At 46.7% G+C, this 351091-nt stretch carries 322 protein-coding genes, 1 pseudogene and 3 riboswitches; of the genes and pseudogenes, 115 read left to right on the plus strand and 208 right to left on the minus strand.

Translation table 11 applies throughout. The features are described from left to right. Positions 1–589, minus strand: a 589-nt coding sequence (locus tag HP568_RS01590; RefSeq protein WP_173628135.1) for a PilZ domain-containing protein, incomplete at its 3' end; no start/stop codon positions are given. 119 nt (positions 590–708) lie between these two features. Between HP568_RS01590 and HP568_RS01595 the strand changes: the two genes are divergently transcribed. Continuing rightward, positions 709–882, plus strand: a complete 174-nt coding sequence (locus tag HP568_RS01595; RefSeq protein WP_007722723.1) for a YlaF family protein — start codon at positions 709–711, stop codon at positions 880–882. 11 nt (positions 883–893) lie between these two features. On the opposite strand, the gene HP568_RS01600 is transcribed toward HP568_RS01595, so the two are convergent. The 3 genes from HP568_RS01600 to HP568_RS01610 all read right to left on the minus strand — a co-directional run bounded on the left by HP568_RS01600 (position 894) and on the right by HP568_RS01610 (position 4301). Continuing rightward, positions 894–1949: a tetraprenyl-beta-curcumene synthase family protein gene (locus tag HP568_RS01600; RefSeq protein ID WP_173628136.1), complete on the minus strand. Its 1056-nt coding sequence runs from the start codon at positions 1947–1949 to the stop codon at positions 894–896. Between the two features lie 122 nt (positions 1950–2071). Next, positions 2072–3010: a response regulator gene (locus tag HP568_RS01605; protein ID WP_048031331.1), complete on the minus strand. Its 939-nt coding sequence runs from the start codon at positions 3008–3010 to the stop codon at positions 2072–2074. A 4-nt stretch (positions 3011–3014) separates the two neighbouring features. Continuing rightward, positions 3015–4301, minus strand: coding sequence for a sensor histidine kinase (locus tag HP568_RS01610; protein ID WP_048031330.1), 1287 nt, complete (start codon positions 4299–4301; stop codon positions 3015–3017). A gap of 166 nt (positions 4302–4467) precedes the next feature. On the opposite strand from HP568_RS01610, the gene HP568_RS01615 reads away from it, so the two are divergent. Genes HP568_RS01615 through HP568_RS01625 form a run of 3 tightly spaced genes read left to right on the plus strand, consistent with a single transcriptional unit; the run spans position 4468 to position 7941 of the window. Continuing rightward, positions 4468–5454 (plus strand): TAXI family TRAP transporter solute-binding subunit, encoded by a 987-nt coding sequence (locus HP568_RS01615; RefSeq protein ID WP_173628137.1) that lies wholly within the window; start codon positions 4468–4470, stop codon positions 5452–5454. A gap of 6 nt (positions 5455–5460) precedes the next feature. Beyond that, on the plus strand, positions 5461–5994 hold the full coding sequence (locus HP568_RS01620; RefSeq protein ID WP_048031328.1) for a DUF1850 domain-containing protein: 534 nt from the start codon (positions 5461–5463) through the stop codon (positions 5992–5994). Beyond that, positions 5995–7941, plus strand: coding sequence for a TRAP transporter permease (locus HP568_RS01625; protein WP_048031327.1), 1947 nt, complete (start codon positions 5995–5997; stop codon positions 7939–7941). It abuts the gene before it with no gap. A gap of 56 nt (positions 7942–7997) precedes the next feature. On the opposite strand, the gene HP568_RS01630 is transcribed toward HP568_RS01625, so the two are convergent. Further along, positions 7998–8918, minus strand: coding sequence for a CvfB family protein (locus HP568_RS01630; RefSeq protein WP_173628138.1), 921 nt, complete (start codon positions 8916–8918; stop codon positions 7998–8000). Positions 8919–9108: 190 nt separating this feature from the next. Between HP568_RS01630 and HP568_RS01635 the strand changes: the two genes are divergently transcribed. Beyond that, positions 9109–9888 carry an undecaprenyl-diphosphate phosphatase gene (locus HP568_RS01635; protein WP_173628139.1) on the plus strand — a complete coding sequence of 260 codons (780 nt, stop codon included), beginning with the start codon at positions 9109–9111 and terminating at the stop codon, positions 9886–9888. Between the two features lie 33 nt (positions 9889–9921). Here HP568_RS01635 and HP568_RS01640 read toward each other — a convergent pair whose 3' ends face one another. Then, positions 9922–10128, minus strand: coding sequence for a hypothetical protein (locus tag HP568_RS01640; RefSeq protein ID WP_012684645.1), 207 nt, complete (start codon positions 10126–10128; stop codon positions 9922–9924). A gap of 64 nt (positions 10129–10192) precedes the next feature. Continuing rightward, on the minus strand, positions 10193–10546 hold the full coding sequence (locus HP568_RS01645) for a toprim domain-containing protein (RefSeq protein ID WP_048031324.1): 354 nt from the start codon (positions 10544–10546) through the stop codon (positions 10193–10195). Between the two features lie 135 nt (positions 10547–10681). Between HP568_RS01645 and HP568_RS01650 the strand changes: the two genes are divergently transcribed. The 9 genes from HP568_RS01650 (at position 10682) to HP568_RS01690 (ending at position 19035) form a co-directional block, all read left to right on the plus strand. Then, positions 10682–10840 carry a hypothetical protein gene (locus HP568_RS01650; protein WP_017250025.1) on the plus strand — a complete coding sequence of 53 codons (159 nt, stop codon included), beginning with the start codon at positions 10682–10684 and terminating at the stop codon, positions 10838–10840. A 49-nt stretch (positions 10841–10889) separates the two neighbouring features. Then, entirely contained in the window at positions 10890–11180 is a 291-nt protein-coding gene (locus HP568_RS01655; protein ID WP_173628140.1) for an ArsR/SmtB family transcription factor, read from the plus strand. A 75-nt stretch (positions 11181–11255) separates the two neighbouring features. Next, entirely contained in the window at positions 11256–12440 is a 1185-nt protein-coding gene (locus tag HP568_RS01660; protein WP_048031322.1) for an MFS transporter, read from the plus strand. Positions 12441–12520: 80 nt separating this feature from the next. After that, positions 12521–13768 (plus strand): MFS transporter, encoded by a 1248-nt coding sequence (locus HP568_RS01665; RefSeq protein WP_173628294.1) that lies wholly within the window; start codon positions 12521–12523, stop codon positions 13766–13768. A 124-nt stretch (positions 13769–13892) separates the two neighbouring features. Continuing rightward, positions 13893–15227: an ammonium transporter gene (locus HP568_RS01670; protein WP_173628141.1), complete on the plus strand. Its 1335-nt coding sequence runs from the start codon at positions 13893–13895 to the stop codon at positions 15225–15227. Positions 15228–15276: 49 nt separating this feature from the next. Beyond that, positions 15277–16290, plus strand: a complete 1014-nt coding sequence (locus HP568_RS01675) for a DUF294 nucleotidyltransferase-like domain-containing protein (protein WP_173628295.1) — start codon at positions 15277–15279, stop codon at positions 16288–16290. Between the two features lie 12 nt (positions 16291–16302). Then, on the plus strand, positions 16303–17010 hold the full coding sequence (locus HP568_RS01680) for an exonuclease domain-containing protein (protein ID WP_048031320.1): 708 nt from the start codon (positions 16303–16305) through the stop codon (positions 17008–17010). Between the two features lie 55 nt (positions 17011–17065). After that, entirely contained in the window at positions 17066–17557 is a 492-nt protein-coding gene (locus HP568_RS01685; RefSeq protein WP_048031319.1) for a GNAT family N-acetyltransferase, read from the plus strand. A gap of 224 nt (positions 17558–17781) precedes the next feature. Beyond that, entirely contained in the window at positions 17782–19035 is a 1254-nt protein-coding gene (locus HP568_RS01690; protein ID WP_048031318.1) for an MDR family MFS transporter, read from the plus strand. Between the two features lie 63 nt (positions 19036–19098). On the opposite strand, the gene HP568_RS01695 is transcribed toward HP568_RS01690, so the two are convergent. The 10 genes and pseudogenes from HP568_RS01695 to HP568_RS01735 form a co-directional block, all read right to left on the minus strand. After that, positions 19099–19662 carry a hypothetical protein gene (locus tag HP568_RS01695; protein WP_048031317.1) on the minus strand — a complete coding sequence of 188 codons (564 nt, stop codon included), beginning with the start codon at positions 19660–19662 and terminating at the stop codon, positions 19099–19101. Beyond that, positions 19659–20147: a YbaK/EbsC family protein gene (locus HP568_RS01700; RefSeq protein WP_048031316.1), complete on the minus strand. Its 489-nt coding sequence runs from the start codon at positions 20145–20147 to the stop codon at positions 19659–19661. Before HP568_RS01700 ends, HP568_RS01695 begins: the two co-directional genes overlap by 4 nt. After that, positions 20144–20881: an MOSC domain-containing protein gene (locus tag HP568_RS01705; protein WP_048031315.1), complete on the minus strand. Its 738-nt coding sequence runs from the start codon at positions 20879–20881 to the stop codon at positions 20144–20146. Before HP568_RS01705 ends, HP568_RS01700 begins: the two co-directional genes overlap by 4 nt. A gap of 25 nt (positions 20882–20906) precedes the next feature. Next, positions 20907–21704: an NAD kinase gene (locus HP568_RS01710; RefSeq protein WP_048031314.1), complete on the minus strand. Its 798-nt coding sequence runs from the start codon at positions 21702–21704 to the stop codon at positions 20907–20909. A 102-nt stretch (positions 21705–21806) separates the two neighbouring features. After that, positions 21807–22256, minus strand: coding sequence for an NUDIX domain-containing protein (locus tag HP568_RS01715; RefSeq protein WP_048031313.1), 450 nt, complete (start codon positions 22254–22256; stop codon positions 21807–21809). 95 nt (positions 22257–22351) lie between these two features. Further along, positions 22352–22750: a YugN-like family protein gene (locus HP568_RS01720; protein WP_048031312.1), complete on the minus strand. Its 399-nt coding sequence runs from the start codon at positions 22748–22750 to the stop codon at positions 22352–22354. Positions 22751–22901: 151 nt separating this feature from the next. Beyond that, positions 22902–23696, minus strand: a complete 795-nt coding sequence (locus HP568_RS01725) for an LSm family protein (protein WP_048031311.1) — start codon at positions 23694–23696, stop codon at positions 22902–22904. A gap of 88 nt (positions 23697–23784) precedes the next feature. Beyond that, entirely contained in the window at positions 23785–24888 is a 1104-nt protein-coding gene (gene thiO, locus HP568_RS01730; RefSeq protein WP_173628142.1) for a glycine oxidase ThiO, read from the minus strand. A gap of 635 nt (positions 24889–25523) precedes the next feature. After that, positions 25524–25640: riboswitch (TPP riboswitch) on the minus strand. 63 nt (positions 25641–25703) lie between these two features. After that, positions 25704–25949 carry a helix-turn-helix domain-containing protein gene (locus HP568_RS30135; protein WP_309142201.1) on the minus strand — a complete coding sequence of 82 codons (246 nt, stop codon included), beginning with the start codon at positions 25947–25949 and terminating at the stop codon, positions 25704–25706. Then, positions 25944–27293 (minus strand): annotated as a pseudogene (locus HP568_RS01735) (glucose-6-phosphate isomerase); the annotation flags it as partial. The pseudogene HP568_RS01735 and the gene HP568_RS30135, both read right to left, overlap by 6 nt. Positions 27294–27503: 210 nt before the next feature. Between HP568_RS01735 and HP568_RS01740 the strand changes: the two are divergent. The 3 genes from HP568_RS01740 to HP568_RS01750 are packed head-to-tail and all read left to right on the plus strand — an operon-like array spanning position 27504 to position 30711. Next, positions 27504–28781, plus strand: coding sequence for an efflux RND transporter periplasmic adaptor subunit (locus HP568_RS01740; RefSeq protein ID WP_048031307.1), 1278 nt, complete (start codon positions 27504–27506; stop codon positions 28779–28781). 26 nt (positions 28782–28807) lie between these two features. Then, positions 28808–29527, plus strand: coding sequence for an ABC transporter ATP-binding protein (locus HP568_RS01745; protein WP_007724719.1), 720 nt, complete (start codon positions 28808–28810; stop codon positions 29525–29527). Beyond that, complete coding sequence (locus HP568_RS01750) at positions 29524–30711, plus strand: ABC transporter permease (RefSeq protein ID WP_056490495.1); 1188 nt, start codon at positions 29524–29526, stop codon at positions 30709–30711. Before HP568_RS01745 ends, HP568_RS01750 begins: the two co-directional genes overlap by 4 nt. Positions 30712–30770: 59 nt before the next feature. Here the strand turns inward: HP568_RS01750 and HP568_RS01755 are convergent, their stop codons facing one another. The 3 genes from HP568_RS01755 to HP568_RS01765 are packed head-to-tail and all read right to left on the minus strand — an operon-like array spanning position 30771 to position 31415. Then, complete coding sequence (locus tag HP568_RS01755; RefSeq protein ID WP_173628144.1) at positions 30771–30947, minus strand: hypothetical protein; 177 nt, start codon at positions 30945–30947, stop codon at positions 30771–30773. Positions 30948–30996: 49 nt separating this feature from the next. After that, positions 30997–31143 (minus strand): hypothetical protein, encoded by a 147-nt coding sequence (locus HP568_RS01760; protein WP_007724729.1) that lies wholly within the window; start codon positions 31141–31143, stop codon positions 30997–30999. After that, the gene (locus HP568_RS01765; RefSeq protein WP_048031305.1) at positions 31143–31415 is read right to left on the minus strand and encodes a DUF3886 domain-containing protein; all 273 of its coding nucleotides are present in this window, start codon (positions 31413–31415) and stop codon (positions 31143–31145) included. Before HP568_RS01765 ends, HP568_RS01760 begins: the two co-directional genes overlap by 1 nt. Positions 31416–31512: 97 nt before the next feature. Between HP568_RS01765 and sspK the strand changes: the two genes are divergently transcribed. Next, the gene (gene sspK / locus HP568_RS01770) at positions 31513–31644 is read left to right on the plus strand and encodes a small acid-soluble spore protein K (RefSeq protein WP_007724732.1); all 132 of its coding nucleotides are present in this window, start codon (positions 31513–31515) and stop codon (positions 31642–31644) included. A gap of 621 nt (positions 31645–32265) precedes the next feature. Next, positions 32266–32838: a hypothetical protein gene (locus HP568_RS01775; RefSeq protein WP_254550996.1), complete on the plus strand. Its 573-nt coding sequence runs from the start codon at positions 32266–32268 to the stop codon at positions 32836–32838. Positions 32839–33541: 703 nt separating this feature from the next. Here HP568_RS01775 and HP568_RS01780 read toward each other — a convergent pair. Further along, on the minus strand, positions 33542–34048 hold the full coding sequence (locus HP568_RS01780; protein WP_217366355.1) for a hypothetical protein: 507 nt from the start codon (positions 34046–34048) through the stop codon (positions 33542–33544). Positions 34049–34376: 328 nt separating this feature from the next. Then, positions 34377–34553, minus strand: coding sequence for a glycosyltransferase family A protein (locus HP568_RS01785; protein WP_113732258.1), 177 nt, complete (start codon positions 34551–34553; stop codon positions 34377–34379). Positions 34554–34679: 126 nt separating this feature from the next. On the opposite strand from HP568_RS01785, the gene HP568_RS01790 reads away from it, so the two are divergent. From HP568_RS01790 to HP568_RS01805, 4 genes are all read left to right on the plus strand, one after another. Beyond that, on the plus strand, positions 34680–35036 hold the full coding sequence (locus tag HP568_RS01790) for a DUF3905 domain-containing protein (RefSeq protein WP_173628145.1): 357 nt from the start codon (positions 34680–34682) through the stop codon (positions 35034–35036). A 142-nt stretch (positions 35037–35178) separates the two neighbouring features. After that, positions 35179–35481, plus strand: coding sequence for an iron-sulfur cluster biosynthesis family protein (locus HP568_RS01795; RefSeq protein WP_173628146.1), 303 nt, complete (start codon positions 35179–35181; stop codon positions 35479–35481). Positions 35482–35549: 68 nt separating this feature from the next. Then, positions 35550–36662, plus strand: coding sequence for a site-2 protease family protein (locus HP568_RS01800; RefSeq protein WP_173628147.1), 1113 nt, complete (start codon positions 35550–35552; stop codon positions 36660–36662). 217 nt (positions 36663–36879) lie between these two features. Further along, positions 36880–38217: a hemolysin family protein gene (locus HP568_RS01805; protein ID WP_048031299.1), complete on the plus strand. Its 1338-nt coding sequence runs from the start codon at positions 36880–36882 to the stop codon at positions 38215–38217. A gap of 97 nt (positions 38218–38314) precedes the next feature. On the opposite strand, the gene HP568_RS01810 is transcribed toward HP568_RS01805, so the two are convergent. The 6 genes from HP568_RS01810 to atoS form a co-directional block, all read right to left on the minus strand. After that, the gene (locus HP568_RS01810; RefSeq protein WP_173628148.1) at positions 38315–39292 is read right to left on the minus strand and encodes a cation diffusion facilitator family transporter; all 978 of its coding nucleotides are present in this window, start codon (positions 39290–39292) and stop codon (positions 38315–38317) included. A gap of 146 nt (positions 39293–39438) precedes the next feature. Next, positions 39439–39753, minus strand: coding sequence for a DMT family transporter (locus HP568_RS01815; RefSeq protein WP_048031297.1), 315 nt, complete (start codon positions 39751–39753; stop codon positions 39439–39441). Next, positions 39750–40103 carry a DMT family transporter gene (locus HP568_RS01820; protein ID WP_048031296.1) on the minus strand — a complete coding sequence of 118 codons (354 nt, stop codon included), beginning with the start codon at positions 40101–40103 and terminating at the stop codon, positions 39750–39752. The genes HP568_RS01815 and HP568_RS01820 overlap by 4 nt, the downstream gene beginning before the upstream one ends. A gap of 144 nt (positions 40104–40247) precedes the next feature. Continuing rightward, positions 40248–40351: riboswitch (guanidine-I (ykkC/yxkD leader) on the minus strand. An 80-nt stretch (positions 40352–40431) separates the two neighbouring features. Then, the gene (locus HP568_RS01825; RefSeq protein ID WP_173628149.1) at positions 40432–41757 is read right to left on the minus strand and encodes a short-chain fatty acid transporter; all 1326 of its coding nucleotides are present in this window, start codon (positions 41755–41757) and stop codon (positions 40432–40434) included. A 165-nt stretch (positions 41758–41922) separates the two neighbouring features. Further along, entirely contained in the window at positions 41923–43326 is a 1404-nt protein-coding gene (locus HP568_RS01830; RefSeq protein WP_173628150.1) for a sigma-54-dependent transcriptional regulator, read from the minus strand. Beyond that, entirely contained in the window at positions 43326–45149 is a 1824-nt protein-coding gene (atoS, locus tag HP568_RS01835; RefSeq protein ID WP_173628151.1) for a two-component system sensor histidine kinase AtoS, read from the minus strand. Before atoS ends, HP568_RS01830 begins: the two co-directional genes overlap by 1 nt. Before the next feature lie 68 nt (positions 45150–45217). Here atoS and HP568_RS01840 point away from each other — a divergent pair, with 68 nt between their 5' ends. Continuing rightward, complete coding sequence (locus HP568_RS01840; RefSeq protein WP_173628152.1) at positions 45218–45685, plus strand: low molecular weight protein-tyrosine-phosphatase; 468 nt, start codon at positions 45218–45220, stop codon at positions 45683–45685. Between the two features lie 26 nt (positions 45686–45711). On the opposite strand, the gene HP568_RS01845 is transcribed toward HP568_RS01840, so the two are convergent. After that, on the minus strand, positions 45712–46530 hold the full coding sequence (locus tag HP568_RS01845) for an alpha/beta hydrolase family protein (protein WP_173628153.1): 819 nt from the start codon (positions 46528–46530) through the stop codon (positions 45712–45714). A gap of 203 nt (positions 46531–46733) precedes the next feature. On the opposite strand from HP568_RS01845, the gene HP568_RS01850 reads away from it, so the two are divergent. Together HP568_RS01850 and HP568_RS01855 are read left to right on the plus strand one after the other, a co-directional pair. Beyond that, positions 46734–47117 carry a winged helix-turn-helix transcriptional regulator gene (locus tag HP568_RS01850; RefSeq protein WP_106654126.1) on the plus strand — a complete coding sequence of 128 codons (384 nt, stop codon included), beginning with the start codon at positions 46734–46736 and terminating at the stop codon, positions 47115–47117. 79 nt (positions 47118–47196) lie between these two features. Next, positions 47197–47448, plus strand: coding sequence for a hypothetical protein (locus tag HP568_RS01855; protein WP_254550997.1), 252 nt, complete (start codon positions 47197–47199; stop codon positions 47446–47448). A 243-nt stretch (positions 47449–47691) separates the two neighbouring features. Here the strand turns inward: HP568_RS01855 and motB are convergent, their stop codons facing one another. The 9 genes from motB to HP568_RS01900 form a co-directional block, all read right to left on the minus strand. Continuing rightward, the gene (motB, locus tag HP568_RS01860; RefSeq protein ID WP_048031288.1) at positions 47692–48501 is read right to left on the minus strand and encodes a flagellar motor protein MotB; all 810 of its coding nucleotides are present in this window, start codon (positions 48499–48501) and stop codon (positions 47692–47694) included. Continuing rightward, positions 48494–49309, minus strand: coding sequence for a flagellar motor stator protein MotA (gene motA / locus HP568_RS01865; protein WP_048031287.1), 816 nt, complete (start codon positions 49307–49309; stop codon positions 48494–48496). Before motA ends, motB begins: the two co-directional genes overlap by 8 nt. 91 nt (positions 49310–49400) lie before the next feature. Further along, on the minus strand, positions 49401–50132 hold the full coding sequence (locus tag HP568_RS01870; protein ID WP_048031286.1) for a ZIP family metal transporter: 732 nt from the start codon (positions 50130–50132) through the stop codon (positions 49401–49403). 124 nt (positions 50133–50256) lie between these two features. Then, complete coding sequence (gene def / locus HP568_RS01875) at positions 50257–50772, minus strand: peptide deformylase (RefSeq protein ID WP_048031285.1); 516 nt, start codon at positions 50770–50772, stop codon at positions 50257–50259. A 4-nt stretch (positions 50773–50776) separates the two neighbouring features. Continuing rightward, the gene (locus HP568_RS01880) at positions 50777–51019 is read right to left on the minus strand and encodes a helix-turn-helix domain-containing protein (RefSeq protein ID WP_048031284.1); all 243 of its coding nucleotides are present in this window, start codon (positions 51017–51019) and stop codon (positions 50777–50779) included. A 113-nt stretch (positions 51020–51132) separates the two neighbouring features. Beyond that, on the minus strand, positions 51133–51735 hold the full coding sequence (locus HP568_RS01885; RefSeq protein WP_048031283.1) for a flavin reductase family protein: 603 nt from the start codon (positions 51733–51735) through the stop codon (positions 51133–51135). Positions 51736–51838: 103 nt separating this feature from the next. Next, positions 51839–52624 (minus strand): ankyrin repeat domain-containing protein, encoded by a 786-nt coding sequence (locus HP568_RS01890; protein ID WP_173628154.1) that lies wholly within the window; start codon positions 52622–52624, stop codon positions 51839–51841. Between the two features lie 95 nt (positions 52625–52719). Next, positions 52720–54738: a hypothetical protein gene (locus HP568_RS01895; RefSeq protein ID WP_048031281.1), complete on the minus strand. Its 2019-nt coding sequence runs from the start codon at positions 54736–54738 to the stop codon at positions 52720–52722. Between the two features lie 177 nt (positions 54739–54915). After that, the gene (locus HP568_RS01900; protein ID WP_048031280.1) at positions 54916–56643 is read right to left on the minus strand and encodes a methyl-accepting chemotaxis protein; all 1728 of its coding nucleotides are present in this window, start codon (positions 56641–56643) and stop codon (positions 54916–54918) included. Positions 56644–56819: 176 nt separating this feature from the next. Between HP568_RS01900 and solA the strand changes: the two genes are divergently transcribed. Further along, complete coding sequence (solA, locus tag HP568_RS01905; RefSeq protein ID WP_173628155.1) at positions 56820–57953, plus strand: N-methyl-L-tryptophan oxidase; 1134 nt, start codon at positions 56820–56822, stop codon at positions 57951–57953. Positions 57954–58015: 62 nt separating this feature from the next. Here the strand turns inward: solA and HP568_RS01910 are convergent, their stop codons facing one another. The 10 genes from HP568_RS01910 to HP568_RS01955 all read right to left on the minus strand — a co-directional run bounded on the left by HP568_RS01910 (position 58016) and on the right by HP568_RS01955 (position 68997). Further along, positions 58016–58846 (minus strand): protein-glutamine gamma-glutamyltransferase, encoded by an 831-nt coding sequence (locus HP568_RS01910; protein ID WP_048031278.1) that lies wholly within the window; start codon positions 58844–58846, stop codon positions 58016–58018. A 390-nt stretch (positions 58847–59236) separates the two neighbouring features. Beyond that, entirely contained in the window at positions 59237–60148 is a 912-nt protein-coding gene (locus tag HP568_RS01915) for a DMT family transporter (RefSeq protein WP_173628156.1), read from the minus strand. 163 nt (positions 60149–60311) lie between these two features. Beyond that, on the minus strand, positions 60312–61010 hold the full coding sequence (locus tag HP568_RS01920; protein WP_048031276.1) for an LrgB family protein: 699 nt from the start codon (positions 61008–61010) through the stop codon (positions 60312–60314). After that, complete coding sequence (locus HP568_RS01925; protein ID WP_048031275.1) at positions 60988–61377, minus strand: CidA/LrgA family protein; 390 nt, start codon at positions 61375–61377, stop codon at positions 60988–60990. Before HP568_RS01925 ends, HP568_RS01920 begins: the two co-directional genes overlap by 23 nt. Positions 61378–61491: 114 nt before the next feature. Next, complete coding sequence (locus HP568_RS01930) at positions 61492–62388, minus strand: LysR family transcriptional regulator (RefSeq protein ID WP_048031274.1); 897 nt, start codon at positions 62386–62388, stop codon at positions 61492–61494. A 111-nt stretch (positions 62389–62499) separates the two neighbouring features. Beyond that, the gene (locus tag HP568_RS01935; protein ID WP_048031273.1) at positions 62500–63612 is read right to left on the minus strand and encodes an Ig-like domain-containing protein; all 1113 of its coding nucleotides are present in this window, start codon (positions 63610–63612) and stop codon (positions 62500–62502) included. 92 nt (positions 63613–63704) lie between these two features. Next, entirely contained in the window at positions 63705–64892 is a 1188-nt protein-coding gene (locus HP568_RS01940; RefSeq protein WP_053079546.1) for an ROK family transcriptional regulator, read from the minus strand. A gap of 135 nt (positions 64893–65027) precedes the next feature. Beyond that, positions 65028–65948: a homoserine O-acetyltransferase MetA gene (gene metA, locus HP568_RS01945; RefSeq protein WP_048031272.1), complete on the minus strand. Its 921-nt coding sequence runs from the start codon at positions 65946–65948 to the stop codon at positions 65028–65030. A gap of 142 nt (positions 65949–66090) precedes the next feature. Continuing rightward, complete coding sequence (locus tag HP568_RS01950; protein WP_173628157.1) at positions 66091–67350, minus strand: Glu/Leu/Phe/Val family dehydrogenase; 1260 nt, start codon at positions 67348–67350, stop codon at positions 66091–66093. Between the two features lie 198 nt (positions 67351–67548). Next, complete coding sequence (locus HP568_RS01955) at positions 67549–68997, minus strand: nicotinate phosphoribosyltransferase (protein WP_048031270.1); 1449 nt, start codon at positions 68995–68997, stop codon at positions 67549–67551. A 145-nt stretch (positions 68998–69142) separates the two neighbouring features. Between HP568_RS01955 and HP568_RS01960 the strand changes: the two genes are divergently transcribed. From HP568_RS01960 to HP568_RS01975, 4 genes are all read left to right on the plus strand, one after another. Next, the gene (locus tag HP568_RS01960; RefSeq protein ID WP_173628297.1) at positions 69143–69793 is read left to right on the plus strand and encodes an MOSC domain-containing protein; all 651 of its coding nucleotides are present in this window, start codon (positions 69143–69145) and stop codon (positions 69791–69793) included. 15 nt (positions 69794–69808) lie between these two features. Beyond that, positions 69809–70495 (plus strand): 23S rRNA pseudouridine(2604) synthase RluF, encoded by a 687-nt coding sequence (gene rluF, locus HP568_RS01965; RefSeq protein WP_048031269.1) that lies wholly within the window; start codon positions 69809–69811, stop codon positions 70493–70495. A 189-nt stretch (positions 70496–70684) separates the two neighbouring features. After that, entirely contained in the window at positions 70685–71953 is a 1269-nt protein-coding gene (thrC, locus tag HP568_RS01970) for a threonine synthase (protein WP_048031268.1), read from the plus strand. 186 nt (positions 71954–72139) lie between these two features. Further along, positions 72140–72340: a cold-shock protein gene (locus HP568_RS01975; RefSeq protein ID WP_048031267.1), complete on the plus strand. Its 201-nt coding sequence runs from the start codon at positions 72140–72142 to the stop codon at positions 72338–72340. Positions 72341–72524: 184 nt separating this feature from the next. On the opposite strand, the gene HP568_RS01980 is transcribed toward HP568_RS01975, so the two are convergent. After that, on the minus strand, positions 72525–73184 hold the full coding sequence (locus tag HP568_RS01980) for a Crp/Fnr family transcriptional regulator (protein WP_048031266.1): 660 nt from the start codon (positions 73182–73184) through the stop codon (positions 72525–72527). A 181-nt stretch (positions 73185–73365) separates the two neighbouring features. Here HP568_RS01980 and HP568_RS01985 point away from each other — a divergent pair, with 181 nt between their 5' ends. Continuing rightward, positions 73366–74079 (plus strand): alpha/beta fold hydrolase, encoded by a 714-nt coding sequence (locus HP568_RS01985; RefSeq protein ID WP_056490597.1) that lies wholly within the window; start codon positions 73366–73368, stop codon positions 74077–74079. 48 nt (positions 74080–74127) lie between these two features. Here the strand turns inward: HP568_RS01985 and HP568_RS01990 are convergent, their stop codons facing one another. Continuing rightward, positions 74128–75555 (minus strand): aminotransferase-like domain-containing protein, encoded by a 1428-nt coding sequence (locus HP568_RS01990; RefSeq protein WP_173628158.1) that lies wholly within the window; start codon positions 75553–75555, stop codon positions 74128–74130. Positions 75556–75667: 112 nt separating this feature from the next. On the opposite strand from HP568_RS01990, the gene HP568_RS01995 reads away from it, so the two are divergent. Beyond that, positions 75668–76594, plus strand: a complete 927-nt coding sequence (locus HP568_RS01995) for a DMT family transporter (RefSeq protein WP_173628159.1) — start codon at positions 75668–75670, stop codon at positions 76592–76594. Between the two features lie 61 nt (positions 76595–76655). Here the strand turns inward: HP568_RS01995 and HP568_RS02000 are convergent, their stop codons facing one another. The 5 genes from HP568_RS02000 to HP568_RS02020 form a co-directional block, all read right to left on the minus strand. Next, entirely contained in the window at positions 76656–77648 is a 993-nt protein-coding gene (locus tag HP568_RS02000; protein WP_173628160.1) for a hypothetical protein, read from the minus strand. Then, positions 77629–78201 carry an RNA polymerase sigma factor gene (locus HP568_RS02005; protein ID WP_173628161.1) on the minus strand — a complete coding sequence of 191 codons (573 nt, stop codon included), beginning with the start codon at positions 78199–78201 and terminating at the stop codon, positions 77629–77631. The genes HP568_RS02000 and HP568_RS02005 overlap by 20 nt, the downstream gene beginning before the upstream one ends. Before the next feature lie 248 nt (positions 78202–78449). Continuing rightward, positions 78450–78776, minus strand: a complete 327-nt coding sequence (locus tag HP568_RS02010; RefSeq protein ID WP_012684582.1) for a DUF1904 family protein — start codon at positions 78774–78776, stop codon at positions 78450–78452. A gap of 73 nt (positions 78777–78849) precedes the next feature. Continuing rightward, positions 78850–80907, minus strand: coding sequence for an ABC transporter ATP-binding protein (locus HP568_RS02015; RefSeq protein ID WP_173628162.1), 2058 nt, complete (start codon positions 80905–80907; stop codon positions 78850–78852). A 4-nt stretch (positions 80908–80911) separates the two neighbouring features. Next, the gene (locus HP568_RS02020) at positions 80912–82663 is read right to left on the minus strand and encodes an ABC transporter ATP-binding protein (RefSeq protein ID WP_173628163.1); all 1752 of its coding nucleotides are present in this window, start codon (positions 82661–82663) and stop codon (positions 80912–80914) included. 401 nt (positions 82664–83064) lie between these two features. Here HP568_RS02020 and HP568_RS02025 point away from each other — a divergent pair, with 401 nt between their 5' ends. Then, positions 83065–84423, plus strand: coding sequence for a TrkH family potassium uptake protein (locus HP568_RS02025; RefSeq protein ID WP_173628164.1), 1359 nt, complete (start codon positions 83065–83067; stop codon positions 84421–84423). A 21-nt stretch (positions 84424–84444) separates the two neighbouring features. On the opposite strand, the gene HP568_RS02030 is transcribed toward HP568_RS02025, so the two are convergent. The 3 genes from HP568_RS02030 to HP568_RS02040 form a co-directional block, all read right to left on the minus strand. Then, a complete protein-coding gene (locus HP568_RS02030; protein ID WP_048031256.1) occupies positions 84445–84648 on the minus strand; it encodes a hypothetical protein in 204 nt (67 codons plus the stop codon). Positions 84649–84764: 116 nt separating this feature from the next. Beyond that, the gene (locus HP568_RS02035) at positions 84765–86177 is read right to left on the minus strand and encodes a YfcC family protein (RefSeq protein WP_173628165.1); all 1413 of its coding nucleotides are present in this window, start codon (positions 86175–86177) and stop codon (positions 84765–84767) included. Between the two features lie 30 nt (positions 86178–86207). Next, positions 86208–87341, minus strand: a complete 1134-nt coding sequence (locus HP568_RS02040; RefSeq protein ID WP_173628166.1) for a M20 peptidase aminoacylase family protein — start codon at positions 87339–87341, stop codon at positions 86208–86210. Positions 87342–87559: 218 nt separating this feature from the next. On the opposite strand from HP568_RS02040, the gene HP568_RS02045 reads away from it, so the two are divergent. Beyond that, positions 87560–89656 carry a sigma-54 interaction domain-containing protein gene (locus HP568_RS02045; RefSeq protein ID WP_048031253.1) on the plus strand — a complete coding sequence of 699 codons (2097 nt, stop codon included), beginning with the start codon at positions 87560–87562 and terminating at the stop codon, positions 89654–89656. 361 nt (positions 89657–90017) lie between these two features. Here the strand turns inward: HP568_RS02045 and HP568_RS02050 are convergent, their stop codons facing one another. Both HP568_RS02050 and HP568_RS02055 read right to left on the minus strand, forming a co-directional pair. Beyond that, positions 90018–90512, minus strand: coding sequence for a GNAT family N-acetyltransferase (locus tag HP568_RS02050; protein ID WP_035984911.1), 495 nt, complete (start codon positions 90510–90512; stop codon positions 90018–90020). 174 nt (positions 90513–90686) lie between these two features. Continuing rightward, positions 90687–91670, minus strand: coding sequence for a LacI family DNA-binding transcriptional regulator (locus HP568_RS02055; RefSeq protein ID WP_173628167.1), 984 nt, complete (start codon positions 91668–91670; stop codon positions 90687–90689). A gap of 121 nt (positions 91671–91791) precedes the next feature. Here HP568_RS02055 and HP568_RS02060 point away from each other — a divergent pair, with 121 nt between their 5' ends. The 3 genes from HP568_RS02060 to HP568_RS02070 all read left to right on the plus strand — a co-directional run bounded on the left by HP568_RS02060 (position 91792) and on the right by HP568_RS02070 (position 93980). Then, positions 91792–92421, plus strand: a complete 630-nt coding sequence (locus HP568_RS02060) for a YczE/YyaS/YitT family protein (protein WP_048031251.1) — start codon at positions 91792–91794, stop codon at positions 92419–92421. 13 nt (positions 92422–92434) lie between these two features. Further along, positions 92435–93160, plus strand: coding sequence for a hypothetical protein (locus HP568_RS02065; protein WP_048031250.1), 726 nt, complete (start codon positions 92435–92437; stop codon positions 93158–93160). Positions 93161–93290: 130 nt separating this feature from the next. Next, positions 93291–93980: a class I SAM-dependent methyltransferase gene (locus HP568_RS02070; protein WP_173628168.1), complete on the plus strand. Its 690-nt coding sequence runs from the start codon at positions 93291–93293 to the stop codon at positions 93978–93980. Here HP568_RS02070 and HP568_RS02075 read toward each other — a convergent pair. The 7 genes from HP568_RS02075 to HP568_RS02105 all read right to left on the minus strand — a co-directional run bounded on the left by HP568_RS02075 (position 93977) and on the right by HP568_RS02105 (position 101557). Beyond that, positions 93977–94858 carry a pirin family protein gene (locus tag HP568_RS02075; RefSeq protein WP_173628169.1) on the minus strand — a complete coding sequence of 294 codons (882 nt, stop codon included), beginning with the start codon at positions 94856–94858 and terminating at the stop codon, positions 93977–93979. The two genes, HP568_RS02070 and HP568_RS02075, sit on opposite strands and share 4 nt — an antisense overlap. A gap of 14 nt (positions 94859–94872) precedes the next feature. Beyond that, on the minus strand, positions 94873–95442 hold the full coding sequence (locus HP568_RS02080; protein WP_048031247.1) for an NAD(P)/FAD-dependent oxidoreductase: 570 nt from the start codon (positions 95440–95442) through the stop codon (positions 94873–94875). A gap of 352 nt (positions 95443–95794) precedes the next feature. Beyond that, a complete protein-coding gene (locus tag HP568_RS29965; protein WP_256434899.1) occupies positions 95795–95929 on the minus strand; it encodes a hypothetical protein in 135 nt (44 codons plus the stop codon). Positions 95930–96054: 125 nt separating this feature from the next. Continuing rightward, positions 96055–97458, minus strand: a complete 1404-nt coding sequence (locus HP568_RS02090; RefSeq protein ID WP_305852938.1) for a M20 family metallopeptidase — start codon at positions 97456–97458, stop codon at positions 96055–96057. A 61-nt stretch (positions 97459–97519) separates the two neighbouring features. After that, positions 97520–98779, minus strand: coding sequence for an amidohydrolase (locus tag HP568_RS02095; RefSeq protein ID WP_048031245.1), 1260 nt, complete (start codon positions 98777–98779; stop codon positions 97520–97522). Between the two features lie 748 nt (positions 98780–99527). Further along, positions 99528–100832, minus strand: a complete 1305-nt coding sequence (locus HP568_RS02100) for a hypothetical protein (protein WP_173628171.1) — start codon at positions 100830–100832, stop codon at positions 99528–99530. Between the two features lie 170 nt (positions 100833–101002). Next, complete coding sequence (locus HP568_RS02105) at positions 101003–101557, minus strand: hypothetical protein (protein ID WP_173628172.1); 555 nt, start codon at positions 101555–101557, stop codon at positions 101003–101005. A 223-nt stretch (positions 101558–101780) separates the two neighbouring features. On the opposite strand from HP568_RS02105, the gene HP568_RS02110 reads away from it, so the two are divergent. Further along, positions 101781–103412 (plus strand): peptide ABC transporter substrate-binding protein, encoded by a 1632-nt coding sequence (locus HP568_RS02110; RefSeq protein WP_173628173.1) that lies wholly within the window; start codon positions 101781–101783, stop codon positions 103410–103412. A gap of 353 nt (positions 103413–103765) precedes the next feature. Here the strand turns inward: HP568_RS02110 and HP568_RS02115 are convergent, their stop codons facing one another. The 3 genes from HP568_RS02115 to HP568_RS02125 form a co-directional block, all read right to left on the minus strand. Continuing rightward, entirely contained in the window at positions 103766–105151 is a 1386-nt protein-coding gene (locus HP568_RS02115) for an L-cystine transporter (RefSeq protein ID WP_048031241.1), read from the minus strand. Between the two features lie 574 nt (positions 105152–105725). After that, positions 105726–105974, minus strand: coding sequence for a hypothetical protein (locus HP568_RS02120; protein ID WP_173628174.1), 249 nt, complete (start codon positions 105972–105974; stop codon positions 105726–105728). A gap of 108 nt (positions 105975–106082) precedes the next feature. Next, complete coding sequence (locus tag HP568_RS02125) at positions 106083–106880, minus strand: carbon-nitrogen hydrolase family protein (RefSeq protein WP_048031240.1); 798 nt, start codon at positions 106878–106880, stop codon at positions 106083–106085. A 169-nt stretch (positions 106881–107049) separates the two neighbouring features. On the opposite strand from HP568_RS02125, the gene HP568_RS02130 reads away from it, so the two are divergent. The 5 genes from HP568_RS02130 to HP568_RS02150 all read left to right on the plus strand — a co-directional run bounded on the left by HP568_RS02130 (position 107050) and on the right by HP568_RS02150 (position 113680). Further along, entirely contained in the window at positions 107050–108513 is a 1464-nt protein-coding gene (locus tag HP568_RS02130; RefSeq protein WP_048031239.1) for a sensor histidine kinase, read from the plus strand. A gap of 15 nt (positions 108514–108528) precedes the next feature. Then, positions 108529–109224: a response regulator transcription factor gene (locus HP568_RS02135; protein ID WP_173628175.1), complete on the plus strand. Its 696-nt coding sequence runs from the start codon at positions 108529–108531 to the stop codon at positions 109222–109224. Positions 109225–109552: 328 nt separating this feature from the next. After that, a complete protein-coding gene (locus HP568_RS02140) occupies positions 109553–111025 on the plus strand; it encodes an S-layer homology domain-containing protein (RefSeq protein ID WP_173628176.1) in 1473 nt (490 codons plus the stop codon). Positions 111026–111125: 100 nt separating this feature from the next. Continuing rightward, positions 111126–111791, plus strand: a complete 666-nt coding sequence (locus HP568_RS02145) for an ankyrin repeat domain-containing protein (RefSeq protein WP_173628298.1) — start codon at positions 111126–111128, stop codon at positions 111789–111791. A gap of 179 nt (positions 111792–111970) precedes the next feature. Then, on the plus strand, positions 111971–113680 hold the full coding sequence (locus tag HP568_RS02150; protein WP_173628177.1) for a hypothetical protein: 1710 nt from the start codon (positions 111971–111973) through the stop codon (positions 113678–113680). 338 nt (positions 113681–114018) lie between these two features. Here HP568_RS02150 and speD read toward each other — a convergent pair whose 3' ends face one another. Beyond that, positions 114019–114828 (minus strand): adenosylmethionine decarboxylase, encoded by an 810-nt coding sequence (gene speD, locus HP568_RS02155; protein WP_048031235.1) that lies wholly within the window; start codon positions 114826–114828, stop codon positions 114019–114021. Positions 114829–115033: 205 nt separating this feature from the next. Between speD and HP568_RS02160 the strand changes: the two genes are divergently transcribed. Next, positions 115034–115387, plus strand: a complete 354-nt coding sequence (locus tag HP568_RS02160) for a DUF805 domain-containing protein (RefSeq protein ID WP_048031234.1) — start codon at positions 115034–115036, stop codon at positions 115385–115387. A 101-nt stretch (positions 115388–115488) separates the two neighbouring features. Here the strand turns inward: HP568_RS02160 and HP568_RS02165 are convergent, their stop codons facing one another. The 11 genes from HP568_RS02165 to HP568_RS02215 all read right to left on the minus strand — a co-directional run bounded on the left by HP568_RS02165 (position 115489) and on the right by HP568_RS02215 (position 127228). Continuing rightward, complete coding sequence (locus HP568_RS02165; RefSeq protein ID WP_048031233.1) at positions 115489–116361, minus strand: sugar phosphate isomerase/epimerase family protein; 873 nt, start codon at positions 116359–116361, stop codon at positions 115489–115491. Positions 116362–116406: 45 nt separating this feature from the next. Further along, on the minus strand, positions 116407–117402 hold the full coding sequence (locus HP568_RS02170) for a Gfo/Idh/MocA family protein (RefSeq protein WP_173628178.1): 996 nt from the start codon (positions 117400–117402) through the stop codon (positions 116407–116409). After that, positions 117399–118304 (minus strand): Gfo/Idh/MocA family protein, encoded by a 906-nt coding sequence (locus HP568_RS02175; RefSeq protein WP_173628179.1) that lies wholly within the window; start codon positions 118302–118304, stop codon positions 117399–117401. Before HP568_RS02175 ends, HP568_RS02170 begins: the two co-directional genes overlap by 4 nt. A gap of 51 nt (positions 118305–118355) precedes the next feature. Continuing rightward, complete coding sequence (locus tag HP568_RS02180) at positions 118356–119561, minus strand: ROK family transcriptional regulator (protein WP_173628180.1); 1206 nt, start codon at positions 119559–119561, stop codon at positions 118356–118358. Positions 119562–119583: 22 nt separating this feature from the next. Continuing rightward, on the minus strand, positions 119584–120546 hold the full coding sequence (locus HP568_RS02185; RefSeq protein WP_113732300.1) for an ABC transporter ATP-binding protein: 963 nt from the start codon (positions 120544–120546) through the stop codon (positions 119584–119586). Beyond that, the gene (locus HP568_RS02190; protein ID WP_173628181.1) at positions 120539–121531 is read right to left on the minus strand and encodes an ABC transporter ATP-binding protein; all 993 of its coding nucleotides are present in this window, start codon (positions 121529–121531) and stop codon (positions 120539–120541) included. The genes HP568_RS02185 and HP568_RS02190 overlap by 8 nt, the downstream gene beginning before the upstream one ends. Positions 121532–121549: 18 nt before the next feature. After that, the gene (locus HP568_RS02195; RefSeq protein ID WP_048031227.1) at positions 121550–122440 is read right to left on the minus strand and encodes an ABC transporter permease subunit; all 891 of its coding nucleotides are present in this window, start codon (positions 122438–122440) and stop codon (positions 121550–121552) included. A gap of 19 nt (positions 122441–122459) precedes the next feature. Then, complete coding sequence (gene nikB, locus HP568_RS02200) at positions 122460–123383, minus strand: nickel ABC transporter permease (RefSeq protein ID WP_173628182.1); 924 nt, start codon at positions 123381–123383, stop codon at positions 122460–122462. A 67-nt stretch (positions 123384–123450) separates the two neighbouring features. After that, positions 123451–125037, minus strand: a complete 1587-nt coding sequence (locus HP568_RS02205) for a glutathione ABC transporter substrate-binding protein (protein WP_173628183.1) — start codon at positions 125035–125037, stop codon at positions 123451–123453. 72 nt (positions 125038–125109) lie between these two features. Next, positions 125110–126174, minus strand: a complete 1065-nt coding sequence (locus HP568_RS02210) for a Gfo/Idh/MocA family protein (protein WP_173628184.1) — start codon at positions 126172–126174, stop codon at positions 125110–125112. A gap of 79 nt (positions 126175–126253) precedes the next feature. Next, positions 126254–127228 carry an ROK family protein gene (locus tag HP568_RS02215; protein ID WP_173628185.1) on the minus strand — a complete coding sequence of 325 codons (975 nt, stop codon included), beginning with the start codon at positions 127226–127228 and terminating at the stop codon, positions 126254–126256. A 210-nt stretch (positions 127229–127438) separates the two neighbouring features. On the opposite strand from HP568_RS02215, the gene HP568_RS02220 reads away from it, so the two are divergent. From HP568_RS02220 to HP568_RS02255, 8 genes are all read left to right on the plus strand, one after another. Continuing rightward, positions 127439–127684 carry a spore gernimation protein GerQ gene (locus HP568_RS02220; protein ID WP_173628186.1) on the plus strand — a complete coding sequence of 82 codons (246 nt, stop codon included), beginning with the start codon at positions 127439–127441 and terminating at the stop codon, positions 127682–127684. Between the two features lie 13 nt (positions 127685–127697). After that, complete coding sequence (locus HP568_RS02225) at positions 127698–128069, plus strand: spore coat protein (protein WP_048031222.1); 372 nt, start codon at positions 127698–127700, stop codon at positions 128067–128069. 15 nt (positions 128070–128084) lie between these two features. Next, complete coding sequence (locus HP568_RS02230; protein ID WP_048031221.1) at positions 128085–129221, plus strand: zinc-dependent alcohol dehydrogenase; 1137 nt, start codon at positions 128085–128087, stop codon at positions 129219–129221. Positions 129222–129249: 28 nt separating this feature from the next. Further along, the gene (locus HP568_RS02235) at positions 129250–129444 is read left to right on the plus strand and encodes a hypothetical protein (protein ID WP_173628187.1); all 195 of its coding nucleotides are present in this window, start codon (positions 129250–129252) and stop codon (positions 129442–129444) included. A gap of 14 nt (positions 129445–129458) precedes the next feature. Then, positions 129459–129752, plus strand: coding sequence for a spore coat protein (locus HP568_RS02240; protein WP_048031219.1), 294 nt, complete (start codon positions 129459–129461; stop codon positions 129750–129752). A 220-nt stretch (positions 129753–129972) separates the two neighbouring features. After that, entirely contained in the window at positions 129973–130536 is a 564-nt protein-coding gene (locus HP568_RS02245) for a hypothetical protein (RefSeq protein WP_048035696.1), read from the plus strand. Positions 130537–130909: 373 nt separating this feature from the next. Further along, positions 130910–131677, plus strand: coding sequence for a matrixin family metalloprotease (locus tag HP568_RS02250; RefSeq protein WP_173628188.1), 768 nt, complete (start codon positions 130910–130912; stop codon positions 131675–131677). A 172-nt stretch (positions 131678–131849) separates the two neighbouring features. After that, positions 131850–132374 carry a GNAT family N-acetyltransferase gene (locus HP568_RS02255; protein ID WP_173628189.1) on the plus strand — a complete coding sequence of 175 codons (525 nt, stop codon included), beginning with the start codon at positions 131850–131852 and terminating at the stop codon, positions 132372–132374. A 12-nt stretch (positions 132375–132386) separates the two neighbouring features. Here HP568_RS02255 and HP568_RS02260 read toward each other — a convergent pair whose 3' ends face one another. The 9 genes from HP568_RS02260 to HP568_RS02300 form a co-directional block, all read right to left on the minus strand. Next, a complete protein-coding gene (locus HP568_RS02260; RefSeq protein ID WP_173628190.1) occupies positions 132387–133640 on the minus strand; it encodes a CynX/NimT family MFS transporter in 1254 nt (417 codons plus the stop codon). Between the two features lie 235 nt (positions 133641–133875). Continuing rightward, positions 133876–134445 (minus strand): helix-turn-helix domain-containing protein, encoded by a 570-nt coding sequence (locus tag HP568_RS02265; protein WP_173628191.1) that lies wholly within the window; start codon positions 134443–134445, stop codon positions 133876–133878. A gap of 168 nt (positions 134446–134613) precedes the next feature. After that, positions 134614–135213 (minus strand): response regulator transcription factor, encoded by a 600-nt coding sequence (locus HP568_RS02270; protein ID WP_048031212.1) that lies wholly within the window; start codon positions 135211–135213, stop codon positions 134614–134616. Next, a complete protein-coding gene (locus HP568_RS02275; RefSeq protein ID WP_048031211.1) occupies positions 135210–136352 on the minus strand; it encodes a sensor histidine kinase in 1143 nt (380 codons plus the stop codon). Before HP568_RS02275 ends, HP568_RS02270 begins: the two co-directional genes overlap by 4 nt. 63 nt (positions 136353–136415) lie before the next feature. Continuing rightward, on the minus strand, positions 136416–137474 hold the full coding sequence (gene desA / locus HP568_RS02280) for a Delta(5) desaturase DesA (RefSeq protein ID WP_173628192.1): 1059 nt from the start codon (positions 137472–137474) through the stop codon (positions 136416–136418). A 223-nt stretch (positions 137475–137697) separates the two neighbouring features. Further along, a complete protein-coding gene (locus HP568_RS02285; RefSeq protein ID WP_048031209.1) occupies positions 137698–138717 on the minus strand; it encodes an ABC transporter substrate-binding protein in 1020 nt (339 codons plus the stop codon). Positions 138718–138834: 117 nt separating this feature from the next. Continuing rightward, entirely contained in the window at positions 138835–140412 is a 1578-nt protein-coding gene (locus tag HP568_RS02290) for a helix-turn-helix domain-containing protein (RefSeq protein WP_173628299.1), read from the minus strand. A gap of 124 nt (positions 140413–140536) precedes the next feature. Further along, entirely contained in the window at positions 140537–142618 is a 2082-nt protein-coding gene (gene fhuB / locus HP568_RS02295; protein ID WP_483862124.1) for a Fe(3+)-hydroxamate ABC transporter permease FhuB, read from the minus strand. Further along, complete coding sequence (locus HP568_RS02300; RefSeq protein ID WP_048031207.1) at positions 142618–143637, minus strand: ABC transporter substrate-binding protein; 1020 nt, start codon at positions 143635–143637, stop codon at positions 142618–142620. The genes fhuB and HP568_RS02300 overlap by 1 nt, the downstream gene beginning before the upstream one ends. Positions 143638–144372: 735 nt before the next feature. On the opposite strand from HP568_RS02300, the gene HP568_RS02305 reads away from it, so the two are divergent. Next, a complete protein-coding gene (locus tag HP568_RS02305; RefSeq protein WP_173628193.1) occupies positions 144373–145188 on the plus strand; it encodes a DUF4097 family beta strand repeat-containing protein in 816 nt (271 codons plus the stop codon). Between the two features lie 110 nt (positions 145189–145298). Here HP568_RS02305 and HP568_RS02310 read toward each other — a convergent pair whose 3' ends face one another. From HP568_RS02310 to HP568_RS02330, 5 genes are all read right to left on the minus strand, one after another. Further along, on the minus strand, positions 145299–145757 hold the full coding sequence (locus tag HP568_RS02310) for a DUF3888 domain-containing protein (RefSeq protein WP_235617724.1): 459 nt from the start codon (positions 145755–145757) through the stop codon (positions 145299–145301). A 776-nt stretch (positions 145758–146533) separates the two neighbouring features. Continuing rightward, on the minus strand, positions 146534–147157 hold the full coding sequence (locus HP568_RS02315) for a hypothetical protein (RefSeq protein WP_173628194.1): 624 nt from the start codon (positions 147155–147157) through the stop codon (positions 146534–146536). 211 nt (positions 147158–147368) lie between these two features. Continuing rightward, a complete protein-coding gene (locus HP568_RS02320) occupies positions 147369–149246 on the minus strand; it encodes an FtsX-like permease family protein (protein WP_048031204.1) in 1878 nt (625 codons plus the stop codon). Positions 149247–149259: 13 nt separating this feature from the next. Continuing rightward, the gene (locus HP568_RS02325; protein WP_048031203.1) at positions 149260–150027 is read right to left on the minus strand and encodes an ABC transporter ATP-binding protein; all 768 of its coding nucleotides are present in this window, start codon (positions 150025–150027) and stop codon (positions 149260–149262) included. 176 nt (positions 150028–150203) lie between these two features. Continuing rightward, positions 150204–151211, minus strand: a complete 1008-nt coding sequence (locus HP568_RS02330; RefSeq protein ID WP_173628195.1) for an ABC transporter substrate-binding protein — start codon at positions 151209–151211, stop codon at positions 150204–150206. 198 nt (positions 151212–151409) lie between these two features. Here HP568_RS02330 and HP568_RS02335 point away from each other — a divergent pair, with 198 nt between their 5' ends. After that, entirely contained in the window at positions 151410–151985 is a 576-nt protein-coding gene (locus tag HP568_RS02335; protein WP_048031201.1) for a GNAT family N-acetyltransferase, read from the plus strand. A gap of 61 nt (positions 151986–152046) precedes the next feature. Here HP568_RS02335 and HP568_RS02340 read toward each other — a convergent pair whose 3' ends face one another. Genes HP568_RS02340 through HP568_RS02350 form a run of 3 tightly spaced genes read right to left on the minus strand, consistent with a single transcriptional unit; the run spans position 152047 to position 156851 of the window. Beyond that, on the minus strand, positions 152047–153276 hold the full coding sequence (locus HP568_RS02340) for an efflux RND transporter periplasmic adaptor subunit (RefSeq protein WP_048031200.1): 1230 nt from the start codon (positions 153274–153276) through the stop codon (positions 152047–152049). Between the two features lie 20 nt (positions 153277–153296). After that, on the minus strand, positions 153297–156428 hold the full coding sequence (locus HP568_RS02345; protein ID WP_048031199.1) for an efflux RND transporter permease subunit: 3132 nt from the start codon (positions 156426–156428) through the stop codon (positions 153297–153299). Positions 156429–156467: 39 nt separating this feature from the next. Beyond that, the gene (locus HP568_RS02350; protein ID WP_048031198.1) at positions 156468–156851 is read right to left on the minus strand and encodes a MarR family winged helix-turn-helix transcriptional regulator; all 384 of its coding nucleotides are present in this window, start codon (positions 156849–156851) and stop codon (positions 156468–156470) included. 228 nt (positions 156852–157079) lie between these two features. Here HP568_RS02350 and HP568_RS02355 point away from each other — a divergent pair, with 228 nt between their 5' ends. Together HP568_RS02355 and HP568_RS02360 are read left to right on the plus strand one after the other, a co-directional pair. Then, positions 157080–158243, plus strand: coding sequence for a sensor histidine kinase (locus HP568_RS02355; protein WP_048031197.1), 1164 nt, complete (start codon positions 157080–157082; stop codon positions 158241–158243). A gap of 35 nt (positions 158244–158278) precedes the next feature. Beyond that, positions 158279–158992, plus strand: coding sequence for a response regulator transcription factor (locus tag HP568_RS02360; RefSeq protein WP_173628196.1), 714 nt, complete (start codon positions 158279–158281; stop codon positions 158990–158992). A 7-nt stretch (positions 158993–158999) separates the two neighbouring features. Here the strand turns inward: HP568_RS02360 and HP568_RS02365 are convergent, their stop codons facing one another. The 3 genes from HP568_RS02365 to HP568_RS02375 all read right to left on the minus strand — a co-directional run bounded on the left by HP568_RS02365 (position 159000) and on the right by HP568_RS02375 (position 162008). Then, complete coding sequence (locus HP568_RS02365) at positions 159000–159458, minus strand: GNAT family N-acetyltransferase (RefSeq protein ID WP_048031195.1); 459 nt, start codon at positions 159456–159458, stop codon at positions 159000–159002. Between the two features lies 1 nt (position 159459). Then, on the minus strand, positions 159460–160158 hold the full coding sequence (locus HP568_RS02370; RefSeq protein ID WP_375154897.1) for an MBL fold metallo-hydrolase: 699 nt from the start codon (positions 160156–160158) through the stop codon (positions 159460–159462). Between the two features lie 128 nt (positions 160159–160286). Then, entirely contained in the window at positions 160287–162008 is a 1722-nt protein-coding gene (locus HP568_RS02375) for an amidohydrolase (RefSeq protein ID WP_173628198.1), read from the minus strand. A 274-nt stretch (positions 162009–162282) separates the two neighbouring features. On the opposite strand from HP568_RS02375, the gene HP568_RS02380 reads away from it, so the two are divergent. After that, a complete protein-coding gene (locus HP568_RS02380) occupies positions 162283–162732 on the plus strand; it encodes a MarR family winged helix-turn-helix transcriptional regulator (RefSeq protein ID WP_235617612.1) in 450 nt (149 codons plus the stop codon). Further along, positions 162720–164336: an MDR family MFS transporter gene (locus HP568_RS02385; RefSeq protein ID WP_173628199.1), complete on the plus strand. Its 1617-nt coding sequence runs from the start codon at positions 162720–162722 to the stop codon at positions 164334–164336. Before HP568_RS02380 ends, HP568_RS02385 begins: the two co-directional genes overlap by 13 nt. A gap of 38 nt (positions 164337–164374) precedes the next feature. On the opposite strand, the gene HP568_RS02390 is transcribed toward HP568_RS02385, so the two are convergent. The 3 genes from HP568_RS02390 to HP568_RS02395 are packed head-to-tail and all read right to left on the minus strand — an operon-like array spanning position 164375 to position 165935. Further along, positions 164375–164974 carry a pentapeptide repeat-containing protein gene (locus HP568_RS02390; protein ID WP_048031190.1) on the minus strand — a complete coding sequence of 200 codons (600 nt, stop codon included), beginning with the start codon at positions 164972–164974 and terminating at the stop codon, positions 164375–164377. A gap of 13 nt (positions 164975–164987) precedes the next feature. Further along, positions 164988–165122, minus strand: a complete 135-nt coding sequence (locus HP568_RS29970; RefSeq protein WP_256434900.1) for a hypothetical protein — start codon at positions 165120–165122, stop codon at positions 164988–164990. A gap of 57 nt (positions 165123–165179) precedes the next feature. Further along, positions 165180–165935 (minus strand): metallophosphoesterase family protein, encoded by a 756-nt coding sequence (locus tag HP568_RS02395; protein WP_173628200.1) that lies wholly within the window; start codon positions 165933–165935, stop codon positions 165180–165182. Between the two features lie 263 nt (positions 165936–166198). On the opposite strand from HP568_RS02395, the gene HP568_RS02400 reads away from it, so the two are divergent. Continuing rightward, positions 166199–166756: an RNA polymerase sigma factor gene (locus HP568_RS02400; RefSeq protein ID WP_048031188.1), complete on the plus strand. Its 558-nt coding sequence runs from the start codon at positions 166199–166201 to the stop codon at positions 166754–166756. After that, the gene (locus HP568_RS02405; protein WP_173628201.1) at positions 166753–168507 is read left to right on the plus strand and encodes a DUF4179 domain-containing protein; all 1755 of its coding nucleotides are present in this window, start codon (positions 166753–166755) and stop codon (positions 168505–168507) included. The genes HP568_RS02400 and HP568_RS02405 overlap by 4 nt, the downstream gene beginning before the upstream one ends. Positions 168508–168564: 57 nt before the next feature. Here the strand turns inward: HP568_RS02405 and HP568_RS02410 are convergent, their stop codons facing one another. The 8 genes from HP568_RS02410 to HP568_RS02445 all read right to left on the minus strand — a co-directional run bounded on the left by HP568_RS02410 (position 168565) and on the right by HP568_RS02445 (position 178651). Then, positions 168565–169098 carry a GNAT family N-acetyltransferase gene (locus tag HP568_RS02410; protein WP_048031186.1) on the minus strand — a complete coding sequence of 178 codons (534 nt, stop codon included), beginning with the start codon at positions 169096–169098 and terminating at the stop codon, positions 168565–168567. Between the two features lie 13 nt (positions 169099–169111). Next, on the minus strand, positions 169112–169729 hold the full coding sequence (locus HP568_RS02415) for a TetR/AcrR family transcriptional regulator (RefSeq protein ID WP_048031185.1): 618 nt from the start codon (positions 169727–169729) through the stop codon (positions 169112–169114). 520 nt (positions 169730–170249) lie between these two features. Next, positions 170250–173414, minus strand: a complete 3165-nt coding sequence (locus HP568_RS02420) for a hybrid sensor histidine kinase/response regulator (protein WP_173628202.1) — start codon at positions 173412–173414, stop codon at positions 170250–170252. Positions 173415–173472: 58 nt separating this feature from the next. Beyond that, positions 173473–174621, minus strand: coding sequence for an ABC transporter permease (locus HP568_RS02425; RefSeq protein ID WP_173628203.1), 1149 nt, complete (start codon positions 174619–174621; stop codon positions 173473–173475). Continuing rightward, positions 174618–175748, minus strand: a complete 1131-nt coding sequence (locus HP568_RS02430) for an ABC transporter permease (RefSeq protein ID WP_173628204.1) — start codon at positions 175746–175748, stop codon at positions 174618–174620. The genes HP568_RS02425 and HP568_RS02430 overlap by 4 nt, the downstream gene beginning before the upstream one ends. 15 nt (positions 175749–175763) lie before the next feature. Then, positions 175764–176702 carry an ABC transporter ATP-binding protein gene (locus HP568_RS02435; protein WP_048031181.1) on the minus strand — a complete coding sequence of 313 codons (939 nt, stop codon included), beginning with the start codon at positions 176700–176702 and terminating at the stop codon, positions 175764–175766. 118 nt (positions 176703–176820) lie between these two features. After that, a complete protein-coding gene (locus HP568_RS02440) occupies positions 176821–177936 on the minus strand; it encodes a sensor histidine kinase (RefSeq protein WP_048031180.1) in 1116 nt (371 codons plus the stop codon). Positions 177937–177952: 16 nt separating this feature from the next. Next, complete coding sequence (locus HP568_RS02445) at positions 177953–178651, minus strand: response regulator transcription factor (protein WP_048031179.1); 699 nt, start codon at positions 178649–178651, stop codon at positions 177953–177955. Positions 178652–178918: 267 nt separating this feature from the next. Here HP568_RS02445 and HP568_RS02450 point away from each other — a divergent pair, with 267 nt between their 5' ends. The 4 genes from HP568_RS02450 (at position 178919) to HP568_RS02465 (ending at position 182744) form a co-directional block, all read left to right on the plus strand. Then, positions 178919–179704, plus strand: a complete 786-nt coding sequence (locus HP568_RS02450; protein ID WP_173628205.1) for a class I SAM-dependent methyltransferase — start codon at positions 178919–178921, stop codon at positions 179702–179704. A 145-nt stretch (positions 179705–179849) separates the two neighbouring features. Continuing rightward, on the plus strand, positions 179850–180461 hold the full coding sequence (locus HP568_RS02455) for a TetR/AcrR family transcriptional regulator (RefSeq protein ID WP_173628206.1): 612 nt from the start codon (positions 179850–179852) through the stop codon (positions 180459–180461). 22 nt (positions 180462–180483) lie between these two features. Beyond that, the gene (locus HP568_RS02460) at positions 180484–181788 is read left to right on the plus strand and encodes an MFS transporter (RefSeq protein ID WP_173628207.1); all 1305 of its coding nucleotides are present in this window, start codon (positions 180484–180486) and stop codon (positions 181786–181788) included. Between the two features lie 95 nt (positions 181789–181883). Beyond that, entirely contained in the window at positions 181884–182744 is an 861-nt protein-coding gene (locus tag HP568_RS02465; RefSeq protein ID WP_048031175.1) for a copper amine oxidase N-terminal domain-containing protein, read from the plus strand. Positions 182745–182967: 223 nt separating this feature from the next. Here the strand turns inward: HP568_RS02465 and HP568_RS29600 are convergent, their stop codons facing one another. From HP568_RS29600 to trpB, 7 genes are all read right to left on the minus strand, one after another. Next, on the minus strand, positions 182968–183252 hold the full coding sequence (locus HP568_RS29600; protein ID WP_254550999.1) for a hypothetical protein: 285 nt from the start codon (positions 183250–183252) through the stop codon (positions 182968–182970). A 75-nt stretch (positions 183253–183327) separates the two neighbouring features. Beyond that, positions 183328–184203, minus strand: a complete 876-nt coding sequence (locus HP568_RS02475; protein ID WP_173628208.1) for a radical SAM/SPASM domain-containing protein — start codon at positions 184201–184203, stop codon at positions 183328–183330. A 135-nt stretch (positions 184204–184338) separates the two neighbouring features. Beyond that, complete coding sequence (locus tag HP568_RS02480) at positions 184339–184917, minus strand: GNAT family N-acetyltransferase (protein ID WP_173628209.1); 579 nt, start codon at positions 184915–184917, stop codon at positions 184339–184341. Between the two features lie 83 nt (positions 184918–185000). After that, positions 185001–185663: a CPBP family intramembrane glutamic endopeptidase gene (locus HP568_RS02485; RefSeq protein ID WP_173628210.1), complete on the minus strand. Its 663-nt coding sequence runs from the start codon at positions 185661–185663 to the stop codon at positions 185001–185003. A gap of 145 nt (positions 185664–185808) precedes the next feature. After that, a complete protein-coding gene (locus HP568_RS02490) occupies positions 185809–187023 on the minus strand; it encodes a NupC/NupG family nucleoside CNT transporter (protein ID WP_173628211.1) in 1215 nt (404 codons plus the stop codon). A 57-nt stretch (positions 187024–187080) separates the two neighbouring features. Further along, entirely contained in the window at positions 187081–188019 is a 939-nt protein-coding gene (locus HP568_RS02495; RefSeq protein ID WP_048031170.1) for a nucleoside hydrolase, read from the minus strand. Between the two features lie 191 nt (positions 188020–188210). Then, positions 188211–189377 carry a tryptophan synthase subunit beta gene (gene trpB, locus HP568_RS02500; RefSeq protein ID WP_173628212.1) on the minus strand — a complete coding sequence of 389 codons (1167 nt, stop codon included), beginning with the start codon at positions 189375–189377 and terminating at the stop codon, positions 188211–188213. A gap of 217 nt (positions 189378–189594) precedes the next feature. Here trpB and HP568_RS02505 point away from each other — a divergent pair, with 217 nt between their 5' ends. After that, the gene (locus HP568_RS02505; protein ID WP_173628213.1) at positions 189595–190917 is read left to right on the plus strand and encodes an esterase-like activity of phytase family protein; all 1323 of its coding nucleotides are present in this window, start codon (positions 189595–189597) and stop codon (positions 190915–190917) included. Between the two features lie 177 nt (positions 190918–191094). Here HP568_RS02505 and HP568_RS02510 read toward each other — a convergent pair whose 3' ends face one another. The 4 genes from HP568_RS02510 to HP568_RS02525 all read right to left on the minus strand — a co-directional run bounded on the left by HP568_RS02510 (position 191095) and on the right by HP568_RS02525 (position 194687). Then, positions 191095–191598, minus strand: a complete 504-nt coding sequence (locus HP568_RS02510; protein WP_173628214.1) for an SMI1/KNR4 family protein — start codon at positions 191596–191598, stop codon at positions 191095–191097. Positions 191599–191743: 145 nt separating this feature from the next. Beyond that, entirely contained in the window at positions 191744–192178 is a 435-nt protein-coding gene (locus HP568_RS02515; protein WP_173628215.1) for a HEAT repeat domain-containing protein, read from the minus strand. 214 nt (positions 192179–192392) lie between these two features. Next, entirely contained in the window at positions 192393–193607 is a 1215-nt protein-coding gene (locus tag HP568_RS02520; RefSeq protein ID WP_173628216.1) for a macrolide family glycosyltransferase, read from the minus strand. 285 nt (positions 193608–193892) lie between these two features. After that, complete coding sequence (locus tag HP568_RS02525) at positions 193893–194687, minus strand: glycosyltransferase family 8 protein (protein WP_173628217.1); 795 nt, start codon at positions 194685–194687, stop codon at positions 193893–193895. Between the two features lie 327 nt (positions 194688–195014). Between HP568_RS02525 and HP568_RS02530 the strand changes: the two genes are divergently transcribed. The 6 genes from HP568_RS02530 (at position 195015) to HP568_RS02555 (ending at position 200196) form a co-directional block, all read left to right on the plus strand. Then, complete coding sequence (locus HP568_RS02530) at positions 195015–196097, plus strand: glycosyltransferase family 28 protein (protein ID WP_173628218.1); 1083 nt, start codon at positions 195015–195017, stop codon at positions 196095–196097. A gap of 245 nt (positions 196098–196342) precedes the next feature. Continuing rightward, positions 196343–196786 (plus strand): cell wall hydrolase, encoded by a 444-nt coding sequence (locus tag HP568_RS02535; RefSeq protein WP_048031163.1) that lies wholly within the window; start codon positions 196343–196345, stop codon positions 196784–196786. A 232-nt stretch (positions 196787–197018) separates the two neighbouring features. Beyond that, positions 197019–198554: a thiol-activated cytolysin family protein gene (locus HP568_RS02540; protein ID WP_173628219.1), complete on the plus strand. Its 1536-nt coding sequence runs from the start codon at positions 197019–197021 to the stop codon at positions 198552–198554. A gap of 261 nt (positions 198555–198815) precedes the next feature. Continuing rightward, the gene (locus HP568_RS02545) at positions 198816–199160 is read left to right on the plus strand and encodes an HNH endonuclease signature motif containing protein (protein ID WP_173628220.1); all 345 of its coding nucleotides are present in this window, start codon (positions 198816–198818) and stop codon (positions 199158–199160) included. Positions 199161–199179: 19 nt separating this feature from the next. After that, positions 199180–199689, plus strand: a complete 510-nt coding sequence (locus HP568_RS02550; RefSeq protein ID WP_173628221.1) for an SMI1/KNR4 family protein — start codon at positions 199180–199182, stop codon at positions 199687–199689. Between the two features lie 219 nt (positions 199690–199908). Next, positions 199909–200196 carry a hypothetical protein gene (locus tag HP568_RS02555; protein WP_173628222.1) on the plus strand — a complete coding sequence of 96 codons (288 nt, stop codon included), beginning with the start codon at positions 199909–199911 and terminating at the stop codon, positions 200194–200196. Between the two features lie 114 nt (positions 200197–200310). On the opposite strand, the gene HP568_RS02560 is transcribed toward HP568_RS02555, so the two are convergent. The 5 genes from HP568_RS02560 to HP568_RS02575 all read right to left on the minus strand — a co-directional run bounded on the left by HP568_RS02560 (position 200311) and on the right by HP568_RS02575 (position 203925). After that, positions 200311–200799 (minus strand): hypothetical protein, encoded by a 489-nt coding sequence (locus HP568_RS02560; protein ID WP_173628223.1) that lies wholly within the window; start codon positions 200797–200799, stop codon positions 200311–200313. 94 nt (positions 200800–200893) lie between these two features. Next, on the minus strand, positions 200894–201955 hold the full coding sequence (locus tag HP568_RS02565) for a hypothetical protein (RefSeq protein ID WP_254551000.1): 1062 nt from the start codon (positions 201953–201955) through the stop codon (positions 200894–200896). A 43-nt stretch (positions 201956–201998) separates the two neighbouring features. Beyond that, positions 201999–202304, minus strand: coding sequence for an aspartyl-phosphate phosphatase Spo0E family protein (locus HP568_RS30140; protein ID WP_173628224.1), 306 nt, complete (start codon positions 202302–202304; stop codon positions 201999–202001). A 125-nt stretch (positions 202305–202429) separates the two neighbouring features. Next, positions 202430–202558, minus strand: a complete 129-nt coding sequence (locus HP568_RS29975) for a hypothetical protein (RefSeq protein WP_256434901.1) — start codon at positions 202556–202558, stop codon at positions 202430–202432. Further along, positions 202558–203925: a helix-turn-helix domain-containing protein gene (locus tag HP568_RS02575; protein ID WP_173628225.1), complete on the minus strand. Its 1368-nt coding sequence runs from the start codon at positions 203923–203925 to the stop codon at positions 202558–202560. Before HP568_RS02575 ends, HP568_RS29975 begins: the two co-directional genes overlap by 1 nt. Positions 203926–204370: 445 nt before the next feature. Between HP568_RS02575 and HP568_RS02580 the strand changes: the two genes are divergently transcribed. Beyond that, positions 204371–204883, plus strand: coding sequence for an SMI1/KNR4 family protein (locus HP568_RS02580; RefSeq protein WP_173628226.1), 513 nt, complete (start codon positions 204371–204373; stop codon positions 204881–204883). A 504-nt stretch (positions 204884–205387) separates the two neighbouring features. After that, positions 205388–205717, plus strand: a complete 330-nt coding sequence (locus HP568_RS02585) for a hypothetical protein (RefSeq protein ID WP_173628227.1) — start codon at positions 205388–205390, stop codon at positions 205715–205717. Between the two features lie 68 nt (positions 205718–205785). Here the strand turns inward: HP568_RS02585 and HP568_RS02590 are convergent, their stop codons facing one another. Beyond that, entirely contained in the window at positions 205786–205986 is a 201-nt protein-coding gene (locus HP568_RS02590; RefSeq protein ID WP_173628228.1) for a hypothetical protein, read from the minus strand. A 284-nt stretch (positions 205987–206270) separates the two neighbouring features. Here HP568_RS02590 and HP568_RS02595 point away from each other — a divergent pair, with 284 nt between their 5' ends. Beyond that, positions 206271–207053, plus strand: a complete 783-nt coding sequence (locus HP568_RS02595) for a HEPN domain-containing protein (protein WP_173628229.1) — start codon at positions 206271–206273, stop codon at positions 207051–207053. Between the two features lie 245 nt (positions 207054–207298). Here the strand turns inward: HP568_RS02595 and HP568_RS02600 are convergent, their stop codons facing one another. The 13 genes from HP568_RS02600 to HP568_RS02660 form a co-directional block, all read right to left on the minus strand. Continuing rightward, complete coding sequence (locus tag HP568_RS02600) at positions 207299–208147, minus strand: hypothetical protein (protein WP_173628301.1); 849 nt, start codon at positions 208145–208147, stop codon at positions 207299–207301. Between the two features lie 124 nt (positions 208148–208271). Beyond that, entirely contained in the window at positions 208272–208709 is a 438-nt protein-coding gene (locus HP568_RS02605; protein ID WP_173628230.1) for a hypothetical protein, read from the minus strand. 137 nt (positions 208710–208846) lie between these two features. Then, positions 208847–211084, minus strand: coding sequence for a UvrD-helicase domain-containing protein (locus HP568_RS02610; protein WP_173628231.1), 2238 nt, complete (start codon positions 211082–211084; stop codon positions 208847–208849). Further along, the gene (locus HP568_RS02615) at positions 211081–213960 is read right to left on the minus strand and encodes a PD-(D/E)XK nuclease family protein (protein WP_173628232.1); all 2880 of its coding nucleotides are present in this window, start codon (positions 213958–213960) and stop codon (positions 211081–211083) included. Before HP568_RS02615 ends, HP568_RS02610 begins: the two co-directional genes overlap by 4 nt. Before the next feature lie 283 nt (positions 213961–214243). After that, positions 214244–217486: a hypothetical protein gene (locus HP568_RS02620; protein ID WP_254551001.1), complete on the minus strand. Its 3243-nt coding sequence runs from the start codon at positions 217484–217486 to the stop codon at positions 214244–214246. Continuing rightward, positions 217446–218171: a hypothetical protein gene (locus tag HP568_RS02625; RefSeq protein ID WP_173628233.1), complete on the minus strand. Its 726-nt coding sequence runs from the start codon at positions 218169–218171 to the stop codon at positions 217446–217448. The genes HP568_RS02620 and HP568_RS02625 overlap by 41 nt, the downstream gene beginning before the upstream one ends. Then, positions 218125–219069 (minus strand): tRNA guanosine transglycosylase family protein, encoded by a 945-nt coding sequence (locus HP568_RS02630; protein ID WP_173628234.1) that lies wholly within the window; start codon positions 219067–219069, stop codon positions 218125–218127. The genes HP568_RS02625 and HP568_RS02630 overlap by 47 nt, the downstream gene beginning before the upstream one ends. 138 nt (positions 219070–219207) lie before the next feature. Further along, positions 219208–220002, minus strand: coding sequence for a hypothetical protein (locus HP568_RS02635; RefSeq protein ID WP_173628235.1), 795 nt, complete (start codon positions 220000–220002; stop codon positions 219208–219210). A 63-nt stretch (positions 220003–220065) separates the two neighbouring features. Then, positions 220066–222084 carry a tRNA-guanine transglycosylase DpdA gene (gene dpdA, locus HP568_RS02640; RefSeq protein ID WP_173628236.1) on the minus strand — a complete coding sequence of 673 codons (2019 nt, stop codon included), beginning with the start codon at positions 222082–222084 and terminating at the stop codon, positions 220066–220068. Positions 222085–222213: 129 nt separating this feature from the next. Next, positions 222214–222756, minus strand: a complete 543-nt coding sequence (locus HP568_RS02645) for a VUT family protein (RefSeq protein ID WP_173628237.1) — start codon at positions 222754–222756, stop codon at positions 222214–222216. 276 nt (positions 222757–223032) lie between these two features. Further along, positions 223033–223443: a DUF6979 family protein gene (locus HP568_RS02650; RefSeq protein ID WP_173628238.1), complete on the minus strand. Its 411-nt coding sequence runs from the start codon at positions 223441–223443 to the stop codon at positions 223033–223035. 326 nt (positions 223444–223769) lie between these two features. Further along, complete coding sequence (gene rlmD, locus HP568_RS02655) at positions 223770–225212, minus strand: 23S rRNA (uracil(1939)-C(5))-methyltransferase RlmD (RefSeq protein ID WP_173628239.1); 1443 nt, start codon at positions 225210–225212, stop codon at positions 223770–223772. A gap of 118 nt (positions 225213–225330) precedes the next feature. Further along, a complete protein-coding gene (locus HP568_RS02660) occupies positions 225331–226221 on the minus strand; it encodes a diacylglycerol kinase (RefSeq protein ID WP_173628240.1) in 891 nt (296 codons plus the stop codon). Between the two features lie 112 nt (positions 226222–226333). Between HP568_RS02660 and HP568_RS02665 the strand changes: the two genes are divergently transcribed. Next, on the plus strand, positions 226334–227338 hold the full coding sequence (locus HP568_RS02665; protein ID WP_217366359.1) for an ROK family glucokinase: 1005 nt from the start codon (positions 226334–226336) through the stop codon (positions 227336–227338). Positions 227339–227412: 74 nt separating this feature from the next. Here HP568_RS02665 and HP568_RS02670 read toward each other — a convergent pair whose 3' ends face one another. From HP568_RS02670 to HP568_RS02690, 5 genes are all read right to left on the minus strand, one after another. Next, on the minus strand, positions 227413–228315 hold the full coding sequence (locus HP568_RS02670) for a DMT family transporter (protein WP_173628242.1): 903 nt from the start codon (positions 228313–228315) through the stop codon (positions 227413–227415). 65 nt (positions 228316–228380) lie between these two features. Continuing rightward, positions 228381–229562: an ABC transporter permease gene (locus tag HP568_RS02675; RefSeq protein ID WP_173628243.1), complete on the minus strand. Its 1182-nt coding sequence runs from the start codon at positions 229560–229562 to the stop codon at positions 228381–228383. Beyond that, on the minus strand, positions 229562–230290 hold the full coding sequence (locus tag HP568_RS02680) for an ABC transporter ATP-binding protein (RefSeq protein ID WP_173628244.1): 729 nt from the start codon (positions 230288–230290) through the stop codon (positions 229562–229564). Before HP568_RS02680 ends, HP568_RS02675 begins: the two co-directional genes overlap by 1 nt. A 28-nt stretch (positions 230291–230318) precedes the next feature. After that, complete coding sequence (locus tag HP568_RS02685; protein WP_048031147.1) at positions 230319–230789, minus strand: hypothetical protein; 471 nt, start codon at positions 230787–230789, stop codon at positions 230319–230321. Between the two features lie 111 nt (positions 230790–230900). Then, on the minus strand, positions 230901–231239 hold the full coding sequence (locus tag HP568_RS02690; RefSeq protein WP_173628245.1) for a hypothetical protein: 339 nt from the start codon (positions 231237–231239) through the stop codon (positions 230901–230903). A gap of 225 nt (positions 231240–231464) precedes the next feature. On the opposite strand from HP568_RS02690, the gene HP568_RS02695 reads away from it, so the two are divergent. Beyond that, on the plus strand, positions 231465–233222 hold the full coding sequence (locus tag HP568_RS02695; protein WP_173628246.1) for an RNA polymerase sigma factor: 1758 nt from the start codon (positions 231465–231467) through the stop codon (positions 233220–233222). Between the two features lie 20 nt (positions 233223–233242). On the opposite strand, the gene HP568_RS02700 is transcribed toward HP568_RS02695, so the two are convergent. The 6 genes from HP568_RS02700 to asd all read right to left on the minus strand — a co-directional run bounded on the left by HP568_RS02700 (position 233243) and on the right by asd (position 241484). Further along, positions 233243–234871, minus strand: coding sequence for a YcdB/YcdC domain-containing protein (locus HP568_RS02700; RefSeq protein ID WP_173628247.1), 1629 nt, complete (start codon positions 234869–234871; stop codon positions 233243–233245). Positions 234872–234919: 48 nt separating this feature from the next. Then, positions 234920–236545, minus strand: coding sequence for a hypothetical protein (locus HP568_RS02705; protein WP_173628248.1), 1626 nt, complete (start codon positions 236543–236545; stop codon positions 234920–234922). Between the two features lie 133 nt (positions 236546–236678). Then, positions 236679–238115, minus strand: coding sequence for an Asp-tRNA(Asn)/Glu-tRNA(Gln) amidotransferase subunit GatB (gene gatB / locus HP568_RS02710; RefSeq protein ID WP_048031143.1), 1437 nt, complete (start codon positions 238113–238115; stop codon positions 236679–236681). A gap of 4 nt (positions 238116–238119) precedes the next feature. Further along, on the minus strand, positions 238120–239592 hold the full coding sequence (gene gatA, locus HP568_RS02715) for an Asp-tRNA(Asn)/Glu-tRNA(Gln) amidotransferase subunit GatA (RefSeq protein ID WP_048031142.1): 1473 nt from the start codon (positions 239590–239592) through the stop codon (positions 238120–238122). Between the two features lie 36 nt (positions 239593–239628). Continuing rightward, positions 239629–239919, minus strand: coding sequence for an Asp-tRNA(Asn)/Glu-tRNA(Gln) amidotransferase subunit GatC (gene gatC / locus HP568_RS02720; RefSeq protein WP_007717539.1), 291 nt, complete (start codon positions 239917–239919; stop codon positions 239629–239631). A 719-nt stretch (positions 239920–240638) separates the two neighbouring features. Further along, the gene (gene asd / locus HP568_RS02725; protein WP_048031141.1) at positions 240639–241484 is read right to left on the minus strand and encodes an archaetidylserine decarboxylase; all 846 of its coding nucleotides are present in this window, start codon (positions 241482–241484) and stop codon (positions 240639–240641) included. 156 nt (positions 241485–241640) lie between these two features. Here asd and HP568_RS02730 point away from each other — a divergent pair, with 156 nt between their 5' ends. Beyond that, the gene (locus HP568_RS02730; protein WP_048031140.1) at positions 241641–242561 is read left to right on the plus strand and encodes a diguanylate cyclase domain-containing protein; all 921 of its coding nucleotides are present in this window, start codon (positions 241641–241643) and stop codon (positions 242559–242561) included. Here HP568_RS02730 and HP568_RS02735 read toward each other — a convergent pair whose 3' ends face one another. From HP568_RS02735 to HP568_RS02765, 7 genes are all read right to left on the minus strand, one after another. Then, a complete protein-coding gene (locus tag HP568_RS02735) occupies positions 242562–243365 on the minus strand; it encodes an MraY family glycosyltransferase (RefSeq protein ID WP_048031139.1) in 804 nt (267 codons plus the stop codon). 257 nt (positions 243366–243622) lie between these two features. Further along, a complete protein-coding gene (pruA, locus tag HP568_RS02740; protein ID WP_173628249.1) occupies positions 243623–245170 on the minus strand; it encodes an L-glutamate gamma-semialdehyde dehydrogenase in 1548 nt (515 codons plus the stop codon). Positions 245171–245443: 273 nt separating this feature from the next. Then, entirely contained in the window at positions 245444–246511 is a 1068-nt protein-coding gene (locus HP568_RS02745) for a CamS family sex pheromone protein (protein WP_048031137.1), read from the minus strand. Positions 246512–246552: 41 nt separating this feature from the next. Continuing rightward, positions 246553–247479: a WD40/YVTN/BNR-like repeat-containing protein gene (locus HP568_RS02750; protein ID WP_048031136.1), complete on the minus strand. Its 927-nt coding sequence runs from the start codon at positions 247477–247479 to the stop codon at positions 246553–246555. A gap of 20 nt (positions 247480–247499) precedes the next feature. After that, positions 247500–249515, minus strand: a complete 2016-nt coding sequence (gene ligA / locus HP568_RS02755; protein WP_048031135.1) for an NAD-dependent DNA ligase LigA — start codon at positions 249513–249515, stop codon at positions 247500–247502. A gap of 47 nt (positions 249516–249562) precedes the next feature. Next, positions 249563–251908 (minus strand): DNA helicase PcrA, encoded by a 2346-nt coding sequence (gene pcrA / locus HP568_RS02760; protein WP_173628250.1) that lies wholly within the window; start codon positions 251906–251908, stop codon positions 249563–249565. A gap of 101 nt (positions 251909–252009) precedes the next feature. Then, entirely contained in the window at positions 252010–252810 is an 801-nt protein-coding gene (locus HP568_RS02765) for a VanW family protein (protein WP_173628251.1), read from the minus strand. A 196-nt stretch (positions 252811–253006) separates the two neighbouring features. Between HP568_RS02765 and HP568_RS02770 the strand changes: the two genes are divergently transcribed. Then, a complete protein-coding gene (locus HP568_RS02770; protein WP_173628303.1) occupies positions 253007–254056 on the plus strand; it encodes a DUF418 domain-containing protein in 1050 nt (349 codons plus the stop codon). A gap of 160 nt (positions 254057–254216) precedes the next feature. Here the strand turns inward: HP568_RS02770 and mglC are convergent, their stop codons facing one another. From mglC to HP568_RS02815, 9 genes are all read right to left on the minus strand, one after another. Beyond that, the gene (gene mglC / locus HP568_RS02775) at positions 254217–255236 is read right to left on the minus strand and encodes a galactose/methyl galactoside ABC transporter permease MglC (RefSeq protein ID WP_056494872.1); all 1020 of its coding nucleotides are present in this window, start codon (positions 255234–255236) and stop codon (positions 254217–254219) included. Between the two features lie 18 nt (positions 255237–255254). Next, on the minus strand, positions 255255–256772 hold the full coding sequence (locus tag HP568_RS02780; RefSeq protein WP_173628252.1) for a sugar ABC transporter ATP-binding protein: 1518 nt from the start codon (positions 256770–256772) through the stop codon (positions 255255–255257). Positions 256773–256855: 83 nt separating this feature from the next. After that, positions 256856–257902, minus strand: a complete 1047-nt coding sequence (locus tag HP568_RS02785) for a galactose ABC transporter substrate-binding protein (protein WP_048031129.1) — start codon at positions 257900–257902, stop codon at positions 256856–256858. A 125-nt stretch (positions 257903–258027) separates the two neighbouring features. Then, entirely contained in the window at positions 258028–259014 is a 987-nt protein-coding gene (locus HP568_RS02790) for a substrate-binding domain-containing protein (RefSeq protein ID WP_173628253.1), read from the minus strand. Continuing rightward, the gene (locus HP568_RS02795) at positions 259011–260780 is read right to left on the minus strand and encodes a cache domain-containing sensor histidine kinase (protein ID WP_173628254.1); all 1770 of its coding nucleotides are present in this window, start codon (positions 260778–260780) and stop codon (positions 259011–259013) included. Before HP568_RS02795 ends, HP568_RS02790 begins: the two co-directional genes overlap by 4 nt. A gap of 3 nt (positions 260781–260783) precedes the next feature. After that, positions 260784–262388, minus strand: coding sequence for a response regulator (locus HP568_RS02800; protein WP_173628255.1), 1605 nt, complete (start codon positions 262386–262388; stop codon positions 260784–260786). Positions 262389–262457: 69 nt separating this feature from the next. Beyond that, positions 262458–262943: a tetratricopeptide repeat protein gene (locus tag HP568_RS02805; RefSeq protein ID WP_173628256.1), complete on the minus strand. Its 486-nt coding sequence runs from the start codon at positions 262941–262943 to the stop codon at positions 262458–262460. A gap of 75 nt (positions 262944–263018) precedes the next feature. Next, complete coding sequence (locus HP568_RS02810; RefSeq protein WP_173628257.1) at positions 263019–264257, minus strand: PqqD family protein; 1239 nt, start codon at positions 264255–264257, stop codon at positions 263019–263021. Positions 264258–264293: 36 nt separating this feature from the next. Continuing rightward, positions 264294–265448 carry a HesA/MoeB/ThiF family protein gene (locus tag HP568_RS02815; protein WP_173628258.1) on the minus strand — a complete coding sequence of 385 codons (1155 nt, stop codon included), beginning with the start codon at positions 265446–265448 and terminating at the stop codon, positions 264294–264296. Between the two features lie 497 nt (positions 265449–265945). On the opposite strand from HP568_RS02815, the gene HP568_RS02820 reads away from it, so the two are divergent. Together HP568_RS02820 and HP568_RS02825 are read left to right on the plus strand one after the other, a co-directional pair. After that, on the plus strand, positions 265946–266503 hold the full coding sequence (locus HP568_RS02820) for an RNA polymerase sigma factor (protein ID WP_048031122.1): 558 nt from the start codon (positions 265946–265948) through the stop codon (positions 266501–266503). Beyond that, the gene (locus tag HP568_RS02825; RefSeq protein ID WP_173628259.1) at positions 266500–268200 is read left to right on the plus strand and encodes a DUF4179 domain-containing protein; all 1701 of its coding nucleotides are present in this window, start codon (positions 266500–266502) and stop codon (positions 268198–268200) included. Before HP568_RS02820 ends, HP568_RS02825 begins: the two co-directional genes overlap by 4 nt. A 51-nt stretch (positions 268201–268251) precedes the next feature. Here the strand turns inward: HP568_RS02825 and pcrB are convergent, their stop codons facing one another. The 3 genes from pcrB to HP568_RS02840 form a co-directional block, all read right to left on the minus strand. Then, positions 268252–268947: a heptaprenylglyceryl phosphate synthase gene (gene pcrB / locus HP568_RS02830; RefSeq protein WP_173628260.1), complete on the minus strand. Its 696-nt coding sequence runs from the start codon at positions 268945–268947 to the stop codon at positions 268252–268254. A 17-nt stretch (positions 268948–268964) separates the two neighbouring features. Continuing rightward, complete coding sequence (locus HP568_RS02835; RefSeq protein WP_007717484.1) at positions 268965–269255, minus strand: YerC/YecD family TrpR-related protein; 291 nt, start codon at positions 269253–269255, stop codon at positions 268965–268967. A 119-nt stretch (positions 269256–269374) separates the two neighbouring features. Beyond that, positions 269375–270430: a DUF3048 domain-containing protein gene (locus HP568_RS02840; RefSeq protein ID WP_048035684.1), complete on the minus strand. Its 1056-nt coding sequence runs from the start codon at positions 270428–270430 to the stop codon at positions 269375–269377. A 179-nt stretch (positions 270431–270609) separates the two neighbouring features. On the opposite strand from HP568_RS02840, the gene HP568_RS02845 reads away from it, so the two are divergent. Both HP568_RS02845 and HP568_RS02850 read left to right on the plus strand, forming a co-directional pair. Next, entirely contained in the window at positions 270610–271311 is a 702-nt protein-coding gene (locus HP568_RS02845; protein WP_048031119.1) for a response regulator transcription factor, read from the plus strand. Further along, complete coding sequence (locus tag HP568_RS02850) at positions 271308–272723, plus strand: sensor histidine kinase (protein WP_048031118.1); 1416 nt, start codon at positions 271308–271310, stop codon at positions 272721–272723. Before HP568_RS02845 ends, HP568_RS02850 begins: the two co-directional genes overlap by 4 nt. Before the next feature lie 33 nt (positions 272724–272756). Here HP568_RS02850 and HP568_RS02855 read toward each other — a convergent pair whose 3' ends face one another. Continuing rightward, a complete protein-coding gene (locus HP568_RS02855) occupies positions 272757–273551 on the minus strand; it encodes a GNAT family N-acetyltransferase (RefSeq protein ID WP_309142202.1) in 795 nt (264 codons plus the stop codon). A gap of 117 nt (positions 273552–273668) precedes the next feature. Here HP568_RS02855 and HP568_RS02860 point away from each other — a divergent pair, with 117 nt between their 5' ends. After that, positions 273669–275168: an IMP dehydrogenase gene (locus HP568_RS02860; protein WP_048031117.1), complete on the plus strand. Its 1500-nt coding sequence runs from the start codon at positions 273669–273671 to the stop codon at positions 275166–275168. A 147-nt stretch (positions 275169–275315) separates the two neighbouring features. Here the strand turns inward: HP568_RS02860 and HP568_RS02865 are convergent, their stop codons facing one another. The 9 genes from HP568_RS02865 to HP568_RS02905 form a co-directional block, all read right to left on the minus strand. Then, positions 275316–276290: an aldo/keto reductase gene (locus HP568_RS02865; RefSeq protein ID WP_173628262.1), complete on the minus strand. Its 975-nt coding sequence runs from the start codon at positions 276288–276290 to the stop codon at positions 275316–275318. Positions 276291–276364: 74 nt separating this feature from the next. Next, complete coding sequence (locus tag HP568_RS02870; protein ID WP_173628263.1) at positions 276365–277171, minus strand: sigma-70 family RNA polymerase sigma factor; 807 nt, start codon at positions 277169–277171, stop codon at positions 276365–276367. 22 nt (positions 277172–277193) lie between these two features. Further along, on the minus strand, positions 277194–277775 hold the full coding sequence (locus HP568_RS02875; RefSeq protein WP_048031114.1) for a lytic transglycosylase domain-containing protein: 582 nt from the start codon (positions 277773–277775) through the stop codon (positions 277194–277196). Next, complete coding sequence (locus HP568_RS02880; RefSeq protein ID WP_048031113.1) at positions 277769–278344, minus strand: dTMP kinase; 576 nt, start codon at positions 278342–278344, stop codon at positions 277769–277771. The genes HP568_RS02875 and HP568_RS02880 overlap by 7 nt, the downstream gene beginning before the upstream one ends. Before the next feature lie 4 nt (positions 278345–278348). Beyond that, entirely contained in the window at positions 278349–278768 is a 420-nt protein-coding gene (locus HP568_RS02885; RefSeq protein WP_173628264.1) for a hypothetical protein, read from the minus strand. Between the two features lie 37 nt (positions 278769–278805). Then, entirely contained in the window at positions 278806–279360 is a 555-nt protein-coding gene (locus HP568_RS02890) for a sigma-70 family RNA polymerase sigma factor (RefSeq protein WP_173628265.1), read from the minus strand. 318 nt (positions 279361–279678) lie between these two features. Then, positions 279679–279846, minus strand: coding sequence for a hypothetical protein (locus tag HP568_RS02895; RefSeq protein ID WP_164724532.1), 168 nt, complete (start codon positions 279844–279846; stop codon positions 279679–279681). Between the two features lie 93 nt (positions 279847–279939). Beyond that, positions 279940–280200, minus strand: coding sequence for a hypothetical protein (locus tag HP568_RS02900; protein ID WP_173628266.1), 261 nt, complete (start codon positions 280198–280200; stop codon positions 279940–279942). A gap of 95 nt (positions 280201–280295) precedes the next feature. Next, the gene (locus tag HP568_RS02905; RefSeq protein ID WP_173628267.1) at positions 280296–280550 is read right to left on the minus strand and encodes a hypothetical protein; all 255 of its coding nucleotides are present in this window, start codon (positions 280548–280550) and stop codon (positions 280296–280298) included. Between the two features lie 134 nt (positions 280551–280684). Here HP568_RS02905 and HP568_RS02910 point away from each other — a divergent pair, with 134 nt between their 5' ends. From HP568_RS02910 to HP568_RS03010, 21 genes are all read left to right on the plus strand, one after another. After that, the gene (locus HP568_RS02910) at positions 280685–281116 is read left to right on the plus strand and encodes a hypothetical protein (RefSeq protein WP_173628268.1); all 432 of its coding nucleotides are present in this window, start codon (positions 280685–280687) and stop codon (positions 281114–281116) included. A 104-nt stretch (positions 281117–281220) separates the two neighbouring features. After that, complete coding sequence (locus HP568_RS02915) at positions 281221–282072, plus strand: hypothetical protein (RefSeq protein WP_056494807.1); 852 nt, start codon at positions 281221–281223, stop codon at positions 282070–282072. A gap of 146 nt (positions 282073–282218) precedes the next feature. Further along, positions 282219–282623, plus strand: a complete 405-nt coding sequence (locus tag HP568_RS02920; protein ID WP_048031105.1) for a hypothetical protein — start codon at positions 282219–282221, stop codon at positions 282621–282623. Positions 282624–282658: 35 nt separating this feature from the next. Next, entirely contained in the window at positions 282659–282952 is a 294-nt protein-coding gene (locus HP568_RS02925) for a hypothetical protein (protein WP_048031104.1), read from the plus strand. 59 nt (positions 282953–283011) lie between these two features. Continuing rightward, entirely contained in the window at positions 283012–286377 is a 3366-nt protein-coding gene (locus tag HP568_RS02930; RefSeq protein ID WP_173628269.1) for a hypothetical protein, read from the plus strand. A 12-nt stretch (positions 286378–286389) separates the two neighbouring features. After that, positions 286390–287001, plus strand: coding sequence for an S-layer homology domain-containing protein (locus HP568_RS02935; protein WP_048031102.1), 612 nt, complete (start codon positions 286390–286392; stop codon positions 286999–287001). A 48-nt stretch (positions 287002–287049) separates the two neighbouring features. Beyond that, positions 287050–288465 carry a hypothetical protein gene (locus HP568_RS02940; protein ID WP_056494792.1) on the plus strand — a complete coding sequence of 472 codons (1416 nt, stop codon included), beginning with the start codon at positions 287050–287052 and terminating at the stop codon, positions 288463–288465. 11 nt (positions 288466–288476) lie between these two features. Beyond that, positions 288477–291512 (plus strand): M23 family metallopeptidase, encoded by a 3036-nt coding sequence (locus HP568_RS02945; protein WP_173628270.1) that lies wholly within the window; start codon positions 288477–288479, stop codon positions 291510–291512. Continuing rightward, complete coding sequence (locus HP568_RS02950) at positions 291512–291931, plus strand: hypothetical protein (protein ID WP_173628271.1); 420 nt, start codon at positions 291512–291514, stop codon at positions 291929–291931. Before HP568_RS02945 ends, HP568_RS02950 begins: the two co-directional genes overlap by 1 nt. A 6-nt stretch (positions 291932–291937) precedes the next feature. Beyond that, positions 291938–292357: a hypothetical protein gene (locus HP568_RS02955; protein ID WP_007717420.1), complete on the plus strand. Its 420-nt coding sequence runs from the start codon at positions 291938–291940 to the stop codon at positions 292355–292357. 13 nt (positions 292358–292370) lie between these two features. Beyond that, on the plus strand, positions 292371–294179 hold the full coding sequence (locus HP568_RS02960) for a hypothetical protein (RefSeq protein WP_173628272.1): 1809 nt from the start codon (positions 292371–292373) through the stop codon (positions 294177–294179). 14 nt (positions 294180–294193) lie between these two features. Continuing rightward, entirely contained in the window at positions 294194–295285 is a 1092-nt protein-coding gene (locus HP568_RS02965; protein ID WP_173628273.1) for a hypothetical protein, read from the plus strand. Positions 295286–295367: 82 nt separating this feature from the next. Further along, a complete protein-coding gene (locus tag HP568_RS02970) occupies positions 295368–298682 on the plus strand; it encodes a 3-keto-alpha-glucoside-1,2-lyase-like domain-containing protein (protein WP_309142199.1) in 3315 nt (1104 codons plus the stop codon). Between the two features lie 2 nt (positions 298683–298684). After that, positions 298685–303352, plus strand: a complete 4668-nt coding sequence (locus HP568_RS02975) for a hypothetical protein (RefSeq protein WP_309142200.1) — start codon at positions 298685–298687, stop codon at positions 303350–303352. A 12-nt stretch (positions 303353–303364) separates the two neighbouring features. After that, positions 303365–304513, plus strand: a complete 1149-nt coding sequence (locus HP568_RS02980) for a beta-xylosidase family glycoside hydrolase (protein WP_173628275.1) — start codon at positions 303365–303367, stop codon at positions 304511–304513. 20 nt (positions 304514–304533) lie between these two features. After that, on the plus strand, positions 304534–306417 hold the full coding sequence (locus HP568_RS02985) for a hypothetical protein (RefSeq protein WP_173628276.1): 1884 nt from the start codon (positions 304534–304536) through the stop codon (positions 306415–306417). Between the two features lie 143 nt (positions 306418–306560). Then, the gene (locus HP568_RS02990) at positions 306561–307268 is read left to right on the plus strand and encodes a hypothetical protein (RefSeq protein WP_173628277.1); all 708 of its coding nucleotides are present in this window, start codon (positions 306561–306563) and stop codon (positions 307266–307268) included. Positions 307269–307271: 3 nt separating this feature from the next. Then, the gene (locus tag HP568_RS02995) at positions 307272–310295 is read left to right on the plus strand and encodes a discoidin domain-containing protein (RefSeq protein ID WP_254551004.1); all 3024 of its coding nucleotides are present in this window, start codon (positions 307272–307274) and stop codon (positions 310293–310295) included. Then, a complete protein-coding gene (locus HP568_RS03000; protein WP_173628278.1) occupies positions 310295–312733 on the plus strand; it encodes a hyaluronate lyase N-terminal domain-containing protein in 2439 nt (812 codons plus the stop codon). Before HP568_RS02995 ends, HP568_RS03000 begins: the two co-directional genes overlap by 1 nt. Positions 312734–312819: 86 nt before the next feature. Further along, positions 312820–313173 (plus strand): hypothetical protein, encoded by a 354-nt coding sequence (locus HP568_RS03005; protein ID WP_173628279.1) that lies wholly within the window; start codon positions 312820–312822, stop codon positions 313171–313173. Positions 313174–313352: 179 nt separating this feature from the next. Next, on the plus strand, positions 313353–313649 hold the full coding sequence (locus HP568_RS03010) for a hypothetical protein (RefSeq protein ID WP_173628280.1): 297 nt from the start codon (positions 313353–313355) through the stop codon (positions 313647–313649). An 80-nt stretch (positions 313650–313729) separates the two neighbouring features. On the opposite strand, the gene HP568_RS03015 is transcribed toward HP568_RS03010, so the two are convergent. The 5 genes from HP568_RS03015 to HP568_RS03035 are packed head-to-tail and all read right to left on the minus strand — an operon-like array spanning position 313730 to position 318743. Continuing rightward, positions 313730–314866, minus strand: a complete 1137-nt coding sequence (locus HP568_RS03015; RefSeq protein WP_048031090.1) for a M20 family metallopeptidase — start codon at positions 314864–314866, stop codon at positions 313730–313732. 12 nt (positions 314867–314878) lie between these two features. Beyond that, the gene (locus HP568_RS03020; protein ID WP_048031089.1) at positions 314879–315679 is read right to left on the minus strand and encodes an ABC transporter permease; all 801 of its coding nucleotides are present in this window, start codon (positions 315677–315679) and stop codon (positions 314879–314881) included. Beyond that, positions 315676–316518: an ABC transporter permease gene (locus HP568_RS03025; protein ID WP_048031088.1), complete on the minus strand. Its 843-nt coding sequence runs from the start codon at positions 316516–316518 to the stop codon at positions 315676–315678. The genes HP568_RS03020 and HP568_RS03025 overlap by 4 nt, the downstream gene beginning before the upstream one ends. Positions 316519–316521: 3 nt before the next feature. Further along, positions 316522–317616 carry an ABC transporter ATP-binding protein gene (locus HP568_RS03030; protein WP_048031087.1) on the minus strand — a complete coding sequence of 365 codons (1095 nt, stop codon included), beginning with the start codon at positions 317614–317616 and terminating at the stop codon, positions 316522–316524. A gap of 8 nt (positions 317617–317624) precedes the next feature. Further along, entirely contained in the window at positions 317625–318743 is a 1119-nt protein-coding gene (locus HP568_RS03035) for an ABC transporter substrate-binding protein (RefSeq protein WP_048031086.1), read from the minus strand. Between the two features lie 201 nt (positions 318744–318944). Between HP568_RS03035 and HP568_RS03040 the strand changes: the two genes are divergently transcribed. Then, on the plus strand, positions 318945–319706 hold the full coding sequence (locus HP568_RS03040) for an IclR family transcriptional regulator (RefSeq protein ID WP_048031085.1): 762 nt from the start codon (positions 318945–318947) through the stop codon (positions 319704–319706). Positions 319707–320064: 358 nt separating this feature from the next. Here HP568_RS03040 and HP568_RS03045 read toward each other — a convergent pair whose 3' ends face one another. Continuing rightward, positions 320065–321039 (minus strand): hypothetical protein, encoded by a 975-nt coding sequence (locus tag HP568_RS03045; RefSeq protein ID WP_173628281.1) that lies wholly within the window; start codon positions 321037–321039, stop codon positions 320065–320067. A gap of 51 nt (positions 321040–321090) precedes the next feature. Between HP568_RS03045 and HP568_RS03050 the strand changes: the two genes are divergently transcribed. Together HP568_RS03050 and HP568_RS03055 are read left to right on the plus strand one after the other, a co-directional pair. Then, positions 321091–321543 (plus strand): hypothetical protein, encoded by a 453-nt coding sequence (locus HP568_RS03050; protein WP_173628282.1) that lies wholly within the window; start codon positions 321091–321093, stop codon positions 321541–321543. Positions 321544–322071: 528 nt separating this feature from the next. Next, entirely contained in the window at positions 322072–322608 is a 537-nt protein-coding gene (locus tag HP568_RS03055; RefSeq protein WP_173628283.1) for a hypothetical protein, read from the plus strand. 38 nt (positions 322609–322646) lie between these two features. On the opposite strand, the gene pdxR is transcribed toward HP568_RS03055, so the two are convergent. The 7 genes from pdxR to HP568_RS03090 all read right to left on the minus strand — a co-directional run bounded on the left by pdxR (position 322647) and on the right by HP568_RS03090 (position 331361). Then, positions 322647–324131, minus strand: a complete 1485-nt coding sequence (gene pdxR / locus HP568_RS03060; RefSeq protein WP_173628284.1) for a MocR-like pyridoxine biosynthesis transcription factor PdxR — start codon at positions 324129–324131, stop codon at positions 322647–322649. 82 nt (positions 324132–324213) lie between these two features. Then, positions 324214–324921: an ABC transporter ATP-binding protein gene (locus HP568_RS03065; protein ID WP_007717358.1), complete on the minus strand. Its 708-nt coding sequence runs from the start codon at positions 324919–324921 to the stop codon at positions 324214–324216. 14 nt (positions 324922–324935) lie between these two features. Continuing rightward, positions 324936–325712 (minus strand): ABC transporter ATP-binding protein, encoded by a 777-nt coding sequence (locus HP568_RS03070; protein WP_173628285.1) that lies wholly within the window; start codon positions 325710–325712, stop codon positions 324936–324938. Positions 325713–325733: 21 nt separating this feature from the next. Next, positions 325734–327017 carry a branched-chain amino acid ABC transporter permease gene (locus HP568_RS03075; protein ID WP_048031081.1) on the minus strand — a complete coding sequence of 428 codons (1284 nt, stop codon included), beginning with the start codon at positions 327015–327017 and terminating at the stop codon, positions 325734–325736. 9 nt (positions 327018–327026) lie between these two features. Further along, entirely contained in the window at positions 327027–328073 is a 1047-nt protein-coding gene (locus tag HP568_RS03080; protein WP_082195864.1) for a branched-chain amino acid ABC transporter permease, read from the minus strand. A gap of 62 nt (positions 328074–328135) precedes the next feature. Then, a complete protein-coding gene (locus tag HP568_RS03085) occupies positions 328136–329371 on the minus strand; it encodes a branched-chain amino acid ABC transporter substrate-binding protein (RefSeq protein ID WP_173628286.1) in 1236 nt (411 codons plus the stop codon). Positions 329372–329603: 232 nt separating this feature from the next. Further along, the gene (locus tag HP568_RS03090) at positions 329604–331361 is read right to left on the minus strand and encodes an adenine deaminase C-terminal domain-containing protein (RefSeq protein ID WP_173628306.1); all 1758 of its coding nucleotides are present in this window, start codon (positions 331359–331361) and stop codon (positions 329604–329606) included. A 162-nt stretch (positions 331362–331523) separates the two neighbouring features. On the opposite strand from HP568_RS03090, the gene HP568_RS03095 reads away from it, so the two are divergent. Next, positions 331524–332066, plus strand: a complete 543-nt coding sequence (locus tag HP568_RS03095) for a YgaP family membrane protein (RefSeq protein WP_173628287.1) — start codon at positions 331524–331526, stop codon at positions 332064–332066. A gap of 18 nt (positions 332067–332084) precedes the next feature. Further along, positions 332085–332219 (plus strand): EYxxD motif small membrane protein, encoded by a 135-nt coding sequence (locus HP568_RS29980; protein WP_255412999.1) that lies wholly within the window; start codon positions 332085–332087, stop codon positions 332217–332219. A gap of 71 nt (positions 332220–332290) precedes the next feature. Here the strand turns inward: HP568_RS29980 and HP568_RS03100 are convergent, their stop codons facing one another. Both HP568_RS03100 and HP568_RS03105 read right to left on the minus strand, forming a co-directional pair. Next, positions 332291–333745, minus strand: coding sequence for an aldehyde dehydrogenase family protein (locus HP568_RS03100; RefSeq protein ID WP_173628288.1), 1455 nt, complete (start codon positions 333743–333745; stop codon positions 332291–332293). 15 nt (positions 333746–333760) lie between these two features. After that, a complete protein-coding gene (locus tag HP568_RS03105; RefSeq protein ID WP_173628289.1) occupies positions 333761–334804 on the minus strand; it encodes a zinc-binding dehydrogenase in 1044 nt (347 codons plus the stop codon). A 127-nt stretch (positions 334805–334931) separates the two neighbouring features. On the opposite strand from HP568_RS03105, the gene HP568_RS03110 reads away from it, so the two are divergent. The 3 genes from HP568_RS03110 (at position 334932) to HP568_RS03120 (ending at position 337551) form a co-directional block, all read left to right on the plus strand. Continuing rightward, entirely contained in the window at positions 334932–335828 is an 897-nt protein-coding gene (locus HP568_RS03110) for a LysR family transcriptional regulator (protein ID WP_048031076.1), read from the plus strand. A 119-nt stretch (positions 335829–335947) separates the two neighbouring features. Then, complete coding sequence (locus HP568_RS03115; RefSeq protein ID WP_017249722.1) at positions 335948–336331, plus strand: MarR family winged helix-turn-helix transcriptional regulator; 384 nt, start codon at positions 335948–335950, stop codon at positions 336329–336331. A gap of 11 nt (positions 336332–336342) precedes the next feature. Continuing rightward, positions 336343–337551 carry an MFS transporter gene (locus tag HP568_RS03120; RefSeq protein WP_048031075.1) on the plus strand — a complete coding sequence of 403 codons (1209 nt, stop codon included), beginning with the start codon at positions 336343–336345 and terminating at the stop codon, positions 337549–337551. 432 nt (positions 337552–337983) lie between these two features. Here HP568_RS03120 and purD read toward each other — a convergent pair whose 3' ends face one another. From purD to HP568_RS03135, 3 genes are all read right to left on the minus strand, one after another. Beyond that, positions 337984–339261, minus strand: coding sequence for a phosphoribosylamine--glycine ligase (purD, locus tag HP568_RS03125; RefSeq protein ID WP_173628290.1), 1278 nt, complete (start codon positions 339259–339261; stop codon positions 337984–337986). 80 nt (positions 339262–339341) lie between these two features. After that, positions 339342–340892, minus strand: coding sequence for a bifunctional phosphoribosylaminoimidazolecarboxamide formyltransferase/IMP cyclohydrolase (gene purH, locus HP568_RS03130; protein WP_048031073.1), 1551 nt, complete (start codon positions 340890–340892; stop codon positions 339342–339344). A 180-nt stretch (positions 340893–341072) separates the two neighbouring features. Continuing rightward, complete coding sequence (locus HP568_RS03135) at positions 341073–341450, minus strand: hypothetical protein (protein WP_048031072.1); 378 nt, start codon at positions 341448–341450, stop codon at positions 341073–341075. 194 nt (positions 341451–341644) lie between these two features. Continuing rightward, positions 341645–341812: riboswitch (M-box (ykoK) riboswitch) on the plus strand. Between the two features lie 258 nt (positions 341813–342070). Between HP568_RS03135 and HP568_RS03140 the strand changes: the two genes are divergently transcribed. Then, a complete protein-coding gene (locus HP568_RS03140) occupies positions 342071–343006 on the plus strand; it encodes a magnesium transporter CorA family protein (RefSeq protein ID WP_048031071.1) in 936 nt (311 codons plus the stop codon). Positions 343007–343065: 59 nt separating this feature from the next. Here the strand turns inward: HP568_RS03140 and purN are convergent, their stop codons facing one another. Genes purN through purC form a run of 7 tightly spaced genes read right to left on the minus strand, consistent with a single transcriptional unit; the run spans position 343066 to position 350049 of the window. Further along, positions 343066–343674 (minus strand): phosphoribosylglycinamide formyltransferase, encoded by a 609-nt coding sequence (gene purN, locus HP568_RS03145; RefSeq protein ID WP_173628291.1) that lies wholly within the window; start codon positions 343672–343674, stop codon positions 343066–343068. Beyond that, complete coding sequence (gene purM / locus HP568_RS03150) at positions 343668–344708, minus strand: phosphoribosylformylglycinamidine cyclo-ligase (RefSeq protein ID WP_048031069.1); 1041 nt, start codon at positions 344706–344708, stop codon at positions 343668–343670. Before purM ends, purN begins: the two co-directional genes overlap by 7 nt. Positions 344709–344764: 56 nt before the next feature. Beyond that, positions 344765–346183, minus strand: a complete 1419-nt coding sequence (gene purF / locus HP568_RS03155) for an amidophosphoribosyltransferase (protein WP_048031068.1) — start codon at positions 346181–346183, stop codon at positions 344765–344767. Further along, entirely contained in the window at positions 346168–348411 is a 2244-nt protein-coding gene (gene purL / locus HP568_RS03160) for a phosphoribosylformylglycinamidine synthase subunit PurL (RefSeq protein WP_173628292.1), read from the minus strand. Before purL ends, purF begins: the two co-directional genes overlap by 16 nt. Then, positions 348392–349084 carry a phosphoribosylformylglycinamidine synthase subunit PurQ gene (gene purQ / locus HP568_RS03165; protein ID WP_048031066.1) on the minus strand — a complete coding sequence of 231 codons (693 nt, stop codon included), beginning with the start codon at positions 349082–349084 and terminating at the stop codon, positions 348392–348394. The genes purL and purQ overlap by 20 nt, the downstream gene beginning before the upstream one ends. A gap of 4 nt (positions 349085–349088) precedes the next feature. Beyond that, on the minus strand, positions 349089–349337 hold the full coding sequence (purS, locus tag HP568_RS03170; RefSeq protein WP_007717324.1) for a phosphoribosylformylglycinamidine synthase subunit PurS: 249 nt from the start codon (positions 349335–349337) through the stop codon (positions 349089–349091). Further along, positions 349330–350049, minus strand: coding sequence for a phosphoribosylaminoimidazolesuccinocarboxamide synthase (purC, locus tag HP568_RS03175; RefSeq protein ID WP_012684340.1), 720 nt, complete (start codon positions 350047–350049; stop codon positions 349330–349332). Before purC ends, purS begins: the two co-directional genes overlap by 8 nt. 266 nt (positions 350050–350315) lie before the next feature. Here purC and HP568_RS03180 point away from each other — a divergent pair. Continuing rightward, positions 350316–351091: HAMP domain-containing protein (locus HP568_RS03180; RefSeq protein WP_173628293.1), on the plus strand; the 776-nt coding region annotated here is incomplete at its 3' end.

Here is a 351091-nt window from a genome sequence, read left to right on the forward strand (position 1 = left end):
TTTGCCGATGCAAAATGTACTTTCGCAGATTGTGAAAATGACGAGCATTGATTCCTTTGATCGTACAGCCGTAAAAATAGTTCGGACCCTCTATTCGCTCATGAATGATAACCAGGTCAGTTTTCACTACCCCATCCGGGCGATTGCGACCATACAATTCAAAAGAAAAGACAATTTGCTGATCCGCAGGAATCTGTTTGTCTGAGCGGAATGCCAAGCCTCCCAGGCTCAAATTCACCAAGTACACCATTTGGCTATAAACGGAAAAAAATGAGTCTGGCTCCTGCGTCGGATACTGGATCCACCCCTTAACTTCCATGTCGAAACGGGGATAGCGTCTGCGCTGTTCCCGAAACTCAGTAGCTGTTGGAGAGTGGAACAAAAACAAGCGATTTTTGTCTTTAGCCACGACTACGGCTTCAAACGTATTAATCGTTTCATAATCAGCCGTCAATAGACAAGGGATCTGATCCCCCACCGTGACATCCAATGGGCTGGGAAATAAGGCTTCGATCAAGTCCCCTTCTTCATAGGTAACATGACCTTCTATCACTCGATTCCCTTTTCTAATTTGTATTATGCTTTCCATCTGCGTTCTCCACCACTTCGCACAAATATATTACCGGGATTTCCGAAATCTTTACCTGGATGCTTTTCGCGGAAAATAAGGTATAATGGGAACATTGACAGATAGGAGGTTACAGACCGATGAATCGTTATCAATTGGTAACACTGGCTTTGGCATTTTTGGTAACCGCCTGTCTCATCGGAGTTGGCATTGCCATTGGGGAAAAAAGCCCCCTCGGTATCCTTGGCTGTATCGTTGTTGCCTTCTCGTTGATGGGATTTGGCTTTTCGTACAAGCGCAAGCATATGCGCTAACCTCTTCTCCGTTATCGCCGTACAAGTAAACTGTTCACATAAAACAGGACAGAGGGCAAGCCCTTTGCCTGCTTCAGCAGTTGTCTAGCGATAGTATAAATGTGTGGCTGGCTCCGATTTACCTTGCGATCCGCGAGATAAAACGCGACTAGCCCGTCCACGATCATACGGTGAAATGCAGGATTTGGCAAGCGTTTAACGCTTGCCTTTGCTTGTTCTATAAAAAGCTTCAAGCGCTCAGTCGCTATCCGTTCCGAATCGTAATAGCTCACGAAGTTTAAATCTCCACCTACTTTATCTTCTTCCAGGTCAATTAAATAGTCTAATAAAATATGTAACCCGCACAGCCACGGAAAGTAAGCTTCACTTACGTTTTGAATTTGCTCTTCCCCTACATTTGGATCAGTCGCCAAGCAAAAAAGCGCGAATATCCCGATAGTCGAGCCTGTGACAGCCGCAAATTCTTGCCAGTGCAACTCGTGATAGCGTTCTTTGTACTGATCCCACCACGTCAACAAGTGATCCTCGCGTAAATGGGGAGCAATGTGCTTGTATACTTGCAAATCGCTATACAAACAAGAAAACTCGAGTATCTTTGCCTGGATTTTTTCATAGGCTGGCAATTGTGCGACATGCTGTTGACAGGTCTGAACCAGCCCAACCAAAAAGCCGCCGTCATCCTTATCTTCGCGGTACAAATAATAGTCTCGCAAGGGCGCGCCTGGTGTCAGTGCATCCTGCATCGACACGTGAAGCTGACGGAAGTCTTGCGGATCTAGTGACGTGCTGCGATCACACAGATTATCCAAGTAGTCACTGATTGTTTGGTAGGCGACAATCAGCGGAACAATTGTCTCCACATACGGGATGACTTGTGCTGCATAAACGCATCCCCCTTGGCAGTGAAACTTTTTGGAGTTCATGCTGTCTTGTGCCTGTTTTCTCAGCTCGGGATTGGGAATCGCCTGTGCTCTTTTGTACCAGGCTGCAAACTCTCGCTCCAGAACAGGTTGCACATGACGATAGACTCGGTAAAGTAGCTGCCATGGATTACGTAGTTCGCTCACTTATTTCCCTCCCAAAACAAATGTAAAACGGAGGCATTCCAAAGCTTTTACCAGCTTACATCGAAGCCCTCGCTCATGACCAATAGAATTATCTTATCACATTTGGATGCCCACTCCAAAAGTCAGCCCTGAAATACACCAATTCGCCTTTTTGACTCCATATAGAGTACAAAAATAAACTTTTTGGTATTGATACGAGTAGAAGAGATCGTCATTTCCATCTGATTCTCCAACTCCAGCATGCGTTTTCGCACCTCAGTAAAATCGAAGAATGTGGTCGCATAGCTCTCGAATTTGGGATTACTGTAATCAGTCAGCCCAAGGGAAGCCAGATGCGTTAATGCCTGATAGATCGCTCTGCGAACCCGCTGCTCAGCTGCCTTTGTTTCCTTTTGAATCAGGACAGTCCCTCCCTTCCCCAGCTTGCGGGCTGCAATCGCCCAAAAAATATCGCGTAAAGGTGGGAGATTCACCTCCCCATCCCTTTCCTTCTCCCAGCGGTACAGCCACTCCATCATGTCGAGTAAATCTTTGCTGCCTTTTTCGCTGATCATCCCCAGTTCCGTTAAGAGAAACCGTGCGGAAGACAAGATGCCCTTTTCAGGATACGATGCTTCTTTGGAAAGTGCAGGCGTCACGTTCATACTGCCGGACAGAACGGAAAGCGACCGCTGAATACCCTCGATGGATTGCTGGAGCAATATGCGTTCCCGTACCTTTTGTAGAACACTGATGACCTCCAGTCGATTCACCGGTTTGGTCACGTAGTATTCAATCCCAGTCGCATACGCCTCAGCGATCATCTCCTTCGTTTCGATTTGCGAGATCATGACAATTTTGCCTGTAAAACGCCTCAACTGGCGCACTGTTTCAATGCCATCTCGATTCGGCATCAAAAGATCAATCAACAAGATGTCTACTTGCTTCCAATTCAAGAAATCGTGGTCAATTTGTGAGCCATCCTCTGCTTCCCCACATACCTCTCCCAAATCAGCATCCTCAATCATTTGACCGAGCATGAATCGAATTCCAGGATCGTCGTCCACAATGAAGTAGCGCATGAGGTCACCCTTTCTGAATCAGAGTTGCGATTGGCAGGCGAATACAAAACTGTGTTGTTTGTCCGCATAAGTCCTCGGATAAATCAATCATTCCTTGGAGACTGGCTGTCACTTCCTTGACGTAGGATAGCCCAATTCCCGTGGATGGCCTGCCTGATACGTCGTATTTGGTAGTAAATCCAGGCATGAACAAGAGCTCCTTGTCCTTCACCACAATGCCTGGCCCATCATCGGTTACAACAAAATGAATCCACTCCCGACTCTCGTCAATCGAAGCCACGATCGATACCATCCCCCGGTCGCGGATGGCTTCGACACTGTTGCCGACCAGATTGTTGATGAGTGAGAGTGTCGTGTAAATGTGGCAAGCGAGATACGGCACCTCCACATTCGTTTCAAACTGAATGTCCTTCTCCAACAGCTTCGCGTACTTTCGTTGCCCCTGAACAATGATGGCTATTAATTCGCCCAGTGGCATATAGTCACGTTCTTTCTCGTCAGAAATCAGCTTGGAGAGGCCTGCATATATGCGTTGATTGTCCTTTTTCACTTCATGCACTTGCCCAGCAAGGGACAGCAGTCGCTTCGCGTATCGCTTGTTCGTCGTCCCATCCTTGTGTTCCACCTCGTTCATCTCGCGATACAGCTCATAGCAGTCGCGCGTGATTTCCTCAACCTGATGCAATGTCTTTTTTAGAAGAACTGCTTCCTCGTACAAATTGGAGATGAGCATCAACATCTGCTCGTTTCGATTGCGCTGTTGCTTTTCCATCCATTTCGCCTGACGCAGCTGAATCATATTGAAAAAACTAAGAACAAAAAAACTGCGTATTAATGCAATGACAGCAATCGGCCCTACGACCTCCAGCCTTAAGACTCCCTCCAAGGACACAGCACGAAAGGACAGCTCTACCAAATTGGCTGCTATTTCTGCGCCTGTCCCCAACAATCCCACCCAAAGCGGTCGATGATGTAGTGTATTAACGCGAAAGAGCGAGAATAGACAAGCAAAGGTAGCGTAATAGCAAAATGCGGGGAAGTGCATCTGAAGAGATGACAGAAATGAAAAGACATCGCCACACAAAAAATCCAAGACTATTCTAAATAGAACAACAATTATTCCTGTTACTATCCCTGCCACTAAAGAAGGACGCAGCCACAATAAAAAAAAGAAAAAAGCCGTTGTACCAAAGCTAATGCGAAAATCATCTTGAAACGGATGAAATTTGAGCTCCCCGGCAATCGGGACAGCAATGAGCATAAGCAGCAGGATCGAAATGGTCTCTCTCATAAAATGTAGCCCGCACTTCCTCCTATGAAATTGTTCAAAAAATCGTTAACGTTTATTTCTTAGTTTACTATATTTTTCTATAGATTTTTGTAGTTTTTTATAGACCTCCCCTTACAATGCCAAAGAAAGCAATATAAACAGAACATTTAGACTAGGGGGAATTATCTTGAAGAAGCTTCATTTTCTTCTCTCGCTCACACTGCTTCTGTCCATGTCGCTCATGACGGCATGTGGTGGCGGCAACTCGACACAAGGAGGTACAGGTGGAGGAAGCGCCGATCCTTCCCAACTAATCATTGCAACAGGCGGTACAGGCGGCACTTATTTCCCACTCGGTGGTGGCATGGCTGACCATATCACGAAAAATGCTGGCATCACTGCTACTGCTCAAGCCACAGGCGCTTCAGCAGAAAATATTCGCCTCATTCGTGATAAAAAGGCGGACATTGCCTTCACGCAAAACGACATTGCCGAGTATGCGTCTAAGGGAACGAACATGTTCCAGCAAGACGGTAAAATTGATTCCTTCCAAGCACTGGGCGCTCTCTACGATGAGACCATCCAAATCGTCGTCTCTGCTGACAGCAATATAAAAAGCGTTGCCGATTTGAAAGACAAGCGCGTATCCGTAGGCGCTCCGGGAAGCGGTACAGAAGTGAACGCTCAGCAAATTTTGGAAGCATACGGTATGACCTTTGAAGATACCAAGCTCCAGCGCCTCTCCTTTGCTGACTCTGCCAAAGCCATTCAGGACGGTCAATTGGATGCTGCCTTCCAAACTGCTGGTACACCTACCGCAGCAATCACGGAGCTGGCAGCGACAACTGGCGTAAAAATCATTCCAATTGACGCGGACAAAATCGATGCAATCATCGCCAAATACCCTTACTACGTAAAGACAACAGTCCCTGCCAATACATACCAAACCGTTCCAGAAGAAGTGACAACCGTCTCCGTCAAATCGATGCTCTTGATTCGCTCCGATCTCAGTGAAGACCTCGTGTACAAAGTAACAAAGGCGATCTTTGAGAACAGCGACAAGCTCGGTCACGCCAAAGCCAAGGAAATCAAACTGGAGAACGTGAAGAACGGCGTCAGCATCCCTGTTCACCCAGGTGCCCAAAAGTACTTCGACGAAAAAGGCGTGAAGTAAAGCCAGATGGTTTTTATCCAGGCAGTAACAAAGGGAAGAGGGCGGACGTTGTTCCGCCTTTTCTCCTTCTTTCTTCTCGTCATTGTCATTTATGTGGGCATCTCCACTCCGCTGATTCACGCTCTGGTTATCCGGGATACACGGTCGAATCAGGTGGTTTGGAGTGCCAATATCCAGGATGAAGCATCCTTTGGCATCCGCTGGACTCATTCTATTCATCTCTCCACAATCGAGGAGCAATACCGGATTGTAGACGGTCAAATTATTTTATCGGAGATGAGCTTTCACGACTATGGTATCGGCATGGAAAATGAATTGGCTCCTGGTGAGGAGCTGGTTCTGGCCGATGGACGATTCCACATTCGCAATATGCAGCGCTCTTTTCCTGCCATACGGCTTTTTATCGGGCAAGTACGGGCTAATCATACGTTGCTTTTCGCTGGACAGGATATTCCGTTGAGCTTGATCGACAAGCCGGGAGAAGCCATTACGATTCAGGCAGAAAAGCGATCCATTCTGAGCGAGTTAGGAGGTTACTAGATGAGCACAACATCAAATATGAACCAGCAAGAAATGGATAAGCTGATCGCGCAATACGACAAGGAATCAGCCACACGCCAGCTCGCGGGTCCCATGAAGTGGATCTCTTTTGGTCTACTTGTCCTCTTCTCCCTGTACCAGTTATCCAGCACGCTTTTCTTCACGCTGCCTCCCCAGATTCATCGTCCGATCCACTTGGCCTTCGGACTGGTACTTGTCTATTTGTTGTATGCAGGGACATCCAAAGGCAACAAGAACAAAATCGGAATCGTGAACATGGTTCTCGCCCTGTTAGGCGTCTTCGTGTCACTGTATTGGGTCATTGACTACGAAGGACTTGTGACCCGAACAGGCAACTATACGACGATGGATATGGTGGTTGGCGGTATTGCTGTCGTGCTTGTCCTTGAGGCTGCACGACGAGTCGTCGGAATTCCAATCGCTCTAATCGCCACCATTTTTCTTTTATACACCTACTTCGGACCTTACATGCCAGGCTTTTTGGAGCATCGCGGCAGTGATGTCGAGCGGATTATTGGGCACAGCTACTACACACTAGAGGGTATTCTCGGTACGCCGCTCGCCGTTTCCTCTACCTTCATCTTTTTGTTTGTGCTGTTCGGGGCGTTTCTCGAAAAAACAGGGGTCGGTGAGTATTTTAACGATTTGTCGCTGGTCATTGCAGGCAGACGAATCGGCGGTCCTGCGAAGGTGGCCGTTTTTTCCAGCGCCCTGCAAGGGACGATTAGCGGCAGCTCTGTTGCCAATGTGGTTACCTCCGGTGCCTTTACCATCCCGATGATGAAACGGCTCGGCTATCGTTCCGAATTTGCCGCGGCGGTGGAAGCCTCGTCCTCTACTGGTGGACAAATTATGCCACCTGTCATGGGGGCTGCTGCCTTTTTGATGGCGGAGTTCATCGGCGTTCCTTACTTGGAAATCGCCAAATCAGCGATTCTTCCTGCGATTTTATTTTTCGTCGGCATCTGGATTATGACGCACTTCGAAGCAAAGCGACTCGGGTTGCGCGGACTCTCGAAGGAAGAACTGCCGAACAAAAAAGAAGTTTTGAAAAAAATGTACTTGCTCCTCCCCATCGTGATCATTATTACAGCCTTGATGATGAACATATCAGCCGAGCGCGCCGCAATTATCGGTATCGTCTCCACAATCATCGTAGGAGCCTTCCGCAAAGAAACCCGCATGTCTATTGCTGATATTTTAGAAGCGCTTGCCTCAGGTGCCAGAATGGCTCTCGGCGTCGTCGCTGCAACTGCGTGTGCCGGAATCATTGTCGGTACGATTACGTTGACAGGGATTGGGTTGAAACTGGCAAATGGTCTGATTGATCTGGCTGGCGGCCAGCTTTTGCTTACGTTGTTCTTTACCATGATCGCATCGCTCATTTTGGGAATGGGAACGCCAACAACGGCGAACTACATTATCACTTCGACCATCGCAGCTCCAGCGCTCATTCAATTGGGCGTTCCTCCTATCGCGGCGCACATGTTTACGTTCTACTTCGGCATTGTCGCAGACATCACGCCGCCGGTTGCGCTTGCTGCCTTTGCCGCATCAGGCATTGCCAAGTCAAAGCCAATCCGGACAGGCGTAGAATCAACACGGCTATCAATCGCGGCTTTTATGGCTCCCTATATTTTCGTCATCTCACCAGCCTTGCTGCTGATTAATACTACCTTGCTGGAATCGATTTGGGTTATGCTGACTTCAACGCTTGGGATGATCGGGGTGGGAGCAGGGTTAATCGGCTACTGGATGTCCAAGCTAAACGTCTTGGAGCGTATCCTCGCGGTTGCAGGTGGTGTTCTCGCGGTCATTCCTGGAATCGAAACGGATATTGCTGGTATTATTTTACTAGGGCTCGTTTTTTCGTTGTCGTATTACAAAGCCCGCAAACAAAAACAATCTGTGCAAACAACACTGTGAAACATAACAAAAAGCCCTCCTTTGCGCATGTTCATGCAAAGAAGGGCTTTCCCTGTTTATTCGTCTTTGTCGGTTCGAATGATTTTGGTCCAGCCGTCTACTTGCTCCACGCGGCGTTCCTTCATTAGCTTGCCGAGTGCCCGCTTGAAGCTGGACTTGCTCATTTGGAATTTTTCTCGGATGACATCCGCTTCTGTCGAATCGGTATAAGGCATCGCCCCGTCACGATTGATCAAATAGCGCAGCAGCTTGTCCGCATCTTCGCCATACTGCACTTCCTTGCGCTCTTTCATGGAACCGTTCAGACGGCCATCCTCACGTACAAAACTGATACGGCAGCGCACCGTCTGTCCGAGGCGCAGTCGCCCTACCATTTCATCACGATGAATGAAAAGGATATGCTCGTCCTCCGTCAACAGGAACGCACCTGCTTGAATCACTTTGTAGACCGTACCTTCGACAGACTTGTTTTTCATACTCTGATCTGCCATTGCTGCGATCTTGACGATTTCGTTTTCAGTGACCGGCTTTGCCAAGAGTCTGCCAAGCTTGTCTTGCTTCAGCGCTACCAGCATTTGATCCTTGGGACGCGGCCATTCATCACTATGCTTGGGCAGGTCATCGATAAACAAGAGCAGATCCTTGTTAATACCGTTGTCCAGGAATACACCCATGCGCGGAGAAATGTCCACTACTTCCAGCCAGCCGTATTCACCCATGCCGACATGAGGCATGTCCATGGTCGCAGCCAGTCGATTTTCGTGATCATGGTACAAAAACACTTCGACCTCATCATCGATATGTAAACGCTCATGCGCTTCATTGGCATGGAGAAACACTTCATCTTTGCCATCGCTTAAAAAATAGCCGATTTCCGTTTTTCGCGCTACCGTCATGGTAAGCGTCATCCCTGCCGCCAAATTGCCGTTCTGAATGATTTGGGGCTCACGCTTTTCACGCATTTGTCTTTTGTACATATGTATTTTTTCCTCGCTCTCTACCATTGTGCACACTAACTATACCCATCTCCCGCAAGAAAATACCACAACTTTTTTCTAACAAAATAACGATGCCCAACGAAATAGGCAAGTCTTCCATTCACGGACATACATATGACAGTAAGACTGGCTTGACCCTACTTTTTCAAGACTGGAGTGACTCTTGCCTATGCTGTTGTTGCTTGAACATATTTTTCTTGGCATTGTACAAGGCTTGACTGAATTTTTACCGATATCCAGCACGGGTCATCTCGTCCTGTTTCGCAAAATGTTTGGCATGCAGGAGGTAGGCCTTTTATTTGACACGATGCTCCATTTCGGTACGCTGATCGCTGTCGTTATCGTCTTTTGGCCACAGGTTCGTTATATCATCATGAATCCGATGAGTAAGCTGACCAAGCTATTGGTCGTAGGTACAATCCCTACGGCAGTGATCGGACTCGCCTTTGAGGATTATTTTGAAGAAATCTCCCAGACAGGCATTACGATCGGGTGGGAATTTCTTGCGACGGGCGCGATCCTCTGGGCGGTGGAGTCTATGCGCCGTGGAAATCGGAGATTCGAGGAAATCAACTACACGGACGCCCTCATCATCGGGACACTGCAAGGTGCTGCGATTCTGCCAGCTATTTCCCGCTCCGGACTGACGATTGCCGGTGCACTCCTGCGCGGAATCGACCGTGCTGACGCTGCTCGCTTTTCGTTTTTAATATCCTTGCCTGCGATTCTGGGGGCTTGTGTCCTACAAACAGCCAAGATCGTAGAAACACCGCTCGAAACAGCTTTATTGATCCCAATGCTCGTAGGCACCATGTTTGCCGGACTAGCGGGATATGTTGCCATTCGCTGGATGCTTACCATCATCAGTACAGGCTCGATGAAAGGCTTCGCCATCTACGTCTGGGTATTGGGTGGGTTCATTTTACTCATGCAGCTCTTGGGTTGGTAATGTGAAAAAAGCCGGCTGCTTGCTCACCGGCTTTTATCTGCTTTCTTCCTTGTCTGGATAACGGCTGGCAATTAATTTGCCCACCAATAAAATAACGCCGTAGAATGCTGTTGCCAAAAGCGAGGTAGCCAGCCACGTCGCTGTCCCCAGCACCAGATAGAGCGCGGCGTGAGCGACAAAGATACCTACCAGCCACACCATAATATTCATTCGATTAAAAAACGTCATCAAACTACGCAATTGCTTCGCACCTCCACCATTCCATTTACTACTGTTATAGCCGATGAAACGGTGTTTTATCCCCTTACCGCTCTCCAAGATCAGGATGAGGCACAATAACCGCAAAGCCTGCTCGCTCCAAAATTTCTGCCAGTACCGAAAGAGGCGTGTCAGCAACCTCTCTGTACATTTTCGGCGTATGCAGATGGATCGCATCGGGAAAGTCTTCACTTAAATGCGTTCGCAATTTTTTCCCGCTGTCATCTTCATCCGTAAATAGGTATACCTCATCTGCATCTTCTGTTTGAGTGAGCAGCTTCTCCCCTTTTTCCAAGCTGTAGGAACCGTATGTACAAAGAATGGTGACAGGCTCAGCCAGCACCCGAAGCAAGCGTTCTTTGTCTGTCTTCCCCTCCACGATCATGACACACCCTGCCATCCGCTCCCCTCCTCCCTGACTCACGCACTTTTTTATAGTATACCTCAACATCCAGCTAGGAAAATGAGGATGACTACTCCCTTTCGAAACAAGACATCTTATAGAAGCATCCATCTACAAACAGGGGGTAGTAACATGTCCAAATTCAAAAGCGCCAAAAACCTGAATCAAAAAGGATTAGCTGTAGCAGGACTAACCAGCAGTACAGTTGCCGATGATACGCATACCGAAGACAACCAAGGATCTTCCTATCAGCATCAGCACAACAACGAAAATAGGAAGAATCAAAAATAAAAGCAATAAAATGGTTGCTTGGATAGAGTTTCCTTAGTAAGATAGTTTTATGAATATTGAACAATTTGAACTAACCGAAAAGCGAATCAAGATTTTTAAAGCGTTGGCAGATGAGACAAGGCTAGCCATTTTAAAGGCCTTGTATCGTTCCGACAACGAGCTGAGTTGTACGGAAGTCGGCTTGACCTGCGACACTTCCAAGTCCAATGCCTCCTATCATTTCAAGACACTTCGAGAGGCAGGATTAATCAAAGTCAGAAAGGAAGGGCAAACACGATACATGCGCATCTATAAAGAGACATTCGATCAAATACTGCCTGGCTTTTTAGATACCTTGTAATGGTATCCTTTTTTTACTCGATAGTTCAAAAGTTATTTAACTATATAATTATAAAACAAAGAGGAGAGTTTTAGTATGGAGCGCCTATTTTTGATGATCTTTTTCTTCACCATGTTTTTGATCGGTACGAACACATTTATCATCAGCCCACTGCTGCCAACCTTGCGAGAGTTATATCATGTATCCACGAACCAGGCAGCCTGGCTGATTGGAACTTATGCTCTTGGTTTTGCTTTGGCCGCTTTAGTAGCCGGTCCGCTATCTGATAATCGAAATAGAAAACATGTGATGGCAGCCGGTATGCTCGGATTTGCAATTTCCACACTTGCATGCGCCTTTGCACCTAGTTTCACCGCGATGCTTTTCTTTCGCTTCCTTGCCGGGATCTGTTCTGCCTTTATCGGTCCTCAAGTGTGGGCTGCCATTCCTGTTTTGTTTCCCCCTGCTCGTATCGGAAAAGCAATGGGGGTTGTCATGGCAGGTCTTTCCGTTTCCCAAGTGATCGGTGTACCTATAGGCAGTTTTCTGTCAGCTTATCATTGGTCGCTTCCTTTTTTGGCTGTAGGAATTACTTCTCTCGGAGCTTTTGTACTCATCATCCGAAAACTTCCTGATTTATTGCCTCCTACCTCCATAGCCGGGCTTGGAACAAACAACACCCGAGTGGCTATTTTTGCACGTTACAAGGATCTGTTGCGACTACCACAAGCTTCACGCAGCTTTATCGGCTATTTCGTTTTCATGACGGGTGTCTATGCAGTCTTTTCATTCTATGGCGTATGGCTTTCCGATCAATATCAGCAATCCGTTACCGAAATTGGCTTGATTACTCTAGTTATCGGGCTTGGCAACACCGTTGGCAGCTTACTCAGCGGTTGGTTACTCGAGCGTTGGAAGAGAAATACGATTTTGACTGTTGGGTTTCTGGGCAGCGCCCTGCTCTATCTTGTTTTGCCTTACATACCGGGAGTTGGCTTTTTGCAGGTTGTCCTCTTCTTCCTGTACTGCTTCGGCGGTGTACTCGTGCCTGTCCTGATGGGCTACTTGCAATCATTATCTGACACCGCGCGCGGTACCATATCGAGCTTGGCCAACGCTTGCATGTACATAGGGACTTTCATTGCCTCTTCTTTCGCAGGCAATTTGTATTCTAATTTTGGTTTCGCGGGGGTCAGCACCTTCGCCTCCTTCACTTTTCTTATCGCTTATTTTCTCTTTGTCTGGAGGACTGGTAAATTAAATGTAACCGCACGAGCATGAGTCCTTTACTTTCCCTCTTCGCCTTGCTACGCTATGGTCAAATTCATTTTATCGCAGTCAGCAGGACGGAGAGGGTCAACGTGGATTCATCCCCATCTTTATGGAAAAACAGTTCGTTTCTCAAACTCTGGCTCGCGCAAATGACGGCAAGCATCGGTGATCAATGCTACAGCTTCGCATTACTCTGGTATTTACTGCAAGCAACCAAATCGGGTACGGTGCTGAGCTTGCTCGTGATCCCGGAAATGGTGGCGGGTCTCATGTTTTACCTCGTCGGCGGGGTCATGGCTGATCGGTACAGCCCACGCATGCTCATGGTGGGAGCGGATGTTGCGCGAATTGTTGTCGCAATCATCGTTGGCATCCTGGTCTACATCGGTGTGGAAGAGTTTGCTTTTTTTCTGGCAGCTCAATTCTTATTGGGGTTGTTCTCCAGTCTGTTTCAGCCAGCACGGACTGTTGCGCTCAAATCAGTTGTTCCCCAAGAACAGCTAGGACGAGCAAATGCCATCTTGGACACGACTTTCCGGACGATTCGGATTATTGCGCCAATGTCGATTGGACTAGTCGCTTCGATTATGCCGCTGTCTACTTTGTTTTTCGTAAACGCAGGCAGCTATTTAATATCCGTCTTGTTTCTTTATGCCATTCGTATTTCGTTAACTGATCAACAGCGAATGTCTACGACGAAAATGACACCCAGCCAGTACACCCGGGATATTGCCTCAGGTTTACAGGAGCTAAAACAGAATCGCGCCCTGTTCTTGATTCTTCTCTTTAGCAATATGGGCTTTCTCGTCTGGCAGGTCACTTATACGGTGGGCTTCCCGTTTATGGCCGAACGCATGCAGCAAGGAAACGGAAGTACACTAGCTGTCTTGTTGGGCTTTTACGGGATCGGAAACCTGCTGGGAAGCCTGTACATGGCTCGAACGTTCTACAGCCGCTATTTGTTTATCATTTTGATTGGATGGGTGTTTCAGGCAATTGGATTCCTGTTGCTTACGACAGGAGGCACCGCTCACTGGATTGCCTTCCTCGGAGCAGCCGTTGCAGGGTTCGGTGGACCGCTCATTGGTATCCCGACCGTGACTGCCATTCAAATCAAAGCAACGAGCAGCAGTACAGGCAAAATATTTGCGATCAACATGCTCATGTTCACCTTCTTTTCTACCTTGTCCAGCAGCCTAGGCGCCATCTGGATGGGCAAATGGCCTGTCGAGCAGCTCTTCCTCGTCAGTGGACTATTCCTCGCGGTCATGAGCTTCGCAGGCTTCCTGATTGAAAAACGAAAACCAACCACACAACACCAATCCTCCTCCGCTTAAGACGGAAGGATTGGTGTTTTCTCATTATTTGCAAAAAAACAATTGCAACCGGAATTTTCATGTCATATAATCTGACATAAATAAATTGGTGTCAGGTTATATGACACAGAAATGAGGTAGATGGATGGAACCTACTGTCGCAAGTCTCTCATCTGCCATTGACGCCACATGGGTCATGGTCTCAGCCATTCTGGTTATTCTCATGCAGGTTGGATTCGCCCTGCTGGAAGCTGGTTCTACTCGCATGAAAAACGCTGGTCACGTCGCAGGCAAAACGGTCCTTACCTTTGGCATCTGCTCGATTGCCTTTTGGGCGTTTGGCTTTGGTCTGACGTTTGGAGTCGGCAACTCTTTCATCGGACTTTCCGGATTCTTTTTTGACGGCATGCAAAAAGACGCTTTCTCCGCTTTTTCCGCAGCAACTGTTCCTATCTCGATTCTCTTCCTCTTTCAGCTCGCTTTTGCGGCCGTTTCACTCGCGATCGCCTGGGGCGGTTTTGCTGAACGCGCCAAGCTGTCTATTTATTTTATTTTCAGCGTACTGTTTACTGTCCTCATCTATCCTGTCGTCGGTCACTGGGTATGGGGCGGCGGTTGGTTGGCACAGCTCGGAATGCAAGACTTCGCTGGTTCTACGGTTGTCCATCTCCAAGGTGCCATCGTCGCACTCGTCGCCACTATCCTTTTGAAGCCTCGCATCGGAAAATACAATCGCGACGGCAGCTCCAATCTGATTCCTGGTCACAACCAAGTCTACTCTGTCTTAGGTGTCCTGTTTCTTTGGATCGGCTGGTTCGGCTTTAACGCCGGTTCCACGCTCGGTAGCACATCTGGATTTTTCGGCTATATCGCCGTCACTACCAATCTCGCTACCGCAGCAGGAGCTGTCGCCGCTCTCGCCATCTCCTGGATCGTCATGGGAAAAGCAGATATCCCAAGCATGCTCAACGGCGTACTCGCTGCTCTCGTCGCGATTACAGCATCCTGCGCCTTCGTCGATCCGTGGGCAGCTGTCGTGATCGGCGCGGTGTCAGGTATACTTACATTCTATACATCCATTTGGTTTGACCGCATGGGAATTGATGATCCTGTCTTCGCTTTTTCCGTGCATGGGGTGGCTGGTATTTGGGGAACGTTGTCCACGGGTTTATTCGCTACTCCGGAGCTTGCCGAAAAGGTCGGCGTAGGCAGTCCAGGTCTGTTTTATGGCGGCGGCCTGCACCAGTTAGGGATTCAAGCGTTGGGCTTGGCTGGCTCCGCTCTCTACGTCTTCTTAGTAGCCTTCATCATTTTGTATGTGTTAAAAGTAACCATTGGCCTGCGAGTCACAGAAGAGGAAGAGGTGGTTGGTCTTGACCTTAGCGAACACGGGGGATACGGCTATCCCGAACTACTCCAGCCTGAACGCGTACGACCGGCTGCATCTACTCAAAGCAGCACCTCTCACTCTCTCACCTGAACAAGTGGAAAAAATACGGAATGTTGACTCCTTTGGCGAGCTGGCCTTATTGCGACGAGAATTGCTGAATCCCTCTGTCTTGCGTCCATTGAATCGCGCAGGGGAATTGGCCCCCTTTTCGATCGTCGTCAATCTGATTCACGACAATCTCATCCGACAAGGGGTGCTCCTCGCAGTGAACGACCTTGCCAAAAGGGGCTTGGGTACCCCTCCCGTCCCCTTTGCCTTTTTGCAATTCGGCAGTGGTGGCCGGTCAGAGCAAGCACTCATCAGCGATCAGGATAACGGCCTCGTCTATCAACTGCCAGATCATCTGGGCGAACAGGACACAGAAAAGATACATGGCTACTTTCAGTTGCTGGGAGCGACGATCGTTGCTGGCTTGGAGGTAGCCGGCTATCCTCCCTGCCAAGGGAATGTCACTTGCCTCTCTCCAAAATGGCGAGGCAGCACCGAACAATGGCTGGACCAAATAGACAGATGGGTCTCTCACCCCATCTGGGAAAACGCTCGTTATTTACTGCTCGCAAGTGATGTGCGTGTCTTATGGGGCGAATCTGCCATTTTTACTCCCGTCCATGACCGCTTCCGTCAATTGCTTGCAGGGAATGGCTTCTTGCTAAATCGACTGGTGAGCAATACTTTGCATTATCGGGTGCCACTCGGAATATTCGGCAGAGTTTTACCTGAGGTCCATGGACGCTTCCGCGGCGCCATCAATGTGAAGTACGGCATTTATTTGCCACTGGTGAATTGCGTACGGCATTTTGCCTTGGCGCATGGCATCTTTGCCAGCTCTACCTTGGAACGATTGGATCTACTCGGCGAAAAAGGAGTCTGGAGCAAAAGCTTCTGTGACGAGGTAGCCGCGTACTTCCGACAAATTCAAGGTCTGCGACTGATTGCTCCCCTCCATTGGGAAGATGGGCAATACACGAGCAATAGCTATATCAAACTAGGGGAGCTTTCTCCTGACACCCAAGTGATGGTGCGACAGTCAATGAAGCTAGCGATCCGCCTGCAAAAAATGACAGAAAAGCTCCCGTCCGTTTTTGGGGGATAGGAGGCGATTTGCGTGGCAAAATGGGATTTATTTGATCGTATTTGGCATATGAGTCAGGCTCTTCCAGATATAACAGATGACAAACAGCACATCGCCTATTTGCGCTCCATCTCCAAAGCGAATAAACCAGTCGATTCCAGTGCCGATATTCCTCTGCACGATCTAGAGGTTGTCGTCGTCGATCTGGAAACGACCGGTTTTTATCCCGATCACGGAGACGCGATTATCTCGATGGGAGCCGTCGCCATGAGAGGAGAGCACCTCCTCCTTGGTGATTCTTTTTATACGCTGGTCAATCCCGGGCGGGCGATTCCTCCACACATCCGCTCTCTCACAGGGATTACCGATGATATGGTTGCCGATGCCCCGCCGCTATTAGAAGCTTTGTCCCGTTTTTTTCAATTCGTCGGAGATCGTCCGCTCGTCGCCCATCATTCTCGCCATGAGCGTGAATTTTTACGATCTGGGCTTTGGAAAACGAGCCGACGTCCGCTTACGCACCGCATGCTGGATACGATGCTGCTCATCCGATTGTTGAGTAATCCCATTGGCAACGGCTCGCTGGACGCACTCTGTACGGCACACGACATCCCGATCTCACGCAGGCATCACGCTTACTGTGACGCTGTTGCCGCTGGTGCTCTCTGGGCGAAGTATTTGGTAAAAGCACAATCCCAAGGCTTTACAAATCTGCGGCAGGTTTACGAGGCCGTACGCTAGAAGTAGTTCGAATAAGTTCAACAAGTCCTACCAACCAACATGAGGAGAGAATATCATGTTACAGATCAGAGACGCAGTTCTGGGTGACCTGCCCACTATGCTCGCTATTTACAACTACGCGGTGGAAAACCTTGTTGCAACATTTGACTTGGAGCCACAGACCTTGGCCCAGCGTGAAGTGTGGTTTCACAAGCACGGTGGCAAACATCCGATCATCGTCGCCGAATACGAAGGGAAAGTGATCGGATATTGCAGTCTGTCCGTTTTCCGTGAGAAGCCCGCCTATCAAAAATCTACGGAACTGTCTATTTATATCGCCCCTGATCAAAGCGGGAAAGGTGTCGGCACTGCCTTGATGAGTGCGATTCTGGAGCGCGCCAAACAACTCGAATACCACACGATCGTGAGCGGAATCGTAGGTGGCAATGATGCCAGTGTGAAGCTGCACGAGAAATTCGGCTTTTCCTTGGCAGGGAAGTTTCAAGAGGTGGGATTTAAATTCGGAGAGTGGCACGATGTTCATTTTTATCAATGGATGGTCAAGTAACAGCATGCGAAAAGCCGACACCCCTTTCCACAAGGAAGTGTCGGCTTATTTGTTGTGTAGGAAGCGAATACCTAAAAGTGGCACATCTTAAGTCAGGGTCTAATCCCTTAGCCCTTATGATATTAGTGTACCCGACGGATGATTATAAGTCTATATCTTTTTGAAAATTTGCACTAAAGTAGGTGTACCTGGCCAGGGAATCAAAAACAGGAGGTACACCTGCTGTGCAATGGCTGAAGTGGGATCTGAATTTGAAGACCCGATTGATCGGCGAGACGCTTTTTAACCTGTTGTTTTGGATGTACTTTCCCTTTCTTACCCTCCACTTTAGTGATACCTTTGGCAAAAATGTTGCCGGGTTACTCATGACAGTGCCACCGATTATGAGTATGATCGGCAATCTTTTTGGCGGCTATCTAGCTGATCGCTTTGGTCGTCGATACGTCATGCTTTCAGGAGCATTTTTGCAGGCAAGCATGTTTGTTCTGTTTGCCTTCTCCCTCTCCTCTTGGATCGATTATCTTGCGTTTATTGGAATCGGGCTCGGCAAAGCGATATACAGCCCGGCGAGCTCTGCGATGGTCGCTGATCTCACCTCCGAAAAAGACAGACGCAGAACCTTCGCTACCTTCGTTACAGCTATGAACATTGGCGCCGTATTGGGACCCGCCTTGGGGGCCATCTTTTTCTTTCAATACCGCAGTGAACTGCTGTGGACTTGTGCGCTTGTCACTTTTTTGTATTCGATTGCGATCTGGATTAATGTGAGAGAGACACTGCCACCGACCGTAAAAAGCTCTGTCGCCTCTATCCATTTCCCTTCCGTTATGAAGGAGCAATGGCAGAGCTATGCTGTCATTCTACGCGACAAAGCTTTTGCCATCTATATTTTCGCAGGCATGCTGATAACGATTGCAATCGTGCAGCTCGATTTATTTTTGGCAGTCTATGTAAAGGAATTCGTTCCAGCGCAGACACTGCTTTCGTGGAATACCTGGTCACTCTCGCTTAGCAGTACGGAGATTTTCGGATGGATGCTGGGAATCAGCGGCCTTCTGTTTGTTCTGTGTGCCCTGCCTGTTACCAAATGGTTTGAGAACTGGAGCGATCGGAATGTCTTCCTCTTGTCCTCCTTGCTATTTGGCATAGGCATGTTTTTGGTGGGATTCACGACGAATGCATGGCTGTTGTTCGGATGCGTGGTCATTTTTACAGTAGGGGAAGTGATGCGAACTCCGGTCGAGCAGAGCTTCGTCAGCAAATACGCACCAGAACATGCACGAGGACAGTACATGGGTGCCGCTAACCTGCAGTACTCGCTCGGCCGCTTCCTCGCTCCCGTGACCGTCATTCTTTCGGAGTGGATCATGCCGATTGGCGTTTTTGGGTTTATCTTGTTATGCTCCCTCTTAAGTGCCTTTCTTTATGGGAGGCTATTCCAAATCGTTTTGAAACGCGAGTCCTCTCCTTGCAGCTAAACTACAACAACGAAAAGTGGTTGCGCAGCCATAGCCTCCTGCCAACCACTTTTTCATTCAGCATTATAATTTTTTCGGAGCTTCTAATTTCACGGGGTCAACCATTACTTTTATTTGTGTTGACGTTCCTTCAATCGTTACCTTCACATCGGAAACAACCATTTCTTTTGGCGTTTTTGCAACGTTGGTAACCGCAATGAACTGATCCAGCTCCGGTGTCCAGTTAAGTCCAGTAGCTTGGATCATCGCCTTCACTGTATGAACGTCAGGAACCCCTTCATACATGATACCGTCTATTGTTTTTTGATCACCGCTCAGCATGACGCTTACCCATATCGCTTTTTCATTTGCCGCACTTTCTTGTTTTGGATAATAAAAGCGGTAGTAATTCGTTTGCTTGTCCAGCTCAAGCTGAAAAGGCAGGGTATGAATTCCTTTCACAGCTAACTCTTCTTTGATTTTGTTGTAATGACTCAGATACGTGTCTGTTGTCATCTCTTTAAACGAGGAAGCAGAATGGGAGATGTTGTTTTCAATTGCAGTCGTTTGATTAGACATTCCCAGCATGGAAAGACCCGCGACTACGACGATGGCTACTACTGCGATGGCGACTGCAACCTTTTTCATGATGCGCTCCCTTCTGCCGAAGCGGCATCGATTTCTTTCGCCCCTGTCATCTCCAACAAGGCTTCATAAGATACCGGTAAAAGCGATTCAGCGATGCCAGCCGCTGTATAAACCACAGCAAAGCGTTTCAAGGACCGATCCACATAGACAGGCACTTCTTCCTGTAAAGCAAACGGACAAACCGCTCCAACACGAAAGCCTGTCATTTTTTCTACCTCTTCCGGTGTAGCCATCTTTGGCTTTCCTTGGCCAAAAGCTGCCTTCACTTGCTTGGGATGGACACGTACGTCGCCTGCTGCCACGAACAAGGCGAACTGCTCATCTACCCGAAACAAAATTGACTTTGCAATTTGGCCAATCTCGACACCTAATGCCTGCGCAGCCACTTCGGACGTAGGTAAGGGCTGTTCAAACAATATCGGCTCGATGCTCGAGTCATAGCGTTGTACGTAACTGCGAACCTTTTCCAGAGGGCTTGCAATCATTCCCCGTCACTTCCCATCTCCACTAAAAAAACATCATCGCCTTGTGACACACTGCCTGTCGTGACAACCGAAGCATATACACCGAAGTGATTATTGTGACGCTTGACGCATGCCTTCAATACGGCAGGAGTCATCGCCAACGTATCTGGGTCGATATTGACATATACACAGCGCTCACAGTGCTTGTTGACTTGCAAGGTCACATCATTGATTTTGATCTGTTTGCCGATCCATTTGTCTTCCGCAAACGGCTCATCATCCTCCAGGACCACGACCAAATTCCCCCGAAAACGTCGTGGATCTATCTGTTCTGCGCCAATCTGCCGTGCGATCTCTCTAAGAGAGGCATCCGTAACCAGCAGAATGTGGTCTTCCCAGTTCACGCCACCTTCTTGCGGACTACTAATCATAGGCGTAATGGAGCGCTTCGCCGTCTCTGCGACATGGGCAAATAAAGCATCATCCCACGTATGTACACTGCCATCTCGGGCTTCAATCCGAATCGGCGGATACGCTTCTTTTCCTGTCCCTTCGCTCATGCTGGCGTGATACCCGATAAGAGCAGGCACAACATCCGCACTGAGATACTTACCTTGACGGGCATGATCCCAAAAATAATAGGCACGGTCTCCATACAAGCCAAATTCATCGACCGTACTTGATGATAGCTCTTCCCCCCGCATCCCTTTGACAGGATGACGGAAAATGGTCTGCAGTGTTCCTACTTTTTTCATTTGGTTCCCCTCCCCAACGCTTTCTCTATCCGGATATAAACGAATTACGAACCCGCCCCCAAAACGTCAGTCGCTTGTAGCGAGCGAATTTCACTTTGTCAGGTCCCACTCGGCAACGAATGGAACACACATCTCTCCATACAGCCTGCTCACGATCCAAGCCGATCATAATCTCAGGATTCATGACGATCAGCTCTACTTCATGATGCTTTGGCAATACGAGCGAGCTGTTGATCGTCCGATACGCCTGGTTATTGATCGAAGCGATCTCGGACAACTGAATCGCCTCAATAGACGGATGAACAATCGCTCCGTCCACGGCCTTGTTGTAGGCTGTACTTCCTGAAGGTGACGAAACGATCAAGCCGTCACCGCGAAACGTCTCCAGCTCATCGCCGTTTATATAGACGCACGACACCAAGGTAGATAAATTCGCGTTACGCAAAACCATTTCATTCAACGCCCACTTTTCATACTGCTTTCCATCTCTTGTACTAATCCGGCATTGGACCGTCGGGTATTCCGCGATCAGAGGCTCATCGTTCATCAGACGTTCAACGAATTCGTCCAGCTCCTCAGGCCGCCAGTCCGCATAGAAGCCGAGATGTCCCGTATGAATCCCCACATAAGACGGCTCGATTCCGTATTGATGGACGGCCTCCAAAAGTGTCCCGTCTCCCCCGATGGACAACACCATATCCGGCTGCTCACCTGGTCCCTTCACAAAGGTAAATGGGCTATTGGCTGCATGGAGCTTTTCTTTTAATGCTTGTTCCACTTCTCGTGTAAAATCGTCATTTCGCAGTACAGTCGCAATCTTCATGCTGGTCTGCCCTCACTTTTATCCTTACAAGCGGTCTTGTACGCTCTGTTGTTTGTCTTCACTATACCATAGGAAAAATCGACTTGCATAAAATCCCACCTGTCACCAGCGGTCACTCTGAAAAGACTGCTTGCGAAATTGAGATAAGCGCCTCTCTGTAGCTGGTGATATTTCCCGCGGAAGCTCATCCCAAGCAAAAAAACGCATTTCCGCTACTTCCTTGTCATCCTTATGCAAATCTTGGCCAGGTGTGAGGTCGACATGATACAAGGCAATGTGGTCTCGTTTCCCTTCCCGCTCACTATAAAAAAGATGGCAGAGGGTAAGTTCGACCGCTCGTATTCCGCACTCCTCCCACAGCTCCCTGCGAGCAGCATCCCCAAACGACTCTCCTCGCTCTACTCCTCCTCCCGGCAAATACCAGCCATGGACATACGTATGCCGAATTAACAATACTCCCTTTTCTTCATCCGTTACAATGACACGGACACCCAAGGTAAGAGGTTTGCGGATTTTCCAATACCATTTCGCCACTGCATGGTACCAGGCCATATTTCCACCTCACTTTTTCCATGTGCTACCATTCTTTAGCCACCTATATTTTCCCTGCCAGGAACAAGAAAAAACAGGCCTATCGGCGGCCTGTCTCACGCGAGGCGATTCTCCAGCTCTTTGACAACCGCCTCTGCTTTTCGAATCCATCTCGAATCAATCTGTGCGTCCTTGTCTACCGGCTCCTGAAACTGATTCATCAAGCCCGAAGCGAGTGCCTCCGTGTAGCCGATATCTTCTTCTACCCCAGTCTGGTACACATGCCGGATCACAAACGGCCGCCCGAGTTCCAGCCAGGCATCCGGGCTGTCGAGCTCGCCTTGCAAGACTTTTACAGGCAAGCGCAAAAAGACCGTGTTCTTGTCATCCAGCGCCCGGTCAAAATACCCTTGCTCATAATCCCAGTTGGATAATGTAAAATGCGGCTGAAGTGCTTCACGAAAATAACCGAATGTCGCCCGCGTGCCTGGCAAGCTGCTGTTTATTTGTTTCATCGTCCATCCCTGCCTTTATTTATTCTGTGAGAAACGTCCACCGTTTTGTTCGTAGTGTGTGACAAAAGGAGAGGTTGTACTCTCACACTTACAAAAAGCAGCAAGCCTCCTAAGCCGTGATGGCCTTGAGAGGCTTGTAAGTTTCCCGCCATTAAATCAAGACAATTGTCAGGAGCGTAAAGAGCGCCAATGGAATGATTTTACGTCCATTCCTGCATCTTTTCCGTCTCCTTCTCCCTTGTACTTTTGGCAAAACATATGGCGGTGGGGGTGGTGGTGGCGGACAAAAAAATGGCGGATACGGCGGGAATGGTGGATATGGCGAAATATTTTGCTCCCAAGGACTTACCTGCGGCTTCTGCTCGCTATACGGACTGACTTGGGCGGGACGGTTACTGCTGCTAAATGGGCTGACTTGGGGGGCGGGACGATTGCTGCTGCTAAATGGGCTGACCCGTGAGTTGTTGGAACTGCCGAAAGGACTGACCTGACTGTAAGGATTGAACTCATCTCCGTAGGGACTGACCTGCGGATAGTATGGATTGCCCCCATAAGGACTGAGATCGCCATAGGGAGGATAACCTGCATACGGATTATAGCTCACATACTGAAAGTAATAATCAGGATATTGCCCCCATCCTCCATACGGCTGCCGATTGGCTACTTCCATTACTTGATAAGGATTGTAGTCCTCATAGTCCTCATAATCATACTCTTCGAAAACTTCTTCTTCCTCCGCATCCTGGTCTACAACTTCTACGTATACGTTCTGATCATCATAATCGACAATGACGCCTTCAAACACTTGCCCGTCAATTGCTTCGATGCGCACTTTTTTCTCCACGTGCTCCTTGCAAATGTTGTGCACATTTTCTCGCATATCCTTTAACAGGCTGACAAACTGAATGTCAGCCTGATACAGGTTTTTATCAGAATCAGACTGCATGGAAACTCCTCCCCTTCTAGTGTTTCTTTATTACCATATACAAGTGCCCATGGGGAGGTTACCGGAATCTAGGCGAGACTAGCCCAATTTACAGAAAGCGGGCAGGTAAAAATGGCAAAAGGCGCTCCGTTTCTCCTTTTTCCACAAAGTCCGCCATCGATTTAGCCGTGACGGGGGAAAGCAGGATGCCATTGCGGAAATGTCCACCTGCGATCGACAGTCCTTCCCAGCCAGGAACGGGGCCCAGGAGCGGCTTGCCATCTTGTGTCGCAGGTCGAAGTCCACCCCAAGCCTCCAGAAAGGTAGCCGAGTGCAGCGCAGGAACATACGGCATGGTCCCTTGCAGGATACTGGCTAATCCCGCCATTGTGACGTCCCGCTGAAAACCACTTTCATCCTCAGTGGCACCAATGACAATTTTTCCGTCCTTTTTCGGAGTGATGTAGCCTGTCGTTCCGAAAATCACCGTTCGCAGTGGAATCCCTACGGACGAGACAGCCGCGATCTGTCCGCGTACAGGGCGAATCGGCACGGAAACGCCCAGCATCTCAAGCATCATTCCAACCCACGCTCCCGAGGAAATCACCGTCTGTGTGGCACGCAGTGACCCTGAAGAGGTCTCGATCCCGATCACTTTTCCGCCTTTAACCGCAATGCCGCTCACCACGCAGCCAGACAACAGCTTCACTCCTTGCAATTGGCAAGCAGTAGCCAAGGCGCGAAGAAGCATTCGATTGTTGATGTGCCCTTCGTACGGCGAATAGATAGCGGCTTGCACTTGATCGGTCAGAAGCGGCTCTACCTCTTTCACTTGCGCTGTATTCGAGAGCCATTGCACAGCATGTCCCGCTTCTTTTTGCCAACGGTACTTGTCGGCGAGCTGTTGGACTTCCTCCTCATTTAAAGCGACGGTGAGTAACCCATCCAGGCTTAGCTGTACATCTCCACCAGTCAATTCCTCCAGCTCTGCTACCCATTCCGGGTATAGCGCAAGTGACTCCATGCCCAAATCGAGCATCGGTCCAGGTGCCGTGAATTCTTTCAAAGGAGCAAGCATTCCGGCTGCGGCCGAAGATGCCTGACCTCCCCATTCACCCTGCTCGACCAAGGTCACGCTCACCCCACGCCGTGACAGCTCGTATGCTAAACTCAATCCAATAATTCCTCCACCCACTACCAGACAATCACTCATCTTTTTTCTCTCCTCACTAAGTTGCACGTCTAATAAAAACATCAATTTCGTTGCTGTTGCGGTGTGGAGGAAACAGGAGAAAACGCTCAGCTTCTAGGCCCACCCCCTGGGGGATTGACTGCACGACTCCATGCAAAAATCGAAACAGCGTCCAAAGTGGTCTCTTCAGGATGTGTTTCAGAGGTGGACGCTTAAAAGCGTGTTTCGCTTTTTGCATTGCGTCTCGGTCGGTGTCCCTAAGATCTTCGCTTATTTCTCCTGTTTCCTCTACGAGCTTTCCGTGTGATCCGGTCTTTTAAAGCTTTAAAAATGTTGAAGAACGCAATCAGTTACGCCAGAGAAGAATATTTCCAGACGTAGCGACTTGTGGAGTCCTACCGAGCGGAGAAGGGATTCGCGGGCAAAAGAAACGCAACCGTGCCCGGGCTACGAAGCGGCTACCACTTTTGCGTTTCCCCGCGAATCCCTTCGGAGCGGGCAGTCCCAGCCCCCAGCAGGACGGAGCCTGGAGCCTAGACTGGAAATATTCTTCTCTTCCCTACAGCCACATGTCCACTTCATAACAAAAAGCCCACCAGTTCCCGAGCAGGAAAAGGTGGGCTACATACGCATAGGTAACAATCAAGCAAAAAAGCGCTGTCTGCCGGCAACCGTATCCCTGCGCCGGCATGATCCGGATCAGGTGCAATGGGTCGATGGTCGATTGCTTCCATCCTCTCAGCCCCGCATGAAGGACTCCCCAAGTTGCTTGTTCATTATGATATTCCTTTGTAAGTATAGTCCTGTTTGCAACCATCTGACAAGCACGTCGCTGGTTAATCCTCATCCTTCACATCGTAGCTCTCCGGAATCGGCTCATGACGCGCGGCATCCTCGAACTCCTGGAGCTTGCGAATTTCCTCCAGATGATGATTGAATTGCTCTTTGTTGATGATGTACTCATTGCCGTCATGGACAGCACGGATGCGCCCCTGCTTGATTTTTTCCATAATAAACGCCTCGGGAAGCTCCAAATAGGCAGCTGTCTCCTCGACGGTCAAATACGTCTTATTCTCGCGCAATCTAGCCTCCAGTTCCGCTTTCTGCCGCTCGTAGCCCGGCTTACCCAGCAAGGCAAACATATTGGCCTTGTACGCCTCCACCCCTGGCTGATCAAACGGATTGACGCCTAGCAAATAGCCGCTGATTCCGCATGCCTTTTCAAAAAAGTAAATCAGTCCGCCGAGATAGTAAGCTGTCGCCTCCGGTATTTCTACAAGCAGATTCGGTACGCCGCCATCCACATGGGCCAGCACCGTCCCCTCGAAAGCTTTTTTATTGACATACCCCATTCGTTTGCCAGTCAAAAAGTTCAATCCATCGACGTCAGCGGGGTCCTCCTGAACAGTCAAATCCACAGTGGGCTTCGTCACAGACACAACGGTCTCAAACAAATGTCTCATGCCGTCCTGTATGTATTGGCCCAACGAATGCAAGTCCGTTGAAAACTCGGCAGAAGCCGGAAAAATCCCTTTGCCATCCTTGCCCTCCGATTCCCCGAAAAGCTGCTTCCACCACTCCGCAAAGTAGCGAAACTGCGGTTCATAACTGACCAACAGCTCCACTGTCTTGCCTTTTCGATAGAGTACATTGCGAATCGCCGCATACTGATAGCACGGATTATCGCGCAAATCCATGACCATGTAGCGTTCGCGTGCATCTCTGGCCCCTTGCATGAGAGCATCCATGTTCGCCCCGCTTACAGCAATCGGCAACAATCCAACCGCGGTCAGGACTGAATATCGCCCACCGATATCATCTGGAATGACAAAGCACTCATAGCCCTCGTCATCCGCCAGCTTTTTCAGGGCTCCTCGCTGTTTATCGGTCGTAATGTAAATTCGTTTTTTGGCCTCTTCACGTTCGTATTTCTTTTCCAGCCATTCCCGAAAAAGTCGAAACGCGATAGCGGGCTCAGTCGTAGTGCCCGATTTTGAGATGACGTTGATAGACACATTTTTTCCTTCTAATACGTCCATCAGATGAGAGATATAAATCGGACTAATATTGTTGCCCACAAAATAAATCTCCGGAGAATGTCGCTTGGACTTCGGCAGCAAATTGTAGAAGCTGTGGCCTAAAATGTCAAGCACCGCTTTTGCCCCCAGATACGAGCCTCCGATACCAATCACCAGAAGCACATCCGAGTTCGATTGAATTCGGGCTGACGCTTGGCGAATTCGTTCATACTCGTCCCGGTCGTATTGTTCCGGCCAATCGACCCAACCAAGATAATCCTTGCCGGGCCCAGTCTTTGAATGAAGCATTTGATGCGCAATTTCGATCGCTGGAGAAAGCTGCTCCCACTCATGCTGTTTGACAAAGGCTCGAGCGTTGGCGTAATCAAAGCGAATCGTTTTGTTCATAGCTCCCCTCCGAGGAACGTCATCTCATCTTTATCTATGATATCACGGCAATTGGCGGCAAAGAACCTTCCGACAAAACGTATCAAAATGCATTTATTTGTGTCCAAAATGTGAACATTCGGCGTTTCATGTTACCTTTTTCCAGTACTACCGTAAAAACCTTTCGAGCACTGAAATAATATGGTTCTTACCAAAGCAAGGAGAATGAACATGAAAAAACGATGGTGGATCATCGGTTCCGTCGTAGTCCTCCTGGGCATCGGGGGCGTTGCGTTTTCCATGATGGGATCGCAACAAGCTATGGGAATGCCTGTCAACATCGGCGCACCAACGAAATCAGCTTTGGAAAGCAAGGTTTTGACATCAGGACTCGTCACCGTAGAAGACAAGCTCAAACAGTACGCCAACGTCACCGGAACCTTACGTGAGTTTGTCGTCAAAGAAGGCGACAAGGTGAAAAAGGGACAAGTGATCGCAAAAATTGACACGTCCGATGTTGATAGCCGAATCCTCGAGCTGGAAGCGCAAATGGAATTGGCCAAAGCCAACCTCGCCAAGGCACAAATCGGCAACGAGCCGGAAGAAGTCGCACAAGACCAAGAACGTGTCTCCCAAGCCCAGCGTGAATACGATGCGGCAAAGCGAGAATATGATCGGATGAATCAACTATTCACTTCTGGCGCTTCTACCCAACAAGAGCTGGACAAGTTGAAATCACAAATGGATAGCGCTCTGTCTACACTGAATGTCGCCAAGCAACAGCTCGCTCTCAAGCAAAAGGGCCCACGCAAGGAAGACATTGCCGCTCAGCAAGCCCAAATCAACAAGCTGAATGTAGAAAAAGCACAACTGAATAAAGAACGTGTCCAAAGCGTCGTCGTAGCACCTATGGATGGAACCGTCATTGGCGTTGCAGCTGATAACGGTCAATACGTCAACAAGGGGACAGAAATCTTGACCCTTGCCAATCTGAACAATCTGTTGATAGAAGCGGATATTAACGAATCCGATGTCAACAAACTCAAAATCGGACAGTCTGCCACGATTGAAGGCGTGACACTCGGAAAGAAAAAGCTGAATGCGGAAGTAGCTCGCATCTCTCCAACCGCGACCACTACTGCCACCAAGTCGGGGCAAGGTGAAAAAACACGCGTCAAAGTCACCCTCAAGCCATCTGGCGATCTATCTGCTTTGAAGCCTGGCTTCCATGTGGACATCAACATCTCCGTCGAAAAAATCGATAATGCCATGCAAGTACCAATCGAAGCTATTCAGCAAGATGCTGACGGCAGTACCTTTGTCTGGGTATCTGCTAATGGTGTTGCGAAGAAGCAGAAGGTCGAAACCGGTATGGAAAATGAGTTGTTCACTCACGTCAAGTCTGGACTTAACGGTGATGAGCAAGTGATTTTAGGCCCTGTCGAATCCCTGACTGAAGGAGCTCCTATCATGCCAATGAGTGGCGGCGGCGCACCAATGGGTATGTAACACGTAAAGAAGGAGGTCAGCCGACGATGCTTCATGTAGAAGGCTTGACGAAAGCATACAAGACGGGTGATACCGTACTGCCCATCTTAAAAGGTGTCTCCCTGCTGGTGGAACAAGGCGAATTCGTTGCCATCATGGGGCCATCAGGATCAGGGAAATCGACGTTTATGAACATGCTGGGCTGCCTGGATCGTCCTGATTCGGGTTCGTACATGCTAGACGGCATTGAGGTTAGCAGTCTGAAGGATACGGAGCTTGCTGTTGTTCGCAACCAAAAGATCGGCTTTGTGTTCCAATCGTTTAATCTACTCGCCCGCTCTTCCTCCTTGCACAATGTAGAGCTGCCGATGATGTACGCGAATGTCAGCCGCTCAGAACGGCGCAAACGGGCAACAGAAGCACTCAAACGAGTGGGATTGGCTGAGCGCATGGACCATAAACCAACCCAGCTATCCGGTGGTCAAAAACAGCGTGTAGCGATTGCCAGAGCACTGGTCAATAAGCCGGCCATCCTCTTGGCAGACGAACCGACGGGAAATCTGGACAGCCGCTCCGGAGTAGAAATCATGGCCATGTTTCAGGAACTGCATGCGCAGGGCGTTACGATCATTCTCGTTACCCACGAATTGGATATCGCCCAGCACGCTGAGCGGATTGTGACTTTCAAGGATGGCGTAATCATTCGCGATGAAAAGGTTACGGAGCGAATATTCTCCAAGCCGTCTGACGAGGTGATTGTCACATGAATTTTATGGAAAGCTTTAACACCGCCGTAGAGGGTATCTGGGCGAACAAAATGCGCTCGATCTTGACCATGCTCGGGATCATCATCGGAATTACCTCCGTCATTGTCGTCACGGCACTCGGCGAAGGCGGACAGAAAGCCATCAACGAAGAGATGGAAAAGTTCGGGCAAAATACGTTTAACGTCTTCATCAATTGGGAGACAAAAGAAGAGATCGCTTCAGAAGATATGACCGTGGAAGATACCGAGGTACTCGGCAGGATTAGTCCTGCCATCGAATACATCGTACCTTACAACTCCAGCACGATTGATTTGAAGGGTCCGAAAAAAGAAGAGCGCGTCAACCTCACTGCCTCCACTGCTGATTATTTTTCGATGCAATCAACCTTGAAGGTGGCAAAAGGGCGACTTTTCAACGAGATCGATGACAAAGAACAACGCGCTGTCATCGTCCTGGAGGAAGCTCTTGCTCAAAAGCTGTTCGGTCAAATGAGCCCGATTGGTCAACGTGTTCGCTGGGGAAATCAATCTCTCGTCGTAATCGGGACGTACACAGAAGAGAAGTTCAAGTTTGATATGGCAACGAGCTATGGAGCGATTATTCCCATCCGTTACGAAATGAGCTTGCAGGAAGAGCCTTCTGTTCAAATGCTCATGGGAAAAGCGATAGACAAAGCCTCTGTCGACCCAGCCATGCAGCAGGTCAAACAATACTTGAGCCGCAAGCATCAAAAGGAAGACCATTACAGAGTTCGCAGTATGCAAGAATCAATGGATCAGTTTAATCAAATGACGGGCACCCTGACGCTGATCTTCAGTATCATCGCAGGTATCTCCCTCGTGGTTGGCGGCGTCGGCGTTATGAACATCATGCTCGTATCCGTGACAGAGCGTACTCGCGAAATCGGGATTCGCAAAGCCTTAGGGGCACGCCGACGAGATATTTTGATTCAGTTTTTGATTGAATCGGTCATCGTCTGCTTGATCGGTGGCTTGATCGGGGTGTTGTTCGGCCTTGGTATTGCTTCGATTATTGCCTATTTTGCACAGTTGCCACCGCTTATGTCCTGGAACAGCGTGTTTATCGCATTCGGCTTCTCCAGTGCCATCGGTATTTTCTTCGGCCTTTATCCGGCCAACAAGGCAGCCAAGCTCGATCCAATCGAAGCACTGCGTTACGAATAATGGAGTAGCCTTTTTTTAAAAAACAAGCACCTGTAAGCTCTCTGGCTACAGGTGCTTGTTTATGTTGGCAACGTATCTGTTACCAGCTTCAAAAGAAAAAAAACCGCAATCCCCACGCTCGCGACTGTCCACCAGAGCGGCTTGCTGTCAGCCTTTTGGGCCTTGTAGATCCCGATTAATTTCCAGGTACCCACCGCCACGCACAAGAGGCTAAACAGGAGCAGGATTGTCCCCATGACTTCCCTCCCCTCACTCTTTAGCTATATGGGGATGAGAGGGAAAAAATCACTTCTTCGGGTCCTTTTTGCCCAATCGGCCGAGGACCATCCGGCCCCGTTCCTTGATGGACTCGTCCTTGATATCTTGTTGACGCTTTTTCATCAAACCGTTTTTGGAAGTATCCGGTCGGTCCGTTTGCCGTCCATCTCGCATTAGCTGTACTTGCCTCCGCCTTTTTTCTCGTAATCGTTCAAAAGCTCAGCAAAGCTCTTGTTGCGCTCGCGTTCTTCCTGCTCTCGGCGCTTTTGTTCGGCTGCTTCCTTCTCTTTGCGCTCGCCTTCTGTCTTCATGTCTTTTTCAAGCTGCTTGAGTGCTCCGAGCGCATCTGCATTCAGCATATCCTTCAAACTGTTCAATCCGCTTTTCGCGTCTGTCGTAGTTGTTGTCGCTGCTTGACGTTGTGGTTTTCGTTGTTTTTTCGCCATTTGAATTGCCACCCTTTCCCTATCCTCATTCTGTCCTCATTCTCTGGCCCCATCCGGGTCATACTATCTTCATCTTTCACAAAGAGGAGGACATCACATGGTACGTAACAAAGAAAAAGATTTTGGAAAAACCGCTGAAATCCGAGGACCCAAAGCCCAATCCGAGGCTGTCCGTTCTGACGGCTCCATTAATAGTGAACCACAAGAAAGGCTAAAAGAAAACCGCTAACAAAAAAACCGCCGGGCAGCCATTATGCTCGGCGATTTTTACTCTTTCTAAAGTTTGATGAGTCTAGGGGGAGTGTAATCTCATGAGAATGACAGTTCATCGAAGAGCTACGCGAAGAAATTATAGAGCAGGAGAGAATCATTCATGAGTATGCAATTGAAGGGAACGTTTCTTTGGTTGCGGACGAAATCGAAAATACATCAGCAATGACATTTCGAAGGATTTTTCTCCAGTCCCCAAAATGATAATCGCGGAAAACGGCCAAAAACGCCCGAATTTGAGGATGCGGACGTTAGCTAACATAATACCTATTATCGGGCCCCCGTAAAATGTGGGATTTACTAATGCTAAGAAGATGCTGAGAGTGTTTTTCAATCTTCTTTCGAAACAAAAAATTGGGTATGGATGCGTCTAAGTAGAAGCGAATTAATGCGAAGGAATAGCAGAAACGGAGCTTGAGAACCCGAAAATATTTAGGAAAAATACCTAGAACTTTTTTGTATGCCAAAACGTCATAACAGGTGCCAATAGTGCTCAAACGATTATCAAAGAATGAATATGACACAATCAAAAAAATAAAAAAGAGTGTGAAATATGAAAAAAATATTATTGGTTTGTATCATGATCATGTTGATGCTAGCATCGGGTTGTGGAAATATTGAAATGCCATCAAATCCAAATACTTCTAGTGAGCCTAAACCTGAAACGGATGAGTCTATTATTCCAGAAAACACATCCGAATATTGTACTGTAGAACGTATAAATTTGGATAGCGAAACTGAAAAATATTTCTACGGAACTTGGAAAGTTGAGAAGCTTTTAGGATTTGCAAATTCATATAATGATGCTTCTGAATATCCAACAGGGCAAAAATTTATTGGAGATGAACTTATAATCAAAAAAGACTTTTTTTCATCAAAAGGACTTAAAAATTATACGAAATATCAATATGAACTAAAAAATCCACTATATGAGATTACAGCGACATGCGATAACTCTCTCTCTTTTTATAGATTATATAAAATAGATATCCCAGACTTAAATGAAAATGATGGAGTAAAAGTAATAGATATAAGTGACCCTTCTACAAAAATGAGCATACCTGTAGGTATAAGTTTTTTTGTTGTTAATAACGATAGGCTTATCTTGTTATCAGAGGCAACTATTTTTGAGCTTAAAAAAATTACTGATTAAATGAATGAAGGATATGTTATAAGTTCTGTGCTAATAGAATAGAAAATATCCGAAAGGTCAACCTTTAGGCTGACCTTTCTTGTTTATGTCGTAAAACAATTAAACTATAGTGTATATACTGGATATTTGTGAGTATATTTCATATCTTTACAAAATAAAGTTGCTTCTTCATTTCTTCTTGTTTTCAAATTTTTATCATTTGAACATGCTTTGCTGACTAATTTTGAATAAGTATTGATTAACGGAGTTCCAGAAGAAATAGTTGCACAGCATTTAGGCATATCTCAATAAGGCGTAAACAAATACAAACGGAAATATTTAGGGATACTTCGAAAAAAAATTAGAGTCTAACCCGCAAGCAATTAAGTCGTAGGCCCTCCCAAATGGAGGGTTTTTTTAAATATTTTATAACACGAATATCCCGATCAACGTCTTGATTAGGCTAAATCCCTTTGCTACCGGTTATGTTTAAATACCTTACCAAACGAGCTACAAAGGCCCTTTTCTGCTTTTTTATTCTATGTGTAGGGTTGGGCTAGTGGGTACACCGTTATGCCCCCACAAAAACTGTCGCAAAAGGCGTATTTTACAGCACATTTCCCCTTAACGTGGTTTCTGGTTACTTTGCTGGCGGTACCCCATTTACTAGCCTATTGACGCTCATAATGATCTGGCCGATTCGAGGAGATTCGATCCTTACAGCTCACAAGGTCTCCTTTTTCCACTTATTTTCAACATAGGTTAGAAAAGCTTGCATTCCTTTAAGCCAAAGAGCCAAAAAGGGTGTCGTAACTGGTAGTACTATCAGGGCATATAAGGGTGCTAATTTAAAATAGTCATGCATGATATCATTCGCTGTAATCTCTGTTGACGGGGTCATTACACGCTCAAAGCCATACTCTAAAATAAGCATCAGCGTAGCACCAACTGACCCCATGAAAAGGGGGATGATAAAACCTAGAAAAGCACATAAAACCCAATATACCCATAGGCGAATGTTCCTGAATGCCTGGAAGTAACCTGAAATACCAGAAATAACAAAGACAGGAAATAGGGATGTCGCAAAAAACCATAACCATCCCGCAAACGATGCTCCCCCAACCGACATGCCTCCAGCTGCGAAATCTCCAAGAAAAGAAATGATAACACTCAAAAAAAACATAGTCACCAAACCGTAAATAAGACCTGCTAACGTAGAGCGCACTTTCATACAAATGGTCGCTCCCTCCCCCAAACGAATCAGTTTCAACATTATTATTTATCAATAAATTCCACATATTATCAAATACACTTCATTAGTGGGTCGCGATATCTTTGTTATTTAAGCGTCTTTCGCTACTTATGCTTGAATGTTAATTACTTGGCCCAGTAGATTTGACCTATTCTGAGATTATCGATGTCGTGGCATAAATGACCGAGATTCCTTTAATTGAAGGACCTTACAGCGGTTATCCCTGAAGAATGGTTATTCGTTAGTACTGATCCTTATAACAATTATTATGGCGATGGAAACAACCGTGAAGATCGGACTAGACCGATCAGTCCCATCTCACATCCCCCTCAAATCTAATCAAGACGTTATTAGAACTGGAGCCGTTATCCAGCACAATCACTTCATATTTTTCAAAATCGGCAAACTGCAAGTTCAGGCTAAACAAGGTATACAGAAGCTGATGAGCTGCATCTCTGACGGGAATGATCACACTCGTTCGCATCAGATCTTCCCCCTTTTTTTAGCATATACGGCTGGGTCTCATTTGGGCTGGGCGCAAGCTCCCCCCCGAAACGGAATAAGGGGTCAGTGACTGATGCATGCTATGGGATAAAAGGAGGTCCAGATGATGGATAACGATCAGCAAAAGAACGACAAGACGAAGGATATTTCCCTCGATGGGACGCTGCCGCATCAAATCAGTGCTCCTGACTTCAAAAACTCGTCCCGTACGATTCAAAAGCCATTCGTCAATGAGTTCGGAGTCGTCATCGGTGACAGCTTGTACGAGTCCAAGGAATCTCCCTTACACAACTGGAACACAGAAACCGATCCCTCCGTCATGGCAGGGGACCGGTGGGTACATCCGACCAATGACATTGGCTGGAACTCGATAGAAAATCGTGAGCTCCTCGAGGATCAAGAAGAACCAGATAGAGGGCGTTTTATGCACCCTACCCTCGATGTGAGCAAAGGCAAGGACTAATGCCAGCTTTTTCATGCAGCCCGTTCGGCAGAGACATTTCTGACCGGACGGGTGTTTTTGGATTGCGCTTGCACCTTGAGCTTCGGGACACTACTCTGACTTGTGTTACAATGGGAGACAAGTAGCAGAAAGGAGCTAGTCCATGAGTATCACACTTATGATAGAGCCAGCGTTTTCCCTTGCCTATCAACGTTATGCCGGTTTTGTACCGGGAGATACGCTTCGATTGTATGTACGAACAAGCGGCCCCGGGACCGGTGGTATGTTTTATGCGATTGAAAAAGATGAGGCCCTCACCGACGATGCTGTGTTGGAAGTAGAGGGGTTGCGATTTGTCATTCGTCCAACTGATTTCTGGTATTTCGACGGGGGACATCTTAGCTACAATCCGCTCTATGGCGAGTACGGCTTTCACTTCACCAATCCTCGTCTGGATGGCAACTAGAACAGAAACTTCTCTTGGCTTGATTCGTAAGAAGGAATATCTGCCTATATCTTCTGGGAGGAAAAACGATGAAAAAAAGCCGTTCAGTCCTTTTGGCGATCGGTGCTTTCTTACTTGCCAATTTAAAATGGATACTTAGCATACTGAAGTTTTCGAAATTCGGGACCACGATTATATCCATGGGGATTACCTTGTGGGCGTATGCCGTTTTTTACGGATGGAAATTCGCCGTGGCGCTCGTCTATCTGATTTTCGTCCACGAAATGGGCCATGTGATCGCCGCCAAGCGAAAAGGGATCGCGACCTCACCCGCTGTCTTTATCCCTTTTGCAGGAGCCTTCATTGCCATGAAAGACATGCCGCGTGACGCAAAAACAGAGGCGTACTTAGCCTACGGCGGGCCCTTGGCGGGGATGATTGCGTTCTTGCCTGCCCTCCCGCTGTATTGGTATACGCAAGACCCTTTCTGGGGGTTGGTTATCTACTTGGGTGCCATGCTCAATTTATTTAACCTGCTGCCTATCTCCCCGCTCGATGGCGGCCGCATCGTTTCGGTCTTGTCGACGAAAATTTGGTTTATCGGGTTAGTCGGGCTGGGTGTTATGCTGTTCGCCAACCCAGGACCGATTACTGTGTTCATTTTCATCATCGGCTTGATTACGTGGTACAACCGCCTACGTGGCGGCTATCAGCAAAAGCTCCTGCAATACGAGCGCGAAAAGATTGCAGACTTCCAGCAAAGCATAGCCAAATGGCCCGAGCTGGAATCGACATGGGATATTCGCACGCAAATGAATGCCGAGGTAAATGCGATCAATCAGGAAGATTTGAAGAAATTTTACGTGCCATTTTTGCAGGACAAACAACGTCTTCAGCGTGACTTCAAGCGCCTCGATAAAGTGTATGTGAACAGAAAATGGGAACTGTTCAGACTGTGGGAACGAGAGCCTGTTTTGTATTACGATTCCGACCCGAACCGACCGATCCCATCGGATGCGCTTCGTGATGGAGAACGTGCGGCGCAAGAGAGATTAGCCGAACTGGATGAGCAAATGCACCAGCTCACTACGTACTACGATGCACCCGCCTCTACGAAGTGGAAAGTGTTAGCTGCCTATCTCGGTCTAGCTGCTGTACTGTCAGCATTTTTCGTCTACGCCCAACAAATTCTGCACAGGTAACCGCTTGCACTTTGCGTCGCTTGACAGAAACGGATGCCTATCTGCGGCCTTCTCCGAGCGCAAAAACGTGCGCTACGGTTATCTGAGGGTCGCTCTTTCCGACCAAAAGGGCGTAAAACGCCCCCTACGGTGGTATATCGCTTTTGTGCGTTCCACCCAATCAGAGTAAAATAGAAAATAGTACTTTCATAAAATTCCAGAGAGGATGACTTTTTACTTGGACACCGTCCCGATAGTGCTCAACCTACTGCTTGTTATATTTCTTGTTTTTCTCAACGGCTTTTTCGTAGCCGCAGAGTTCTCACTCGTGAAGGTGCGGCAAACGCGCCTGACACAGATGGTGAATGAAGGTAACAGACGCGCAGTCTATGCCCAAAAAGTAACGCATAAGCTAGACGCCTATCTATCTGCCTGCCAGGTCGGGATTACGCTCGCCTCGCTAGGACTGGGTTGGGTCGGGGAACCGGCCATTGCCCATATGATTGTGGAGCCTTTGCTTGGATCTTCAGGATTGCCTGAGTATGCGATCTCCGCGATTTCTTTTGGTGTAGCCTTTGCGATTATTACGTTCCTCCACATTGTCTTGGGTGAGTTGGCTCCGAAATCATTGGCCATTCAAAAAGCAGAAATGACCTCGTTGTGGGTTGCCGCGCCATTGATGTTTTTCTATAAATTGCTTTACCCGGCTATCTGGTTCTTGAACGGAACAGCCAACGCTCTCATGAGACGACTTGGACTCGAAGCCATCTCAGAACATGAAGCGGCGCATACAGAAGAAGAAATTCGTCTTCTGGTTAACCAAAGTCACCAAAGTGGCCATATCGACCAAACCGAATTGGCTCTTGTGGAACAAGTTTTTGACTTCTCCGAAACCGTTGCTCGGGAAACGATGATCCCGCGCATTGATATGGTTTGCTTATATACGACGAATACCTTTGAAGAAAACCTGGAGATTATCCGCTCGCAGCGCCACACGCGTTTTCCGGTTGCAGCTGAGGACAAGGACAACATCATCGGTTTTGTCCATGCGACAGACTTCTACCTTTCTGCGTTACAAGACGGAAGCGTAGAGCTGGATTCGTTGGTCCGCCCTGTCCTGACAGTACCGGAAACCATGGAAATCAGCACGGTATTGCGCCTGATGCAGAAAAACCGTTCGCAGCTTGCGATTGTCATCGACGAATACGGCGGAACAGCCGGTCTCGTAACGATGGAGGATATTCTGGAAGAAATCGTTGGGGATATCCAAGACGAGTTTGACGAGGAAAGACCAGAGATTGAGAAGCTGGACAATGGCCTCTCCGTATCCGGTATGCTCGTATTGGCTGACCTGAATGACCATCTTCCATTCGAACTCGAATCCGAAGATGTGGACACAATCGGCGGTTGGTTGTACAGCCAGTTAGAAGAAGATATCGCTGTTGGTGCGACAGTAGAATGGGAAAACCACCTGTTCACCGTCAAGCAGATGGATCACCACCGTGTCACACGCGTTCTGATTACGCGTTTGGAAAAAGATGAATCGGAGCAACAAGAACTGTTGACCGTCTCCTAATCATCACACCTTAGCACAAACCAAAGCCCCACACCTGCTTACTTGGCTGGTGCGGGGCTTTTCTGTTTCGCAGGTGAGTTTCTTCGCTCTCGTTCGTCTACGTGGTTCCCTGGCCCGTGAGCTCCTTCCAGTCGTCCACGCCGTTGTCCTCCAAAATTCCCATCGTCACATCGCTAATATCCGGGTCGGTAAGCAAGCTGTCGCGAATACGGTATTTAATATCGTCTGCCACAGCAAGACTTAGTCCTGTCCGCAATTCTACATAGCTCTCCACATGGTAAAAACGCCCTTCCTGTACAATCCGCAACCGGTTGATGTCCGTCACATCCGGGTCAGCAAAAATGACTTTGGCTACCCGATCCTCGATTTCTTTGGGAGCTGCAATACCAATCAAACCCACCATGTTGTCGTACCCTACCTTGAATGCCACACCTACCATGAGAATTCCGATCAGGATGGTGGCAATCCCGTCCAGCAAGGCAAAGGAAGTAAACGTAGTGACGATAACGGCAATCAGCGCCAATAACGCACCGAGCGTTGCCACGATGTCTTCGTAAAAGACAAGCCGTGTCGGTGGAGCCGCACGTCCTACATTCCGAAAAGCGGCAGGGATGACAGCAAAGCCCTTCGCTTCCACCCGAGCTTCATGAACGATTTCGAACATGACTTTTACCAGCACGTACCCATCCACGATGACCGCTAGAGATAAAATGATGAAATTCAACCAAAAATGGCTGGATTCTGTGGGTTCCTGAATAAGGTGGAAGCCTTTCATAATGGTTTCATAGGCCATGATGGTTACGACGATCACCGCGACCATACAGAAAATGTTAATGACACGACCAAAGCCTGTTGGGAACCTCGGTGTCGGTTTTTTCTCTGCGAGTACGCTGCCAAAGAAAACGAAGAACTGGTTGACTGCATCGGCTACCGAATGCATTGCCGATGCAAACATGGCTCCACTCCCACTATAGACAGCCGCAAAGCCTTTTGCGATAGCAAGCCCAGTGTTTCCCAAAGCCGCTGTCGCCGAGGACGTATTTCCCTTTTTTAGCGTTGCCCAGAAAGAGCTCATGGTGATGCCATTCCCTCCTTGAACGAGACGATTTTCTTTACTATTCCCTATTCGCAAAGAGTGTTCCTTATGAGAAATGGAACATATACACAAAGAAAAGGCAGACATCCGAAGTGGAATATCTGCCTTTTCTTATAACCGCTACCTTATGCTACTAATTTCAATCCTGCTACTGCTATAATCACCACGGCGATGCACAAGATTCGCAGCTTGTCTTTCGCTTCCCCATAAAACATCATCCCGACAATGGCGCTACCTACCGTACCAATCCCTGTCCAAACCGCATAGGCTGTTCCCATCGGGATTTCTCTCATGGCGAAGGACAGGAGGAAGAAGCTGAGGGAAAAACCGCCGATCAGTACCGCAAAGGAACGGAACGAGGGTTTTTGGTTGACCTGTGTGATCCCCATTACGCCTACAACCTCAAACAACCCTGCAAAAATTAAGGATAACCATGTCATGCCACTTCACCCTCCCTCTTCGGCTTCTCTTCATGATCTGGTGTGACCAGCTTCAACCCAAGGATTCCCCCCAGAAGAAGCGCGATCAAGCCCACTTTCGTCCAACTGAACGGTTCTCCAAACAGGACCATTTCGCTAATAACGGTACCAGCCGTACCCAAACCGACGAAGATCGCATAAACCGTACTCGTCGGCAGCTTTTTCCCTGAATAGATCAAAACACCAAAGCTGATAATAATCGCTATAATGGTTAACGCCCATGACCAAAAGCTGTCGGCGTGCTTCAAGCCCGCTACCCACATGACTTCAAATACTGCTGCTACGACAACCATCAACCAATACTTCCCCATGTTCTGGCTCCCTCCTCTTTCTTTTACATTCATGGTAACGGACGTATCCGTTTTTATCGTTCCCCAAAATACATACTCATCCAAGATGGCTCAGACTTTTTTCCGAATGCAAAAAAAGCCTCGGGTGAATACCATCACAGATATTCCTCCCGGGCTTTTATCCCTCCGTGTACACGACCGTGGTCGTGGGTTTTCTCTCGGTCCTGACCGGCCAGATGACTGACCGCGGAACCCTAGAAAACTCAGTACATATGCAGTTCTTTTCTTGGGGTAACTGTCCTTATCATATCAAAAATCACCGCGTTTGGCAATGAACGTGCGCGCATCGCTAAAAAAGCAAGAAGCCCAAGCTGATAATGGCGCCTGTCACGATTAACATCATCAAGCAGTAGCCCATAATATCCCTCGCACCCAATCCAGCAAGAGCCAGCACAGGTAATGCCCAGAATGGCTGAATCAAGTTCGTCCACGCATCCCCCCAAGCAATGGCCATCGCTACTTTTGCATGGGAAACGCCCAGCTCAGTGGCGACAGGCAGCATAATTGGCCCCTGTACTGCCCATTGCCCTCCACCAGAAGGAATGAAAATGTTCAATAAGCCTGCACTCCAAAACGTGAACAGCGGGAAGGTAGTAGGCGTCGAAATGCTGATAAACCATTGAGAGATACTCGCCGCCAGTCCTGAAGCCGTCATCATCCCGATGATACCTGCATAAAACGGGAACTGGACGACGATCCCTGTCGTGGTTTTCACTGCTTCATTCATGGCATCCAAAAACTTGCGCGGTGTCCCATGAAGGAGTATACCCAGAAACAAGAAGCCCATGATTACGACATCTAAATTCAACTTAAAGCCTTTATCAGCAAAATAGAAAACCAAATAGATAATTCCGAGTGCTGAAACAAGAACCGAGATTAAACGGCTGTTTTCCATTTTGGAAGCAGGAGTATTGTCGACTGCATAATCAGTAGCAGCAGCCATTTCTTGTTGCGCGATCCCTTCGCCCGCAAATACAATCGTATCTTTTTCGGCAGGCATCATGAATCTGTTCACAATCGGGAGGACAATCATGATTGCAGCCACAATGGTCAGATTCATCGGCGAAAACATCGTTTCCGTGGTAGGAATGACACCGATGATATTTTCTAAGCTGTGCTTTTCCGTAGCGATTGTCAAAGGTACAGAGCCAGCAAGCCCTCCGTGCCAGACGACAAATCCGCCATACGCACTGGCGACAAGCAATCGGTAGTCTACCTTTTCCACTTGATTGGCAAGAACGCGTGCCAATAGCGCACTGATCACAAGCCCAAAGCCCCAATTGATCCAGTTCGCCACACAGGATACTAATGTGACGAGTACAATCGCTTGACCTGGTGTTTTTGCCAGTGATCCCAAGGCATTCAAACCACGCTTACAAATATTCGTACTGGCTAGCGTATGACCCGTAATCAGGATCAAGACCATTTGCATCGTAAAGCTCAGCAAGCTCCAGAAGCCGCCTCCCCAATAGTTGACCATTTCCATCGGCGTTTTGCCATTGATGAAGATCCCGGCAACAAACACGAGGAAGGTTAAAATGACTGCAAATAAAAAGGCGTCTGGCAAATAGCGTTGCACCATGCGGACTGAAGCGTTCGTTAAGGCTTGAAACACATTTTCATCCCCTTTTCCAAAAGTATTCATGTACTTGTGCTTTTTGATATAGCAAGAGGGATGCCAATCTGTTTTTCAAAGAAAATGAATGCGCTTTCAGGAAATTACTCCGTCATGCTGACTACTTTTTGCACAGTATGTCACTTGTTTGCGCACACCGGGCGATTAGTCTCTTTCATCCATTGCCGAATCCAATCCGTACATTTGCAGCTTGTAGAGCAGTGCCCGCCGTGATATGCCCAGTCTTTTCGCTGTCTGTAGCTTGTTGCCGCGTTCTTTTCGCAAGGTATGGGCAATGGCTTCCTGCTCGACTTGGGCAATGATTTCCCGCATAGTTCGTCCTTCATAGCTGATTTTGCCAAGGCCTTTGGTCCGTTCACTTACCGTGTTTTCCTGAATGGGGGATAAGACATGCTCTTGGCCGATAACTGCTCCTCTGGTCAAAACAACAGCTCGTTCGATCGTATTTTCAAGCTGACGCACATTACCTGGCCAGTGATAGGCGATCAGAGCTTCTGTGGCATCAGCGGACAAGCAGAGGTCATGCTTCCCTGCCTCTTTTCCATATTTGGCGAGAAAGTGACGGATAAGCAGTGGAATGTCCTCTTTTCGCTCTCGAAGTGGCGGCATGCGAATCGGAACGACATTGAGCCGGTAGTATAAATCTTCGCGGAAAAGCTCCTGGCGAATTCTCTCCTGCAAGTCACGGTTGGTGGCAGCAATCACGCGAACGTCAACCGATACCGCCTCAATGCCCCCTACCCGAATAAATACGCGATCCTGCAAAAACCGCAGCAGTTTTACCTGCAAAGAAAGGCTCAGCTCTCCTACTTCGTCAAGGAACAACGTACCTCCATTCGCAAGCTCCAACAATCCTTGCTTGCGATGAACGGCACCTGTAAATGCACCTCGTTCATATCCAAATAACTCGCTCTCCAGCAAATTTTCAGGAATCGCACCGCAATTGACAGGAATGAGCGGTTTATCCGCCCGCAGGCTATTGGCATGGATCGCTCTTGCAATGAGCTCTTTGCCTGTGCCACTCTCCCCTTCAAGCAAAACAGTGGCTTTAGACATCGCTACTTTTCCCACCAGCTTGTACACGTTTTGCATAGCCGGACTCAGGCCAATCAAGCTGGTTCCGCCTGGATTTGCTTGCTCTTCCTGTATGCCTTGCCCGACTTCGCCTTGCTCAAGGAGCTCTCCCTGTGTAAGTGCATGAGCAACGACTTGTTTGACCTGACCCAAGTCGAATGGCTTTTGCACATAATCAAACGCTCCCAGCTTCATGGCCTCCATGACATCACTGGCCGAACCATAGGCAGTCATCATCACGACTCTCGGGAGTCTTCCCTTTCTCTCGTTCAGGCGGCGCAACGTATCCATACCATCTAAATGGGGCATACGCAGATCCAGAAGCATGACTTGCGGGCAAAAGCGTTCGACCTGCTCCAAAGCTTCTACTCCACTGCCAGCCTCCAGGAGCTCGTATCCCATTTTGCGTAGCGTAGTCGACAATGCCTTTCTCACGTTGGCCTCGTCGTCTACGATCAGCACTCTGCTCGTCATCACAATCCTCCTTTTACCCGAATCGGCAGTACGACAGTGAAACAGACTCCTTCGGGGGTGTTTTGAGCAAAAATATGTCCGCCATACGCTTGCACGATCCTTTGGGAAATCGCCAGTCCAAGTCCCGTACCTGTTTGCTTCGTCGTGAAAAATGGTTCGAATACAGCCAGTAGGTTTTCTTCCGCGATAGGCGGACCGTCATTCGTTACCTGAACGTGCACATCATTGTCTATATTTTTGACTTCAATTTGGATTCGACCTTCCATTGGTTTTGCTTGCAGTGCATTGTGCAATATGTTTAGAAATACCTGTTTTAACAACTCCGGTGAGAACATCACGACCGGAATATCCTCGTCACATACGAGCTGTACAATCCCCCCGCTATAGCCCTCGACATGTTCCAGCAGCTTGAGTGTGTGCTGGATTACCTCCTGAACGCGCACAGGTACGTTCGACTCTTCATTGGGACGAGAAAATAACAAGAGCTCGTCAGTAAAACGGTTCAAACGCTCGACTTCCTCCACAATAATCCCTGTGTATTCCCGAGAGTCATGATCTTTTGGCCATTCCTCCTCGATGATCTGGGCGAAGGCTTTGATGGCTGTCAACGGATTGCGTACCTCATGGGCAATACTGGTCGCCCACTCACCTATGACCGCCAGTCGCTCTGCCTGAGCCAGCCTTGACTCCATCCTCCGCCATTGCGTGCGATCCTCCAGCACGACGATGGCTCCCAGCACATCATCGGTGGTATTTTTCCAAATGGAAGAGCTGACCTTCAGCCACAGCACGCCTCTGTCTGGATGCTGATGGCGCCACATAGCATCTCGGATGGCTCGACCGTTTTGGAGCGTATCCAACAGGATATGAAGGAGAGCCTCACTCTCTGTAAAAACTTCCGTGTAATGCATTCCCTTTGCTCGACTGGCCGTGAAGCCAATCATATGTATCGCTGTCTCATTCCAAGCAATCAGATGCCCGCTTTGATTTAACGCGAGGACCCCGCTGTCCATGCTATTCATGATCGTCTCCGTGTGACTACGGCTAGCCTGCAAATCACTCGCCAAATTGTTGATCGCACCTGTAATTTCTCCAGGCTCACCGTCCATTCTCCTCAAACGAAAGGAAAGGTCTTGGCTAAGCCGCTTTAGCCCGGACTTGATCTCTGACAAAATCACTTCTAAGCGATGAACGAGCAAACCGCTGGCTGCTGCTGCGATCATACAGCCAATGCCCAAAATCGCATAAATGCTTTGTCGCATATCCGCGAGTTGTATATCAATCGTAGACATGAGCTCATTCGCCCATGCATAGCCGATCACTTGATCATTGCGAATGAGTGGAACCATGGCGTTCATGATGTTGCCGCGTACTTGTTCGCCGATTACTACGTCTATTTGCCGCGTCTGCATGACACTGCGACCCGGATGGTTTTCGCCAATTGATTGTCCTATGTACAAGCTCATTTCATTGCTGGGTCCATACGTCACGATGGAATCGAGGGTTGCGGAATAATAACCGACGCCAATTCCCGGATGCGCCAGAGCAATACGATCTGTAAGCGGTTGCATTTTCTCGTTTAATGCTTGGAGCTTGTCCTCTTTTTCCGCCTTTTCTAATCCAGCTTCCACGACAATAGTGTCAAAATCTTTCGACAGCGCAAAATCCAATTGCTGCGTGATGGCGATTAGCTTTTGTTTCTTTTCCGCCAGTAAAGCCTGCTCTGCCGATTTTACCAATACGATTCCGGTAATGATAATCGGTAAAACAGTGACAACAATGACAGCCACAACAAAACGGATGCGGTACAGATATGTTTTCATTGCAAATGTCCTCCTTATGGTATTCTAACATACAGAAGCATCACACACAGGAAGAGAGGAGCCTACATATGACAACCGTCTTGTTCGTTTGTCTGGGCAATATTTGTCGCTCGCCCATGGCCGAAGCTGTATTTCGCCATCTCGTAGAGGCGGAGGGATTGGCAGGGGAAATCTCCATCGATTCAGCAGGGATCGGTGGCTGGCACGCAGGTGAACCTCCGCACAAAGGTACACAAAAGGTATTGACCGAGAATGGGATTGCACATGACACACTGCGTGCTCGCCAAATTATCACACAGGACTTCTCAGAGTACGACTATATCATCTGCATGGATGAGGAAAATTTGTCCGCACTCAAGCAGATGGCTCCGTCAGGGAAAAAGGTATATCGACTGCTCGAATTTGCCGCTTCTGCCCAGGAACAAAATGTGGAGGACCCTTACTATACGGGGCGATTCACGTATGTGTATGACTTGGTGAATGCAGGTTGCCACGGGCTGCTGAACGAAATCAAAGCCAATGCAAAAAAGGGATAGCCCGTCATCAGGGCCATCCCTTTTTCTTATACGGCGACCGTCTCCTTCTCAAGCAGTCGATTTAACCAGCTCTTCGTACTTGCAATCAAGCGTTTGTAGCTATCTGTCGAGGAAAAGGTATGGTCTCCCCCTACAACTACTTCTGTTTCGCAGCTCCCCCGTCTTCGCAGATGCAGCTCTCGCTCATAATGGAACATGGCATCCACCGCAATGACGTCATCCCGATTGCCATGCAGGATTAATACATCTCCCTCAAACTGCTTGGCTTGACGCAGCGGAAGAGCGGTACCCAGCGACTGGAAAAAGCGCTTCTCCAATCCGTAGCCCAAATGATCCGTTTTGCCGTATGACAGTGCTTCCTTGTATTCTTTCTCCCCCACGATCCGAACGATATCATCAAAGGGGCGTGCTACCGGTGCCCATAGGATGAGCGAGTGTATACGTTTATCCTGGCTCGCTGTCAGGACACTAACTGCACCACCCAAACTATGACCTAGCAGGCACACACGCTCTTGATCTACTTGTTCCAGTGTGAAAACATGGTCGAGAACATCACCTGTTTGCGCAAGCAGGACATCCAATCCACCTGCACCATAATTCCCGTCGCTCTCCCCGCAGCCTCCGTAATCGAAGCGCAATACGCCAAAACCGTGTGAAGCCAGTTCTCTGGCAGCTTTTACAAACAAGCGATTCACTCCAACTCGACTGCCGATAAAGCCATGGCAAATGACAACCAACGGGTACTTCACTCTGGTCTTGCCTGTTATGCATGTAGGTTCATGCAGGGTAGCCGTCAACGAAATCGTGTCGCTAGGTATTTGCAAAATCCGTTCCAAAGAACTCACCTCTTTTAATTTTACTATTCCGAGTTGTTTACTTAGTTATTATGATTATTATCTTCATTTTCATGAACGCTGTCAAGATGAACTGGAAAACTCAATGAAAAATCATCCTGCACCGTTTATGATGGAAGAGAACGAGGTGCAACATAGGAATGCCAGTTTTGCTGGAGCTGTTGCACCGAAGATAGGATTGTGAGGAGAAAACTATGTCCGACTTGCGGAAAGAAACCTTGGAAAAAATAAAAAACGGTGATTTCACCTGTTCCAAGGAGCTGACCTTGTCTATGTTCAGCGGAAAATGGAAAGTCGTGATTCTGTGGCATTTAGGCGTAGAAGGCCCGCATCGCTTTAGCGAGCTGCAACGGCTGTTTCCAAAAATCACACATAAAATGCTGACGAATCAGTTAAAAGAACTAATCGAAGACGGAATTGTTCACCGGGAAGTATACCCGGAGGTTCCCCCACGCGTGGAGTATTCCATGACGGAGTTGGGGATGACTCTGTTGCCCATTGTGGAAATGATGTATGAGTGGGGCGAAATGCGGATGGGGCAATTGAAGCTGGCGTTGGGGGAGTCGTCCTCTGACTAGCTGCTGTGGTGGGGAGGAAACAGGAGAAAACGCTCAGCTTCTTGGAACACCTGCGCGGGAGCAGGGGGTGCCCGGCTCCGTGAAAAAAAGAGAAACCGCGTCCAAAGTCGACTATTCAGGAGGCTTCTCAGAGGTGGACGCTAAAGGCAGTTTCTCTTTTTTTCACTGCGCCTCGGTAGGTGTGTCCAAAGATCTTCGCTGTTTTCTCCTGTTTCCTCTGCGAACTGTTCGGGATTCCACCTTCTTTTTTAAAAAAGTAATAGACCCCGTGAATGCTGCTTTCAAGATGAATACAATAGCCGCGTTGGAAGAAGCACTTTTCCAGTCCTAGCGCTTCTGGAGCCCTCCTTAGCTCTGAAATAAATGACGGGGGTTTTCAGCTTTTATCACATACAAAAACGATGTAACGTTTTCTGTTTTGAAGCGCTCCCGACATTTATTTCAGAGCGGACAGTCTAATTCCTCACTGGGCGTAGGCCGAAGCGTAGACTGGAAATGGGCTTCTTTCCCCTCCACTACAGCTACTATAAAACGAAAAAAGGATAGCCTCCCGAGGAAGCTATCCTTTTTGTTATTACGGATTCACAGTATTTTTCGGAGGAGAAGCCAGATCACGCAGGATCGCTACCTCTACCCGTCTGTTTTTCGCTCTGCCTTCTGCCGTCGTATTCGGCGCTACCGGATGGTATTCTCCCAAGCCTGTCGCGCTGAACTTCGTCGGGTCTAGGTTCTTGTTTTCCAGAAGCACCTTCAAGAAGTTAACGGAACGTTTGGCACTGAGATCCCAGTTGGATGGGAACTCTGCTCGGCGAATCGGCACATTGTCCGTATGACCGGTTACGGTCACTTTTTTCGGGTGAGGCACCAGCATCGCTGCCATTTCAGACGCAAGCTTTCTCGCTTCCGGTTTCAGATCAGCTTTACCGGAGTCAAACAGCGCATTGTCCAAAATGGTGATCAGCAGTCCTTCTTCGGTGAGCTTCGTCTGGAGCTTGTCCTGCAGCTTGTTTTGCTGAATGTATCCTTCGAGCTGTGTCTGTAGCTTTTTCAAGTCCTCTGTCTCTTTGCGGACCGCTTCTTCCAGACGCTTTTCTTCTTCTGTCTTCTGTTTTTCTGCTTCCTGTGCGCCTTTGTGCAAGGTTTGCTGCTGAAGTTCCGGGTCTAGCGGCACCGGACTCGGGTAGTTCATGACACCTACACCGCCGTTCATAGCAATGTTGAAGGAGCGAACCATTTGGTCGAACTTCTTCGCATCCATCTCGCTAGAGGCGAACAACACGATAAACAAAGCGAGCAGAAGGGTGAGCAAGTCCGCGTATGGAATTAGCCAAGACTCGTCCATATGCTCTTCATGATGAGCATGTCTCTTTGGTCGCTTAGCCATTTACCGCAGCTCCTTCCTCCCTCTTCTCTTCCTTCATTTCTTCTTTCATTTCCGCACGCTCTTGGTACGGGATGTAAACCAGCAGCTTTTGTTCAATCGCAGTCGGGGATACACCTGCTTGAATGGAGAGCAGTCCTTCGACCATGATTTTTTTGATTTCGATTTCTGCTTTTGATTTCCGTTTGAGCTTGGTCGCGAACGGATGCCACAATACGTACCCCGTGAAAATACCGAGCAAGGTAGCTACGAACGCAGCCGCAATGGATACACCCAGCGCATCGATATCACTCAAGTTACCCAGGGCGGCAATCAGACCGACAACCGCACCCAATACCCCGAGAGTCGGAGCGTAGCTTCCCGCTTGGCTAAAGACGAGGGCCCCTGCCTGATGGCGCTCTTCAATAGCGTGAATTTCTTCATTCAGAACATCGCGAACAAAATCCGGTTCCCCACCGTCAATGATCATCTTCATGCCGTTACGCAGAAATGGATCTTCAATCTCATCAGAAGTGTTTTCCAGTGCAAGCAATCCTTCACGACGAGCGATGGAAGCCCAGTTCATAAACTGACCGATCAATTCTTTTTTTTCAGGGAGCTTTTCTTCTTTAAAAATTATCTTGAAAAGAGCAGGAATACGTTTGATTTCCGACATAGGAAATGCATTACAGATAGCAGCAATAGTACCTACGATGATGATCATAAATGCTGCTGGATTCAGTAATGCCGCCGGACTCGCATGCTTCAAGATCATCCCGACCACTACCGCAATAATACCTAAAACTATACCTATCAAGGTAGACTTTTCCATCGTGACACTCCCTACTTCCATAATCGAAATCTATCTATATATGGTTTCGGAATTTTTGCTCTCACTTATGAGGCTTTTTGAAAAAAACCACTCATCCAAACGACTGAACTAGTCCAATCATGACCAAAAGTCCCAGGATGAACGAAAAAGTCGCGGAACGAGCATGACCATCTCCATGGCTTTCGGGGATGAGCTCCTTGTAAACAATAAACAGCATCGCGCCTGCGGCAAAGGAAAGCCCGTATGGCACCAGCCCTTGAACCACAGAGGTCAGGTAATAGCCACAGATCCCAGAGACGATTTCGACGGCTCCGGTCATCGTAGCCAAAATAAACGCCTTGAGACGACTAACCCTTTGATTAATCAGAAAGAGAGCGACCAGGAAGCCTTCTGGTGCATTTTGCAGACCAATTGCAAAAGAAATCAGGCCACCCAAGCCAGACTGTTCACTCGAATAGCTCACACCAACGGACAAGCCCTCTGGAATATTGTGCAAGGTAATCGCGGACAAAATCAGCAGCGATTGCGAATCCATCGAAATGTTGATTCTCGTATGCTCCAGATCGATATGCGGGACAATGCTTTCCAACACTGTAAGCATCAATGTTCCGGTAAGCACTCCCAAACAAACGATAATAAATGGCGCGCTCTGAAGTGCCTGTGGGATCAGACTGAATGTCGAGGCAGCCACCATAATTCCAGCCGTAAACGCCAGCAATATATCCCGCCATCGATGGGATACCGACTTGAAAAAAAGGATAGGCAAGGCGCCCACACCAGTAGCCATGGCAGAAAGAAAGCTACCTATCAGTAGTTGTTCCATGTATGTTCCTCCACGTAATAATGCCGCTCTTCAGATGATACCATTTAGGTTCACGTAAAAAGATATCCGGAACAAACGGCCTTCTACTATCATATTTCCCGAATGGATATGGTACGCCTTTTTGTTAGGCCTTTTTTGTTAAACGGATCACATCCAGCAAATCGATTTTTTGTCTTGTTTTTTCATGATACAGCCATTTTTCCTGAACATGATCCACAAATAAAATTCCGTCTAAATGGTCGATTTCATGCTGCATACAAACAGCAAGGAACCCGTCTCCAGTAAGGATCATTTCCTCGCCTTGTCTGTTCAACGTCTTTACCTTTACATGCTCGGCTCTCTTTACATTGCCATAGTAACCCGGAAAAGATAAGCAAGCTTCCATTCCGATTTGTTCGCCACTCTTCTCTATGATTTCCGGATTGATGAGCTCAATTAATCCATCTCCGCAATCCATGACAATCACTCTCCGAAGAATGCCTACCTGTGGTGCGGCAAGGCCAGCACGGCCGTCCGTGGCATATAAGGTTTCAGCCATCTCATCCAGCAGCTTGAACGTTTTTGCATTCAGCTCATCCACTGGCTTGGCTACTTTGCGCAAGATTGGGTCTCCAAAAGGCAAAATTTGTTTCACTGCCATCTTTTTATGCTCCCTTCACTCTATTAGGCGGTGTATATGCCCACAAGTCATTTGGTGTACACTCCAGAGCTGTACAGAGTGCATCAAGTGTCTCGGCTTTCATTTGTTTGGGTTGACCGGTTAGTAAAGCACTGATGGAGGCTGGAGATAGACTGTAATTTGCTTTCTCTTTCAACAGCCTTGCTAAAGCGGCTCCCGTCCAAACTTCTCTTTCTGCCATGACTTTTCGCAACATCCAAACAAGCATCTTTTCACCCCTCATTTTTTTGGTATTAACTAATTTTATTAGGCAACACCTAATATACCATATTTTTGCATACAGAAATAAAAAAACGCCAAATCCTTGGCGTTTTTGATGTTCTACGTTTCTGATCGATATGTTTTTCCCAACTGATCACTCAGACCAAAATAATGGCGGAAGTTGTAAATCAGCGGATTCCATGCTTGAGGGTTCACGTGATGAGCACTTTGAACAATCTGTTTGTCTGCATGGACGTGACGCACTTCTGTCTCCACAATCGCAAACATGTCGGCATATTCCGGAAAACGGATGGTGCGGACGATTGCTTCGAGTTGAAGCGGGCATTCCCCCACTCGCTTTGGACGAACGATAGCAGAATCAACAGGAGTCAGCTTGGCTGTCTGAAACTTATCCGCTTCATAGCGGAAGCCCAGCTCCTTTTTATAGTCGGGTACGGGATTGCGGCCTGTTAGTGGGGCTAATGCTTCCACTTGCTGCCACATCGAGGCATCTGGCAAATTGATGACACACTCCGGCCGCTGACGCAAATTTTCCAATCCATGCGAGCCAAACCCGAGTCCCAGAATGACATAATTTCCTAACGCCCAAGACGATGAAATGGGGCTAATATTCGTTGTTCCGTCTTCATTTTCAGTCGTCAACAGGACGACGGGAGTTCCGTAATACAAAATCTTCGGCTGAATGGTCGTATGGCTAGTCATGAACATAGCCTCCTTTGACTAGAATCAATCTTGCTATGACTCATTCTAGTCGAGGATTATTTCCATCGCGCTCGAAGTATGAATGTATGCTTACCTTCACAAATTAGCGTGCTCCTGCTTTTTGCAGGATTTGTACAATCTCGTGATAACCTCGTTCTTTTGCACGATACAGAGGTGTTTTTCCTTCGCTATCCGGGATGTTCACATCAGCACCGTGGTCGATTAACAGTTGGATCATCTCTTGTTGTTTTTTTCCGCCATCATTCAATACGATTGCTTCCATCAATGCTGTCCATCCCGGATTGTTCACATGGTTGACGTCTACATCCGTCCGGGTAAGAAGCTCCTTTGCTACTTCCACATACCCATGTTCTGCCGCTGGAATCAAAGGTGTTCCTCCGTAGCGGTTATAAATCTTCGTATCTGGACCTGCATCGATAACCAGCTTCAAGATCTCTAGGTATCCTTCTGCTCCCGCATACAAGAACGGATTATCTTGCCGGTCGTCCTGAATATTGATGTCCGCTCCTGCTTCGATGAGGACCTTGACTGTTTCCACATGATTGCCGTGTGTAGCCGCCATCGCCGCTGTTCTTCCACGATCATCCTGTGCGTTTATCTCAGCCCCTGCTGCCAAGCTAGCCTTGACTTCATCGGTTTTGCCCTCGGATGCGGCAGAGAGCAGTTTTTTATTCAGTTCCTTCACTTCTTCTTGAGAGAGAGTTGGTTTTTTCCCTGGTTGAGACTGTTGTTGCGGTGGCTGTGGTGTTGCTGGTTGTTGTTGTTGCTGCTGTGCGGTCGTTACAGCCGGAGCTGTTGTGGACGATTCATCCATGCAGCCAGTCAACAGCATTCCGAATGGGATTGCAGTGAGAATGAGTTTGTACATTTCGGCACCTTCCTCCTTGGTATGTCATTGAGATATAGGCCTAAGCCCGGTTGCGTACCGAGCTTAGATTGCCTGTTAAGAGGTTTCGTTCGTGATTATTTTGTCGTGAAGGTCAGTCCTGCCCATTGCCCTACAGGAGTAACGGAATACATGGTGTTTGGCTCTAATTTGCCGCCGTTCATGATCTCAAAGATTCCCGTAGCGCCTTTGCGTGTTGTGACCTTGTATTGGGCAACAAGCTCTGTCCCATCTGGTGCTGTAAGCATGATTTGACGGAAAGCAAACAGTTCATCACGCGGGTCCGTGCTGAGTCTAACCTCCAGCGTAGTTTCGTTTACTTCTTTTACAGAGCGAATCGTAAGCGGGTTGATCGCTTTTGCAGTGAACTTGGCATCCTTAATATCCGCCCAATCAGATGTAACGGTGTATTCTACGCCTGGAATCAGTGTCTCCCCTGCCGGCAAACGGAATTTTGGCTCCTGACGGCCATCTGTGGCTTGTGTAAATGGAACGTACGTCGCTACGATTGGCTCGCCACCCTCTGGCGTGATGTACACTTGTGCCGTTCTCAGAGATGAAATGATCTCATAGCTCTTTCCACGGTAGCGATTGTTTTCATCCAAGACAAAGTCCAGACCATTTCGTTTCCCGACATTAGCCGCAATCACATTTTCATAGTCCGTTACGCCAGCGCGCAGGCTTGATTCGATCTCAATCGTATCGTACGCTACCTGACGAGCTTCGACCATGTCCAGCCTATCGCTGTTTGTTTCAAAAGTGCCTGCCTCATCGTCTTTGTATGTCAACGTGTAAGTCATGTCAGAAGCCTGAGGCGTCGTTGGAACAAAGTAAGTAGCGGTTGTCCCTGTTTTTAACTGCGGGATATTGCGAATCGTCAAACCGTTATCAAATTGGAAATTTTCCTGTGCTTGCGCAAGTGCCAGATCTTCTGTTACGAGTGGGGCAGAGAAAGTAACTTCCAATGTAATCGGATTGAGCGACTTGATGCTACGTACTTCTGCATTTTCATCTGGTTGGGCATCCGTTGTTACAGACACGTTTCGCGCTGTAGCCCATTCGCCTACTGGTTCTACCTGATAGGTGACATTTGAAGCAAGCTCTTCGCCGTTCATGATTTCAAACGTTCCCGTTGTTCCTTTGCGCGTCGTAAATTGATATTGGGCAACCAGCTCTGTTCCATCTGGAGCTGTCAACGTGATTCTGCGGAGTGGAAAAATCTCTTCGCGCGGATCTCGTCGCAGTGTGACATCGAGTGTTGTTTCACTTGTTGCTTCTACAGACTGGATGGTAAGTGGATCGATATCTTTCGCCGTAAAGCTAGCGTCACGGAAAACAGCCCAGTCAGCGGAAACGGTGTAAGTGACACCCGGCTCAAGCTGCTCCCCCTCTGGCAGACGGAATTTCGGTTCTTGACGACCATCCGTATTCTGGGTGAACGGAACATAAGTAGCAATGATCGGCTCACCGTTTCTTGGTGTCAGAGTTACTTGTGTACCGCGCAAGGAAGAGATGATTTGGTATTCCTTGCCTTTGTAACGGTTGTCCTCATCCAGTTCAAAGTCTAGACCGCCTCGTTTGCCTGCGTACGCTTCGATTACATTCCCGTAATCCGTTACGCGGTCACTCAGGCGCGACTCTAGCTCAATGGTATCATTGTCTACCTGACGTGCCTCTCTCATATTGATTTGTTCTGTGTTGGCTGTGAAAGTGCCTGCTTCCTCGCCTTTGTAGCTGAAGGTATACGTCGTTCCTTCCTCTTGCGGAGTAGTAGGTACGATGTAGGTCGATTTGAATCCAGTTTTTAGCTGTGGAACATTTCGAATGGATAGGTCGTTATCAAATTCGAAGTTTTTCTGTGCGTTGTTGAGTGCCACTTCTTCAGAGCTGAGCGGCTCTGCAAAGGTGATCTCTAGTGTAATCGCATTCAGAGACTTAATGCTCGTTACCTCGACAGCTTCGCTTTCGTCCTGCTTATCATGAGAGGCTGCTCTCGCTACTGTATCCATGTTCAGAACGTTGAAAGGAACCGCTACCCCTGTTCCAAGCATCGACGCGAGTAAAAGTAGTGAGAGGTGCTTTTTCGTTTTCTTCATACGATCATCTCCTTGTCTACGATGGGGGATCAACCCTCTGAATCTATCGTAGTCGGTAGAGATAAACTCCTACTAAACCTGTTCTTAATGAACTATTTCGTAAAGATTAACTTTTTCTAAAAAAAACAAAAACGCCAATCACTTTGGCGTTTTTGCGTTCGTTTGTACGGTATATGCCTACACCTTAAATCGGCGAATCATGTGCTGTAGCTCTTCTGCCATATTGGAAAGAGCTGTCGCTGACGAAGCGATTTCCTCCATAGATGCGAGCTGCTGCTGTGTAGCAGCGGAAACGTTTTGCGTGCCATCAGCAGTCAAGTCGGAAACTTCGCTGACCAGTTCCATCGCTTGTACAACCTGTTCGGAATGGGCAGACACTTCCTGAGCAGATGCAGAAACGTTGTGTATCTGGTCGGCTACTGTGCCAATCGAGTTCTGAATTTGACCGAAAGTTTCGCCCGCACGATGAACGACACGAATCCCTTCTTGTACTTCCCGGGTGCCTGTTTCCATCGATTCGACCGCGACTTTTGTATCTGTCTGAATCGTACTGATCAACTGCGCAATTTTTTGGGCGGACTGTGCTGATTGCTCTGCCAGCTTCCGTACTTCATCTGCTACAACCGCGAACCCACGGCCGTGTTCTCCTGCGCGTGCTGCTTCGATCGCTGCATTGAGGGCGAGCAGATTGGTCTGATCCGCAATGCCTGTAATGACCTCGATGATCTCTCCGATTGCTTGAGAATGATTACCCAGACCGTCTACCACGGATGAGAGCTCACGCATGGAAGCGTGGATCGCATTCATTTGTTGAACCGCTTCCTGAATCGACTGGTTCCCTTCTCCTGCCATGTTGGCTACTTCGCTCACCATATTGGATGTTTGCTGTGCATTATTTGCGATTTGACGAATTCCTCGTGACATGTCATCAATGGATTTCGCCCCATTCTCTACACTCACTACCTGGCGATCAACGCCTGCTGCCACCTCCTGAACAGTAACAGCAATTTGTTCGGTGGCCCTGCTCGTCTGATCGGCACTTGCCGTCAATTGCTCAGCCGATGCGGCTACCTGCTCAGAAGTTCCGCCTACCTGACGAATGACCGTTGTTAAACTGCTTGTCATCTCATTGAACGAATTCGTCAGATCCAAAATCTCGTCACGAGTTTTGACAACCAATGGCTCTGCTCGCAAATCTCCATCGGCAACTTTCTTCATCTCTTCCATCAAACGCAAAATCGGTTGACGAATGCTTGTAGTCAGTACGACAGCCAGTGCTACACATGCAATGACAGAGATAACCATGATAATAATCATGTCCCGCTTGACTGACTCATACAGTTCCGTACTTTCCGTACCGGCGCGTTGTGCTCCCTCACTGTTATACGTCATCATGGCATCCAAATATTTCTTGCGTTCTAAAAACAATTCACTGCCTTTTTTCTTGATGCGATCCAGCTCGGCCATATCTGCATCGGTAGCTGGTCTTCTGATGTCTACCTTTTTGGCGATTGCCACATATTGCGGACTGAATTCCTCATAATTTTTCAGTGCCTGCTTCAATCCTTCAAAATTATTACGGTCTTCTTCACCGAAAATCGTTTTTTCATAACTGGTCAATAAGCCGTCCATATAGGCAAATTGGTCATCGACTTGCTTAGCATACTTGTTCTTGTCATCCATGCTCTCTGACGTAAGCATGGTTTGCGTAACTCCGTAAATGGTTTCCAGTGTCATGTTGATCTTCAAAATATCTTCCAGACCTGGGCGCCAATTCGTATTCATTTCCACCATCTTCTGATTCATCTGTTGCATCTTGGTAATGGTCGTGATCCCCATAAACAGCATAATAACCAGGATCAGCGCGTACGCACTACCTAATTTTTTTCCGATCGTCCATTTCATTTCGTAAACACCACTTTTCTTGACTTATGATGATAGCGTAATCTCCTTTTCCCGCCCAATTGATGGAATAAACCTTATTGCGCACAAAAAAATGGATCTTTACACAAAAATGATAATCCACAATTCAGAAAACTCCTGTAAGATAGATGAAAATAAAGCGGAATGGAGGACGGTTGATGCAAAACTACGACGTCATTATTGTTGGAGCAGGATCGATGGGAATGGCAGCAGGCTACTATCTGGCGAAGCAGGGCGTGCGCACACTCATGATCGACGCCTTTGATCCCCCACACACGATGGGCAGCCATCATGGGGATACCCGTATCATTCGCCATGCGTATGGAGAAGGAAAACAGTACGTCCCGCTTGCGTTGCGTGCACAACAGTTGTGGTCAGAATTGGAACAAGCATCCGGCATACCGATTTTCGCCAAAACAGGTGTTTTGAACGCTGGACCCTTGCATTGTCCTTTCCTGAATGAAATTCGGGAGAGCGCCGAGCAGTACTCCCTGCCGTTGGAAGTACTCCGTGCCGATGAGGTCATGCAACGCTGGCCCGGAATCCATCTGCCTGCTGATTACTACGGTTGCCTGGAGCCTGCCTCAGGTGTACTTTATTGCGAAAACGGCATTCGCGCCTATCGGGAGCTCGCCCTTGCCCGAGGAGCTGCGCTGTTGACGAACACGCCAGTCACGCAGTTGGAACCGGCAGGAAACGGGTTCATCGTGCATACGGAATCTGCCAGCTACCACAGCGATAAAGTCCTTCTATCCGCCGGTGCTTGGAATGGTTCTCTCCTTGACTCATTGGGCTTGTCCATCCCGCTCACGCCTACACGCAAAACGGTCGCCTGGTTTGGTGCTGATGAGAGCCAGTACAGTGCGGATGGCTTTCCCGCTTTCATCTTTCGCCTTCATGACTCCATGTTCTACGGATTTCCCAGCTTGGATGGCAGTGGTGTAAAAATCGGACGCCACGACGGAGGTCAAGTCATCGATCCCGACAAACTGGAACGTACCTTTGGCACCTATTTGTCAGACGAAGGCGATGTTCGCTCTTTTTTGGAAGCGTATATGCCTGGAGCAGCCGGACCATTGCGACAAGGCAAGGTATGCATTTACACCATGACACCGGATGAGCATTTCGTCATTGACCGTCATCCTGAACATTCACAGCTTGTATTTGCAGCAGGCTTTTCCGGGCACGGTTTTAAATTCGCCAGTGCGATCGGGGAAGCGACCAGCCAACTGCTGGTAGAGGGAGCATCCTCCCTAGATCTGTCTATGTTTTCTTGGAAGCGATTCTCCTGAACACACGCTAATGAGCGAAAAAGCCTCTCGCCGCATTTTATGGCAGGAGGCTTTTGTTCGTTTTACCACTCCCAAGACAAAGATCCGATCTGCGCTGAAATTCGACTGCTCACTTGTATGGGAAGTCCAGAAGCTCTCATGGTGGAACGACCGTTGTCGTAGGGAAACAGGTAGGCGAAACCAGGCCGAGTCGCCTGATTGACCAGATAGGCAGACCTCATTGCTCCCGCTCTTCGTTGTTCATTCAAAAATGCTACCATCTCACTCGCTCGTTTGATCCCCGCACCATGCCCGTAATACAAGCCATTGCCGAGAACTACTGCATTTTCCCCTTGCCACTGCGGTGTCGCGCGATCGTAATCAGGATTGGCAAAATAAATCACATCACCAGGCAAGAAGGTATTTGTCCGTAATGTTTGCAAGTCCAGATCCTGATCGTACCGCCAGTCATATAACAAGATGTCCGAAAACATTCGCTCAAAATCGGGTAAACGAATGGACTGTAGGACTGCATGATAAATGATAATGACCATTGCCGTAGCGCACTCCGTAGCGTATTTTTGGCCCTCACGAAAAATATTGATAATCCCGCTGGATGGCAGTACTCCCGGTCGCAAGCGGAATCCGCCCTGGTCAGTTCGAATCCAGTATGCTGGATTGGCACGAGATTCTTCAAAAGTAGAAAAGGCCAGGCCGCTTTCGTTCAGTGCCAAGGCAGACCTCACCAGATGATCACGCATTTTCAGTTCAAATTGCAGGAGCTCAGGAGTCGGATATTCAAATGTTTCATCACTACGTGCCATAATCGCTACCGTTTCACGCTGTACCGCATTTAATCCCCATTCTGCTGCCAACGAGGCGGGATTAGCTGGTCTTCCCGCTATGACGATCATATACAACCTCCCCTTCACACACTGTCCTTCTTATTTGTATGCGAATGCCCATGTCCAAGTGATCGACTTAGAAAAACCATTAGAGAAACACGGAACATAGTGGAGGAGAAGAAAAAGCACAGTTCTCTTCGACTCTGACACGCCAGCAGGGGGGATTCACTGGACGTCTCCATTACAAAAAGGGGACCGTCGAGCCAAAGCCACCCTACGGGCGGAAGATTCTCAAGGGAGAAGTGTTCGACAAGCGTGGTCCCCTTTTTGTAGTTCCGACTGGGTAGGCGTTGTCAAGGTCTACGAGCCCTGTGCTTTTTCTTCTTACTAGCCTTGTGCGCTGATCGATACCTTCTAATAAAAAAATCCCCCGCCTGTTTGACCAGACGTGGGATCTTTTTAGCCTTGTGCTTGTTTGACTGAATGTGCGGTCGGAGTCGTGACATGTTTTAAACGCGAGAACATATAGCAGCCGACAATGACGATTACACTGCCGAGCAATTGGATGAAGGTCATACGCTCCCCGAGCAAAAGAAAGGCGAGAATGGCTGTAAAAATAGGATTGAAATTGAGGAACATACCGGCTGAGGTTGCGCCGACCTTTTGTACACCGATATTCCACAACACCATGCTGACGACAGTCGCCATTACACCAACGTAGAACAGCGACAGCCAAAACGTCCAGTCTGTGTTGCTGATCGTAAATGTGGTGACATTAAAGGGCAGCATCAGCGCGACACCGAAAATCCCCGAGTACAGTGTGGACATCATCGGCGAGACCGTCTTCATCGCCCACCGCCCGCATACGGAGTAAATCCCCCACATGGCGACAGCGGCGAGCATCCACAGATCCCCTGTGTTAAAGTGCAATTGGGACAAGTGTGCGAAGTCTCCTTTTGTCATCACTACAAGCACGCCTGCAAACGAGACAAGCATCGCGACAATCTGCAATGGTCGAATTTTATCGCCCATCAGCAAAAAGGAAAAAATCGCGATCGAAACCGGATTCAGCGTGGACAATAGACCGACATTGGTCGCGTCTGTCCGTTCAAGTGCCCAAAACATGAATAAATTAAAAAGTGCTACACCAGTTACTCCCATCACGATCAAAGGAAGAAGTGCTTCTCGCGTTGGAAAAATCCGCTTTTCGCGTATCCAAACAACCGGCAACAAGCAAACAACAGCAATGAGCCAGCGCAAATTGGTCAGCGTTAAGGAAGACGCGTGCCCGACAAGAAATTTACCGACAACAAAATTGCCTCCCCAAAGGAAGCTGGTACAGAGTAATAGGACGATATACAGCGGTCTCATGATGCCTCCTGCCATGTTGAAAGAGTGTGGAGCTTTTTATTTGTTCTCTATCATACACCTTTCGCCAGCATTTCGGCGGTCATGTTGCACTTTCCATTTTTATCCTTTCAAACCAGAATCCATGATTGAAACACAAAAAGGGGCTATCTAACAGCCCCTTCCTTCACACAGCCAGCCACGACATGATCACCGGCAGCAAGGTAAACGCCCATACCACCGTAATCATCGCTCCGGCAATCACAGCCAAAGTCGCACTGCTTCCTTCTGTTTCCCCACGTTCAAAAGCTTTTACCATCCCCAATGCATGTGCGCCCATTCCGTACATCAAGCCGATGGAAACAGGATGACGGAGCCTCATTCTCTTGATGATTTTGGGAGCCAAAAAAACGCCTGCGAAGCTGGTCAGCATGCCAAATACTGCCGTCATCGTCGGCATACCACCAATTGCCTCGGTTACACTCACCGCAATGGGCAGGGTAATCGAGCGAGGAATGACGCTAATCGCCGCTTCTTTTCCCAATCCGACGAGCATCGTCGTGGAAACACCTGCAATGATGGCAATGAGGGAACCCGTAGCAAGACTCGTCAAAATCATCCGGCGATGCGCCATTAACACCGACCAATTCCGGTACAGCGGAATCGCAAACGCCACTGTAACTACACTCATCATCTCACTAATGAGCGAGGTCGCTTCACTGTACACCTGATAAGGAATGCCTGCGAAAAGCAAAAACAGAATCAATCCAATCGGCGCCAAAATGGCCGGAGAAAACAGCAGAGACGGTCTTTTCTTGTTGAACCGTTTGGCTGCATAGAAGAAAACGAGTGTCAGGAGCACGCTAGACGTTTTCCACAGGATCATGCTGCTTCACCTCTCCACGATTGAACAGTCGCTCAGCAATAACACCTGTCGAAATCATTACTAATGCACAACCGCTCACGACGACCACAAGCACCAGCAATCCTTTTATCCCCAATAACCATGGATACTGCATCATCCCGACCAACGAAGGTACGAAAAACAGGATCATCTGCGAGAATAACAGAGTCGCTCCTGCTTCCACCCACTGTAGACGAATCAAGCCAGTATATAGACATATGAACAAAAGTGCGAGTCCGATCAAACTGCCGGGAACAGGAAGGTGAAAAAACGAGGTCACCCATTTCCCAAGCCAGGTGAAGCCGAACAAAAGTAAAACTTGTGCGATGATGGAGAACCATCTTTTCATCGAGACCACCCCAGTTGCTCTACAAAGGTTGTTCAAAAAGTCACTGTTTGAACGAGTTACCTTCATTCTAAGCTGTCTCGATTCCATTCGTACAATACATAAAAATCATCATTTCTATTCCATTTGGTTATGGCTGTACATTTTCTCTACAAACGATAGGAAAGCCTTTGTCGCATGCGATAAATACCCTTCTTTTCGATAAATCAAGGCATACTGCCAGTCAATCACCGGGTAGGAAATGTTGACGGTGTGCAATTGTCCGTTATTCAAGCGTCTCACAATGGAGCGTGGAATGAGTGATATCCCCAGTTGGGTAGCCACCATCTCTCCGACAAAATCCCATAAAGAGCTCATGTAAGCAACTTTCGGTTCAAAGCCGGACAGCTTGCACGCTTGGCGCACCACATCATGCATCGCGTACTCTTCGGTAAACAAAATGAAAGCCTCGTCCTTGAGCTGTTCCAAGCTCACCTCATCGACTCCCGCGAGCCAATGCTCCCGATGAACGATCGCGACGAGGTCCTCTGCGAGCAAGGGAACCGCCACAAATTTCTCCTGATCCGTTGGAAGAACGGTTAAGGCCACATCGATGCTTCCTTGCTCCATTTGGATTTCAAGCAGCTTGGCGCTGTATTCCTTCATCTCGATATCGATGCCTGGGTACTGCTTTTTAAACAAGGCAATCACATTCGGCAAGAGAAAAGAACCCACCGTTGGCATCATGCCCAGCTTGACCCGACCACGCTCGACATTTCGCAATTCTGCAATCGACGACGACATACCTTCCATCAGTTGCAACACTTTGGTCGCATAGCTATAGACCATTTCCCCTGCATCTGTCAGATCCATTTTCCGCTCCGTCCGATCCAGCAGAACTACCTCAAGCTCTTCTTCCAATGCCTTGATCATTTTACTGATAGAAGGCTGAGAGACGTGGAGGGATTGCGCGGCCTTCGTAAAGTTTTTATGTTTGACTACTTCCACAAAGTAATGTAGCTGTCGAATATCCATGATGCCCTCCGTTTTCGTCCAATCACAAGCGTTAGCTACAGATTACCACAGGCGAGAGTATGCAAAAAAGCCAGGTACGCAGTCGCGCCCTGGCTTTTCCTCTAGCGTGAGTTAGTTCACGGTTACTTGAATTTTTACGACTTTACCATTATACGTAGCCGCAATCGTTGTACGCCCTGCTTTCACAGCGGTGATCTTGCCATCTACTACAGTCGCTACGGAACTGTTCGTAGAAATCCAGTCTGCATCAACTGTGATATCGACCTTGGCTTTGTCTGTATAGACAGCAGATACCTTCAAGTCTTTAGATTCGCCTACTTTGAGAGCGACCTTTTTCGTGTCAAATTCCAGCTTGGAGATGACAGCAGACTCTACAGGGATCGAGATCGTCTTTCCACCATAAGTTGCTTTGATTCTCGTTTTGCCAGAGCCTACAGTTGTCACGACTCCGTTTTCAACTGTAGCGACTTTTGCATCGTCGGATGTCCACTTGGCTTTGCTTGTAACATCGACTTTTTCTTTGGTAGACAAGGTAGCCAGCAGCGTAACCGACTGGGTAGTGTCTGGACGCAGATACAGCTTTTTCTTATCACTGTCCAGCTTGGAGACGACATCCACCTCTACTGGAATAGATACGCTTTTTCCACCGTACTTCACTTTGAGCTTCGCTGTGCCCGAGCCTACTGCTGTAACCAACCCATTCGTTACTGTTACGATTTCCGTATCATCGCTTTCCCACTCTGCATTGGCGGTTACATCAGTGGTAGACTTGTCAGAGAAGGTTGCTGTTGCGTTTACCTGCTTCGTGCTTCCTACGCTCAGAGCCAGTTTCTTCTGGTCAGCAGTGAGCTTGGAAATCACCTCGATCTCAACAGGGACACTCACACTTTTGCCCCCGAAGCTTGCTTTCACTCTTGTTTTACCGGAGCTAACAGCGGTTACCAAGCCTTTTTCAACGCTTGCGATATCACTGTCAGAGGAAGTCCACTCTGCTTGCTGCGTGACGTCTTCCGTTGTTTTATCCGTGTATTGCACGCGGACGTTCAACTGCTGTGTCCCCGCTTTTTTCAATTTTACTGTCTTTGTATCAACCACAAGCTTGGAAATCTTCTTCTGCGTACTTGTCGTCGCAGAATTTGCCAATGCCGGTACTTGGCCGACACTGGAAAAGATCAGCCCAACGGTAACAGCCGTAGCGAGCATACCTTTTTGCCAGTTTCTCATGCTCACATCCCACTCCTTTTCCTTTCTACTTTCCACCATTTTCTATATCGGCTAAACAGCCTTACTTGTTGAATACAAAATGGCAAAGATAGTCATGATTCTTCTGCCCATGTCCCTGCCAAGGGAGCAAAGTGCTGCATCGCCAAAGCTCCTGCTCCCATCACGATTGCCTCCCCCTTCAATTCGGAAGGAATGACGCGAAATTTCCCCTTGAATGGCTCCCAGATCACTTGATCGCTATGCTCCTCGACCAAGTCAATGATTTCGCGATAATTCTCCACCAAATCACCGCTTACAATCACGGTATCTGGATTGTACATGCATACAATATTGTTAATCGTGATGCCGAGGTACAAAGCGGTACGAGAGACGATTTCCTTCGCCCAGCGCTCTTCGTTTCTCGCCGCCGCGAACACCTGACGGACATCACTGACATCCTTCACTCGACGCGCTTCCATGATCAAAGAATTTTCGTCTATGTATGTTTGCAGGCATCCGCGTTTTCCACATTCGCACAGATTCCCATTCGGATCGAGCGTCGTATGCCCCAGCTCTCCTGCGCTATTGGAGCCCCCGCGAAACACTTCGCCATTGATAATCAGCGCAGAACCGATACCCGTGCCAATGCCGATCAAAGCTGTCTTGTTTGACCCTTTGGCAGATCCGTACAAGTACTCCGAGAGGATTTTCACCTTCAAATCGTTGTCGATAACGGTTTTGATTTTCAACCTTTTTTCAATCAGGCTGGCAAACGCTACGTCCTTCCAGTCCAGCGTAGTGGATAGCTGAACAATCCCTCGCTCATAATTGATCACCCCTGGCATCCCAATGCCGATCCCGACCACTTTTTCTAACGGAATGCCTGTCTGTTTGAGCATCCCTTCGATCTCGTTACAAATCAGTTCAGCCGTCTCTTCCGGTGTAGAATCCTGTGTTTTATGATCCATCCGGTGCTGTGCAATAATCGCTTCGCTAAAGTCCATGATTCCAAAGCTGATGCGCTTTTTTGCCATGTCCACGCCGATTGTATAAATGGCCCCCGGCTCGATGTCGAGCATGATTGCCTTCCTGCCCACACCTGATGAGGTAAGCTCCGTCTCCCGAATCAGTCCTTCTTCGCACAGCTCACTGACAAATCTGCCAATCGAGGTAGCGCTCATCCGCGTAATTTTGGCGATTTCTGCACGCGATATCGGTCTCTGCTTTTTGATAATGTCGAGGATCATTTGCTTGTTATGCTGCTTGGTCACGTCCTGATCTTGCTTCATGATTTTTTTCATCATACAAAACTCCCATCTTGCTTGAATTCCCGGTAGCATTCCTGCGCGATTAATCTCACACTACCTGTCGCCATTTATTACGTCAACTGGGCCAAACAAAAACCATCCGAATCACCTCGGATGGTTGCTACGATGCTATCGCTTGTTGTTGTTCAAATCATACGGTGTCTCTTGGTAAACGTAATAGTTTAACCAGTTGGAAAACATCAAATTCGCATGTGCGCGCCAAGTGACGATAGGCTCGCGACTAGGATCGTCCTTTGGATAGTAGTTACGCGGAACAGCAATATCCAAGCCTTTGTTCACATCCCGCTGATACTCATCTTGCAGGGTGGTCGGATCATACTCGGAATGTCCAGTCACAAAAATTTGTCTGCCATCCCTCGTCGCTACGATGTAAACCCCTGCTTCATCAGACTCGGACAAAATCTCCAGTTCAGACACTTGCTCGATGTCTTCCCTTCGATTTTCGGTATGCCTGGAATGCGGAATGTGGAAGTAGTTATCAAATCCACGGAACAGCTTCACATTTTGCTTATTGAGTGTATGAGGGAAGATTCCGAACATTTTTTCTGGCAATGGATGCTTCGGAACGCCAAAGTGATGGTAAAGACCCGCTTGTGCTCCCCAACAAATATGCAAGGTCGAAGTGACGTTCTCCATTTTCCAATCGAGGATTTCTGTCAGCTCCTGCCAATACGTGACGTCTGTGAACTCGAGCTGTTCCACTGGCGCTCCGGTGATGATCATGCCATCAAATCGCTGATCACGGATCTCCTCAAACGTTTTATAAAACATCGACAAATGTTCTTCCGACGTATTTTTGGAAGTATGACTGGACATGTGCAAAAGCACGATTTCCACCTGTAGCGGAGTATTCCCCAGGAGGCGGAGCAACTGTGTTTCCGTTGTTTCCTTCACCGGCATGAGGTTGAGAATGACGATCCTGAGCGGTCGTATGTCCTGTGTGAAGGCACGGCTGTCCTTCATCACAAAAATATTTTCTTGGGCAAGTATTTCCGTTGCAGGCAATTCGTCGGGCAATTTGATTGGCATAAAGATCCCCCTTTCCATCCTTTGAACACAGGTAGAAAAACAATAATCCGACAAATTCGACAAAAATACTAGCCTTCCTGCCAATTCCACAGGGGAAAACGAAAAAATCCCCTTGCAAGCAAGTTGCAAGAGGGCTCTTCCCTTAAATCCAGCCGCGCGCTTCCATCGCCTCCGTGATTCGCAAAAGCGAGATCATATAGGCTCCCGTGCGCAAGTCCACCTTGTATTGATCTGAGAGTTCTTTCACGGCGCGATAGGCGTTAATCATTGTCGTTTGCAGCTTTTCGTTTACCTCAACCTCGGACCAGTAGTAATTCATCAGGTTTTGCACCCACTCGAAATAAGAGACCGTTACGCCACCTGCGTTGGCGAGAATATCGGGAATAACGATAATCCCTTTTTCACGCAAAATGGCGTCTGCATCCGGTGTAGTTGGTCCGTTTGCTGCTTCTGCGATCCACTTGGCCTGAATGCTATGGGCATTCGCTGCTGTGATGACATTTTCCAACGCGGCCGGGATCAGAATATCCACTTCCAGCTCCAACAGTTGTTCATTGGAGATGACCGTACCACCTACATACTCCAAAATGGTGGCGTTGTCTTTTAACTGTCCTACCTTCTCGATGTCCAAGCCAGCAGCATCATAAATACCTCCGCGTGAGTCACTGACCGCCACGATTTTGAAGCCCAGCTCTGTTAAAAGCCTCGCTGCTATTCTTCCCGCATTGCCAAAGCCTTGAATCGCAACGGTTGTTTGCTCCGGCTTGCGTCCAGAATCTTTTAATGCCTCTAGTAAGGTAAAGACGCATCCGCGGGCAGTCGCTTCGTTTCTTCCTTTCGAGCCACCGACACTTAGCGGTTTTCCCGTGATGACTCCCGGAGAATACGCTCCTTTTAATCGACTGTACGTATCCATCATCCACCCCATGATTTGTGGGGTCGTATACACATCAGGTGCAGGTATGTCAGTATCTGGTCCGACAATATCAGCAATAGCTTCCATGAAGCCGCGACTGACTCGTTCCAGCTCGCTTTTGCTGAATTCGTGGGGATCACATATGACGCCACCTTTTCCACCGCCATAAGGAAGACCAACCACGCCACATTTGAATGACATCCACATGGAGAGCGCCTTGACTTCATCCATCGTCACATCCGGATGAAAGCGAATCCCTCCCTTGGTCGGTCCTACCGCATCATTATGCTGAGATCGGTAGCCTTCAAAGACACGCACGCTGCCATCATCCATCTTGACAGGAAAACTAACGGCCAATACTCGTTTGGGTCGCTTTAAAATTTCTACAGCATCACTCCGCAATCCCAACAATGCCGCTGCAGCATCAATCTGTTTCTGCACAATTTCGTATGGATTCAGGTTTTCTTTCTCTACAGTATTTAGCATCTCTCTTCCTCCCCAATACTTTTCACATGTGTTTTTCTACATCACCTTGGCGCAGAGCTAAAGGATGAATGGAGTAATTATATACGATGCAAGTAAATTCAGACAATTCATTTTCTTTGTTTTCACATTATTGTGTTATTTTCGGTACCCAAATAAAAAACGCCCGATGCATCCTCGCGACACATCAGACGTTTTCACTTATTTTTTCAAATATGCCTTCATCAGCTTTGTTTTCGTCTCCCACATCTCTTCGCTGATGTGCAGACGGTAATGCTCCGGATTCAGCATGCGCAAGTATTCAGGCCAAAACAGCTTGAGCTGCTCGCAATGGTAGTTGCGAATCTCTTGGAGGGTCGGCAGTTCATAGACCAGTTCCCCATCCACAAATACCGGTATGAGCAGAGACTCAGCCTGGTAGTTCTCCAAATGCTTGCTCAAATACGTATGGCTCGGATGGAACAAATGGAGAGGGGCTCCCTCATCGACTGTTGTTTCATGCGGGAAGCACATGTAGTCAGCAATCGCTTTGCCTGTTTCCGGATCAATCAATCGGTACATATCTTTGATGCCCGGCGTTGTGACTTTTTCAGGATTCCCGGAGATTTTGATGGTCGGCTGATATTCTCCGTCCGCGCCTTCACGCGCTACCAGCTTGTATACGCCTCCGAGTGTCGGCTGATCCGCTGCCGTGATGAGCTGCGTTCCTACTCCCCAGCTATTTACGCGTGCTCCCTGTACTTTCAGGTTCATAATCGTGTGCTCATCGAGATCGTTGGAAGCGACAATTTGCACATCGGTCATACCTGCCTTATCAAGCATTTCGCGTGTCTTGCAGGACAAATACGTCAGGTCGCCACTGTCCAAGCGCACCGCCGTCAGCTTTTTCCCTTGTTTCTCCAGGCGTTTTCCGACCTTAATTGCATTAGGCACGCCGCTTTTGAGCGTATCGTAAGTGTCGACCAGCAAGGTTACCTGTCCTGGTAGAGCCGCTGCGAAGCGCTCAAATGCTTCCTCTTCGCTCTCAAAGCTCTGTACCCATGAGTGAGCGTGCGTCCCTTTTGTCGGGATGCCAAACATTTTCCCTGCCAGCATGTTCGAGGTCGCGTCGAAGCCAGCCAAATACGCTGCCCGTGTCCCCCACAGCGCAGCATCTGCCTCCTGCGCCCTTCTTGTTCCGAACTCCATGAGAACATCATTGCCCGCAACATTTTTAATCCGCGAAGCTTTGGTCGCAATCAGCGTCTGGTAATTCATGTAGTTCAACAGGGCCGTCTCAACCAACTGTGCCTCCATGACACGCCCCTCTACACGAATCAGCGGCTCGTTCGGGAAAACCACGGTTCCTTCCTTCACGGAGTAGAGCGAGCCCTTAAAACGAAGCTGGCGCAGCTCTTCCAAAAACTTCGGATCGTAGTTCTCCTCCTGCTCACTCAAATACTTGAGATCGCTTTCTTCAAAGCGTAAATTTTTTATATAGGAAACAATTCGTTCCAATCCGGCAGATACAGCGTATCCGTTTCCAAAAGGCAGCTTGCGGAAAAATGCTTCGAAAACGACCTTCTGATTGTGTGTTCCGTTCACCCAATGGGCGTACATCATATTAATTTGATATTTATCTGTGTGTAGTGCCACACCAAATGATTGCATGTCACTGAGGCCTCCTGTGTATTCCTTTCTTTCATCATACCAGAAGCGTCCGCTGGTGCCCATCCGCTGTGGAGGATATTAGGGAATGTGGTATAGTATGGGGATAAAAAGAGAAGCAATCGTGCAGGCTGGGAGTGAGCATAAGTTGAACAGAAAAATCGTTACAATTAGTAAAGGTTTGCCTAAAAGTAATATGTACAACGGCAAGGAATATCTCTCCGGCATTTGGAAGGAGGAAGCGGACGAGCTCGTTGTCCGTTCCGAAAAAATTGATGACGACGATATCGCGAATCCAGCGTACCACGGTGGCCCAGACCGCGTCGTCTGTGCGTATCCTTTTGAACATTATGCCCATTGGGAGAAGTTGCTCGGCCAACCTCTGACCAATGCGGCATTCGGAGAAAATCTCACACTCGCTGGCATGACCGAAGAGCAGGTCTGCATTGGGGATGTGTATCAACTCGGAGATACCATCCTGCAAGTGACCCAAGGCCGATTTCCTTGCGCGACGATCAACAAGCGCAACAACAATAACCAACTGCTCAAAGCGGTGGTGGAAATGGGCTATACGGGCTATTTCTTCCGTGTCTTGCAGGAAGGGACGATCAAGGCGGACTCCCAAATTTCCCTCATCACTGCACATCCAAAACAAGTAACGGTAGCGTCGATTCACCACTTATACTTCCACGACAAATCACCATCCCAAGAGACGATACAGCGTATGCTTGAGGTGGAGGAATTGGCCCTGCCTTGGCGGAATAAACTACTTGAAAAACTGGAAAAGAAGCAGCAATAGTGAAAGGAACGTCTCATGCGAATTAATAAGTTCATCAGTGAAACCGGCATTTGCTCGCGAAGAGAAGCCGATAAATTAATCGAGGCCAAGCGCGTGACGATCAATGGCCAACTCGCGGAACTGGGAAGTACGGTTGCGTCAGGAGATGATGTGCGCATCGATGGGCAGCCGCTCGGTGTCAAAAAGAAAGATGTCTACATCGCCCTGAACAAGCCTGTCGGAATTACGTGTACCACTGAACTGCACGTCAAAGGCAACATCATCGATTTCGTCAATCACCCGGAGCGGATTTTTCCTATCGGGCGACTGGATAAGGATTCGCAAGGACTCATCCTGTTAACCAATGACGGGGATATCGTAAACAAAATTTTGCGGGCGGAGAACAATCATGACAAAGAGTACATCGTCACCGTAGACAAGCCCATCACGGCGAACTTCTTGCACGGAATGGCAAACGGCGTACGCATTCTCGGAACAACTACAAAGCCTTGCAAAGTAACCAAAGTCAGCGACCGTGTCTTCAATATCGTGCTGACGCAAGGGCTGAATCGACAAATCAGACGGATGTGCCAGGCTTTTGGTTATCAGGTGCGAAAGCTCGAACGGATACGCATCATGAACATTGCTCTGGGGAATTTGAAATTGGGGCAATGGCGCAATCTGACGGCCAAGGAATTGACTGATCTAAATAAAAGCTTGTGAAATAGGGACGGGTTGGAGTCTGTATAGCAGCTCCTTCCCGTCTTTTGCATTTGTATGCGAATATTTTATTTTTACTGAAAACGATTATTTACACGCTCCTCCTTCTCCGTTTACCATATAAAAAACCATACGAGAGAAAAGAGGTGGAGAGATTCTCCCCGCACACTTTTAGGGGCGAATCTTGCGAGGATGAAACTGGTTTGTGTCGATTGCAGCAAGGAAGTGCCTGCCCATTTATTTGACTATCAATGCACGTGCGGTGGCTTGTTTGACATTATTCACGATACGTCGACCATCGATACCGAACAGCTAAAGCGCGTCTTTCACGAGCGGCTGTCAGAGCGTATGACACCTTATGCGAGCGGAGTATGGCGCTACAAAGAGCTGATTTTCCCCGAGCTTCCTGAAGAGTACATCACGACCAAGTACGAAGGAAATACAGGACTGTACGCATCTGCACTCATCCAATCGTATGTAGGAAGCAACAGCAAGGTATGGCTAAAAGCACAAAGCGAGAATCCGAGTGGTTCATTCAAAGACAACGGGATGACTGTCGCCGTATCACACGGTCGTTCATTAGGCTATCAACGCTTCACCTGCACATCGACTGGCAATACCTCATCCTCTCTCGCCATGTATGCTGCACTCGCTCATGGCGAATCGTACGTGTTTGTCCCGAACAAAAACATTTCCTTGAATAAAGTCATGCAAACACTCGCCTACGGAGCAAAGGTCATCAGCTTTGATGGCACTTACGATGATGGCATCCGCTTTTACGAGCAATACAGCAAAGAGCTCGGCCTCTATATCTGCAATTCGATCAATCCATTCCGCATTGAAGGGCAGAAGAGTATTGTGTACGAAATCGCCCAGTACCTCAATTGGAACCTCCCCGATTGGGTGGTCATCCCTGGAGGAGCACTAAGCAATGTGACGGCTCTCGGAAAAGGCTTGCAGGATTTGAAAAATCTCGGCTTTATCGAAAAGGTTCCAAGGGTGGCGCTCGTACAGGCGGAAGGTGCTAGCCCATTCCATCGCATGGTCGCAGGCGGGTACACCGAACTGACACCTGAACCCAATCCATATACACGTGCCTCTGCGCTCAACATCGGCAATCCGCCTAGCTGGAAAAAAGCGCTTCGTACATTAGAAGAAACGAATGGCGTTACCTGCTCCGTGACTGATCAAGAGATTCTCGACGCCAAAGCATGGGTGGATAAAAGCGGGATCGGTTGCGAGCCTGCCTCTGCTGCTACGGTCGCTGGATTGCGCAAGCTCATCGCAGGACAAGTGATCGACAAGGACGAAACAGCCGTGTGCATTTTGACAGGAAACATGCTGAAGGATACGGATGCACTGCAAGAGTATCATTTAGGGGAATCGGCACAAGCAAGCTATCCGAACAAAATTGTCTCGGCACAGCTCACGTTGAAAGAGATTGGTGCCATGCTTTCGTAACAGCTCATCTGAATTTTTTTAGTCAATATGCGCGAATAATTTGCTATCCTTTCAATATCCTGTTATGCTAGTAAAGAATTATTTTTGTTCGAAGCAACGGATAGCGTAGATAGCAAATTTTCGTCTAGATGATCCTGAGAGCAAGGATAGTAATATATGTGTGCTACACACTAGGAGGCAATAACAATGGAACAAGGTACAGTAAAATGGTTTAACGCAGAAAAAGGTTTTGGTTTTATTGAGCGCGAAGGTAAAGAAGACGTATTCGTTCACTTCTCTGCTATCCAAGGCGAAGGTTTCAAATCCCTTGACGAAGGTCAAAAAGTTACTTTTGACGTAGAACAAGGCCAACGCGGACCACAAGCTACTAACGTTCAAAAAGTTTAATTTAGCCATACACAAAAACAGACTCCTGCATGGGGGTCTGTTTTTGTGTTGTCTGAGTCTGAAACACAAATAAAAAACCCTACTCACGTAAATGGAGTAGGGAATGCTACAGAACAGTAAATGGTAGACTCAGTATAACACAGTACATAGCCCTTCCTAAAATTTTTGTATTTTCAAATACGGATTATTCAACCGCAGGTAGTTTTGAACGTTGAATATTAGTAATTTGTCCCCGCGTTACACGGAGCAGCCCTTCTTTTTCCATTTTCTTTAGTGTCCGGCTAATCACTTCACGAGCAGTCCCCAGCTCAATTGCCAACTGATCATGTGTAATGGCAAGCGAATCATTCTCCACACCTGTATGCTCAATCAAATATTCGGAAATCCGAACCCGAATGGATTTAAAGTTAATGTCGTCAATCAAGTTCGACATGATAATCAATCGACGCGCAAATGATTGAAAAATATACTGGCGAAAGCCTTGATGGTTCTCGATCCATTTCTTATAAATCTTCGTCGGGACGTTCAAGACCATACTCGGCTTCTCCACGCAAGCCGAAGCCTCATACACTGTTTCTCCCAATATGCTAGACGCGATGAGTGGGCAGCACTCGCCAGCCGATAGCCTGTACAATGTAACCTCTCTCCCATCGCTGCTCAGTTTGAAAATGCGAACCAGCCCATCCAAGATTAATGGCGCATTCTCCAAAAACTCGCCTTCATCAATGGTAAAGTTGGCTGGAACCGTAGTGATGGAGATTCCCTCCTCTTGCCACTCTTCTGGAGTAAGTGCCGCCAGACTTGGAAAACGTGCAAGGACTTCCGCAATCTGCTCCTTTTGCATATGGACGAAGAACCTCCTTGTGAAAAAAATAACTTGGTGACAAAGTCACAGATTACCGATACAGATTTTTATTATTATTGCACTCAAGAGGGGACGAAAACAAGAAATAAGATGCGTAGCAGAAATTGGATCGGCTTACACTAATGAACAAATATCTTTCAAACAAAGGGGCTGTATGTGGATGAGTACTTATGTTTTGGTTCATGGAGCATGGCAGGGAGAATGGGTATGGGAACTGGTAAAGCCTGAGCTGGAATCATTGGGACACAAGGTTGTAACAATGGACTTGCCGGGAAGTGGACAAGATATGACCCCTCCACAAGAAGTAACCTTGGATTTATATGTAGAGAAAGTAGCCAACCTGATTAAGCAGCAAAATGAAAAAGTAATTCTTGTCGGACACAGCATGGGAGGACTCGTCATTACACAAACAGCCGAGCATGTACACGATAAGATCGAGAAACTCGTTTATCTTTGTGCTTTTTTGCCGAAAAACGGGGAAAGTCTCGTAGGGAAGTCAGAAGGAGAAAAGGGACCGCAATTTACGTTAAATGAGGAAGACATGACGCTCGTCCCTAAACCAGAGACTGTGGAGCAAACATTTTTCAATGTGGTAGAGGACGATGCATTGCGACTGTCTTCGATGAAGCGTTGCCGTCCACAAGCGCTGGCTCCGTTTACACAACCAGTACAAATTACGGAAGAGAAATTTGGAAGCGTTGATCGCATCTATATCGAAACCACATTAGACAACGCAATTCCAATCGATTTTCAACGCAGAATGAATACAGAAACACCTTGCAGCAAAGTCATTACACTGGAAGCCGATCATGCGCCTTTCTTGTCCAAAACAGAAGAGCTGGTAAATCACCTCGATCAAGTAAGCAAATCATAAAATAACCAAAAAGAAAGGCTGTCGACCATCATGTCGGCAGCCTTTTCTTCATCCCTTTATATCCAACAGGCGAACCGTACGGATGAGCCTTTGCAACCCATCCCGCAGTTGTTGTTCATTCAAATAAGAATAACTGATGCGTATCCAAGAACTTAATTCTCGCTGTGGGTCACAGATCGCGCCGGGCACAAACGTAATCGATTGCTCTATGCATTTGGCCAGAAGACTTTCCATGGGGATGGAATCAGGCAGCTTCACCCATAAATTAAAGCCTCCTGGTGGGCTGGACCACTCCCAGTCGGTCACTGTTAGCTCTTCCTCTATGATATCCCGGCGAATGGCCAATGCAATCCGCAGCTTCGCCAAATGCTGCTGCATTCTTTCGGAGAAGAAATAATGCAAAAAAATCTTTTGATTCAACAGGGGCGCTCCACTGTCGGACAGTGATTTCGCTTGAATCAAATACTTCATAATAGATGGACGGCATGCCACAGTCGCAATACTCAACCCCGGAGCGATGTACTTGCTAAAGCTGCGCAGATAGATGACATAGCCCGCCGTGTCATAAGAAAAAAACGGCAGTGGGGGCTCATCACCAAAGTAAATATCGCGGCACGGATCATCCTCTACGATCAGGCACTGATACTTCGCAGCGAGCTCCACCAGTCTCTTCCGCTGTTCAGCGGGAACCGTATAGCCCGTCGGATTGTGAAAGGTCGGATTGAGATAAAACAAACGCGGTTTTTCTTTTTGCATCAACAGTTCAACCTGCTCCAAATCATATCCATGCGGCGTAATCTCGATGGGAATCATATTGGCGCCCTGTCTTCTGAAGACATCAATGGCAGGACTGTAAGTGGGTCTCTCCAGCAACACGACATCACGCGGCTTTACAAGGACTCTGGCAACCAAATCAATCGCTTCCTGCGAACCGGATGTAATCATCAGCTCATCGGGTGACAGGTGAAAATGATAACGGCTGACATAATAGCTGCACAGTGCTTCCCGCAGCTCCTGATCTCCCTGTGTAGTTGAGTAGGTCCCCAGCACCTTTGGATACAGATCAAACACTTTCTTCACGTACTCCGAAAAGTAATGATTTGGCAATAAATTCGGCTCGATTAATGCTTTGGAAAATTGATAGGTCGCCTGCACCTGATGAATTTCCGAAAGGTGGCTCTTGTGCACATAGGCAGAAACGATTGGATCATCCATCGACTCCACGGGTAGCAGGCTGCTCGGTTGTACATAATACCCCGACTTATCCTTCACATACACGTGGCGGTTTTGCTTTAATAATTGAAATGCTTTAAAAACCGTCAGGCGATGCACATGTAATTCCAACGCCAGCGTTCGAACAGATGGGAGCTTTTCATGTGCCCTCCACTCTTCGCGTCTGATTCGGTCCAGAAGATATTCATACACTTGCTCGAACAGCTTATCAGAATGGCTGTTTGAAAGAGCCTCCCTTTTCATGCAAGCTCCCCCCCTTTCCCCCATGATAATGGATTGATCTTCGCATCTGTTCTATTCGATTTCATCTGTTCTATTCCCTTTCCGTTATGATGAGGAAAAGGGAGGAATCATAATGGTACTACTCAACTATATGGTCATGTGCTTGATATTCGGAACGACTTTTCTGGCAATCAAAGTCGGGATTGATGCCGGAGCGCCGCCGTTTTTCTCAGGAGGACTTCGGTTCTTTCTGGCAGGTGTCATTTTGTTTTCATTTATGCTCTGGAAAAAACAGGCGCGCCTATCCCTTCTACTTCATAAAGAAATGTTTCTTACTAGTATCGGTTTAACGTTTGGGACATTTGCCCCCTTGTATTGGGCGGAGCAGCATGTCAGTTCAGGAATTGCAGCGATATTATCTGCAACAGCCCCTCTCATGGTGATGCTGCTTCAAACAGGTATTACTCGGCAAAAGCTCCCCGGTATTTCGTGGGCGGGTTGCTTGGTTGCCTTTACCGGTGTCGTCTTGCTGATTTTACCCGGTGTGACCATCTCATTCAGTCTCCTGTGGCTCGCTGGATGCATGGCGGTCTTATTCGGACAAATCTTTTATTCTGCTGGTGCTGTTTACTCCCGTAGCGTCATCCAGCGGTTTCAAGATACATCCCCCATCGCTTTGAATGCAGCTCAGATGATGTATGGAGGAGCCATGCTGCTTGTATTATCTCTGTTCACAGAGCAAGTGCATATCGAATCGATGCTCTCGGCTAATGCGATCCTCTCGCTCCTGTACTTGATCGTCGTTGGTTCCATGATGGGGCACACCATTTTCTATTGGCTCGTGGCCAAGACCAACCCTGTGTTTCCTTCCACGTGGCTCTATATCTCTCCGTTGATTGCCCTGAGCTTGGGCGTCATCCTGTACAATGAGCCGCTATATCTCCTGTCGTTCGTAGGGGGAATCACGATTATTGCCGGGATTATCCTGATTAATAGGGACGGCTTGAAGCAGTTGATGGGTAAAAAGGCAAACAAGCTGCGTGATGTAAGCCATTCATGACAAAAAAGGAGTACCATAAGAAAGCCTAGCGCTTTATGGTACTCCTGTATTTTATCTTCGATTATTTAATCTCATTGATCTGCTTGGCTATATTGATCAGCTCGTCTTTAGATACAACTTCCTCACCAGCACGCACAGAGTATTCCAGTTTGGTCCCATTTTTCACCCAGGTAATCCAATGGAAATCATTGCTTTTTTCAGAAGTGTGCGTCGTGAGAACCGCTTCATTGTTGCCAATCATGATTTTTTCGATTGCCTCTGCATCTGTTCCCACTTTGCCTCCGTCAGCTATTCTTACCTCTACCCTTACCCTGCCTTTCTCAGACTTATAGGCGACACTGGTAAAATCGTACTTGTTGCTTGACGGAATTTCTGTAAAGGAGTAATCTTTGTTTTCTTTGATGGCTTTTGCCTTCAGTGCTTCGAGGTCCACCATGTACTCGTAGTTTTCCTCATAGTGTACGTCACCTTCATCGAAACGGAAGCCTCCAGCAAGCTCGGTTGGAAGCGTGAACATCTTCCCTACAACCGGCTCCATTTCCTTCCATGTTTTATAAGTCATCGGCATAGATACCATTGTGATATACGGTTGTTTATATATTGACCAGGTTATGTTCTTTTGGATTTCTTCCTCATCTTTTGTTGGCTTCCAGTATATAGCGACTGAGGTTCCAGGCTTCAAGCCATTAATAATCTCATTATTGACCTCATCCCGATGCTCATACATTTTCCTCCTCGCCTCCATTTTCGCCTGTTCCTCTGGGGGCATTTGCTGAATCAATCGCTGTTGTTCTTGATCAGAATGCTGTGTTACCTCGTAAACCACTTCACCCTTCTCATTTTTCAACTGGATCATTTCTACTCCTGCCCATACGGAAGACGCTCCAACAAGCATACCTACAGTGACCAGCAAACCTATTTTCTTTTTCACAACTTTCTCCTCCTTATTTTCCTTGGCACGAATTGCTGCCATGACTTTATGTTTGACATCGACTTTCGGGACTGGCTTCGCTACCAGCATGTCTCTCATGTGCTTAAACGGAATTTTGTCCATTAGCGGCCACCCCTCCTATCGTTGGCAAATAACGTTTACACTTTTTCAAAACGCGTTCGAATTGCTTGCGTAGAGCCGCAGGCTTTTTGTCCATCAGCTCTGATATTTCCTCGTACTCTCTTTCCTCTAGCACACGCAGGAAAATGAGTGTTCGTTCTTCAGCGGACAGCCGTTTCCAAATACGCTCGATTGGCTCCCCGAAATAATTGCTGTCGATGCTCTCCTCGACATAATTGCGTCCATCCTGATCACGGTTGTACAAAAAGGGCAACACGCGACTTAATTTCCTGCGCTTTAGTACATTCGCACAATGGTTGTAAGCAATCCGGTACAGCCATGCAGAAAATGACAGCGAGTACGTATACTGGTCAAGATGCTCGTAGGCACGAAACAGGACTTCCTGGACAGCGTCTTCTGCATCTTGACGGTGACCGAGCATGTGATAGCAGTATGTAAAGATTGGTTGTTGATAGTAATCGATAATGATTTCGTATTGCTCAAGAGAACCAGCTTTTATTTCGATCAGCAGGCGCTCTATCTCTGTTTTTTCCACTGTTTGCCCTCCCCTCACTATGAATAACAATTAAAAACTTTCATTTGTGACACCTATTTTAGAAATTTTTGGCTATAGGAGCAAAATTCGCTCGAAATAAAAAGAGTGTTCCACCCGTCTCGCACGAAAAACCTCGTACTTACGAAAGGAACACCCTCATTCCATGCTTGTATTCATTTATTTGTCTGTACGCCTGTCGAATGTCTTGATTCTTTCCCGGGAAATCGACAGCACCTGTCGGCTTCTCTTTAGAAATGCTCTCCGTTGGCATAATAGCTTTCTTTTTGATAAGCGACAAATGCCATTTCCACTTCTGGGATACCAAGAGATAAGACATGCTTCGTTACAATCTGGGCGAACTGGTCACGAACTTCTTGCCCCCGCTCGAACCATGCTACTTCGATAAAAGGAAACGACTCCACGATCTTCCCGCCAAAAACGCCTGTGGTATGCAAGCATTCGATCGTAAAATTGTCTGTGCCGCATTGGCAGAGTGCAGCAAGCTCCACTGCAAGCGGTTCGCTAATCGTAGCCATTTGTTCAGCTTGAATGCCTCGAACGATAAGATGTGGCATGATAATCCCTCCTGAAAAGTCCATACTTCTATGCTCTATCTTACCGTTCAAGAGGCAAAAAGAGTAGAAAAAACTAGGTCAGCGCCGGGGCACTTCCTTGCTTGTGTACGGCCTCTTGCACTCGCACTTCTTTGTTCCCTTGCTGCATTTGATACATCTGATAGTACCTGCCTTGCTTCTCCATCAAGTCTTCATGCTTTCCTCGCTCTACAATTGTGCCTCGATCCAGTACGAGAATTTGATCCGCATTTTTGATCGTAGACAGGCGATGAGCAATGATGAAGGTCGTTCTTCCTTTTTTCAACACCTCAAGCGCATTTTGAATAATGCCCTCTGTTTCCGTGTCGATGCTGGCAGTCGCTTCATCCAGAATGAGGATAGCCGGGTCAAATGCGAGAGCACGCGCAAACGAAATCAACTGACGCTGTCCGAGGGAAAGCGTGCTGCCCTTCTCGATAACAGGTTCATCGAATCCTTGCGGGAGGCTGCGGAACAGTTGGTCTGCCCCTACATCGCACAAGGCTTTCTCCACTTTTTCCGGCGAAATCGACGGATCATCGAGACTCACATTGGAACGAATCGTTCCTGTAAATAAAAACGGGTCCTGTAAAACAATGGCCATGTGCTGGCGAAGCTGCTGCTTGGAAAACGACTGCACATTGCGCCCGTCAATCATAATCGCTCCACTGTTTACATCATAGAAGCGGAGTAACAGATTGATAATCGAGCTTTTTCCCGAGCCCGTGTGACCAACCAGTGCCACTGTCTCACCTGGCCATGCTTCGAATGAGATGTTTTTCAGCACGTATTGATCGTCTTTGTAGGCAAAAGAAACATCGTCAAAGCGAACATTCCCTTGATAACAAGGTACTTTTGCAGAATCAACGTTAATGCCCTCTTCATCCAGCAGTTCAAACACTCGCGACGCCGCGACAAGAGATTGCTCCAGGTTCGCCAACTGGTTGACGATCTGTGTCATCGGCTGGAACAAGCGATTGAGATAATCGACAAATGCGTAGAGGACACCCAGCGAGAGCAGTGTACCTATCCCGAGGGATGCCCCGCCGAAATACCAGATGAACAAAACAAACGCGATATTGCGGATGAACTGAACCAGGTTAAACGAAGCGGTCGCATTGAGCCGCAGCATTTTATTTTGGTAGGTGAACAGCTCTTCGTTCAGTTCGCCGAATTCCCGCATCGTTTCCTTTTCCCGGCGAAACGCCTGAATAATCGGCATCCCTTGGATCGACTCGTTAATCATCCCGTTGATGTCGCTGATGCGTGCCCGAATGACATGGTTGAATGCAGAAGCGTACTTGCGGTACAAGTAAATCCACACGACCATGATTGGCAAAATGACCAGACAAACGAGCGCGAGTCGTACATCAAGCAAAAACAGCGCCGAGAAAATCCCGATTAAATAAATCCCGCTCGTAATAAAGTTGCCGAGAACATTCGTAAACAGCTCACGGATTGCCTCCGTATCGTTTGTGACACGAGCAACCACCTTCCCGGCAGGGAGATGATCGAAATATTGAATAGGTAATCGTTGAATATGCGCGAACACATCAATACGCAGTCTCTCGATGACCTGATTCGCCGATTTTTGCCATAAGAACTTTTGTCCATAATGGAAAAGCGAGGCAACTACCAATAATCCGAAATAAAGGGCAGCCAGCATGAGCAAGCCGTTTGTCTCTGGCCGGAAAAATTCGAAAATCTCCTGATTGCTTAGGAGCGTCGCTGAATACTCTGCTCGATCCGTACCTTTGACAATGACGAGCTTCCCATTCTCAACAGAGCGCTGCCCATCATACGATATCGCCTGATTCAAGAAATAATAGTCGCGCCCCACCTGTAGAACACGAAATTCCCCACCTGTGCTCTCACCTGCTGCCAAGTGATCCTGTCTGGTGTAATACTTCCCTTTGTACAGCACGGAATCCTCACCCTGTGCCGTCTCATACCAAGGGAATTCAATGCCCATGATGTGCGTATCGATCATTTTTTTCGCCAAAAACGGTCCTGTCAGTTCTGCCCCAACCGAGATGGACAACATCAATACCGCCAAGAGGATCGTCTTTTTAAAAATCGCTGCATAGTGGACTAGCCGTTTCCCTGTCGTCATTCATTCACCCGCTTTCTGTCAGCGTCGCTTCAATCTGCTGTTTCTCGAATTGTTCTTTATACCAACCGCCCAGCTCCAATAGCTGTGCATGTGTACCTTCCTCGACGATTCGTCCTTCGTCTATGACGAGAATCCAATCTGCATGCTGGACGGCCGTTAAACGATGTGTAGTGATCAGTGTTGTTTTGCCTGCCCGCTCCCGACGAATATTCGCGATCATCTCTGCTTCGGTTTTGCCATCCACCGCTGACATGGCATCATCGAGAATCAATATTTCCGGATTGACCAAAAGAGCCCGAGCAATTGAGACCCGCTGTTTTTGCCCACCTGAAAGGGCTACGCCTTTTTCACCAACGAGCGTTTGCAAGCCTTCGGGCAATAGCTGCACATCCCGAGCAAATGCGGCCTGCTTCAACACTTCCTGTAATTCTTCTTCTGTTGCCTCGTTGTTCCCGAACAGGATGTTTTCACGGACTGTCTTCGAGAACAGAATCTGCTCTTGGGGTACATAGCCGATCCAGCTCTTGATGTTATCCAGACTAATCTGTTCTAGCGCCTCTCCCGAAACACTGATGGCTCCCCGTCCAACTGGATATTCACGAAGCAGTTGTCGCACCAGCGTGGATTTCCCGCTTCCCGTACGCCCGACGATTCCTAGCGTCTGCCCCCGCCCAAGAGTAAAGGAGACATCTACTAGCTGGTCAATCTGCGCTGATGGATAGCGGAATGTCACGGAATCGAACCGAATGACTTCTGGTACCGCCACATGTACCGGACTGTCGTGATCTGTCACATCGGCTTCGTACGCCAAGGTTTCATTGACCCGATCCAGCGAGGCACTTCCTCTTTGCATCACATTGATCAATTCACCAATCGCAAACATCGGCCAAATGAGCATCCCGAGATAGACGTTGAACGAGACCAGCTCTCCCAAGGTCAGTTCTCTTTGGAACACGAGGTATCCACCGTAGATCAAGCCGATCATATAACTGATTCCAACCAATATTTTGACGGTTGGCTCAATTAACGAATCGATTCTCGCCACATCGATATTTTTTTGGTACACTTCATGTGTTTTTTGGCGAAAGCGCTCCTGATCCGCCATTTCCTGTACGTAGGCTCGAATAACGCGAACCCCAGAGACGGATTCCAGCACGCGGTCGTTCAGCTCACCGAACGATGTTTGTGCGGTAGAAAAACGCTCGTGAATTTTCTTCCCATATTGCTTGATGATATAAGCCATGAACGGTAATGGAAGGATTGCCGCTAAGGTCAGCTTCCAACTGATCAAGAAGCCCATTGTCAGCACAATCGCCCCTGTAAAGGATAGCGAATCCACCATCGTCAAAATTCCGAAGCCTGTCGTCATCGAGACAGCCTTGAGGTCATTTGTCGCTCGCGCCATCAAATCTCCCGTCCGATTACGCTGATAAAACGTTGGCGTCATCCGCAAAAAATGCGTCATGAGCTTCGACCGTAACGTCCGCTCCGCCAGAAACGCTCCCCCAAACAGCTTGCGAATCCAGATAAAATTGACCCAATAAATCGCGACAGACAATACACCGAAAAACAGCAAAATGGATACCAGCCGCTCGCCAGTCAGCGTGCCCAGGTGAATCTCATCAATAGCCACCCCGATGATTTTTGGAGGGATAATCTCCAGTAGGCCGCCCAGAATCAATAGCAGAATAGCGACCGTATAACGTTTCCAATGCTCCTTGAAAAACCAATCAAGCTTTGCCAAAACTGAGAACATCCGTGTTTCTCCCCTCTCTTTAGCTGGATGGGTGACCTTTTAAAGAGGCCAAAAAAAGACATATCGCCCGTGAGCAACATGCCTTTTCCTCAACAAAAATAGAAAAGGCGCAAGTTACGAAATAGGTAACCTACGCCATGTTAACGAGATCAAAAAAACGATACTACGCTCGTATCAATGGTGGGGTTACGTCATGTATGCCCTTGTATGAATGACCCATGCGTACAATTCTTTTCATGACTAGCCCACCTTTCCATTAATATTTTGAATTTCCAATAAATACATTCTGAACTTTACCACTCTTGCGGATACATTGTCAACTGATCTTTTCCGCGCTTTTGCTTCCCTTCATTTATTTGGTATGATTATCCTCATGAAGCTTATTCAGGAGGCCATTTATTTTGTTATCATCCAATCAAAAGCGTCGATTGACATCTGTTCAAATCATCGTGTTCGCCTACGTTGGGCTCATCCTGATCTCAGCGTTTCTTCTGTCATTGCCGTTTTTTCACTTGCCGGGAGTCTCTCTTTCATTTATTGACTCTTTATTTACCGCGGCAAGTGCCATCAGCGTTACCGGGCTTACTGTCATTACGATTCATGAGGTTTTCAACCAGTGGGGGATTCTCTTTCTTACGTTGCTCTTCCAGGTTGGCGGGGTCGGAATCATGACACTCGGCACGTTCATCTGGATCCTCATGGGTCAAAAAATCGGTCTGGAGCAGCGCATCTGGATCGCGACGGACCACAACCGCTCCACATTGTCCGGTCTGGTCGACCTGATGCGCAATATTCTCGTGATTGCGCTCTTGATCGAGCTGGTGGGAACCATCCTGTTAGGCAGTCATTTTATTTACGCCGGCTACTACGACGATTGGTACACCGCGTTCTACCACGGCTACTTTGCATCTGTCAGTGCTTTTACGAATGCCGGGTTTGACCTGCACGGAAATTCCATGCTCGACTTTACCCACGATTACGTGTTTCAGACTATCGTGATGATCTTGATTATTTGTGGAGCGATCGGATTTCCCGTACTCGTAGAGCTGAGAACGTACTTTTCCTATCGCCGTGCAAAAGTGCGTTTCACCTTTTCGCTCTTCACCAAGATTACGACACTGACGTTCTTTTCCTTGATCGCTATTGGCGCCCTGCTCATCTTCGTTTTTGAACGAAATCAGTTTTTGGCCGATAAGACCTGGCATGAAATGTTATTCTACTCGTTGTTCCACTCCGTCTCTTCGCGAAGCGGCGGCTTGGCTACGATGGATATCAGCCTCTTGTCGACTACAACACTCATCATGCTCTCCGGGATGATGTTCATCGGCGCCTCCCCGAGCAGCGTGGGTGGGGGGATACGAACGACGACGTTCTTCGTCCTGGTTGCCTCTGTTTTTGCCAATATGCGTGGCTACAAGGAAGTAAAGGTGTTCGGAAGAGAGCTGGTTGATGAGGACATTCAGCGTTCCTTCATCGTCTTTTTCATCGCGATCATCCTGGTGTTCACAGCGGTCATGCTGCTCGTCTGGCTGGAGGATTTACCTTTCCAGTACGTCTTGTTCGAGGTCTGCTCTGCTTTCGGTACGACCGGATTGTCCACCGGGATTACGGGTCAGATGGGCATAGGCGGCAAGCTCATCCTGATTATTACGATGATGATCGGACGTATCGGGATTATCAATTTGCTCCTCTTCTTGAAGCGCAATGACCGAATCGTACGCTACCATTATCCGAAAGAACGCATCATCATTGGTCAATAGAGGAAAGGAAATCCCCCAAAGCTATGTAGCCGTTGGGGGATTTTTTTCTAGAATCAAAAAGCTGGCAGAGCCGTCCCCACAGCCAAATTCAATGACGCTTTTCACTTGCTGCTCCTTGATGTATTCATTGATCACTTCTGCTTTAAAAAGAGCCAGCACGCCATAGGAGCCAAGTCCAGAATTTCCACCCGAAGCGTAATTATCCTCCCAGGTGAGCTTCCCCACTTTCTACCTGCGAAAATGATGTGTCGTTGCAAAGTTTATGCGTCTGAAGAATTTTCATGAAAAAAAAGCTCCGCCAAGTCATGTTGGCGAAGCCTTCCTTGTCATCAAATGCCGGATTAATACGGGCCCCAGTTAATCAAGACCCCGATTACGATAAACACGATGGAGAGAACTGTCCATACCGCTGTGAGCGGAAGCATGAACTTCAGCCACTTGCCGTAGGAAATACCACTCATCGCCAAAATACTCATCAGAACACCCGAGGTCGGGTTAATGCAGTTGACCACACCTTCTCCAAGCATCAGAGCCTCTACGGCTACCTGGCGCGTAATGCCCATCAGGTCGGCCAATGGAGCCAGCAACGGCATCAGCATAACAGCTTCACCTGAACCGGATGAGATCAAGAAGTGCAGCCCGGCGCTTCCGAGGAACATTCCAATCGCACCTGCCATCGGTGAGAGCGGCTCCAGAATGGTAGCAAGCCCGTACACGATAGTATCGAGGAATTTCCCATCTTCCAAAATGACCGTGACCGCACGTGCCATACCGACAATCAAAGCCCCATAAATCAGTCCCTGACAGCCCTTTAAGAATGTTTTGGCGATATCGTTGCCGCTCATCTTGTTGAGCAAACCTACTCCGATCGCAATGAAAATAAAGATTCCGGACATCTCGTTTACGTCCCATTTGAACAAGATCGTGCAGACGATAAATCCAATCAGAACGATCCCCGTAAACGCCAAAATCAATTTGTGACGGGTTGTAAAATCAACATTTTTCGTGTCTACTTCCATCGTGGTTGAACCATTATCAGAAGGAAAGAGCTCCTCCCCCAAGATACTCTTGTTTTGACGAACCTTCCGCGCGTAACGCCCGATGTACAGAATGGTTACGATCACGAACGTAACATAAATGATGGTACGGTAGCCAATACCTGAAAACAGTGGCAGCTCCGCAATTTCTTGGGACAAGCCCAGCGTTCCTGGAAAAGCAATTGTCGTATTGAATCCGGCATACACACCCAAATAAATCAGAGCCACACCGAAGATCGCATCCATTTTCATCGCTCTCGCAATCATGATGCCAAGCGGAACGAAAGCAATAACAGAGTTAACGATGACACCCAACGTACCCAATACGGAAAAGACGGAAGTGATCAAAATAACCAGCAGCCACTCTCTATTTCCTAATTTTCGGACCATGGTCAGAATCGCTGCGTTGAGTGCACCTGTCTTATCCAAAACAGCTAAAGCACCGCCTGTGAACAAAACGAGGAAGATGATCGGTGCGCCTTTGACCATTCCTGTCTGGATCGCGGTAAAAAACTCGATAAAGCCCGTAGGATTCGGCTCCACCGCATGATAGCTGCCCGGGACAACCGTCGTCACATTGCCGTTTTTTACACGGTCAAATTCTCCTGTCGGGACCACATAGGTAGCCAAAGCACATAGAAGTAAGATGCAAAACAAAAGGACGTAGGCGTCTAGCCGAAATAAGCTTTTCTTTTTTAGTTGCTTGCTCTCTGTCATAAGGTAACCCCCTGCGTATGTAGCGGTTCTCTAAGAATGTTGGGCTGCTTCATAAATCGCAGCTGTCATGATTTTCGCCCCATAAATCAAGGCATCTGTCTGAAAGGTCATCTGTGGATGATGCAGAACAGGTGTGAGCCCACATCCCAGACCAATCATCGTGGTAGCCAGCTCAGGGCGGTGAATCGCGTAAAAATGGAAGTCCTCTCCGCCTGGTGTCACGCATATATCGGCAATTTTGTCCTCACCCAGCACTTGCCCAATTACCTTTTTGGCTACTTGGATCATACTCGCATTGGCGACCGCAGCCGGTGTGACTCCCGACCATTCCCACTCCACATCCATGCCCATCAAAGCCCCTGTCTGACTCATGGCATGCTCGGTCTTTCTCCGTAATTCTGCCATGCCTTCATTGGACTGGGCACGTACATCGAGGCTAAAGGTTGCTCGATCAGGGATGACATTCACTGTTTCTCCCCCTGCTTGCAATTGGGTCATCTTCACGGAAAAAGAGCATCCGTCTTGCAAGCGAATATTTTGCAACGCAGTAACCAAAAACGAAGCGGCTTCGATGACATTTTTACCGAGCGCTGGACGTGCCCCATGAGCTTGCAAACCTGTAATCGTCCCTTTGATGGAGCTAGACGATCCATGCAAAATCGCCGGAGCAGCGCTACCATACGGCACTTCCATTTCCGGGCGCAGATGAACGCCGATCAGCTTTGTCACGCCTTCCAGGGCGCCATCCTTCATCATCTGCAAGGCTCCACCCATCTTCTCCTCAGCAGGCTGGAAAAGAAAGCGCATCGTTTTCGGCGGCACCACTCCGCTTGCTTGAATAGCAAGGGCGCTGTAGAGAGCCAGTGTCGAGTGAGCATCGTGTCCGCATGAATGATTCGGTCTCACCACGCCATCCACTTCCTGCACGAGCGCATCCATATCCGCACGCAAAGCCACGATTTCAGCACTCTCTCCAGGAATCTCAGCATAAAAGCCGTGGTGCCCCTCGAAGCGTGTGACGGCAATACCCGCCGCCTCCAAGCGCTCTCGCAAATATCTCGCGGTTTTTTCCTCGTGCCAGCTCGGCTCCGCCAATTGATGCAAATCTTTGTATGTTCGCACTATTTCCTCGCGATGCTCGTCCAAGTATAAGAACGGATTCATCCGATACATCATCCTCCTCGATGTCTTCTCTAGTATCTCTTTTTGCTCTACCGGATGTATAGCAAGATTTGTGCCAAATCTATATTGTTATAAAAGTTAAGCATTTCTGAACAATTCTGGATTTTTAGGTTATAATATAGGTTGTTTTTTGTTGATATTTAATCCAATATTTCCACCCAAATCTAAAAGCTATTCGGCAGATATAAAGGAGTCGCATCATGATCAAACAGAAACCATGCATCTTGTTGATGACCCGACTAGAGACGATCAGCCTGCTATTTGCAAACACGCTTACGTCTTTTTTCGGTAACCGCTTGGACATCATTCGAAACCACATGCAAGAACAGCTTCACCCGAGTGTGTACGATGAAGTTGATCTCATCCTCGTTTCGGACACGAGTCTCTTGCACGATCAGCCAGTTCCTCCGCCAGATATCCCTGTGCTACTAGCAAGGCGCACGATTGACATTAACAAATTGGATCAACTCATGGACTTGCCGCCAGGAACGCGCTGTCTATTCGTGTCCAACTCCATCGAAATGGTAGAAGGCGCAATTGAGCTCTTGTTTCATCTCGGATTCTCTCATCTGACATTTGTGCCGTACGTACCCGATACCAAGACTCCACTTCCTGAAAAAGATCAAATAGATGTCGCTGTCTGTCATGGGCTCAGAGAGCTGATTCCTGCTCATTTTGAAAACGTCATTGAGTTGGGCCACCGCCCTTTGGATTTGACGACGATCTTTGATATTTCGCGTCTGCTTGATCTGTCTCCGGATAAGGCAAATCTGTACACGGCTGACTTCATCAGTGATTTCGTCCATATCGGGCGGAAGCTGACCAACTCGGTACACAATGAACGGAAGCTGAATGAAAAGCTGAGCTCCATTTTAAATGCCGTCCATGAAGGCATCATTGGCACAGATGCCACAGGGAATATCACTGTGCTGAACAAAGAAGCCGAGAAAATTTTGCATATGGCTGAAACCACTTGCATCGGGCGAAATGTAGCGGAGGTCATTCCCGAATTTCTTATTCTGGAGGTAGTAGAGTCACACACGGAAGTAACGAAGCAAGTATTGGAGTTCCGCGATTTGTATCTCTTGGTGACCAAGATCCCCACGTTCTTGGATGACCAGTTTCTTGGCGCTGTCATTACCTTTCAGGACGTGACGAAGGTGCAGCAGATCGAACAGGAAATCCGGACGAAGAGTGCCAATCTCGGACTGATGACCAAGTATTCGTTTGACAATATCATCGGCAAAAGCCCGTCTATTCAGACCAACAAGCGAGTCGCGACCAAGCTGGCCGAAAGCGACTTTACGATTCTCATCACAGGGGAAAACGGAACCGGGAAGGAGGTTTTTGCCCAAGCCATCCATCAACACTCGACGCGCCGTGACGGTCCGTTCGTCCCCGTCAATTTTGCAGGGCTGACCGAGAGCCTGGTAGAAAGCGAATTGTTCGGGTACGAGGAAGGTTCTTTTACCGGAGCACGAAAAGGCGGAAAAATGGGGCTGTTCGAGCTAGCTCACAACGGGACTATTTTTCTGGACGAGATTGGGGATGCCCCGCTTAGCATCCAGGCGTCACTGCTTCGTGTTCTCCAGGAAAAGCAGGTCATGCGTGTAGGCGGCTATCGCGTCATTCCAGTCAACGTCCGCGTCATCGCCGCTACGAATTGCAACCTGATGGAAATGGTCAAAAAAGGGACGTTTCGCGAGGATTTGTACTACAGACTGAACGTCCTGCCACTGCACATCCAGCCCTTGCGTGACCGTCCCGATGATATTTTGGTGCTGATCGATTATTTCTTGCAGAAAAAAAAGCAGCGTCTGTCCTTCTCACGGGAAGTGACGGAACAGCTACTCCGTTACGATTGGCCAGGCAATATTCGCGAGCTGGAAAATTTCATTCACTATGCAGTCGTCATCGCAGAAGGGAATCAGGTGGAGTTGGCTCATTTGCCGGAGCGTTTTTTTGCGGGACATGTCTCTACTCCGCCACTTCTCTCTCACCGAGATGATACGTTGGAAGATACAATCCGGTATTTGTCCAGGCAAGGCTCCTTGGGAGATTACGCAGCGATCCTGCAAGTGCTGTCCGATTGCTACAAACGTCAGGAGCGTATTGGACGTAGTGCCCTGCTCGCGAGAATGGAGAGTCCCTCCATGACTGAAGCCCAAATCAGACAAAAGCTGACTGTGCTGGACCGCGCTGGATGTGTCTTGATCGGGGTCAAGAAGCAAGGGACGCAGATTACTGCGTTTGGGCAGCAGGTGTTGGCTGCTTTGCTGATTGCTACGAAGGGGTAATTATTGTTGTCTTCCAACAAATGTGGAGCCCGAAGCCCTGCCACACTTCTTGAATCACTCTCGAGATGTTGACCAAAGCCACGTAGGAAGAAGTGCATTTCCAGTCCAAGCGCCTCTGGAGCCCTACCCAGCTTCGGAATAAATGGTGGGGAATTTAAGCTTCACTTATGGAATCCTTCATCGAAACTTCTACGTTTGAAGCGCTCCCACTATTTATTCCGAAGCGGACAGTCAATCCCCCTTGTAGGGCGTAGGCCGAAGCGTAGACTGGAAATGCACTTCTTCCTTCCACTACAGCATCGATATCAGCCTAACAAAAAAAGCGGTAGGTTTTAGCTCCTCCGCTTTAAATATATTCAATTTAGGTAGTCACAATGGACGACTCTATTTTTTCTGGTTGAATCATAGGCAAAATAGGCAGCTCCATCAAATTCCGATGCTTGCCCGGCCCGTAGTAATCCTGTTCAGCATGAGCCAGGCGGAAGCCATAGGCAGACAACGCACGAATAGAGGATGCGTTTGTTTCACTCACCGTAACCTGCACGGTGCGAAGTGTCGGAAACTGGCGCAGGGCTTGCAGTCTGGCTTCGATTAGCCGCTTGCCGATGCCTTGTCCTTGAAACTCCTTGCTCACATTACTGAACAGAAGCCAGCCAGTCGTCTGGTACATATCAATGCCGGCGCAGCTAAAACCGATGAGCTGGCCGTTGTAGGTCGCCTTGAAAATCAGCTCAGGAAACAGCTCCATATACTTTTTCAGCTCATGCAAGTTCATTCGATCGGGTAATGTCATATCCGCCAACGTGATCATTTCCGCAAAATCATCTCTTACGACGCGCTCAATCTGCACTTCCACCCTACCCGCCTCCTGTACATTCGCTCTTACATTTACACTGTAGCAAACGGGTATAAAGCTGGAATGGATGGCGTGTGAAAGTACTGTAAAATTCATTGCGTCCGGTTGAACAAACGTCTAGAGAAGCGGGGGATCACTGGCATTTTTTTGATCCATTGTGCTATCTTTCAAGCTTTACGTCGTCAGTCGCTCTACCAATACGGGCGTCAGTTCCATCTCTTCCTTTTTCCCATCCTGCTGCTGTGTCCAAATCCGCTCATGCAGCATCTCAAATGCGTATTTTCCCATTAACGTACTGGAGCTGGATACGGTGGTGATTTCTAGCAGTTCTCCGATTGGCTGATCATCGCAACCAACTACAGCTAAATCTTCCGGTACGCGAATCCCCAATCTGCTTGCTTCTTTGATGATCCCTGCCGCTATATGATTGCACGATACGATCATTGCTGTCGGCCGCTCTTCTGTTTGCAGCAATTTCCCCACGACATCCTTGCCGTCTTGGATCGTTAAACACTCTTCAAACGACCATTCAGGAGAGGGTGTCACGTCAATCGAACGCAGCTTTTCGTAATAGGCACGTTTGCGATGCTGACTGTTAAAACTGTTTTTTCTGCCGATGCAATATCCGATCCGGTGATGCCCCTTCTTCATCAGGTACTCCATCCCGATCAGAAACGTTTGATAGTGGTCGATATGAACACTCGAAACAGAGGGGGTATCATTTGCTTCACACGTGATGATAGGTCCGTATCCTGCGTATTCATTGAGCGTTTCGCAAGAGCTGGACCTGGAGCACATGATGAGCCCGTCGATTTTTTTATTTTTCAGCAAGTGCAACACGCTGCGTTCTTGCTCGGGGTTGTTATTCGTTTGGCACACCATCAGCTTGTAATGATGCTGGACTGCTTCTGCTGCAATGCCCTCGATAATGGAGCTGTAGTATTGGTTGTTGACGAGAGGCAATGTCACACCGATGACCATCGTTTTTCCCGTAGAGAGGTGGACCGCATTACTGTTTTGAACATAGTTTTGTTCTTCAATAATCTTGAGAATCTCCGCGCGTTTTTTCTCGTTCACGTACGGATGGTTGTTAAGCACACGGGAAACGGTTGAAACGGATACACCTGCCAATTTCGCGATTTCTCTTATGTTAGCCACTCGGATTACTCCTCTAAGTCGGATCAGTACTTATTACATACATCAAAGCACATTCCGCTTGCTCTGAAAAGCGTTCCACACATTATGCTCTCCTTATGTAGAATGAAAGGAGTCGTGTTTTGTGATTCGCTTAAAATTTGAATACCTCTTGTTTATCGTAGGCTTATTGATTTTGGCGCTCGGGATCAACATGATGACGACCATTACATCATTTGGTCTTAGTCCGTATGATTCTCTGTTTATTGCCCTGTATCAAAACTTCGGGATATCGATTGGCTTCTGGATGTTTGCCATTAATCTGACCTTTGTCATCATCGTCCTTTTCATGGATCGAAGTTATATTACTGTCGGTGCCATTTTGGTCATGTTGCTGATCTCCATCTTTGTCGATTTGATCGGGTCCATCGATGCGCTTATGGCTGCAATCCGTTCCTTGCCGCCGCTTCTGACCATGGCACTCGGAAACATTTGTATCGGCAGCGGTATCGGTTTGTATGTGTGTACGCAAGTGTGCACAGCTCCCCAAGAGGCATTTGTACTGGTTATGTCGAAAAGATTAAAGTGGACATTCAGACGGACAGAAATTTTGCTGGCGTGCATGTTTCTTAGCGCAAGTTTCCTGTTAGATGGCCCGATTTATTACGGAACAGTCGTGCTGTCTTTTACGACTGGCTACATTATTCAAGCTGCTATTAACGTCGGGAATAAGATGCTTCGTCTCGTCAATCAAACGAAGGGGGCGGAGGCATAAGAGGAGGAAAGCCTTGAGAAATTTCCGACCAAAAGTCGTGAGTTCCCTTGCAGTGAGCCTGTTTCTATTGCTTGTCGGTTGCTCCTCTTCCACTGGTCTCGTAAAAGCTAGCGGAGATGTTTTTGCCCAGAGCGAAATTCACAGACTTACCCAAGATCCTGAAAACGTGAAGCATTACCGGCCGATGAGTATTCAGGAAATGACACCGCTATTGCCTTCGTCTCTCCAAAGCCGAATCAAGCCAGTGGATAAAACGAAGCTACCTTTTCCTGTCGAAAAAGAGAGGGCCTATCTCGTCTCATTCGCCTCAGGCTCGGAAAAAGTAACACGACACCAGCTACAACTGACATACGCGCAGGGTAACGAAGTCCCGATAACGGAAAACTTCTTCATCGTACGTATGACAGAGACAGATGAAAACCCTTTGGCCCACGTGAAGCCATCTGCTTCTGGACTGGACTCGTTTGGGAACGTCATGCGCGTTGAGTCACTTACTGACGATATCACTTTCTATCATCATATCATCACGACGAACAGCTCTTATGTGTATAACTTTTACAAGTACGATGATAAAAATCAGGCAGTAAATCTGATCGTCACAAACGCCCATGAGATGGAGTTCTATGATCAAGGAATCTTCTATCATCTCGCGTACCACACCGGAAGCACTCAACTGGACCCTACCCTTCATGATCAGATGGTAGCGCTGGCGAAGGATTTAATTTCTGTCCGTTCCTAAATGAAAAAGAAGGATTCCCCTGTGGCTCATAAGACTGCCAGGCGGAATCCTTTTTTCTATCTCTTGACCTTCACGTGGCGTGAAGCTTTACGATATTTTCCAGTACGATCAAGTAACTGGAGGGTGAACGATGCCAAACCACGAACAAATTTATAAAAACCAAGCGGAACAGTACGATCTGATGATTTCCAGACAACCAAGTCTGCTCGCTGTCATCGAAGAAATCACCCCCATTAAGGGACACGATGTGATCGATCTGGGAGCTGGCTCAGGAAGACTTACATCTGTGCTCGCCCCTCATGCCAAGTCCATTCTGGCTCTCGATGCTTCCGCTGCCATGCTAGAAGTGAATGCACATCAACTGACGCAAGCGGGTCTTTCCAATTGGAAAACCAGCGTAGCGGATCATCGAGAACTTCCCGCAGACGATAACAGTTCGGATGTCCTCGTAGCGGGATGGACGGTTTGTTACCTTACCAGTTCAGAAGTTCCCAACAATGAGCTCAATCTTGAAAAGATCATTCAGGAGATGAAGCGCGTGCTTCGTCCTGGTGGCACGATCGTCATCATGGAGACGATGGGTACTGGATATGAAACACCGTACCCACCCGAATTTCTTACACAGTACTATTCCTTGTTAGAAAATAAGTACGGCTTCTCTCACAAATGGATTCGCTTGGACTATCAGTTTACAGACATAGCCGAAGCAGAACAGCTTTCACGGTTTTTCTTTGGAGAGGAGCTCGGGAACAGAGTCGCTCGGGAAAAGCTGGTGACATTGCCGGAATGCGCGGGGGTATGGTGGCTGACACCCCACTAGAAATTTGGATTTCCCATTTTGCCCATCTGATAATCGTTAAAAGCCTCAGCGATTTCCTCCGGGCTATTCATAACAAATGGACCGTGCATGACAATCGGCTCGTCGATCGGTTCCCCGCTGAGTACAAGAATGATTGTACGGTCTGCTTGTCCTTCTAGCTGAATCTCTCCGGGGACATTTTCAAACAAGACAAAATCTCCTTCATGGACTACCTGGTTTTCGTTGACTCGGGCTGATCCTCGCAGTATTAGAGCAGCGGTATTAAAGGACGTTGGCAGGCTACATTGTGCTTTTCCACCTGCTTTGAGCTCCATATCGAACAAATGGATCGGCGTAAATGTTTGCGCTGGCCCCTTTATGCCGTTGAATTCTCCTGCAATGACGCGAACGCTCCCACCACCATCGGGTAAATCGCTTCTTCCCATTTGGGAAGACAGCAGCTCCTGATATCTCGGGGAATGCATCTTGTTTGCACGGGGAAGGTTCACCCAGAGCTGAATCATTTGAAACAGTCCGCCGCGCTTGGCAAACTCTCGTTCATGATATTCCTTGTGTAAAAGTCCCGAGCCTGCCGTCATCCACTGTACGTCTCCTGGCCCAATGATGCCATGATTTCCTTGATTGTCATGATGCTCAATGGCCCCCTCATAAGCAATAGTGACGGTCTCAAATCCGCGATGAGGATGCGCTCCTACGCCTCTGACCTGCTCACTGGGAGGAAACACAAAGGGCGCGTTATAATCCATCAAGATAAAGGGACTAAATCGTTGCCCAAACCGATTTCCCGACGGAAAGTAGTTGGAGACACGAAAACCGTCTCCGACCATATGGAAGGGGGCTCCCTTGTAGACCTCCTCGATTTTACGAAAGGTTGTCATTGTTCAGGCCCCCTTTATTTTGCTGGCAGTACATCATGGTCGATATATCTTTCACCATTCAGCTCACTAATGACATTGACCGCTACCTTGGCACCGTCTCCGGCAGTAATAATGGCGTGGAAGCCGGCACCAGCACAAACACCTGCGGCCCAAACGCCTTCCATGCTCGTCTTGCCGCTGTTGTCTACCGCAATAACCGTTTTGACACGCGGTTCGGTCCCTGGCTTTGTTTCAATTCCCAATTGTCCCGCCAAGTCCACCAGCATCCCCGTCGTCAGGATGACCTGATTGGCTTCAAACTGCCCTTTGTCCTCTGTCTCAATGACAAAGCCATCTTCCTTTTTCACAATGTTCGTTACTTTGTCTTGCACCAATTCGGCTCCAAACTTGACCGCCTGCTGTTTCCCTGTTTCTACAAGCTCAGGTCCTGTCATTTCCATCACACCAAGGTAATTCCAAAATAATGCCCGCTTAGTTACGCTCTTGTCGTTGTCCACAAGCAACGTTTTCTTGCCTGATTTTGCCGCAAAAAGTGCCGCGCTCGATCCAGCAGGTCCTGCTCCAATAATGACGATATCATACATAATGATGTACCCCTTTCACTTTGAAAAAATGACGATTCGTTCTGCCAGCTAGACACTGGCTACTCTCGTATTATTACCCCATCATTCCTAATAATCCGTAGAAACGCCCCTCCTCTATATCTCAAATTAGAGATATTAGAACCGATTGAATACGTTTCGTTCATGACAAGGTGGGGGAAAAACTGTGGTTGTGATATATCTTAAATTAAAGATATAACGAACATGCTTATTCGTCAAGGATATTTTCGCGCTACAGCAAAAAAGAAGAGGAAGACGTCAACTCTTCCTCTCTTCGGACTGCTCCATTCTCTCACGAATCAGCTCCACGAGAGCGTCGATATAGTCAGCCGAATCATTCAACGCCGATGGATTGAAATCGTGTCTTGGCAGCCAGCAACGTATCCGACGAAGGGATTTTGCCGTGAAACAGATGGGTGTAAAAGGGCAGTACATCATCGATTGATTGCAACGAGGCGTAAGATAACATGAGCAGGGCTTTCATCTGATTTTCGCAACTCCTTTTGGCTATTCTACACGAAGACCTTGCTCTTGAACAAAAAAGACGACCCCTGATCGTTCAGAAGTCGTCCGCGTGTTAATTCCGTGTGTCTCTTATTTTTTCACAGAAGGCATGACACCATCTGGAATCGGGCACACATACGTTTGATCGCCCAAACGCTGTTTCAGCTCGACTTTTGCCTGTTCGATCAGCTCTGGGTTTTTCAGCATGTCAATCGCTGTAGAAGCCATGACTTTCCCCGCATGCAGCATCCCTTTATGTGCCATGGATGTCGCCCCGAGAGACACCCATTGCCAGGAGTGCAGCGTGGAGCCGTTTATATAGCACGCAGTCGTGCATTGTGCGGTCGGCGTAATCCAGCTCACATCCCCTACATCCGTGGAGCCGTTCAGCGGAATTTTTGATCCGTCGAATGGATTGAGCCATGTCACCATGTCTGGAGCAGGCATGTCCGGTGACTGTTTTTCCGAAGTAGCGAGCTCCTGCTTGGACAGCGTCGCACGCATTTCTTTTGCCAATTGCAGCTCCGCTTCATCATGCACAGGGACGCCCAGCTCCTGGAAGTTTTTATACATAACCTCTTCGAGTAGCTTGTTTTGAACGAGGTTCGAGCACGCTTTGTCGAATACGATCTCTACCTCGGTTTCGGTCATGAGCGCAGCGCCTTGCGCAATTTTGCATACGCGCTCGTAAATCTCCTGTACTTGATCAACCTTTGGCGCACGTACGAGATAGAGCACCTCTGCTTTCGGTTGAACCACATTTGGCGACAAGCCGCCGGAGTTCGTGATGGCATAGTGCACACGTGCTTCCGGGATGATGTGCTCACGCAAGTAGTTCACGCCGACGTTCATCAATTCCACTGCATCGAGTGCGCTTCGACCGAGATGTGGACTTGCTGCCGCATGGGCGCTCTTTCCTTTGAACTTGAAGTAGATTTGATAGTTCGCGAGCGAATCTATGGACATGATGCTGTTGTAGCCCATTGGGTGCCAGCAAAGTGCGAAATCCACGTCGTCAAACAATCCTGCTCGCGCCATGAACGCTTTCCCGGAGCCGCCTTCTTCTCCTGGGCAGCCGTAGTAACGAACTGTCCCCGTCAAGTTGTTCTCTTCCATGTACTCTTTCACTGCAACTGCTGCCGCAAGAGAAGCGGTACCAAGCAGGTTGTGTCCGCAGCCATGGCCGTTTGCTCCTGCTACGAGAGGCTCTTCTGTGGTTTGGCCTTTTTTCTGGCTCATACCCGACAGAGCGTCGAACTCGCCCAAAATCGCCACGACAGGATTGCCGCTGCCAAAGCTTCCGATGAAGGCCGTTTGGATTCCGCCTACACCGCGTTCAACCTTGAAGCCCTCTCCTTCGAGTGTTTGAACCAGCAGCTCAGCAGATTGGTACTCTTCAAAACGCGTCTCCGCGAAATCCCAAATCTGGTCGCTCACCTTGATAAAGGCTTCCCGTTTTTTCTCAATCATTTCTGCAATTCGCTTGGTATGCATTCGCAAACATCCTCTCTGCCCTCGTTGTCCACGTGCTTTTTCGCTCAGTTAGGAACGTTTTTTACGTCAGCAATCGTCTGGCAATTCGGTTCAAAAGCGCTACGCTGCGTGGCAAAATCTCTTCTTGTATATCGAATTTCGGATGGTGGTGAGGCGCCGGGATGTCCGTACCGATTGCCATGTACGTTCCTTTTCCGCCACGATCCTGAACGCGTTTAATCATAAAGCTGGCATCTTCACTGCCCATCGAATTGTAATCGCCGTGCTTAAAGGAATGGAAGCCTTCTACTTGCTTGGCTTCTTCCAGTGCCAGCTCTGCCATCTCCACATCGTAGTTGATCGGGATGGCTCCCCCGACGACTTCGATCTTGTAGTCGAGTTCATGCATAGCGGCACTGTGTGCGATGATGTTGCGTACGCGGTTTTCTACTTCTGCATTTACTTCTTCGGTAATGGAGCGAGTCTCCACAACCATCTTGGCATAGGCTGGAATGATGTTCGCTGCTGTTCCGCCTTCTAGCACACCCACATTGATTCTTGTATCACCCGTGCTGAAGCGCGGAATCGCATGAATGTTCAACAGGGCGGTAGCCGCTCCGAGCAATGCATTTTTCCCTTGCTCTGGCGACGCACCAGCATGTGAAGAAACACCATAGAAATGCGCCATCATTTTCGTGGTAGCCAAAAATCCGTAGGAACCGCCATGTACCTCACCTAGCGGCACATTGACACCCAAATGGTTGCAGAAAATATAGTCAACATCGTCCAAATGGCCTTTTTCCACGATCGCGTATGCACCGCGAACACCTTCTTCGGCTGGTTGGAAGATCAGTTTGAGCGTACCGGAAAAATCTCCTGCTGCAAGCGCTTCTGCCAATCCCAAGCCAATCGTGGTATGACCGTCGTGAGCACAGGCATGCATGTTACCTTCATAGTGGGAGCGGAAGCCATTCGCTTGTGGAAAATGATCTTGCTCCGTGCTTTCCAAAACAGGCAGTGCGTCCATGTCAAAACGGAATGCAACCGTTGGTCCAGGTGCCTTCCCTTTCTTCACACCGATCACTGCTGTATAGCCACCGCGCATTTTTTCCACGATCGCCGGGTTTGCACCGTCACGCAAAGCTCTTTCATACGCTGCCTCGAGAACCGCCTCGGAAGGCAAGCCCCGACGGGAATCTCCATCGATTGCTTCTTGTCCGTATATGACCTCATAGCCGAGGGACGTCAAAATCTCTACTACCTTGGAAGCAGTTCGGAACTCCGTAAAACCCACCTCTGGATGTCTATGAAAATCTCTTCGCAACGAAACCAGATCCAACATCGTTCAATTCCTCCTGTTAACTCTGGAGCATGTCTTTTTCCATGCCCAGGTCCGATAGGCAAGCTCTAGTAATATGAGAAGACTGGCAAATGTAAACCCTTACAATATACGAATATTAAAAGACATTTTCGCTTAATTGAATTATATAGTTGCCTCTCTGTTTTTTCAATAGAAGTTGTTAGAGTTCTTGAAAAATAACAAAACTTCTTCTCGCTGTTGTGATGGGGAGGAAACAGGAGAAAACGCTCAGCTTATAGGGCCACCCGCTGGGGGATTGACTGCACGACTCCATGCAAAAAGCGAAACCGCGTCCAAAGTAGTCCATTCAGGAGGTTTTTCAGAGGTGGACGCTTAAGAGCGTGTTTCGCTTTTTGCATTGCGTCTCGGTCGGTGTCCCTAAGATCTTCGCTTATTTCTCCTGTTTCCTCTGCGAGCTATCCATGTTTAAACGAGCTTTTAAAGATTTATATGAATGAAGAAATATCATCAGTTACGACAGAGAAGAATATTTCCAGACGTAGCGACTTGTGAAGTCCTACCGAGCGGAGAAGGGGTTCGCGGGCAAAAGAAACGCAACGTGCTCGCGCTACGAAGCGGCTACCACTTTTGCGTTTCCCCGCGAATCCCTTCGGAGCGGACAGTCTTTCCCCTCAGCAGGACGGAGCCTGGAGCCTAGTCTGGAAATATTCTTCTCTCCACTGCAGCCCCATGACATGAAAAAACACCCGAAACCTCTCGTCGGGTGCTTTCATTTCTTTAACTGATAAAGCTTCTTCGGTCGTCCACGCACAGCCTGCTGCTCTTCCCCGCCGAACTCGGCCAAATCCACTTCGCACAAGCTACCCATGATCCGCTGGGCATTCCGTACTGTCATCGACAAATGCGAAGCGATATCCGTCGTCGAAAACGTCTTCCAGCCCATACGCTGAACAAGCGCACGCAGCTTGTGATACGATTTGACACTTACATTGGCCCGGTTCAGCTTTTCCAATAGCTCTCGGTCACTGGAGCGGAACGAATAGGTGAGCTCCTCTGTTTCTCCCACCGATTCCATCATGACGCCATTATCCTGTACGACGACAATGCCTGCCCCCGGTCGTTCTTTTGCATGCTGGATCGCTTTTCGCGCATTGTTTTCCGCAGAAAAAGCTGTATCCCCAAAGCCTACACCTACTGCAACCGGAACCTCTGCCTCCAAAGAGAGCTGTTCCACCGTATGTCGTAGCATTTCAATCTCTCGCTGAATCGCACCACGCGAACTGAAAATCTGGTAGCGTCCGTTGCCATTTGCCAATAGAGAGCCGTCCAGCCGATCGCAGAGCGCAAGCAGGATTTGTCTGATCTTCAGCTCCAGATGCTGCAAGTAAAAGCGCGTGCTGGTCCGCTCTGGAATCTTGTCAAACTGCTCCAGCTCAATGATCTCTACCCCGATTTGTGTGTCCTTAAAATAGGAGCTTTTCACCTTTTCGATGACGATTTTCATCGCCTGACGAATCTCCATTTTCGTCATCAGGACACGATAGACAGGAATACCCTCCTCGCGCAGCGCATGCTCAACCACAGAAAACGTGGTGAACGCTCCTTGTGTCTTGCCTTCACGCCACAGCGATACATGAAACTGCGTGATCGCATCGAGGTCAAAATTTTCGTTGTACGTACTGACGTAAATCCCCTCTTCGTGTATGTCCAGCTCCGACATCGCCTCACGTAAGTGCGTTCCTTCCGACTCAATCATATCAATCGATACACGGTTCACGGCTGTCTTTTGATCAATCGACATCTGGATGAAGCAACGATACAAATTCGAACCGTTCGGTGGGCAATACACGATATTGGCATCCGGGCTGAGTACGTTTTTCGCAATCGTAAACGGAATCGGGCCAGAGAAAAACCATCCATTTAATTCTGGATGATGCTCCAGAACGATCTTGCTCACGTCACGAACGTCCTCATATCGAAAAGGAACAAATTCGATCTCATGCTCAAATTCATTGGCGACCGCCAGTATCCGCTCCACCGAAGGATACGGTCCTACAACACCGATTCTATACATAAGGGCGCTTTCTCCTACCTGTTCTTGATAGACACCTTTTCCTCATTCATATCATGTACGCTTCTCTTTGTCCATCGAATACCAAATGTGTTGCCGAACGAAAAAGAATAAAAAAGAACTGATGGTTATATACACCTTATCCATCAGTTCTTTCTCTATGTTTTATACGACTAATAGCGATTCAAGTTTTTAATGTACTTGCCAGCAGCCACTTGTCCCTCGTAAACCCATCCTGGTGGAACAGGTGAATATTTGCTTACTAATAATACGGTTCCATAAGGAGCTCCAACGACATTCATAATCGTTTTGCTGTCATAATTTTCTCGCGCGACAACCCATCCAGTTGGAATCGGGGAGAACTTGGTTACATTGAACTCCGTACGATAAGTTGCTCCTATTACATATTTGATCACCCGACCAGCTACTTCATCTCTTAAAACGACCCACCCCGCTGGAACGGGAGAATATTTGCTAACTCGTAATTCCTCACCATAGGGAGCACCTGCTGTATTTTTAATGAGCTTGGAGCCTAGATCTTCACGAATGACGACCCAACCTGCTGGGACAGCAGCAGATTTTCGAATCCACTCCTCATCTGAACTCCATCTGGCAGAAGCTAATGAAGGTTCTTTCTGCCCACCAACACTATTGGCTTGAATCGGTGACGTTAACACTGCAGAAAATACGGCTACACTTAATGCGGAAAAAACCATTTTCTTGAACATAGTGATCCCCACCTCTCCTATCATTAATAACTACCAAAATATACCATATTTTTAAAAACGAGTAAATTTTTGAGAAAAGTCAATTAATTTTATACCACTATTCCTATCTATCAATGACCTAAGTAAATATTTTTTATCGAGAAACTAAAAAAATTCCTTTGCTATCGAAAACGCAAGCAAATATTCTGAATATACGTTTTCTATCATTTTTAAGGGGGTATTTATGAAAAAGGGACTGGCAATTGCAACCTGTCTTACCTTGCTTTTCGGGGTACTAGCGGGGTGCTCGAACTCTTCCGCACCCGCTGAACCCACAGGCTCCACTACACCTGCAGAAGCGACAAAAACAGAGCCGATGGTGTTAAAATGGAGCATCAACAGTGAGCCGCCTTCGATGGACCCTGGGATCGCCGTCGACGCGGATTCGTTTGACATGATTTACGCTGCCTTTGAAGGTTTGACCAGCTATGACACGAATGGACAACTCGTCAATGCTACGGCTGAGAGCTTCACCAACTCGCCGGATTACATGAATTACACCTTCAAAATTCGCAAGGACGCCAAATGGAGCAACGGAGCTCCTGTTACCGCCCATGATTTCGTCTATGCGATCAAGCGCAACCTCGATCCGAAAACAGCGTCCGAGTACGCCTACCAGCTTTATTACATTAAAGGAGGAGAGGAGTACAATACGGGGAAAGGCAAAGCAGAGGATGTAGGTGTCAAGGCTGTAGACGACTACACCGTGGAATTCAATCTGAAGTCACCGACTCCATTTTTCCGTGAGCTAACCTTCTTCCCTACCCTCTTCCCGTTGCATCAAAAAACGCTGGAAGGAAACCCGAAATGGGCGGATGAAGCGAAAACAATCGTAGGAAATGGTCCATTCATCATGGACACGTGGGAGCACAAAAGCAGAATCGTCTTTACGAAAAACCCGAACTACTGGGATAAAGACAACGTCAAGCTCGACCGGATTGAAATTGCTATGATCGAGGACAACAATACAGCGTTCTCGATGTTCGAAAATGGCGATATCGACTGGGGCGGCTATCCTGCCTCAACACTTCCGACCGACGCAATCCCTACACTCAAAGATGCAGGAAAGCTAATGGTCGCGGATAATCCCGGCACTCAATCCGTTGTTTTTAATACAAACAAACCACCATTCAACAACAAAAAAATTCGCCAAGCCTTCGCTTATGCCATCAACCGTCAGGAAATCATCGACAATATTTTGCAGACGGGTGTTCCGGCCGCCTATGGTTGGGTACCGACTTCCATGGGATTAAAACCAGACGGCTACTTTAAAGAAGACCAGGCGAAAGCCAAGGCACTGCTGGAAGAAGGTATGAAGGAGCTCGGACTCTCGACCTTCCCGACCGTTACCTACACCTTTGACTCGAATGATACCAACAAAAAGCTGGCCGAAGCCCTGCAAGATCAGTGGAAAAAAGCACTCGGCGTCGACGTGAAGCTGTACACGGCAGAGCTGAAGGTGTACCGCGACATGCGATCGCAAGCCAACTTTGACATGATCCGCTTCCAATGGGGCGCAGACTTCAACGACCCGATCAACTTCCTGGAGATGTTCCGCGACAAAACGGGCGGAAACAACCACCCGGATTGGGAAAATGCCAAGTTCAAAGAGCTGATCGACAAGAGCTACAACGAGCCTAATCTCGACGAGCGCAAAAAAATCCTGCTAGAAGCGGAAACGATTCTTATGGAGGAGATGCCGCTGGCTCCGATCAACTTCCGCGGAAGCCCTTATGTGAAAAACGACAAGGTGAAGGATTTCATCATCTTCCCGCTGGGGGGCGCGTACTTCAAGTACACCTCGGTTAATCCGTAAAGAATAAAATCCTATTTATGTTTGTGCGAACATAGTGGTGGGGAAGAGAAAAACGGGCTCCCTACGTTGGTGGCACGCCAACGAGGAAGCGGAGATGTCCGTCTCCACTCCAAAAAGCGGTACGTCGACCAAAAGCCACCCGATGGGCGGAAGCTTCTCAGGGGAGAGGTTGGTCGACAAGCGTGTACCGCTTTTTTCCGTTTCGACTGGGCAGGCGCACCAAGGCCTCCGGTCGCTCCGTTTTTCTCTTCCTGCCGTGAGTTTTCTGTAATCACCAACTTCATGAAAACATTTAACCCAACTAAAACAGGCTGTACCTGTCTTGATAGACGGTACAGCCTGTTTCCATTAATTTACACAGTCAGTGTTTTTTGTTCGTTTCCGTTGTAGACATTGGTCTCCAGTTCTTTTGTCACTCTGCTTGTTAAGAGCCCGGAGGTCATGCTTCCGCTTACGTTTAGCGCTGTGCGGCCCATGTCAATCAACGGCTCAACGGAGATGAGCAGACCGACAATGGCAATTGGCAAATTCATCGTGGACAGAACGAGCAGTGCTGCAAAGGTCGCTCCGCCTCCTACACCTGCAACCCCGAAGGAGCTGAGTGCCACTACTGCGATCAGCGTCAGGATGAATGATGGTGTCAGCGGATCAATTCCCGCGACTGGAGCCACCATGATGGCCAGCATGGCTGGATAAATACCAGCGCAGCCGTTTTGTCCGATGGAGAGTCCAAAGGAGCCTGCGAAGTTGGCAATTCCCTCAGGAACGCCCATGCTTTGTTGCGTTTTTACATTCAGCGGCAATGCGCCCGCGCTCGTACGCGAAGTGAAGGCGAACGTCAGGACAGGGAATGCTTTTTTCACATAGGTGATTGGATTCAATCCTGCAAACGTCAACAGCAACAGATGAATGATAAACATGATGATCATCGCCACATAGGAAGCGACAACGAACTTGCCAAGCTGCCAGATCGCATTGTAATCACTGGTAGCTGCCACTCTGATCATGATTGCCAGTACACCATATGGCGTCAGGCGCAAGATCAATGTCACGACACGCATAGTAATCGTATGGAATGCGTCCACAATTTTTGCAAACAATTCAGCTTGCTCCGGATTTTTGCGTTTTACTCCTAAATACGCAACACCGATAATCGCGGAGAAAATCACGACGGCAATCGTAGAAGTCGCCCGATCTCCAGTCAGATCGAGGAAAGGATTCGCAGGAAGCAGTTCCAGAATTTTGGCTGGCATGCTCAAGTTCTCGATATCACCCAAGCGCTGCTCTACCTGTTCGATTCGAGCGGATTCCGCATCCCCTTGCTGGAATTGTGCCCCGTCGAGATTAAATGCCAAGGTAGTCGAAATCCCGATCGCTGCCGCGACAGCAGTCGTTCCTACCAAAAGTCCGATAATCAGCGTACTGATTTTCCCAATGTTATTGGTTAATTTCATTTTGGTGAAAGCCGATAAAATAGAGATGAATACCAGTGGCATTACGATCATTTGAAGCAGCTTCACATAGCCTTTCCCTACAATGTTGTACCATTCGATGGTGGATTTGAGTACGTCCGATTTGGCTCCGTATACGTATTGCAAAATGAGTCCAAATAAAATCCCGAGTCCAAGACCGACAAATACTCGCTTGGAAAAAGAAATATGCTTCTTTTGCATGGCGTACAATCCAGCAATGAATAAGAGCAACAAAACAATATTTACGATGATCAATAACGTCGACATATATTCCCCTCCCTTTCGTTTTATGTACCTCTCATTATTGTATTCGGTATAGATATAGTTATATTACCAACAATCCCTACTGGTCAAGTATGAATTGTTTTTGTATTATTCCAAACTGTCTTACAGAGGTACCTATTGTCCGGCTGTAGTGGTGGGGAGGAAACAGGAGAAAACGCTCAGCTTCTAGGGCCACCCCCTGGGGGATTGACTGCACGACTCCATGCAAAAAGCGAAACCGCGTCCAAAGTAGTCCATTCAGGAGGCTTTTCAGAGGTGGACGCTTAAGAGCGTGTTTCGCTTTTTACATTCCGTCTCGGTCGGTGTCCCTAAGATCTTCGCTTATTTCTCCTGTTTCCTCTGCGAGCTTTCCCTGTTTAAACGGGCTTTTAGAGATTGAAAAGAATGAAGAAATATCATCAGTTACGACAGAGAAGAATATTTCCAGACGTAGCCTGGAGCTTAGACTGAAATATTCTTCTCCCCACCGCAGCCACATATAAAGTGACCAATGAAAAAACCAGGAACCGCCCATTTGGACGATTCCTGGTTAGTTAGTAATACGAAATTGTTTCGCTTATTTCAGTTGCTTCACCACCAAACACCACAACCAGGTGAGGACGACCGCACCAATGACTCCGGCAATGACGTTGAAACCGGCCCACATCCACAGCCAATCACCCAGTACCAAATCGCCCAGCCAGCTACCCAAAAGAGCAGCGATGAGCGATGCCCACCAGCCTGATCCCGCCGCTTTTCCTGTACAGATCAAGCTCATTGCCCACCAAACGACCACACCGACGACAGCCCATACGAACCAGAACATTCGTACACACTCCCTCTCTCATGATGGCGACGCTTACATAAGGGCCAAAATAATGACTAGTTATCTGTTACCATCATATTGAACAAAAGAGAAAGTGTGCATAGGCGTTTAATTGGTATACAGTTCTGCTCGGCGGTTGGCTACGCTTGGCAATTTACCCCGTACTCGTTCAATCCGACTTACATCCAGCTCTGTGATCAATAACGTTTCTTCTTCCCCTGCGCTTGCAATCACGACACCCATCGGATCGACGAACATGCTGCGTCCAGCAAAAATATTTCCAACCTGATCAGCCGCACATACAAACATCGTGTTTTCAATGGCACGCGCACGAACCAGTGTCTCCCAGTGATCCTCCTTCATCGCTCCGGCTACCCAACCTGCTGGCACAAACAAAATATCGGCACCCTGGAGTGCAAACTGTCTCGCGATTTCCGGGAAGCGCACTTCGTAGCAAACCATCAGCCCGATTTTGCCGAATTCCGTTTCCACCACTTGATACGGATTATCCCCAGGCGCGATGAAGTCCGATTCTGTGTAGGAAAAGGCATCGTACAAATGTGTCTTGCGGTACGCATGCAGCAACTGTCCTTCACGGCCTAGAAAAACAGTCGTATTGTAGGCGCGGTTTTCATCACCCTCGATGGATTCAAACACACCGCAAACCACATAAACGCCATGCTCCGAAGCTAGCTCTGCCAATCCGGAAACAAATGGACCATCCAGCTTTTCCGCTACCTCTGCTGGCGTTACTCCTGACTTTGGCGTGGCAGGTGCGCTATACATTTCAGGCAAGATGACAAAATCTGCTCCTGCTGCCTTTGCTTTTGAAATGTAATCGGCTGCTTTTTGCAAATTTTGCGTCTTATCCATCGTCGCTGTCAGTTGTGCAATTGCTACTTTCATGAATATCCCCGTCCTTTCCATTCATACAAAGCTCTCGTTTTCTTACTTGCTAGTATAACTGATTTTGACTGAGTTCCAAGTAATTATGCTTTACCAGCCAGACGTCTTGTATATAATGGACTTGTCATCTTGCGTATAAATTTTCACCCTATCGAAAGTAGGTGAGTTCATGTCTATCCGTATCAAGCTACTGCTCTCTTACACAGGGATGCTAGTCATCAGCTTGCTGACGTTTTTCGTAGCCGCCAGTCTGTTTACGATTGCGGCGACAGGCGATTTCAACAGCTTTCGTGACTTTTATAAAGTGCATTATCAGCTCAATCCGCTGACTGAACAAGAAGAGAATATTTTTCTTGAATTGAAATATCTCGCCAAGAATGAGCCGGATCAATTGCAAAACCAGGAGCTGCTTGCCGATTACGATTTCAAGCTCAAAACAGTACGAGCTGGCCTGTATGTCCGCAGAGAGAGCAATCAAGTCTTTACCTCCCCAACCATCAATCAGCCCGAGCTGGAAAACAGCTTGCCGCCCTATGACTTGAACAACAACCAGATTCGCAACACGTTCAACATCGGCGAAAGATTTTATGCGTATGCCAAGTTTGACTTCAAGTTTTCAGATGGCGCAAAAGGCAGTGTCTTTGTGATCCGCGAGCGCAGTCCATTTGGTGAAGTTATCCGCAAACTGCTGCCGATGCTCGTGTTCCTCCTCCTCGGCGTCATTGTCATCGCAAACGTCTTGTTGTACCGCTGGATTACTCGCAGCGTCGTCAAGCCGCTCGATTTACTCCGCAATTCAGCCGAGAACATCAAGGAAGGCAATCTGGACTTTGAGCTCCATCTACAAACGAAGGACGAGATTGGACAACTGAACGAAGCGTTCGAGAACATGCGCAAACGATTGCAGGAATCAGTGCGGCTGCGCCTTGAGGATGAAGAAAGTCGCAAAGAGTTGATCTCCAACATCTCGCATGATTTGCGCACGCCAATTACCAATATCAAGGGCTACATCGAAGGAATCCGTGATGGCGTGGCTGATACCCCGGAGAAAATGGACAAGTACGTGAACATCATTTACTCCAAAGCAGTAGACCTCGACATGCTCGTCGATGAGCTGTTTCTCTACTCCAAGCTCGATCTGAAGCAAGTGCCCTTTACGTTTGAACATGTAGATATCGTGCAGTTTTTGGATGACTGCATCGACGAACTGCACTACGATCTGGAAAAGAAGGGCATCACAATTCAGTGGAATCAGCGCACAGCAGAAGACACCCTGGTCATCGCCGATCTGGAAAAAATCAAGCGCACCGTCTTAAACATCATCGGCAACTCGCAAAAATACATGGATAAACCTGAGAAAATCATCTGCGTCTCGGTTCAAGCGGACGCTCAGTGGGCGACCATTGAAATAAAAGACAACGGCATCGGTATCCCGCAAGAAGCCATTCCTCACCTGTTCGAACGCTTTTATCGAGTGGAGCAATCCCGTAATTCTTCCACGGGTGGTAGCGGTCTCGGACTGTCCATCGCGCGCCAGATCGTCGAGGGTCACGGCGGCAGAATTTGGGTAGAGAGCAAGCAAGGTGTAGGTACCAGCCTGTTCTTTACGTTAAAACGTACCCACAAACAATAGGAGGTGCACATTCCCATGTCTTCACGTATCCTCATCATTGAAGATGAGACGACTATCGCTCAACTGGAGCGGGATTATTTTGAACTGAATGGCTTTCAGGTCGATTTATGCCACTCTGGCAGCGAAGGCTTGCCGCTGGCCATCAAAGGCGACTACAGTTTGATCATCGTTGATTTGCAGCTTCCGGGAATGGACGGCTTCGAATTGTGCAGCCAGATCAGACAAGTCAAGGAAGTGCCGATCCTGATCGTCTCCGCCAAAAAAGAAGAGATCGATAAAATTCGCGCCTTTAATCTCGGTGCCGATGACTATATTACAAAGCCGTTTAGCCCAAGCGAATTAGTAGCCAGAGCCAAAGCCCATCTGACGAGATACGAGCGTTTGACAGCCCGACAACCTCAACCAACGAACGCAGAGATTCACATTCGCGGTCTCGTCATCGACAAAGTTTCAAGAAGAGTGTATGTACGCAATCAGGAAGTCATTTTCACGACAAGAGAATTTAACCTGCTTGAATTTTTAGCGACTCACCCGAATCGGGTTTTTAACAAAAACGAGCTGTTCGAACGAATCTGGGGTATGGATTCCAGCGGAGATATCGCGACCGTTACGGTGCACATTCGCAAGCTGCGTGAAAAAATCGAAGTCGATCCATCCAATCCGCAGTATATCGAAACGGTCTGGGGTGCCGGTTACCGATTTACTGTCTAAACGTGAATACCATGATCATGACAAAGCCTTCAGCCAAAACGAGGACGAATTTTCCGTTCCACGTCAAAGCTGGAGGGTTTTTTTTACGTGTAAGAAAGTTTAATCACTTCACCGTTTCAAAGCGTCATTGCTTAAACTTTCTGGAGCGCATAATGACTTTCCGCTAAAGCGCGGTCGCTCCTCCATGTCCAGGCTTCGATAGAGGTCATTTTATCTTTTTTTAAGAACTTTTTTAGATTCTATTAATCTCTTGTTTCTTGGCAGTTTAGATCTCTCGACTATCCTACAGGTAATCAAGCACCAACCGACCCTAAAGGAGGACCAACCGATGAGAAAGTTTTCCAATAAAATCGCAATCATGATGCTGGCAACTGTTTTGGGTACAGCATCCCTTCCTTACGCTGTACTGAATGTGCAAGCAGCTTCCACTCCCCTGAGTGCACAAGAAGTTCAAAAAGCGGTTAGTGAACTCGCCAAGCTGCAAGTGATGCAAAGCAACTCCAACACTCACAATCAAGTTACGCGCGCTGAACTGGCAAAAATGGTCTCACACACATTTGGTTTGCAAGGCGGCAAAACAGATAAATCCGTAACCTTCACGGATGTGAAAACAAATGATTGGTTCTACAAATACGCGGTTGACCTGGTATCTCTTGATATTATGCAAGCAAAAGATGGCAAGTTCGATCCGCGTGGAACTGTGACGGATGCTGAGCTCACACAAGTCGTTGCAAAAGCGCTCAAGCGCGATGCGAAATCCGTTAACTACTGGGCTGAACGGTTCTTCTCGGCAGACAGCACCGCTACTCGCGGCGAAGCTGCTTATCTGTTGAATACGGCTCGTCAGGCAATGCCTTCTGACAAAGCAAGCATCACGAATGTACAAGCCTTGAATGAAATCACGTTGATTGTGACCTTCGACGCTCCGTTGACCGCAGAAAACGAAGCATTTGCCAAAGCAAAAGAAGACTTTGTCTTCAGCGAAGGTCTGACACTGACCAACATGCCACGTCTGAAAACGGGTTCTACCAATACTTACATCGTGCCGACCTCGGTTCAAAAGCCAGGAACTACCTACACCCTGACATACAAAGGGAAAAAGGCGGGTACATTCCAAGGCAACGCAACCAAGATCGACATGACCGAAGTACGCCAAGTAACAAACGACACGTTTGAAGTCGAGTCCCTGCGAGCAAATGGTGTCATCGATTACGGATATATCATCTCTGCCTACAGCGGCGGACGCGGTGCAAATGCATTGGTGCTGGATCAAAACAACAGTGCAGACGGTAAAACGTATCAAATCATTCCTTCCATGCAAGCAAGACAAGTGACCATTACACCGGAAGGCGGACAACCAATCGTAGCGAAATACGTGCCTTTCACACAATCAACAGACGGCAAGCAAGAAATTAAATTCCGTCTCCCAGAAGGCCAAGTCCTGACTCCGGGCGTTACGTACACCATCACGTCAGACTGGGCGAATATCGCGAATCCTACCTTCACCGCAAAAGAAATCGCTCCGCTCGAAATCAGCGAAGCCAAAGCAGCTAGTGAAACTTCTATCACCGTTACCCTGACAGAAGACCCGGGAGACGAGCTGTTCTCCGGACGCAGCGTAGAACTTACTAGTGCAGATGGAGAAAAACTGCTGGCGACGTACAAATATTCCAGCCGCAAAGGTACCACAGGCGTGTTTGACATCCAGCAAGATGGTAAACTGAAAGCAGGTACCACATACACGGTAATACCTGTCGGCGATTGGGCTGGCAAATCTTCTGCCGAGCTGACAGTCGAGTAGTTTTTGTGTGATGCAGGTATCCAAATCAAAAGAAAGGTGTGGGCTCGCTATACTGCGAATTGGTCTTATGACGATCGCCATCGCTCTGACTGGGTGTGAGATGAATTGGAAGACCCTCTTGACGAGTGGCGAGCAGCAAGCAACCCAGGCGGTGAAAGTTGAAATGGATAAGCTGAATCAAGCCTTATTGACGGCAACCAGTCAAGGAGACAAAGCAGCGATTGAGAAGCTGCTTGCAGAAGGCGCGGATATTGACGCTACCGATAGTAGAGGCCGCACCTCTGCGATGATCGCGGTCCACTCTACTCAACTCGACGTTTTCAACTTGTTGGTTGAACGAGGAGCTAACATCAACATCCGAGACAACAACTTAGACAATCCCCTGCTCTTCGCAAGCGCAGCAGGCCAGCTCGCATTCGTAAAAGCCTCGATAGCAGCAGGTGCCGACACTACCATTACGAACCGTTTTGGCGGAACGGCCTTGATTCCTGCGGCTGATCGTGGACATGTCGAGATCGTCAAGGAACTGCTCACCACCTCTGATGTCAACATTGATCACGTCAACAGATTGGGCTGGACCGCTCTCTTAGAAGCAGTGATTTTGGGCGATGGTGGCAAGAAGCATCAGGAAATCGTGAAGCTCCTGATCGAGCACAATGCCAATGTCAATCTCGCTGATCACGATGGTGTGACGCCTCTCGGGCATGCGAAGAAGCATGGCTACAAAGAAATGATTGAAATGCTCACGCAAGCTGGCGGAAAATAAGAAAATACCTAATTGAAAAAGGATAGGATCGTCAGAACTCATCTGACCCCTATCCTTTTTCTTATTTTCTAGACCAAAAGACCCCGAAAAACTCAAAACTTTTTCTATATTCAGGCGTCAATTACTAGTGGACTATTCCATTATACCTATACCATTTTGATGATTGGAGCCTGTTTTACATGACCGTCAGCTCGTATACATCTATTCTGGAAACGGACAAACGAATCCGAAAAGCTTCTCCTAACCTTGAACCCAAGGTGGAGATGTACAAGCTCTTTCTTGCTTCTACAGACGCTATTGAAATCCACATGAATAACCTGACGCATCCTTTGACTACCATCAGAATCTATGACATCCATCGGACAAAACTCGCAGAAGCTGAATATAGTCCGAACGCCCCGATCATCCTTCCCTTTTTTCCGGAGGAAGATGGTCTATACTACGTGCAACTGACGATTGGACCTGATCCAGACCCTCAGCACACCTATCAACTGCACGTGGATAAGTACAAACGCCTATCTGGGATCATCAATCAATCGGAGGAATTTCCCGCAGAAAATGGTCCGTACATGATCGGACCAGACGATGTCATCATAACTGCTGGGACTTCAATCTGCTTTGAAGCAGGTACATCCATCAACGTACGCTGCCAAAACAAGATCGTCGTCCAAAACGGTGCCTCTATTTCTTTTCGCGGGGAATCAGACAAACCTGTCGTCGTCATCGGCGCCATTGACGATACAACCGCGCACCGTTGGAATCAGCTCGTGTTATCTCCCTTGGCTGAGGCAAGCTTCCAGCACATCATTGTGCAATACGACAACGACGAAGACGGTGTGGACTTCCTGACCTCAGCAGCCCCTTTCGTGGCGATCGCCTCATCCGTTGAAGAATTCGAGTCAACCGTTGCCAAAACGAACTATGTGGAGCGGGCCGCAGTCGTATCTCCCTCTTCTCGCCTGGACTTCATTAAAACTTGGTTTCAACAGTCCAGCCCATATCGCTTCCATATTTTTGGAGACTTCTTGCCTGAGCTCTATTTCGGCATCGATGTCACCACCTTTGCGCGATGGGAAACGGATACCAAGCGGATTAATGAAGAACGCGTAGAAGCTGGTGAAATCAACTACTGGGATTTTGTTAACGGCAACTTCACTGCCGATTTGATAGAGGCTACGTATCTGTTTGCCAATAATGAGAGCAGCCCGGAGCTGCGAATCCAACGATTGATTGATTTTCTGATCATCGCGCAAAAATGGAGAAGAAAACACGGGTGCTTCAGCTTGTTCGACATGCTTGATCCGTTCCATGATCACGACGAGGAATTTTACAAAACGTTCGAACAAATGTCGTCCGCCTTCTGGCTCGCGCACAATACGTCCATTATTCACTGGGATACTCTTTCACGAGAACTCGGCATTTGGCAAAAAGAAAGTTTCTTCGAACGGCAATTTATCAACTCTGTCATGATTCGCCTGCACTTCGCAGCCGATCTGCCGTTCTCCCTCCCGGGGTATGGAAACAACATTCCACCTGTCGGCTTTCTCGGTATTTCCATTCACTTTGGCCCGTTCCGCTATCCAGAGGATTATCCGGCACCCGAGCCTGAATTCGACGTCAATTACGGGGAACTCTCTACAGCTACCTATGTGAAATTTATGTTCGAATCGTTGCTCAATGGCAAAACGAATCCCGTCTACACATGGTGGATACCTACACAAGCGGATAAGGAGCTGTTTCGAACCTTGCAGGAGAAGGGCATCTCGCTGGATTCCCCTCCAGAAGATTGGGACCGCGAATTCGTGCAGCCTGCTAGAAAAACGCTGGAGGAGATTCGGGCATTCTACCTTAATCCTACTGCAAATGAAAGATTCACCCCCAACTGTTGAGGTCGGGAGAAGCCATGCCACATGACTTTCGAACAGCAGAGGATTTTGTGTAACCTGTAGAAAGTATTTCGATTTTCGATCTTTGAATTGAACCGTTCAGGGAAGCACACAAAGCTGCGCGGAAAGAAGCGCATTTCCAGCCCAAGCGCCTCTGAAGCCCAACTCAGCTTCGGAATGAATGGCGGGGAATTTCAGCTTCACCTATGAGATACTTCCTCGAAACTGTCTACGTTTGAAGCGCTCCCGCCATTCATTCCGAAGCGGACAGTGAATCCCACCTTGCGGGGCGGAGGCCGAAGCGTAGACTGGAAACGCGCTTCTTTCCCCCACTACAGCTACTAATTCACAAAATTTTTCCCATAGTAAATCTCGTCCATCTCTATTTGCAATTGTTTGGTAATATCCTCCTGCTCTTCCGGTGTCAGCTTCTCCTTCGTGTATCCGAACAAATAATTGTTCAGATCAAACTCCCTTCGCTTGCACTTGGTATGAAAAATATTATCTTGGTACACATTCACATCAATCATGTGGAACAATTCCTTAATTTCCTCGGGAATATAATTTTGGATCGAACTGATGTCGTGATCGATGAACAGCTTGTATCCATGTATATCCCGGGTAAAACCGCGTACCTTGTAATCAATTGTCATCAGGTCTGTATCAAACGAACGAATTAAATAATTGAGTGCTTTGAGCGGAGAAATTTCGCCACAAGTCGACACGTCGATATCGGCCCGGAATGTACTGATGCCCTCCGTTGGATGGTACTCTGGATACGTATGTACCGTAATATGGCTCTTGTCCAATTGCAGCACCACATTTTCAGGCAAAGGTCCGGGGGATTCCTCATAAGATTCAGTAGGGACTTCTACGACCGGACCCTCGGATACAAGAACAGTGACGCTCGCTCCTTGTGGTACATAATCTTGTTGGGCGACATTCAGTATATGTGCGCCGATAATATCCGACACGTTTTTCAGGATATTCGTCAATCGCTCTGCATTGTATTGTTCATCTATGTATTCGATATACGCTTCCCGTTCGGCTTTTGTTTTCGTATAGCAGATGTCGTACATGTTGAAGCTGAGTGACTTGGTCAAATTGTTGAAGCCATGCAGCGTAACGTTTTGTTCTGTTTTTTGTTCCAAGCGTCATTTCCCCCTGTGGTAGCATCCAAAACTCGTTCGCTCTTACTTTTTCCTCCACCTCGCTCATAAATACCCGTTACTTTTGTCCTACCTAAAAATGATTCAATAGCATTAGGAAAACTTGACAGAATATGGTTCTAATCCCCTGGGTTTAATGATAAAATATCGAAGTGTGTCAAATTTTAGAAGAAAGGGGGAAATTATCATGCATTGGTATACAAGCGTATTGAAGAAATACGTCGCATTTGAAGGAAGAGCTAGACGTCAAGAATATTGGATGTTCACTTTGTTCAACATCATCGTGTCTCTGGTAATTGCTCTCGTAGACTATTTAATTGGTACAGGATCTATTTTGGGCATGATCTATTCATTAGCTGTTTTACTGCCTAGTTTGAGCGTAACTGCACGCCGATTGCACGATACTGGAAGAAGCGGTTGGTGGATCCTTCTCTCGTTTATTCCTTTTATCGGTGCAATTATTTTGCTCGTATTCTTGTGCCAAGACAGCCAAGGAGACAACAAATACGGTGCGAATCCAAAAACTTCGCAATCCTTCTAATGTCTCCATCGCCTCTCCCCAAAGGGAGAGGTTTTTTATTTTTGGCCCAAAGAAAAAACGGCAGTTCGGGGCTCCCCAAATGCCGTTTTTCCACTACCGTTTTACGCCTCGTCCCAAAAACGTCGCAGGTTGTCCATCCCAATCTTGGAACCTTCGCGACAATCCTCCATGCCTTCGAACTCGACCGTGATATAGCCATCATAGCCGGACTGCTTGACCAGCTTGACGACTTCGCGGATATTGATGTCGCCTTGGCCGACTATTGCTCCACGCAGGAAGTTGCCATTGACGGTCTTGAACCATTTGCCTGCGCCTGGATCATGGTAGGACGGGCGGAAGTAGAAATCTTTGAAATGCACGAGCGAAGCGTAAGGCAGATTTTTTTGCACACCGACCAGCGAAGCCTCGTCTACACACATGAAGTTTCCTATATCCAACGTCGTTTTGAAATTCGGGCGGTTGACCTCATGCAAGACACGCTGCACGCGATCACTTGCCTGCACCAGCCAGCCGTGATTCTCGATTGTCGTCGTTATTCCGAATTGAGCAGCATAATCAGCGATTCTGCGGCTTCCCTCGACCATCTCAGCCAAATGCTTTTCAAAGTACTCGATCGTCGTCTCCTCTACGGGAACAGTAAAGGCGGACACATCGTGGCGCATATGCTTGATGCCCATGCGGTGCAGTAGATCAACATGTGTTTTTACACGTGCGACTTCTGCTTCGAAGGCTTCTTCGTCTGGTTGAATAAAGTTCGTCGGCATCGAGTAGTTGGACAGCTCAATCCCTACCGCTTTTGCCTTATCCCGAACAGCGTCTGCCAATTCGTAGTTATCGACCAGTGTAAAACCGTACGGGACGATTTCCATGTGCTCGCCGCCATTATCGGCGATCCATTGCACGACATCCAGAACATCCATTTCCCCAGCTCGGATTGCTGTTAGCAGACTGTAAGTGCTCAATCCAATTTTCATCAGTTCCACCTCATTTGATTTATTGTATAGAAAGGCTACTGCTCATCATGATGAGAGATGCACCTTGTTGATAGTCACGACTTGCTTGAGTCGATGGGATTCATAGGCTGCCTTCACCACTTCGAGTGTGCGCAATCCATCCTCTCCAGTAATAGACGGAGGTCGACCTTCCATGACATTTTGCACAAAATCGGCGATAAGCCGCTCATCCATATCCACAGCCCAAGGTAAATGTTGCAGCTTCGAATCGCGGTCATTGTAATAGAACGCGTGTTGCTTGAATACATCGACGTCCAACGTGCCCTTGGTGCCGACAATTCGCATCGTCACATCTCCCCATGTCGGGAACGTCTTCGGCCGCGACCAGCTCGGATCGATTCCGACGATCACGCCAGACTCCATTTCCACGGAAACCAGGCCACAATCCTCTACCTCTATCTTGTAAAAACGTGTGTCCAGCTCAGCGTAGACGCTTTTTGCTTCGTCTTGGAGTATCCAGCGTACGAGGTCCATCAGATGGACGATGTGATCCGTTGCTGCCCCACCGCCAGACAGCTCTTTTTCAATGAACCAGCCACCTGGCATTTGTCCGTGGTTCGTGCCATCGATGGCGAGGATGTCTCCGAGACCACCTGATTGAACGATTTGTTTGACACTTTCCATCACGGGTGCAAATCGTACAGGGTAGGCAACCTGGAGCAAGACACCTTCCTCTTTGCAGACCTGAATCATTTCGCGTGCATCCGCAATCTCGGTGGCAATTGGTTTCTCGCACAGAATGTGCTTTTTCGCTCGGGCTGCGGCAATCACGTGCTCCTTGTGCTTGGCATTTTCCGAGCAAACAATGACGGCGTCGATACCGGATTGTAAAAAGGCTTGCAGATCTTCGTAAAAATCGAGCTGGTAGGTAGTCGCCGCTTCCTCTCCACGGCGGGAGTTATCATCCCAGACTGCTATCAGCTGCGCATCCGGGTGCTTTTGCAAATAAGTAGCGTAGCTATGCGCATGCATATGGGCGAAGCTGATGATTCCTACCTTCATTCCTCATCACCTCCGTGCATGAGCTTCACAGGTTGTCCCGTCTTGACCGATTCTTTCGCCGCTAGAGTAATATCGAGAGCAGCGAGCAGATCACAAGAATGCAGACGTAGCCCTGCCTGTTTTTGTACACAGCGAATGAAATGCTCCCGCTGTCGCTGCATCAGGTCCATCCCTTGGAATGTTGTCGGCAGAAATTGCTCTCCTCGGCTCCAGCGAATGGGGATGCTTTCCCGGCTATCATGTGTAATCATTCCTTGATCACCGGCAAGCTCAAAGGAAACATGTTCTGTCCCCTCCGCCCAAGATAGCTCTACATGCGCAATTGCCCCGCCTGCCATTCGGAGCATGACCAGCGCATAATGGACGATCTGTCCTGATTCATTCGTGTGCTTGACCTCTCGCGCCATTACTCGCTCAACTTCGCCGAACGTCCAACACAGCCATTCGAATTCACGCATTCCATGCGAATGAAAAATGCATTTTCCTACATTTTTAGCCGATGCAGGAGCATCTCTTCGCAAGCGAATGACGCCTGCTTTACCTATGGCCCCATTCTTTATTTGCTCGTGCGCCTGCTCGTATTCTGGAGCAAAACGCAGCGTATTTGCGAATTGCAGCACGCTATTATGCTGATCGCATAAACCGATTCCTTCACGGCTTAGAGCGGAACCTTCTGCGCATAAAATATGCTTTCCCGCCTGGGCAGCAAGCGTCACCCATGGGTCAGCGCTGTCCGTAACTGAGCCAATATCCACGATATCCACTTCTGTTCCCTGCAAGATTTCGCGCAAAGAAAACAAGCTGTCCGCCACACCTACAATCTCTGCCTCTTTGATCCGAAGCCAAGCCTGCGACTCTTTGACGCTTGTTCCCGCTTCCCCTGCGACTACAACTTTTACCATGATCCCGCTCCCCCTCTCCTCGAGCTTTCTGGACTGCTAGACACAACTCTCTTATAACGAAAACTGAAACGTATCCTGCAATAAAACAGCAGCAGCTCCTGCTACCTCTACATTTTCACCCAACGAATTCGGCCGAATCTCCAGGTCCTCCGTCAGGATTCCATGCGCGTATTCCCCCACGTAGTCTTTTACTTTGGCAATCAACAGCTCATTTTCGAAGGCAATCTCTCCGCCTAGAATGATGACCTCCGGATTGAACAAATGAATCAGATTGACCAACCCCGAAGCCAAATAAGAAGCGGTTTCCTCCAAAATACTGACCGCAAGCGGGTCCTGCTCTGCCAAAGCCTGACGAAACACCGCAGGAGTAATTCGGCCAACATCCTGCTCCACCAAATCCGAAATGCGGCTCGTCTTTCCTTTCGCAAGCGAGGAGACCAGCTTGGAGTAAATCGTTGGCCAGCTCACGTAATTTTCCAGACAACCAACATTTCCGCAGTCGCACCGCACACCTGCCCGATCAATCGTGGTATGACCGAACTCACCGGCCCCGCCTTTAAAGCCCCTGTAGATGGAACCGTTCATCAAAATACTGGCTCCCAATCCATCCCCAATCGTGACGTACAGCATGTTTTGATAATGACTGAAATCCCCGATGGTCTTCTCGGCGAGCAAGTACGCGTTCGTGTCGTTATCCAACCATGTTTTCAACTGGAAACGTTGCTCGATCATTTCTTTAACAGGAGCGTTCTGCAAGCGGAGCTTTGGATTGTAGCGAATCACCCCATGGACCGAGTCCACGATGCCTTGAGTGACAATCGAGATTCCCATGCATGTCTCCAGACTCGCCGCGGCTCCATGCAAAAATTGCTCAATCACCTCCAGCAAATAAGCGAGTATGCTCTCCCCTTGGTACGGCTTGATCGAGTGGACTTCCTTTCGTTTGACTGCGGCTTCCAGATTCATCTCGGCAATCGTAATCTTCGAGCCAGAGATCGAGATGCCGATCAGAAAGCGACTGTCTGGGGAGAACTGGACCAATATCGGTTTTCGTCCGCCATTTGACTCCCCTGTTCCCACCTCGCATACGAACGAGTCACGAATCAGCTCACTGACAGCCGAGGTCACGGTAGTAGGACTCAGTTTGTTCCGCTTCGCTATTTCACTCCGGGAAATAGGCCCGTAATGACGGATCGTATCGAATATGATGGAGCGATTCAGTTCCTGGATCAGCTTTAAATCACCCGTCCTACGCATGTAACCATCCCTTTTTTTCAAATCACAAATGGCAGGCGACAAAATGCTCTCGGTCTGCCGCTACCCGCAATGCAGGTGCTGTGGTCTTGCATATGTCCATCACGAACGGACAGCGCGTATGAAACAGACAGCCTGACGGCGGATTCACCGGGCTCGGCACATCTCCCTGCAAAATAATCCTCTCCCGCTTTGCCCGCGGATCAGGAATCGGAACCGAAGAGAGCAGCGCTTTTGTATACGGATGCCCGGGATTCGCAAAAATCGTTTCCTTCGGGCCGGATTCTACGAGACTCCCCAAATACATCACACCGATCTTGTCGCTAATATGCTCGACCACGCTCAAATCGTGGGAAATAAACAAATAGGTCAAATGAAATTCTTCCTGCAAATCTTTTAGCAAATTCAAGATTTGCGATTGAATCGACACATCAAGAGCAGAGACTGGCTCATCCGCGACGATCAGCTTCGGCTTCAAAATCAGGGCACGAGCGATTCCGATACGTTGCCGTTGCCCTCCGCTGAATTCATGGGCGAATTTCTCCGCATGATAGCTGGAGAGCCCGACGACCTCGAGCATTTCAGCGACAATCCGATCACGCTCCAGGGCAGACAGCTTCGTATGAATGAGGAGAGGCTCTGCTACCACATCGCGAATTTTCATCCGCGGATTCAGTGAGGCGTACGGGTCCTGAAAAACCATCTGTACCTGCTTGCGCACTTCCCGCAGCTTCGTTTCGTTCATCTTGGAGATTTCTTCCCCTTGGATCCAAATCTTGCCCTCATCTGGCATCAAAAGTCGTGTGACCAAGCGCCCTGTCGTCGACTTGCCACAGCCGCTTTCTCCGACCAGACTGAACGTCTCGCCTTCCTTGATCTCGAACGAAACGTGATTTACTGCCTTTACACTTTTTTTGCTGCTGAATAGACCACTATCAATCGGGAACGTTTTTTTGATACCGTCTACCACGACCAGTGATTTAGACATGAACATCCCTACCTTCCTCTTGATAGAGCCAGCAGCGGCAAGAACGTTCTTCTCCCACCGTCGTAATGGCGGGCTCCTTTTCCCAACAAACAGGCATGACATCCTTGCAGCGCGGAGCAAACTTGCAGCCCTTCGGCATATTGCTTGGTGTCGGTACGTTCCCCGGAACCGAATCCAGCCGTGCGCGCTTCTGCCCGATTTTAGGGACAGAGCCAATCAAGCCTTTGGTATACGGATGCTTGGGTTCGTCGAACAAGTCGTAAACAGATGCTTCCTCCACGACACGCCCTGCGTACATGACCACAACACGGTTGCACATCTCTGCCACGACGCCGAGATCGTGCGTGATCAACAGCATCGACATGTGCTCGTCAGCCTGAAGTTGCTTCATGACATCGAGGATTTGGGCTTGAATCGTCACATCGAGTGCCGTCGTTGGCTCATCGGCGATCAACAGGTTGGGATTGCAGGACATCGCCATCGCAATCATGATGCGCTGTCGCATACCGCCAGAGAGCTGATGCGGATACTCCCCCATAATTTCGCTTGGTCGCGGAATGCCCACCTTTGTCAGCATGCTCACTGCTTGTTCTCGCGCCTTTTGGTCGGAGTAGCCGAGATGCAAACGAATGGCTTCCATCAATTGCTCTCCGATTTTCATCACCGGGTTGAGCGAGGTCATCGGCTCCTGAAAAATCATCGAGATTTCTTTTCCGCGAATACGGCGCATATCACTCTCCGAAATCGAAAGAAGATTCGTACCGTTGTAAACAATCTCTCCGTTGGTAATCTCACCAGTCGTGTCCTTGAACAGGCGCATGATCGACAAGGAGGTCACGCTCTTGCCGCAGCCCGATTCGCCAACCAGTCCGAGCACTTCGCCTTTTTTTATATGAAAGCTGACATGATCGAGGACGACTGTCTTCTGTTTGTCTCTCGTAAATTGTGTTTGCAGATGCTTTACTTCAATGATGTTCTCACTCATCTGCCCCATCTCCCTCGTTTAGTTCTTCGTTTTCGGGTCCAAAATATCGCGCAGGCCATCCCCAACGAGGTTGAACGCCAGCACGGTCAAAAAGATCGCAATCCCGGGAATGATGACCACATGAGGAGAAGTGGCGAGATAATCACGCCCCATACTGAGCATCGCTCCCCAGTCGGGACTCTCGGGCGCAGCCCCCAGACCGAGAAAGCTGAGACTGGATGCCGCCAAAATTGAGGTACCGATCCGCATGGAAAAAAAGACGATCATACTGGAGACGGTCTCTGGAAAGATGTGCCGAAAAATAATCCGGCTACTTTTTGCCCCCATGGACCGCGCTGCTTCTACAAACACCGCTTCCTTGGCAGCCAATGTATTGCCGCGGATCAAACGAGCAAACGATGGAATACTGAACACCGCCACTGCTACGACGACATTCGTTAATCCCGGGCCGAGGATCGCAACGATGGCGATTGCGAGCAGCAAATCGGGAAAAGCGAACATGACGTCACTCCACCGCATGATGAGGCGATCCAGCCACCCGCCGTAATATCCGCTAATCAAGCCTAATACGGTTCCAACCACTGCGCCGACCAGCACAGAGGAAAAGCTGACGCCAAGAGAGATTCCCGTTCCTACGATGATGCGGCTCAAAATATCTCGTCCGTATTCATCTGTCCCTGCCCAATGCTCCATGGATGGAGTTTGCAACGTCACATCATAGTTCGGCTCGTACGGATCATACGGCGCGATCCACGGGCCAAAGAGCGCGATCACAAACAAAAACAAGATAAAAAACCCTGCCCAGAATGCTGTCTTTTGCTTCTTCCACTTCTTCCAAAACTCGCGGGCTCGGGATTTCTTTTCAGTGGGAACTATAACGTTTTGCCCGATTTCTTTTACTACCTCCATTTACGTCACCTCCTTGCCATTAGCTGTCATAACGGATTTTCGGATTCAGTGCCTTGTACAAGATGTCTACCAGCAGATTCACGAGAATGAACTCCAGTGAAAACAACAGAATGACTGCCTGTACGACCGGATAATCGCGAAAAGCAATGGAATCGATCAACAGACGCCCCATACCCGGAATGCTAAACACCGTCTCTACGACAACCGATCCGCCCAGCAAAAAGCCGAATTGCAATCCGGCGATGGTCACGACCGGAATCATTGAGTTTTTCAAAGCGTGCTTGCGAACGACTACGGATTCCTTCAACCCTTTTGCCCGACCTGTTCGGATAAAATCTTCCTTTAATGTTTCGAGCAGGGAGGACCGTGTAAAACGGGCCAGCATCGACATGATTCCTGCCCCTAAGGTTAACGAAGGAAGCACGTAGCTTTTCCAGCTCTCGACCCCACCTGTGGGAAACCAGCCCAGCGAGACAGAAAAAACTTGTATGAGAATGAGCCCCAGCCAAAATCCAGGCAAGGAAATGCCGGAAATCGCCGTCAGCATCCCTACGTAATCCGGCCATTTATTGCGGAAAACAGCAGAGATGGTCCCAATCAGCAGACCGAGCACCAAAGCCCAGCCCAGGCTCAAAAATGTCAACGTCATCGTTACGGAAAAACGGTTTTCAAACATATCGCTAATGGGAAGCCCCGTCTTCAAGGAGTGTCCCAAATTTCCTGTCACGAGGTTTTGCATGTAGTTGACGTACTGGGTCAGCAATGGCTTATCCAAGCCCAGCTCCTGACGCACCCGCTCGATCTCTTCCAAGGTCGCTTCTTTTCCCGCCGCCAAGCGGACAGGATCACCCGGAACCAGATGGATAAAGAAGAAAATGAGCAACGACACGACAAAAATAATCGGGATGATCTCGATGAGTCTCTTCACGATATAACGGAACATGGTACGGTTCCTCCTAAAAGAAAAGCAGCGCCCAGCGGCAGACAATGCCCGAACGCTGCTTCAAGTATTATTGGAACGCCGCTTCTCTTACATAGATGCCGCCACTCGGTGTGATATAAACACCATTCACGTTCGCGCGTTTTCCGTACAAGATTTCATCGACTGCGAGGAAAATCCATGGTGCATCTTTAAACACATGTTCTTGCACGACACCATATAGCTGCTTTTGCTTGTCTTGGTCTGACGATTGTGTCGCTTCCTTGATACTCTGATCGACGAGGTCATTTTTGTAGAAAGCCGTGTTCGCTCCCGCTGGCGGGAAGTTTTCGCTGCTAAACAACGAACGCATCGCATTGTCTGGATCAGCGGAAGACCAGCTAACGTACCACATGTTCATTTTTGCTTCTTCTGGAGACTTGATGCCGTAGATTTCATCGGACAGCGTGGCTTCTTCCATCGATTTCACTTCAACGGTGATGCCGACCTTCTGCAATTGCTGCTGAATGAATTGCATGCCCTTCATCGTATCCGAGTTCGTATTTCCCCAAATGTCCGTTGTGAAGCCGTTCTCGTAGCCTGCTTCTTTCAAAAGCTGCTTCGCTTTTTCGATGTTGTATTCATACGCGCCTTGCTTCGCGTAGTGGGCAATCGTCGGAGACATCACGGATTCCAGTTGTGCGCCGTATCCGGATTTCACGACTTTAATGAACGCGTCCTTGTCCACTGCATGATTGATGGCTTGGCGAACGCGCGGATCATCAAACGGCTTTTTCAGCATATTGATCGAGACATACCTGGTGATGGTCGAAGGTGTGCGCTCTACCTTTACTCCCTCTGCTCCGTTCAGTGTCTCTACTTGCTGCTCCGGCAACGGATAAATGACATCGGCTTCACCGGTCTTCAGCATGGCTACGCGGGAGCCGTTTTCAGGAACGGGCTTGTAGACGATTTTACCGACCTTGGCTGCACCCTTGTTCCAGTGATCTGGATTCAGTTCTACCGTCAGATGGTCACCCTGTACCCATTCCACGAATTTATATGGACCTGTACCGACTGGATTTTTGGTAATGTCTTTGCCGTACTTTTCCAGAGCCGCCGGGCTGATGATTCCGGTCGTGAACTTGTTGATCATCGCGGAAAACGGCTGGTTCAGCGTCACTTTCACTGTGTACTCGTCGACAACCTCTGTGGACTTGATGTATTTGTAGTTTCGGTAAGCTCTCAAGTTGTTGTCTTTGTTGCTCATCCGGTCGAAGTTGATTTTGACCGCTTCGGCATTGAATGGTGTGCCGTCATGGAACTTCACGTTTTGCCGGAGCTTGAAGGTGTACTCTGTCGCATCTTCATTCACCGAATATTCAGTCGATAAACCCGGCATAAGCTTCAAATCCTTGTCGTAAATCAGAAGCCCTTCAAACATTGCGCTTTGGACACCCGATGACAGTGCATCCCCTGTATTTTGCGGGTCCATCGTGATGAAGTTTTCGTTTACGGCGATGACCATCTGATCCTTTTGCGGCGCTCCCGTCGTTGTCCCCCCATTGGAAGCTGCCGGAGTTCCACTACCACTGCCACCGCCACTGGAACATCCGAAAAGTAAAGCCACTGAAAAAAGTAAGACGGATGCTGTTCGCAAAAACGATGCTTTTTGCATTTCTTTTCCCCCTTGTCTTCATCTACTCTATGGGTGATATCTGGATGTCCATGGATAGGTCTTGCCTGCCGGTTATCGGGTAAATACGATTTCTCTTCCGGTCGCAGCTGATTCGTAAATGCCGCACAGAATCTTCATCATCTCCACGCCGTCCTGTACAGGACTGAGCGTTTCTTTTTCACCTAATAGGCTTGCGATGAAGTGATCGATCTCATTTTGGAAGCCTCGCTTGAAATCAAACGATAGTTTATCCATCTGCGGGCTGACATTCAGGATCGTGTCATGCTTTTCTGCAATGATGGAAAGCTCTGGCTCCACCTCTGCGCCTCCCTTGTCCCCGTACAGCTTGACGGCCAGCTCGTCTTTTTTCGCATGCAGTGTATAGCTCACATCGACGAAAAGCGACGCTCCGTTTTCAAAGCGAATGAGTGCATTGGCCATATCCTCCACGGTGTTTTGGGAAGGGTCGTAGTCAGCGGCTTTGTAAAAGGAGAGATTTTTGACGTTAGCGCGATTGCCCAGCTTGTTGTATGTATTGCCGCTGACGGTCGTTACTTTTGGGCAGCCCATCAAGTACCAGCACAGATCAATGACATGCACGCCGAGATCGATGAGTGGACCTCCGCCAGATCTGTCCTTGTCAGCGAACCAACCTCCCGGATTGCCCAAACGGCGCAGACAGGATGCCTTCGCGTAATAAATGTCACCCAGCTCGCCCGCCTCGATGAACTGCTTGAGCAATTGCGCATTCGTATCGTACCTTCTCACAAAGCCCACCTGGAGCAGCTTGCCACTCTCTTTTACGGCTTTTTCTATCAGGAGAGAGCTTTCAACTGTTGTACTTAAAGGCTTTTCCAAAAGCACGTGCTTACCCGCTCTAAGAGCAGCGATGGCAATATCTGCATGCGTGTTGTTCCATGTACAAATACTCACTGCGTCCACCTGTTCATCTGCGAGAACATCCTCAAGCTTGCTGTAGTAGGTCTCGGCCTCGTACTTCTGTGCTTTTTCCCGAACGCGCTCCTCGTTGAAGTCCACGACGGCACGAATTTCTGTACGCTCGTTTTGCTGGTACGATTGCAAGTGCATGTCTGAAATTGATCCTGCACCAATCACCGCAACTCTCACTTTTGCCATGATGTTGTCTTCCTCCTTGCTTCTCATTTCTTAATTAGTTTTTTCAGTGGAGTAATTAATAAGATGATACAAAATTGTTTTAATTTTTGCAATAAGGTTTTTCGAATATTCCCCCTGCCGCTCCCATCACTCCAGCTTCTATCCCGATATGACTCGTAACCACCCGCACTTTCTCCCCCAATCCAGCTATGCATCTATCCCTCATGCTCTTTTCGATTTCGGGAAGCAATAATGCAGAAGCGTTCATAACCCCGCCTCCGAAGACGATAACCTCCGGATTAAACAAATAGATCAGATTAGCGGCTCCTATACCTAAGAAAAACCCGGCTTGCTTTACGATTTGCGCGAAAAATGGATCTCCTGCAAGCGCAGCTTCACTGATCACTTTTGCCGTCAGCTCGCCATTTTCCACAAGGAATCGATCGATGACAGGCTCCTTTGCAGTTGTCAGCTTTTGACGGGCGCTGTTTTCGATGGCAGTACCGGAAGCGTAATTTTCCAGACATCCGCGATTTCCACAGCGACATGACGGTCCATTCCAATCGATCGAGATATGACCAAATTCTCCCGCGCTCCCATCTCTACCTGAAACCAGCCGACCATCACTGATGATCCCTGCCCCTACCCCTGTGCTGACCGTAACGTAAATCATATTTCGTGTACCGACACCTGCGCCCCATAGCCACTCTGCAATTGCAGCCGCATTCGCGTCGTTGAACAGTCGGACAGGCAATCCGAACCTTTGCCCGATCAACTTGCCAATCGGTACATTTCGCCAACCCAGATTGCTCGCAAAAATGACCTCGCCGCTCTCGCTGTTAATCACACCAGCTGAAGCAATGCCTACACCGCTTACTTTTTCGAGATCGATGCCGCTTTCTGACAGGACATCGTGAATGGCAAAAAGCACCCTTTCGATCACTGCCTTTTCCCCTTCTTCCGCGGTGGTTGGCAACAGCTTTTGTGCGATGATCCTGCCTCCACGATCCACCAAACCAGCCAAGATTTTGGTCCCGCCCAGATCCAGCCCAATCGCATATTCATCTTTTGTCATGCTCGTCTCTCCTTCGTTCGCCATTACTACTCCCTATTAATTTCTCCAATGACTTTATAAATTCAACTTAGCTTTATTTGTAGCACACCCCCTCCCTTTCGTCCAGATTATTCGAAAAATTCGACTTGTCGGCAGACTTCTTCTTTCGAATACCAAGAAACACAAAGGACAGAATAAAACTGTTAAAACGCCCAAAAGGAGGGTTGCACGTTGAATAAACAGACGCTGGCTGCCCATGAATCACTGGATATTCATGAAGTACTTAACTTCAAAACACTCTGCCTCGCCAAATCCAAGCTGATGCAAGGCATTGTATTCGATCAGGATTTGCGGGCGTTAATGCAAAAAGATGTAGAGCAATCCATGCAAGCAATCGCTGAGCTCCAAGCTATTTACAAGAACGCCCCCTTCCAGGCACCGATTCCGCAAACTCGTCCGACCCCCATCATAAACTGAAGGTGAGAATCCGATGAACAACGATTATCTAGACCCGATCAATGCGTTAAACATGCCGGAGAAGGCAGATATGACTTTTGCGATGGACTTCCTCCTTCGTGCCAAAGAAGGCGTCCGAAACACGGCAATCGCCCTGACGGAAACGGTTACTCCGGAAGCAAGATCCGTATTGCGGAAACAACTCCATCAAGGAATTGCTCTCCATCAAGAAATCGCGGAGTTGATGCTCAGGAAAAAGTGGTTTCATCCCTACGAGCTCCATGAACAGTATCAACTAGACCACCTCTCGGCCTTGGAAACGATCCAAATCGGGCAAATGAACCTCTTCCCTGAGGATACCTCGCGAAAAGGCATGTTCGATCGGACACCAGATGAACACCAGTGATGGAGGAACTTATCGATGAAAGCTGTTACATACCAAGGCATTAAAAACGTAGTGGTAAAAGAGGTACCCGATCCGAAGATGGAAAAGCCCGATGATATGATCGTGAAATTGACAAGCACCGCCATATGCGGATCTGATCTCCATTTAATTCATGGCATGATACCCAATTTGCAAGAGGATTATATTATCGGTCACGAACCAATGGGCATTGTCGAAGAGGTAGGCCCCGGTGTTACCAAGCTGAAAAAGGGCGACCGTGTCATCATTCCATTTACGATTGCTTGTGGCGAATGCTTTTACTGCCAAAACCATTTAGAAAGCCAATGTGACAATTCAAACGAGAATGGGGAAATGGGTGGCTTTTTCGGATATTCCGGTACAACGGGCGGTTATCCTGGGGGACAGGCTGAGTATTTACGGGTCCCCTTTGCGAACTTTACCCATTTCAAGCTACCCGAAAACTGCGAAGCAGAAGATGAAAAGCTGTGCTTGATTGCCGATGCCATGCCAACTGCCTATTGGAGCGTAGATAACGCAGGTGTCAAGAACGGAGATACCGTGATCGTTCTCGGCTGCGGCCCAGTAGGTCTTCTAGTGCAAAAGTTTTGTTGGCTGAAGGGTGCAAAACGTGTGATTGCGGTTGATTATATCGATTACCGCCTGCAACATGCAAAGCGTACAAACAACGTTGAAATCGTAAACTTTGAGCAAAAGGAGAATATCGGCAACTACCTCAAAGAAATCACGAAGGGCGGTGCTGATGTTGTCATCGATGCGGTTGGCATGGATGGAAAAATGTCCGCTCTGGAGTTTCTGGCGAGTGGCTTGAAGCTGCAAGGAGGCGCTATGGGCGCAATTGTCATCGCTACCCAAGCAGTCCGCAAAGGCGGTACGATCCAAATAACCGGTGTTTATGGCGGGCGCTATAATGCCTTCCCTCTTGGAGACATCATGCAACGCAATGTCAACATACGTTCCGGACAAGCTCCTGTGATCCACTACATGCCATATATGTATGAGCTCATTACCACCGGCAAAGTCGATCCAGGCGACATCATCACGCATGTCATCCCTTTGAGTGAAGCTAAGCGTGGATACGAAGTGTTCGATACGAAAACCGACAATTGCATAAAAGTCATTTTGAAGCCTTGATGAAGACAGAAGGGGGGATTTTGCTACGATGGGTTACGGATTACATGAACAGCTTGAACTGCATGAGATCGCTGCTTTTAAAACCATATGCATGACCAAGTCAAAGACAATGCAAGCCTTAGTTTCAGACGAGACGTTGAGGCAGTTTTTGGCTGATGATGTTCTCGTCTCGACCAGACAGCTTCAGGAGCTGAACTCTTTACTATTAAAAGCAAATTCATAGGGGGGAAACATGGAATGTCTGGCATTCTTCAAAGCTTAGCTGGTATGGGTGCCCTGACGGATCAAGTAATCGCCATGGACTTTCTCATCTCCGCCAAAAGCGGTGTGCGGAACTATGCGATGGCACTGACGGAAACAGGCACCCCAGAAATTAAGGCAATACTAACCAAGCAATTGGAAGAAGCAATCGATTTACACGAAAAGATCAGCCTGTACATGATTGAGCGAGGCTGGTATCATCCATGGAATATTACCGAGCAGATTCAGTTGGATCAGCAAAATATCCAGACCGCGTTAAATCTTTCGTGAAGTGAAAGCATCCTTTATGGGTGCTTTTTATTTTGTCTACTATTCGACAATATCTCCTAAAGCAAAAGGAATAAACATCCTATAAAATGGTATATATGGCTTTTTTAGAGAGAGGCGATGATATCCACCTTATATCTTTGATAGAGTACCGCAACATCTGGCATCTACTCGATGATCGTTTCAGCGCTACATTTACCACTGTCAAGAAAGGTTGATGTTCATGTTTAAAAAAGCCTTGATCATCCTGACATTAAGCTCAGTTGTCGCTGTACCAAGTGTAGCCGCTCAAGCCCAAGGGGCAGATCTACCTTCACAGGAGAAGGCGCCCGCCTCCGCAAAAACAATAATCAAAAATGCCGCATTTGGTCAAGAAGTCTGGGTAATGCTCGGCTCGCCTATTCCAACCGGATGGGTCGTGATCAGATCTTCTGGCAATATGAACCTGATTATGGATTTGAACAATGCTCCTGCTGGTTACGAGGTTTGGGTAATGCTCGGCTCACCTATTCCTGACGGCTGGGTTGTGATCAGAAGTTCTGGGAATATGAACCAGATCAAAAATTTGAATAACGCTTCTTCTGGCCAGGAAGTTTGGGTAATGCTCGGCTCGCCTATTCCTGACGGCTGGGTTGTGATCAGAAGCTCTGGGAATATGAACCAGATTAAAAATTTGAACAACGCTTCTTCTGGTCAAGAGGTATGGGTGATGCTAGGCTCGCCTATTCCTGACGGCTGGATCATTATCAGATCATCGGGAACAATGAACCTGATCAAGCGCCTATAGGCTAATCAGAATAATGGGATAACCGCGTCCTCAATTACTAGGCACATGACATGTATCCCGTCCACAAGCTGATGTCGAAACTCAATCGACATCAGCTTTTTTCCTTTTCTCTTTGGCCACAGGCAGAGGACTCCAACCTCTACCGAAGCTTCTTGATCATTTTCAGTAAAAAACGACAATATTGTAAATAATTTGTAGTTATCTTGAAAATATTGGGTATTTATTTTACCATTAGACAAACAATTTCAAACTACTCAAAAGAGATGGACTAGTAGGAATGAATTTGTTTTTGTAATCAAAAAAATTGAGAAGGAGGTCCACAGAGAACTGTACTTGGAAACACGAAAACTCTTGTTTGGAAAGGAGCTTCATGATGTTAGAAAGAATTTTGGGTAAACTTTTATTGCTCACCATTTCTCTTGTCACTCTTGTAAATGGATATTTTGTAACGCCGACACACGCACAGGATCAATCCGAATATCGCGTGGATTTTAGTGGTGTATCCGCTTCGATCCCTGTCAATATCCGTACCGGCCCGACTACTTCTGCTACTATCATCGACAAGCTTCAACCAAATACCCGTGTACAATTTTCAGGTTGGACCCGAGGTACCTCGCTCAATGACTTTTGGACAAATGCCCCTGATAATAGATGGTTTTTCTACGAGAAAAACGGCGTAAAACACTATGTTGCCTCTGCTTTTATTAATGGAAACCCACCTGCAACCGATCAAAATAAGGTATTAGTCTCGTATCAGGTAACAATTACGACGAATATCCCTGCTCTCAGACAGGCCTATGATAATGCCATACGAAATTGGAACAACACAGGAATTGTTTCATTAACACCAACACAAAATGCTCCCATAACCTTAGGTGAAGGCTATGCGAGGGGGTATGATGGATTTGGCTGGTGGCAATCGAATGGTTCCAGAGTTACCGGTGGTACCGTCATCCAATGGAACAGAGTGAGCAACAGAAACGCCGCTTATTTAGAAGCTTTGGCTACTCATGAGATTGGACATGTCCTACGACTAAATCATAGGTCGGATCACTCGATCATGAATAATTCTTGGCTAACAAGAATTACAGGCCCTACACAAAATGACATCAATGAGCTTATAAGAATTTATAGTCGATAACGAATGCTTTGTCCCACATAAAAAGACAAGGCAAGGCACTCTTTTGGCTGTCGAGAAAGTCGACGGCCTTTTTTGATGAACACCCCCACTCTTGGTGATAGACTCCTTTCCTTCTTATCTAATTGCGGATTCTATTATAAATATTCCTTACGATTACCAAAGGAGGCTCCCCATGAATAATCAAATTCTCAGTGCGCGCCTGACTCTCACTAAAGTGGCATTACCCGATAGGGAGCTGATCCGCTCCATCTATTCCAACCCAACACTGATGGAGCATATCGGAGCGACCATGAGCGAGGAAGATATCCGCCGTAACTTTGAGAAAGAACTCGCTCCGTGGAGCCTCGAATCCATCCACTGGCTAACCTGGATCATACGTGAAACCGACTCCAGTAGCGACGTTGGCTTGATTAGCATCTGCACCCGTAACCGGGAAAATCTCACTGCGGAAGTAGGCTTCATCATTCTGGACGGATTCAAAGGCAAGGGCTATGCAACGGAAGCAATCAGACGCGTATTTGATTTCGCTGTGGATACGTTTGGATTTAAAAAATTTACGGCTGTTTGTTCCGAAGAGCATGCCGCTTCACGACGCGTTTTAGAGAAAGCTGGAATGAAGCTGGATAAAATCGTGCCCGAAAGCACTGAAATTGCTGGCCGGATGGTGAATGACTGTTTTTATTCGTTGGAGAGATAACGGATGGTCTGCTTACATCGCTTTTGGCGGTATTGTACTCGGTGGAATCGTTGCCTTTGAACCAATAGAACGATTTCTAGCTGCACCGAGACCAAATACAAAGAGCAAGATTGACGCACAAACCAAAAGTAGAAGTGGAACAGTCCAGCTATCCGTTACATCATGCAGATATCCGAACAGGGTCGGGCCTATTGCAGCAAGCAGGTATCCAACTGATTGAGCCATACCGGATAACTCTGCAGCCTGTTGAGCATTCTCTGTACGTAAGCCAAAAAACATCATCGATAAACTAAATGCAAAACCTCCACCAATTCCTAGCATGATGATCCACCAAACAATAAAATTCGAGCTTCCGTAAAGCAATCCAAGCGTTCCCATTAAAAGCAAAATGGTCGTAATCGTAACTAATGAACGTTGACTGGACATACGTCCTGCGATAATCGGAACGACAAATGTAAATGGAAGCAAGGCTAACTGCATAACGGAAAGTAACCAACCAGATTGATCTGAACTTGTTCCTTGCTGTTTTAAGATTTCAGGTAGCCATGTGATCAGTACATAGAAAAACGTAGATTGGAGTCCCATAAACAAGGTTACTTGCCACGCTAATGGCGAACGCCATAAATTCACACGGCTATCAGCCGATTGATTTTGAACCGTGGCTGTTTCCCTATTGCGGCGTTTCATTTGGGGTAACCAAAATAGTACGGATGCCAAACTAAGAATGCCCCATATACCCAATGCCCCTTGCCATCCAACTCCTAATCCAACTGCAATGGGAACACTAATACCAGATGCAATTGCTCCCAATAAATTCATAGAAACGGAATATACACCAGTCATTAAACCAATTCGTTCAGGAAACTCTCGTTTAATAAGACTAGGCAACATTACATTAGAAACGGAAATTGCCAATCCAAGAACAGCAGTACCGATATATAAAGTAGCGATTCCTGAGAGAGAACGCAAAATAACCCCAAAAGTAAGCAGGATGATGGAAATTAGAATAATGACTTCTACTCCAAACTTTCGTCCTAATTTAGGAACAATAGGAGAAAAAAGAGCAAAGGCTAATAGGGGCAACGTGGTAATCATACCTGCCAGCGTATTCGAAATATGGACATCGTCCCTAATAAGACCAACTAGAGGCCCCACCGAGGTTAAAGGAGCCCGTAAATTAGCTGCAATAAATATAATCCCTACAATAACCACCCAAACGGCTGATCGAGAAACATTTGTATTTGATTTACTATCTTGCGTGCTCATCATTTTCCCTCTTTGTCTATTAGATTGAATACAGGAGTTCATTCGTAACCGAAATAAAAAGTATATTATAATATACTTTTAAATCTACAAAACAAACTATAATATAACAAACGGAAATTGTCCAATATCTTTCATCTCTCTAATAAATCACAACGAAAAATAACCCCCTAGCAACCATTCGGTCGATAAAGGGGCATAGTCATCGTAGTCTATGAAGAATACTGGGGATCGATTTTTAGACCCCGTATTTCAATATAATATGGAGCACAACAAGCTCGTCGGACTGATTTATATATGAATGTGTGCCATCTGCACAAAAACTAATTGAATCATATTGATTCAAGGTGTATGACTCATTATTTACATGAATGGAAAGGGTTCCTGACATTACTGTCGCAATTTCCGTTGTATTGTGGTGATGCTTCTCTGGATGGTATGAGCTATTCGGTTGTAAATAAGCTCTATACGTTTCCATTTCACTACTTACGTTTTGAAAGATTGGCTCAATAACCCACTCTTTATTATCCCCAGCAATTCTGAGTCCCTTCCCGGCTCTGGACAGATTCACACTGTTTTCCGTTGAGAATAAAGCCAAGAGTGGTATAGATAAGCATTTCGAAATTTTCCACAACACCCCAATTGTTGGGTTGGTTTCTCCGCGTTCAATATTTCCTAGTGTCAGCTTGCTCACACCGGATCGTTCTGATAAATCTTCAAGGCTCAAATGCTTCTCTTTACGAATTTTTTTTAATACCCCTCCAACCTGTAAAACAACTTGTTTGGGATCATCGGTTTCTAGATTCACTTTAAGCCCCCCTTTGCCATAACGATGGAAACGATAAAAAAGATGCGATTAGCATTTCATATAAGATGGTGGATGAAATCATACTAAATATACCAGATCATCAATCATAACCCCATAAAAAAGAAACCCTTCCTGCCAAAACAGAAAGGGCCTCCTCCAACTGATCTGCTACTTAAACCAGCCTTTTTCCTTGGAATGCATAATCGCCTCGATCCGATTGCTCACACCGAGCTTGTCGAGAATAACGGAGATGTAATTCCGCACAGTCCCTGTCGTAATGTACAGTTGGCTGGCAATCTCCTTGGTGTTCTTCCCGTCAGCGATCAAAAGCAGGACTTCCTTTTCCCGCTCCGTCAGTGGATTCTCTTGTCCGTATGCCTCATCGACCAGCTCAGGCGCATAGATCCGCCGCCCTGCCATAATGCTGCGAATCGAGCTGGCCAGCTCTTCGCTCGGACTGTCCTTGAGCAAGTAGCCGTTTGCACCTGCCTTCAGTGCTCGTTCGAAGTAACCTGGGCGGGCAAAGGTCGTCAGAATCATCACCTTGCAGCCGCTGCCTTTCAATTCCTCGGCAGCATCCAATCCGCTTTTGACCGGCATTTCGATATCCATGATGCAAATGTCGGGTTGATGCTGATGCACGAGCTTGACCGCATCCTCACCATTACTTGCTTTTCCGACGACCTTCATATCCTCTTCCAAATCGAGCAGGGAAGCAAGGGCTCCCAAGAGCATCCGCTGATCCTCTGCAATGACAATGCGAATCATCCTCCCGCCTCCTGTTCAGGTTGTTTGAAGACGTTGGGTACTCGAATCACTAGCTGTGTTCCAGACATGGAGGACTGGATTTCCATGCTTCCGTTGACAAATTCCAGCCGTTCCTTCATCCCGCGCAAACCGTTGCCTCGATAGACCAATTCCTCCGCCATTCCAATCCCATTGTCCGTTACGCTTACGACGAGATCAGTACGGGTGGGTTCGATGACGATGGAGCAGGCGGTGGCATTGCTATGCTTCACAATATTGTTGACCGCTTCTTTCAGGCACATGCACAACACGTTTTCTGTCATCAGCGAAGTGTTGGTCAGATTCGTGTCGCCTTCCAGCACGAATTCAATTTCCGCCGCCTTGAAAATTTGCTTGATCCGAAACATCTCATCTTCTAGCCGCGTCCCACGCATTTGCGTGACCATTTCCCGTACTTCTTTCAAAGCGATTCGCGCCGTTTGCCTGATCTCTTCCAGCTCTGTTCTCGCCAGAGCAGGATTTTTGTTGATCAGCTTGTTCGCCAAATCGCTTTTCAACCCAATCAAGGAGAGCTTCTGCCCCAACGTATCATGCAAATCGCGGGCAATGCGTTGGCGTTCCTCGAGCTTAACCAGCTCCGATATTCGCTTGTTCGCATGCTCCAGCTCTCCCTGCAACTTCTCTCGCTTATTCCAGTTGTACGTGGTCACGGGCAAGAGAATGACCGCAATCATGCTAACCAAAACAAACGGAAGCTGGCCAATCAATTGCGCGTTTTTGGTGAAAAAGCCGATGTTGACCGATATGGTGGTGCTAATCAAATGAACCGTGTACAGCGTAACAAAGCCGATCTTGTTCTCGATATTCCCGATAAAAAACGCCAGGAAGAGCGAGAAATACACATAGCCGAACATCAAGGTCATGGCGATGGATATGATGATCTGCACACTCGTCCAAAAGTAAATCAGCCAACCCTTTGACAGGAAGGAGAATACATAGCAAATGAAAAACAGAATGATCATGATGATTCCGATCACCGCTTCGTACGTCGAGGATGACCGGAAGATGAAATAGAATGGCAGGATGTAGAAGACAACCCACACATAAGGGCTCAAACCCGTATTTTTTTGTAGAATGTGATACCACTTCTGCTTCTGCATGCTTGCCCACCTTTTCTTCGCCACTCTCTCAAGTGTATCGGAATTCAAAGGTTTATGGCAGGCTTATTTTCCTTCCAAACTCGTTTGGGTGCCTTTAAGTGCATCCATGATCGCTTCGGATCGAGCAGCAGCCAACCGCTTGATGCCTTTGAAGCTCACAAAACGCTTGTTGCTCTCATCCCATAAATGAAAACGCAGGCACTGCACGCTGGCCGCCAATGTAATCGTTGTCGCCTTCTGAAGCGGCGGTGTCTCGTTATGTGCTTTTTCCAGGTTGTAATTCGGTACACGTGGGCTTAAGTGATGGACGTGGTGAAAACCAATATTGCCTGTGATCCATTGCAGCACCTTCGGCAGCTTGTAGTAAGAGCTTCCTTCTACTGCTGCTTTCACGTAGCTCCACTCTTCTTCGTTCTCAAAGTACGAATCCTCATACGTATGCTGCACATAAAACAGCCAAATCCCAAACAATCCTGAGACAAAAAAGATCGGACCTTGAATCAGCAGGAATGCTTGCCAGCCAACCGCCCAGATTAAGAGCGTATAAAGACCGACCAGCAGCACATTCGTCAAATACGTATTCATCCGCTCTTTGCGGCGAGCTCGCTTTACATTAAAACGATATTGAAGCAAAAAGACAAAAATAGGACCCAAACCAAACATAACGATCGGATTACGATACAACCGATAAGCAATTTTTCGCCAGGTTGGAGCTTCGAGATATTCATTAACAGTCAACATCCACAGATCGCCTACGCCTCGTTTGTCGAGGTTGCTGCTCGTTGCATGGTGAATATTGTGACTATTTTTCCATTGTTCATACGGAACAAGGGTAATCACACCTGTAATCGTCCCCACGATGTCATTTGCCAGGCGATTTTTGAAAAAGGATTGGTGGCAGCAATCGTGGCAAATGATGAAGGTACGGATGACGAAGCCTGCTGCAACAATGACGATAGGCAGCGTGAGCCAATAGGACACAGACAGACTGAGATAAGCACCGTACCAGAGTAGAATCAGCGGAACTAGTGTATTGATTAGCTGTCGGATACTCTTTTTCATGTCTGATTTTTCAAAGGGGGCAACATTCTTTTTCAACTCGGCAATATTGGCTTGATGCATCAATTGTTTCCTCCTCGTTCAAAGCGCATAGAGACATGGAATGCGCCGTACGCCTTATTCTACCCTTATTGTAGAAAATAGAGTCTGTCCGCTGTAGTCATAAACGTCAAGTCGAGGACATGACAAATGTCATGGTTGAACAAAGGAATGGAAAATTTAGGTTTAGTAAAAAGACCCCATCCATACTTCGGATGAGGTCCTTGGCTTTGACTCTTTATTCTTCTTACTTCACATCGAGGCGCTTCATGATATCTTCGAGCAGCAAATTCGCTGCCTTGATGCCGCCTGCTTTGTTCCAAACCGTTTCGTCTACTTGGTAAACTTGATTGGTCTTCGCCACATTCAGAGATTGGAAGACTGGGCTTTCCATCCATTTTTTCGCGTTGTTCGCAATGTCTGCGGATTCTTTCGTTGGCTCCGTTACCCAGTAGAACAGGATGTCGCCGTCCATAGCGGACATGCCTTCTTCGCTGATCATTTCCGCAAAGTTGTTTACGTCCTGGGAAGCTGGACGTGCGAGTCCAAGCTGATCGAGCAGCACACCGCTAAAGGTATCTTTTTGATAGATTTGTACGCCTTTTTTGGAGAATTTCGCTACGGATACTTTTGTAGAAGCTTTAGGACCCAGCTTTGCTTTCGCAGCGGCTACACGGTCGTCGAATTCTTTCAGGACTTGCTCGCCTTCCGCCTTCTTGTTCAGTGCTTCTGCATAGAGCGTGAAGTTGCTTTTCCATCTTCCGGACAGCTCTTCAGAGAAGACGGTTGGAGCGATTTTGGACAGTTGATCGTAAATCTTTTCATGACGTACTTTGTTTCCGATGATCAAATCAGGACTCAGGCTTACAATCGCTTCGAGATTCGGCTGGTCTTCAAAGCCCAACACTTCTACGCCTGTCATCTCATCCTTGATGTGAGGATACCAAGGATCTTCATCCCAGGACTGTACAGCAGCGATTGGCTTGACGCCAAGTGCTAGCAAAGCTTCCGTACCTTCATTGGTTAAAATAACCACGCGTTCTGGTGTTCCCTTAATCGGGGTGGTACCCATTGCATGTTTCACTTCACGCACTTCATTGGAATCCGCTGGTGCTGGAGTAGCCTCAGTCGTCGTTCCCGATGCAACTGGCGCTTGTTGAGCTTGGTTGGCATTGCCTCCGCAACCGGCAAGGACAACCAGCAAGCACAGCGCGAAGAAGCTGGTCATGATGTGGCGCATGGTACGTAAACTGGTCTTACTTTTCATATCGAGAATGCCCCCACTTCTGCTTATCAACTTATTGATAACAATTATCAATTGATAGTATATAGAGACTCCTCTTACTTTTCTATGGACGTGATTGTCTAATTGCCATGGACCAGATTACCCCTGAGCAACCTGGAGAAAATACGCTGTGCTCCTTTGAATCGTATGTTCTCTGCCAAACGGTCCCCATGGGTCCCATTCGTGATTGGCGGGATGGTACACTTTGTTTTCCCGCACTGCACGCAAGTCTCTCCACAGCGGGTTGTTCCACAGTGCTGCCACATGCTCCCGTTCACTCCAGAACACGAGGATTCGCTCCGGGTTCAATTTGATCAGATCGTTGAGGGCATTTGGTTGATAGGCCGCGTGAGTCACATTCGGGTCAGGCGCAAATCCAAGCTTGTGATAAAACAAGTCAGCGAGGGCGTGTCCCTCTACACCATACAGGCGCACCTCATCTGCAAGGACGCGAATCATCGTCCATTCACCCGTGCGTGTAACCGGCAATAGTGCATCTCTTGCTTGTTTTTCTACTTTGTCGATGTGCTTGATGATTTTCTCTGCCTGGCTCTCTTTCTTGAAGAGCGTCGCCAATTTGGTTTGGTAGTCAATCCAGTTCGGATAGCCATCAAAGGAGACCGTTCCTTTTATTTTCTCCCAGTCTCCTGCCTCCCGATTGTGGAAAAAATTCATCCTGACGATCACATCAGGCGACAAAGTCAAAATCTCTTTCGGATCGATCAATTGCTCTGCATTCAGTGCTTTTGTCCCGCGCAGCTTTTGCTGCAAATAAGAAGGAAAGCCCGTCCTCGTTTCAAAGTAATTCGGGAAGGAGGGGGCAGCAATCGGCTGAATTCCCATCGCAAGAAAATGATCCTGCAAAAATAGTTTGCTGACCACGACTACCCGTTGGTCACTTTGCTTCATATATATTTGCGGCGACAATCCTTCTCGTTTTTTGAAGAGTCTACTAAAATACAGCTCATCCGTATAACCTACGTTACGAGCCACATCCTTCACACTTCCTCCAGAATGGACAAGCAGCTCCTTGGCCTGTTCCATCCGCAACCCAGTCAAATACTCCCCAGGTGTCATTCCCGTCACACGTTTGAAAGCACGGCAATATGAGCTGGGAGTCAACCCCGCCAGTTTGGGCAAGCTCCCCAATTCCAGTGGCTCGCGGTAGTGCTTTTGCATGTAGGCGATCGTCTCCTCAATCGCTCCAATACCCTTTTCTTCTTTCTTTTTCTGTTCAACATGAACAACACCAAGCAGCTCGTAGAACAATGCTTGGCTCCGCAAAAAAGAAGAGTAGTCCCGCTTCCGTGTCAATTGCGAGAGCTCATCCAATACCGTCAGAAATGAGGCGGGAGTAGAGACAGTCAAAACCTTGACTTCTTTCCTCTCGGGAGCGCTCTCGTACTGATCGCGTCTTGCTTCCACGTAATGCAGCCTGTATATGTGCAACGGCCCTGATTGGAACCGCAATTCTTCAATCTTCGTCGTCGGGCGCAACAACAAAAGCTTACCGGCGTCGAGCACCTGCTTTTGACCATCAACCGTAATCTCTGCACTTCCTTCTACCACATAGCAAAGGACATGGGTGTTTACCTCCACCTGACGCAGGTGAAAATTTTTCAATCGCTGTTTGCGAAAGGCGGTCATCAAAAAGCCAGGATAATCTTGATTCATCATCAACAGATTCACATCCTTCTATCGCCGGAAATAACAAGAAAAAGTAGACAAGCTGATTGCCAGAATCAGCCTGTTCTACTTTCATCATGTTGGAGATCTTTCTATTTGGCAAGTACCTGCCTGTCTATTGTGAGGAACGACTCGAACGGAACATCAGCAAGAACAGATAGGGCGCGCCTAGTAACGCCACCACGACCCCCGCCGGAATATCTTTCGGGATCATGACGATCCTGCCCAGCAAATCAGAAGCAGCCAACAATACAGCTCCAAGCATGGCTGAGACGACGACCGCACGACGATGATGAGGTCCAACAAGCATACGTGCCGCATGCGGAGCGAGAAGACCGATAAACCCTACAGCTCCGACACTGGCAACTGCTGCTGAAGCGAGCAGCACGGCAATGAGTGCCACAGACAACCTCGTCATCCGCACCTTTAACCCCAATCCAGTCGAGCTCTCGTCGTTAAATGACAAGAGGTCCACCCGACGTCCTAACCACCACGCGATCGGTGCTAAGACGAGGATCGTTGGCAAAAGTCGGCCTACTTCCATCCATCCCCGCCCGTATGTACTTCCTGCCAGCCAAGTGAGTGCAGGCGCTGCCAAGATCATAGAATGTACGATCAAAATATTGATAAGGGCGGCACCTGCGGCAGAAACCGCAATACCTACTAGCGTCAAGATGATTGGATTGAGTCCCCTTCTCCAAGAGACCGCGTATACAATCGCAGCAGAGATGATTCCGCCTGCAACAGCCCCAAGCGGCATCCAAGCCGAGAGTTGAGGGAACACGAGGAGCACGATAATCGCCCCTACACCCGCACCGCTTGTTACACCGACAATCTGCGGATCTGCAAGCGGATTACGTACTGCACTCTGCATGAGACTTCCGCTGATCGCGAGTGCCACACCTGCCAACATCGCTGTCAACAGTCGCGGCATCCGAAGCTCAAACACCAATTGACTGTACATCTCATTTCCTTGTCCCATGAAAATGGCGATGATCTCGGTCCACGGCAAGTACAAGTTTCCGCTAGACAGGCTAAGCATCCAAGCGACCACGAGCAGAACAGCAAGCGTGCACACAATCAACGGATACGAAACTTTGCGTTGTGCTCCACCGACACTCATCGAGCCTCCAGTCCCAGCAGTCATACTGCGCGAGACACGCAAAGCCAGCCAGATCAGCCATGGTCCGCCAATAGCTGCCGTGATGGCTCCTGCCGGGAGTTCACCATAATGATTGATAAACATACGTGCAATCGTATCGGAAGCGACAAGCAGCGCTGCCCCCCAGATGGCACATAGCGGTAGCAACCATCTATGCTGCGTGATACCGGACAATCGCACCAGATGCGGAGCCACGAGTCCGATGAAACCGATAGGCCCGACCACACTGACACTAACGCACGTAACCAAGATCGCAATAAACATGGTGAAAAGCCGTGTTTTTGCCACCTTTTGCCCCAATGATTTCGCCGTCTCTTCATTAAGGCTAAGTACATCGAGCTGTCTGGCCATGAAAAAGCTGACCAAAATCCCAGCTACAATCCATGGCCAACTGAATTCTACACCTGACCAGTCATTTTGCTTCAAGGAGCCTGAACCCCAGAGGAAAATGCCGTTTGTCGTTTCTTCATTAAACAAGATGATGGCACTCGTCAAAGAGGAGTACACCAAGGTGACAATCATCCCGGACAATGCCACACGCACTGGCGTACCCTTGCGCCCGCCAGACATGAAGTATACGGTAACGGCTGCAAGTATTCCACCCGCCATTGCAAATGGAAGCGGATGTTCATGCAAGAATGATGGCCAAAAAACCATCCCGAACACCACGAAGAAATAGGCACCCGCATTTACCCCCAAGGTCGTTTCCGAAGCGAGCGGGTTTCGTGTCACCGTCTGCATCAATGCCCCGGCAATAGCCAATGCTGCACCAGACAAAAGCCCCATGACCGTTCTTGGAAGCCTGACACCTTGTATCATATGGTGATCAGAAATGTCTTGCGGAGCAATAATGGCCTGTACGACAGAACGCAGAGAAATGTCTGCCATCCCCTGTGTCAAACTGACAAATGTAAGCACTAACAGAGCGACAAGTCCACTCCCTAACATCAAGAACAATCTCCAGCCCCCTCTTTGTGAGGAAGTGGCTGGAGTGATGTCAGTTCGTGTAAACATTTTATGTTTGGCTAAACTCATTATTTTGCCAACAGATCTACAACTTTATTCGCGAGAATCTTTGCAGACATGGTACCACCATACGGCCACAGATCTCCGCCCAGAGCATAGACGCGATTTTCTTTCACAAAAGTGAGACCGTTCCAAACCGGGTTGTTCTTCAATTGATTCTCAATCACGTTGTCATCATTTTGAATGATATGGAGGAAATTCGCATCCTGCAACGCTGGAAGTGCCTCCACATCTGCCAGTGTCATTCCTGTTTGCTCAAATTTCTTAGGCTTATACTTATTTGTCAGACCAATGTTAATCAAGATGCTTGCTGCTGTAGAGTTATCCGTAGACAAACGGAATTCTACTGCATTTTGACTGCTGTAGCCCATTGCGAGGACGAATGGAACTTTATCTGCACCAGCTTTGGTCAGCTTTTCTTTTGCTTCTGCATAAGTCTTGTCGAGGTCTTTCAAAGCGGCTTCAGCTTCTGCATTTTTACCTGTGATATCCGCAATTTGCTTGAAGATCTCGATCATTCGATCATACTGTGATCCCTGCCCTTCAGCAGGATTCGTATCAAAAGCAATCGTTGGGGCAATTTTGCTCATTTCGTCGTAATTCGCTTCTACATTTCGTTTAATACCGATAATCAAATCTGGCTTCAACATCATGATCGATTCCAGGTTCGGTGAAGTACGACTCCCTACATCCACTACTTCTGGAGCAATCTCCACAGGGAGTTTGACCCATTTTTTCATATTTGGAATATCTGCAATCCCTACAGGCTGAATACCAAGAGCCAACAAATGCTCTGCTGAGCTCCATTCCAATGCAACGATACGCTTAGGAGTGCCTTTGATAGTCGACTCTCCCATCATGTGCTTCACTGTACGCACTTGCTCTTCAGCAGGCTTCGCCGCGTCAGGCTGAGCTGTAGCAGCTTGGTTGGAACCAGATTGTGCAGTTGACCCTGCATTGCCGCAAGCAGCGAGTAACAGCATCGCAGACAAAAATACAAGCATTACTGGTAATTTCATAAGACGCATGAAAAAATTCCCCCTTACTTTTCTGGGTGTTACATCGAATGAGAAAGGATGATGGACATGATTTCCAATCAATCATTGATTATGATAATGATTATCATTATCTTTGTCAACGGTGAGATGTGTTCAAAGTCTTAGTGTTCGTTGAAAATAATGTAATAGACTGGAGTTGTTGACTCTATGTAGTTCTTGGATACAAAAATCTCCAGACTCAGAAAAATTAGTTTTAGACTGAACCCGAATAATAATAAAACAGCAGCGACCTAAGACCTGAAAAAAAGTCTTAGACTCGCCGCTGTTTTATTACGCTATCGATCCCGTTGGTTGAACGAAACTCATTATTTTTTTGTGCACTTTATAATAAAAGCAAGGGGAATTAATGTTGCCCTTTTATGCGTGTACCACACTGCGGAACTCCCGATTTAAAAGGAAGTGGCGTATATGCGCGACTTCCTTTTCTTTTCTCTGTGAGTTGTTTCAGGGCGACTCGATTTCTCTGAGCGTTACCCCTGAAACATCTTTAAAGAGTAAACGGTTAATTTCTAAACATCAAGGATTCGATTCATCATGTGCCTCTAGGTTTAAAGGCGGAGGCTCTTTCTAGACTTAAGTCCAGTTCTTATTCAAGCCAGAGTCCGTTACCAAATCTTTCTAACCACTGTACGATTAATGTACATACGGATCACGTAATTTAAAATGATGATCTGTTTAGCATGCAGAAGAAAGGAAGATAAACGTTTGAACAAGAACATGAAGTTAGCAATGATTCTCCTGGCCGCTGCCAGTATCGGAATCGCTGGATGTACGAAGGAATCCTCCGTCACTAGTGCACAAAGTTCGTCCCAGCAAAACGCTTCTATACCGACGAACACAATTGCAAATTCAGAAACATCGGATATGAAGAATGTCTCGAATGCAGTAAAAGGAGATATTTCTCAAATAGATGTAACTAACATTCATTCCCTAAAAATTCAGAGTAACGCTGCCATAGTTAAAGTCATAGGAGACAAACAAATCACTCAAGCACAATGGGAATTATCCAAGGGCAATTCAAAAGGAATGGATACCAATGTGACTACGTCGATCCAAGATGGAACATTACAGATTATGCTTAAACAGGAACAAAAGAAGCTCATAAATACGGAGCCTTTGCCATCCTTAACGATCCATCTTCCTTATAAAGACTTCAAATCCCTTGAGATAGATAATGAAGTTGGCAACATATTCATTGAGTCAGAATTATCGGTCCAACATTTAAATGTGAGCAGCAATGCTGGCAACATCACCGTAACGGATGTAATTGGCAAGGAAAGCAGTAACATATCTACTAACCTTGGAAACGTCGAATTCGCTCTACCGGATCAATTAGCACCTCTATATGTAAATTTATCAACAGAAATGGGAAATATCGATAACCAGGTTAATCTTGAAAAAGCAACAAATACCACATCGGTTGTTTCCAAAGAACTCAATGGATATGTGGGTGAGGCTCAATCCGGGAATGCAACGCTCAACATTTCCACACAGGTGGGCGAAATTCTATTCAAAAATTAAGTGTCATCATCGTACCAGGCTTGCCATAATCATGATCAGGCCTGGTATTGTTAGCATCCATTTTTAGAACAACGGACAGATGTTCATTGATAATAGAGTTTTAGACTGACTCATTGAACTATCGAACCCGTTAGTGGAATAACTGAACAGGCAAAGCAAGAACCAATTTTATCCCCAGTTAGGAAGTCTTGGGGTTCCCCTTCATGATGGACAAATTCAAGTAATTTTACTCCAAAAGGACTGATATTGAACGTCATTGTCTCTACACCTTCTGGTGGATTATGTGTCCCTGTATAGGTTCGGATTTGTATAGTTACTTTAAACGAAAAACTACCTTCCTCTAACCGTTGTATTTCAAGAATTTTGGCATCCCATAATGCATAACTTCTCATTGGTATGCCTTTCACTTTGTAGTATTCTCTAATAGCTTTAGAGATATGAGGGTCCAAAGTCGTAATAAAAACATCTTGTAAATCCTTTATCTGTTTGATATTCACCTCTAGATTGGAAGCATTAGTCTGTGAAGGTACCTGTAAAAACATGAATAGTATAGAAAGCAAGCTTAGCATTTTTTTCAAGCCATTCATCTCCTCCCATGGGTATTATTTACTTGACGAAAATTGACATACCCATAATGAGGATTCCTGCCCGTTGGTTAATGAAAGAAGCTGCCTCACAAGGCAGTTCTGGTTCTTACTGTTATGCAACTATCGAACCCGTTAGCGTGATATGGATAAAAATAGAAATAGCATGCATATTAGTTCTCTTTGCTAAACATCCAATGCCCTGAGGTCTAATTTTACAGGAAAGGTATACCCCATTGACTCTCAAGACAACAGTTACATGCACTCCATGATGAAAGACAGGGCATCCCAAATCATCTGTAAGTTATTGGAGAAAGGCGATATAATTTGTCAAAACTATTAGCTCGCAGAGCTAGTCTCCCTCTAAGCTCTGTTGGTCTACCCGGGTTTGCTGTTCAGATGGGGCTGCATGGACGTCGGTTACTTGGCGAACGCGGTTGTACCAATGTTTGAACCCAATGCAATTGCATTGGGTTTTTTCTTTGTTGGGAATGGAATAAAGTTTTCGGCAACCGACAGCTTCGAACTACACTGCCCGTTAGCGTAATATCCGAAAGTCAGTCTAAAACTTTATTTTCTTTGAACACTTAGACTCGCAGGATCATTACACTATGGGCAGGATAGTTCAAAAAACCAAAGCCTTATGGTCGTGATAAAACGTAAAGGGGCTATCTAGAAAGTCAGTCTAAGCCGACTTTCTAGATAGCCTCACTCCAAAACAACTTTGGCATTTCAACAGGTTCAGTCTACAACACTATTTCCTAGAGCTCTTGCTTCTTCGTAGGTATAATCTCTCCCGTTTTCACATCTATTCCAATAGTGATTGATTGTTTGGGATCTTTTCCAGTAAACGTAAGGTTATATCTGCTAAATTTGCCTACAAAGTTGTCTACAATATTGGCATTTGAAATCACGTAGGATTTTGCTTCTGGATGTGAGGCATAGAATTTATCTACCGCGGATTTTACATTTGGGTATGATAGAACTGTAGCAGCATCCAATGATTGTATGGTATAGCTAAGGTTCCCCGTTTTCGAATCTATTGCAAAGTGAAAAAAGTTGTTTGAATCTTTTTCAAGTCTAATAACATACTTATCATACTCACCTTTTGAAACCACATCTTGATAAGCAACGATCTCATAAGATTTTGTTTCTGGAAACTGTACATAGACGTTATCGATTGCTGCTTTCACAGCCTTGTCGGCAAGAGCTTCGGAAGCTGAGAGCTTTTTGTAAGTTCCTGCATACAATTCTTGGTTTTGAGCTACAGTCTTTTGAGTTGGGTTTTCATTTGCACTTACTACTAAAGCTCCAGATAGGGAAATCGCAGTAGCCAATCCTAAAGCTGTCAAACGTACTGATGTTTTTTTAAGGTTTATTTTCATATCAATTCTCCTTCGCGTTTATGATTTCTTTCCTAGGTATAAGTTAGAAAAAACTTCTAAAATATAAAGTGGGGTAAACTTAAAATTTTTATTAAAGTTCAATGGTCATATAGCTTATCCCATGCAGGTACGTTCGTTCCCAAGAACAGAAGAAGCGCTCCATAAAAAAGAAAAAATCCCCCTCTAATGAGGAGGATTTTTTCCTTTAAAATTACGCTTCTTTTGGCAACACAATTCCACGATAAAGCTGAACCGTGATGTAATAGTAAATCGCATAGATCACAACGAAAATCAGCGTTGGAATCCAGATGTTCAGATACGGGTCCAAGAGGATGAACGAGAACATCTCCATACCGATCAATACGTGCATCAGACCGACTATCGCCGGAAAAATGAATACCATAAACAGCTCTTTATAGATCGAACCTACGAGCAACGATTGACGTACGCCGATTTTTCGCAGCATGCTGTAGCGGTCTTTGTCACGGGAAGCACCGGACAAGATTTTGAACATCAGGCAGCTCGCCATCATCGCCAGGAAGGCAATGCCCAGGAAGAAGCCCATGAACATCGTCCCGCTTGTGAAAATATACATGCCCGCATACGTGCTGTATTTGGAAGATGTGTATACGTCTTTCGTTTCCACATTTGTGATAGACCCAATCATTTGCTTTTGACGCTCATCCATTGCTTTTAATTCCTGCGTGTATTTCAAATAGTCGTCTACCTGGGCAAGGAGAACCTTGTGTTCACTTCCAGCGGTTTGCTCATACGTCGCCTGATCCACAACCAGAACAGATTTGCCCTCAATCATCTGGTAGTTGATAAAGTTGGTGAATATCGCTTTGTCCCAATCCTCAGGAATGGCATCGTATTTACCTTTGTCTTCTTTTGACGCACTAACGATATACGTTTCTTTCGGAAGCGGATCTGTCACAAGTTTTGGCTTGTTGTCAGCAGAGTAATTTTGAATGCTGTTCGTGGAAAGCAACAGCGGATTTGCCAGCAAGTCTTCCTTCAAGTAGTAATACGCCTTGTCGTCGACTTTGTATCGATACGTATTTTGCTCCATGACGTTCATTTTTTTCAATGCCTGATAATCCGCTTCTACCGGATCATGCAGATTCACGTCATACACATGGAACACCGTGGTAAACAAATTGACGTTTTGCTGGAAGGCCAAGCCCCCTGCCATCGCCCCGACACCAAGCCCGATCAGCATGGCTACTGTACCAAGGATTTTGGTCAGGTTGTTCACCCGAAAGCGCAGTTGAGCAAAGGTGAATGCGTTCAACTTGCTATCATTCAGCTTTTTATTTTTCTTCAAAGCCTGTACAAGAACGGGCAGCAACGAGATGAATATCAAGTACGTCCCGATTGTGCATGAAATAGCGCCTACGATAAAGCCGAGTGCTTGCAGGTACATAATCAAGTGCAGGCATGTATAGCCCAGAGCCAACAGGATAACGCCAAGGATAGCGACCAAAACCGCTCCGATTCCTTTTGACTTGATTTTGTCATTCTGTTGCTCGGCACGGATGAGAGCGAGCTCAGTTGCACGAGCCAAACGAGCCGCATTGATCGTGGATGTGATGATAAACAGGATGAGGAAGAATCCCCATGTCATCCAAATCGCTGGCAGATAAAAAGGATAGTACCCATCCGTGGAAATCTCCAGCAGGTTCATGAGCAAAACGCCAATACCGCTTGCAAGCGCAATACCAACCAGACTACCGATCACCAGGGAAATGATCCCCATCGTCAATGTTTCCAGGAACAAAATCTGACTGATTTTCCCCTTCTTCGCCCCTAGGACCATGTACATTCCGAGCTCTTTGCGCCGTAGCGAGAGTAGAAATGAGTTGGCATAGAAGATATAAAAAATCGTGATAAACGCCAGCAGGAATGCCCCTACATTGAAAACGATCTGAATCGAAGAGATCATCGAGTTGTTTTTCGTGTAATCAGAATTGAGGGCAAGCGTCTGGAACATGTAAAAAATCGAAATGGAGATGACCAGACCCACGAGCAGAACCAGATAGTCCTTCATCATCTTCCGCATACTGGACAAGGATAGCTTGAAAAGCATGAAACGTTACCTCCTAGCGTACATCATGTGATGCACCCAGCTCGGCCAGTACATCCAGAATTTGTTTGAAAAATTGCTGACGATCCCCCGTACGTTGAATCTCGGTGTACAGCTTGCCGTCCTGAATGAACAAGATACGTTTGCAATAACTCGCTGAAAAAGCATCATGTGTAACCATCATGATTGATACTTGGTGGTTCTCGTTCAAATCTGTCATCGTTTCCAGCAAGCTTTTCGCATTCTTCGAGTCGAGGGCGCCTGTCGGTTCGTCCGCCAGCAAAATCGCCGGATCATGCACAAGTGCGCGTGCTGCTGCGGCGCGTTGTTTTTGTCCCCCGGAAATTTGAACCGGATATTTTGGCAAAATCTCTTCGATCCCGAGTGTTTGTGCCACTTTACTTACTTTGTTGCTGATCTCTTTGGAAGGGACACCTTGCAGAGACAGCGGTAATGCAATGTTCTCGTACACGGACAAATTCTCTAGCAGATTGAAATCTTGAAAGATAAAGCCGAGCTTTTGCGAGCGAAAATCTGCGAGCTGGTTACGCTTCATCTGTGTAATGTTCGTACCCGCAATTTCAATAAAGCCTTCCGTAGGACGATCCAGTGTGGAAATCACGTTAAGCAGAGTCGTTTTACCCGAACCGGATGGCCCCATGATTCCCACGAACTCTCCTTTATCTATGGTCAGCGATACGCCTTTTAAGGCATGCGACTGGCTCTCACCTTTTGTCCCATATATTTTTTGAACGTCTTTTACTTCTAGTACAGCAGTACTCATGCTACGTTCCTCCATTCTATCTATTGGCTAGCGTTCGTTGTTTCCGTCGCTATTAACTGTAACCAAATTCCAGAATAGGAGCTATTGATGTTCCTTACAGTTACCTTTACATTTTGTAAGGTTTATTACGCGAGACGAAGAAAAGCCATCCGACGAGGGATGGCTTCCGTTGTAAGCTATTTTTTACTTTTGTTCTCTTCGTGTCTTTTGATCAGCATATCTACGATCATATTAATTTGTGCTGTGATCGCGATTGGGTCATAGCGATAGAATGTATCGTAGTCGTTGTAGAATATCTGATTGTTTTTGGCAGCAGAGGTCGCATTCCAGACAGCGGACGCCTGTAAGGTTTTCAAGGCTTCGCTATTTTTGTCCGGATTGTAGAAAGTCACGAACATGTAATCTGCCGCATATTCTGGCAAAGTTTCCATGGACAGTTGTACGGTTTGCTCTTTGGATTTGTCTGCGTGCGGCATTTTCAGCTTCAATGCATTGTACACCGTTTGACCACCGCGCCCTGCGTTGTCACCGAAGATCCACAAATCTCCTTTGTTGGTCAGCTCGTAGAGACCGACAGTCGCATTCTCATCCACGATGCCTTTCAGCTTTTCGCGACCCTCGGCTGCCTTCTTGTCAAAGTCTGCGATGAACCTGTCAGCCTTTTCTTTATCGCCAACCACTTCTCCAAACAATTTGACTGTATCGTAAATGTTTGTCGCCGTACCGAAGGGGAGATAAACGGTTGGAGCGATTTTGGACAGGGCTTCATAATTGTCGTCATACATGACGACGATGAGGTCAGGAGCGAGCTCTAATGTTTTCTCCACATTGATCCGCGGGCTACCCACGTCCTGCGCATTTTTTAATTGTTCCACGGTAAACGGGCTTTTGAAAGCTTCCGTCTCTGCACCGACTACATTTCCGCCTACTGCAATCAACTCGCCTGCGTAATAGTCAGTCACAATACGTTGTGGCTTGTCAGGAATTTGAATCGTTCCTTTTGGTGTTTCGATGCGGCGCATTTTGTTCTCAGCAGGGGCTTCTGTTGACTTGTCAGCTAGCTTGGAAGCAGAAGCTGTCGCGGGTGCTGGCGTTTCCGTATTGGCTCCACCGCATGCCGTCAAAAAAAGCGAGAACACAAAAATGACAGCAAGGACAGCTTTTACTGTTTGGTTCGTAAGCATGATGAGCCTCCCTTATGTACGTTTGTAAGATAGATGTAAGTAATACCTTTGTCGATATTGATTATCATTATCGATGAAACTATAACAAAGAGTATTTTTACTGTCAATCGCCCGAGTGGTTTTGGTGCTGTTTACCTTACCATGCATGTATGCTTTGTGTTACTATTTGGAATAAATTTCTTGTCAGGAGTGATCAAATTGTCCATCGAACCACTCTTACTTTCCTTTCCCGAGAGTTTTGAAACGAGTCGTCTACACATCCGCGCTCCCTTGGCCGGAGATGGTCAAATGGTTCACCTGGCACTGACGGAAAGTATAGAAGATTTGCGTCCGTGGATGCCCTGGGCACAAAGTCTTCCCACAGAAGAAAAGTCTGAGGTCAACGTTCGTCAAGCAAGACTGAAATTTTTGGAGCGTTCTGATCTCCGCCTCCATCTGTTCGATAAACACTCTGGTCAGCTAATTGGCTGTAGCGGTCTACACCAGATTGATTGGGATGCAAGAAAATTTGAGATCGGTTATTGGGTTCGCACATCATGTAGGGGACAAGGTTACATTACCGAGGCAGTAGCTGGTATTACAAGCTTTGCGATCCGTGAGCTGCAAGCAAACCGTATCGTCATCCGATGTGATTCTCGAAATATAGCAAGCTCCCGCGTCGCTGAACGGTCAGGATTTATCTTAGAAGGAATCCTTCGAAAAGACGAGCGCAGCATCGATGGTACGTTACGTGACACGATGGTGTACGCAAAGGTTCGGGGCATTGATTTTTAATTTTTCCATTTAATAACCAAAAGAGGCGGATCTTCTCCACCTCTTTTGCTTGCATTTCTGCTTACTCCTGAATACTCACCTTGCCGCCATCTGCAAGCAGCGTCTGTCCTTTTACCACGACTTTATCTCCATTTGCTAGGCCGGATACTATTTCAATCAACTCGCTTGTCGAGTTACCCGTCGACACTTCCACTTGCTTGGCTGTTTCCCCTTCCAGCTTGAACACGTATTGTCTGCCTTCACGATCAAATACCGCCTTGCGAGGAATAACCAGTGACTTCCCTCCTGCTGAATCTTGCGGGAAGGTAACATTCACGACCATATCGGACTTCAATTCATGGGAAGCATTCGGGATCGTGATTTCTACTGGATAGGCTTTGAGCTGAGAATCCATGACTGGACTAATCGCCGTTACTTTTGCATCAATCGTTTTTCCTGTAGATTGCACGTTTACTTTGACGACTGTTCCTACCTTTACTTTCGTCACATCTGCTTCGGACAAATTCGCTTTGACCACAAGTGGATTCGTTTTGACGACAGTCACGATTGGTTGCTGGCCTGCCATCTGCCCTACTGCTCCGGTCACGCTTGCGACAAATCCGTCGATTGGGGAGACAACCGTTGCATTCGCCAATTGCTCACGAGCATTTTGCAGTCTGACCTCAGACTCCGTTACGCTCGCTGCCGATACTTGCACACCCGTTTTTTGTTTCGCGCTTTGCAGCTTCTGCTTTGCATTGTCATAGGAAATCTGGGCTTTTGTGAGCGTTGTATTTGCCTCATCCATTTTCTCAGCAGCAATCGCTCCCTGCGAAAACAACTGCTGATTACGTTGTTGATTCAGTTTTGCGTCAGCAAGCGCTCGTTCTGCTTCCGTCAAATCATTTTGTGCTTCCACCAAGCCTTGGTCAGAGGTGCTGCCTGCTTGGTTTAAATTCGCTTTTGCCACTCGGAGAGCTGCTTCTTGTTCTCTTACGGTGTTTGACAGCTCATTCTTATCGAGTGTAAACAATAATTGTCCTTTTGTTACGGGCTGACCCAGCTTTACGGGTAGAGACGTTATTTTCCCACCGGTTTTTGGAGACATTTGGACTTCCTCACTCGGTGCCAATTTCGCAGTCAGTCCAGACTCAGATGTGACCACACCTGGTGCCACCGCTGCAACCTGTACAGGGGTAACCGTTTCTGCTGGTTGGGCAGCAGTCGTCGCTGCATCCTCCTGGCTTGCGCAGCCTGTGATCAAAGTGAAGGTGAGTAACGCCACAATCGCGATTCTTTTATTTATGATCATGAATGGTTCCTCCTCTTTTCTCATGCATTTGTCGATTCCAACGTGGTAAGGATTTTCTTTTCCTGCTTTTGCTTGCGCTTGTTTCGTCTCTTTTGTCCCATCTCATCAAACCATGCTGTAACCACAGGTACGAGTATGAGTGTGATCATGGTGGAGAAAATCAAACCATACATGACGGTCGTAGCCATTGGCGCTTGCAGCTCTAAACCAGACCCGGCAGCAACGGAGAGTGGTGCAATAGCCATAATCGTCGTGAGGGTTGTCATCATAATCGGACGCAGACGGGCAGGTCCTGCATGTAAAATCGCTTCATGTAACTCCCAACCTTTTGCACGCAACTGATTGATCAAGTCGATTAACACAATTGCATTGTTCACGACCAGACCGATCAGCAAAATGTACCCGATCAAAACAGATACGGTAATAGGTGTGCCTGTAAACAAAAGCCCTAATATGACCCCAGTAAGGCTCGGAGGAACCGAGAACATGATGATAAATGGACTGAAAAGTGATTCAAACTGAGCAGCCATGACCATGTACACAAGCACGACGGACAAGACAATCGCAAGACCCAGATTCACAAAAGAATTTCCCATATCCTCGCTCTGCCCACCCATTTCGATGGTGTATCCATCCGGAACATTCAGCTTTTTGATGATATTCGTAATTTCCGACGCGGCCGCTTGCAGGTTATCCCCGATCAAATCACTTGTGACCGTCACTTCACGCGTCATGTTTTTGCGCTCAATCGATGGCGGTACATCGACTTTGCTGATGGTCGCCACGGACGTGAGGCTGATTTGGGCGCCCGTCGGCGTGGAAATACGCAGGTTCTTCAAGTAATTGATATCTTCCTTATAGTCTTCTGGCAGCTTGAGATTGATATCGATTTCATCTTCGCCCGTACGATACTGGGTAACCGTTTGACCTTGGAAAGAAGTTCGCACAGCAGAAAGGATTTCATTTGTTGTCAATCCGTACAAGCTCGCCTTCTCTGTATTGACCTTCACATCGAACTCCTGACTCATTTCCTGAACACTGGTAGATACGTTCATCGTTCCTGGTACCTTGGCTATTTCCCCTTTCACAATCTCGCTCAGTTCCGTTAAGACGTCCAGATCATCTCCGCGAATTTCAATCGAGATGGCTGCTCCGCCCCCCATACCACCGGAAAGGGATTTCACCTTGATATCGGCTCCTGCAATATGCTTGACTTGCTCTTGCAGGCCTACAGCAATTTCCTCTGTCGATCGCTGTCTCGTAGAAATCTCTCCTACGTGCAGTTCGATCGTTGCGTTATGAGAAGTAGATGCACCGCTCTCTGAAATACCGTCGCCACCCCCGACCGAGGACTTGACCAATTTCTTTTCTGGTACTTGATTGACCACTTCTTCTACTTGCTTCATTACTTTTTCAGTTTCCGTCAAGATAGTACCCTTTGGCAGCTTGATCTCTACCTGGATTAATCCTTGGTCCATATCCGGGAAAAATCCTGCGCCAAGAGATGGAACTAGCAATAATGAGCCAATCAGCATGGCAAAAGCAGATCCAATCACCGTTTTCCGATGACCCAATGCCCATTTGAGCACCCTTTGATAGCCTTTTTCCACTTTGTGGAACCCGATATTAAACCAGATCAGTGGATTGATGCCACGATAGTTTTCATGATTCGTATGCTCCGGTATTGTTTTTAACATGCGCGCACTCATCATCGGAACCAACAAAAAGGTGAAAACGAGTGCTGCGATGTGCGAGTATACGACTGTCAATGCCAACGGGGCAAACAGTTCAGCAACAAGACCTTCTGTCAGCGCAATCGGCAAAAATACGCAGATTTGCGCCAATGCGGAAGCCATTACTGCCGTTCCTACTTCTTTGGAACCGATCAATGCCGCTTCCATCATACTCTTGCCCTGCTCCCGTTGACGGAAAATGTTTTCCAGCATAACGACAGCAAAGTCTACTAATGATCCCAATCCGAGCGTGAGACCTGCTAGGGAAATCAGGTTGATAGTTTGACCTGTCATGTACATCAAGAGGAAGGTCGATATGATCGATACAGGCAGGACAATGACAGCAATGAGCATAGATGACAGACTGCCCAAGAAGAAGAACAGCATGAGTACGCCAATGGCACCACCTGCCAAAGCATGTACTACCGTGTTGTCAACGGAGCTCTGAATGTATGTGGAGGTATCGAAAACGATACGTGTTTCTACATTGGGTGGAAGCGTGCTATTAATTTTCTCCAGCTCAGCCTTTACGTCTTTCGCGATTTTAATCGTATTGCCGCCGGTGCCTTTCATCACGGCAATTCCCAAGCTCGGCTTTCCATCAATGTAGCTCAGATTGGTCACTTCTTTGATCGTATCTGTTACGTTGGCAATATCACTCATTCGGATGAAGCTCTCTCCTACGGAGATCGGGGTGAGAGCAACGGTATCCACACTCGTGAACTCACCTTGCACACGAATACTGGTCTTTCCGTCACCTTCCCGTATCGCACCGGCTGATCCGGATATATTGTTGTTTTCTAGAGCTGACTTGATTTGATCCAATGTCAATCCATAAGCTGCTAGTTTGGCTGGGTCCACAATGATGTCCACGATACGCTCTTGCCCACCAGTGACACTTACAGAAGCAACACCGTTAATTCGTTCCAAGCGGGATTTAATCAAATCATCCGCGATTTTTTTCAGTTTGTTGACATCTTGATCGCCAGTTACAGCCAGGTCAATAATCGGCTGGCTTGACGGATCATATTTCAACACCCTTGGTGAACCAGCCGATTCAGGCAAGCTCCCTCGGACCAAATCTACTTTATCTCGCATATTCAGCGTCGCTTGATCCATGTTTGTTCCCCACTTGAAATGGAGGATGACCGAGGAGGAGCCGTTAACAGAAGTGGATGTGATCTTGTCTAAATTCGGAACCGTGCCTAATACATTTTCCATCGGTTTGGTAACCAGCTTTTCTACCTCAGCCGGAGCCGCCCCCTCAACAGATGTCACAACTACCGCAACCGGAGAACTCAATGACGGCATCAGTTCAATAGCCAAGCGCGGAAAGGTAACCAAACCAAAAATGAAGATGGCCACGGATATCATAATCATGGTGACCGGACGTTTAATGGAAAGTTCAGATATATTCAAAATTTTCTCACCCCTTCGTGGATAGAAAGTTCCAACGTATCAACTCAGTTTTTCCTTTTCTAAAATAAGCTCGCGCAAAGAATGGAGAGTTGCTGGCGTGCAACTGATCCCCTCTTGCAGGTTCCTATTCGCAAGTACACGCTCCGTCAATGCTGCCCACACAATTCGCCGATCCGATTTATCACGAAATCTGCGCACCAAGTTCATCTGTTCCAGCCGACTAATTAATCCCGAGGTTGTACTATAGGAAAGATTGATAGCTTTGCTGATCTCACCCATTGTTTTCGGGCTGATCGCGATTTGTTCTAGAATGAGAACTTGTTGCCAGGTGATATCACTTGAATCCAATGCTTGCATGGAAAGCGCGGAAAACACGCTACTCGTTTCCTGTAGAATCTTCGCTAACTGAAACAGTTCGTTCATAAAAGCCTCCCTACCCATTTTTTGGGGACCCTCTCTCGTTCGGGGTGTTCCCCTCCACAAATCACATTTTACTTATGCGATTGGCCCCCGAAGTCTATCGGGTAGTCAAATTATGGAATTCGATTTTATCTATCCAGAGATAGAAGACCGTACACCCGGAGATAGACGACAGCGCATGCTAAAATGAAACTATAATGGGTACGTATTCCAAGAAAGGAGGTTGTTTTCTTGAACGCTTCAACTGCATCTTTACGCTCTCGTTTCCTGCTCATTTGTTTTTTTGTATTGATCTCATTTTTTCTCATTCCAACTGCTTACATGCATGAATCCACCATTCCCTTTATCATCTCTCTGATCATCATCTTCTGCTTCCTGCTGATGTTTCTCAGACCAAAAAGAAACTGGAAACCTTATCAAAAAGACATCGCCATCATCGTGATTGGTACCGTGTCATTTATCAAGGTTCTATATGTAGGGGAAGAGATCGGTTTATCCTTGCCATTGGTAGCTTTTATTGGCTTTCACATTCTTGAACGTCGAGCATTGTACTATGCGATTTTTTTTGGCACATGCTCCTTTTCTTACATGTTTTTTTATAAAGACTATATGTTTGAGGAGGTAATAGGCTATGTCGTGGCCTATATCGGATGGTATATTGGCGCACGAGGATTATCTCTTCAAAATCAAGCAAAGGAATCGAGTCAGCAGCATCTTAAACAATTGCAAAAGGCGCATGTTGAACTCCAGGAAGCTCATTCTGAACTTCAAGAGGCATCTGTGAATACACTTCGTGCCGCTGTCCTCGAGGAGAGGACCAGAATCGCCCGCGATGTTCACGACGCTTTGGGACACAGTCTCACATCCCTGATCGTTCAATTGAATGCTTTGAAATACATGCTGCAAGGTGGACCAAGTGACGCACAGGAGGTTGTCCGTGACATGCTTACGGTATCCAAGCAAAGCCTCGATGATATACGCTCGTCTGTTCATACATTAGCCGCAGACAAATCCTCTCTGGGAATCACACCGCTGCGTATACTCTTATCACGAGCCCAACAGCATACCGACATCAAAATGCAGTTGATCAGTCCCAATCCAGATATTCCCCTCTCGCAGCAGATGACCATTACGCTTTACCGGATTCTCCAAGAAGCGATTACTAATTCCATCCGCCATTCTGATGCAACAGAGATTTTTATCACGATTGAAAAAAAGCAAAACTTTGTTTTCCTCTCCATTTGGGACAATGGGAATATTACAAATCATCATCAAATCAAACCGGGTTTTGGTTTAACAGGTATCGCAGAACAAACGAAGCAATTAAACGGAGAACTTTCCTATTCCATTCGAGCGCCCCACGGCTTTCAAATTGATATCAGTTTTCCGCTTTGATGAGCAAATAGCGATGTAAACGGAGGAATGCCTGCATGGTAAATCAAAATAAAAAAGAGACCATTCGCGTGGTCCTGGTCGATGACCAAACGATGATCCGTCAAGGATTGGGGTATGTCATAAAAATGCAGAAGGATATGGAAGTAAGCGGGGAGGCTTCCAATGGAGAAGAAGCGGTGAAGCTCGTAGGAGAAGTCATTCCTGATGTAGTCTTAATGGATGTACAGATGCCGAACATGTCCGGAATCGAAGCAACCCGAGAAATCACTCGACTCCATCCTTTGATAAAAGTATTAATCCTCACAACCTTTGACACGTACGATTACATCGTAGACGGTATTCGCGCGGGTGCTATCGGCTATATGCTAAAGGATTCCGATTCACAGGATATGCTGGACCTCATTCGCAGGGCCCATCAGGGAGAGGCACTGTTCTACACGGCTACTGCTGCCAAGGCTCTAGCAGAGGCTCTACAGTTTCAACAAAAGAATCACAAGTCTGCCTCTCATTCTGACTCTAATACTGACTCTGTGCTTCCCCCTCTTGTCATGTTAGATCAGTTGACCGATCGAGAGCAGGACGTACTAGAGCAGCTATCCTACGGCAAACGGAACGAGCAAATTGCACAGCACTTGCTCATCTCCGAGGGAACCGTCAAGACGCATATCCATCGGATTTTGCAGAAAATGGGCGTAGAAGATCGTACACAGGCCGTTGCCAAGGCGATCCGGTATAAAATCGTGAAATAAGGAAGGGCTATCCGATTTCCACTTCCAACAACGGCAATACTCTTCCTGGGAACACGGTAGACACGATTTCTCCTACTCGCTTTGCTCCCCTCGACAAGTAAAACGGTTCTGCGTACGGGTCACTATGGATGGTGATGACGGGGATTTCCAGCTTTTGTGCCACCTCCACCATATGCTGCCACAGAGCCTTTCCGTAACCTTTTCCGACTGCTTCCGGTTCCATGAACAAAAAGCCTAATAGCCACTGCTCTTGCTCTGCATCCTTTTCCAGACTCATGAAGCCCTTGATACTGCCCTCATCCTCTAACACATATACCTCGTGTTCCTCGATATGAGCAGGTGATAGCGTCAGGTCGTCGCGACAGGCCTCCATGAATTCATCACTGTATCCCCAATACGCTTTGGAGCGATAGGCTAGCTCGCTCAGTTCGCTTGCTTCTTGTCCTTTTGCTCTGCGGATATTCATATTAATCGTTCCCTTCCTTTGCCACGATATCCGTAAGGCGCTGTTTGATATCCCCTGTACAAACACCACCATGATAGGCAATCACTGTCTCTATGTCGAACGCAAGCAGCTTGCGGATCGATTGCAGGGCAGTCGTTTGATCAGGCGTGAATTCGGGATTGAAAGGCATCAGTACCCCCTCTAGTGCTGTGAGGGCATCTCCTGAAATCAACGTCTTGCTCGGAATATGATACAAAGAGATGTGATCTGGCGAATGACCGGGCGTATAAATCACCTGAATACCTCCACAGTACGGGAGAACGACGCCATCCTGTACGGCATGATCCACTTTTACCGGAGGAGCCAGTAGCCCGCTTTTGATCAAAGGTATTTCTCCAGCCAGATACGGAATCGCTACTTCGTGAGCAACCACCTGTATGCGTCCTTCCGCTGCTGCTACCATTTCAGGCAAGCTGCCGATATGATCCCGGTCTTGATGAGTAATGATGATTTTCGTCAATTTTTCAAAAGAAATCCCTTCTTGCGCCAGTACGTTCTGAATCAACTCCAATTGTCCAGGGATGCCTGTATCCACAAGAATGGCTTCATTCTCATCCCATAGAACCGCGGTGTGAACGACGAATGGATTGCCTCCTGCGTTCATCTCCAGTTTGATCGTTTTGATTCCTTCCGTTTGGGTCAAATCGAACACCTCCAGCATTTGCTCAAATCTGAATCGTATGAATTATTCCTCATAGACAAACAAGAATCCTTTCCCGACCTAATTTGTCAGCAGATGTGTTTGCACAAAAAAATGGTCATCGCAATGGACGACCATTTTTTCCCCACTTACTTTGCTTCCTTTTGACGATAGACTTCCTTCCCTTCGACCAAGGTCAGCACGACTTTCGCATCCTTGATTTGCGTGGCTGGAATTTTAAACAAGTTTTTATCGAGCACGATAAGATCTGCCTTCTTGCCGACTTCGATCGAGCCTGTGATATCATCCACGTGGTTGGCGTAAGCACCATCAATCGTGAAGCTGGCGATCATTTCCGCAAGCGTCGCACGCTCGTCTGGGTTGGCAATTTTGCTCGGATCAGTTACACCATCCTCGATTCGCGTAATGCCTTGTTGAATGCCGTGCAATGGATTGAATTCTGGCGTTACGATGTAGTCAGACGAAGAAGCTACATGCACCCCTTTATTCAAAAAGCTCTTCATCGGGTATTCTTTTTCTGCACGTTCTTTACCCAAGTACGGTACTTCGATCTCTTCGTAGTAGCCCTCTTCCTGCATAAACCAGAACGGCTGCACGATTCCGACTGCACCCAGCTTTTTAAAGCGCTCGATGTCTGTTTCATTGACCAGTTGCAAGTGAACGAGCGAGTGGCGAGCATCGTGCTTGCCATTTTGTTTTTCCGCGAGCTCCATACCGTCCAGTGCAATACGGGTAGAAGCATCCCCAATGGAATGGACGTGCAATTGGAAGCCTGCCTTGTCCACTGCGGCAGCTGTTTGATTGTAAACCTCTTGCTTCCAGATTAATTCTCCGTTTGTTTCTTTATGGACATACGGCTTTTCCAAGTAAGCTGTAGCGCCTTCTACGACACCATCCAAGAAGATTTTAACGGCGTTGACTTGGAATAGCGGGTTTTGATTGCGCTCACGGATTTTTACGAATTCTGCGACCTGCTCAGGTCCTTTTTCCGGATTCGCTGTCAATGCATTGCGGAAGCGGATGGTCAGCTTGTCCTCTTTCGCGAGCTCCTCGTATGCTTCCAATACGTTTGGATAGCGTAGCATATCCGGGTCGCGCACGGTCGTTACGCCGCGTTCAACCGCTTTTTCTTGGTATGCTTCAATTCCGGACTTGTATTGTTGTACGGTGTATCCGCCGATTTTTGACAGTACCAGATCCATTGCACTTTCACGCAACGTTCCAGATGGTTCTCCTGTTTTCGGATCGCGCTCGATAATGCCGCCCTCAGGATTTGGTGTATCCTTCTTGATCCCGGCCAGCTTCAATGCTGCCGAGTTCACCCACAATGAATGTCCATCATCCGAGGTCAACGCGATTGGAGTCGTTGGAACGATTTTATCCAATACTTCCTTGCGCGGACCGATGCCAGGCACAACCGGATTGCTCCAGCCACGTCCTTGCAATGTTGGTTCGTTTGGATGTTCTTTTACGAATTTCTCAATGGTTGCAACGTATTCCTCGACAGAGCCTCCGTCAAACAAATCAATGGAGTAAATGAGTCCCGTCGTTTTGCTCGCATGCGTATGGCTATCGATAAAGCCTGGCAATACCATTTGGCCTTTCAGATCGATAACTTTCGTATCCTTGCCGATATGTGCTTTCGCATATTCATCTGCGCCGACAAAGACGATTTCATCACCGCGAATGGCCACTGCCTCTGCCCAGCTGTTCTTCATGTCCACTGTGTAGACCGCGCCGTTGGTTAGCACGACATCTGCTGGCTGTTTCGTCTCCTGCGCGGCAAAAGCAGACATCGGGCTCATCAGCGCTGTGGCGAGCAATACGCTGGTTAACTTTTTCCCAAACACGTTAAAATCCCACCTATCTATTTATCTAAGATGAAAAGAATGCCAAAACTGATTGTAGCATCGCAACTCTGAAAATTCCATGAAATCCGGTCGAAAATTAGTATTTTTTCCCGATTTATGACGAAATTCATCACATAATGACCACCTGAATTGGTCAAATTGGTAAAAGGTTAATTTGACTTCGATAGATGAGGCATTGTATACTCGGAAATGTTTTAGAGGGTAAACATTTAACTCCGTATATAATTAAGCAATGAAAACAGGAGAGGGTACCATGCAAAGCCAAGTCAATTTTGAAGAACTGTATATACAGCTCCAACGAAAAGTTTCAGCTGAGTCACATAAACGTCTGGACCCACTCGTATCAGGATCACAAGCCATGCTTTTGCGAATTCTAGATATGAACGGTCCGCAGAAGGCATCTTCTATTGCAGAACGTATGAACATTACCCCCGGAGCTGTTACGAGTCTTGCTGATAAATTGATTGCTTGCGGCTACGCCACGAGAAATCGTGACAGTACGGATCGCCGCGTCGTGCAACTGGACATAACCGATGAAGGAAGAGAAATCCTGCGGCAATACAAAATCATCGTGAGAAATACCATTGAACAGTTTTTTGCAGGCGTATCTGATGAAGACAAGCAACACTTAGTCCGCATCTATCACCAGGTTTTGAAGAATATCGAGCAACAAAGAGAGGAGCATCAAGATTGCAACAATTGACAGAGAAAAAGAAAGTGACGATTATGATCGCGATTATTACGGCTATGTTTTTCGCCGCGATCAACCAGACCATTATCGGTGTTGCCATGCCGCGTATTATCTCAAAGCTGGGTGGCATGGATTACTATTCGTGGGCGATTACGATTTATTTGCTGACCTCAACCGTTGCTTCTGTGCTGGTTGGGAAGCTCTCCGATATATATGGAAGAAAACCGTTTATTTTAACGGGTATCGCGTTGTTTAGTATCGGAGCCTTGTTGTCCGGGTTTTCTACCGATATTTTTCAACTGATTACGTATCGTGGCATTCAAGGGGCGGGTGCCGGGATCATCATGTCCACTGCTTTTACCGCCATGGGTGATCTGTACGAACCTCGCGAGCGCGCAAAATGGGGCGGAATCATGAGTGCCGTCTTCGGCGTATCCAGTGTGCTCGGTCCTCTGATGGGCGGCTATATCGTTGACCATCTCGACTGGCACTGGGTGTTCTGGATCTTCTTGCCGATTGGCGTGATTGCCTTTCTGTTGATCATGATTCACTTCCCAAAAGTACCGAAGCAAGAAGGAGAGTCTGTCGACTACTTCGGCTCGCTGTTCCTGACGCTCACCATCGTACCGATGCTGCTCGCCTTCTCATGGGCAGGTAATGGCCCGGGTAAATACGCTTGGGGCTCGTGGCAAATTATTGGTTTGTTTGCCGTCACAATCGTTGCGTTGATCGTGTTTATTATGATTGAGATGAAAGTAAAGACTCCCGTGCTTCCGCTGGGTCTGTTCAAAAACAGTATTTTTACTGTCTCCAATCTGGTTGGATTCTTCCTCAACGCGGGGATGATGGGCGCTATCATTTATGTGCCGTTCTTTGTCCAAGGGGTCAAAGGCATCTCTCCGACAATGGCCGGTTATGTGGCGATGCCGATGTCGATTGCCATGCTCGCGACCTCCGCACTCGCCGGACAAATCATGACCAAGACGGGAAAATATAAAAAGATGGCGTTGGGCGGACTTTCCGTCATGGCTTTGGGCATGGTGCTGATGTATTTCATGTCCCCAATCACACCGATTTACTTGCTCGTGATCTACATGATCATTCTCGGTTTGGGGATCGGGATTGCGATGCCGGTCTTCTCTTTGACCGTGCAAAATGCAGTTGCACCACAGCAATTGGGTGTCGCTACAGCAACGTCGCAGCTTTTCCGCAACCTCGGTGGGACTATTGGAATTGCTGTCATGGGAACCGTCATGAGTGGCAGCATGTCTGCAAAAATGACGCAACTGTCAGGAGCCATGGGTCAAGCGAACAATCCCGCAGCAGCAGACCCTGCTCTGGCAGAGAAGCTGGCGCTCTTTACGAATCCGCAAAATTTGTTGGATCAGCCGAAAATTGAAGCCACGCTGGCTAGTCTGCCACCGGATTTGCAGCCGCTGTTTACTCACATGCTGGATATGATCCGGGAAGCGATGAGCTATGGGATTACGACTACGTTTTTGACTGGGGCGATTGTAGCGGGAATCGCTGTCATCATCGCGCTGTTCCTGAAGGAGATTCCACTGCGTAGTGGGAAGATGGGACAGAAGCCGGAGGGCGAAGTAGAAAAGGCTTAATAGGAAAAGGAAGAGGGCACTTGTCCTCTTCCTTTTTTTCATGGTGTATGGATTTGCTGTATGAGCCACTTTCTCGCTTCCTCTCCTGCAAGAAGGTCTGGCTGCTCGACGGTACCGATATTTATGCTTTTGATAAAAGCTTCTTCTATACCTGTTACCCCTTTTAGTTGTGCTCCTTGAAACAATACTTCTTGGAACGAGGAAACACTGATATCTGCACCTTCCAAATTGGCATCACGAAAGTCGGCTTGAGAAAAGAGAGAGTTCACTAGCTTTGCATGCCTTAAGTCTGCTCGGGCAAACACAGTTTCGAAGCAAGAGCTTTTGACGAAGGTCGCCCGTTGCAAATTGGCACCTGTAAAATCTGCATAGTCTGCTTCGCTTTTGGTGAAAATCGCATTTTCCAAATTCGCTGATCGAAAGGTAGAGGAATACAAATGTGCCGCATAAAAATCTTTGTCCTTCAAATTCATCCCGTCAAAAGTACTGGCGATCAAACGTGATTCGACCAGACGATACTCCGTTACGTCTATGGAGCGAAAGTCTTCTTCATCCACGAAGAACCTCACTCCCTCTTTCCCAAGCGAATCAGTCCATTGTTGATGCAAATCTAATTGCTTGATTATATCGACCTTCATGAAAACCCCCGCCTTATCCGATAAACAAAATGGCTTCTTTTCGTTGGAAAGCTTGCGGCAATTTTTCCTGAATCCAATCTATTCGTTCTACTAGCTTCATTCTATCCTCTTCATGAGTCAAATGATGAGCTGCCCACGCAATCGGCACGAAAAGCTGCTCTCCCGTTCATTTTGTGCTTCGAGTATGAATGCACAGATCGACATGCTACAGCTCTGCTCTTCCCGTTCGGATCGCATAGGCATAGTCTCTGCGCCCGTTTTCCTCTGCTTTTCTGGCTGCCTGCTCGAAATCATACGGGACCAATACGTGCTCGACCAGCCAAGCGCTGCCTTGTTGTTTTACCGTGACGTACTTGGCATGGGGCGTCTTCGATTCCATCGAATGCGGGTACGGCGCTTCCTCAAAATACGCTGGCAGCCCGACACCCCCCGGGTTTACCACGAGCTTGCCATCTGGGAGCCATACGGATTTGGGCACATGCGAATGTCCGCAAAAAATGACCTGCTGCTGAATGCCAGTCAGCTCGATCATTAAGGCATTTGCGCTTTTGTCTTCTATCCCATATGGAGCGACATCCTCTAATAAGTACACATCATCGGCAAAAGGTGTGCCGTGGCAAAACAAGAGATCGTCAAACGTCCACTGCTTTTGGAATGACCCGATCCAGCTGAACATTTCTTGTGTAAGCAGTGGCTTCACGTATTCGAAGGTGATGGACTCCATTTGCTCTTCCAGTAAATATCTGTCACAATTACCCATGATGTGGATGATCGTAGATCGCTCCATTAAGAGCTCTGCCGTTTTGATCGGATCAAGCGGTCCAAATAAAGTGTCGCCTAAATTCACAATGGTTTGAATACCGCGGGAATCAATGTCGTGCAGCACTGCTTCCAATGCATAGGCGTTGCTGTGTATGTCGGAGATCACCGCGATGGAATGGTTGTTTTGGCTCAAGGTCATATACTCCTTTACGAAATTCGAAGCATCTGTGCTTATAGTATTACTGCAAATTTATGTAGATTTCCTGCTCCATTTAAGTGATGGCGGCATACGTGATAGATCAAGAGGATGCCCTTCTAGCAAACGAAGAGAGGCATCCTCTTCCTATGTCATTTTCAAATTTTATGAAAAAGTTTAAGAGGGGGGCACCCTCGTTTTCGTCTATAGTAGTGAACACCAAAAAGGAAAGCTGCGCAGCACCTTTTTGCAAGGAGGTAACAAACATGCAGGACGATCGAGAGGTCATTGCGGAGGTTCTTCAAGGAAATAAAGAGGCTTATGCTCTGATCGTCAATAAATACAAAGGAAAAATCGCTTCGATTCTTGGGCGCACGCTCCACCACTCCCATGATGCCGAAGACATGGTGCAGGAGGTTTTTATCAAGGCATACTACAGTTTGTCAGATTATAAACCCAACTACTCCTTCTCTGCCTGGCTGTATCGAATCGCGATCAATCGCGGGATTGACGAGCTGCGGAAACGAAAGCGGATGCCTTCCGTAACAGAGATGGATGTCGAGGTCAGAGACGAATGTCCGATCCCGGAGGAAGATTATCTGGAAAAAGAACAGCGTCATGCTTTGCGACAGCAGATGATGACACTGGACAAGAACCACAGGACGATTCTCGATTTGCATTATCTCCAGCATTTAAGCTACAGGGAGATCGGCAACAAACTATCTTTGTCCGTAGATACTGTCAGAATGCGCCTTTCCTATGCCAGGAAAAAGCTGCGAGACCAGCTAAGCAAGCCGGAGAAAAAAGGGGGTACCCCGCTTTGAATTGCCTTACGCAAAGACAGCTGATCGCCTACATGGAAGATCGTTTATCACCAGTGAACAAACGAAATGTCGAAAGTCATCTCGATCATTGCACACACTGCCAGCACCAGCTAGAGCAATGGATCGATGAGCTGCACCAAACAGAAGAAACGATGTGGGAAGATTCCCTCTCAGCAAATATGGATCAAAAGATTATTCAGATGCTCTCCCCTCATCCTGTGAGAGTATTGAACCCTGTAACCCCTTCACATCAACCACCTGCGTGGAAACAAAGGAGTATCACGATCATGAAAAGAATGACGCTTGCCGCCGCTGCATTAACCATCGTCGTATCGGGAGGTATGCTCGTCTCCCCGACCTTTGCTAGTTATGTCCAGGCTGCTTTTATGAACAGCCCGATTGGTAAGGCTGATCCTGTAGCACCTGTGAGCAATAGTATTCTTCAAAAGTCCGGGGACCCTGGTATTGAGCAAGCAGCCAAAAAAGGTTTCGCTCAAACCGTGAATGTAAGTGCGACCGACCAAGGTATCACTTTTGAGGTGAAGGAAGTAATGGCTGATCCTCTGCGCATTAGCATAGCTGCTATTGTAAAAGACAAGAATGGCAAACCGATGGACAGTTTTTTGACCGAAATGATCAGAAGAGATAACAAGGAGCAAGTCATTACAATCAAAGACAAACAAGGGAACGTACTGAAACCTGTTGAATCGTCTGCAAATGAAGACACTCGCAAACCAAATGAAGATTGGCACAATGTTATGAATGTAGATACTGGTTACATGTCCTTGGATCGTGATCTGCGCGGCTACTTTGATGATATCAGTGAAATTCCGGACGAGCTGATTGTAGAGTTCAACCTTAAACAATTGGACGACATCAAAGGTAACTGGAAGTTGTCCGTACCTGTTGACATGAAAAAGGCAAAGGCCGCGACGAAGACACATGAAATCAACAAAACATACACGACTCCGCAAGGACTCAAGCTGGACGTAAAACAGATGACGTTTGCACCGAGTGGGGTGGAAATGGTCATAGATCGCTCGACTACGGATAACCAGCGAAAAGAATACAGCTACGTGTTAGTCAATGAAAAGGGCACAGTCGTCGCCGCTTGGGATTCCAAGGCTGTCATCCGTGAAGCCAACAAACAAAACAATGTCATCCCGTATTTGAAATGGGACCACAGCCGCTCTACTGAAAATGGAACAAGAGACTTCCACTACTTCCAACCAATCGACGCAAGCCAAAGCCTTACCTTCAAGCTGGGGTCTGTCTATACAGAGGAAACCGCTAAGCTGAACGCGAAGTTGGACGTCAATCGCCTCGAAAAGAAAGAAGTTATCACAGCGGATGACCAGGGAGATCAGTTTACTTTCAAAAAATATCAAAAGGATCCAAACGCAGTCGTTGATTTTGAAGGCTATGACGGCCATCACCGCGTGAACGACGATGGGACTACCACGAAATTGGAAGGCTACGACCTGACATTCGAGGCAACTCTCTCTCCAGATACTGCCGCTATGGGTCCCTATCAATACTGGACCATTACAGACGAGACCGGGAAAAAATACGAAGACCCCGACTACTTAATCGATAAGACTGAGTATGAAAATGGCCGGGCGATTTTTGGAGGTACGATCTTCTTAGAAAACCTCACAACCCTGCCTAAGCAACTGATTATTACTTCCGAGAAACGAATGGTTGAACACAAAAATGTAGAGTGGGAAGTACCGATTTACACCGAAAAATAAGAGACTCACTCATACGCAAAAGGCTGATGGTACCCTTCGTACCGCCAGCCTTTCTTTTTATGAGATATATTCCTGCTGCAAAATCCCCATGTGCACGAGATCATGCCATTTTCCCTCTCGAAACAAAAACTGCCGCGAGATCCCCTCCTGCTTGAATCCGAGCCTTTCATACAGCTTTATGGCTTTTTCGTTAAAGGAAAAGACGCGCAGCGATACCCGATGCAGATTCATTTCCAAAAAAGCATAATCCAGCAGCAGCTTCAGCGCTTCTCCTCCATACCCTTTTCCCCAGTATTCCTTCTCTCCAATATCAATGATGCATTCCGCATGGCGGTTTTTCAGGTCGATTTGAATGAGCGAAGTAATCCCGATCGGTCGATTGGTTTGGCTGTCTACGATCATGTAGCTCTTCGAGGAGCTTGCATGCAGGATGACCTGATTCACAAACCCGTTCGTATCGTCCCGGGTAAAGACGTCCATAGACGGACTCGTTGTCCACATGACTTCCACGTCATTTCTCCACGTGTGGTAGACGTCCACATCCTCCCCCGTCATTTTTCTCAGATAGATTCTCTCTGATTGAAACAACATTCTTCCCCCCTCCTTATTGAACCGGTCCGAGCATCGCTCTCAATGAAAACAACAGTGCTTCCATCTGCGCGGGCACCTTCGTTTTCTCTGCGCCCAAATGCGCGGTATCTAGCATCAGTCCATCGATAACCGAGATGAGATAGCGAGCAATCGCCTCAGGTGGTAGCTGTGGCTTGAACTCACCTGTCGCCGTCCCATGCGCGAAGAAAGCTATCAACACATCGACCATTTTTTCATAGCGAGTCGTGATGTATGGATAGCTCTGTTGCTTTTGCTGGTCTTTCAGTGACAGGAAAAACTCTGAGTTGGCTTGGGACAGTGTTTGTTCGATGTTCTCGATCTCAACCTGCTGTTTGTAGACCCATTTAGTGATTTGATTCCAGGACGTTTCGCCAGCAATTGGTGTGAAAAACTGTACATCCTGTTGATCCTCGAATTGCAGCAGCTCCAAATATAAGTGCTCCAGGTTGTCGAAGTAAGCGTACAAGGCTCCCCGCGATACACCAGCCTCGTCCATGACGTCTTGCATGGTAGCCCGTGTATAGCCTTTTGTGATGAACACACGTTTCGCCGCTTGCAGCAATTCGGTTTTCTTTTTGGTTTTGTATTCGTCGCTTACTTTTGGGGCCATCGGGTTTGGGTTAACCTCCTTTGTACAAAATATACATAGATGTCGTTTTTGTTGGTGAGACCATTATAAACGACACTGATGTCGTTTTTCAACTCCTCATGATTTCTTTCAACGGGAATAGCCGCATGTCCAATCATTGGAAAAATCATGGCATATCCTGTGTTAGATTGTCATGAAAGGATGGGGCCTTCTTGAAAAGAAAAAAATCGAAGGGGTTCAGGAAAGTCAACGGACGCTTGGTACACTATGGCACTTATCAGGATTATCGCAGAGACCTAGCCAATCGTCTTCGAGAAGAATGTGAGCGGCTGAATCCAAATGATCCGAGTGGAGCTAATTGTTGTTACCTTTGTGCTAGATGTGCCATCTATGGTAATCGCTATGGTGACTATGACTGTAACGCCTGTAATTCTTATGAATGTAGAGGCGGGTAAACGGCGTTCCGAGGTATAGGAAACGCGAGAAAGCACCCTGCTTCACCAGTAACAGTGATCCAGGGTGCTAAAATAACAAGCCTGTTCTATTGCGTCCGATCCGGTATGACAAACGACACCGTCGTTCCTTCACCCAGCTTACTCGTGATGCGCAAGCCCTTCCCGTACATTTGCGTCAGTCTCCGATTCGTGTTGGACACTCCGATTCCGCCTCTCTCCTGCTTTGATAAATCGAGAATTTGTCGCACAGTCGCTTCCTCCATCCCGATACCGTCATCCTTCACCTCAAAAAGAGTGGCGTTCTTTTGCCGGACGATGCGGATATGGAGAGTTCCTCCCTCTATTTGGGTAAAAAGACCATGGTTGATTGCATTCTCAACCAGCGGCTGAATGGTTAGTGGCGGGATGAGAAGATCGATATCAGGCTCGACCTCCCACACGATCTGTATCCGCTCGCCAAATCGTTCCTTTTCAATGTAAAGATAGGCTTGGACGAGCTCCAGCTCATGGGAGAGTGCAACTTGTTTTCCTGTATTCAAAAAGTCAAAGCTGATATGCAAGAAGGCGGTAAACGCATCCCCGAGTTTACGCATCTTCTCCGTATCAATATCGCTCAATGCCATAATCGAGCTAAGTGTGTTGAACAAGAAGTGCGGGTGAATCTGCGCCTGCAAATAGGCAGCCTCCATGCGAAGTCGTTCATCGACTGTTTGCTTGAGCGTCGTCAACGACCAAACGCGATATTTCAGCTCCATGCCATCGACTGGTTTGCAGACATAGTCATTCGCACCAGACAAATATCCGGTGTATACATCCTCAGACTGGCTGCGCGCCGTTAAGAGCAAGATCGGAAGCTCGGAAACAGAGAAATGCTCCCTGACCTTTTGCGTCAACTCGTAGCCCGACATATGCGGCATCATGACATCGATGATAAGCAAATCCCACTGCTCTGTAAAAAGCAGATCGAGTGCGTCTCTTGGCGATGTACACGTGGTGATTTGGTAATGCGAGGATGAGAGCATTCGATCCAGCACCCTTAGGTTAACCGGGTCGTCATCGATCGCTAATATGTTCGCCTTTCTGTCAACAGTTGCATGCGCAGCCGTTTGCTGGAAAGCCAATATATCTGGAGCTTCACTTTGCCCTATCTGATTGGTAGCCATCACTTGATTGTTCTTATCTAGCTGCTCCACATATTGGCTCTCGGCTGCTTTCATCTCATCTGTACTAACCACGGGCAGCCAGAAGCTAAATACCGAGCCTTTGCCCGGTTCAGAGTCGACTCTCAGCTCGCTATCATGCAGCTCTACCAACTGTGTACAAATAGCAAGACCGAGGCCGATTCCTCCTCCATCGTTCGTTGCTTGTGCTCCCTGTTCATACGGCAAAAATATACGTGCCTTGGTATGCTCATCCATCCCGATTCCTGTATCGGATACATAGATCGCCACCTGTCCTTCCACGATCTCAGCAGAAACGATGACCGATCCTTCTTCCGTGAATTTCAGTGCATTGTGAACAAGATTGAACAGAATCTGGACTAGCCGCTTCTCATCTGCCAAGATTGGCGGGATGGATTCCGGTATGTCCATTTTCAGTTGAACAGGCTTGCCCTCTACCATATAGGTGAGCATGCTGATGATGCCGGAAACTACCGATTGAATATGCAACGGCTTCTTCTGCAACACGATATGCTTGTCCTGCAATCGCACGACATCTAGCAAATCGTCCAGTAAATGCGCCATTCTGCGACTGATCGTAATTAAGAGCTCCATATCCTGTGTGCTGCGACCACCCATGGCATGCTTTTCATTGTTGACGACAGTCTGGGCGATATTCATGATGCCGTGCAATGGCGTCCTCAGTTCATGCGAGGTATGGGCGAGAAACTGGTCTTTGAGCTTGTCCGCTTCTTTTAATTGCTCCGTTAGCTTTGCCTTTTCCTCTGCATTGCGAAAGAATCGCTTGAACCAATAGGCAGAGAAGCTGACAAGAGCAGCAATCAGGTCGAGCGGATAAAACACGTACTTGATATCGATGATTTGATATTCCATGATTGCGGACCATATGACATTGGAAAAAATACTCGTTGCAGCAATGAGCCAGAATACAGCATCATGCTTGTTTTGGATGAGCATGCGGCTGATTCTGAAAATAAACAATAGCAACGGGCCGAAATAAATAATGACTAAAAATGGCGTTCCAGCTAATATATACACCCATTGTGCCGTTCCCAGCACGATGACTGCCGAATAAAGACTGAGCACGGAAAAATACGCCCTAAACGGCCTAGAGTTTTCTTTCTCCCCCTGATCAGATAGACTTCTCACCAATAAAATCATCAGCAAAGGCTGCCATATGTAGGCGAGCACTTCTACCTTGATCGACCATGTATAATCGATCGGGATCCAAAGTAACAGTAGATTGTCATAATCCGACACAACTTTTATCCCCACGCAGGAAAGCAACAGCAAAAACACGAGAAACTCTTTGTAACGGGCATTCAACACATACAGGATGCCGGCATACAAGCCATGAAGCAACAAGATGAGGAAGGTTGCCATCTGGAAGCCGATAGAATACCAACGTTCGGTGTCAATAGCTGCCTGCGACCCGAAGTAAATCGATCTGATGATGCCCCCTTCGATTGGATTATGGTAGTTGGCCGTTCGGACAAGCACTTCAATGACCTTTGCATCACCTGCATTGTATGTAACCGTGAAGGATGCCTTCTGCGGCGTGTACGCTTCCGCTGTTGTCGCAGGCACTCCAACTCTGGCTAAGATCTCTCCGTTAACCTCTACAGTAGAAGATGCCTCCACTTGCGGAACCCATAAGGTGTATGGCTGATTTAGTGGTTGATCGACCAAGATCCGTAAACGGTATGTTCCATAGCCATACGGTGACGGAGAGTCCCTGGAAAAAGCGCTGCTCCAATCGCCAGGCACTTGAACGTATTGCCGCTCGTCATTGGATGATTGTTTGAATTCTTCATGCGTGACGAACGAATTAGGCAAAAACTCCCATTCCCCATCCAGTGAAATGGACGGGGAATTTTCGAAGTCCCACCCGCGCATATCAAGAACCCCTTGAACTACAGGCGGACGCTCTGGAAACGTATGAAACGAAAACCAGAACATCCGAAGACCTAGGAGAAATGCTAAAAACAAGAGAAGAATCAAAAGATACTTACTTATGAGTGCTTTTGAATGACTCCGATTATGGTTGCTTCGCTTTGTCATAGTATGCATCTTTCGACACACTTCGGATTATCCCTTGTCAAATTGCAGTTCCACAGTCCTATTTTTCTCACACAAACTGCCTACTATCGTTATTCCGCCCAAACCGATAGATGGCGATCAAGGCAAAAACCGTAGCGAATGCGAGCAAAATAGCTATGTTCAAATACAAGCTCCCCAGACTGTATCCTTGTTGAAGCTTATTCACCGTATCGAGCAACCAATGCTGGGGCAAGAATGTTGAAATTTTGCGCACGGTGTCCGGCATGATTTCCATTGGAAAAAAGCAGCCAGCCAGGAGGCATGACGGTACAATAATCAGGTTGGAAATCGCTCCAGCACCTGCTCTACTCTTCGCAAAGGCAACAGTCATCAGAGAAAGTGCGATTGCCCCCAGCGCGAACACGAACAACGGCAGCATCATTTGACCATACGAGACGCCTGCATCTATGGCGAAGACGTTTTTCATGACGAGTAAGGTTACGATGATTTGCAGCAGCAAAATAAACATGCTGACGAGAATATTCGAGAATACATAGGATCTAGCCGACATCGGCGAAGAAAGGAGTCGCAAAAAGGTGCGATTCTCTTTTTCTTTTAAAATGATCTCGGACATGTTCACCGCTGAAAACATCATGAACATAATGAGGAAACCTATCGATTGATTCGTCATACGCGTCACGTTCGAGGTGTCTTGCAGCGTTACCGTATGGAGCTTGTAGCTTTGCTCGTGGTATGCCGTATACAGCTTCGTGAACTTCGCCTCATCCGCTTGTGTCGCTTTTCCAATCGCGGCAAGATTGCCGATGTAACTGTGCAGCATGGCCTTCATGTAGGCTGTAACCTGTTCACCTTTTACTGATACAATATTCAAGTGTGCTGGCGCCCCTTTTCGAACACTAGCAGCATACCCTGACTCGAAAACAATTCCGCTATCCAGCTCACCAGAAACGATTTGTTCACGCATCATTTGTTCGTCGATGACTGTGACCTTGATATGATTCAATCTCTCGAGAAACCGGATTGTGTCCTGCGTGATCACCTGGTCCCCATCTTGATTGATGATTCCGACATGGATCGTGCCGCTGCCTGCATTGCTGTAAAGGGTGAGAGACAGCAGAACACCTAGGATCGGCAATCCCAAGTACGTGAACCAGCTTTTTTTGCTGCGAAACGTCTCCATCAGCGTTTTCCGAATGAGCCATAGCATTTCATTCATACAAAAGCCCCCTCCCGTCTGCGCATCGTGATAACAGAAATGATGATGAACGCCGTGGCAATGCTCACATTCATCGCAATCGCAAACCATGCGCCTCTCGGATTGTCTGTGTAGATGATTTGCATCAGACCTGTATTCGCCCAGTGAAGGGGAGAGAATTTGGCCAAAAGGCTGAAGAAACCGGTTGATTGATCAACGGGAAAATAGGCACCACCTACAAAGGAGGCGACTTGCGTAAAAATATTGTTGATAGCCCTTACCCCTTCACCTTTGAAAAGAAAGCTAATCCCCAGACCCAGGCTTACCGCAAGTAACACCTCTGTCAAAAGCACGAGGATAACCATTCCGTAGTGGTTGCCCCAATCTGCTTGGAACACGAATTTGCTGATTAAGAACACGACGAGTACGAAAAATAGATTGACGAACGTACTGCCGATCATTTTTCCGGTAAAAACGGCACCTTTGCTGACAGGTGCTGCCATTAATCGTGTGGACGTTTTGTTCGTTCGCTCCTTGGTGAACAAATAACTCGCAGAATACATCGAGTAGAGCGCAATCATGGTCGTCATCGCAATCGCGTAATAGTCGATTGCCCCCGGTTTTTTATTTGGATTCAAGGCCGTTTCCCGAATAAAATCATCACGCTGTCCGGTACCCTTGACTATTGCCGAAGCAGATTCGGGATCTATCTGATAAGCTGCGGATGCGAGCGAGTACCGATCTGCAAAAACGGTTAGCATCCCCGCAAGGATATTACTTCCTATCGCATTCTTGCTGCTTCCATAAAACTCAATCCCCGCATCACTGACGACTGCGTACCCCGTATAGCGATCCGCGCGAACTTCCTCCTGCCCATCCATGCCTGAACTTGCTTGAGCGACCTCCACTCCTTTATCACCCAATGCTTTGATAAACGAGTTCCACGCCATAGACATTTGCTCATTCGTCCCGTTGCTTTTATACAGCAAGCGCATGTCTCCTACGGTCCTCGTATCGTCGAATGCATTGGAAAGGGCGGAACCTAATATCAGCATCAGGATGATGGGAAGTGCTAGCATAAACATGAACGTTCTCTTTTCGCGAAGGCTGGACTTGATTTCTTTTACAGCGATATTCCATATATTCATGGCAAAGCCCCTCCTCTAGTCTCGCAAGTTTCGACCGGTTAAGGTCAAGAACACAGTCTCCAGATTCGGCGCTTGCTCTTCAACGGAGCGGATTTCTACCTGATCCTTGATGAATTGTTGAATGATCCGGTTCAGGTTGTTGATCTCCGTTTTCGATACGATTTTGATCGTATTCTCTTCTTGAAGCACCGCATTCACACCAGGAATGGCCTTAATACCTTCGAGGTTTAACGGTTCATCTGCCCTGACGCCAATCCAGATTTCCTTCGCGTCGGTAATAATCGCTTTTAGCTCCTCCTTCGATCCTTCCGCAATGACTTTTCCATGATCAACGATGGCAATGCGGGTGCAGATTTCTTCGACTTCCTCCATGTAATGGCTCGTATAAATGATCGTGCAGCCCATGTCGTTGAGCTTGCGCACCGAATTCAGGATATAATTGCGAGAATGAGGGTCAATCCCGACAGTAGGTTCGTCCATGATGATCAGCTTTGGTCGATGGGCAATGGCGCAAGCGATGTTTAACCGACGCTTCATTCCGCCAGAGAAGTTTTTGGGAAAGCTAGTCGCTTTGTCACCGAGACCTACGAATTCAAGCGCCTCTTCCGTCCGTTCGCGCAGCAGTGATCCACGCAGTCCATACAAGCCAGCAAAAAACCTCACGTTTTCATAGGCAGTCATATCCTCGTAGATGGCGATATCTTGCGGTACGATACCGATGTTCATTTTGGCAAATTTGCTGTGTTTCTCAATGTTTTTTCCCAGCAGGGTAATCTCACCCTTTGTTACGCGCAACAGGGAGGCAATCATGTTGATGGTCGTGCTCTTTCCCGCTCCGTTGGCTCCCAGGAAACCAAAGATTTCTCCTTCACGCACGTTCAGAGACATATTGTCGACGGCGACGAAATCACCGAATTTTTTCGTTAACTGACGAATTTCCAATACATGACTCACGTAACTCACTCCCTTCGTGGTTATGTCTGCATTGTAATAAAAAAGGATGCCCCTATGTCAGTGCATAAGTTCATCCCTTGGCATATGAGAATTCTCATGTTGTTTCTCATGATCTTTTTCATTCGTTGCGATAAGGCAGCAGTGTGGTCACGCTAAAGCCTCGCGTACCGTCTACAATCACCGTTCCACCAGCGGAAGCGGCTCTCTCCTCCATTCCGAGAATGCCAAGCCCTTTTACAACCTTTTCTGCACCAGCCCCATTGTCTGTAACCACTGCTTTAATGAATGTATTCAGTACCCGTACCTCTAGGGAAATCACTGTCGCCTTCGCATATTTCAGTGCATTCGTGACCGCTTCCGTCGCATTTTGCTGGATGATTTTCCACTGAATCGGTGTAATGACGTCAATGTCCCCGTCAAAAGTAAGCGTGGCTGTCACTGTCTCTCTCGCAGACAGCTCATCGACAAATAACCGAAGTCGATTGATTCCCAGCTCCTCCGGCCGTGGCTTCACATCCTTGAGTGTCACTCTGATTCGCTCGAGCCCTTCCTTTGATATTGCAATTGCATTGCGGAGCAGCTCGGATGCCTTGTCCTGATCAGTTGCCATCAGCAGTCGCGACGCTTCCATTTGTATCAGCGCACCTGCAACCGCATGCCCAACATCGTCGTGAATTTGTTGGGAGAGGCGATTGCGCTCCTCTAGTTGAATGGTATAGGCCGACTGTCGGAAATACTCATGATTTTCGTTTAAGGTACGAGTCAATCTGTATAAATCCTCTTTCTGCTTCTCCCGTTCATCCTCCAGCCTGCCGAGCTTATCTGTCAACATACTGCCGCATCTATACAGAAAAAAGCTAAGCAAAGCCGTAAATAGAAACAAGGGCACCCATTCAGGTGGCACGATGAAAAATGGCAACAGCATACATATAAATACGACCACCGGCTGCTTACCAGCTAGGAATGCTAGCTCCAAAATATTGATTGGCAAGAGAAGTACAAACAACGGGTCAAGTACGAGACCACTCGCTGTCACGAACAGGATGGATAGCCCAACAAACCATTGCTGATGATTCCTCTTTTTCAAGATGAGAATAGTGAGATTAATAGCCAAATACAACAAGTACACAAGGATTTGCCACGGGTCAACTTCAGAAGTGGGATGAGCAAGAAAAGAAGTCACGATGATAAACCCAAGCACCACTGCCTTATTAGCCATTGTCCATAACTCCATCGGTCGTGCCCTCCTTTCAATCAGACATGTTCGTTTCGCCCGTCAAATAATAGATCGCGATCTGGGTACGGTGTTCAAGCGCTGTTTTATTCAAGATAGAAGTAATGTAATTCGCAACTGTTCCCTCGGAAATAAACAGCTTCTTGGCGATTTCCTTGTTCGATAGCCCTTTGGCGATCTGCTTCATGACATCGAGCTCTCGTTCCGTAAATAAGCTTTGGTCGATTTTGCTTTCGGTAGGGATGGCTGCTGTCACTTTGGGAGGAGCGGTAGTGGACACGGTATCCGCGTTCTTCCCTGTATTCAGGTTCATTTTGATCTTATCCAGGACGACATCCTGCAACACATGATGGTTGTTATAGACACTCTTGATGGCATCTCGAATGCGATTGGGATCATTGTTTTTCAATAAATAGCCGCGTGCCCCCGCTTGAATGGCCTCGAGGACAAATTCGTCATCGTCGAATGTGGTCAAAATGAGCGGTTTGACCGTAGTCTCCGCAGTCAGCACACGAGTCGCTTCCACTCCATTCATGTTCGGCATCCGAACGTCCAAAAGCGCGACGTCTACCTCGTTCTGTTTACAAAATGTCACCGCCTCGACCCCATCCTCCACACTCCCCACCACTTCAAACTCCTCGAAGCTCGTCAGGATGATTTTCATGCCTTCCCGTATAAACGAATTGTCGTCTGCGATCAACACTTTGATTTTCAAAGCAGCTTGCCTCCTGTCGAACACACCCTCGACCGCATAAAGCGCGGACGTATATATTTTTCCCAATATTACCACTGTCCCGCTTTGCTTCACAATTGTAGAATCTCACCCCCAATTGTTCTTACTTTCAGGTCACACATGGAAAAATTAACACTTCGAAAATATATAGACACGATTGCGCTACGTCAGTATGATAAATTACCTAAGCTCTCGTAACCAACATACCGGGGCCAATTTTTTGAATGGAATACTCATGGAGGGGAATTTGTGGAAACAGCACAACTAAATAAAACGGCTTGGAACAGTGGGGCTTATCAAGCGTGGCTAAAACGCTTTGGAACACCTGCTGAGGCAGCGGCCAAAATTAAAGAAGACCCCCAAAAGCGAATCGGTAAAGTATATGAGCACATGGGGGATATTCGCGGCAAAAAGATAATCAATTTACTCGGTTCAAATGGAAACAAAGCCGTTGCGCTCGCCTTGCTAGGTGCCGACGTGACCATCGCCGATTTCTCTTATGAGAATGAGCAGTACGCCAAAGAATTGGCCGCTGCTGCCGACGTTGACCTGACTTACATCGTATCGGATGTATTGCAGCTACCTACAGATGTATTGTCTGGTGAGTATGATCTCGTTTTTATGGAATTCGGTATTCTTCATTACTTTTTGGACTTAACCGAATTATTCCAGGTGGTCAACTCGCTCCTGAGAAAAGGCGGCGTGCTCGTCCTCCAAGATTTCCATCCGGTATCCACAAAACTCATCTCTTCACGCGGAACGACTGCTACTATCCGCAAACATAAAGTAACAGGCGATTATTTCGACACCTCGCTTGAGGAAAAGGACATTGCTTTCTCCAAATTCCTTTCGAACGGCACAAATGTCGCTGAATCCAAAGTAATGTTACGCAATTGGACATTAGGGGAAATCGTTACGGCCATTGCAAACAAAGGGCTGTTCCTAAAAATGCTGGAAGAGCTCCCGAATCTCTCCTCGGAGGTTTTTGACAAAGGAATCCCGAAAACCTTTACGATTATCGCCGAGAAATTATAACGAACGTTTGCCATCATCTTACTAAATTCCTACTACCGAACAGAGGAGATTTCTCTCCTCTTTTTCTTTTACTCACTTATAGACTGACGGTCAGTCATATGATAATCTGTATCCAACCACTTACTGACAATCGAAGGAGGCGCCGATGAAACGAATCGTGAAAGATCCTACAACACGGCGAGCAGAAATATTGGAAGCCGCCGGGGAGCTATTTCGAAATCAGGGTTATGTCCATACAACCGTGGATGCGATCATTCAAAAGGTGGGCGTAGCGAAAGGAACCTTTTATTACTACTTCAAATCGAAGGAAGAGATCCTCGAAGCATTTGTCCAGTCCATGGTCGATACGCTTTGCGAAGAGTATAAAAAAATCGCAGATGACTCTACCTTAGGTGTCATGGAGAAGGTTCGCCAGATGCTGCGCAGCCAAAGCCACCCCATCGACAAGCAAGCCGAATGGATGGAAAGCTTGCATCGCCCTGAAAACAGAGAGCTTCACGAGCGTCTGAATATCGCCATTATCTTAAAAATTGCCCCTGTCCTTGCGCAAGTCATTGAACAGGGAAATAAAGAAGCTGTCTTTCATGTCGAGAATGCCTTGGAGACCGTTCAGTTCCTCCTCGCTGGCTCACAATTTTTGTTGGAATCAGGCATTTTTCATTGGGAGCAAGCGGAACAGGCGAAACGATTACAAGCCATGCAGGTGATTATTGAAAGATCACTGGGAGCTGCGCCGGGGTCCTTCTCGTTTCTGTAATGGATGATAAGGAGGAAAGACAATGAACGCTCATGATAAAGCCTTTCGCAGATTCCTGATCATTTGGTCGGGGCAGATGTTTTCAGCCATTGGAAGTGGACTTACTGCTTTTGCCTTGGGTGTCTTTGTTTTTCAACAGACCCAATCTACCATGAGCTATTCGTTCATCATTCTCTTTTCTTTTCTCCCCTCCTTCCTCTCACTTCCTTTCAGCGGGGTGCTGGCAGACAGATTTGACCGCAAGAAAATGATGATCATTGGCGATCTCGGTTCTATAGCTGGTATCTTGTTCATCTTGCTTGTCATGCTGTCCGGGCGTATAGAATTATGGCACATCTATTTGGGGGTCGGCATCAGCTCGATCTCTGCCGCTATTCTCAACCCAGCCTTTAAAGCAGCCGTCTCCGATCTTGTTTCGGAAGAGATGTACTCACAGGCAAGCGGGCTCATCCAATTGGCAAGCTCAGCTCCATATCTTATTTCTCCACTGGTTGCAGGTTTTCTTCTTAGTGCCTTTGATATCCAGCTCGTCTTACTCATCGATATACTGACCTTCCTTCTAGCTGTCGGCGCCGTGCTGATGATTATAAAACACGATGCCACTCCCCAGAAACAGGAAAGACAAAGCTTTTTTCGCGAAATGTCTGAAGCCTTCCGCTATCTCCTTTCAAAGAAAGGGGTTTTCTCATTAGTTCTGTTAATGTCTGTCGTGTGCTTTTACATCGGGCTGCTGCAATCGCTTTTTGGGCCAATGATGCTGACATTAACTGATTCCAAGACACTCGGTATTGCCCTCTCTGTATCTGCATCAGGCATGCTCGTCAGCAGCCTTTTGATCGGACTTTTCGGTATGGGAAAGAGCAAGGTGTTCATGCTCTCCTCCTCTCTCGTACTTGCTGGCTTGTTTTATGGCCTGATGGGTGCGTTTACTTCCGTTTGGCTGATTACGGTTTTTGGCTTTCTCTTTTTCATCACACTTCCCTTTGTGAACACGAGCCTCGAGGTTCTCATTCGAACGAACGTCGAGAATGAACGGCAAGGCAGAGTATGGTCGATGATCACGGCTATTTCGCAAATCGGGTTCGTACTGGCATTTGGGTCGGCAGGATTTTTGGCGGATCATGTATTGAACCCGCTTTTTTATCCAGATCAATTGCTAGGTCAAACGGTCGGGCAGATCATCGGAACGGGGACGGGCAGAGGAACTGGCTTTCTGTTTGTTCTTTCTGGCGTACTTGTGGCGCTACTGGGAATCGTAATCGGACGTGTAAGGAAGATACGGGATTTGGAAGGAATGACAGTGAAAGGTATCCATTCGTACAAATAAAAATATTTTCTCAAAACCTATGCAACTTATTCATATTTTCCTCCGTCTGGAATGTCGAGTTCATGAGACTTACACCTAGAAGGAGGAAGATTCAAATGAAAAAAGCTATATCTACTTCGTTGGTTGCTATTCTACTCGCAACAAGTGTACCTGCTGCTCTGGCGGCTGACCTGGAGAGCAAAGGAAATGGAAATGGGAAAGGCAAACCCGAAGTAAAGGCAGAAGCAAAAGATAAATCGAAAGAAACTTCTGTCAAAGAATCTGATACCGATAGCGACGATGAGAACTCAACCGAAGCTAGCACAGAAACCAACATCAAAGACGTAAAATTGAAAAAACAGCTAATCGAGCTTCGCCAAGAGCTCAAGCATACGGCTGAAATCACGGAAGATCAAAAAGCGAAATACGAGCAACTGGTAGCTGAACTGGAAAAAACCACTGACAAGCATGGAGCTTTGGAGGTTCAGCTTGAGCTTCTTCAGCGCACGTACCAAAAAGGAGATCACACACCATTCAAAAAGCTTGGAGAACTCCTTGAGGATACAGGCTCGACAGAAGTGAAAGCATTCGTAGATGGAAAACAGGTAAAAGTGGATGTGGCACCGTTTGTACAAGGTGGAAGAGCTTTGGTGCCTGTGCGTGCCATCAGCTCCGCATTGAAAGCGGAAGTGAACTGGAAGCCAGAGACTCGTACCGTAGAAATTACGCGTGGCGAAAAATCTATCACGCTGTACCTCGATAAAAAAGAAGCAACGGTAGACGGGAAAACCATTTCTCTGGACACTGCACCTGTACTGAAAAATGGACGTGTATTCCTGCCTCTGCGCTTCATCAGTGAACAACTGAACGCGGAAGTAAAATGGCAAGAAGAAGGCAAAATTGTCATCATTGACGACCTTCAAGCCTCTAAAGAATCCGAGCAGAATACAGACTCCAACGATACATCTGCAAAGTAATACAAGCAAGAAGCCCTCACATAGCTGAGGGCTTTTTTCCCTCAGTTCTGGCTCATTTGGCATAGAAAAAAGATAGTGGTTCTCATTAGCTCCTCTTGGCTATGAGTCCGCTATCTTTTTTTGTTTTTCCCATTACTTTTGCCCATGACTTTGTGGGAGGATAGCGGCATTCGCCTCTTTTATGCGCCTGAAAACAAGCTTTTTCCCCCTATAGTTAGTCCAGTCATGTCCAAGCGGCATTCATAAAATATGGTATGAACACGAAGGAGGTGGATGTATGTCTTGTGGCTGTAAGGATCGAGAAAAAAAACACGAGATTGAAAAAAATTGTGACACAGACATAGAAAAGGATTTCGACAGAGACGTGGACGAAGATTTTGATCGCGACGATGATCGTTGTCGCTGTGGCCGCCGCCGCTGCCGCCGTCGTCGTCGCTGCCGGTTTTGTTCCTTCTTCCGTCGCCGTCGTCGCCGCTGTCGTTTTTGTTTCTTCCGCTGTCGTCGTCACCGCCGTTGTAAGTAGTGTTCTTCTAATAATAATGAAAAAACGTCCGAATCATTTGACTCGGACGTTTTGCTTTTGCTACGCCCCAAACCTCTGGCGGTACCCGCATCTTCTGCATAATTCCTCGACAGCTTCCCTGCGAGAAAATCCATCTATCAGGTTATTGGCCCGCTCGCCATCCACAATATCAGTGAAAGAGGTCTGATTGATATTCCCTAGATTAATAATCCCTTCCCCATCGAGACAGCACGGCACAACTGTTCCATTTTCGAGAATCGCCGCCTGCGAGCGTAGGCCATGGCAAAAGCCTTTTCCATCATCCTCAGGCGCTGTCAGACTCGGCCACTGGAATTCGTAATCTTGGTTCAAATACACGCGGTCATCGATTTTTACCCCGCTGCCCGGCATTACTTTTTCTTCAATTCGATAGTCCAGCCCAAATTCTTTCTCAATCACTTCGAGTGTCTGGCGGTTTCTACTCTTTTGAATGTTCGTGGCATTATCCTGTGTCAAATTCCACAGACGGAAAGAAAAAATCACTTGATGCTCCTGAGCTTCTCGAACAAATGAAAGAATTTCCCGCAAATAACCTTCGCGGTTGGTTGAGCCGATATGTCCATCAAAGCTGTGAAGCGAGAAGTTCATTTGTCGGAGCGCAGGCTTGCCCAGCAATTTATGCCGATTTTTCGCGATCAGCGTTCCATTTGTGGTGATATTGACCTTGAAGCCTTTCTCATGACTGATATCGAGCAGCTCATCAATTTTGGGATGAAGAAGCGGTTCCCCTTTGACGTGCAGGTAAATGTAATCCGTGTGTGGTTTGATCTCATCCAGCCTTTTCGCAAAGTCTTCTACTTTAATAAAACTTTTACTGCGCTCTGTTGGCGGACAAAAGGTACAGGCCAGATTGCACACGCTGGTGATTTCTATATAGACTTTCTTAAATGTTTTCAAGATGTTTTCCCCATTCCAGATGCCTATGAATTTGTGGCAGTCGTTTGTTGCTACAAACATAGTAACATAGGAGTGCTCAGATTAGGGCAATATGCGGTTTCTGTCTAATAATCCCTATTCACTAGGCGCTGCGACTCATCCCCTTCCTTTTTCATAGTCCTCTTTTAGCATTCCGTATATCTCTAGATCCACGATTCCTTTTCCCGACCATAGCGTTGCTTGTCTGAATGTTCCTTCCTTCATGAAGCCATTCTTCATCAATACTTTCTTGGAGTTCTCATTCGGAGGCATCACTTCCGCCTGTATTCGGTTGACCTTGACATCCATGAACAAAAAGTGGAGCAATATGCTTACCGCTTCCGACGCAATCCCTTTTCCCCAATGCGCTTCGGACAAGAAGTAGCCAATCGTCACCATGTTTACCCTTTGCTGAAAGTCGAAAGCTTCGATAATGCCAAGCAAATGATCGGGGTTATCATTGGCGAATATCCCCCATTTGATCCTGGATTTTTTCAGATAGTCTCTCTCAAAATGCCCGATCATGCTTTTCACTGTCGCTTTATTATGCTTGGGGATAATGCCGCAGTATGCAAATACATGTTCATTGCTGTAAATTTCAAATACTTCGTCCACATGCTGCTCTTCGATTTTCTTCAAGGTGAAACGATCTGATTGTAAAATGGGAAACTGGTTAAAAAGTACGTCAACGTTCATGATTTCAGCTCCATCTTTTGAGATTACCTAGCTTCTTATTTTTTCCAACACAGCTCTTTTTCCTCCTTATCCACGATCATCATTCATTTCAAGAATAGTAGATAAACAGCCATAATCCCTGAATCTGCAAGAATATGACTAACAATCGAACCCATCAGTGATGTGCTCTTGTTTCGCATATATCCCCAAATCATTCCCGCCAAAAATACTGGCAAAATCATCGCGATATTATACGGCCAGCTAAACAAAGGAATGATGGAGAGGAAATGGTACAGGCTGTAAAACAATGACGTCAGCAAAATCATGGTTCGCTTTGTCTGTTTTCCTTCCAGCTTTTTAAATAAATATCCTCTCCAGTAGATTTCCTCAAGAAACGGGTTGATCACCAGCAAAACAAGGATAAGCCAAACGACAAGATTGCCTGAGAAATCCCATTGTACCAATAAATTTTGCAGATCCTCCTTATCAAACAAAAAGCTGTGAAAGAAATATCCCGCAAGAATCATGGTGAGAAAGAAAAGAAATCCGGTCAAAATGCCGTGATACATATTGGGGCGGTTAATTACCAATCCCATTTGCCTGAATGTATCCCGCCATGTCTTTCTTTTCAAAACGATCATGTCCACAAACGGAACCGCAAACAGCCACCCGTAAAAAAGCAAAAACGTTATTGGCACGCTACTCATGACTTGTAAACCCAAAAAGATCATAATCGTTGGCCCTAGAAATAACAGAACATGCTTCATCATATCCCCACCAAATCATGGCATGTTTTTACTAACAAGATTGTAGCGGGGAACACAAAAAGCGAGTAGTACCAACTTCGCGTAGTACCAAAAAAAACGAGGGCATGGATCACTCCAGCCCTCGTACTTATTTCTATCCAATCATCTAAATGAGCATCCCCGCAATCGTTGCGCTCAATAGATTCGCCAAGGTTGCTGCAACTACTGCACGCAAGCCCATCTCCGCAAGGTCTGATCTTCTTGACGGAGCAAAGCCGCCCAAGCCGCCAATGACCATAGCCAGCGCAGCCAGATTGGCAAAGCCGCAAAGGGCGAAGCTGATGATCACAACGCTTTTTTGCGACAAATTCGCAATCTCAGGAGCAAAAGCCGTGTACGCGACAAATTCGTTGAGGACAATCTTTTGCCCGATGAAAGAACCGGCTTTTAGCGCTTCCTCCCATGGAACCCCGATCATAAAGGCAATCGGCGCGAACAAGTAGCCTAAAATGTGCTCAAGCGTCAACGCTTCTATTCCCACTAACCCGCCAAGCCAGCCAATAATCGAGTTCAGCAAGAAAATCAACGAAATAAACGCGAGCAACAGTGCACCGACACCAGCAGCTACTTTTAGCCCGTCTGAAGCTCCGCGGGCAGCCGCGTCAATGACGTTTCTGGACTCTGTATCTTTCATGACTTCCACATGTTTCACTCTGTGTGGCTGTTCTGTTTCGGGCATTATGATTTTCGCAAGCAACAAACCACCCGGCGCTCCCATGAATGCGGCGGCCAGCAAATACTCAATCGGAACCCCGAGCATCGCATACCCACCGATCACCGAACCCGAAACGCACGCCAGTCCACCTGTCATTACAGCAAACAGCTCGGACTTGGTCATTTTCTCAATATAAGGCTTTACGACAAGTGGGGCTTCAATCGGACCCAAGAAAATATTTGCAGAGGCCGACATGGATTCAGTTTCACTCGTTTTGAGCACCCGAGACAAAAATCCACCGATAATTTTCGTCGCCCACTGCATGATTCCGAGATAATACAGGACCGAAATCAAGGATGAGAAGAAGATAATGATCGGCAATACTTGCAGGGCAAACGTAAAGCCTGCATTCTGTGCACCGAGTATCCCGCCAAACAAGAACTGGATTCCGGCATTCGTCGAATCAATGATGCTTTGTACGATCGACGCCAAGTACTCCAAAAACTTTTTCCCAAAATCCCATTTCAGTACGACCAAAGCAAAAATAAACTGAATCGCAAACGCACCAATGACCGTTCTCGGATGAATTGCTCTCCGATTTTTCGAAAACGCAATGGCTATTAAAAAAATGCCCAGGATGCCGAGAACTCCCCAAATGTATTGCATGAACGTATCCTTTCTGTATCGCCAGCTGTGTCGATATCTAAGATGACTTGCTTTGTTCTAGATCGCTTTTTTCGCTAATTCTGTCATGTAATCAAAGAATGCATCACGATCTACGTCATAAACCACATGTACAGGGCGTCCGTCAGCCGTTTCAACGGTTCGGCCTTGGCTTGCCCCTTCTGTAATCACGATGCTGTTAACCGTTTGCACCTTTACAAGATCACTATTGCCAACAAATGCTGTGGTTAATACATCCCACAGGTAGTAAGTCGAGTTGGTCGAGAAGTGTACGAGCGGCGGCACCATTGCGTAGCATTGACCCAAGAAGTCCACACCGATATGCTTGCGCTCTTTTGCCCAGCGCTCACGAACATCCAGTGTCAGTGGGACCTGATTCGTGCTCTCCAGTGCGACCAAATCAATCTTCATTCCGCTTTCCCATACGCGAGCAGCCGCTTCCGGGTCCCAGAATACGTTCCACTCTGCGGTTCCATCGTGCTCAGGCTCATGCACGTTTCCTTCTTCACGGAATGTTCCGCCCATCCACACCAGGCGCTCTACTTTTTCTTCGATAGTTGGATCGATATCCAATGCACGCGCAAGGTCAGTCAAAGGACCGGTAAACAGTAAGGTCGTTTTCCCTTCCGTTGCACGCAGCGTTTCAATAATGTGAAGATGCGCAGGCTTGTCTGCTACTGGCGTAATCACTTCTCCTGATTCATTGAGCAAGGGCAGTGCGTCTACATAAAATGCATGCATGCGCCAGTCCTTTGGAAAGGGATTTTTCCCGCGGGAATTGGACTCTGCTACATCCAAACCGCCTTTCCCAAAACGATCAATGATTTTCCGGCTTGCAAACATCGCTGGTTCCAAGTAGCAATCCGCTGGAATGACAGATACCCCCGTCAGATTCACATTGTCCATTTGGAGCAGCAAGAATAAAGAAATTAAATCATCAACGCCGCCATCATGATTAAAGTAAATGTTTTTCTTCATCATTATGATCTCCAATCTCATACTTGAACTTGTAAAAAGTACATGTAAATCACTATTATTTGGAACCCTTCAAAAAATAATACTAAAGTTTCACTAAAAAATATATAACCATTATGAACAACACAACTAAAGGATAAAAAAGAGACTATCCTCCAGCAGAAAATCTACTTTCGTGATAGCCTCTAAACCACTTATTTGTTTAACAGATGGAATACTTGCTCTACGTCTTTGTCACCTCGTCCTGAAAGGTTAACAATCAGGATCTGCTCCGAGGAAAGAGTGGGAGCCAACTGCAAGGCATAGGCAATAGCATGAGCACTTTCCAAGGCGGGAATGATCCCTTCCGTTCTCGATAGTTCTTGAAAAGCCGCCAATACTTCTTCATTCGTCACCGTGTAGTATTCCGCTCGTCCACTTACTTTTAGCTGGCTGTGTTCTGGGCCAATACCAGGATAGTCCAATCCGGCAGCAATCGAATACGTTTTTTGAGGTTCCCCATTCTCATCCAGCAACACCAGGCATTTAAAACCATGAATGACGGCTGGAACCCCTTTAGTCAGCGTAGGTGCCTGATCAGGCTCAACACCAATCAGTCGTACGGATGGTTCCTCTATATAATGGGCAAAAGCTCCAATCGCGTTACTGCCACCGCCAACAGCAGCGATAACCGCATCCGGCAAACGACCTTCTTTTTCTAAGATCTGTCGTTTGGATTCTTCACTGATAATCGCTTGGAAATACTTTACCATCGTAGGAAACGGGTGCGGGCCAACCGCAGATCCCAATAAATAGAACGTGTTCTGGTAGTTTTGAACCAAATCATTCAGCGCTTCATCAACCGCATCCTTCAGTCTGCCTTGCCCTTTGGACACCGCTACCACTTTTGCCCCTAAAAGCTCCATGCGAAATACATTTAATGCTTGTCTTTTCGTATCCTCCGCGCCCATATAGATCACACATTCCATGCCAAACATCGCGCAAACCGTCGCGGTAGCAACTCCATGCTGTCCTGCACCCGTCTCGGCAATAATACGCTGTGCACCCATTCGCTTTGCCAGAAGGATTTGCCCGATGACATTATTGATCTTGTGAGCACCCGTATGGTTTAAATCTTCTCGCTTTAAATAAATTTTGGCACCGCCGAGCTTTGCGGTTAAATGACGAGCAAACGTCAACGGATTTTCCCGACCAATATATTCTTTCAGATAATACTTGTACTCTTCGATAAATTCCTCATCATCTTTATACCTTTCAAATTGTTCAGCTAAATAATCTAATACTTCCTGTAATTGCGGAGGCACAAAGCTTCCTCCGAACTCCCCGAAATATCCCTTTTTCGTCTGTTCTGTCAACGACATGCTCATCTCTCCTCAGCTATAGCTAGTCCTCAATCCTTCCTTGCATTTTATAAGATCAAAAGAGAGTATGTCAATTTTGTTTTATGATTATTCAGAATTCATTAGTTTGTTGGTAGTTTTTACAAAACCATCATTTTAGCTTCACATTTCCCCAATACTGATCGGGTAGTCTAACAAAAGCGGTTCATTACGTCGTTTTTTTATTCGGAGGGATATCATGAAGTTTCACTTTCAAAAGAAAAGCTTGCTGATCGCAACAATTGCGGCTCTATCCTTGATCGGAACACAAGGAGCAGGTGCAACTCAAAATGTAACAGGAGCACCCGTTGTAGCCGAAATTCATGAATGGAAAAATCCTCCTGCGCTCGCTGAAGGTATTAAAGAAGGCGGCTTCTCTGGTCTGGTGCATCTTCCTAACGATCCTCCTTCTATCTTTTATACATTGGCTGACCGTGGACCAAATGGGCAATATGGCAAGGACGAGCTGCGTACGTTCCCTGACCAAAACTACACACCACGCTTGTACAAAATCAAAGTGGAGAATGGAAACATTCATGTTTTGGAAACCATCAAGCTGCGTTTGCCACAAGGCAAGATCAACTCTTTTACGAAAACTACCTATATTAGTGGATTGCCGAACCTCGCTGGCTCTGATGAAGTTCCCTACGATGTGACGGGAACAAAAAAGATTAGTTACGATCCAGACGGTCTGGATTTGGAAGGCATCGCTTACAACCCGGTCGACGATACCTTTTGGTTATCCGACGAATACCGCCCATCCATCATTCAAGTAAAACGTGACGGCACAATCCTGGGCCGCTATGTACCAAAGGGCACCAAAGAAGCCCTGCTTGCCGCAGGTGCAAAGATGGAGATTTTTGATACACTGCCAGCCGTGTATTCCAAACGCATTGCAAACCGTGGCTTCGAAGGTATCACCATCTCGCCAGACGGCAAGTTCTTGTATACTTCGATCCAAAGTCCAATGGCACTCCCTGATAAAAAGACAGGCGAAGCTTCCCGTAATTTGCGCATTTTAAAGATGGATCTCGCCACCAAAAAAGTCGTCGGCGAGTACATGTACATCGCAGAGAACGCGAAAGACTTCGTGAAAGTGAAACAGAAAGACGTCGTCATCAGCGACTTGGCCGCACTCAGTCAGGATGTTTTGCTGATTGACGAACGAGACAAAAATGCCGGTGCAGACGCACAGCTAAAGCGTATTTACAAAGCAGATTTTTCGAAAGCAACCAATTTGCTCGGTACGTCAACAAGTGAGCATGACTTCGAAAAACTCAGTGTTGCCCAAGTGAAAGAAAAAGGAATTGTGCCGGTTTCCAAGGAATTGCTGGTGGATGTAGCCAAGCTGAATTATCCGCATGAAAAGCTGGAAGGGCTAGCGATTGTAGATAATAAAACGATTGCCATTGTGAATGACAATGATTTCGGCGTAGATGGCTATGATGAGAAGGGTAAGATTAAAATCAACAGCAATCCGACGCAGATGTATGTGATCAAAGTCGGTAAGGATTTGAAATAAGTAGCAAAAGAAGAAGTCCTGCACTCTCAAAAAGTGGTGTAGGGCTTCTTCTTAATGTATGAAGTGTTATTAGTCCACATTTATTTAGAACTCTCAAATACAGTCGGCGTAAATAGTATGAGGAAAAGCCTCGCGGTTGATTTATGTCCGCGAAGCTTTTCCTTAGTTAAGGTATTTTCATTCATACAACTTCGATAAAAAGTCTGTAAATGATGAGGCGACTGGCGTGATGGTTTCTCTTTGCCATTCTTCGAGAGATTTTTCTTCTAGTTCATCTTCAGAAAGATCTTCCATTGTAACAATAAACTCGTGATTTACAAATACAACAATCGGTTCTGCATTCTTTCCATTAATGTAGTCGAAGCAAATTTGACCACCGCTAGCATCGTATCCAATAGGAAATACTCCGTCAGGTAGACATTCCTTAACATCGTCATATGCTGTTAGAATATAGTATTTCCCAACCCTACTACTAAGGCTATAGAATGTATTAAATACTTTCCCTTCTACTTCCCCGTAATCAAAGCCGCAGGGAGTAGGAGCTCCCTCATTATTCTCAAGCATACACTCTACGAAATCCCTTGGAAATCGGATCCCCATTGCACTTTCTACTTCTTCGATATCTTGAATGTCTATTTTCTCTGTGCAGCATTCAAATGTTACATGATTTGGAATTGTCATGTCATTACTCTACTCCCTGTGAAAGTATTTCGCAATCATCGCACCATTTTACTTATATCGGTAATTCTTACATTTCATTGAAACAAAAAAAGAAGGGGCGTGATCCCCTTCCTTTGCCACTCATTCCATCTCTACTGCTTTTTTTCTATAACGACGCCCAGGTGTTTTCAAGCCACTGATCAAAATCAGCACCTTTTTCACCCTCGTACGTATCATAGATATCACTTCTCATTTTTTGCAGTTTCTCTTTGAATTCCTCGAACGTATGATCTTTGGGCAAGCTTTTCTTAATTCTTACCAAGGCTTTCGTTGCGCCTTTGATCAAGTCGCCTTTTTTCTGAGCAGGTAATCGAACACCTACCCCAAATGCTTTGAGCTTATGAAAAGCAGCCTCTTGCACTTTGTACACCGTATCGGTTTCCACGATACGCGTCAGTAATTGAATCGTTTGCTCATGCTTCCACTGTCCCAGTTCTTCAACAGCCTCTAGACGCTCTCTCCAATTCGATGTTCGATTAGCCGCTTTCTTTAATTCCTCAAAGTTTGGTGGAAGCTCGTTTTTCATTTCCGTTTTATTCAATTAAATCTATCTCCTTCTGACTATCATCCTTCTATTATGACACTACGTCACCCAAATAACACCACCTGCTCACATATAAATTCCTCGAAAAATCACAGTCAAGGACGAGTTAAAAGCAGGCAAGAGGCATGGCTCAACTTCAACATTTGGAAGAAATTATAGTCAAAAAAGCTTCTTGCCGCTCATGATGATGAGGCAAGAAGCTTTTTTATTTTTAATTCGGCACGGAATACAAAGACATGATACGTCTTGCAGCTTCTTGGTATCCGCCAGCGTTACGCAAGGAGTCCCCTACCTGTATCGCACGCTCTTTGTAGGTGGATTCGTTCAACACTTGCATCAATGCATCCTTCAAAGCTGTCGGTGTAAGCTGCCCTCTATCTAACGTAATCCCCGCCCCTAACTCCTCCACCCGCTTCGCTACAATCGGTTGATCAGAGCTTAGTGGAATCATGACGAGTGGCACATGAAAATAGAGAGCCTCACTCGTACTGTTCATGCCAGCATGTGTAATAAAAGCATCGGCTTGCCGGAGCACTTCCAGTTGCGGAACGTACGGTTCAACGATGAAGTTGGGTGGAATATGGTCTACGAACGACTCCAGCTCCGTGTCTCTTCCGCAAGACAGTACGAATTGAGCCGGAATATCTTGAAAGGCGGCAAAGCACATTTTGTACAATTCCACATCTTTGGTCAGAATACTGCCCATGGAAATGTATACGATCTTATTGTGTGGAGAGCGAAGCTTTTCAAACGGAAACGAAGGAGCATCAGGACGCGAAGTAATCGAAGGTCCTGTAAAAATGTAGCTCTCGTCCAGCTTGTCAGCATCTGGCTGGAATTCACGGCTGGTAAAGACAATCTTCATGTCCCCATACTGACGGGTAATATCCTCAATGGCAGGGACGGCTACGTTGCATACACGAGCGATGCTCTGTGCAGTCTGTGTCACTCGTTCATAAAGTGCATCCACATCTACATCACTTGCATGAAACACTTCAACAATTTGGCTGAGCGGTTCAGCAAAGGCCAGATTGGTTACGGAGCAGATCGTCGGGATTCCTAACTTCTCCCCTAAAATCGCCCCTCCCCACCCAAACAAGGAGTCAAAAATTAGGTAATCAAATGATTCGTTTTCTATCTGCCTGAGAATCTCGGGAATGTGGGGTTCAATAATACCTCGCAGCATAAAATCGTTGAAATGAAGAGGGTGTCTGAATTCTGTTGGGTTAAAACCTAAATCACGAGATACTTGTTCATCCATTTGATAAGCGCGGAACAGCGCCCCAGTCTGGGCAAGCCTATCCCGATATTCTTCTGAACACATATAGACGACTTCTTCTCCGTTGTCGACTAGCTGCTTCACTAATCCCAATGTAGGATTCACGTGACCATCTGCTGGAATCGTAACATACAATACGCGTGCCACTCACTCCACCTCCAAAAGAATATCCAATTAGAAAATGTTTCCATTTCATTATAGGTCAGATGGCTGGTGAAAATGGTTAAAATCCAAATATTTCATAATTTGTTCAATATTTTATATGAAGATGTTTAGTATTGTGCATAAATCCTTCTATTCCAAATGATTTCAGGAAACGGCTTGTACACCCACGAGTTTTTTAAACACAAAAATCCCTCCAGCCATCATTTCTCCATGTGAAGGGATTTCCATCCATTTTATTTAATTAGGAAAGCCCCGAAAGCCCAAAGCCTACAAGGAGTTTAACTTCTTTACTTTTTTGAGATAGTGAAAATATTCCTCTCGAAGCGGGTGCTTTTTACTCAACCACGGTTTGCTATCTTCCCCTGTGTAGTGAATAATGGCCGGGTCTATTCGCAGGTTGCTTTTATAAAGATGTTTGGACTGATAATTCCACTTTGTGTCAAGTTGAAGCCAATTATCATGAAGAATCGCATTCATCGGATCTTGACTGGGATAACGAATAATACTTTGGTTCTTTTTCATGTAATCCATAATCTTTTTTGTGATGTTATGCTCTCTCCATTTTTTCAAATTCATGACTAATACTCCCGCATTAAAGTAATCACAGCCATCAGGAATAGCCAGATCGGCATGTCTTAACTTGTTTAACCCTTGCCAAGAATCCATCACCGCTGCAAGGAAATATTGATCAACTTTTGTGTTCCATAATGGCGTGATGTCTTTTTTAATAACGATATCACTGTCCAAATAAATCACTTTTTCAACTTCTTTGTCCAGCAGGTCGGGAATAGAAATTCGATGATAAGTTTCTTGAGTAAGATGATCACGGACGAGGAATCCATCATATAGGGTCGGATCAATAGTTACATATTTGATTTGAGCATGGAATCGTTTCACAGTTTTCGTTAAGATGGATTTATTTTTCCCAGAGACTTGGCTGTCAATGACGTGAACGATGACTGGGTTTTTCGAAACCTTATTTTCAAAAAGGGAATATAACATGACTGCGAGATGTATAGCAAAACCATCATTAACGGCTGTTACAATATGAATCGTGCCCACTATTCTCCCACCCCATATCCTTATTGAGCTATATATACACACTATTCATGGACAGCGTTGGTTTGTGTGATGAAAATACCCAATTATTTCTAGATGGGAGCACAATTCACAGATGCAGACTTCCGCTGATGCGGCTTTTTTCTGTGAGCGATCAGAAAACCGTTATACGACTAGAGCATGTTCCAACCATCCCCATAAAATATATAAGCGCTGTGAGCACGGCTCGAATTCGGCAGTGACCTTATCCCCCAAGTGCGGGTATGGGGGTAATTTGTCCAAGCTCCAAACTGGGAACAAGAAAGTACCTATTTAAAAGGGTGATGAAATATGATCTCCTTTGTGGTTGGCAGAGGTATGGGCCATCTCGGTAGATGCATTAGCATAACGGAAAAATTGCAGCACCACCATCTTCCCATTCACGTGTTTGCCTTTCGGGAAACACATGGCTATTTATCGAAAAACCTGCACAATGACGTCCAATTAAAAGCCTTTAAATCCAAAAAATTCGAGGATGGTAAACAAACCACACTATTAATAAATGATTGGCGCTCCGATGTGCCTCGATTTCGCAGTGAGGGAAAAGTCAGTGAAAACACAAAGCTCGTGACCCTCTATCACAGTGACTTTATCATCGATAAAAATGATTCAGCCCCGATGCAGGAATACAAAAACCGCATTGTAGAAATCGCCAATCAATCCGATATCTTTCTGCACATGAATCTTATACCACCTAAGCAGACCCATCCGCAAATGAACTGCATCTATATCCCTATTCCTTTAATCACCAGGGAAATCAGCCAGTCCCCGGAAGAAGTAAGACGCATGTTAGGCCTTCAGAAGAACGAGTCATTTATTCTGGTTCACATGGGTGGCGGACTCGCTAACCGTTATGAACAGATCGTGAAGTGGTACGATCAAATCAACTCGCTTGCCAGCCGCTATCGATTTGTCGTAGCTGGTCAATTGGCAGATGAAGATTACCCATTCGATGAAAGAATCATCAAAGCCCCTCTCATCCCGAATGGCAAAAACCTTGTACAGGCGGCCAGTCTGGTCATTAGCAAACCGGGTATGGGCATTTTAGGAGATTGCATCTCTACAGGAACCCCCTTGCTTTTCCTTCCGCCAGATGATGCAGAACGCGAGCAAAAAATAGATATGCTACGCGAAATAGCCAATAGTGATAAGGTATCGATCCAGGAACCGGAAGAGCTTGTACCAAATATTGAGCATGCATTAGCAAATAAAGAGGCCATTCAAAAAAGATTTCGTCTTATCCCTACCAACGGCGCTGAGGTCGCAAGCAAAATTATCGAAATGGCATACCATATCCCGCTATCGAAATTGTCAAAAAGCCGGGAAGATCTCCTTCGCTTGACACCGTATCCCTCAATTGGAAATAAGGACTGATGACTTTGAAGTCAAAAAGGAGGACTGTCTTAGGTAGAAGATCAATTTCTACTTAAGACAGTCCTCTTGCTTTTGCGTTTGGGATTGTTATTGGCGTATTCAAACTGATGGCTGCTTATGCGCAAATGGGTATCGCTCTGTGCACTGATCTGCGAGGGGGCGGCTTTTTCTATTGGTTGAAAAGCGTAACATATCCGTTCCATCTACAATATGATAGGCCTAGAACAATCTAAAGAGGTGAGCCGATGGCAGTCGTAAAAGCCAGGAATAGTGATATTGACATGTTGGCAAGGTTGCTACGAGCAGAAGCTGTGGGTGAAGGCGAAATGGGTATGCTCCTTGTGGGGAATGTTGGTATTAATCGAATAAGAGCGAATTGCTCCGATTTTAAAGGAATACGGACAATTCCCCAAATGATCAACCAGCCGCATGCGTTTGAAGCTCTGCAACATGGTATGTACTACCAAAGGTCTAGAGATAAAGAACGCCGTCTGGCACGACGGGCTGTGAATGGGGAGCGGCATTGGCCGGGCAAATTCTCCCTCTGGTATTTTCGTCCGGGAACAGCGCAAAATCCCCTACCTTGTCCGCCGACCTGGTATAATCAGCCGCACGTAGGACGATACAAGCTTCATTGTTTTTATGAGCCGACCGCGAAAGAATGTGAAAATGTATATAATACTTTTTAATTTTATAGAAGAAAATAGCCCAGACATTACACTGCCCCCAAAGCGAAGAAAGGGGCAGTTTTTTTCATCAAGGCACAAAAGAACCCCAATTCTCTCGATACTAAGAATGTACTTTTCTGCTTCAATCTAAAGATTATTTCGGAAACTACCGATATAGTTAGTATTCCAAAAAATATATTTAATGGGAGTATAATGATTGACGTTATGCTCACATCTCAAAGGGGAACATCTTATGAGAATTCGAAATCATACTAGAATTTTAAAAGTAATCGCTAGTTTATCTGTTGTTTTCGCTACTGTAAATTATCCAGTTATCTCCTTTGCCGAAACAGTTGATTCTAGTGTAGTCAGTGAAACAAGCAACGCCGATGATATTAATACCGGTATAGCAGACTTAGACTATGATAATGACGAAATTTTAGCAGTTAGCGGTGATGAGATAGATAGTTTTGTTCCAAAAGAAGGAATCCATCCAAATGGTAAGTTTATCGTCGTAGAACGTAAGAAAAAGTCACTTGCAACTTCTCCAGTCGATATTTCCATTATTGATTCTATGACTAATCGCACTTACCCAGGAGCATTACAACTTGCCAATCAAGCTTTTACAGAAAATAAACCGAGTGTATTACTCGTACCAAGAAAACCTTTGACGATTAGTATTGATTTGCCAGGTTTGAAAAAGGAAAATTCAATTACTGTGGATAATCCAACATACGGGAATGTGTCTGGAGCAGTAGATGAGCTTGTTTCTAAATGGAGCGATGAGTATTCAGGAACGCATACTTTACCTGCGCGATTGCAGTATGCAGAATCAATGGTTTATAGCAAATCTCAAATTGGTAGCGCTCTGAATGTTAACGCGAAATATCTTGATTCTACTTTAGGAATTGACTTTCATGCGATTGCTAATGGAGAGAAAAAAGTGATGGTCGCGGCATATAAACAAATATTTTATACGGTAAGTGCGGAACTGCCTAACGATCCATCCGATCTTTTTGATGATAGTGTTACTTTCAAAGATTTAAAGCGTAAAGGGGTCAGTGATCAATCCCCACCTGTTATGGTTTCAAATGTCGCTTACGGTAGAACCATTTATGTAAAATTAGAAACAACCTCTAAGAGCAAAGACGTAAAAGCAGCATTCAAAGCCTTGCTTCAGAATACTGCCAATGTCGAAACGAATGCCGAGTACAAGGATATTTATGAAGACAGCTCCTTTACCGCTGTCGTATTAGGCGGAGATTCACAAGAGCATAACAAGGTCGTTACAAAAGATTTTAGTGAAATCCGGAATATCATCAAAGATAATGCGGAATTTAGCCTAAAGAACCCAGCATATCCAATCTCCTATACAAGTGTTTTCTTAAAAGATAATGCAATTGCTGCCGTACATAACAATACAGATTATATTGAGACTACGGCTACAGAATATTCGAAAGGTAAAATATCGCTTGGTCATTATGGCTGGTATGTCGCTCAATTTGATGTATCTTGGGATGAAGTTTCCTTTGATGAAAATGGGGAAGAAGTACTCACACATAAAACGTGGGAAGGAAGCAACCAAGACAGAACAGCTCCCTTCACTACAGTCATTCCTCTGCCACCTAATGCAAAAAACATAAGGATTTTTGCGAAAGAATGCACCGGCCTTGCTTGGGAGTGGTGGAGAACCGTTATTGATGAACACAATGTTCCATTATCTAGTGAAATTAAAGTTGAGATTGGCGGAACGACATTAAACCCGACTGGTGGTATTACGTTTAATTAGTTGGGAAAAGAAACGGCTGAAATCCTTTTTATTGAGGAGTTCAGCCGTTTTGCTTTTTCTTATTGCTCATTTAAATGAACAGTCGTTATCGGATGCTTCTCAGATTGCTTTGCCCTATACCACATGGGCTTTAATAGAGAAAGTCCTCATGAAGTTTTGTAAAGACTCTATGCTGCCCACAACACTGTACACTCCACATGTGCGGTAGCGACATGGAGCGATGGGTATAGCGATGCAGACCATAAAGTAGGAAAAGAATTTTTGCTTAACAAAAAGGGGATCGAATACCCTAAGTATAGAGACGAGCATAGTAGAATAAAAATGCTTGAGCCTGATGAAGCTGATCTCGCTTGGGTTCCTAATAATCAAAGAGAGCCTAGAGAGCCTAATATGAGAGAAAAATATATTTATTGGTATGAGAATAAATATGGGGTTCCAGATTTCAATTGGAGTAGTGTGGACATACATCATATTATTCCGCTTGCATATGGTGGGGATAACAGCTATGATAACTTAATACCTTTACCCAAAAAATTCCACCAAAATGAGGTTACTCCTTGGTGGGCTAGTTATGGCAAATATGTTCCATCTGGTGATGACTATTAATTTTAGTGGGTGATTCTCTTTGAAGAACAATTTATCTCAACTGGCGTTGGATGGGTTAAAAAAACGACTAGATGCAAACAATCAATTGTTAGTGCAAAAATGGGAGGGTTTAGTATATCCAACAAAATTTACATTTAACTCCCCTGCCACGTTAGAAATGATTGAAGAGTTTTTAAGAGACACTCAATGGCACTTACCAGCTGACTATAAGAAATTTCTCCTAATCCATAATGGGGCATGGCTATTCGCAGGTGTAAGGTATGGTGGAGGATATGAGTTACTGAGTCTGGATGAAATTAAGAATAGTCACTTAGATTATATGCCTAAACATTGGTATCCTGTCTCCATCAACAATGGTGATTACATCTTTATTGATTCAAATCGAGTGAAGGCTGGTCAAAACAACTATTTAGTGTGTTTTAATCATGATGATGTTTCAACCTCAGAAGGTTTTTACTTAAATATGACTTTTGAAACTTGGTTAGAAAGATTAATCATTGCACAAGGAACAGAGTTTTGGACTTGGTAAGTGGAAATAAAGAAGGGGCTGTTTCAAAAGTCGATTTTTTCGACTGAGAGACACCCCATTTTTAATATCGAAACTCTTGATACATCAACGTTTCAGAGGGACTTCTCTTGTTGTCTAGTTGTAAGGAAGATGTGGAAGCACTCATTCAAGCTTACTCTACAGAGTGAATCTGCCCCCTTCTTTCACATAGAGTACAGTGCCGACGGGAAAGCAAATTTTATGGAAGTTACCTCGGATACAGAAAATAGTTATACGTGCTCATTTAAAGGGTTGGATGTTTTTAATATCAAGGTAGAAAAATTGGTCGAAGAAATTGATAAAATATCCCCCTATGACCGAGATCACTGGGGACTGTATATATTTCCGCAAATTGGTATGCGTCTCTGGAGACCTATTATTCGAAAGGAAGAGGATTTCGAACAAGAATGGTTTAAGGACATGTCTCTTAGTAACCAACAAGATGAAATAAGAAACCTATATTTTCGGACGGTAGCAATTGAAACATAGTTAAACTTCCAACTAGATTCAAGAGCAACAATGAACTACACTAATAAGCCCCTGCCTTAAGCTGGTATCAGAAGAACAGAGGGGGATTTTTTATGCACCGAAAACGCAGCAAGTTCACTCTTTTGGAGAATTAGAAATCGAATAAATACTTACAGTTTCAAAATACAAATTCTTTATCTCATCCTCTTGTATACTTGGTTTAAGTTCTTTAAACCAATCTGCTTCTAAATCCTCATCATTAAGTACGTTTCCTCTCCAAAGGGACAATCCCAATTGCGGAAATGTATATGAGTAGCCTAAAGAAGCATCTTCATTCCTATCGAACTGTGAAATCTTATCTAGTATTTCTACGAGCTTGCTTGCTTTCGTATTAAACACATCAATACCTCTAAACAAACAATAGTAATAGTTTTTCAATGAATTGGAGATATGAATGTGGGACACTTTTCCATCTTCATCATATTCGCATTGAACATCTTCATAAAAATGCCCTTCAATAGAATCATTCTTACTCAACTGAACATATCTCTCGACATCTTCTTTAGTCATTCCAAGCTTAATTACATCTATTGAGTGTCCTTCCTCAATAATTAAATTTTTCATATTATCCCCCTAGTATCTTGGTAATGGAAAATCTGAACACAACCTTAAACTATTTGAAGAGTAAGGCTGTGTTCAGATTAATGTTAATTTTATGTTACTTTACACCCCAAAATTGTAGTGCCAAGTAGGATGCCGCAACAATATAGTCGTTATACTTATCTGCTAAGTTATTATATTTCCCTTCGGGGTCATTTACTCCTTTTAAACCGTTGACTTCAAATTTAAGTAAGCCCATATAATCTTTGTCATTCATATAACTCACTTCTAACTCTCTAAATCTTTGAGAAGAACTGTAATTTCCCCAGTTAGGCGTTTTTACATGGTCATCATACATCATTCTAACAGCAGGAAACTGTCCAGTATTTTGAAAACCAGCTTTCTCCAATGAGCTAGCTGCAACGATGTGGTGTCTTTCTCCTCCCAAAGCATCCATTGAACTATAGGCACTAGCATCGAAGTTATATCTTTGCCAAGTAAATTTGTTGTCGCCAACTTTATTCTTATATATCCAAGTTGTTCCATCCTCAATTACGGTTATATCATATTCAAAATAATCAGAAACAGCTTCTTTGCTTTGTATCCATTTAAATACGTTACCAGTACCAACTCCTTTTTTGTCGAATCTAATGTGACTATCGAACCGCCAATCTTGTCTTTGTTTATTATATTTTATTAAGGTTCCAGAAATCGAATCAATTTTATCCCTACCAACATTTAGAATATCAACAGAAAAATCAGAACCAGTCGTACTGTATGCAAGGTACCACACGTTACTAACTGCATTATCTGGTGAGCGTTCTACTAGCAAGTTTTCCTCGATAGTAATTTCTTGCGGTTCAGGCATTTTCAACCCTAATTCATTCACTATCTCTTCAATATCACTATCACTAATTTCACGCAGGATTAAAGGTTTTTCCATCTCAGTAAAATCAAACTGTTCTGATAGGAAATTATACTTTTCGTTTCCAGTGCTTAATAGATGTTCAAATCCTTGCTCTCTAATGTAATCTTCAATATCTGAGTGGTTACCAATCTCCTCTAATTTAATATTTTCCAAAAATGTTGAAGAGTTTTCTTGTGCCAAAGTTGTAGTAGAACTACCAAAAACCAATAGTAAGCATAACAATCCAAACGATATTACTCTTTTAAAGTTCATTTAATTCATTCCTTTCGATAAAGTAAGAATTAGCATCTCACTCTTATTCTTTTTTCATCATTTTTAATTGAATTACTAGAATGTATTGATCCAATTGCTGGCTTAATTCCACGACTTTATCATCCAACAAATCATTCTTCTCTATATACAATTGCACAAGTTGTTCCCGCAATTGTTCCACAATGTTCTTTAAATGATCTATTTCTTGATAAGTTCCTCCTTCCCGATCTAAGAGTAGCGTGGTACATTTACTTATAGGAGCTTTAACTGCTCCTCCTGCGGGCGTTCCTTTAACCTGGCAATGGGGAGGAACGCCCTTTTTATATGCAATAGCTCCTATGGGTTTCACCTCCTTTTTTTACATTTATGTACATTAATTTATGTACATTTATAACTATATACCAACATTCAGTAAACGGACCTTTGAAAAATTTTGAATGATAAAAAACACCCTTTCGGGTGTTTTTCTACAGCTTAGCCTCCTGCACCATGGGTATACTTAATAATTACGTGATGACCGTTTCGTACCTCTTGATGATCTGGTATAACCATTCCGTGAGATAGTCCGAATAGGACAGTAAGTAGCAGTAACATATTTCGCATTACTTTTTTCTCCCTTCCAAAATGTTTTGAAAATCATTTATCTGCTGATCAGAAGCACTATGTCGATATTTCCAGAACATAGCGACACAGCTTTGGAACTTTTCTTGCTCCTTCATCTTGCTCGCTAAAGCAAGGCAGCGTAGTGTTTCTGTAATACCTTCAGAAATTCGCCCCTTATGAAGCTGATAGATCGCTATATGATACCGAAAATGAAGATGACGGGTAAGACTAAAAGGATCTTCATAGTCTTGAAAGCAAGCGATATCCTTAGAAAAACGCTCCACAACGTCATCTACAGATAGTCCGAATCGATTGGCCGTCTCCATAATGGTAAACATACCCGCCAAAATTTCTGGTGGGTTATTGGCTAGATGATTTACGTACTCAGAAAGTAGTTCTGTACGCCCCATTAATAGATTCAACGTGTAGTGATTCGCTTTTGCCCACCCTCGAAACTTTTCAATTTCCATTTCAGCAAGTTCATCACGGAATTTAAACCATCCCAGTTCCGCATATTCTTGAACACAACTGATCGCTTCTTCATATCGCTCTTGTAATTGTAATGCGAGTCCTTTTAGTAAGAATCCTTGTCCATAATAAACAACGAGATGGCGTTCTGTTTCAAGTATTCCGCCCACACCATCAATTTCCCATCTTTGTACTTCCTCATTGTAGATTATAGTTGCTAACTCTCTTAACTCATCTGCATATCGTTCTACCTCCTTCCAATTGTGGAGTGTAAAGCAGACGTTTGCTAACTGTAGCAGCGCGTCTAATTGATGATTTTCTGGCAACCTCTTTCGATAAGGGTTAAAACGGATGACTGCCTCCCATTTTTTCTCTGAATCAGTTCCTCCCTGTGCCGCACGAAAAAGCCGATACTGAGACATTACAAAACGATCACCATGGCTGTCTTTTTCAGCATCAATTACAAGCTGGTAAAACGGGATTGACTCCTCTCGTTTCCCAGTTGCAAAAAGCTTCTCTGCCACCGAAAACAGAATGGACAGGTTTTTCTGATTTTCCAAGAGGTTAGGGACAATTAACTCGATGCAATCTTGTCTGCCAATTTCTGCGCATCGAACCAGATAGGGAACAACTCGTGAACGAGACACTCTTCCCTCGACGAAACATTCCGTTACATACAGCTCATACAACCATCCAAGAGCCTGTTTAAAAGCTACCGCAAGCGCGTCTAGATGACCAATCGTCATAGCCCGAGAAGGAGTTCGATTCAAGATGTCGCTCAGTACTCCCTGATTAATACCCGTTATCTCGCCAAGTTTAGTCAGTGTGTAACCACGTTCTTTTAGGTGATGTTCAATTTCCGAACGTAATGATCGTTGAACTATTTTGCCTTCCTGCATATTAAACCTACTCCTCCTTAGCAATAACAAAAGAAACATCAAGCTCCCTATATTTTACAGAAAGAGTGTTTGTATGTAAATATTTGGAAAATAGAGCTATTGTCCTGCATGATTTGTTCATTTAGAGTACACCCTGTATCAACAATGGTTGGAAGTCCAAAAAACAATATGCCAGAATGCATTCAAGAAATAGTCAACCCGTCCCTGTTTTAAGGAGACGGGTTTTTCTTATTTCTTGAATATTGGTACTGTAACAGTAAAGCGAGTAATGCCCTATCGAATGATAAGAGTAATTTGATTCCTCTTATCAGATATCCGAACAGCAACTCTAACATCCTGTATTATGTGATGTCACTGATTGGTGGAGAAATTATCGATGAAACTAGTGTAAAATTGGACTGTCATTCAATTGACAGTCCCTACTCTCATTGAAGGATGTGATCGTATGAGTAATCCTTTTGAAGCCCTCATTAGTAAGATCAAGGGAAGTAAGACAAGTGTAGACGGTAACGTGCATATCAAAAACGAGGAATATCAATTTACATTCTACATCTCGAACGAGTCTATCACAGATACAAAGGAGAAATTAAAATCGTTTGAGTTACCAGAGGATTATGTCAGTTTTTTAAGCCACTACAAAAGTGCAACACTATTCAAGAGCGCCAATCATAACTCTGGGGGTTATGATGTGCTAAGTACCGAACTCGTCATTGGGTACTGGAAAACCTACAGCATCGACCATCCTTACTATCCTATCGTTTGGAGCGATAACTCAAATAGCTGTATATGTGTGGATCAAGACAGAATACATAGTGGCAAAGGTTACCTTACATGGGTTGGATCGATACTACCAGACGATACTATCGACATAGACCTGACGTTCATAGAGTTGCTGGAACAACTTATTGAGCATGACGGAATTGCGTTTTGGGATCAACCCATTGAGGAGGATGAGTAAGAAAAAAAGACGCCTTTTATAGTGCGTCTTCAGGATGAATCGGACGACTAATGCATGGCTGCCAAAAAGCTGGGACTAAGTGCTCAGCTTTTTTTCTGTAAGTTGGGGGTAATCCCAGAGCCGCTTTTGGCTCTTGTACGGAAATATTTAAAATTTCTTAATAGCAATATTGATGGTAGTTTAAATGAAAAATGCATTCGAATAGAGGGTCAGAGCAACGTTCTGTTGGCCTCCGACTGGCTGGTAGAACAACGACACATTAGCGTACGATTTTTTCCGTTCGTTAGGCGACTTCGGAATTCCCAATAAATAACACCTTTAAACAATAATCAAAAGTTGACCATTTTTGGGGCAAACGCTCATCTTCAAGTTGATGACTACTTTCTCTCATAACATTTAGTCTGATAGGAAAGCACTAATGATTTCAACAGGTTTCGATACAATTAAAATGTTAACTGGTACAATTATTTCTTACCAAATGAACTCAACAGGGAGATAATAGTAATGACCAACTGGAGGAATATTAAGATTGATGGAGTAAGAGGTATTGACAAATGCGTGGCAGAATTCCGTATTAAGGAAACTGGATCCGGACGAACTCCATCTGGTAGATTCAAAGTGAAAATATTTGAGGAACAAGATGGAGATTTCTATGGTATTACAAATATTGGAGTAAAGAGACTTGATGATGAACCAGCTGTACTTGGTTTGGGAACAGGTAAAAGTATCGAAGAAGCATTAAAAAATACTGTTGACGATTTCGTGCAAGAGATGAATATTAAAGGACAGCTAACAGATGATGATTTTGAATGGGCTGAACTTGACGATTTTTAATCTTATTTAAATTGTAAAACGCCTAGTTCTAAGAACTAGGCGTTTTCAAGAGATACTCATCAATGCTGTTAACGGGACTCGAAGAACTCATCAATTTCTGCTTTTCTCTTAAAATAGACTTCTTTAGCATGTGCTCCACGTTCGATTAAATCTTCGTAGTGGTTTTCATCAAGAACCATCTCTTCAGTTTGCGACGTTACTTCAACTTTAGTGACTTTGCTACTCTCTACAACCTCATTAGCTGACAAATTTTGTGTTTCGACACTCAACTCAGGTCAAGTCTCACAACTGTCTCCACGTGCTACGTATGCGGGAGCATAAGCTACTTTGTTTTCATTTGTTAAATTAAGATAAAGCCTTGATCTATAACGCTTTTCTCCAGATTATATTAATTCTTTTTGGTTCCTGCGAGCTAGTAAATGATAGCTTTCGTCCCCATTTCGTCCCCCAAAAGGTCCATTTATAAGACGCACTAGTTTTTTGTTATTCGCAAAAGTATACTAAACTTGTGTCTTAGAATAATATTTAAACGATGAAAGAATGAGGGGAAAAGATGTATAGAAGAACCGATTCATATAAAAAATTCAAGAATGAGATGGACTCATTATGGAATTTTGCTTGTATGATTTCCTATGCCGTACCATCTCTAAGCAAAACCATCAAAGGGGTAGAACATCAAGTTCCCCATTATAGCGTGCCAAAACCAGATTATTTTGTCCATGATAAAACTACTCTCCCCAATCTAAAACAACTAATGAAAGGTTACGAAAAACGGCTATCAATCTATTTATGGATGTCTGTCTTTAGTTTTTTCGAAGGTTATATTACCGGGGTTATGGACGAATTAATAGCATTTCATGGTGGTAAAACTGAATTTTCAAGAAACGCAAAAAATAACGTATTTAAAGCAATAGCAAGAATTACACCCACAATGAAAAAAAAGATTTATGATGGAAAATTACATAAAATTTACGAGGGAAAAAATAGATTTAAATACAAAAAGTACACAGATGAATTGGTAAATATGCGATACCCTTTCCCCTCCACATTATTCGCCGCATTTGGAGTAAAAATGCTCATTGAAAAACGTAACGATCTACGAGCAAAAGATATACCTCAAATCTTAAAAGAAGCACTATGTTTTCCCTTTGATCCGAAGATGGAGAAGGACTATAACAGTTATAGGGACATCCGAAATAATATAGCTCATGGAAAGCCTCCTACTGATCTATCACTTCGCAAAGTTCAGGAAATGTATTCAACACTCATTACTTTAGCTAAGAAGATTGATGAGCACATCATATCCTATTTCTTTGTAATCGAGCGATTAAAGTAATAGATTGCTGCTATAGTCTAGCACGTACAGAGCAGTTTAATTGGGAATATACTATCTAAAAATCTTATCCATGAATTAATTGATTAGATTGATTTACTTCAATCAATCTAATCAATTATTCCAATCTACTTCATCTCAAACTCCAACTCATTTCTTGTTATCATTTAAAGCAACACTTCACTTTAAATCAAAAAGTAAGCCCTTAAAATCATCATTCATATGTTTATTCGCTTTCACACCATATCTTAACAAATTTCAGGTTTTCTATCTCCCAATGACTTATCCAAATATTCTTGCCAATAGATTTCATCCCCTTCGATCTCGTGGAGCCAATAATACATCAATAAAATTTCAAAAAATTGCTTCTTCCCTTTCATAAAGGGCTTATTCGCAATTCTTCTAAATAAATAGTTTATATTGAACAAGTTGTATTTTTGTTTGTAGTCATACTCATATTTCCGCCAACCATCGTTGCTTTTTATTCTATGTTTTACATCCCATAGCGTTTCATTGTCAAAGAAACGATTTACCCAATCATAAGCAAAAGCCAACATGTTTACATGATATTTGGTCCAAGTTTTCTCGATCCACTCGTGAATCTCCTCATTGAATAATATGGACTTGATATTATACTCATACTTTGAAACACTTTGCATTCTATGATGATCTTTTATAAACAAATAGAGCATTTCAGTTTGATCTTTTAGATATGGATTCTTTTTAATTAGTTGAGCATAGCAATCATATGAAACACTTCGAAATTCCTGATCCGTATTGTGAATGAAGAAAAGCTCATCCTTTTTAAGAAAGCTAATGATCGATCGATTCAGTTGTTTGTCGTGAACATCATATATACTAATTAACCAGTCTTGGATTTCAGGTTCATATTGATGTAATTGATTCTTATATTTTTCAAGACGTTCACTATTAAGAACTGTTGTCTCATCTATTTTTGAAAGATCAAGATATTGATTATAGTATTCAAATACGTAGTTTACACAAATCCTCATGTTATCCAGTCTAGATTCGATGTCATATTCGTTTAGTTGGTCTTCCTTCTTTCTCTTCCGAATGTATTCCTCCAGGGAAAGCATCAATATCACCTCTAAGAATTTTTTCGTTTTTATCTGTGACTTATACCAAAGGGCCTCCCAACAAATTAGTATTTTTAAATGTTCACAGAGAATTATTCTAAAAAAATCATCTTAATATCAACTTTTACTCCGTCAATATACAATTCCAATTATTTAAGTGTATCCCTAAATTGCTCGTTTGAATATCACTCAATATACTACTGATATAAATGGTGCGTTGTTTATTTTGTCTTTTTGCATTATAAGGCGAAAGTAAAGGCGCAATCTGATCCGCAGGAATAATTAGAAAAAAACTATTACGTATCTCATTAGGAGTTGTTGGTTTATTAAGCAAAACAATGACCAAATAATCATATTCTGTAACAGGATTTAAATTAACTGTTCTTCGCTTTGGCCAGCTAATCGTCTTAACTTGAATTCGCTTGACACCATTAGCTGTACATTTGACAATATCCCACTCAGTCTGAGTAGGTCCATGAGCAAGATAAACTTCATGATCTCTCTTAAGTAACTCAGCAAGCACGAGATATTCACCAATGGCTGTATGTACCGATCTACTCATAAATACTCTCCCTTAGTCAATTATTGTGTGTTTTATAACAGAAATACTTGTGTTTATCGTTTAAAGAGAAGTCAATTTACAAGATTCGTTTCGAAACAACTAAAAAAATAGCAGGCCACTTGAGCCTGCCCTAATTTTTAGTCAATTTTTACAATTCTACTTCCAAGTGATCTAAGTGAGGGTCTTGCCATTAATACTTCATCTTTCCACGACCAGTATTCATTACCTACTGGGTTAGGCTTGTTTGAACCATGTCCGATCAGACCCACAACATGTTCCGCTCTTGTTACAGCTACATAGAAAACACGTGCCTCTTCCTCAATCAAATTCTTTTGATATTGTGTGACCCACTCATCATACCTTGAAGAACAGCCATGCCCTCCAGGTAATTTTAGATCAAGTCCCCATCCGGGCTCTTCAAAAAAAGTAGGTATTTGACCTTCATTTAATAACTTTTTACCTATATCGGGAATTATTACTATAGGATACTCAAGTCCTTTGGCGGAGTGAACGGTAGAAAAACGAACCGCATTAGTTTCCGTTTCATTTTCACCGGTATCAGCTTCATCCATTTCCATCTGTGACAATAGAGCAAGTTGGAACCGATCAAAAAATAGTTGCAACGTTAAAGCTTCAGCATCCATCAACTCACGTGACCACATCACCAATTTTTCGAGGTTCGCTACCGCCTGCAAGTTACCTTGCTTACCATAGTATTCTCGAACTCTAGTAAATTCGAACATATATGTTAACAACTGAGGCACTAAATCAACCTTCATTCGTTTACGAATGTTTCGGATTCCCTTTAGCCACGCCTCACACTCTGCCTCATCCTCGAACCAATCTCGAAGTACTAGGTTTGTGCCATCGCTTCGATAGATGGAACTTGGAGCAAGAAAAGGTAGAAACGGAGTACCGAGTGCCAAATCTAGTGAAACGTCATCTGGGTATTTTAATATCGCTTGAAGCATATAATAGCACGCTACAATTTCAGCCTTCTGAAAGAAAGATCCTCCTGTTTCAGTTATCACTGGAATATCGCTTGGAAACTGTGCTTTGTAACTTTGCATTTGGTAGTTTGACCGAAATAATACGCATATATCACTATAATCAACTTGCCGCATTCCAACGTGTCGGTCATGAATCTGCTGACCGAGAAACTCACGTATCTTTTGCACAACCCGCTCAATCATTGGCTCAAGTGGATTGCTGAAAGTATTTATATGCTCGTATTGAAAAGGTATCAAATCGTCATTCGGAACATGTGCATCATCTGGTTGAGTTAGTTTTTCCTGAAGAAAATCGTAACGAAGACCCATGCTATCAAACAGGGTTGACTGTGCTACATGTAAAGTCTGTGTTGGACGACGAGATGCGCTAAGAGAGAGCGGGTTTGTCTCATTAATCTCTGCAATTTTGCGGATAACAGAATGATCTGCTCCACGAAAACCGTAGATCGCCTGCTTTCGGTCACCCACAACAAGCACATGTTTCAAACTAGGTGATAACGATTGGATAATCTTCATCTGCAACTCATCAGTATCCTGGAATTCATCCACAAATAAATATCGAAAGCGTGAAGCAACCAATGGACCTATCTGGTCTTTATATTGTTCAACAAGAGTAGCACACTTGTGAAGCAAATCATTTGTGTCAACCCCACCCTTTTCACGCTTTAATTCTTGATAATTACGATCAATTTTTTCTAACAATAGTGCCACTGCAGTACGATATTGTTGATTTTCATCATTTTCTTTTTGCTGTAAGGTCTCGTGCACAACCTCAGTAATGGAACGCCCACGCCCTCTAATATACTCATACCAACTTTCAAACTTTTGGGCCATAACATGTGGTGCCCAGTGAACTATCTCATTATTGAATAGGCATGAGGTCAACGGATCTTCCAAGGCATCGTTCATCGACTCTTTTAATGCAGTCAAGAAGTGATGCCGTGCCATAATTAATTCGGACTCATGAGCAATGAGTTCTGTATATCCAAAATTGCGTAACATCATAGCACAAAACCGGTGTATTGTACCAATAAATGTGGATGCAATGCGTTCTTTTTGTTCGAACCAGCGAGCATACTGGTCCCAGTCCCCTACTTTTTCTGCTTCTGCAATACGTTCACGGACTCCACTTTCAAGCCTTTCACGCATTTCGTCAGTTGCTTTGTTAGTAAAAGTGATAAGAGCAAAATCATCGATGTTTACATTTTCCTCTTGTACCAGATGCAGAACGGAGGCAACCATTGTACGTGTTTTTCCTGTACCTGCGCCTGCAGAAACGATTGTTATAGAGTCTGGTTGCATTACGCTATCTACGATATCGGCCTGTTCCTGAGATAATCCTATTCCTCCACGTTTAAGACTCATGCCGTAACCTCGCCTTCTTCCCCAGCTATGCCCAAACATTCTAATCTAACAGGACAAGACGTACAGTGTTCACCGGAATGTTTAGGAAATTTATTCTGCTCAATACTTTGTATCCAATGAGCTATTTTCTCTGGCATACTTAAAAAATGCTCTTCAAGCATTCTAGTGTACGCATTATCCGTAGCTTTTTGTTTTTTCTCTACAACGAAGTATGCATTGATGGCATTCCTCCACCACGTGACAGCCTGGTATTGAGTACGAAATAGTCGGACACCGTCCAATTCTATTTCCTGCTCAATTGCTTCTCTACCATTTTTCTCGTTCTCCGTTTCCCCTGGTAAAAGCCATTCTACAGTCTGAATATCACTAAGAATCGCTGCATCGAATCTTGCTGTTTTAACCATATACGGAACATCAATATTTATTTTTATCGTTTGTTCCTCAAAACCTCCGTCAACCAATACTCTGAATGATTCTTTGCTACCGTTTACGATTTTCCGAAAATATCTAGATCTATTCTTACTGAAACTCTTTAATTTGCTTTTAACTTGTAGTTCTATCGCATGCCATGTTACAGGACTGAATGCAGGAAATATATTACGCAACTCCGCTCTTGATAACTCCAAGAACCTAAGGAGTTGAGAATAAAAAGTATCACTATCTTGCTGTTGAGATATTTCTTCTGATTCTTCCACCAAGCCATAGATATTATTTAGCCATACGCCTTGTGCATAGATTTCTAGTTGCCATTCACTACGGTACATCCTCGCTTCAGGATGGAGTAACTCAAGTCTGTAACGAAGAGGACAAAGGCCATAGTGCGCTAATTCTTGCAAATCGTAAAACTTCCGTTTCGAGGAACGCGCCTTAACCGATTTGACACCGTTGTGTGCCAAACTTAAATCAAGTGTGTCAAGAATACCTTGTGATTCCATCTCCTTACCTAATAACTTTTCGATTTCCTGCATGTATGTGCTAGGTTGGAACGAGCGATCGCCGTCTTTCTGTGAGTAACTGAGCACAAGTTTTTCCGATGCGGAACGAATAACTGTCATAAACATATACCGTTCCTTTGCTAAATGCTCCTCTCTCCCATCCACATAGAATGGCCATGGCTCAGGGTACAAAACCGGTACATGTACGTTGTCACATCCAACATATATGACAGCTTTATACAACATACCGTCAATTGATTCCGGTGTGACGATGCGTAATAATGCTGGGTTTAACTCAGCATTATCTTGATCTTGATCTTCCTCTTCCTCTCGCTGTCCCTTTGTTAAAGCATGAATAGCGTATCCAAATTCTTCTGTCGTGATTGGTATAGAGTAATACTCACTTAAATCCTGAAAAACTGACTGAATTTGTTCCAATACTTCGCGCTCAGCCTTACGTAAGTCTTTTGGCAACATCTTACTTAACTCTTCCTGCAACATTTGAATATGTCTTGCAACTGACGTCTCACCATTAGAGAATAATCGACTACAGACTGAATCAAGAAGTTGGATTACTTCGATCCAATTGCGTATGATATCATCATCCACTAATTTGACAGGTAAACGAAAGTTAGTTTCCTTTTCACAATCTAGCTGCAGTTGGTTCAATACATTAATCCAGTCTTCTTTTATTCTACAGTGTGTAAAATACTGATGCTTGATAGCTCTGAATGCTGGCGTCGAGTCTTGAACTGAGGCACCTAGCCATCCCGATGATAATATTGATTCTAATGCATTTGGTTCAAGAACAAGTTTATTTCCCTGCCATATTTGATAGAGTGTCAAAATATATCGTCCCATTGGTGTTAACAACAATAAACGCGGACTAGATGCAAGTTCAACTCTACGTTTTTGTCCGCTTTCTTTATCGGTATAGCTAAGCCGATTCATTGCCATGTAATCATGAAACCGGTCTATAAACTCTTTGGAACGTCGCATTACTATAGCGACGTCTTTAGGCTGATAATCTCCAGTCTCGAACCATTCTTTCAATTGCTCTAGACATCCTTGAAGTTCACGGTCACGATTGGCGAACTGCTTCATAATCACATTTGAGGTCGCACCTACAAATCGTACTTGCTTTCCTGATTGCAAAAAATAATTTTGAACATGCGAAATATCTTCTTTATTACTAAGATGATCAGTTTCGAGTGAATAGCGGTTCCCCCAAACAAATCCATAGTTCTCCGTAATGATACGATAAGCTTGTTTCTGTTGCTCTCTGTAGGGAACAATGAATGCTACTTCCTTCCCCTTTTTTTCGCAATTTTGTATTAACCACTTCTGAAGTTCGGTTAGAAAAGTAAAGCCCTCCATAATAACTAACTCATTTGGAGCCGTTTTTGCAGCTAAAAACTCACGTGCTGCGGATTCAAATAATCGTTTTTCTTCCTTGTCCAGACTGTTATAAAAAGATGCTTGAATATTTTTTAGATGAGTTTCTATTAAAGGATTAACTAGTTGATCCCGCTTCTCTTGAGGTAACTGCGTTTTCCGTAAATCTATGCCTTCTGCGGCCAACTCGTATAATATTCGAATCCATGATGAAAAATCATGACGTAGCAAATCTCGAAGATGTGTATTCCCTTTAGACACCTCATCCATGGCACGAAACAACATTGTTATTTCATCGCCGCGAGAGGATAGTACGAATTCTTCCTTTGTCCAAGCACGTATTACGTCCGCAAACAATGCTTTTGTCCGTTCTTGACCATCATCGTCCATAAATCGTTGATCATCAGGAATCAAGTGATCATTCTCTCTTTGAGTAGCCAGTGCCTTCGTTGCCGTTAAGTAAGTATACTTACGATCCTTAATAATGAACTTTTCAATAAGTTCCCGGTCAGGCCGTTGGTTTTCGTACGTAAATAACGTTAGCATCCGATTTCCCCCAGTATTCACGATATTGGCCAAAGTAAAGGCCTCTGGGCAAATGCACTCCCAAAGGCCTAATTCGATACTACCATATTTATGATTTACTGGAAACGGGAACGCGACTCGAACAAATTATCTGTAATACGATTATACCACTTTCATATTTCCTTTCGAGTTTTCACCTATATCCCCATATTAAGATAGTTCAATGACCTTTGGTATAGCAGAATAGCTCTGTTTATTTATGTTTAAGTCGCATAAGAAAGCCGGGTTTTAATTCCTAAAGTTATCACGCTTCTCTTTTGTATATATCAGTATTTGCCACTAACCTAATTTCCACAATCCGAAATAGATTTGGAAACATTTCTTTTAAATCGTCAAGTAACTTTTTCCATTGGACAGGCGGTAAGGTGCAGTTACCATGCTCTAATAGATTCCGTAACTGTCTTCTAAGTGCTGGCCGTATTTCCTGGTTTGATTCTATGGCATCAATTAATTGATTAATATTCGTGACATTTTCATATCCCAAGTCACTACGAACAATTTCAAGAAGATTGGACCTATCAATTTCTTTTTGCGTGAGTATTTGGACACGATTTCTAATTTCATGAAAATCAATTGATTGCCATCCAACCATAACATGAATTAAATTGTGACCTATAGTTTTTTGCTCTAACAGCCTGCGACCACTTTCCATTAAATTTGACCACAATTTTTTTATATGCAGTATTTCAGTTGATTCGATGTGAGTTGTCATTAAAAATGCCAAAGTAATCTTAGGTGTGAGATTTAAACAATGAGTAAGACGAGTCAGTTCATCATTAAGAATCATATACTTCTCTTTTTCTTCATTCAAACCTTTCCAAGACGTATTTTTACTTACTTCCTTAAAGCTCAGATTTTCACCGTATCCATTAGTTATTGAAACAAGTTGTTGACTTAGTAATTCGTACTTTTTCACTATATCCCGTACTTCTTTACGTAAAACGTCATCTATTGAAAATTGAGCAAGAATTTGTCGGGATTCAACCGATTCCTCTATTTTAGAGTAATCAATGAAATCGTCTATTTCAAAATTGGATTTCCCCCGAAGCCTTGCAATTTCTGATGCGATATGTTGATAATCTGCATCTTTAGATGACAACAGATATGGAACCATTAAACTTCTTTGTTCAAGTGTTTCTCTTAAGGTTTTGGATAAGGTTTCACAGAATAGATTATACTTTTCTTTTATCTCGGAAAGGAACACGAATAAGGAAATATCGCCAATTCCAAATTGCTCAAGTTCTTTACTTGGATTATACTCTCTAATCCAGTTAATAAAATTTACCGGTTCTACTTTAACTTCATTTAAACCCACTGAATCTCTCATATTATCCCTTAACAAAAACCAGTCTTGGAATAACTGCTCCGATAAATTGATAACTTCTAGGGAAAATGGTGATTTAATTTTTCTTGTCCAGGATACCTGGTTAAATTTCGCGTGCTCTGTAACCCAATTCTTGAAGTGGTAAGCAAAAGAAGGGAGTGTCATCCCTAATTCCTCTTCCAGTTTATTACGCCATAGCAAATGTAATGTGTCCGCTTGGAATATCCACCTTGCAGTATCATGCTCATTCGAGATCCTTAAAAAAAGTTTTACCTTCTCTGCAGGTTTTAGTTGTTGAAAGTTCGTAACCTCAAGCGCTGAATACCCTCGCTTTATTTCGATACCACCAAACGATTTCGCATCTTTTTCCACAAATGTAATAGGATAGCGAGACCGGTTTGATATCTCCTTTCTTTGTATAATACTTGTTGTTCTTGGAGTGAATGGCCTAGACATGTCAATCGCTTTTACTACATCATGCACAAGAGATGCCACACCGAAACGCACTGGTTCAAGTAATTCTAAATTTGTCTTTTTCCCTTCAGCCCAATCTCTAATAACAAAAGAATGATCCAAATTATTAATAACTAAATCCGTTTCCGATGATGGTCTTTGAATAGGTGCTAGATGTCCAATTGATTGAAGGTTTACACTCAAATCCTCAATGTGGTATCCGAAATGCTTAAGTAATTGACGTGGAAATACAACCTTATTACTTCCCTCTTGTACGTACCACTCCGACATGGTTTTTACTAACAAATCTGAATGGTCCGCAAATGTTTCTCTTTTAACTAGTGGTAATACTCTCGAAATTAGCTGGCGTCTACCTTTTTGAAAAAACCTAATTATTTCCTTACTATTTAATATCATATATCGTAGTTTCCCTTTTCCAATTGGTATTGCGTCGTATACTCTCTTTATCATGTGACGAGTAAATGGCAATAAATTAATAGCAAGATCATCTTCGGAATCTTCTTGTGTAGCCAATACTTGGACTAAACTTCGACAATCTAGATAATGAGAACACTTTTTTGAACATGTGTACCCTTGCGTATTTTTTAACTGTTTTAAGTAGTTAGCCATATACGGTACAACTTGATTTCGATCAAGATTATAAAAGTCTTTCCCAGATTCGTCAGAAAGCCATAGTTTTTTTACTCGATCATCAATTGTATCTAAACTACGGATTCTTTTTGTTAATTCAATCCCTCGCTTCGAATCTTGAATAGTCCCTGGAGTAAGTCCAATAACAACATCCCAATTACCTTCTTCTAATGTTATTAATTGATCAAGCAGCTCCGTGGCATATATATTTACGGATTGAACTAAATCATCAATTAAAAGCAAAGGCCGAATGTTATTTACCTTTAAATAAATAGAGATTTGCTTAAATAGTGAACCAATATCCCATCCCTCAAATAGAAAGTGGTCTAACCTCTGAGTAAGATTTTGTCTGAATGACTCATAATCAATGTTCAGCGTAAGGGTTGTGCTTGAAATGAGTTCTTCAAACTGTTCCTTATGGATAATTTCAAGTGGTTTTTTAACGTGTCCCCTTTCAATTTGTTTGGTAAATTCTATAACGTTCCTTTCAATAATAGGCCTAATCAGTAAAGCTACTGGAATAATTTCATCATCAGTCTCTAATGTCTCTGCAAGTGTTGTCCAAACAATTTGATTTATTAATGTAACTGGCTTCCGTAGTAACAAATCCCATCTACTTTCATCAACATTAATTTTTAGAGGAACACCTAGGATCTCAAAACACTTTTTAATAAGTACCTGTGGATTTAGTTCACTTCGGGATATACGTATTACAGGACGATTATTTTGTTGAACCCAGTTGTCTTTAATCCAACAAAGCAATTCCGACTTCCCTGAACCTGTAGATCCAAAAACAAGGAAAACGCGATTTCCGGTTGTATCAACCTCAATTAAATCTTGTAATAGCTCACTTTCCGTAATCTCCGCAACTAATTGATCCCCAAGATAACGATGCATCATCTGAGGGAAATGTGTGTTTCGAAAGTATTCAGGTGAATATTGATATCTTTCATCAGCAGTCCCGACCAAGAGTTTTAACGATTCCTTATTCAAACAAGGTAACATATAAGAACTCCTCTCAATGTATTTTAATCCAATTCCATTGATGATTCGGCCCATATGATTTGTATGGCAAGTCTTGTTTATTGCTAATCTCAATAACTTTTTGATCATTTAATGCTATTAATCCATATAGCATTCCACGAAATATATTTCCTTCTGATGTTATACAAGGCAATATAGGGTTGATCACATTTTCGCAAAAAGGATGAAGTCCCCCTTCCCATTCCCCAGATTCCAAAATAATTTCATGTAGTAGAGCAAGATGTGGCAATGCATAAAAGCCAGAATATACCCTTCTGCCAAGACCGAAATATTCCATGATTCGTTTCCATGCATTTATCTTTTCACGCCCCACCATCGTTTTTGAGAGAATGCTATTAATTTGATAGTGGATATTTACAACATACAATTGGTCCGGTTTAACAAATACTTGATCATAAAGATTTGAAAATATGCGGTTAAGTGTTTCCCCCTCTTCAAATTCCGAAATATGAGACAACTCCCTAAATACATCTATAACTCTCCAATCACGACCATCTTTCGAATAGATATTTCCATCCTCTTCGTGGATAAAATTAAGGTCTTTTAACATAGTTAGTGCTCCATCAATGAGAGATGTTATATCCCCTTCGTTTTCGTATTGGTAACTATTTTTCAAGTGACTACGACTCTGCCCAGGATTTTGTCTAATACTTTCATAAATTGCTTTTAGTTCCGGGCCATAGCACATTTGAAACAACATCTATATTCCTCCTCTTTTGCTCCAAAATGTCTTTAAATTCAATCAACAAGTGATAGTAATTGTGAATTGAGCGTAATTTCATGTAATCCCTTGGTGATGGAACAAACAGATCATTAGGGTTTTCCTGACAAACTGGACAATCACAAGGAAGTGGATCCCCTATTCTGTTTGAACTAGTTAATTTCGCACGTGTTGATGAAAGAACAAAAGTTCTGAAGGGTTTGCTATAAAAAACTTGAAAAAAAGCCGCAGCCATAGTTGGACGAGTAGAATCAAATGAACTAACCCCAATATCAACCATCGCCCGTATTTGTGGAATCCCAGTAACCCCAAATACATGAAGGTTAGAAGGGCCGACGATATCAGCAGCAGATTGGATCATTTCTATTTGGGTAACATGATGTTTAGCTAATAGTGACCCTATACCAAATTTTCGATATCCCATCTTCAGTAATTCGTATGCTGAAAACTTGATACTTGCTTGATCATATCCTTGGATCACCCCCATTGGATACGTACCATCTCTAATTCCAAATAGTTCATACTGTCTTAAATACTCGTAAGCGTTATACAGAGTTTTTTCCATAGCAGCATACCGTTCTGACAAAGATTTTTTATTTATCATTGGCTCATCAAAATGCACTAATGCAGCCTTCGTTCCGGGAGTGCAGTCCTTTAATAAGGAAAGCTGGATATTAAGGATATCTCTTAATTTGGGCCTACTCTTTTGTTTTGCGTAAAGTACTGATCCACAATCTAGTATTAACTTTTTGGGTTTATTCTTAAACTTCTTTAACGTCCCTCTATTGTCTGGGACAGCACTTATTAAAACAGGACAATTTGGAAAGTAATCTGTAAAACTGGCATCACTATGGGACCACCCTACATAGAATTCCAAAGTTTCACCTCATTTAATTACATATTAAAGTAGGTAAGAACACTTATTATTACGTGATAGTACGTGATATCATTATACTAGCATAGTAACCTGAACTCAGCTACTGTTTTTTAAAATAAAAAAGAGCCTTGCTCAGGCTCAGGTTGTTAACCATTGTTTCCATAAGTTATATATTAATTCACGCTGGGCATCGTTAAATTGAAATCTCCCATTCTTTCCTACATAATCAGTCCAAATAGGGTTTTCTCGATCAAAAAAATATCCTGTCCATCCTTGGAACGTAAACTGTTTATCCATCTTAGGTATTGAAATAATGGTATTACCTTTTTCCCACTGTTCGATAAAATACTTAAAATACAAAGACCAAGCGAAGCTAGCATCAGCAGTGTTTTTCTTTCTAAATTCTAGTCTTTCTGCTACTGGCAAGTAACCCAGGTAGGGGTACATATTGATAAGTTTTTCAATGTATGTCATGAGTTCTTCTGATAAGTCATTCCAAGATCCTTTTTCAATACTATTACTAAACGTTCTCTTGAGAATATCCCTTAAGGATTGGATCGTTATCAATTTTGTTGAGTTTTTACTAATTTTTTTCTCCTTCTCTACAAGCCTACTAAAATGCTCCAAAGAAAGTAACTTATCTTCTATAAAGTTAGATAGGTATAGGCCCTGTTGAACAAAAAGTACTGGATACTCGTTACTCTCAGTTCCTTTAGGTAATGCAGAATAAAGTATTGGATCAGTTATTTCAATTGCATCATGGAATACGTCAATTAATTCATTATAATTCACAATTACAACCTCATTGTTAATTTGAGAAGAGTTAAGGCAGTTTAGCCTGAGACTTTTAACCTCGCCTAGTGTTGCGACCCCTAAATAGGTATTTTGACTTTCTCTACTCAGCATTGTGATAGTTTTAAGAGTAAAGATCATGAAAAGAATCCTCCAAATTAAATATGCCCTAGTTTACCATACTAGGGCATATTTAGGGATCAGTTATTCGAATTCATGTCTCAATTGTTTTAGTTGAGAATAATAAGTGAAAGTGTTGTGAAAACCTCTTCTCCTATTTCTATTGTTTCCTCTAAAAACTATTACATCAATACCAATACTTTGGCATATTTTACAACCGCACTTTTCCCAAGGACGTTCTAACAACAACTCTCGATACAAATCTTCATGAACCTCTCTGTCATCTCCAAGCATTTCATCATACTTTAGTATGGCAGTTAAGGCCTTCTCGCAATTAATTTCTCCTGCACTGAATTTTCTAAGTGCATTTATAGCCTCTTGTTCTAAATTCTTATAATCCTGGAATTCTCCTTTGCCCTCTTTAATCATCTTTTTTACTCGTCCTGCTGTCTCTTTAGCCTCTGGTATACGGATGGCTGTGTAATGCTTACCATCTGCCGTATGATAATTGTGACCAGTACCTAACCAAGCCCTTCTTAACGGAGAAGAAGAGTCAAATGAAGTTACCCCTAGTTTATGGAACGAACGCATTGTTCGCATATCACGGGCTACACCGAATAAGTGCATCCGAAATTTTTCATCCGGAATATACGGTGATATTTCTTTCAGTATTTCATAAATTTTTTCCGACTGCTCTCTCGCCAACCCACCTAAAGCAATATAATCGTACCCAAGATTAATGAGATGCTGAACAGCTTTGCGAAAAGAAATTGGATCCCACCCTTGTACAATACCAATCGGATGGAACTTGTATGCTCCGTTCGCTTTAAACTTATCCATGAATTCCTCTGCCATAGATAAGGTCAGTTCATATCGTAAATTCCTAATGTTTTCGTCTTTTTGAAAAGGCCCCACTATAAGGTGATCGATCGAAACACCGTAATCAAACCCCAGGTCATGATAATATTTAATAATCTCATCAGTGGTATAAGGTGGGACATCTTTATCAATATAACTAAAGGCTCCACAATCCCCCATAATAGGGTAATCAGGTGGCAATCGCAAAAATTCATGCATCCCTACTTCTTCTATTAGTGCTCTTTTTTGGCGCGTTGCATTATCAATATTTACTTTTGAGACCAGTACACCATCATACTGAGGCGTCCCATATATTTCATGAGCATAAACATCATTAAGTAATGGATTGCGATTTTTTTCAGAATAATCATGAGTAAAATCATAATTAGGGTCAACACGGTCATCATTTTCTGGCATAAAAAACTTGAATTCCGACTTAAAACTTTTTGCATATAAATTCTCTGAAACTGGAAAAAGTTCATCAAAAAATTGTAGGATCTGGTTGTCTGCTACGAGAGTCTCAAATAGAGTGAGTTGAGTGTTTCTTTCTCCCAAAGATTGTAGGATATAATTCCGTACTTTTTCAGGACTCTCTGCTATTTCATTCCATGCATCATCAATGATGTTCTTTGAAACTTGCTTGAGTAATTGGCTAAACAGAAAACCTTTTATTCCGATCAATCCAAATTTAAATTCTTTTGCTTCCTTTTCTCCAATTGTTAAAACATGATAACGATCTTCTAGTAAGATCTTTGACTTGCTTGATCCACCAGCAAAAAAGATAAACCGCTGATTATCTCTAATACTTAGCGGCCAGAGAACAGATTGAAGATATTTATCTCCCAACAAGAAAAACACTAAATCATAGTTTTGGATTTTGTCTTGTAATTGTTCACTAATCCCTTGTTGTTTCGACCAGTTTTTTACTGTCTGAGAATTCATTGTATTAAATGTAACTTCGTACGGAACTATAAAATCACCTTCGTCTAGTAATCCGTAGCCAGCGGAGATAATGCTTACATCAATGGTTCCACCGTTAAAACGATAGTTCTTTACCCCTTCCATTAGGGCTAAATGCTGGCTTCCTGTATACATTTCTCCAGCAGATACCTTGTAATTTTTTAACTCCTTCTCTCTTTTTCGTAACCTTTGTTTATCTACAAAGTCATCTAAAACTAATTGATTCTCAGGTTTGTATATTTTCTCACCCGTACATGATGTTACAACTAATATTCTTTTTGTCATACGTCCTCCAAATTTAAGTAGCATTATGGTGATTTTTATAGTATCACGTTATTGTTCACATGGAATGTTTAACAATCGTTCAATAATAGTAACTCACTGCGACATCATAAAAAGGGCCTTAGGCCCCCTTTAATGAATAGTTTTAAACACCTTGCCTGCAAAAGTTCGAATAATTCCTGTAGCAAACATTTGAATTATTGTCTTAACAATTATTTGCCCAATGATTGCATAAAGAACTGCATTCCAAGGTAAGAAATTTGCTCCCAGTGGTGATAAACCGATAACGACAAAAATAACGCTATCTAAAAAACCTCCTACAATACCACTATAAAAAACTCTCCATGCAAAAGGCAATTTTAATCGTGAATAAATCTCCGTATCAGTAGTTTCGGAAACCAAAAAAGTTAGTATCGAAGCTAATACTATCCATAAAGTGTCCCCTAAAAGATAGGAGGTAATTGCTGAAAGAAATGTTGCAAGAAAAATATAGTAGTACGTTTTTTTCCTACCAAAATAAGTTTGAACAAAATCCCTTAAGATAAACGTAAGTCCGATGATAAATGTTCCTGCTGGTATAATAAATACTCCAAATTTGAAAGGTACAGTGCTAGCAGTTATCACATTTGCTGAGACAATTGCTACTAGATAACAAATTAAAATTAGGTACTTCATTGCTCCACCTTCTCATCAATATTGCTTACATTATACAATACCCTTCTTTAATCAGCTACCCCCAAATCAGTCCAATTGGCCTTACAGGTTCAGTCAACTATTTAACGTGTTATTATGCCCAGGATAGTTTAGATTACTATAATAGATTTCTACCTTAAACTATAAAATTTATGTATACTCATCAAAAACGCCGAAAACCAATTAAAGTTTTCGGCATAAACATCGAATAAAATATTCTTTTCCCATAACCCAAAATTCCAATAGCAACATTCATAACTAGGTAATGTACGTTACCTCTGTTCTAGAAGTAAGTAGTTTTGTGTTCCAAAGTGAAATGACAACATCCATTTGATGGTTATGTGAAATTCCACTTCCGTTACTAGCATATTCCCATAATTTCTTTTTGTCATTAACTAGAGTGGGATCGTTGTTGATTGCTTCAACTGCTCTTAGGGCATATCCTTTATTTTTTTGCGATTTACAGTAACTTCCTGATTCTATCCCCTTAATTAATCCTTCCTCACAAAGTCCCAAAAATGCATTTTTAGGACATGCTTTTACTTGTTGCCAAATCCCTTCTTCAAAAATTTCAGATATAGCTTTCTTCCATGCTTCGTTAGGTGTATTGACTTCTTTTGTTTGTAAATAGTTAACTGCTATAACCGCAACTAATCCATATCTCCCCATAATAAACCCCTTATATTTATGAATGATAGAGTCGCATATATTATATAAATACTGTGTGTGAAACGATTATATTTATTATTAACTAGGGCAACTATTATGAATTTATACTCCTTTTATCGTTCTTATATTTTAATATTTCATAAAATTAATATCAATCAAAAACTAGAACCGATTAAAAAGTTCCCAATTATGTACACTAATTTCATACTTTAAAAGTACTACTTGTATAAAGACCTCGAGGTGCGAGCACTTTATTTTAACAGAATCTATTTAGTAAAATACATTAACAAGTAGCGTCTCCGCGATCTATTCAAAAAGGGTCGAGCTTATTCAAGCTCGACCCGCCACTCTAGCAACGCAACCGACTCAACATGCCCCGTATGCGGAAACATATCCACCGGCTGCACTTCCTTCACCTCATACCTCTCAGCCAGCACCTTCAAATCCCTCGCCAACGTAGAAGGATTACACGAAACATAAACCACTCTCTCCGGCTGCATCTCCAAAATCGTCGTCAACAACGCCTCATCACAGCCTTTGCGCGGCGGGTCTACCACAATCACATCCGCCCGTATGCCCTTCTCTTTCCAAGCAGGAATGACAACCTCCGCAGGACCTGCCTCAAATGTCGCATTCTCCACGCCATTCAACTGTGCATTTCGATTCGCATCCGCAATCGCTTCCGGCACAATCTCTACCCCATACACATGCTTGGACTTCTGCGCCAAAAAGAGCGAAATCGTCCCGATACCGCAGTACGCATCAATCACCGTCTCCGCACCAGTCGCACCCGCATACTCCAGCGTCTTATTGTACAGCACCTCGGTCTGAGCAGGATTCACCTGATAAAACGAACGCGCCGAAATGGCAAACTTGATCGAACCGATATAATCGTAAATTACATCACTGCCCCAGAGCGTCACGGTCTTTTTGCCAAAAATAACATTCGTCTTATCCGGGTTGATGTTCTGCACGATACTCGTCACGCCAGCTACCTGTGCACGAATCGCTTCCACCAGCTCATCTCGCTGCGGAATCTGCTCCTCAGTCGTCACAAGCACAACCATGACTTCACCCGTCTTGACCCCTACCTTGACTACCACATGGCGGAGCAATCCGGTATTGCGTACCTCATCATATGCCTTGATATTCAGCTTGGTCGCCGCCTGCTTCACGGCTGCCACTGCTTCATCATTCGCCTGATGCTGGATGAGGCATTCGTTCATGTCGATGATCGAGTGGGACTTCTCCGCGTAAAAGCCACCGACTAACGCCCCGTTTTCCTCGCCAATCGGTACTTGTGCTTTGTTGCGATAGCGCCACGGATCACTCATGCCGAGAGTCGGATGAACAGTAATGGCCCCTTCTCCTTCGACTTGGAAACCGCCAATGCGCCGCAGGTTGTCCCGCACGATTTGCTGCTTGTGCCGTAGCTGTTCCTCGTATGCGAGATGCTGTAACGAACAGCCACCGCAACGGTCGTACAGCGGACAGGGCGGCTGGAAGCGATGGGTACTCGCTTCTACTACTTCCGTCAGCTTGGCAAAGCCGAAGTTTTTCTTCACATGATCGACGCGCGCATGAACCCGCTCTCCTGCAAGTGCGCCATCCACGAACAGCGTATATCCTTCAATCCGGCCGACTCCTGCTCCTTCGTGGTTCAGTCCGGTTATCTCCACTTCCACGGTTTGTCCGACACGTACAGGGACGTCCAGCTCCACTTTGGCTGTCGGGTGCGGACCGCGCCGCTTCTTTGTTGTCTTCGCCACTATCTATTGCTCCTTTTATCTTGCTCTATAGGTTTTCGTTTTCGCTCCTGGAAGCATGCAGGGATGCACAGCGAAAAGCGGCATCCCCACGGCTATTGCTATTCATTTTACTATCTTCTTACGGGACGAACAACTCGATATGCCCCGGCAATGCTTCCACCACGCAAGGCAACTGTCCGCCCAGCTCTCCGTCCAGATTGAGCTGAACCGTCTCTCCGCCCGGCGAAGTGGCTTTGATGTAATCTGCCTGGAAATACAGGATGTTCGGGTCCTTCAGGTGCTCGCCGCGAACTGCCTGTGTCGCCAAGCGAATAAACTCCGCAATATTCAACTTCTTCACGACGATGACATCTAGCTTGCCGTCTGACAAATCGGCTTCCGGAGCGATGTTGTCAAAACCGCCTACCGAGCGGCTATTGGCGATGAGAAATACCATGATTTCTTCATCCAACAGCACCTCTCTACGGCTCTCCAGACGAACACGGATCGGGTGCAGCGACGGCAGCTTCTCCAAACCTTTGACGTAATACGCCATTTGTCCGATTAGCGTTTTCAGCTTGCTCGGGACCTCGTAGGTCAAATTCGTCAGCGAGCCGCCACCCGCGATATTCATAAAATAGCGGTTGTTGATACGTCCCAGGTCAATGCGTTTTTTCTTGCCCTTGGCGACAATCTCCGTTGCACGCGTGATCGATTTCGGTATACCGACCGCCCGGGCAAAATCATTACTTGTTCCGCAGGGGATTATTCCAAGAGATGGACGTGCTTTATGCTCTGCCATCCCATTGACTACTTCATATATGGTTCCATCTCCACCAGCGGCCAGGATGACGTCAAAACCGCGAGCTACTGCACGAGCAGCTTCTTCTGTCGCATCATCTTCCCCTCTGGTCGCATGGCATGAAGTTTCATATCCGGCCGACTCCATTAAATCGAGGATTTCCGGCAATCGCCGACGCACGATCTCCCGGCCGGAGCTTGGATTGTAGATTAATCTGGCTCGTTTCAAGGCAGATCCCTTCTTCCTTCCCTCGCTCACGGGGGTACTCTCTTCCATCATATCCTGTATAGCCATTTTTGGGAATCGCTATGCTCCATATCGCGTGATAAGATAGAAAAAGATGGAAAACAAGGAGATAGGGGAGACGCTTGTGAAGAAGATCATCGTGGGAGTAGATGTGGGTGGCACTGCAATCAAGATGGCTTTGATTACGCCAGACGGCGAGCTGGTTACAAAAACGCAAGAACCGACGCCTGTTGCGGACGGCGAGGATGGCATTTTGCAAAAAATCGTAGACATGTCTCATGATCTTCTTGCGCAGCATGACTATTCTCTTTCACAAGTCTGCGGAATCGGTGTGGGAGTACCCGGCCCCGTCGATGGCGAGAAGGGAATCGTCTTCCAAGCGGTGAATCTTCACTGGCGCCAACCCGTTTTATTAAAAGAAAAATTGGAAGCCCTTACAGGTCTGCCAGTCGCGGTCGACAACGATGCCAATGTCGCAGCTCTCGGAGAAATGTGGCAAGGTGCAGGCCAAGGTGCGCAAGACCTCGTTCTGATTACACTCGGCACCGGTGTAGGGGGAGGCGTCATTTTGAATGGAAAGGTCATCCATGGCATCAACGGTGTTGGGGGCGAAATCGGCCACATCACCATGACCCCGGATAGCGGTGCCCCCTGCAATTGCGGTAAAACAGGTTGCCTCGAAACCTATACGTCTGCGACTGCCATCATTCGTGAAGGGCGATTTGCAGCTACGAATGGATCAAGCCCGGCGCTTGCCGCTGTACTAGCCGCCAAAGGAAGCATTGCCGCCAAGGATGTCCTCGAAGCAGCCGTAGCAGGAGACGCAGCGGCTCTCGCGATTATCGATCAAGTGGCGCTCTATCTCGGTCTCGCTCTCTCTCATTTGGCGAATGTACTGAATCCCGCGAAGTTTATGATCGGTGGAGGCGTGGCTGCAGCCGGTGATTTCCTCTTTTCCCGAATTCGTGAATCATTCAAACGCTTTGTTCCATTCACCTACGTCGTCGAGTCCACAGAGATCGTTCCGGCCGAACTCGGCAATGATGCGGGTGTGTACGGTGCGGGCTGGTTAATCCGCTCACAGATGAACGAATCCTGATCGGGCCACATAAAAAGAAAATGGACGCTCCTGCACGTGAAGTCTCACAGCAAGAGCGTCTTTTTGGTATAACCTTATGAAGAAGCCTGACTGGGTGCCAGCTCTGACTCCCCGCCTTTCCCCGAAACAATCAGCGCAGCACCGACGAGCACTGCACATCCTCCCAACAGTTGGAGCAGGCTAAAGGCTTCGCCAAACAACAACGCCGAAAACCCAAACGTGACCACAGGCTCCAGCGTACTTAGCACCGACGCTTTGGTTGACCCGATCAGTTGCAAGCCGCGGAAGAAAAAACTGATGGCGACCACCGTAGAAAAAACAACGATCCCCAGCAGCGCCCACCACCCTTGTACCGCAAAAGACAGATCAACACCTCCGTCTTTTAGCGCAATGAAAAAAGTAGAAATGGTAGCAAACAGGGCGATGTACGCAGACGTTACATAGGACGAAACGCCCTTTACCACCCGATTCCCCACGACAATATAAACGGAATAAAACAACGCCGCAGCAAGAGCCAACAATACGCCAACTGGCTGAATCCCGCCAAATGACAAGCCGAGCACCAGTCCAAGTCCGACGAGTGTAATCAGCATGGCGATGACAGTCTTTTTCGTCAACCGCTCCTTCTCGACGAAGTAGCTCAATATGGCAACAAACACCGGAAATGTGTACAGCAGCAAAGCCGCCATGGAGGTCGGGATGTACTGCACCGCCGAGAAAAAGCTAAGGGATTGCAGCGTGTACAAAATCCCGCCGAGACAAAACATCGCGAGCACCTGTCTTTTCTCCAAGCGAAGCGACTCCTTGCGCCACAGTAACAAACCAAAAAACAGGGCAGTCGCCAATAAAAACCGCAAAAACAAGAGCGTCGAAACAGACACACCCGCTTCATAGGCGTACACAGCGAAGATAGACATGACGCCAAAACCAGCAGCCGATCCGAAAATATATAACACACCGACATACAGCCGATTCACAACATTTCACCAGCTTTCTCGAAATGACAGCGACGAGTGACGCGACAGGTCTGAAAATTCTACGATCAGTGCTTTAACCCCGCTCCTTCTCTGCGGAATATGCGCGACGCGAGAAAAATAGTGAACACCACATAGACAAGCAAGGAGCCAATCCCCAGGAGCGCATGCATCGGGTCGACCTTGCCATAAAACACTTCCTTGGACAGTGCGACACCGTTGAACACAGGCATCACGTAGTAATGCGCAGGGATGTCGACCGGACTGACTGGCATCAGCATATACGACGGAACCATTGCCAAAAATAGGACAGCACTCATGTACGTCTGCCCCTCTTTAAAAGACTTGGCAATCGTACTCAAAACAAGCTCCAACCCTGCAAAGAGCGCCGCCAACAACAAAATCGTCACGATGAGCACCACCAAAGTGGCAGGCGAGAAGAAGGCGAGTGTAAAATGATCTCCTTCCGTCCCCATTGGTCCCAGACGCATGGCCAGGGTGACAGAAATCAGCGACGCTACTGCCCCCATGGTACTCATCGTCATGACAGCCAACAGCTTTGCCGTGAGGATGTGCTGGGCTGCAATCGGCGCCGTCAACAGCGATTCGAGCGTTCCCCGCTCTTTCTCACCAGCGACGAGATCATTCGCTGCGGCCATTCCCGCGGATGCGAGTGAGACCACCAACATCAACGGAATGATGCCAGCCAGCATCCCTCCCGACTTTCTTTCCTCAGAGGCTGCATTTTGAAAGGTGGAGACAATCGGTTGAATCGTCTGCTCGGACAAGCCCGCTTGGTTCAACCTTTTCGCTACGACATCTTTGCTGTAAGCCTCTACTGTCTGCTCGATCAACGTACGGGCATAGACAGACTTTTGATTGGTCGAGTCATAGGCAACCGATAACTGCGCTGTTTTTCCCGCCGCGATCTCCTCATCGAAGCCAGCAGGAATTGTCAAAACAGCGCGTAGCTGCCCCGCTTGCAGTGCTTGCTCTGGATTAGACGGTTCCAGAATTTGAACGGCAGGATTTTTTTGCAAAACCGTAATCAACGAAGATGATCCTTGAACAGCTAACGGGATGTACTCCCTCGCTTCTTTTTCCACATTGCTATAGGACGTTCCCAGCAAAAAGAAGACGAACGGAATGACGAGCAATGGCACTAGAAGCGTCCCCATCCACGCCTTGCGATCGCGAAACAAGTCCATCAGTTCTTTTTTCAATACGGTCCAAACGACATGCGAGCCCATCAGCCTTCGCTCCCTTCCACGACAGCCATGAAAATGTCGTCCAGATCCTCTGTCCCAAACTGCTCGCGTAAAGCATCCAATCCCCCCGCGAACCGCAGTTTACCTTTGTGAATGAGCGCAACCCTTTTGCACAGCTTGTTAATCTCGCCCATGTTGTGACTGGAGAACAGAATCGTCTTCCCCTCTTCTTGCAGCTTTCTGACCATTCTTCGAAAGATGGTAGCAGCCGTTACATCCAATCCTGTTGTCGGTTCATCCAACAAAATGACATCCGGATCGTGTACGAGCGTCCGGGCAATCGCTACCTTTTGCTTCATTCCCCGGGAAAAGGCCCCCACTCTCCTGTCGATAAAATCTTCCATCTCGAGCATCCGGCTCAGACTGTGAATCCTCTCTTCAAGCCTCGCTTGCTTTAATCCGTATAGGCGACCGAAGTACGCGATATTTTCCCTCGCTGTCAAACGGCTGTAAAGACCCACATCTCCCCCGAACAAGATGCCGATTCTGCGGCGCACTTCAAGCGGTTGCTGTCGAACGGAAAATCCACTAATCTCGATGTCTCCCTCGGTCGGTGTCAAAACCGTCGCCATCATGCGCATCGTCGTTGTCTTACCCGCACCGTTTTCGCCGAGAAGTCCGTATACCTCGCCTGCCTCGACTCGAAACGATACTTGCTGGACCGCTGCGATCTCCTTGAATCGCTTGCTAACATTCTTGACCTCAATCAACAGCAGCCCCTCCTCTCCCGTATTTTCACTAGAATCGTACCTTTAGCAAGTACGACGCCCGCTTTTCTCCCGTAAACGTCACCTGTACGACACCCGTCCGCCCGCGCAAAACCCTCGGTATAGCGCCAGTGACATGAAATTCCCGCCGCTTCTCATCGACTCGCGCGACAGACACGGAGCCTGGTGGCGAAAAGACCTTGTCGCCTTCCAATGTGTAAAACGAAAGGGTGATTTCTCCCGCTTGCCCGTGAGCCTCTCCCGAAAAACGGATGATCTCCATCATTCCTGAGACCGCTGACACTTCCGTGAGATCAAAAAGCGGGTGACGCAGGTTCGCAAGCGTCTGCCCTTTTTTCCAGTCCTGCAAAAACGCATCAAACTCCTGTACAGCTACCATCCACGCCACCGAGGAAGTCATAGTCGCAGGGACATGCGAAGGTATGGCACCAAACACAAGCGCAGAAGATGTCATCACCAGTGGCAGCCAAATAGAAAACATGCTAATTCCCTCCAATAATTGGTTGCCCTTAGCATGCCCTCACAAAAGTTACCCGTATGTGCCTTTGGCGAATCAGAATCTTTTGACTTTAAAAACGGTAACGCTCGTATTCTACAGCGGATAACGCTCTTTCCACTTAGTCAGGGAAAAGCCTTCAAACAGCGCGACGAAATCCTCCGTATCGTTAATATAATGACGGGTTTCTTTTGCCTCTGGATGCTTTTCTAGAAACAGCGTCGCTACCAAATGGCTGACAGGAACACCTTCTGCCTCTTGATCGTAAATGCCCCGCTCAGCGAGCACTTTGCCAAAATAACGTACATAGGTGACGGTTATTGTTTTTTCTTGACCGTTTTCTTGCCACGTAGCAATGGAACGATCAAATGTATCAGACGGTGATCCACCTTTTCCAGGTGCCACACTTTCTCCTGCAACAGAAACGAGCTTCATGTACTTCCATCCTCCTTTTTCTTCCTGTACGTTCATTATAGGGGAGAGTGGAAATTGTTACAAATTGCTTTGTCGTCTGCCATTGGAAAAACAACTGCCTTTATTTGTCTGCTACACTAAACAAAACGGTTAAAAAAACTCCGAAATTTTTTCGCATTCCGTGTCAGAAAATCCGTGAACCCGAAGTCTACACAGTACATCAACAAATCACGAGGAGTTTTTGCGATGGATCACTTGATAATCAGGCCCAAGACTCATGAGGAACACACCCAGATCGAAGACGAGACTCTGGTAGAGCAGGCAAAGGCCGGAGATCAGGAGGCGTTTAGCGAGCTAGTCAGGCGTCATCGCTCCAAAGTATACGGCTATGCACGGTCGTATACACAAGAAGCCTTTCTTGCCGAAGACATCGTTCAGGATGCTCTCATTCGCGCCTTTTTGCACCTTGGGACACTGGTGGACAGCCGACGTTTCCTTCCCTGGCTGCATCGGATTGTGCGCAATCAGGCGTACACACGGCTTTCGAAGGGGGCGCAAAAAAGGGAAACCGTCTTCTCGAGTCTGGGCAAACAAACACAGGAGCAGGAACCGACTGACTGGGAGGACCTCGACAGTATTCTGCACAGGCTGGGACGGTCCTGGTCACACTCTGCGCAGAACACTAATCCCGAAGAGGTCATGGTGCGGCGTGAACTGTTTGAGACGATCAGGAGCCTGTTGCACTGCCTCAATCCTCGGGAGAGGCGCATTGTGGAATCTCACTTTTTTGATCATTTGGTCCCTCATGAGATCGCCCACATGTTCCAGATGTCCCAGGCGAATGTCTACCAAGTGCTATCGCGTTCTCGCAAAAAACTGATTCAGGAAAAAACTCGTGTCGTTGTTGATCAATACATGAAGACGAGAAAGGTTGCGGGGAGTATGAAGCAAGAAGTATTGAATAAGCCAGAAGCATTCACGATGCCTACTTGGGTTACTTGCGCAGCGGCACTATACGGATTGGTAGAATCGACCGAACGAAAAATGTCTTTGCCGATGATACTTGGCCTGAGCGGCCACGCCTTTCGCTTGACGATCGTTCCTGGAAATATCCATATTGCAGGCCCGACGATGTTTCACTTTCAACGAGTCTTGCAGCAGGGTTTGAAAAACATGGGCTTTGAATCTCGTGCCGTCACCTCGTATCATCTTTCCTGTGAACCAACCATTAATGCCAATCAAGTTGCTCCCTCGCTATTGAGCCCGGAGGCACGCGAAAAGCGCCAGTTGTCTGTCCTCCTGCCAGAAGCATTGGAACTGGTGCACCGCTCCATCGACAAAGGGCATCCTGTACTTGCTTGGGACCTGTTCATGCCAGAGTTCGGATTGATCTACGGCTATGATGATGAAAAAAGAATGTTTTACGCAGGAGATAACTGCCAAAACGATAGTACCATTCCCTATGAAAGCTTGGGGCGAGGTATCCTCGAGGAGTTGTTTGTCCTTGCCATCGATCATGCGATTCCGATCGATCAACGCACGATGCTCGCAAATGCTCTCCAATCTGCACTCGTTCATTATCGTGGAGAAGAACCGCAGGACCCGAGCTGCGCCAATGGTCTAGCTGCCTATGCTGCTTGGCAGGAAGCCTATGAAAAGGGAACGGTTGAGCCGAATGGCAACGCGTATACGACCGTGATAAACGGGGATGCACGTCGCTACGCCTCTCTTTTCTGGAGCGAAATCGTTGATACGTGGACAGATTCTGTGTTTGATGAGGTTCGTCCGCTGATGAAAGAAGCGGCTAGCTTGTACGGGGCGATTGCCGATGACTTTGACACGTTAAGCAAGCTCTTCCCGTTCCCGGCCGGGGGCGAGCCGAACGATGCAGAGCAGGGCAAGCAGGCTATTGCGTTGTTGCAGGCGATTGAGCGAAATGAGCGCGAGGCTGTATCCGTCCTGGAACAAATTCAGGCGGGGCTTGAGAATAAAGCAGGAAAGTAAACCGAAAGAAGTAAGGCGATTTATGGTCGCCTTACTTCTTTTAGGTTATTGCTCCATTCAAACTTCCCGCTTACTGCATCTACGGTTGGCCAGCCCTTATACGTATCAATTGTATAGACGAGCTGAAGATAAGGAGATTTTTTGCCATTGTAGGTTGGCCAGAAGTAGGACAGCTTGAGCGGAAGATTCTTTGCTGCCAGATCAACAGCTTGCTGTGCAGTCACAGATGGTTTAAGTACTGGAAGTCGGCCTTCCTCGTTCGGTATAGTTGGAGAGAAATATACGACTTGGCCGCTCTTCATTTCGATCACGACCCAATAATTGTGATCGAGCACAGGCAGACCATTTTGGAGCCTATGAAACCTGAATGAATAATTATCTGTATGTCTTTCCTTAACCTTATTTAATTCCATCATCCAGTCGGCCAACACCGCAGGTTTATATGGATCGAATATCTCTACTTGCCATTCATTAGCCGAAATCGAAGCATACGATTCAAGGACGGCAATCGCTTTTTTTAGTGCTTCTTCCCTCGTCAATGGAATAGATAGGTTTTCCTTTCGTGTCCAATCCATAGCATTGATAACCTGTCCAGTAGATTCGTCCACCTTAAGGAGAATATCCACCCCACCACGATCTGTCCAAGAATAAACGAAGTCTCCCCAATTATTCCTTGCATCATAGGGCATATTCGTGAACTTTTTATCTGTTCCAAACAAATTCGTAACAATTTTCTCTGCATCAGCCCGGTTTGAGACAATAAGTGAGTTCTCTTTTGGAGTGATCGTAATGTTCTTCACATTGACAGGATTTCGTTTTCCATCGTCTACGATCTCTAATCCGCTAGGCGCTTCAATCTGCTTTCCTGTTACAGCATCTATAAATGGTGAAGTTCTCCATGCATATTGTATACTCGGTTTGCCGCCGCTCCCTTCCTGAACATATCCGTAGTCGAAATGATCGGGGGTGAATAACTGCTCTATGACGGCTTCTGGTGCCAATGCCGATTTTGGATCAGGAACCTTGGTATCTTCCAAATCAAGTGGATGAAAAGACAAACTTACAAGATGACCTTCGTAATCCGTAATCATGTATATGCCAGTCAGGATCCCTCTATCTACTTCCAAACCATTCAGCATAGCAGGATATTCTATGTACCGAAATCTGACTATCTCGGAACGCTTCTCCTCAATTTGCGATAATTTAGGAGTACCTGTCATTTTCCGTTTATCTGACCATTGTACGGCGAGAAAAAGTTTTTCTGCACGCTGCAATAAAACCTCGTCCGTTACTCTCCCTTTAGCATTCCAAATTTCCAGGGCTGCGTTATAGCTGAGCATTTCCCCGGTTTCCCTATCAAAAACGAGAGAGGCTCCAACGTACTCATCTTTTGGATGGCTCATGTACAAGACTACTTCATTACCCGTCCTCAGTTTAACGGTTCGCACTGTCAACGTTTTTAATTCGGGCTCCAGCTCTTCTAAAGCAGCCACGATTTGAGCGGCGCCTTCCGGGAGGTTGATTTCTTCTGGAGCTGGAGCTGCTGTGCTTTTCAGGAGGATTTCAGGGCTTGCAGCCAATGCCGATCCACTTGTTCCAAAGAGTATCGTTGCTACTGTTAGAACAATTGATAAGCCTTTTATGAACATGTTGATCAAGCCTTTCTCTCTTCCTGTCTCGTATTTCTATACGGGCTACTATTCCTCGAACTCACTCCATTTGAACGATCCGTTTACAGCATCTACGGTTGGCCAGCCTTTGCTGGTATCGAGTTTGTAGGCAAGAATGGGAGCATCATAATCACTGGATGTCGGCCAGATGTAAGTCAGCTTCACCGGTACTTGTTTGGCAAAAATTTCAGCAACCTGCTGGTCTGTTACGGATGGTTTGAGCACAGGATATTTGCGATCCTCTGCGGGAACTGAGGCTAGGAACTCTGCGACTTGTCCTTTCATTGGATCAATAACTACCCCATAGGAATACTCCATGACTGGTATACCGTTTTGTTTCTCAAAAAATAAAAAGCCATACTGCTCGACAGATTTCTTTTCTTCTGTCTCTTGCTTGTTATCCTTATTCGATAGAAGCTTCATAGCCAGTGGATCTTCTGGTTTGATCTGTTCGTACATTTCGACTTGCCATTCGGATTTTTTAGCATAAGGCTCCAAGAAAGCAATCGCTTTTTGTAACGACTGTTCTTTGGTGAGCGGAGCAGGAAGATTTGGGATATGCGTCCAAAATAGATAACCGCCAATCTCTCCTGTCATTTTGTCCTCCACTACCGAAGCGTAATTCACTTCAACATAGTTAGCCCAATAATGATAGATTATGCCATCCTGCTCCTCCTTTCGATAGGTCGGATACGTCTTCTTCGTATCTATTCCAAACAGTCGCTCTAAAATTTGTGTATCCGTTGCATTTTTTTCAATGAATGGCTTTGCCTGGGGCTTCAAGGAAATATTTTTTAGATCAGGAGCATTTAGCTTGCCTTCCCCGTTTTCTTCCCCCCATCCATCAACGATCTGCTTGCCTGTCAGTGCATCAAATACTGGAGATGTTCTTAGCTTATACACTAATCCAGGCTTACCTTCACTGCCTTCCCACACATAACCATACTGGATCCGTTCAGGTGTAAAAATCTGCTTCTGGATCGCCTCTTTTGTGACAGCTTTTTTCGGATCAGCAACCTGAACTCCCTTCAAATCGAGCGGTTCAAACGAGACCCCGATTAAATGACCGGCGAAATCCATGTCTACGTCTATCCCAAAACGCATTCCTTCTATTTCCAGACCGTTCAACAGAATCGGATAATAGACATTTCGGTATTCAAACGGCTCTTCCTGATCTTCCACGAATGTTGACAATTGTGGGGCATCCGTCATGCTCCGTTTCTTCGATCCAAGCAACTCCTCAACGGCTTTATCGGCTTTTTGCAAAATAGCCTCATCTGTTGCTTTTTCTTTCTGATCCCAAATGATGGTGGCAGCCTCGAAATCAACCATCTCGCCGCTATTGCGATCAAAAAGGATATACGCATCCTCGTGTATGTTGTCTGGATGATGCATAGTCAAGACCACTTGATTTTCATCTTGCTCGGAAATGAAGACTTCCCGCACCGTCAAAGTTTTCAAAGCAGGCTCCAGCTTCTCCAGCGCACCGACAATCTCTACCGCTCGAGCAGGTAGCTTGACTTGGTCTTCGGACGGGTTTTCAGCATTTTTCAAGATCATTTCCGGGCTTGCAGCAAATGCCTGGGCACCCGTTCCCAGCAGCATGGTTGTCACTGCAAAAGCAGCCGTCGCACTTTTCCATTTTTGTGTCATGAACATTTCTCCTAATCAATTATGATAATAGCTACGCATTCTATCTTACTTTTTTTCCACTATTTAGCATAGATCACAGCACAAAAAAACAGCACTTTCCCCCTACAGAGAAAGTGCTGTCGTATGTTTTGCCCTACAGGCTGTTCAATACTTCCTGAATCAACTTGTTGACCATTCCCGGGTTTGCCTTGCCTTTGGTTTGCTTCATGACCTGTCCAACGAAGAAAGCAGCTGCTTTTTCGTTTCCGGACTTGAAGTCTGCCACGGCTTGCGGGTTGGAATTGACCGCATCGACGACGATTTGACGCAGAGCGCCTTCATCGCTGATTTGGACGAGTCCTTTTTCTTCGACGATCTGCTTCGGCTCTTTGCCGGTCTCCACCATCTCTTTGAAGACAGTTTTGGCGATTTTGGAGGAAATGGTTCCGTCCCCGATCAGCTTGATCATCTCACCCAAGCCTTTTGGTGTCATTTTCACATCAGCAAACACCAGATTATTGGCATTGAGGTGTGCCAACAGGTCAACCATCAGCCAGTTCGCTACTAACTTTGGCTCTGCTCCTGTTTTCACAGTCTCATCAAAGAAATCAGCCGTCTCCTTGGAGATCGTAATGACTCCGGCATCATCCCGAGACAGGCCAAACTCGTTCACATAGCGCGCCTGACGAGCATCTGGCAGCTCTGGAATGGTTGCGCGAACCGCTTCAATCCACTCCTCGGAAATCTGCATGCGAACCAGATCCGGGTCTGGGAAGTAACGATAGTCGTGCGCTTCCTCTTTGGAACGCATGGTCAACGTCTTCTTGTTCGCTTCGTCCCAACGACGAGTTTCCTGAACGACCTTGCCACCGGAAGAAACTACCTCCGTCTGACGCTGTACCTCGTACTCCAAGCCCATTTGCACGTTGCGGAAGGAGTTCATGTTTTTCAGCTCAGCCTTGGTTCCGAACTCTTCTTGACCATACGGGCGGATGGAAACGTTAGCGTCGCAACGCAGGGAGCCTTGTTCCATGCGAACGTCAGATACTTCCGTGTACTGAATGATCGCTTTCAGCTTTTCCAGATACGCACGCGCTTCTTCCGGTGTGCGGATGTCTGGCTCAGAAACGATCTCGACGAGCGGTACCCCGACGCGGTTGAAGTCTACGAGAGACTCTCCGCCAAAATCGCTGTGCGTCAGCTTGCCCGCATCCTCTTCCAGATGCAGACGAGTGATCCCAATGCGCTTCGTCTCACCGTTTACTTCGATGTCGATCCAGCCATTGTAGCCGATCGGCTGGTCAAACTGCGAGATTTGGTACGCTTTTGGCGAGTCTGGATAAAAGTAGTTTTTGCGGTCGAACTTGGTCTCGCGGGAAATCTCGCAGTTGAGGGCGAGTGCTGCTTTCATCGCGAATTCTACCGCCTGCTTGTTCGTTACAGGCAATACACCTGGATGTCCCAAGCAGATCGGGCATGTATGTGTATTCGGCGGTGCACCAAATTCAGTCGGGCAGCCGCAAAAGATTTTACTGTTGGTCGATAGCTCGGCGTGAACCTCCAAGCCGATGACAGTTTCGTACTTGCTCATGCTCTTACCCCCTCACCCATTCCGGTTTGCGGCCGTAGAAGCCTGCTGTTTGCTCATACGCATGGGCTACGCGCAATACGGTGGATTCGTCAAACGCACGACCTACGATCTGCAAGCCGATCGGCAGACCGTTTTTGGAGAATCCGCACGGCACGCTGATTGCTGGCAGACCAGCTAGGTTTACAGGAACGGTACAAATATCCTCCAGATACATTTTCACCGGATCATCTACGTTTTCGCCTACTTTGAAAGCCGTAGAAGGCGTAGTTGGGTGCAGGATGACATCGTAGTCAGCAAAAATGTTGTTGAAGTCCTGAATGATCAAGGTGCGTACCTGCTGCGCCTTTTTGTAGTAAGCATCGTAATAACCAGACGAGAGCGCGTAGGTTCCGAGCATGATGCGGCGCTTCACTTCTGGGCCAAAGCCTTGGCTGCGAGATTCCTTGTACAGCTCGATCAGGTTTGCCGCATTGTCTGCACGCACACCATAACGTACGCCGTCAAAACGAGCCAGGTTGGACGAAGCTTCAGACGAAGACAAGAGGTAGTAAGCTGGCACTGCGTATTCTGTATGCGGCATGGAAACCTCGCTCCATGTAGCACCCATGCTCTCCAACTGCTTCAATGCTGCCAGAACAGCATCGCGAACCTCAGGGTCAATCCCTTCTCCGATCAACTCTTTCGGTACCCCGATACGCAGTCCTTTTACATCTCCAGTCAATGCGGACAAGTAATCCGGTACGTCCACATTGGCAGAGGTAGAGTCGTATTCATCATGTCCCGCAATTGCTTGCAGCACATAGGCGGAATCCTCTACGTTTTTCGTCACCGGCCCGATTTGATCCAGCGAGGACGCGAACGCAACCAGACCGAAACGGGATACACGTCCATACGTAGGCTTCAAGCCGACAACGCCACAAAAAGCAGCAGGCTGACGGATGGAGCCACCTGTATCAGAACCTAGTGTGAAATAAAAATGACGCGCAGCCATTGCCGCCGCTGAGCCACCGGAAGAGCCTCCCGGAACGTAGTCGGTGTTCCACGGGTTTTTCGCCGGGAAAAAGCCGGAATTTTCGTTGGAGCCGCCCATCGCAAACTCGTCCATGTTCAGCTTCGCAACGATGACCGCATCGGCATCCTTCACCTTTTTGGAAACAGTTCCGTCATGGACAGGATCGTAGTTCGCCAAAAATTTGCTCGCGCAAGTCGTGCGAACATCTTTTGTAACCAGGTTGTCCTTCAGTCCGGCAGGCAAGCCGTAGAGAAGACCCAGCTCCTCATTTCCCTTGACCAGACGCTCGTCCAATTGACGGGCATGAGCCAAGGCTCCCTCTTCATCTACATGCAGGACGGATTTGATTTCTCCGTCATGCTCCTTGATGCTAGCGATGGAAGCCTGCACCAGATCCGTTACCGAAATCTCTTTTGCGCGCAGGGCGCTATGTATCTCAGACAATCGCTTGTCAAACAGCGACACAGTGGGTTCCTCCCTTCTCGTTATCCAGTAAGTAGGTTATTCGAATACAGCCGGTACTTTAAACTGCCCGTCTTCGTGATCTGGTGCGTTTTTCAGCACGTCTTCACGCGGCAGGGACGGTCTGTTTACGTCTTCGCGCATGACGTTTTTTACGTCTGTCGCATGGCTGGTTGGCTCAATATTGGATGTATCGAGCTCATTCAGCTTGGCTGCAAAATCAAGAATCGCATTCAGGTCTTTTGTGTACCGCTCCGCTTCTTCCTCAGTGAGCTGCAAACGGGCCAAATTAGCTACGTGTTCTACTTCTTTGCGAGTAATGGCACTCATTCTTTCCACCTCCGAATCGTATCACATAACTTTGATCTTACTTGAAAAGTGCAGGTTCAGTCAATTTTCACAGGGATTTCGACGGGGAAAACAAATAATGTTCTCGGCAAAAAAATATTGATCGATTATTAACCAGTAAAAACACTCTGTCCGGCTGTTGTGGTGGGGAGGAAACAGGAGAAAACGCTCAGCTTCTAGGTCCACCCGCTGGGGGATTGACTGCCCGGCTCCATGAAAAAAAGCGAAACCCGCGTCCAAAGTCGTCCATTCAGGGGGTATCTCAGAGGTGGACGCTAAGGGCTTGTTTCTCTTTTTTTCATTGCGCCTCGGTCGGTGTCCCTAAGATCTTCGCTTATTTCTCCTGTTTCCTCGACGAGCTATCAGTTTGATTCGATTTTTTAATACCGTAATAGATGGAAGAAAGTAATCAGTTACGACAGAGAAGAATATTTCCAGACGTAGCGACTTGTGGAGTCCTACCCAGCGCAGAAGGGATTAGCGGGAAGTAGAAACGCAACGTGCCCGAGCTACGAAGCGGCTACCACTTTTGCGTTTCCCCGCTAAGCCCTTCGGAGCGGACAGCCTCAACCCCCAGCGGGACGGAGCCTGGAGCCTAGACTGGAAATATTCTTCTCCCCACCGCAGCCACATCTATTAGAAAACTAAGAAAAAACAAGTCCAAGGCATATGCCCTGGACTGTAATCTCTTCTCTCGTTTGTTATTCTGGCTTCTTTTTCGCGAGCGCCTGCCCCATCAAGAGAGACTTGCCTTTTTCAATGCCTGTTGCCCATTCGAGCTCGTTGGACTCCAACAGCAAAATGACGGTTGATCCAAATTCGAACCAGCCCAGCTCCGCCCCTTTTTCATAACGAGGTGTCCCAGCAATCTTCTCGTGGGTTTGACGACCGTGTTTGATATTCGTGGTAGCTGTGTTGTAGCAAACCTTCACGCTACCTACAAACAAGGCTCCTACTTTTACCAAAGCCATGTCGCCCAGGCTATCTGTTTTGATGTGAGTTACCAAACGTTCATTGCGGGCAAACAAACGGTCTACGTTTTCAATCCCGAGTTGGTTAACTGGATAGAGTCTGCCAGGCAAGTAGCAGTAGCAGCTCAAATCACCCGTTACCGGCATATGAATCCGGTGGTAGTCCCTTGGACTCAAATAAATAGTGATAAATTTACCACCATAGTAACGCTTGGCCTCTTCCTCCGAACCGCCCAACAGCTCAATCACATTGAACTCTTTTCCCTTTGCTTGGATCAAGGTACCTTCGCAAATATCTCCCAACTGCGAAACGGTTCCATCTACCGGGCTGACAATGGTATCTGGGCCAGGTGCAATCGGTCTCGCTGCGGGCTTCAGGCGCCGGGAAAAAAACTCCTTCAGCGTGCGGTATTCCGAAGCTGGCTTTTCTATGATGGACGTATCAATTTGATAGTGCTTTATGTATCGTTGAATGGCTAATCGACTAAAGGGAGTAGCGGTAATTTTGCCCATAGTCCGTGACATCGCGTTTTGTGGCAAGCGATGAATGAGACCTGGGAGCAGCTTTTTGCCCATAAGAAATGCTCCTTCGTAAAACAACAATACCCTTACTTTACCACTTCTGCTAACAGCCAGTAAACCCCGCACTATTACCAGAGGTTCATCATTTTCTTCGAGAGTCTTGCTATACTATAATCATTCTAAGAAGCCACTTATCAGGAGATATCGGTTATGGTGAAGAAACTCGATATTACTACACTTATCAGTCAACATGGTGATATCCTAACCAGTCTATTCGATCATATGTCGGACATGTTCTTTCTCATGGCTGTCGAACAAGATGCGGACGAGGAGTATCAGTTTCGCTATGTCTTGATGAATCCATCCGCTATGCACGTCGCCCAATTGTGCGAGGAAGCATACGGAAAGACGTTTGAGGACGTGTATCCTCATGAAAAAGCCAGCTTATTACAGCACATGTACACACAGGCAGTAAAAAGCGGGAGTCCGATCCACTTTACTGCGAATGGTGACATCATTGGCGAATCCATTCTTTCTCCTGTCTATGATAGCAATGGCGTATGCACGCATGTCTTTTCCATTACCCGCGATGTTACCGAGCGCACAAACCTGGAGTCACAATTGGCCTATATGGCGTATCATGATGTGCTCACGGGATTGCCGAACAGACGCCTACTCTCCGAAAAGCTTCAGCAAGCTCTACGTGCAGCCCAATCAAAAGAGGAGATGGTCGCTGCCCTCTATTTGGACTGTGACCGCTTTAAGGAAATTAACGATACGTGGGGTCATGACACCGGAGATTTGTTTTTGCAAATGTTGGCTACACGCCTCAAGTCATCCGTTCGAGATGGCGATATCGTCGCACGTTTGGGTGGAGACGAGTTTGTCATCGTCCTGACCGGCATACACTCTGAACGTCAGGTTGAAAAAATTGCGAATCGTATCCTGCTTGCGACTCAAGAGCCGTGGATGATCGAGGAGCGAGCCATCCCGTTTTCGACGAGCATAGGCATTGCCCTCTACCCGGCATCTGCAAGCGAAGCCGAACAACTGTTGAGCAATGCAGACAAAGCACTTTATCAAGCCAAAAACACAGGGCGCAATCGCTTCTTTTTCTTTGACCACATTTGATTATTGACTGTAAAACAAAAACACTGCCAAGACGGAGAACAGCAAACTCACCACATACAGAATGATGACCGTCTGCTTCGTAGACAACCCCCGGGACATGAGCCGATGATGAACATGTCGACGATCCGCTTGGTACATGGGGGAACCTGCCAAAAGCCGACTGATCATGACCTGTACAGTGTCTATTATGGGTAAGCCTACTGCCAGCACAGTCACAACTAATGAAATGAGCGTAGCCCCTTTCATCGTTCCTTCCAACGAAATCACACCGAGAGCGAATCCCAAAAACATCGATCCCGCATCACCCATAAAAATTTTCGCCGGATAGAAATTAAAGCGTAGAAAAGCGAGTGCAGCACCTGCCAGTGCAACTGCCAATAATGCCGTTAATTCTTGACCCTTGAGCATCGACAAAAAGAACAAGGTCACCGCTGAGATCACGGTAGCACCGGCAGCAAGTCCGTCCACCCCATCCAAAAAATTCACCATATTGATCAAGCCGACGATCCACAGCACGGTCATCATCAGAGAAACCAGGATTGGAAATGAGACATACATCCCTTCCTCTCCCCCCAGCCACATGAAATTGATTCCCCGAAAGCGAATATCCATGAGGAATGTCATCGTCGCTACCAATAACTGCACCATCAGCTTCGGCAGTGCCGGAAACTCTTTTTTCTTCGATTTGTAGGTATCGTCTACCCATCCAATGACCACCAGTATAGCCCCTCCAACTGCCAAAACTGCAACGGTTTTTTGCGCCCCTGCAAAAAAAGTTGACACCAACAAGAGACCGACGAACATCGCCAAACCACCAGATAATGGGATTGGTCGGCTATGTCCCTTTCTCCCCTTGGGCATATCCAGCAGCTTTGTTTTCCAAGCCAGCCAATTTGCTACTGGCATTAACAAATACACAACAAAAAACGAGGAGAGTCCTGACACGATATAAGTAAACAGCTACCCTCACCTGCTTTGCCCTTCATTTTGTCCTTAGTGTGGACAAAATGGGAACAAAAAAGCCGCCTCTGTAAAAGAGGCAGCCTTTTTTATTGCGTAGCTTACAGTTTTTCGGAAACCATTTTTGCTTGTGTGAAGAGCAGGAGATAGTCTGGTCCACCCGCTTTGGAGTCGGTACCGGACATGTTGAAGCCTCCGAATGGATGTACGCCCACCAAAGCGCCTGTGCACTTGCGGTTGAAGTACAGGTTACCTACGTGGAACTCTTCGCGAGCGCGCTCCAGGTTCTCACGGTTGCGGCTAATGACAGCGCCAGTCAAGCCGTACTCGGTGTTGTTCGCGATTTCCATTGCATGATCGAAATCGTTGGCTTTCGCGAACGCTACCACTGGGCCAAAGATTTCTTCTTGCATGATGCGAGCTTGTGGATCTACATCTGCAAATACAGTTGGCATGATGAAGTAGCCGGATTCTGGACCTTTTTCGCCACCCGCAACTAGTTTGCCTTCTGTTTTACCAATCTCGATGTACTCGAGGATTTTGTTGTATGCTTTCTCGTCAACCACAGGACCTGTGTAGAAATCGTTAGTTCTGATGTCGCCCACAGTCAGTTGTTTGGTCAGCTCTACTACGCGGCCCAGTACTTGGTCGTACACGTCTTGGTGAACGATAGCACGGGAGCAAGCGGAACATTTTTGACCAGAGAAACCGAATGCAGAAGCCACGATGGACTGTGCAGCCAACTCGATATCGCAGTCGTTGTCAACAACGATGGAGTCTTTACCGCCCATTTCAGCAACCAGACGCTTCATCCATTTTTGACCTGGACGATGTTTCGCAGCCAGTTCGTTGATACGCAGACCTACGTCACGGGAACCTGTGAAGCTGATGAAACGAGTCAGGTTGTGCTCTACGAGGTAATCTCCGATTTGGCTACCGGAACCTGGTACGAAGTTTACAACACCAGCTGGTACGCCAGCGTCTTCGAGAATCTCCATGAATTTCGCAGCGATTACTGGAGTGGTAGAAGCAGGCTTCAATACGACAGTGTTACCCGCTACGAGAGCTGCTGTCGTCATACCAACCATGATCGCCAGAGGGAAGTTCCAAGGCGGGATAACGATACCTACACCGAGTGGAACGTAGTACAATTCGTTGTCCTCATCCGGGATACGTGGCAAGTCATGGCGCTGGGACAGCTTATCCATTTGACGGCCATAGTATTCCATGAAGTCGATTGCTTCTGCTGTGTCAGCGTCAGCCTCTGCCCAGCTTTTTCCTGCTTCTTTTACGAGCCAAGCAGAGAACTCATGCTTACGGCGACGCAGGATTGCTGCTGCTTTATACAGATAGCGGGAACGTGCTTGTGCAGGCACCTTTTTCCATGTTTCGAAAGTGCTAGCAGCTGTTTGGATCGCTTTCTCAGCCAGTGCTTGGTCAGCCTGGGAAACAACGCCCACTACTTGTTCTTTATTAGAAGGGTTGAAGGAGTTGGATTTCTTTTCCGTTGTGATGCGTTCTCCGCCGATGATAATCGGATACTCGCGGCCAAGCTCACTTTCTACCTTAGCGAGCGCTTCTTCAAATGCCTTTTTATTTTCTGGCAGACTAAAATTGGTAAACGCCTCGTTTTTGAATTCCACTTGCATCTGTGACGCCTCCTTATCGATATCTTCCATGTTCGGATCACTCATAAAACATATGCAAGGATCATACCAACAAAACCATTAAAGGCTCGACTCTATTAGTGTTTGCATTTTTGCAGAAAAATCACCGACAAGTTTCAACAAGTATTCCGAACACTTTTGTACACACATCGTTCAACATTTCACACATTTGTTCAATCCACTATCTTTTGTGTACAAAAAACACCCGACCTCCTCACCTTCTCAGGTGATCATTCGGGTGTTTGATGCTTTTCCTTATTGTCTGTAAATATGCATATACGGCTCACCACTTGTCGGTCGAATGTAGAGCGACAATGGTTTGTTCATCGACTGTACGTACAGGTTCACGTGAACGCTTTTGTCGAAGAGCTGATTAATGCTTCCTGCTGCAAATTGCGTAAACTGCAATACCTCTGTTCTGGAATCATACTCTGCCGTGGCGGTAATCGTGATTTCCGTGAGCTTGCCGTCCATGAAACGTCCCAGACCCGTCATCCCGATATATTCAGGGAAATAGCCCTTGGATTGGCGCATCAGCTTGTCGTACTGCAACGACTGCTCTGGGTATTTCTGCTCAACCTCTGGACTTGGGAACAGGAAATATTCCTCTTCGATCGGCAGCCACTTTGAGATCGCTGCTTCATTCGCCCCTACTGTTCCTGACATGATGAAGTGCCCCGGCACGAGAGTAGAATTCGCCTCCGGTACTTGATACATCAAAACCAGGATCGGAACTTCCGGACTGGTACCGCGCACGGACTGCACGATACGAGCTGCGACCTGCTGGCCTTTTGCTTGCAGTTCTTGCGTCGTGTACACCTTGTCCTGGCCGGTTGCATCCTGATAGTTCGGCGAAAGCGACAAGCCCAACACCATGCCAGCCAGGCTCTTATCCTTCTTGCTCAGGTAATCATGCTCCAATACGTGCACGAGAATTCCGTTTTTCTTTTTCCCGTTTGCCCCAGCCGTCTTTTCCTGTGCGATCCACTGGGTGACTTGCTCTTTTTTAATCACTTGACCTTCTTGGAAATAATAATCGGACGTCGGGAATGTCTCCCGAGCGAACTCCATTAGGCCTAATTCAAGGTGGCTGAAATCGATGCGATATTTCGTATCAGCAAGCATTCCTCGTGTCTGGTTTGGCTGGTACGGGGTAATGCTGCCGTAGTAATCCTCGGATACTTCCACTACCTCCGACAAGGACGGTGTAGTAGGCTCAGGAGCTTTGTCCTTGCCCCCAGGTATCAACGAGCAGCCAGTCAATGCCATCACAAGAAGTACAGCTGTCAAGAACCTGCATCCTGTCAAAAACTTCACTTTCATAGATTACTCCTTTTCGTATCCAAAAGTGGGCGATGTACAAATCATTCGTTCCACTTGATCCATCGATTGTCTTCGAGTTTGTAGATCAATGCCGATTCGCCAATTCCCACCCATTTTGTATCCTCGCCACCTGAAGCAAGGACAATCAGCTTTTCCGGTGAACGAGCATCAAGCAAACGCCATTCGCCCTTGATTTTCTCATAGATACCTTTTTCGGTTGCGACAGCGAGAGTGCCAGTTCGTCTGTTAATGGCGAGCGAATAGATCTGCTCTGCTCCGGGAATCTCCTCTGTCTTCCACTGCCCCTCTTCATTATAGAGCAAGCTGAATTGGGCCGCTACATAGAGTCGGTCTTGTTCGGGATCAAAGTCCATGGCAAATACTTCCTGATCCATCGGCTGCCATAGGCTCCAAGATTGGGCCTCGTCCGTCGATTGATAAATGCCTTCACCCGAGACAAAAGCAAACAGACGTACTTCGTCTCCTTGGCGACTCCCCACAAAGCTGCTGATATTCGCAGGCTCTGGCAACCCGTTGTTGACAGTAGCCCACTTTTTACCGCCATCTGTCGAATGAAGAACCCCATCAATCCCACCGACAAATATTTGCTTCGGATCATCCGGGTCCACAAACCAACCTTCGATCGTATACTGCTGTAAATCTGTCGAGAGAGATCCCCACGATCCACCCCCAACCGAGCTATACAGCCCTGAATTGGTACCAACCCATATTTGCTTATCATCATCGGTCATCATCAGATTGTGAATGGTTGCTCCCTGCTCCAATACGTCCTGATAGGTCAAGTTCCCTTGTAGAGCAGCAGCTGTAACTGTTTGAGGATTCGTATTGGATTGTTCACTGCCAGTACTGCTGTTATTTCCACAGCCAACCAATTGCAGCATGGCTATTACACCGATTCCCCATTTCAGGAAGCTATTCATGCTCTTCACGTCCCTTCCCTTACTCATCCGTTGTCGCCACCGTTTTCTTAGGCGTTGCTCTCCAATACTTGCAGGAAGCCTGCTTCGTCCATAACAGCCACGCCTAGTTTTTCTGCCTTCTCCAGCTTGGAGCCGGCCTTTTCGCCTGCAATTACCAGGTCTGTCTTCTTGCTGACGCTACCCGTTACCTTGCCACCCAAGCGCGCAATCGCTTCCTCTGCTTCTTGTCGCGACATTTGCGTCAAGGTGCCGGTCAAAACGATTGTTTTTCCTGAGAATGGGAGGTCTTCGCCACTTTCAATGCGGATTCCTTTGTACTCCATGTTCACTCCGGCCGCTCGCAGTCTCTCAATAACTGCCTGAGCCTGCGGCTGTGCGAAGTAGTTCACGAGACTCGCAGCCATTTTCGGCCCGATCTCATCGATTTGCGTAATCTCTTCTTCGGATGCCTGCATAATGGCATCGATAGTGCCAAAATGCTCCGCGAGAACACGTGCCGCTTTGGCTCCGACCAAGCGAATACCAAGACCGAACAATACGCGCTCCAGCGAGTTCTCCTTGCTCGCTTCGATAGCCGCAAGCAAATTATCTACGGACTTTTCACCCATGCGCTCCATGCCCAGTAGAACATCGCGCTGCTGGTGCAAATAATACAGGTCAGCGACACTGTGGATAATACCGTCACGATACAGCTGGGCTACGACCTTTTCTCCCAAGCCGTCAATGTTCATGGCCGTGCGGGACACGAAATGAATCATGCCTTCACGGATTAGTGCCGGACACATTGGATTGATGCAGCGCAGTGCCACTTCTTCCTCCAAGCGTACCAGCTCACTCCCACATTCGGGGCAATGCGTTGGCATGGCAAACGGTACTTCATCTCCAGTACGACGCTCAGGCAAGACCGCGATAATCTCCGGGATAATGTCTCCGGCTTTTTTGACGACAACATGATCACCGATAAGAAGACCTTTTTCCCGAATAATATCTTCGTTGTGCAAGGAAGCTCGCTTCACGGTCGTACCTGCCAAACTGACTGGCTTCAATAAAGCAGTCGGGGTGACATTTCCTGTGCGCCCTACAGATACTTCAATGCCTTCGAGAATCGTAACTGCTTCTTCGGCAGGGAACTTGTATGCGATAGCCCAACGCGGACTTTTCGCAGTAAATCCGAGCTCCTCCTGCTGAGCGTAACTGTCGACCTTGATCACCATGCCGTCGATTTCATAAGGCAAATGAGGACGCTTCTCTGTCCAGCCCGCAATAAAAGCGAGCAATTCATCGACGTCGTTAAATACACGTCGCTCCTGATTCACCATGAAGCCGAGCGTCTCCAGCAAATCAAGCCCTTCACTGTGAGATTCTACTGTCTCCCCTTGCAAATCACCAATGCCATAAATAAACGTATCCAGTTGACGGGATGCGGCAATTTTCGGATCGAGCTGTCGGAGCGAGCCTGCTGCGGAATTGCGCGGATTGGCAAATAACGCTTCTCCTCGCTCCTCGCGCTCTTTGTTCAGCTTTTCAAATGCTCCCTTGGACATGTAAGCCTCACCGCGAACCTCAAGGGTTAACGGCTTCGTCAGCCGCAAAGGAATGGAACGAATCGTTTTCAGGTTTTGTGTGATGTCTTCGCCTGTTGTTCCATCTCCACGGGTAGCCCCGCGAACGAACAGCCCATTTTCATAATGAAGGGACACGGCCAGACCATCAATTTTCAGTTCAGCTACATATCGGACAGCCTGACTGCCAACGGCCTGACGCACCCGGCGGTCAAAATCCCTGATGTCCTCCTCATTAAAGGCGTTGCCGAGACTGAGCATCGGTGTCTTATGAACGACCTTTTCAAAGAAGGGCAACGGTTCTCCCCCTACACGCAAGGAAGGAGAATCAGGAGACTGCAAATCAGGGAAGCTGGTTTCTAGCTCCTTTAGCTCCCGCATCAATTGATCGTATTCCTGGTCAGAAATCTCAGGTCGATCCTCTTCATGGTAAAGACGATTATGCCGCTCAATTCGTTTCGCTAATTCTTTAATTTTTGTTTCCGCCGTCAATCGATCCATTTCGTTCATCCTTTACATTTGCGATTGGCTGTATTTGCATTTGCACACTATCCTTTTTGAATAGGGGCGAATTTCGCTAAAAGCTTTTTAATGCCAGTCGGGCTTGGGAAAGCAATGTCGAGCTCCATGTCGTCACCCGTTCCTTTTACTTTGACGACCGTACCGTTGCCCCATTTTCCATGCGCCACTCTGTCGCCAACCTTCCAATCAACGCCGGCTCCCTGACCGTGTCCAGGCAGTTTTTCACCCGCCGGACGAGTAAATGTAGCAGGTGTGCTGCTTGCGGTTCGCTGACCCATGCCAAATTTCGGAGCAGAGCCTGCTTGTGAGGAGGACGCCCCAAACGGTTTCGCTCCTGTGTCACGTCCGAATGCACTGCCATCACGCTGTCCAAATGCACTGCTGCGTCCACCGCCAAAGCTTCGGTCCGCTGTCGCTGGATTTCCTTCCAACAGCTCAGCCGGAATTTCTTGCAGGAAGCGAGACGGCGCATTCACATTGGTTCGTCCAAACAACGTCCGCATACGGGCACATGTCATGTACAGACGCTCCTCCGCTCGTGTAATTCCCACGTAAGCCAGTCGGCGCTCTTCCTCCATCTCGGCATCGTCAAACAAAGAGCGGCTATGCGGGAAGACACCTTCCTCACAACCAACCAGGAACACGACAGGGAACTCCAGCCCTTTGGCGCTGTGCAAGGTCATTAATACAACCTGCCCCTCTGCCGATACTTCCTCCTGGGCACCATCGTCTCCCAAGGAATCGATGTCTGCCACCAGCGCGAGGTCAGTCAGGAAGGCCAGCAAGCTCTTGTCTTCATTTTTGCGCTCGAACTCCTGGGTTACAGACAGGAACTCCTCGATATTCTCCAGACGAGCCTGTGCTTCCAGCGTTTTTTCTTCTTTTAAAGAATCGCGGTATCCAGAGCGCTTCAGCACTTCTTCCACCAGCTCTGTCACACTCAAGTAATCAGTCATTTGCATCAAGTTCGAGATGAGATCATTAAAGGACAGGATCGCATTCGTCGTACGTGAAGGCAGCCCCATATAAGCCGTCTCCTGAATCGCTTGGAAAAGGGACTGACCATTTGCGTTCGCATACGCTTGCAGCTTGTCTACTGTCGTATCCCCGATATTACGCTTCGGTACGTTGATGATGCGCTGCAAGCTGATATCGTCATCCGGATTGGAGATGAGACGCAAATAAGCCAAGATGTCCTTGATCTCTTTGCGATCGTAGAACTTGGTTCCGCCGACGATGGTGTACGGCATATTCGATTTGATGAAAACTTCCTCGACCACACGAGACTGTGCATTCGTCCGATACAGGATTGCGAATTTGTCATAGCGCTTGTACTGTGCCATCTGCTTACGGATCGTATCGACGATAAAATACGCCTCATCGTGCTCGGAATCACCCTGGAAGCACATGATCTTGTCGCCGCCCGGATTCTCCGTCCAGAGCTTCTTTTCCTTGCGCAGCTTGTTGTTGGCAATGACCTGGTTCGCCGCCTGCAAAATCGTCTTGGTGGAGCGATAGTTTTGCTCGAGCTTAATGAGCTTGGCTTCAGGATAGTCTTTTTCAAAGTTTAAAATGATCGAGATGTCGGCACCGCGCCATTTATAAATACTTTGGTCAGCATCCCCCACGCAGCATACATTTCGATACTTGTCTGCCAGCATGGAAATCAAAAGGTATTGCGCCCGGTTCGTATCCTGATACTCGTCAACGTGAATGTAACGGAATTTCTTTTGATAAAACTCCAATACTTCCGGCACTTCTTTAAACAGACGAACCGTCGTCATGATCAGATCATCGAAGTCCAGCGACTGGTTGTTTCTCAGCTTTTTCTGATAAGCCGTGTAAACCTTGGCTGCCACTTGTGCAAATGGATCGCCCGCCAGACGCGTATACGTTTCTGGATCGGTCAGCTCATTTTTCGCTCCGCTGATCGCTGCCAAAATCGAACGCGGCTCATACTGCTTCGGATCGATGTTCAATTCTTTTAAACATTGCTTGACGACAGACAACTGGTCACCGGCATCCAAAATGGAAAAGCTGCGATTGATGCCGAGTCGGTCGATATCCCTGCGCAAAATCCGCACACACAAGGAGTGAAACGTCGACAGCCATGCATCCTGCGCTGCCGCTCCGCCAATTATGGCAGCCACACGGTTTTGCATCTCCCGCGCTGCCTTGTTGGTGAAGGTGATCGCCAAAATGCTCCAAGGCGCTACCTGTTTGGCACTGATCAGGTATGCGATGCGCTGAGTCAGTACTTTGGTCTTGCCGCTACCCGCACCGGCCAAAATCAAGACGGGGCCTTCTGTTGTAAGGACTGCTTCCCGCTGCTCCGGGTTCAGTCCTGCTGTGATACGATCTGCAAAAGACATATGTATAAATCCACCTTTCCACGTTCCCTAGACGAAAGCATATGTTCCTATTTTCGCACAGATCGCAGTGGAGTTCCAGTTCGTATCCCGAACAGGAAACATCATCCTTTCGGTAACAATGGCTCGTACATCAAATAAGCCCGATTCTGCGTCAGCCATTCTTGCTCCATCCATTCTCCTTCCAGCGTATAAACATCACGATACAATTCATTCTTCCGTTCATACCCTCCCCAAATCGATGGATGTATCTCATGTTCTTTCTCGATAATGACATACGTCCGTGTCGATGGCATGTCTGACCGCCATTCCCCTACCAAATGCGTATCGGTCAGGTAGACATGCAGTTGAAAGGGTTGGGTCGTCCGGTTGGCGATTTGCAAATCCAGATAGTTATAGAAACAAGTCGCTCCACTTCCGAACGGCTGTGTCCGATTCGAATCGGGAAAAACATCGTAGCTATGACGATGTCGTTCCGTGATTGTCAATGGTGTATGCAGGGTCATCCAGTACAGCAGATTGGAGAGCTGACAAAGCCCTCCGCCAACTCCGGCCGTGACGCGTCCCTGCGAGAGCAGCATACCCTCTACATAGCCTTTGCTACGGGTCGGCTTGCCAATCTGCTTCCAGTACGAAAAGGTTTCTCCGGGATGGATGAGCAATCCGTTCAGTCGTGCAATGGCCAGACGCAAATTGATCACTTTGTTGTGCTGCATCCACATTTCCACGTTCTGCAAAGGGCGTAACAAAATCGTTTGATGAGAATAATGGACATAACGCAACAAATCGCTTCTTTTCTCCTGAGCGAACCTCGTTTGACCAAATGTCCATTGTACATACCTTTTCCAACGAAAATAGGCCATGCCTGCTGCCAGACGCCACTTTCCCCGTACGATCGGTTTCATTGTGCACCCCGACTTCCTGATTATTACAATAGACGCATGAATTTGGGATGAAGTTGCGGTCGAATACGGGAGATCCCCTCACTTCTTACACTTTTGTAAGTAAGACGTAAGCAAATGCCCTTTCTCCTCCATCCCCGGATGAGCTAGGATAGGAAAAGTGCGCGAATCGGACGACGAACACCGAGAGAAGGAAGTGATGGGATTGAAAGAAAACGCACCGACCATGAATCAACGAATTGATACATTAGATACCGTACGAGGCTTCGCCTTAATGGGCATTCTCCTCGTCAACATCGTGGCATTGCTGTATGCACAGACACCTGAGATAGGAAGCGTGGACCACTGGCTGTTCCAGTTTTTCAATTTCTTTGTGGAATCTCGCTTCTTCGTGATCTTTTCCTTCTTGTTTGGCGTGGGCTTCTATATATTCATCAATCGAGCAAAAGCAAAAGGCGCCAACAGCACCGTTTTGTTCATTCGGCGTCTGATTGCGCTACTCGCTCTTGGCTATGTGCATAAAATGTTTCACCCTGGCGAAGCACTTTTCATCTACGCCATCTTCGGCTTCATCTTGCTGCCTTTTTATCGATTGAAGGCGCGAACCAATCTGATCATCGGGCTTATTCTATCAATGGCTGTCTGTGCTACCGGCTTCAAGGCGCTTTTGGTGCTCCCATTGTTTATTTTGGGACTGGCTGTCGGGCAGTACGGGGTCTTTCAGGACATTCCGAGATTTTTGCCAGTGATTAAAAAAGTGCAGGGCGTGACCTTCGTCCTTTCGTTAATCGGCTTGTTTATCCAATACCGACTGACTCCAGCAGATCCGGCAATGGGTGGGGCGAATCTGGTTGTAGACGATACCGTGTCAGAAGAAACCCTTCAGCAGTTGATGAATTACACGATTGCCTTGACCTCCACAGGTCTTGTCATGGCTGCTTTTTACACGACGACCTTGATTCGGCTGCTGCAAAATAAAACCGTCCAGACCGTCCTCTCTCCGCTGACCAGCTACGGTCGCATGGCTTTGACAAACTACGTCGGACAAACCGTATTGATCCTTGTAGGAAGCTATTTGTTCGATTGGTTTGGCAATCTCGGCTACCTGCAAACGACACTGATCTGCCTCGGTATCTACGTATTGCAAATGGTAGTTAGTGTACTTTGGCTGTCTGTCTTCCGCATGGGGCCACTTGAGTGGGTATGGCGATTATTTACGTATATGAGAATCACACCGCTGCGAAAATAAACAATCAGAGACCCCAGAAAAGCTGCCTGACAGCCAATCCGGGGTCTCTTTTTATAATATCGGAAAGTGTAAACATCTTCGAGTTTCCTCCCGATATTACGGAAAACATTCCGACAATACGCGGTCGCTCATCCTTGAGCAAGCCTCGAAAAAGGTTTTCTTATTTTTTCGCCAAGTATTTGCGAATGTCAAAAGCAACGGCTGCTACAATGATGAGTCCTTTGATGATGAGCTGCCAATACGGGTTGACTCCGATAAACGTAAGACCGTAGTTGATAACGCCAAAAATAAGGACACCCGCCAGCACACCTGGAACGGTACCAATTCCGCCAGACGTCGAGACTCCACCTACCACACAGGCTGCAATGGCGTCCAGCTCGTACATGTTGCCGTAGTTGTTCGTCGCGCCACCAGTCCTTGCTGCCTCCAGAACGCCTCCGAGTCCATACAGAGCACCAGCAATGGCATAAATAATCATGAGGTTGAAAGCGACGTTGATCCCGGAAACAGTGGCGGCCTGCATGTTGCCTCCGATGGCGTACATGTTTTTTCCAAGCCGTGTTTTATTGAAGATCACCCAGACGATGAACGCAACCATGATTGCAATGATAACGATATACGGAATCGAATACGGGCCACTCGGGCCGATGTACCCGGTTCCAAGCTGATTGAAATCACTGCGCAGTCCAGCAATTGGCTGAGATTGATTGGGCTCCATATCAAAATAGATGGAGTTGAACCCGTACACAATGACCATCATGCCCAACGTCGCGATAAAAGGGGGCACACTAAAACGAGACACAATAATGCCGTTTATCAGGCCAACCAGCAAGCCCGCAGCAATTGCGATGAGAATAGGGATAAGCAACGGCAAATCGGGTAAATCCGGGAAAAACCTCCGCGGATAGTCTTGGCTTTGCAGCATCGAGGCGGAGATGACAGCCGTCAACCCGACCACTCGCCCCGCTGAAAGATCCGTTCCGCCTGTAATCAAAACAAACGCAGCACCCAAGGCAATAATGGCGCGAGTTGAGGATTGCAACAAAATATCCCGAAGCGTTGTAATGGAAAGAAAATTGGGATCGTAAATCGCGATTCCCGCAATCAACAAAACCAGAACGATATAGATGGCATTTTGCGTAACAAAGCCTTGCACCTGTTTAGCAGACAACGAAGACATGCCTGTTCCCCTCCTTTCTCATGCAAGATGCTTGGTAGCCAGCCGCATGATCTCTTCTTCGGATGCCGCTGTACCTGACAAAAAACCGGAGAGCCTACCCTCGCACATGACCATGATTCGATCTGACATTCCCAGCAACTCCGGCATTTCCGAGGAAATCATGATGATGCCTTTTCCCTGGCTCGCCAGCTCCGCGATGATGGTATAGATTTCGTATTTGGCGCCGACATCGACTCCACGCGTAGGTTCGTCCAGCAATAAAATATCCGGATCAGTCAAGAGCCACCGCGCCAGCAGAACCTTTTGCTGATTGCCTCCTGACAGGTTTTTGATCAGAGCTTTCATAGAGGGAGTCTTGACGCGGAGCATCTCAATGCTGCGGCTGACATCCGCTCTTCGCTTACGTTCATTGAGGAGTAGAAAAGGTGTTTGGTAACTGGCCAAATTCGCAATGACCGTATTTTCCAGAATCGATAAGACAGGAATGATGCCGGTGACTCGCCGCTCCTCCGTCAAGAGCGCCATTTTGTATTTCTTCGCATCCTTCGGTGATTTGATCCGTACCTCCTGACCGTTGATCGACACTTTTCCTGCTGAAACCGCGCGCAGTCCAAACAATGCCTCAATCAGCTCTGTTCGTTGTGCGCCTACGAGGCCACCTACTCCTAAGATTTCACCTTTGCGCAATTCAAACGACACGTGCTGAAAGGACTGGGAAAATGGAGAGCTCAGCCCCTCTACCTTCAAGATCGGTTCTCCTGGCATATTGGATCGACTCGGGAAACGCTGTGTCAGGTCCCGTCCGACCATTTTGGAAATGATCAGATCTGTCGTCAGCTCGGCTGCACGCCATGTTCCAATGAGCTTGCCATCGCGCATGATCGTTACGTCATCCGCAATCCGCAAAATTTCTTCCATCTTGTGTGAAATATAGATGATGGCGACACCTCTGCTCTTCAGCTCGCGGATGATCGCAAATAGCTGCTCCACCTCGTTACCCGTCAGGGAAGACGTCGGTTCGTCCATAATGATCACTTTGGATTGGTAGGAGACAGCTTTGGCAATTTCAAGCGACTGTACCTTGGATACAGACAAGTCACGGACAACAGCGTGCGGATTCAGGTCCATCCCCAGATCAGCAAACAGCTTCTTTGTATCCACAAGCATTTTTTTCTCATCCACAAACGGAAAAGGCCCGATTCTTTTGACAGGAAAACGTCCTAGCCATATGTTTTCCATGACATTGCGAAAGGGCACCGGATGCAGCTCTTGATGAATCATGGAGATGCCGTGTCCCAGCGCGTCCTTTGAACTGCTCATCGTCACCCGCTCATTGTTTAATACGATTTCCCCCGCATCTGGCCGATAAATTCCGAAGAGACACTTCATCAGGGTGGATTTGCCTGCTCCATTCTCTCCCATCAGTGCATGGACTGTTCCGGGACGGACTTGTAGCGTGACATCATCGAGTGCCTTGACCCCCGGAAATTCTTTATAAATGTGGTTCATTTCCAACAAAAACGCATGCTGGCCCATGTGAATGCCCTCCTTTTTGCAAAATCATCCCCATCACTGAAACAGGAGAGTCGGATTCGTCTCTTCACCGACTCTCCTGCTTCTTATTTCGCGTCGTTCATGTTCTCCTTGGTGATTTTTTTGTAGGGCACCCATACGTACTTGCCGTCCGTAATGTCAAAGCCTGTGGAATCTTTCGTTGGCGTTTCACCCTTCGCCAAAGACGCCGCGATGCTAAGCGTTGCTTTTCCCTGGTTATTCGCATCGTTGAGGACCGTTCCGAGCAAGGTTCCCGCCTCTAGCTCCTTCAGTGCAGGCGCTGTGGCATCCACGCCAACAACGGGCATGTACTTGCCATTGGCAAAGTAGCCGGATGCCTTCAGCGCTTCGATTGCCCCCAGTGCCATATCGTCGTTGTTGGCAAGAACGGCTTCGATCTTGTCACCGGAAGCTGCGAGGAAGGCGGCCATCTTTTCCTGCCCTTTTACGCGATCCCACATGGCCGTATCTTCGGCGACCTTCTCTACTTTAATCCCTGCATCTTCAATCGCCTTCACCGAAAACTTCGTCCGCAGCTCAGCATCCTGATGCCCTGGCTCGCCTTTTAACATGACGTATTGGAGGACGCCATCCTTGTTTTTATCTGCTTCCGGATTTGCCTTCCAATAATCGACAATCAACTGCCCAGAGATCGTGCCGGATTCCTCCGCTTTTGCTCCCACGTAGTAGACCTTATCCCACTTCTGCATATCCTCTGGCATCGGCTCACGGTTGAAGAAGACGACAGGAATATTGGCTTGCTTCGCCTTGTCGATAAGGACGCCAGCAGCCGTGCGATCCACCGGATTGATGGCGAGGGCATTTACCTTTTTGTTAATGAACAAATCCACTTTGTCATTTTGCGTAGGCTGGGCATTTTGGCTGTCTACAACGTCCACTTCCGCTTTGCCCTCCGCGGCCTTCGAAATCGCATTGCGCACTCCCGTCATGAACGTATCATCGAACTTGTAGATGGCGACTCCGATTTTGGGATTCCCCGCAGGAGCAGCTCCTCCCCCCGAAGCTGTCGGCTGCGAACCGCCTGATTGTGAGCATCCAACCACCGAGAGTGTAACAGCGGCCACCAGTGTAGTGGCAATCAGCTTTCTCATTCGATAATCCCCCTTTATCCCCTATGTTTACATCTGATATACACCAAATGTAAGCGTTTTCCCAAATGTCTTCCATCGAAAATCCTGCGCATTTTTATCAAAATTCTCATCTGTTTTTCGGTGGCTTATTTTACGAAAGGGAAGAGGAGCTTTTGATTCTCCGACCAGAACATATTCTCCCGATCGATTACTTTTGTTCCCGTGTCGACCAGACTGGGCACTGCTTCTCCGTTGCTCGCTTCGACTGCGTACTTGACGCCGAGATATCCCATCGATAGCGGCTTCTGGATGATCGTCGCGGAAATGATTCCTTCCTGCAAATACTCCAGCACTTCAGGCGGACTGTCGATTGCTACAATCTTTACTTTGTCCCGCAGCCCGCAGTTTTCCATTTCCTCGGCCACACCGATCGCAGTACTAGCATCGAGTGCAATCACTCCCTTCACCTGCGGATGCTTGCGGATCAATTCGCGTGTCCACTCACCGATCTGCTTTTTATCCAAGGGAACATTTTCGTTCGCAATCAGTTCAATCTGCGTTTCCCGTGGTAGCAAATCGAGGACGCCCTGCTCTCTTCGTTTGGCATTCGTCTTTACCCGATCTGTACCGAGCAATGCGATTTGTCCCTTTTTTTCAATCAGGTACACCATTTTTTCGAATGCCTTCATGCCCATATCGTAGTTATCTGTCCCAATGTAGCTTTTGACGGCTGAATCTTTTCCGACTGTGTCGAGTACAAGAATCGGGATGGCCCGCTCTCTTGTCAGCTTGATGGCTTCTCGCAAAACTCGATCGTCACTAGGTGCCACCACGATTGTCTCGGAGCCATCTGCGATTGCCTGCTGCACCAGCTCCATTTGCCTACTGGCATCCTCCTCATAGTCCGGCGCGTAAAAATTCAGGTTACGCTCATATTCCTTGGCAGCCATCTCCGCCCCGAGCTTGACCGTTCGCCAATAATCACCGTGCTTCATACGGACGATCAGCGCCACTGTCTTTTTCTTGTCTACTTCCCCATCCGTAAGCGGAGCACTGCACGAGTAAAAAAGCGTCACCGCTGCCAAAGCGACCAACCCGTATACGCTCAAACGTTTTACCGCTGCTGTCCTCATAAACGATCTCGCTCCTCTGCAACCTGGCGCGGAATCCACACACGCACAACAGTCCCCTCTTCCTGTTCGCTCTCGATTTCCAAACCGTACTGTTCGCCGAAGGTCAAGCGGATGCGTTCCTGCACATTTTGAATCCCGACGCCCGTGCCTTCTTCGCTTTTGTAAAAGCCAGCTTTTACTTGTGCGAGAACATCAGGGGACATGCCCAATCCATTGTCGCTTACCTGAAGTAACACCTTGCCGTCGATGATTGCTGCCAATATGCGAATTCGGCCCGGATCAGCCAAATGCTCAATCCCGTGGTAGATAGCGTTTTCCACAATCGGCTGGAGCAGTAATTTCAGGGTCAGACAGTTGAGCACCTCATCCTCATCCTCATTCTCGACCACGATCTCGTACTCAAATTTTTGCTTGTACCTCATTTTTTGAATAATAAGATAATGACGCACATGCTCGAGCTCTTCGCGCACCGTGATAATGTTCTTTCCTCTGCTCAGGCTAATCCGAAACAGCTTTGACAACGAGGTAATCGTGGTGATGACATCCTCGTTTTTTCCGTTGCCGACCATTCTGACCACAGAGTTCAACGTGTTGTATAGAAAATGCGGATTGATCTGTGCCTGTAGCACCTCCAGCTCGCTTTTTCGTTTGGCTTCCTGTTCCCGAATGATCTGGTGCATCAATTCCCTGACCTTCGCGACCATCAGATGAAAACGCAAGGAAAGCTGTTCGACCTCATGGCTTCCCCGGATCGGTTCACTCTCCGAAAAGTCTCCCTGCTCCACCCTTTCCATGGACCGCTCCAGCAGCTTGATCGGTCGTGATATTTTCGCAGAAAGATAGTGCAGTACGAACAACACAATAACTATCACAAAGATGAGCAGCCAAAAAATGAAGCGACTGATTTCTTTTTTGGTCGTGACAATCTCGTCCATGTAGGACACCCCAATGATTTTCCAGCCTAGCTGATCAATCGTCTTGATAGTGATCAAACGCGTTTCATCCTGCGTCTCTTCTACATAGCTGCCGTAGGAATGCTTCAGCGGCAAGGAACGGTTTTCATTTTTCAATCCTGCGTAAATCAACTGCTGCTGCGGATGATAGACGATGTTTCCGACCAAATCGATGATGTAGACGTACCCCTTTTTCCCCAAGCCCACTCTCTGACAGAGGTCATCGATCTCCTTGAAATTCACATCGACTAAAAGTACGGCAGGAATTTCTCCATCAGGTCCGTGGAGAAGAATTTCCCGACTCATCGAGACGACCCAGGTGTACTCCCCTTTAAACAAGTTCTGGATATGCGGGAGCGAAAAGGACAGGTTCGTCGGGTCCTCGATCGCCTTCTGGAACCAGCTCTGTTCCGTCAAACGAGTGTTACTCCTCAGTATTTTGGAAGGAGTTGTGGCCAATAACGTTCCGTCTCGTGTAAAAACCGCAATGGAGACGATATCCTTTCTCGTTTCTACGATGGTCTCAAGCTGTTCGCTCAGCTTGTCTGCCGTGAGTCCCTTGCTTCTTCTGATCTTGTCATCGACGAGTTCGAAAATTTGCGTCATCCCATTCAAATAGCTGTCCAGATTGTATTTCACCTGCTCCAGGATTTGCTGCGTGTGCAGATAGGCGTTTTGCTCTGCCGTCTGCGCAAATTTTCCGTACAGCATCACCCCGACAAACAGCATGACGAGTACCGTCACGAGTGTAAAGGAAGTGGTAATGATAAATTGAATGCCTTTGACCTTGATCACCGCGAGCAATCGTTTCATCGGTTAGCCTTCCTGCTCGCTCTGACTTCGGTACTCTTTGGCGGACATACCTGCATACTTGCGAAAGCTGAAACTAAAGTAATTGGGATCGGTATATCCGACTTTCTCCGCGATTTCAAAGGACTTCAAATCGGTCGTCCGCAAAAGCTCCTTGGCCTTTTCCATGCGCAATGACAGGAGATAGGACACAAAGGTGGTTTTCGTCTCTTTCTTGAAAATACCGCTAAAATAACCGAGGCTGATGTGCAGATGTTCGCACACCTTGTGGATGGATATATCGGGAGAATGATAATGCGCGTGGGTGTAGTCCAATGCCTGTGTGATCAATCGCCTGTACGTCGTTTGCCGTCCGCTTGCGATACTCGCCATGAGGCGCTCACAAATATCTGTGATCTGTTCTCGGGCATCCTCCATACCGGTAAAAGTCGTCATGACCTGCAACAGATAACGTTGTCCGCCAAACAGTTGATCCATGTCAACTTCGGCACGATGGGCAGTCTTCAAAATGGTCGTCATAATCTCCAACAAATAAATTCGGTAGTCCTCGAGGGATACGGGTACACCCTCCACCTGATCAAACAATTCATCAATCACGTTCCGAAGCTCCGCACTCGTCCCCATTTTGATGCACCGAACCAATTCATACTCCCTTCTCTCATCGAGGCGTATTTGCTCACTCGCTTGCTTTTCCACATCTTGGATCACAATCATCCTGTTGCAGCCGAGGATGCTTTTGTAATCGAGTGCCTGCATGGCGTCCTCATACGAGTAAGGGAGTGCCGCTATATCGGTCACGACGTTGCCAATTCCGATCGTTACCGTGATGCTCATATATTTTTCAATCGTTCGCCTGATTTCTTCTGCGATATTTTGTGTTCGCACTTCTATTCGCTGCGTGTCGTCTACTTTTGTTCGCATGAGCAGTACAACCTGATCTTCATGGAGAAAAACGATTCCCGCCTGTTTTCCTGCGTTCAACTGCTCTTCTGCAATATTTTTCACAGCGAAAAGAAAAAGCTGCTGCTCCTCCTGCTTGGGCTGGTCTACACAGATGACCGCCACGAGATATTCGGGACTCCTGAGCTCTATCCCGTATTCGCAGGCTTTTGAAAAAACATCGTTCTGTACGAGCTGACGACTCAACAAAGATGATAAAAAAACTTCCCGTAAAACCGGCAAGCTTTTTCGATAGCTATCGCGCAGTAACTGAACGTTTTCCCGATGGGCCGCCTCTTCATCCATCCGTCTCTTGACCTTATCCAGTGCTTCCATCAGTTCGCTCGCGGAAAACGGCTTGAGCACATATTCATCAATTTGCAGCTTCACGGCCTTTTGCGCGTACTCGAACTCATCAAACCCAGTCAGGATAACGATACGAATGGCAGGGAACTCGCGCCCGATGGACTCCGCCAACTGAAGTCCGTTCATAAAGGGCATCTTGATGTCGGTTACGACGACGTCCGGCCGCAGTCTCTCAACCAGTTCCAATGCCTCTCTGCCGTTTTCTGCTTTGGCAACCACCTCGTATCCGTGGCTATGCCAGTCAATTTCTTGGCTAACCCCTTCTCTTACATCTTCTTCGTCATCTACCAATATCAGCTTATACATAGGCACCTCCCGCTGTTGTACTTGTACAACGGGAGGCGACTGTTTTCCTGCAAATGGAAAGGTATGGCGCTACCACGTCTTATTCAGGTCATCTGCATAGAACAGAATCGCTTTTTGATAGGCCAAAATCGTAGGATCGCTTGAGGTTTCTGCGAGGTTTTTCAGGAGGAGATTCATAGCTTCGTGGTGCTTCCCGAGATTGTAATACGCCATGGAAAGAAAAATCGGAAAGGAACGATCATCGGGGAACTGCTGCATCCCCTTCGCGAGCGTAGCTGCTGCCTGCTCGTATTGTCCCAGCGTGCGATACGTACTGCCCAGACCGAGTAATGCCCCTTGCAGGTCTTCTTCGACAGACAGTCCGAGCTCAATCGCTTTTTCGTAAAAGGGAACGGCTTCCTTCTCCATTCCGGCTGCGTCGTGGCACCACGCACATTGATAATGGGCGACAGGATCAGTCGGGGATTGGCTAACGAGCTGAAGGGCAAGCTGGATCGCTTCGTCCAGATGCCCCTCTTTTCGCAGATGAATAATATTTTGGATCATCGGGTTCATGTGAGCACTTCCTTTGCCTCGGTATCTCTCTTCCCCCTAGCGTAACAGGACAGCTTGGCAAGGTGAAGACGCAAATTATGTGCCTTGCAAGGATTTTGCTCGCTCTCTTTCGCTTCTCTGTTGTCGATAGGCTCTCATCCACGACCAGCCCAAAATGAGAAACGGAACCAGAACCAACAGGATCAACAGGATGCCGTCCCAAAACTCCCACGAGTGAAGCGGAGCGTTTTTCATATCGTCGGCGATAATCCAAATGAAATCAACCGCCATGCGTAGCTGATACTGGACAAAGAACCAGATTCCCCACACCGATCCAATCAAGTAGACCCAGCTATACCAGCGGATGACTCTTTTCTCATGGTCGGCTACGTACTCCCATTCCTCCTGCTCATCCTGCGTCAAGGAACGGAATTTCGCTTTTAGAAACAGGCGTGTATTCACCATCAGATTGGAGCAGTGGAACTTGGTTGCCAACACGTAATACAAGTCGGTCTGCATGAAAACCATGAACTGAAAGGCCAAAGCCATGAGCAGGATCACATTCAGCATACGAATGAATGCTTCCATGAAGGGCACAAGCGTCAACCAGCCTTGATCATTGGCAAACAACAGAATCACACCGATTCCCATAAACATCGCATCCCAGGACATTCCCGCCAAAAACGCCCTGTATCTGCGCTGTGGCTCAACGAGAACAATATTGGACATATTCGTCTCTGCTACGGCAAAAACAAGTCGATGCCCCAGACCGATACGACTACCGATCCCCAATGATCGAGCCGCCATCAAGTGGGCCATCTCATGGAAAAACAGAAAAACCCACGTGGCCAAAAAAGAAACCACTACCGAAACCGTCACGGAAGAAGAAACAAAAATATCGGAATAGACCGGGATATACTTGCCCGTAAACACACAAATCAAAAGACCTGTGACAAATAAGATACCGTATAATCCAAAGGCAACACGGTTAAAGAAAAACTGACCCGTACCCTGCTTGATCCAAGAGAAATGATCCACTACTGGTACTGGTTCGTTGACAACTTCTCCATCTGCCATATACACAAATTGATAGGAAGCAATTAAATCCTGAGCAAAGTCAAGCACATCTATCGGTTTGCCCAACTGTTCTTCCATGATCGTCGCGACTTCATTGATGCTCTTCCCTTCATCCAGCATATCGATGATCTCGACACCAATGGCCGGAAGCACGATGAAATTGCTGATATCCGTTCGCCCAATGAGGATCTCTTCCTCGTTTTCCGCCCGTCGCGCAAGCGGGTGCATCTTGAGAATGCTATCTCCCGAGATATTCAATTGACAGACACCTTCCTCTCTTACAGGAACGACTCTTTACTTTGCGAGCACTTCACTTCTCTTGATATGAAAAATCGGCTCCGCTCCGCTGCCACCTCCGCAAGTCGGGCATTCGGCTTCATTTCGCTCCCACTCAAAAAACACGCTCTTTTCCAACGTGTTGAAATCGAAAATGATAAATTTGCCCGCAGATTGTACCGGAGCAATTCCTGTCAAATACCTGATTGCATCGGAAGCCATCATTCCCGTAATCATCATGGTGTTAGGCGCAATGGTGGCGGTAGGCAGAATAAAGTTGGTATCGAGCAGCCTTTGGATCAACTGCGGATAGTCCTCAATCTGTCTAGAACGATGCAAATGCATGCAGTCGATACAGCCTGTCTTGCCCGGTTCTACCATGAAGAACTGTCCTTCGATGAGGTTGAATCCACCAGCAATGAACGGGATTTGCAGCTTGGTGCAGGCATGATTCACCCATCTCTGCAAAAAGAAAAAGGGCTGATCGGCTGCAAGCATCACGAGGTCACTACCGGCAATAACCCGCTCCACGTCTTCGCTGGACTTGATTTGCATCGTCTCCGTTTCAATCAATACGTCAGAATGAAGCCTTCCGATGAAATCACGTGCCGCTTCCACCTTCAAGCGACCAATATCACGCTCGTTAAAGACCATTTGCCTGTTCAAATTGCTGAGCTCTACTCTATCAAAATCCACGAGCTTGATATGCTGGATTCCGGCTCCTACCAGATTGACCAGTAGCGTAGAGCCAAAGGCACCCATCCCTAAGATCGTCACTTTTTTTCTACTTACCTGTTCCTGTAGCTCGCTTGGACTTTGATTGAGATCGGTAAACAAGGAGAAGTAACGGATATTCGCTTTATATCTTTCCTTTTGTTCCGAAGTCAGGACGGAAGCCTCTTCCTTCGCCTGATCCATCAGGAAGCCCAAGCCACTCAGTGATTCCACTGCTTCCGATATTTCTTCATACGTAATTTCAGGGTAATCGACAACCAATAATGTATGTATGTCACCGACAGTACGAGTGCCATCCATCAGTTTGATCATCTTGCGGATGGACCCATTCTCGTCTTCCAATTCGAAGGTATAGCCAGGAGCCTCCCCCAAGCGGATCATCTGCTCTGTCACTTCATAGACGGGATGCACTGGTTTAAATAAAGGACGACGTTCCATAAAACTCCTCCCAATGGTGGGGTTCGCTAACCCGGCTCATTTTAGATGAAAAAAGGGAATAGCTCGTGTGCTACTCCCCCTCTTCTTAAGAGAATTAAGCTGCTACTGCAGTAGTGCGAACGCTTTCAACTTTTTTCGCTTGGATTTTCATGGATAGTTCCTCCTCTCTATGATCGAAAATGAAGACAAGTTCATTATATTTCATGAATTTACAGAAATCTACAAATATTAGCAAAATATTATATATTTTGGTAATATTCGACTATTTATTTCGTACGCAATAGGATTTTCCTTCCATTTTCTATTAAAATTCTTAAAGTTCCTTCTTTTTGGAAAAGATTTATATCGTTTTTGGAAAATCGCCCTGATTTTGGGACGCTTTCCTTTTGGGATTCGTAGTACTAGTATGTAATAGGAAAATTTCACCAAGACCACTTTTGTTTGATCAAAAAAGGAAAAGCTGCGCAGCGAGCCTTTTTTGCCTAGGGGGAGCACAAATGGAGGAAGATCGAGTGATCATCGGGCGGGTCTTGCAAGGAAACAAAGACTCCTACTCCGAGATCATTTCCAGATACCACGGAAAAGTAAGTTCCATTCTTCGTAAAATGCTGGGACACACACCAGATGCCCAAGATATCGTGCAGGAAATTTTCATCAAGACGTACTACCATTTACCAGAATATAAAACAAACTACGATTTTTCTGCATGGTTGTACCGGATAGCAGCCAACCACTGTCTGGACGAGCTGCGTAAGCGCAAGCGAAAGCAGCAGCTCACCGCCAGCGAAGAGATCGAACCAGTGGATAGCCATACACCGGAGGTTGCCTTTCTGAATAAGGAGGGTCAGCGCCTGTTGCGTCAAAGGATGATGTCCGTCGAAGAAAAGTATCGGATCGTCCTCGAAATGCGCTACTTCGAATCATTGAGTTGTGAGGAAATCAGCCATCGACTGTCGATTCCGTCGAGTACTGTGCGGACGCGCCTGTCTCGTGGAAAAGACAAGCTCAGGGAAGCAATCGGGCATGCAGGGCAAAGGGGGGACTTTCATCTATGAAATGCTTAGATAAAGGGCAAATTGCTTTGTATCTATACGACCTTCTTGAGCCAGAGGAAGCCGAGGTCATGGCCGCCCATTTGGAAGAATGCCGTCATTGCCAGCGTAAGTTGAAGCAGGAGCTGGATGAGCTGGAGGACCCGGAAGAATCACTGGCGACAGCCGAACCGTCCGAAGCAGTTATTCATGACATCATGGCAAATCTTCCCCCTTACCCTATACACGTTCTGAAACGCTCAGAAAGACAAAAATTACAAAAAAAAATCAATTGGAAAAAAAGGAGTCTGGATATCATGAAAAAAGCAACGATCGCCGTAGCAGGAATAGCAGCAGTCGTCTATTTTGGAACACTTACCTCCCCTTCTTTTGCAACATATGTACATGGTTTGTATGCCTCTACCATCAAACCTCAGATGAAGCAGACGCAAGAGAGCAGCCTTTTTGAAACACTAGCCTCCACAAACCTCCTCATCCAACGTGGCCTTCAAGAAGGCTATAACAAAAAAGTGGATCTGAAAGCTGTCGATAATGGAATGACCCTTGAAGTAAAAGAAGTCATGGCGGACTCAAGGGATGTCAGAATTCTATTTACCATCAAGGATCAGAATGGAAAACCAATTGAGGATCTGTTCTCTCGTGTTTTGCAGGACGAAGGTACATCCTATGAATTGAAAATAACAGATAAGGATGGCAAGACGTATACAAACTACGATGAGGAATTTCAAAACGGGCATAATGATTTGATATCAGTAAAAGGACAGAGCGAGCTAGTTATGCTCAGTCGTCCCATCCAAACGTTTTTTAGTGATACGAGCGAGATTCCAGATGAATTGATCATCGATCTTGTGATCAAGGATGTCGAAGGCCTTGACGGAAAATGGAAGGTTACCTTTCCGATTGACATTTCCAAAGCGAAAAAAGACACAAAAATTGTTCCCATCCATAAACAATACACTGCTCCAAATGGCGAATTGATTGATCTCAAACAAGTCATGGTGACACCAGGCCAGATTGAATTCGTCATCGAGAACACCTTGGCAGAGTATACCTCTCAGGATCTTACCTATGAAATTGTGGATGATACGGGAGAGGTGCTTGCGAAATGGAGCGAAATGGACCGAGGGAACAAGGAGAGGTACCCGCAGCCATATTACAAAAATGTAGCCAGAAACTATGATGTCCGTATTGTCGATGACTCACCTACAGGCAAAATCGTTAACTTTCTCACATTTCACTCCTTGCCAACGGATAAAGACCTGACCTTTAGAGTGGGAGCGACCTATCAAACCACTCCCGCAGACTTTGAGCAAAAGCTGTCCATTGATGAGATGAAAAACAAGCCCGTCACAACAGAACATGATGGAAACGTGTTCACCTTCTCGAATTTTACGGTAAAAGAAGAAACGATTCGGAACGAGAAGAGAATGAATGCAACGATGCAACTGGATGCAACCTTGGCACCAGGTGTTGCGGACGTAAATAAATTTGTAGCAGTTGATGAAAATGGCAATAAATACATCGGCTATTTCGAAGGCTCACTCACAAGAGATGCAAAAGGCAATATTGTCTTGAGCGGTCCACTCGATTTGGTGAAAGATCTGAAAGCTATCCCGAAAGAACTGACTTTTACAATTAAAGAGCAATTGATAGAAAACAAAGATGTCGACTGGAGCGTAACCCTTCCCTTGAAAAACTAAAGCAGACATGAAAAACCACCTCGCCCAATCATAAGTTGGGGAGGTGGCTTTTTAGTTGCTTGTTCCCTTAACGGCCTTCACGGTAGCCAATGCAGCAGCGAGATCATCATAAATGACATTCCCTACAACAACCGTATCTGCAATCGCAGCCATTTCTGCCGCTTGCTCAGGGTTACGAATCCCGCCGCCATAAAAGAGGTGGGCTTCACCAGCGCCTGCTTTGGCAGCCTTTACGATTGCCGGATCGCCGTATGTACCGCTGTACTCCATGTAGACAATCGGCAAACGACAAATGTTCGTCGCTACCTGCGCATACGCTTTGGCCTGCGAGGCATCCGCAATCGGACGTGCTTTCGTCAGTTGTGCTACGCCCGCTTCTGGATTGGCGATGATATATCCTTCTGAAATGATCTCATCCCAATGAATATAAGAGCCAAACGCTTGAAGCCCCGATACATGCGGAGCAAAAATCCAGTCTGGATCGCCAGCGTTCAGTACGAGCGGGATCAAGTACGAATCAAATCCCGGCACAACCGCATCCAGCGAGGAAATCTCCAGGACAGCCGGTACGGCATAACGACGCAATCGCGACATCAATTCAAGTGTATTGTCATAGGTCACACCGTACGTGCCGCCTACAATGATCGCATCTGTTCCGGACTCGCAAATCGCCTCCAAGGCCTCGTCATCGATTGTTTTATCCGGGTCTAGTTTAAATGTATGGCGCCAGCCACGATAGTCAATCAACGTTGCCTGCCTCCTAGCTATTTTCCGATCCGCTCAAGCGCCATCTGATATCCGTCATTTCCATAGTTCAAACAGCGTTTGACGCGAGAAATGGTCGCCGTACTTGCGCCGGTTTCTGCTTCAATCTGATTGTAAGTAAAGCCCTTGCGGAGCATTCTCGCCACTTCCAGACGCTGTGCGAGCGACTGCATTTCGTTCACCGTGCACAAATCGTCAAAAAATTGATAGCACTCTTCCATCGTTTCCAGGGAAAGAACAGCTTCAAACAACTGCTCGAGCCCTTTTCCTTTTAATTTTTCCAATTGCATGTCTGTCACCTCTGTTATATAGTCCGTCTTTCGAGCGGTTTCTCACTGTACAATTTTTAAGCACTAAAGCTTCAACAATTATCTTAGAAGAAACCGCCTTCATCCGCAAGCCCTAATCCTTACTGGAACTTGAGCGACTTCGACAGACCCGGTGAGTTCGGCAATATGGACACCCATGTATTTCCGGGCAAAAGCGGTACTTCTTGCGTCAAAGCCGCGTCCTCATAGGCACGGATAACTCCATTGCTTCGCTTCCATTTTATCTTGCGTGCTTTTCCTTGCTGGAATATATAACCGTCTCCCGGACCGATTACATCGACCGATAGACGCCCTTCTTTATCCAGCACGCGGTGTTTGGCAGAGATGACCAACAGATTGGTCGTGGACAACTGTTTCTTGTCACTCAAGTCCAAATGCGGCTTGCCTGCCGTAAAGCGCATGTATTTCTTTTGCTCGGCATCATATGTAAAAGCAGCTTTATTCAATGAGTGGAAAGTCAGATCTACCTGTGTAGCAGGCTCGCCTTCCTTGACCTCGGCATCCTCCGGCAGGAACGTGAAGTGAGGCACCTCTGCCGTTTGACGCATCCCTTTATCCTGCATCGCTTTTTCCAAGAGTTCTGGCTTGGTGTACAGGTTATGTGGCATTTTGCGGAACTTTTCTCTCCAAAAGTATTGACCGTTCGGGATTTCATCCAGATGACTGAGGTCTTTTCGCGCCAAGGTTTCCAGTGCATCCGGACTGCCTCCCGCGTGGACGAGGACCGCATCAAAACCAGTCCCGATCTGGATAAAATAAGGGCGGATACTGCGGACAGGTCCGATTACTTCCGGTTTTTGGCTTTGGAATATCGCAAGAAAGCGAGTCATTTCCCCTTCGGACAGTACCTCATAAATCATGTCTGCTTTGTTGATGCCTGTTTGTGGACGGGCGGGCGGAGCATTGTTGATCATCACCATGATGGGTCGTTTGCTCCCCAGGTTTTCGTGACTGCCAAGTCCTGTCATCGGTGCCCTATACGCATACTCGATGGGCTGATTCGTTTCCGGTGGCGTTTGCACAATCGGATCAGGTATCTGCGGACTAGGTTGGGTGTCCACCGGCTTTTGTCCGCAAGCGGTTGTTACGAGCATGAAGGCTAGTACCATGAGAGACGATTTGACTGTTCGTTTCATATGAATCGCTCCTTTCGATCTCTCGTTGTCTTTTTTTCCCTGTTTCTTTTTCCAGAACGATACAGGGGAATCCTGCTTCCACACGTTTTCCACGATTCTCATACGTCCGTGCCACACATCTTGTTTTTGGCTATGCTACAATACTGATATAAAACAGATGCAAAGCGAGGCCACAATCTATGAATACCCCCTACCTCGTCTATCTGGTGGACGATGAAACGAACCTGTTGGAGCTCTTGCAATCGTATTTGCAAAGTGCCGGATTGCAAGTGAAAGCGTTTTCTAATGGCAAGGACGTCTTGCCGTTACTTGATGAAGAAACACAGCCGCATTTGTGGATATTGGATATCATGATGCCTGACATCGACGGCTATGAGCTCTTGCGTCTTATCCGCGAAAAGTCGAATGTCCCGATCATCTTCATCTCCGCTCGCGATCAGGATGTCGATAAAATCATCGGATTGGAACTGGGCAGCGACGACTATTTGGCGAAGCCTTTTCTCCCTCGCGAACTGGTCATCCGTGCGAAAAAGCTGCTACAGCGCACTTATGAGAAGCCCGGTGCTACTGCTTCCTCTACCCAAACTTTCCAAGATTGGGTAACAGTTGATCCTTATATGATCTCAGAAAAAGGCAGACAAGTAAAAGAAGGCGACGAACTCATTGATTTAACCACAAAAGAATTCGAGCTCATCGTCTACCTTTTGCACAATCAAGGCTTGGCCTTGAATCGCGAGCAAATTCTGACCTCCATCTGGGGAGAAGACTACATCGGCTCAGACAGAGCTGTCGATGACTTGGTGAAGCGCATCCGCAAGAAAATGCCCAAGTTTCCATTGGAGACGGTCTATGGCTTCGGCTACCGAATGACGCGTATATGAGCAAATTCCGGCTGAAAAATCTGCCGATATCCAGGCAAATCCTCATTTTGTTCATGATCCTGACAAGCGTCCTCGGGGTTGGCCTTGGCATCGGTTATCCGATGGCTGTCAAACAGTATCTGGTCTCCAACACTTACTCGCTCTTGGAAGAAGAGTTTTACACCTTATCTCAGCATATCTCCTTTAACGAGCATAATGAGCTGCTGCCTGTTCCGGCTGCGGCCCCTTACTTTTTACAGCTCTTGCTCCAACGTTATGAGTACTCATTTGATATGATCGTCTATGCTGAAAACGGTCAAGAGCTGGGTCGCCGAAGCAATAGCAATGGCCGTATTCCGTATGAGGATTCCAAGGAGCTGTTCCTAAAAGCAGCCACATACCCAAGCAACAAGCTCCAGCATGGTTCGCTGGATCGTGGAGCCGAGAGCTATTTGTTCGTCAGCAAAAAAATGGATTACCATGGCTTCCCTTACTACATGGTGCTCTTCTCCAAGGAACAGGAGCTCAACCAGATTAATTCGATCCTGACTCGTCAGTTTTTGCTTGTGTTTGGTCTGCTGCTGCTCGTAAGCTGGTTGTTGGCCGTGTGGTTTAGCGGGTATTTGAGCAGACCTTTGCGTACACTTGAAGAGCTGTGCAAAAAAATCGCTCGTCGTCAATTCGATATCCCGCTTGCGATGGATCGCGGAGATGAGATCGGTCAGCTCGCCCGCTCATTCGATATGATGAAAAACCAACTGAAGGAATACGACGAGTCACAGCAACATTTTGTCCAAAATATTTCCCATGAGCTCAAAACACCGATCATGGCGATTCAAGGATACACACAAGGGCTCATCGAAGGCGTTTTCCAGGGCCCTCAGGCTGAAAAAGGGCTTTCCATCATCATGGAAGAGAGCAAGCGCCTCGAAAAGGTCGTCGGACAGCTCTTGTACATCACGAAGATCGAGTCTGTCTCTCAAATGATGCAAGTCGACCGCGTCGACCTGTCAGAGATGATGCACCTGTTGAAGCAGCGGCTATCCGTGCTCAATCCGCAAATCGAGTGGGAGTTAAATCTGGCAGCCGACTTGATCGTGGAGGGAGACGGCGAGCAATTGAGCACTGCGTTTGTCAATATCATGGAAAATCAATTGCGCTACGCCAAAAGCCGACTTACCATCACAGGTAGACACGCGGGAAAAAGCGTAGTCGTCGCGATTTCCAATGATGGGCCACTTATTGAGGAGGCGCTGCTGCCGAATTTGTTCCAGCGTTTCCGCAAAGGAAAGTCGGGCAAACATGGGCTTGGACTCGCTATTGCACGTGCCGTCTTGGAAGCACATAAAGGGACGATTGATGCCCGCAACGATCCAGATGGACCTTGCTTTACAATGATCGTACCCGTTGAGTTCAAAGGCCGATTGAATTGACAGGAGGGGACACTTGTCCTCTCTTTTTCTATTTTAAAAGAGAAATTCAATAAAAGCGTAAGAAGATACCGTGACAAAACCGAGCTTCTCATACACGTGTACCGCCGTAGGATTATCGGCAAAAACCATCAAATAAACATTCGCAGACTTCGCCAAGCCTATCCGGGAAATATCTGAGCTGATTTGCGTACCCAACCCTTTTTGCCGATGATAAACAGATGTTCCAATGTTCCCGATTTCTACGTAGGCTTCGTCATAGACATGAAAGCCTGCTACAGCCATCGGTTCTCTTCCTTCCGAAAAGAGTGCGATGTGTGGCATTTCTGCTACTTCCTCTGCTCGAAAACTAATCATGCCGAGCTCTGCCGCCATATTCTCCACGATCTGTGCTTCGGATAACTCCAGTATTCGTGATTCTCCCACAGGTAAAAGGCGCTCAGGATCGGTTAATTTCATCAAATACATAGTACGTGTGGCGAGTATATTCGGAATCTGTACGCGCGTAAGGAGAGGCTCTGCTAATGCAAGCACGCCCTTTTGTCCATCTGGCAGGCTGCCATCTAGCACTTCTTTTAGATAGGAGAGCATCGGCTCCACTTCGTAATTTTCCTCCCCCTCTACCACATGAAGAGAAAACGCGTGAAAAGGCATCCCTTTTAAGTAAGACCCGATGGCAATTAATTCTTTTTGGGCGCTGTCCGTTACAACGACGCTCCTGTCCGTTCGCAAATACATATTTCCGTATAAAATGTACGAATCTTCTAACGAAATTTGTTCCAAAAGCTGGCGTTGTTCATGACCTGTTCGCAATTTTAGCAAAGAAATCACTCCTTCTAACAATTCCCTATTGACGTTGTCGTACTTCACGGTTAACATGGTAAAAATTTCTCTATTAAAGAGGCAGTTCAAAAAATCGAGACCAACTTCACCTAGGAGGAGAGAATCGTGGCTTTTTATTACACAGAACCATCTCGAACGTTTAATGAGTTTTTGTTGTTGCCAAATCTCACCACAAAAGAATGCACTCCGAACAATGTGGACTTATCCACTCCGATTACCAAGTATAAAAAAGGTGAAAAGCCTGCCATCTCACTAAACATACCGTTCTCATCCGCAGTCATGCAAGCAGTTTCCGACCATCATATGGCGGTCGCATTGGCTAGATGTGGCGGTATTTCGTTTATTTTTGGCTCCCAGTCCATCGAGAGCCAGGCAACCATGGTTCGCAAAGCAAAGGGCTACAAGGCTGGTTTCGTCGTGAGCCGTTCCAACCTGACACCAAGCCATACGCTGAAAGACATTTTGGAATTGAAAGAGGCGACAGGCCACTCCACCGTTGCCATTACGGAAGATGGTACGGCAAAAGGCAAGCTGCTCGGAATCGTAACAGGTCGCGATTATCGCATCAGCCGTGACTCTCAGGACAAACTCGTCAGCGATATCATGACGCCATTCTCAAAGCTGATCTATGGCAAATCTGGCATCTCGCTCTCCGAAGCCAATGACCTGATCTGGGAGCACAAGCTCAACTGCTTGCCAATCGTGGACGAAAATCAAAATCTCGACTTCCTCGTTTTCCGCAAGGACTACGATTCCCGCAAAAACAATCCGCTGTCCCTTTTGGATGCGAACAAGAGCTATATCGTTGGTGCCGGTATCAATACAAAAGACTACAAGGAGCGCGTCCCTGCGTTGGTGGAAGCAGGCGTTGATATTTTGGTCATCGACTCCTCCGACGGCTTCAGCGAATGGCAACGCGAGACGGTTCAATATGTAAAAGAAAACTTCAATGTTCCGATCGGTGCAGGTAACGTCGTCGATAAGGAAGGCTTCCGCTACCTCGTGGAATCAGGCGCAGATTTCATAAAAGTAGGGATTGGCGGCGGCTCCATCTGCATTACCCGCGAACAAAAAGGAATCGGACGCGGCCAAGCCTCTTCCCTCATTGAAGTGGCAGCAGCTCGCGACGAGTACTTCAAGGAAACAGGCATTTACGTTCCGCTCTGCTCCGACGGCGGAATCGTACATGACTACCACGTGACACTGGCTTTGGCTATGGGTGCAGACTTTGTCATGCTGGGCCGTTACTTCGCTCGCTTCGACGAAAGCCCGACCAAAAAAGTGAAGATCGGCAACAACTTCGTGAAAGAATACTGGGGAGAAGGCTCCAACCGCGCTCGCAACTGGCAACGCTATGACACTGGCGGCAAAAGCAGTCTCGTCTTTGAAGAAGGCGTAGACTCCTATGTACCATATGCGGGAAGCCTGCGCGAGAACATGGATCGCACCTTGAGCAAAATCAAATCGACCATGTGCAATTGCGGGTCGCTCTCCATCTCCGAGCTTCAACAAAAAGCGCGAATCACCGTCATCTCTGCTACCAGCTTGGTAGAAGGCGGCGCACATGACGTTATCTTGAAAGAAAGCAGCATGGCTGCTGAGTAATACAATCGACGTAATCACAAAAAACCAGTCTGCGGCTCACAGTGCTAGCAGACTGGTTTTTTTCTTAAAATCCTCACGCGATGAGGGGGATATCCAGGCATCTTGTTAGTAGTAGCAGGAATTTTAGTCTACAACTATCACCATTGTTTACGGCAAACGATATTCGGCAAACGGTTCCCCGCTTCGGTACATGTCACTCAATCGATCCAGCTCTGCCAATGTCGCTTCATCCAACGTCAAAGCTGCACTTTGCAAATTATCCGTAAGCTGCCCTACACTGGTCGCGCCCACGATCACCGAAGAGACAGCCGGCTTGTGCATGAGCCAAGCCAGGGACAGCACACTGGGGGATACGCCTATCTCCGCCGCTACCTGACTGATTTTGCGACCAAACTCCAGCTTGTCTTCGCTCAGCAACCGGACGAAACGCGGCTCCTTGTCCGCACGCGAACCAGCCGGAGCCTGTTCTGCGGAGGTATATTTTCCTGTTAAAATTCCGCCAGCGAGCGGGAAGTACGGAATGATCCCCACCCCCTGGTCAAGACAAAGCGGTACGAGTTCACGCTCGGGCGTCCGATCTGCAAGCGAGTAGCTGACCTGCGTTGATACGTAACGATTCAGCCCTTCCCGCTGACTAATACCGATTGCCTTCATCAATTCCCAGGCCGCATAGTTGGAAGCTCCGATGTAACGCACCTTCCCGGACCGAACCATGTCATCTAGTGCGCGGAGTGTTTCCTCCAAAGGCGTCTCTGGATCAAACGTATGAATTTGATATAAGTCCACATAATCGGTGCGCAAGCGCTTCAAGCTGTTCTCCAGCTCCAGCATCAGGTGATAACGCGATGAGCCTCTCTGATTCGGTCCTTCGCCTTTTACCAAACCAGCCTTCGTCGCCAAAACGACCTCGTGCCGCTTCCCTTCCAATGCCAGCCCGATGATTCGCTCCGATTCTGTTTGCGTATAAATATTTGCTGTATCAATAAAGGTAATCCCGTTTTCGATTGCGGTATGAATGATGTTTACAGACGTTTGCTCATCCGCACGCCCTCCGAATGAGTTCGTGCCTAACCCCAATGCTGATACCTTCAATCCACTGCCACCGAGTCGGTAGTATTTCATATTGTGATCGACCTCTTTTCATAATAGGAGTGCTCTTCCATTATCTCCTATTTGGGAGGGATTGAAAAATAAGATTAGGATAGTTTATTTTTCGAAATATTCTGTATTTTTTTCATAGTTCTTGATACACACATTTGGGATACATTTAAAAAATCTGCTGTTTGCGTCTGATTGTAGCCTGCCATCCTTAGTTGCAGGACTTGCCACTCTTTGGATGAGATTTGATTTTGCAGTTGCGCAAGCAAAGCAGTAACATACAGCTTGTCCAGCACGTACTCTTCCACGTCACGTCCTTCGTCCTTCAAGACGTCCATAGCTGTGGCAGCTTCATGGCTCGAAGCAGATGCCTTCAAGTATGGCTCCTGTAAATACTTCACAGGTCTCCCGACATCCAGCGCTTTTTTGATCTGTTCCTCATTTTCACCCAACAGTGCAGACAATTCTTCTATGGTAGGGAGATATCCCAGGTCTGCCTCTATTTTACTGATGTGTTGGAGAATCGTTGTTGCCGTTCTAGTCGGCCGTACAATATTTCCGCTATCTCGCAAAAAGCAGTTGATCTCCCTCACAATCGTTATGACTGCAAAGGACGAAAACTTCACGCCTCTTGCTATATCAAAAGCTTTGATAGCCTTGATGATTCCCATTCTCCCCAATTGCAAGATATCCGCTTTTTCCAAGCAATATTGCCTCACTAATGTCTCTGGCTTTCCAATATATTTGTGCACAGAATGCCAAATGAGATCTTCATTTGCGAGTATCACTTCACCAAGATACTCACTGTCTTCCTTGCAGCGGCGAATATTCTCCATGTTATACAAGGAATATTGTGCTTGATTCTTGCCCACTCTCTGTTTTACGAACAGCGCATGCTCACTCATAATACCTCCTCCCAGCCTATCTTTATGATTTGCTTAATAAGCCGTTCATTTTTTTGTAATGGGTCATGACTTTTGTATAGTAGCCATCGTGATAACGATTTCGGTCGACATTTCCCTCGCCCTGGTTATAGGCGATGATACTTAAACGAAGGTCTCCATATTTCTTTTGCAAGAGATCCAAATACTTGATACCCGCTTGCAGGTTGATCACTGGATCAAACAGGTCATCAGGATGAACTCCCAGCCAGCTTCCTGTGCGTGGCATGATTTGTAATAATCCTCTTGCGCCCTTGCCAGAGATCGCGTCATGCTGAAAACGGCTTTCCTGCCAGATCATCGCCATGATCAAAACCGGATCTATTTCGTATTGCTTGGATAATCCAAAAATCGTTTCTGTATAAAGCTCGACTGTGGCTTTATCCAGTCTCGGCGCAACCTGTGTGATTACGTTTGCAAGCTCCTTTTTTCTATGCACCTGCCTATCTGTGTCCCTGGCCAGTTTCAGCACAGGATGAATTTCCGACAGCCCCTTTTCTACGGCTGGCAGTACAGCATTAGCGGGAATGAACACTGCGGCAACAATGCCGATTAGTTTTGTTAGCACGTAACTCGCCTTTTCAGATGTAGCTGATGGACTGCTTGCAGAATGTTTTTCTGCATTCTCTCCACCCCGATTGCCGTATCCAATGTAAGGACCGATCGTCGCGAAGCTTGGGCAAGGGACAGATAGGCTTCCTGCACCTTGAGCAGCATGGCATTATTCGCATCTACTTCGGTTCGCAGAAAAAAGGTTGCGTCGGGTCGCTTCGTCAAATCACTCATCGTGGAATACCAGGAAAGAGGAGTATCCTTTATATAGAAGTAGTAATAATTGGACAGTTCGTAATGATCAATGATGATAAAATCAACGTTCTCCTTCGAAAGCCTCGCCATTTCTCGCTGATAGTCCAGAAAATCGGCTTCAAAAAGCTTCCCTACCGCTTTCTCATCCAGCTCAATTTCGCAGCGAAGCCACATGCCAATGACCGCTCCAATTGGGGTATCTAAACGCGGAAACGATACTCTTTTCACTTTATATCCGAGGCATCTCAAATTTTCTTCTAGTAACGCCGCTTGGGCTTCCTTCGCATTGGCGTCAATTCCTTCGAAAGCGACAATCGTGGGCTGTCTCATGGCACTACATCGTCTCCTCATTTGTCGAGATTTCCTCTGCTGCTTCACGAAGCTTTTTCTCTGCTTCCAGCTCAGCAGCCTGAGTAGCCAGATGATCTGCTAGCATTTGTTCGAATTCTTCCTTTGTAATCTCATAAATCTCGGAATGGAGTCGGTTCACCGTGTATCCCATACCGTCGGTCAGTAAAAAGTTTGTGTAGGTCAACGGCTCCTCACGAAACTCCTGCTTTTCGTAATCGAAAGCAATGACTGCTTTTTCAATGCCCGCTACGCAACCGCCGAACCAGATATTTACCTCTTCTTCTCCACCCTCGGCTGTAGGTGTTGTATGCATATTGGTCGGAACGTGTACATATTTTCCAATGACCTGATGGGAGAGCTCCTCGGTCAATTCCTCATTCAACTTTTTCAACAAAACTGCCATGCTGGATCATTCCTTTTCATCGATTATTTGTGTATGTCTACAGCTCACCGTACTGCTTCAAAATCGCCTTGATGATTTGACACACTCTTTCCTTGCTGATATTGAATCTTTGGCCAATTTCCTCATGGTAATAGCCTTCACTTCTCATCCGGAGAATCAGCTTGTCTCGCGTGGACAGCTTCATATACTCCATGATGTCGATCATCATCTCTACTTCCTCATAGCGAAACTCCTCGCTCGGAGAAGCAATACGACTGATCATCGTTTCCTCTTCATTCTCATCTCCACCAGAGACAAGAACTGCATTACTGTTTGTCAGGTTTTTTTGCGTGCCTGCTTTCCGCAAGCAGTCGCGAATTTTATTCGTAATCACATGATCGACAAAGGTAGTCACTCTGGCTTTTTCCTGGTCGTAATCCTTCATCGTGCGATACACCTTTAAGAGAACCTCCTGAACGACATCATCATGGGTCATTCCAGCAAACGTCATTCCGGTCAGCTTGGCTTCACAGTTTTCTTTTGCCTTCTGCAAAAAATCATCGACTTTCCCTGCAAAAAATAACTCGTCCATTTGGTGAAGTTGATCTGTCATGTACTTCATCCCCTCCTCATGCTCCTATTCACAGTGGCTCTATCACACTAGGTAATGGGAGGAGGGATTTAGCAACCAGCTTTCAAAATTTTTTTCGGACAAGTTTGCAAGGTACCAGCCGTGAATACTTTTCCATTCAAAATCTTCCAGGAAGCACACTGACGCTTGAGGTACCACTGGCAATCGCGACAAATGTCATGAACCACACACCGACAAGTCATGGGTACGACATCCTGTTCCTTTGCTGACATCACGCTGTCGTTGACTGTGATTTTCTTTTGGCAGGCATTTTCATAATCACATCCCTGACAGGCCATGCTACCCACCGATCCTGACGATCCCGATTCCTTTTAGGGACTCAGGATTCACTTGAACATGCTCGCGAAAAAACTCTTCCAAAACAGCTATGGGGGTGTCTTGGGTCGACGTATATTTCATGACCTGCACCTGCTCTCCATCTGCCGAAAAACTAATCTGATAGTACATGGTTTCTCCCCTCCTTTTGCTTCTTGTCGAATCTATACGAAGCGATTTGCGATGCATTAAGCGGATTTTGAAAAATAAAAAAAAACCAGCCGTTTATTCCAGCTGGTCCTCTACGTATAATTCCTCAATCATTTCCTCTGTTATCTTCATCTTCCCAAATTCCTGGCAAACTTTTTGAAATCCAAACAGCAGGGAGTCATTTTCTGTGAAAACCTCGTTCAGGTCCATTCCCACCATGCCAAGCGCGTCACTGAGCTCCTCCCAGCCTTCGCGATCGATATCCTCTCCCAGTAGAAATTCAGCTAATGCAGCAATAACTACGACATACAAAACGGCTTTTTTGGAATCTCTCATTCTTATCCCCCTCAATTCTTATTCGTTTGAGATAGAATAGACAGTTTCGAATGAGTTTTCTCCCTTTAAAAAGAAAAAGCCCGCTGTAAACGGGCCTACTTTACATCTGCGATGATTTTTTGAATCAAACTTTCATCAAGCAAATGGCTGGCTACTGTCAATGCCTTTGCCATTCGCTCCTTATCTCCATCAAAAACCTCGTGGATAATGTGACGCACACTTTCTTCATTCAGCATGAAGTTCTTGGCCATCGCCATAATCCCAACAACAGCTTCATGATCCTTGAGCGCCTTCGCAGAAACTTTTTCCTTCGTTTGTTGAATGATGATTTGTATCCTATCACTTCGCAATGTTATGACCTCCTGGCTTATTGACGACCGAATATGTATTCCAAGGGAGACATCTTCCTCATCTGTCTAACCTATGAACGTAGAAGGAGCACATTTTGTTCCCAAAATTCTCAGCAAAAGGGGGTGAATCATTCGTGGTTGTCGACCTCTATCATCATCTCTATGAATTACTGTCTACAGATAGCCAGTTGCTCGCATTACTCGGAATTGCTCCAGAAGACAAGGACTCCCTATCCAAGCAGATTATCAAACGAAGAAAGCTCACCGAGCTATCTGATGTTACGAAGCCTCTCCTTTCCTTCTACGCAACTTCCGGAAAGCGCGACAACGATAATCCCCTCCTTCTCACCAGCTTTTTCCGATTGGATGTGATCACGCCTGGTGATGTCGAGCTGGCGCATCAAATCACGAACCATCTTTTCCATCTCTTAGACGGCAAAAGCTTATCGCTGAATGGAATAGAAGGATTGGACACGTATGTTGTCTCGCAGCAGGAATCCGATATGGGCCATTCCTCTACGTACTGCTTCACACTGATCACGAAGTTTACTTTGCAAGTTTGTTAGACATTTCAAAACCCCGTCTATCCTATGACAAGCTGATCGCGGTTCCCTTTCCACACGATTCAGCAACAGCACCCAAATCCCCTATCTAGAAGGAGTGACTTTCATTGTCTAAAAAAATGATTATCAAAGGTGTCGGTCAATTTCTTGCCAAACGCGCTTCCAAAGATGGAAATGGCGTCGAAGTCATTACGCTTGGTAATATGCAGGACCTGAAAATTGACATGAATGTTGAAATGGAGGATATCTTTGGCGGCGATGGACTCTTCGCCATTGACACTCTCGTCAAATCGAAAAGCATTGAGATTACCGCAACGGATGCCAAATTTGATCTGGCCGCACTTGAGCTCATGATGGGCTCCAAGCTGCAAGAGCAAAAGAGCGACTATGTCTATGTGCTGGGTGAGCAGAAAGCAATTACTGCTGGCAGCCTTGATCGTTCTGCATCCACTGGCGACGCTGGTGTGTGTGAAGTCGACTTTGGCGGTACCCTCTTCAACGGCGGCGGATTTGCTGTTCGTCTGAAAAATAGCAATCGCCTGTTGAAGCAAGTTAGCTTGAGTACGTCTGCTGCTCCAAAAGCTGACGAATTCATGGTGGATACTTTCAAAGATGGCGGCGAAGATAAAACGCGTCTCATCTTCTCGCCTGCCCTGATCAATGAAGATGTGGTCTTCAACTATCAGCGAACCGAAACCGTAGACGTGGTCGACATTTTGATGGATGAAGTGCCATTCCCGGTTCATGTCGTCCATCACGGCTCCTTCCTGCAAAAAGACGGAACCTATGCAGGCATTGAAACTGAGCTGTTCTCCTGCATGGCAAAAGGCAGCTTCTCGATCGATGCGGCCCGCTCCACAGCCAGCACTTCCGCTATTTCCTTGTCCGTTATTGATCCAGAGCGAGCAGATGGCAAGCTAGGCAGTGTGAAACGTTTCGTATCGACCAAAAAAGTGTAAACCTTTCGAGGCTAATCAGGCTGAGTGGAGAGCTCCATGCTCTTCGCTCTTGCCTTGCTTTTCTCAAAGGGAGTAACTTACAACGAATCATAGCGAACGACAACTCATTTTAGCAAGTAAATATATGTTTCAAGGAGGGATCTTTCGTGCTAAACCAACAAGAAGATCTGGAAAAAAAACACGCAGAGATGATGAACCAGGAAGCTGTAGAGCGCATCAAAAAACAGCAGGAGGCTGATCTGGTCGAAGCTATTTTCTTTGAAGATGATAGTGAAATCATGCTGCGTGACGGCAAAACCTACCGGATTCCGCCTGTGACCTTAAAAGACGCCCGCATCCTGATGAAAAAGCTAGGAACCGTCCATATCGACGCGATTATCCTTAATTTCCTCCCCTACGAAAACAAGGAAGAAGATTTATTCGATATCCTGCTTCTAGGCTTTCGCAACTACCCTGCGGTTACTCGTGAGTACTTGGATGAACATTGTGATTTGGAGACGGCCAAAAAGCTTATTAACCTCCTCATTGGTCTAAACGGCTTAAAAAAGTAGAGAGTGGCGAGGGTGACAGTTCCACCATTCGCGATATGGAATCTGGTGAGCCACTTGATTGGGGCGATCTATTTTTTCATCTCCATAAGGACTGTGGTTTGAAGAAATGGGATATTTGGGAGTACACCCTTCCCCAAGTAGCAGAATTAATGAAGAGAGTGAACAAATACATTCAATTTGAGGTAGAGACGCGCATGGGTTTTCCTTTCTTGAGAAGAAAGGGAACAAATTCTGTCGACAGCTCTCCCCTTGCACCTAGCTCACAAGACTATCAGGAAATTTCCGAAGACGATATTGCCGTACTTGGCAAAGTGTTAGGTGGTCTATAACCCGTTTCTGTCTATTCTAAGACCAGAACGGGATTTTTCTTTTGAGGAAGGTGATATTCATGGAAACTCAACGTTTGACCGATGCCCTCCGCTCTATAACGAGTACTGTACGAAATTCAGTAGAACAGTCGGCATCCCCATTTCTTCCCCAACAAGCTGCACCATTTTTTCAAGCACTGCATCAGCAACTGTACGAACTACGCCAAATGATACGGGACATTGAATCGAAGCCGCTCAGCATTTCCCGTAAGTACGAGTCTCAGCCCGTTTCCCATGCTGCTCCTGCTTCCCGACTGTCTGTAAGTACAGGAGAAGTCATTTCCCCGTTCCGCTTTGTGACTTTTCCTGATGCTCCCGTTAAAAGAACGGAAAAGTCCTATGGCACGAGAAGCACCCTCCATCCACAAGCTTGGGAAGAGGCTGCCGTAGATGTGTTGCGAAACATGATGAGCAGCGGCCTTCACACGCTGATCACCTCGATGGATATCGAAAATTGGGAGTCAGCGAAATCTTTGAACCGTCTGTTAAAGAAGGCAGAGCGTAATTTTTTGTTCAAAGATACGAACATGATGGATTTGGCGCAGGCACGCGTTTCTGGACGAACGACGGATCAAAAACAAGTGGAAGAAGAAGCCCATGGTTTGCGCGAATACTTGCGATCGGGAGTCAAACAAGACCTGCGGGATATCGCGCTAACGCATGCCGTCAGCCTTGAAGCAGTAACCAGAGCCTACTATACATCTTCCCGCCAATCCAATGACCCGTATGTAACTGTAGCCGATATTCGGGAGAAAGCAGCTCTGTTACCAGATAACCCTCTCGCTCCCCAAAACCGGATGCAAACCATCTGGCAGGCAGCATCCGTAGAAGCATTCGATCTTTTTAAAAATCAGCCCGGCAGCTTTCCTACGCTTTTGATCCACCTGCTTCAGCGCATGCGAGAAAGCCAGAACCAATTATCGCTCGCTGTGCGTCTGTTGAAAAATGCTGCGGATCAATACGGAGGAAAAGCCTCCTACGTCAAAGCTCAGCGCAATCTTTATGAAGGAAGTGAGCAGCGAAGACACGAGCGTGTTACCGCACTGCTTGGTCAATCCTCTTCTCCCTTTACACAAGAGGCGCTGGAAATCCAGTCCTGGCAATTGCAAAATCTGTCTTCCTATCAGGCTGCCCGCACTCGATTAATTCGCAACAGGCTAGAACAGAAAAGGGTACAAGAGCTGTATCCGTACAATGATCGATTGTTAAAGGCATTGATTGCGGAAGAGAAAAAGCTTCTTGAACAGTTGCATTTGCTCAGACGGAAGATGCGCGACGTAGAGCGTCAGGCACATTTGCTCACCAGCCGAATTCTTTTGGTCCAGCGCGCATTTGGGGGATTGCAGAGCACGATTACCACCTTGATTCCTTCTGTCTCTTCGCTGGATGAGAAGCTGCGTGCCCTTGCTGATACGTCTATCATAACCGACCAGCAGATCACGGACATGACAAGCGATTTGAAGCAGCAGGAGGAACAACTCCAGAAAACACGGGAAGCCTTGAACGAATTGACAGAAGCACTGTCCACGGCTGTACCCAAACCTCCGACTGCCGCAGCGGGTTCTCAGGCCGCTCCCTCAGCTACAGCCGCAAGCAGTTCATCCTCTACCGCTAGCAGACTCGCTCCTGTTGCTGCTCTCCTTTTTGACGAATTATCTGGTGATTTCAAGACGAAGATACGGGACAAGATGTTTAAAGGCAAAAAGAAGGAGGATAAGAAAGAAGCTGACTCTGACTCTGACTCTGACTCTGACTCCGACTCTGACTCTGACTCTGACTCTGAAACCGATTCTGAATCTAAACCTAAATCCGAATCTAAACCTAAACCTAAATCTGCCGAAAAAACGAGCGATACGGATGAGACAGACTCCACTCCAAAAGGCCCAGCCAAAGCAGGAAAAGCTGCTTCAACGTCTGTTGATGATGCAACCAAGAGTGTACCAGCATGGCGAAAAGGAATAAAAAATGCTGGGAAATTTTTAAAAGGCGCAGGTGTCTTAGGTGCTGGTTTAACGGCGCTCACGTTCTTGGATACTTTTAACAAAGACTGGTTACAGCCTTTGTTTATGTCCGACACCCAGCGACAAAGCAGGGTCTTGGATAACCAAAAAAACCTCGCGGCTGACATCATGAATATTGACAAAATGCCTCCTGTTTTAAAGGCTATGGGTTATATATCAACAGCTTTTAATGCTGTTACAGATAGTGCGATCAACCTCATGGGTGGCACTGCTCCTTCATGGAGCGATTACTCGAAAGCCTTGCAAGCCGGTGATAAATACGACGGTGCTAGGCTCAAAGAAGAGTTAAATAAAACGCTTCAGCTAGACGAGAAGGAAGCTGACCTTGAATTCGAAAAAACGAAATCCGATAAGAAAAAACTGGAGGAGAAAGATAAGAACTCTAAGCTTATCGATATCGATGGCGACGGCTCCAAGTTGGACAATACCCCCATTACTTCATGGAAAGAGGTTAAAACACTCGACCTTGGCAAGGAAGTAGTTGGTTATCATCTGGAAAAACTCGACTATAATGACAAAAATCTCAAAGCCAAATACGAAACAGAAAAGAGCAAACTTTTGTCCGAGGGCAAAACAGAAGATTCCCAGGAAATTCTAGACTTATTTGCAAAGTACCAAGATGGTAGAAGAGCAAATAACAGAACAATTCGTTTTTTACTGGAAAGCCTCATCAAGAATATTCCTGACAATAGCGACGCCAAACTAGTAGGACAATATACACTTGCGGGCTTAGACGCTTCTTATGAACAAATTAACCTCGATAAAACCAACCATACAGCCGGCACCAAAATTGAATCTGCGATGAGCAAAGTGAGCTCTGACCTGGCAAATAAAGAGCATCAGTATTACATTGACCGAAGCAAAGCACTCTTAGCTGGTCACAGTGCCAATTCTGAAGTCATTAAGAAACTCGAGGAAGAATATTTACGCAGTACGATTGAGTCGTTAGATGCAGGGAATTCTGACATGGATCGTCTTTTGTCCGAGTACCAAAACAACGAGACATTCAAGAAAAGCATCGAGGACTTTAAAAAAGGCCTCGAAAAAGCCAAATACGACAATCTCGTATCCCTGAATATGTCCAAGCGGCCCACCAAAGGAACCTTCAACATGCCCGACGGCTTGCAGCCTCTTACCTATTGGGGCATGCAAACCGCAAATGCAACACATAGCACCTACGACCTTACCTATGGTGGCAACAGCAATGTGAACATTACCATCGCCAACATGAGCGGAACCGAGGCTGACCTACAGCGCATCGGCTCGACCGTCAGCGAAGCCATTCGCAGTACACAAGCAAGCCTTTCCACCGAATTGAGCCAACAAGTACGCTCCGGCATCGCCACGAGCTACACGAGATTGTAAGGAGGTACAACGATGACCCAACAATATGCCTTTGGCACTGCCAATCAGCGCTACAAAAAAAAGCTGTTCGTCGATACAGGCTTCGAGTTCATGGAAGTAAACGCCCGCCTCATCGAGCCCTATTCTCCGCCGAGTCCCCAGCCTTCCTTGCGTGAAATCAAAATCATCAACGCTCCCTCGCACATCCACCACGCCGGCTTTAGCAGCTACCAATGTTCATTGACCTTGCTTTTTCCAGACAAAGAATCGTATAACCAGTACTTGAGCTACGCAGGCTGGACCCACAAGTTTTACGATGAAAAGGGAAGCATTTTCCTTGGAAGTGCAGAATCCATCACCCCCCATGTGCTTGAGGCAGGACGGCGCTACAGCGTAACCGTCGACCTGATCCTTATCAAAAAAGACTCGATCGAACGCGAATCTCGCTTCCAGTTTCAAGATATTGAAGGGCATTGGGCGCAGAAAAACATCGAGGAAATGGCCGATCTTGGGCTAATCACGGTCATTACCAGAGATGGGAAGCCCGTCATTTACTTCCGCCCCAATGATTTTGTGACGCGAGCCGAATTTATTGCTTTTTTGAATCGGACAAGGCGGCTGGTAGAGCGGATGATTCGGGAATAACTGAAGCTGTCCTGCGTTTCTGTCTACTCTATATAGGAGGTGATGAAAATGATCAGCTGGGCTGATGTGAATGAAAAAGACTGGTTTTTTAATGAAGTAATGGAGGCCAGCAATTATTTGATGGCTGACGGAGAACCGTTCATTCAAGGAATTGCTTATGGCTCCTTTGAGAGTAATGCTCCTTACTTGTATGAGGAGCAGAAGGGCTCCACCGGACAAAAAGTATTTACCCTCGCAGCCAAATTGACACCGAGTGCAGATAACCCCCTCTTTGTCTATATTGACGGCACGCAAACCCTTTTCAAAGAAATTCGGCCGAATCAAACAGACCCGAACAAAACGGACGTCGAGCTGTATTACGCACCATCTGCCAACTCAGTTGTCGCTTTTTCCAGCTTCGGTAAGCCTGCCTTGGACCGTTTTGGAAAACCGATCCCCCCCAACTCCTCTTCCTTTGCTTACCCGAACAAACGCCTCGATAACGGAGACACGTATTTCTACAATCCGTTCAGCCGCCAATTCAACGAGTATTTGTACGCATATGGACGCTCCTTCAAGCGGATTGATGTGCCAGAAGAGGAATGGAAATCGACACCTGCCCAAGATCTCGCCAAAAAATATATCGGACTCAAGCAAGACGTCTACATGGTTAGTCCTGCTCCCGGAGCCACGATTTATCTTCCTTACAATCTAAACGGCGTACAGTTGCGCTTCATCTACAACAGCTACGAAAACGGCGCTCTGTTTATGCGAGGCGGTTATTTTTCGGTGAAAAGCCCTGGTGTATGGCGAAACGACCGCTTCTTTCCCAACGCCTACATCAATCGGGCAGAGGCTTTTCTGCTCATTGACCGGCTTCGGCGCTCTTTTTACCAACGCTTTACGGATTCACAACCTCCCACACAGCGGCTGGATGAATCCCACACGGCATACGAGGGGCAACGTGTTTTTCGCCTAAACGGTACCTATCCAGCGGGTAAAAAGCTGCTTGCCGTCAAAGTGGATGGAAAAGTGGTGAGCAGTTCCGACTATCAGGAATTTGATGATCATACGGTACTGTTCAACATGCCGCTTACGGCAGGTAAAAACGTTCATTTCTTCTATGTCAAAGAGATGAGCACCCGCTTTGAAGATGTCGGGCGTGAAAAATATATGTACAACAGCAATACCGGGGAAAAAATTGCGCTAAACGGTGGGATGGCAGGCAGCAAGCCTTCTTGGTGGGCACCATCCGTCCTCTCTATGGAAGACGAGCGGTTTGGCAACGGAGATTACTTGATCGAAGGAATTGCGATCAACAATTTCGTCGATGGAGCGGCTGTCGTCAACCATATGTACGAGGTATCGTCATCCAATGCGGAAGAGAAAGAAAAATGGTTCATGCCTTACTCGCTACTCACCCGGGCACAGGCCGTCTCTTTTTTGAATCGCTTTCGAAAATGGTCCCTGGAACGGTTTAAATAGGAGGTGTTTTCATGCAAACGATGTCTAATGAGTTGCGCAGAATTCTCTCCGAAAGACTCAAACTCGGAGAATTATCGAGGCCCGCTTGCCGCGTCGAGGTAGATCGACTGGTCTTCGTGCCGGGCCGTACCGAAGAACTCGATTTCATTATGAGTGATCCGCGGGAAGAGAAGACGCTGACCCGCACCATCATTCAAAATGGTACAGGAGAGGGCGGAACTGCTCTATCCAAGATTCCTTTTGTCTTTCCCGTAGAGGGCAAAAGCATCCGTGATATTACAGCCTATATGGGCGACAATCGCAACCACAAAGGGATCGATATCGCTTGTCCAGTCGGCACGCCTATCAAAGCTGCCTGGGCTGGCAAAGTAAAAAAAGTGACCGTGTCTGAAAAATATACGAGCTTTGGCTTTCGCGTAGAAATTCAGCATGCGGATGGCATATGGACCCGCTACGCCCATATGAGCGAAATCCACGTCAAAACAGGGGATTATGTCACGCAGGGCACCATAATCGGAAAAAGTGGCAATACAGGCGATGTCCGCTCTGCCGGCGTTACGAACATGGGCACCTATGATGATCCCAATTCCCCCCGCTCCAAAGGAAGAGGTGCTCATCTGCACTTTGAGGTCTGGAACGGACAAGCCGTCATCGATCCGTTTCCTTATATGAATGGCTCGAAGCATCTGTTCGCTGCCTCTTCCAATAGCGGCGCAGGAGTCACAACCGATGCCACCTATGTTGGAACGCCAGGAGCAACTCTTTTTGACGAACGCTTTACCAATAATACGTGGCACACAAAATCTGTCTATAAAGTAGACGAGCTGACCAAAAAGCTATCCATGATCGCCAGAAGCTCGACGGAGCATAGCAACCTCACCTTTACCTTTGATCCCAAAGGGTACAAGACTGTCTTCCCATCCCCTACCGTTACAACAGGCATGAATCTCAAGTTAACCTCCGTTCACCCCGGCATTTTTAGCATGGGGTTCTCCACCAACTTCGGTGAAGGTGCCGGCGAGCTGCGCGTTTTTTTCAATGGAAAAATGCAAATCAAGGTCAACAAATTCTCCGGGACAGAAAACGTAGAGATTCGTGATATCCCCTTTCCCAATGGCGAAATGGAAATCCGTATCGAGCTGTTTTGGAATGGAAAACAAGTCAATCGTTTTTCCCTCCAATACATTCAGATCAAGGAATTGCAGGGGCGACCTGACCTGTACGGGAACAAAGACAAAGTCGACCCGACTGTCCAGCAGGAGTTTTTTGAGGAACGGGAAATTACGAGCACCTTCATGCCTGGTCAGCCCCGAAAAGTATCGCTCCAGGTCGGAAAGTTCGTCTATATGGACACCCTTACTCTGGACAATATTAACCACATCGAAATGGACGACCAGTTTGAAATGGATTCATGTGAGGCACGGATCACAATTTCAAACCCGGGCGGCTACTACAGCCCGGACTATAATCCGTTTTACTTTCCCGAAACCTACAAGGAAACCCCTTGGTCTTATTTTGTGAATGGATTCCATGTCGGTGTCCTCTCTGAAAATACTCCCGTTCGGATCTACATGGGCTATGGTCTGAATTTGATGCGAGTCTTTACAGGCCTGATCGACAAGCTCGATTTAAATGGCGAGGAATCGACCATGACCATTTACTGCCGCGATATGTATAAGAAGATTTTGAACAAGGTCATTACCGAGGACAAGCAATATCCCCCAGATGTCGGACATTCTGCTGCACATGATACCAACGTTTTTTCCTCGATGTCTCGTCGGGACAAAATCATCTCAATGGCCAAAAAGCAGGCCAAGCAGCAGGGTCCCGAGCTCGATTATAAATTTTTGCTTGCCATTGCCGAGCATGAGACAAAAATGGGGACGCTGGGGAAAGGTCTGCCCCCAGGGGACTTCATTCTCGGGTATGGATGCTTTACCGGTGAAAAATGCGACCCGCAATACCAAGGGATCGAGCGTCAGCTCTATCGCGGAGCCGTTCGCTATCGGGAAGCCATGGCGAGCAAAGGGTGGCGTTTCCAATCTGTCGACGATGTCAAATTTTTTTGGCAAGGAGGAGACAAGGGAGCCTATCAATGGGCTGGCGATACGAATTGGCCTAACAGCGTGTGGCAAATCTATCAAAAGTTCCGTTCCAGCACGGAGTTTGATTCGATTCCAGAGTGGGAGGGTACCGCACCTGTTCCGACAGAGCCTGCTGCGAAAGCGGCCTATCTCAAATCGGCCATCGTACAAGACTTGATCGCCCATGCAGGAATGTATGGCTGGCGCAGCAATCCGCAAGACATTTACTACCCCTATGCCATTGTACAAGAGACTAGCTATACCCACGTGACGCAGGCAACAGGCAAGGTTTTCAAGGCTGTGCCTGATAAAGAGGGCGAATTCGTGGAAGTCGATGCCGAATCCATTTTGACCCCTAAAGGTTGGAAAAATCCTTTTATCGAGCCGCCCGGCCGCAAATTCGAATCGTATCAATACAAAGTGGGAGAAGCCATCGCGGAAATCATGAAAGATACAGATTTCCGTTCCTATTGTGACCGTTATGGGACGTATCGCTTGGAAGAGATTGATATGAATCGGCCGATTGTGGCTACGTATACGGAGCACGACAATTTGATCACGATTCATAAGACGATCGATTTTTCCCGTGGCAGAAGCCATCTTGTCATTTTGGACGAAGAAAATAAGGCTGGTCATTTCGTAGACACGGAGATTTTGATGGAACTGAAAGGCGAGGTCCGCACAGGCGTGAGGCACGTTCCTTTTGCGAAGACAGATGAGTTGAAGCGACTGGCCGCGCGACGATCGTTTTTTGATATAAAACGCTTGTGCCGTACGCTGCAAATCTCCATCCCCGGCAACCCTACCTTGGATGTCCTCGATCGCATTTACATTATCGACTCCAATACAACCACCCGCGAAGCGTATACCATCAAAGGAATCCGCACGATGTTTGATGCGGAGAACGGCTATATGCAAATCCTTGATTTATTTTGGAGCAACAACGAGGGGGCGATTGTGTAATGGCCGGGATTGCCAATGATTATTTGATTTACCCCATCCTCGATCTGATCCGTGATGAAGTGCACCGTACCACGACCGTCACAGCAGACCCGTTCTCAGAAGAACCCTCTGTACGTCTGATCCGGGAGCATCCCCTCGACCCGGAAAAGGTCACCGGTGCCAAGCTGTTTTACGAGTCTGGCTACATGCTGGATATTTCCCTCACGTTTGGCTCTACAGACACTACCACCTTCCCGCTTGAAGTCGATCAGCTCCATCCAGACTGGGAGTACTATTCTCTTTGGCGCTTGACCTCGGTTACCGCTGCGGGATACGCACCTGACGGAAAAACGGTAGGATCTTACCTGATCCGTCTACTCTATGATACGAGGGGCCTCTTAACTGGCACCGATGTCCTTCGTATAGAGAAAGAGAGGTGAGTACAAGTGGGCTTCTCCGTTGTTTATTCGGGCGGGGGCGTGATCGACAAGGTACGAGAGCTCCCCTATCCGCACTTTTCCAAATTTACCGAGCCCTTCATTCGCGGACGCATGCTTGATGTGACCGCGTCCAAGCAAGTCTTTTCCGATACCTATGCCCTTCCCTATCCGACAGAATTTTTATCCGTAGCTTTTGCTACCAATAATTACTGCGTCGGCGATTACTGGGAGCTGAGTCTGGACGGCGTGAAGGTCTGTGAAACGATTTATACCAAAGAGCTCCCGGAGTCCGTCTCGATGGGAAACAGCTTTGGGATCGTCTATCCGTTGAAGCCAAATGCGCAGGTCCGCTTTGACTTCCACAACATTTCAGGTACAGAAAAGAAAGTTTGGTACAATGTGAAATTTTTACGAAAGAAACTGTAAAGGAGGCGTATGGATGCCTAGTAAACAAGTAGCTTGGATCGAGGGCGAGGTCACAGCCGATTTGCTCATCAACAAGCTGGCTGATGAAATCGTCAATGCCAAAATCCCGGATACGAAGAACCGCTGGGAAAAGGTGTTTGAAGTCAAGGAAGATACGTGGGTTACGTATAAGAAAACTACTGTTGCGGATACGCAAGGGACGTACAAGCATACGGATGGGAAGAGTTATCCGGTTTATGTGTTGCCGGATGTGCGGGAGTTGAGAGCCTCAAATTCAGGAATTCCGCTCGTTGATGAAGATGGTTATGTCTATGAAACTCTCAACAATACCAATACAAGGTCCGGTAAAAAAATCCAGGTCAAGGAATTTGTCTATAAGGATGCTGAAGGCAACGATATGACTCTTTCTGTTCCAGGACTACTGGTGGTTAATATCGATGATGCTGATCCTACTAACACTGTCGGTAAGAAATGCTATGTACTCCTTCAAGGTAAATACGAGCTTGATGGGGTTACTTTTACACCCGGTGTCGAATGGAACGAGTACAAGATCATGACACAATTGCCTTCCGATTGGAACGACCTACTTTCAAAAACGAAATGGACTACCTATTATTCGGGAGGTTACACCACTTACGTTAGTGCCCCACTATACAAATTCGGAATGGTCAAATACATTGCCAACCCCGTCCATCACTACGACCGCACTGTCGTCCTAAAAGCCGTTCCTGACGTACCTTCGGGCCAAACGCCTAACGATTATTTCGTCATGCTGAAGCATCCTATCCAGCAATACAACTACTTGGATGTGTCGTATGGCAAAGGCTTCACAGGCAAAAATCCGGTTGGAAACTCTGCCGATACCTACCTGCTAGCCTGCGATAATAGTAACGTTATTCCCGGTAAAGTACCTGTCGTCATCGATCAAAAACAGGCTGAACTCCAGTACAACAAATGGAACAATCCCGATGATACCGACAAATACACTCCACCTCACGAAGCATGGGCACTCGATTACGATGACAAAGTAGAAATCAAAAGCCCTTCCTCCCACTTTTTCTATGGTGCCGACTCTGTCGTCTCCTGGGTACCAAACAAGAAGCGTCGCCCAGACTACTGGGTCGAATACAATCTCTCCATCAGCAATGATCGTGTAGCAATCGTAATTGAGGGTGACCCTTCGCCTGATATGGATGCCTACTACAGCAGCTTTGCTTATATCGGAAAGACCATTCCTTTTGCTGACTATGATCACAAAGGCAATTTTGGAATTACAGTCGGCATGGGTGATTTGACAAAGGAGAAATCAGGCTTCCTTCCTGCCGACATCAAACAGGACACCAATCCTAACTACTCGGGCTGGGGACGCTATACCTCCAACGGCATGTATTCCTTCTCCATGCTGCAAACCCGAAGCTCCGTCTACTTTCAAGCGTACTACCCTGCCTTCATTACCCAGCTTCCCAAATACGATGGCGTGGGCACAATCCCTCCTGAGCTGTCCAAGATGGTACTCGAAGCAAACGGCTTCCAAAGCTCGAAATGGACGAAGAAATATCATGCATCGCCAATCTATCTGGTACACCAGTTCGAAGGCTATCGGGGCTACCTCGACAGTGTTGTAGCAATCGAGGACCATAATCTGATCAACAAGGACGAGCTCGTCGTAGATACAGAGGAACCAAAAGATCCGAAGGACCCCGCTGCCGGAACCTGGACAGAGGTATACAAGTTCTTCCGAATCAATACCCCCGTCAACTTCTTCAAGTACTCCCCCAACCCTACTGATTGCACCATCGCTATCTTAAAAGAAGTATATTAAAGGAGGAATTTCACATGGCCAATTTTAAATACATTGAAAAAATCACCACTTCTAAAGAGCTCCTGGATACGATTAAATCCGAAATTGAACAACTTACTAACTATACCTTTAACCCAGCCGCCGGAGAGACACAAGAAAAATCAACCTGGACGGTCATGACCGACCTCACCAAAAAAGATTCCGCTTCTGGCAAAACCTCCGAGCTAGTCTTAAAGGGCATCTCCAAGATTAACAACGAGACCAAAGATTTTTATGTCAAATTCGTAAATCCAGGCTTCACCAACCCGAAGGAACACAGCTCCTTGACGGTTCAAGTATTGGCAGACTACAATTCCACAGCCAAAACCTTCGGAACAGAAGGACATCCAGTTAATTTTGAATGGGCTGACGAGAAATTCGTCACGAGTGACAAACGACCGACAGATCGTACGATTGATAAACCTGTCTACCTGTACATGAACGTGATGAACAATCGCCTTTCCCTCGTAGCTGTTGGCGATCCGGCTGTTCACTTTGAAGATTATCGCAAGAGCTTCCTGTATGTGGGCGCACTGAAACCATTCAAGTACAACATGGATGATGTGGTTGGAAACATCATGCTGACGGCTGGTGCTGTCGCTGCTGAGCCTGCTACGCCAATCGCCCCACACGATTATGGTCAATACACCTCTTTTGGCAACAACACCTTGCAAATGCTGGCGACAAAATCGGGCATTCGCTTCCAAAAACACTACCCTGCCTTCATTACCCAAGCTCCACAGCCTGGCAAGGCATATTCCGATAGCAAGCTCGGGGACACGGGTCTTCTTCTGGAGCCACAAGGCTTTAACGCATCTGCTTGGACACGCCGTTACCATTTGAGTCCGATTTATGTCGTGCATGGCTACGATGGATACCGCGGCAGCCTGGATGCATGCATTGCTGTTTCGAAAAACAACATTCTCCACTTGGATGAATTGATTATTGATGTCGATCCGAGCGACACGACCAAGAAACACAAGCAGGAAGTTTACCGCTATTTCGACCACAATACCGAGCAGAATTTCATGAACTACTCCGCCAACGTAAAAATGGGGGTCGCTTTCCTGAAGGAAGTTCGCTACTAAAAGAAGTCCCTCTAAAACCGTATAGCTAGCAAAAGGGGGAAAACTAGAACGCATCTCTGGTGTTCCCCCTTCTTTTTGGGAGGTGAACCATTTGACCGGGATTTCTTCTCTAACAACCTATCAATTCAGACTTGCAGACCACTACGCTTCTATTCGCAACTATATCGGAAAAGTAACCTTTACGACCTCGCCCTCCCGTAAGTATTCCTTCGTCTATATTCCCTACGGACAAAGTGCCAGTATGGTTATGCTGGATTATTTGCTCGCGAATCGAAAATCATTTGCCGCTGACCTTCAAGACTCCTTGCAGGATATGATCCGGAATGATACTAGCATGGCCAGTCCCATGGAGCTTGTCGTGGTATCCGATCGCTCACCGCTTAAAGAGAGCTTGCTTCAGGACGAGACCTTGGACGCTGACCGAATTATTAAGCAACCATTACAAGTTATTCGTCGCGTTCATTTATCGGATCGGATCAAAACAGCAGGGATGGCACAGCTCGATCCAACCCAAATGTCCGTGCGCGTAAATAAGGATGAGCTGCATATTGATTTGCCACCAGCATCGGCAAGCCGTTCCATTTCTACCGAAGCTGCCGTTGGGAAAGAGAAACCTAGCGCAACACGAACTGAGCGATTCGCAGGAAAAAAGATAAACGAATGGTTCACGGGAGAGCGTACTTCTACATTTGATGTATTCATCAACACCGAAAGAAGCTTGGCTGAGCGAAAGTTTTGGGCTTCTCTCTTTGTGCAGATGGAAAGAGAATACGCAACCAGATCAATCACTCACAACCTATCTATTGAGAACAGCCTACCTCTTTCCAGCCGGGATAACAGACATGCCATGTTTACAGATTGGTCCCGTTCCATTGGCGAGCGTCATTTTGCGTTCGAGATGACCCGACACCTCGTGCAAGCCTTCCACCGGAGGAAAACACAGCCGACGAAGGTGCTTCGCGATATGGACTGGGCTTACCTCAAAGCCCGTCAGTATGACGCCTTGCTGCATTTCCTACAACGTGCAAGCAGGATTGCTACGCAAGACTTAGCTATCCATCGAGCTTCTACAGGTTTTCGAAGCATCCGTCAAGATGGTTCCCTTTTACAAACGCACGACTGGGGCTATCGAGATTTCACGCGTCTTCTCTCCCTCGATTCCTTTTCACCAACAGCCTTCCGACCCTACCAAAATGACTTGTTCATCAATCACTCTCGACTCCATGCTACTCGTCCCTATCAATCCTTAGGCACACTCATGACGGAATATGCAATCGGGAATCGGGACGTGGTTTCAGACCTCGCTATTTTCCTATCACAGATTACGGGAACCCGAACGATTCAAACAGATGCTTCGCTCATGACCTATCTGGAACAAAGCTCCCGCCACAACTGCCACCCCTTGTTTGTTCCCAATCCCATCAATGATTCTCTTCGTGAAAAAACCAATCCGCTCTGGATTCCTCAGCACTTCGAACTCGGAAAGAAAGATCTTTCTCGCTCCACTTCGATTATCAGGGATGATGTTCGCGCAAATCGCCAGCTCTTGCATGCTGCTCATCTTTGGGAAAAGGAACGCCCCATTAATCTGAGTGGGGGCAAAGCACCTAAGCCATCTTTTTATCAGAATGAGGATGACATTTTCGCCAACCTGGAAAATGTACGCCCAAGTCTTCTACAAGAATGGCTCGCTGCCCAGCTCTATTCTCGCGAAGCAACTATGGATGGCTTGTTGGCAGAAGAGATGATCTTCGCAGCAATGTTACGCTTACTGCCCGCTCATCTTTTGGAAGACATCCTTGCTTCCAAAGAATTTCCTTCCCACCTGATGGACGACATGATTTTTGCCTCGCGCCTTACAGACGGCCAAAGCATTCTGGAAGCACTCATGGAATGGGCACTGACCAACAAGACTTTCGATGCTTACGTAGATGAGGAATTTTTGGAGGGTGTGCGGACGCGGGTTCAGGCATTGATTGAATCGGAGGTCATTTTCAGTAAAGCCTTGCAAGACAGGGCCGGCATTCTTTCCTTTGAGACATGGGAGTCCACCCGTCCGAACGAGGTTCTCTCGCATCTGGAGGAAGACGGGGTTGCAGGAAAACGGGAAGTTTTGCTCTCTTCCACGGTTGATGAGGCAGAAATCACCAGCCAAATGGAGGCAGCCCCTGCAACTATTGCAGAAGCACTCGTTGGCGAAGATGTATTCCGTCCAGCCGAGCTGCAAATTGAGCATCCTTTTAGTTACATGGAACCCGATCCGTCCTTTTTGTTTGACGAGCATACAGCCCGTAAATCTGCTCACGCCAGTGATCTTGACGAGTTGCCGGTCACCGCACTGCTGCGCAGCAGAATCACGGAATTGTGCAGCGGCTATCTCTTCGCTACCTCCCCACATGAACGAGCCAGTTACCTCCTCGATTTATACGATGTGGCAGAAAAAAGCGCACGTGATGGAGAACTGCAAGACGATGAATGGCGAAAGTATGCCAAGCTCGCGCTGGAACAAACGGTATTGCATGAGCAACTGATTGCCTATCAGCCAGAAGCAGCAGCTCATTTGATCGAATCCATCCTCAGCTACAAGCAACTGGATCAAGCTGTTATCAACACGGATTGGATAGCTAACAACCAAGAGCGCGCTACCTCTCTTCTCACTCAAATCATGGGTAAAAAAGAACTCGCAGACGCCGTCATCCTGGAATACTTGGCTGGCCAATTGGATCACAGAAAAGGACATATCGAGCAACCATTACTTTCCGTTCGCGACTACAAGAAGGCGTGGGCAGATCGTATAGAAGAAATAGGACAAGGTTTAGTCTACGACTACTCGGATGATGTACTCGAAGCTGAACATGATCCAGAGCATTGGTCAGGTGGTTTTTCTGTTCCAGAAGTATACGATCCCCACGATCCATTCAATGCGTACTATCCATGGACGACAGATATGAATGCGCTCGCGATGGGGCAAGACAACTGGACTCGTTTTGGTTCTGGCACATGGGAGCATAATCGCGACCAAGGCACATTTACCCATCCAAAAGGCTCCAGTGGCATGAGTGGCTTCATCCGAAACGACTTTACCTATACAGACTATCAGTTTGAGGTCGATTTCAAAGTCGATGAGCCCGCAGATGGTGACAGCGCTGGCATCGTGTTCAAATATCACAACGCTCAGAACTACTGGATGTTTGTCGTCAGTGACGGAAGCGCCAGCGGTATGCCGCGACCCATGCAGCTTTTTAAGGTAGAGAATGGTAGATCAATCATGTACTCTACCCCAATGAACCCGTTTGCCTGGGAAAAAGAGAAATGGTACACGCTGCGTGTTTGGGTTACGGGTAACCGCATCCGCGTCTGGGTAGATCATAACCTGCAATACGATTTTACGGATTAGAGGTGATCATTTTGGGTCATACGTTTGGCATTTTTTCTAAATCTGTGGGCAATGTCACATTCGGAAAAATGCGCTCCTCATTGGTAGAGGGCGCATTCCACCCGAATCATCCGGACAATCCGGACAGCCCCAATCGGCCTCGTGCAGAGGATCGTTACGCTGGGTATCAGAATCCGCTCTTAGGTGATCCCGGCAAAGGTCAGATCGGCCGTTGGCAGACGGTCAATCTCGATTCTCTCGAAAACATGATTGATCAGATGATTGAGCAATTTGTCCGAGACAAAAATTGGTACGCCAAGGTTCGTTGCCGCGAAGCGCTTTGGAACATGTACCGTCGCCTGGAATGGTGGGTCAACCAGCAAATCGATCCGCAAAAAAACGACTACCAGCGCGCCTTGCTCATGGTACGCGATTGCATTTACAAAATCCTGAAAAACGCTGAGCAGCCAGATGGAACCCACCAAAATGTTTCGCTGCCAGTCTGCCCGGCTCCTTACTATCATCATTTTAGTGGCTACTATCTCAATCATTACGATGCCATCGATAAAGAAGTCCCGACCTTCGATATGCGGACCCTCCCGCTGTCAGACAAGTTTCACGGCTTGTTCCGCTACGTCTCCTCCACCGAGGATCAGGAATGGAAGATGGTTCACTCCGTCGGCTCCAATGAGATGGCGGGGAACGAAAATATCATGAAGCTGGATGTGACCACACTCAAGCATGGCAACTCCAGTAAAGTAACATTTCAATGGCGCTTTAAAAAGCAAGGTTTCATTCGTTTCAAGTACATGGCTAGCACCGCTCCTGGCGATGGGTTGCTGTTTTTTATTAACAATAATCAGGTTGGCGGGGAATGGAATCAAAACAGCAACTGGCAGGAAGCGAAGTTTCACGTCAAGCCGGGGCAGACGTATAAGTTTGATTGGTTTGTGCGTAGGATGAGTGATCGGCGGTTTGGGGAAAATGCGGTTTATGTTAAAGATGTAGAGTGTGTTGAGGTGGTGCAGAGCTTGGATGAGCAGACGCCGCCGGATGTGGATACGTTGGGGGATGCAGCTTATAACATTCCAGGGTGGGAATGGATTACGTTTTCAGATAAGAGCATCATCACCACTTATTTTTCAGGAGTAAACGATACACTTTCAAGGAAAGTTCAGAGAGTACTTGATGCGGAGTGCGCTGGAGATTTCAGTTTTCAATACGAAATGGGAGTGGATAACCCGCCATATACGGATGAATCTGCTCTATTTTTCGATGAAAGATTTGCTTCCCGTACCCAAATCGGCGAAGGAGTACGAGGAAGTACCGCGGTCTCACAACATGGGTGGCAGTGGTCATTAGATGGACGTTCCTCCTCCACTCAAGAAGATTCAGCTATCATTTCCTATGATATTGAAATTGGTGACAACTGTACCGTTGATTTAACAGGAGATGTCCAACTGATTTGTCCACCACTAGAGATTGATCACTATGAGGAACGAACCACCAATGTTTCTGATCCTTTAAACTTCTCCTTCACCGGGGTGAGTCACTGGGAATGGAAGTCGATTCCCGGACTTGGCAGCGGAATTTATATGCAGGACCCTATTGTTTCTGGAAATGGAGATGCCACCTATACTTTTGAGCTTGAGGCTGATGGGTGGATTGAGTTTAGTTTTACCACTGGTTTACGTGATACAGAAAGACTCCTCGTCATTATCAATGACGTACAACAACTAGAAGCAACGGGAGATGAATGGGAGAAAAATGTACAGCTCCCATTAGTAAAAGGCCGCAATACCGTTATTTTTCGAATTCAAGATGACCTGACAGAAGAACCCCTTGAAGAAACTTATCCTGGTGAATTCTCTTATCGCTCGTCAAGCGGCAAACATAAAACACCAATGGGCAGCTATATTGATGTAGACCGGGAATGGAAAACAGACAGAAACTCGAGTTATACAAAAGAAGATCGTGCAGAAAATGTTTACGACATCTTCCTGAACCCTGGTTCCTCCTTTGACTTTTCGGAAGAACTGGAGCTGAAAAGTCTCGTTGATGAATCAGAGGAAGATGAATATGAAGTAATTTTCTCTGAGGATTTCAATGATCGCGATAATTATGCACGTGAAATTCGTGTCGATGACAATTGGGAATGGGAAGATATCGTTACTCGTTATCATGGAGAAGGTCACGGAGGAGACGGCGTACTTAAGGTCGAGAATAAAGACGGTACCCGGAACCGCCTTTATGTCGAGAATATAGATTTGGATGAACCGGGGTTCGTAAAGTTCGAATATGGCGGTTCCTTTTCAGACTACGAATATCTCAGTTTATATAGTAACAATCGGTTAATTTGGTCTGAAAACAAAAGCACAAGTGATCCTCTTGGTCATACGGTAGTAGTTCCACTTAGCCGAGGAAAGCAAACGTTAAAGTGGGTATTTGAAGATTACGATGAAGTTGAGGTTGAGGACCCCGATTTAGATTATGAGCCGCCTACGAAACCAGATCCTTCTACAGGTGGCGAGCAGTGCTATCCGGCTGGAACAGAGACTTATCTGGCTGAATACGGTGTTAACTATGATCCTCAGCCAGTTCGTGAATCCAAAAGAAAGTTTAGAGTAGCCTGGAACACCAATGCTCATAGACCCATTAAGATTTACTATGATGGTTCAGTACCCATTGCTCAAGGTACCGAAAAAGATGGTTTTACAATCAGACGGCATATTAATAACTCTCCCATTACAACAGCCAAATATTCAGAGCGATTAAAAATCTATGCTGGTAAAGGCTATAATGTTCCAAATGCATTCGATGTCCCTGTCAAATGGGTTTTCCGCTCTCATCCTGACGCTGCTAAAAAGACACCGATACACTATGACAATACCTATGTGATAACATCCGAACAGGTTGCAAATAAACACATTTCCTCTACTTATTGGTACGTTGTATTTGACAGTGTGGGGAACGAACATTTAGAAGTTGAGTTTGACTATCAATACTATTGTTACGAACTAGATAGTCAACAAGGTAATAAAAATGGGCGACAAGTCTCTACGAGAAGATTATATGGTTACGCAATAGCGACGGAATATGAACCTAAAACGAATTCTCATCTATTTGTAACACGTAGAGGTATTGGCTGGAATACCCCAACAATCACAGCCACAGGTAATACGAGGATGAATGTAGGGAACATACAGAATCCCTATAAAATAAAAGATTGGAGCGGCGCTAAACACCATGGTCCCAAAAAATTTTATTGTAATAAGCCAGGTCCCTACTGCATTGTCTTTGACGTCCGACGAACTTTTTTTAAAGACTCAACGTTTGGAAAAGATGGTATCCCCTATTACATCGCTATTCGCAATCTCAAATTAACATCCAATAAACACCGTAAATTCAGCAACAACTATGACGACACTAAAGTAGAAGTTACTGTAACGGATATAACCAATCGAACAATTATTGATTCCTACCCCTTATCAGCAGGTCCTACAGGTCAGGCTGAACATTTCATAGAGTACGATGTCCCTCTAGGTAAACACTATCGTTTTGATTACAAGCTTTTAAAGGGAATAAGCCAGAGGGGAGGATTAGATGACAACGGAGGTGTCTTTACTCTAAGTCAAGGAAAAGCGGTAGAAAAGTGGTCTAAATATTGTATCGATAAACTAGGCTCCACTTATCCAAGAGACCAATCTCCATATGAACCCAATCTCCCTCCACCAACTCAAGTCATCATACCTGACGACTCCTGGTGTTGGATCGATACAATCGAGATCAGGCAAAGTAAAAAATCAAAACCATGCCGTGATGCCTATGTCCGCGTAAGAGTTCACGACGAAGACAACGGAACCATCCTATCCGAAGAGAAATACTCTGATTTTGATGATATTCAAACAATTAAGGCTGCCATTACCAATGATTCTGACGAAGGGAAAAATTATTCTATCCGAATCAAGTTCTATACGGATTGCGATGCCGAAGCGAGATTAAGTAATGGAGAATATACCTTCCACGATAAACTCCCCCTCCCTAAATCATCGGCGTTTGTCTACAATTTCAAAACAACAGCCAACGTCCCAATATGGATGGGCGGATGCAACGGCAGTAATATTCAGGTAAACATCTATGATCAAACAGGCAACAAACTTCAAAACACTACTGTTAATCTGTCCGGAAACTACGACTTTACCCTCGAAAACCTATCCAAACCCAACATTACCAAAGTACGCGTTGAAATTACTACAGAACAAAAAGGCGAAATAAGCGAGTGGACTGGTAAAAGTTATTTGACTACGTTCAAGCTACGAAATTTCAAGGCATCGGAAAATTGGACAATTGTCCCCTCTCCTTTTAATAGCCAATTGGACTTTTTCATTGATGGCGTTCTTCGAGGCAGCTATACAAATGCTGGTGGATCTCCTGTGTTTCAAGTAGATAGAGGAAGACATACTTTCACCTGGGTATTTACAGCAAAAGGTACAACAGAGGTCTGGGATTACTGCAATATCGACTACATCAAACTAACCAACTGGATCTGCGACAAGGTCCTCGTCACCCCCTACTGCGATCCTGGCAGCGGAGACAAATGCGTCGAAGCACTGATCAAATGTTTGCTCGCGATCTGGAAACAACGCCCTGAGGCATGTGTGATTGGCAAACGAATATGGCTATTTACGTAAGGAGGTACTTCTATGAGTGTAGTTTCTCGGCGTAAATCGGGGTTTCTCTTCGAGGATTCTTTCGATTCTCTTACCCTCGATTCCAAGTGGAACATGACACCGAATGATTCTTCAAGGTGGTCTTTAACAGACGCACCAGGCTCTCTCCGTTTAAAAGGCGGGGCTGAGCCACTTCAACTCTTTTTAGACACACTTACCCCCGTGAAACAATTCGTCCTCGATATGAAAAATTCATACAATCCGAAAGCTTCCGATAGCACAGGCGGATTGACTGTCTTCATAAACCACAATGACTTTTTCCACGTCGAAGAGTATTACGATGCAACGCAAGGCACTGCGAAAACCTTCCCCTGGCTCCGACTAGTACGTGACTACAATACCTACACCGCGTATTGGTCCGAGGACGGCGTCATCTGGCACATCATCGGTTCGGAAGAATTCAATCGCCTGGCTCCCAAAATCGGTATGTTTCTCAACAGCAGCGCTACAGACGACTATCTGGACATGGAACACGTCCGCGTTTTCTCCCTCCCCACTCTCACTGTTTCAAACCTCTCCCCCGGCACCCGCGTGGAGCTGCTCGATTCCACAGGAGCCGTTGTCGACTCCAAAACGTGTCGGACAAGCCAAACATCCATTCAATTTGATATGACTCAGCGTCCTATCCCTTTCACTGGCTCTCTTCGTTTTGCGGAAGCAGACGGCAAAACAACGATTAGCTCCAGCGACCAGATGAAAATGTGGGGCGGCGACGAATACGACTTTTCCCCCTCTCCCACCCTCTTTTTTATCGATGGCGAAGGAAATGAGGTCCACCTGCAAGACAACACAGAGGAGTTTCTCGGTCATATGCTCCAAGGCCAGTACAAGGAAGTAAAAATGATCGCCCGAAATACCATGCTTCATGGAACTTTTACGGGTATCCAAGGTGTTCTCACTTCCTATGCAGGTACCGATCAGTACAAGCGGCTTGTAGATGTCGCCGTAGACCAAAACGGTGTGCCCGGCACGTGGGACGATTCTTTCACCCTGCCGGATACTACCGCAGGAAATGAACAAGTTTTCTGGACGCGGATTTCCCGAGAAACAGATCCAGCACTCGTAGATAAAACGACGCATGTCCATTTCGGGCTTAATTTGTCCGCCGTTTATACCAAATAAATCGAAAAGGAGCTGAACGTATGTCGGTCAGAATCACCCGAACAGGCACCGAAGTCGTCCTCGATCATAATGAGTTGGCCAACAAGGGAAAACGTACCCACGCTGAAATCGACTCCTACCTTCAGGAGCTGGATGACGCTAGAGAGGATAAACCGAGCTTAAAGGATAGATTTCGTGAGCTAAAAGACAAAGACGACGAACAGGATCGTCAGCTTGATGCCGTGAAAAGTGATGTTTCTACCATTCAAGCGCGGCTGAATACGTTATCGTCAACGGTCAGTGCGGCAGAAGCGAAAAATCAGACGCAAGATCTTCGTCTTTCGCAAGTCGAACAAAAAAACGCCCAGCAAGACCAAGCCATTTTGAAGCTACAAAGCGATGTCTCCTCTAACCCGAACGCCGAGGTGGTTGCTGCACGTCGGGATCGGGATGGCAGGACGTTTCCCAGTCTGAAAGCTCGGTTGGATGATATGCAGGGGAAGATTGGTACGGGGGGTGGCGGGGGCAACGATGGCGGTGGAACAACTACCACGAAGCCGTTAGTTGACGTCGTTGCTGCTACTAATATTTTGCGTAATGCTTATCGGACGTTAGAGAGTGCGAATCAGGGAGCGTCAGTAAGACATAATTTGTATGCCGATGCTTTTGAAGATCCTACAGGGGTTGACGAATCTAAGTCCGAATCATTTCAAATTGGAAATGGGAAATTCACCAAGACCGCCGGACTAGCTTATAACTGGCAGACATTAGGTGTCCAAACTGCTTCTTCTGTTGGCGATTTCTTTAATAGTAGTAAAAGCTATAGAACATTCAAAATGAACAGTGCCTCCCCTATGTATGCTGTAGAAAAAATCGCAGACGATAATGTTGTTGCAGCAGTAGGGGGGACTTCAGATTACTGGCTTCAAAGTGGTACAAGTGCCGACTTATTCATGAAATGGGCGATACCTGTTGAGGTATACAAAATTATTCTTTGGATGAATGGTAGCTATTATAGCAACGGTCACCATTATTGCGATCATCAAATTTTTGTTAAGAATCCTTCTTCAGGTAAATGGGAGGCAGTTACTCCAAGAGTCAACCTCGCTTCTAAGACCGATAAAGGAGTACATGGTGACGGTTCATGGCACTACCCCATCAACCTTGGCTACCCCATTAATGAACTAATGGTGACCGTATGGAATAAGAGCTCATATATGACCCTCACTGAGGTACAAATACTGCAAGCATCTGATAAAAATCCTGTCATGGTTTCCAAACCAATTCCATTGGCAAAAGCCCCGACCCATCTCGTGTTGGATGCAGAATATGAGGGCAACGCCAGCATTGATATGTCATTGGATGGAGGAGCAACCTTCACATCTGATCTACCTTTGAATCAATTAATTGATTTAAGCACTTTCCTTCCAGGTACTTCTCTCGTCCTCCGCGCCAACCTGAGTGAAAAAGCAGCCCTCCATAGTATTGGCTGCATTTGGTATGACGAAGACACTCTCCCCACGTATACAGATACGGTAGGCGGTAGTTCAGGTGGTAACGTACCTGGTAACGGTAATTCAATAATCCAGATAGAGAAATATGGCGTTATCGCATCTCCTGTTTCTCCTTTAGAAGTAAATATCACCATCCCCTACACTTCTGGTTATAAATTACCCCCTATTGAGGTTTTGAAATTTGCCCTCGGTGAACAAAATTACACTCTCGAAATTGCATCCTTTTCTAGTAACGAGGCCCCTAACTTTGACCATGACAATCATATGGAGGTGGATGGAAAATTACGGCTTAAAACAGACTATTCGTTTGAATTGACAGAAGACACTGTGCTTCCGTCTGGTCATAGTGTGTACTCTTTTACTCTCAATGTTAACCAATACTCGAGTATTGAGAAAATTGGGGTGACTTAAATAGATAGTGACTTAAACATGTCTTTTGAAATTTTGCGGAAATACCTCAGGGTACACGGAAGCTACAATCAATGAAATCAAATAAAACCTCTTAAATACCTTCGTTTAAAGAAACGCGACATCATAGAGAGGAATGATGAAGAATGCCAACACCTGCTACAACAGGACAACTACGGACTAAAATCGCAGATATGGAGATTGGCGATTATCTAAAGGTTAACTGGATTGGGCCTGCCACTTATGAAATAGGCGATGGAGGAAAGCCAGAATGCCCTGTTTCTGGCATCTTCTACAATACTGATCCCTCTAAGCCAGCTAGCCACCTAAATTACTTTTTTTATTTTATTAAAATTGATAAGGGATTACTGATTTGTGACCGTGTTTGGTATCATACAGTTTCCTGGGATACTTTAAATAGTGGCAAGCAAGTTCAAGGGCTTGCAGCAAAAGTAGATGATCTAAATGGATGGATCCGCTGTCTAACGGGCGGAGTAGCTTATACAGATAAAAACGGACATCTTTCCCTAACTGACAAAAATAAAGGCGCATGGCCTCTCAATAATGAGTGGGATAAGTACATTGTGAATTTCCCAGTGGATATGATCCAACCAGGAAAAACACTAGATGATGTTTTTCATTGGAAGGGAGTATGGTCAATAACTCAAGATACGCCAGCTAATGGTCTTCAAGATGCTAGTGGAAGTATACAAACAAACTTACCTTACAACCGCATACTAAGAGGCGGAGGGTTTAATGAAGCTACACCTGCCAATGACATAGGCTACACTACTTCGGCAAACAAGCTTTCCACAATCGGTTTCCGGCCAGTATTTGAATACAAGGAGGTATAGCAGATGGCAACAGTAGGAGAACGTTTATTAACTCCAGAAGAAGGTTGGGTAAGGTATGACCATACTTCTTCCTTTATTAAATACACGGGGACATGGGAAACAGAAACTGGATCATGGAACTATGGTGGAACATCTACATATACCTCCACAGGTGGTGCTACCATTTCTTTTAGTTTCAGTGGGACTCAGCTGCGTATCATTGGAGGTATGTTTAATGATCGTGCAAGAGCAACAGAAGTATATATTGACGGTGTTCTTAGAGGAACAATAAATGAACATACGACAGGTTCTCCCGTTTCTCCAGCCCTTGTCTTTAATCTTGAGGGGCTGGAAAACGGAGTCCATACCGTTCAAATAAAAACTGTGGGAACGAAATTTTTTCTATTTGATGCTATTGAAGTAAATACGCAAGGATTTCTAGTTGGGCAATTGGAGTCACCCCAGAAAGGTTGGAAAAGATACGAAAATTCTATTACCCAGTTTCATTTTCATGGGAATTGGAAGACAGAAATAAATACTGTGCACAGCGGAGGAAGTGCGATAACTACCTCTACGATAGGAGATAAGGTTACTTTTAAATTTAACGGTACAAAAATTAGACTGATATCAGACAGAAATACAAATAGAGAACGAAATTCTACGAAAATCACTATAGATGGCATAACGGAAACTGTTGATATGTATGGTAGTCCTATTGGAAAATATCTATCCTATGAAAAATCAGGTCTGGAAAATACCATCCACACTGTGGAAATTGAACACGTAAAAACAGGAGGGTTCACGACTCTAGATGCTATTGATATAGATGACACGGGCACACTGATTGCGAGTATTGGACAACGCCTGCCTGAACCAGAACTTGGGTGGAAAAGATACGAGCAAGATGATCAGGCATTATCCTATTCCGGTACATGGGTTGTGCAAACAAGCAATACATCGTCTAGTGGAACTGCGATCTATGCGGAGAGGACTGGCGCAAATAAAGTCAGATTTGATTTCTATGGTACTAAGTTGAGAATTTTGGGTGTGGCTAACAGTGGATACCATCCTAACTTAAAAGTAGTAATTAGCGGAGTAGAGGAAAGTTACAGTGCCACCATTGGAAGTCAAAATCAGGGATCTATTCTTCAGTACGAGAAATTAGGACTTGAACTAAAAAGGCACTCTGTTGAAATTTCTTCTACTGTTGAAGGTTACTGGTGGTATATTGATGGAATTGACATTGATGCAAATGGTCGCTTACTTCATCCTGACGAGGTAACTAAAGTAAATGACCTTGAGGTAGGGAAACGAATTCGGTTTCATTACTCTGCTACATCCGGGACTGTAGGGAAATTCTCTGATTTAGGTATGGAAATAAGTAAATTTATCCCTGCATCTTCATCTGCAAGTTCAAATGGCGATGGTTACTTTATAATGGTCGACACTGATCACCAGGGGAAAAAAGTTCTTCTTGCGGATAGAAATATTCAAAATAATATTAGCTGGGATGTCTTGAATACCGCTGGTGTCGCTAGCGGGAGCGGGCTACCATTAGAAATACTTGAGGACCTGGTTCCGACCATGACTGGACAAACTACTGATGGGGTTACTATAACTGCAAGTGCGTATTCTGCCAATGATATGCCTTGGAAAGCTTTTGACAACAATGTATTAGGCCAAGAAAGAAGTATCTGGTACGTGAATGGAACAGAAGCTCCGGTTGGAGGTCATTGGATTAAGGTAGACTTTGGTAGTCAAAAGAATATCAATTATCTCTCATTGATTGGGATGAAAATATCGACAGGCTACCTCAATAATTCCATCAAAGATTGGCAACTATTTGGTTCAAATGATGACAGCACCTACGAATCGGTAACATCTGGGACTGTACCCAATAATGAAGACGCTAAGTTTGTCTACGAGTTTATCAATAATAAATCGTATCGGTATTACAGAATCAATGTTTTAACTAGCTACAACAATTATAGTACTACGCAAATTGCAATTGTCGAGGCAGAACTAGCCGAAAGAAAACACGACAGCGCCTTCACCTTTCGTCTCCCGACTGGTGGTGTAAATTCCACAGACAAAGACAACGAATGGGATAAGTACATTACCGATGACCAGATCTGGAATAATGTAAATCACGGTTCATGGACAAGTACAACTGACCAATCCAATTCAAAAGCCCGCGTAATTCGAGGTTATAACGGTCTCACAAACTGGACCTCCGGTTCAACTGATCTGACAATCCCAGCTAGAGGCTTCCGTCCAGTTCTGACGATTGAGCCTATCAACAATAATCGATTCCTCATACTAGACGGCACAGACGTGAAAACGTACACTTCTTCCGGCTGGGAAACCGTTGGTACTACTCCTCCCACAGACGATATGTTTCTAAATAAAGGCATGCTCGACCTCTCTACATGCGCCCCCTACTTGAAAGATTTAAAAGACAAATCCAACCTCAAAATCCTTGTTTCAAAACCTAAAAGAGAGCCAACAGTCGCTCATCTCACTGGAGTTCCTGTACCAAGAATCGTGAAAATGAAAAATGATACTAGCTTTCTCGGCGTAGCTAAAATCAACTCTTTAACCTTATCAGGTACAGAGAAAGGCGTTCTAAGAGTCGCAATAAGTACGGACAGTGGAGCAACATGGGAAGCAAAACAAAAGGATGGCTCGTGGACAACAGTCGATGTTACTACCCCCATTGAATTCAAAGAAAAAGCAATGACAATAGACGATTTCAATAGCATCTCTGAATGGGACGAGAAAATTGGCCAAGCTAGAAACTTGCGATGCGCCTTCTACTTCGAACAGTCTTCATCCGCTGATGAAACAAGTCTGGACTCTCTTACCATGGATGTGGACTTACTAGATTCCTGGGACATGGCGATGCCAGGAGTAGACTACAAATATGGATATAATCGAAATACCAATCTGCGAGTCCTCTTGCTGTCAAATGGAGACTACAAAATTAACGTTGGCTCTGGCGGCGGCAGCGGCTCCACGCTCACAGAAGTAGATGGAGGTACTTTTTAATGACACTACCAATCAAACTAAAACGCGGTCTAAAATCCAATCTCCCCTCCGCTGCATCAGCGGGGGAGCCTCTTTTTACAACCGATACCCATGAACTTTTTGTCGGAACAGGTGAAAGTGTAGTGCCCATCGCAGCATCTGATCCCACTCTTGCAAATCGAGTAGAAGAACTTGAAATGAACAGAAGTACCATGTCCAGCACCTACACCGAAGAATTTGATACATTAACCTATGTCGACTCCGAAAAGACAACTGCTGGAATAGTAGGGGGAAGAGTAACTCCTACGGTTACCCCTGACTTTACCGAAGACTTCAGTACCACAAACTATTATGACGGATCGAATTCTTTGGGAGTCACAGTAGATACAACCAACCGTCTGATCAGGAATTCCGCAGGGATTAAAAACGGTATTTTTTACGCCAAGCCGATTACCATCCCTAGCACAAGTAAAGTAACCATTAACGCTGTAGCCAACGAGCCTAGCGCATACGCATTCTCAGAAGCCACTCGCTTTTCTTATTCCGGAAGTGTCTTTTCGCAGCCTATGGGTTTTACAGATCGCACGAATCGTACTTGGAAGGTGGCGCTTGTCAATGGTAAGGGGATTTATGCAAAAGTAACAAATCCTGATGGCAGCCTGGCTTTTGAAAGAACCATCTTGCCATTTACAGGGAATACTCATACTCTTCCTTTTCAATCGATAGATTACGTCGTCGACTACAACAATCGTGTTTGGTTCTCCATCTCACACGCATCCTTAGACGGTGTAATTGGTAGCGTGAATAGCGACGGTACCACATTCAAAGATTGGTCTCCCATTTATCTAGGATCATTTGAGGTAGTCGCAACGTCACTAACAGTAGATAGGCAAAACAGAATTTGGGTATTTCATTCTGTTGCCGACTATACACGAATTCACGTTTTTAACAGTGATGGTTCTTTAGTTAAGGATTTGACTAATATCCTTAGTTCCGGAACTACGAGTTACTTACGTTCAACCTACGACCCTATAAGAAATCAAATTGCTGTAGCTGTAATAAATTCAAATGCATTCAAAGTAATCCTACTTGATAGTGCATTTCGCATTGTTCGAAATGTCAATATAACTGTAGGCGGGGGACATGACGGCTCACTGGACATGATGTACGACTCGGATCTCGATAGATACATCGCTATACAAACGATTTATACGGGCGCAACGACATCCTACACAGTTAAACTCTATTCTCTTCATCCTGAAACACTTGCTCAAACCACTACAGTCGCAAACATCAACGCAAATTGGGTTTCCAGACTAGTTGCTGACGGCTCAAATTACCACTTCGTTTACTCCTCCTATGCAGAGTTAAACAAATACTATCTCACTACCTTCAAGGCTTCCGATTTAACCGTCATTGATTCTTCTGTAACGGTCTCGACCTATGCCGGCAAGCATTTTCCCTTTAAAGATAGCAACGGAGTTCTTCGTTCGTTATCGTTAACTTCCAGATATGAAACAAACCAGGCCATCGACGAATACACTTTTGGAGCATCCAAAGCTACCGTTACGTTGGAGGTAACCAATAACAACGGGCTAGATTGGATAAATGCTTTACCCGGAGAAGAAGTTACATTCCAAACACCTTCCACCTCACTACTTATACGAGCCAGATTAGACTCACCTACTACAAATCTATCCCCAGAGCTATATGGTTATCGGGTAATTACAGGCACTCTTTCAGGGGAGGTCATCCAAGAGTTTGTAAGCACCAAGCTCCCTTCCGTATCTCCCATTGCCCATGCCTCGCTTACCGCTGACCAAACCCTTCAAGAAGGCTTAATAGACTGGTACCTGTCCAACAACGGCGGCGCTACTTGGGAAACAGCCGCCCTTGGACGCAAACATTCTTTTAAGAACCCGCTCTATGCAGATTTACGAGTAAAAGCAGTCATTACCTCGCCCTCTGGCTCCGTGAAATCACCTGCCATCTCTGGTTACACCCTGACCAGCTCCAACCTTTTACTCACTCCAGCCAAAACAGGTACCAACCTAACCGCCACCATGTCAGCGGACCAAACTCTATCCGCCCCTCACACCTTCACCAAAATTGCTTTCAATACACCCTTACAAGACGAACTGCAGGAATTCGATAAAAACCTAAATCGCTTTATCGCAAAGGTACCGGGCGACTACTTAATTGTTGGCTCAGCCCGAATCATTAGCCCAACAACCTCACCAAACGGACTACATCTAGAAGTCAGAATCAACGGTGAACTTCATAAAGTACTCAGTAGCATCGTTTCCTATTCCAACCATGCCTGGTGTCTAAACGGATCAAGCATCGTTCGACTTCAACAAGGTGACTACGTGGAGCTTTTCGGTTACTCGTTTTTTGCCAATGGCGTCGTAGAAGCCCTCCCTACCTATTCTTACTTCCAAATCAAGCAGTTGTGGTAGCATTTCCACTCAAACCACCGTGAGAATTTCCCCGAACTGTCTACTCTATATATAGACCTCACAAGAGAAAGCAGGTGAACAAACGGATGATCCAAACACTACTCAACTCCTCCACTCTCCCTTTGGTAGTATCCAGTGTGCTGACGGCAATCGTCACCTATCTGGTTGCTCGCCACAACAACAAGAAAGAGTTGATGATTACAGACAGGCAGCAAATCTCGCAGGAAAACCAGCAAATTCGCCAGGAGCTTCGTCAGGAAATGGACAAGCTTCGGGAAGAACTCCATGTTTGGCGCAACCGTTGCATGGAGCTTGAAACCATCGTGCAGGAGTGGCGAGATAAATACACGACGCTGGTAGTAGAGAGACAACAGCTAGAGTTTCGTGTAAAAGAGCTGGAGACCGAGCTCAAAACGTACATGCAGGGAAGGGTCTCCTAGATGTAACTGATCCAGCCGCATCTCCTTTTGTTCCTCATCAATGACCGCTTGGTCCAAGGTGCCATCCACGAAGGTGACACCTACCTTCCTTGGGGCGAAATCTCGCCTCGCCTCAGTCTTGATCACTATTTACATCCCCGAAGTACGCCCCGCTTTACTAACACAAGGAGGAACAACCTTTGATTGACATTGACCAATTCATTCACAGCCTGAGTCTGCTTACTTTTATGGCGATCTTGATCGAAGCCGTAACGGAAATTTTTAAAAATGCCTTCCCCGTACTAAAAGACCGCTCCACTTACCTCCTCTCTATCCTCATTGGCATTTCGCTCTCCCTTGCTTTTCAAGTCAACCCCTTTGGTCTTGAGGGCAGCGGCTACTACGTTTCTGCCGTGCTGGCTGGTATCCTCACCAGCCGCGGAGCGAACTACCTCAACAGCTTTGTGAAAAAGCTGAATATATCCTCGAAGCAATAGCCTCATTCTTCCCTACAAAAAAGCACCTGACCTGATGCAACGTCACACGCATCAAGGCAGGTGCCTCTTCTCTTTTCTCTCTATACTTCCTCTATCAAACGCGCCAACAAGGTAGCGCGCGTCGATATTTCTCCCAGTTCGATCCATTCATCCGGCGAGTGGGCGTAGCCACCTTTTACACCAAGTCCATCCAGTGTCGGGACTCCACAAGCAGCAGCAAAGTTGCCATCGCTGACTCCGCCTGTACCCGACTCTTCCAAAGCCATCCCTAGTTCATTGATGCTAATGGATTGTGCAAGGGAAAATAATTTGCCTGTCTCTTCGGTTCGCTCCATCGGCGGTCGGCGAATGCCTCCCTTTACGCTGATGTTTGTACCGGCTAGCACTGGTGTGAGTTCACTCATTACCTTCTCCATGCGTAATGCCTCTTGCATCGAGATAAATCTCACGTCTACTTCAGCTTCTGCCGAGTCGGCTACGACATTGGAGCCGATTCCGCCCTTGATGACGCCCACGTTGACGGTCGTTCCTTTCTCGTAATCGGTCAAGGCATGCAGATATTGCACCTGTCTCGCCAGCTCTTCAATAGCAGAGACACCTTTTTGATGATCGACGCCAGCGTGTGAGGAAATACCGCTGACTGCCACGGTAAAATGGGCGCTTCCCTTCCGCCATGTTTTGAGTGCGCCGCTCGGTTCGGTTGGTGGCTCCAACACAAAGCTCGCCACCGAACGCGCGGCTTCTTCTTCTACCAGTCGGCGAGAAGTCGGGCTGCCGATCTCCTCGTCGCTGTTTAGCAGAAGTACAATTTTTTTATCTGGAGGCAGGCGGTCCAGCTTCACCAATGCCCGCATCGCAAACATGGCTTGCAAAACGCCCGCTTTCATATCGTATACGCCTGGCCCGTACGCTTTCTCATCCCGGATTGCAAACGGTCGGCGAGCCGCCTCTCCTTCTAGCCATACAGTATCGTAGTGGCCAATGATGAGGATTTGCTTTTCCCCGTTGCCCAGCGTACAACGCACCTGATCGCCATATGTCTTATTCGGGATCAGCTCTGCTACTCCCCCTGTCAGCCGTTGAAACTGTAGGGCGAACCAGCCCGCCATGCGGTCGCCTAGCTGTTTGTCACGAGAAGGCGAGTCCATGTTGACTGCCTCTTCGAGTAGCTGTAGATAGTGGGACATATTCTCTTGTACATAAGTGTGGATTGACATAGTGCCTCTTCCTTAGTGAGATTGTGAATTGAGTCCGAACAGGCGCTCTAGTCCGTACACTTTTTCCAACAAGACGATGAACACCAGACTCAGCAGGATGACCACCGAGGAAATCGAAGCCACCAACGGGTCAAGTGTTTCCTGCATATAGGTGAAAATCGCGAGTGGCAGCGTCGTCGTATCCGGTGCCACCAAGAATAAGGAAACCGTCACATTGTCAAACGACGTCAAGAACGAAAAGATCATCCCCGACACGATGGCCGGACGCAACAGTGGCAACGTAATATCCCAGAACACCCGAAACGGATGGGCCCCGAGCATGTATCCCGCTTTTTCCAACGTATAATCGAACGAGCTAAGCCCTGTGAGCACCAGCCTTACGACATACGGAATCGAGATCAGCATGTGCGCCAGCAAAAGCCCCGTAAACGTCCCTGCTATACCAATTCGCGTGAAAAACAGCAGCGCGGAAATCCCGATAATGAGCGAAGGAACGGTAAGTGGTGAAAGCATCAGTGCGTTGATGATGCCGCTCCCACGAAACTTGTATTTGGACAGCGCGAATGCAGCCAATGTCCCTATGAGAGTCGCCAAAATTGCCGTTACCGTAGCGAGCTTAAGACTGAACCACAGCGAATCGATGAACTCCGGTCGATCCAAAATCATCTCATACCACTGCCACGAAAACCCTTCCGGCGGAAACCCGAGATATCCTGCTGCGGTAAAGGAGCTCGGGATAATGACCAGAAACGGCAGATTGACCAAAACAAGCACAAAGAATGTGATGAGTCCGAGTACGTTTATTTTTTTCATGACGCAAACACCTCTTTATACCGCTTGGTTTCAATTAGCTTCGTATACAAAGTCACTAATAGAATCGTGCTTCCCAGAAGCAGGAAGGCAAGTGCCGCACCCAAAGGCCAGTTCAGTGTCGCCATGATTTGCTCATAGGCGATGACAGGCATGACCTTAACGGACGTTCCCCCCATCAAGGCAGGTGTTACAAAAGCACTCATCGACAAGCTGAACACCAGTGTCGTACCGGCAATAATCCCCGGCAAGCACAAGGGCAAAGTCACACTGAAAAACGTACGTACGCGGGAAGCCCCCAAAATCGATGCCGCCTTATTCAGGGACGGATCGATGGCATACAGGCTCGTTGCAATCGCCAGAACCATGTAGGCAATAAAGGAATCCGTCAGACCGATCACAATACCCAGCTCGTTGTACAACAGCCGCAATGGTTGATCGATCAACCCCAGACTGATCAACGTTTCATTGATCCACCCTTTTTCCCCTAAAACTACTACCCAACCGAAGTTGCGAATAACAACACTGATAAGGTGAGGGGCCAGGATCAGCATCGTGACGATTCCACGCATTTTCCCTGTAGCCTGCGCCATGTACATCGCTACAGGGAATCCAAGCAAGAGGCTCGCCAATACCGTCCAGAGACTCACGCGAATTGTCCGCCAAAGAACTTCCAAGTAGTACGGATCTTGTACAAACAATAAATAATTGTGCAAAGAAAACGCCTGATTCTCATCCTGAAAGCTAAGCAAAAGCATCATCAGCATCGGGATGATGAATACGCCAAGCAACAAAATCATCGCAGGTGCTGTCAACAATGTAACCGAGAGACGCTTGCTCATCCGTCATCCCCTTCCTGCGGGCATGACCAGTACGTCGTCCGCGTTCCATTGACAGTAAACCGTTTGACCTTCTTGGCGGTCCACCGAACTATCGGTCATTTGGACTTTTACCGAAAGCGTATGCTCCCCGACCTTGACCTCACATTCTGTGTACGAGCCCAGGAAGGAGGCAAGCTGCAAATGTCCTTTTACCCGATTCGCTTCCTCGCTGACTGCTGTATCGGTCAGCTTGATTTTCTCTGGTCGGATAAAAATGATCACTTTTTCATGGAGTGCCACTGTTCGCTGTTGCTTTGCTGCCTTCACAAGCATTCCACCAGTCGTCCGCAGCGTGAGTACATCCCCGTCCAATCCGATGACTTCCCCTTCCAAACGGTTCGTCTTACCGATGAAGGTATGTACGAATTCAGATGCGGGCTGATTGTAAATCTCCAGCGGTGTACCGATTTGCTCCACGAATCCGTGATTCATGACCACAATGCGATCAGAGAGCGCTAGCGCCTCTTCTTGGTCATGGGTAACGAAAATAGTCGTAACGCCGATTTCGTGATGTAAGCGCTTTAACTCATCGCGTAGCTCTTCACGAAGTTTGGCATCCAAGTTACTGAGCGGCTCATCCAAAAGCAGGAGCGACGGCTCAATAACAAGCGCCCGTGCAATCGCAATCCGCTGACGTTGTCCGCCAGAGAGCTGTTTCGGGTAGCGGTCTGCTACGTTTGGCAGCTTGACCAGCCCGAGTACACGATTCACACGCTCTTGCATTTCTTGCTTGTTCACTTTGCGCAATTTCAAGCCGTAGGCGATGTTTTCCGCCACAGTCATATGCGGGAACAACGAGTACGTCTGGAACACCATTCCCAGCTCCCGTTTGTACGGAGGCACGCCATTCATTCGCTGCCCCTTGATCAAGAGGTCTCCGCCATCCGGGTCCAAAAAACCGGCAATCATATTCAAGGTCGTGGTCTTACCGCAACCAGATGGGCCGAGGAACGAGATGAATTCGCCTTGCTCCACCTGCAGGTTGAAGTTTTGAACCACGACATTGCTTTGAAATTTTTTCATGATGCCGCGCAGTTCAACGTCAATCACCTTGGTCACGTGAATACCTACTTTCCTGTTTTAGGTGCGATTTCTTTGTTAAAGCGATCCAGCCAAGCAGATGTTTCCTTGCTCACTACGCTATAGTCGAAGTTGACAACCTTTGTGCGATCGAATTCCAATGTTTTCGCTACATCGTCTGGCAGCTTCACAGATGTTGCCGGATTGTAGTACAGCTTCGTTGCGTACATCGTTTGAATTTCATCTGTCAAAAGGAAATCGACGAATGCTTTTGCCGCTTTTGGACTCTTCGAACCTTTTACCAGCGTAGCTACGTTCGGTACGATGTTTCCTCCCTCTTCAGGGAAAACGAACTCCAATGGTACGCCTGCTTCTTTTTGTGTCAAGCTGCGCGCCATCGTCCAAGTGGTGTACGCTGCGCTCTTGTTTTGCAGATTTTGCTGAAGCTGTGCTGCACTCTTCGCAAAGGTCGGCATGTATCCTGCAATCGTTTCCATTTGTTTGAAGCCTTGTTCCATATTTTTCTCGGACCCGCCATTTGCGTACGCCAGCATGATCATCGCAGAGCGTCCGAAGTTGCTCGCTACGTCTGTCATCGTGATGTAGCCTTTCACTTCAGGCTTCGCCAAGTCATTCCACGATTTCGGTACAGGCAAGCCTTTTTCTTTTACCAGATCCGCATTGTAGGAAATCCCCATCGGCGTGAAGTTTACGACGACACCGCTATCCTCTGTCACATGCAAATCTTCCGGTACGTTTTTCATGTTCGGAATCTCTGTTGCCGATACGGTTTCCCACAAGCCTTCTTGACGACCTTTCTCTTGCTCGCCGCCCTCAACGATGGTCAAGTCGATTTGCGGAGAATTTTTCTGTGCCTTAACCTTCGCCACGATGTCCGTAGAAACTCCGGAAACATAGGTCAGCTTTACATTCGGATACTTCTCGTTAAACTTCTTGAAGACTTCATCCTTCATCATCTTTTCAACGGTCGCGCCGTTTCCTGCTACTACCAAAGTGTCTTCCAGCTGAGCTTGTGCTTCGGTGCCGCTATTGTTGCCAGCAGCCGGTGCAGGAGCAGATGTTTGCGGTGTGGAGGAGCCACATCCAGCCAGCAAGGAACCAGTCAAAGCGAAAATGGACAAGACGGATAATGCCTTTTTCTTCATGTAAGTTCGACCCCCGATTGTCTGTATTGTTCACGAATAGAGAACATCGTTTCCTATTCGAGAACGATAATGTTATACTAGCATAAAGATACTGACTATTCAAGGTAGTCGTAATAGCATCATCATTGCCTGAATTGCGAGATTGTCAGCATTGTTTCTTACACGTAAAATAAGGCTATTGTAAGCAAAGGAGACGTTTGTATGGACCAAGTATTGTCTTCTGTTCGAAATGGCTGTCGGCTGTTAAAAATATTTCTCGATTCGCCAAAGGAACTCGGGGTAACGGAGCTCAGCAAAAAGCTCCAGCTGTCTAAGGGAGCCGTTCACAAGCTCCTGTCCACGCTGGAGTCTGAAGGCTTTATCCGCCAAAATGAAAAAACCAAGCAGTATACGCTTGGCTACACGCTTTTGGAGCTGGGCACGAAGGTGCTCACGAATCACGATATCGTTGATTTTTCCAAACCGTTTCTGGACCAGCTTGTCTCACGGACAAACGAATTGGCGGTCTTATGTGTACAAGATTCCAAGGACGCAATTTATGTCGCCAAAGAGGATTCGCTTCATCCTGTTCGGTTTACCGTCGAATCCTTCCGACGTTTTCCCCTTTACTCTACCTCCGCCGCCAGGGTTTTGCTCGCCTATCAGCCGGAGGAGTTTCAGGATGAGATTTTGCAGGAACACCCGCTGAAAAGCTACACACCTCATTCGTACACGTCAATCGAGCAAATCAAAGAAGATTTGGTGACGATCCGCAAGCGAGGCTATGAAATCAGCTCGAATCGGCGCAATACAGGCGTGACCGGAATCGCTGCCCCGATTTTTGATTCAACTGGACACGTAACTGCATCCGTCAGTGTCATCGGTCCCTCCGACCGCGTGATGCCGAAACAAGAAGAGATTTTACAAGAAACGCTAGCGACGGTACGTGCGATGTCTGCTCAGTTAGGGTATCGAATGTCTTGAGCATAGCTTGAGTTTCCATGAAAAAACCTCCTGTTCATCAGTCTGCTCCGATGACAGGAGGTTTCTCTTTATGCTGACTCCCTCAGCTTCCATTGTAGATGAAAGCTCCCGACGCACAGCGGACTCCTGCGCATACTCTGCTGTTCAATGCCAGGCCGTAGCGTCGAGCCGAGATCGACCAGTTCATGATTCCTTGGGAATTTAAGCCGATTACGGCAAATCCCCGCTTCATTGGGAGAGTAGCGAATAGGGTTACTGGCGATATACTACATCATCTTTACTTAAAACAAAGAGGATATTATCGATACAATTAATTAATTTAATCGTTACACTAAACGTAAGATACAGTAAATACTAATTAATCGCGAATGCGCTCTGAAGTGTGTCCTGTAATTTTTTGTACATCATCTTCGTATTCAAATGCAATGCTTCCACCTATAGGAATTGAGAAAGCACCTGACCAATGTATTTTGTACTGTGTATGTAGATAATGGCTAAATACATCATATCTCTCTCCGCCCCAAGAAGAACCCTCAGGTTCTACATCGACTTTCATGTAGCCTCTTATATTTTTGATATGCTGTCTTCTATTATTATTTAAACTGGGGAAGTTCACGTTAAATGCGTAACCACCTTCGTCCCGCAAATCTGCTTTACTATCTGTCTTACTATCAGAGTACCACTCATTAATAGGATCTCCATACTTATCGTATTCACCGTTGAACCCATATAAACGATATTTCAGAGAAAAATCCTCAGTACCAGGCATTAGTCGAGCATTTTCGCTAACACCAATGGCAAGAATATCATCATAAAGATCTGCTTCTGTAAAGCCATATGTAGAACTATTATCTGCAAATTCGAAACGTGCTGAAGCTTGTGCGTCCCAGTCCACTTCGTCATATATGAACCATGTCTCTAAGGTTATATAATCATGACGATCTTCAATATCGTGTCCTAGAGTCGAAATTAAGCCAGATTCTCCATCTTTTTCTTTTTGTTCGTTAGATTCTTGGTTTTCAGTTACCTTTGTATCAAATTCTTTTTTGGTAAGTTGCTCGACTGCGACTTCACCATTTGGCTCTCTTGTTAGCTCATAGTATTCCTCTTTCTTACTAACTACTGGTTTTTCCATAGATAAATAATCTTGAACAAATCCATCCTCTACTAAATCCTCAATGTGTTGATCAGAGAATTTAAAGACTTCCTTTAGTTTTTTCATTTCTGATTGACTCAAATTGTCATTAGATTTAGCCAAAATTATAGTAGAATCCATATAAAATATAGATGTAAGCAACACTGCCGATATGGCCATTTTTGCTTTTTTTAACATTTCTTACACTCCTTGTTATATAATTAAGAGAAAACGAAAAGGTGAGATTCATTGAAAATTGGTAAAAAATACTTTGCCTCTACACTAATTGCTGCATTAGTAGTCACCAATATCTTCTCAATATGGGGATTAGTAAAAACTAAAAACCATTTAGAACTTTACCAAAAGCGCAATGATGTTGATTTTCAAAGAAGTTTAAGATCCATCGCTACTTCATTAAGGCAAAGCACTGATTGGGATACAAAATATAAATTAGCGCTTTCCCATGCGAGTAAAGTTCAAATTCTTGTTGATAGTACCTCATTTACTGTAGGTACAACTGAAGAAGCCAAGAATGTACTTAGTTACGGATACATGCTAGAAAACTACTTTCAAAATTATCAACATGCAACAATCGATGATAATCCCCAAGAATTAGAAGAGTTTATTAAATGTGTCGAAGCATTATCATCTAACCCCTCAGATAGTGAATCCGCCAAAAGACTAATTTCACTTATGAAATAAATTAATTCCACCCCCAATACAAAATGTGATAAAAATTACCAATATTACCCTTTTATCACATTTTGTATATTATTGTCAATTTTATACATTAATGTAAATTTTTTATATTTTTAATGCACTACTTTCTAACTTCGAATAATAGATGTATTCATCTGAATCTCTGATATGGAATAGGATAAAGACACACACCAGTATCAAGCCTTATATTAGCTTCATCGACTTCAGGTTACGGGGAGGCTTAAATGCCAAACCCTTGCCCGCCTCAATATCTGAGAGGACGTTATCAAAAAACTTACGAGTACCTATGTTGTTTTTCCCACCGCACCGCCCGTACTTTGGCTGTCCTGGGAGCTACACTCCCTTATAAGGTCTACTTTTTTTGTCTCTTTTCTATAGAACACTTTACTACTGTTAGACTCCCGAGATATTAAGTTAAATTTTTCATGTAGAGGAGAAACGGTTTAGTTCGTTTTTCGTCTACTAATTGTGAAACGTATTTACGTGTAAACAGAAAGGAAATGACATCCTATGAGAAAAACATATTTGCTGCTTTCTTCTTTGTTATTCTGTGCTTTGCTTGTTCCTGACGCTCATGCAGCTTCACAGCAAGGAACGGTTGCACCTGTTCCTCCCCAAGTAATGGTTCCAACAAGTAGCAAGGATAAACAAGGAAATACCCTTGAAAAATCAATGGCATATGTGAAAACGCTACAAGTAAAAAATGGAAAACTAATCGTTTCGCTGGACTATGTTCAATGGTTTTTCGGTGAGGCAGCTGTAAAAGCTTATCGTCAAGATCATCCATTAGAAAAAGAGGACTATCCTATGCCATATTACATTCGTAATAGCAGTCCTAAAATTAGAACGTTTGAAATTTCTCCAAAGGCTTCGTTTACTCTTCAAACCAACTCTACTCAAGGCGAGAATTTCCATTGGAATGAAGCAGTAAACGCCGATACTTTTAAAAAGTTTGTACTATCCAAGGGAATTCCTTATCAGATACCATTCCACGTTGAAGTAAAGAATGGAATCATCACAAAAGTTACAGAACAGTACGTCCCCTAATTATTAGCAGCACTCCCTTTTTGGGATGCTGCTTTTCCTCACCCGATCCCTTGGATTGGGTTTTTATTTTCCCGTTCCACTTGCAAATAAGGCTCCCATGCACGTTTCAACAGACGAATCCCACCCTCAATCTCCTCGATGGTCTGCCCCCCGAATCCGAACTGAAAAGCCGGAAGTCCATTTTCCTGCGGATGAACCCATTTATGTGCGGTTGGATAGACACGAACGCCTGATGCAGCCGCAATTTGCGTCAACTGTTGCGGTGTGCTCTTACTTTCCACTTCTACCGTTACGGACAGCCCAGCATCCTGACCTTTGATCCGGATGTACGTTCCAAAGTGTTCCTGCAAGCACTGAAGCAGCACCCCATGCTTTTTGCGGTAAAGCGTCCGCATCTTGCGAATATGCCGCTCCCAATCGCCATTTTTCATGAACAAGGCCAGCGTCTCCTGATGAATACGCGATGCCGACTGGTCAAAATCCGCCAATTTCTCCTGATACACCGCCAATAACGCTTGTGGCAAAACCATATAGCTCATCCGAATCGACGGCAGCAACGCCTTGGAGAACGTCCCCAAATAAATGACGCGTCCCTGCGTATCCAGCCCTTGAAGGGAAGGTATCGGCTTGCCATGATAGCGAAACTCACCGTCGTAGTCATCCTCCATGATGTAGCTCCCCGTCTGATTCGCCCAGTGTAGCAGCTTTAGCCGTTTGGCATACGGCATAACAATACCAGAAGGGTCCTGATGAGACGGAGTGATATAAACGAGCTGCGCTCCACTCTCACTAAGCGCTTCCACATCAATCCCATCCTCCTCCAGCTTGATCGGGCGCACATCATAGCCCAAATGGGAAAACACGGCACGAACACCGTGATAGCCCGGCTCTTCCATCGCAACAGCCTGTCCTCGTATCCCGAATAAGATCATCAATAAGCTGATCATCACTTGCGTTCCCGCACCGATCACTATTTGTTCCGGCGTAGCTTGTACACCTCGAGCACGTCCGAGATAACGTGCGAGCTCCTCCCGCAGCTGCGGCTCTCCTTGTCCATCGCCGTAGTAGAGCACATGCTTGTTTTCTTCCTGCATGCATTGGTTGGTGTACTTGCGCCAACGCTCAAAAGGAAAATGCTCGGCATCTACGCGGGCTTGGTGAAAATCATATTGGACCGGGACTGGTAAAGACGTAGGTGCAGGCGTTTGGACGTGAGCCGTTTTACTTGGTTGCTGCCCTTTCCCTGTAGATACAGGTACAGGCACTGGCCCATCCCAGTCCACATCGACCACATAAAATCCGCTGCGCTCCCAACTCTCAATGTAGCCTTCTGCCATGAGCTGGTGATAGGCGCTCTCGACAGTTGTTTTACTCACTTGCAAAAATCCGCTCAATGCCCGAACAGAAGGCAGACGCGTCCCGGAGATCAAGCGCCTCCCCTGTATTTCTGTACAAAAATAGCGATATAGCTGTAGATAGAGAGGCTCGCTCCCTTCTACAAAGCGGGGACTAATATCTAGCAAGCTACATCCTCCTCGCTGTCCAAATGAAAAACCGACGGAGACAAAAATCCCCATCGGCACTCACGTTTCCATTACACCAATATTACGCCAAATACGCCTCTCTTACCTGCGGATTCATCAATAATGTCTGAGCGTCGTCTTGCAAAATAATTTCGCCTGTCTGAATCACATAACCGCGATGCGCGACAGACAGCGCCTGATTCGCATTTTGCTCGACCAAGAGAATCGTCATGCCTTCCTTGTTCAGCTCTGTAACGATGTCAAAAATCTGCTCCACCAGAATCGGCGCCAATCCCATCGACGGTTCATCGAGCATGAGAATTTTTGGCTTCATCATCAGTCCACGAGCAATCGCCAGCATTTGCTGCTCGCCCCCGGACATCGTGCCACCTTTTTGACTAACCCGTTCCTTCAATCGCGGAAAGTAAGCAAAGGCACGCTCAATTCCTTCTTCAATCACCTTTTTATCAGATACACTGAAGGCACCCATCTCCAAATTCTCACGTACGGTCAGTTTGGGAAAAATACGGCGACCTTCCGGAACATGAGCAATTCCTGCTAAAGCAATATCATGGGTACGCATCTGTGTAATGTCTTTGCCATTAAAGATGACTTTTCCTTCTTTGGCACGGGTTTGCGCACATATCGTTTTCAACGTAGTGGATTTACCTGCCCCGTTGGAGCCGATCAGCGTCACCACTTCGCCTTCGTTTACCGTTATGCTCAATCCTTTTAATGCGTGGATGCCGCCGTAATACGTATGAACGTTAGTCAGCTCTAGCAATGCCATCGATTTTCCTCCTTCTACGACACGTCCGACGCACTTTTTCCGAGATAGGCCTCAATGACGTTAGGGTTGTTGCGGATTTGTTCGGGTGTACCTTCTGCAATTTTTCTCCCGTAATCCAGCACGTGAATGTACTCGCTAAGTCCCATGACCAGCTTCATATCATGCTCGATCAAAATGATCGTCAAATCGAGCTCTTTTTTCAGCCGACGAATAAAATCCGTCATCTCAACCGTCTCGCGAGGATTCATCCCTGCCGCCGGTTCATCGAGCAAAATAATTTGCGGATTGGTCGCCATCGCCCGGGCAATTTCCAGTCTTCGTTGCAACCCGTAAGGCAGACTCCCTGCTGCTTCATTGGCAATATGTGCGATCCCGACATACTCCATGAGCTGATAAGCCTCGACGCGCGTCCGTTCTTCCTCCTGGCGTACACGCTTGGAGTTGAACAGGATTCCAAGAATTCCAGCCGATAAGCGGCTATGCACACCCACCATGACATTTTCCAATGCCGTCATTTCTTTGAACAGACGAATGTTTTGAAAGGTGCGCGTGACACCGCGACTCGCGATCTGATCAGGACGAAGCTTCTTGATGCTTTTGCCATTCAGCAGGATTTCTCCCTCGTCTGGCTCGTAAAATCCGGTAATCATATTGAAAAAAGTCGTTTTTCCGGCCCCATTCGGACCGATGACCGCCGTAATACTTCCTTTTTCGATGTCAATCGAGACGTCTTGATTGGCTACCAAGCCACCGAAGCGCTTCGTTAAATTTTTTGCCTCTAACAATGCCATGCTCATTTCCCTCCTCGTCCGCTATGACTGTTTTCCAGAAGTCAATTGGGACAGTCTGCCGAGAATCCCCAGCTTTTCTTTGCCAAACTCGCTCTTTTTGATCGCATCGAGATTGTTTTTCTTCCGTTTGGCCGGAATCAATCCGTTAGGGCGATACAAGGCAACGAGAATGAGCATAATTCCGAAAATGAGTCGCTGAAACTTGGATGGGTCCAACTGGTTAGGCAAACTGATGATCCCCGCATTTTGCAGACCGTGCAGGAAGTTGGAAAATTCCTTCAACAGCTGTACCTGCAAGATTGTCACAAATGCGGCGCCAAGCACAACGCCTGGAATACTGCCACTCCCACCCAGAATGACCATGACCAATATCCCGATCGATTCCATCAGCGTAAAGGAAGTCGGATCGATAAACGTCTGTTTGGCAGCAAAGATAACACCGACGACACCAGCGAAGGAAGCACCCAGTGCAAATGCTGCCAGCTTGGTATTCAACAGGGAAATCCCCATCGACTGGGCAGCCAGCTCATCCTCACGTACCGCAATCCATGCACGCCCCAAACGGGAATGCTCAAAGCGTATATTCGCCAAAACGATAAAGGCAATCACAAACAACACAATGAAGTAAAAGTAAAACGGCGTCCCCATTTTGATCCCAAACAGCTCAGGAGACGGAATCGGCGTGATTCCCTGTGGACCGTTGGTGATGTTGATGGGCTTGTCCAGGTTGTTGAAGACAATGCGAATGATTTCACCGAAGCCCAAGGTCACGATCGCGAGGTAATCCCCTTTTACTCTGAGAACTGGCAATCCTAGCAATATTCCGAAAACAGCAGCCACAATCAAGCCGACTATGAGAAATGGCCAAAACCACTCACCGGAGAGCGGGAACAGATTCCCTGCAATAAACTCATTCGCTTGCGAGGTCGAGAAAATCGCGTACGCATAAGCCCCAGCAGCAAAAAACGCAACGTAACCCAAGTCAAGCAGACCAGCAAAGCCTACTACGATATTCAAGCCCAAAGCCATCGCTACGTAGATGCCAACCTGTGAAGCTACCTCCATGTAGTAACGGTTTTCACCGGCTACCAACGGAATGATCAGGAGGAGAACGATAGCGCCAATCGCCATTTTGATCGACTTGGAGGTATTAGTGTAATAGACAAGCACAATGGAAGAAAGAATGCCGAGAAACGCGATAACCGATTTATCCATGAGGTACAACGCGGCAGAAAAAGCTACAATCCAGATCAACGTAAATACGAGCGGAATGCCTTTGAACGATTTCCAAGCGAGATTTGCCATTTATTTCACCTACACTTTCTCTTTTACAGCTTCGCCAAACAGTCCTTCCGGCTTGAAGAGAAGCACGAGAATTAAAATACTGAACGCAAACACATCTTTGTACTCTGCACCAAAGGCTCCGTTGGTCAGCGGCCCCATAAAGGCACCGGACAGAGATTCTAAAAGACCGAGGAGTACGCCACCGATCATCGCACCACGCAGGTTCCCAATCCCGCCGAGGACGGCAGCGGTAAATGCTTTTAGACCAAGAATAAAACCGATATACGGATCGATCGTCCCGTAGTTTTGCGCAAACAGAACACCTGTCGCGCCACCCAGACTGGAGCCAATCAAAAACGTAAGCATGATTACTTTGTTTACATTTATGGTCATCAGCGAAGCCGTACTCTGGTCTTGTGCAACGGCGCGCATGGCGATTCCCCACTTTGTTTTATTCACAAACAACGTCAACGCAATCATCATGACGATCGCAATTACAATTACGATTAATCCTTTTGTTGGGATCGTAGCAATACTACCTATTGGAATCGAACCTGTAAAAAGAGCGGGACTATTCAGATAAAACTCATTACGAGCTAGTGCTTCTGTAAAACGTACGAGGTCCTGTAGCAAAAACGATACGCCAATCGCCGAAATCAACGGCACAAGACGAGGTGCTCCACGCAATGGTCGATAGGCAATCCTCTCAATTCCTACCCCCAAAGCACCAGTTAATACCATGGCAATTATGAGTGTTATGAAAAGTGCGACAAATGGATTCATACCTTCGAGTGCCCCTAGCGCATCAGAGATCAATAATACCTCTGTACCGATAAAGGCTCCGACCATGAAAATGTCTCCATGAGCAAAGTTGATAATTTCCAAAATCCCGTAAACCATTGTGTAGCCTAAAGCCACGACTGCGTACATAAATCCAAGTGTCAATCCGTCAACCAACACCTGAGGCAAAATGTTGATCATGCTTTCCCATCCCTCATTTCTCATGTAAACTTGTACAAATTTTCTGCATTCATTCGGTTGACTGGACTTGTTTTCTCGTGGAAAAGGGGCCAACACCGGCGTGCAGCCCCCCTATCCTGATATGAGGCATGGGAGTGTGTGCGCATTGTGTGGTGTGATTACTCGGCCTTGCCTACGAAAATGGATTTGTCCTTGTCAAACTTGTAAATAAATACATCTGCATTTGTGTTGTCACCTTTTTCATCAAAGGTAACCTTGGTGAATTGACCCTGAAAATCCTTGGTTTTGTGGACTGCATCGAGGACTTGCTCGCGGGTTGGTTTTTTGCCTCCGTTTGCTTTGGTAGCTTCCAAAACACCATTGAGGATGACGTTCATAGAGTCGAAACCGTAGACGGAATAGGTTTCCAGAGGCTTGTTTGTGACTTTTTTGTACTCTTCAGCCCATTTCTTGCCCTCTTCGGTCTGCGTTACGTCCCCTGCTACTGACGTAAAGACTACACCTTCGACAGCAGCTCCGGCTATTTTTATCATATCAGAAGAATCCAAGCCGTCGCCACCCATAAAATAACCCTTAAATCCTTTTTCACGAGCTTGTTTGATCAAGATTCCACCTTCTGGATAAAGACCGCCGAAAAAGATGATGTCCGGGTTTTTCACCGTTACCTGGTTAAGTACCGCGCTGTAGTCCTTTTCGCCCTGGGTAATGCCTTCGAAGCCAAGGATTTGAACTCCATCCTTTTCGAATTGCATCTTTACTTGATCACTCAGACCTTGGCCGTATGCAGTCTTATCATGGATAATATAGGCCGTTTTTACACCAAGTGTATTTTTTGCATAAAGAGCAGCCTTTGGTCCTTGCGCGTCATCGCGAGCACAGATTCGATGGACGGTTTTCTTGCCTTCCTCCGTGAGCTTTACCCCTGTGTTTGCTGGAGATACCATGACCAGCTTGCCTTCCTCGTACTTCACAGACGATGGAATGGCAACACCTGTGTTATAGTGCCCAACTACACCGTACACATCGGGATCAGAGATGAGCATCTCCGCATTGGATACCCCGATTTTCGGGTCGCCTTGATCATCCTGAGGGAAAAGCTGGAGATCAAAGCCAAGTGCTTTAAACTCTTCCTTGCGCTTTTCGAGTGCGTAACCTGCGCCTGTCTTAATCGCATCTCCCACAGCAGAATTGCTCCCGGATAGTGGGGATTGTGTGGCGATCTTGATGAGACCGCCCTCGGTCTTTCCGTTTCCGCTGTTGCTTGGAGCTGGCTGACTTTGCCCCCCGCTTGCGTTACTACCGCCGCTTGAATTACTGTTTCCTGCGCAACCTGTTAATGCCATACTCGTAGCCAATACCGCAGATAAAACCCCGACATAAGAGCGCTTTTTCATTCAGAATGAATCCCCCTTTTATCATTCTTTGTTCTTGTTACCCAGTCCATCTACCTCGCTAGCCAGGTTGCGACTTTCAAAAACAATGACTCTTCGGGGATAAAGATAGATGAGGCTTGGTTGTTTTTATTTTAAAATAAATCTGATAATTTACAAGAAGTAAAATATATTTTATATACATATATCATTGATGTACAAACAATTACAAATCGATTATGACCGCAAGCGTCCCTTAAGGTAGAGGGAGTGCCGGAACGATGATTTGCCCACTCTTAACATCGACAATGCCTGTTGCTGTAAGACGGGCATACGGCAAGTGGGTAGCGGTAAAAAACAAAATCGAATAAATCGGGTCAAGATGGACATGGCCTTTGGAACGGAGCTGATTTACCAAATTTTCACCCATGCTGATCACTTCCTCCATCGGTGCAGATGCGAATTTTCCAGTAAGAGGCAATGGGCATTCACAAATTACTTTTCCTTCATCGATCAGGACGACCCCGCCTTTTATTTCCCGAGTACGTTCCAATGCTTGTGCCATCGCGTGGGGATTGCGTCCGATTACGATCCAATCGCCAGACGCTGAATAGGTGCTGGCCAGCCCTTCGAGATGCTCACCGAAGCCGCGAAGCACTGCCAATGTTCGGTTGCCGCCAGTTGCATCGATGGTCGCGATCAGCGCCAACTGCGGATCATGCTGCAAAGATACATAACCATCCTGATCAACGGGCATGTCCTCTAGCGACAACCGGGTGATAACGGCATTCAGCATCTGTAACACAGGGGCCTTGCCGTCTTCATCTGGCCGCAAGCGGAACCAATCAGGATGTGCCTGCTTTTTCAATGGATCTGTCAAACGTAACGAAGCTTCGTCCCATTGAGGCTGAACGGTTGGGACGAGCAGGGTTCCCTTTTCTGCCACCCGTTGTCCATTTGCAATCACGATGGATGGTGTCGGTTGATCCTTTGCCGTCAACAACAGCATATCCGCGATTCGGCCCGGCGCAATTCCTCCGATCTCCGCGTCCAGCCCGTAATAGACAGCCGGGTTCAGCGTCGCCATGACATACGCTTCTTCTGGTGGCATCCCCGCTTCGATGGCCACACGGATCGTACTATTCATGAACCCGTCACGATGCATCGGCGGCGTACTTCCATCTGATGTGAGCATCATCCGTGATGACCACGGCACACCCAGCGCAAGCCACCCTTTCACCAGCTCCGGCAGATCAGGGCGAATCGAGGAATGGCGCAGTGTCGCATACATACCTAAACGGATACGCGCCAGCAAATCTGCTGCATCGATGGCCTCATGACAAGCTGTTACGCCGGCTGCTGCGGCAATGTTCAAGGTCTCATAAGAAGCTCCCGGATGATGTCCCTCCATCCTTTTGCCCAAGTCCCGCGTATGCTTCAAACCAAAAAGCAGCGTTTCATCCTCTTGTAAAACGCCGCCCCAATTCGTCAACTCCCCACCCTGAATCACGCGTGGATGCTCCAGCATTCGCGCCAAGCTTTCCTTGGTGAACGCCGGATGAGCTTTCCCTGTCTGCGGATCGAGTCTGCCCCAGAAAAATTGCTTCACCGGATGAGCAACCAGAGAATCCATGATCGCTGCCGTTTGCGAAAAAGGCAGATGCATCAGCATCAATGAGTCCGACATCATTCCAGTCGTTCCCGTTTGCAGAGCAAAGTCAGCCAACGTGTAAGGGTTGTACCATTGAAACGGATGTGCGTGTGGCTCGATGTAACCCGGAACGAGATACTGTCCAGCCGCCTCGATGATGACAGTCTGATCATCGACCAACGGCTCTTTTTCTCCTACATAAGCAATTCGTTCTCCTGCCACTGCGACGTGATGCTCTTGCCATTCTTTTGTATACACATTCAGTACGCTTGCGCCTTTTATCCAGAGGCTTGCCGGTGCCTGACGTCTACTCACGCGAATCATGTTCAAGTAATCACGATCTGATATGGCTCGTACGCGCATCATTTCTTCTCTCCTTGTTGGTCTGCCGATGTCTACAGCTTCGCCGCCCATAAATCATTCCCCTGCAAGCTTGGTGGTGGTAGTAACAATTCCCACGGGTGTCTTGTCGCCCTTCATCGCAGACTATCGAATAGAAGTAATTGCGACAGGAGGACAACTCTCATGCACAAAAACGTAGGTAGAACTGACGCGCTGATTCGTATAACGGGCGGTCTGTTAGGCTTGGCATACGGCATCGGTAGAATGAACCGTCGCCCATACAACACTCCATGGCTGCTCATGGCTTTTTCAGCCATGAAAGTAGCAGAAGGAGCTACTCGCTTTTGTCCGATGTACGCAGCGATGGGCATCAATACGAAAAAAGGGAATGGCATGCAGGGCATGATGGATCAACTCAAGAAAAAAGGCGTACAGATGGCAGTCAATCAGTTCACGCGCTCCATGAATATTGCGCCCATCAAAGACTCGAACAACAGCCAGGATGATGCGAGCAATACGCCATCTACCACCAATAAGACAAACATACAGTATTCTGCAAGCCCTCAATCATCAACGAATCAGGAAAAACAACCAATCAACAATCTGCAAAACACGAAGCTTACCTCCGAGGATCAACTTCTCGAAAAGGCGGCAAGAGAGTTCATTTCATTTCGCTCCCAAGAAAATAATAACAGCAGCACTACTCGCTACCCCACGTACAGATAAGGAGAGGAGGCACTGCATATGCTTGTCGGCTCCCAGATGTATGAATGGATGTCCCATAACTTCTTTGTTATTGCCACGATCATTGGCGTCATCGGCGTGATGGGATATTACTTCTTTCGGACGTCGAAAAGAAGAGGAAGATATCGACAATAGCCAATCATAGACAGGAAGACGAAAAGCCCGTTACATTCGATGAAAATGTAACGGGCTTTTCACAAATCATATTAGAAAGGGAATTTGCGCGGTTCTGTCTGGACGGACACCCATTTTACTGTCGTGAATTCTTCCAAGCCGATTTCACCGCCGTAGCGGCCAATGCCGGAGCTTTTCTCTCCACCAAACGGAGCGTTCATATCCAAGTTAGCAGTAGCGTCATTGACATGTGTCATGCCACTTTCGACAGCACGTGCAAATGCAATGCCTTTCTCCAAATCCTGCGTAAACACTGCGCCAGACAAGCCATACTCTGTGTTATTGGCCCACTCCAGCACTTCTTCATCTGACTCGAATGGAATAATGGTTGCAATGGGTCCGAAAATTTCGGTTTGCGCCAGTCGCGACTCCTGCTTCACATCTGCAAAAACATACGGAGTCAAAATATTGCCGATACGCTTACCTTCCAGCACAACACGTGCGCCATCCTGCTTTGCATCCTCCGCAATACCGATGACCTTCTGCATTTGGCGTTCGTTGATCAGTGGACCGATAATTACTTTTGGATCGATTGGGTCGCCGTATGGCAGTTGCTCTGCTCGTTCCGCGAAACGGCGGACAAACTCGTCGTAATGCTTGCGATGAACGAACATGCGATTTGTGCACACACATACTTGTCCAACATTGAAAAATTTTCCGAATACGGCTGCATCAATCGCAGCATCCAGATCAGCATCTTCCAGTACAACGAACGGATTGTTACCGCCGAGTTCAAGAGAAACACGCTTCAGATGCTGGCCGCACAATGCGCCGATATGACGACCGACATTTGTAGATCCCGTAAAGGAAATGATCCGTGGAACCGGGTGTTCGATCAAGTAATCTCCTACCTCTGCGATATCATAGCTGACGACATTCAGAACACCTTTTGGAAGGCCTGCTTGCTCAAAAATATCAGCAATAAACGGGCCACCCGACATGTATGTGCCAGAATCCGGCTTGAGAACGAGAGCGTCACCCACAGCAATCGCCGGAGCGATTACGCGTATCGCAGACATAAGCGGGAAATTGAAAGGTGTAATGACACCGATCACACCGATTGGGTGACGGTAGACATGATTCTCTTTGCCAGGGACAGTACCTGGGAAAATTTGTGGCTCATACATGCGATCCACATACTCAATAGAAGCCACGATCATCCCAACTGAAACCATGAATTCGGCCATCGCTTTGACGAACGAGCTTCCTGTCTCCTTTATCATGATTCCAATGTATTCGTCTTTTCTTTCCTGCATGAGCTGAGCTGCACGTCGCAGCACTTGCTTCTTCTCGTCAGCCGAAGCCTGTGCCCATTTTTTCTGCGCTTGCTTCGCTGCTTGGTATGCTTCATCAATGTCGTTTCGATTCGCCAGCTTCATGCGGGCTACCACGTCACCATTGTAAGGGTTTACATTTTCATACACATAATCACTTGAGCCTTCGCGCCAAACCCCGTTGATATATTGCATGGAGAATTTATCTGCCATCTCTCGGTGACCCCCTTAAAATTTTGTAATGACAGTTACCCCTACGCCGCCATAAGAAACCATTTCATCGAATGCAGCATTGATGTCATCCAAAGCGATTTGTTTTGTGATCAATTTCCCTGGTGCGACCTTGCCTTGGCTGACCATATTAAGCATTGCCGGAAACTCCGGGATCGGCATGCCAGCAGAACCAATCAGTTGCAATTCGTGTCCGAGCACGAGATTAACCGGAATCGGTGTCATACCGCCGTTTGGATTGGAGCTCAAACCGATTTGTACATGACGTCCACGTTTGCGCAGGCTCATGATCGAATTGAGGCATGTTTCCTGAATACCCAGGGCATCGATGGATAGATGAGCGCCGCCCTTCGTTATTTCCTTGATAGCTTGAGGCGCATTTTCTTCTTTGCTATTAACGGTTGCAACCGCTCCCATTTCTTTGGCGAATGCGAGCTTATCGTCGGCAATGTCGACCGCGATGACGTTCGCGCCTGCTGCTGCTGCAATTTGGATAGCAGATAGCCCCACGCCTCCGGTGCCATAAACAGCAACCCATTCCCCTGGACGAACGTTTCCTTGGGCAACTGTACCATGGAAAGCCGTCATGAATCGGCAACCCATGGCAGCCGCACTCAGGAAATCAACGTTCTCAGGCAGGTGAAGAAGGTTCAGGTCCGCGTTTGGAATGTGGATATATTCTGCATATCCTCCGTTAAAATGCATGCCGACCAATTGGCTGTTATCGCAAACGTTATTGTGACCGGACAAGCAATGCGAGCATACACCATCGCCTTGGGTGAAAGGTACGATAACACGATCGCCTTTTTTGAAATTACGGATGTTGCTTCCGACTTGTTCCACAACACCGCTCATTTCATGTCCGAGAATATGCGGGAAGTTTTGAACCATAGACATCTTTCCGTGAATCGCGTGCAAGTCGCTACGGCATACACCGGACGCCACCAATTTCAAGATAACACCGTCTGGGGTCAATTCAGGGTCTGCGACATGTTTTACAACTAAAGGTTGATTAAAAGCTTCAAGGACAGCAGCTCTCATGCTTTATACAACTCCCATCGACTGAGTATTCGTTCGCCTTCATTATAGGAAGTTATTTTCATAATGAATAATATATTATAATTATCTAAATGATAGATAAACGTCTATATAGAAAGGGAAATAGACAATGGACCTGCTTCAGATGAAATATTTCTTGACTGTAGCCCGGTTGGAACACATGACAAAGGCCGCTGAGGTACTGAATATCAGTCAGCCTTCTTTGAGCATAATGATTGCACGCTTGGAAGAACGCGTGGGTGTACCGTTGTTTGACCGCCACGGTCGCAAAATTCGTTTAAATCAATTCGGAAAGGTATATGCGGAGCATGTAGAGCAAATCTTTCATGTGCTGGAACAAGGTGAAAGCATCGTGCGGGATATGGCCGGGCTAAGTAAAGGAAGCATTACTCTGGCTGTTTCTATTACTGGTGTCATCCCTGATTTATTGGGAAAGTTTTTGCGTCTATATCCGGACGTCCAGTTTCGCCAAGTGTTCGAACCAACACCTGTTGTCAAGAAGATGCTTGAAAATGGCGAGATTGATATTGGTATCACCTCAGGAGTAATCGACAGTCCTGATTTAGAATGGCAACAACTCATTACCGAGGAAATTTATGTCGTGGTCCCAGAAAATCACCATTTGGTGGGCCAAGAATCCGTTCCGTTGAAAATACTGAAGAATGAACACTTTTTGAGTGTACGCCAAGGATTTTGGCTTCGTAACTTCATGGATGAACATTGTTTGCAGGCAGGCTTTTCCCCGAAAGTAATTTTTGAGGTAGACGAGCCTGATGCCATCGTATCCTTGATCAGACAAGGAATCGGGGTGTGCTTCGTCCCTGCTATGAGTTGGAAAATGAGATCGCATCTCATACCAAATAAAATCAGGATTACAGATCCAGAATGTCAGATTACCAGAGGCATTGCGTGGTCACGAAAGCATTATTTATCCCAAGCAGCACAGCGCTTTCGGGAATTTACCATTGATTATTTCAAAGAGTTACAGCGTTTTCCATTTACATAATTACTTGTTATACATATAATTGTCATTGCAAATATTTTGGACGAAAGAGGGTTATTCCCCTGATCGATCATTGGCAAAAAGAACCGGTTGGATTTCTCATTGGAAATACATACCGGAGAATGATTCATTATGTTTCCCTTTTTTTAAAGGAGTTTGATTTGACCACGGAGCAGTTTGCCGTCCTTTATCGGCTACGAGAAGAAGAGGGCATCAATCAAAAAGAGCTGGCCCAGCGCTCGGCCAAGGATCAGCCTTCCATGACACGCATTTTAGACACACTTGCCAAAAAAGGCTTTATCGAAAAGACATTGAGCGAACAAGACCGCCGCGCCTACATCATTACCCTTTCTCCGAAAGGACGGGAATGGATTGAGCAGGCAATCCCTGTAGAAGCTCATGCCGTTGCAGACATTTTGGAAGGGATCTCTCCTGAAAAGCTGGCCTTCTTACGAGAAATCTTGCTGGAGATTAACGAGAACATCAATAGAAAAACGACAGACTAGGAGTGACAGCATTGGGAGAGAGTAGAGAGAGACTGTGGACGAGAGATTTTGTCCTGTTAACTGTATGCAATTTGTTGTTGTTTCTCACTGTTCAAATGCAGACCCCTACCTTTCCTGCCTATGTGAAGGAAGCGTATCAGGCCAATGATTTTGTCGTCAGCCTGGTCATTAGCTTGTTTTCACTTGCAGCAGTGATCGCAAGGGTATTTACCGGGGAAGCGTTGAAAACAAAAAGCAGTAAGCTCTTGGCGATCGTCGCCCTTGGATTCGTCGCGATTTTTAGCGCAGGCTATTACTGGGCGGGAAGCATTGTTTTCTTTCTTCTGTTGCGAATCCTGGTCGGCATCGGCTTTGGGATGGGTAGCACGACCTTTCCGACGATTGTCTCCAATGTGATTCCTGCCAAACGGATCGGCGAAGGCATGGGGTATTTCGGCTTATCGACCAGCTTGGCAATGGCACTCGGCCCGTTGATTGGACTTGGAGTATTAAATGGGTTTGGATTCGGATCGATGCTCATGGTTCTCGTGTTGCTAGTTGCCATTATTTTTCCGTTGATGCATTTTATTCGCGCCTACAATCAGCTTCCTGTGTCGTCCGGGAACGCACAAACAGTCACAGGCATTCGCCGTTTTTATGATAAAAAGCTGCTGCTTCCAGCTGGACTGAATTTTTGTTTGTCTATTACGTATGGAGGGATTCTCAGCTTTTTGGCCTTGTACGGAAAAGAAGCCCACATTGAGAATGTCGGCTGGTTTTTCCTTACGAATGCACTGGCGATGGTGTTGATTCGTCCGTTTTCCGGCAAGCTGTATGATCGCAAAGGGCACATTGCCGTCCTGCCTCCCGGTGCGATTTTCGTCGGGGTCAGCCTTTTGCTCCTCTCCCTGACAACGACAGAGTCCTTGCTTCTCGTCTCTGCTGCCTTCTACGGGCTTGGCTATGGCATGATTCAGCCATCTATCCAGGCGTGGATGGTGAAGGTCGTCACACCTGAGCAACGAGGCATGGCGAATGGACTGTTCTTTAATTCCATCGATCTGGGCATCGCGGTCGGCTCTATGCTCCTCGGCGTCATTGCGACACATTCGAGCTACTCCGTCATGTACCGCTGGTCGGCAGCTTGCTTGCTGCTGTTCCTTATCGTTTATTTCCTTTCGCAGCTAGCTGCGGCCAAAGCGAAAAAAGCGGCCATCGCAAGTGAAAACGTTGGTGTGTAATAGAAGCTTAAGACTTTGTTCTTGCGTTATGACGGAGCACAGTGCATGTTGGACAACGAGCATTTTGGTCTGCTCTTGTCCTCCTGCTATACGTTCATTCATCACCGTCACGGTAAAGATTGGTCCCCGTAGAATTAGGCGCCTTTTAGCGCCTCTTTCTTTTCTGCGGTGCTGTTAAGCTATATACGATTACTGCAGCAACAATTACCAAAACCACCATAAAGATAAGACCAGGGTAACCTACACTCCCCATAAATACCCCTACCCCCTAAATTTTTACTATTATTGGCATTATACAAATAAAACTACTCCGTTTGTAAGGAATAGTTTTATTTGTATAATGCTATTTTTGGTGTAGACACACCATCCCGCACATGTAAAAAAGCTGTTCCCCACGTAGAAATTTCTACCGAAGGAACAGCTTGTTCTTTTTTATCCCTTTTGCTGATGCTTCATCGCGCGTGCCGCAATATCCGTGCGATACTGCGCCCCGTCAAACGAGATCCCTTGGACCTTCGCATAGGCTGTCTCACGCGCTTGCGCCAAATCCGCTCCTGTTGCCACGACGCCAAGCACACGGCCACCGCTCGTCACGATACCTTCCTCGGTTTCCTTCGTACCTGCGTGAAACACCGTAGCTCCTTCGTTTGCCTGACCCAGCCCGTGAATCAACGCACCCTTTGGATATTCGCCCGGATAACCCGGTGCTGCCATGACGACACAGACAGCACTTCCTTTTTGCCATGTCACATCGACTGCATCGAGCTCCCCATTGACCGTTCCGACAAAAATATCGAGCAAATCTGTTTCGAGCAACGGCAAGAGCACCTGTGTCTCTGGATCGCCAAAACGCGCATTGAACTCCACGACTTTCGGGCCTTGCTCCGTAATCATCAGTCCTGTGTAGAGAATGCCTTTGAACGGAATGCCATCCTTGGCCATTCCTGACGCCATCGGCTGGACAATCGTTTTGACGATCTCGTCCACCAGCTCAGCAGACATTTGCGGTACCGGGGCGTATGTTCCCATGCCGCCTGTATTGGGACCGCGGTCATCATTGAAAATTCGCTTATGATCCTGGGAAGTAATCATCGGCTTAACCGTCTCTCCATCGACGAAAGACAGCAGCGACAGCTCTTCGCCGAACATGCACTCCTCAATGACCACACGCGCTCCCGCTTCACCAAAGACGCTTTCCTGCATGATCTGACGGAGTGCCTCTTCTGCTTCCTCCACCGTCTCTGCGACAACGACACCTTTCCCTGCTGCCAAGCCGTCCGCTTTGACAACGATAGGAGCTCCCTGTTCTCTCACGTACGCACTCGCCGATTCGTAATCCAGGAACGATTCATAGGCAGACGTCGGAATCTCGTAGCGTTTCATTAAACTTTTCGCAAAAGACTTGCTGCCCTCGATCATTGCCGCTTTTTCGTTCGGGCCGTAGATCGGCAGATTGCGCTCCTGGAAAAAGTCCACAATCCCCGCCAGCAAAGGATCTTCCGGGCCAACGACAGTCAGATCAATTCCCTCATCTTTGACGAATTGCGCCAGTGCAGCAAAATCGAAAACGCCAATCGGCACGTTTTGTGCAATTTGGGCGGTGCCCCCATTTCCTGGCGCACAGTATACCTTTGTCACTTTAGAGCTCTGCAACAGCTTCCAGGCAATCGTATGTTCTCGACCGCCGCCGCCGATCACTAATATTTTCATCGTATTTCCTCCTGTGTGAGAGGTGATCCACCCTTTAGTACGTGTTTAAAAAAGCGAACGTTACTCCCGAATAGCCTCTTTTAGTGCTTGAAATGACGAGTGCCGGTAAAGATCATCGCAATGCCCGCTCGGTTGCAAGCATCAATCGATTCTTGGTCGCGAATGGAGCCGCCTGGCTGGATGATAGCGGTAATCCCTGCTTTGGCTGCCGCTTCCACGGTATCTCCCATCGGGAAAAACGCATCTGAGGCCATAACCGCGCCACTTGCCAACGTACCTGCTTGCTCGATGGCAATTTTCGCTGCCCCAACGCGGTTCATCTGGCCTGCGCCCACACCGATGGTCATATTGTCTTTTGCCAAGAGAATCGCATTTGATTTGACGTGCTTGACGACCTTCCACGCGAATTTCAACTGTGCCAGTTCCTCTTCCGAAGGCTTGCGGTCTGTGACCACCTGAATCTCGCTTTCTTCGAGTTGCTTGTAGTCGAAGTCTTGAATGAGTGCCCCGCCTGCTACAGGAGCCACACGGAACAGATTGTCCACTTTTTTGGCTGGTTCATTCAGCGCAGGAATACGCAAGAGACGCAGGTTCTTTTTCTCAGCCAGAACAGCCAACGCCTCTTCGGTGAAGTCTGGTGCGATAATAATTTCCAAGAAAATCTCTTTCATCGCGAGTGCGGTGTCATGGTCAATCGGGCGATTTGCTGCCACGATCCCACCAAAAATAGAGACAGGGTCTGCTTCGTACGCTTTTTGGTAAGCGGCGCGAATATCAGTGCCGATCCCTACTCCACACGGGTTGGAGTGCTTGATCGCAACGACAGCAGGTTCAGCGAATTCGCGTACAATCGCCAACGCTGCATCTGCGTCATTGATGTTGTTATAGGAAAGCTCTTTTCCTTGCAGTTGGCTTGCATTCCCGATGCTCAACTGATCGGACAACGGCTCACGGTAAAATGCCGCACGTTGATGCGGATTTTCCCCATAGCGTAAATCCTGTGCTTTCTCGTAAGTCACCGTGTAGCTCTCAGGCAACAGTTCGCCTACCTGCTCACTCAAATAGCGAGAGATCAAGGCATCATAGGCAGCTGTATGACGGAAAACTTTTGCAGCCAGCTTGCGACGGGTTTCAAGCGTAGTATCGCCATTTGCTTCCATTTCTTCTGCTACTTTTTCATAATCGGCTGCATCGACCACTACACTGACGAACGCGTGATTTTTCGCAGCAGAACGCAGCATCGTTGGTCCACCAATATCAATATTCTCAATGGCATCTTCATATGTCACGTCTGGCTTCGCTATCGTTTCCTTGAAAGGATAAAGGTTCACGACAACCAGATCAATGGTTTCAATCCCAAGGTCTTTTAGTTGCTGCACATGTGCTTCACTGTCCCTTACAGCCAAGAGGCCGCTGTGGATATTGGGATGCAACGTTTTGACGCGACCGTCCAAAATTTCTGGAAATCCAGTCACTTCAGAAATGCCAATGACGGGAACTCCCTCTGCTTTTAAGAGAGAAGCCGTACCCCCGGTAGAAATGATCTGTACCCCGGCGGCTACCAATCGACGGGCAAACGGAATCAATCCTGTCTTGTCAGAAACGCTGATCAACGCTTTTTTCACACTCACGGATAGAACCTCCTGAATTTTAGTGAAAACATGAGTAACTATTGACCAAAACACGAACAATACTTATATATTATAAAATAATTGTACGCTATTATCAATAACTTCGTCAGGAAAACAAACGCAGCCGCCCATGCCTGTTCGGCACTTGCGACTGCACACACCTGCATTTGTTTTATGAAGTTATCGTTTTTTCTTGCCTTTGCCTGACAGCTTTTTGATACGGTCTGACAGTGAGACTGATTTGCTTTTGGCAGTCGCCCTGATTGGCTTGATCGGCTTCTTCGACTTGCGGCTTTTCGCCTTTACTTCTTTGGGCATTAAGTTCCCTAGCTCTTCCATGGAGATGGATTGGCCGTCCTTTACACGATCCCTGACGCGCTCCTTCGTCTCCTCTGGAACTTCGAATCCCATGTTGCCCAGCTCATCGAGCAGCGCATCTACGTTGGCTCCACCCTTCGGCATTTTTTCCGCTAGCTTCATAATATCGTTAAGCGTCCATTGCCGCCCTGTTTTTTGGCTTAGCTTATCAAGCAAGTTCGAAACAAAATCTCCGCTCAAGTCGGCCCCTCCCTTTGTGGGAATATCCTTCTCTGTTACTGTATGTCACCAGAGTTGATTTGGTTTGTCATGATTCGCGGAGGAAGAATAGCAGTAAAATAGGGGGAGCCGGTCATAGTTAGAAGCCGACACCGTCTGAAAGGACATGAATAACATAGTGGTAGGACGAGAAAACGTGATTGGCAAAGTCAATCATTCATCCTCGTTAGGTGAGGCTCCTATACAAACATAAGCCACTGCCCGGAAATATCGAAAGATGCCAATGGGTAGAACAGGAACTGCCGAACTAAGGCTTTTCTTAAGGTGGCTAAGGAATGTTTCCTTTACGTTGTATAGTGCCAAAGCTCTGGTAGGGGGCCCTCTAGATTCCCGCTAGAGGGTTTTTATTTTCGAAAGGGGGGAACGTTTTTATGGACAGTAGTCCAAGTTGCGGAATAAATAACTGCAATCAATTGTGTACGGAGAATTTTCCGGCCTTGTGGCGCTGCGGCATGTTCCCCATACCTTATTTGACATTGTCCCTTTTTATGGGACGAGTGTAGTAAGTATCTATATGTAGACATGCTTGCGCAACATGGTCGTATCCCTCCGATCCTGATTTGTGAAAGGATGAGAAAACCATGTTGAACATTTACAAAACGAATGCCATGGGAAAAATAGAAGAACTGCATCAAATTGAAAAAGGCTGCTGGATTCATTTGACCGATCCTTCTGAGCAAGAAAAGCAACAAGTCGTCAGGGAGTTGTCGATTGACCTTCATTTTTTGCAGGATGCCCTTGATGACGAAGAAATAGGTCGGATCGACAAAGAAGGTAACCGCGTGATGCTCTACGTGGACATCCCGATCTCCACAAAGGAAGGGACGAAGGACAACTATACGACGGTTCCGCTGGGAATCATGGTGATGGAAGATTATATCTTAACCGTTTGCCTGGTAGAAACGGCTGTCATGAATGAGTTCGTCCAAGGGAAAGTGAAAAGCTTTCACACGCATATGCGAAACCGGTTCGTCCTGCAAATTTTATCGAATACGTCGCATGATTATTTGCATTACTTGAAAAAAATCAACAAGCAGACAGAAACGCTGGAAAAATCGTTGCGACAATCGACGAAAAACAATGAACTGCTTACCTTGCTTGAATTGCAGAAGGGCCTCGTTTATTTTTCGACTTCCCTGGAAACGAACAGTCTGTTGATCTCCCTGCTTCGGAGCGGCAGTTATTTGAAAATGTACGAAGAAGATAAGGAACTGCTGGAAGAAGTAAAAATCGAAACCAAGCAGGCCATCAAAATGACGGAAATCTATACTGCCATTTTAGGGAACATCATGAATGGCTTTGGCTCCGTCATCTCCAACAATCTGAATCGCGTATTGAAGCTGTTGACCGCCATCACGATTGTCATCACCTTACCTATGGTGATCGGCACCTTTTACGGGATGAACGTCCCGCTTCCTTTTCAGGATCATCCGCACGCATTCACGATCATTATGATCATGTCCACCGCCATTACGTCCGTAACAGCCCTCCTGTTTTGGAGAAAGAAGTATTTCTAAATGAATGACCAAAAAACCGACATCAGAAAAGGATGTCGGTTTCTTTTGGATCTCTCGATTTACGTCAACTGGACAAGCCTTCCTTCCAGCTTCACTCTCTCTTCTGCTAAATAGCCAATGACCTTCACCAAAAGCTCATGCTCCACGGCATGAATGCGAGCTGCCAAAGTCTCAGCCGTATCTGTATCTTGCACCGCTACGGGAATCTGGGCAATGATCGGCCCTGTATCCAAACCGGCATCAACCAGATGTACCGTTACCCCCGTTATCTTTACCCCGTAAGCGAGTGCCTGACCAATCGCGTCTTTTCCTGGGAAAGCAGGCAAAAGCGACGGATGCAGATTGATGATTTTTCCTTCGTAGTCAGACAAAAGAGTGTCGCCCACCAAACGCATGTAGCCTGCCAGCACAACCAGCGATATATCGCGTTTTTGGAGCTGCGCCACTATTTCCTGCTCAAAAGCAGCCTTGTCTGCATACTCCTTCGGTTGAAAAACAAAGGCGTCGATCCCTAAACGCTCTGCCCGTTCCAATACCTTGGCGCCAGGCTTGTCGCAAACGAGCAAGGCAACTTCTACGCCTGTGAGCCTACCGTCCTGTACAGCCTGCACGATCGCTTCAAAGTTGGAACCGCTGCCTGAGGCGAAAATGGCCAGCTTTCTCACCATTCCACCCCGTTGTATACGACTTTGCGCTCTCCCGCTTGAATATGTCCGATCAAATACGCCTGTTCTCCCAGCTCTTGCAGCTTTTCCATCACACTCACTGCGTCTTCCGGCTTCACGACGAGCATCATGCCAATACCCATGTTGAACGTTTTGTACATATCCGGGTAAGAGATGTTACCCGCCTCTTGTACCAGCTCGAAGATCGGCAGTACAGGCCAGGAACCAACGTTGATTACAGCCTGCATTCCTTCTGGAAGCACGCGCGGAATGTTTTCAGTAAAGCCGCCGCCTGTGATGTGCGCCAGAGCTTTCACCTCATGTGACTCAAGAACCGATAGCACTTGCTTCACGTAAATGCGGGTCGGTGTCAGTAGCTCTTCGCCGAGCTTTTTGCCCAATCCATCAACATGATCATGCAGGGACATACCTTTGTCTGCCAAAAGAACCTTGCGAACGAGCGAGAAGCCGTTGCTGTGCACGCCGCTGGAAGCCAGCCCGATCAGTACATCACCAGCCGCCACAGAAGCCCCCGTAATCATTTTGCTCTCGTCCACGACACCTACGGTAAAGCCTGCGATGTCGTATTCGCCTTCCGCGTACATGCCAGGCATCTCGGCAGTCTCCCCGCCAATCAGCGAGCAGCCGGACTGGGAGCAGCCTTCTGCGATCCCTTTGACAATCGCTTCGATTTTTTCCGGAATGACCTTGTCTACTGCCAGATAATCGAGGAAAAAGAGCGGCTCTGCCCCTTGAACCACTACGTCATTGACGCACATCGCGACAGCATCGATGCCGATTGTATCGTGTTTGTCCATGGCAAAAGCGAGCTTCAGCTTGGTTCCTACCCCATCTGTACCGGAAACGAGAATCGGTTTCTCGTATTTTTTGGTATCCAGGCGAAACAGCGCTCCGAACCCTCCCAAATCCGTCATAACTTCCGGGCGGAATGTTCGTTTGACGTGCTTTTTCATGCGTTCGACGGCTTCGTTGCCCGCATCGATGTCTACGCCAGCTTGTTTATATGCTTCACTCATCGTTTCTCCCCCTAGCAAGAGGTGCTTGTATTAGCGGTTGTTCATAAGTAGCACGGTTAGCATTTGAGCGCAGGTAGCGCTTCTTCGAACTCAATCTCTGTCGGATATTCTCCGTTAAAGCATGCGAGGCAGTGTCCTCTATTGGGAGCCGAATCCGTGCGGCCAATCGCATCGATCATTCCTTCAACAGACAAGAATGAGAGCGAATCAGCCTCAATGATTTGACGAATTTCCTCTACGGATTTGGTCGCCGCAATCAGTTCCTCACGCGACGAGGTGTCGATGCCGTAAAAACAAGAATTCATAACAGGCGGAGAGCTGATGCGCACATGCACTTCTTTTGCGCCAGCCTCACGCAGCATGCGGACGATCCGATTACTCGTCGTACCGCGAACAATGGAGTCGTCAATCATGACAACGCGCTTGCCTTCCACTACCTTGCGAACCGCAGACAGCTTGAGATAGACAGCACGCTCACGCAGCTCCTGACTCGGCTGAATGAAGGTACGTCCGACATAGCGGTTTTTGATCAAGCCGATTTCGTACGGAATTCCCGTCGCTTCCGCAAATCCGATAGCAGCAGAGATACTCGAATCCGGTACACCTGTGACGACATCAGCATCAATCGCGGATTCCAATGCCAGTTGCTTGCCCAGACGTTTGCGCGCCATGTGGACGTTGATTCCGTCGATGTCACTGTCTGGTCGAGCAAAATAAATGTATTCAAACGTACAAATCGAACGCTGTGTTGTTTCAGTAAACTTGCTTTCCGTAATGCCATCCTTGTCGATGACAATCAGCTCACCTGGTTGCACGTCACGCCAATATTGCGCGCCGATAATATCGAATGCACAGGTTTCAGACGCGACAGTGATCGCATCTCCGAGTCGTCCCAATGACAGCGGACGTAAACCATTCGGATCAAGGGCGATCACGAGTTGGTTTTCGTTCATGACGAGAAGTGCATATGCTCCCTTGATATATTGCAGGGCATCCTTTACCGCTCCAGGCAAATCCTTGCACTCAGAGCGGGCGATTAGATGTGCGATCACTTCTGTGTCACTCGTCGTCTGGAAAATGGAGCCTTTTGCTTCCAGCTCTTTTCTAAGCACGGCGGCATTCACGAGATTCCCGTTGTGGGCAACAGCCATGCTGCCTTGTGCGTAACGGAAGAACAACGGTTGGGCATTTTCAATCTTGCTCGAACCAGCAGTCGTATAACGGGTATGACCAATCGCGATATGACCGCTGAACTTCTCCAGATCGCCCTTGCCAAAAGCCTCTGACACGAGACCCATTCCGCGGTGCTTATACCATTTCTCACCGTCGGAGGCGCAGATACCTGCGCTCTCCTGACCGCGATGCTGAAGGGCATGCAGACCCAGATAGGTCAATTGGGATGCTTCTTTGTGGTTGTAGATGCCAAAGACGCCGCATTCTTCGTTCAATTTGTCCCAGATTAGCCGATCAAACATGGAATCGCATCCTTCCAGGCTGCTTTCACCTCTTGAGTCGAAGCGTTAATCGCTTCTGTACCATTCACGTTCACTACCAGACGATCGCCGCCGACCGTACCGATGTTTTCAGCAGGTACGCCATGTTCACCTGCCAATGCGAGAATCGCCGCCGCTTGCTCCCCAGAAGCACTGAGCAAGATGCGAGATTGAGATTCACTGAACAAGAGCACGTCAGCACGCAGCTCAGACGCAAGAGCCACCTGCGCACCGAAGCCTTTGCCAAAGCAAGATTCAGCCAATGCGACACCCAGACCACCTTCGGACAGATCGTGTGCGGAGTTCACCAGACCTTGGCGAATCGCTGTGAGAACCAGCTTTTGCACAGCCGCTTCTTTAGTCAGATCGATTTGTGGAGGACGTCCGGAAATGCTGCCCGTAGCCATCTTTTGATACTCACTGCCACCCAATTCAGCGAAGGTTTCGCCCAACAGGATGATCACGTCGCCTTCATTTTTGAATTCTTGGGTCGTAATATGGTCAACATCAGTGATCAAACCGACCATTCCCACTGTTGGGGTTGGATAGATCGCGTCACCGCTGCGTTCATTGTAAAAAGATACGTTTCCGCCGATGACCGGAGCATCGAGTGCTACGCACGCTTCGCTCATGCCCTCGCACGATTTTTCAAATTGCCAGAACACCTCAGGCTTTTCCGGGCTTCCGAAGTTCAAGCAGTCCGTAATCGCCAGCGGCTCTGCACCGGAGCAGACGACGTTGCGCGCAGATTCTGCAACCGCAATGGCACCGCCCACTTTCGGATCGAGGTATACATAGCGACCATTGCAATCCGTACTCATGGCAAGGGCCTTGCGAGTACCGCGCACCATGACAACAGCAGCGTCAGAACCAGGCTTTACTGCTGTGTTTGCACGCACGATGTGATCGTATTGCTCATATACCCACGCTTTATTCGCCACTGTTGGCTGAGCCAGCAAGCTTTTCAGCGTAACATTCAGATCTTTCGGTTCTTGGATGTCTGCCAACACATCTACATTCGCATTTGCTTCGTAGTAAGCAGGCACCGCAGATGGACGATGGTAGACAGGTGCGTCGTCTGCCAAGCTGTCTACTGGTACTTCTGCTACTACCTCACCTTGGTGCAACAAACGCAGCTTGCTGTCTTCGGTTACTTTGCCCACGACAGCGGACGCCAGACCCCATTTGTCAAAAATCGCAATCGCTTCTGCCTCTTTACCTTTTTCCACGACGACGAGCATGCGCTCCTGAGACTCAGACAGCATCATTTCGTATGCAGACATGCCAGCTTCACGCTGTGGTACCAGGTCCAGATTCATTTCGATACCATTGCCCGCCTTGGACGCCATCTCGGAGCTGGAGCTCGTCAAGCCAGCCGCTCCCATGTCCTGAATCCCGACGACGATACCCGTGTCGATCAGCTCCAGGCACGCTTCCAGCAAGAGCTTTTCCATGAATGGATCGCCGACTTGTACCGCCGGGCGTTTTTTCTCCGACTCTTCCGTGAGCTCTTCGGATGCGAAGGTCGCCCCGTGAATACCGTCACGCCCTGTGCTTGCACCAACGTAGATAACAGGGTTGCCGATACCGGACGCTACCCCTTTTTGAATCTTCTCGTGGTCGATCAAGCCGACACACATCGCGTTGACAAGCGGATTCCCTTCATACGTAGGGTCGAAATTCACTTCGCCACCCACAGTCGGAATCCCGATGCAGTTCCCGTAGCCTGCGATACCAGCTACTACATTTTCAAACAAATATTTGACGCGAGGAGACTTGAGCTCCCCGAATCGAAGCGAGTTGAGCAGCGCAATCGGACGCGCGCCCATCGAGAATACGTCACGGATGATACCGCCCACACCAGTTGCAGCCCCTTGATACGGCTCAATCGCAGATGGGTGGTTATGGCTTTCGATTTTAAAAACAACCGCCTGATTGTCACCGATGTCGACAATACCCGCACCTTCCCCAGGTCCTTGCAAAACGCGAGGTCCTTTTGTCGGGAAACGACGCAGGACAGGCTTGGAGTTTTTGTAGGAGCAGTGCTCCGACCACATGACGCTGTACAGACCTGTCTCCGTCCAGTTCGGCTTGCGGCCGAGAATTTCTACGACACGCTGATATTCTTCGTCAGTCAGACCGATTTCTTTATATAGTTTTTGATCGGCAATTTGTTCGGCTGTCGGTTCTTTATGCGTGAGTTGTGACACTGTTCTGCTCCCTCCAAGTCTTCAGGATCGAGGTAAACATGCGGCGTCCGTCATCGGAAGTCATCCAAGAGTGGACGGCACGCTCCGGGTGAGGCATCATGCCAAGTACGTTTCCACGTTCGTTGCAAATGCCCGCGATGTCTTCCAGTGAACCATTCGGATTCTCGCCATGATAGCGGAAAACAATCTGATTGTTCGCTTTAAGCTTCGCCAGCGTTTCTTCATCACAGTAGTAGTTTCCTTCGCCATGCGCGATCGGAATTTGGATGATTTCCCCTGCCGCGAAATCACGGGTAAAGGAGGTGTTGTTGTTTTCTACACGCAATTCGGACAGCTTGCAACGGAATTTCAGTGAACGGTTGCGCAAGAGTGCTCCTGGCAACAGCCCGACTTCTGTTAGGATCTGGAAGCCGTTGCAGATTCCCATGATCAGCTTGCCTTCTTCTGCTGCCTTCACCACTTGCTCCATGACGGGTGAAAAACGAGCGACCGCACCACAGCGAAGATAATCTCCATAAGAGAATCCGCCTGGCAAAAGAATCGCATCATATTTGGAAAGATCGGTATCGGAATGCCATACGTAATCCACAGGCACTCCCATTACGTCTTCAACTGCGTTAAACAAATCAATGTCGGCATTCGAGCCTGGAAAGACGATAACGGCTACTCGCATATCCTTAGCCCTCCACGATATCAAAGCGATAGTCTTCTACCACCGTATTGGCCAGCAGCTTTTCGCACATTTCACGTACACGTTCTTCTGCTTGCGCACGGTCAGAAGTGTTCAATTCCAGTTCCATGTACTTCCCGATGCGCGCATTGTTTACTTCATCAAAACCCAAAGTGTGCAGAGCACCTTTTACAGCGTGTCCTTGCGGGTCCAAAACACTCTCGCGCAATGTTACATAAACAACAGCTTTAAACATGTACGTCTCCTCCTAGTCTCGTAAGCATTTCTTTGTAAGCTTCCTCCACATTGCCCAAATCGCGGCGGAAGCGGTCTTTGTCGAGCTTTTCATTTGTTACCGAGTCCCAGAAACGGCATGTATCCGGGGATATTTCATCGGCGAGGAGAATCTCCCCATCCGCTGTTTTTCCGAATTCCAGTTTGAAATCGACCAAGGTAATGTTGCGCTCGCGCAGGTAAGGCACGAGGACCTCGTTTACAGCAAGACCCATGCGCTCCAATGTCGCTTGGTCACTCTCGCTCGCAATCCCCAACACTTTGATATGGGAGGCATTCACCAATGGATCTCCCAGTGCGTCATCCTTGTAGTAAAACTCGACAACGGGCTGCGGGAGCACTGTCCCTTCTTCCATGCCAAGACGCTTGGCCAATGAGCCTGCTGCGATATTGCGAACGACTACCTCCAAAGGGATAATCTCCACTTTGCGAACAACTTGCTCTGTGGCGGACAGCAGACGGACAAAATGGTTGTCGATGCCCCGCTCCTTCAGCATGGTGAAAAAGATTGCCGTAATGCGGTTGTTCAGCTCACCTTTTCCGGTGATTTGCGCCCGTTTCTCTCCATTGAATGCTGTTGCGTCGTCTTTGTACTCTACCCAGTACTGATCAGGCAAAGATGTCCGATAAATACGTTTCGCCTTACCTTCGTAGAGTTGTTCCTGTTTTTCCACCGTAGGAGTCACCTTCCCAGTCAAAAAGGTTGAGTTTCGGTTAATTCACGAACGTTTCAACTACATTAAAACACAATCATACGCATTTATCAACGAAAAATGCTGGAATAGACTTCGACAAACGTTCGGGATTTACTGCATGTTTTCCGAACTATATATGTTAACATTCGTTTACATGTTCTCCATACTGGCTTTACATCTCCTGATTACAATAGTCCTTAGTCTCGGGACTTTTCGACCATCCACTTATCAGGAGGCAACTGGAGATGCACGCTATCTTTCGCCATTTACTCACTCCCTTATCTCGCTTACACAGGCAAGTGCGGCTCCGTACCAAGCTGACGATCCCACTGCTATGCATCCTGCTCATTTCTTCTGGCATGATTGGCTGGACCTTTTACACCCAGGCAAAAAAGGCGATGATTTCGCAAATGGAGTCCCGCCTTGACTCAGAAACGGACAAGACTACCGAAAAAATATCGCTTTTGAAGTTTACTTTCGCTAGCGACGATCAAGCCTACCAAAAGCGCCTTCAATACGAATTGCAACAGCAAGAAAGCAATCTTTCTCAGGAAGGCTTGATACTTCAGCAATATCTGGTCAAAAATGGAGCCTTTCATCCCATTGAAAAAGTGACAAAGGGCGCTATTGAGATCCCGCAAGATATCGCGATACGGATGGAAGCGGAGCGATTCGGCGTGATTCATGTCCCTGTCGATGGTCACATACATACACTGGCCTTTACGCATTCTCCTGAGGAGAACTACATATACGTCATAGACGTTTTACAGGAGTCCTATCTAGGTCCTCTCCACGAGATAACCAAAATTATCGTGGTGACCATTCTCGCTAGTCTGGTCTTTTCTTTGTTGCTTTGCTTGCTGGTTGTAAAGGGGATAACCGCGCCTTTTCAGACGTTGATTATGGCCATGCAACAGGTCAGCTCAGGCGACCTCACCCATCGTTCCCTTCTGCAAAACGAGGGTCCAGAGATTCGCGGGATTTCTAACAGCTTCAATCACATGATCGAACAAATGTGTGA

The sequence above is a fragment of the Brevibacillus sp. MS2.2 genome, from assembly GCF_013284345.1.
Classification (GTDB): domain Bacteria; phylum Bacillota; class Bacilli; order Brevibacillales; family Brevibacillaceae; genus Brevibacillus; species Brevibacillus brevis_C.

Excerpts from the sequence above, each read along its gene's own strand:
- HP568_RS01595 (WP_007722723.1), top strand. The coding sequence starts at position 709 with ATGAATCGTTATCAATTGGTAACACTGGCTTTGGCATTTTTGGTAACC.
- HP568_RS01605 (WP_048031331.1), bottom strand. The coding sequence starts at position 3,010 with ATGCGCTACTTCATTGTGGACGACGATCCTGGAATTCGATTCATGCTC.
- HP568_RS01610 (WP_048031330.1), bottom strand. The coding sequence starts at position 4,301 with ATGAGAGAGACCATTTCGATCCTGCTGCTTATGCTCATTGCTGTCCCG.
- HP568_RS01620 (WP_048031328.1), top strand. The coding sequence starts at position 5,461 with ATGGTTTTTATCCAGGCAGTAACAAAGGGAAGAGGGCGGACGTTGTTC.
- HP568_RS01625 (WP_048031327.1), top strand. The coding sequence starts at position 5,995 with ATGAGCACAACATCAAATATGAACCAGCAAGAAATGGATAAGCTGATC.
- HP568_RS01630 (WP_173628138.1), bottom strand. The coding sequence starts at position 8,918 with ATGTACAAAAGACAAATGCGTGAAAAGCGTGAGCCCCAAATCATTCAG.
- HP568_RS01635 (WP_173628139.1), top strand. The coding sequence starts at position 9,109 with ATGCTGTTGTTGCTTGAACATATTTTTCTTGGCATTGTACAAGGCTTG.
- HP568_RS01645 (WP_048031324.1), bottom strand. The coding sequence starts at position 10,546 with ATGGCAGGGTGTGTCATGATCGTGGAGGGGAAGACAGACAAAGAACGC.
- HP568_RS01650 (WP_017250025.1), top strand. The coding sequence starts at position 10,682 with ATGTCCAAATTCAAAAGCGCCAAAAACCTGAATCAAAAAGGATTAGCT.
- HP568_RS01655 (WP_173628140.1), top strand. The coding sequence starts at position 10,890 with ATGAATATTGAACAATTTGAACTAACCGAAAAGCGAATCAAGATTTTT.
- HP568_RS01660 (WP_048031322.1), top strand. The coding sequence starts at position 11,256 with ATGGAGCGCCTATTTTTGATGATCTTTTTCTTCACCATGTTTTTGATC.
- HP568_RS01670 (WP_173628141.1), top strand. The coding sequence starts at position 13,893 with ATGGAACCTACTGTCGCAAGTCTCTCATCTGCCATTGACGCCACATGG.
- HP568_RS01685 (WP_048031319.1), top strand. The coding sequence starts at position 17,066 with ATGTTACAGATCAGAGACGCAGTTCTGGGTGACCTGCCCACTATGCTC.
- HP568_RS01695 (WP_048031317.1), bottom strand. The coding sequence starts at position 19,662 with ATGAAAAAGGTTGCAGTCGCCATCGCAGTAGTAGCCATCGTCGTAGTC.
- HP568_RS01700 (WP_048031316.1), bottom strand. The coding sequence starts at position 20,147 with ATGATTGCAAGCCCTCTGGAAAAGGTTCGCAGTTACGTACAACGCTAT.
- HP568_RS01705 (WP_048031315.1), bottom strand. The coding sequence starts at position 20,881 with ATGAAAAAAGTAGGAACACTGCAGACCATTTTCCGTCATCCTGTCAAA.
- HP568_RS01710 (WP_048031314.1), bottom strand. The coding sequence starts at position 21,704 with ATGAAGATTGCGACTGTACTGCGAAATGACGATTTTACACGAGAAGTG.
- HP568_RS01715 (WP_048031313.1), bottom strand. The coding sequence starts at position 22,256 with ATGGCCTGGTACCATGCAGTGGCGAAATGGTATTGGAAAATCCGCAAA.
- HP568_RS01720 (WP_048031312.1), bottom strand. The coding sequence starts at position 22,750 with ATGAAACAAATAAACAGCAGCTTGCCAGGCACGCGGGCGACATTCGGT.
- HP568_RS01725 (WP_048031311.1), bottom strand. The coding sequence starts at position 23,696 with ATGCAGTCTGATTCTGATAAAAACCTGTATCAGGCTGACATTCAGTTT.
- thiO (WP_173628142.1), bottom strand. The coding sequence starts at position 24,888 with ATGAGTGATTGTCTGGTAGTGGGTGGAGGAATTATTGGATTGAGTTTA.
- HP568_RS01740 (WP_048031307.1), top strand. The coding sequence starts at position 27,504 with ATGAAAAAACGATGGTGGATCATCGGTTCCGTCGTAGTCCTCCTGGGC.
- HP568_RS01745 (WP_007724719.1), top strand. The coding sequence starts at position 28,808 with ATGCTTCATGTAGAAGGCTTGACGAAAGCATACAAGACGGGTGATACC.
- HP568_RS01750 (WP_056490495.1), top strand. The coding sequence starts at position 29,524 with ATGAATTTTATGGAAAGCTTTAACACCGCCGTAGAGGGTATCTGGGCG.
- HP568_RS01755 (WP_173628144.1), bottom strand. The coding sequence starts at position 30,947 with ATGGGGACAATCCTGCTCCTGTTTAGCCTCTTGTGCGTGGCGGTGGGT.
- HP568_RS01760 (WP_007724729.1), bottom strand. The coding sequence starts at position 31,143 with ATGCGAGATGGACGGCAAACGGACCGACCGGATACTTCCAAAAACGGT.
- HP568_RS01765 (WP_048031305.1), bottom strand. The coding sequence starts at position 31,415 with ATGGCGAAAAAACAACGAAAACCACAACGTCAAGCAGCGACAACAACT.
- sspK (WP_007724732.1), top strand. The coding sequence starts at position 31,513 with ATGGTACGTAACAAAGAAAAAGATTTTGGAAAAACCGCTGAAATCCGA.
- HP568_RS01775 (WP_254550996.1), top strand. The coding sequence starts at position 32,266 with ATGATCATGTTGATGCTAGCATCGGGTTGTGGAAATATTGAAATGCCA.
- HP568_RS01780 (WP_217366355.1), bottom strand. The coding sequence starts at position 34,048 with ATGAAAGTGCGCTCTACGTTAGCAGGTCTTATTTACGGTTTGGTGACT.
- HP568_RS01785 (WP_113732258.1), bottom strand. The coding sequence starts at position 34,553 with ATGCGAACGAGTGTGATCATTCCCGTCAGAGATGCAGCTCATCAGCTT.
- HP568_RS01790 (WP_173628145.1), top strand. The coding sequence starts at position 34,680 with ATGGATAACGATCAGCAAAAGAACGACAAGACGAAGGATATTTCCCTC.
- HP568_RS01795 (WP_173628146.1), top strand. The coding sequence starts at position 35,179 with ATGAGTATCACACTTATGATAGAGCCAGCGTTTTCCCTTGCCTATCAA.
- HP568_RS01800 (WP_173628147.1), top strand. The coding sequence starts at position 35,550 with ATGAAAAAAAGCCGTTCAGTCCTTTTGGCGATCGGTGCTTTCTTACTT.
- HP568_RS01810 (WP_173628148.1), bottom strand. The coding sequence starts at position 39,292 with ATGAGCTCTTTCTGGGCAACGCTAAAAAAGGGAAATACGTCCTCGGCG.
- HP568_RS01815 (WP_048031297.1), bottom strand. The coding sequence starts at position 39,753 with ATGACATGGTTATCCTTAATTTTTGCAGGGTTGTTTGAGGTTGTAGGC.
- HP568_RS01820 (WP_048031296.1), bottom strand. The coding sequence starts at position 40,103 with ATGGGGAAGTATTGGTTGATGGTTGTCGTAGCAGCAGTATTTGAAGTC.
- HP568_RS01830 (WP_173628150.1), bottom strand. The coding sequence starts at position 43,326 with ATGACGAGCAGAGTGCTGATCGTAGACGACGAGGCCAACGTGAGAAAG.
- atoS (WP_173628151.1), bottom strand. The coding sequence starts at position 45,149 with ATGAAAACATATCTGTACCGCATCCGTTTTGTTGTGGCTGTCATTGTT.
- HP568_RS01840 (WP_173628152.1), top strand. The coding sequence starts at position 45,218 with ATGACAACCGTCTTGTTCGTTTGTCTGGGCAATATTTGTCGCTCGCCC.
- HP568_RS01850 (WP_106654126.1), top strand. The coding sequence starts at position 46,734 with ATGTCCGACTTGCGGAAAGAAACCTTGGAAAAAATAAAAAACGGTGAT.
- motB (WP_048031288.1), bottom strand. The coding sequence starts at position 48,501 with ATGGCTAAGCGACCAAAGAGACATGCTCATCATGAAGAGCATATGGAC.
- motA (WP_048031287.1), bottom strand. The coding sequence starts at position 49,309 with ATGGAAAAGTCTACCTTGATAGGTATAGTTTTAGGTATTATTGCGGTA.
- HP568_RS01870 (WP_048031286.1), bottom strand. The coding sequence starts at position 50,132 with ATGGAACAACTACTGATAGGTAGCTTTCTTTCTGCCATGGCTACTGGT.
- def (WP_048031285.1), bottom strand. The coding sequence starts at position 50,772 with ATGGCAGTGAAACAAATTTTGCCTTTTGGAGACCCAATCTTGCGCAAA.
- HP568_RS01880 (WP_048031284.1), bottom strand. The coding sequence starts at position 51,019 with ATGCTTGTTTGGATGTTGCGAAAAGTCATGGCAGAAAGAGAAGTTTGG.
- HP568_RS01885 (WP_048031283.1), bottom strand. The coding sequence starts at position 51,735 with ATGACTAGCCATACGACCATTCAGCCGAAGATTTTGTATTACGGAACT.
- HP568_RS01890 (WP_173628154.1), bottom strand. The coding sequence starts at position 52,624 with ATGTACAAACTCATTCTCACTGCAATCCCATTCGGAATGCTGTTGACT.
- HP568_RS01895 (WP_048031281.1), bottom strand. The coding sequence starts at position 54,738 with ATGAAGAAAACGAAAAAGCACCTCTCACTACTTTTACTCGCGTCGATG.
- HP568_RS01900 (WP_048031280.1), bottom strand. The coding sequence starts at position 56,643 with ATGAAATGGACGATCGGAAAAAAATTAGGTAGTGCGTACGCGCTGATC.
- solA (WP_173628155.1), top strand. The coding sequence starts at position 56,820 with ATGCAAAACTACGACGTCATTATTGTTGGAGCAGGATCGATGGGAATG.
- HP568_RS01910 (WP_048031278.1), bottom strand. The coding sequence starts at position 58,846 with ATGATCGTCATAGCGGGAAGACCAGCTAATCCCGCCTCGTTGGCAGCA.
- HP568_RS01915 (WP_173628156.1), bottom strand. The coding sequence starts at position 60,148 with ATGAGACCGCTGTATATCGTCCTATTACTCTGTACCAGCTTCCTTTGG.
- HP568_RS01920 (WP_048031276.1), bottom strand. The coding sequence starts at position 61,010 with ATGATCCTGTGGAAAACGTCTAGCGTGCTCCTGACACTCGTTTTCTTC.
- HP568_RS01925 (WP_048031275.1), bottom strand. The coding sequence starts at position 61,377 with ATGAAAAGATGGTTCTCCATCATCGCACAAGTTTTACTTTTGTTCGGC.
- HP568_RS01930 (WP_048031274.1), bottom strand. The coding sequence starts at position 62,388 with ATGGATATTCGACAGCTACATTACTTTGTGGAAGTAGTCAAACATAAA.
- HP568_RS01935 (WP_048031273.1), bottom strand. The coding sequence starts at position 63,612 with ATGAGAAACTGGCAAAAAGGTATGCTCGCTACGGCTGTTACCGTTGGG.
- HP568_RS01940 (WP_053079546.1), bottom strand. The coding sequence starts at position 64,892 with ATGAAAAAAATCATGAAGCAAGATCAGGACGTGACCAAGCAGCATAAC.
- metA (WP_048031272.1), bottom strand. The coding sequence starts at position 65,948 with ATGCCAATCAAATTGCCCGACGAATTGCCTGCAACGGAAATACTTGCC.
- HP568_RS01950 (WP_173628157.1), bottom strand. The coding sequence starts at position 67,350 with ATGCTAAATACTGTAGAGAAAGAAAACCTGAATCCATACGAAATTGTG.
- HP568_RS01955 (WP_048031270.1), bottom strand. The coding sequence starts at position 68,997 with ATGCAATCATTTGGTGTGGCACTACACACAGATAAATATCAAATTAAT.
- rluF (WP_048031269.1), top strand. The coding sequence starts at position 69,809 with ATGCGAATTAATAAGTTCATCAGTGAAACCGGCATTTGCTCGCGAAGA.
- thrC (WP_048031268.1), top strand. The coding sequence starts at position 70,685 with ATGAAACTGGTTTGTGTCGATTGCAGCAAGGAAGTGCCTGCCCATTTA.
- HP568_RS01975 (WP_048031267.1), top strand. The coding sequence starts at position 72,140 with ATGGAACAAGGTACAGTAAAATGGTTTAACGCAGAAAAAGGTTTTGGT.
- HP568_RS01980 (WP_048031266.1), bottom strand. The coding sequence starts at position 73,184 with ATGCAAAAGGAGCAGATTGCGGAAGTCCTTGCACGTTTTCCAAGTCTG.
- HP568_RS01985 (WP_056490597.1), top strand. The coding sequence starts at position 73,366 with ATGAGTACTTATGTTTTGGTTCATGGAGCATGGCAGGGAGAATGGGTA.
- HP568_RS01990 (WP_173628158.1), bottom strand. The coding sequence starts at position 75,555 with ATGAAAAGGGAGGCTCTTTCAAACAGCCATTCTGATAAGCTGTTCGAG.
- HP568_RS01995 (WP_173628159.1), top strand. The coding sequence starts at position 75,668 with ATGGTACTACTCAACTATATGGTCATGTGCTTGATATTCGGAACGACT.
- HP568_RS02000 (WP_173628160.1), bottom strand. The coding sequence starts at position 77,648 with ATGGACAAAATTCCGTTTAAGCACATGAGAGACATGCTGGTAGCGAAG.
- HP568_RS02010 (WP_012684582.1), bottom strand. The coding sequence starts at position 78,776 with ATGCCACATCTTATCGTTCGAGGCATTCAAGCTGAACAAATGGCTACG.
- HP568_RS02015 (WP_173628162.1), bottom strand. The coding sequence starts at position 80,907 with ATGACGACAGGGAAACGGCTAGTCCACTATGCAGCGATTTTTAAAAAG.
- HP568_RS02020 (WP_173628163.1), bottom strand. The coding sequence starts at position 82,663 with ATGTTCTCAGTTTTGGCAAAGCTTGATTGGTTTTTCAAGGAGCATTGG.
- HP568_RS02035 (WP_173628165.1), bottom strand. The coding sequence starts at position 86,177 with ATGACAGAGAGCAAGCAACTAAAAAAGAAAAGCTTATTTCGGCTAGAC.
- HP568_RS02040 (WP_173628166.1), bottom strand. The coding sequence starts at position 87,341 with ATGAATCCGTTCTTATACTTGGACGAGCATCGCGAGGAAATAGTGCGA.
- HP568_RS02045 (WP_048031253.1), top strand. The coding sequence starts at position 87,560 with ATGATCAAACAGAAACCATGCATCTTGTTGATGACCCGACTAGAGACG.
- HP568_RS02070 (WP_173628168.1), top strand. The coding sequence starts at position 93,291 with ATGCCAAACCACGAACAAATTTATAAAAACCAAGCGGAACAGTACGAT.
- HP568_RS02075 (WP_173628169.1), bottom strand. The coding sequence starts at position 94,858 with ATGACAACCTTTCGTAAAATCGAGGAGGTCTACAAGGGAGCCCCCTTC.
- HP568_RS02080 (WP_048031247.1), bottom strand. The coding sequence starts at position 95,442 with ATGTATGATATCGTCATTATTGGAGCAGGACCTGCTGGATCGAGCGCG.
- HP568_RS29965 (WP_256434899.1), bottom strand. The coding sequence starts at position 95,929 with ATGTTATCTTACGCCTCGTTGCAATCAATCGATGATGTACTGCCCTTT.
- HP568_RS02090 (WP_305852938.1), bottom strand. The coding sequence starts at position 97,458 with ATGCATACCAAGCGAATTGCAGAAATGATTGAGAAAAAACGGGAAGCC.
- HP568_RS02095 (WP_048031245.1), bottom strand. The coding sequence starts at position 98,779 with ATGTTGGATCTGGTTTCGTTGCGAAGAGATTTTCATAGACATCCAGAG.
- HP568_RS02100 (WP_173628171.1), bottom strand. The coding sequence starts at position 100,832 with ATGTATAGAATCGGTGTTGTAGGACCGTATCCTTCGGTGGAGCGGATA.
- HP568_RS02105 (WP_173628172.1), bottom strand. The coding sequence starts at position 101,557 with ATGTTCAAGAAAATGGTTTTTTCCGCATTAAGTGTAGCCGTATTTTCT.
- HP568_RS02110 (WP_173628173.1), top strand. The coding sequence starts at position 101,781 with ATGAAAAAGGGACTGGCAATTGCAACCTGTCTTACCTTGCTTTTCGGG.
- HP568_RS02115 (WP_048031241.1), bottom strand. The coding sequence starts at position 105,151 with ATGTCGACGTTATTGATCATCGTAAATATTGTTTTGTTGCTCTTATTC.
- HP568_RS02120 (WP_173628174.1), bottom strand. The coding sequence starts at position 105,974 with ATGTTCTGGTTCGTATGGGCTGTCGTCGGTGTGGTCGTTTGGTGGGCA.
- HP568_RS02125 (WP_048031240.1), bottom strand. The coding sequence starts at position 106,880 with ATGAAAGTAGCAATTGCACAACTGACAGCGACGATGGATAAGACGCAA.
- HP568_RS02130 (WP_048031239.1), top strand. The coding sequence starts at position 107,050 with ATGTCTATCCGTATCAAGCTACTGCTCTCTTACACAGGGATGCTAGTC.
- HP568_RS02135 (WP_173628175.1), top strand. The coding sequence starts at position 108,529 with ATGTCTTCACGTATCCTCATCATTGAAGATGAGACGACTATCGCTCAA.
- HP568_RS02140 (WP_173628176.1), top strand. The coding sequence starts at position 109,553 with ATGAGAAAGTTTTCCAATAAAATCGCAATCATGATGCTGGCAACTGTT.
- HP568_RS02145 (WP_173628298.1), top strand. The coding sequence starts at position 111,126 with ATGAATTGGAAGACCCTCTTGACGAGTGGCGAGCAGCAAGCAACCCAG.
- HP568_RS02150 (WP_173628177.1), top strand. The coding sequence starts at position 111,971 with ATGACCGTCAGCTCGTATACATCTATTCTGGAAACGGACAAACGAATC.
- HP568_RS02160 (WP_048031234.1), top strand. The coding sequence starts at position 115,034 with ATGCATTGGTATACAAGCGTATTGAAGAAATACGTCGCATTTGAAGGA.
- HP568_RS02165 (WP_048031233.1), bottom strand. The coding sequence starts at position 116,361 with ATGAAAATTGGATTGAGCACTTACAGTCTGCTAACAGCAATCCGAGCT.
- HP568_RS02170 (WP_173628178.1), bottom strand. The coding sequence starts at position 117,402 with ATGAAGGTAGGAATCATCAGCTTCGCCCATATGCATGCGCATAGCTAC.
- HP568_RS02175 (WP_173628179.1), bottom strand. The coding sequence starts at position 118,304 with ATGGTAAAAGTTGTAGTCGCAGGGGAAGCGGGAACAAGCGTCAAAGAG.
- HP568_RS02180 (WP_173628180.1), bottom strand. The coding sequence starts at position 119,561 with ATGCGTAGGACGGGTGATTTAAAGCTGATCCAGGAACTGAATCGCTCC.
- HP568_RS02185 (WP_113732300.1), bottom strand. The coding sequence starts at position 120,546 with ATGTCTAAATCACTGGTCGTGGTAGACGGTATCAAAAAAACGTTCCCG.
- HP568_RS02190 (WP_173628181.1), bottom strand. The coding sequence starts at position 121,531 with ATGAGTGAGAACATCATTGAAGTAAAGCATCTGCAAACACAATTTACG.
- HP568_RS02195 (WP_048031227.1), bottom strand. The coding sequence starts at position 122,440 with ATGGAGGTAGTAAAAGAAATCGGGCAAAACGTTATAGTTCCCACTGAA.
- nikB (WP_173628182.1), bottom strand. The coding sequence starts at position 123,383 with ATGTTCCGTTATATCGTGAAGAGACTCATCGAGATCATCCCGATTATT.
- HP568_RS02205 (WP_173628183.1), bottom strand. The coding sequence starts at position 125,037 with ATGCAAAAAGCATCGTTTTTGCGAACAGCATCCGTCTTACTTTTTTCA.
- HP568_RS02210 (WP_173628184.1), bottom strand. The coding sequence starts at position 126,174 with ATGGCAAAAGTGAGAGTTGCGGTGATTGGTGCAGGATCAATTTCAGAC.
- HP568_RS02215 (WP_173628185.1), bottom strand. The coding sequence starts at position 127,228 with ATGACAAAAGATGAATATGCGATTGGGCTGGATCTGGGCGGGACCAAA.
- HP568_RS02225 (WP_048031222.1), top strand. The coding sequence starts at position 127,698 with ATGAACAACGATTATCTAGACCCGATCAATGCGTTAAACATGCCGGAG.
- HP568_RS02230 (WP_048031221.1), top strand. The coding sequence starts at position 128,085 with ATGAAAGCTGTTACATACCAAGGCATTAAAAACGTAGTGGTAAAAGAG.
- HP568_RS02235 (WP_173628187.1), top strand. The coding sequence starts at position 129,250 with ATGGGTTACGGATTACATGAACAGCTTGAACTGCATGAGATCGCTGCT.
- HP568_RS02240 (WP_048031219.1), top strand. The coding sequence starts at position 129,459 with ATGTCTGGCATTCTTCAAAGCTTAGCTGGTATGGGTGCCCTGACGGAT.
- HP568_RS02245 (WP_048035696.1), top strand. The coding sequence starts at position 129,973 with ATGTTTAAAAAAGCCTTGATCATCCTGACATTAAGCTCAGTTGTCGCT.
- HP568_RS02250 (WP_173628188.1), top strand. The coding sequence starts at position 130,910 with ATGTTAGAAAGAATTTTGGGTAAACTTTTATTGCTCACCATTTCTCTT.
- HP568_RS02255 (WP_173628189.1), top strand. The coding sequence starts at position 131,850 with ATGAATAATCAAATTCTCAGTGCGCGCCTGACTCTCACTAAAGTGGCA.
- HP568_RS02260 (WP_173628190.1), bottom strand. The coding sequence starts at position 133,640 with ATGAGCACGCAAGATAGTAAATCAAATACAAATGTTTCTCGATCAGCC.
- HP568_RS02270 (WP_048031212.1), bottom strand. The coding sequence starts at position 135,213 with ATGATTCGCATTGTCATTGCAGAGGATCAGCGGATGCTCTTGGGAGCC.
- HP568_RS02275 (WP_048031211.1), bottom strand. The coding sequence starts at position 136,352 with ATGCAGAAGCAGAAGTGGTATCACATTCTACAAAAAAATACGGGTTTG.
- desA (WP_173628192.1), bottom strand. The coding sequence starts at position 137,474 with ATGCATCAAGCCAATATTGCCGAGTTGAAAAAGAATGTTGCCCCCTTT.
- HP568_RS02285 (WP_048031209.1), bottom strand. The coding sequence starts at position 138,717 with ATGAAAAGTAAGACCAGTTTACGTACCATGCGCCACATCATGACCAGC.
- HP568_RS02290 (WP_173628299.1), bottom strand. The coding sequence starts at position 140,412 with ATGATGAATCAAGATTATCCTGGCTTTTTGATGACCGCCTTTCGCAAA.
- fhuB (WP_483862124.1), bottom strand. The coding sequence starts at position 142,618 with ATGAGTTTAGCCAAACATAAAATGTTTACACGAACTGACATCACTCCA.
- HP568_RS02300 (WP_048031207.1), bottom strand. The coding sequence starts at position 143,637 with ATGCGTCTTATGAAATTACCAGTAATGCTTGTATTTTTGTCTGCGATG.
- HP568_RS02310 (WP_235617724.1), bottom strand. The coding sequence starts at position 145,757 with ATGCTAAGCTTGCTTTCTATACTATTCATGTTTTTACAGGTACCTTCA.
- HP568_RS02315 (WP_173628194.1), bottom strand. The coding sequence starts at position 147,157 with ATGAAAATAAACCTTAAAAAAACATCAGTACGTTTGACAGCTTTAGGA.
- HP568_RS02320 (WP_048031204.1), bottom strand. The coding sequence starts at position 149,246 with ATGCTTTTCAAGCTATCCTTGTCCAGTATGCGGAAGATGATGAAGGAC.
- HP568_RS02325 (WP_048031203.1), bottom strand. The coding sequence starts at position 150,027 with ATGAGTACTGCTGTACTAGAAGTAAAAGACGTTCAAAAAATATATGGG.
- HP568_RS02330 (WP_173628195.1), bottom strand. The coding sequence starts at position 151,211 with ATGCTTACGAACCAAACAGTAAAAGCTGTCCTTGCTGTCATTTTTGTG.
- HP568_RS02340 (WP_048031200.1), bottom strand. The coding sequence starts at position 153,276 with ATGATCATAAATAAAAGAATCGCGATTGTGGCGTTACTCACCTTCACT.
- HP568_RS02350 (WP_048031198.1), bottom strand. The coding sequence starts at position 156,851 with ATGAACGAACTGTTTCAGTTAGCGAAGATTCTACAGGAAACGAGTAGC.
- HP568_RS02360 (WP_173628196.1), top strand. The coding sequence starts at position 158,279 with ATGGTAAATCAAAATAAAAAAGAGACCATTCGCGTGGTCCTGGTCGAT.
- HP568_RS02365 (WP_048031195.1), bottom strand. The coding sequence starts at position 159,458 with ATGAATATCCGCAGAGCAAAAGGACAAGAAGCAAGCGAACTGAGCGAG.
- HP568_RS02370 (WP_375154897.1), bottom strand. The coding sequence starts at position 160,158 with ATGCTGGAGGTGTTCGATTTGACCCAAACGGAAGGAATCAAAACGATC.
- HP568_RS02380 (WP_235617612.1), top strand. The coding sequence starts at position 162,283 with ATGCAAAGCCAAGTCAATTTTGAAGAACTGTATATACAGCTCCAACGA.
- HP568_RS02390 (WP_048031190.1), bottom strand. The coding sequence starts at position 164,974 with ATGAAGGTCGATATAATCAAGCAATTAGATTTGCATCAACAATGGACT.
- HP568_RS02395 (WP_173628200.1), bottom strand. The coding sequence starts at position 165,935 with ATGACCTTGAGCCAAAACAACCATTCCATCGCGGTGATCTCCGACATA.
- HP568_RS02400 (WP_048031188.1), top strand. The coding sequence starts at position 166,199 with ATGCAGGACGATCGAGAGGTCATTGCGGAGGTTCTTCAAGGAAATAAA.
- HP568_RS02410 (WP_048031186.1), bottom strand. The coding sequence starts at position 169,098 with ATGTTGTTTCAATCAGAGAGAATCTATCTGAGAAAAATGACGGGGGAG.
- HP568_RS02415 (WP_048031185.1), bottom strand. The coding sequence starts at position 169,729 with ATGGCCCCAAAAGTAAGCGACGAATACAAAACCAAAAAGAAAACCGAA.
- HP568_RS02420 (WP_173628202.1), bottom strand. The coding sequence starts at position 173,414 with ATGCATACTATGACAAAGCGAAGCAACCATAATCGGAGTCATTCAAAA.
- HP568_RS02425 (WP_173628203.1), bottom strand. The coding sequence starts at position 174,621 with ATGAATGAAATGCTATGGCTCATTCGGAAAACGCTGATGGAGACGTTT.
- HP568_RS02430 (WP_173628204.1), bottom strand. The coding sequence starts at position 175,748 with ATGAATATATGGAATATCGCTGTAAAAGAAATCAAGTCCAGCCTTCGC.
- HP568_RS02440 (WP_048031180.1), bottom strand. The coding sequence starts at position 177,936 with ATGGAGTTATGGACAATGGCTAATAAGGCAGTGGTGCTTGGGTTTATC.
- HP568_RS02455 (WP_173628206.1), top strand. The coding sequence starts at position 179,850 with ATGAAACGAATCGTGAAAGATCCTACAACACGGCGAGCAGAAATATTG.
- HP568_RS02460 (WP_173628207.1), top strand. The coding sequence starts at position 180,484 with ATGAACGCTCATGATAAAGCCTTTCGCAGATTCCTGATCATTTGGTCG.
- HP568_RS02465 (WP_048031175.1), top strand. The coding sequence starts at position 181,884 with ATGAAAAAAGCTATATCTACTTCGTTGGTTGCTATTCTACTCGCAACA.
- HP568_RS02480 (WP_173628209.1), bottom strand. The coding sequence starts at position 184,917 with ATGAACGTTGACGTACTTTTTAACCAGTTTCCCATTTTACAATCAGAT.
- HP568_RS02485 (WP_173628210.1), bottom strand. The coding sequence starts at position 185,663 with ATGAAGCATGTTCTGTTATTTCTAGGGCCAACGATTATGATCTTTTTG.
- HP568_RS02490 (WP_173628211.1), bottom strand. The coding sequence starts at position 187,023 with ATGCAATACATTTGGGGAGTTCTCGGCATCCTGGGCATTTTTTTAATA.
- HP568_RS02495 (WP_048031170.1), bottom strand. The coding sequence starts at position 188,019 with ATGAAGAAAAACATTTACTTTAATCATGATGGCGGCGTTGATGATTTA.
- trpB (WP_173628212.1), bottom strand. The coding sequence starts at position 189,377 with ATGTCGTTGACAGAACAGACGAAAAAGGGATATTTCGGGGAGTTCGGA.
- HP568_RS02505 (WP_173628213.1), top strand. The coding sequence starts at position 189,595 with ATGAAGTTTCACTTTCAAAAGAAAAGCTTGCTGATCGCAACAATTGCG.
- HP568_RS02510 (WP_173628214.1), bottom strand. The coding sequence starts at position 191,598 with ATGACAATTCCAAATCATGTAACATTTGAATGCTGCACAGAGAAAATA.
- HP568_RS02530 (WP_173628218.1), top strand. The coding sequence starts at position 195,015 with ATGATCTCCTTTGTGGTTGGCAGAGGTATGGGCCATCTCGGTAGATGC.
- HP568_RS02535 (WP_048031163.1), top strand. The coding sequence starts at position 196,343 with ATGGCAGTCGTAAAAGCCAGGAATAGTGATATTGACATGTTGGCAAGG.
- HP568_RS02540 (WP_173628219.1), top strand. The coding sequence starts at position 197,019 with ATGAGAATTCGAAATCATACTAGAATTTTAAAAGTAATCGCTAGTTTA.
- HP568_RS02555 (WP_173628222.1), top strand. The coding sequence starts at position 199,909 with ATGGAAGTTACCTCGGATACAGAAAATAGTTATACGTGCTCATTTAAA.
- HP568_RS02560 (WP_173628223.1), bottom strand. The coding sequence starts at position 200,799 with ATGAAAAATTTAATTATTGAGGAAGGACACTCAATAGATGTAATTAAG.
- HP568_RS02565 (WP_254551000.1), bottom strand. The coding sequence starts at position 201,955 with ATGAACTTTAAAAGAGTAATATCGTTTGGATTGTTATGCTTACTATTG.
- HP568_RS29975 (WP_256434901.1), bottom strand. The coding sequence starts at position 202,558 with ATGCGAAATATGTTACTGCTACTTACTGTCCTATTCGGACTATCTCAC.
- HP568_RS02575 (WP_173628225.1), bottom strand. The coding sequence starts at position 203,925 with ATGCAGGAAGGCAAAATAGTTCAACGATCATTACGTTCGGAAATTGAA.
- HP568_RS02580 (WP_173628226.1), top strand. The coding sequence starts at position 204,371 with ATGAGTAATCCTTTTGAAGCCCTCATTAGTAAGATCAAGGGAAGTAAG.
- HP568_RS02585 (WP_173628227.1), top strand. The coding sequence starts at position 205,388 with ATGACCAACTGGAGGAATATTAAGATTGATGGAGTAAGAGGTATTGAC.
- HP568_RS02595 (WP_173628229.1), top strand. The coding sequence starts at position 206,271 with ATGTATAGAAGAACCGATTCATATAAAAAATTCAAGAATGAGATGGAC.
- HP568_RS02600 (WP_173628301.1), bottom strand. The coding sequence starts at position 208,147 with ATGCTTTCCCTGGAGGAATACATTCGGAAGAGAAAGAAGGAAGACCAA.
- HP568_RS02605 (WP_173628230.1), bottom strand. The coding sequence starts at position 208,709 with ATGAGTAGATCGGTACATACAGCCATTGGTGAATATCTCGTGCTTGCT.
- HP568_RS02610 (WP_173628231.1), bottom strand. The coding sequence starts at position 211,084 with ATGAGTCTTAAACGTGGAGGAATAGGATTATCTCAGGAACAGGCCGAT.
- HP568_RS02615 (WP_173628232.1), bottom strand. The coding sequence starts at position 213,960 with ATGCTAACGTTATTTACGTACGAAAACCAACGGCCTGACCGGGAACTT.
- HP568_RS02620 (WP_254551001.1), bottom strand. The coding sequence starts at position 217,486 with ATGGGCCGAATCATCAATGGAATTGGATTAAAATACATTGAGAGGAGT.
- HP568_RS02625 (WP_173628233.1), bottom strand. The coding sequence starts at position 218,171 with ATGTTGTTTCAAATGTGCTATGGCCCGGAACTAAAAGCAATTTATGAA.
- HP568_RS02635 (WP_173628235.1), bottom strand. The coding sequence starts at position 220,002 with ATGATCTTTACTCTTAAAACTATCACAATGCTGAGTAGAGAAAGTCAA.
- dpdA (WP_173628236.1), bottom strand. The coding sequence starts at position 222,084 with ATGACAAAAAGAATATTAGTTGTAACATCATGTACGGGTGAGAAAATA.
- HP568_RS02645 (WP_173628237.1), bottom strand. The coding sequence starts at position 222,756 with ATGAAGTACCTAATTTTAATTTGTTATCTAGTAGCAATTGTCTCAGCA.
- HP568_RS02650 (WP_173628238.1), bottom strand. The coding sequence starts at position 223,443 with ATGGGGAGATATGGATTAGTTGCGGTTATAGCAGTTAACTATTTACAA.
- HP568_RS02665 (WP_217366359.1), top strand. The coding sequence starts at position 226,334 with ATGGAAAACAAGGAGATAGGGGAGACGCTTGTGAAGAAGATCATCGTG.
- HP568_RS02675 (WP_173628243.1), bottom strand. The coding sequence starts at position 229,562 with ATGGGCTCGCATGTCGTTTGGACCGTATTGAAAAAAGAACTGATGGAC.
- HP568_RS02685 (WP_048031147.1), bottom strand. The coding sequence starts at position 230,789 with ATGTTTTCTATTTGGCTGCCACTGGTGATGACATCTTCTGCGCTTGTG.
- HP568_RS02690 (WP_173628245.1), bottom strand. The coding sequence starts at position 231,239 with ATGAAGCTCGTTTCTGTTGCAGGAGAAAGTGTGGCACCTGGAAAAGGT.
- HP568_RS02695 (WP_173628246.1), top strand. The coding sequence starts at position 231,465 with ATGGATCACTTGATAATCAGGCCCAAGACTCATGAGGAACACACCCAG.
- HP568_RS02700 (WP_173628247.1), bottom strand. The coding sequence starts at position 234,871 with ATGTTCATAAAAGGCTTATCAATTGTTCTAACAGTAGCAACGATACTC.
- HP568_RS02705 (WP_173628248.1), bottom strand. The coding sequence starts at position 236,545 with ATGACACAAAAATGGAAAAGTGCGACGGCTGCTTTTGCAGTGACAACC.
- gatB (WP_048031143.1), bottom strand. The coding sequence starts at position 238,115 with ATGAGCAAGTACGAAACTGTCATCGGCTTGGAGGTTCACGCCGAGCTA.
- gatC (WP_007717539.1), bottom strand. The coding sequence starts at position 239,919 with ATGAGTGCCATTACTCGCAAAGAAGTAGAACACGTAGCTAATTTGGCC.
- asd (WP_048031141.1), bottom strand. The coding sequence starts at position 241,484 with ATGGGCAAAAAGCTGCTCCCAGGTCTCATTCATCGCTTGCCACAAAAC.
- HP568_RS02730 (WP_048031140.1), top strand. The coding sequence starts at position 241,641 with ATGGTGAAGAAACTCGATATTACTACACTTATCAGTCAACATGGTGAT.
- HP568_RS02735 (WP_048031139.1), bottom strand. The coding sequence starts at position 243,365 with ATGTTCGTCGGTCTCTTGTTGGTGTCAACTTTTTTTGCAGGGGCGCAA.
- pruA (WP_173628249.1), bottom strand. The coding sequence starts at position 245,170 with ATGCAAGTGGAATTCAAAAACGAGGCGTTTACCAATTTTAGTCTGCCA.
- HP568_RS02745 (WP_048031137.1), bottom strand. The coding sequence starts at position 246,511 with ATGAAAGTGAAGTTTTTGACAGGATGCAGGTTCTTGACAGCTGTACTT.
- HP568_RS02750 (WP_048031136.1), bottom strand. The coding sequence starts at position 247,479 with ATGAGTAAGGGAAGGGACGTGAAGAGCATGAATAGCTTCCTGAAATGG.
- ligA (WP_048031135.1), bottom strand. The coding sequence starts at position 249,515 with ATGGATCGATTGACGGCGGAAACAAAAATTAAAGAATTAGCGAAACGA.
- pcrA (WP_173628250.1), bottom strand. The coding sequence starts at position 251,908 with ATGTCTTTTGCAGATCGTATCACAGCAGGACTGAACCCGGAGCAGCGG.
- HP568_RS02765 (WP_173628251.1), bottom strand. The coding sequence starts at position 252,810 with ATGAAACCGATCGTACGGGGAAAGTGGCGTCTGGCAGCAGGCATGGCC.
- HP568_RS02770 (WP_173628303.1), top strand. The coding sequence starts at position 253,007 with ATGGGATTGAAAGAAAACGCACCGACCATGAATCAACGAATTGATACA.
- mglC (WP_056494872.1), bottom strand. The coding sequence starts at position 255,236 with ATGTCTTCGTTGTCTGCTAAACAGGTGCAAGGCTTTGTTACGCAAAAT.
- HP568_RS02780 (WP_173628252.1), bottom strand. The coding sequence starts at position 256,772 with ATGGGCCAGCATGCGTTTTTGTTGGAAATGAACCACATTTATAAAGAA.
- HP568_RS02785 (WP_048031129.1), bottom strand. The coding sequence starts at position 257,902 with ATGAGAAAGCTGATTGCCACTACACTGGTGGCCGCTGTTACACTCTCG.
- HP568_RS02790 (WP_173628253.1), bottom strand. The coding sequence starts at position 259,014 with ATGAGGACAGCAGCGGTAAAACGTTTGAGCGTATACGGGTTGGTCGCT.
- HP568_RS02795 (WP_173628254.1), bottom strand. The coding sequence starts at position 260,780 with ATGAAACGATTGCTCGCGGTGATCAAGGTCAAAGGCATTCAATTTATC.
- HP568_RS02800 (WP_173628255.1), bottom strand. The coding sequence starts at position 262,388 with ATGTATAAGCTGATATTGGTAGATGACGAAGAAGATGTAAGAGAAGGG.
- HP568_RS02805 (WP_173628256.1), bottom strand. The coding sequence starts at position 262,943 with ATGAACCCGATGATCCAAAATATTATTCATCTGCGAAAAGAGGGGCAT.
- HP568_RS02815 (WP_173628258.1), bottom strand. The coding sequence starts at position 265,448 with ATGGAACGTCGTCCTTTATTTAAACCAGTGCATCCCGTCTATGAAGTG.
- HP568_RS02820 (WP_048031122.1), top strand. The coding sequence starts at position 265,946 with ATGGAGGAAGATCGAGTGATCATCGGGCGGGTCTTGCAAGGAAACAAA.
- HP568_RS02825 (WP_173628259.1), top strand. The coding sequence starts at position 266,500 with ATGAAATGCTTAGATAAAGGGCAAATTGCTTTGTATCTATACGACCTT.
- HP568_RS02835 (WP_007717484.1), bottom strand. The coding sequence starts at position 269,255 with ATGCAATTGGAAAAATTAAAAGGAAAAGGGCTCGAGCAGTTGTTTGAA.
- HP568_RS02840 (WP_048035684.1), bottom strand. The coding sequence starts at position 270,430 with ATGAAACGAACAGTCAAATCGTCTCTCATGGTACTAGCCTTCATGCTC.
- HP568_RS02845 (WP_048031119.1), top strand. The coding sequence starts at position 270,610 with ATGAATACCCCCTACCTCGTCTATCTGGTGGACGATGAAACGAACCTG.
- HP568_RS02850 (WP_048031118.1), top strand. The coding sequence starts at position 271,308 with ATGAGCAAATTCCGGCTGAAAAATCTGCCGATATCCAGGCAAATCCTC.
- HP568_RS02865 (WP_173628262.1), bottom strand. The coding sequence starts at position 276,290 with ATGAAATACTACCGACTCGGTGGCAGTGGATTGAAGGTATCAGCATTG.
- HP568_RS02870 (WP_173628263.1), bottom strand. The coding sequence starts at position 277,171 with ATGAGTGAGCATGCGCTGTTCGTAAAACAGAGAGTGGGCAAGAATCAA.
- HP568_RS02880 (WP_048031113.1), bottom strand. The coding sequence starts at position 278,344 with ATGAGACAGCCCACGATTGTCGCTTTCGAAGGAATTGACGCCAATGCG.
- HP568_RS02885 (WP_173628264.1), bottom strand. The coding sequence starts at position 278,768 with ATGGCAGTTTTGTTGAAAAAGTTGAATGAGGAATTGACCGAGGAGCTC.
- HP568_RS02890 (WP_173628265.1), bottom strand. The coding sequence starts at position 279,360 with ATGACAGATCAACTTCACCAAATGGACGAGTTATTTTTTGCAGGGAAA.
- HP568_RS02895 (WP_164724532.1), bottom strand. The coding sequence starts at position 279,846 with ATGTACTATCAGATTAGTTTTTCGGCAGATGGAGAGCAGGTGCAGGTC.
- HP568_RS02900 (WP_173628266.1), bottom strand. The coding sequence starts at position 280,200 with ATGAGAGATTCCAAAAAAGCCGTTTTGTATGTCGTAGTTATTGCTGCA.
- HP568_RS02925 (WP_048031104.1), top strand. The coding sequence starts at position 282,659 with ATGGAATCTGGTGAGCCACTTGATTGGGGCGATCTATTTTTTCATCTC.
- HP568_RS02930 (WP_173628269.1), top strand. The coding sequence starts at position 283,012 with ATGGAAACTCAACGTTTGACCGATGCCCTCCGCTCTATAACGAGTACT.
- HP568_RS02935 (WP_048031102.1), top strand. The coding sequence starts at position 286,390 with ATGACCCAACAATATGCCTTTGGCACTGCCAATCAGCGCTACAAAAAA.
- HP568_RS02940 (WP_056494792.1), top strand. The coding sequence starts at position 287,050 with ATGATCAGCTGGGCTGATGTGAATGAAAAAGACTGGTTTTTTAATGAA.
- HP568_RS02945 (WP_173628270.1), top strand. The coding sequence starts at position 288,477 with ATGCAAACGATGTCTAATGAGTTGCGCAGAATTCTCTCCGAAAGACTC.
- HP568_RS02950 (WP_173628271.1), top strand. The coding sequence starts at position 291,512 with ATGGCCGGGATTGCCAATGATTATTTGATTTACCCCATCCTCGATCTG.
- HP568_RS02960 (WP_173628272.1), top strand. The coding sequence starts at position 292,371 with ATGCCTAGTAAACAAGTAGCTTGGATCGAGGGCGAGGTCACAGCCGAT.
- HP568_RS02965 (WP_173628273.1), top strand. The coding sequence starts at position 294,194 with ATGGCCAATTTTAAATACATTGAAAAAATCACCACTTCTAAAGAGCTC.
- HP568_RS02980 (WP_173628275.1), top strand. The coding sequence starts at position 303,365 with ATGAGTGTAGTTTCTCGGCGTAAATCGGGGTTTCTCTTCGAGGATTCT.
- HP568_RS02985 (WP_173628276.1), top strand. The coding sequence starts at position 304,534 with ATGTCGGTCAGAATCACCCGAACAGGCACCGAAGTCGTCCTCGATCAT.
- HP568_RS02990 (WP_173628277.1), top strand. The coding sequence starts at position 306,561 with ATGCCAACACCTGCTACAACAGGACAACTACGGACTAAAATCGCAGAT.
- HP568_RS02995 (WP_254551004.1), top strand. The coding sequence starts at position 307,272 with ATGGCAACAGTAGGAGAACGTTTATTAACTCCAGAAGAAGGTTGGGTA.
- HP568_RS03000 (WP_173628278.1), top strand. The coding sequence starts at position 310,295 with ATGACACTACCAATCAAACTAAAACGCGGTCTAAAATCCAATCTCCCC.
- HP568_RS03005 (WP_173628279.1), top strand. The coding sequence starts at position 312,820 with ATGATCCAAACACTACTCAACTCCTCCACTCTCCCTTTGGTAGTATCC.
- HP568_RS03015 (WP_048031090.1), bottom strand. The coding sequence starts at position 314,866 with ATGTCAATCCACACTTATGTACAAGAGAATATGTCCCACTATCTACAG.
- HP568_RS03020 (WP_048031089.1), bottom strand. The coding sequence starts at position 315,679 with ATGAAAAAAATAAACGTACTCGGACTCATCACATTCTTTGTGCTTGTT.
- HP568_RS03025 (WP_048031088.1), bottom strand. The coding sequence starts at position 316,518 with ATGAGCAAGCGTCTCTCGGTTACATTGTTGACAGCACCTGCGATGATT.
- HP568_RS03035 (WP_048031086.1), bottom strand. The coding sequence starts at position 318,743 with ATGAAGAAAAAGGCATTATCCGTCTTGTCCATTTTCGCTTTGACTGGT.
- HP568_RS03040 (WP_048031085.1), top strand. The coding sequence starts at position 318,945 with ATGGACCAAGTATTGTCTTCTGTTCGAAATGGCTGTCGGCTGTTAAAA.
- HP568_RS03045 (WP_173628281.1), bottom strand. The coding sequence starts at position 321,039 with ATGTTAAAAAAAGCAAAAATGGCCATATCGGCAGTGTTGCTTACATCT.
- HP568_RS03055 (WP_173628283.1), top strand. The coding sequence starts at position 322,072 with ATGAGAAAAACATATTTGCTGCTTTCTTCTTTGTTATTCTGTGCTTTG.
- HP568_RS03065 (WP_007717358.1), bottom strand. The coding sequence starts at position 324,921 with ATGGCATTGCTAGAGCTGACTAACGTTCATACGTATTACGGCGGCATC.
- HP568_RS03070 (WP_173628285.1), bottom strand. The coding sequence starts at position 325,712 with ATGGCATTGTTAGAGGCAAAAAATTTAACGAAGCGCTTCGGTGGCTTG.
- HP568_RS03075 (WP_048031081.1), bottom strand. The coding sequence starts at position 327,017 with ATGGCAAATCTCGCTTGGAAATCGTTCAAAGGCATTCCGCTCGTATTT.
- HP568_RS03085 (WP_173628286.1), bottom strand. The coding sequence starts at position 329,371 with ATGAAAAAGCGCTCTTATGTCGGGGTTTTATCTGCGGTATTGGCTACG.
- HP568_RS03090 (WP_173628306.1), bottom strand. The coding sequence starts at position 331,361 with ATGCGCGTACGAGCCATATCAGATCGTGATTACTTGAACATGATTCGC.
- HP568_RS03095 (WP_173628287.1), top strand. The coding sequence starts at position 331,524 with ATGCACAAAAACGTAGGTAGAACTGACGCGCTGATTCGTATAACGGGC.
- HP568_RS29980 (WP_255412999.1), top strand. The coding sequence starts at position 332,085 with ATGCTTGTCGGCTCCCAGATGTATGAATGGATGTCCCATAACTTCTTT.
- HP568_RS03100 (WP_173628288.1), bottom strand. The coding sequence starts at position 333,745 with ATGGCAGATAAATTCTCCATGCAATATATCAACGGGGTTTGGCGCGAA.
- HP568_RS03105 (WP_173628289.1), bottom strand. The coding sequence starts at position 334,804 with ATGAGAGCTGCTGTCCTTGAAGCTTTTAATCAACCTTTAGTTGTAAAA.
- HP568_RS03110 (WP_048031076.1), top strand. The coding sequence starts at position 334,932 with ATGGACCTGCTTCAGATGAAATATTTCTTGACTGTAGCCCGGTTGGAA.
- HP568_RS03115 (WP_017249722.1), top strand. The coding sequence starts at position 335,948 with ATGATTCATTATGTTTCCCTTTTTTTAAAGGAGTTTGATTTGACCACG.
- purD (WP_173628290.1), bottom strand. The coding sequence starts at position 339,261 with ATGAAAATATTAGTGATCGGCGGCGGCGGTCGAGAACATACGATTGCC.
- HP568_RS03140 (WP_048031071.1), top strand. The coding sequence starts at position 342,071 with ATGTTGAACATTTACAAAACGAATGCCATGGGAAAAATAGAAGAACTG.
- purN (WP_173628291.1), bottom strand. The coding sequence starts at position 343,674 with ATGGTGAGAAAGCTGGCCATTTTCGCCTCAGGCAGCGGTTCCAACTTT.
- purM (WP_048031069.1), bottom strand. The coding sequence starts at position 344,708 with ATGAGTGAAGCATATAAACAAGCTGGCGTAGACATCGATGCGGGCAAC.
- purF (WP_048031068.1), bottom strand. The coding sequence starts at position 346,183 with ATGTTTGATCGGCTAATCTGGGACAAATTGAACGAAGAATGCGGCGTC.
- purQ (WP_048031066.1), bottom strand. The coding sequence starts at position 349,084 with ATGCGAGTAGCCGTTATCGTCTTTCCAGGCTCGAATGCCGACATTGAT.
- purS (WP_007717324.1), bottom strand. The coding sequence starts at position 349,337 with ATGTTTAAAGCTGTTGTTTATGTAACATTGCGCGAGAGTGTTTTGGAC.